We start from the raw sequence: 461,373 nt of genomic DNA, 5'->3' as shown, positions 1-461,373 counted from the left end.
AGGATCGCGTGCAGGATTCGACGAACTCGCTCGACGCAGCGGAGACTACGGTCTCGCGGGCGTGGGGATGATCGTCGACGTCGAAGACGAGACGGTGACCGGACTGCGCTGCGGATTCATCTCTGTCACGGACATTCCCGAGGTTCTCGATCTCGGAGAGGTGGTCTCAGGAACTCAGATCGACGAGGTTGCAGGCGTCGTATCGAGAGTCGTCGACGCGGTGCGGGACTTCATCGACCCCGGCGGAGACATCCACGCAACGGCCGACTATCGCAGACATCTGGCCGGAGTGATCGCCTCGCGACTCTTCCGACGACTGTGCCGAACCGACAATGCACGCATACAGGGCGCGCAGGTCCACACAGCAGGAAACGACGCCGGCAACGGAACCGACACCGGCGCCGACGCTGGATCTGGAACTGGCAAGGGTATCGAAAACGACACGGGGAGAAGACGAGCATGACCGCTGACATAGGCACCGAACCGACATCGACAATCCGACTCTCCGTCAACGGCGTTCCGCACGTTCTCGATGTTCCCGATCGGAAGCTGCTCTCCGATGTGCTGCGGCAGGACCTCGAACTGACCGGCACCCACGTGGGCTGTGAGCACGGAGTGTGCGGCGCATGCACTGTTCAGCTTGACGGAGACCCGGTGCGCTCCTGCCTCATGTTCGCCGTCACCGCTCAAGGACACGAGATCAAGACTGTCGAAGGCGTCGGTGATGATCCCGAGAATCCTGCCGATGTGCAGCAGGCATTCATCGACTGCCACGGACTGCAGTGCGGATTCTGCACACCCGGATTCGTGACGACCATCGACGCCTATATCGACGAGAACCCGAACCCCACCGAGGAAGAGGCACGGGAAGCCGTTTCGGGTAACCTCTGTCGCTGCACTGGCTACCAGAACATCGTCTCAGCGGTCCAGAGAGCCGCCCAGCTGCGTGCCGAGGGGGCCCGGTTATGACGACTCGTCTATTCGGTCAGAAGATCACCAGGCGCGAGGACCCGCGCCTGCTCACCGGCCACGGCCGGTATGTCGACGATGTCTCCGGCACCGCGATCGCCGCGGCATTCGTACGCAGCCCGCATGCTCACGCGGACATTCTCGACATTGACGTCACCGGTGCTCTCGACATCGACGGTGTCATCGCGGTCTGGACCTATGAGGACCTCCCCGGGCAGGCGGCCGAACGACTGCCAATGCTCATTCCGCACCCGTCGATCGTCGCCCCACACACGGGATATGCCCTCGCGAAAGATCACGTCAACTTCGTCGGCGAACCCATCGTCATGGTCATCGCAAAGGATCGCTACATCGCCGAGGATGCCGCGAACCGCATCGATGTCGACTACAGCTTCAAAGAGGCAGTCGTCGGTGTCGAGCAATCTCGCGAAGGGACCAGGATCGTCCATGAAGGCATGGACGACAATGTTGCCGCACACATCGTGCAGAAGGTCGGCGATGTCGACTCCGGTTTGGATTCCGCTCCCTACGTCCTCGAACTCGACCTCGAATTCGAGCGTAGCGCGTGCATGCCAATGGAAGGCAAAGGTGTTGTGGCGAGCTGGGATCCGGGAGAAGGCAGCCTCGAGGTCCACTCTTCGACTCAGACGAGCACCGGTCTGCGGGCCGTGCTCGCAGCCAAGCTCGAACTCCCCTTGACCAAGGTCGAGGTAATCACTCCCGATGTCGGTGGCGCCTTCGGAGTGAAGATCAACCACCCTTGGCCGGAAGAGCTTGCCGTGGCCTGTGCCGCGCGTGCGCTTGAAACGACGGTGAAGTGGACCGAAGATCGCCGCGAACACTTCATCTCCTCGGCACATGAACGTGCGCAGACCCAGTGGGTCAAGGTCGGCTTCGACGATGAGGGCCGCATTCTCGGCCTCGACGTGAAATTCTGGCACGACAACGGCGCCTACCTGCCCTACGGCGTGATCGTTCCGCTCAACACCTCCACCCACATCATGGGCCCGTACGTGATCCCGTCATTTCGGGTCGAGTACTGGTCGCTGTACACGAACACCGTCATCGTCACCCCATACCGAGGCGCCGGCCGCGCTCATGCAGTCTTCATGATGGAGAGGACGATGGACGCGATTGCCGCAGAACTCGGGCTCGACCGCACCGAGGTGCGTCTGCGCAACTTCGTCCGCGACTTCCCTCATCCGATGGGACTGCGAATGCAGGACGGTGCCGAGGGCTATATCGACTCCGGAGATTTCGTCGCTTCGATGGCCAGGCTCAAGGAACTCGTCGGCTGGGACGATTTCGAATCCTATCGTGAGCAGGCCCGCAGTGAGGGTCGCCGGGTCGGCCTGGGCATCGCCTGTTATATCGAGAGCACCGGAGCCGGACCCTACGAGGGCGGACACATCGAGGTCGAGACATCCGGTCGGGTCAACGTCTGGACGGGACTGACCACTCACGGGCAGGCTCATGCGACAGTGTTCGCACAGATCGTCGCCGATGAGCTGGGAGTCCCACTCGACAACGTCCACGTCAGCACCGGGGACACACGCAAACTTTCCTATTCAGTGGGAACGTGGGGTTCACGCGGTGCTGTGATGGCTGGCAACGCACTCCACCTCACCGCGAAGAAGGTCAAAGAGAAGGCGCTGAAGATCGCAGGGGAGTCACTCGAAGCTGATCCGCAGGACCTCGAAATCGTCGACGGAATGATTCAGGTCCAGGGTGATCCGAGTTCCTCGATGCCCCTGGCCGCAGTGTCAGTGCTGTCGAACCCGCTGCGGTACGCCTTCGATGAGAGTGCACGCGCGGCGACACAGTTCGCCAAAGAATCGGCCGCCGATGAACCCTCGATCAAGGGCGGTGAACAGCCAGGGCTCGAAGAGCAGGAGTTCTTCTCTCCGGTGCGTTCGACCGTTGCCAACGGCATGCACGCAGCCATCGTCGAGACCGATCCGGAGACCGCAGACATCAAGATTCTGCGCTACTGCGTCATCCATGATTGTGGGCCGATGGTCAACCCGCTTGTCGTCGAAGGGCAGGTGCACGGAGGTGTGGCGCAGGGAGTCGGCGGGGCACTCTACGAGAAGATGGCCTACGACACCGATGGTCAGCTGCTCAATGCCTCATTCATGGACTTCCTCATGCCCTTCGCCTCCGAAGTCCCTCACGTCGAGACCGACCACCTTGAGACGCCGAGTCCGCTCAATCCGCTCGGCATCAAAGGAGCGGGTGAGGCCGGGACGATTCCCGCGGCAACTGCGATCGCTTCGGCAATCGAAGACGCCGAGAGAATCCCCATCCGGTCGATGCCGCTGGATCCCTCGACCCTGTGGCATATGCGAACGAGTCATCGCGAAGGCGACAATTCCCTCTCCCGCGTAACCTCACCGAATCATTAAGGACGATACGTCATGCTCATTTCCTCCACGGCCACGATGACAGCCGATCCGGCGACGGCCTATGCTGCCTTCCACGATGAGAAGATCCTTGCGGCGACGATCCCAGGAGTTGAGAGCTTCACCCGCACCGCTGACGGCTCCTTCGACGTCGTTCTCACAATGGGAGTCGCGGCTATCAAGGGCACATACAAAGGCACAGTCGCGTTCTCCCAGGAAGTCGAGGGCACCTCGTTCGTCCTCAGCGCCAAGGGAGCGGGAGGACCGGGGACGATCGGTGCAGACATCTCCGTGGCCCTGTCACCTGGAGCCGATAACGGCAGCGCCATCGAGTGGGAAGCCGATGCGGTGCTCGGAGGTCCCATCGGCGGCGTAGGCCAGAGGATGCTCGGCGGAGTCGCCAAGCGCATCGCGAAGAAGTTCTTCGCCGACATCGATGCAGCCATCCGTGACGGTGTGCCGGAGAAGACCGAAACCGGTGCGGGCAGCAGACCAGGTGCCGGAGCAGCTGCCCCAGCGGGCACCGGCGAATCAGTGGGAACAAGTAGCCCTGTGGGTGCGACAGCACCATCGAATGCCGCGGTCACCGCGAATGCCGCAGCTCCTGCCGGTTTTGTCACGTCGGGGTCCCGGCTCTGCGGTGACGGCTTCATCGCCGGTGCGGCCATCGGTGCGGGTGCCGCCTTGCTCGGTGTGTGTGTCGGAATCCTGGCCGGTCGTCGGTGACGGCCGAGTCGCCGACCTGGCTTTCGCTGTCCGAACAGGCCGAGGCACTCAACCGTCGTGAGCTGAGCAGCGTTGAGCTGGTGAACGCACACTTTGAGCGCATCGACGAGATCAACCCGGCCACCAACGCGGTCGTCACACGTCAAACCGAGCGCGCGCTCGCAGCCGCCGCGGCGGCCGACCGGCGGCGTGCGGCGGGCGAAGGGGATCTGCCGGTTCTCCTCGGCGTACCGATGACTCATAAGGACACGCACGATACCGCGGGCATGCGCACGACCTACGGCAGTGAGCTCTACGCCGACCATGTTCCGCAGCGGACCAGCACCATCGTGGCTCGTCTGCAGGCGGCCGGAGTGATTTCGACCGGCAAGTCGAACGTGCCCGAATTTGCGGCAGGTGCGCACACAGCAAACCGCGTCTTCGGGACCACGAAAAATCCCTACGACCCCACTCGTTCGGCCGCCGGTTCCTCCGGCGGTGCTGCTGCGGCCATCGCCTCCGGGGTCCAAGCCGCCGGAGACGGATCCGACACCGGCGGTTCGCTACGGCTGCCCGCTTCGTTCGCCAACATCGTCGGTCTCCGTCCCTCGCCCGGATGGATTCCTCGGACGCTGTCGGAGAGCCCGTGGCAATGGCTGAGCCAGCCTGGTTTCATGGCGCGCACCGTCGATGACGTCGCCTGGCTGATGGAGGTGTGCAGTCGGAAGCCCGCACCCGCCTCGGCGAATTTCCGCCCTCGGCTCGATGACGGTGACGATCTGAGTCGGACCGTCATCGGATTCTCCCCAGATCTTGCAGGCCTGCTTGAGCTCGAGGCGGAGGTGAGGGACGTGGTTGCTGGAGCGGAGACCGTCTTCGCGGGCCTCGGTGCTCGGCTCAGTGAGTCCGTTCCTGATCTGAGCGCGGCCCGAGGCGTATTTCGCACGGCCAGGGCCTATGAGTTCGCGGCGAACCTACGGGACATCGACGCGACGCATCCTGGGAGTCTCAAGCCCTCGCTCCAGGCCGATGTCAATGCCGGTCTCGCCCTCACAGCTAGGGACTTCTTCGACTTCGACCAGGCACGTGGCCAGCTCCAGGCAGAGATGGATGACTACTTTTCAGCCCACGATGTGCTCGTCACGGTGACCTCTCAAGTGCTCCCCTTCTCCGCGGAGGAGGAGTATCCGACGATGATCAACTCTTCGCCGATCGATGACTATCTGGCCTGGGTCGACTCGACGACGCTCATCTCCGCCACTGGGTGTCCTGCTGCGAGTGTTCCCTCCGGATTCAGCTCCACCGGACTGCCGATCGGTCTGCAGATCATCGGACCGGTCGGCGGCGATGCAAAGGTATTACGCGTCGCGCGCTATTTCGAAGCCGCTACCGGACATGCGTTGCGCAGACCTGCGCTATGAGTGAAGCGCATACGGTTGATACGTGAGTGAACGAACTGTGGTGGAGAGACGATGATGAGGCGCGGTGCCACCGCGAAACCCGAACCCGCAAACGATCGGCCGGGCACTGGGTCGACGCTGGCCGCGGCGACCTATGTATTCGCCGTCGTGATGATCGGCACCACTCTGCCGACGCCGCTCTACCCGCGGTATCAGGTCGAGTTCGACTTCAGCAGTACGCAGACGACCCTGCTCTTCTCGATCTATGCCGGTGCCGTCATCGCTGCGCTCGTCTTCTTCGGCAGGCTCTCAGAGGCCTGGGGCAGGAAGCCGTTGCTGGCCGCTGGCATCATCCTCTCGCTCGGTTCCGCCGCGCTGTTCATGATCGGCGACCACCTCGGTCTCCTGTACGTGGGGCGGGTGATGTCGGGAATCGCAGCAGGAATCTTCACCGCCACCGGCACGGTCGCCGTCCTTGAAAATTCTCCTCCCGGTAGGCGTCGGCTCGCGACCTCACTAGCCACCGCGGCGAACATCGGTGGGCTGGGATTGGGTAACCTCCTGTCGGGAACAATCGCCGAGGCTTTTCCTCGGCCGCTGTTCACTCCGTTTCTCATCCATGCGCTACTCCTCCTCATCGGTGGGGCCGCGCTGCTGGGCGTGAGGGAGAGCGCGCTGTCGCGTTCACATTCCCTGCGTCTGCAGCTGCCGGCCGTTCCGCCCGAGTCCCGTGCCGTCTTCGTCCGGGCCGTGCCCGGGGCAGTGGCAAGCTTTGCCATCGCCGGGCTGTATTCAGCCGTCGCACCGAGCTTCATGCAGCAGAGTCTTGGCATCGATTCCTCGGCCATCATCGGTGCCGTCGTCTTCACTATGTTCGGAGCCTCGGCCGCGTGTCAGCTGCTGTTCCAACGGCTGGCCGATCGGACCCTTGTCCTGTGCGGAGGCATCGTCCAGATCGCCTGCATGGCGTTCCTGTCGGTCGCTTTGCTGACGGGGTCGACGCCGCTGCTCATCGCCTCGGCGATCCTCGGTGGGGCGGGACAGGGCTTCCTCTTCACCACGGGCATGCGTGCCATCACCGCCGTCACCGAGGTGCGGAATAGGACGGCGGCGACGACCTCGTACTTCGTCCTCGCTTATCTGGCAATGTCGGTGCCGATCATCGGTGTCGGCGTACTCGCGCTCTTGATAGGTCTCGTTGCTTCGACGATCGCTTTTGCGGTGGGGACGGTCCTGGTCGCCGGTCTCTGTCTTCTCAGGCTCGGCAGATGGAGCACCGAGCGTCGCGGCGCCGACGGCTGAAACTTACCGACGTGCTCGACACCATCGGCGACTGGCTGCCGCTGTCGCATGCGATCGACGCATTGAACGCCGTGTCCACGGGTGCGGAGGACGCGGCCTACATCTGGCTGCGCATCCTCTTCATCGGCTGCTGGATCGTCGGCGCCGTCATCGTCGGATCACTCACCCTGCGGCGTCGGACGCCGTGAGTCGGTGCCGCACCGAACGATCTGGAGCCGTCGTCAGCGGGTTTGCTGCTTGTGCCTGGTCGTGTGCCCGTGCGTGGGCTTGGGCTCGGTGCGATCGGTGAGATTGTAGGGTCTGCGGCCCCGACCGCGGACGAAGGCGAGGTAGCACAGCCACAGCGCGACCACCCACAGCAGACCGACCCACAGCGCCGGTCGTGAGTCGGGGACGATGCCGACCATGACGACCACGAAAACAATGAACGCCACGGTGATCCACGAACCCACCGGCCACAGCGGCATGGGGAATTCGCTGGGAAGACGAGCCTCCTCGGCGATCACGCGTTTCATCCGGATATGTGACGCGAGGATGATCAGCCACACCAGCACCGTGGCGAAGGTCGCCAAAGCTCCGAGCAGGAACAGGGCCTGGTCTGGGTAGAGGTAGTTGAGGACCACTCCTGCCAGCAGCGCGACGATCATCGTGAACACGGTCATCACGGGCACGCCGCTGCGGGAGGTGTGGGCGAAGGAGCGTGGGGCCTGACCCTGTTCCGCCAGACCGTGGAGCATGCGACCCGCACCGAAGATGTCGGCGTTGATGGCCGAGAGCGCCGCCGTGATGAGGACGACCTGGAGGATGGCAGCTGCCGCGGAGAATCCGATGGAGTCGAAGATCGCGACGAAAGGACTGACCTCGGAGGTGATCCGGTTCCACGGCAGAATGCACATGATCACGCCGAGGGTGAGGACGTAGAAGAGGAGGATGCGCACCGGCACCGAGTTGATGGCCTTCGGCAGCACCTGCTTCGGGTTCTGGGCCTCTCCGGCGGTGACTCCGATGATCTCAATGCCGCCGAAGGCGAACATCACGATGGTGAACGATGAGAGCAGACCCCAGAACCCGTTGGGGAGGAAGCCGCCGTTGTCGACCAGCGCCTGCGGACCCATCTGATCGTGGTCGGCGATGCCGAACCCGAAGATGATGATGGCCACTCCGGCCGCGATGAGGGCGATGATCGCGACGATCTTGATCAGCGCGAACCAGAACTCCAGCTCACCGAAGACCTTGACGCCGATCATGTTGATGGCGGCGATGAGGAAGACGACCGCGAGCACCCAGATCCAACGGGGAACGCCCGGCTACCAGAACCCCATGTACACGCCGATCGCGGTGGCGTCGAAGACGGCGACGAGGACCATCTCGAAGGCGAAGGTCCAGCCGACGAGGAAACCGGCGAAGGGGTGGATGTAGCGGGAGGCGTACTGGCCGAAGGAGCCCGAGACCGGGTGGCGGACGACCAGCTCGCCGAGCGCGCGCATCACCATGAAGACGGCGGCGCCGCCGATGATGTAGGCAAGCAGCACCGCAGGACCGGCGGCCTGGATCGACTCGGAGGAGCCCATGAAGAGACCGGTGCCGATGGCCGAGCCGAGAGCCATGAATCGGATATGGCGGGCGCTCAGGCCTCTCTTCAGGCCTGCGTTCTGCTCGTGTCCGGCAGCGCTGTCGTCGCGGAGGAGCGCGTCATTGCGGTCCTTGTCGGCTGGAACCATCGGTGTTCTCTGTCCTCTTCTCTCGACTGCCCGGGGCCACCGTGCCGACGTGATCGTCTGACCGGCCCCAGGGCCACATCAGATTCTCACACCGTTGGGGCGGCAGAGTGCGGATGCCGGTAGAAAGAGTCCGAGGTCTCAGAAATCTGAGTCGGAGCGCTCAGGCCTGCTGTCGGTCGGACTTGAGCATGCCGAAGATGAGAGTGTCGGTCCATTCGCCCTTCGACCACCAGTCCTGGCGCAGGTGAGCCTCCTGACGCATCCCGATGCGCTGGGCCAAGTTCGCCGAGGCGGTGTTGCGGGAATCCATCTGCGCGAAGACCCGATGGAGGCCGTAATGCTCAAAGGCGACGCTCAGCATGGCGATGGCCGCCTCGGTGGCGAAGCCGTGGCCGCTTGCCGCCGGATCGAGGATCCACCCGATCTCGGCCTTCGACTCGCTGCCGTCCTCGAGCCAGATCGCAATATCCCCGATCACCCGTGAGCCCTCGAGGGAATCGAGTCCGTCGGCGGTCTCGATGACGAGCGCCAGGGCACGGGATTCGGTCTCCAGCCCGGTGCGAGTGATCCTTTTGGCGATCTCGGTCTTGGCCTCCTCGGCGGTCCAGGGGTCCTGGAGGAGGAACCGGGAGACGTCCTCGCGCGAGTAGATGAGCAGGTGCGCCTCGGCGTCGTCCTCCCGGTAGGGACGGAGCACGAGACGGTCGGTTCTCAGCGGCAGGGTGAGGGGTTCCATGGGACTACTCAATCACGTGGAGTTGGGGATGAGAACAGCCGATGCCGAACGCTCGCTGGGAGCGTCCGGCATCGGCTGGGCTGTGGTCGTCGGGATCGGGTCGACGGAAAATGCCCGCCCGAACCCGACTATTCAGTTCCTCAGATGTTGATGAGCTTGCGGCGCTGGGCCATCCGGGCCAGGGCGGAGCCGCCGATGATCGCGGCGACACCGAAGAAGATCGCGGCACCGATCTCGACGCCGGTGCGCGGGAGCATCCCGCCACCGCCGCCGGCCAGCCCGGGTCCTTCGTTCCCGCCGCCGGAGGCATTGCCCTCTCCGCCATCGGCATTCCCGCCGGAGCCGTTCGAGCCGGCACCTGCCGAGGCATCGGCGTCGCTCGAGGAACCGGAGTCATCGTTGCCGTTCGCATCGTCGCCGCCGGTCGAGTCGTCTGAACCGCCGGCGTTGGCGCCGCCGTTCGAGTCATCGGAGCCGTTGGCGTCATCCGAACCGTTGGAATCGTCGTTGCCGTTCGCATCATCGCCCGGGTCGCCGGGGATCTCGGCGTCACGGTCGAGTCCGAGCCCGTCGGCGATCGTGTAGTGCATATCGGTCTGGTCGGTCAGTCCCACGACATTGGCAGCACCCGGACCGTAGGCGGCGATGCGGATCTGCGTGCCGGTGTGGCCCTGCGATGCACCTTCGTCTGCGGTCGCGTAGTTGACGGTCATGTCGGCGCCGTCAGCGGTGGTCAGCGTCCGGGTCAGACCCGGCGTGGTGGTGCCGGCCGTGGTGATCTGGCTCGTGTGAGCGTGATCGGCGGTGGTGATGACGAGGGTCTCGCCGTCCTTCTTCGCGAAGTCGAGGGCGGACTTGACCGCCTCGTCGAGGTCGACGGTCTCACCGATCTGACCGCACGGGTTGGCTTCGTGGTCCTGCTTGTCGATGCTCGCGCCTTCGACCTGGAGTAAGAAGCCCTTGTCGTTGTCGAGCAGATCCACGGCCTTGCTCGTCAGGTCGTCGAGCTTGGGCACCGAGGAGGTGCGTTCGGGGTTGTTCTCGCACTTCACGGCCGGTTCGCTGGCACCGTTGTGGGTGGCCTTCGGGCCCTGCCAGCGGACCGGGAAGTTGCCCTCGTGGAAGAGTCCGAGCACGGGCTTGTTCTGATCGGCTTCGGTGATGGAGTCGAGAGAATCGGCGTCGCTGGCCAGCTGGTAGCCGCGCTCCTCGGCCTGCTCCCGCAGGGTCTTGTCCTTCCAATCACCGGCCACGGCCTTCTGGTCGAAGGAAGCCGAACCGCCGCCGAGGGTGACATCGGCGCGGGTGTTCAGTATCTGTTCGCTGATCGATCCGAGTCCGCCGTTCTCCAGCGCCTCGTCGGAGCAGTCCTTGCTCGTCTCTTCGGGGCCGTAGCAGCCGCGGAGGCTGATGTGCGCGGCCTGGGCGGCCGGGGTGGCATCCTGGATCTCTGCGGTGGAGACGTTGCCGGTCTTCAGGCCCTTGGCGCGAGCCATCTCCAGCAGGGTCTTGTGCGGGTTGCCCTTGCGGTCGACGCCGAGTGCGCCGTTGTAGGTCTTCGTGCCCGAGGACCAGCCGGTGGCGCTGGCTGCCGAGTCGGTGACGTAGTCCGGCTTGCCGGTGTCCTTGTTGACCGCGTAGGTCGTGTACTGGCCGGTCATCGGCAGTTCGTCGAGGCCGTCGAAGCGACCGTGGGCGCCCTTGGCGTAGTTGCGGGCGATGGTGATCTCCGAATCGCCCATGCCGTCGCCGATGAGGAGGATGACGTTCTTCGCTCCCGCATCCTCGACCGCATCGCGGATGGCGTCGGTGTTGTCGCCGTCGAGCCGGCGGGCGCCGCCCGGTTCGTCGACTCCTGCCGCCTGTGCGGGGGCGGCGAAGCCGAAGAGAGCGAGGCCCAGAGCCCCGGTCGCCGCAGCGAGTCGCATCGTTCTCGTGGCCATTGCTGTCCTTCTTCCGTTGAGATTCATGAACCCGGCGGCTGCGCGCGGGCAGACCATCTCAACGTACTCAGGAAACTCGCAACGCAGGTTGAGCAAACGTGAAGGGAAAGTGAACACGAGGCCGGGCCGCGACGGTTCGGTGCAGCGGAGAGAGGTGGCAGTGTCCCGGTGACATATGGCACCCCGAGAGTCGTGACAAATGGCATCACCGGCCAGACCTCCGCATTCCTAGTCTGAGGACATGAGCACAGACACAACGCGATCAGCGCAGACAGCATCGATCCAGACATCAGCCTCGACCGGGACTTCGATTCCGCCCGCGGTCCACCTCCACCACCTCTCGAAGTCCTTCGGCAGCCTCAAAGCCGTCGACGACCTCGACCTGAGCATCCGACCCGGCGAGGTCGTCGCCTTCCTCGGCCCCAACGGTGCCGGCAAGACCACGACGATCGACATGCTGCTCGGACTCAGCCGACCCGACGAGGGCACGGTCGAGATCTTCGGACAGCCGCCTCGGCGGGCGGTCTCCCGCGGACTCGTCAGCTCCGTGATGCAGACCGGGGGTCTCCTCGATGACCTCACCGTCCGCGAAACCGTCGAATACACCTCGGCGGTCTTCGCCTCGAGCCTCGACGTCGACCTCGTCCTCGAGCGCGCCGGCATCTCCGGCATCGCAGACTCCATGGTCAAGAAATGTTCGGGCGGGCAGAAGCAGCGGCTGCGCTTCGCGATGGCGCTGCTGCCTGATCCGGCACTCATCGTCCTCGACGAACCGACCACCGGCATGGACGTCACCGGGCGGCGCGACTTCTGGCACGAGATGCGCGCCGACGCCCTGCACGGCAAGACGATCCTCTTCGCCACCCACTACCTCGAGGAGGCCGACGAATTCGCCGACCGCGTCGTCCTCGTTGCGAACGGACAGATCGTCGCCGATGGACCCTCGCATGAGATCCGCGCGATGGCCGCAGCGAAGACCGTCAGTGCCACGCTGCCGCGCATCGACGCGGCTTCGCCCACCGAGGCGGACGCTGAGAACCGCCTGCTCGACCACCTCGGCGGACTGGCCGGAGTCGAATCCGTGGACGTCCAGGGCAGACGCCTGAAGATGCGGACCACGGACTCGGATACGGCCGCGAAGACCCTGTTCGACAGCGCCTGCACCGATCTTGAGATCACCTCCCACTCACTCGAAGACGCCTTCATCAGCCTGACCTCGAACAATTCGCCCTCAGACCAACTGACCTCGAAAGGGGCATGACATGAGCACTCACCCGACCGCGAACCCAACGGCATCACCCACAGCAGCACCGGCAGAGAACCCGGGCACCACCTCGGCGAGTTCGACTCGCTTCCTCGACACCCTGGACCAGCGCCGACCACCGAAGCTGGGCGGATTCTCGATGACCCTGCTGCGGCTCGAACTCATGCGCAAGCTGCGCAACCGACGAACCCTCATCTTCACGATGATCATGCCCGCGGTCTTCTACCTCATCTTCGGGGTGACGAACAAGGGCCAGACGCTCGGCGACACCGACGCCGCCCTCTACATCTCCGTGTCCCTGGCGACGTACGGGGCGATGGTGGCCACAACCACCGGCGGCGCCCAGGTCGCGGTCGAACGGGCACTGGGCTGGAGCCGACAGCTGGCCCTGACCCCCTTGCACCCGGCGGCCTACATCCTCACCAAGGTCCTCGTGTCGATGGTCCTCGGAGCGGTCTCGGTCATCGTCGTCTTCGTCCTCGCCGCCTTCACCGGAGTCCATGCCCCACTGGGCACCCTGCTGGCCGCCGGTGCCCTCGTCGTCCTCACCTCCTCGGTCTTCGCGGCCTTCGGTGTGATGCTCGGCTACCTGCTTCCCGCCGAGAACGCCATCCAGGTCTCGAGCATGGTCCTCGGCATCCTCTCCCTCATCGGCGGCCTCTTCGTCCCCCTCGAGATCTGGCCGAAGACCCTGCAGACGATCGCCCACTTCACTCCCGCCTACGGGGCCGGGGAAATCGCCCGCGCACCGCTGGGCGGGGGATACGATCAATGGGCAGTGGTCAACATCATCGTCTGGCTCGCGATCTTCGTCGCGGGGTCGGCATGGGCGCTGCGCCGGGACACCGCACGGGTGTGAGACAGGGACACCGCTCGGGTGTGAGCGTGAGCGGCTGCTTCGCAGCCCGGTGATCGCGGACGATTTCCTCGTCCGCGATCACCGCATGCAGGTGACGTGAGCCGAAGGAATCGAGGGAGGTGAGGATGGACAGAACGCGCAAGCTGGAGGCCGAAGGATCGCGACCGGTGAACTTCCTGAGCTGGTTCTTCCCCTTCTTCTGGCTCGTCTTCCTTTTCTATCCCCTCGCCGCCGCCTGGCGCCTCGAGGGGGCAGGACGCGTCTGGGGGCTGACGCTGACCATCGTCTTCGCCGCCGTGTTCTACGCGGCGATGGTCGTCGGCGGGGTCGGCCTCGACGCGTTCTCCCGCTCCGTCCGTGATGCACGTTCGAAGCCGACCCGCAGGGCGAAGATCGTCGTCAATCTTGCGATCGTGATTATGGTGGCGATCACCCTCACCGCCGTGCCCGTCGTCGGGGAGGAGGGCCTGGCCTTCCTCGCCTATATCTCCGTCCTCATCGTCATCTCCGTTCGCCGCGTGATCCCCGGAGTCATCGCCGCGGCCTCGACGATGATCGTCGCCGAGGTGGCGCAACGTTCCGTACCCGGGTGGACACACGACTGGGCCACCACCTTCGGGATCTCGATCTCCGGGTTCGCCATGGTCATGGCTCTCGTCGCCGGTGACCGGGCCCGGGCGGCGCGGGCCGCCGAGGAGGAGAACCGTCGCCTCGAACAGGAGGCCGAGCGCCTCCGCCTGTCCCAGGACGTCCACGATGTGCTCGGCCATTCGCTGACCGTGATCGCTCTCAAGGCCCAGTTGGCAGCGAAGCTGCAGGCCGCCGGTGCTCCCGAGACGGCGAAGCACATCGGTGAGATCGAGAGCCTCGCCCGCAGCGCGCTCGCCGACGTCCGCACCACCGTCCAGGGCACACGGACGATCTCACTGGCACAAGAGCTCGTCGCCGCGACCCGTGCCCTGCGTGCCGCGGACATCGAGGTCGAGGCGCCCTCTTCTGTCGATGCCGTGGATCCAGAGCTGCGTGAACTCTTCGCCTGGAGTGTGCGGGAAGGCAGCACGAACATCCTGCGCCATGCTCGCGCCCGGCACTGCTCGATCACCGTGTCCACGGAGCGTCTCGAGATGCGCAATGACAGCTCGGGGCGCAGATCCGACCTCGCCGAGGTGGGAGCAGGCAGCGGTCTGCGTGGCTTGAGCGAGCGGGCTCGGTCGGTGGGCGCCTCGGTGCGGACCCGGAAGACCGACGACGGTTTCGTCCTCGTCGTCGCACGCGGAGAGCGAACCGAATCATGACGACGCTGCTCATCGCCGACGATCAGACCATGGTCCGCGAGGCGCTCGCGGCCCTGCTGGGCATGGAATCCGACTTCGAGGTCATCGCCCAGTGCGCCAACGGGGACGAGGTTCTGCCGGCCGTGCGACGGGCTCGCCCCGATGTCGCGCTGCTCGACGTCGACATGCCCGGACCGGACGGTCTCACGGTGGCCGCCTCGCTGCGGGAGGAATTTCCCGAGGTGAAGACGATCATCGTCACGACGTATGGACGCCCCGGCTGGGTCAAGCGTGCCCTCGATGCCGGAGTCGGCGGGTTCATGGTCAAGGACGCCCCGGTCGAGCGTCTCGCCGAGGGAATCCGCCGGGTGATGTCGGGTCTGCGGGTCATCGACCCCGAACTCGTCGTCGAGTCCTCGATGTACGGCGACTCGCCGCTGACCGAGCGTGAGACGGACGTCCTCCGTGCGGCCGCCGACGGAGGCAGCGTCGATGAGCTCGCCTCGGCGCTGTTCATTTCGGCCGGCACCGTGCGCAACCGCCTGTCATCGGCGATCGGGAAGACCGCGGCCCGCAATCGCGCCGACGCGGTGCGGATCGCCCGTGACAACGGCTGGCTGTGAGCCGCCTCGGTGCCTGCGGTGGAGAAGCCCAGCCTTCACGACCGGGTCAGCGCCTGCTTCCACGACAGCTTCGGGCCCGAGCGCAGTATCGAGCGTTCGAAGATCCGGGTCGCCAGCAGCAGCGCCAGCAGGGTCGTGCCCGCGAGGATGACCAGCGAGATCAGCGGTTCCCACCATTCGATCGTGCCGAGGAAGACCCGCATGGGCACCGCCACCGCGGCCGAGAACGGGATGTAGGAGAGGACCGCCATGACCGATTCGTTGGACGAGAAGACGATCACGGCCATGTAGGGCAGGAAGATGAGCATCATGATCGGCGAGCTCGTCGAGGCCAGGTCCTCGGTGCGTGAGACCATCGAGGCCGCGGCCGCGTAGAGGGCGGCGACCATGACGAAGCCGACGATGAAGAGCGGGATGAACCAGGCGATCGGCTCCGCGACCTTGCCGAGGACCAGGTCGTTTCCGCTGATGGCGGCCCCGATGAGCACCGACAGTGCGGTCAGCCCGATCTGGGCGAAGGCGAGGATCGTGCACGCGATGATCTTGCCGAACATGAGCACCCGCGCCGAGGTGGAGGCGAGCAGGATCTCGACGATCCGTGACTGCTTCTCCTCGACCACAGACGAGGCGATGGTGTTGCCGAACGTCATCGCGGCCATGAAGAAGACGATCCCGAGGCCGAGGCCGATGAAGTTCGTCAGCACCGGATCGGGGGCGTCGGGGTCGAGGAGTTGGACGGTCGGAACTTCGCTGAGGGCCCCGGTCAGCGATTCCGGTGCCGAGCGTTCGGCGATGACGGAGTAGCCGACGGGGGAGTCATCGGATTCGACGACGGCCGCCGCGACCTCGCCCGATCGGATGAGGTCTTTCGCCTCGTCGGCGCTTTCGACAGTGACGAGGTCGATGTCGTCCGATCCCTCCATCGCTTCGGCTCCCGCCGAGGTGACCGCCACCTTGTCGGTGGAGGAGAACAGCGTGGGAAGCGCTCCCGAGACTGCGACGAGGGCGCCGAAGAGGACGATGGAGACGATCGTCGAGGTCATGAAGGCCTTGGACCTCACACGAACCATGATCTCGCGTTCGATGACCAGTCCGATGGCGGAAGTGAAGCTGGCGCGGCTCATGGCTGTGTGACCTCCTGGAAGAGACGGTTGAGGGCGACGGTGTGCGGGGCGAAGGATCTCACGGAGCCGGCGGACAGCGCCCGGCGCATGACCGCCTCGGCGGCGTTCGCGTTGTCGGCGGAGAAGCGGACCCAGGTCCCGTCGAGCTCGACGACCGTGATGTCGGGGAGTTCGCGGACCCAGCCCATGTCGGTCTCGGTCTGCAGGGTCCATTCGGGGCGGCTGCGCTGGCGACGGAGCTGTTCGGCGGTGCCGTTGGCCACCAGACGTCCCTGATTGATGATGACGAGATCGTCGACGAGGCGCTCGACCAGGTCGAGCTGGTGACTGGAGAAGAGCACGGGAGCGCCCGTGTCGGCGAAGGACTTGAGCACGTTCAGGGTGCGTTCGACGGCGACCGGATCGAGGCCGGAGAAGGGCTCGTCGAGGACGAGCGCCTGAGGTTCGTGGATGAGGGCGGCGGCGATCTGCACCTTCTGCTGATTGCCGAGGCTGACCGATTCGAGGGTGTCGGTGGGTTCGCCGTTCAGGTCGAGTTCCTCGAGGAGTTCGAGGCCCCGGCGTTTGGCCGCCTGCCTGCTCAGACCGTGGAAGCGTGCGAGGTAGATGAGCTGATCGATGATCGGCATCTTCGGGTAGAGGCCGCGTTCTTCGGGCATGTAGCCGATCGCGCTGCGATGGGTCGGTGTGATCGGGGAGCCGTCGACGGTGATGTGGCCGGAATCGGCGGCGAGGACACCGAGCAGGATGCGCATGGTCGTCGTCTTCCCCGAGCCGTTCGATCCGACGAAGCCGGTCATCCGGCCGTCGCCGATGCTGAAGCTCAGGTCGTGCAGGACCTGTTTGCTGCCGAAGCTGCGGTTGATGTTCTCCAGGGTGATCATGTCTCAACCGTATGTGGCCGGGGCGCGATCCGGCTCAGCCTCGAGGGCTATTTGCGGCTCCGACGGAAGGGGGAGAGGCCCCCAGCGGGGCGTTTCAACGGGCCGGATGGATAGTTGAATGTCGAACTACTAAGTAGTTTCGGGAGGTTCGGTGGGAGGCGACTGCGGACTACGCATCTATTGCTGAAGTACCCGCTCCGAGCAACGCATTCGGGTGATCCGGTTTCTACGCTGAAGATGTTCGCCAAGCCCCACCCCTCATATTCCCGCTGTCTGATCAGTCCACCTAGACGTGTGCGCAGACGGAGTATGAGTCCGGTTCGGGCGAGATCGTTTGTAATCGGAATGAGGATTCTATGACGCTGCTCGGATTGCGTATGCGCACCGTGTGGGCCGCACTGACCACGCTGGTGATGGTCTTCGCCGGGGCCGGCATCGTCCTGCTTTCGCCAGCGCCTGCGGCCGCGGCCGCAGTCTCGATCAGCTGCACCCCGGGCACCGTCTATTCGGTATCACAGGCCGGTCAGCTGCGAAAGATCGCGAATGGGACGTCGACGAATGTCGGGGATCAGGCGAGCGGCGTCAGCAACTTCAATGGCGTCGGAATCGGGGCGAACGGATCGTCGGCCTATGCCTACGAACGTGCCTTCAGCTCCTCGGGCTCCGAGACCGGAATCACCGTGTTCAAGCTCAATACGGATACTGGCAAATGGGCGTCCACCGGCAAATCAGTCTCTGTCAGCGGAATCGGATTCATCGGTGGAGCCGTCGACCTCTCCACCGGTCACTACTATTTCGGTGGCTACAACAGCACGGGAACCTTGTTCAGGCTCTATGTGTTCAATGTGTCTAACAACAGCATCTCCCTCAAAGGGACGATCAACACGAGTGCCGACTCCGGCGGTGCCGCCAACGGCGATATTGCCTTCGATTCGAACGGCAATCTCTTCATTGTCCGTGGTTCCGGCTCGACAACCACGATCTTTTCAGTGACGTCGACCAACCTCTCGAGCGCCGTCGGTGGGCAGATCGCCGCCGCGAAGTCGGCCGGGTTCACGACGAACGAGAATGTCAACGGCGTGGCATTCGATGCCAGCGGCAAGGCTTATCTCGGCACGGGAACGACGATCACCAGTTACGACATGCCGAACTGGGCGAACAAGCAGACCTTTGCCAACGGCTCCAATTGGGGGAGCACTGACCTCGCCTCATGTTCGTCGCCTGCCACCATCACTCTGCAGAAAGAAGTGCAGGGAGGAAGGGCGAAGTCCGGTGATCAGTTCGGTCTGTCTCTCAAGCAGAGCAGCACCGTACTCGGTTCGGCTTCGACCACCGGTAGCGCTCTCGGAGTTCAGGAAGACATCGTCGGGCCGATCCCGGCCAAACGCGGAGCAAAGATCGACTTTTCCGAGTCCGCGGCCTCCGGGGCCGACCTCGGCGATTACGCCAGCACTTACGCCTGCACGATCGACGACAAGCCGATCAGCGGAGCCTCCGGCGCCGGATCGTCCGGTTCCGTGACCATCCCCGAGTCCGGCGACGCCGTAGTCTGCACGATCACGAACTCTCCGCTGACGGCGAATGTCTCGATCCACAAGGACGTTGCCGACGAGAACGGTGAGAACGTCAAACCCGGCAAGGACTGGACGCTCGACGCTAAAGCCAATGCAACGACCGACGGAGTCACCGCGACGCCGACGGCCGCCACGCAGAAGACCAACAGCGACGGCGACGCCAAGTGGGCTTTGAAGTTCACCCAGCCCACCGGCCGCGCCACCATCGCTGTCTCGGAGACCCAGCAGGAAGGCTTCGAGTTCAAGAGCGCGCGCTGCACGATCACCGGTCTCGACGGTACGAAGGTCGAGAAGAAGCTGACGAGCGAATCCGCCACCAACCTCACCGGGATCAAGCCCGGCGACGACGTCAAGTGCTCCTACCTCAACAAGGTCAAGGACACTGCGCTGACCCTGGTGAAGGAGGTCGACAACAAGGCTGCTGCCGGCACGGCCAAAGACACCGACTGGACGCTCAAGGCTGTCGGTGACGCGGCTTCGGCAAACAAGACGATCGAGGGCAAGACCGGTTCGAAGGATGTCACCAAGGCCAAGGTCAAAGCGGGCAAGTACGCCTTATCAGAGGCCGGTGACCCGAAGGGCTACGAAGCCTCGGACTGGGTGTGCAAGCCGACTTCCGGATCTGGCACTGTCACCTCCGACAAGAGCTCGGTCACTCTGAAGGCCGGCGACGCGGTCACCTGCACGATCACGAACACCGCGAAGACCGGTGTCGTGACTTGGGGCAAGACTGACGAGTCCGGGACCGCGCTCAAGGGCTCGGTCTGGACTCTGCGGGGGCCCAACGGGTCCGAGGCCATTATCGAGGACTGCACGGCCGCCTCGGCGGACAGATGCACCGGCCAGGACAAAGACCCGGCTGCAGGCAAGTTCTCAGTCGACGGTCTCAAATGGGGCGGTTACACACTCATCGAGAAATCGGCACCGTCCGGATTCGTCCTCGACCAGACCCCACACACGTTCACCGTGAACGGATCCGACAAGGGACTCAAACAGTCACTCGGAACGTTCGAAAACGTCCAGAAACCACCGGTGGCTTTGCCGCTGACCGGCGGAACTGGAAGCCAGATCTACCTCATAGGCGGAGCAGCACTGCTCGCCGCCGCCGGTGCCATCGCACTTCTCAAGGGCCTGCGCCGCAGGAACCGGAAGCACTGAAAGGGAAACAATGAAAAACAGGAAACTGGGTCTGTGGCGGCGTCTGACCGCGATCACCGCAGCAGCGGCGCTGAGCGTGCTCGGCATGGCCGGTACGGCGCAGGCGACCGACAATGTGGGCAACATCGACACGAGCAAGACCGGGTCGATTATCGTCCACAAGTACGACGGCAGCTACGGCAGCGACGGCGGCAACGGCTCCGCCCTCTCTGACACCTCGAAGCTCGGCAACCCTCTCGCAGGTGCCACCTTCACGGTTGAGAAGGTGACGTCCAAGGGCGGTCAGACCATCGATCTCACCACTCCCGAAGGATGGGATGCGATCAGCGGTCTACAGGCCTCCGAGGTCGCAGCCGGCGGCTTCACCAAGGAGAAGAAGGGCGAGAAGACCACCACCGGTGACGGACTCGCCACCTTCAGCGGACTGCCTCTGGGCCTCTACCTCGTCACCGAGACCGGGACCCCGGCCGACGCCACCTCGACGACGGATCCGTTCCTCGTCACCCTGCCTCTCTCCCAGTCGGGCGGCAAGTGGCTCTACGACGTCAACGTCTACCCGAAGAACTCGATCAACAAGACCCAGCCGACCAAGGAAGTCTCGAACCCGACCGCTCCCGTGCTCGGCTCGAACGTCGACTGGACGATCACCGCTCCGGTTCCGGCCGCGAACAACGGGTACAAGAAGTTCGTCATCACCGACAAGCTCGACTCCCGCCTTGAGCATGTCGCGACCAAGGTCGCCGGATACACCGAGGGCACCGATTACGCTCTCACCGTCAACGGCGGCACCGTGACGATCACCTTCACCGATGCGGGGCTGAAGAAGCTCAAGACCGGCAACTCGGTCGTCGCCACGATCACGACGAAGGTGATCGAGCAGGGCGACGGCACCATCGAGAACTCGGCGCTGGTCAACACCAACGGCACCGAGAAGAAGACCAACCAGGTGAGCACCAACTGGGGTTCCCTGAAGGTCATCAAGCACGTCGCGGGCGACAAGTCCCACACCCTCGCCGGAGCCGAGTTCGACATCTTCTCCGATGCCGCAGCAAAGAACCGCGTGGCGTCGGTGAAGACCACGGCCGATGGCACTGTCTCGATCACCCTGTGGGTCGGCAACAACGACGCAACCTCGAAGCAGTACTGGATCAAGGAGACCAAGGCACCTGCCGGCTACGTCCTCGACGGAACCGTCAAAGAGGTCACCGTCACGGCCGGCGAGACCTCGGCACCACTCAGGTACGAGTTCCCCAACACCCAGCAGGGTCACCCGAACCTGCCGCTGACCGGTGCTGACGGAAAGATGCTCGCGATGATCGCCGGCATCGGCCTCATGCTCATCGCCGGTGGTGCAGGCATCGTCGTGGCCAACCGCCGCAAGAACCAGGTGTGACCCACTCACCTGAGGCCCAGGAGTCCGGTTCGGTGCCCGTACCGAACCGGACTCGGCGGCCGCGCAAGTCCACTCGGCGCCCGTCATCGGACGGGCGCCGGTGGCGCGTGCCCGTGTTCGCCCTGGTCATCGCCCTGATCGCGCTGAGCGGCCTGGGGATCTGGACCTACCCGAGTGCCGCGGCCTGGTTCTCCCAGCTCGATCAGTCGAAGATCATCGGAGACTCGGCAACGACCTCTGAGGGCGACCGGTCGGAGAACTCCCGCCAGCTCAAGCTCGCCCACGAGTACAACGCCGCCCTGCAATCGGGCGCGCAACTCGAGTCGAATCACCGACTGCCCTCGGGCAGCGGCACCTCGAGCAATGGGGCCCCGGCCTACGAGGACGTGCTCGACGATGGTGCGCCGGGCGTGATGACCCGACTGCGCATCCCCTCGATCGATCTCGACCTGCCGGTCTACCACGGCACCAGCGATGCCACCCTTCTCAAAGGGCTCGGACACCTCGAAGGCACCAGTCTGCCCGTCGGAGGCCGGAACACCCATTCGGTCATCACCGGCCATCGTGGTCTCGCCGAGGCGACGATGTTCACGAACCTCGACAAGGTCGGCAAAGGCGACAGGTTCACCCTGACGACCTTCGGCGAGGTGCTCAGCTACCAGGTCGTGCGCACACAGGTCGTCGAACCCGATGAGACCGAATCACTGCAGACGGCCTCCGACCGCGACCTCGTCACCCTGGTCACCTGCACGCCGCTGGGCATCAATTCCCAACGGATCCTCGTCACCGCCGAACGCGTCTACCCGACTCCGGCAGCAGACCTCGAGGCCGGAACCGCGCCTCCGGACATTCCCGGTTTCCCCTGGTGGATCGTCATCATGGGCGCGGGCATCGTGGCGGCCGGAATCTATGTGTGGTGGTCGGGACGACCGGTTCGAGTCAAGCCCGCCCGCGCTGCGCGGCATTGAGCCGACCGGCATCGCGGAGCTTGAGCATGATCATCGGGATGTCTCGACGCCGGCTGGCTCCGAGCTTGGCCCGAGCCTGGAGCACATGCGATTCGACCGTGCGCACCGACAGCACGAGACGCTGACTGATCTGCACATTCGTCAGCCCCTCGGCGATCAGGCGGCAGATCTCGAGCTCGCGGTCGGTCAGAGTCACGGCGGGCGAGGCATCGGTCGACGGCCTCGGCGACTCAGCCGTGGGCGATGGGTCCTCGGGTGCTGTCGAAGCTCGCAGGTGCAGCGCATCGAGGGCGTCCCCGGCCGACCGTGCACGGGCACTCATGCGTTGGCCGAGGAACAGTGCGCGCGCCTGGGTGAAGGCAAGTCGGGCGGCACCGCGGTAGCCGACCTGCTGCAGTTCGCGCCCGACGACCATGAGGGCCTCGGCATCCTCGGCGGCTGCCGCCGCGATATGCCTGCGCGCAGTGCGCGGGCCGGGCAGATCGAGATCCGGGTCTCCCGCCAGGGATGCATCGGCTTCGGCCGCAGTGACCGTGCCGTCGAGGAGGCGGGCATGGACGAAGACAGTGCGCAGCCAGGGCGGCAGCTCTTCGGCATTCGGCGATCCCGGGCCGAGGAGAAATGCGGCCAAACCATCGTGGAGTCGGTACCCCTGCGTCGAACCCGCCTCGGCGTCGGCGGTCGGCCGATAGTAGGGGGCGCGACTGCGCTGCCAGCGACCGATGGTGTCCCGCAATCCCCAGCCGACGGCGAGCAGCGCCGGGTTGACCGATGCCGCAAAGGCCTCGAAGTCGCGCGCCGCGCTGTCGACCTCCCCCTCGAGCAGGCGCAGAATTCCGGTGGACCACGCCGCGGTGGCCGTCAGCTGCCATCCGCTGTGGGCCGACGCACCGCACGCGGTTGCCAGCAGCGTGCGTGCGGTGAGTTCGGAGCGTTCATGTTCGATGCCGGCGAGGAGACAGTTGACGGTGGCTCCGGCGGAGAAGTACCAGAGCATGGTGAAGGTGAAATCATCGAGCGTCCGTGATTGGACCGTAGTGAGGTCGGCGATGAGGTCGAGACCCGTCTCTGCCGCAGCGATCAGACCCTCGGCGTCGTCGACCTTGAGGCTGTACTGGCACAGGGTAGCGAGAGCGGCCAGACGCAGACCCGGCGGCGTGCGTGGGGAGTCGAGGACCGATCGGATGTCCTCGATTCGAGTCATCACGCTGCCGGTGAATGAGGAGACGAGGTTCGCCGTCCCAGGAATCAGGACATCGACCGTGTCCGTGAGGAACTCCGTCCACCACTCGGGGAGTTCGGCTTCGCAGGCGAGAGCCGCACCCGCCACGAAGAGAAGTTCGAGGCACACCGGTTCGTGTTCGTGCCCCATGGCACCGCGCTCGACAGCAGACCGGATCAGATCGACGGCACCTGCGCGATCGCCTTTGGTCAGCCGTGCCATGATCGACTGCAGCTCCCATTCGAGCAGCAGAGGCGGGTCGTCCCGGACCGTGTCTTCGACCGTCAGAAGCATGACCGTGGCTTCCATCGGATCGCCGAGGCGGTTGAGGGAACGCGCCGCTCTGAGCATCAGCCGAGCCCGGGAACGGTCGAGTTCGGCTGCGTCGTTGACGAGGTCACGTGCCAAGCTGATCTCGGCCACCTCGCCGACGGGATAGCCCGCCCGCCACATCGTCTCGAGTCGGCGGCGGAATCCCTCGTCCTCCTCGGCGCTGGTCTCACCGACGTGTGCGCTGTCCATGGCCGAGACGTGGAGTGGCGAGACCGCAACGGAGGGTTGGCCGGTGACCTCGAGTTCGCGGGCCAATCGCAGGTCGATCAGGCGAGCGATGGTCGTATTGCCGAAGAGCTGCTTGGCCGTGCTGATCGGCATGGGTCCGATGTCGCCGAGGCGACGGGCGGTGACCAGCGTGTCTCTGCGCAGGAGCGGATACTGTGCTGACAGCCGCAGCAGTGAGCGGTTGCCGAAAGGTGGGGTATCGACGCTGGCATGGGGGTAGCGCTGCGGAACTCTGTGCGGATCCTCCTCGGCCCATGCGACAAGATCGGCGGCGACCAGCGGCCTGCCGGCGGACAGCGCCGCGAGGGTGCGAAGCTGAAGGTCATCGAGCGGCGCGGTTGCGGAGAGTCCGGTGACGAGTGCGAGAGACTCGCTGCTGGTCAGTCGGGCCAGGTCGATCCGCTCGAGCTGCCCGGAACTCCACCCGGCTGCGATCTGGGAGAGAGGCCCATTGCTGTCCCGATGCACGGCGCGCAGACGGTCGCCGTCGACAAGGTAGGCGATGGGTACTTTCGACTGATGGAGTGCGCGGTCGATGACCGATTCTGCCTCGGCAGTGAGCAGGTGGGCGCCGCAGATGATTCGGGGGCCACCGTTGAGGCGTGCGGGATCGGTGAACTCCTCGACCTCCTCGGCGCTCGTGTGCGTGGTCACTCGCAGGAGGGAAGCTTCGGGCTGACCGAGCGTGGCGGCCAAGGACCGGGCGAAGTCAAGTGCTCCGTCGCCGGTGAGGCAGACCACCACGACCGAGCGGTCGGCGCGGAGATAGTCGAGGATCTGCGTCGACTCTCGGCTGCGCGTCGGTGCCTGGTGAACAAGGCGGTCGTAGGTGGGGTCGAATGGAGCAGCGGTGTCCGTGCTGCGCATGCGCATGGTGCCTTTCCGGTCGCCGAAGTTCGAAACCGTCAAGACTGTTTCGGGGATCGTTGGGGTGGACCTTGAGTGCAGGTGGTGGGGCTGTGGGGCGGGGAATGGGCCGGTCACGATCGAGTCATTCGGCCGTAAGACAGACTACACTCGGCGTCATCGAGTTCGCCAGAACGTCCCGGAACTCGGTCCGAACTGTCAGGTTCGGTCTGTCGACCCCGAGTCGCCGCTCCGCGCTCCGGCGCCGACGATCCCGTTCTCATATGCCCAGATCACGGCATGGATGCGGTCGCGGATATCGAGCTTCGTCAGCAGGTTCGACACATGAGTCTTCACCGTGGCCTCGCCGACGAACAGCTTTGCCGCGATCTCGGAGTTGCTCAGTCCTGACGCAACCAGATGGAGGACCTCGAGCTCGCGTTCGGTGAGCTGATCGAGCACGGGCGGAGCGGGAGTCGTCGGCTCGGGGCTGTTCACCGAGCGCTCGATGACACGTCGGGTCACCTCGGGGGAGAGGAGCCCGTCCCCGTTCGCCAGGGCGTTGATGGCATCGATGAGCTGCTCCGCCTCGGCGGTCTTGAGCAAGAACCCGCTGGCACCGGCCGCCAAGGCCTGGAACAGGAAGTCGTCACGGTCGAAGGTGGTGAGCATGAGCACCGCGCCGGCCGCGTTTCTGCGGACGATCTCCGCGGTGGATTCGAGGCCGTCCATGACGGGCATCTGAACATCCATGCAGATGACGTCCGGCGACAGCTTCAAAGCGCGGTCGATGGCGATCTGCCCGTTCTCCGCTTCGCCGACGACGGTGATGCCGTGCTCGGATTCGAGGATGGTGCGGAAGCCGGTGCGGATCATCGATTGATCGTCGACGAGGAGGACTCGGATCACGGGTTCAGGCCTTTGCTCGGGTGTCGGTGGCCTGGGCGGCGGATGGTTCGGATGTGGGGTCCGCGTCCTCGGTGGCCGGGTTCGTGTCCTCGACGTCGACGGTTGCGGCGTCGTTGGTCGCAACTGCGTTCGGGGAAGCATCCGGGGACGCCGAGGCGGCAGCGGGCGACGCCGAAACAGCCACGTCTTCGTTCGTGTGCGGATAGGGAATTCGGGCGCGGACAAGCCAACCACCGCGGGACTTCGGCCCCGCTTCGAGGCTGCCGCCGAGGGCGTTCATCCGCTCCCGCATGCCGACGATGCCCAGGCCGAGGCCGGCCTGCTGCGGTTCGGGCCCTGCTGGGTCCTCGGAGTGCACTGAGTCCTCGGGGCGCACCGAAGCGTCGGGACGTTCGGCTGCGAGCTCGGAGCCGGCTGAACGCGAGTCGCTGACTTCGACCTCGAGATCGGCACCGCCGTAGCGCAGTCGCACCTCCACCTCGGCGCCGGAACCGGCGTAGCGGCTGCAGTTGGTCAGGGATTCCTGGATCACGCGGTAGATCGACAGCTCCGTGATCGGTGTGAGCGGACGGGCTTCGCCGATCGTTCTGAATTCGATTCTCTGGCCGTTGCCGCGGGCCGATTCGATGAGTTCGGGCAGATCGCCGAGGCTGGGGTTGCCCTTCGTCGTCGGTTCGGTCCGGGCCTCTCCGGTGTCGCGCAGGGTGTAGACGAGGGCGCGGAGTTCCTCGACGGTCTCTCTGGTCGAGGTTTCGATGGTCTTCAGTGACTCGGCTGCTCTGTCAGGGTTCTTCGTCAGGCTGCGGCGCGCGGCCGCGGCGTGGATCCCCACCCCGGCGATATGGTGGGCGACCCCGTCATGGAGTTCGCGGGCGATGCGCACCCGCTCGAGATCGAGGGCCTGATCGGCCAGGCGTTCTCCCTGCCGCCGGACCTCCTCATTGGCGGCCCGGAGTTCGGCCAGCAGCAGTCTTTGGTTCCAGGCACGATTGCCGAACAGCCAGGCCCCGCCGAAGTACGCGACGTTGACGAGCACATTGATGCCGAAACCTGCGGCGATCTGCAGGGCCGTCATCCCCGAGAGATCGTTGATTTGGAAAGAGAGGGCCAGGTTGAGGTAGAGGAAGATGCCGAGGCAGTAGAGGGTCCGGGAGATGAAAGCGGCCCGGCGGTTGCTCTGCCAGGCTCCCACCGAATAGAGACCCATGAACAGGATGATCTGGGTGACCCCGGGCTCGATCGCGCTGAAGACCTGTGCCGTGACAAAGACAACCGCTTGGGTCCAGGCAACCTGACTCGGATAGCGTCGGCGCCAGATCAGCGGCAGGGAGACGGACGCCGAGCTCAGCCACAGCACCCACAGTGGTGCTTCGAAAGGCCAATTGCCAGTCGCCGTGTAGAGCACTGAGAAGACCATCGAAGCCACGGCCAAGACGATGGTCAGATACACATCTCCCTTGGTCGGGCTCAGCGATGTCTCATTGTCTGCCATCCTCCCAGCTTAGACAGTCGCACTGCGGTGCGGAATCCGCCGAGATGGGGATTTCGCGCCGCAGGGCTCCGCCTGCAGGCTGAGGCGCGGCCATTGGTGCGGGATCAGTCTTGGGCGGATTTCTCCCCGACGACGACCGCGAGATCCTTGTGTTTCCAGTGGACTCGCGTGTTCAGACCCGCCTCGGCGAGCCAGCCCAACTGCTCCTCGAGTGAGCTGGGAGTGTCCTCGACCCAGTCGATCGGGGTGACCACCTCGGCGGGGTCATCGGGGACCACGAGATCGGCGAGCACGAAGCGACCGCCGGGGCTGAGCACCTCGGCGATGCGAGCAAAGAGATCCGCCTTGCCTTCTGCGCCGAGGTGGTGGACCGCGAGCGTCGACATGACGAGGTCGAACGGTCCGGGCGGCAACGGGTCCTCGAGCCGGCCCTCCCGCAGTTCGGTGCGCTGAGGATCGAGAGTCGTGCGGGCGGCGGCGAGCATCTGCGCACTGGCGTCGATCCCGAGGAGCTTCGCCTCGGGGAGGGTATCGAGGACCTTGGTCGCGGTCAGGCCGCTGCCGACGCCGAGGTCGAGGATGGTGCTCGGGCGGGCGGCGTGGTCGGTGGCCGACTCCGGCGCGGTCGGTGCTGTGGCGGCCTCGGTGAGCTCGGTTTGGAGGCGTGTGTAGTCAGGGATCTCTTCGGCCATGAGGGCCAGATAGCTTGCGGGATCCCACTCGAACTCGGTCATGTCGGCTCCTTCGCGGACGGTGAGCGCGATCCTACTCCGGTTAAGTCAGAGAGCACTGGTTGCAACCAGTGCTCTCCGACTTAAAGCGTGCAGCGCTTGGCCGGTGGCTCGTGGCCACGCTGCTCCGTGTGGCGACGCGGCCTACAGGTTGATCGCGACGACCGGGTCCGTGGTCGGCTGCTCGGAGCCGCCCTCGGGTTCGACGGTGATGCCGAAGACGCTGCCGGCGGAGAACTCGTGGCCGGCGATCGTCACTGGCTCACCGGTCATCAGCCCAGCGCTCGCCGGACCGTCATCGCCGATCACCCACATCTGCATCGACTTCCCGGCCGGAGCCTGCCCGACATCGCGCGGGCTGAAGCGGATGAGCTGCTCGGACTCCGAGGACAGCACCGTGACCGTTCCGCCTTCGGGCAGTTCGGCCGTGCTCGTGTGCAGGTCGTCGGCCTCCATCAGACGCGTGGACTCGTCGAGCTGCTGCTGGGTGGACGCGAGGTCCTCCTCGAGCTGGTTCTGTTCCTGGGTCTGCTGCCAGATCGTGACGCCGAAACCGGCGACGACGATGAGGGCGGCCGCCGCGGCCGCATAGGGAAGCCACGAACTGCGACGCCCGGCTCGAGCTCGGCGGTTCGGACCGCGGCCGCTGCTCCGTTCGCGGTGGTCGGCAAGGGAGGCCGGAGGTGTGGGTTCGCCCGAGTTCGCAGCTGTCGAGTTCTGCTGCGCATGGGGCGTGAGGACGACCGGGTCAGGCGCGGTCGGAGTTTCCTGCGCATGCGTCGCCGGGTTCGGCGGCACGTCCACAGGGCGCTCCTGCGAGTTCTCCTGCGCATTCGCCGGGCGCTCCCGCAAACCTTCCTGCGACTCGTCCGCGGAACCCTCCTGCGCATGGGTCGCGGGGATGGAGAGGATCGCCTGGCGGGTGTTCCCACTGATTTCAACCGGTTCATCGGAGCCGGCGACCAGCGACATCGTGTCTTCGTAGGAGGCGACCTCGGCGCGGAAGTCGGCATCGGAGTCGGCGAGGGCCTGTGCCTCGACCAGTTCGGCATCGCTGAGTCCGCCGAGCGCCAGGCCGGCGGCCAGATAATCACGATCGGTGCTCATCGACTCGCCTCCAATTCCTCTCGCAGCTTCTTCATTCCGTCTCTGATCCGTGACTTGATGGTCCCCAGCGGCACCTTGAGGGTCTGAGAGATCTGAGCATGTGTCAGACCCTGATAGAACGCCATCACGATCGGTCTGCTCTGATCCTCCGGCAGTCCCTTCAATGCTGAGACCGTCCGATCCGATTCCGCCCGGTCGATCACTGTCTGCTCGACATCGTCACCGGTCTCGGCGGTGGACCGCAGCCCATCGGCGAGGTCCCGGTCCTGCTGGGACTGGACGCTGCGCACGCAGTCGATGGCTCGCCTGCGACACAGCGTGACCAACCATGCCCGGCCCGTTCCCTTCGCGGGGTTGAAGCCCGAACACCGCGTCCACACCTCGGTGAAGCATTCCTGCAGCACCTCCTCGGCCAGTGACCGGCTCTTCACGATCCGCAAGATCACGGCCATGAGGATCCTCGACTGGTCCGTGAACAGCTTCTCGAACGCCGCCGCGTCACCCGTGGCGATCCTCAACAGCAGGTCACCGCTGGGGTCCGCCGGTGCGGATCCTGCCGACCCAGACCCCGCAGACCCGGAGTCTGCCGACCCGGACCCTGTCAATCCGCTGTCCGCCGAGGTGGGAACCTGCGGTCGGGATTCCGGAGGAGACCCCGGGGGACTGTGTCGAAACGCCGTCGGATCGTGTGAACTCATGGACCAATCTTCTCATCCCCCGACCGATGACTGACACGCTCGTCGGTGGGTGAGGGAGGAAAGAGGGGTGGCCGGGGACCGATCGGGTTATCAGTGATCGGTCCCTGGCCGGTACTGCGAGGGGTCTGAGATGTCAGTCCTTGGGCATCATCACACCGTCGACCATGTACACGGTGGCGTTGGCGGTCTTGACTCCGCCGCAGACCAGACCGGCATCGTCGAACTTCATGTCCTCGCCCTCACCGGAAACAGTGACCTTCGATCCCTCGACGGTCTCGTGCTCACCGGCGATCTCATCGGGGCTCAGCTGACCGGGGATAACGTGGTAGGTCAGGACCTTCGTGAGCATGTCCGAGTCCTTGGCCAGGGCGTCCAGGTCGTCCTTCGGCACGGCGGCGAACGCGTCATCGACCGGGGCGATGACGGTGAACTCGTCACCATTGAGGGTATCGACGAGATCGACATCCGGGTTGAGCTCACCCGAGACGGCCTTCGTCAGGGTCGTCAGCATCGGATTGTTCGAGGCCGCGGTGGCCACCGGATCCTGAGCCATTCCCTCAACCGAGCCCCCACCATCGGGGTTCTCCTCGGCGTAGGTCGAGCAGCCGGAGCCGACGAGGTCGCCGCCGGCCATCGAGGCATCCCCGGATTCCTCGGGCATCTCGGACTCAGCGGCCTGGGATTCGGTGCTGGAGGACTCGGAACCGGAGTCCTCGCTGCCGGAGTCCATGCCCCCGCAGCCCGATAGTGCCAGGAGTCCGATGGCTCCGGCTGAAAGGATGGTTGCGGTACGTGTGCGAAGCAGTGTTTTCATCGTTCTTCTCCTTGTGAACAGTGGTGCGTATCGGCCCACAGCTGTGAAGTAGTCTCCAGTGCTCGCTGTGTACTGGGTATTCGCAGCGGCAGTGGTTCTGGATGGGTGGATGGGTGAGAACTTTGAGAGATTCTTCGCCGAGGTGGTTCCGCCCTTCCCGATGGACGCGCAGGAGGGGGCTCTCCCCTTCACTCGACGCGGAACTGGATGTGATGGTGTCCGGTGGCCGAGTTCGGGATCGAATCCCGGCGCTTCGCGGTCTGCACGGTGCCGTCCTTGTCCGTGGCGCGCACGGTCAGGGTGTGGGAACCCGGCTCCACCCCGGAGAATTCGGCCCGCCACTGCCGCCAGGTGTCGATGGTGACCTCCTCGGCGAGATCGGTCTTCGTCCAGTCGCCGTCGTCGAGTCTGACCTCGACGGTCTCGATCCCGGACCGCTGTGCCCATGCGGTGCCGCCGACCCGGATGTCGCCGGCGGCGACCTTGGCCAGGGGTTTGGGCACCTCGATGCGGGAGGCGACGAGGATGGGCGCCTTGGCGTCCCAGCCGCGGTCGGTCCAGTAGGCGGTCTTCTCGTCGAAGCGGGTGACCTCGAGTTCGGTCACCCATTTGGTCGCGGACACGAATCCGTAGAGCCCGGGCACGACGAGCCTGGCCGGGAACCCGTGTTCGGGTACGAGCGGCTGCCCATTCATCCCCACGGCCAGCAGGGACTCACGGTCATCGCGCAGCGCTTCTATCGGGGTCGAGGCGGTGAAGCCGTCGAAGGAATGGGAGAGCACCATATCGGCGTCCTGGTGGGGTCGGGCCCGGGCGAGGAGTTCGCGGACGGGGAAGCCGAGCCAGGTCGCGTTGCCGACGAGCTCACCTCCGACCGGGTTGGAGACGCAGGTGAGAGTGATGTGATGTTCCTCGAGGGGAAGGTCGAGGAGTTCGTCCATCGTCAGGGTGACTTCGTTCTCGACCATGCCGTGGATGCGCAGCGACCATTCCTCGGGGTCGATGACCGGAGGGGCGAGCACCGTGTCGATGCGGTAGAAGTCCTTGGCCTCGGTGACGAAGGGAACGGTGCCTTCGACATCGGCGCTCGCCGAGGCGGGGATCGGAGAGGCCTTCTTCGCCGGGTCCGGCAGGACGAGTTTGGCCACCGCCGCTCCTGCGTCCTGGGCGAGGGAGACGACGGTCTGACCGGCGGCGATGCTCGCGGCACCGATCGCACCGAGGGCTCCGGCGAGGGTGAAGAAACGTCGGCGGCTCAGTGGGTCAGGGGAGGTGGAGCTGGCGGGACCGGCGCCCGCGACCTCGAAGTCGGCACCGGAACGGTCGGCCGCCTCGGCGGGGATTATGGAGTCGCTCGCCTCGGCGGGGACGGTGAACCCACCGAACCGGAGGAGCACGACGAAGGTCGCGATGCCGAGCGCAAGACCGATGAGCGTAGGGACGAGGTCGAGGATTCCGGCCTCGGGGCGGAGGGCGATGACGACGGCAGGCACGAGCCCCGCGATGACCAACAGCAGGAGGGCCAACCGTCGGCGGGACACGGCCAGGGCCCCGATGAGAGCGCCGAGGACCAGCGCGCCGAGCCCGGTGGAGAGGACGAGGACGAGCTTGTCGTTCTCCCCGAACAGGGCGATGACGGGTTTGATGGCCGCCGGGGGAGCCAGGGGGATGATCGCCTGGCCCAAGGTGAGCAGCGGGGCCGCGCTCGGGCTGAAGGCGCGCGCGATGAGGTCGGCGAGCCCGAACAGGACGAGCGTGGAGGCCATGCCGGCGACCGCACCGCTGATGCGGCGGAGCACACGATGTTTTCGGTTCATGCGAATCATTCGGAGCGAAGGCCGAAACGGATGACTGCGGGCATTCCGAGGGGCCTGTGAACGCCCTTCAGAGCCCTCGAGTCACGTCTCGTTCACCAAAAGCTCAGTGACCTTGTTGCCAAGCTGTCGTAAAATGAAGCAATGACTGAGAATCCTGGATACGCACAGCCGCAGGCTCCGAGCGGCGACTCGGATGAGCCGAAGAGCGCCAGCGCTCCCCTCTACACCGCCAAGGTCGAGAACCTCGGTGGGACCTCGGGCGAGGTGCGCGTCGAAGACGGGCTGACACTGGCCACCGCACCGACCTCGCACCTCGATCAGGGCAGCAACCCGGAGCAGTTCCTCGCGATGGCCTGGTCCACCTGCCTCGGCGAGACCCTCAAGGTCGTGCTCGCCGTCAACGAACTCGATGCCCTCTCCCGTGTGCGTGTCGAGGTCGACCTGCACAAAGAGGCCTCGGGCAACGGCTTCTACTTCGCGCCGCGCGCGTTCATCTCCATCGAGGGAGTCTCGGACGAAGACGCCGAGAAGTACGCGGCCAGGGCCCACGCCCGCTGCCCGATCTCGAAGCTGCTGATGGGCAAGGGCAGCCCGAGCGTGGAGATCGAGACCTACAAGAACCCGGACAACTTCCAGCTCAGCTGAGCGGCTCAGCCGGATATCGCCGAGGCACGTGGACCCAGGTCTGCGTGCCTTCGTCGTCCCCGGGCTCGGAGACGAGGTCACGGTCGCGGTCAGGGTCGATGCCAAGGGAACGGCCGCCTCGGCGAGGTGGAATGCATCACGAACCGGGTGACGGCGCGGGCCGGGACACTACAGTGGAGGCAGCGCCGTCCGCGGAGCCGGGCGGACCGTGAGCCAGCCGAACCCGGGAGCCGTTGTGGAACTGAACATGCAGGAGATCATCTTCCTCGCACTCGACCTCACAGGCACCTTCGTCTTCGCGGTCTCGGGCGTCCTGTTGGCGGCCCGGCGGGGCTTCGACATCACCGGCGGTCTGGTGCTCGGCACGATGACGGGCATCGGCGGGGGCATGATCCGCGATGTCCTCCTGGACCGGGTGCCCAACGCCCTCGGCCAGCCGATCTACCTCGCCCCACCGCTCATCGCGACCCTGCTCGTCTACATCATCGGCCAGTACGTCTCGCGCGCCCGGATCTGGATCGTCGCCTTCGATGCGATGGGTCTCGGGCTCTTCAGCGTCACCGGGACGACGATCGCGCTCAGCGTCGGCGCGAACTATCCGGCCGCGCTGCTCATGGGCGCGCTGACCGCGTGCGGCGGTGGGCTCATGCGCGATGCGGTGGCCAGCGAGGACCCCGCGATCTTCCGCAGCACCGACCTCTACCTCATCCCGGCCCTGTTCGGGTCCGGCCTGACGATCATCGCCGAGGTGACCGGACTGCTGAACGGGATCACCTCCCTGCTCATCGCGGCCGCCGCCTTCGCCTTCCGGATGCTCGCCTGGAGGCTGCAGTGGCGGGTGCCGCAGCCGATGCGGCAGTGGTCCTACCGCGAGACCGGAAAGCGGATGAAGAAGCTGCCTTCGGTGTTCCGGAATCCGGACTGAGGGGCGGGGGTCGGTAGGCCGTTCAGAGAATCGGCGCCGAGGACCTAGCGCCGGTCAGTGAGAAGACAGCTCGGGCGAGTTCATCCGAGATCTCCTTGATCGCCGAGGCGGTGCCCGGTGCGCTCACTGTGCCCTTCTCGATCGCCCTGATCCGCTTGGCGACCTGCGGATTCCACGGCAGATCCGGGCCGAGGAGCGAATAGACACGGCACGCCGAGAGCAGACCGATGATCGCGGCCCCGCGCGGATCGGGCCGCCCGTCGTCGGTGAGCACGTGCCCCTCGGCGGTGACGATGTCACTGATGCGAGAGCCGCTCGAGCACGAGCTTCTTCAGCCCGGTCTCGAGCGAATCGATGAGAGTGGGGATGAGGGTCCGGGCCGAGTGCTCCTTCCGACCCAACGACTGGAGCGCCTGGGCGAGCAGAGGATCGATCGCTGACGCATCGCGCTGCGCGCGGATGAGCGTGCCCTTCGTCCTGTGATGGGAATGGACCTCGAGGCGCTCGAGATGCGCGAGTTCGACGAGCACGGCTCCTGCCAGGGCATAGTCGAGAACTGCCGCTCCGGCGACCGAATTCCCGTCCTCGGACAGGAGCAGCAGCATGAGGTCTTCGACAATGAGCAGGTCTTCGTTCATCGCGATGCCTTCCGCTCTCCTCCTCCAGTTTAGTGGAGCCGAGGGCAGGACCCCAGGATTGTGTGGACGCTCGGCCCCCTGCCTGCAAAGATGAAGGCATGAGCACGGAGATGAAGTCATGAGTGAGAAGACGGACCTCGGCTGGTCGGAGGATCCCGCACCGCTGCTGCGAGTCGACGACGGCTTCGAACTCGACGAGGTCGATCCGCATTCGACTCCCGGCTACGAAGGGAACAAGAAGTCCGGCCGCAGGGACCTCCAATACTGCACCGGTGAGCTCGACGACCTCCAGGAGCGACTCTTCGCAGCCCACCATGACGAGGAGTCCGGCCCGGCCGTCCTCCTCGTCCTCCAGGCGATGGACACGGCGGGCAAGGGCGGGATCGTCCGCCACGTCGTCGGCTCGGTCGACCCGCAGGGCATTGAACTCGCGGCTTTCAAGAAGCCCACCGAGAAGGAGCTCGCCCACGACTTCCTGTGGCGCATCCGTCCGCGCGTCCCCGGTCCCGGCATGATCGGCGTCTTCGACCGCTCCCACTACGAGGACGTGCTCATCGGGAAGGTCCGCGAACTCGCCGACAAGGCCGAAATCGAACGCCGTTACGCGGCCATCAACGACTTCGAAGCCGAACTCGCCGAGGCGGGGGTGCGGATCATCAAGGTCATGCTCCACATCTCCCCGGACGAGCAGAAGGACCGGCTCATGGAGCGCCTCGACCGCCCCGACAAGCACTGGAAGTACAACCCCGGCGACGTGGACGAACGCCTCCTGTGGCCGGACTACATGCAGGCGTATCAGACCGCCTTCGAACGCACCTCCACCGAGGCGGCCCCGTGGTACGTCATCCCCGCCGACCGCAAATGGTATGCCCGACTCGCGGTCCAACGCCTGCTGCTCGGCGCCCTGCGGGAGATCGACCCGCAGTGGCCGGCCGCCGACTACGACGTCAGCGTCGAGCGGGAGCGGTTGGCCGAGAGCTGAGGCACCGCCTCGGCGCCGGGATGCTCATTCGCGGCGGATGCTGAAGTCGACCGTCGTCGGGTGTTCGACGGTCCGGGAGACCGTGCAGTATTTGTCGTGGGAGAGGCCGACGAGCTTCTCGATGCGCGCATCGGCCTTGCGTCCCTCCTCGTCATCGGGGAAAGCCAGATCGAAGTCGAGGTGGACGTTCTCGAGTCGGGAGGCGCCGTCCTCGTCGAGCTTGTCGGCATCGGCGTGCACGTCGAAGCGGGTCGGTTCGGTGTGCCGGCTGGTCACGGTGTCGACGTCGATCGAGGAGCAGCCCGCGACCGCCGCGAGCAGCAGCTCGACGGGTGTCATCAGGCCCTCACCGCGCCCGAATTCGACGCTGGCTCCACTCGGTGCGGTGGCCCGGTAGTGGTTCTCGGCGATCCTGGTCAGTTCGATGCTGCGCTTGTCCTCACTCATGAGGCCATGATGCCAGATCCGCGCCTCGCCATCACAGCCTGCGGTCGAAAGCCCCCGGTATTCGTCAGTCCCATCTGCCGCAGATTCCAGGCCGCCACCGACGACGAGTAGCCGTGTCGGCAGACGAGGATCCAGCATCGGTCGAGGCTGTTCTTCCAGGCGTCACGACCGATTCGCTGCGCGAAACACACCGTCGGGATGCATCAAACGGGATATATCAACCGGCATCGAAGTCGATCTCCTGTGCGGTTTCGACCTTCGCGGTGCGGCCCGGACCCGATTCGAAGCCCCAGTAGAGATTCGTATGAGAGACGACCTTCTCCGGTTCGGGCGCACCCCATTCGCTGAGATCTTCGGTGGTGTGCGCATCCGAGACGAGCGTGACATCGTAGCCGCGGGCAAAACCGCCGTGGATGGTCGAACGGATGCAGGCATCGGACTGAGCGCCGGTGACGAAGAGGTGTCCGATGTCCTTGGCGGAGAGGACCTCTTCGAAATCGGTGTCCTCGAAGGTGTTGCCGTGGGTCTTCTCGACGATCGCCTCACCCGGTTCGGGTGAGAGCGCATCGACGATCTGCCACTGCGGCGAATCGGCGGGCAGCTCGCCCGAGGTATGCCGGACCCAGATGACCTCCGTGTCCGCGGCGCGGGCGCGATCGACGAGGTCGGAGATCGTGGAGATCACCGACTCGGCGTTCCACGAGGCGTCCATGACTCCAGTCTGGACGTCGACGACGATGAGGGCGGAGTTCGGACGTTCTGATGCAAGAGTCGAGGTGGACTGCGGTGGGGTCGCGGTTGCGGACATGAGGATCCTCCTTGATCAGCTCCATCATCCACCCGAACGACGGCGCGATCAAGGGTACTTGCGCGGTCAGTGAGCGTGCCCGGTCAGGGCAGGACCGCCTCGGCGCGGGGAACGGCCTTCGCCGTTCAAGTGTGCTCAGGCGAGATCGCGACCGGGCGCGTTCTTGCCGCGGCGGGCGGCGATGAACGAGCGCACTCCGGCGACGATGTAGACGATGAGCAGGACGAACGTGATCGTCGAGACGATGACGGCGGCGGGGCGTTCGGCGGTGCCGGCGAACAGGTCGCCGAGCTTGAGCACGTTCATGAAGGTGCCGATGATGCCCAGCAGTGCGACGACGAGGGCGATGTGGATGCCGATCTTCGGACGTGAGAGGCCGATGATTCCGCAGATGAGGAGCACGACGCCGAGGATCGAGGGGATCAGGGCGGTCCAGCTGGCCATCCCGGTGACGAGCCAGCCGATGACTCCCATCACGATGAGGATGATGGACAGGCCGATGGTGGTCTTCGCCATGAGTGCGTTCCTTATACGAGTGTGGGTGTGCTGCCCGCCGCGATACTGTGCACGGGCCTGCTCCGATTCTATCGGTGGGTCCGCAAAGTTCGGTTCCATGGTGCGGAACCTCACATCGGGCCGCCTCGGCGGAGTGCCAGAATGGCCAGGTGAGCGATATTCGAGACGATCCGGCCCAGGATCCGGCCCCGCGCCGATTCGGGGTGCTGCGCAGCTGGAAGACGGCACCGTACCTTGTCGGGTCCGGGATGGCGATGATGGGCGACAACATCGAACATGTCATCACCTACTGGGTGCTGTGGCAGAAGTTCGAATCGCCGGCGCTCGTCGGCTTCCAGCTCATCAGCCACTGGCTGCCGTTCCTCCTGCTCTCCGTCTATGCCGGTTCCCTGGCCGAACGCTTCGACTGCCGACGCCTGATCCAGATCGGACAGGGCCTGTTCATGTTCGTCTCGCTGTGCTGGGGAATCCTCTTCCTCACCGACTCCCTGCAGCTGTGGCAGGCGTGCGTGCTCCTCGTCATCCACGGACTGGCCGGCTGCCTGTGGGGTCCGGCCGAACAGATGATGCTCCACGACTTCGTCGACCGGTCCGAACTGCCGAGCGCGGTGCGCCTCAACGCGACCTTCCGCAGCCTCGGCATCCTCTTCGGCCCCGTCGTCGGTTCGGCGCTGCTGCTCTTCTTCGGGCCGACCTGGGGCATCTTCATCAACATCGTCTTCTACCTGCCGCTGACGATCTTCCTCTTCCGCACCCCCTTCACCGGCCACATCCGCAGCGGCGGGGTGCGCACGGCGCGGACGACGCTCGTGCAGTCGCTCAAGGTCCTCGTCGAGGTCCGCCACAACCGTTCGATCATCGGCATGCTGCTGCTCGCGGCGCTCGCCTCGATCACCATCGGCGCCGTGCTGCAGACCTCCATGCCCGTCTTCGGCGGCCTGCTCACCGGGCCCGGAGGCGACAGCGACTTCACCTACGGAGTGCTGCTCTTCGCCATGGGCGCCGGGGGAGTGCTCGGCGGATTCCTGCTCGAGGCCACCGGGTGGGTGCGACCGACCCCCGCGGCCGCCGCGGTCGCCGCTGCGGGACTGGGCGCCTCGGCGATCGTCTTCGCCTTCACCTCGCACCTGTGGCTGGCCGTGATCATGCTGCTCTTGGCCGGGGTCTGCAAGATCACCGCCGAATCCACGGAGATGGCGATCATCCAGCTCGAGGCGCCGACCCACATCCGCGGACGGGTGATCGGGTCCTATGCGACCTTCGGCCCCGGCATGCAGACCTTCTCCGGGGTCACCGTCGGCGTGCTCGGCACGATCGCCACGATCCCGGAGGCCGTGATGATCGGCGGGACCGTGCTGGCCATCGGGGCCGTCGGCATCGGCCTCTTCGCCGTCGCCGGTCGGAGGCGGACGTGACCCCGCCCCGCCCTCCCCAACCACCCGAAGGCGGCCCAGCCACCTGGCGCGAGGTTGCTGGGCCGCCGCGGCCGGAGTCTGGGCCGCCGCGGCCGGAGTCTGGTGAGGAACTGACCGTGGTGTCGTTCGGCTATGCGCCGGTCAAAGGGACTCGGCACATCGATCGACCCGATGCGGTCGTCGACGCCCACGGACCCGTCGACGACCGGCGCTACTGCCTCATCGACGTCGACCGCCGGCAGGTGCTCAAAACCGTGCAGAATCCCTCACTCATCGGAATCCTCGCCACCGTCCACGGGGGCGGCGGTGCTGACGGTCAGGAACTCGAGCTGCGACTGCCCGACGGGAGGTCGGCCAGTGCGGTCCCCGAACCCACCGGTGAGACGCTGACCTGCGACTATTGGAAGCGGAAGGTTGAACTGACCGTGACCGAGGGCCCGCACGCAGCCCTGGCCTCGGACTGGCTGGGCCGTCCCGTCCGACTGGCTCGAGCACCCCGCGGGGACATCGTGTTCGGATCCCCGATCTCCATCGTCACTACTGCCTCCCTGCGTGACTTGGCTGCGCGCATCGATCATCCCGACCTCCTCGCCGAGGCGGCCCGGTTCCGTGCGACCGTCGTCGTCGACACCGATCAGCCCTACGTCGAGGAGACCTGGCAGGGCCAGGAGAAGATCCTCACCGGTTCGGGCTTCGCGAACTCCGGTGTCACGACGCTGCTGGTGCGTATCGGCGCACCCATCCCGCGGTGCGCGGTCATGGATCTGCATCCGGTCACGGGTGAGCGAGGCCCTCGACTGCTCAAGACCCTGGCCGGCTATCGGCCGAAGAACGAGGCGGGCGAGCCCCTGTTCGGAGTCAACGCCGAGGTGGTGACAGCCACCCCACCCACACGCAGGTGACGGGTGCCCAGCAACCTGGCGCAAGGTAGCTGGGCCGCCGTCGGGTAGTTGTGGAGGGTCAGATGACGCGTGATCAGGTCACGGCGCCGCGGACCTTGTGCTCCGGGGCATCCCACAGGCGATTGTCGAGGATGTCGCGCAGCGCCTCGACCGTGTCCCAAACCTCGGTGAAGCCGATATAGAGGGGCGTGAGACCGAAGCGCAGCACCTCGGGCTCCCGGTAGTCGCCGATGATGCCGCGGGCGATGAGCGCACTCATGATCGCGAATCCTTCCGGGTGTGTGATCGAGACCTGAGATCCTCGGTGGGCTTGCTCGCGCGGGGTGACGACCTCGACCGGATGCCCGGACAAACGCGAATCCACGAGCTCGATGAACAGGTCGGAGAGTTCGAGGGACTTCGCCCGCACCGCCGCCATGTCCACGCGGGAGTAGATGTCGAGCCCGAGTTCGGCCACCGACATCGACACGATCCCCTGCGTCCCGGTGAGGTAGCGGCGGATGCCCTCGGCCGGCGCGTAGTCCGGCGACATCTCGAAGGGACGGTCATGGCCCCACCAGCCCGAGAGCGGTTGGGTGAATCGGTTGGTCAGAGCCTCGGCGACCCAGATGAAGGCGGGCGACCCGGGCCCGCCGTTGAGGAATTTGTAGGTGCAGCCGATGGCCATGTCCGCACCCGATCCGGCCAAGTCGATCTCCAGCGCTCCGGCCGAATGGCACAGATCCCAGACCACCAGTGCCCCACCGGCATGGATTGCCGAGGTGGTCGATTCCATGTCGAAGAGGCGGCCGGTGCGGTAGTTCACGTGGGTGAGGACGACGAGGGCCACCTCGGCGGTCATCGTCGAGGGGAAGCCCGCCGTGACCTCTGCGTCGTCGACGAGCCGCACCTCGTAGCCGTCGCCGAGCTGCTCGGCCAGACCCTGGAGCATGTAGATGTCCGAGGGAAAGTTCTCGCGCTGGGTGAGAATGACGCGACGCTCGGGGGCGTCGACGGCCTGCATCTTCAGCGCGGCCGACGCCGCCTTGAAGAGGTTGATCGAGGTGGTGTCGGTGACCACCGTGCTGCCGGCTCCGCCGCCGATCAGCCCCGCCACCTTGTCGCCGAGCTTCGCCGGCAGGTCCCACCAGCCGGCGGTGTTCCACGAGCCGATGAGTCCCGTGCCCCATTCGTCCTCGATCACCTCGCGGGCGCGTTCCGTCGCACCCCTGGTGCGCGGGCCCAGCGAATTGCCGTCGAGGTAGATCGTCTCGGGCGGGAGGAGGAACTCCTCGCAGAAGCCGCGGAGGGCATCGTCGGAGTCACGGAGTTCGCAGGAACGGCGATCGGTGGTCGTCACGGTTGACCTTCCGGAGTGGAGAGAAGCTGGTCGAGTGTTCGTATCTCAGGCTACATGTGACGCCGGCGAACCGAGCCGACCTGGCCCGGGCTTCCTCACACCCGTGACCGTTTGAGCAGCCACACGAAATAGGGTGCGCCGATCAGGGCGATCATCAGACCGGCCGGTACCTGGGCAGGAGCGACGACCGTGCGCCCGATCGTGTCGGCGAGGCAGACGAGGGCCGCCCCGATGAGCAGCGAAACCGGGATCACCCGGCGATGATGTGAGCCGACGAGGAAACGCGCGAGATGCGGGGCGATGAGTCCCGCGAACCCGACGACCCCGATCGCGACCACGCTGACTGCCGCCAGCACGGCCGCCACCAACAGCACGCCGAGGCGGGTCGGCGCGGTCCTAATGCCGAGCAGTCGCGGTATGTCCTCGTCGAGGGCGAGGATGTCGAGCCGTCGCGCACACAGCAGCATCGCCGGCACCGCGATGACCAGGGCGATCGTCACCGGGACGACGTCGGGCAGGGTCCGCCCATAGGTGGTGCCCGAGAGCCACGTGAACAGCCGCGGGGTCTCCCACGGGTCGACGCGCAGCAGCAGAAACGTCGTCATCGCGGTGATGGTGTAGCCGATTCCGATCCCGATGAGCACGAATCTCTCGGGCAGGAATCCGTCCTTCCACGACATTGCGGCGACGAGGCCGAAGGTGAGGATCGACGCGATGAGCGCCGCGGTGATGAGCAGCGGCCGCCCGCCGCCGAAACCGGTGACGACGATAACCGCACCGAGACCGGCTCCAGCGGTGATGCCGAGCACCCCGGGCTCGGCCAGAGGATTGCGCACCGTCGACTGGACGAGGCACCCGGCCAGGCCGAGGGCGGCACCGGCGAGGCAGGCGGCGATGGTCCGCGGCAGCCGTTCGTTGAAGGCCCGGTCGATGAGCGCCGGCGCCCGGTCGCCCAGCCACAGCTGAATATCGCCGAGGCGCAGCCACATGCTGCCCGCGAGCAGACCGAGCACGAGCATCCCGAGCACCGTGAGGATGCCGATGGTCAGGATGAGACCGAATCGGCGGCGGGTCCGCAGGGGAGTGTGCAGGCCGTTGCCTCCGACGCCCTCGCCTCGTGCCGTTCCCGCGTCGCGCAGTCGCATTGCGAGGACGATGATGAGCAGTCCGCCGAGCATCGCGGTGGGGATCCCGGTGGGAATCGACGCGGCGCCCTGAGCCCCGAGCACCGCGCGGATGATCGCATCGGCGAGGACGATGAGCAGCGCTCCCAGCAGCCCGGAGACCGGCAGCAGCAGGATATGCCTGCCGAGGACGCGAACGCGGGAGGCGATGAGGTGGGCGAGCACGGGTGCACCGAGTCCGACGAAGGCGATCGGCCCGGCCAGGGTCACCGAGGTGGCCGTGAGGATCACGCCGCACAGGATCGCTGCGAACCGCGTGATCCGCACCGAGATGCCCAGCGAGGAGGCGGCATCATCGCCGAGGGCGAGCACGTCGAGGCGTCGGGTCAGCAGCAGCGAGACGACGAGGATGACGGCGATGACCGGTGCCGCGCGCAGGGAGGCGTCGATGCTCAGCTGGGCGAGCGACCCGTTGCCCCAGGCGTAGAGGCCGACGGTGTTCTCCTTGAACAGGATGAGCAGCAGCCCGGTCCCGGCGTCGAGGGCCATGGCGATCGCCGACCCCGCGAGGATGATGCGGGTGGTCTCCGTGCTCACGGCCCGCCCGGCCAGGCCGAGCACGGCGCCGGCGGCGAGCAGCCCGCCGAGCGCGGCACTCGCACTCGAAGCCCACAGAGGCAGGGTCAGGCCGAGGGCCGCGAGCAGGGTGAGGGAGAAATGCGACCCGGCAGCCACGGCCAAGGTGTCCGGTGAGGCGAGCAGATTGCGGGTCACCGACTGCAGCAGCGCGCCGGCGATTCCCAGCGCCGCTCCGACGAGGATCCCGGCGGCCAGACGCGGCAGTCGGGATCCCGCGAAGATCTCGGACACCGGCACGCCGCCGATGTGCGAATCCTCGCCGAGGAGGCCGGAGACCAGTCCGCCGACGCTCAGTCCCGAGGTTCCCTGGGTCAGATGCCAGAGCCCGGCGGCGACGAGGGCGAGGACCGCGGCGACGAGGACCGCGGCGGCGGCCGCGATGCCCGCGGCCTTCGACGGTGCGGCAGGACCGGGCATATCGGCAGGACCGGGCGCATCAGCGGAACTGGGCGCATCACCGGGACCAGCCGCACCGCCCTCGACGGGATCCGCGGCAGTCAGCGCGGCCGGGGGCTGCCTGGTCGGTGTTTGTCTCACTCTCCTGTCAGGAGATCGGCGTAGGCGTCGACGGCCTGCTGGGTCGAGCGCGGACCGCCGGCGCCCCAGACGACCGGGAACTCGTAGGCGCGTCCGTCCTTGACCGCGGGCAGGTTCTTCCAGATGCCGCTCTTCTCCAGCTCCTCGCCGTACCCGGATTCCGAGCCGTTGGCGTAGAAGAGGTTCGCGTCGCCGACGCCGGTCAGCCCTTCGACATCGGTCTGTGCGAGTCCGTAGTCGGCGTCGAGACCGCCCGTGCCGTGAGACTTGTTGACCTTCTCGTCCCAGGCCGGAGTCATTCCCAGCTCTTCGCCGAGCTGGGTGAACAGGGCGCCTTCGGTGTAGGGGCGCAGGGTGAGGTTGCCGCCCTCGACCCAGCCGTCGAAGAACACGAAGTCCTTGGTGGGCAGGTCGACCTTCGCGACATCGGCCTTGCGCTCGGCGAGGTGCTCGTCGAATTCGGTGAGCACCTGATCGGCGCGTTCGGTGCGGCCGGTCGCCTCGGCGACGAGTGAGAAGACGCTCTTGACGTTGCCGATGGGATCCTCGGGGTCGTTGCCGCGGGCGATGACGACGGGCACGTCCTGCTTCTCGAGCTGGTCGAGGATTTCCTCGTCCTTGCTGAAGCCTTCGATGATGATGAGGTCGGGGTCTTCGGCATAGAGGGCGTCGAGGTCGGGTTCCTCGCGGGTGCCGATATCGGCCACGCCTTCGGGCAGCTTCTCCGCCGACACCCAGGTCGAATAGCCTTCCGGATCGGCCACGGCCACCGGGGTCACGCACAGCGACAGGGCGTCTTCGACCTCCTGCCATTCGAGAATGGCGACGCGTTCTGCAGGTTTGTCGAGCTTGACGGTGCGGCCGACCCCGTCCTCGAGCTCGACGGGACCGGTCGAGGTCTCCGTGGTGTCCTCGGCACAGCTCTCGGACGCCGGTGCGGAGTCGACGCTGTCGGCCTCACCCACCGAGGTGGTGCCGCAGCCGGCGGTGAGTGCCAGTGCGAGGGTGCCGATTCCCAGTCCCGTGAGCCGACGCAGATGTCTCAAGTTCAGTCCTCATTTCGATGCTGCCCGGCCGAGTGCCCGGCGATGACATTAGGTGAGTCTAAGCTCAGTCCGAACTGTCTGCAATGAGGATAAATGGACCATCAATACGCGAAATCGGACAGGCGAGGGCAGGTCCTTCGGGGCGGAGGGAGCGTCCCGATCAGGGCCCGTGACTGCCCCCGGCATCTACCCTTGGGGCGCCTGCGTCGTCGATCCCATGAAGGTCCCCGGTGTCGATCCCATGACGCGTTTGAAGACGTCGATGAACGAGCTGGGGCGGGCATAGCCGAGGCGTTCGGAGGCCTCGTTGACGCTGCATCCCGCGCCCAACAGCTCGAGGGCGTGATGGATCCTCACCTGCGTTCGCCACTGCTGGAACGACAGTCCGGTGGCGGCTCGGAAGGCCCTGCTGACAGTCCGCACGCTCACGCCCAGCTGACGAGCCCAATCCTCGATCGACCGTTCGTCGCCAGGGTCGTCGAGGAGGGTCTGGGCGATGGTCCTCACGTGCCCGGTCTCGGGCAGTCGCACGGCGAGCTGCTGCTCGGTGGGTTCGAGGACGTCGAAGACCACCGCCTCGGCGCGGGTCCGCTGTTCGTCGCCGAGGTCCTCGCGACTGAGGTGGACGAGCAGGGCCTGGAGCATCGGCACCATGGCGACCGCGGTCGCCGAGGCAAAGGTCGCGGAGTCGAAGGTCTCCGGAGCGTTCTCGGTCGAGAAGAAGGCGTTGTGGAGTTCGATCCCCGCCGTCAGTCTGCCCGAATGGGAGACTCCCGCGGGCACCCACAAACCGTAGCCTTCGGTGATCGTAAACACGCGATCGTCGATCCGCGCGGTCATCGTGCCCCGGCGGACCCAGACGAGTTCGTGAGCGGGATGCCGGTGGGGCTTCCACCGTGTCGGCTCCGGGACGAAGTGGGTTTCGGAGATGATGCGGAAGGCGCCGTCGGCATCGGGCGGCAGCGGATAGGTGCGCCCGACGAGCGGCCTGCCCATCAGCCCGCCTCGGCGCCGATGACCTCGAGAACGGCCGGACCGTAGCGGTCGAGCTTCTTCAGGCCCACCCCGCTGATCTGACCGAGCTCGTCGATCGTCGACGGCTTGGCCTCGACGATTCCGTACAGGGTGGCATCGGGGAAGACCACATAGGCGGGGACTCCCTGCTCCTTCGCCTGCTCGCCGCGCCAGGCCCGCAGGGCCTCGAACAGGGACGCCTCGGCAGGGTCGAGCGCGACCTCAGAGCCGCCTCGGCGCTTGGCTCCGGTCTTCTTGCTCCCGGTTCTCTTCGGATCCACGCGCAGCGAGATCTCGGTCTCGCCGCGCAGCACCGGCCCGGCCTCCTCGCCGACGACGAGGACTCCGTAGTCACCGTGGGATTCGAGCAGTCCGCGGGCGAGGACCTGGCGGATGACGGTCTTCCACTCGGCCTCGGACAGGTCGGATCCCACGCCCCAAACGCTCAGGCTCGCATGGTCGGCGGAACGGGAGCGCTCATTGTCGTTGCCGCGCAGCACATCGATGACCTGACCGGAGCCGAAGCGCTGTCCGCGTTCCCGGTCGAGTCGGATGACGGCCGACAGCAGCTTCTGCACGGCCACGGTCGCGTCCCAGGTCACAGGTGGTGTGATGCAGGTGTCGCAGTTGCCGCAGGGTTCGGATTCCTCGTCGAAGTAGCGCAGCAGCTGGACGCGTCGGCAGTCGACGGTCTCGCACAGGGCGAGCATCGAATCGAGGTGGCTCATCGCCCGGCGGCGGAAGGCCAGATCGCCCTCACCGGATTCGATGAGTCGGCGTTGGGAGACGACATCGCCGAGGCCGTAGACCATCCACGCATCCGCGGGCAGTCCGTCACGGCCGGCGCGGCCGGTCTCCTGGTAGTAGCCTTCGACGGACCGCGGCAGGTCGAGGTGGGCGACGAAGCGGACGTCGGGTTTGTCGATGCCCATGCCGAAGGCGATCGTCGCGACCATGACGATGCCGTCCTCGCGGAGGAATCTCGCCTGGTTCTCGGCGCGCACTTCGGAAGGCAGGCCCGCATGGTAGGGCAGGGCGGTGACGCCTCTGGCCGCGAGCGCCTCGGCGAGCTGGTCGACCCCACGGCGGGACAGGCAGTAGACGATCCCGGAGTCGCCGGGATGTTCGGTGCTGATGAAGCTCATCAGCTGGGAGCGGGCAGAGGCCTTCGGTTCGATCCGATAGGTGATGTTGGGACGGTCGAAGCTCGCGACGAAGTGCTCGGCGTTCTCCAGGTGGAGACGTTCGGTCAGCTCCGCGTGGGTGGCCGGGGTGGCCGTGGCGGTCAGGGCGATGCGGGGAACGGTCGGGAAGCGTTCGGCCAGCACCCCGAGGCCGAGGTAGTCGCTGCGGAAATCATGTCCCCATTGGGACACACAATGGGCCTCATCGATGGCGAACAGGGCGACCTGCGCCCGTTCGAGCAGCTGCATGGTTCGCGGCAGGACGAGGCGCTCGGGTGCGAGATAGAGCAGGTCGAGTTCACCGGCAAGCAGGGCGTTCTCGACGTTCTGCGCCTCCTCGAAGTCGAGGGAGGAGTTGAGATAGGCGGCCCGCACGCCGAGGTTGTCCAAAGCTGCGACCTGATCGGCCATGAGTGCGATGAGCGGGGAGATGACGATGCCGGTGCCCGCTCGCACGAGACTCGGGATCTGATAGCACAGGGATTTTCCGCCGCCGGTGGGCATGAGCACGACCGCATCGCCGCCGCCGACGACCTGATCGACGACCGCGGCCTGCGTGCCCCGGAACTCCTCATAGCCGAAGACATCGTGGAGGACGTCGAGCGGCGAGGTCGTGGCGGCGGAGGTCATGATCCCCAGCCTAATGGACGCCCATGACGCGGTATGGCGTGAGGGGGCAGCGCCTAAGCCCGCGCGCCGAACCTGCGGAGTCCGAGCAGTCCCAAGGCCGACACCGCCGCGACCCCGATGGCGAAGATCGTCGTCGATCCGGCCAAGCCCGCCGAGGCGGCGAGCAGACCCGCACCGATCGCCGGCAGGGACATGGCGAAATAGGCGACGACGAAATACGAAGTGGTCGCCTCGGTGCGCCGCTGCGGCTCGGTGGCAGCGGCGATCGCCCGCATCCCTGTCATGAACAGCAGTCCCTGAGCGAGACCGGCGAGCACCGAGGAGGCGATGAGGATGCCCAGGGAGCTCACCTCGAGGGCGAGGATCAGCGCGGCCATGCTCACGATGATCGCGATCGACCCGAACAGGACGAGAGTGCGATCGGCGAGGTTGCGGAAGATCATCTGACCCGCCGCGGAGGAGCCGAAGAGCAGGAAGACCACGGTGCCGATGACCGCAGGGGACTCGATGTGGAGAGTCTGGCCCATGAAGTTCGGGGCGATCGCCGAATACAGTCCGCACACGGTGAAGCCGGTGATGGCACCTGGTGCTGCGGCCAGGAAGATCCGCCGCGACGTCGGTGGGACTCCCGGAAGCTGGAGGCGCAGCAGTCCCGGGTTCGGTCGGACGCGATCGCGGACGATGAGCAGCGCGAATCCGGCGATGACGAGCATGATCGCGTTGACGAGGAACGGAGTGAACAGCGGGCCGGGCAGGAAATGTGCCACCAGACCGGACATGAGGATGCCGAGTCCGAGTCCTCCCATGTTCGCCGCCGTGGCGACCGATGCGGCCAGGCGGCTGCTCCCCGGCGGCGCGTTCTCCATCACCGACACCGTGCCCGTGGCGGTGAAGATTCCGGCCGCCAGGCCCGAGAGGATGCGTCCGGTATAGAGCAGTCCCATGTTCGTGCCGACCATGAACAGCACCGCCGAGGCGATCGAGAGGATCACGCCGGCTGCGAGCATGGGGCGGCGGCCGAGGGCCTCGGAGAAACGACCGAAGAGCACGAGGGAGGCGATGACGCCGCCGGCATAGATCGCGAAGAGCACCGTCGTCTGTGTGTTGCCGAACCCGAACTCGGTCTCGTACTGCGGGTAGAGCGGGGTCGGCAGGGTCGTGCCCATCATGACGACGGCGAAGACATACGCCGAGGCGGCCAGGCTCAGTCCCGTCCCCGGGGCCCGAGTGGTGCTCTCGGCCGCCGGCGCCCCGTCGGTTCCAAGTGCCTCATTGGTCCCTGATGCCTCATTGGTCCCTGATGCCTCGGTGGCCTTGCGTTCGGGCATGGACTCTCCGTCTCTCATCGGTGGGCTGGGGGAACGGCAGTGATTGTACGCTTGAGTCAGCATGAGCGAGCGGATCCGGCGAATGCCGAGAAAGGGACGAACCTCATGAGACCAGCGACCGACCACGAGAACCCCTGCGACCATCAGAACGCCGGTCGAGGATCACATTCGTCCGAGCCTCGGACCAGGCGCGCCGTCATCAGATCGGCGGGCGTGGCCGGAACCGTCGCGGTCATCGGCTCCTCGGCGGCGCTCACCTCGGCGTGCGGATCCGACGGTGGTGGAGGCGAGAGTGGCGAGAACGGCGGCGGAGCCCCAGCCGCAGATGCGAGCGTACCCAGCGGCGATGTGCCAGTCGGTTCAGGGACCGTCATCGACGAGACCTACGTCGTCACCCAGCCGCAGGAAGGCGAATTCCACGCCTTCTCCTCGGTCTGCACCCACCAGGGGTGCCAGGTCCGCACGGTCACCGAGGACAAGATCACCTGCCCGTGCCACTCCTCGCAGTTCTCGACGACCACCGGCGAGGTGCTCGCCGGACCGGCGACCGACCCGCTGGCCGAGTACTCCGTGTCAGAAGCGGACGGTACGCTGACGATCTCAGGATCGTGAGGGGGCTGTCGGTTCGCGCCGCGGGGCCTCGCCTCACCCCAGCAGCAGTCCCGGCAGCACGAGCGCTCCGGCCACGACGAGCGCCAGCACGGCCGAGAACCCGAGCCCGGAGGCTTCGGACCGTCGGGCCTTCGCGTCCTCGGCGCGCCACGGCAGGTCTGGCCATACCGTGACCGCCCTGTACGTGGTGAACACGCAGACGGCGATCACTGCGAACCAGACGTAGATGAACCAGTCGGTCCAACCCCCGAATGTCGCGATGAGGCGGACGAGGAGGATCATCAGCAGCGCGGTGGCGAGCCCGCCGAGCATGCCCAAGCGGGTCCGCGCCCAGGTCGATCGCAGTGCGGTATAGGCTCCCCAGGCGACGAGGGCGGCGGCGACGATGGTTTGGACGAGTTCGGGATTCATGGTCGGGCTCCTGCCTGTTCGGACGACTGTTCGGAAGGCTGTGCAGACGACTGCGAGGCGTCATCCGTCGAGATGAGATCCGCGGCTCCGTCGACCCAGTTCGCCGAGTCCGAGAGCACGATGATGCCCTGCTCGGACTTCGGGTCGAAGCCGAGGTAGGAGGCGTATCCGCCGGTGCCGCCGTTGTGCCAGGTGAGGTCCGGGGTCCGGTTCGTCGTGGTCATCCACGCCCAACCGATCCGGTCGGATTCGTCGAAGTCCTCGCGAGGTTCGACCGCCTCGGCGCCGGGGGCCGTGCCATTCATCGTCGCCCGCAGCCAGAGGCTCAGGTCATGCGCGGTCGAACGGATCGCGCCGGCCGGTGCCGAACCGCCCAACGTCCAGGGCCCCGCAGGCAGGCCGGAGGCGGTGTATCCGTGGGACAGACCCTCCGGTGACGAAGGCACAGAGGTGTCTGCCATTCCCAGCGGTTCTGTGATCCGCTGACGGACGAGCTCGCCGTAGTCCATGCCCGCCGACTCGGCGACGGCCTGCCCGAGGACCGCGAACCCGAAGTTCGAGTACTCCGGCTTCTGCTCGCCCACATCGACGCCTTTCAGGCTGCTGACCAGGTCATTCGCATCCCCTTGGTAGGGGTCGGTGTGAAGATAGTTCGCCATGATGCTCGCCACGCCGTCGCCGAAGCTCAGCGCCGGCTCCTGGGCGGGCAGGCCCGAACGCTGCATCGCGATCGAGGACAGCGTCACCTCGGCGACGTCACCGTGCAGACTCGGCCAGACCTCGCCGAGTCGGGTGTCCTCGCTCAGTTCGCCGCGCTCGACCGCATCGGCGTAGAGGGCGGCGGTGAAGGTCTTCGTGATCGATCCGATCTCGAACTCCGTGTGCTCATCGGCCCCGGCTCCGGCCACAGTGACCTGATCGCCATCGACCCTCGCAGCGGCGATGTGCTGCCAGTGCGCGCTGCCGAGCGCCCCCTCGAGCTCACCCAACAGCGTCGGATCGCCGGTGGGTTCGCCCTGGAATCCGCGGGGCAGAGGAGTGATGAGCAGGAGCAGCACGACGGCGATTGCGGCCGTGAGGATCGCGGTCAGCCGGCGCCGAGGCGGGGCCGGGGAATGCCTGGGATGCTGCGTTGGTGCGGTGGCGGCGTTCATGGGTCCTCCAGGTGTGAGGGGTGCCGGATCGCTGGGCGGGTGTGGGCTCGGTCAGTGGGTGCCGATGAGGACGAGGGTGAGCAGCGGGATGATCTTCGGCGCGGGCACGCGCCAATGCCCGCGCCGCGAGTTCTCGAGCCACCCGGCCCCGGCCAGGGCGTTGACGTGGTGGTAGATCTGCCCGGTGGTTCCGAAGCGCTCGTCCCGACCGAGCTCGGCGACCGTGGACGCGCCCTCGTAGATCGCCTGCAGGAGTTCGAGACGGACGGGATTGCCGAGCGCGGCCAGGGCCGGGGCCGCCTCGGCGAAGCTGAGGTCGCCGAGCGACGCCGAGTCCAGACCGACCTGCCAGGAGACCGGAACATCGGCGCCCGGGGGAGTCGTGTGTCCGGTGTAGGTGACCCCTCCCTCCTCGCCGAGGCGGTCGATGAGGCCGTTGAGCGCCCAGAAGGTGTCATCGCCGGCGGTCGGGTTGCCGGAAGCGCTGCCGTTCACTGCCGGATCCGCCGGGGCTGCGGGATCTGCCGGCGTCGTGCCTGGCATCATGCCCGACGTCGACGCGGACTCCAGAGCGGTGACCTTGCGCTCGAGCTCGGCCAGCCGATCCTCGAGGCCGCTTCCTGATTGCGATGAGTTCATAGCCACATAATACATAAATTACGTAATTACGTAAAGAAACGAATTGAGCCGGATCGGACAGACGCGGACAAGACACCTAAAATGGTGCTGTGATGAGTACCGACGAACCGCGCACCGAGCCCACGCCATCGCGTGCCGATGCATTGCCCCAGACCATCCTCGAAGCGAAGGTCCTCGGCGTGCCGATGATCGTCCGCGGCATCCTCGGCGTCGTCTTCGGGTTCGCCACGGTCTTCTGGCCCCGTGACTCCCATGACCCCCGGTTCCTGTCCCTGGGCACCGACGTCGTCGACTACCTCGCCATCGCCTATCTCGTGCTGTTCGCGCTGACTCTGGTCTTTCAGGGGCTGCGCTCGCCGCTGAGCGTCCGCACCGCCGTCTACGGGCAGGCAGTCATCACGATCCCGGCGATCGTCTTCCTCCTCCTCGCCGACGAACCCGCCGAGGTGCGCGCGGCCATCAGCATCTGGGCGCTGCTGCACGGGCTCATCGAACTCTGGAACTACCGTCAGCTCAAGTCCCACCCGATGCCCTCGGACTTCCTCATCTCCGCCGGCTGCCATGTGCTGCTCGGAGTCATCCTCATCTTCGGCGCCGACTTCGACGCCCTGTGGATCCTCGGCTTCACCGGAGTCGCCGCTCTCATCGCGGGCGTCATCTTCATCATCGGCGGCTACTCCCGTCTGAGCAGGGCCAAGCTGGTGGCGGCCGCAGGTGTCGTGCCGACTTCCGCAGACGGCCCCGCGACCGGGTCCTCGACCGACTTCGAATCCGGACCCGACGACGAACCCACTTCGCCCGAGAACGCGTCCTGAACGCAGAACGCTGAACCCGCCTCATCCACGACCCAGTCCGATAGCCACCGCCGGATCCACACCCACCGAACCGCGCCGCCCGACTCCACCAGATCCGAACCGATCCGACTCGAGAAGCCCGAGGTGAGATGAGCACCGTCGACCATGACTACGAGAATGTGTCACCACTGACTCCGATCGCCGCCTCGGTCAGCTCTTCGGGGCTGCTCGGCGACCTTGCGGAGGCGAGCCGCAAACTCGACCCCGAACTCTTCCGCCGCCTCTTCGAGGTCTCTCGCTCGCCGTCCCTGCTCATCGCCACCGACTATGACGGGACCATCGCCCCCATCGTCGAGGTGCCCAGTCAGGCCTTCCCGCTGGAGAGCTCGGTCGACTCGCTGCGCGCGCTCGCCCTGCTGCCGTCCACCTCGGCGGGGGTGATCTCCGGACGCAGCCTGCGCGACCTCGCGGCGATGTCGCGCCTGCCCCGCGAGGTCGACCTCTTCGGCTCCCACGGCGGAGAGACGGACACGGTCGCCGTCGATGCCCTCGACGAGGCGCAGCGCACGGCGCTGACCGGGCTGCGCCGCGACATCTTCCGCGATCTTCCGACCGAGATCATCGAGCACAAGACCACCGGCGCCGCCGTTCACCTGCGCGGGCTCGACGAGGCGCAGCGCCGCAGCGTCGAAGCCGTCGTCGACGAACTGGTCAACACCCACGCGATCTTCCCGACCCGCGGCAAGCAGGTCGTCGACCTCGCCGTCGTGCCCTCCTCGAAGGCCGATGCGCTCACCCGACTGCGCGCCCAGACCGGTTCTGAGGTTGTCGTATTCATCGGCGACGACACCGCCGATGAGTTCGCCCTCGAAACCCTCGGAGAGTCCGACCTCGGTCTCAAGGTCGGACACGAACCGGCCGAGACCCACGCGGACTTCCGCCTCGGCTCCCCGGACGAGGTCTCCGTCGCCCTCGCTGCGGTCTATGAGCTGCGCAAATCCTGGCTGTTCGGGCGTCGCGCGACACCGATCCACCGCCACAGTCTGCTCGGCAACGGGCAGTCGACGGCGCTGGTCGATCCGTTCGGCAGCATCTGCTGGATGCCGCACCCGCTGCCGCACTCGGCGTCGATGTTCTCGGAGATCCTCGGCACCGAGGCGGCCGGATTCTTCGCGGTCGCGCCCGAGTCCGGCACGGCCCCGCTGACCCAGCGCTATGTCACGCATTCGACGCTGCTCGAAACCCGCTGGCCGGGGCTGAACTGCCTCGACTACCTGGCTCCGGTCGATGCGAACAGCGACGACACGATCGTCGTCCGGGTGCTCACCGGCGACGTTCCCACCCGGATCCGCTTCGCCCCGCGTCTCGACTATGCGACGGTGCCGACCCGGATGGTTACGACCGCCGATGGAGTGCGGGTGCTCGGGACCGCCGAGCCGATCAGCCTCATCGCCCCGGGCGTCGACTTCGAGATCGTCGAGACCGGGCAGTCCCACACCGCAGAAGCCCTCGTCGTGCCCTCCGAGATGCCCGGGGGCTCCGTGGTCCTCATCCTCGCCTGCGGCACCGGCACGGGCGATGCCAGATACATGGCCTCGGGTGGTGAGCATCATGTGCGGGAGCGGGCGCTGAACTTCTGGACGAACTGGGTCGACACCCTCTCCATCCCGGGTCACCACCGCGAAGAGGTGATCCGCTCGGCGATCACCCTGCGGGCCCTGTGCCACGAACCGACCGGCGGGGTGCTTGCGGCCCCGACGACCTCGTTGCCGGAGGGCATCGGCGGCGTCCGCAACTGGGACTACCGCTATACCTGGCTGCGCGACGGCTCGATGACCGTGCGCGCGCTGCTCTCGCTCGGCTCGACCGGTGAGGCCGAGGGCTTCCTGTCGTGGCTGTCCGGGATCATGTCCCGCACGGTCTCGCCCGAACAGCTGCATCCGCTCTACGCCGTCGACGGCTCGGCCTTGACCACCGAGGCGGTGCTCGCGCATCTGCCCGGATACGCCGGGTCCCGGCCGGTGCGGGTGGGCAATGCCGCCGAGCACCAGGTCCAACTCGACGTGTTCGGGCCGGTCACGGAACTCCTCGACGAACTCAGCGAGCACCTCGGCGACCTGCCGGACGCCTACTGGACCCTGACGTGCCAGATGGTCGAGGCCGTGGGCAAGCGGTGGTTCGAGGCCGATCACGGGATCTGGGAGGCCAGGCGGGCGCCGAAGCATAACGTCTACACGCGGGTGATGTGCTGGGTCACGGTCGATCGTGCCCTGCGGATCGCCGAACGCTTCGACCGGGACATCCCCGGTGCCTGGCGGCAGCTGCGTGAGCAGATCGCCCAGGACGTGCTCACTCACGGGTTCAACGAGTCCGTCGGCGCGTTTACCGTGGCCTATGGTGAGCCCGACCTCGATGCCGCGGCGCTGTTCGTGGGGCTGAGCGGGCTGTTGCCGGCCGACGATCCGCGCTTCGTGGCCACCGTCGATGCGATCGAACGGGAGCTGCGGGTCGGCCCGACCGTCTTCCGCTACCGGTACGAGGACGGGCTGCCCGGGCTCGAAGGCGGATTCCACATCTGCACGACCTGGCTGATCGAGGCGTTCATCAAGGTCGGCCGCGTCGATGACGCCTGGGATCTGTTCCGGCAGATGGACAATCTGCTCGGGCCCACGGGACTGCTCGCCGAGGAATACGACCCGGTCGCCGAGATGCACCTGGGCAACCATCCCCAGGCGTACTCGCACCTCGGCTACATCCGGGTCGCGCAGCTGCTCGACGAGTTCCGCCCGAGCTGAGGTCCGGGCTCGGGCGGGGCTTGGCTCACTCGACGAGGAGGGTGACCACCTCGGCGATGCAGGCTGGGCGCTCTTGGCCCTCGATCTCGATCACGTGCTTGAGGACGACCTGGGTGCCCTTGTCGCCCCGGGTGACCTCCTTGACGCTAACGGTGCCGCGCAGGCGGGAGTCGACGGTGACGGGCTGGGCGAAGCGGACCTTGTTGAGGCCGTAGTTGACGCGGATGGACACGCCTTCGATCGTGAAGATCTCGGAGGAGAACTTCGGGATCAGCGAAAGGGTGAAGAAGCCGTGGACGATGGTCGACCCGTAGGGGCCGTCGGCGGCGCGCTGCTCGTCGACGTGGATCCACTGGTGGTCGTCGGTGACATCGGCGAAGGTGTTGATCGCATCCTGGTCGATCGTTGTCCAGTCGGAGGAGCCGAGCTCCTCGCCGATGAGCGATTCGATCTCGTCGATGCCATTGAGTGTGCGCATGCCGGTTCTCCTTCGATCCTGGGTTCTCTGAACGGACATTCGATGGAGAATGCCGTCCTCTCGCACCTTACCGACTCGGATGCGACCGCGCGACGGGCTGTCCGGATATCGGTTAGCGTGGAAGACATGGTCCAGCCCCGCACACGGCCCGAGTCCCTCGGGTCAGAGACTCTGACCCAACCCCTTTCGCCGAGGTGGGTCGACCGTCCCGCAGGCTACCGAGACTTCGAATCCGCGTTCTTCGTCGGCCGCGGACGCGAGACTTTCGAACGCTGCGCCGAGGAGCTGCTGCACTGGGAGGTCAAGATCCGCAGCGGGTTCGACATCGCAGTCGATGGGGGAGCAGGTCGCGTCGCAGCCGGGCAGGAACCGACGATCTTCGTTCGGCTCGGACCCTTTCGGCTGCCCGAACCGGCCAGAGTCATCGAGGTCATCGACACCGCTGACCGGCGGGGCTTCACCTATGGGACGAAGCCCGGGCATCCGATCACGGGAGAAGAGTCCTTCATCCTCGTCCACAATGTCGACGGGCGGGTCTTCCTCGTGCTGCGCTCGGTCTCTCGGGCCGGATTCGGAATCTGGCGCCTCGGCGAGCCGTTCGTCCGCATCGCCCAGATCATCTACCGCCGACGCTACGCCCGCGCCCTGCGCTGACCGGCGCCGCTGCGCTCGCTGGCCCCGCTGGCCTCGCTGGAGCGACGGCCGTCGACTCGTCTTGCGGTGACCGGACTCAGTGGCCTTTGATCTGCTTCCGGGCGGGGACGTACTCCCAGTGCCAGGGTTCGTACTTGCTCGACTTCGCCCAGTCCGGGTTCTCCCAGCCGTATTCCTCGCCGTGCTCGACCAGCCACTTCCACGGTCCGGACTTGCTCTCAGTACCTCCGCCGAGGTCGAGGGCGATTCCCCAGCCGTGCAGCGAGGTGCCGGCCTTCGCCGCGAGTCCCGGCTTGCGCCCGGCGACGGAGACCTGTCCCTCGAGATTGCGGTAGGAGTCGGTGATCTCGAACTCCTTGCCGGTGTCCTTCTTGTACGCGGCATTCATCTTGGCGAAGGACACGGCGGCGTCCGCGCGGAGCTGGTGGTCCTCGATGCCCAACTCGCAGAGCCACTCCTCGGGCAGCTCTCCATTGCTGGCCTGCTTGTCGAAGTCCTGCTTCGGATCGCAGCCGGGCAGGACGCTCTTGCTGATCGAGCGGCCGGCCGCCTCGGCGTTCTGCTGTTTGGCGCTCGGGGCTCCGACCTCGATGGAGGTCTTGCCGTCGGGATAGGAAGTGTGAGCTTCGACGGTCTCGGGGCTGATGGCTCCCGGCTCACTGGCCGCGGTGGAGTCGACCTTGACCTCGGAGCTGCCGCCGAGGTTGGCGAGCATCACAGCAGCGGTGGCCGCGCCGGCGAGAGAGACGGCGGTCAGCGTCGAGATCGTCGTGGCGCGCTGCTTGCGCACCGACCGCAGGAGGGTTCCGTCCGAGCCGCGTCGGCCCGCGGCGAGAGCACGCACCGAACCACGGCCGTTCTGCGGATCAGAGAGGGATTCTCGGGCCATCGCGTCTCGACGAGGCGAGCGGCCATCTGTGCGCGCCTCGGCGGCCATGGCGGCGCGGCGCGGAGAGAGCTCGGAATCGCCGGATGTCGCACGATTCGTGTTTCCTGCCGGCGGCTCGGGCTGCGTGTAAGTCGACTGCTCGGCGTACGCTGGAGCTGTCGGGCCGACCTGCGCGGGGGCCGGGGCGAAGGGCTCCTGGAATCGGGAGAGGTGCCGCGAGCTCTCGGGGCTCTTGGTGCCGATCGAGAAACGGGAGCGCCGTCGATGGAGGTCCCGCCGACGCACCGGTGCTTCTGCGGTCGAGGGATTCTCAGACATGACTCTCCGTGCTGGACGTGCTGGTTCGTGCGAAAGCGCCGGACGAAGCCGACGCCTGAAATCTTATGTCACAGAATCATAACGCCAATATATACAGATTGTCATATTCGGCGGATCTGCGGAAAGAGGAGCGCCTCACGGTCCCGTGGGGCCACCTCGGCGAGGGGACTTCAGCTGCTGCTGTCCTCGAGGTACTGCCGCAAGGCCAATTCCTGGGCTTCCTGCTCGGGGAAGACCACCTCGGTGCGGGCACCGCCGGTGACGGAATCGTTGCTGAAGATCAGCTGGATTCCCAGCAGGCGGGCCTGCCCCTGGGCGATGACGAGGCCGAGCCCCATTCCGCCGCCGCCCGCGGAGACGAAGCGGGTCGGTCCGGTGTTGACGATGTCGGGCGGATAGCCGGATCCCGAGTCGGCGATGACGATGCTGCGGGTGCTCGTCTCCAGGCGGATCGGGTCGGCACCGTGCTTGATGGCGTTGACCAGCAGGTTCGAGATGATGCGCTCGAAGCGGCGGACATCGGTGACCAGGCTCTGATTGAGTGCGGCGAACTGTGTCTCGATCTCGTGCCCGGCGAGAGCTCCGGAGGCGGTCATCGTCCCGAGCAGCGAGCGGATGGCCTGGTCGATGTCGACGCGGGTGAATTCGGGGTTCGCGCGTCCGGCGTCGAGGCGGGAGACCTCGAGCAGATCCTCGACGAGGACCTGCATGCGCTGGACCCGATCCTTGACGAGCTCGGCGGGTCGCGAGTCCTCTTGGAGCAGGTTCGCCGCATTGACCAGCCCTGTCAGGGGTGTGCGCATCTCGTGGGCGAGGTCGGCGGTGAAGCGCTGCTCGGAGTCGATGCGTTCGGTCAGCCTGGCCACGGCCGTGTCCACCGCGGTCGCGAAGGCCCACACCTCCTGGTCGGCTTCGTCGACGACATCGGCGATGCGCGTCGAGGTGTCCCCGGCGGCGATCTTCCGCGCTGCCTGGGCACCCTGGGTCAGCCTCCGCGAGATCCGACCGGCGACGATGGAGCCGATGCCGCCGACGACGAGGGCGGATCCGATCATGCCCACGAGCAGCGCCTGATCGATGCGGCCGATGAGCTCCTGACTGTCGGCAGTCGAGGCGCGCACGGAGATCACCTCGGTGTAGTCACCGACCTCGATCGGGGCAGCAGCCCACACGATCTCCTCACCGTCGACCTCGGAGCGCATGGTCACGCTCTGGCCCTTGAGTGCCGAGGAGCGCGCGTCGGCAGGCAGCTCGGGATCGTCGAAGCGGGCGTTGAGGGTGAGCACCCCGGTCTCGGAGAAGATGTTGGTGGCGTTCGCGAGCTGATCGGTCACCGTCGCGCGCATCCGGTCGTCCTCGGCCCGTGCCGCGGATTGGCGCAGCACGATGGAGCAGGACAGCACGGCGATGATCACCGAGGCGACGATGAGGAGCGAGATCTTCCAGCGCAGCGACATTCGATCAGCCTGCGAAGCGGTATCCGAATCCGCGTACTGTCTCGATCATGTTCGCCCCGATCTTCTTCCGCAGGCGCTGGATGTGGACGTCGACGACGCGGGAGTCGCCGGCCCATTCGTAGCCCCAGACGGTGAACGCGATCTTCTCGCGCGAGTACACGTGCTCGGGCTGCTCGGTGAGCAGGAGCAGGACGCGCAGCTCGGTCGGGGTCAGATGGACTTCCTCGCCGTCGATCTCGACGGTCAGCCGTCCGGTGTCGAGGACGAGCGAGCCCAGGCGGGTGCGGAAGGGCCCGAGTCCGCCGCCCTGTCCGGACGATCCCTGCGTCGAGGCGGGTGCCTGCCCTGTCCCTGCCGGCTGGGCCCCGCCCGCGGCGTTGGCAGGCACGGAGGGTGCGGCTTCGGGGCGGGGCGGAGTTCCGCCGTCCCCGCCGATCGCGGCCTCCTCCTCGGAGCCTTCCGGCGCCGAGGTGAATTTCCCGCCCGCACCCAGGTACGTATCGTCGGACTCGAGTTGGGCCCGCAGGCGATCCCGCGTGTCCATCCCCGGGCTGGCCCCGAGCACCTCGGGGATGCCGTCGCCGGTGATCATGCCGCCGGGACCGATCACGGTCTCGTGTTCGTCCTCGGGTTCGGTGGTCGGTGAGTAGCCGAGCTTGTCCGTGCCGGTGGTGATGAAGCGGCGGACTACGGCGCGGATGCGGGCGTTGAGGACCTGCATGTCGAAGGGCTTGGTCAGGTAGTCATCGGCTCCGGCCTCGAGAGCCTGGACGATGTCGATGGCGTCTGAGCGGGCGGAGATGATGATGATCGGGATCGTCGAGCGTTCGCGCACCGCGCGGCAGATGGAGGCGCCGTTCATCGTCGGCAGCATGAGGTCGAGAAGGAGGACGTCGGCACCGTGGGCGGCGACGAACTCGTATCCCTCGCGGCCGTCGGCGAAGGCCGAGACCGTGTAATCGAACCGTTCGAGGCCGATCTGGGTTGTCTCTCGGATGACCTCGTCGTCCTCAACCAGCACAATATGCATTACGTTTCTCCATTAAGCCGCGTGAAGCGTTGACCCGGTTCAAACCTACCTTCATGCAGGCGGAAAACCTGCACCGACCAGCCCGAGGGGCTGCGGGGATCATCCCCGTCGACGAACATCGCCTCCTGGATCACCAGTGTGCCATTCTTGCCAGGGTTCAGTGTGAGCTGGTTGCCGGTGGCGATGAGCTCGAGTCTGGGCTTGGCGTCCTTCTCGCTGATGACCGCTCCGGCCACGATCTCGCTCTTCTGCTTCGGATTGGCCACGGCGACGACCTGGAACTTCTTCTTCCCGTCGGTGTGCCTGTCGCTGCTGGTGAAGGGCTTGGAGAACTTCAGGCAGTCCTCGCAGTCGGCGAGGACCTTCGCCGTCTCGGTGGCCTTGCCGGTGACCGCGACCCCCGAGGCGTCTTCGATGGCCTTGCGGATCTGTTTGAGCGAGAAGGGCTTGTTCGGTGGGCCGGCGTCGGCGTTGGGTGTCTCGAAGAGTGTGGGCGAGGGATTCGCCTCGGATTCGACCCGCAGGCCTCGATCGGGACCGCATGCGGTGGCGGTGAAGAGAGTGACGACGGCGAGGATGATTGCCGCGCAGGCGCGCAATCGTGACGTGCGGGCATCGCCGAGGCCGAGACCGGGCATGAGCCGGCTCGGACGCAGGGGACGCGACGCCTCGTCGGAGGCGTGTCGGGTGGGGATGGACACACAGTCATTTTTGCCTGTATTCCGCGGTGAGTCCACTCTCTGTTCCCCACAGGCGCGTCCACGAGGAGGACGGGGCGAGGATGAGGAGGATGACGTGGTGGGGTGCGGGCAGGGGCGCTGGGAAGAGCGCTGGACGGGGCGGAAGCGCTCTTGCGGCTGTGATCAAGGTGCCTTGGGGCAACCTCGGCGAGGTGATCACCGAATGATCGATTCTCAGCCTGGGTAGCTAAACTGGTGGGCATGGCACCATCCGATTCTCCGAAGAAGGCCGCCGGCGGCAAATCCACGAGCACCGTGTCCTACAAGGACGCGATCAAGGTGGGATTCGTCTGCGGCATCGTGACCCTGGTTCTCGCGGTCATCGTGACCCGCGCGTGGCAGGACCCTCGCGCCTTCGGATACGCCTTCGTCTTCGCCGCTGTCGCGTTTGTGGTGGTGTCCGTCTTCGCGAGCATCCTCAACTGGGTGATGCGCAAGGACACCCAGAACAAGGACCAGTCCTACCCGATCCTCAAGTAGGATCCAGCTCTCAGCTCTCGGGCCTCAAGTCTCAGGCCGACCCGAGCCTCTCCGCAGCCGCTCTCTTTCCCCTGACGTGGATTGTTCGGCTGCCTCCGAGCAGAATCAGGGCCGAATCTGCTCGGAGGTGGCCGAACAATCGCAGCGCCGCGGCCGGCGACTGCACTGCGCATGGCCGGTGACTGCTCGACGGCTACTTGAAGCGGAGTAGCCGGAGGCTGTTGAGCACGACGAACACCGAAGAGAGCGCCATGGCCGCTCCGGCGACCATCGGGTTGAGCAGGCCGAGGGCCGCGATCGGAATCGCCGCCGTGTTGTAGGCGAAGGCCCAGAACAGGTTGCCCTTGATCAGCCCCAGCGTGCGGCGTGAGAGCCGGATCGACTGCGGGATCTGACGCGGGTCGGAGCGGACCATGGTGATGTCCGAGGCCGCCATCGCCGCATCGGTGCCCGAACCCATGGCGATGCCCAGGTCGGCGCCGGCCAAGGCGGCCGCGTCGTTGATCCCGTCGCCGACCATCGCCACGGCCCTGCCCTGCTCCTGGAGTTCGGAGACCACGGAGATCTTGCCTTCGGGTCGCACATCGGCGCGGACCTCGGTGATGCCGAGCTTGCCCGCAACCACCTCGGCGGCTTGAGCATTGTCCCCGGTCAGAAGCACGGTTTGGAGTCCGAGCGAGTGCAGCTCGGCAATCGCCTCGGTCGCCCCGGGGCGAACTTCGTCTGTGACGAAGCTCAGGCCGCGGAACTCGGAGTCGACGGACACGGCGATGATCGTCGCGCCCGCTGGCACAGACTCGGCGGAGAAGTCCACGGCCACGCCGCGTTCGCGGAGCAGATCGGGGCGACCGGCGAGCACCTCGGCGCCGTCGATTCTGGCCTGCAGTCCGCCGCCGGGGATGGCGGCGAAATCGGTGATCCCGGGGTCGTTCGCAGAGACTCCGGAGTCGGTCGCAGAGACTCCGGGGTCGGTCGCTGCCGACGCATCACCCGTCCGCGATGCCCCTGACGGACCGGCCAGCGATGTGTGGGCGTCGACGATCGCGCGGGCCACGGGATGCTCGCTGCGTGATTCCAGACGGGCCAGAGTGGTGAAGTCCGCGGCGCCGAGCTCGGTGCCGAGCAGACTCATCACTCCGGTGGTCAGAGTGCCGGTCTTGTCGAGGATGACCGTGTCGATCGAGCGTGTGGACTCGAGCGCTTCGGGCCCGGAGACGAGGATGCCCAGCTGAGAGCCGCGGCCGGAGGAGACAGCCAAAGCTGTCGGAGTGGCCAGGCCGAGCGCACAGGGGCAGGCGATGATGAGGACTGTGAGCGCCGCATGCAGCCCCATCGCCCAATCGCCGGTGGCCAAACCCCAGGTCAGCAGCGTGAGGACGCTGATGACGAAGACGATCGGCACGAACACCCCGGAGATGCGATCGGCCAGACGCTGCACGGCCGGTTTGCCGGTCTGCGCGCGGCTGACGAGATCGGCCATCGCAGCCAGGGTCGTGTCGGCCCCGACCCGAGTTGCGCGGACCTCGAGGACCCCGGAGGTGTTGATCGTGGCACCGGTGACTGCATCGCCCGGCGCGATCTCGACGGGCACGGATTCTCCGGTGAGCATCGATTCGTCGATCGCGGAATGCCCGGTGAGCACTTCGCCGTCGGTGGCGATCTTCTCGCCGGGTCGGACGAGGAAGACATCGCCGACGGCGAGATCCTCGATCGGGACCTGGATCTCGACACGTGGTTCGGCAGACGAGTGGGCCGCGGAGCCAGTGGAGGCTCGGGTTGCGGAGTCGGCAGAGGAGCCGGCGCCGGAATCGGCAGCTCGGTCCGGGGCCGACTGCGGGTCGGTCAGCACGGTCGCGGTCTTCGCGCCGAGGTCGAGCAGCGCCTTGAGCGCCGCGGTTGCGCGGTACTTGGCTCGGTCCTCGGTGAGCTTGCCGATGAGCAGGAAGACCGTGATCGCGGCGGCCGCCTCGAACCAGACGTGATAGTCGCCCGGGATCTGCCAGCCGTAGCCGTCGAGCACCGCTCGAGCGAGCGTGATGTAGGAGTATCCGCCGGCGATGATGATGCCGACGCTGACCAGGGTGTCCATCGTCGTCGACCCGCCGCGGGCGGCCTTGAGAGCCGCCGAGTGGAAGGGCCAGGCGCCCCAGGTGACCACGGGCAGGGCGAGGATCGCGACGATCCATTGCCACCCGGCGAAGTGCCAGCCCATGACCATCGAGACGGCCACGATCGGCACCGCCAGGATGAGTGAGCCGATGAATCGCGGCCGCAGATGGCGGGGGTCGTAGTCGACGATCTCCGGGCCTTCGTCTGAGGTATCGATCGAGCCGGTCCTCACCGTGGCACCGTACCCGGCTCTTTCGACGGCGGTGGTGAGATCCTCGTCCGTGATCTCGGATTCGACGAGCACGTGCGCGGTCTCGAGCGGGAGGTTGACCTCCGCGCTGACCCCATCGAGCCGGGTCAGCTTCTTCTCGATCCGGGCCGAGCAGGACGCGCAGGTCATTCCCGTGATGTCGAGATCTACCTCGCGGGACATCACTTCACCTCGTGTGATGACACTTCGTAGCCGGCCTCGTCGACCGCGGCGCGGATCGCCGCGCCATCGAGTTCGTCCGCCGAGGTGATCGTCACGGGCGAGTCTCCGCCGGGGTTGAGTTCGACGGCGACGTCGGAGACTCCCGGCAGTCCGCCGAGCTCCTCCTTCACGGCTGCCTCGCAGTGTCCGCAGGTCATGCCCGTGACGGTGATCGTGGTGGAAGTCATTGTGTCTGCTCCATTCAGTGGGGTGTCGCGCCGGCGTTGTGCCGTGCTCAGCTCTTGATGAGCCGAGCGATTGCGGCTGACGCCTCCTCGATCTTCTTCCGCGCGGCTTCGTCGTCGCCGGATGAGGCGGCGTCGACCACGCAGTGAGCGATGTGCTCCTCGAGGAGGCTGATGGAGACCGCGTGCAGCGCGGCTGTTGCGGCGGAGACCTGGGTGAGGATGTCGATGCAGTACTTGTCGTCATCGATCATCTTCCCGATTCCGCGGACCTGTCCTTCGATCCGCTTCATCCTCCGGGCAAGAGCGTCCTTCTGCGGGGTATATCCATGATGCTCAGTCATGCAGATACTGTATACCCCTAAGGGGTATAGGGCAATGCCTCGGCGAACCGGGAGAGGTGTGCGGTTGGTCTCATCATCGGTCCCCGGGCGCGCTGCGCTCCTACAATCGGACTATGCGCGTTGCCCGACTGTTCCGTTTCCCCGTCAAGGGGTTCCCCGCCGAGGAGATCGCCGAGGCGACCGTGCTGCGGGACCGCGGAATCCTCGGCGACCGCGTCGCCGCCTTCACCAACGGCAGCCTCGAGGTCCCGGACGACAGCTGGCACCGATACTCCGCGTTCACCGTGCTCAAGAACGACACCGAGCTGCAGAGATGGAAGGTCGGATGCGAGCTCGCCGAGGCGGTCGCCACCGTGACATTGACCGCGCCGAACGGCGGGTCGACGACGTTCAGCACAGACGATCCGGAGGGCAGGGCCGCCTCGGCGGAGTTCCTGGCCGAACGGATACCCCCACAGGGTGACTTCCCGCGGGCGCTCGCGGTGGCGAACCAGGGCATGTTCGACTCGCAGCGCTCGGGGATCTCGATCATCAACCCGGCCACCGTCGAGGCGATCGCGCAGACCGCCGAAGGCCGGGCCGCACTCGGAATCGACGCTGTGGAACCGGGTGCCGAAGGAGGCAACCAGCCGAGCCTCGATCCGCTGCGCTTCCGCGGCAACGTCCTCCTCGAAGGCCTCGGCCCGTTCGAGGAGTTCGGGCTCATCGGAAAGGTCGTCCGCCTCGGCGGGGTCCGACTGGCGATCCGCGCTTCGATCGAACGCTGCCCGGCCACGACGGTCAATCCCGTCACCCATGAGGTCGATGTCAACGTGCCCCGCGTCCTCGTCGCCGCCTGCGGACACATGCACTGCGGCATCTACGGTGAGATCCTCGAATCCGGGCAGATCACGACCGGTGACACGCTCGAGGTCGACGGCGAAGCCCCGCGCGAACTGGTCAAGACTGCGCGGACCCCGAGGTTCATGACCGTGATCGGCCGACGCCAGATCTGCAACGACATCGTCGAGGTCTCCCTGCGCGACGACCTCGGTTGGATCCGCGCATTCGACGAACCCGGCACGAATCTGCGCGTCCACCTCGAACTCGGCGAACCCTTCTGGCGCACCTACACGATCACCGATGTCGCCGACGACATCGTCTCGATCGCCGTGCGCACCCAGGGCAAGGGCTCGCGGGCGGTCGCCTCACTCGAAGCCGGCCAGCGCATCCTCACCTCCGGCCCGCACGGAACCATGACCGCCGATCGCGTCTTCGGAGGGACGACAGCCCTGGTCACCGCCGGTATCGGCATCACCCCCAGCCTCGGGCTGCTGCGCGGGAACCGGTCGGCGGACACCGAGAGGATCAAGCTCTTCCACCTCGACCGCGACCACCGCACCGCCTGCCTGTGGAACCGGCTGCAGGACCGCGCCCGCGACTCCGGCATCGACGTCACAACCCACCACCGCGACACTGCGGTGCAGGGGCGACCGAATCACGGCGAACTCGTCGACTGGCTCGCCGGCTGCGACAACGTCATGGTCTGCGGTCCCACCGAATTCACCCGCGCCGTCATCGCCGCTGCCGAGGACGCCGGAGTCCCGACCGTGCACCAGGAGACCTTCGCCTCCCCGAACACGGGCATGAGCGAGGCCATCTCCAAATGCGCCCCCGCCGAGGTCACCCTCGAGCACTCGGGCGCGAGCTTCCTCTGGGAACCGAAGCAGGGCACCCTCCTCGACGCCCTCGAGGCGCGCGGATTCCGTGCCGAGAGCTCCTGCCGAGGCGGCTCCTGCGGAACCTGCGCCGTATCCTTGGCGGCCGGCTCCGTCCTCTACCCGATCGAACCGGCCGCCCGGATCGCCGACGACGAGGTGCTCGTGTGCTCGGCGGTCCCGGCCGGGCCGATCAGCCTCGCGCTCTGAGGCCACGGCCGTTCCCGGTGGGAACGGGAACGGCTGACCGCCTCGGCGCGGGTGGCACAATGGATTCCATGCCTAAGGAACAGCGTGCCGTCAGGCCAGGACCGCCGACGGGTCCGGTGGCACGTCTGAGCAGGCGGGTGCGCTTCGGCGTAGCCGGGCGGATCATGTTCGCGAACTCGCTCATGCTCGTGGGCATCATGGTGCTCACCACCAGCCTCCTCTACATCCAACTCTCCCAGCTGAACACGAAGCGCGAGCAGGACCTGCTGCGCTCGGCCGCCGACAACATGTCGCTCTCGCTCAGCCTCGTCGGCTCGGGGGAGCCGGGCCGCGACAACTTCATCGACGCGGAATCGCAGGACGATGTCGAGACGATGCTCGACAACGCCATCGACCAATACGACTTCGACATCGCCGCGGTCGTGCCCATCGACTATCTGCTCACCCCGCCCACCTTGGGCTCACCCGATCGGCAGCAGCGCAACGAAGAGAAGATCGTGTCCGCGAACGCCGGTCGCATCCCCGAGGACTCGATCGATCAGCTCGCCGGTCGCATCGACGGCTCCCGAGTGAAAGAGGGGCACACGGTCGTGCGCTTCCTCGAGGACGGCGGACCCGAGGGCGGAACGATGTACGTCGTCACCCCGGTCTTCGCCGAGCACCTCGGCGCCGATGACGTCGAACCCGACTCCGTCGTCGGCGCGGTCGTGATCGGCAACTCCGCCGACACGGTCCGCGAGGGCTTCATGCCGCAGAGCAAGTGGCTCATCGGCATCGCCATCGCCACCCTGGTCCTCGGCATCGGCTCGTCCTGGGTGACCTCCCGCGGCCTGCGGCGGGTGACCGGCGACTACGGGGCGACCGAGCTGCGCAGCATGCTCGAGTTCTACTCCTCCGTGCTCAAGGCGGTCTCCGAGGGTCTGCTGCTCGTGGACCGGACGATCGGGATCGTGCTCATCAACGCCGAGGCGCGCGAACTCCTCGGGCTGCCCACTGCGGTGGAGGATCCGAACACCGACCTCACCGAGGATTCCGATGATCCCGTCCGCGCCACCTCGCCGGTCGGCGGCATCGCACTGAGTCGACTCGATCTGCCCGATGCGCTGCTCGACCTGCTGTCCTCGGGCCGTTGGGCCCGCGACGAGATCCACTACACCGATGCGCGCGTCCTCGTCGTCAACCAGCAGCCCACCGACGAGGCCAGCAACACCTGGGTCGTGACGATGCGCGACCACACCGAACTCGCCGAACTCTCCGGCGAACTCGTCTCCGTGCGTTCCTTCTCCGACTCCCTGCGCGCCCAGACCCACGAATACGCCAACCGCCTGCACATGGTCGTGTCCCTGCTCGAGACCGGCCACGTCGACGAGGCGATCGACTTCGCGGCCAAAGACCTCGACGACCTGGGCCGTGTCAACGGCGACGGTTCGATGACCTTCGACCATCCCGTGCTCTCGGCCCTGCTCCTGTCGAAGATCGCCCAGGCCGCCGAGGTGGGCATCGACATGACGGTCGACACCGCGGGACTGACGGGCCGCCTCGGCGGGGATGATCGTGATCTCGCCACGATCCTCGGCAACCTCATCGACAACGCCTTCGACGCGCTGAGCAGGCATGACGTGCTCTCCGATGACAAGCGGGTGCATGTCCACATCAGCGGTGCCGGCGGTGCCGGAGGGTTCACGATCGAGGTCAGCGACGACGGTCCCGGCATCGACGAAGAGTATCTCGACGCGATCTTCGAACGTGGCTGGTCGACCAAGCACGACGGCGTCGAGATCGATCAGGGACTCGGCCGACAGGAGACCGGCACCCGCGGAGTCGGACTCTCCCTGGTCGTGCAGGCGATCCGCCGCCTCGGCGGGGCCGTCGATGTGCAGGGCCGGGGTGAGGAGTGCGACGAATTCAAGGGAGCGGTGCTCACCGTGTGGCTGCCCGATCCCGATCACGTCGACCCGCGAGCTATTCCGGCCGAGCCCGGCGGTCACGGGGCATCGGCCGCGCGCGGCCAGGAGGCCCGCGGATCCTCTGTCGTGCGCGGCGGCACCTCCGGACACAGGCCCGAGCCGCACCGCCAGGTCGGCAACCCGCCCACCGGTCCGGTCGACATCGTCAGAGACGATCGGGACTGAGCCGACCATCGTTCCCAATCAATGGAACGATTCCCCGGGCCCACGCCTCCGCGATCTAGACTGCCACTGACAGGCCCGACGCCAGCCGGACGTCACCGAGTGGAGGAACAATGGATCAGGACATCGTCGTTTGCGAACCGCTGCGGACCCCGATTGGGGCGTTCGGAGGTCAGTTCCGTGACATTCACGCGCAGGAGCTCTCCGCCGCCGTCGTCCGTGAGCTCCTCGCGCGGACCGGACTCGATCCCGAGCTGGTCGCCGATGTCATCCTCGGTCAGAGCTACGCCACCTCCGAGGCTCCCTGCATCGGCCGCGTCACCGCACTCGATGCGGGACTGCCCGTGACCGTTCCCGGCAAGCAGGTCGACCGGCGCTGCGGCTCCGGGTTGCAGGCGATCGTCGACGCGGCCCTCATCGTCGGTTCCGGAAACGGCGACTTCGTCATCGCCGGCGGAGTCGAATCGATGTCCCACGCCCCCTTCTACAACGACGCCATCCGCTGGGGCGTGCGCGGCGGCAACGCCGAGTTCACCGACTCCCTCGGCCGCGGGCGGACCACCCCGGGCGGGAAGTTCCACCCCGTCGAGGGCGGCATGCTCGAAACCGCTGAGAACCTCCGCCGCGAATACTCGATCGCTCGCGAGGAGCAGGACGAACTCGCCTTCAACTCCCACCAGCGCGCCGCCGCGGCCGCCGCAGAGGGACGCTTCGCCGAGGAGATCGTGCCGATCACGATCCCCGCGAGCCGCAAGGTCGCCGAGCACCAGATCGACACGGACGAGCACATCCGCCCCGACACGAACCTCGAGAAGCTCGCGAAGCTGCGGCCCATCCTCGGCAAGAACGACCCTGAGGCCACCGTCACCGCCGGCAACGCCTCCGGTCAGAACGACGGCGCCGCAGCGGCATTGGTCACCACCCGCGCCGCCGCCGAAGCTCAGGGGCTCAAGCCACTCGGCCGGCTCGTCAGTTGGGCAGTGGCCGGGGTTCCGCCCGAGACCATGGGCATCGGGCCTGTGCCGGCGACCGCGAAGGCACTCGAGAAGGCTGGGCTGAACCTGTCCGACATCGATCTCATCGAACTCAATGAGGCCTTCGGCGCCCAGGCCCTGGCCGTCACCCGTGAATGGGGACTGGGCAAGGACGACTTCGCCCGCCTCAACGTCAACGGCTCCGGAATCTCGCTGGGTCACCCGGTCGGTGCCACCGGCGGACGGATCCTGGCGACGATGCTGCGTGAGATGGATCGCCGAGGTGCCCGGTACGGTCTCGAGACCATGTGCATCGGCGGCGGTCAGGGCATCGCCGCGATCTTCGAACGCGCCTGAGCCACGAGGCGTCCCCGCGGGGATGCCTTCGAGTCGACGTCCCCGCGGGGACGCCTCCCGGCCCGGTCGGCCCCAGCAGACACCGCGGCCGTGGTCCGGCTCTCGCGCCCTGGGCCCAAGCCGACACCGTGCCCGGGACCCGGGTCCGGAGCCCGGCTCCCGGGGCTCGGCCGATCCTGTTCCCGGCGTGTGTCAGTGATGTAACCGAGCTGGAACACGAGCTAAGGGTTGCCTGAATGCATCAAAGCTAGACTGGCGGCATGTCAGAAACCCGGACGCCCGAATCGAGCATCGGTGTGCTCGTCGTCGAGGACGAGGCCGTTGCCGCCCGTGCTCACTCGAAGTACATCGAACGCATCGACGGATACCACATCGCCGGAGTGGCCAAGAACGCCACCCAGGCGATGGCCGCGCTGACCGGCAAGATCTACGGACTCGACCCCGACGGCATCCACCTCGTCCTCCTCGATATGAACCTGCCCGACGGTCACGGCATCCAGGTCTGCCGAGCCATCCGCGGCCAGCGCGTCGACGTCGACATCATCGCCGTCACCGCCGCCCGCGACATGCAGATCGTCCAGCAGGCTCTGTCCTACGGGGTCGCCCAGTACATCATCAAGCCCTTCACCTTCCCCGTCTTCAAATCGAAGCTCGAAGCGTACTCGTCCTTCCGCGACAGCCTCGGCGCCGGTGCCGACGGCGGAGAGGGCGAGGTCACGCAGAACGAAGTCGACACCGCGATCGCCGCCCTGCGCACGCACACCGTGACCGCGACCCCCAAAGGCGTCCCCGATGCCGTGCAGGACGAGGTCCGCTCGATCCTCGGCGGCAACCCCGGCCAATCCGCCGCCGAGGTGGCCGAAGGTCTCGGTGTCTCCCGCGTCACCGCTCGCCGCTACCTCGAGGCCATGGCCGACGCCGGGATTCTCGACCGTCGTCCGCGCTACGGCGCCGCCGGCCGTCCGGTGCTCGAATACATGGTCGTCTCCGACGACGCCTGAGCGGCTCGCCGACAGCGCCTGAGCAGCTCGCCGAGGCGGTCGGCCGGCAGCCGCGTTCAGGAGCCGCTGGCCCGGAGAGCGGTCGGTTCCGCAGGTGAACGGTCCCGACAGTGGACAACCCCCATTGTCTCACCGAAGATTGAACCATGTCGAAGAGGTCTCGGGTCTGGTTGGCGATCGTCCTTGTTCTCATCCTGATCATCGGGGCGGGAGCGTTCGCGTTCCTCCGACTGCCGATGCAGAAGTCCGTGGCGGCCGAGGCGGCCGCCGCCGACCTCGCCGACGGGAGCCTGAGCTCGGAGACCTGGCACAACGAGGACCTCGCGCAGAGTCTCTTCGACCGGGTCACGAAGGCTCTGGGCACCCGCATCGCGCTGCGCTCTGTCGCCGTCGACGAGATCCGCGAACGCGAAGGCGACACGGTCGCCGAGCTCCGCTGGACCTGGGCGAACCACGACGACGAGGCCTGGACGTACACCTCCGAACTGCCGCTGCAGAAGAACGGTCTGTTCTGGTGGGCCGATCTCACCGAGCGGGCGATCCACCCCGAACTCGGCAAAGGCGGACGCTTCGAACTCCGCGCGAACCCCGGAGAGCGCGGGAAGATCCTCGGCACGGACGGGAAGACCCTGACCGAGGAGGGCGAGGTCATCAGCATCGGAGTCCACCCTGCCCGCCTCGAACCGGACACCCTGAGCACCTTGGTCGACGCGCTCAACGAGGGCATCGACTCGCTCGACCTCGACGCCGACGCCCTCGAGAAGAAGGTCGACGCCGCGGACGCCGACCAGCAGGTTCCCGTCGTCACCCTGCGCAAGGACGACTACACCGCGGTCAAGAAGCAGATCCACGATCTGCCCGGAGTCCTCTTCACCGAGGCGACCCAGACGCTGACCCGGTCGAAGGGCTTCGCCCAGGCGACCCTGGGATCGGCGGGACCGGCCAGTGCCGAGGACATCGAGAACTCCGGCGGCGAGATCATCTCAGGCGAGATCGTCGGACGCTCCGGACTGCAGAAGACCTTCGACGAGGCGCTGCGCGGTCCCGGCAGCGAGGAGGTCTTCGCCGCAGGCGAGGCGAAGCTGTCAAGTCTCCGCGCCTTCGAGAAGAAGGACGGCGAGGACCTCGAGACCACTCTCGACGTGCGGATCCAAGATGCCGCCGACGCAGCGGCTGCGACCGGGAAGAAGCCGACCGCGATCGTGGCGATCCGCCCCAGCGACGGACACATCCTCGCCGTGGCCAATCACGATCCCGAAGGCTCGCCCTGGGACCGGGCGCTGACCGGCCAGTATTCACCGGGCTCGGTGTTCAAGGTCGCCTCGAGCCTCGCTCTGCTCGAGTCCGGGTTAAACGTCGGCACGAAGCTCGACTGCCCGAAGACGACGACGGTCGATGGCAAGGAGTTCAAGAACGCCGAAGACCATGTGCTCGGCGAGGTGAGCTTCGAGGAGAACTTCGCCGAATCCTGCAACACCGCCTTCGTCAACGCCGCCGAGACGGTCTCGAGTGCCGATGTCGCCCGTGCCGCGGCCCAGCTGGGGATGACCGCAGGCACCGGGGGCGGCTCCGGTTCGAACGACGGTTCGAACGGCTCCGGTCAGGACGGTGCGACCACCGATCTCGGGACCACCGACCTCGGGATCGGGGCGAAGATGGCCAGCGTCCCCGTCGACGACGACCCGGTCACCCATGCGGCTCAGATGATCGGTCAGGGAAAGGTGCAGGCCAGCCCGCTGGCCGTGGCGACGATGATCGCCTCGGCGGACATGGGGGCCGCGGTGACCCCGCGCCTCGTGCTCGAGGACGAAGCCACGGCCGACGACGATGGCAGCGGAACCGGCTCGGGCGCGGACGCCAGGGCCGAGGAGCTCGCTGACGCGGACGCGCAGGCACTGGCGACGATGATGCGTGAGGCCGTCCGGCACGGCACCGCGAGCGGCGTCCGTAACGTTCCCGGCGCACCCGTCCACGGCAAGACCGGGACCGCGGAGTACGGTGACGAGACCCCACCGCGGACCCACTCGTGGTTCGCCGGCTATCAGGAGGACGTGGCCGTGGCCGTGCTCGTTGAGGACGGCGGCTTCGGCGCCGAGGCGGCCGTGCCGGTGGCAGAGGAGTTCTTCTCGGCCATCAACTGAGAAGAATCGGCATGGCCGTACCCGTCCCCGGCCGGACCCGTCCTCGCCGCCCGGTTCACTTCATCCGCAGGGCACGCATCACCTCGAACGCCGTGGTCAGGGTGCGGGCGAAGCCACGCTGATCGAGCGGACCGATCGGGGCGACGGGGACGAGGCGCTGCTCGGCGATCGTGTGCGTGTGGGTGAACTGGTGGAGTCCCTCGACGCCGTGCCGGTGGCCCAGCCCGGAGGCCTTGACCCCGCCCGCAGGAGCATCGATCGAGCCCCAGGCCACCGCGTAGGCCTCATTGACGTTGACCATTCCGGACTCGATCCGCCGCGCCGCCTCGAGTCCGCGGCGGCGGGAGTAGACGCTGGCGCTGAGACCGTAGTCGGAGTCGTTGGCCCGCGTGGTCGCTTCCTCATCCGAAGCCACCGAATACACGGCCACGACAGGCCCGAAGGTCTCCTCCGTGTGCAGGTCGGCGGCGTCGCTGACATCGGTGAGCACGGTCGGAGCATAGAAGAAGGGACCGAGCTCGGGTACCGGGTGACCGCCGGCGATGACCTTCGCCCCGGACTCACGAGCCTGGTCGACCTTTGCGGAGACGCGTGCGAGCTGCTTCGGTCCGGCCAGGGTTCCCATTCCGGGTCCGAAATCGTAGTCGGCGCTGAGTGTGAGGGCGCGGGCCGCCTCGGCGAAATGAGCGCAGAACTCGGGGTAGAGGTCCTCGTGGACGTAGATGCGCTCGATCGACATACACAGCTGGCCGGCCGAGGAGAAGGCGCCGCGGATCGCGCCGTCCACGGCGGTTGGGAGGTCGGCATCGGCGAGGACGAGGAGCGGATTCTTCCCGCCGAGCTCGAGCGCGGTGGGCAGCAGCCGACCTGCCGCCTCGGCGGCGATGGACCGACCCGCCGCGGTCGAACCGGTGAAGGAGAGACCATCGGCGCCGGCCATGAGCGCAGGTCCGACCTCCTCGACGGTGCCGGGAACGATCTGCCACAGCTCGGCGGGCAGACCGGCGGCGATCGCGAGCCGGCGCATCACGACCGCTGTCAGGGTGGTCTGGGAATCGGGCTTGTGGACGACCGCATTGCCGGCCGTGAGCGCGGCGAAGAGGTCCGTGGCGCCCAGCGTCAGCGGGTAGTTCCACGGGGTGATGAAGCCGACGACGCCCAAAGGGGTGCGGGTGACCTCGGTGCGGGTCAGGCCGGGCACGGCACCGCGGCGGCGTTCGGGCTTGAGGCGGCTTGCGGCAGTGACACCGTAGTGGCGGAGCACATTGTAGGTATCGAGGATCTCGTCGTAGGCGTGGATGCGGGCCTTGCCGGTCTCGAACTGGATGATGTCGAGGAGGAGATCCTCGTGGCGACGCAGCGAGGAATGCAGGCGCAGCAGCACCTTCGCCCGATGCTCGACCGAGCGACTCGCCCAGCTGCGGGCGGCGATCCGGGCGGTGGCGAACGCGGCCTCGACATCGGCAGCCGTGTTGTTCGCGAAACGGGGGAACTCGTCTCCGGTGAAGGGTTCGGCGCTGCGCACGGTCTCACCCGAACCCGAGGCCTCCCGATAGGGATCGGTGTCGAGGAAGTCCCGCAGACGATCCGTGAGGTGAGCCGAGGCGCCCGCGGTCGAGGAAACCGCCTCGGCGGGGGTGGTGTGCGGGGAATCGGTGGCGGTGCTCATCGGACCTCCCGAGGTCGGGGCAGAGACATTTGCGGATAGACTACCCTCATGGTGTCACGTGAACTGCGTCACGCGCTGAGAGGTCTCGCCGCACCCGCCGCCGTACTCGATCGAGACGCCTTCGACGCCAATCTCGACACCCTGCGGCTGCGCGCTCGCGGCCTGCCGATCAGGGTCGCCACGAAGTCCCTGCGGACCCCGGCCGCGATCGAGCGCGCCCTATCCCAGCCCGGCTATTCCGGCGTACTCACCTACTCCCTGCCGGAGGCCCTGAACCTGCACGCGCGGGGGATCCGGGACATCCTCCTCGGCTACCCGAGCGTGGACCGAGCGAGCATTCGGGCACTGCTCGCCGAGGCGGGAGCGACGGCGAACATCACCCTGATGATCGACTGCACCGCCCATCTCGACATCATCGACGAGGTGAGAACCGAGCTCGCCGCCGCGGAGGCTCCCGACCGGGAAGCCGACAGCGGTGCGGGAGCGAGCGTGCGCATCTGCATCGACGTCGACTCCTCCTACCGCCTCGGCGAGGGGCTGCTGGGGGATCGGGTCCACATCGGGGCCAGGCGCTCGCCGATTCGCGACGCCGAGGCGGCCGCCCTGCTCGCCGAACAGGTGCATGCCCGCCCCGGTGCCGAACTCGTCGGACTGATGTTCTACGAAGGGCAGATCGCCGGCACCGCCGACGCGGGACGCTCGCCCAGACAGACCGCGATCAGGGCGATGCAGAGGCGATCGATCGCCGAACTCGCCAAGCGCCGCACTGCCGTCGTCGCAGCGGTCCGCGACCTCGGCGAACTCGAATTCGTCAACGGCGGCGGCACCGGGTCGTTCGAATCCAGTGCGGCCGAGGGCACGCTGAGCGAACTCGCCGCCGGCTCAGGCCTGTTCTCACCCGGCCTCTTCGACGGCTACACCCGCTTCCGACACGAGCCCGCGGCCTACTTCGTCACCCCCGTCGTGCGCCGGCCGGGACCCGGCTGGGTCACGGTCTTCAAGGGCGGGTTCATCGCCTCCGGAGTCCCCGGCGTCGACCGCCTGCCGACGATCGCCTGGCCGCCCGGCCTCGCCTACTCCGGACTCGAAGGCCCGGGGGAGGTCCAGACGCCCCTGCACGGAGCGGGTGCCGAGGACCTTCGCATCGGGGATCTCGTGTGGTTCCGCCATGCGAAGGCCGGAGAGCTGGCCGAACACTTCAATGATCTGATCGTCGTCTCGGGCTCGCGAATCGTCGAGACCTGGTCGACCTACCGCGGAGAGGGGCTGGTGCTGTGAACGAGGGGAATCCGAGGCGGGCCGGCCGCAGGCACCGGTTCCGGAACTGGTCGGGTCATGTCCATGCCCACCCGCACACGATGGCCACCCCCGCCTCGGCGCAGGAGCTGGCCGATCTCATCCGGGCCGCCAATGACTCCGGAGACCGTGTCCGCGTGCTCGGAGCCGGACACTCCTTCACCCCTGTCGCCGCAGGTGAGAACGTCATGGTCAGCCTCGACCGGCTGAACGGGATCATCGCCGTCGATGAGACGAACCGCCGGGTGCGCTTCCACGCCGGCACCCGGCTGCGTGACATCCCCCGACTGCTGGCCCCCTACGGACTCGCCCTGGCCAATCAGGGCGACGTCAACCCGCAGGCGCTCGCCGGGGCGATCTCGACGAGCACCCACGGCACGGGACTCGACTTCACCGGTTTCGCCGGCACCGTCACCGGGCTGAGTCTGATGGGACCCGACGGCAGCGTCCGGGAGCTCTCGGCGACCCGCGAACCCGAGGTCTTCGACCTGACACGGGTCAGCCTCGGCGTGCTCGGGGTGATCACGGAGATCGAGCTGCAGTGCGTGCCCGCCTTCGACCTCATCGCCGAGGAGCGCGTGTGGGGCTTCGACGAGCTGCTCGCGAGCCTCGAGAAGCGCATGCGCGGCGCCGATCACTTCGAGTTCTACTGGTTCCCTCACACCGACACCGTGCTGACCAAGACGAACACCCGGGTCGGTCCCGGTGAGATCGGCCCGGGCCACCTCGCCGAGGCGGGGGTCCGCAGCCCCGTGCTCAACTTCGTCGACAAGGAGATCGTGGAGAACGGGGCCCTGCGGCTCGCGGTCGAGCTCGGCTCCGCGCTGCCCCGGCTCGTCCCGCACATCAACAGGATCGCCCAGTCCGCGGTTTCGGACAGGACGTATCGGGCACCGGGCCATGATGTCTTCGTCACGCCTCGGCGGGTGCGGTTCAATGAGATGGAGTACGCCCTGCCCTTCGCCTCCGGCGCCGAGGTGATCCGTGCGATCCGAGAGATCATCGAGGAGAAGGGGTGGACGATCTCCTTCCCGATCGAGGTCCGCGCGGCCGCCGCCGACGATGTTCCGCTGTCCACGGCCAGCGGCCGAGACACGATGTACATCGCCGTCCACCGCTTCGTCAAAGACGACTTCGCCGAATACTTCCGCGTCATCGAGGACATCTTCCGAGCCCACGGGGGCCGCCCGCACTGGGGCAAGATCCACACGCTCGGGGCGGCCGAGCTGCGCGGACTCTATCCCAGGTTCGACGACTTCTGCGCCCTGCGGGCGGAGGCGGATCCGACCGCGATGTTCGGCAACAGGTTCACCGATTCGCTGTTCGACGTGCGCTGACCTTCACTGGCTCCTTCGCTGACCGTCAGAGGGACGAGCGCTGATCCTCACTGGCTCGTGTGCTGACCTTCACGAGCTTGTGCGCTGACCCTCAGAAGCCAGTCGACGATCTCGCGCCAGGCGGCCTCGCCGACGCGGCGCCGCATGAGGCCATGATGGCCGACCTTCGCCATGCCGAGATCGGCAGGGGTGAAGGTCCGGCGGGTCACCTCGGCGCTGAGGAGGCGTTCGACGAGGGCATCGATCTGCTCGACCGAGGCCCACGGGTCGTCGGTGACGCCGGCGGCGAGGACCGGGACGGGCATGCGCGCCATCCTGGCGGCGGCGCCCAGGCTCCTCTCATCGAAGAAGTAGTCGGGCATGCGGGACCACCGCGACCATTGGCGCATCGCCGCCGTCGGGATGTTCTCGCCCAGACCGAGCCTCCGGCCGGGAGCGAAGCCGACCAGGCTGCTCAGGCCCGGGCCGAACAGGGACAGGATGGCATGCACCCGGAGGCGTTCGCTGAGCGGAGAGATGTCACGGGTCGCTGCCCGATGCGAGGCGATGGTGACGATGCCGCTCAGCCGGGCGGTGCCGTGACCGAGGACCAGGGCATGTCCGCCGAGGCTGTGCCCGAGAGCGACCTGCGGAAGTGCGGGGAAGCGCTGCGCCGTCCACTCGGCCACGGCGTCGACGTCCTCGCTCATCCAATCGCTCATCCGCACGTCACGATTGGCGCGGGCGGACGCGGAGCTGCCCACCCCGCGGTATCCGTAGGTGACCACGGCGAGACCGCGGGCGGCCGCGAAGTCGGCGAAGCCTGAGTAGAAGCGCTCGGGCGTGGCGGTGGCCGGGTGGATGGTGAGCACGGCCCGAGGGCTCTCTGGCAGCCGCAGGTGTCCTTCGATCTGAGAGTCGGCGCGGCGGCCGGGGGAGGCGTGGAGTCTCTCGGGGGTGCCGGGGCTCTGCGCGACGCCGGTGTCGAGGGGGATGTGCAGGGGCTGCGGCTCGGGCGCGGATTCCATGCTCGTCAGCATAGCCATCACACGCCCCATGAGCTACCGGTCAGTAATGAAAATTGTCTCTGCTGTGCAACTCTCTGTCCTCACTGTGCTTTCGACCCAGTTCCGGCAATGTGTCCTGGGCTGCTGGTACGCTCGGCGCAGTGGGCGAAGCCTTCGCCCGGAATCGGAGGTGCCGATGTCCACGCACGATCCCTCGAGTGAGCCAGTCGCGTTGAGTCCCGAACGGGAGCGGGGACGCCGCCGTTCGATGCTCGTCGCCGCCTTCGGCACGGTCGTCGAATGGTACGACTTCTCGATCTACTTCTATGTGGCCACGATCCTGACGGCCCAATTCTTCGGCGACCAGGCGGATTCGCTGTTGCTCACGCTCGGTGTTGGGGCGGCGGGATTCTTATTCCGTCCCTTGGGCGCGATGGTCTTCGGCCACCTCGGCGATCGAGTGGGTCGCAAGCAGGCCCTTGTCGTCTCCGCGGTGCTCATGGCGATCTCGATGCTCGGCATCGCGCTCATGCCAACCTATGAAACGATCGGCATCTGGGCCGGAGTCGGCATGGTCTTCTTCCGGTGCCTGTCCGGATTCTCCGTGGGGGCAGAGTACACGGGCATCATGGTCTTCCTGATGGAATCTGCGAAGCCGGGCAAGCGCGGCGCGGCCGCCAGCTGGGCCGCCGCGAACAGCGAGGTCGGAGCGCTCCTGGCCGTGGGCTCCGGAGCGCTGCTGGCCAATACCCTCTCCGACGAGGCGATGAACTCCTGGGGATGGAGGCTGCTCTTCGTCCTCGGAGCGGTGCTCGCCGCCCTCATGGTGCCGCTGCGCCGAATGATGGAGGAGACCGACACCTTCAAACGCCTGCAGCAGGCGGAGCAGAAGAAGGACCCTGCCCTGCAGCGCTCGCCGCTGATCATCGCCTTCCTCGAACAGCCCCGGGCGATCCTCGTCGCCTTCCTCATCTCCTCGATCGGTTCGGTCAGCTACTTCCTCAACATCACCTACGTGCCGACCTACATCGAAGAGGTGGCGAAGGTGCCGAACTCCGGAACCTTGGCCCTGGGCACCGTGGCCGCGGTCGTCGCGATCGTCGTCACCCCGTTCTTCGGACTGGCCTCGGACCGGTTCGGGCGGAAGGTCTCCCTGGCCGCGCTCATGGTTGTCTTCGTCTTCACCACCATCCCGGCCTATGTGCTGCTGAGCAACACCTCGGCGGCCGTCGCCGTCGCCGGCTGCGCGTTCCTGGCAATCCCCGCCGCGGGGTGGAGCGCCGTGGCCGCGGCGATGGTGCCCGAGCAGTTCACCGGCACCAGCCGCTTCTCCGGAATGGCGATCGGCTACAACGTCGCCACCGTGCTCTTCGGCGGGCTCTCACCGCTCATCGCGACGGCCCTGATGAGCTCTACGGGCATCACCCTGGCGCCGGCGATCTACGCCACCGTCATCGTCGTCGTCGCCGGTGTGCCCACGCTGTTCCTTGCCCGGAGCATGGGCAGCAAGACCCTGGCCGAATGCGACCGCGACGAACATCTCGTGCCGGCCTGACCTTCGGCGAGTCGATCATCGACCGGCCAGTCGACCATCGGCGCTGAGCGCAGCCGACCAGTCAGGCCTGTCCGTTCGGCAGGCCTGACCTGTCGGCTCAGTCGGCCGAGTAGGCCCGCCAATCGGCGACCTCGGTCTCGGCCAGCTGGGCGGCGATGCCGACGTAGCTGGCCGGGGTGAGGGCGGACAGCAGTTCGGTCTCGGTCTCGGGCAGGCCGAGTCCGGCGACGAAGCTGCGCAGATCGGCCTGGTCGATGCGCTTTCCGCGGGTGAGCTCCTTGAGCTTCTCGTAGGGGTTCTCCATGCCCGGCACGCCCTTCAGGCCGGCGGCGCGCATGACCGACTGGATCGCCTCGCCGAGGACCTCCCAGTTCCCGTCGAGATCGGCAGCCAGGGCCTCCTCGTTGATGGCGAGTGCCTTGAGGCCCTTGACCAGGTTGTTCAGCGCCAGCACCGAGTGGCCGAAGGCGACTCCGATGTTGCGCTGCGAGGTCGAGTCGGTGAGGTCGCGCTGCATCCGCGAAGTCACCAGGGTCGAGGCCAGCGAGTCGAGCAGGGCGCACGAGAGTTCGAGGTTCGCCTCGGCGTTCTCGAAGCGGATCGGATTGACCTTGTGCGGCATCGTCGACGAGCCTGTGGCTCCCGCGACGGGGATCTGCTTGAAGTAGTTCATCGAGATGTAGGTCCACATGTCCGTGGCCAGATTGTGGGCGATGCGGTTGAACCGGGCGATGTCGGCGAACAGTTCGGCATCCCAGTCATGGGCTTCGATCTGCGTGGTCAGCGGATTGAAGCTCAGGCCGAGGCTGTCCTCGACGAATGTCTTCGCGATCCGCGGCCAATCGGCACCGGGCACCGCGGCCAGGTGGGCGGAGTAGGTGCCGGTGGCGCCGTTGATCTTGCCCAGGAATTCGGCTCCGGCGATCCGCTCGTATTGGCGGCGCAGGCGGTGGACGAAGACGGCGAGTTCCTTGCCCATCGTCGTCGGGGTCGCCGGCTGACCATGGGTGTGGGCGAGCATGGGAACCTCGGCCAGTTCCGAGGCGGTTTCGGCGAGCACATCGATGAGCGCCTTCGCCCGAGGCAGCCAGACCTCGAGCGTGGCACCCCTGATGCCGAGGGCCCAGGAGAGATTGTTGATGTCCTCGGAGGTGCAGCAGAAGTGGATGAGCTCACTGAGATCATCGGCGCCGATCTCGACTAGGGCCTCTTTGACTGTGTATTCGACGGCCTTGACGTCGTGCACGGTCACGGCTTCGTGAGCGGCGAGCGTGGCGATGGTGGTCTCGTCGAAGCCGGCGGCGAAGGACCGCAGTCCCTCGACCTCGTCATCGCTGAGACGACGCGCACCCTCGATCACCGAGTTCTGCGCGAGGTGGATGAACCATTCGACTTCGACATGGATCCGGTTCCGGTTGAGAGCCGCTTCGGAGAGGTGATCGACCAGGTCAGCAGCGTCTTTGCGGTAGCGGCCGTCGAGAGGTCCGAGGGCGATCGCGGGCGTGATATCGGCAAGGGAAACAGTCGGCATGCCCCTATTTTCTCATGAGCCGGCACCCGGTGCGGAACACGTCCGTCTGGCGTCTGCGCTCGCCTCGGGGAGGTGCTATCGACTTGCGGGCGTTGACCTGTGGACGATGAGTCGACTCTCCCGCTCGGAGCTTGTGGACGCTCGACCGGTTTCCACAGCCCGATTCTCCGGTCTTCCTTGTGCCTCGCGCTCCTCTCTACTCTGAACCGACTGGATCGAATGAGCCGAATGAATCGGTCTGGCCGGTGCCATGGAGGCGGAGGCATTGTCGGACCGACCCGACCGTGACCGGACGAGGAGCAGGAGCATGACGTGATCACCGATGAGCTGGCGCGCAACCGAGACGAATGGAGGCATCGGGCCGAACTGCTGAGCGCGATCGCGCAGGCGTGCCGTCAGATCGAAGTCTGGAATTCCCCGACCGGCACGGTGGTGGCCGACCGGCTGGTCTCCTGTGCCTCGGCGATCGACGTTCTGTCGGACAAGGCCGCCAAGGTCGGCGAGGCCTACGATCTCCACCTGCAGGTCGTCTCCGTGGGCGGACGGATCCAGATATGACCCGCCAACCGTCCGAGAACTGGATCGTCGTCGATGTCGGACGGGTGATGCGCCTGCCCGAACGACTCCGCTGCCTGTGGCCGCCGGAATTCCTGCCCGATAGCGTCCCCGAACCCGCGGGCCGCTCCGTGCCGGGCGGCACCGAACCCGTGGGCCGCTCTGCGCCGGGCGGCACCGAAACAGTGGTCCTCGATCTGCCGCCGGAGCAGTCGGCGCGCGGTCTCGACGTCGTTTCCGCCTGGTTGGCAGGCTTCGCGGCCGAACTCAATCTCACGCACTCGCGCATCACCATCGTTGTCACCTCGGGTACGGAGACCGTTCAGCTCGCGCTCTGCCTCGGCGCCGACTCCTGCCGGGCGGTCCTCACCCTGGGCGGCGACGGCCTCGTCGAATTCGCGGGCTATCAGCTGCTGCGACGCATCGGCCCGGCAGAGATCACGCAGGTCGTCGACGACCTCACCGATCTCGTCGACGCCGACTGCGTGCTCACCCTCAGCTATATCGGTCATTCGCGGGAGGCGGGGATGGAGTTCCTCCACCGGGTCGACGGTTCCTGGCGCAGGCCCGTGCTCGAACGCAGCGGAGAGACGATCACCGTCGGAGCGGAGGCCGACGCGGGAGAGGCCGCGGTGCGGACCCTGCTCACGGCCACCCTCGCCCGCCTCTGGACCTCATCGCTCGGAGGTCCGGGATGATCGACTCCCGCACGCACGGCGGCCCGCGGATCAGGATCGATGAGAGGGCCGAGGGCAGCGGCGACGCCCTCCAGTCGATCGTCGTCGACATCGGCGATCTGACCACAGAGGCGTCCCTGTCCGGCTTCGACCTCGCCACCCTGATCACTCAGGTTCCGTCCCCGGTCACGGCGATCAACCTCGACGCCTGCCTGGTCCTGTTCCAGCATCAGTCGGCGCTCGTGTTCGTCGAGCTCGAGGCCACCGTGCTCGGGATCCGGGCCGCGGCTCTGGCCTACCGGCAGGCCGAGGCGGGCATCAGCGAGACCTTCGGCGGGCTGCTCGACGCACTCGGCTACGCCACCGGACGAATCATCGCCATCAGCCTGCCCGTCATCGTCCCGGTCGCGATCGGCATCGGCGTCCCACTCGTCGTCGGCGCGAAGGTCCTCGATGCCACCGGATTGGACGATGTCATCGCCAAACATCTCGGTATCGACCTCTCCCAGGCCAAGGACGGTCTCAAGGAGGCGTTCATCGCCCTCGTGTTCGAGAACTCCGATGTCAGCGGGGCCGTCATCGAACACGTGCTGCCGGGCATCGTGATCGGCTTCGTCGGACTCCCGCCAACGCTGCTCGACACGGATGCCGATCACGCCTATTGGCCCCACGACTCCGGGTCGATGACGACATGGGTGCTGGCGGGTGCGAACATGTTCGGACTCCTCCTGCCCTCCGACGTCGAGGTGTGGAGGGCCAAAGGGCTGACCGATGCCCATGAGAAGGCGCCGCAGGACATCGAGGATCTCTACATCCGTGAGGCGAACTGCCACCGGGGTGCCGACTCCGGTCAGGTGCGCATCGAGGAGATCGTCGACGCCGATGGCACCACCCGCTACATCGTCTACGTCCCTGCAACCACCGACTGGTCCCCGGAGTCGGGCAAGAACACCACCGACCTGACGACGAACGTCCAGGGCATGGCCGGCAACGACACGGTGATGCGCGAGATGGTCCGGCAGGCCATCGCCGACGCCGGGATCGGCGACGGTGACGAGGTCATGCTCGTCGGCTATTCGCAGGGCGGCATCACCGCCGGCTCCCTGGCCGCCGACCCGGCCTTCCTCGCCGAGGTCAACGTCACCGCGCTGATGACCGTGGGCGCACCGATCTCCGACTTCCCCGTCGACGAAGGCATCGACGTCCTGTCCATCGAACACGAACAGGACCTCGTGCCCGATCTCGACGGCGGGGAGAACCCCGATGCCGACCACTGGTCGACCGTCACCGTCGACTACGACCCCGATCAGCTCCGTGACGCCCCGAACCTGGCGGACAAGACCGACGCGGAGCTCGACGAGATGTTCTCCTCGGCCGGTGCCGCCCATTCCTCATCGGCCTACGCCGCGTCGATCGGACTCCTGCTCCGCGTCGGGCAACCCGCCTTCAACCGCTTCACCGCGAACAATTCGAGGTTCTTCTCCGGCGATATCAAGGAGACACGGGACTACCAGGGCAGACGCAAGCACAGCTGATCGCGCCACCCCGCCGAGGCGGCCGCGCGGATCTCGCCGCCGCCTCGGCGCGCGGGGGCAGGGGATTCGGACCGGTCGACAACCTCGGCGCCGGATGCGGATCGGACCCGGTGACTGCCTCGGTGCCGGTGGGGGAGAAGTCTTCGGACGTGCATTGGTCGGACGATGGAGGAACTCTGCCGGAATCGACAATTCCCAGCTCAGGCCTTTGGAACAGTGGCACAGCTGGCGGCGGCGACCCATAGAGTGATCCTGACCAGCACAATTGGCGCTCGAAACGCATAGTCGATGTGGCATGCAGTGAGTGGATTCGGTATCGTGGTATTACCTGTGAATCACATCACTCGAGGGCGAGTTCTCCCATCAGAGGGCCCGTCCGACCTACATAGTCCACCCACTGGTCACCTCCAGTGCGAACGGACCTCGAACAAAGGAGAACTGAAATGACCTCCAACATTTCAGTGGGAACCGGTACTGCCCACAGTCAGTCCTCGGAGCCCCGGATGATCCAGATGCTCACGGAAGACGGCAACCGCGTCGAATCCGGCGAGTACGACGCCTTCGCCGCAGAACTCACCGATGAGGATCTGCGCGGCTTCTACCGCGACATGGTTCTGGTGCGCCGCATCGATGCCGAGGGAGCGGCCCTGCAGCGACAGGGACAGCTCGGCCTGTGGGCACCGATGTTCGGCCAGGAAGCGGCCCAGATCGGCATGGGACGCGCGGCCCGAACCCAAGACTTCGTCTTCCCCACCTACCGCGAACACGGCCTCGCCTACACCCGCGGCGTCGAACCCGAGACCCTGCTGAGCATCTTCCGGGGCCAGAACCACGGCGGCTGGGATCCACAGGAGCACCGCTTCCACACCTACACCATCGTCATCGGCTCGCAGACCCTGCACGCCACCGGCTACGCCATGGGTGTGAGCATGGACGGCGACGTCGGCACCGGTGACATCGACCGCGACACCGTGGCGATCGCCTGCTTCGGCGACGGCGCCAGCTCGCAGGGTGATGTGTCCGAGGCCCTGACCTTCGCCGGAGCCTTCCACGCTCCCGTCCTGTTCTTCTGCCAGAACAACCAGTGGGCGATCTCCGAACCCACCCACGTCCAGACCGCGGCCCCGCTGTGCAAGCGCGGCGAGGGATTCGGCGTGCCCGGCATCCGCGTCGACGGCAACGACATCATCGCGATGTACTCCGTGGCCCGGGCCAGCCTCGACTCCGTGCGCGCCGGCAACGGGCCGATGCTCATCGAAGCCTTCACATACCGTCGCGGCGCCCACACCACCGCCGATGACCCGACGAAGTACCGGGACAAGGCCGAGGAGGAGATCTGGGAGGATCGCGACCCGATCACCCGCCTCAAGGCCTACCTCGACAAGCACACCGAAACTAGCGAAGAGTTCTTCGCCGAGGTGGACGCCGAGGCCGATACCCTGGCCGCCCGCATCCGCCACAACTGCATGACCATGGAAGACCCCGACGCGATCGAGATGTTCGCTCATGTCACCTCCGAGCCCCACCCGCTCGTCGATGAGGAACGTGCGGAATTCCTCGCGTACCGCGCCTCGTTCGCCGATGCAGGTGAGGCCTGATGGAGAAACTTCCCCTCTCGAAGGCGATCACTGCCGGAATGCGCAAAGCCATGGAGGACGACCCGAAGGTCGTCCTCATCGGTGAGGACATCGGCAAGCTCGGCGGCGTCTTCCGCGTCACCGAAGGCCTGCAGAAGGACTTCGGACCGCAGCGGGTCATCGACTCGCCGCTGGCCGAATCCGGCATCGTCGGCACCTCGATCGGCATGGCCATCCGCGGCTACCGCCCGGTCATCGAGATCCAGTTCGACGCCTTCATCTTCCCGGCCTACGACCAGATCGTCACCCAGGTCTCGAAGCTGTACAACCGCACCCTGGGCAAGGAACGCATCCCGATGGTCATCCGCGTGCCCTACGGCGGCGGCATCGGCTCACCCGAACACCACTCGGAGAGCCCCGAGACCGTGTTCGCCCACCATGCGGGCCTGCGCCTGATCTCCCCGTCGAACGCCCATGACGCGTACTGGATGATCCAGGATGCGATCAAGAGCGACGACCCGGTGATGTTCTTCGAACCCAAGCGCCGCTACTGGCAACGCGGTGACGTCGACACGAGCGACCGCGGCGGACTAGGCATGCACGATGCCCGAGTCGTCTCGGAAGGCACCGACGTCACACTCGTGGCCTACGGCCCGCTCATGCCGACGGCCACTGACGTCGTGGCCGCGGCCGCCGACGAGGGCAAGAGCGTCGAACTCATCGACCTCCGCAGCCTCAACCCGATCGACTTCGCGACGATCGAGAATTCCGTGAAGAAGACCGGTCGGCTCGTGGTCACCCACGAGGCCCCGACCTTCCTCGGTCTGGGCTCCGAGATCGCCGCCCGCATCTCCGAACGCTGCTTCTTCAACCTCGAGGCCCCCGTCATTCGGGTCGGCGGCTATCACACGCCCTACCCGGGCTCGAGGATGGAAGAACATTACCTGCCCGATCTCGATCGCATCTTCGACGGTGTCGACCGAGCCCTGGCCTACTGACTCGAGGAGAGCAGACTTGTCATTCGAATTTCCGCTTCCTGACGTCGGCGAGGGCCTGACCGAAGCCGATATCGTGTCCTGGAAGGTCGCCGCCGGCGACACCGTGACCGTCAACCAGATCCTCGTCGAGATCGAGACCGCGAAGTCACTCGTCGAACTGCCCAGCCCGCAGGCGGGCACCGTCGGTGCGCTCCTCGTTGAAGAAGGGCAGACCGTCGAGGTGGGCACCCCGATCATCCGCTTCGGCGGTGCCGATGATGCCGGTGAGTCCGCCGGTCCCGGCGCGGAGGCGGCCGACAGTGCCGCCGATGCGTCCGGGTCCGCAAGCGGCTCGGCTGCCGATGTCTCGGCTCCGGCGACGGATGATGCCGACGGCGGCGCCACCCTTGTCGGCTATGGGGCCAGGGCCACGTCCTCGAAGCGGCGTCCCCGCAAGGGCGCGGGTGTTCCCGCACCCGCGGCTCCTGCCCCGCAGACTGCGGCACCGGCTGCCGCTGTCGCAGAACCGAACGCACAGCCCGCCGCCTCGGCGTCGGCCGGATCGTCCGCCTCGGCGGGCAGACCCCTGGCGAAGCCGCCCGTGCGCAAGCTCGCCAAGGACCTCGGCCTCGACCTCGGCTCCATCGCACCCACCGGTGCGCGCGGCGAAGTCACCCGCGCCGATGTCCAGGCGGCGGCCGAGGGAACCGGGGCCGCAGAGACCACCGCGGCACCTGCCGGAGCAGCGGCACCGGCGACCGCCTCGGCGGGGCTGACTGCGGGCGAGCTCGAAGAGCGGATCCCGTTCAAGGGCGTGACGAAGATGATGGCCAAGGCCATGGTCGACTCCGCGTTCACGATGCCCCATGTCACCGAGTTCCTCGATGTCGACGTCACCGAGACGATGGCCTTCGTGCGCCGACTGAAGACCACGAAATTCCTCGGCGAGGACATCAAGGTGTCCCCACTTCTCATCGTCGCCAAGGCTGTGGCCTGGGCCGTTGCCCGCAATCCGCGGATCAACTCGTGCCTCGACGGCGATGACATTCTGGTCAAGAAGTACGTCAACCTCGGCATCGCGGCGGCCACCCCGCGCGGGCTGATCGTGCCGAACATCAAGAACGCCCACACGATGGGGCTGACCGAACTGGCCCAGGGCATCCAGGAGCTGACCGCCCTGGCACGCTCCGGGAAGACCCCGCCGGCCGACCAAGCCGGCGGAACGATCACGATCACGAACGTCGGCGTCTTCGGCGTCGACGCGGGCACTCCGATCATCAACCCGGGTGAGGCCGCGATCCTCGCCTTCGGTCAGGTGCGGAAGAAGCCCTGGGTCGTCGACGACGAGATCGTCCCGCGCGAGATCACGACGCTGTCCGTCAGCGCCGATCACCGCGTCGTCGATGGTGAGATCATCTCGAAGTTCCTCGCCGACGTCGGCCGCGGACTCGCGGACCCCACGCTGCTGCTCGCCTGAGGTCGCACCTACCTCGTCGAGGCCCTACTCGTCGAGGTAGGCGCTGCTGTCCTTCGGGCTGCCGTCCTTGACCAGTCGCTTGGCCAGGCAGTGGTCGCGGTCGAGACCCCAGGACCGGCACTGGTCGAGGGCGGGTTCGGGCTCGCTGTAGGGGGTGTCGATGATGGTGACCACGTAGTCGCCGTCTTTGTAGGAGCCCCAGTCGCCGCTGCGAATGAGGATCGAGCCGGGATACTTCACGCGGTTGGCCTCGAACTCGTCGAGGATGTCCTGAGCGGACCAGGTCTTTCCGTCGGCCTCCAGGCCGACATCCTTGGCACTGACCTGCGTGACCCATTGTCCTTCGAGGTCGGCGGCCTTCTCGGTACCGGCCTCCGTGTACTCATCGAGTCTGTCCTCGGGGCTGGCCGAGGGCTGGACAAGAGTATCGGACGGTGACGGCGACGACGCGGAGTTCGACTCCTCGCCGACATCGACCGGGACGGTGCCCGAGGAGGGAGCCAGCCAACGGATTCCGAAGAAGGCCACGAGCGCCAGGATCATGATCATCGCAATGACGACGACCGCGATCATGAGGCCGTTGCCCTTCTTCGACGGACCATCGGCCGGAGCGACCTGACCGGACCGGGATACCGGACCTTCCGGTCCGAAGTCGACCTGTGGAGCATAGGGGGCCGAGCCGTCAGCCGCTCTCGAGGCTCCTGCCCGGCCAGGCTGAAGAGCACCAGAGCCGTGATCGGAGCCGCCCTGGGCCGCGTAGCGGTCAGGGAAGGGAGAACTCCCGGCGGGAGCGAAGACATTTCCCGAACGCGCCTTCGACACGGACTGCTCGCCGGTGTGGCGTTCGATGTACTCGTAGTAGGTGGACCGATCGAAATCGGGTGCGTTCGAACCCGCATCCTGTCCCTGCGACGGAGCCTGGGCGGCCCGTTGGGACTGGGCCTGACCAGCACGATCGCTATGATCCTTCTGCCAGTCATCACTTGTCGCCGGACGAATTCGCGGCCTCGGTGGAACGTCGCTCATCGGTCCTCCTGAGTGCCAGATGTGGTGGCAATCATCTTCTTACCTTGGCACGAGATCGGCGGGCGATCAACACGACCGCCGGCAGGAGACGTTGCCGACGAAATCCTACTGCGTCATCCGCACAGTCGGCTCCGACCATGCTGTGAAAGTGCCTCGTCCCCGAATCCGCGCGGAAGCAGACCCCGAGAACGAAGCCGGCCCGGGATGGAGAACCGTGACGAAGAACCTACTGTTGCGGACCCGGGTGAATTTGCTCTGAACCCGGGTTTCTCTCTAAGATTGGTGTCTGTTGTGTCGTGACAAAGAGATCCTCGATCGATCTGCCGCGACCGACATGGTGCTCACCCACCGCTGCACTCCAGCTTCGGCCAATCTCTCACAGGCTACGGCTTCAGCGCTGGTGAGACATCTCGCCCAAACGGGCAAACCTGTTTTGGCGTACACAATTTTCATTGCGAACGCCGCGTGCCGAGCATCCGCTCGGGGCGAGTCGGACGGCAGTCCGACATCGGCCGGACAGCACACCGCGGTCCGACCGGGCAGCAATCGCGAAAATTTGTTGATGTCTTCCGACATCGGCGCAAGCGGGCGAGGGACATGCACGTCAGGTCCCTGCGCACGAGCTTGTTTCGAGAGTCGGTAACTTGTGAACTGGAGGAGAGTCATGGCAGCAACCTGCCAGGTCACCGGGGCAGTCCCCGGTTTCGGACACAATGTGTCCCACTCGAAGCGCCGCACCAAGCGTCGCTTCAACCCGAATATTCAGAAAAAGCGCTACTACGTTCCGTCTCTGCGTCGCAACGTCACGCTGACCGTGTCCGCCAAGGGCATCAAGGTCATCGACGTGCGCGGTATCGACGCCGTGGTCACCGAACTGATCGCTAAGGGAGTGAAGCTCTGATGGCTAAGGCCCAGGATGTTCGTCCCATCATCAAGCTCAAATCGACCGCCGGCACCGGGTACACCTACGTGACCCGCAAGAACCGCCGCAACAACCCGGACCGCATCGTGCTTAAGAAGTACGATCCCGTAGTCCGCAAGCACGTCGATTTTCGAGAGGAGCGCTGAGCGCACATGGCTAAGAAGTCAAAGATCGCCCGCGACAAGCAGCGTCGCGTCATTGTTGAACGCTATGCAGAGCGCCGCGCGACCCTGAAGCGTCAGCTCACCCACCCTGACAGCACCGACGAGCAGCGTGAAGAGGCTCGCCTCGGACTGCAGAAGCTTCCTCGCGATGCTTCGCCTGTTCGCCTGCGCAACCGCGACCAGGTCGACGGCCGCCCGCGCGGCTATCTCCGGAAGTTCGGACTCTCCCGAGTTCGCTTCCGCGAAATGGCGCACAACGGCGAGTTGCCAGGAATCACGAAGTCAAGCTGGTAATCTCGAGGAAGTTCGTTATCGGAAAAACGGACCGGTAACCGACCGACTTGTCCTAAGGAGGACACTTTTATGGCTAAGAACCGCAGTGAGCTCGTTGCAGAAGTTGCTGAGAAGTCCGGCCTGACCCAGAAGCAGGTCTCGGATGTTCTCGATGGTGTCTTCGATGTCTTCTCCGACGTCGTCGCCAAGGGCGAAAAGCTCACCATCCCCGGCTGGCTCTCCGTTGAGCGCACCGAGCGTGCCGCTCGCAAGGGTCGCAACCCGCAGACCGGTGAAGAGATCCAGATCAAGGCCGGCTACTCCGTGAAGCTGTCCGCTGGTTCGAAGCTGAAGGGTGCCGCAGGCAGCCCGAAGTGATCTTCGCGCATCAGCGTCGAATGGCCCGGACCGTTTGGTCCGGGCCATTTGCTGTCCCCGCCGAGGCGGTCCGTCGAGATCTCGGCCACGTCCCGGGCCTCCGGTTGGCTGAGCCTCAGGACCGGGCGATACTCTTGAACCATGAATGAAGGTGCGGTAGGCGGTCAGTGAGCTCTCCAATCTTCGAGCCGGTCACACGGTTCGCGGCCCGCGCTGCCGTGCCGATCGTTGTCATCCTCGGACTCATCGTCGGGTTGGCTGCTCTGTTCTTCACCGGTGCCGCCGAGGCGACGCTGCTCAACGACCCCGGCCCGTTCGTGAAGTTCGGCCTGCCGGCCGCGAAGTTCATCTTCAACCTCGCGATGTCGCTGACTCTCGGCGCCCTGATGTTCGCACTCCTTATCCTGCCCCGTACCCAGGGTCGCGGCGGTCGGCGCAAGCCCACGGACGGGGCATCGGAACCGCCCCTTGAGCCGCTGTGGGAGAAGTCTCTGAAGATCGCCGAGGTGTCCTCGGTCGTGTGGACGATCTCCGCGGTGGCCGTGCTCGTCTTCTCCTTCGTCGACACCGTCGGCGCCCAGGCCTATCTCGACTTCTCCAACCAGCTGGGCGTGTTCCTCACTCAGATCGCCTACGGACAGCTGTGGGTGCTCATCGTCGTCCTCATCGCCGTGGCTTCGACCCTGTGCTTCGGGACGCGGTCCTTCCTCGGCATCGCCGCGGCCGGTGTACTCGGCGTCGGCGTGATGATCCCGCTGGCGCTGATGGGCCACTCCGCCGAAGCCTCGGGGCACACTCAGGCCGTCAACAGCCTCGGCCTCCACCTCCTCGGCGTGACCATCTGGCTCGGCGGCCTCTTCGTCATCGCCCTGCTCGGCACCCGGCTCGCGCGTTCGTCCCACCTGCGGACGGTGGTCGAACGCTACTCGACCTTCGCCCTCGTCTCCTTCGGGCTCGTCGCCTTCTCCGGCGTCGTCAACTCGCTGCTGCGCGTGCACAGCCTCGACGACTGGATGACCTCCTACGGACAGGTCATCATCGCCAAGGCCTTCGCGACCGTTCTGCTCGGCCTCATCGGCTTCTGGCATCGGCAGTTCGTCATCCGACGTCTGGGAGAAGCCGCCTCGGCGGCCCGGGAATTCTGGCGGCTCATCCTCGTCGAATTCGTCATCTTCGGTGCGACCATGGGGCTGGCCGTCGCTCTGGCCCGCTCCCAGCCACCGGTGTCACAGGAACCGGTCGGAGATCCCACTCCCGCCGAGATCCTCACCGGAGACCCGCTGCCCCCGGCGCCCAACTTCGCTCGATACTTCACCGAGTGGTCGATCGATCCCCTGTGGATTGCGGTCGCCGCCGGTGCCTCCATCGCCTACATCTACGCCTTCGTCCAGCTTCGCCGCCGAGGCGATTCCTGGCCGGTGCTGCGCCTGATCAGCTGGCTGGTCGGCATGATCTTGCTCGTCTACGTGACCTCGGGCGGGGTGCGAGTGTACGGGGAGGTGCAGTTCTCCGGACACATGATCCAGCACATGCTCCTGGTCATGGTCGTGCCCCTGCCGATGGTCCTCGGCGCACCGATCACGATGCTCATGCGTGGAACCGCGGCGCGCACGGACGGGTCGAGGGGCATCCGCGAATGGGTGTTGTGGCTCGTCCACACCCCCTATCTGCGGTTCTTCGCGAACCCGATCGTCGCCAGCGTGAACTTCGCCGGTTCGCTCATCATCTTCTACTACTCGGGCATCATGCAGTACGCGCTCGAGACGCACATCGGCCACGAGCTGATGATCATGCACTTCCTCGGCGCCGGATATCTGTTCGGACAGGCGCTCATCGGCATCGACCCCGGGGTCAAACGACCGGCCTATCCGATGCGGCTGCTCATGCTGCTCATCACCATGGCATTCCACGCCTTCTTCGGAATCTCGATCATGAGCTCGAACGTCCTCATCGAAGGCGACTGGTTCGGCAACATCGGCGCCGACTGGGGCTACACCGCGATCGAGGACCAGCAGCTCGGGGGAGGCGTCGCGTGGGGAATCGGTGAGATCCCGACCCTCTTCATCGCGATCATGGTCGCCGTGCAGTGGTCGAAGTCCTCCGATCGTGAGGCCAAGCGAATCGATCGCCGGGAAGCTCGGAGCGACGACGCCGAGCTGCGCGCCTACAACGATATGCTCGCCTCGATGGCAGGCCGCGACGCGAAGTCCGGCCAGAACCGCGGTCGCTGACTTTCGCGGTCGTTGACCTCACTGATCGTTGACCTCCCCGGTCGTTAACCTCTCCGGGCACGAGGGGTGAACCTGACCGATGTCGCCGAGGCCGTTCTCAGAGTTGTAAAGTGCGCGGCGTGCACATCGGATGTGCGGGAATATGCACAGGAAATTCTCGGATTCTTCCCCTTTCGGCGCGAAAAACCAGCGACCATGGCGCAGACTGTTGCATGGATCATATTTATCCGGACGTCGCCGACGCCCCTGGGCTCCGCTGATCCGAGGCCGCATCGAAGCTGTCCGGGATCACCGTTCTCACCCGTCTGCGACGCCACAGCCAGTCGATCCGCGCATTCAACGGTGACGCGGATCGTGGAATCGAAGGAGTCACATGAGTTCCCAGAACAATGCCGAGAGGAAGTCGGTCCGCGCGCAGCTGCGTAAGGTCGTCGCCGCCTCGATGGCCGGAACGGTCGTCGAGTGGTATGAATTCTTCCTCTACGGTTCGGCCGCCACCCTGGTGTTCAACCACATCCTGTTTCCGCCGTCGGACAACCCGCTGACCCCGATCCTCGCGGGCTTCGCGACCTACGCGGTCGGGTTCATCGCCCGACCCGTCGGCGGCATAGTCTTCGGCCACTTCGGTGACAAATACGGCCGCAAGAAGCTGCTCCAGCTCTCGATCGTCCTCGTCGGCGCGGCGACCTTCCTGATGGGCTGCCTGCCGACCTTCGACCAGATCGGATACCTGGCGCCCATCCTGCTCGTGCTGCTACGCGTCGTCCAGGGATTCGCAGTCGGCGGCGAATGGGGCGGTGCCGTCCTCCTCGTGGCCGAACACGCACCGAACAAGGAACGCGGATTCTGGTCCTCGTTCCCCCAGTCCGGTGTGCCTCTGGGCAACCTCCTGGCCACCGCGGTGCTGTTTATCCTCACTGCAACACTGACCGAGGAGCACTTCCTGTCGTGGGGCTGGAGGGTGTCGTTCTGGCTCTCGGCCGTCATCGTCCTCATCGGCTACTACATCCGCACCCGTGTCTCCGACGCACCGATCTTCGATGAGGTTCAGTCCCAAGAGATCGAAGAGGGCGTTGACTACGGCGTCAAGGCGGTGTTCAAGCGTTACCCGCGCGAGGTCTTCGCGGCCATGGGTCTGCGTTTCGTCGAGAACATCCACTACTACCTCGTGGTGACCTTCTCGATCACGTATCTGTCTGTTCAAGTGGGAATCGAATCGGCGGAGATCCTCGGTCTGCTCCTCGGCGCACACGCGATCCACGCGGTGCTCGTGCCCGTCGTCGGTGCGGCCACCGACCGGATTGGACGCAAGCTTCCCTACGGCGTGGGCATCGTGCTCACCGCCACCTGGGGCTTCTTCGCCTTCCCGATGTACGACACCGGCAGCGGCGTCATGATCTTCCTCGGTCTGCTCATCGGACTCGTCTTCCACGCGCTCATGTACGCCGGCCAGCCGGCGATCATGTCTGAGATGTTCCCGACCCGGATGCGCAACTCCGGTGTATCGACCGGTTACCAGGTGACCGCCATCGTTGCCGGATCCTTCGCTCCGATCATCGCCACCGCGCTGCTCAATGCGACCGGTTCGTCGATCCCGATCGCTGTGTATCTGCTCGTCGCGGCCGTCGTCTCGTTCATCGCCCTGATGTTCGTCCGTGAGACGAAGGGCATCGACCTACGTTCGTTGGACCACGCGGACAAGGTGCGCCGTGGAGTCGCCACGGCCAACTGACAGCGGTTGACGACTGAACGCAGCCGGCGGCTGAACCAGCTCGCAGAATCGTTGGCAAAGGTACGGGGACGGTGCCGGCGAGGACCGGCACCGCTCCTGCCATCTGCCGAGGCGCATGATGGAACAGAACGAACTCGGACAAGAACGACGAAAAGGACATCTTCATGGGAGAACTCACCAACCGACGCGCACTCGTCACCGGAGGAGCCTCTGGGCTCGGGAGGGCGATCAGCGAGGCCTTCGCCGCCGCGGGCGCCCATGTCATCGTCGCCGACGTCAACGCGGAGACTGCGGAAGCCGTGGCCGCCGACATCGGCGGTGAGGCCTGGGTCGCGAACCTCGCGGACACCTCGGCGCTGGAGGGGATCGATCTCGATGTCGACATCCTCGTCAACAACGCCGGCATCCAGCGGATCCACCCGATCACGGAGTTCCCGCTCGAGGAGTGGAGGCTGATCAACACCCTCATGCTCGAGGCGCCGTTCGTGCTCACGAAGGCCGTGCTGCCGAAGATGTACGAACGCGGCTGGGGACGGATCATCAACCTCTCCTCGGTTCACGGCCTGCGCGCCTCGGCGAACAAGTCGGCCTATGTCGCGGCTAAGCACGGGCTGATGGGGCTGACGAAGACCACTGCGCTCGAGGCCGGAGAGCACGGGGTGACGTGCAATGCGATCAACCCCGGCTATGTGCTCACGCCTCTGGTCAAGGGACAGATCGCCGATCAGGCGAAGACGAACGGCATCAGCGAAGACGAGGTGCTCGAACAGGTCTTCCTCGGCCACTCCGCGGTTCCCAAGCTCGCCGAACCCGAGGACATTGCCGAGCTCGCCCTGTTCCTGGCCGGCGATGCCGCCTCCGTGATCACGGGCAGCGCCCACAGCATCGACGGAGGCTGGTCCGCCGCCTGAGGCCCACCGCCCCTCCCCCAACTACCTGACGGGGGCCCAGACACCTCGCGCCAAGTTGCTGGGCCCCCGTCAGGTAGTTGGGGGAGGGGGTCAGAGGACGTCGAGGACGCGGCGGACGCCGGTGTTGCGCAGGGATTCGTGGCGCACCGAGGCCCAGTAGGAGACCTGCTTCGAGAACTGCTCGGGCAGCACCTGCACGAGTCGGCTGTTGCCGCGGGCGACGAAATCGGGCAGGATCCCGATTCCCGCACCGTTCGAGGTCGCCAGCAGATGGGCATGCACCGAGGTGGAGCGGAAGAATCCTCGCCCGCGTGGCAGAGCGGAGGCCGCCTCGTCGAGGTCATCGACCTGCAGCGAGTTCTCGATGTAGTAGATCAGCCGGTGCTCGGCCAGCTCGTCGATCGTCGTCGGCATCGTGTGCGCGGCGACGTAGTCCTGTGAGGCATAGAGCTGGAGACGGTAGTCGCGGATGTGCTTGGCGATGCTGCGCGGAGCGTCGGGACGGCCGACGACGACCTCGATGTCGACCCCCGAACGATACTGCCTGGCGCGCTGAGTGGCCGTGATCAGCTCGATCTGCAGCCCCGGATGGTCCTGCTGCAGCCCGGTCAGCGCGGGCACCGCCCACTCGAGAGCAAAGGCCTGCGGGCAGGCGAGCCGGATCGTGCCCGACAGGGACGAGGCCGAAGGGCCGTCGATGCGCCCGAGCGCGGACTCGATGTCCTCGGCGATCGGCAGCAGCTGACGGCCGGCCGCGTTGAGCTCCCAGCCGTCCGGAGAGGCCACCAGCACCCGTTCCCCGTAGGCCTTCTCCAGTGCGGCGATGCGCCTGGACACGGTGGTGTGATTGAGCCCGAGGCTGTGGGCGGCGGCGGTGAACTTGCCCAGTCTGGCGACGGCGAGCAGAGTCAGGAGATCCTCGGGAGAGATCTGCGCGCCGGAACCGCCGAGTGCATGAGAGGCCATAGTCTCCCCATCCTATCTGCGTGCGCGCACATATCCGGTGCGGAATAGGTGATTCCGGGCCACCACCTCGGCGCAGGGACTGGCGTAATGTGAGAGGGAACACGACGACAAGTCTGAACATGATGCGAGGAGGCATATTATGTCGACGATTGGATGGATCGGCCTGGGAAACATGGGTCGCCCGATGACTGCGAACCTGGTCAAGGCCGGTCACACCGTAAATGGATTCGATCTCGTGGAGATCGCCGTCAAGGAAGCCGCCGAACACGGCGTCACCCCCGTGAATTCCATCGCCGAGGCGGTTGCCGGTGCGGACATCGTCTTCACGATGCTGCCCAAGGGCGAGCACGCCCGGGCCGTCTACCTCGAAGCCGACGGAGTGCTGGCCAATGCCGATAAGACGACGCTGCTCGTCGACTCCTCGACGATCGACTTCGACTCCGCCCGCGCCCTCCACGCCGAGGCGGCCAAGGCCGGGTTCCGCTTCGTCGACGGGCCGGTCTCCGGAGGCATCAGCGGCGCCGAAGCCGGCACACTGACCTTCATGCTCGGCGGCACCGAGGCAGACGTCGCCGAAGCGAAGACCTTCATCGAGCCGATGGCCGGCAACATTTTCCACGCCGGCGGCGAAGCCGCAGGTCAGGCCGCTAAGATCGTCAACAATATGATGCTCTCGATCAGCCTGCAGGGTGTCGTCGAGGGCGCCGTGCTCGCCGAGCGCCTCGGCCTGGACGCGACCACCATCTACGACATCGCGAAGGTCTCGTCGGGGGACTCCTGGCCGCTGCGCACCTGGTACCCGGTGCCCGGCGTGACCGAGACCTCTGCGGCGAACAACGCCTTCAAGCCCGGATTCGCTACGGCGCTCATGCACAAGGACGTCGGACTCGCCCTCGCCGGTGCCGAGACCGCGGGCATCGACCTGCCGGCCGCGAAGCTCGTCCACGAACAGCTGCAGAAGCTCGTCGATGCCGGCCTCGAAGGTCTCGACACCTCGGCGCTGATCAAGAACATCGACCCGAAGGCCAAAGGCCTGCCCGAGTAAGCTCCACGCCCGCCGCCCGCCGCCGGTCGTCGGTCGTCGGGCGGCGCCGACCGAATCGGGCACCGAGTTGCGGACGATCCATATCGAGAAATCGAGATGATCTCGACACGGATCGTCCGCAACTCGTCTCTGCGCCAGTTCCACCCGACCTGAAACTTCCGCAAGGACGTGGAAGACTGGAGGCATGAGCACCTCCCAACCTGCCGAGAGCACTCTGTCCGACACTCAGATCGCGTCCATCACCGGCAACCTCGACGAGGTGGCCGACCGTGCCCGCGCCGCTGCCGGGGCGAACGGCCGCTCGGGCGATGATGTGCAGGTGCTGCTGGCGACGAAGACGCAGCCGGCGGAGAAGATCCGCATCGCGCTCGAACACGGGTTCACCCTCATCGGGGAGAACAGGGTGCAGGAGCTCGTCGGCAAGGCCGAGGAACTCGCCGATCTCGACCACGAGGCCCATCTCATCGGCCCGCTGCAGAAGAACAAGGTCAATCACACCCTGCGCCATGCTCAGTGCATCCAGTCGGTGGACAACCTCGAACTCGCGACGAAGATCGGCAATCGCCTCGAGGTGCTCGATGAGACCATCGACATCTTCGTACAGGTCAACACCTCCCGCGAAGACTCGAAGTCCGGCATCGCGCCCGAGGACGCCGAGGCGCTCATCACCGAACTCCGGGACTTGACCAGGATGCGGCTGCGCGGACTCATGACGATCGGACTGCCCGGCCGCACACCTGAGGAGATCCGCCCCAGCTACTCCGATCTGCGCGAACTCCGCGACCGACTCATCGGAGCAGGCGTGATGCCGGCGGAGGCGAACGAGCTGTCGATGGGGATGAGCAATGACTTCGAGCTCGCGATCGCCGAAGGAGCGACGATGGTTCGCGTCGGCTCGAGCGTGTTCGGCGCCCGCGACTATTCCTGAGTGAGTCGAACCGGGTCCAGCTGAACCGCCTCTAGCCGAACACCCGGCGGAGACCGTCAATGAGCGCCCCGCGCCAGCAAGCGTAGTCGTGGCCTCCCTGATAGACCGACACCGAGGTGGTGCATCCCTTCTCGTCGAGGACCTCGGCGAGGCGTCGGGCGCGATCGACCATGAGCCCTTCCCGACTGCCGACAGCCAGGTGGAAGGCCATATCGCGGCGCTCTGCGGCGAGGAACAGATTCGTCGTCCAGTCATCGCCTTCGGCGGTGGCCAGATCTGCCGGGGTCGCCGTTCCGCCGGGCTGCCACCACAGCGAAGGGGAGTGGGGGAGGGCCGTTCCGAAGGCCTCGGGCGAATCGAGGGCCATGAGCAGCGAGGACAGTCCGCCGAGGCTCTGGCCGCTGACCACTCGACGGGAGCGGTCGGGCAGAACGACACCCTGTTCGGACAGCTCGGATTCGATCTGCGGCACAAGCTCCTCGGCCACGGCCCGCAGGAAGTCCCGGTTTCCGCGCAGGGTCGTGACCCGTTCGGGGATGCTGCGGGTGCCGATGCCGATGATCGCCAACGGCGGAAGTTCGGAAGCCTCGAGGGCCCCGGCCACGTTCAGCGCATCGAACCATTCGTGTCCGTCGAAGAGGACGAGCAGACCCGTGGGCTGCTGTGTTTCGGGGGTGGAGACATAAACCGGGTACGGGGCGCCGAGGATCTCCCGTTCGGCGACATAGAGACCCGGAGCTCTCGCATTCGAGGCGGCAGTCCAGGCGCTGTGGTCGGGAGCCAGAGGTCCGGAGAACACTGAGTTACCCACGAACTGGCCGGCGTACGTGCCCACGGCCAGACGTGCGGCCGCACCCGCGGCCTGATCAGCGGTCGACCCGGACTGACTCGACCCCGACGGATTCGACTCAGCGCGGGATGCCCGGCGCAGAGGTGGGTCGGCGTTGAACGGGTCGATGAACACCGGCGGTCCCGGCTGTCGTGGGGTTCCGAGCGGTTCGGGGGTCTCCGAGGCCGACGGGCTGAAGCCGTAGGAGCAGCGCAGATCGGCCGGCAGGGTCAGAGTGACTCCCCACATCCCGGTGCCGGGCACATGGCCCATCATCCCTTCGTCCGCCCGGTCCTTGTCGGTGACCCGGTTAACCACCAGTCTCACACTGCGAACATCCGGCGAGGCGGCCCGGTAGAGGAATGTGACTTCACGCATAGTCTCATCGTCCCTGCAGGGGTCGATGAGGGGCGTCCCGTGACCGGCGACTTCGTTCCAGAAACGCTCTTCGCGGCCGCGGACCCCTTCGGCCGCTTGGTCCACCGACTGCTGCCGCGGCGACCCGCCTTCCGCGACGGCACGGGCCCCGCCATCCGCGGCGGCACGGGTCCCGACCTGCGGTGACGCGGCATCGGAGGGGTCTTCGAGGCGAGAGAACTCGGCCTGGATCTCGGTGAAGCGCACGGGGTTCTCCTCGCTGACGATGGTTCGTTGACGCCCATGCCGGCAAGGCGGCTGACGACTTTGATAGTCTACTCGATTAGGTTAGCCTTGCCGACGTACGCGGGGTGGGGCTGTGACCGACCTGACCACTGACACATGACCCACGACAACAGACACATGACAACTTCCGACTCCCCAAAGAGAGCCATGAGAACAGGCCTTTCGCTCATCGGCGCAGTGTGCGCGCTCGCCCTCGCCGGATGCGGCGGAACCGGCTCTGACACGAAGAACACCTCGGCCGAAGCGAACGGAGGCTCCGAGCTCTCCGTTCCCCTGCCCGAGGGCTGGTCCCAGATCGGCGGCGAGAGCGACTTCTCCGCGATCGAGGCCGAACCTGAGCTGCCTGCCAAGGTCACCGACGGCACCGGCACCGAGGTCGAGGTCAAGGACGTCGACAAGATCATCGTGGCCGGTGACGGCGTGGCTTCGACCCTCGGCGCCCTCGGCCTGGCCGACAACATCGCCGCCGCCCCCGAAGACGCCGTCTCACCCGAGGCCAAGGACGCGCCAGAGCACTTCGAATTCGGCAAGAGCACCGGGGTCGAAGGACTCCTGGCCATGGACGGCACCCTGTTCATCGGCGACAACACCAAGCGCCACGGCGATGTCGCAGGACAGTTCCGCGACGCCGGGACCGATGCTGTCGTGATGGACGATCAGCAGTCCCAGGGCGACAAGCTCAAGGCCGTGGCCAGCTACGTCGGCGCCGAGGAAGCCGGCGAGGAACTCGCGAAGACCGTCGACGACCAGCTCTCCGATGCCGCTAAGACTGCCGAGAACTCGGGCCAGACCGATCTCTCGATCATCGAGGTCACCGCCAGTGGCGCGGGCGGTCAGAATGCCGTCGCCGGCACCGGCACTCCCGGCAACGAGATGATCGAGACGCTCGGCTACACGAGCGTCGGTGCCGAATCCAAGCTGCGCGGCTACTCCCGCGAATTCAGCAATGAGGGCATCGTCGCCTCGGCGCCGGACGTCATCGTCATGGCCGAATCCGACTACGAGAAGTGGGGCGGCGAGGACGGCCTGTGGAAGGCCTTCCCGACTCTGCAGCAGACCCCTGCCGGTCAGAACTCGGCGATCTTCGTCATGCCCGACGCCCAGCTGAAGTACTCCAGCCCGGAGATCGGCGTCGGCGCCCAGGCCCTCGCCGAGGCTGTCGCGAAGCTCAAGTGAGTCCGACCCTGACCGCCCGGCGCAGCCAGGAGAGATCCGAGCAGCGCCACACCGTCCGCCGCCTCCCGCTGACCACCTGCGTGGTCATCGGGCTGGCGGTGCTCGCGCTGCTCATGGTGGTCTCCGCCTCGGTCGGGCCGCTGCGCTTCCCGCTGTCCGAGGTCATGCACATCGTCGGCTCCCAACTGGGGCTGGGCGACGGGGCGGACCTCAGCCAGCGTGACGTCTCCGTGGTCTGGCAGCTGCGCGTGCCCCGTGTGCTCATGGGCGTCCTCGTCGGCGCGGCGCTGGCGATCTCGGGTGCTGCCCTGCAGAGCCTGTTCAACAACCCCCTGGCCGATCCCGGAATCATCGGTGTCAGCGGGGGCGCCTCGGCAGGCGCGGTCGGCGTCATCGTCCTCGCCGGCAGCTCCATCACCTGGCTGCTGCCGATCGGCGCCTTCCTTGCCGGCCTCGCCGTGACCGGTCTGATCTACGTCCTCGCCCGTCCGGGACGCAACACCGGCACCTCGCGGATGCTGCTCGTGGGCATCGCCGTCGGCTCCGGCTGCCAGGCGCTGACCGGCTTCTTCACCTTCATCGCCGATGACGCGGCGCTGCAGACGCTGACCTTCTGGCAGATGGGTTCGCTGGGCAAGGTGGTCTGGCCGCAGTTCTTCGCGACCTTGCCGATCTTCATCATCGGCGTCATCATCGTCCTGCTCAACGCCCGCGTCCTCGACGTGCTCACCCTCGGCGAACGCGAAGCCCAGCACCTGGGGCTCAACGTCAAGCGCAGTCGCCTGATCATCGTCATCGCGACCGCGCTCCTCACCGGTGCGGCAGTCGCCTTCGCCGGGGCGATCGGCTTCGTCGGCCTCGTCGTCCCGCACATCGTGCGCATCATCGTCGGACCCGGCCACCGCGGTCTGCTCCCGATCTCCGCGATCGTCGGCGCCATCCTCATCGTCGCCGCCGACTGCGCCTCCCGCGTCGTCGCCCCACCCTCCGAGGTCCCCATCGGACTGTTCACGGCCGCCGTCGGCGCCCCGTTCTTCCTGTTCCTCGTGGTCCGAATGAAGAAGAGCTCATGGTGAGATCGAAACCGAACCACCCCACCCCCGCCGAGGCGACCCCTCCCGCCGAGGCGGTCGTCCGGGCCGATGATGTCACCTTCGCCGTCGACGGCCGTGAGCTCGTCTCCGGGATCTCCTTCAACCTCGGTGCCGGTGAGGTCGTCGCCCTCGTCGGCCCCAACGGGGCGGGCAAGTCGACGATGCTCTCCCTCCTCTCCGGAGACGTCACCCCGACCCGGGGGGCGGTGGAGATCGCCGGCACCGAGGTGGGGGCTTGGAAGTCCGGTCCGCTGGCTCGTCAGCGCGCGGTGATGCTCCAGCACAACAGCTCGAACTTCGCCTTCAGCGTGCGTGAGGCGGTGCACATGGGTCGCCTGCCCTGGGATGTCGACGACGAGCGGGACGACAGGCTCGTCGCCGAGGCGATCGACGACTCCGACCTCGGCGGATTCGAGGCCCGGGACATCACGACGCTTTCCGGTGGTGAGGCCGCACGGGTCTCCTACGCCCGAACCAGGGTGCAGACGACGCCGATCATCTTCCTCGACGAACCCACCGCGGCCCTCGACCTCAGGCATCAGGAAACCCTGCTGCGGTCGGTGCGAAGACTCCGGGACGAAGGCGCCGCGGTCATCGTCGTCCTCCACGACCTCAATCTCGCCCTCCGCTATGCCGACTGGGTGCTCGTCTTCGGCAATGGCCGCCTCGTCGCCGATGGGCCTCCGCGGCAGGCACTGAGCGAGGAGCTCGTCGAAGAGGTCTACGGGCTGCGTGTGCGCAGGCTCGAAGCCGCCGGCATCGACACCCCGATCCTCGTGCCCGTCTGACGGGTCACATCATGACGCCCGGACTGCCGCCTCGGCGCCGGATCTGAGACCATAGAGCCATGAACTCCAGTCCGCAGGAAGAAGCATCGGAAGCCCAGACGGCTCCGGTGAACTCAGCCGCAACGGCCACCACCGATCAGCGCCAGGTCAAGGTCCGCGCCCCCGAACTCATCGGCCGTCGGTGGATGAACTCCGGAGGCAAGGAGCTCAGTCTCGCCGACCTGCGCGGCAAGGTCGTCCTGCTCGACTTCTGGACCTTCTGCTGCATCAACTGCCTCCACGTCCTCGACGAGCTGCGTCCGCTTGAGGAGAAGTACGGACACGAACTCGTCATCATCGGCGTCCACTCGCCGAAGTTCGAGTTCGAACGCACCGTCGAGGCCGTCGACCAGGCCGTCGAGCGCTACCAGGTCGAACACCTCGTCCTCGACGACCCCGATCTCGTGACCTGGCAGGCCTACACCGCCCGCGCCTGGCCGACCCTGGCCGTCATCGACCCCGAGGGCTACCTCGTCGCCACCCTCTCCGGGGAAGGCCATGCCGCCGGCCTCGGCGAGATCATCGAAGGACTCATCGCCGAGCACTCGTCCAAGGGCACGCTGCACTCGGGGGACGGACCGTACGTGCCGCCGCCGGCCCCGGAGACCGAGCTGTTCTACCCGGGCAAGGTCACCGAGCTGCCCTCGGGCAACCTCCTCGTCGCCGACTCCGGTCACCACAGCCTCGTCGAATACGACGCCGCCGGCCAGGACATCATCCGCCGGATCGGCACCGGTGAGCGCGGAGCGAACGACGGCGACTTCGCCACCGCGAGCTTCAGCGAACCCGGCGGCATCACGGTGCTGCCCGCCGCTCTCGCCGCCGAAGTCGGCTACCACCTCGTCGTCGCCGACACCGTCAACCACACCCTGCGCGGGATCGACCTCGAGAACGAGACCGTGACGACGATCGCCGGAACCGGCGAGCAGCACATGGTCGGGGCCATCGACAATGTCCTCGGCACACACGGTGAGCTGGGACGATACGACGGCCCGGCCCTCGACGTGAAGCTGTCCTCGCCGTGGGACGTCCTCTTCGCTCCGGCCACCGGCGAGGTGATCGTGGCGATGGCGGGCAACCACACCATCTGGTCCTTCGACCCCGCGGCGGGATCGATCCGCCTGCTCTCGGGCACGATGAACGAGGGCCTGACCGACGGCGACGGGGAGACCTCCTGGTTCGCCCAGTCCTCGGGTCTCGACCTCGGCTCCGAGGGCGAAGTGCTCATCGCCGACTCCGAGACCTCGGCCATCCGCCGCCTCGACCCCGGCACCGGTGAGGTGACGACGCTCGTCGGCGTCGGCCTCTTCGACTTCGGCTTCCGCGACGGACCCGCCACCGAGGCCCGGCTCCAGCACCCCTTGGGTGTGGCGACCCTGCCCGACGGGTCGATCGCGATCGCCGACACCTACAACGGGGCGATCCGCCGCTACGACTTCACCACGAACGAGGTCTCGACACTGGCCCGCGGCCTGCGTGAACCCTCGGACATCCTCGTCATCGACGGTGGGGGAGCAGAGGATGCCGGCACCGGCGCGGACGGCGGGGGAGATGCCGAGGCCGCCGATGCCGAACTCCTCGTCGTCGAATCCGCCGCCCATGCGCTCACCCGCGTCAGACTCCCCAAGGACGCCCAGCGCGTCGACGAGGGAGCCCTGACGAGCAAACGGCCGTCGACCGAACTCGCCTCCGGGCCTGTGTCGGTGAGCGTGAGCTTCACCGTTCCTGCCGGTCAGAAGCTCGATGACCGCTGGGGCGACCCCACCTACCTGCAGGTGTCCTCCACGCCTCCGGAACTCATCGTCTCCGGCGGCGGCGGTGCCGAGGGGCTGAGCCGCGACATCGTCATCGATCCCGAGTTCACCTCCGGCGTCCTCCACGTCACCGCGCGGGCCGCCGCCTGCGATGGCGAGCCCGGGGGAGAGATCCCGCTGCACGCGGCCTGCCACCTCTACCAGCAGGACTGGGGCATCCCCGTCGATCTCGTGGATTCGGCGCCGAACGAACTCAGCCTCGACCTCCGCGGCGCCTGAGCCTGCCCGCTATTTCACGGACACATCGCCGAGGCGACGCGGTTCGAAGCTCACCTGCGACGCCCTGACCACGACCGAGCCGCCGAGGACGAAGGACAGAGTCTCGTCGAAGTCATGTTCGGCGGCGGTGACGATGTCGCGATAGCGGCCCTTGATGCGCACCTCGACGGTGCTCGGGGTGAGCTCGAGATCGTTGCCCGAGGCGGTGAGGCTGATCTGCGGCTCACGCGTGAGCGACCACGACACGTCGCCGAGGATCTCATTGTCCGTGTCATAGCCGAACACGCAGCCGGCGGGGTAGAGCGTTGTCGCCTTCACACAGTTCTGCAGGTGCTCGGTGACCTGCTCACTCACGGCCTCCTCGAGCTTAGCCGTCGGCTCGGGCGAGAGCTCGATCTTGGGAGCATCCCCGGGAGCGGTCACCTCGGCGCGTTCGGACTTCGACTTCAGGTACGTCGCGTCGAAGCCGACGAGGTAGGTGGCGGGGAACAGCACGGGCACCTCACCGGCGGCGACGCTGTAGCCGTTGACCGTCGCCGTGGAGGATCCGGAGACCTCGAGGTTGAGCGTCGGCCACTTCTCCTGCTCGATCGCCCACCGGTCGAACAGGCCTGCGCTCGGCGGCAGCTTGACCATGGACAGTTCGATCGACTGCGTCTGCGAGGACAGGCCGTAGGAGAGCTTGACCGTGGCATGGTCGCCGTCGGTCGAGATCGTCTCGGCCTGCGCGTCCCGGGGCAGATCTGGAGCTGCAGAGAGAACCTCCCGGTTGAGCGCCAGCGTCGACGAGGGCGTCGGTCCGGAGAGGTAGGAGAAGGCGCGTTCGGCATCGCCCTTCTCGATCGCCGCGATGTAGGCCTCGGCCGCGCGGGCAGGGGTGTAGGCGGTGAGATTGAGCAGAGGGACCGCCGCAACCGTGAGCACGACGACGATGAGTGCCGAGATCAGAAGATTGCGGGAGGTTCGCATGGCCTCTCCTGATTCGGTCGGGGATTGAGAGTCGGGGATTTCAGTCTATCCGCCGCGTTTCACTCGACCGAATAGGCATGCAGGCACGCAGTGTCGACCTCGACGAAGACGTGGGTGCCGACCCGGACATTGGCCTGGAGTTCGGTGATGGATCCGCCCAGACCGGGATGGAGGATCCCGAAGCCTGCGCCTTTGCGGGCGGCCGCATGCGCCGAGGTGGTGCTCGGTTCTGCCGCGTCCGGCACTTCGGGTGCCGGGGCGGGCACCCCGGCGAGGTCCGCGAGGTCGACGTCGAGGGCCAGGCCCATCTCCGTGTCGACCGGGGACAGCTTCGCCTGCAGGCAGGAGCCGCGATCGCGCAGTCCCGTGACGATGGCCTCGAACACCGTCGCCGAGGTGAACGCCTCGTCGTGTTCGTCCAGTGAGAGCAGGGCGGCACGCCACCCGAGGGTGACATAGACCTTGCCGTCGAGCTCGGTACGGGCCTTGACCGCCGAATGGCCGATCGACAGCCAGCCCTTCCGCGCGAGCCCGGAGTAGACATTGACTCCGCTGAGCTCGGCGGGCAGGGAGCCGCGCGGCTCGGTCACGATCTGTTCGAGCGGACCCAGCGCCACGAGTTGGCCCTTCTCGATGTCGGCCACACCCGCCTCGGCGATGGTGTGGTCGGTGAGCGAATTGGAGCTGAAGACGACCCCGCGCCCGTCTCTGGCCGCGAGCTCGGCGAAGCGAGCACGCACACCGGTGCGCAGATGTCCGGGCACCGCGGCGAAGGGATCGATGAACGTCAGCCACCTCGCCTCGCTCGCCCAGGCTGCGGCCAGACACAGTCTGGTCCGCTCGATGGGTTCGAGTGAGGCGAGGCGGCGATGCAGAATCTCGGGTCTGAGTCCGAAGTCACTCAGTGCTCTGACCGATGCCGCCTCCCCAGTTCCGGCATCGACGTCGCGGAGATAGCTCCTGATCCAGCTGCGCACGCGCAGACGACCCGACCGTGGGTCGGTCGGGAGCTGCGGCGGAGGTACGACCTCAGACAGGGCACCCACGGACGCCACCACCGAGGCGGTGTCGTCCGGGGTGCCCATGAGTCCGAGCATTGTCCCTGCTCGCAGGCGGCCGAGATCGATCTCGCGCCCGTCGAGCTGCAGCCCCGCAAGGGACAATTCATCGTTCAACGGATCTTAGAACTCCGCAGGATCGTCGGAGGCGGTCATCCGCCGACGAGTGATGATGACGGCGGCCGCACCGACGACGAGGAGGCCTACGCCGAGTGCCATGCCGGTCATCTCGGCACCGGTGCGCGGCAGATCGCTGCTGCTGCTGCCGCTTCCGCTGCCGTTGTTGTCGGAACCGGAACCGGAGCCGTTGCCCCCGTTGCCGCTTTCGTCGACGTCGGTGCCGTTGGTGACGACGGTGAAGCTGCCGCCCTGGGGCTCGTCGAAGCTCTCAGCCTGGGCACGGACATTGTAGGTGCCCAGCACGGCCTTGACCTTAGCCTGGACTCCGAAGGTCGCCTTGCCTTCGTCATCGGCTTCCTTGGTCATCGTGTACCGGTCGACCTTGCCCTGGGCGTGCTCGACGGTGATGGTGATCTTCTCACCGGGCTTCGCGCCGGTCACGCCGAGCTTGATGCCCTTGTCCAGGAAGTTCTCGGAGCTGATCTCGGTCGGCTCGATGACGAGAGCCTGGGTCGCAGCGGGTGCGGCCTTCTTGTCCTCGTCTTCGCTGCCCGGGCTGGACGACGCGGAGGGATCCTTCGCATCGGAATCCGAGGCGTCGGAGTCATCGGTCTCGGAGGGCGACGGCTTGGCCGCGGGCTCGTCCGTCTCGGACTCGCTCGGCTCCGGTGACTCCGTCTTCGCGGACTCCGAAGGCTTCGGCTTGTTCGTCTCTGTCGGCTTCGGGGCGACCGGCTTGGGTGCCTCGGCGCTCTTCGTCGGCTTCTCGGACTCCTTCGGTTCCTCGGTCTTCGAGGGGGACTCGGATGGAGTCTTGCTCGGTTCCTTGGTCTCAGACGGAGATTCGGACGGAGTCTTGCTCGGCTCCTCGGTCTTCGACGGAGATTCGGACGGAGTTTCGCTCGGCTCATCGGACTTCGAGGGGGACTCGGACGGAGTCTCGCTGGGCTCGTCGGTCTCCTTCGGCGGCTTGGCCGGGTTGCAATCTGGGCCCTTGCCGGAATCGTCGAGATCGGACTCGTCGGCGACGACCTCGAAGGTGACCTTGGAGGAGTCCTTCTCGGACTTCAGGTCGCTGAGGTAGAGCGAGTACTCACCGACCGGGACCTTGGCTCCCTCGCTGGCGGAGAAGAAGTAGGTGCCGGACACCTTGCCTTTCTCGTCCACGGTGAGCTTGGTCTCCGGGGAGTACTTCGTTCCGTCGGTGCCGACGACCGTCACGGTCGCCTTCTCGTCGGGAGAGAATCCGGTTCCGGAGAATCCGATGCCCTTCTTGCGGTCGGCGATGTCGTCCCTGGTGACCTGCGCCTTCGCGAGGGTCGCCTGAGGGTCCGACTCATCCGGAACCTTGGAATCGGATTCGGAGTCGTCAGATTGCTGTGCGTTGTCATACGCACAGAGAGGGCCTGCCGGGGCCGGAGCGGACTCTGTCGCTGCGAACGCCGGGGCGCCAGCAAGACCTGTCAATGCAACGGCTACTGCGGGGGCAAGCACAAGACGCGAGGTCTTCACAGTAATGCCTTTCGATTGTTGTCTACCCACGAAAGGCGATGGGACTCCCGGCATTCCTTGGCTTAAGAAGGGGAAGGCACCATCGTGCGCGGGTCCGTACAGCTCATTACTCTAAGGCATTCACCGCTGGCAGTGGGGAGACACACTGGGGAATTTCAGCTTAATTCGTCGATATTGTTATCGGTTCGTTATATATAACCGGCGTGTCGCGAGCACGTCGAGGTACCGACTACCATCGGATACGTGACTCTCCTCTCCGATCGCGACATCCGCGCCGAGCTCGACTCCGAGCGCATCGTCCTCGAGCCCTATGACCCTTCGCTGATCCAGCCGGCCAGCGTCGATGTGTGCCTCGACCGCTACTTCCGCCTCTTCGACAACCACAAGTATCCGGTCATCGATCCCAGCCTCGAGCAGCCGGAGCTCACCCGCTTCGTCGAGGTCGCCCCCGAGGAGCCCTTCGTGCTCCACCCGGGAGAGTTCGTCCTCGCCTCCACTCATGAGCTGGTGACTCTGCCCGACGACGTCGCGGCCCGACTCGAGGGCAAGTCCTCACTCGGCCGCCTCGGCCTCCTCACCCATTCGACCGCAGGGTTCATCGACCCGGGCTTCAACGGGCATGTGACCCTTGAGCTCTCCAATGTCGCCACCCTGCCGATCACCCTGTGGCCGGGCATGAAGATCGGACAGCTCTGCTTCTTCCGCCTCAGCTCCGCGGCGCTCAACCCCTACGGTTCGCAGGCCACGGGCAACCGCTACCAGGGTCAGCGCGGCCCGACCGCCTCCCGCTCGCACCTCAACTTCTACCGGAGGGCCATGTGATCACTCGCCGCGAACTGCGGCTCCAGCGCGAAGCCGCCGAACGCGAAGCCGCCGAACGCGAAGCCGCCGAACGCGCGGTCGGCCCCGCGGGCTCCGACGGTGCGGTCAGCCCCGCGGGTGCCGACGGTGCCCTTGCAGGCTCCGTCGAAGGTGCCGCCGACACCGACCGTGCACTCGAAACCGACCCGGCGGTCGACACCGACCGTGTCGCCGGGGCCCACGTTGCCCCGCGCGCTCCGAGCTCGGGCGCCGCCCCGGACACCACAGGCTCGGCGGAGCTGCGTGGATTCCACCTGCTCCTCCTCGACGCCGAGGTCGAGGTCTCCGATGTCCTCGCCCTCATCCACAACCGGCTGCCCGACATCAGCCCGCGCCTCGATGAGAACGGCCAGCTCAGGCTCACCCGGCACTCACGACTGAGGGCCGGGGCGGATCTCGACGCCGCCACGATCGCCGCCCTCGAGGTCCCGGAATGGGCCCATCATGCCGTGGTCATCGACTGCCCGCGCGATCGCCAGCCCGTCCCGCCGCCGGATTGGTTCGCCGATGCCGACGGACTCCACGAGGCGTTCCCGGCCGGTCTGCCCGACCGGGAGGAGGAGCGGATGCTCACTCTCATCCTCGCCATCGCCTCCCGCCTGCACACCGCCGTCAGACTCGCCGACGAACCCGAGCTGCCGACCCGGGTGATCGTCCCCGACCCCGAGGCGAAAGTCGACCTCTACCTCTACTCGCCCTACTGGCTCGAGCCCGATGTCGCCCTGTCGCTCGTGCGCAGGCATGCGCCGCACGCCTTCCAGCAGTCACTGCCCACTCCCGACGAGGACGTCCTGGCGCAGGCGAGCATCGACGATCCGCTCTTCGATCCCTCGGCCCCGGTGATCCTCGACGGATTCTCCCTGTTCATCCCGCTCGGAGAGATCGACGAGGCGGCCGGTGACATCGAGATCCGCGTGATGGAAGCCGAGTGGGTTCCGCCCATCGTGGCCGCCCACACCGGCATGCCGCAGATCGAATACCACGTGCACTGGATGGACGCTGAGTCCAGGCGGTATCAGCCCTATCCCAACCGACGGTTCCGGCGGATGCGCAACGAGGTGGCTCGTCTCGTCGACGCCATCGGCGCCGAACTCCTCGTCGGCAGCGACGGGGTCGGACTCGACGAGTCGGGATTCCTCGTCACGAGCGCCCAGCTGCGCGGCTGAGCAGGGCTTCCCCGCCGAGGCGGTTCACCCGAGCACCGCGACCTCGGCAGCACGTCTGTGGTCGGCGCGGATGTGGGCAATCCGACTGCGAAGTTCCGCTCCGTTGATTGGGAGATCGGTGGGCAGTCGTGAGAAAATACCTGTACTGAGTACAATCACGCAACTCTCATAAAAGACGGAGGTGTCCGCCGGTGATAGCGATGACAGGAGCCTTTTTCGGGGCTGCTGTCATTGGGTACCCGTTGGTCAGACTCTTCGGACGCAGCGCCTTCCTCCTGCTGGCTCTCGTCCCCTTCGCCGGGCTCCTGCTCAGCCTCTCCGCCGTCCCCGGTCTCCTCGATGCGAACCCGACGGTCTGGACCGAAAGCCTTAACTGGCTGCCGGCCCTCGGACTCGAGGGGACCTTCCGACTCGACGTGCTCTCCTGGATCATGTCGCTGCTCGTCACCGGCGTCGGTGCACTCGTCTTCGTCTACTGCGCCCGCTACTTCCCGGCCGACGAACCCGGCCTCGCCCGCTTCGCGGGCATCTTCATGGCCTTCGCGGGAATGATGTACGGACTCGTCGTCGCCGACGAGCTCCTCATGCTCTACCTGTTCTGGGAAGGCACAACCGTCTTCTCCTACCTGCTCATCGGGCACAGCCAGTCCCGACGCCGCTCCCGCCAGGCGGCGCTGCAGGCGCTCATCGTCACCACCGCCGGCGGGCTCGCGATGCTTGTGGGCATGATCCTGCTCATCTCGGTCACCGGCACCGGCCGGATCTCGGCGCTGGTCGAACGCGCCCAGCTGGGCATGGACACCGGGCCGGTGATCATCACCGCGGTGATCCTCATCCTCGTCGGTGCGATCTCGAAGTCCGCCCTGCTGCCCTTCCACTTCTGGCTGCCCGGCGCCATGGCCGCACCGACCCCGGTCAGCGCGTATCTGCACGCGGCCGCCATGGTCAAGGCCGGAATCTACCTCGTGCTGCGACTGGCACCCGGGTATCACAACCTGCCCGGCTGGACAGAGGTCCTGCTCACCCTGGGCCTTGTCACCATGTTCATCGGCGGGTGGCAGGCACTCAAGCAGACCGACCTCAAGCTGCTGCTGGCCTTCGGCACGGTCTCCCAGCTCGGCTTCCTCACGACGATGGCCTCCTTCGGCACCCCCGACATCACGAAGGCCGCTCTGGCGATGCTCATCGCCCACGCCCTGTTCAAGGCCTGCCTGTTCCTGTGCGTGGGCATCATCGACCACCGTGCCGGCACCCGTGACCTGACGAAGCTCTCCGGCGGTTGGCGGGCCTTCCCCGTCGTCGCCGTGTGCGCGACCGTCGCCGCCGCCTCGATGGCAGGACTGCCGCCGACCTTCGGCTTCGTCGCCAAGGAAGCCGTCTACTCGACGCTGCTCGAATCCGCGGACAAGACCTCGATCATCGCGCTCATCGGCATCATGATCGGCTCGATGCTCACCGTCGCCTACTCGGCCCGGTTCGTGTGGGGCGCGTTCTCCTCGAAGCCCGGAGTCGACGACATCGCCCGTCGCGACGAGAAGCTCATCCTCGTCGTCTCGCCGATCGCCCTGACCGCGCTCACCCTCGTCCTCGGACCCGGAGCCCGCCTCGTCGACGGCTACTTCGAGGCCTGGACCTCGACCCTGCCGATCATCGACCCCGCCGACGGCCACTACCACCTGGCGATCTGGCACGGACTCGAACCCGCACTCGCGCTCTCGGCGGTCACGATCGCCGTCGGCATCGGGCTCTTCGTGCTACGCGCCCCGTTCGCGCGGGTCCAGTCCACCCTGCCGTCGGGGATCGACTTCCACAACCTCTACCGCAGGCTCATCGGGTGGACCGAGGCCCTGGCCCTGTGGGTCACCTCGCGCACCCAGCGCGGTTCGCTGCCCTTCTACCAGAGCGTGATCTACCTCGTCCTCGTCGGCGGAGTCGGTCTGGCCGTCATCGTCAACGACTCGTGGAACATCCGCTTCCACCTCTCGGACACCCCGCTCGACTTCATCGTCGCGATCGTGCTCATCATCGTCGCGATCTCGGCGACCCGCGCGAAGAAGCGCTTCACCGCCGTCGTCGTCACCGGCATCTCCGGCTACGCGATGGTCGCCTACTTCGCCTTCGCCGGTGCCCCCGACCTCGCGCTCACGCAGGTCCTCGTCGAGACCATCACGATCGTCGTCTTCGTCCTCGTCCTCCGCAGACTCCCGGCCCGCATCGGACAGAGCACCGGCCGCTTCACCCCTGCCTGGCGTGCCATCATCGGCGGCGCCGTCGGTGTGACGATGATGCTCGTCGTCCTCATCGCCGCCGGTGTCCGGGTGGCCGAACCGGTCTCCGTGGACTTCGGACAGCTGGCCTACGAACTCGGCCACGGCAAGAACATCGTCAACGTCACCCTCGTCGACATGCGCGCCTGGGACACCCTCGGCGAGATCTCCGTGCTCGTGGCCGCGGGCACAGGCATCGCCGGCCTCATCTTCGTCCGCGGTCGCGAAGGCCACCTCCACCGCTACCTGAACAAACGCGACGGCTCCGAGACGCAGGGGCGGGTCCGCTTCCAGCCGGTCCCCGAGGACGTCGGCTACTTCCACGGGCCCGAACGTGAGGATCTCTCCCAGCGCCGCGTGTCCTGGCTCATCGCCGGCCGCACCCTGGCCCCCCGCAACCGCTCGATCATCCTCGAGGTCACCGCCCGACTGGTCTTCCACGCGGTGCTCATCTTCGCGGTCTACCTCCTCTTCGCCGGCCACAATGAGCCCGGCGGCGGCTTCGCCGGTGGACTCGTGGCCGGTCTGGCGCTGGTCGTGCGGTATCTGGCCGGCGGCAAGTACGAACTCGCCGAGGCGGCCAACTTCACCCCCTCGGGTCTGCTGGGCACCGGGCTGATCATGGCCGTGCTCACGGCCGTGGGCGGCTGGTTCTGGGGCGACACCGTGTTCAAGTCCGTCTACCTCGAGGGCGATGTTCCGCTGCTCGGGCACCTGTCGTTCGGCACCTCGACCTTCTTCGACATCGGCGTCTTCCTCATCGTCGTCGGCCTCATGCTCGACATCCTCCGCTCCCTGGGCGCCGAGGTGGATCTGCACCAGGAGCGCGACGAGATGATGCTGACCTCCCGGCTCAACGAGTCCTACAACCTCTCCGAGAACTTCAGCTCCGACGCCGAACACGAGGCCGTCTCCGAGATCCTCGATCGAGTCAACAACCTCGACGTCGACAATGGTGCGGAAGGAGGCCGCCTATGAGCTTGCCCTTCATCATGGTGCTCGCGATGGGCGTCCTCTTCGCCTCCGGCATCTACCTCATGCTCGAGCGGTCTCTGACCCGCGTGCTGCTCGGATTCATCCTGCTCGGCAACGGGGCCAACCTCCTCCTCATCCTCACCGCAGGCAAAGGCTCCTCACCGCTGACGGACGGCAAGCACCTCTCAACGGCCGGCATGTCCGATCCGCTGCCGCAGGCGCTCATCCTCACCGCTATCGTCATCACCTTCGCGGTGACCGCATTCCTGCTCGCCATGATCTACCGGTCCTGGCGCCTGGTGCGCGCCGACTCCCTGCAGGACGATGCCGCCGACCTCCAGGTCGCGATCACGAAGATGATCGATTCCGAGGCCGAGGCGAGCACGGACTACGACGACACCGAGTTCGGTGACGAAGCGGAGAGCCCGATCACCGGCGCCGTCGACCTCGACGACGACGGCACCCCGAAGGAACGCGACGCCGAGGTCGACGACCCACCGGCGGACCATGCCCACGACCGGGAGCGCAGTGATCCGGGGGGCGGGCCCCGGAGCACCGCCTCGGCGGGGGATGCAGACGATGACGAGGACGGCACGACCGAGACGGAGGAGAAGCGATGATCGACATCCTCCCCACCCTCGTGCCGTTGCCGGTGCTGCTGCCGCTCATCGGCGCGGGCCTGGCCCTCGTGCTCTCGAAGCATTCGCGGGCGCAGAACCTCGTATCGATCCTGACCCTGTCCGCGGTGATGATCATCGCCTTCATCCTCCTCTTCGGCGTCGACAGCAACGGCCCGCAGGTCGTGGCGATCGGCGGGTGGCAGCCGCCGGTGGGCATCGTGCTCGTCGCCGACCGACTCTCCGCTCTCATGCTCGTCGTGTCCTCCCTGGTCACCCTGTGCGTGCTCGTCTACGCCCTGAGCCAGGACGCGAACGACGACTCGAACGAGACCCCGATCTCCGTGTTCAACCCCAGCTATCTGGTGCTGTGTGCGGGTGTCGCCAACGCCTTCCTCGCCGGTGACCTGTTCAATCTCTACGTGGGCTTCGAGATGTTCCTCCTCGCCTCCTACGTGCTGCTCACACTGGGTGCGACCGCCGAGCGGATCCGCGCGGGCGTGACCTACGTCGTCGTCTCGCTCGTGTCCTCGGTCATCTTCCTCACCGCGATCGGCATCATCTACGCCGCGACCGGGACCGTGAACATGGCCCAGCTGTCCGAGCGGATCGGTGACCTGCCCGCGGACGTCCAGATGATCCTCCACGTCCTGCTCCTGCTCGGCTTCGGCATCAAGGCCGCGATCTTCCCGCTGTCCTTCTGGCTGCCCGACTCCTACCCGACCGCCCCGGCCCCGGTGACCGCGGTCTTCGCGGGGCTGCTGACGAAGGTCGGCATCTATGCGATCATCCGCACCGAGACCCTGCTGTTCGCCGAATCCTCTCTGCGGGTTCCGCTGCTGATAGCGGCGGCGCTGACGATGCTCATCGGCATCCTCGGCGCGATCGCGCAGTCGGAGATCAAGAGGATCGTCTCGTTCACCCTCGTCTCCCATATCGGCTACATGCTCTTCGGCGTGGCTTTGGGGACGAGTGTCGGCCTGTCCGCGGCGATCTACTACACGGTCCACCACATCATCGTCCAGACCGCACTGTTCCTGGCAATCGGCATGGTCGAAATGCGCGGCGGCTCGACGTCGACGAGATCCCTCGGCGGGCTCATGGTGCTCTCGCCGGCGCTGTCGATCATCTTCTTCATTCCTGCCCTCAACCTCTCGGGCATTCCGCCCTTCTCCGGGTTCATCGGCAAGGTCGCGCTCTTCGCCGCCGGCTTCTCCGATCACGACTGGCTGGCGATCTCGCTCATCGTCGCCGGCACCCTGACCAGCCTGCTCACGCTCTACGTCATCGGCCGCACATTCAACCTCGCGTTCTGGCGGGACCCCGCCGACGCCGAGGAGCCCAATGAGGGGCTCGTCAGCGAGTTCAGCGAACGCAAGAAGACGCTGCTGGCGGGCAAGACCTGGAAGTCGCAGATCGGCGTGCCCGGTCCGATGGTCGCCGCCACCTCGGCGGTGGTGCTCGCCTCGATCATCCTCACGATCGGCGCCGCACCCCTGTGGGACCTGTCGAACCGGGCGGCGGACAATCTGCAGACGCCGATCAACTATGTCTCGACGGTCCTCGGCGGTGATGACTCATGAGCCCGAACCGGCCGCGGATGACCAAGGGCAGAAGCTTCGTCCAGCAGCTCGTGCTGGTCTTCTTCCTCGTGCTGCTGTGGGTGATGCTCTGGGATTCCGTGTCCCTGCTCTCGATCCTCACCGGAGTCATCCTCGCCCTCGTCGTCACCCGCGTCTTCTACCTTCCCCCGGTCGTGCTCTCCGGCCGGTTCAACATCATGCATGCCGCCGTCTTCGGACTGTGGTTCGTCTACTCGCTCGTCCACGCCTCGGTGGAGGTGGCCTGGTTCGCGTTCCGCCGCCGCGCCGTCGGGGCCGGGTCGGTCATCGCCTGCGACCTGCGCACGAGCTCCGATCTGCTGATGACCCTGATCGCCGACACCGCCAGCCTCATCCCCGGTTCGATCATCATCGACAGCGACCGGGCGCTGGGCATCCTCTACCTCCACGTCCTCGACTGCGACTCGGAGGAGAAGATCCGCACCGCGAAGGCTCAGGTCTACCACATCGAGGAGCTGCTGATCAGGGCGCTGGGCTCCCACCGCGACCTTGCGGCGCTGCGGGCGATCCCCGACCCGATGCACCAGCACGGAGGTGAGGGTTGATGAGCCAGATCGTCCTCGACGTCCTCATCGTCGCTGCCTCGGTGCTGCTGGCCGCCTCGGCGGTCATGGCCCTCTACCGCATCGTCCGAGGACCCTCGATCCTCGACCGCATGATCGCCACCGACGTCGTGCTCGCCTCGATCATGTGCGGCCTCGGCGGGTACATGGCCCTGTCCGGCCGCACGGATCTGCTCCCGGTGCTCATCGTGCTCGCGATGCTCGGCTTCGTCGGCTCCGTGAGCGTGTCCCGGTACGTGTCCAAGTCCGATTCCATGACCCCCGGCGCCGAGGCGGGCGCGCTGAGCGACTTCTCCGCCTCGGACTGGCATATGCCCAAGTCCTCCGACGAGGCGGGGTCGGGGTCCGGGGCGGGCGCTGGGTCGTCCGCGAGCTCGGGTGCCGCGACCGATTCCGATGCCTGGCCCGATGACGTGGCCCGGGGCATCGCGAATGTCGCCGACGGTCCCGAGGCGGTGACCGTGCGCGATGAGGAGCCCGTGGTCGGGCTCGACAGCGGATCCGATCCGGAGCCGGCCGACGCACACGAAGCGGAACCGGCGGACGCGGACGAAGCGGAGCTCGGCACCGAATCCGAGGCGGTGGCCGCACATCCGGCGGGGGAGGATTCCGCGCCGAAGCGTGAGGAAGAGCCCTTCGACGAACACGCCGACGTCGACGGAGAGGGGCTGGGCACCGGTCCCGACCCGGGACCCGCCGACGCCGACGACGGCCCGGACGACTCGGACGAGGGAAGGGGAGCACCATGATCCTCGACATCATCTCAGCAGTGCTGATCCTCCTCGGCGGGGTCCTGTCCCTGGCCGCCGCACTCGGTCTGCTGCGCTTCGGGGACCTGCTCTCACGCATGCACGCGAGTGCGAAGCCCCAGGTCCTGGGGCTGCTGGTGGTCGCGCTCGCGATTGCGATCCAATTCCCGACCTGGGCCACGGTGACCACGCTGGCCATCGTCATCTCCTTCCAGCTGGTGACGATTCCGGTGGCCACGCACATGGTCGGTCGTGCCGGATATCGCACCAAGCACCTGCGTCGTTCTATGCTGTATCGAGATGAACTCGCCGAGGCGGTCGACCGAGCCGAGGCCAGGGAGCTCGCCTGGGAGCGACAGAGAGGAACCGGAACGGACCACCATGACGGCTGAGAATCAGAACGATCCCCAACCCCTTGTCCTGGTCGCCGATGACGAGCCCGATGTGCTCGGCGCGGTGGTTCCCTTCCTCGAGAGATCCGGATTCCGGGTGCTGGCCGCCAGCGACGGGCTGCTCGCACTCGACGAGATCCACCGGCACAAACCCGATGTCTGCGTCCTCGACGTGCTCATGCCCGGTGCCGACGGTCGGCAGGTGCTCAGGCGTCTGCGGCAGGAGGAGAACTGGGTTCCCGTCCTCCTGCTGACTCAGGTCGGCGAGGGTGTCGAACGGGCCATGGCGCTCGAAGAGGGCGCCGATGACTATCTCAACAAGCCCTTCGACCCGCATGAGCTGGTCGCCCGCATCCGAGCGGTGCTGCGCCGGACCCGCAATGACGGTCCGCCCCTGGCCACGGCTCCCTTGCTCGTCTCCAGCTTCGGCCTGCGCGTGGACCGAGTGGGCCGTCGCGCCTGGCTGGGCCAGCGCGAACTCGTCGTCACTCCCAAGGGCTTCACCCTGCTGGAGTACCTCATGGTGCACAAGGACGAACTCATCGAACGCTCCCGCCTGCTCGAGGTGCTGTGGGGATTCGAAGAGGCCGTGGGCACCCGCGCCGTCGACTCCCGCGTTGCCGAACTGCGCCGGGTCCTCGGCGAGGACGCCGCCGAACCTCGGTGGATCGCCACCGTGCAGGGCCGCGGCTACCGATTCGTCGGTGAGGTCCGCGGCGAGGATCGGCAGCGGAGCCTATGACGAACTTCCTGGTCATCGAGGTCCAGATCTGGCTGTTCCTCCTGCTCCTGTTCCTTGTCTTGGCGGGGTTGGCCGTGGCCGCCTGGTTCGGCTGGCGATATCTGAAGAAGCGCGAGGCCCGGCAGCGTGAGTCGATCGAGTCCGCGGCCGCCGAGGACTCGCTGGCCAAACGCAACCGGATGCTCATCCGCCTCGACCACGAGCTGAAGAATCCCCTCACCGCGCTGCGCACCTCCGCGGCGAGCATCCGCGAGGTCGTCCGCGACGGGGGCACCATCACCGAAGTGGAGCCCTCTGCCAAACAGGTCGACGTCTCCTCCCGGCGGGTGGCTCGCCTGCTGGCCGATCTGCGCAAGCTCGCCGATGTCGAGACCCGCATCATCGAATATGCCCGCGTTGACCTCGACGCGCTCATCCATCAGGCCGTCGAGGATGCCTCCACCGCACCTGGTGCCGAGGATCGGATGATCGTGGCCACCGTCGCCCGCGCACCCTGGCGTCTGCCCGATGTCGCCGGCGAAGAGGATCTGCTGCTGACCGCGATCCTCAACCTCCTCGGCAACGCCCTGAAGTACTCCTCGCAGGCCGAGGTCGTCGAGCTGCGCGCCAATGAGCAGATCATCGACGGCCACCGCTGGGTCGTCGTCGAGGTCGCCGACACCGGCAGCGGCATCCCGCTGGCCGAGCAGGAAGGCGTGTGGGACGAACTCTCCCGCGGCTCCCGCGTGCGGGCAGTCGCCGGTTCCGGCATGGGCCTGTCCCTCGTCCGCGCCATCGTCACCCGCCACGGCGGCTCGGTGCAGCTGTTCAGCCAAGAGGGTGTGGGCACCTCCGTGCGCATGGTCCTGCCCGTGCTCGGCGATGCCGCGCAGGTGACCGTGCCCCAGATGGGCGAGCACATGGACCGGGTGGCGGCAGGCTCGCACCCCGTGCAGCCGGTGCAGCTGCCCGACTCGCGGCAGTCCCCGGGATTCCTCCCGCCGAGGCAGCCGAGCGAAGACGAACTCCAGGGCCGGATCCTCGGAACGCCGAGGCGTACCTCGAAGCGCCGGCTCGAACGCGTCGACGGCAACCTCGTCCACCGCTCGACCGGAGAGTCGGTCTCCGGCGGGTTCCCACCCGATTCCGGGCAGCATTCGCAGTTCAAGCCGGGCCCCGGCGTGCCTCGCGGCAACGGATATCCCGGCAGTCAGCCGAATGGCCCCAACACCGGCGGGCAGAATCCTAGTGGGCCGCAGTCGGGCGGGCAGGGTCCGTCGGGCCCGCAGGCCGTTGGGCAGCAGCCGAACGGTCCGCACACCGGCGGACAACAGCCGAACGGGCAGCAGCCGAGCCATGCGGCTCCGCAGCAGCCGTACCAGCAGAATTCGGCTCCGCCCCAGCCCAGCCAGCCTCAGGCTGGTCAATACCAATCCGGCCATCCTCAATCCGGCCAGACCCAGGCTGGCCAGCCCCAATCTGCGCCGCACCAATCCGGGCAGCCCCAGTCCGGCCCGCAGCCGCCTCAACCGCAGCAGTGGCCGCCTCCGCCGCAGTCCGGTCCGCCTGCCGCTCCTGAGTCCGAGCCGCAGTACCCGAGGCGCCGTGACCTGCGGTCGAGGGACGACTCCCAGTGACCGGTGCTCGCTCCCTCTGTGCCCTGGCGGCAGGAACGATCATCCTCGGCTTCGGGTTGAGCGGCTGCTCGGCCCTGCAGATCCACACCGCTGAGAAGGATGCGGCTCCGGTGAGGGTCGCCGTCCAGGATCAGCCCGGGAGCGAGCCGACGGCCGAACCCACCAAGGGCGGCGTCCCCGAGGGGATGACTGTGGAGACGATCAACCTCGGCGCCGCCTGCCCAGTCGAGATCGGATTCGCCCTGGGCGGAGACTGGACGGCCGGGTCCAGCAGCGAACAGTTCCACGTGTACTCACGGGGGACCTCGGTGACCGAGAGCGACATGATCATCATCAGCTGCAACGAAGCCTATGACGACAGTGCCCAGGCCGTCGTCGACGGGAAGAAGAACTACGCGTTCTCCGAGAAGGACTCGCAGGTCCAGGCCGAACGGATGGGCACGATCACGGCGGGAACCTTCTGGAGCTACCAGGGCGTGCTCGGGCCGACCGAGATCCTCTCCATCAACCAGAGGCCCACGGCCATGTACGGAACCCAGCTCGGCTACAAGGTCAACGGCCGCCTCGTCAACATCTCCATCGAGATGCGGGCGCTGGAGACGAACACGAAGGCGACCGAGGAGTTCAAGCAGATGCTGCCGACTCTCGAGGTCGAGGGGGAACGGGTCCCGACCCCGCAGTTCAAATAGAGTCAGGTGCGCATCGCCCCGGGGAATCTAGGATGGGGACATGACGACTCACGACGCAGTGACCAGACTCCTCGATGCCCGCCGACTGCAGGGCATCCTGACGAATTACAGCGGGCGCGTCCTCGCCCAGTACTCCTTCCCCGACTCCGCGGGCAGCTCCTCACTCAGCCACCTCGCCGACATCGGGGGTGAGACGCCGCGCAGAATCACCCGCGGACAGCAGTCCATCGCGGCGGCGGCGCTGAGTGAGAACGGAACGATCTGCTTCGCCGCGAAGCGACCCGGCGAGGACGGCAAGGACGCCGAGAGCCCCAGTCTGTGGGCACTGCCGCCTAACGGTGAGGCCCGCAGGCTCGCCGAGCACGACGGCGGCTTCACCCGCATCGACGCCAAGGGTGAGACCCTCATCGTCGAATTCCCTGTCCACACCTGGGCCGGGACGGAGACGCAGCACCAGGAATACAGCAGGGAACGCATCGAGGCGAAGGTCAGCGGAATCCTCCACACGGGCTTCCCCGTCAGGCGCTGGGATCACGACCTCGGCCCCGGTGTGCAGACGCTCGCGGTGGCGGACCTGTCCACCCTCGCCGATGAGTTCCCCGACGTCCCGAGCGAACTCGGCCAGGCCGTCGACGATGAAGAGGGCACACCAGCCCGAACTCCCTCGGCCATCGACTTCCACCATCTTTCGCTGCCTCCCGGCCGCCTCGTCGACTGGGCCGTCGACGACAACGCCCGATTCGCACTCGTCGAGCTCGAGAAGCCCATCGACGGCCGCCTCGAAGCCGGCGAACTCTGGCGGATCGACCTGAGAGGCGGTCGCCCGCCCCGCCGCCTCACCGAACCCGCCGCTGACCACAGCTTCGGCATCGCGGCCATCAGCCCCGACGGAACCCGTGCGCTGGTCACCCGGGAGCAGTTCTGGACTCCGAAGACGAACCTGTCCATGACGCTCATGGTCCTCGATCTCGAGACCGGAGCGACCCGCCCGGTCTGGCCCGATGCCGACTTCTGGTTCTCCCCGCTGTGGGTCGATGATCAGACGCTCGTCGCCACCGCCGACGATCACGGCCGGGGCAGCGTCTTCATCGGCGATGTCGACGACCCGCAGCCTCGGCGCCTGGCCGGGGGACCGGGGAAGAAGTACTCGTTCTCGGGACTGAGACTCTCCGGAGAATCGGTCCTCGCGACCGCCTCGGCGATCGACGTCGCCCCTCTGCCGATCGCCATCGACCTGGCCAGCGGGGAGGTCAGCGAACTCGCGAACCCGGCGAGCACGATCGATGAGGAGGGCACCCTCGCCGAGGTGGAGGCCCGGGCCGAGGACGGCACCGCGGTTCGCGCCTGGCTGGCGCTGCCCGACTCGGAGGGCCCGCACCCGCTCGTGGTCTTCGCCCACGGCGGCCCCTGGGGGTCGTGGAACGCGTGGACGTACCGGTGGAATCCGGGTCCGTTCGTCGCCGCCGGCTATGCGGTGCTGCTGCCGGACCCCGCGATCTCGACGGGCTACGGGCAGGCGATGATCGACCGCGGTCAGCAGCAGCTCGGCGGCGTGCCGTTCACCGACGTCATGGCCCTGACCGATGAGGCCTGCGCCCGGGCAGAAATCGATGCCGAGCGGATCGCCCTGGCCGGCGGATCCTACGGCGGATACATGGCCAACTGGGTCGCCGGGCACACCGGGGATCGCTTCAGGTGCATCGTCAGCCACGCCTCCCTGTGGAACACGACCTCGATGGGCCGCACCACGGACAACGCCTCGTGGGACGAGGCGATGCGGGAACAGGCGGACACGTACTCCCCGCACCTCTTCGCCTCCGACATCGAGGTGCCGATGCTCGTCATCCACGGTGACAAGGACTACCGGGTCCCGATCGGGCAGGGGCAGGAACTCTGGTTCGATCTGCTCACGAAGTCGCGGACGCCGCTGGATCCGGACGGACACACTCAGCACCGCTTCCTCTACTACCCCGACGAAGGGCACTGGGTGCTCGGGCGCGGCAACGCCGAGGTCTGGTACCGCACGGTGCTGGCCTTCCTCGACACCCATGTGCTCGGGATCGAGGCGGAACGCCCGCGCACCCTCGGGTGAGTGGCGGGGCGCCCGTGGTCAGACGGCTCGCGGACTCCGAGACGAAGTGGTTCGCGGGCGACAACCGGGCATCCCCTCTGTCCGTCCGCGCGATAATGTGTCATTATGATGATTGAATACTTTCAAATTCGATCAGGAGAATGATTGGTCATGACGCTCGGCCGATTCATGGAAGAAGAGCTGCGCAGCCAGCCCGAGACCTGGGAGCGGACCCTCGAGGTCACGGCCGCCGCCTCGGCGCTGCCTCAGAACGGCGAACGCATCGCCGTCATCGGCTGCGGGTCCTCCTGGTTCGGTGCGCAGGTCTTCGCCTCCCTGCGCGAGACGCTCGGCCTGGGTGAGACCGACGCCTTCACCGCCAGCGAATTCCCCGCCGCACGCAGCTACGACCGAATCGTCGCGATCTCCCGCTCCGGCACCACCACAGAGGTCGCCGAGGCGCTCGACCGACTGCGTGCGCACAAGTCCGGGGGAGGGGCCGCGGGCTCTGCCGGGTCGTCCGATCCTGCCGGCGCAGAGGTCCCGGTGACCTCCATCCTCGGGGTGGCCGACACCCCGATCGGGCAGCGCTCGACCCATGTCATCGCACTCGACTTCGCCGACGAGCGATCGGTCGTCCAAACCCGATTCTCCACCTCGGCGATCGTCGCGATGCGCTCCTGGCTGGGCCTGGGCGCGCAGCTCACCGGGGCCATCGCCGACGCCCGTCAGGTGCTCGCCGGCATCGCCGAGGACTTCACCACCGCCGATGACTCCGTCCTTGATGAGGAACTGCTCACCGCCGAACAGTTCAGCTTCCTCGGCCGCGGTTGGACCTGGGGGCTGGCCAACGAAGCGGCGCTGAAGATGCGCGAATCCGCGCAGGCCTGGACCGAATCGTATTCCTCGATGGAGTACCGGCACGGCCCTATCGCCATCGCCGCACCCGGCCGCGTGAGCTGGCAGTTCGGCGAAGCACCGGCCGGACTGCAGGAGCAGGTCGAGGCCACCGGAGCCCGCTTCGAAAACGCAGACCGTGACCCTCTGGCCGAGCTCGTCCGCCTCCACGCGCTCGCCCTCATCCGGGCCCGCCGCCTCGGCGTGGACCCGGACAATCCGCGCTCGCTGACCCGGTCGGTCGTCCTCGGGGGATGACCACACGGGATGAGATCCTCGCCGTGGCCGAGGGAGTGGACCTCGGCCCGGGGCCCGTCGCGCTCGCCGTGGACGTCGGCGGCACCGGGCTCAAGGCGGGGCTCATCGACTCGAGCGGCAGGATCGCCGATGCCCGGACCGCACCAACCCCCGCCTGCGCCGGAACCGACGGTGCGGAGGTCATCGACGCCGTCGCCCGGCTGCGGGACGCCTTCGCCCGCACCGCCGTCACCTCGGCGGCCGTGGTCGTCCCCGGCATCGTCGATGAAGCCACGGGGACCGGAATCCACTCGGCGAACCTCGGTTGGCAGGATGCGCCGCTGCGTGCCCTGCTCACCGAGCGCCTGAGCATCGGCGTCACCGTGGGCCACGATGTGCGTTCGGCCGGGCGGGCGGAGTTCGACCTCGCCGAGGCGATGCCACCTGACGCCGTGATGCTCACCCTGGGCACGGGGATCGCCGCGGCCGTCCGCATCGACGGCAGGATCGTCTCCGCCGGGGGCTATGCCGGCGAGGTCGGCTTCACCGAGGTTGCCGTCGACACCGCCGACGGGCTCTTTCGCGGTCCGGCCGAGCACATCGCCTCGGCTGCCGCGATCTCGCGCCGCTACGCCGAGCGGTCGGGAAGAGACGTCACCGGTTCCCTCGCGGTTCTCGAGGCCGCGCAGGCCGGCGATCCGATCGCACAGGCGGTGCTCGCCGAGGCGGTCGAGGCCCTCGGTGCGATGTGTGCCCAGATCGTCGCGGTCATCGCCCCGCAGGCCATCGTCTTCGGCGGAGGCCTGAGCGGTGCCGCCGGACTCCTCGACGGCGTCGAGACCGCGATGCGCTCCCGGCTGGGATTCCACCGGGTGCCGAGCATCCGCCGTGCTCGACTCGGCTCCGCCGCCGGACTCATCGGCGCGGGGCTGCTGACCCGGGATGCGTTATGAGCGCGGGGCAGGAGGCGGCCGGCAACGATGCGGCAGACGGCAGCGAGCCGGTGGCCAGTGGCGAACCGCCCCGGATCGTGTCCGTCACGCTCAGCCCGGCACTCGATCTCACCCTGGCCACCGGGCAGCTTGAGCTCGGCTCCTCGCAGAGGATCGCGGCCGCGAACGCGCGCCTCGGGGGCAAAGGCATCAACGTCGCCCGAGTCCTCGCCGAACTGGGCTGCGGTGTCTACGTTCAGGGGCCGGTTGCTCGCGAGCACTGGCCCAAGAGTGCGGACAGGCATGCCGCCGATTCGCCCGCCGCAGATTCGCCCGCCGGCAATATGGCGTCGACCGAGCGGACCGATCACGGTGGTCTGATCTGGGACCTCACGGACACCGAGTCCCCGCTGCGCCGCAGCTACGCCATCGTCGAGGACTCGGGACGAGCGACCGTGCTCAACGAGCACGCCCACGCGCATCCCGCCGAGGTCTGGGCCGGGCTCGAAGCGGGCATCCTCCGGCGGATGAGCGAGCCCGCGGTGAAAGTGCTCGTCATCTCCGGATCCACCCCGGCGGATCTGCCCGCCGGTTTCCACGACCGAGTCATCGCCGCGGCCCATGAGCAAGGCGCCACCGTCATCGTCGACACCTCCGGGCCGGGACTGCATCTGGCGGCCCGGGCGGGAGTGGACTGGGTGAAGCCGAACAGTGAGGAACTCGCCGAGATCGCTGGGGCCGACAAGCTGATCCAGGCCGGGGCCAACGAGCTGATCAGTGCCGGAGCCAACGAACTGATCCGGGCCGGAGCCAACGAACTGATCCGGGCCGGAGCCGGCACAGCCCTCGTCTCTCTCGGCAGCGAAGGCATGGTCTTCGTCGACGACACGGGGGTTCGGCTGTGGGCGCGTCTGGACCGAGCCCTGCGCGGCAACCCCACCGGAGCCGGAGACGCCGCCGTCGCAGCATTGGCCCGGTGGTTGGCCGACCGGGCGAGCCCCGGAGGCCCCGCGGAAGCGGGTCGGCTCATAGGCTCGCGACGCCCAGCAGTCATGGAGCGACTCCGCGACGATGAGGTCGAGGCCCTTCTTACCGACTCGGTGGCGATCTCGGCGGCGGCGGTCCTCATGCCGCAGGCCGGGCAGATCCACCCGAGCTGGGGCCGACTGCGTGAGGACGTCGTCCTCGGCTCCCAGGCAAGCCCCATCGCCCCAACCGACACCACCTCCTCGGCGAACACCGACTCCCACAACACACTGAAGGGCCGAGCATGACCCGAGCGACGACGATCGACCTGCTGCGGGACACCAAGCACACCGCACACACCGGGCCCGCCGCACACACCGGGCCCGCCGCACACACCGGGCCCGCCGCACACACCGGGCCCGCCGCACACACCGGGCCCGCCGCGGTCGGCGCCTTCAACGTCATCCATCTCGAATCCGCCGAGGCCATCGCGGCCGGTGCGGAACAGGCGGGCCGGCCGGCGATCATGCAGATCTCCGAGAACTGCGTGCGCTATCACGGCCGGCTGACCCCCATCGCCCGGGCCACCCAGGCCATCGCCGACTCCGCGAACGTCCCGATCGCCGTCCACCTCGACCACGCCACCGATACCGAACTCGTCGACGAGGCCATCGAACTCGGCTTCGACTCGGTCATGTACGACGGCGCCCACTTCGACTTCGATTCCAACTGCGCCACCACCGCCGAGGTGGTCCGCCGTGCCCATGCCTGCGGCATCGGCGTCGAGGCCGAACTCGGAGAGATCGGCGGCAAGGACGGAGCCCACGCCCCGGGGGTGCGCACCGACCCGGATGAGGCGCGACGTTTCGTCGAGCGCACAGGAATCGATGCCCTCGCTGTCGCCGTGGGCAGCTCCCACGCCATGGTCGAACGCACCAGCCGACTCGACCTCGCCCTCATCGAACGGCTGGCCGGCACTCTCGCCGTCCCCCTCGTGCTCCACGGATCCTCCGGGGTCGCGGATGCAGAGATCGTCCGCGCGGTCGACGCAGGAATGGCCAAGATCAACATCTCCACCCATCTCAACAAGGTCTTCACCGCCGCGGTGCGGGCGAGCCTCGACGCCCGACCCGAGCTCGTCGACTCCCGGAGATACCTGGGACCGGCGCGAGACGCCTTCGCCGCCGAGGTCGCCCGCCTGCTGACCGTGCTGTCGGGAGATTGACCGTGCTGTCGGGAGACGGGTTTGCCAAAGCGGACGACGAGGACTGAAAGTTGGCTTATGAACATGCGTGAAGACCGCCTCGATGCGATCCTGTCGCGCCTCGACCGGACCGGTTCGGTCGGGGTGGATGCGCTCAGCCGGGAGCTCGAGGTGTCCGTGGCGACGATCCGCCGCGACCTCGATCTGCTCGAACAGCGCCGCCTCGTCGAACGCACCCACGGCGGGGCCACCCGGCGGGCCGTCGATTACGATCTCTCGCTGCGGTACAAGGAGGCGGCTGCTACCGAGGCCAAGGCGGCGATCGCCCGCGCCGCCGTCGACCGGATCACCCCGGGATCAGTCATCGGCCTCTCCGGGGGAACCACGACATTCATGGTCGCCGACGCCCTCAGCCAACGCGATGACCTGCTCGCCGACCTCACGATCGTCACCAATGCCGTGGACATCGCGAACAAACTCGCCATCCACCCCGGTCTCAAGGTCATCGTCTGCGGTGGGGTGATCAACGCCTCGAGCTTCGAACTCGTCGGCTCCTTCGTCGACGCGGTGCTGCGCAGCATCTGGCTCGACCTCGCCTTCGTCGGTGTGCACGCGATTTCCGCGACCGCCGGCTGCATGACCGCGAACGAGGACGAGGCCTTCGTCAATCGGCTCATGGCCGAACGAGCCGAGCACGCCATCGTCGTCGCCGACTCCTCGAAGTACGGTCACCGCTCCTTCGCCTCGGTCGGCGGCACCGAGGTGTTCGAGGCGATCATCACCGACGACAACCTCGGCGAGGATGCCCGCAGGGAGCTGACCGAAGCGGGCTTCGACTTGGAGCTCGCCCAGACCGGGAGCGGGCAATGACGGACGCGAAGCCCCCCGCCGAGGCGATGGACCGGCAGACCCCCGCCGAGGTGATCGTCCACGACGTGGTCATCCTCGACAGCGCGTCGGCCGCTCCGGCAACAGCGGACGCCACGGCCCCGACAGAGCGCGCCACAGCACCGACGGAGCGCGCCTCAGCGTCGGTCGCGGACGCCGACTCGGGCGAGGGATGGATCGCCGCGGCCGGGGGAGTCGTCGTCTCCCGCGGGCGCGGTCCCGGCTGGAAGCAGCTGAGCACCTCGGCGACTGTGCAGATCGTCGACGGCAACGGCGGATACCTCGCCCCGGCCTATGTCGATCTCCACTGCCACGGTGCCGGCGGCGTGAGCGCTGAAGACCTCATGGCAGGCACCGCCGATGCTGCGTCCACCGCCGATGCTCCGGGCCTCGCCGAGATCCTCGCCGTTCACCGGGCGCACGGCACCCGGGCGCTCGCCCTCTCCTTCGTCTCGGACACGATCGACGGACTCTGCCTCTCTCTGTCAGCAGGAGCCGAAGCCGCGCGATCTGCCCCGGGGATCCTCGGCCTCCACGCCGAAGGCCCGTTCCTGTCCCCGGATTTCAAGGGCGCTCACGCCCCCGAAGTCCTCACCGCCCCCACCCCGGAGGCGGTCGAACGGATCCTCTCTGCTGCGGACGGAACGCTCGTGCAGGTCACCCTCGCCCCCGAACTCCCCGGAGCGATCGAGACGATCGGCCGGTTCACCTCGGCGGGAGTGCGGGTGGCCATCGGGCACACGGCGGCGGACTACGCGCAGGCCGCGGAAGCCTTCGATGCGGGAGCGACCATCCTCACGCACGCGTTCAACGCGATGCCCGGCATCCACCACCGCGCTCCGGGACCGGTCCTCGCGGCAATCGACGCAGGCCAGGTAACCCTCGAACTCATCAACGACGGGGTGCACGTCGCGACCCCGGCCGCGCGCATGCTCGCGAATCTTGCGCCGGGTCGGATCGCGCTCATCACCGATGCGATGGCCGCGACCGGGATGGACGACGGGCGCTATATGCTCGGTTCCCTGCCTGTCCAGGTCGAGGACTCCGTGGCCCGGCTCGTCGCCGCTGATGGCACCGTCGGATCGATCGCCGGATCCACTCTGAGCATGGACGATGCCGTGAGGCGTGCGGTCATCGAGGTGGGGCTCAGCCCGTTCGACGCCGTGCGGGCCGCGAGCCTGACTCCGCTGCGGTCGCTCGGACTCGCCGCCGAGGACGACGATGAACTCCTGGCAGTGGGAATGCCGGCCGAGTTCCTGCTCCTCGAGACAGACCTGAGCATCCGCGAATCGTGGATCCCCGGCTGAGCACTGTGCGATTTGCGCGCTCTGGTGCCGAACGTGGCACGATAGGACCATGGATGCCCTGCTCCTCATCGACACCGACGACGCCAGCTATCCCAGCGATGACGCCATGGAGATCCTCGGCGACATCGTCACTCGCACCCGCGCGGTCGGAGGGGTGCTGATCTTCGTCTCGACGAAGGAGGACCTCGCCGAGACCGAGGACGAGGAGCTGAGCATCTTCGTCCCCGACGAGGAAGACCTCGTGCTCCGCTCGGACCACCCCGACATCTTCGAAGGCGTCGGCGACCTGGCCGCCGGTCTGCATGATATGGCCGTCGACCGCATCGTCTTCGCCGGTGCCGATGATGCGCCCGGGGCCGTCTACGCCTCGGCGATGGCCGCCATCGTGTGCAACTTCGACGTCATCGTCCTCTCCGATTCGGTCACCGACCCCGAGGGCGAACCGGTCGACTGGATGGGTGCCGCCGAGGACGCCGGTGCGATGGTCAAGAAGACCGCCGACACCTGGCTGCGAATGTGAGCCGCGGCGCCTGACCTGAGTTGGGTGCCCAACTGTTTCTACGATGAGTAGAATGTGAGTGAGAGCTGGGAGCTGAGCCGGAAGGAGGGCCGATGACCGGGTGGAACAAGTCCGTGCGGGCGCTCTTCGCCGCGCTCATCACGACTCTTCTGGCTGTGCTCATGCACCTCGGGGCGGGCGGAGTCGTCGCCCCGACCGGTGTGGCCCTCGTCTTCATCCTCGTCCTCTGGGCCGCGATGATCTTCGCCGGCCGTCGCCTCGGCTATCTCTCGCTGGTGGTCATCCTTGGCCTCGGCCAGGCGCTCATGCACCTGTCCATGGGCTGGTTCGGTGCCATGGGCACCGCACAGTCAGCCTCGGCGAACGGTTCCGGCCAGCCGTCGTCCGGATCCGCGCTTGCACAGTCCCATGCTCATCAGCACCTCGGCCACGAGGCGGGAACGCTCGATCTCAGCCACGCGGGCACGATGGCACATTCGCACGGGGCCCACGGAGCCGGAGCTTCCATGTCCGGAGGCGCAGGTGCAGACCTCGGCATGCTGCTGGCCCACATCGCCGCCGTCCTCGTCACCGCGGTCATCCTCAAGCGTGGTGAGGACATCGTCCTCACCATCCTGCAGCTCGCGCTCGGTCCCGTGGCGACCGCAATCCAGGCCCTCGCCGAGGCGGCCGGCACCCTGGCCGAGTTCCCGGCCCGTGCCGCACGCGGTGAGTTCCGGCTGCCGCAGGCGATCACCTCCGCCGTCACCGGCCCGAACTATCGTCGCGGCCCGCCCGCGCTCGTCTGACACACCTCCATCACCGGCGGCGAGCCCCGCCGGACCACCATTCATCTGGTGACAGTCGAGCGCATCCCGGCTGCCCGTGGGCAGCCACATGGAGCCGCGCCCGGGCCACCGGCCGTGTCGCGACATTGCGTCACGGTGCGGGCCCGTTGCCCTGTGCCCTGCTCGACTGCACCGAGAACCGAAAGTGCAGACGACAATGCGAAAGAACATCACCCTGGCCGCCGCCGTACCCCTGGCCCTGATCATCGGCCTCGCCGGCTGTGGGCAGAGCCAGAGCCAAGCCCAAGAATCCGCCACCACCGAATCCGCCACCGCCGATGCGAACTCCGAGGTCGACGCTGCGGCCCTCAGCCTCGACGACGCGTGGGTCAAGGCCGCCGACGACGGCATGACCGCGGTCTTCGGGACGCTGAAGAACAACACGGACAAGGACATCACGCTCGTCGAGGCGAAGTACCCCGACGCCGATATGGTCCAGCTCCACGAAACCGTCGAGGACGATTCGGGAGCGACGACGATGCGGGAGAAGAAGGGCGGTGTGGCCATCCCCGCCGGCCAGAGCGTGACCTTCGAACCGGGCGGCGACCACATCATGCTCATGGGGTTGAAGAAGCCGATCAAGGCGGGCGAGGAGATCTCCGTCGAACTCGTCACCGCCGATGATCAGAGCGTCGACGTCACCGCTGTCGCGAAGGAGTACTCCGGAGCCAAGGAGAACTACTCCCCGGAGGAGGCAGAGGGGAACGCTGATGACGAGAGCGCAGATGAAGGCGACATGAGCCACGACGACATGGACCACGACGACATGGATCACGAGGACATGGGCCACGAGGACATGGATCACGGTGATCACTGATCCGCACGAGGAGGGGCGGGGCCCGGCCGACAGTCAAGGATCTGCGGCCGGGTGCCCCTTCGGCTTCAGTCGCCGGCGGCTCATCGCCTCGGCGGCTGCGGCCGGGGGCACCGGTGTCATCGGAGCGGTGGCCGGCTTCGGGATCGGCCGAGGTCGTGCCGCAGAAGCTCCGGCATCGCCTCGGCGGGATCTCACCGGGGCCAACGGGCCCGTTCTCGAACCCTTCTACGGTACTCACCAAGCCGGGGTGGAAACCCCGGCCCAGGCCTATGCGCACTTCCTCGCGCTGCGCCTCAGACCCGGAACCAAGGCCGCCGAGGCGGTCCGCTGGCTGCGTCTGCTCACCGCGGATGCCGCGGCGCTGACTCAGGGGACCGCACCGCTGGCCGACTCCGAACCCGAGCTCGCCCGAGATCCGGCGCGGCTGACGGTCACCTTCGGCTTCGGTCGCAGGCTCGTCGCCTTCGCGGGCAAGGACCGAGTGCCCGACTGGTTGGGTCCGCTCGAGAAATTCCGCATCGACGATCTCGAGACCAAGCTGTGCGAAGGGGACCTGCTCCTGCAGATCTGCGGGGACGACCCGCTGACCTTGGCCCATGCCCGCAGGATGCTGTTCAAGGACTCACGGGCATTCGCCGAGCTGGCCTGGCAGCGAGACGGGTTCCGTCGATCCTACGGCAGTGAGGGGGAAGGGCAGACGCAGCGGAACCTGTTCGGCCAGCTCGACGGGACCGCGAATCCGGGCCCCGGGTCCGAGGACTTCGCCCGCATCATCTGGGGGCAGGGAACCGGGCGAGCCGATGCGCGATTCTCAGCACGCGGCGAACCGCCGACCGACCTCGGCGCGCATCTGCCCGACTGGATGCGCGGAGGCACCACCCTGGTGCTCCGGGACATCGCCATGAACCTCGAGACCTGGGACGAGGCGGACCGCCCGGGGCGGGAGTTCTCGGTCGGCCGCACGCTCGATACGGGAGCTCCGCTCTCGGGCGGGGACGAGTTCGATCCGCCGGACTTCACGGCCGTGGACGCGCGCGGGCTGACGAAGATCTCTGCAGCCTCGCACGTGGCCCGCGCTCGTGACGGCTTGGGTCCGGAGGTGCAGATCCACCGGCGGACCTTCAACTACGAGACGGGCGCGGGGGAGGAGTCCGGATTGCTGTTCGCATCCTTCCAGGCCGACATCGATCGGCAGTTCCTGCCGATCCAGCGCCGCCTCGCCGAGGTGGACCTGCTCAACACCTGGACGACGCCGATCGGCTCGACGGTGTGGGCGATCCCACCGGGCATCGAAGAGGGCGAATACATCGGTCAAAGCCTGTTCGAAGGATGAGCGTGCCGGGTCCGGTCAGTCCGTGAGCTCGGTGCCGAAGGGCCTCGGGGAACTCTTCGCCGACGCCCTTCGTGCCGAGGAAGTGCATGCCCTCCGGGTCACCCATCGCGCTCTTCGGGTCCTCGAGATCCTTGACGTCGAAGGTGTTGTTCGCCCAGAACGGCTCCGGGTTCGACGCCGATGATCATCGCGGCGAGAGTGCGTGACTTCATTGTTCAATCCTCTTTGCAATAGCTGTCCGTTCGATCGAATCAGGCCATCGTTGGTCCTGACTCGAGCTCCCGGAGGAGTTCCGAAACGGCGATCACATTTGTGATCATAAACTCGTGTACAGCCCTATAACCACAGTCCTCCTGCGAGTTCCAGTGATTGGGCAAAGACGGGTGCGCAGCCTGGATCTGGGTTCAGAACCGTGCTCAGAACAATGGCCGGGGCAGTGCTTCTTCCCATTCGAGCAGCCAGCGTTTGGTTGGGAGGCCGTTACCCGGTCGACCGCCCGAATACCCGCCGAGCCCGTCGCCTGCGACCACTCGGTGGCAGGGCACGATGATCGGGATCGGGTTGAGACCCATGATGCCGCCCACGGCGCGGGCGGGAATGCCGGTGCCGCTGCGGTCGGCGAGCTGACCGTAGGTGAGGGTCTCTCCGTGGGCGACGGAGTCTGCAAGCGTCGTCAGCACGGTGCGGGCCACCTCGGAGACCTTGCCGAAGTCGACAGGCAGAGCGAACTCATGGAGGCTGCCGTCGAAATAGGCACGCATCTGCTTCAGCGCCCGGGACAGCAGAGGATCCGCTGGATCGTCCGAGGCAGATCCGCGGGGCTCGGTCGGCGCCTCGGAGGTGGGAACGCCGGCAGCGGGGGCCGCCATGGGGGTGGAGCTCTCGTTCGCGGGGATCACCTCGGCGGGGAGTTCGCGGATCCATTCGACGCGGACGATCGAGCACCCGTCTCTCGTGATCGCCAGTGGACCGACAGGGGAGGCCACGGTCGCCGTTGCTCTCGACTCGTCGGTGGTCATGGGCCAAAGCTAGCGCACGGCACAGACATGGTCGAGGCGGGCCGTCGTGGTGGGAACCGGTCGGCCGGGTCGAGGAGTGAGCTCGGGTGGGGAATGCAGCAGTCCCTCCACCCGCGCGGTTGCGGGGTGGAGGGACTGCAGGTGCGTCAGAGAATGAGTGTCGAGCTCAGAGAGTTCGAATCACTTGTCCTCATCGGCGAGTTCACCGTCGTAGGCATCGGGATTGGCCTTGAGCCATTCGGCGATGGCGGCTTCTCCGTCGTCCTTGTGCTTGTTGACGACGAGGTCCTCGAGGTCGCCGTACTGAGCATCATCGAGTTTGATCTTGCTGACATAGTCCGCAGCCTCCGAGAACTCTTCACCGAAGCCTTTGGTGGCCGTGAAGTGAAGCTTTTCGGGATCGCCCATCGCACCCTTCGGGTCCTCCAGGTCCTTGACGGGATAGGAGTTGTTCGCCCAGAACGGACGCCACAGGGTGACGACGACGTCCTTCTCGGCGTCGGTGGCGTTGCCAAGCTCGGTGAGCATCGCGGCGGTCGACGAAGTGACGAGTTCGTACTCGCCGTCGAGGCCGTATTCGGGAATCATCTCCTTAGTGGCCTTGGTCAGACCGGCGCCCGGCTCGATGCCGATGATCTTGCCATCGAAGTCACCGCCCTTGCCCTTGAGGTCTTCGATGGAGTTGACATCGTCCATGTACTTCGGTACGGCGATCGTGAGCACGGCGTTGTCGTAATAGGCCCCGAGGTCTTCGAGGTCGTCGCCGTACTCGTCGATGTACTGCTTGTGCGTGACCTCAGGCCACGACGAGGGGTACATGTCGACGTCACCGTTCGCGACGCCGGCATAGAGTACGGCGGCCTCGCTGAACGTCTCGGTCTTGACGTTGTAGCCCATCTTGCCGAGCTGATCCTCGAGCAGCAGCGAGATGCTCTGCCCATCGGTCCAGCCGGTGACGTAGCCGAGCGTGATGTCGCCCTTGTCTCCGCTGCCCTCATCGCTGGAGGCTTCTTGCGAACAACCGGTCAACGCGAGGCCAAGAGCCGCCGCTGCAGCGACGATCGGGGTGAGGAATCTTTTCTTCATTGTGTGTTCCTTTTCTCTTGTGTTCGACATCTTCTGTCTGTGGGACTTTCGGATACTCAGGCGTCCGTGGTCGCGGCGGCAGAAGCCGCCTTGGCCTTGGCGCTTCGAGTGCGCATCTTTGCAACCAGTGAGTGCGGATATTCCTTGGCGTTGCCAAGTGCCGCGGTCACGCGATCGAGGTAGACGGCGATGATGACGACGCCGAGGCCCGCTTCGACGCCGAGCGGCAGATTCTGGGTGGCGACGGCCTCGACGACGTTCTTGCCCAGTCCGTCGGCGCCGACGATGCCGGCGATGACAGCCATGGCCAGGGCGAGCATGATGACCTGGTTGATGCCGGCCATGATCGTCGGCGTGGCCAGCGGGAGCTGGACTCCCCTCAGGATCTGGCCCGGTGTGGCACCGAATGACTGTCCGGCTTCGACCGTCTCAGCGTCGACTCCGCGGATGCCGAGCTCGGTGAATCGCACTCCCGGCGGCAGGGCGAAGATGACGGTCGAGACGAGACCGGGCACCACGCCGATGCTGAAGAAGGTCACGGCAGGGATGAGGTAGACGAACGCCGGCATCGTCTGCATGAAGTCGAGGATGGGTTTGATGATGGTCGAGGCCGTGTCATTCCTGGCGGCCAGGATGCCGACGGGGATCGCGATGATGATCGCGATGACCGCGGCGATGATGATCAGTGCCAGGGTCTGCATCGAGGCCACCCATTGATCCATCGTCAGGATGAAGAACAGGGTGACCAGGGTGCCGATGGCCATCTGCCACGAGCGGAAGACCCAGCCGAGCAGCGCCAGGATGATCATGATAACCAGCGGGTGAAGATCGACGAGGACCTCGGTGAGGGTGTCGATGAGGAAGTTGAAGAGCAGCGTGATGAAGTCGAAGAACCAGGAGATGTTGTCCTTGAGCCAGTCGAAGAGAATGTCGACCCATGCTCCTACTGGAATTCTGATGTTCTCCATCAGCGCTCACCCCTTCCGCCCGCGGCTTCGACTCCGGCGGCATCATCTGTTTCGGCAAGAACCTGATCGATGACTCCCGAACCGACCGGCTCCGGCCAGTCCTGGGTGGTCTGTTCCCTGTCCTGATCCTCATTCCCGTTCTGGTTTCCGAGGGCCGCCAGCAGTGTTGCGCGCGGAACGACTCCGACTAGCTGGCCCTCCTCGTTCGTCACGGGCACAGGCAGAGGCGACTCCGAGGTGGGCAGGAACAGCTCGATGAGCAGATCCTCCGGTGATGCAGGCTGCCCCACTTCTGTGATGATCTCGTCCAGGGTGGTCGCGCCCTTGCGGAGGTGGTCGATGCAGTCGCGGTCGTTGACGACTCCGAGGAACTTCCGGTTCCGGTCGGTGACGTAGACTGCTGAAGAATTGCTTTCGCGCATGCTGCGCAGGGCGACGCGGGGACCATTCTGTGTGGTCACGACCTGCCTGGCCTTCTCCATCACATTGCTCGCGGTGAGCACGCGGGCACGGTCGACGTCGTGGACGAACTGCGCCACATAGTCGTTGGCCGGATCGGTGAGGATCTCCTCGGGGGTGCCGACCTGGACGATGCGGCCATTGCGCATGACTGCGATGCGGTCGCCGAGGAACATGGCCTCGTTGAGATCGTGGGTGATGAAGATGATGGTCTTCTGCAGCTCCGACTGCAGCTCGACGAGCTGTTCCTGCATCTCGCGTCGGATCAGCGGGTCGAGAGCGGAGAACGCTTCGTCCATGAGGAGGATGTCGGTCTCTGCGGCGAGAGCGCGGGCGAGACCCACCCGCTGCTGCATGCCGCCGGAGAGCTGTCCGGGATACTTGTCTCCCCAGCCGTCCAGGCCGACGGCCTTGAGCCAACGATCGGCGGACTTATCCCGTTCGGCTTTCGCGGTTCCGCGGATCTCCAGGGCGTATGCGGCATTGTCGCGGACGGTGCGGTGGGGGAGGAGGGCGAAGTGCTGGAAGACCATCGAGATGTGTTCGCTGCGCACCTTGCGGAGGGCGGCCGCGTCGATCTTGGCGATATCGGTGCCCAACACCTCGACGGACCCGGAGGTCGTCGTCCAGAGGCCGTTGAGCGTGCGGATGAGTGTGGACTTTCCCGACCCGGACAGGCCCATGACCACGAAGATCTCTCCGGCTTCGACTTCGAAGCTCGCGTCGATGACCGCGGCTGTGCCGAGCTTGGTCAGATCGTCTCGGTCTTCGCCGGCCTCGAGTCGTTTGACGACCTCGTTCTGGCGCTTGCCGAAGACCTTGTAAACGTTTGATGCCTTGACAACGCTCACGTGTTTCCTCCTTGCATTCTTGACTCTCCGCAAGAACGAGAGGCTTCACCCCCGTTTTGCGATACGGCGGCGGTCGATCCGAATGGTTCGATCGTTCACTCGCCTCACCGCACACGGATATCTCATCCCCCATTGTAGTTTTATTCAGGGTTTTCGATCGGAATCTTGTGCCGATAATGCGGAGTGGCGAGCTTGACGATGCCTCTGACCTGCGACGATGCGAGTCTGTACGTTACTTGATTGTTATAAACAGTAGTTGGGGCAGGTAGATGTTCCCTTATCCATTTTGTTACCCGGTGATTTCGGATGATCCGGAAACGTCTCTTGTCTTCCGCCTTCGTGGGTGAAATCGGCGCGACTGCCCGCGGGAATCTCTGTCCGCGTTCTCCGTTCGGTTCTCGTCGACGCAACGCTGCATCGGTGAATGTGATGGACGGCGCAATTATATGTGATCACATCAGTCGGAGGCTAGTCGAGCGCGCTGAGATGAATGTCAGGACCCGGCCGCGGTCAATGCCATGACGGGGCGGCGAGGGGCGTCAGGGTGAGACCGTAACGAACCTCAGGACGAGTCAGTGAGGAACGCGAGGATCTCGGGGGTGACCTCCTCGGCGAATTCCTCGAAGAATCCGTGTCGCCCACCGGGGAAGATGCGGACCTGGGAACCGGGGATGCGTTCGTGCAGGAGCGCTGCGTTCTCCACCGGATTCATCCGATCCTCATTGCCGTGGATGATCAGGGTCGGTGCGTTGATCTCCGACAGCCGGTCCCATGCGTTGTGGTTGGCGCTGATGCGCAGATGGGCGGCCGACTCCTGAGTCGACATGGTGTCATCGCCGAGGAGCTTGCTGTACCGCGGTGCGACCGACCAGTCGGGAGTGTAGAAGAGGCCGTAGAGGAACCGGGTGTGCTCCTTGCCCTGCAGTCTGGCGAGGGACTGGCCGACCCTGCGGGGGCGTTTGACCGAATGCGGACCGCCCGGAGTCGTGCACGCGAGCACCAGGGCGCTGACGCGATCAGGGAAGTCGAGGGCGAGCATCTGTGCGACCCGACCGCCCATCGAGGTGCCGTAGACGGCCGCGCTCGCGATGCCCAGGTGGTCGAGCACCTCGGCGGCGTCTGCGGCAAAGCTGGCGGTCGACAGCTCACCCAACTCACCGCGACTCCCGCCGGTGCCGCGGTAGTCGAAGGTCACGGTGCGAAACTCCGGTTCGAAGTCCTCGCGCAGTCCGTCCCACCACTTGTGCGAGTTCGCCTGACCGGGAAGCAGGAGCAGAGCGGGAGCCTCGGCCGGCCCGCTGACCTGTACCGCCAGCTCAAATCCGTCCCGCGCGGTGATCGTCGAAGATTCTCCGGATTCCACCTGCTGTTCCCCTTCGCTCGTGTTCGTCATCGGCCCCTACCCTAGGATCATGAAGCAATTGCCGTTCCTCAATCATGTCGCAGGCGACCGAACCCGCGCCGAGGCGTCCGCGACGACCGAGGTCGGACGCACCCGTCCGGCCATCATCGTTCCCGTCCAGGCGATCGAGCTCGGCGAGCTGGAACAGCGGTGCCGTGCGATCGCCGCCACGGGGTTCGCCGAGGTCATCGAATGGCGGATCGACCCGCTGCTCGCGCATATCGGCGCCGCGGCTTCGGGACGGAAAGAAGCGGCGGATCGGGAGGAGACATCGGGTCGGGAGGAGGCTGCAGCCGCGGGCGCTGCCGACCTCGCCGAGGCAGTCCTGTCCTCGGCGCCGTCGGCGACCGCGGCAGGGCTGCCGGTTCTGGTCACTCTCCGCTCGGGGTTCGAAGGGGGAGCCGGGCCGATCGGTGAGGACGTCTACGCCGAGGTTCTGCGGACCCTGCTGACGAAGCTGCCCGCGGCGGTCGCCGTCGATGTCGAGATCGACCGCCTCGGCGCTTCAGAGATCATCGTGGTCGCACACGAGAACGGCGTGCCCGTGGTCGCCTCTCACCACAACTTCGCCGGCACCGATCCCGTCGAGACCCTGGTGGCGAAGTTCGCGGAGATGGCGGCCGCAGGTGCCGACGTCGCGAAGATCGCGATGATGCCGACCTCGCTCGCCGAGGTTGCCGACGTGCTTCGTGCCACCGCCGAGGCCGATGCGGCGCTCGAGTGCCCCGTGCTCGGGATCGCGATGGGCGAACTGGGACGCACGAGTCGGATCATGGGCGGAGACTTCGGCGGCTGCGCAACGTTCGCGCAGCTCGGTGAGGCCTCCGCGCCGGGGCAGATCGACGTGGCTGATCTGTCGGCCGTCTTTGACCGCCTCTACGGCTGAAAGAACTGCCGCTGCGACTGAATGATCAGTCGACGCCCTCTTCGATCTGCTTGCGGAACTTCTTCGGCAGGGCCTCGTCGCCGAAGCTGTTGCGCACGGTGTTGGCGGCGATGCGCTGGACGACGAGCTGGGCGACGGCGACGCCGACGCCCGAGACGATCGTCCAGGCCAGTGCCTCGGACATCGAGATATCGTCATCGACGGGGTTCGACGGGGCAGGGCGCTTGGTCGACTTCTCCCAAGCGAAGGTGAGGGTCTTACGAGCCGCGAAGGCCGCAATGATTGGCGCTCCGACGCCGATGATCTGCCAAGCGAGCTTTCCCATGCTCGTGTCCTTTCCTCAGACTGCGTCCGCGCGACGTGTGCCGCCCGGGTGTGGTTCGTACGAGACCACACTAACGCAGGAGATGCTCGATCGCTCGCGCTGAAGAAAGTGTGAGGATTTCATACTTTCGTGGGATGTGCGTCCGCCGTCTGCCGGATAGTTTTGAACAACAGCACACCCCTTGAGAAGAGAGTCGCAGCATGTTGAAGAAGTGGAAGGTCCCGGTCGTCACCGGTCTCTTCGTCTTCGGCGCGCTCGGCTTCATCCTCGGATTCATCCCCGTCCTCACGGACATCTTCTGGTTCGTGTGGATCTTCGGATGCGGAGCCTGCATCCTCGGGCTGATCCTCGCGGTGGTCGTGCCCTCGGCGAAAGACGAGGGCACGACCACCGCGGACAGCCCGGTCACCCGGCCTTGATCACGCTTTGGAACGCCGCGGTCAGCTCCTCGTCGTTGGCGACCGGGTTCCCGTCGAGTTCGATCAGCGCCGCGGCAGTGCGCATCGACGAGACGAACCATGCCCCGTCCGCTGACTTCACGTCCTCGAGTCGAAGATCGGCGTATTCCGCCTGCAGACCCAGGGCCGAGGCATGATCGAACAGCAGCCTCTGAGTCGTCCCCGAGAGCAGGCCGGCCTCCGGATTCGGTGTGAGCAGGCGGTCACCTCGGCGGATGACGATGTTCGCGGTCGGCCCTTCGAGGACGATGCCGTCGTGGGAGACGAACAGCGCCTCCTCGGCCCCGCGTTGCTTCGCATAGCGGTTGGCCGCCTGATTGACGGCATAGGACAGGGTCTTCGCGCCGATCAGCAGCCACGGAGCCTTGCTGCCGATATAGGCGTCGTAGCCGCGATCGAGGCTGACCGCAGACACTCCCTCGGCGCGTGCCCGTTTGATGGTCTCGTCCACGGGCACCGAGAATGCCCACCCGCGCGGCTGAGGAACCCCGTTGTTCGAGTACCCACCGGTCGAGTTCACGCCTGCCGAGTTCACGCCTGGCGATCGTCCCTGGGCGGGCTGCCCGCCGCGGGACATGGCATAGCGGACACCGAACTCGACGATCGACGGATCGGCGGCGACCACCTCGGCGATCACGGCCTCCACCGCACGATCCCACAGATCGGGGTCGGGTTCGGGAAGCTCCAGCGCCGAGGCGGATGCGCAGAATCGCGCGAAGTGGCGTTCCCGTGACACAACGGTCCGTGTGCTCGCCGAGGCGGTGACCAGCACGGTCTCGAAGATGCCGTCGCCGCGGTGGGCGGAGAGATCCGTGACGGGCAGCTGCGCGGCGGCCAGATCGGCGGGCTCGATGGTCGAGGCGGTGGGGTCGATGAGGACGAGGGCATCGGTCATGGCGCCAGTCTAGGATCCGAGGTCGATCACGGTCGGCACCGTCCGAATGCTGCCCTGCCGGACTCCGCCCAGGTTCGCCTCGGGCCGGGCGGAATCAGGGCGGAATCAGGGCCGACCTGAAACCTCAGGCCGTGCTGATGCCAAAGAGGAGTCCGAGTCCGTAGGTGACGGCCGCGGCGCCGAAGCCCACTGCCAGTTGGCGCAGCGCCCTCGGCCCCGGAGCGGTGCCCGAAAGCAGGCCGACCGTTCCGCCGGTGAACAGGAGTGCGATGCCGACGAGGCCGGCGGCGAGGATCACGGCAGGCAGTCCCGTCATCCCGAAGATATAGGGCAGGATCGGGATCAGGGCGCCGGAGGAGAAGAAGCAGAAGCTCGACAGGGCGGCGCCGAGCCCGGTGCCCAGCTCATCGCGGTCGACCCCGGCGTCGAGGCTGGGCAGCTGCGGGGCCTTCCGGTTCTTCGCCGCCGCGATCGTCCGATGCGCCTGCACCTCGGCCTCGTCGGCGTCCATTCCACGGGCCCGGTAGACGAGGGCGAGTTCGTTCGCGTCGATGTTGAGATCGGCCAGGGCGTGCCGGGACTCCGGGTCCGGAGTCGAGGCATCGAGGAGTTCGCGCTGGGAGCGCACCGAGATGTACTCGCCGGCCCCCATCGACAGGGCGCCGGCGAGCAGCCCGGAGACGCCGGTGAGCAGGATGACGGTGTTCGAGACTCCGGCGGCGCCGACGCCGAGGACGAGGGCGAGGTTCGAGACCAGTCCGTCGTTGGCGCCGAAGACGGCGGCGCGGAAGTTGCCGGACAGGCGAGCTCTGGACCGGGCGGCCAGGGCACGGACCACCTCGGCGTGGATCCGCTCATCGGCGGCCATCTCCGCCGAGGCCGCCTCGTCGTCCTCGTAGGGAGAGCTCGTCTCCGACTGCTGGGCCAGGGCGAGGATGAAGACCGAACCGAAGATCCGACCGAAGAACGCGAGAGCGTAGGTCACGAGGTCGGGTGCGCGGCGCTTCTGCGCATGCTCGCCGAGGAGGTCGGTCCAATGCTGCTGATGCCGTGCTTCCGCGGTCGCCAGGGAGAGGAGGATGTCACGGTCCTCGCCGGTACGGCGCTCGGCGAGGTCGCGGTAGACCCGTTCCTCGAGGCGTTCGTTCGCGAGATAGCGCTGCCAGCGGCGTATCGTCCGCCGATCCGGCGCCGGGGGCTCCTCGCTCGGGCGGGTGGTGTCGTTGGTCATCACCGTGTCGAGTCTAGTCGGTGCGGTCTCTGCCGCGGTGTGCGGTGCGGGACCGGCGGCGCACATGAGGCTTTTGCGGTTGTTATCGATTCGTTACATGAAACTCTCAGGATCTGAGCTAGATTAAAGCCCAATGTGAGTTGTGTCACCGTTTCGTTATAGAAGTATGTGTTTCGTTACCAATGACGACAGCATGGCGAAACGCGAGAATCGATCTTCCCCTGCAGCACGAGAGAATGCGCCGGCGCCGCACTGCGGATCCGGTCCATTTCGTCGTGCGAACTCTCCGATTCTGTGAGCACATGAAGGAGCGAAAGGAACTCCATGAAGTTGCGCACGAAGAGTTGGCTGGCGGTCACCGCCGCGGCCGGATTGGTGATGGGCGGGGTGAGCCCGGCGATGGCGACGGGCACCGCAGGCCCGAGCGAGCACACCGATATGGGCGTCACCGGCGACGCCGTGATGGACCACCTGCAGAAGATCTCCGACATCTCCACCTCGCACTCCGAGGAAGGGTTCCGTGCCTTGGGCACCCCCGGCTACGAAGAGGCCGTGGAATACGTCGAGGACACCCTCGAGGCGACCGGAGCCTTCGACGTCGAACGGCAGGCCTTCGAGGTCGATGATCAGACCTTCGACACCGTCGAGGTCACGGTCGACGGGGAGGCCATCGAGGTCACTCCGGCCAGCTATACCGAGGGCACGAGCGACCCCCTGACAGACCTGCCGGTGGTGTTGCCGGTCGATGAGGACTACAGCGACCTCGACGGCGGACAGCTCGGCTGCGGGGCCTCCGACTACGACGAGTCCGCCGAGGGCGCACTCGTCCTCGTCGCCCGCGGAGTCTGCTCCTTCGGTGAGAAGACCCAGGCGGCCACCGACGCCGGCGCCGCGGCGGTCATCCTCTACAACAACGACACCTCCGCTCCCGATGAGGAACTCAACGCCACCCTCGGCGAGCGGATCGAGAACGGCGCACCCACGGTCGGCGTCAGCTACACCATTGGCAACGACCTGCTCACCGCGGTGCAGGGCGCCGATGAGGAGACGCCGCTGCTGGCCGACTTCACGCTCGAGACGGAGTTCACCACCTCGACGACCTGGAACGTCATCGCCGAAACCAAGGCCGGCGACCACGACAACGTGCAGATGTTCGGTGCCCACCTCGATGGTGTGCGCGAAGGACCGGGTGTCAACGACAACGGCTCCGGCAGTGCCGCATTGCTGGCCAGCGCCGAGGCATTGGCTGAGCAGTCGACCGAGGTCGACAATGCGATCCGCTTCGGCTGGTGGGGCGCCGAGGAGGTCGGGCTCGTCGGCTCGACGCGCTATGTCGAGAGCCTGAGTGATGCTGAGCTCTCGAAGGTCAAGGCGTACATGAACTTCGACATGATCGGCTCGGACAACTACATCGTCGGCACGCTGGACTCCGACGGCTCGGATGTGCCGATTCCCGATGGCGTCAATGTGCCCGAGGGCTCCGCCGAGCTCGAAGAGGTCTTCACCGACTACTTCGCGGACGTCGATCAGCCGAACGTCGGCACGGACTTCTCCGGACGCTCGGACTATCAGGCGTTCATCGACAACGGCGTTCCGGCCAGCGGTCTGTTCTCCGGTGCCGACGGCACGAAGACGGCCGAGGAGGCCGAGATGTTCGGCGGCACCGTCGGTGAGAAGCACGACACGAACTACCATCAGGCGACTGACACGATCGAGAATGTGAGCAAGGAGTCCGTGGACATATTCGCTCCGGCCATCGCCTATGCGGTGCATGTGCTCGCCTACGAGCTCACCGATGCTCCGACCGACCCGCCGACGGATCCGACCGATCCGCCGACCGATCCCACGGACCCTCCGACGGAGACTCCCACCGAGTCCCCTGACGAGCGTGCGCTGAGCATCGATCCGAAGACCATCGAGGCCGATGAGTTCGTCGGCGAGCGGGGAGTCCAGGTCGCTGCCAGCGGCTGCACCGCCGACACCACCGCGACGATGACGGTCGAGCCGCAGAACGGCAATATCGAGACCTTCGAGCAGACCGCCGAGGTCGGCGAGGACATGGTCGCGAAGTTCGGAGTCCGCGGACTCGACGAGTCCAAGGCGGAGACCTACATCGGTGCCTATGAAGTCAGCGTCGACTGTGAAGGCGGAGATCCGCTGGGCGGTTCCTTCGAGGTCGTCGCCGCAGGTGACGGACCCGGTACCGGCGGTGGCGGAGGTGGTGGAGGCGGAGACCTCCCCCGCACCGGCAGCGAGGCACTGCCGCTGGTGATCTCGGCCGGAGCGCTCATCGCCCTCGGTGTCGCGATGACCATGGGTGCACGCCGCCGCAGAGGCTGAACTCGGTCGGCTCGGCCGCACAGGTCGAGCCGACGCCCCGGCGCAGCCGTGATGGCTGAGCCGATACCCTCGAGCCACGCGGGCCGGTGACTGTATAAGTTCACCGGCCCGTGTGCCCATGTCTGCGGCCGGGGGTGAGACTGGCTCGCTCAGTCGGTGGAAGCGTTCAGCGGCCACTCACCTCGACCGGGCAGAATGGTCTCCTGTGACTCCCAAGAGATTCTTCAACTTCTTCGCCGTGGCCGAGGCCATCACCTGGGCGATGCTGCTCATCGGCATGTTCCTCAAATACGTGACCAAGACCACCGAAGTGGGGGTGCGGATCGGCGGTAGCGTCCACGGATTCGTCTTCCTCTGCTTCGTCCTCGCCGTGTTCCTCGTCGGCATCTCCCAGAAGTGGGGATGGAAGCGGGTGCTCATGGGCCTCGTCGCCGCGATCATTCCGTTCGCCACCGTGCCCTTCGAGATCGTCTCCGCCCGGGCCGGCGCACTCGACGGAGATTGGGGCCTCGGCACCGCTGGACGCGATCCGCGCGGACCGCTCGAGAAGCTCGTCGCCTGGGCGCTGCGCTCGCCGTGGCTCGCGCTCGGCATCGGCCTGATCATCGTCGTCATCGTCTTCGTCATCCTCCTCACCGTGGGCCCACCCGGATCCTGATTTGCCGATGACCCGGCGGGGACCGCCTCGGCGAGGTTCTGCCGGGGTGTCATCGCCAGGTTCCGCGGGCGCCGGCTGACCGGCTGCCTCGGCGGGAAACCTCCCTGGGCAAGGTTCCTGACCTCGCATAGGATGAACGGACAGGGCCGTTGGGCAGCCATCGGTCGCACATGCTCATCCTCAAGCGATGGAAGGCCCACTCATGGACCTGCTCTTCGGCGCCGGACTCATCGGCGTCATCGTCATTGTCATTCTGATCGCGCTCGTCGTCGTGCTGCGGTCCTACAAGATCGCCTCCCCCTCGGAAGCGCTCATCATCACCGGGCGCAATGCCAGCGGAGCCTCAGGCTCGGGGCGGATCGTCATCGGCGGACGTTCGGTGGTCTATCCGATCGTCCAGAAGGCGTTCATCCTCTCCTTGTCCTCGCGGCAGATCTCCGTCGAGATCGACGGCATCTCGAAGAACGGCATCGCTCTGCGTCTGCGCGGCGTCGCGCAGGTCAAGGTCGGCGGCACAGAGGACGATGTCCGCAAGGCCGCGCAGCGTTTCCTCGACCAGCAGGACCAGATCGACCACTACTCGAAGGAGATCCTCTCCGGTACTCTGCGCGCCGTCGTCGGCACGCTCACCGTCGAGCAGATCATCCAGGACCGAGCCTCCTTCGCCGCCCAGGTGCAGGAGGAGTCCGCGCACTCGATGAACAACCAGGGTCTGGTCATCGACACCTTCCAGATCTCCGCCGTCGAGGACGAGGGCAGCTACCTGCGCGACTGGGGTCGTCCGCAGGCCGCCGAAGTGGCCAAGAACGCCGCCATCGCCGAGGCGAATGCCTCCCGAGCCTCGGCTGTCGAGGAAGCGCAGCAGAATGAGGAGACCCAGAAGCAGCAGGCGCTGACCGATCAGGCCATCGCCGAACAGCAGCAGCAGCTGGCCCTGCGCCGCGCGGCTCTGAAGGAAGAGGCCGATCAGAGGCAGGCCACGGCCGATAACTCCGGACCGCTGGCCGCGGCGGCCGAGAAGCAGAAGCTGCTCGAGAAGGACCGCATCGTCGCCAAGGAAGCGGCCGAGCTGCGCGCCGAACAGCTCGACGCCGAGGTGCGCCGACCGGCCGATGCCGAACGCTACCGGCAGCAGGCAGAAGCAGACGCCCGGGCCTATGAGATCGAGGCGCAGGGTCGGGCCGAGGCCGCGGCCGAACTGCACCGTCGGTCCAAGGACGCCGAAGCGATCCGCCTCGAAGGTGAGGCCCAAGCGGATGCGATCCGTGCCCGCGGTGAGGCCGAGGCCGAAGCCCTGCAGGCGCAGGCCGAGGCGTACAAGAAGTTCAACGACGCTGCCGTGCTCTCGAAGGTCCTCGAGGTGCTGCCGAATATCGCCGGGGAGCTGGTCGCTCCTTATGCGAACATCAAGGATCTCTCGATCGTGTCGACAGACGGGGAGTCGAAGCTCGCGAACTCGGTGTCGAACAACCTCGCGCAGGTCCTCGAGGTCGTGCGCGGGACGACGGGCATCGACCTCTCCGACCTCGTCACCAAGGCGCAGAACCAGGGCGGAGCCACAGGCCCCGGCTCCGGCGGAGCGGGGGCTGCGGGAGGTTCGGGAACCGGCGGGCCCGGTTCGGGTGGTCCCGGCTCGGGATCGGGCGGGACCTCCGGTGGAACCGAGACGAACGAGCCAGACTCGGGCGGCACCGCCTCGGCGGGAGATGATTCCGGTGACGGTCGAGTCGTCGAGGGATCCCTCGCGGAGGGACTGGACCCGTCCAACTGGGGCCGGAAGAACTTCGACCCGAAGGACTACCTCGACGAGAACGGTGAGCTCGACCTCACGCACATCGGCGACGATGTGAAGAAGGCGACCGGGATCGACGTGCAGGGATACATCTCCGAGGCACTCCGCCGCCGCGATGGACGCAATGGCGGCTCCGACGGCGGGCCCGGCGACAAGAGCTGAACCGGTCCTGATGAGAGCCGAGGCGGAGAGACTCCCGCCTCGGCTCTCTCATGTATTCAGGTACGACAGCATGGACTGGGGCGCGTCGGCGCGAGCGTCCGGTGTGATCCGGATCTATTTCATAAAAACATAAACATATGTTAATGTGAAGCTTCTGAGGAGGTTTCCATGGCACATGACCATTCGCACGGCACGGGATCGCGGCGACAGCTCGCGATCGTGTTTTCCATCGTTCTGGGGATCTTCGTCTTCCAGCTCATCGGCTCGATCATCACCGGAAGTCTTGCGCTGCTCATCGACACCGGGCACAACGCGGTCGATCTCATCGGCATCGGGATCGCACTGTTCGCGGCGACCCTGGTGCGCAGACCCGCTCGCGGTCAGAAGACCTGGGGGTTCCGCCGCGCCGAGGTGCTCGCCGCCGGAGCGCAGGCGACTCTGCTGCTCGGGCTCGGCGTCTACAGCCTCGTCGAGGGCATTCGCCGCTTCTTCGCGCCGCCCGAGGTGCCCGGACCCGAGCTGCTGATCTTCGGCGCGATCGGTCTGGCGGGCAACATCGTCTCGATCATCATTCTGAGCTCATCGAAGAACGACTCTCTCAATCTCAAGGCAGCCTTCCTCGAGGTCATCGCCGACGCCCTCGGCTCGGTGGCCGTCATCGTCGCAGCGGTCTCCATCTGGCTCTTCGACTGGACCCGTGCGGACGCGGTGGCCGCACTGTTCATCGCCGCGCTCATCGTGCCGCGAGCGTTCTCGATTCTGCGCGAGACCGGGTCGATCCTGCTTGAAGTCGCACCGAAGGAACTCGACCTCGACAAAGTCAAGGAACACATCGAAGGAGTCGAGCATGTGCAGGAAGTTCACGATCTGCACGTAACCCGCATCGACTCGAACCTGCCCGTGCTCACCGCCCACGTCGTCCTTGCCGACGAGTGCTTCTATGACGGTCATGCACCCAGGATCCTCACTTCACTGCAGGAGTGCCTGGCCGAGCACTTCCAGGTCGCCATCGAGCATTCGACTTTCCAGTTCGACCGGGCGAAGGATGCCGCGCAGGAGACCCATACTCACGGGTGAGGGATGGGCAGGCTCAGGCCGAGCGGCCGTGGCTTGCCTACGCAGCTTCAGATTTCGGGCAGAATCTCGATCGACTCCGTGCGGAAGCGTTCGAGCTTCTCCGGGTCGATCGAGACGCCGAAGCCGACCCCGGTGGGGACGTCGACCTTGCCGTCGCGCATGACGATCTCCTCGGTAATGTCCTCATGGAAGAAGCGATTCGACCCGGAGATGTCACCGGGCAGGGTGAAGCCCGGCAGAGATGCCAAGGCGGCGTTGGCCGCACGGCCCAGGCCCGTCTCGACCATGCCGCCGTGCCAGACGGCGACTCCGTGGGCGGCGGCGAGGTCATGGATCTTCTTCGCCTCGATGAAGCCGCCGACGCGGCCGGGCTTGATGTTGATGACTGCGGCAGCCCCGAGCGAGATCGCGTCGGCAGCCGCCTCGGCGGAGACGATCGACTCGTCGAGGCACATGGGAGTCTCCATCAGCTTCGCGAGTTCCGCGTGCTGCCGGATATCGGCCTCACCCAAGGGCTGTTCGATGAGCAGCAGTCCATAGTCATCGAGGCGGCGCAGGTGGGAGGCATCGACGAGGGTGTAGGCGGCATTGGCGTCGACCTGGAAGTCGAAGTCATCGCCGAAGGCCTTGCGCACGGCGGCCACGGGCGCGATGTCCTTGCCCGGTTTGATCTTGAGCTTGATCCGCGCGTACCCCTCGTCGAGATAGTCGCCGATGACGCGGACGGTGTCCTCGACGGAGTCCTGGATGCCCACCGAAACGCCTGAGGGCACCGAGTCGACGACCCCGCCGAGGTACTCCTTGAATGACTGACCGTGGAGCTTGAGCTGGGCCTCGATGACGGCCATCTCCAGGGCGGACTTCGCCATCGGATGGTCGATGACGTGGCGCAGGTGCCAGGACACGGTTTCGGCCGTGAGGTCGTCGATGTCGAAGAGGATCGGGGCGAGCCAGCGCTTTGTGACATCGATGCCCGAGGCCAAGTACTCCGAGGAATAGAGCGGGGCGATCATCGCCACCGACTCACCCCACCCGGTGATCTCGCCCTTCGGGGTGTCGAACTTCGCCTCGACGAGATAGCAGTCCTTCTCGGTCTCCCGCATGAACGAGGTCTCGAACGGGGTGACGAGGGGGATCGACACCTGATGGAAGGTGATCGAGGTGAGCTTCATATGCCTTGCTCCTGCTTCGCAACTTGGGCTGATGATCTTGTCACCCAGCCTATCTCCACCGGCGGGATCGCGTAGCGGAGCAGTGGAGCGCCACCTCAGTCATTGATACGGTTGAGCGAAGGGTTCGCGCAAAGATGGAGAGCCACATGAACGACTATCTCAGTTCGCTCAAGGCCCGGAAGCAGACTTGGTTCGGGCTCAAGCTCCCGGTCAAGGCTGCCCTCGCACAGCCCATCCTCCACCCAGTTCTGCGTGCGGTGGCTCCCCGCATCAACGGCATCAAGGTCGGCAGGCTTCCCGCCCCGATCGGGCTGACCGAGGTGCGCGGTCGCTCCGGCGGCGGCGACTTCTATCTCGTCGATCCGTTCCGGTGCGAGATCGCCAAAGAGTTCTACTGGGGCCAGGGCCGCCGCACCGAAGAAGAGGACGCCTTCGCCCTCGACCTCATGGTCGATCTCAGCCGCGACGCCGAGGTGTTCCTCGACGTCGGCGCCTACACCGGCGTTTTCACGATGGCCGTCCTCGCGGCGAACCCGAACGTGATCGCCCACAGCTTCGAGATCATCCCCGCCGTCGTCGCGGGTCTGGAGAAGAACGTCGCCCGCAATCACCTCGGCGAGCGAGTCACCGTCCACCCCACCGGGGTGGGCCGTCCCGGGGAGACCATGCAGGTGCCCACCGGCGACGGGGGATCGGCGCTGCCGTCCTTCTACTCCGCATCCATGGACTTCGAATCCGGCGCCGAGGTGCGCTTCACCTCGCTCGACGAACTCCTCCTCGAACTGCCGACGACCGCTGTCGAACCCTCCGACGCCGGCCCGAAGGTGACGGTGAAGATCGATGTCGAAGGCGCGGAGAACGATGTCCTCTCACACGGACAGGAATTCCTCGACGCGCTCCGGCCCGACATCCTCTGCGAAGTCCTCGACGATCGAGCGAAGCCGGATGAGCTCATGAGCGTGCTGGGTCAATTCGGATACCACTACTACCTTGTCGGCCGTGACCGCCTGACCGCGTACGACGAGATCGTGCCGGACCCGCATTTCCGCGACTGGCTGTTCACGACGAAGAATCCCGACGTTCTGCGAGCCGCCGGCTACCCGATCGACTGACTGCCGGGTGCCCCGGGACGCCGCGGGCTCAGCCCTGCAGCTGGTCGGCGATGAGGGCCGCGAGCAGGGCGGTGCGAGGAGCGATCTCATCGACCACGGCGTGCTCGTGCTCGGCATGCGCCCCATCGCCGACGGCGCCGAGGCCATCGAGGGTGGGGATGCCGTCGCCGGCGGTGAAGTTCCCGTCCGAGGCCCCGCCGACGGAGACGCCCTCCGGTGCTGGCAGGCCGAGCTGCGCCGACAGTGCGGTGGCTCGTTCGAACAGGGCCGCGGACTGCTCCTTCTCGAACGGCGGCCGGTTGATGTCGCCGAGCACCTCGGTCGTCGACCCCTCGAGCTGCGGATTCTGCGCCAGCTCGCGGATCTGCGCATCGACGCGTTCGAGCTCGGCTGCGGTGCGGGCCCGGACATCGACGTCGACGCGCGCCTCGGCCGGCACGGTGTTCGAGGTGGTCCCCGCGCTGATCACGGTCGGCACCACGGAGGTCCCGGCATCAGAATCGGCGAGGTCGGCCACCAGTGGCAGGGTCAGCGCCAAGGCCATGCCGGCGTTGATCCCCTTCTCTGGTTCGAGTCCGGCATGCGATGCCTTGCCCCGGAAGACGAGGACGTAGTTGCTAGTGCCCTTGCGCTCGAGCTTGAGCGCACCGCCCGCGCTCGCCTCCATCACATACACGGCCTTCGCCTCGGCCGCCTCGGCGCGGATGAGATCGGAGGAGGTCAGTGAGGCGATCTCCTCATCGCCGGTGACCAGGATCGACAGGCCGTTCAGGGCATCCTCGCCGAGGCTCTCGCGCAGGATCGCGGTCGCGTGCACGCTCATGATCGCCCCGGTGAGCATGTCGAAGCTGCCGGGACCGCGGAGGATCCCGTCGGTGATGGAGAAGGGAAGACGCTCGAGTGTGCCGTGGGGCCACACGGTGTCCTGGTGGTTGAGGAGGACGACGCGGGCCGGGCCGTCTCCGAAGCGCAGGCGCACGTGGGAGGTTCCTTCGACGGTGAGGATCTCCGCCTCGGCGCCGAGGCGCTCGCGCAGCAGATCGACGAAATCCTGGGCCCCGGCGGCGACTGCCTCCTTGTCCGAGGACGGGGTCTCGCGAGTGATGACCCGCTCGATATCGGCAAGGATCGTCGGCAGACGCTTCTCGGCCTGAGCGAGGAGGTCAGCGGGCAGTAGCAGTGAGCTGGAGGTCGAAGTCATGACTGCGATTCTACGGTGGAAGTCACGCGTCGGCCGTAGCGTCCGGATCGTGCGACCGGTAAGGAAAACTCGACGCCGAGGGGCGCGGAAGGGCCTGTCTGTGGTTTGCTTGTTCCATGGGTGAGGCAGTCAATTCTAAGCGGTACACGCCGGAAGAACGCACGCTGTATCGGGAGAAGCTCGCGGAGAACCTCGAACTCTTCGACACCTACCTGCGGCATGCCGAATTCAAGTCCGCAGGCACGATCGGGCTGGAGCTCGAGCTCAACCTCGTCGATGCGGACAATCAGCCGAGCCTGAACAATACGAAGGTTCTCAGCCGACTCGACGACGAATACCAGTCCGAGATCGGCGGCTTCAATCTCGAACTCAACCATCCCGTCCTCCAGGTCGCCGGACGCGGGCTGAAGACGCTCGAAACCGGGGTCTCCCACCGCTTGGGCAAGGCCCAGAAGGCCGCCGAGGCGGAGGGACTCAAGGTCGCATCGATCGGCACCCTGCCCACCCTGAGCACCCAGTTCCTCACCGACGAGAAGTGGATGACCGAGGAGAACCGCTACGAGGCGCTGAGCAACTCGGTCATCGACGCCCGGGGCGAATACGTGCAGATCGAGCTCGGCCGGGAAGAGAACTACCGCGCCGAATTCGCCGACATCGCCCCCGAATCCTCGTGCACCTCGATGCAGCTGCACCTGCAGGTCGCGCCGAACAAATTCGCTGATGCGTGGAACGCCTCCCAGGCGATCGCCTCGGCCCAGGTGGCGATGAGCGCGAACTCGCCGCTGTTCGTCGGCCGCCGGCTCTGGCACGAATCGCGGATCCCGATCTTCACCCAGTCCATCGACACCCGCACCCCGGAACTGGTCAACCAGGGAGTGCGCCCGCGCGTGTGGTTCGGCGAACGGTGGATCACCAGCGTCTTCGACCTGTTCGAGGAGAACGTCCGCTACTTCCCGCCGCTGCTGCCCGAGATCAAGGACTTCGTCGAGTTCAGCGAGGCCGACGCACCGAAGCTCTTCGAGCTCAACCTGCACAACGGCACCGTGTGGCGCTGGAACCGCCCGATCTACAACTCGGGAGACAACGGAGCGCACATCCGGGTCGAGAACCGCCTGCTGCCTGCCGGCCCGACCCCGGTCGACATGGTCGCCGACGCCGCCTTCTACTACGGTCTTGCAGAATTCCTGGTCGGCGAGAATCGGCCCGTCTGGTCTCGCATGTCGTTCAAGGAGGCCGAGGAGAACTTCTTCGCCTGCGCGAAGAACGGCATCAACGCGCGAGTGACCTGGCCGAAGATCGGCAACATCGGCGTCGCGGACCTCGTCACCGACGTCCTCATCCCGCAGGCGAGGCGGGGCCTGAGCCGACTGAACATCGACAAGGACGTCATCGAGGAGTACATGTCGATCATCGAAGGCCGGGCCGAGCGCCGGGCCAACGGTGCGACGTGGCAGCTGCGGATGCTCGATCACCTGGCGCCCGGCAGCCGACCGGACTCACCTGAACGCCGGGACGGGCTCAAGGCGATGATGGACGCCTACCTGGAGAACCAGGCCTCCGGCGAACCCGTGCACACCTGGAACGTGCCCGTCTGACAGGTCCACCCCCTCGGGCGAACTCAGAGGCGTTCGACCTCGACGAAGACGACATCGGCGCTGCCGCCGGGATTCGAGACCTCGTGTTCGGATCCGGCCGGACGCGTATAGGTCACCCCTGCCTCGAGTTCGGCGGTGATCTCCGTCCCGTCGGAGTTCCTCACGTGCATCGTGTCGGTGACCATGGGCACGACGACGTACTCGTGCTCGTGCTGATGCATCGGAATGACACCGCCGGGCTCGATGGTCCAACGCGTGACGCGGAAGACTTTGTTGTCGAGCTGGACCTCACCCGTCGAACCGGTGTTCTCGTCGCTCATGATTCCACTCCTCGTGATCGTCATCGATGGTCTCTCACTCACACTAGCGGTGATGTCGGAGGTGTCCAGCCCCGTCCGTGACCGGCGGCACAGAACGGGGGCCGCGACAGCTAGCATGGGCCGTATGCGATACCCATATGCTGACATCGACGAAGTCGACGACGACATCCGCGAGCAGATTCTGGCCGTGTCCGAGAAGTCCGGCTTCGTGCCCAATGTCTTCCTCTCACTCGCCCGCCGGCCCGCCGAATTCCGCGCCTTCTTCGCCTACTACGACGCGCTGATGGAGAAGGAGACGGGGAATCTGAGCAAGGCGGACCGGGAGATGATCGTCACGGCCACCTCGGCGGTGAACAATTGCCTCTACTGCGTCGTCGCACACGGCGCGGTCCTGCGGATCTTCGAGAAGAACCCCCACATCGCCGACCAGGTCGCCGTCGACTACCGCAAGGCCGACATCACCGGCAGGCAGCGAGCTATGCTCGACTTCGCGATGAAGGTCTGTCAGGAACCCTGGACCGTCGGCGACCCCGACTTCGCCGCCTTGGCCGAGCACGGCTTCGACGACGAGGACGCCTGGGACATCGCCGCGATCACCGGGTTCTTCGGCCTCTCGAACCGGATGGCCCACATCGGCGCAATGATGCCCAATCCCGAGTTCTACCTGATGGGCCGCGTCCCCAGGGAAAGGAAGTGAGACGATGACCGCCCACACCCCCGCCGAGGCGACCGCCGCCTCCGCCGATCCCCTCGCCTCCGCGACCGCCGCCCCGGCGCTGCGCGGATCGGCTCGCGCCGCTCGCGTCGTCCCCTTTGCCGCGATGGACATCGTCGCCACCGTCCAGCAGATGCAGCGGGCCGGGCGCGACACCATCGCCATGTGCCTGGGCGAACCCACCCAGGGTGCCCCTGCCCCTGTGCGCCGGCGCGCCGCCGAGGTGCTCAGCGACGGCACGAACCTCGGCTACTCCGCGGTCTTCGGGATCCCCGAACTGCGGGAGGCCATCGCCGGGCACTACCGCGACTGGTACGGCGTCGACATTCCGATCGAGCGCATCGCGGTGACCACCGGATCCTCCGGAGCCTTCCAGACCGCGTTCCTCTCCTGCTTCGACGCCGGTGACCGGGTGGCCCTGGCCCGACCCGGATACGGTGCGTACAAGAACATCCTCGCCGCCCTCGACTGCGAGGTCGTCGAACTCGACTGCGGTGCCGAACACGGCTTCCAGCCCACCGTCGACCTCCTCTCCGCAGCCCACGCCCAAGCCCCGCTCAAGGGCCTGATGCTCGCCTCCCCGGCGAATCCGACGGGCACGATGATCGGAGCGGACCACCTCGGCGAGCTCATCGCCTGGTGCCGGGCCAACGGGGTGCAGGCGATCTCCGACGAGATCTACCACGGCATCAGCTACATCGGCACCCCCGGCGAGACCGCGCTGGCCCACGACGACGAAGCGATCGTCATCTCCTCGTTCTCGAAGTACTGGGCGATGACCGGGTGGCGGCTCGGGTGGGCGATCCTGCCCGCCTCACTGACTGTCGCCGCGAGCGGGCTCACCGGCAACTTCACCCTCTGCGCCCCGGTGCCGGCCCAGCATGCCGCCATCGCCGCATTCACCGAGGAGTCCTACGCCGAATGCGAGGCGGCGGTCGCCTCCTTCGCCCGGGCCCGCGCGCACGTCCTCGACGCCACCGATGACCTGGGCTTCACGGACGTGGCCCCGCCCGACGGGGCGTTCTACATGTATGCGCGCATCGACGAGATCCTGCGCCGAACCGGGTTCGAGACCTCGGCGCAGTGGTGTCAGGCGCTGCTCGACGCAACCGGGGTCGCTTTGGCTCCGGGCGATGACTTCGATTCGGTCAACGGGTCGCGGTCGGTGCGACTGTCTCTGGCCGTCGGTGCGGACCGGACCGCCGAGGCGCTCGACCGCATCCTCGATTTCATGGCATGAGCGATCCGGGCGGAGCAGGTCCGGCGGAAGTCCCACCGGGAGTCCCGCCGGACAACCGACCTCCAACCGCGGAGGAGACGGGAAACGGCGGGGCCCTGCCGACGCTCGGCGTTATCGTCGCGGCCGTGCTCCTAGGATCGGCCGGCCTGTTCGTCATCCTCGCCGAGGCGACCGCCCCGACCGCAGCGTTCCTGCGCTGCTGGATCGCGGTCCTCGTTCTCGCGCCGTTGGCCTACCGGGAGCTGCGGAGGTTCGGCCGACTCCCTGCGAAGGCGGTGCTCCTCGCCGCCGTCTCGGGTGCCGCGCTCGGGCTCGACTACGTGCTGTGGGCACAGAGCGTCCTCGATGCCGGTCTCGGTGTCTCAACCGTGCTCATCAGTGTCCAGGTCATCGTCTTCCCCACGCTGGTCTGGGTCTTCGGGGGTTCGCGACCCGGCTGGCTGTTCATCGGCTGCATCCCGATCATGATCGTCGGCATGCTGCTGACCGGGGGAGTCTTCGGCGCGGATGCCGCGGCTGCGAATCCGACTAGGGGCGCGATCTTCGGGATCTTGTCCGGGATCCTCTACGGCGTCTACATCTTCGGCATACACCAGTGCCGCCGCCTGGCACCGCGCTTCGTGATCGCCCCGGTCGAGGTCGGCACGATCGCCGCCGCGGTGATGACGGCGATTGCGGGCATCGGACTGGGCGGTCTCGACTTCGACCTCGGCTGGGACGGCTGGGCGTGGATGCTCGCGCTCGCGGTCTGCGGTCAGGCCCTGTCGTGGGTGCTGCTGAGCGTGTCGAGTCCCTTGGTGCCGGTGCCGAGGACCGCCGCGCTCATGCTGCTCCAGCCCTTGTCAGCGGTGGTACTGGGGTCGTTCATCGCCGGAGAGAGGCTGCAGCCGGCGCAGTGGATCGGGGCGGTGCTCGTCGCCGCTATCGTGTGGGTCGTCGGTGGTGGGCCGGAGGCGCTGCGGAAGCGCCGGTGAGGATCAGTGCTCGTGGCCTTCGACGGTGTGAGCGAGGGCGTCGAGGATAATGTGGGCGACGTGATCATCCTTGAGCGAATAATAGGCCTCACGCCCGACTCGATTGACCCCGACGAGGTGGAGGCCGCGGAGGAACTTCAGGTGCTGGGACACCAGGGGCTGGGACAGCTCCGTGGATTCGACGATGTGTGTGACGGTGGCTTCCCCGTGGGCGAGGACGAGCAGCATCTTCAGCCGCGACGGTGTGGCGAGTGCCTTGAACAGGTCGGCGGTCTCGGTGATGGCCTCAAGATTGTCCTCGGGGTTGCGCAGGAGCTGTTCGACTGCGGCGGTGACCGGAGCGGGATCTTCAGTGGAGGCCATGAACAGAGATTACCGGAGAACGGTGTCGGCGAAGCAACTGAGGTGAGCGTATGCTCGGGCTCTCGGCTGCTTGGAACCCGGGCGGGAACTCGTCAGGGTGTGCCCTGTTCGGCCTTGCCCAATTCGTCGGGGATGTTCTCGAGCAGCCAGTCGCAGCTCAGCGGTGACAGGTTCGTCAGCGCGGTGTAAGCATCGTCGTCGAGGACGCTGTAGTGCTTACCGCGGATGACCGGAACCTCGCGGTAGAAGGGGTCGGCGAGCTCGGACTCGTCGAGCAGTCCCTGCCCGCTGTCGGGGAAGTGGATGAGCAGGATGTCGGCGTCGAGATCGTCGACCTCGTCCTTGGTCACCGAATGCTTCTTCGCCGAGTACTCCTGTGCGGCCGAGTCGGGGAACAGTCCGAGGTTGTCGAAGAAGCTGGTGTCGCTGCCCTCGAAGGAGAGATAGTCGATGGAGTCCTTGCGGACATCGGCCAGAGCATAGGTGGTGTCCTCGAATTCGAGGTGATGAGAGGCGACGTCCTCGGCCCGGTCGGTGACCTTGCTGACCGCGCTCTTGGCCTCATCCGCGCGGTTGAGGGCGGTGGCCACGGCCGCCGTGCGATCCGTCCATGAGTCGGTCTCGTCGGAGGCGACGACCGGGGCGATGTCCGGGAGGTCGTCGAAGTGCTTCTCTGCGTCGCTGAGGCCGGTGGCGAGGATGATGTCCGGGTTCGCAGACTTGATGGCCTCAAGGTCGGGGCCTTTCGCGCCGTCATAGGTCTGCGGGGAATCGAGACTCTCGTCCTCGATCTTCTGACTCGCCCAGGGGCTCAGCTGTGAGTCGGAGTCTGTGCCCGTCTCGGAGTCGTCGGCGGCCGTGGCGGTGTCTGCGGGTGCGATCACCGGGTCGGCGCCGAGTGCCAGGGCGATGTCGAGGTCGGTCGAACTGGTCACGGCGACCGTCTTCGGCTGGTCCTCGATCGTCGTGGCGCCGAAGGGCGAGTCGATGGTCTGCGGATAGGGGCCGTCGGCGTGCCCGGCCTTGTCCGGAAGCAGAGTGCACCCGCTGATGGACAGGCCGATGCCGACCGCCAGCGCTGTCGCCGCGTATGCTTTTGCGGGCGGGACGCATACCTTTGCGGGCAGGATCGGTCGGTTCGTCGTCACCACTCAGCTCAGCGCTTCGACGTCGTTCTGTGACCCGATGAGGTCATCGGCCAGGGTCTCCCACTGTGCGTAGGCGTCGGGCAGGGCCGAGCGCTGCACGGCCTGGGCCGCCTCGGTGGGGCTCATCCTGTGCCACCCGTCGATCTGCTCAAGGCCGGGATTCTCGATATCCGGGTTGATGCCGTAGAACGACTTGGAGGCATAGACCGGGTCGTTGAGTCGATGCGGTTCGCCCCAGCCCTGGGAAGGGCGCTGCTGGAACAGCCCGATCGAGTCGCGGTCACCGGAGTCGAGGTTGCGCAGCGACGATTCCTGCAGGGCAGTCATCAGCGCAATCCTGATCGCCTCGTCGTCGAACCCCCCGCCGCGCCCGACGCCGATGATGAGTCGGGCGTTGTCGATCTGCTGTTCATTGAGCTGGTTGACCGAGGCCATCTGCATCTGCCTGATCTTCGTGGATCCGAATGAGACCGGTGAGTTGACAATGATGACCGCCGCCACGGCGAGTGCCGTCACTGCTGCCCCGAGGCCGATCAGGGCACCAACGAGCATGGACCGGCGGCCCTTGCGGTGTCGTGTCTGTCGAGGCATGAATATAACGATACTGCAACAAACTTAAGGCTCAATGTACCCACGCCGTGCCTTTTGTCACAGAACGGTCACGGAAGTTCCGTGATGTGTCAACCCTGCACCCTCCGCCGACGTCGCGATCCGCCGAGTTCTCATAGGCTCGAACCATGCCTTTCTACTCCCGACGTCGCCCTCAGCGAAGCCCTCTGGTCGGTTGTGCGCTGGCCGCCGTCATCATGTTCGCGCTGGGCCTGGCCGGCATCGTGGTCGCGATCGTCGCGGTGCTCGTCGTCGGTGATCGGAGCTCGAGTGATCCCGATGCCGCCGACCCCCAGCCCACCTCGAGCACGACCGCTCCGACGACCGGCGGCTGGTCGAGCGGAGGCTGATTCCCCTCACCTGATCTCGACCGGCATCACCCGCCCTCGACCCGGACGACCGGTTGGCGCAGGATCGTTCGCAGCCGCTCAGGGGCGACCCGTCGGAAATCGCTGAGATAGATCTCGTGATGTTTCCCGGCCAACTCGAATCCGCTCTGGGGAACGACCTCGTCGTGCAGCCGGGCGAGGACTTCCGCCTCGGCGTCGAAGGGTCCGATGTACAGGGTCTGGATGCAGGTGCCTTCCCGGAGCTGTTCCAGGCGGATCTCGCCGAGGCGGGGCGTCGTTGTCTGCGCCTGTGCCCTCTTCTTTTCTCGCAGTGTGTCGGTGACCCGATCGACATCGTCGCCGCTGAGCCAGTCGGGAACGAGGAGCATGAGCGTGTAGTCCCAGCGCGACTTGTCTCTGGCAGTTGTGAAGGCAGACATGTCGTCTGCCCACCACAGCGCTTCGAGCGGGGGAACGACATAGTCGCGTTCGAGCTCGCGCTTGCTGAGGAATTTGAGACCGTAGGCCAGCGGATAGAGGGATTCGACGGCCGAAGTGAACTCGGGTGAGGAATTCGGATCACCATGCCCGTCGATCATCAGATACTGCCGCGCGGGCAGTTCGAGGGTCTCGAATTCCCCGCGCTTGGCGCGATAGCCGAGCATCGACTTCTTCGGATCGATCTTGTCCATATTCCGGAGCCTACAGACCGGGGCGGAAGCTTGACGGCCGCACCGCGCTTGACCTTGACACACTGTCAAGGTCTTCACTGATGATCAAGGAGGTGGAGACCATGACCAATCCACAGCAGCAGAACCTGACCCGAGCCCTGGCCGGGTCGAATCCGCAGCAGCGCCTGCAGGCCGCAATGGCGATCGGCACCCGCGTCGAGGTCAGCGACCTCGAGGCGCTGATCAGCCGATCCCGGACCGAACCCGACTTCTTCGTCCGCGACATGCTGACCTGGGCACTCACCCGACTTCCCGCCGAAGCGACCGTGCCCCGCCTCATCGCCGAGCTCGACTCCGATGGGCCCCAGGCGCAGAGCCAGGCCCTGCATACGCTGTCCAAGATCGGCGATCCTCGGGCCTGGGCGGTCCTCGACCCGGCTGTCAGCGGCACCCGCTTCATCGCCCACTCCGACGCCGAGGTGGCCCGGAGTGCCTGGCGAGCCGCCGCCGCTCTGGTGCCGGGGGAGGCGCGCGAAAGATTGGCAGCCGATCTGGTCACACAGCTGGGGCGCGGCGATATCGAGATGCAGAAGAGCCTCAGTCGCGCGCTTGTGACCCTCGGTGACGATCTCGTGTCAGTGCTCGATGAGAGTCTGTCTGCAGAGGACGACACAGTGCGGGCACACGCCATGGTGACCCGGGATATGTATGACGATCCCGACGCCGGATTCGCTCACGCCTTGAGCGACGCCAAACGGGTGGTCGCGCTGGGGTCCGAGGCTACGGCATAGATCGACTTCGGGAAGGGTCGATCATCCGCTCCGGCGCCGGGTGGGGCAAGCCCGGTGCAGGAGCGACCGCAGCTTCGGACCCCTTCCTCCGGTCGATGAGTGCGGCATACTCGAGAGGGGTGCATCCGCGGCCCGGATCCCTCAACAGAGTCAGGGAAGAGAGTTGGCAATGCTGATCGGCGAAGTGGCCAGACGCTCCGGCGTGAGCGCGAGAATGCTGCGTCACTATGAGTCGCTCGGTCTCATCTCGCCCAGTGACCGCACCGCGAGCGGATACCGAGAGTATTCGGCCGAGGACATCGGGCGGATCTTCCATATCGAAGGCCTGCGCAAACTCGGAATGAGCTTGGCCGAAGCCGGCACCGTGCTCGACGATCCCCAGTTCGACGCCGGCCGGCTGATCGGCGATCTCATCGCACAGTCCGAAGAGCGCATCGCCACCGAACGCGCACTGCTCCGCCGCCTTGAGCAGATCGACGAACTCGGAGGCATCGACGGAGAATCGCTGCTGCTCACCATCGATCTTCTCCGGTCCCTCGAATCCGGTGACGTCATCCAACGCCACAAGGCCGCATTGGGCAGCGGGGTCGACGGCAGCGTGCCCGTCGAATCGCTCTCGGCGGCGGTGCTCAGCGAGACCGTTCTCAATGCCGCCGGGGCGATGCGCTGGGCGCTCGCCCAGTCGGGCTCAGACGCTGTTCGTCACCTGGCGAAGGGGATGGACTCGACCGCTGTCGATGTTCGTCGCAACGCCGTTCGCGCCTTGGACGAGATCCGCAGGAATACGCCCTCGGACGAGCTCGACGATGCGAGCCGCGCGACGATCATGACAGCTCTCCGCTCAGTCCTGGGGGACACCGACCTCGAGGTGCGCACCACCTCGGCGCTCATTCTTGCCCAGCTGAGGGACCCGTCTGCGGTGCCCGATCTGCTCGACATGGCCATGGACGGGCCCAAGGACATCGAAGCCGCCGAGGCGCTCGCCGCCTTTGTCATCCTCGGTGCGGATGCCACCGGGCAGGGCCAGGACCTGGGTGAACAGGATCAGGGCTCGAGCCGGCAAATTCCGGGGCAGATCATGGCCGAACTGCGTCGTCACGCCTCCTCGCCCGATGCCGTCGAACGCTTTCGGGTCCTCCAGGTGCTCATGGAGATTCCGGGGCACGAAGTCGACGACTTCATCGCGGAACTGGCCGCCGACGGCAGCCGCGAAGTGGCGGCGACCGCGACCGCGGCGCTGCAGCGACGACGAGGCGACCGACGGGCGCCCGACTTCGACGGGTGAGTCAGCCGCCGAATTCGACGGGTCAGCCACCCGACCACCTCGCCAGGTGAGTCAGCCACCCGACCACCTCGCCAGGTGAGTCAGCCACCCGACCACCTCCGCGATTGAGCCACCCGACCACCTCGGCGGGGTGATTCGGGTTCTCCTCATTCCGGCGGGCGAGGAACGCTCACTAAACTGTTCCTCATGACTTCGGGAACGACGGCGCCGGAACCGAGCCCCAGCGGCCCGGCGGGACGAGGGCGACACAAACAGTCGTTCGTCTATCGGCGCCACCGTTTCACGGTCACCGGAGTCCTCGACTACGTCTTCTTCCTCTTCGGAGGTGCCTCGTCGTCCTGGCTGGCGCTGCTCATCCTGCTCAAGGGGTTCAGCCTCGGCTGGTGGCAGGTGCTCACTCTGCTCGCCTTCTGGGCGGTCGTGTCCTATCTCGCTCTGCCCAGGCTGCACCGCATCCTGTCGCAGATCTACGTGCCCAACTACTTCATCGGGCGGACGCGGACCTCGGACGGGCTGCTGGGGGATCCGGTCAATCTGGCATGGCGGGGCGATGAGGCGCAGATCCACCATGCCATGAAGGCCGCCGGGTGGATCCTCGCCGATGGAATCACTCCGGCGTCGACCTGGGAGATCATCCGTTCGACGGTGACCAGGCGCAGCTACCCGCAGGCCCCGGTGTCCCCGCTGCTGCTGTTCGGTCGGCGGCAGGACTTCGCCTACCAGCAGGAGGTCGATGGGGACCCCGGGCAGCGTCATCACGTCCGGTTCTGGAAATGTCCGACCGGATGGCTGCTTCCCGGCGGTCATCAGGCGGACTGGCTGGCCGCCGGAACCTACGACAAGAGCGTCGGAATCTCGCTCTTCACCCTCCAATTCACTCACAAGATCGAAGAGAACACCGACGTCGAACGCGACTACATCGTCGACACCGTGACCGGGCAGGACCGGTCGATCCGGGTCGAGCACATCGAGGACTTCTCGACCGGCTACCACTCCCGCAACGGCGGCGGGGACGCGATCATCACCGACGGCGATCTGCCGATACTCGAAGTCGGCGAGGTGGTCGCCGACGAAGCCGATTCCCCGGACCGTCTTGAGCTCGCCCTCGACGCGACCCAGATCTACACCGAATCGAGATCGGTCTCCGAGGTGACGAAGACCCTGTGGCGCAAACGGCCGCTGCAGACGGTCGTCGGGGCCGCGCTCGTGTTGGTTCTGCTCCTCTTCCAGGCGTGGGATGTTCTCAGCACGGTCCTTGACTGGGACGGTCTGCGCACCGAGGTCACCGACTACAGTTCGGACATCGACTCCCTCAGTGACGAGACGGCCACGAGCATCGCCGCCGGAATCCTCATCGGACTCAGCCTGCTCATCGGCTGCCTCCAGGTGATCGCCTCCGCCTCGGTGTTCCGTGGCAGCAACCGGGCGCGGCTGTGGATCCTCACGCTGTCGACGATCTCCGTGATCGTGTCGATGACGAACTACTTCACCGGTGACCGCGACCTGGCGACGAACATGTACGCGCTGACCACGATCGCCATGCAGGTTGCGGTGCTGCTGTCGCTGTCCAGCGATTCCTCACGGCTATTCACCCGCTTCAGCACCGCCGCTCTGCGGGCAGAGCGGCAGGATCGGGCGCTCGAAGACTGACGCCGCGGAGGCCAGGTGCCGGTGCTGTGTATCCTGACGGTGACAGTGCATCGACGATGCCGAGTCCGACTCGGGCCGCATCCAGGCGAAGAGGTGGCACCCCATGACCGATAAGTCCGATGACGCGTCCGTCTTCGACAGCATCGACCCCGCCTTCAAGGTCGTCAGCGTCGAGCTCGGCATCGATGCGCCTGCGGCGACAGTGTTCGAACTCATTGCCGACCCCACCCGGCAGCCCGAATGGGACGGCAACGACAACCTCGGCTCCGCCGTCGCCGGACAGCGGGTGGTCGAGGTTGGCGGCTCCTTCATCACCACTCTGACCAAGGGCGTCGACCGTGAGAATCACATCGTCGACTTCGCCGAGGGCAGTCTCATCGCCTGGAAGCCCTCCGAGATAGGCGGCGAACCCTTCGGCCAGAAGTGGGTCTGGGAGCTCGAGCCCACGGGGGAGGGCTCCTGCCTGGCTCGTCACACCTATGACTGGACCGAGCTGCGTGATCCGCAGCGTCTGCCTCGCGCGCAGTCGACGACGGCTGCGAGTCTGCTCGCCTCTCTCAAGCGACTCAAGGCGCTCGCCGAAGGCTGAGCCTCCGTCCGTCTACCGCGGCCACGCCTCGGCGAGGCGAGTGAGGAGATCGGCCAGCTGCGCGCGCTCCGTCTCCGAGAACGAGTCGAGTGCGACATCGACGCTGGCCCGCTGCGCACCGAGGAATCGGTCCGTGATCGTTCGTCCCTTCTCCGTGAGGGCGATGAGCGTGCGCCGGGCATCCTCGGGGTCGGCCTCCCTGCGCAGCAGGTCGAGTTCGACGCCCTGAGAGACGAGTCGTGACGCTCGGGGCTGATCGACGCCGATCGCCTCACCGAGCGCGCTCACACCGATCGCATGCCCCACCTGAGCGAGGGCGATGAGCAGACGAAGCTGGGCTCTCCCGCCGAGGTGGCCCCCGAGTCGGCGTCCCCACTCGCGCCAATCCTCGTGGTTGGGGTGGGATCCGCGACCGTCCCTGCCGTGGCCGTGGCCGTCATCGCCCGGGCTCGGTCTGCCCCGACCTCCGCCGTGAGGACCGAAGGGCCCTCCCTTGGCAAAGGGTCCGCCTTCTCCGAAGAGGCCGTTCTTGCCGAAGGGTCCGTTGTCATCGAAGGCTTCGGGGCCCGGGCCGCCGCGCCTGCCCCCGGGGCCGCCGAACCCTCTTCTCCACTGGAGCCGTGTGAGGGCCTGGGAGATCTTCTCGGTCGGATCGTCTGTTGTCATGCTTCGATTTTACATGTCCCTTGACATGCTTCGTGAATGCATGTCACTATACATATACATGTCAGATAACAAGTAAAGGAGATGACATGTCCACCCACGAACACAATGACAACGACAAGAACTTCGGCGAAGGCAAGAACCTCGGCAAAACCGAGAACGACAACACGGACCCCGAGGCGGATGACCGTCCAACTACCCATCAGGCGTCCACCGATGAGTCCGCCACGCATGAGTCAGGCAGCAATGAGTCAGCCGACGATGCGTCAGCCAGCCATGCGTCAGCCGGCCATGAGGCCGGCGCAGGGTCACCCCAGCTGGCCGACCTCATCCGCCAGGCAGGGCAGACGCTGCGCAGAGAATACTTCGCGGCGATGGAAGACGCCGACATCGATCCGCGCGAATTCGCCGACATGCGCCGCAGGGCTCATCGCCGACGTGACGCCGATGTCGTCGACGAAGGCACGGTGCTGGACGAAGATACAGCGCGCGACGACAGCGGAGTGCTCGACGAAGGCGCCGCGGGCGACGACGGCGCTGTGCGTAACGACGGCGCTGTGCGTGACGAGCCCTGGGGCGAGGGCCGTGACGGATTTGCCGCCGCGGATGATCTGCGCGAACGGATCCACGCACTGCGTGACCAGGTGAGCTCGCGGGTCGAAGACGTGCTCGACAGCGAAGAGCTCGAGAATCTCACCTCCTCGCTGAAGAAGATCGTCACCGACCTCGCGCCGAACGACGAAGACGCCGAGGCTCTGCGCGAGTCGATGCGTGAGTTCGCCCGCGATCGCGGCCGTCGGCATGGACGTCGCGGCGACCGACACGGCTTCGGGTCTCGACACGGCTTCGGACCTCGACGTGGATTCGACCCTCGCGCGGACTCCGACGACGACCGTGAAGGATCACGGCCGTGGGGATTCGGTCCCCGCGATTTCGGTCCACGTGGAGGTTTCGATCCTCGCGGTGCCGATCGTGATGACTACGACCCTCGCCGTGATGAGGACCCTCGCCGCGGCTCCGGCGACCGTCGTCGAGGTGGGAGGGGCGGCCGTCGCGGCTTCGGTCCGCGCGGTGGGTTCGATCCACGACGCGGGTTCGACCCACGACGCCACTTCGACCCCAGGGGCGGTTGGGATGCCGACTGCGATCCGCGCGAGTTCTTCGCGCAGTGGATGCACGGGGCGAAGGACCGCGGCCGCGAAGACGCATATGAACGCGGATTCGCCGCCGGCTTCGCTCAGGGCCGGGAGTCTTGAGACCCAAGCCAAGGCCCGGAACAGCCGGCGGAGACCGGCCGTTCCGGGCCTGGCTGGGACAGAGCCGGACCTACCGCCGGAGCACCGACTCCAGGGCATCGAGAACTGCTCGGTCCTCGATGGTCGAAGGCACCGCCGGGGATTCGACACCGTCGGCGATCTCGCGCATGGTCTTGCGCAGGATCTTCCCCGACCGGGTCTTCGGCAGGGCGGAGACGATATCGACCTGCCGGAAGGCCGCCACCGGGCCGATCTCCTTGCGCACCAGCGCCACGAGTTCGTCGGTGATGACCGCAGGGTCGACCGCCTCGGCGGAATCCCCGAGAATCACGAGGGCACGGGGACTCTGCCCCTTGGTCTCATCGTGGACGCCGATGACGGCGGTCTCCGTGACCGCCGGATGCGAGGCGATGACAGCCTCGATGATGCCCGTCGACAGGCGGTGGCCGGCGACGTTGATGACGTCATCGGTCCGACCCATGACAAAGACGTACCCGTCGTCGTCGAGGTAGCCGGAATCGCCAGTGAGATAGTAGCCGTCGAAGGCCGCCAGGTACGAGGACACGAACCTCGAATCGTCGCCCCACACGGTGGCCATGGTGCCCGGAGGCAGGGGCAACCTCATCACGATCATACCCTCCTGACCTGCGGGAACGGGCTGCCCGGAGGGATCGAGGACCTCCACCTGATAACCGGGAACCGGTTTGGTCGGTGATCCCGCCTTGAGCGGGAAGCGGGTGAGACCGAGCGGATTCGCCGCAATCGGCCAGCCGGTTTCCGTCTGCCACCAATTGTCGACCACGGGAATCTCACGTCCGGTCGCCTCGGCGAGGATCTGCGTCGTCCACTCATAGGTATCCGGGTCGAGGCGCTCGCCGGCGAGGAACGACGCCCGCAGGCTGGACAGGTCGTATTTCTTGATCAGCGCGCCCTCCGGATCCTCCTTGCGAACGACTCGCATGGCAGTCGGCGCGGTGAAGTGGACGTTGACGCCGTGGTCCTCGATGATCCGGAAGAAGGTGCCGGCGTCGGGGGTGCCGATCGGCTTGCCCTCGAAGAGCACCGAGGTGACCCCGGCCAGCAGCGGTCCGTAGACGATGTAGGAATGGCCGACGACCCAGCCGACGTCCGAAGCGGTGAACATCGTGTCGCCCGGGTTGAGCCCGAAGATGTTCGGCATCGAGTAGGCCAAGGCGACCGCATAGCCGCCCGAATCGCGGACGATGCCCTTCGGTTTGCCGGTCGTGCCCGAGGTGTAGAGGACGTAGAGCTCATCGGTGGCCTTGACCGTGACCGGGTCGATGCCCTCCGGCGTCGCGGCGAGGAGTTCGGCATAGTCGAGGTCGCGTTCGCCCAACTCGCAGCGGTGCTCGTCGCGTTGGACGATGACGGTGAACTCGGGTTTGTTCTCGGCGATGTCGATCGCCTCATCGAGCATCGGCTTGTACTCGAGGATGCGGTTCTTCTCGACGCCGCACGAGGTCGAGATGACGGCCTTCGGTGCCGTATCGTCGATGCGCACGGCGAGCTCGTTCGGGGCGAAGCCGCCGAAGACGACGGAGTGGATCGCGCCGATCCGGGCGCAGGCGAGCATGGCGATCGCGGCTTCGGGCACCATCGGCATGTAGATGACGACGCGATCGCCCTTGGTCACGCCGCGGTCGGACAGGGCTCTGGCGAAGCGCGAGACCTCGCCCTGCAGCTCCGCATAGGTGATCGTGCGGATGGTGTCGGTGACAGGGGAGTCGTAGATGATCGCCGCCCGGTCGCCGAGTCCGTTCGCCACGTGGCGGTCCACCGCGTTGTAGCAGACATTGAGTTCGCCGTCGGGAAACCAGCGGTAGATCGGAGCATTCGAATCGTCGACCGCCCGAGTCGGTTTGGTGACCCAGTCGATGTGCTCCGTGGCCTGCTCGAGCCAGAATCCGTTCGCGTCCTCGGCGATGCGAGCGATGACATCCTCGTAACCGGGCGCGGTGTTCTGCGAGTTCGTATCCATGTATTCATTGTGACCCATGGCACAGCCGATCGCCGAGACGGGGGTGGGCCCGTCTTCCTTTGTCGAGGCCGGAGTGCGACGATCTCGACCACGAATCCACCCCCGGATCCCGGCAGAAACCCCGGAACAGGGCACAATGGGGTTATGAGATTCCTGGTTGCACTGATCCTCGGACTCGGCGTTCTGTTCGGGCTCAACGTCTTCGTCGACTTCTTCTCGATGGAACGGCCGTGGGGCTCGATCTTCATGGGCGTGACGGTCGGCCTGACGATGCTCATCGTCCTGCTGGTCTGGGAGGCCGTGAAGCCGACCCCGAGCAAATCGGAGGCGACGAAACCGCAGCGCAGCGAGGAGGAGCGGGCGAAGGCCCGAGCCGAACGCCGCGCACGTCTGGCCGCCGAGGCGGGTGTGAGTCTCGATGACATCGAGGGTGCCGTGCCCCCACCGAAGGCCGCGGAGGCATCCGAGTCCGATGGCGACCCGAAGGCCACCGCCGAGGCGGATTCTCCGGAAACTTCTGAAACTCCGGAAGCCACGGAAACTGCGGAATCCCCGGAATCCGGCGAGCGGTCCTCGGTGGAATCGGCAGGCCCTGCCGAGGAATCGAGTCTCGGTTCTAGTGCTGACTCGAGCTCCGATCCGAGCACGTCGGCACTGCCCGAGACGACGACCCAGACTGCGTCCGAGACCGAGACCGAGACCGAGACCGAGAGCGCAGCCGTACCGGAAGCGCCCGGAACCGCAGCCGCACCCGATTCGGGGGTACCCTCCGAGCGTGGCACCGAGGCCCTGACGGTCAAGACCGCTCAGCCCGAGCCGAAACCTGCGAACGTGAATCCTGCTCCCGCGGTCGGCGACAGTAGCAGCGAAGGCGACGCAGCTACGAGCTCCGGTGACAGCGAGCCCGCGCCCAGCGCTGACCCGACACCGACCACCGGGCGCCACGCCGCCGTGCCCGAGGCGAGGCCGAGCGAAGACACGGACCTGCCTGCTCCGCCGCCGATCCGCCCGAGTGTGCCGCCGCAGTCGAGTGCTGAGGAGTCCCCTGTACCGCCCGCACCGGCGAACAGCCCCGAAACTCTTGCCCCCGATGAGTTCGACGAGGACGCCACGGGCTCATCGCTTGAGAACCCACCGACAGGAGAACCCGGAGTCTCGGTGGATGCGCTCGAGGATTCCGAGGCCGCGGAGACCGGCGAAGCCGAAGGACTCAGGGCGCCCGACGATGACGCAGATTCGGACGACTCGACGGGCAAGAGCTCGGATCGCGCCGACGACCCCGGTGAGCCCAACGAGACTGACGACTCGGCCGAGAACCGGAACAGCTACCGCCTCTGAGCGGATGAGCGGATGTCTGCTCAGGCCGAATAGTGCTGGGCGAGGATTTCCAGTCCCTCTTCGACGCTGACCCGTGGTCGCCAGCCCAGCACCTCGTGGGTCCTGCGCTGATCGAACCAATGGGCGGTCGAAAGCTGCTCGGCGAGGAAACGTGTCAGCGGCGGCTCATCGTCATGCTCACCCAGATCCCACACCTTCTCGACCACTGAACCGGCCGCCAGCGCCGGGGCCACGGGGATCCGCAGCTTCGGCTCGGACGCGCCGCCGGCGATGGCGATCCGCGACATCAGTTCGCCGATCGGCCGCGGCTGGCCGTTCGTCACCACCAGGGCCTCCCCGTGCTTGGCATCGACGGCGTCGAGAGCGGCGACGATCGCCTCGACCGCATTGTCGACGAAGAGAGTGTCGACCAGTGCCGCACCCGATCCGAGCACCGGCATCCGCCCTGACCGGGCGCGATCGATGACACGTTCGGTCAGCTGCGCATCCCCCGGCCCCCACATCAGATGCGGCCGGAGCACGAGCACCCGGAAGTCCGCAGAATCCGCTGCCAGCGCGATGAACTCACCGGCGGCCTTCGTTCGGGCATATTCTCCCCGAGCATGATCCGGTGAGGCCGGTCCCGCTCCCTCTCCGATGATCGACTCACCGGTATGCGCCACCGACGGCGAGGAGATGTGGATCAGACGCGGCACCCCCGCCGCCTGCGCCGCTTCGACGAGGGTGCGCGTGCCGCCGATGTTCACGGCCTCGAAATCCTTGGGGTCACCCATCATCGAGACCTTCGCCGCCAAGTGCACGACCGCCTCGGCGCCGGTCAGCGCCTCGGTGACGGTGGACGGATCGGTCACGGACCCGATGACGTCGCGGGCCCCTTCCGCGCCGGAGGGCCGCCGCTGCAGGGTGGTGACCTCATGCCCTGCGGCGATGAGGGCGCGAGCCACGGACGAGCCGAGGAGTCCGGAGGCCCCGGTGACGGTGATTCTCATGAGTGCTCCTCAGATCCGGCCGCGCACCGGACCCCCGGCGAGGACGCTCTCGGCCCAGGCCGCCAGTCGGGAGCGGTCGATCTTCGAATTGTGGCGGATGTCGGTCGGGAATTCGGGGGCGACGAGGACTGCCGAGAGGTCGCTGCCGTCGACCTCGGCGACTCGGGCGCGCAGCCTGGCCGCGAGATCCAAGGGCGCCAAGCCGGGGGACAGTGAGGTGCCCTCGGCGTCGATGACGGCCACCAGCGCCTGTGTACCGGCGGGCCCGATGCCGACGACGGCGCTGCGGCTGACCGCCTCGTCGCTGTCGATGAGCGCTTCGAGACCGCCGGGACCCACAGGCCCGCGCGGGGTGGTCACGACGTGCTGGAGGCGGCCTTCGAGCCATACCCGTCCGGCGGAGTCGATGCGCCCGATGTCGTTCGTCCGATGCCAGGTGCGGCCGTCGAGGTCGTCGCGGGCCGAGAGCGCGGTGGTGTGCCAGAGATTGTCGTAGCCGGACTTGATGTGGGCGGCGCTGACGACGAACTCGCCGAGGCGGTCCTGGGCTTCAGCGCCCACGAGGAGGTCGTCGGCCGAGGCTCCGGTCTCGTCGATGGGGGCCAGCGCGAGCTCGACGCCGTCGATGGGACGGCCGACGCAGACGCCGAGGTGTCCGGTCTCGGCAGCCTCGGCGACTCCAGCACGGTCGATGTCGGTGAGCAGCAGGCCTTCGGTCATCCCGTACGGCGAGTGAATGCTCGCGTTCGGGAACACCTCGGCGATGGCATCCATGAGCTCTCCGGGCACGGGCGCCCCAGCCGAGAGCACGAGCTCGATGCGTGCGCATGCGGCGCGCTGATCCTCGTCGAGGTCAGCGGCGGTGGCGGCGACATTGCGGTAGGCGGCCGGGGAGGCGAAGACCATCGTCGAGCGCCCGGCGATGATCGCGTCGGCGATCGCCTGCGCCGTGAGCGTCTTCGGCTTCGTCACGGACATGTCCGGAGTCACCGAGGTGGCCCCGATGGCCGGTCCCAGGAGTGCGAAAGGTGGGAAGCCGGCAACCAGACCGGTGCCTTCCCTGACATCGAAGACCCGGGTCAGCACCGCTGCCAGTGCCGAGATATCGGCATGGGTGTAGCGCACGCCCTTGGCCGGCCCGGTCGATCCGGAGGTGAAGAGGATCGCGGCATCGGCCTCGGCGGGCGGGGTCGGCAGCTCGGCGCGGTGTGGGGTGCGGGAGAGGGCGGTGAGGCTGGTCTCGACCGTGAGGAGCGCGGACTGGACCCGGTTGAGGGGCTTGACGGAGATCCGTCGACCGGGCCAGTCGAAGGCCCGCGCCAGGCTCAGGCCGGGCAGCTCCCCGATGATCCACTGCGGGTCCGCCGAGGTGGTCGCCCGGGTCATGCCCCGCGGGCCGAGTCCGGCGTCGGCGACGACGGCGACCGCCCCGATCTTCAGGCAGGCGTAGAGGGCGGCGGTGAGATTGTTGCCCGGCGGCACGAGCATCGAGACCCGATCGCCCGGGCGCACGCCGAGTTCGAGCAGGCCGCTGGCGATGCTCGTCGTCACGTGCCACAGGTGGCGCCAGGTGATCTGCTGTGCAGGGTTCTGGGCGAAGTCCACCGAGGCGACCGATTCGTCGTCGCGGCGGGCATCGAGGATCGCGGTGACCGCCCGGGGTGCCGGGGAGTCCGGCGCCGAGGCGGTTGTCGGCTCTGCTGCGGACGGCCGTTCGGTCGCGGACCGCCGAGCGTCCGCTGTGCGATCGGACGCTGCCGGGAACTGACTGCTCAGCCAGTCGAGGACGAGGCCGGCCACGTCGTGGTCCTCGCTGAGCAGGTGGGAGGCCGTCTCGAAGCGGTGGACGTCGGCCTGCGGCAGGCGCTGCCGCAGATCGCGGAGGTAGCGCTCGAGGAACACCGGGTCCTTCGGGCCCCACACCAGCAGAGCCGGGTGTTCGAAGGCGGCGATGTCGGTTCCGATGCGTTGGAGCTCCGGGTGTGAGGGATGAGCCTCGTCGACCGGGATGTCGGCGACGAAGCCGCCGATGCCGTGCCGCAGCGCCGCCGAACGGTACGGGGCGCGGAAGGCGTCCTTGGTCTCGGGTGAGAGATCGCCGAGGCGCAGGGTGACGCCGAGGAACCCGTCGGTGAGCACGGTGGCCGTCGGCAGCATCGGGCCGGCCAGGGTGGCCCGAAGCGGGGCGGGGATCGGAGCGTCCTCGGGTTGGTGGACGGCCGTGTTGAGGCTGATCGCCGCGGAGACGACATCGGTGTTCCTGACCGCCCAGCCGAGGGAGAGCACCCCGCCCCAGTCGTGACCGATCGTCACGATCGGGTGGTCGGCATCGGCACTGCCGGCCGCCTCGGCGAGCAGGGTCGTGACCACGGCATCGAAATCGTCGATGCGATCGGCGATGCGACGGACCTCACCGGACTGCGGGGTGGGGGCCGAATCGTGCGGCAGGCGTTCGGAGAAGCCCATGTCGAGCTGATCGGGCGCGATGAGCCGCCACACGCGCCCACCGGAGCTAGCGGTCTCGACGGTGGCCTGGGCCAGCCGGCGCCACAGATAGGACCAGGTGGGGTTGCCGTGGAGGGCGAGGATCGTGCCCTCGGGCTCGAGGCCGGCCTCGCGGAGCACAGCGAGTGTGTCGAGGACGTGGAAGGAATGCCGTCCGTCGGGGGTCTCGGCCTCGACGATCCGGGACCAGGCGGGGTCCCACTCGGGCAGCTGCGGGGGAGTCGTGGCCGGCCGTGCAGGATATCTCATGAACTCTTCTACCACTCGATTTCGGTCATGGCGGTGTTTAGGCCGGAGCCGACGCCCATGCACAGGATGCGGTCGCCGGGCTTGAGGGATTCGGCCTCGCGGGACAGGGTGATCGGCAGGGACGCGGGTCCGACATTGCCGAGCTCGGGGTAGGTCACGGGGATCCGGTCGGGATCGAGGTTCGCGGCCTTCGTGATCGAATTCGTGTGCACATCGGAGACCTGATGCAGGACGTAGCGGTCCATCTCACGCCAGTCCCAGCCGGTAGCGTGGGCTTCCTCCCAGGCCGCGACCACGAGTTCCATGCCGCCGGCGAGCAGGCCTTTGGCATCGGTGAACATGCCGTTGTGGTCGCCGACGCACAGTGCATGGTGCTCGGTCGCCGCCCGGGTGATGCCGCCGAGGATGCGGTGGCCTTCGGGATGTCTGTCGGCCGGACCGAGGACCGCGGCGGCCGCCCCCGAGCCCAGGGTGAGGGAGGCGAATTCGTTGAGGTACTCCTCGCGGGTGATCTCCGGACGGTTGAGGCGGCGCAGGGTCGCCTCCTGCACTCGGGAGGCATCCTCGCCGGCGACGACGAGGGCGTAGTCGATCTGTCCGGCGTCGATCATGTTCGCGGCCAGGGTCATGCCGTTGACGAAGCCGAGGCAGGCGTTGGCGATGTCGAAGTTCATCGCCTGCGGACCGAGTCCGATTCCGGCGTGGACGCCGACGGCCACGGACGGTTCCAGGTGCTCACGGGTCACCGAGGTGTTGACCATCAGTCCGATCGAGGCGGGGGACACCTCCGCCTCGTCGAGGGCCTGCTTGCCGGCGGCGATCGCACCGTCGACGAATTGGTTCGGCTGATCCCAGTTGCGGCGCGCTTCGACTCCGGCCACCCGCTGCAGCAGACCCTGGGGCAGGTGGAGGGATGAAAGGGTATCGGCGAGGCGTTCGTCGAATTCCTGCGACGTCACTCGGTTCGGGGCTTCGATCTCGGTCAGGCCGAGAAGCGCCACGTTCGAGTGCCGAAATGTTGCGTTGCCATTCGCCAATTGAGGTACTCATCCCTTTTCGGGTAGTTCGTCGAAGTCTGCAGGGCCGCTGCGACACACGCGGGGCGCGCCACGACGGGGGAAGTCCGGAGACTATCCTATCTCTCCCTTGCTGAGTCGGTTCTCAGCGAGGAGTCATCAGCGGGTGAACCATGTGAATGCATCGTAGAGCATTCCGGTGGAGCAGAGAATCGCGATGATGCCGAGGATGATCGACGTGACCGTGTGCGAGACCTTCGAGGACTGGTAGCGAACGGCCCGCGAATGGGCCATCGGACGGTCGGTGACAAAGTGGCCGAACTGGGCGAAGATGCGCCAGTCCATGACGTCGATGAGGGACTTCGCGGCCAGGGTGAAGACGATGATGCAGCCGACGCCCATGAGCAGCAGGAAGACGAAGCCGAGGAAGCCGTAGTCCTTGAAGAAGTCGACGACCCGATCGCCGATGGCCATGGCGAAGGCGGAGAACCCCTCGCTGAAGGGCAGCGGGTCGAAGGAGTCGGTGATCCCGTTGAGGCTGAAGCCGTCGCGTTCGGTCCGCTCGGCGCCGATGTACATGCTGATCGACGCCGCGAGGGCGACGAGGAGGTTGATGATCGTGATCGTGGCATTGTCGGGCCAGAAGTCGAGTTCCTTCAGGGAGAAGGTCGCGGCCAGGGCCACACAGACGATCGCGCCGGTGAGGGCGCCGATCGTCGCGGGCAGGATCAGATTGTTGAAGAAGACGAACGCGATGACCGCGATGAGTGCGGCACCGAAGATGTAGGTGAAGACGGCGAGAGTGTCGCCGTTCGAGGCCGTGGCCGCCCTCCGGTTCGCTTCGACCAATTGGCCGGAGTGGCCGATGTTGCGGGCCAGTTCCGCCTTCGTGGCGCGGGGCTCGGCGTCGTCGTAGCCCTCCGCGGCGCCGTGGCGAGTCTCGTAGCCTGCGTTCGCGGGCAGGACGCGGGTTTCGTCCTCGTTGCCGTAGGCCCGGGTCGGCTGGGTGTACTGACCCTGGGTGTACTGGCCTTGGGGGTGCTGCTGGCCCTGTCCGTAGGGCTGCTGGGGATAGCGTCCCTGCTGACCGGGCCCGCCCTGGGGTGAGCGGGGCGCCGGCTGCCAGCGACCGATCTTCGCGCCGATGAGATAGACGACGAGGACGACGATTGCTGCGAGTACGCCGATGGAGATGGCTGCGCCGATCTCGTTCATAGGGGGAACTTTCTGGGGATGGACAATAGTGGTCGTCTCTTCAGTCTATGGATGATCGGCCCGGTATTCACCTCGCCGGTGCGTTTTCCGCGGCCCGAGGCCGCACTCGGGCCGCGGCCGACGCCGCAGTCGGACCGTGGCGGGTAGGGTGAGGAGACGCCGAGCATTCGAAGGAGAATCGCGATGAGCAACGCCCAGGCCTTCACGACCGCCGCCATGCCCCTCGACCAGCAGATCGTCCTCGTCACCGGAGCCGGGCGCGGCCTGGGCTCCTCGATCGCCAAGGCCTTCGCCCACGAGGGCTCCGCTCTCGTCATCAATTACCGGTACTCTGCCGACTCTGCAGAGGAGCTCGCCGAGGCGGTCCGCGCTCGCGGCGGGCGTGCCCTCGCCGTTGAGGCCGATGTCACCGACTCCCGCGCGGTCGATACGATGTTCGAGACCGCAGCCGCCGAATTCGGGGCACCGGTTTCGACCGTGGTCAACAACGCGCTGATCGACTTCTCCTTCAACGGCGGCGATCGGCAGCCGGCCGATGAGATCGACTACTCGGACTTCGCCGATCAGTTCCAGGGAGCTGTGGGTGCGGCGCTGAATACGGTGCAGGCGGCGATGAGCGGGTTCCGTGAGATCGGCTCCGGACGGGTGATCAACATCGGCTCGAACCTCGTCCAGAACCCGGTCGTGCCCTACCACGACTACACCGCGGCGAAAGCCGCACTGCTGTCTCTGACCAGGACCTTCGCCAAGGATCTCGGGTATGCCGGGGTGCGCGTGAACATGGTCTCGGGCGGATTGCTGCGGACCACGGATGCCTCCTCGGCGACACCCGAGGAGGTCTTCGACCAGATTGCCGAGGCGAGCGCGCTGGGGCACGTGACCACTCCGGAGGAGTTCGCCTCGGCGGTGGTGTTCTTCGCCTCCCCAGCCTCCCGGGCGGTCACCGGCCAGAACCTCGTCGTCGACAACGGCCTCGTCATGGGCTGAGGCGGCACCGGCTTCCAGTATTGCCCCGGGCGGCAACCTTAGCTCCGGGGCGATGGCCGTGATGCCGAAAGCAGACCGCGGTGTCGAGGGCAGGCTTCATGAACCCCGCTCTCGATGCTGCGGTCCGCTTTCGGCGATGCGCTGCTTGATTGCGACGAAGAGCTCGTCGCGAAACAGATCGGCCCACACCAGATTGAAGACGGTGTAGCCGGCGTTGGTCAGCTTCATGTGACGCTTGTGATTGTCTTTGCTGGCTCTATCCGGCCCATCGGCGTTGAGATAGTACTTGCCCAGGCCATGGAATTCGGCGATCAGCGGCAGGTCTTCATGCCGGAAGTCGGCCCGGCCGATGAAGGAGCCCGCTCGATCGTAGACATCGACCTGTGGAACCATTCCGCGGATGCCGAGTCGGTGGAACTTGACGGCACACAGCGATTCTCCCTGTGACTCATGACGGGAATCTGCGAGGTCGAAGGCTGATCTGGCCGTTCGGCTGCCTCGTCGTCGGCTGCTCAGATGATCGTCCAGTTCCGATCTGCCGACCCTTCTCCAGTGCAGAGCCTCCGAGATCATCGGCACCGAGATCTCTAGGGGATAGTCATGCGCGAGATCGGCGAGCGTGCGGGCGAGGTCGGTGACGAGGAACTCTCCGACCCTCACCCGGTCGGATCGCGTGAGTGCCCGGTCATAGATGCGCAGTTCGGGAAAGTTCGCGTGATAGCCAATTCGAGTGAACTCGACCTGTTCGGTCGCAGGATAGGGAGGCTGAATGCCGTGGAGCAGGGCGGCCGAGATGTGGGAGAACGCATCGGTCGGCTGGAGATCGGGCAGTCGGGATCTGATCAGCAGTTTCAGCTTTTCGCTGTGGTCCCGGATGTCCCCGTAGGTGTGTGGATAGTCTGCAGGCTGTGTTGGGGTGTGTGGATGAAGAGATGCGTGGGCGGGTGAGTCGCATGGGCGGACAGGGGCGAAGAATCCCCGGCGCACTCGCCTAAGGCAACACCGAAGGGCGTTGCGGACATCTTTCTCCGTCAACCCTAGTCGGATCAGTTCCTGCTTCGTATATACACGAGCCATTCGAATATAGTTACATTGAAACGCATCTAACGCAAGCAAACGAAATCAAAAGTTAATAAAAGGAGCTTAAAGAATAGAGGTTGACTGTGCCGAAGTGACAAAAGCGCCGAGTGGTGGGTGCAGTACCGATGACCGAGCGCCGGCGGCAACGCCGAGCGCAGACCGCAGCGTCGAAAGTCGACTTCAGGAAGTCAGCTCTCGACGCTGAGGTCTGCTTTCGGCGATGCGCGGTCTGGTGGGGCGGCCCGCAGCGAAAGGACTGCGACTGACCATCGCGATGCGGCTCTTATGCCCGGTCGAGGAACTCCAGGGCGCGGGCGAGGAGAAGCTCGGCGTGCTCGGGGACGTGGTCGGGGGAGGTCTCGTCGCTGAACAGGTGGGTCGCGCCGGGGTAGAGAAGATGCTCGGCCTGAGCGCCCGCCCGGGCGGCCGATTCCAAGAGGAACTCCGCAGTGCCGTGATCGCGCCACTCGTCGTCGACGGCGAAGTGGATCTGCACCGGGACCTGGGACTGCCAGCGCGTCGGCTTCGGGAATCCCCCGCCGTGGAGCAGCAGCGCCCCGCGGGCCCGAGGGTCGTTCTTGCCCATCTGCTGCGCGATCCCGGCGCCCAGCGAGAGGCCTGCGAAGACCAACTCCCCGGGCAACCCCGCGCATGCCGCGGCCACCCGGTCGACGAGCCTCGAGAACCCGATCTCCTCGGCGTGACCGACACCCGCCTCGGCGGTAGTGAAGGTCCGGCCTTCGTAGAAGTCGGGAGTGTGGACGGTGTGCCCGGCCGCCGTGAACTTCTCGGCGAGGGCGTCGATGCCGGCATTGCGCCCGAGCGCGGAGTGGAGCAAGACGAGGGTGGTCATGATGCCTCCAGTGTGAATCGGTTCGGTGGGTGGCGCTCAGCGGGCCCGGGTGGGCCGCAGCCACTCCGGTCCCGGCGCGCAGCCACTCCGGTCCCGGCGCGCAGCCACTCCGATCCCGGCGCGCGGCCACTCGGAGCCGGCCGCCCAGAGCCGGCCGCTCAGCGGCTGTGTCCGCGGGGAATCGTGAACGAGTCGGCACGAGCGGTCTGCCAGTCGGCCGCCCAATCATCGGGAGCACCATTGAGCAGCTGCCCCGGTGTGAGCCACTCGTAGAGGCGGGCATAGGACCACGATTCCGATGCGGAGACATTGCGCCGCAGCATCGTCGGCTCGAGGTCGTCCGGGTGAGCCGCACCCATCGATGCCATCAGCCGGACCGCCTCGGCGACGGTGGCTTCCTGGTAGTTCTTCACCCGGGTGGACTTGTCCGGGACGTCGACCGCACGCGCTCGCCGGGGATTCTGAGTGGCAACGCCCACAGGGCACTTGCCGGTGTGGCAGGCCTGGGCCTGGATGCAGCCGACGGCCATCATCATCGCTCGCGCCGAGTTCGTGAAGTCGGCGCCCTGGATGAGGCGTTTGACGATGTCGGAGCCGCTGGCGATCTTGCCCGAGGCCCCGATCTTGATCTTCTTCCGCAGCCCCGCGCCGACGAGCGCGTTGTGCACGATCATCAGGCCCTGGGTCAGCGGCAGGCCGACATGGTCCTCGAATTCGATCGGAGCCGCGCCGGTGCCGCCCTCGGAGCCGTCGACGATGATGAAGTCGGGCAGGATCTCGGTCTCGACCATGGCCTTGACGATCGAGAGGAACTCCGTGCGTGAGCCCAGGCAGAGCTTGAAGCCGGCAGGTTTGCCGCCGGAGAGCTCGCGCATGCGGCGGATGAACTCGAGCAGCTCGATCGGGGTCGAGAACACGCTGTGTCCGGGTGGGCTGATGCAGGTCTTGCCGACGGGGATGCCGCGGATCTCGGCGATCTCCTCGGTCACCTTGGGTCCGGGCAGGACACCGCCGATGCCGGGCTTAGCGCCCTGGGAGAGCTTGAGGGAGACCATCTTGACCTGCGGATCCTTGGCCTTCTCGGCGAACACGTCGGGGTCGAAGTCGCCCTCGGGGGTGCGCGCCCCGAAGTAGCCGGTGCCGAGTTCCCAGATGAGGTCACCGCCGAATTCGCGGTGATAGGGCGAGATCGATCCCTCGCCGGTGTCGTGGGCGAACCCGCCCATCGCCGCACCCTTGTTGAGGGAGCGGATGGCGTTGTCGCTCAGCGATCCGAAGCTCATCGCGGAGACATTGAGCAGTGCGATGTCATAGGGCTGGGTGCATTCCTCGCCGCCGATGCGCACCCGCGGCGGGGTCGGGGCGTTGGCGATGGGCACCGCCGAATGCATGAGCGCCTCGTAGCCGGTGCGGTCGACGTCGTGTTCGGTGCCGAAGGCGTGCTCGGAGTGGACTCCCTTGGCCCGCTCGTAGATCGTCGTCCGGGTGTCGCGGCTGAAGGGGCGGCCGTCCCAGTTGCGTTCGATGAAGTACTGCTGGATCTCCGGTCGGATCGACTCGAGCAGGAACCGGGCGTGACCGGCGATCGGGTAGTTGCGCAGGATCGAATGCTTCTTCTGAGTCATGTCCCAGGCGGCCAGCGCACCGAGGCCGAGCGCCGATGCCGTAGCCGCCAACTGGGCGATCTGCTTGCCCGGAGAATCTCCGGTGACCAGTCGGACAATGGGGAATTGCCGTTTCATCGTGCCTCCTTGAACCGTCTTATTCGTGAGCCTAGACCTGCTCGCGGCGGATTTCAGGAAAGGTCGGGCTAATAGTCCGCAAACGGCAGGCCCGCCGAGGTGGGGCTTCGGCTGAGGGTCGAGCTGGGTGGCGGTCGAGGCCAGGAGGAGAAGCGAGACTCAGAACAGCTGCGTGAGCAGGGCGACGATGCGGTCATCGACCTGCAGGGAGTAGCCGATGATGATGAGGAACCCGGTCGTGATCCAGGCGATCTCCTTGCCCGCGTCATACCCGCGCAGGGGAGCCCGGCCGACGCGGAGCCCGCCGGCCATGACGATGACGAGGTCGGCGATCCACCAGATCCCGAACCCGCCGAGGCTGATCAGCTTGAGGACGCCAGTGACCCACCGGCCGGTGAAGAAGCGGTCGGCGCCGAGGAATCCTGCCAGCAGGGAGAGCATCCAGGTGAGGAGGAAGGAGCGGTTGCGCGGCGTTGCGGCAGCCGGGTCCGGGCACTGTGGGGGAGGGGAGAGCTCGGGAGGCGAGATCACGGACATCGTGGCGGTTCTCTTTCAATCATCGCTGCTCTCCGTGATTCGAATCCTGCGGTGCGTCGGAATCTCGAATCAGGAGGAGCCGGGGACGGACGGCTGGTGGGGACCTGAGTCCAGCCTAAGAAGCCGCTGAAGCCGTGCGCATTGGGGTTTTCCCCATCATTCGTCTTGCTGTGCGCACTGTCACAGCATCCGCAGGGCGGAATGGTTTGGGACGATCACCTCGGCGGGCATAGCGTTGCCTTCATGAGCACAGGTGAGCCGAGTCCGACGAGCACTCGGCGCACAGTCGCTGCAGTCTTCCTCGCCGGAGTCGCGGTCTTCCTCGTCCTCTACGAGACGCAGGGGCTCCTGCCGGCCATCCGTGACGCCTACGGCATCGATGCGCCGACGGCGAGCCTGACGGTGTCGGCGACGAACGTGGCCATGGCCGTCTTCCTCATCCCCTTCTCGATGCTCGCCTCCCGCATCGGCCACGCCCGGCAGATCGCCGGAGGAGTGATCCTCGCCGCGATCCTCGCGCTCATCCTGCCCTTCATGCCGAGTCCCGAACTGCTCATCACCGTCCGCTTCCTCCAGGGCGCGGCCATCGCCTCGGTGCCGGCCACGGCCATGGCCTACCTCTCGCTGCGTCTGCCTTCGGCCGCGCTGCCCGGCGCGATCGGGGTCTACATCGCCGGAAACACCATCGGCGGACTCGCCTCGCGACTGCTCACCGGGCTGGCCGCCGAGCTGCTCGGCTGGCACGGCGGGCTCGCCGTCACCGGGGCCGTCTCCCTGCTCTTCGGATTCATCGTCGTCTGGCTGCTCCGCCACGATGTCTTCGCCACGGCGAAGAGCAGAGACGCGCACGAGACCGAACGGGGCACCGCGAACGACGACGGAGCCCTGCATGCTGCGGATCCCGCGGACGCTGCGAATCCCGGAGACGTTGCGGATCCCGCGGACGCTGCGGGCCCGCCTCGGCGGGCGATCCTCCCGTTGCGCGGGGGACTGTGGCGGATCTACCTCACCGGCTTCCTGTGCATGATCGTCTTCGGCGGATCCTTCACGATGCTCGGCTCCCGCCTGCAGCGCGAACCCTGGCAACTGAGCGAGGGCGCGGTCGCGCTGTTCTTCCTCATCTACCTCGTCGGCACCGTCGTCACCACCTATTACGGGCGGTTGGCCACGAAGTTCTCGCGCACTCGTCTGACGCTGATCGGCATGGCCACGGCGCTGCTCGGGGCCGGGCTGACGCTCGTCGACTCCCTCGTCGTGATCATCCTCGGCATGGCGCTGCTGACCGGCGGCTTCTTCCTCGGCCACACAGGAGCCTCCGCCGCGGCCAGTGCCGCCCGTCCCGGGGTCGACTCGACGCGCTCGGCGGCCGTCTACCTCACCGTCTACTATCTGGGCACGAGCCTCGGCGCCTGGCTCTCGGCGGTCCTGTTCACCGACTTCGCGTGGCCCGGCGTCGTCGCCATGTGCGCGACCGCGCTGTTCGCGGTGCTGGTCTTGACCCTGAGCGGTGCTCGGCTAGGCTTCAGAAAACGCAACTGATCAGTCGTTCAGTCGCCGAGGGTGATCCGGTCGCTGTCGGCGGCTGCATCCAGACCACGAAGGAGCTTCATGCCCACTGCCGCGCATTCGACCGTCGTCTACTCCATCGACTCGGGCGTCGCCCACGTCGAGATCGACCGAGCGGAGAAGCTCAATTCGCTGACCGGGGAGGTCTTCGAAGACCTCGTCGAGGTGGGGCTGGCGGTGAAGGACGCGTCTGAGGTCAGGGCCGTGGTTCTGTCCGGGCGCGGACGGGCGTTCAGCGCAGGCCTCGACTTCACGGAGATGGCAAGGATCGCCGAGGCGGGGGCCGCGACCGGTTCCTCGGAGACTGCCGTCGATGTCGGGTCCCGGCTCGGGTCGGCCCGCGCCCTTGCGCAGAAAGCCGTGCACGTCTGGTCGCTGGTCGAGGTGCCCGTCATCGCTGCGATCCGCGGGGCCGCGCTGGGCGGGGGAATGCAGATCGCGCTCGGTGCCGATATGCGCATCGCCGGCCATGACGCCCAGCTGTCGCTGATGGAGATCAAATGGGGCATCATCCCCGATATGTGCGGCACCCAGCTGCTGCCGCGGCTCGTCGGCCCGGCGATGGCGAAGAAGCTCATCGTCACCGGCGATGCCGTCGATGCCGCGACCGCCGAGCGGATCGGCCTCGTGGAAGAGCTTGCCGAGGATCCGGTGGCACGCGCCCTTGAGCTCGCCGCGCAGATCGCCGGGCGTTCGCGCTCAGCTCTCGTCTGGTCCAAGCGGCTCGTCGACCTGTCCTATGACGCCGAGTTCAGCGTCGGCCTCGACGCCGAACAGGAGGCGCTCGCCTCACTGCTCGGCACCGCAGAGCAGAAGGCCGTGGTCGCCGAGCGCCTGGCGGCCATGCGCGACCGCTCGAAGGGCTGAGCTCGAAGCCGCGGGGCTGAACAACGCGTTCGGGTGGAGATCTCCGGAACTCCGGAGGAATCGGGCCCCGCGACCCGGTCAGGCCCCGCGGTTCGAGGGGAATTCCGGCCGGGTCGGATCGATCGCGCGACCGCCCCGGATGACCTCGGCGACAGAGGCGAATCCGGCGAGTTCGCGAAGCAGCACGAAGGTCGGGCGCATCAGCTTGAGTTCGCCGGCGTCCTCGGCGGCGAGGATGTCGTGGACCGAGCGCCATTCGCTCGTGTGCGCCTCGGTCGTCTGGTGGTGGGCAGACTCCACCGCCTCGGCCGAGACCGTGTAGAAGTAGGTGTCGAAGCGCTTCGGCCGGCCCACCGGGGTCACCCAATTGGCCCAGGGCTTCAGCCCCGCCGGATCGAGGACAGCACCCGTCTCCTCCTCGACCTCGCGCACCGCGGTCGCCAGCAGGATCCGCCACCCCTCGGCCACCTCGGCGATGGTCGACTTCGCCCACGCATCGCGGTGCACCGCAGGATCGGGGACCTCGATCCCCGGCGCCGTGCGCTCATCGATCGGATCGACGCGGCCGCCGGGGAAGACGACGACGCCGGCGGCGAAGTCCATCGTCGACACCCGGTGCTGGACGAAGACCTCGATCCCGGCGGTCGAGTCGCGGAGCATGAGCACGCTGACGGCGGGGCGGACCGGCACGGCCGCCGGATCGGCCACCTGCGTGCGATCCGCGGCATCCGCGCGGTCGCTCGGGTCGGAGCCCTCGGGGGAGATGTCTCGAATCACGATCAGCACCTTCGCTTGCGTCTTGAGGTCACCCTCCAGTATGCCTGCCCTACGTGGTGAGTTGGGGATCCGGGGTGAGCCGTCACCCGGGCTGAACGGGCAGGATACGATGGTGGGCAGGTGAAATTCTGACCCATCATTTCAGGGGAGCAAGCTCTCGCCGAGGTGGTCGAGCCACCGGGATCGAGCCCGGAGCGACCGGCCCCGGTCCCAGGTTCCGAGGGGATCGGGCCGGAGTGGTCGGAGCCGGCCCGAGACAGATGCGACATAGACAGAGCGGACGAGAGTGAGCGGCGTGGAGATCTATCCCTTCCTCACGATCGATCAGGCGTGGCCGAGCTGGTTGATCGTCACACTGGTGGGTCTCGATCTGATCATCCGCATCGTCGCGCTCGGCTGGATCCCCCACAACCGCAGGCCTTCGGTCGCCCTCGGCTGGCTGCTCGCGATCTTCCTCATCCCCTATGTCGGGGTCGCCGCATTCATCCTGCTCGGTTCGTCGAAGCTGCCGAAGCGGCGGCGGGAGAAGCAGACGCTGATCAACGACATCATCCGCGATCAGATCCACGATCAGGCGATCATCGGCGACTCGGACCATATGCCCGAGCCGCTGAGCACGGCGGCCCAGCTCAACTTCGACCTCGGTGCGCTGCCGATGACGCACGGCAATGACCTCCACCTGCATGTGGACAACCACGAGTGCATGGAGGCGATGGCCGATGCCGTCGATCGGGCCGAGAAGTACGTGCACTTCGAGTTCTACATCGTCGCCATCGATGACACGACGAGGCGGCTGCTCGAATCGCTGCTGGCCGCCCACGCGCGCGGCGTCAGTGTGCGGATCCTCATCGACCATGTCGGATCACTGGGCTATCCGGGATATTCCGAGCTGATCAAACGGCTCGACTCCTCCGGTGTGCCCTGGCGCCGGGCCCTGCCGATCCGACCGTGGCGGGGCGAGTACCAGCGTCCCGATCTGCGCAACCATCGCAAGATCCTCGTCGTCGACGGCACGGTCGCCTTCACCGGGTCGCAGAACATCATCGACCGCTCCTACAACAAGCGCCGCAACCTGCGGAAGGGCTTCCAATGGATGGATCTCTCCCTCGAGTGCACGGGACCTGTGGTTGAGGAGCTCGATGCCGTGTTCGTCACCGACTGGTACTCGGAGACGAATGAGTTCCTCGATGAGTCCTCCGAGCTCGCTCTCAAGGCTCCCTCATCGGGCGGCATCCAGGCGCAGGTGGTGCCCTCGGGGCCGGGCTTCGAGGATGAGAACAATCTGCGCCTGTTCAATCACCTGATCTACAACGCGAACCGGACCGTGGTCGTGTGCTCACCGTACTTCGTGCCCGATGAGTCGCTGCTGCACGCGCTGACCACGGAGGCCCGGTCCGGCGTGGACGTCCGCCTCTACGTCGGAGAGACGAGCGACCACTGGCTGACGCAGCGGGCACAGCAGTCCTACTACAACGAACTGGTCCGGGCCGGTGTGCGGATCTTCCTGTACCACGCGCCGACGGTGTTGCACTCGAAGTTCCTCATGATCGACGACGAGGTCTCGATCATCGGCTCTTCGAACATGGACGAACGGTCGTTCGCGATGAACATGGAGGTCACGATGTTCATCGTCGACAAGGAGTTCACCCAGCGCATGTACGACCTCGAGGCCCGTCGCTATGCGCCGAATTCCGTCGAACTCGACGGTGAGCGCTGGGCCGAGAGGCCGCTGCTGCACAAATACGTGGAGAACGTGGCCCGCCTGACGAGCTCACTGCTCTAGTCAGGTGGCGGGATCGGCGGGGTCGGTTCGGCTTGCGCGGTCGACTCGGCTTGCGCGGTCGGCGCATCCTTCACCGAGAGTGACATATCAGAGCGTTCCTCCGGTGCGTTGTGTCACTCTTGTGTGTTTATGTCCCTGCGGCAGGCGGAGACAGGCGAGCGGCGGAACCGAAAGTCGGTTCCGCCGCTCGTCATCACGCTGGTGGGCGTGAGTGTTCAGTCTCGCGAGTGGTGCTCAGCCCACTGTGGAGGGTTCAGCTCTCGCTGAGGGTTCAGCTCTCGTTGGAGGGTTCAGTCTTCGCTGGAGACTCCTGCGGGTCCCTCATCGTCGAGACTGCGCTCGGGATCGGCGAGGGTGTCCTGAGACTTGGCCGCCCCGGCCGCGTGCGGGTCGTGCTTGACCTCGCTGGGTTTGGGTACCGAGGACTTGCTCGAGCTCGACTTCGCAGCGTTCGAGCCGGTCGAGGACGAGGCCGACTTCGCCGAGCCTGAGCCCGACTTCGCCGAACCGGTGCTCGACGCGGACGCGCCTGCCCCGGTCGAGGCGGCATTCGCGCCAGGCGATGCCGCGCCCGTGGACGGCGCGTTCGAGGATGACGTCGATGCGGAGCCGGGACCGCCGGAGGTGCTTGCGGAGCCGTCCTCATCGCCGTCAAACTCCGAGACCGAGGAATCGACGCCGGTGGCAGCGGCATTGACCTTCTCAACGGTGTCCTGGACAGCATCGGCGACGGCCGGGGACTTCTCGCGGATCGACTGGTTGGCCTTCTCGACCGTGTCCTGCACGCGCGGGTCGGTCCAGAGATCCTGAGCCTGGGCCTTGAGTCGTTCGTAGCTCTGGCGCCCTGTGCGTGATCCGAGGATGAATCCGACTCCCAGACCAGCCAGGAGAATCAATCTCTTCTTCATCTTTCTGCTCTCCTTCTCAGCTTGCCGTGACTGCTTCCAAAAGGATGCGTGCCACGATCCGGTGACCGAGTTGATCAGCGCATCGGCACAGTGTCCTGATTCACCAGCTTATACTGCGCATCCCGTGTCGGTGAAAGAAAACTTCACAGAGCATGGCGGTCATTCGAGGCTCGGCTGCTGCTGAGTGATGCAGTGGATGCCTCCGCCGCGGGCGAAGAGCTCACGCGCGTCGACCCCGACGACCTTCCGCCCCGGGTAGACGCTCTCGAGCACCGCGATCGCCTCGGCGTCGGCCGGATCGTCGAAGGTGCAGGCGATGACCCCGTCGTTGGTGACCAGGTGATTGACGTAGGAGTAGTCGACCCACCCCTCCTCGTCGGTGAGCGCCTCGGGGGCGGGAATCGGCACGACCTCGAAAGGCTGCCCATCGGCCGTGGTCTCGCGGGCGAACTGGTCCTTGACCGCACGGCTGAATTCGAAGTCGGGGTGTTCGGGATTGCGCTGATCGTGGACGAGCACGACACCGGGGCTCGGCATGGCGGCGACGATGTCGACGTGCCCGCGGGTGCCGAAGGTCTGGTTGTCCCGGTGCAGACCCCGGTCGAGCCAGATGACCTTCCGAGCACCGAGCGTGCGCGCGAATTCAGCCTCGACGTCCGCCTCGGTCAGTCCCGGATTCCGACCCTGGTCGAGCTGCACGCTGCGGGTCGCGAGCACCGTTCCGCGGCCGTCGACGTGGAAGCCGCCGCCTTCGTTGCGCAGTGAGGAGTCGATGACGGGCACCTCGGCGAGTTCGGCGACGAAACGGCCGATGTGCTCATCGTGGTCCCATTTCGCCCACTCCTGTGCGCCCCAGCCGTTGAACACCCAGTCCACCGCCCGCAGCTGACCGGCATCGTCGAAAACGAAGCTCGGCCCGATATCGCGCATCCACGCATCATCGAGTTCGGCGTTGACGATCGTGATCGGGTGCGTGATCCCCGCGCCGAGGTGGCGCCGGGCGTGCTCGGTCTGCTCGCTTGCGACGACGACGGTCACCGGGGTGAACTCGCTGGTGGCACGGGCCACAGCCGCCCAGGTGGCGCGGGCTGCCTCGGCGTCGGCTTCGGTATCGCCGAGCGCATAGCCCGAAGACGGGAACGCCATCCAGATCCGATCCTGAGCGGCTGTCTCCGCAGGCATGTGAAACGTCATCGTTCTTCCTTCTCGTGTGTCGTCGGTGCTCGGCCCGGGCGGGGTTCGAATCCCACCCGCCGAGGCGCATCCGGTATCGGCAGGCACGACCGTTCCGGTTCGGGTTCGCTGCGCTCGGGCCTCGAACGGTGTTTGTCCTCCGAGTCTAACCAGCACAGTGCCGCGCGGGACGACGGATTTCGCAGGCGACCGCGCGGTTCTGGAGGGCGAGAGCCGGACGACATGAGGGCGAGAGGCGGACGGCAGGATTCGCCGGTACCCGCACCGGGCGACCCACCGATCCCGTGAGAATCCGACTCGAGTGACCGTATAGTCTGGCCGGAGAGCACGATCCGACATTTCACAGGTCGGTCGACGACGGCGCCGAAGGAGGCAGCAGGTGGAGCACGAGGATCAGCAGGACGCTTTCGGGCGCGCAGGAACCGGCCCTCTGGCGGGCGTGGTCGTCGCCGACTTCTCTCGAGTGCTGGCCGGCCCCTACGCGACGATGATGCTCGCCGACCTCGGCGCCACGGTGATCAAGGTCGAGGGCCGCACCGGCGATGACACGCGGCACTGGGCCCCGCCTCGGCGAGACGATGATGCGACCTATTTCCTCACGGCGAACCGGAACAAGCACTCCGTCGTCCTCGACTTCAAGGACGCTGACGACCTCGCCGCCGCCCAGGAGCTCGCGCGTCGGGCCGACATCCTCGTGGAGAACTTCAAGGCCGGGGGACTGGCGAAGTACGGCCTCGACTACGACACGGTCAAGGCAGGCAACCCGGGCATCGTCTATGCCTCGGTGACCGGGTTCGGCCCGAACAACCCGCAACCCGGCTACGACCTGCTCATCCAGGGGCTCTCGGGGTTCATGAGTGTCACCGGTTCCGAGGAATCGGGCCCGGTCAAGGCCGGTGTCGCTGTCGTCGACGTGTTCACCGGACTGCACACGACGGTGGGCATCCTCGCCGCGCTCGCCCACCGCAAGGACACCGGCATCGGCCAGCACGTGGAGACGAATCTGCTGTCCTCGGCGCTCTCCGGCCTGGCGAATCAGACTTCGGCCTATGTGGCCGGCGGGGTCGTGCCGCAGGCGATGGGCAACGCCCACCCGAGCCTCTACCCGTACCAGCCGATGCCCACCGCGCAGGGCCAGATCATCATCGCCGTCGGCAACGACAACCAGTTCAAGAAGCTCGCCGAGGTGCTCGGTCATCCCGAATGGGCGGCCGACGAGCGCTTCGCGAACTTCGCCGACCGCAACGTCAACCGTGCCGAGCTCGAGCCCGCGCTCATCGCCGCCCTGAGTATGCGTACGAACCAGGAATGGTTCGACATCCTCACCGAGGCGGGACTGCCCTGCGCGCCGATCAACACGATCGCCCAGGGCGTGGACCTCGCCTCGTCCTTGGGTCTCGATCCCGTCGCCGAGGCGGGGGCCGGGGGCCGGGTGATCCCGACGGTGGCCAACCCGATCGGCCTGTCCGAGACCCCGGTCAGCTATGACCTGGCCCCGCCGACGCTGGGGGAGAGCACCGAGACGGTCAAAGCGTGGCTGCGCGGGGAGGAATGAGTTGGGGCCCGTGCCCTGTGGTCAGGTGCCCGGGATGTGCGTCCCGGCGGGCGGTGCCCGAGGCCCGGTGGACGGTGTCGGCGACGATCAGCAGATGATGAGGGCGTCCTTGCTTCAGCTGAAGTACCCTAGAGTCTGAGTGTCATCGCCTGACTTACCGAGAGAATGTTGAGCCTCTGCTCGGTCGGGCGGGCGCCACCGTCGTATCGGCCGATAGGATTCTGGAACTGAGATGGACAACAAGACGACTGAGGTGAAGTCGCGGCCCCGGCCGATGATCAAGCGGACGCTCATGGTCATCGCCATGGCGATCACGGGCTTCCACCTCTTCGCGAGCTTTCTGTGGATCGCCCCGTCCTCGACGCTGCGGGAGGTGATTCCCGGCGACCTGCTCTCGAAGTACATGATTCCGATGTGGGGTCAGTCCTGGAGCGTCTTCGCCCCCGAGCCGATCAACGGCGACTACTACTTCGATGTCCGTGCGGTGATCTCGACCGACAACGGTGAGGAGATCACCGAATGGGTGCGAGCCACCGATGTCGAACTCGACCACTCGACCTACAAGCTCTTCCCTCCTCGCTCGGCGGGTCTGGGTGTCGGTGTGGCCTCCGACCTCAAGGGCGAGTGGGAGGACCTGCCCGATGATCAGAAGGCGATCGTCAAGCTCGACTACTTCAAGGGCGACGATTCGGCCGAGCGGCTCAAGACGAAGCTCGATGAGTACGAGGACCCGAAGAACACTGTGAGCTCTTATCTGGACAGCGAACACACCGCCACGGCCTATGCCACCCAGGTCGCCAAGGCGATCTGGGGCGATGACGTGCAGCGCGTGCAGTATCAGGCGGCCCGGCAGAACGTCGTCCCCTTCTCCGAACGCAACGACAAGTCCGCCGAGCGACCGAAGATCCAGCCGGTTCCCGTCGGATGGAGGGCACTGGTGACAGAGGACCAGCAGTCGGATGAGGAATTCGCGAAGTACTTCTGCGCCTCGGATGAAGTGAGGTGCGTCGGTGAGCAGTGACGAGACGACGCGGACCGAGAGCCGCGAACCGCAGCGCGAGACCACCGAGCGCCCGTGCAACGCCGAACCGACGCGCGAGTCCGCGGCCGCCTCGGCGGAGGAGCGCCTGCCGATCACGACCCAGGTGCGCACGAACATCGCGCGCGGCTGGAACTGGCTTGAGGAGATGCTCACCGGCCGCTATCACGCGACCTACGGTCTGGCGGTGACGCGGATCCTCATCGGCATCACGGGGCTTGGCCTCATCCTCACGAACTTCAACGCCAGGCACTACACCTTCGGTGTGGGCAACGCCTGGAGCGGGGAGATCGCGGAGCCGCAGAGCGACTTCCCGAACATCTGGCTCTTCTCCCTCTTCCACCGTGTGGTGACGACCCCGCCGCTGTTCACGGTGATGATGCTCGCCCTGGCCGCCCTCGCCGTGGTCATCACTCTGGGCTGGCACACCCGGATCATCCTGCCGTTCTATCTGGTTCTGTGGGTCAGCTTCATCGAGCTCAACGACGGGGCCGGCGATCAGGGCGACAACGCCTACCGGATGTTCATGATCGCCCTGCTCTTCGCGGACACGACCAGACGCTGGTCACTCGATGCGCGCAGGCGCCGACGCAACGCCGACTTCCCTGACACCGACGGCGGCCAGTGGCGGTGGGCGCTGATCATGGCCAACAACCTCGCGATCGTGGTGCTCGCCTTCCAGGTCTGCGCGATCTACATGTCAGGCGGTCTCTACAAGGCCGGCGGCAATGCCTGGCAGCACGGCTTCGCCGTCTACAACCCCCTGCACACGCAGCAGTTCGGGACCTGGCCCGTCCTCTCCGACCTCGTCACAGCGTGGGGTCCGGCGGTCGTGGCGATCTCATGGGGATCGGTGCTCTTCCAATGCGCGTTCCCGTTCATGCTCTTCAACCGCTACACGCGCATCATCGGGCTGCTCGGCATCCTCTCGTTCCACTTGGGAATCGCGCTGCTGATGGGTCTGCCGTGGTTCTCGCTGACGATGATCGCCGTTGATGCGATCTTCATCCGTGACCGCAGCTTCGCCAAACTCAGCGCGTTCCTTCACCGTTGGTGGACGACGACAACGCCGCGGAAGGACACGGCGAAGACCTGAAGCGGCGCGCATGCAAAGAGCTCGGTCTGCGGACCAGAGACCTGTCTGCAGACAGGCCTGGTGTACGCAGACCGAGCTCTTGCCGCATCACCGCCGGCGGCGCCGCATCACCGCTTGGGGCGCAACTCCAGACCGCTCGCCTCGGGGTCGTCGGGGAGATCGACGATGACGGTGTCGCCGTCCTCGACGTCACCGGCCAGCAGTGCGCGGGCTAGCTTGTCGCCGATCTGGCGCTGGACCAGCCTGCGCAGCGGCCTGGCACCGTAGGCCGGATCGTAGCCCTCGAGGGCCAGCCAGTCCTCGGCCGCATCGGTGACATCGATCGAGATCCGCCGTTCGGCCAGCCGCTGCGAGAGCCGCTGGATCTGGAGGTCGACGATCGATGACAGCTCTTCGGTGCTCAGCGCATCGAAGAGGACGATGTCGTCGAGGCGGTTGAGGAACTCGGGCTTGAAGGTCGAATGGACGACGCCCATGACCTTCTCGCGCCGCTCGGTCTCTGACAGCGACCTGTCGACGAGGAACTGCGAACCGAGGTTCGAGGTCAGGATCAGGATGGTGTTCCTGAAGTCGACCGTGCGTCCCTGACCGTCGGTGAGCCGACCGTCATCGAGGACCTGCAGCAGGATGTCGAAGACAGACGGATGGGCCTTCTCCACCTCGTCGAGCAGAACTACGGAGTAGGGGCGGCGGCGCACCGCCTCGGTGAGCTGACCGCCTTCGTCGTAGCCGACGTAGCCGGGAGGGGCGCCGACGAGACGGGACACCGTGTGCTTCTCACCGTACTCGCTCATATCGATCCTGATCAGGGCCTTCTCATCGTCGAAGAGAAAGTCCGCGAGTGACTTCGCGAGCTCCGTCTTGCCCACGCCGGTGGGTCCGAGGAAGAGGAACGAGCCGGTCGGCCGATCCGGATCGGCGACGCCGGCCCGCGAACGGCGGATGGCATCGGAGACCGCGGCGACCGCGTCCTTCTGACCGATCAGCCGCTGTCCGAGCACGTTCTCCGCCCCGAGGAGCTTCTCGATCTCACCCTGCATGAGCCGACCCGCGGGGATGCCCGTCCAGGAGGAGACCACCTCGGCGATGTCATTGCTCGAGACCTTGTCGGAGACCATCGGATCGCCAGCCTGCCCGGCCTCGGCCTGAGCCTCCTCGGCTTCGGCCTCGGCGATCTCCTTCTGCACGGCGGGGATCTCCCCGTAAAGCAGCCGGGAGGCCGTCTCGAGATCCGTATCGCGCTGGGCCCGGTCGGCCTGGGAGCGCAGCTCGTCGAGTTTCGTCTTCAGCTCGCCGACGCGGTTGAGGCCGGCTCGCTGGGATTCCCAGGTCGCCTCAAGCCCGCGCAGCTCCTCCTCCTTGTCGGCCAGGTCGGCACGCAGGGCGCCGAGGCGCTCGACCGAGGCCGAATCCGTCTCCTTCGCCAGCGCCATGTCCTCCATCTTCAGGCGGTCGACGGCACGGCGGAGCTCGTCGATCTCGACCGGGGCCGAGTCGATCTCCATCCGCAGCCGGCTGGCCGCCTCGTCGACGAGGTCGATGGCCTTGTCGGGCAGCTGCCGTCCGGTGATGTAGCGATTGGACATGGTGGCCGCGGCGACCAGGGCGCCGTCGTTGATCGAGACCTTGTGGTGGGCCTCGTAGCGCTCCTTGAGTCCGCGGAGGATCGCGATCGTGTCCTCGACGCTCGGCTCATCGACGAACACCTGCTGGAAGCGGCGTTCGAGGGCGGGGTCCTTCTCGATGTTCTCGCGGTACTCGTCGAGGGTCGTCGCCCCGATCATCCGCAGCTCACCGCGGGCGAGCATCGGCTTGAGCATGTTTCCGGCATCCATCGAGGAATCGCCGCCGGCACCCGCCCCGACGATGGTGTGCAGCTCGTCGATGAAGGTGATGATCTGCCCGTCGGCGTTCTTGATCTCCTCGAGCACGGCCTTGAGCCGCTCCTCGAATTCGCCCCGGTACTTCGCACCCGCGACCATTGCGGAGAGGTCGAGGCTGATCAGGGTCTTGTCCCGCAGCGACTCGGGCACGTCGCCGGCGACGATCCGCTGGGCGAGGCCTTCGACGACGGCGGTCTTGCCGACGCCGGGCTCACCGATGAGGACGGGGTTGTTCTTCGTCCGGCGCGAGAGCACCTGAACGACCCGGCGCACCTCCTTGTCGCGGCCGATGACCGGATCGAGCTTGCCCTCGCGGGCGGTGGCGGTGAGGTCGATGCCGAACTTCTCCAGCGACTGCATCGTCTCCTCGGGATTCTCCGAGGTGACCTGCTTGCCGCCGCGCAGATCCGGCAGGGCCGCAAGCAGGGCGTCGCGGGTGGCACCGGCAGAGCGCAGAGCATTGCCGGCGCCCTCCTGTCCGGCGGCAGCGGCGAGCAGCAGGTGCTCGGTGGAGACGAACTGATCGCCGAGTGCGGTCATCTCCTCCTGCGCGAGGTTCATCATCTCGAGGCCGGCCCGGGACAGGCTCGGCTGAGACACGGTCGAACCGCTGACGGTGGGCAGGCCTCCGATGACGGCCTCAAAGGCGGTCAGCACGGCCCGGGGGTCGGCACCGACCTTCGTCAGCAGGCTCGCGGCCAGCGAGTCCTGCTGCTGGAGCAGGGCCGCGACGAGGTGGGCCGGTTCGATCTGATTGTTTCGGCGTGCGACGGCGTCGTTGATCGCCGTCTGCAGCGCCTCCCGTGACTTGGTTGTCATCTGTGCGTCCATACGCAACTCCTTCAAAAGTGTTCTGAAATAGCTCTCGAAGAGTTCAACATCTGCAGAGTTGAGTCTATTCCACTCAACTTTGTTTAGGGAAGGAAAATCTCACGGGCCCAGCCCGCAATCCCAGCCGCGGTCGCGCGTCAGGAAACGGCCCGCGGGCCGCCGCTCGAGCCTCAGAGTACGAGCACGGACTGGAGGTCGAAGCGGCGCAGCACCTTGTCGGCGACCTCCGGGTCGGTTCCTCTCTCACGTCTGGCCTTGAGCACCTCGGCGCGGGCCGTCTGCATCGCCCGCTTCTGCACCTGCAGCATCTGTTCGCGGTTCTCCCGGAAGGCAGCGGCCTGATCGGAGCTGGCCTGGTCATCCGAGGTGCCCAGCAGCTGGGTGTAGAGCATCTTGAACCTCGCGCGCAGGGGTTCGGCGACCTCGTCGGGGAGGGAGTCATCGGTCTTGATCTGGTGCAGGGCCGCCTTGTAGGCGCGCATCGCGATCGCCTTCGTCGCCGCCCGCTCCTTCTCCGCCTCGTCGTCGATGCCGAGTCCGTCGACGACGGCCGGGAAGGTCAGCCCCGCGAGTACGAGTGTGACGAGGAGGATCACGGCGGCCGCGACGAGGATGTAGGACCGGCCGGGGAAGGGCTCGCCGGTGTCGGTGGTCGCCGGAATCGACAGCGCCAGGGCGATCGTCGCCAGCCCCCGCATCCCGCCCCAGGTCATCAGCGTGGCATCGCGGAGGTTGAGCGGCGCCGCATCGGGATCCTCGTGCGTGCGCCTGCGTTCGATGAGAGTGCCCAGCAGCAGCCAGCCGAAGCGCACGGCGATGATCACGGCCGCGATCGCCAGGCCGACGAGGACTGCCCGGCCGAGATCGGCGTGCTCGGATTCGACGACCATGCGCAGGTCGAGGCCGATGAGCCCGAAGGCGATCCCGGTGATGAGCATCTCGAGGACCTGCCAGGTCGAGGCCTGCGTGACGCGTTCGGCCGAGTTGCCCTCGACGTCGCGGCGGCGGACCTCGAGGGCGGCGACGACGACGGCGATGACGCCGCTGGCGTGGAAGTGCTCGGCGATGAGGTAGACCCCGAAGGGCAGCATGAGCATGAGCGAGGAGCGGGCGATGGTGTGGTCGATCTTCTCCATCACCCACCACACGACGAAGACGACGGCGAGCCCGATGAGGATCGCGACCACGGCGGAGATGACGAAGGACACGGCGAGCTCACCGAAGTCCACCTCGGTGCCGGCCATCGCCGCTGCCATCGCGGTCTGGAAGATGACGAGGGAGGCGGCGTCGTTGAACAGGCCTTCGGACTGCAGTGTCGACATGATCCGGCGGGGAATCGAGACGGTGCCGGCGACCGCGTCGACGGCCACGGGGTCGGGTGGGGCGAGCATCGCACCGAGCGCGATGGCTGCGGCGATCGAGATCCCCGGGATGAGGAACAGGGCCGATCCGGCCACGGCGGCCACGGTCACGCCGACCAGGGCCACGGCCATGCCGAGGATCGTGCGCCAGCGGATCGAGAACAGCGCCCATGATGTCTTCTGCGCGGCCGCGAAGAGCAGCGGCGGCAGGAAGAGGGGGAGGATGAGTTCGGGCTCGATCGTGATCTCGGCGAAGGTGGGGATGAAGGCACCGGCGATGCCGATGAGGACCATGAGCGCCGGCCAGGGGAGTTTGAGCTTCTGACCGAGTCCGACCACCACCGAGGTTGCGGCACCGAAGCCGATGATCATGAGCAGCGTGGTCATGCGTCTCTCCCTCGCGTCTGGCCCTCCGGCCCCACCTGACCGAGACTGCCTGCGCAGCCTTCGCAGCAGCGGGATTCGGGCACAGCGTCCGCATCGGTCGAGTCGAACTTTGGCAGAATGTGATTATGTCCGACTCAATTGTATTCTCACTCCTCGACGACGACGGCGTCGCGTCCGTGACGATCAACGAGCCCGAAACCCGCAATGCGCTGTCGCGGTCCGTGATGGCAGAGCTCAGTGACACCCTCACCGAGGTGGGGCGGCGGACCGATGTGCGCGCAGTGATCCTGCGGACCGCGGGGCACGTGTTCAGTTCCGGTCATGACCTCAAGGAGATCCGCGGTGCGGATCTCGAGACCCAGCAGGCGACGTTCGCCGCCTGTGCCGAGCTGATGCAGACCATTCAGGCGATCCCGCAGCCGGTCATCGCCGAGGTTCAAGGGGTGGCCACGGCGGCGGGCTGTCAGCTGGTGGCCGGATGCGATCTCGCGGTGGCGGCCCGTTCGGCACGGTTCGCCACTCCCGGGGTGAAGATCGGCCTGTTCTGCTCGACGCCGATGGTCGCCCTCTCCCGCGCGGTGCCGGCGAAGACGGCGATGCGGATGCTGCTGACCGGTGAGTTCCTCTCCGCCGAGGATGCCCTCGGCTTCGGTCTCATCTCCGACCTCGTGGCCGACGAGGAGCTCGAGTCCGCGACCCTGGAGCTGGCGCGCACGGTCGCGTCCGCCTCGTCGGCTACAGTTGCCATAGGCAAGGCGGCGTTCTACGAACAGCGTGAGCTGCCCCTGGCCGAGGCCTATGAGCGGATGTCTCAGGTGATGGCGGAGAACGCGATCGCCGCCGATGCGCAGGAGGGCATCGATGCGTTCCTGGGCAAACGGGAACCGCACTGGCAGCACCGAGGTTGATGAGCGTGGTGAGGTTCGGAGCAGACGGATGAGGGAGGAATCGACGTGGCGGTGATTGTGACCGGAGCCAGCGGCTTCATCGGCGGTGCCATCGCGCGTGCGCTGGCCGAGCGCGGTGAGACGGTCTACGCACTGTGCCGACGCGACCCCGAGCTGCCCGGCGTGAACTACCAGCACTGGGACATCACGCAGCCCGCACCGGCGCCCGTGCAGTCCCTGGCCGCGAAGGCCACCGCCGTCTTCCACTGTGCCGGCATCGCCTCGATCAGCGCCGCTGACGACGATCTCTATGCGGTCCGGGTGACCGGGACGAGGAACGTCCTCGACGCCTTCCCGAAGGCTCGGATCGTCCACCTGTCATCGACGACGGTGTACTCCTCGACCGCTCCCCACTCCGACCTGTGGGAAGAGGCCGGACCGAAGGACCCCCAGGACTTCGGCGATGCCTACTCGCGTACCCATGCCCTTGCCGAACAGCTCGTGGCCCGGATCCGCCCCGATGCCGCGATCCTGCGGCCGGCAGCGGTCTACGGTCCGGGCGAGACGATGCTCATGCCCTTCCTCCGCGACAGTGCGAAGCGGGGAGTGCTGCGGCTGCCGGGCGGCGGCCGTCAGAAGATCACCCTGACCCATGTCGACAATGTCGTGCGGGCGGCGCTCGCCTGTCTCGATGTGCCCTCGGCGTCGGGCCCGTTCAACATCGGCGACCCCACCCCGTACCGGCTCAAGGACGCCGTGGCCACGCACTTCGCGAGGATGGGCTACGAGCCGGTCGTCATCGAAGGCGTTGCCAAGGACAAGGCGCTCGTCTCGGCGAAGGTGGGACTGAAGATCCGGACCTTCTTCAAGCGCGGGGATATGGCCAGGCTCTTCCTCGTCGAGTACCTCCAGCACGACCGGACCTACAACCTCTCGCGGCAGCAGCGGGTGCTCGGGATCTCGACGACCCAGCACCTCATCCCGTCTCGGTTCCAGTAGGAGGAGGGGCCCGCCCTCAGCGCCCCGACAGCCCGTGTTGGCGGGCGACGATCCGTGACATCACACCTCGGGGGAGTGCCCGCTTGAGCAGGAACGGCAACGGCGAGCGACTGCCCACCGAGTAGAACTCGCGGGGCCGCTGCGCCTCGATGGGCTTGAGGATGGTCGCCGCGACCGTGTCGGCGGAGATCCCACCGCGCTCATTGGCATCGAGGTGCTCAAGCATCGTGCTCACGTCCTCGGCATAGACGGAGCCCTCATCGAGGTACTTCGTGCGTCGCTGCCCGATCCCGGTGGCGATCGACCCGGGTTCGACGACGCTGACCCACACGCCGAATGGGGAGAGCTCCTGTCTGGCGGCCGTGGCGAAACCGCGCAGCGCCGCCTTCGAGGCGACGTAGGAGCTGCGATGGGCCAAGGGGAAGCTCGCGAGCATCGACCCGACCATGATGACGCGACCGTGCCCACGGGCGCGCATATGCGGGAGCACCAGCTGACTCAGCTGCACCGCGCCGAAGACGTTCGTGCGGAACAGCCGCTCGATCGCCGCGACCGGCAGCTCCTCGAACGGTCCGGACTGGCTCTCGCCGGCATTGTTGACGAGGATGTCGACCTCGTCGAGACGGCCGGCCAGTGCCGTGATGCTGTTCGGTTCGGAGAGGTCGAGCGGCAGATAGTCCACGCCGGGGATCCGGGCGGATTCGGCGATCGCTTCGGGGTTCCGGCTGGTCGCGAGCACCCGGGTGCCGCGGGAGGCGAGCATCCGGACCACGGCCGCTCCGATGCCGGAGGTGCCGCCGGTGACGAGCGCGGTGCGGTTGTTCGACGTCATCTCAGTTCCCTTCACTTGAGCCATCTGCCACCCCGCGCCCGGCCCGCAGGCCCGAGAAGATGCAGCCGCCGAGGAAGGTGCCCTCCAGCGCGTTGTACCCGTGCATGCCGCCCCCGCCGAAGCCGGACACCTCACCGGCGGCGAAGAGTCCGGGAATCGGTGCACCTGAGCTCCCGATGACCTGCCCGTCGAGGTTCGTCTCGAGCCCGCCGAGGGTCTTGCGGGAGAGCAGGCTCAACCGCACCGCGATGAGCGGACCGTGAGCTGGATCGAGGATCTTGTGCGGCTTGGCCGCCCGCACGATCTTGTCGCCGAGGTAGGATCGGGCATTGTGGATCGCCTGGACCTGCGCGTCCTTGGAGAACCCGTTGTCCATCTGCCCATCGCGTTCGACGATCTGGGCCACGAGCCGGTCGTGGTCGATGAGCGGCCCACGCGAACGGGCGTTCATCCCCGCAACGAGCTCCTCGGTGGTCTCGGCGACGACGAAGTCCGAGCCGTAGCGTTTGAACGCCTCGACCGGTGCCGGCGCATCGCTCGAGCGCACCCGATCGAGCGTGACCCGCAGGTCCTTCTTCGTGATGTCCGGGTTCTGCTCCGAACCCGAGAGGGCGAACTCCTTGCGGATGATCGACTCGTTGAGCACGAACCACGAGTAGTCGTACCCGCTCTCGAGGATCGTGCGCATCGTCCGGTTGGTGTCGAAGCCGGGATAGTTCGGTGCCGGAAACCGTCGGCCCTCCGCATCGAACCACATCGACGACGGGCCCGGGATGATCCGGATGCCGTGATTCGGCCAGATCGGATTCCAGTTCTCGATGCCTTCCGTGTACGCCCAGATCCGGTCCCGGTTGATCAGGCTCGCCCCGGCGTCCTCGGAGATGGCGAGCATCCGCCCGTCCACATGGGCGGGAACCCCGGCGAGCATCGTGTCCGGGAACTCGCCGAGGCGCTCGACCGGCCAGTACCTGCGCATGAGATCGAAGTTGTGCCCGATTCCGCCGCTGGTGACGATCACGGCAGGAGCGCGGAGCACGAAGTCCTCGCGCTCCTCCCGGTTCGAGGCCACCCCGCGGGCGGTGTGGCTCGGTGACAGCACGCGTCCGCGCACCCCGACGACGGCGCCGCCTTCGGTGATGAGTTCGTCCACGCGATGGCGGAACGCGAAGTCGACGAGGCCGTTCGCCTCGGCGCGTTCGACGGGTTCGCGGAAGACCCGGACCACCTCGGGGCCGGTGCCCCAGGTGAGGTGGAAGCGCGGCACGGAATTGCCGTGTTCGGAAGCCCCTGAACCGCCGCGTTCGGCCCAGCCGACGATCGGGGTCAGGCGCAGCCCCAGGTCACGCAGGTAGCTGCGCTTCTGCCCGGCGGCGAACTCGAGATAGGCCTCGGCCCACTTCCGCGGCCAGTGGTCCTCCGCGCGGTCGAAACCCGCCGAGGTGGCCCAGTCGCGTCGTGCCAGCTCGAGGGAGTCATGGACGCCGAGGCGGCGCTGCTCGGGGGAATCGATGAGGAAGAGTCCGCCGAGGGACCAGAACGCCTGCCCGCCGAGGTTGGCCCGGTTCTCCTGATCGAGGACGAGGACTCGTCTGCCGGCCTGGGTGAGCTCGTGGGCGGCGACGAGTCCGGCCAGGCCGGCTCCGACGATGATGGCGTCGACCTCGGTGGACACCGGGGGCGTGGTGGGTGAGCTCATCGTGGGCGACTCCTTCGTCGGCGGTCGGATCGATCGATCCCTCTGCCCCCAGATTACTGGGCAGTACCGCGGGTCGCCACCGTCACCTCGGCGACCTCAGCCGCGCAGGGTCGACTCCAACCAGGCCGCCGCGGATCCGAAGGACTCGTCGGTGGTCGTCGGATCCACCGGCACCGCGGAGCCGTCCGCGCTGGGGTAGCTGCCGAGGAACCACAGCTTCAGGGTCACCCGGTGGACGCCCTGCAGGGCCTCGGCCATCCGTGCCTCATGGATGTGGCCGAGCAGGTCGATCGAGAACTGGTAGAGGCCGAGCCCGTCCCCGGTCGGCCGGGATTCGATCCGCGACATGTTGATCCCGCGGCTGGAGAACTGTTCGAGCAGTTCGAGCAGGGCGCCGGCACGGTCGGAGCGCAGGGCCGCGACTACGGTGGTCTTGTCCGCGCCGGTGGCCGCCGGGATCGGACCCGGACGGGAGACGACGACGAAGCGGGTGACCGCGTCCTGGCGGTCGCCGATGTCATCGGCGATGACGTCGAGCCCGTAGCGTTCGGCCGCCAGGGCCGGACACACCGCGGCCACATGGTCTCCGGCGTCATTGGCCAGATCTCTCGCGGCTGCGGCCGTGGACGAGGTCGGCAGATAGACGGCATCGGGGAAGTGTTCGGACATGAAGGTCCGCACCTGGGCCTCCCCGTGGGGGTGGGAGCCGAAGGAACTCAGCGACTCTCGCGGAGTCCCCGGCTTCACGGCGAGGACGAAGCGGACGGGCACGACCACCTCGGCGATGATCTGGAGCCTGCCGTGCTCGGTCAGAGCATCGATCGTGGCCGGGACTCCGCCCTCGACGGAGTTCTCGATCGGGACCACAGCGGCATCGCAGTCGCCCTCGAGGACGGCGGCGAGGGCCGCGGCGGCATTGCGCATCGGCTGGGTCGTCGCGGTCGAGGCCAGGCCCGTGTCGTCGAGGTACTTCAGCAGCGCCGCCTCGGTGAAGGTGGCTTCGGGTCCGAGGAAGGCGAAGCGGTTCGCGCTCACTTCCCGCCTCGTTTCGCGCGCAGACGGCGGACGAGGATGGCGCGGGCGACGTCGCGGTACTGGGCGGCACGGTGCAGCTGCGCCTTGAGGTCTCTGCCGGTGACCCGGTGGTGGAGATCGCATTCGACCTCGGTCACCCGCAGCCCGGCGTTGACGACGTCGATGGTCATGGCCGCTTCGACGCCCCAGCCGGCAGCGAAGGGCAGGGCCGCGTCGAAGGCCTCCCGGGACAGGCAGCGCATGCCCGAGAGCGGCTGGGTGGCCTCGAAGCCGGAGAGTTCGGCGATGCCCTTCTTCGCCAGTCCCACAACGAAGCCGAAGCCGCCGCCCTTGCGCTTCTGCGCCGGCAGGATCGCGATCGTCATATCGGCCTCGCCGGCGAGCACCGGAGCGGCCAGCGGCGCGGTGTTCAGGGCGGAGTCCTCGAGGTCGCCGTCGATGAACAGCAGGGCCCGGTGCTCGGGTTCCTGACCGGGATCGGCATCGGAGATCTCCCGGTTCCGGATCGCGAAGGCCCCGGTCATTATGGCTGCGGCCTTGCCCTTGTTCTTCCGGTGGGTGACCACCTCGGCACCGGCCCGACGGGCCAGGGGACCGGTGTCATCGGATGAGCCGTCGTCGACGACCATGACGATGTCGACGCCGGGAATCTGCTTGGCCGAGGCCACGGTCGCAGCGATCCGCTCGGATTCGTCCATCGCGGGGATGATCGCGGCGATCGCCGCGGGGGCGTGGGAGTTCTCAGGCATGGCCGCCTCAGTGGATGGTCAGCTGGCGGGCGACGATTCCCGAACGAACCCGGCGCGCCTCGGTGCTCAGCGGCTGGCTCGTGTTCAGGACCTCGTCGAGGCGCTTGCCGAACTCGGCGATGGGCTCTTCGACATCGTCGACCTGGGTGCCGAACTCGAGCTCCCAGACGGGCACGATGATGCCGTGGGCGCGGAAGTAGCCGAGGAAGGATCCCGGCCCGCCGAGGTCGTTGGCCTTCTCTGCCTGCAGGCGGGCCAGCGCATCGACGATCCGATCCTCGCCCTCGGGGCGGGCCCAGCGGACGTAGGTGCGCCCGGACATCTCGGTCCAGTAGGCCGAATTCACCGAGGCGAACTTCTCCGTCGGGGCGATCGACTCATTGGCCTGTTCGAGGGCCGCGGCGACGTCGGAATCGGTCTCTGCCTCGGGCAGCTTCCAGTAGTCGAAGGTCTCGAGCACGCGCACATCGAAGGGGTGGGTGACATCGAGGATGTCCTGCAGTCGGGGGCCCTCGCCGGGCTCGGTCGTCGACTCCACGGACGACCCGGGTGCCGCCTCGGCGGCGGTGAGGATTCCGCGGGCGACGTCACGGGAGGGATCGGTCGAGGACACGGGCACCTGCATGCCGGCGAGGATCTGCCCGTCCTCACGGTGCCAGGCCTGCCAGGCGGCGGGCAGCAGGGAGGTGATGGTGACCTCGCGACCGCCGAACTCCTCCTTGAGCTTCGCCGTCGCAGTGGCGGCGGGCACGAGCTCGCGCAGGCAGATGAGGTCGGCCTCGAAGGGCAGGTCCGCGAACGGACGCGCCACGAAGGCCGTGGCCTGGGCCCTGGCCAGACGCTTGGCGATGAGATCTTCCTTGGAACGCTTCGACTTCTTTCCCATGGGATGCAAGTCTAGTCGGTACGCGCGCGTCAGCCGCATCATGCATCGCCGCAGACGCTGTGGCATCATTTTCTGGTGACTTCCCTGCGGCCCTCTTTCGCTGAGCGCGATTCCTTCCGTTCGGCACTGTCGCAGGCGTACGCGGACGGACGCATCGACGATGCGGAGTTCGAACGGCGCTCTACCCTCGTCGAGTCCGGTGACAGCGCCGATGAACTCCGTGAGGCGCTGGCGGACCTGCCGCAGCCGGAGACCGAGTTCCCGACGACGGTGACTCGTGCCGAGGCTCTCGACCGACAGCGGCGGGGCAGAACGTCGACGAAGGTCAGCCGCCGATCGCTCTTCTTCATCGGTGCCGGAATCCTCGGTGCCATCGGCGGGTTCAGCGACGGCCTGGGCGGCGGATCGGGGGAGCCGGCAGCCGAATCCACGCAGTCGCAGACGACCGACTACCCCACAGACGCGACCGCGATCGAGGGCGTCGTCGCCGCGGTGAAGAAGAAGGGATACCGGGACTTCCAGTTCATGAGCTTCTCCTCGGGCGACTTCACCGCGAGCGCGAGGAGTCCGAAGAACCGCAGCGGACTCGACTCGATCCAGAGCTACGGGGGCGACGAGATCGAGGTGCAGCCCTCCGCGCACCTGGGCCGAAACGACTCCCTGTTCACACTCGAGGGCATGGACTTCGACCTCATCCCCACGATGTGCCGCGGCGCTCTCGACAAGCTCGGGGGCAAGACCGTCACACGTGCCGAGATCACGACGTCCGGCGACGGCGAGCCGACGATCTCGGTCTACGTCGAAGGCGATGACTACGGCGTCGGTTCGGGCTCACTCGAATGGACGAAGGACGGCAGCCAGCTTCTGCGCATCGCCCGGCAGGATGAGGACTGAGATGGCGAATAGGAAGACATCACTGCGGCCCTCCCGCGACGAACGGGAACCGTACATCACGGCGATCAACGAGGCCCTCGCCGACGGTCGGATCGACACCGCCGAGCAGACCGAGCGCGTCACGGCCGCCGAGGGTGCCGAAAGCTTCGACACCCTCGACGGACTCGTTGCCGACATCCCCTTCCACTGGGAGGACGAGACACTCGAGAAGGAGCAGAGGCGGGTGAGTCGTCGCCGGCTCCTCTCCGGCGCGGCAGGCGTCGTGCTCATCGGTGCGGCGTCCTATTTCGTCACCGACCGCGTGTCCGCGGGCATCTCGGGTGCCGCCGAGTCATCGGCCGAATCATCCGCCGAGTCGACGACGGACCCGGCGCAGGAACCGACTCCCGAGGGCTCCGTTCCCACGGACCTCGTGGAGGTGAGGCTGTGGCAGAAGGACACGATGCCCACGGCGATCGGAGCCGCCGCCGACGCCGGCCTCACCCGATTCGCCGCGGTCCGCGGCTCTGGGGACACGCTGTCGGTGACCGGGCGGACGAAGGAAGGCACAGGGAAGGTCGTCAACTTCGCGAAGGGCAGCGCTCCGGTGGTCGATGACGACGACGCGGGCGGAACGAAGTTCGCCGACGCCGAGAAGCTGCGCAAGGTCGACCTCAAGAAGCTCCACGACGAGGTGGCCTCGGACCTCGCGGAGGACGTCGCCGAGCATTCGCTCGACATCAGCTGGGATCTGGGCTCCGAAGAGTTCGTGATCGGCATCAGGGACTTCGAACACAGCTTCCGGTGGTCGCTGGACACACTCGAGCGCCTCGAAGACGGCACTGTCTGACCCGGAAGGATCCGGCGTCGGCCCCCGGCCGGAGAACCCGCCTCAGCGCTCGTCGGCGACGGGGATGAAATAGCGGGTGGTGTTCGACTCGTCCATACGCACCTGCAGCTTGTCCCCGGGATGCGGGAAGGCCGAGTGCTCGGGATTGTCCGGGGTCAGTCCGAGATTCTCCAGCCGGATGATGCCGTGCCGCCCCACCTCGTCGGCGGCGAGGACATAGGAATGGTTGAGCTCGCGGATCGTGACTTCGATGGCCGGATCGGCCATCTCCTCGAGGTCATCGAGGTCCCGCGGCGGTGAGGCGTTGCCCATTCCCAGATAGGCCCCGACATCGTCGGCGATGAAGCCGGCGACGGAGTCCGCCTCGGCGAGCAGACCGGAGAGGATGAGGGAGAGCCGTTCCTGCTGGGCATCGGACTTCAGCGCTTGACCGGGCTTGAACAGATGCTCCTCGGCGAGCACGCACCAGGCGTCCTGCATGATCGTGCGCAGCTGGAGTTCGACGAGGACCGAGGGTTCGGCGTCGAAGGGGACTTCGATGATGAGGTGCCGGCCGCGGTACCCGGAGGGTTTCGGTCCGGCGGAATAGTCGCGCACCTCGGCGACGGAGAGGTTCGAATCGTCATTGCGGTCGACGAGGAGGTTCCACAGGGCCGACTGCTCACGTTCGGTCCGGCACACCACGCGAGTCCCGACGACATCGATGACCTGGTTCTCCACCTCGACGGCCTCGTGGATCTCATCATTGGCATCGGCGAGCTTGCGTCGCAGCTTCTCCCCGGTGCGGAGCCGATCCTTGATCCGACCGGCGGCCAGGCGGACCCGGTCGCCAGCGAGGAGCGGGGAGGTGGAGCGGGCGGACTCGACCCAGTCGTTGACCGTCTCCAGGGCGGCCCGCCATGTGGATTCACGCCGGTCGTAGGCCTCATCGACCAGTTCGCGGACAGTTGCTGACATCCTCGTCACCTTCCTCGCTTCTGCTTCAACTTCACCAGAAGACGAGAGGGATGTCCATGCTTTCGGTCCGAATGGTGGTCGGGAGGAGGACGCAGGAGCGTCGATCGGTGTCGGCGCGGCGAGCCGCGAGCGGTCTGCAGGTCGTATCTGCAGGTTTTATCTACGGGGCGTATCTACAGGTCGTAGTCGATGATCACGGGTGCGTGATCGGAAGCGCCCTTGCCCTTGCGCTCCTCACGGTCGATCGAGCCCGCCGCCGCGGTCGATGCCAGGGCCGGAGAGGCGAGCTGGAAGTCGATGCGCATCCCCTGCTTCTTCGGGAAGCGCAGCTTCTGGTAGTCCCAGAAGGTGTAGACCCCGGGGCCGGGTGTGAATTGGCGGGAGACCTCACTCATTCCCGCGCCGAGGAGGTCCTCGAAGGCCCGACGTTCGGCATCGGAGACGTGGGTGGCACCCTCGAATTCGGCCATGTCCCACACGTCCTCGTCCAAGGGGGCGACGTTGAAATCGCCGCAGAGCACGAGCTTCCGCTCGGGGTCCTGGGTCAGCTGTGCCGAGATGTCGGCGGTCAGCGCCTTGTACCAGTCGAGCTTGTAGCCGTAGTGCGGGTGATCGAGCTCGCGGCCGTTGGGCACATAGAGGGAGTACACGCGCACGCCCCCGCAGTCGGCGGACAGGGCGCGGGCCTCGACCACGGGCTCCTCGCCGAAGGAGGGGATGTCGGCGAAGCCGATCTCCGTGTCCGCCAGGCCGACCCGAGAGGCGATCGCCACTCCGTTCCACTGGCTGAAGCCGTGGAAGCTGACCTCGTAGCCGCGGGAGGTGAACAGGTCCTCCGGGAACTGTTCGTCCTTGCACTTGAGTTCCTGTATGGCCAGGACGTCGACATCGGTGCGATCCAGCCAGGCCCCGATGCGATCGTGGCGGGCGCGGATCGAGTTCACATTCCAGGTAGCGATTCTCACCCTCCCACCCTAAGCGGTGGAAGCCCCGGGCAAAAGCTCCGTCCCGGGCACATCTGAAGAAGCGGACGACCTCCCCGAGGCGCTGCGCTCAGGCCGGGGCCGTTAGTCTGAAGACATGCCTGAAGCACCCAACAATCACCTCGGCCACGACGGTGCACCCGTCCCGGACTCCCACTATGTGCGACTGGCGGAGGACCGCCTGGTCTCCACCCTGCACAGCCAGGGCGCCTGGCAGCCGGGTGAGCAGCACATGGCCCCGGCCTCCGGTCTCGTCCTCGCCGAGATCGAACGTCGACTGCCCAGCGACAAGCTGGTCTCACGGATCAGCTTCGACATCCTCGGCGTCATCCATTCCGGCGAATTCACCATCGACGTCGACGTGATCCGACCGGGTCGGACCATCGAACTCATCGAGGCGACGATGCGCCACGGGGACCGAGTGAGCATCAGCGCCCGGGTGTGGAGGCTGCAGGCCGGCGACACCACGACGGTGCAGGGAGACGAATGGCCGACGCTGCCGCCCGTGTCCGAAGTCCCGGAGATGGCGTTGGAGCAGCGGTGGGGCGGAGGGTTCATCGGCTCTCTCGAGGGTCACCAGGCCGCCGATGCCCGCCCCGGCTATGCCCGGTCCTGGGTCCGCTCCCCCTATCCGCTCGTCGACGGGGAGATCGATCCGCCGACCGCCGCCTTCGTCAAGCTCGTCGACGCCGCCAACGGACTGGCCGTGCGTGAGGATCCGCGGACGACCTTCTTCCCCAATGTCGACCTGACGATCCACCTCACCCGCGTGCCCGAACCCGAATGGGTCGGCTTCGAGACGAAGGTGGCCTTCGGTCCGACCGGCGTGGGTGAGACGACGACAGTGCTCAGCGATGTCAGCGGTCCGATCGGGACCGCCGCACAGTCGCTGACGGTGCGGCTGGGCCAAGGCGCGAAATGATGCGCCCGCGCGCTCTCATCACCGGAGCCTCCTCCGGTCTCGGACGCGGGTACGCCCACAACCTCGCCGCCGACGGCTATGACCTCGTCCTCGTCGCCCGCAGCGAGGAGCGTCTGCGAGAGCTCGCGGAGAGGCTCGAGTCCGAGCATCGGATCCGCGCCGAGGTGGTCGTGGCCGACCTCTCGACCCGCACCGGAATCGACGCGGTCGTCGCCGTGATCGAACAGAGTCGGGTCGACGTCCTCATCAACAACGCCGGCTACGGGCTCAAGCACAGGCTGCTCGAATCCACGCCCGAGGAGCTGCGAGACCAGGACACGGTCTTAGTCGGTGCGGTGAGGGAGCTGTCCCTGGCGGCAGCGAGACGGATGCGGGATCGCGGCCGCGGCGGCATCGTCAATGTCTCCTCGATGGCGGCCGTGACGACGATGGGTCTGTACGCGGCCGCGAAGATGTCGACACTGGTCTTCACCGAGGCGCTCGCCGGCGAGCTGCGCGGCACACCCGTGACCGTCACCGCGGTGCTGCCCGGATTCATCAAGACCGAGTTCCATCAGCGGCTCGGAGTCGAGCGCAGCGGTCCCGACTGGATCTGGCTGAGCGTCCGACAGGTCGTCGCCGAGTCGCTGCGCGACGCCCGTCGGGGCAGAACCGTCTCGGTTCCCGGAATCACGTACTCTCTGGCCGCGCGGGTGGTGCCCTTCGTCCCGCGCCGACTGATCCGTCGGGGTTCGGCCGGCTTCGCCTTCGGACGCCGGCGCGAAGACTGAGGTCAGCGGAGGTCCGGGTTACGACAGGCGTGGGAAGTTGAGGCGTAAATCACCTGCGGCAGTGGCTCTGACCAGCGCATATCTGCGCACGAACTGTGCAGAATCGCACTCACCGGTGTGCAGAAGTGATCTGGTCAATCTTTACAAGCGGCCTCGAAGTGTGGTCAAATTGTGGTGTTCGCCCGGTGGGGATCGGGTGAACATAACGGACGTATGGGGATGCGTCCGGGTACTCGAGGGGAGTGCTGCGAGGACCCCGGGATGTCGCGATTACGCGCCCCGGGGTCTTTGTCATTCACAGATGCCCGCAATGGCTCGCGTTCTCAGCGCTCACAGCTCGCGCCGCCGCGCTCACAGGGAGACGCTGCGCTGCCGGCGCTGTTTCGTGCGGGCGATCCCGACCTCGACGGCCACGGTGGCCAGCGGAGAGCCGAGCGCCTCGGCGCAGTTGCGGGTGACGCGCTGTGCGATGTCGGTGACCACCGCATCGATGTCGGCGCGTTCGTCGACATCGACGTGGAGGACGAGTTCGGGCTGTTTCGCACTGCCGCGCAGAATCGCCTCGGCGTCGACGACCTCGGGGGTGGCTTCGAGGTCCTCGGCGACCGCCTCGGCGATGACGTTCGCGGTCACCGTGGTCACGCCGGTGCGGGCATCGCGCTGGAGTCGCAGCGGTTTCGCGGCGTCCTTGCGTGGGATCTGGGCGGCCAGCCAGCGCAGCCCGATGACGGCGAGGATGATGGCCGCGACCAGCGCAAGCAGCGCCGAGAACGGGAGGGCGAAGACTCCGGCCACCGGCTGCAGGTCGGACTGCGCGCCGAGCCCGGGGACGACCGCCTCGGCGAGGCCGAAGCCGATCGCGAGGATGGCCAGCCCACCGAGAGTCAACAGCAGTCCGATGATGATCAGGCCGGTGCGGTTGGCACCTGCTGCCATTCGTCTCATGCCTGCCTCCTGAGTGCGTGGACCTTGACCGTCGGGGTGCGGTCGAAGGAGATGGATTCGAAGCGCTCCCGGACCGCGGCCTCGACTTCGTCACGGATCGGGGCGTTGTCCCGGACCGGGGTCGAGAACGTCACGATCGTCGACTTCGCATTCGATGCCGCGCGGACACTGGACACGCCGTCGACCGAATCCGCGGCGGCAGCCGCGAGGTTCGACAGCGCCGAGGTGGGCAGTGCCACCTCGAAGCGTCCGATGTGTTCGGCAGGCTCCGCCCGATAGTCGCTGAGGCGACGGGCACCGGGGGAGATGCCTGCGATGACGAAGACGAATCCGAGCACTGTCAGGACCACACCGACGCCGATGACCGCGGCCGCACCCCAGTTCAGGGTGCCGAGCGCGTCGAGTCCGGGGTAGCCCGAGTTCATGGCGGAGTCGATGGTCCCGGTGGCGACGATCGCCGCGACGCCGATCCAACCGAGTGCTGTTGCCAGAAGCAGCAGCACGATCGCGAGGATGACGGCAGGAACCACGCGGGCCGGTCGGGTGCGCAGAAGACGTGTGCTCATGCCAGACTCCTTGCTCCGCGGCCGCCTGCAGCGGACTCGGGTTTGAGCCACCGGACGGCGACATCGACCTGACGGACGGTGACGCCGGTGAGGTGCTCGACCTCGGTGCTCAGGCGTTCGCGCACAGTCTCGGTCGCCTCGGTGATGGAGGACGGATAGCTCAGGCCCAGCTGCACCGCGAGGGTGCAGCTGCGACCGGAGAGAGTCACGTCCACGGACGGTCGATTCTCCAGGCTCGAGTTCGCACCGATGCCGAGGAATCCGGACGTCGTGCCGCCGACTCCGGGCAGGCCCTTGAGGATCTGCGAGGCGGTCTTCTCGACGACCTTGTCCGCGATCGTCAGGGTGCCAGGTGACGACACGGCCCTACCTCCGAGTGGTCGAACGGGAGCTGAGGGCGTTGAGGTCGAGGCGACCGTCGAGCACGAGGCCGACGACCAGGCCGAGCCCGCCGCAGATCGCGACGACGAGGAACGCGAGGAATCCTCCGAAGTACGCGACGATTCCCAGCGTCAGTCCGACGAGGAGACCGATGAGTGTTTTCGACATGACAATCCTTCCGCCGAGGCGGTCAATGGGATGGTGGGTCAGTTGAGTTCGGGTGCGTCCGAGGCAGGCTGATCGTCGTCCTCTTCGGGCAGGTGGACATCGGTGACGTCGATGTTGACCTCGACGACCTGGAGTCCGGTGCCCTGCTCGACGGCGCGGATGACGTTGCGGCGGATCGCCTCGGCGACATCGACGATCGAGGTTCCGTACTCGACGACGATGGTCAGGTCGATCGCGGTCTGCTTCTCGCCCTTCTCCACCGAGACTCCGCCGGAGACGTTGGTCTGCGAGCCGGGGATGCGGTCGGTGAGGGTATCGAAGGCGCGGCGTGCGGCATTGCCCATTCCGTAGACGCCGGGGACCTCGCGAGCGGCGATGCCGGTGAGCTTGGCAACGACGTTCTCGGCGATGGTGGTGTTGCCCATATCGGTCACGAGCGGGCTGCGCACGTCATCGGCAGTGGTCGGCTGGGTCTTGGTGGTCTGCTGAGCTTCAGGCATCGTTCTTCCTTTTCGCTTGAGGGGTGCTGACATCGGTACAGACGCAGGTGCCGAGGAATCCTCACGCGGTTTCGCAGAATTTTTCTGAGAACTTCGGAACGAGGGGTTGGGCGGGCGCGCCCGATCCACTTCGTCTGGAGTCTGTTCACATCGCTCCTGGTGACATACGATGTGATCATGGCAAGGGAAGATGATCGATTCGACATCGTCACCCTCGTCGTGCGCGCCAGGGAAGGTGATATCGAGGCCTTCGAAGCGCTCGTCGATCGTTACGAGACGAAGCTGCTTCGGTTCGCCTGGCGCACGCTCGGTGACAAGCAGGATGCCGAGGACGTCGTCCAGGACACGCTCGTGCAGGCGTGGAAGTCGCTGACCGCTCTGGCCGAACCGGCCGCTTTCGGCACCTGGATCTACCGGATGGCTTCGAATCGGTGCACGGACGTGCTGCGCCGCAGGATGGCCCGCCCGGCGGAGGCGCAGGATCCCGCGGACATGGGCCATCACGCCGATGGGACCGCCTCGGTGGAGAACTCCGTCGAGGCGCGCACGGCCCTGCAGCATTTCTCGCAGGTGATCCAGACGCTTTCGTCGGAGCAGCGTGTAACCTGGGTGCTCCACCAGTTGGAAGGACTCAGCTACTCCGAGGTGGCCACTACCCTGGGAATCAGCGAGGGCAGCGTGCGCGGCCGCATCCACCGGGCCCGCGTCGCCATTGCCGAGGGGATGGAAGGATGGATATGAGCGGCCCAAACGACGGTTCCGGTGATCTGCCGGATCCCGGGGAGGTCGAGCTCGAATGGAACTCCGACTCCCATCTGCGCGACGTCATCGATGAGTACATGGACAGCTTCGAACCCGGCCCGGACGACACGGCTGGGGTGCGCGAACGGATCCTGAAGATCGTGCGCGAGGACATCCGCCGCGGTCCCGCGACCCGACTGACCACCGAGCGCGGGAATCCCTTTGCGATCGCCGACGCCTCGGTGCGCTCGATCGTCCGCGACGCCGTCGACGCGGTCGACGGCATCCGTGCCCGCAGCGTCGAGGTGACACCGGCGGGGGAGCCGCAGGGCTCTGCCGCGGAGGTGTCCCTGACTGTGGCCATGCGTGCGGGCGTATCTTTCACTCCCACCGCCGAGGTGGTCCGCACCAAAGTGGCCGAAGCGCTGGTCTCCCAGCTGGGGATCCCAGCGACCACCATCGATATCGTCGCCGAGGATGTGTATGTTGACTGAACAGACTGCCGATGGGGACTTCGACGAGACGGCGATCTCCCAGCGTCTGACCGATTCCGTGACTGGAGTCGACGGAGTCACCGCCCTGGCTCCGAGCCTGCGCTACATCGTCGCCACCGCGACGGCGCGAGTGCTGCGACGATCCGGTGGAGTGCCGGTCGGCGTCGATGTCTCCCGGACGGCCGGGGGAGTGCGGGTGCGTGTCGACGCCCACCTCGATGACAGCCGCCCCGTCACCGAGATCGTCGATGAGATCTTCGCCGTCATCGAGGTCGATCTCGTCGCCGGCACCGAGGAGCCTCTCGGCGAACTCGAGATCGACCTCCGCGTCGTCACCCGCGGACACTGAGGCACGCCAGTCGCGGACACTGAGCCGCCTCGGCCGCGGACACTGCATCGCGAACGCCGCTGAAGAGCTGCCACGACGCGAAACGGCCCCCTCCTCGGCTCGCGGTCCCGCTGTCAGGCAGGACGCGAACTTCGGAGGGGGCCGCTTCGGTGTGCGGTGAGGCTCAGGCTGCGGTCTTCTTCGATCGACCGGTGATGAGTCCCCAGATGACGAGGACGATCAGCGAACCGCCGATGGCGCACAGCCAGGTGGAGAGCGAGAAGAACTTGTCCATCTCCGCGCCGAAGACGGCGCCGCCGATCCACCCGCCGACCATCGCGCCGATGACGCCGAGGATGAGTGTGGCGATCCAGCCGCCGCCTTGCTTACCGGGCAGGATGGCCTTGGCAATGGCTCCGGCGATGAGTCCGAGGATCAGATATGCGATGAAACCCATGGTGCTCACGTCCCTTCAGTGTTCGGTAACCGGCCTTGTCGGTCGGTTCTGTTTCCAATGGTAGAGCCGTTTCTCGAACTGCGAGACGTCCGACTCTCATTCTTTATGACATTGGTACGGACGCAGCCGCGGGCGAATCCTCACGCCGTCGTTCGGTGAGCACGGACACACCGCGGCTGCAGCCGCGGGCGAAATCCTCACGCAGCCGATTCGCCATTGACCCTGTGACACCGCTGGATGGCTCTGCGGGTGCGGCAGTTTAGACTGGGGGCCATGACCGACAGCGCAGACACTCGCCGACAACTGCTCGACCTCATCGACGAACTCGCCGTGGTTCGCGGCAAGGTGACCCTCTCATCGGGCAAGGAAGCCGATTACTATCTGGATCTGCGTCGGGTCACTCTCGACCGTCGTTCGGCCCCGCTCGTCGGCGATGTGATCCTCGATCTCCTCGAGGCCGAAGGCCTGCTCGATTCGATCGACGCCGTCGGCGGACTGACGATGGGGGCCGACCCCGTCGGCACGGCGGTCATGCACCGCTCGGTCCTGCGCGACCGGCCCTTGGACTCCTTCGTCGTCCGCAAGGAAGCGAAGAAGCACGGCATGTCCCGCCGGGTCGAAGGCCCCGATGTCAGCGGCAGACGCGTCATCGCCGTCGAGGACACCTCGACGACCGGTGGTTCGGTGCTCACCGCGGTCGAGGCGCTCAAGGAGGCCGGCGCCGAGGTGGTGGCCGTGGCCGTGGTCATGGACCGCAACACGGGTGCGAAGGAGAAGGTCGAGGCGACGGGGATCCCGTACCTCACCGCCCTGACCACGGGCGACCTCGGGCTGGAATGACCGTCTCCCACCTGCGGCCGAGGCCCCGATTCCCGGTGCTCCGAGGCGCTGATCTGCCCCATCGATCATCAGCTGGGACTCGACTGGCAATTCTGTCGAAATCCGGGCGCTGGTTTGAAACAGGTTGGTCCATTCAACACGATAGATGAGACACTCCCACAGTATTGCTCCAAGTAACGGATAAGGATGACGCGTGCTCACACTGAAAGAGATTTCCCTGCGCAAGGGGAAGCGGACGTATCTGGACGAGGTGAGTTTCACCGCGAAGGCAGGACGGGTCACCGCGATCGTCGGAACCCGATCGGCGGGCCGGACCGAGCTGGTGCGTGTCATCATGGGTCTGATCTCGGCCGACGAGGGCAGCATCGAACTCGAGGACTTCGAACTCGACTTCGGTGACCGCCAGAACTTCGGCTATCTGCCCGCCGAGCGCGGCGGGTACCCGAACATGCGCGTGATCGACCAGATCGTCTATCTCGCCCGCCTGCACGGCATCACCCTCGGCGCGGCCGAGCGCAATGCGCTCACCCTGCTGTCCCACCTCGAGCTCGCCGATCGCGGCTATGCCCCGCTGAAGAACCTGTCCGGCACGGAGATCGCCCGCGTCGACATCGCCGCCACTCTGGCCGCCGATCCCGACGTCGTCGTCATCGACGATGCGTTCTCCGGCCTCGACGCCCAGTCGACACGGCTCGTGATGTCGCTGCTGCGGGCCCACGCGTCCTCGGGCGTGCCCGTCGTCATCGCCACCGATGATTGGGAGGCGGCGCAGACCTATGCCGATGACGTCGTCCTCATCAGCCAGGGCAAGGTCGCGGCCGCGGGCAGCGTCGAGAAGCTGCGCGGTGCCGCTAAGTACCGGGTCGAACTCGACAACGCCGAGGCGGCCGCCCAGACCCTGAAGTCCCGTCGAGGCGTCAGCGACGTCTCCGTCGTCGATCGCCGGGACAATGTCATCAGCTTCCGTGCCGAGGACGCGAAGTCCGCTGCGGCGACCGTCGCGACACTCGACGGTGTGAAGAGCTTCGAGAGTGTCCGTCCGACACTGGCCGAGCAGTATAAGGAGGCCCTGTAATGGCGCGCAAGGACAAGGGTTCGGAAGACGAAACCCCCGAACCGGTCGTGTCGAAGGGCACCGCCGGCGAAGGCATCGACGATCTCGGCATCCCCAGCGATGACGAGATCGAGCCCACCGAGGATACGAAGTCAGGCGTTGACGCGAAGTCCGGCGCCGATGTCGATTCCGACGTCGCTGACGCCGCGGACGATGGCACCGCCTCGGCGGATGACGTCTCCGGTGCCGACGATGCTGCGGCCGTGGACGTCAACGATCCCGGCGCCGAGGTGGCTGCGGGCGAGGATTCGGACGATGACCTCGGTTTCGTCGAGGTTCCCGCCGAACTCGCCGAAGACACCCCTGCTCCGGAGGAGCTGCCAGAGACCGGTCTGGTCTCGGAGTTCGTCGACGTCGGCAAGCGCCAGGCCTCGTGGCTGGTGTCGAACCGGGAGAGCTCGACCGCGCTGCGCAGTCCCTACTTCCTCGTCACCGGGGCCGTGATCATCCTCGGCATCCTCGCCGCGATCATCGCCGGTCTGGTCGGGGCCTCCGACAAGGCCTCGGGCACACCGAGCATGGCCATGGTCGGTGTGGGCGAGCAGGCCGCGATGTACGAACAGCAGCTCGGCGTGAAGATCACCGACGCCGAGGATGCCGAATCCGCGGAGAAGCTCGTCCGCGAGGGCAAGGTCGACGCCGCCTTCATCCAGGATCCGAGTGGTCAGGGTCAGCCGACGATCATCGCCTTGGACAAGCAGCCCGAGGCGCTGTTGGAGAAGCTTGCTCCGGAGACCAAGGCCACCCTGCTCAATGCTCCCGCGGTCGAGGACACCATCGCGACGCCGGTGCTGTGGGGAATGGTCGCCTTCTCCCTGCTCGTCATCGCCACTCTCGGCACCGCGCTGTATCAGAACCTGCGCTTGGAGAAGCGCAACCGGATCACGGAGATCATCGCGGCCACGATCCCGCCCCGTGCCTCGGCGTCGGGCAGGATCACGGGAACCATCTCGCTCGTCGTCGTCCACCTCGTCGTGGCCGCCGTCATCGCGGAGCTGGGACTCTCGCTCTCGGGCAAGACCGAGCTGGCCTTCGATATGCTGCCGGGGCTCGGTTGGTTCGCCCTCGCCCTGCTGTTCACTGCGTGGTCGGTCTTCGCACTCCTCGTGTGGGCCTCGACCGTGGTCGGGGCGAAGGCGCGCACGACCTTCCTCTCGATCATCGGTGTGATCACCGTCGCCGGTCTCTTCGCGCCGATGTTCGTCGGTGCCACGGGCATGGTCGCGAAGGTCCTGTCGTGGGTGCCGTTCACCTCGCCGCTGGGCATTGCCGGTCGCTTCTTCGCCGGTCAGGCCGAATGGTGGGAGGGACTCGTCGCCGCCGCGATCGCCGCGGTGCTCGCCTTCATCCTCCACTCGCTGGCCGGAGGGGCCTACGTCCGCTCGGTGCTCACCGGTGGAGGCCGCGCCGGCAAGGAGGTGAAGATGAGCAAGCGTGCGAAGAAGGTCGCCGCCGGTTCAGTCTCTTCGAAGAAGTCCGACTCGGCCGATGCTGAGGACGCGGACACCGACGCGGATGACGACGACACCGACGCCACCGACACCGAGGTGAAGGCCGCGAAGGACGATGACGCGAGTGCCGCCTCGGCGAAGTCGACTGCGAAGCCGAAGAGGGACGCTGCGGCGTCCAAGGACGCTGCGGCGACTGAGGACGACGAGTCGGCGGACGATTCCGACGACAAGCCGTGACAGACGGCGCGCAGCCGCAGGTGGGGGTCGGTCCGTGGACCGGCCCCTGGCCTGTCGGTGAGCACTTCGATCCCGAGCTGCTGCGCGAGGGCGATCGGCGCAACGTCGTCGATCGCTACCGCTACTGGAAGCACGATGCGATCGTGGCCGATCTCGATACGACTCGGCATGACTTCCACGTCGGGGTCGAGAACTGGCAGCACGATCTCAACATCGGCTCCGTCGTGCGCACCGCGAACGCCTTCAACGCCGCCGCCGTGCACATCGTCGGCCGGCGTCGGTGGAACCGGCGCGGCGCGATGGTCACGGACAAGTACCAGCACATCATCCACCACCCGAGCGTCGACGACCTGCTGCAGTGGTGCGCGGAGAACGATGTGCCGCTCATCGGCATCGACAACTTCCCGGATTCCGTGCCGCTGGAGACTTATGACCTGCCGAAGAGCTGCCTTCTCCTGTTCGGCCAGGAAGGCCCGGGACTGAGCGAGGCGGCACACGAGGCGAGCACCGCGGTGCTGTCGATCGCGCAATACGGTTCGACCAGGTCGATGAACGCAGCGGCGGCTGCAGCGATCACGATGCACTCGTGGGTCCGCCGCCACGTCTACGGCCAGCCCGTCGGCTGACACTCTGGTTCCATGCGGCCGTTGCCGCACGTTGCAGCGGCCGGCCCACCGCGTCCCGCGTGATCCGGCGGACGATCCGTGCTGATTCTGCCGCCGCGGTCGCACGTTCTGTCCTCTCTCCTGCCGGAAGTTCCGCCAGTCCGCTGCGTCCGCTCTCTTCGGTGGGCGAATAAGGCCGATCTGCTCCTGGGTGGACTTTTTGGGCCGATCTGCCGCGGATGAGTCGGCCCCTTTCGTCCGCCAGTGACGGGCGCTTCGGCCCATTTCGTCCACCGAGCAGTGCATATCCGAAGTGACTTGCGCGTCTTTTCTTGTGGATGAAGAATCTCTGTCCACAGGCCGGTTTTCAGTTCTCCCTTTCTCGTTGGAAATGCGACAGCATGGCACGTATGTTCAACAGCAGACAATGGGAGAAGCGTGACTATCCGCGCCTCTTTCGGACGCGTCAGGCAGGCGAGTTCGGCATCACTCGGCATCAGATGCTGAATACGCCGAGATGTCCGATAGTCCTGCCCGGGGTGCGCATGGATCGCAACAGCACTGAGTCGCTACGCACCCCGAAGTGGGCCGGCGATGCATGGACCTGGGACTCGCTGCGGCTGCGGGCCGCCCGGCTCAAGTTCCCCAACGTCTTCGCCGACGGAGCCACGGCCGCGCGCATCTTCGGCTGGCCACTGCCTCCGCCGCTGAGCAATGATCATCTGCACCTGTGTGCCGACGACAGGAACATGCGGATCCGAATGCCGCGGGTATCGCTGCGTCGCACCCCGTACCTGACTCGCGCCGAATGGCTCGACCTGCCGGTGCTCATGCCTGCCGAAGTCTTCATCACGCTCGGCGCCAGGCTCAACCTCGATGACCTGGTGATGGTCGGCGATGCCGGAGTCGGCAATTGGCACGGGCCGGCGCAGATGAGCATCGATGACATCACCGCGGCTCTGCAGGCGCCTCGTCGTCTGCGAGGTCGGGAGACACTGCTCGAGGCCGTTCGACTGATCCGGCCGGGCGTGGACTCGCCGCAGGAAACCGGTCTGCGGTTGTGGACCCTCCGGGTAGGACTGCCCGAGCCGACCGTGCACCCGCAGGTGGCGTCCGATCTGGCTCGGGGAGTGATCGAGCCCGACTTGGGGTATGAGGAGGAGAAGCTGGCTCTCGAATACGACAGCGACCTGCACAGAGAGTCGACGAAGCAGTGGACTCGTGATTCGGAACGCGATGAAGCACTGGTAGATGCGGGCTGGACCGTTCTGAAGGTGACTCGGATGACCGACTACCGGCAGCTTGAGGCGAAGATTCGGCGCAAGCTCGGTCTGGGATGAGCGCAGATGCCCTCAATGAAGCTCGCTGAAGACCGTGTGGGTGGACGATCTGGGCCGAATCTGCTCCGGCGAATCGGCCCATTTGGTCCACTAGACCCCCTCGATCAGCCCGAAACGTCCACCTAGGGCAGGTGCGCGGCTCGGATCGTCCACCTAGGGCAGGCAAGCGGCCCGGGGCGTCCACACCCAGTGCAGGTGAGCGGCTCGGAACGTCCACCCAGGGCAGTGGCGAGCGGCCGAGAGGGGGCCGCGGGAGGCTGCAGGCCGCCCGGAGGCTGTGCGGATCCGTTGAGGCTAGGGGGAGTCTTAGCAGAGGGAGATCACCGAGACAGCCATGGCACCGAGGCTCTGAAAGCGCCGAGGCGGCACGATGGTGATCGTGCCGCCTCGGCGGTGTTGTGCCCCGGCACTCCCACTTCAGGGGACCGGGGCACGTGCCCGTGTGAGGCGCCTCTCGTGAGGCGTTCCGGGCGGGGCCGGGTGTACCGGGCGGGGACAGGCCCCGACAGCGGTACTCGACCTCAGTTGAGGTCGGCGGCCTGGGGTTCGATGAGTCCGCCGATCTCGGCAAGCTCGGCGGTCAGCGAATCTGCGTCGTCGAAGGTGCGAGTCATGACGGTCAGGCGCTTGGCATAGTGGCCGATGGGATATTCCATGGTCATACCGATGCCGCCGTGCATCTGGATCGACTCCTGGCTGATGTTGCGAGCCGACTGGTCGATGACGATCTTCGAGGCGATGACATCGCGGTGGCGGTCCTTCTCGGCTCCGGCCGCTTCCGAGGTCACAGCCAGACGTGAGTACAGGGCCATGCTTCGGGCGTACTCGAGTTCCGCGTAGAGGTCGGACGCGCGGTGCTGCAGCGCCTGGTTCGCGCCGATCGGGGCACCGAACTGCTCGCGGGTCTTGAGGTACTCGGCCGTCATCGTCAGTGAGGCCTCCATCGCTCCGACCGCCTCGGCGATGATCGCGGCATTGCCGGTATCGATCACCTCGGCGAGGACTTCACGGGCATCTCCGCCGCCCAGGCGCTGGGCGGGAGCGTTGTCGAACTTCACGCTTGCGCTGCCGAGGCCATCGGCCTGGCGGTGCGCGGCCCGGGTGACGCCGGTGGCATCGGCGGCGACGAGGAACAGTCCGAGTTCCCCGTTCTCGACTGCGGTGACGATGAAGTGGTCGGCGACGTCGCCGCCGAGCACGGAGTTCTTCTCGCCGGTGATCGTCACGGAGCCCCCGGCTGCGCTGGTGGCGCTCGTCTCGGGGGACTCGAGCGCGTAGCGGGAGTTCGGTTCGAAGGCCGCGAGGGCGAGGAAGGTCTGGCCTTCGCAGACTCCGGGCAGGATCTCCTGCTTCTGCTCCTCACTGCCGCCGAGTACGATCGCGTTCGCTCCGAGCACCGCGGTGGCGAGGAAGGGTTCGAGTACGAGGGAGCGGCCGAATGCCTCGGCGACGACGGCCACCTCGTTGAAGGTCATTCCGGCGCCTCCGTAGTTCTCCGGCACGGCGAGCCCGACCAGGCCCATTTCCGCGAACTGCTGCCAGTGCTCGCGGGAGATGCCCTCATCGCTGCGGAGGATCTCCTCGCGCTTGGCGGTGTCGTATTCGCTGCGCAGGTACTTGCTCAGTGTGCTGGCGAGTTCTTGCTGAATGTCGTTGAGTTCAAGATCCATTGTTGTCCTCTTCTTGAGTGTCCTGAGTTCGGGGAGCCTCAGAGACCGAGCAGTGCCTTCGAGATGATTCCGCGCTGCACCTCGGACGAACCGCCGTAGATGGTGACCTTGCGGGTGTTGAAATAGGCAGGGAGTGCGTCCACGGCGCCGAGCGGAAGGTCGCTCAGACCCTCACCCTGGACGCGGTCGGACACGAAGTCGAGGCCCTGCGGTCCGAGGACGTCGACGAGGAGTTCGCTGATGTCCTCCTGCAGCTGTGAGCCCTTGAGCTTGAGCACCGAAGAACGTGGATCCGGTTTGTCGGAGCCAGCTGCCTGAGTCGAGAGGATCCGCAGCTGTGTCATCTCGAGTGCCGTGAGTTCGGCTTCGATCCTGGTCAGGCGTGCAGAGAAGAGCGGATCGTCGAGCAGGGTGCCTCGGGCGGTCTTCGTGACTGCCGCATAGGCCTTGGCCCGGGCAAGGTTGACCTTCGAGGAGCCGATGCGGGCGATGCCGGTGCGCTCATTGCCGAGGAGGAACTTCGCGTAGGTCCAGCCTTTGTTCTCCTCGCCGACGAGGTTCTCGACGGGGACCTCGACGTTGTCGAAGAAGACCTCGTTGACTTCGTGGCCGCCGTCGATGAGCTGGATCGGGCGGACCGTGACACCGGGGGACTTCATGTCGATGAGCAGGAACGAGATGCCGGCCTGCTTCTTCACCGTCGAGTCGGTGCGGACGAGGTTGAAGATCCAGTCGCCGTACTGTCCCAGGGTCGTCCAGGTCTTCTGACCGTTGACGATGTATTTGTCGCCGTCACGCACGGCCGTGGTCTTGAGCGAGGCGAGGTCCGAGCCGGCGTTGGGTTCGGAGAAGCCCTGCGACCACCAGATGTCGATATTGGCCGTGGCCGGCAGGAAGCGCTCCTTGATCTCCTGTGATCCGAAGGTGGCGATGACCGGACCGACCATCGAGACGTTGAACGGCAGCGGCTGGGGCACGCAGGCGAGCTGCATCTCTTCGAGCCAGATGTGGCGCTGCACGGGAGTCCAGTCCTGACCGCCCCATTCGACGGGCCAGTTGGGAACCGCATAGCCGTGCTGATTGAGGATGCGCTGCGAGGTGACCATGTCGTCCTTGGTCAGTTCCTGACCGGTGGCGACCTTGAAGCGGAGTTCCTCGGGGATCTCCGTGCGATAGAACTGACGCATCTGCTGCGCGAACTCGCGCTCTTCCGCATTCAGTAGGGTGTCCATGCGAACTCCTTATAGATCGTTCAGTAACTTTTTCTCAATGGTACGTGGCGGTGTCCGGGCTCACAAGTGGGTGTCGAGGAGGATCGGGCGCGTGGGGAGGCCTCCGGGAGGGGGTGTGCGGGGTGGCGTGTTCGCCCTCCCGCGCATCACAATTGCCTAACGTTGTTTCAAAAATGTATTACTACATCTACCGCAAATGGTATTACGAAATAAGGCCTATGATCGGATGAACCCGACCTCGGAACCGCAGCCTCGTCGATCCCCGCGACGGTGCGCTTCCGCCACTCGGCCGCACCCACTCCGTGGAGAATGGAAAATTGAGCGTCGTGGCAGATCAGGGTACTCGGACAACGCAGACGCCGCCGTCTCGTCGCATGTTCGGATACGCGTCCGAACTCGCCGTGGTCGTCGAATCACTCTCCGGTGACGAATGCTGCGGAGTGCTCATCGTCGGTCCGGCCGGTGTCGGGAAGACGACGGTCGCCAACGCAGCGCTCTCGCGCCTCGACCCGAGCCTGTCGGTCACCCGACTGCGTGGTTCCGAGGGGGCTCGCACGAGGAATCTCGGGATCTTCGAGATCATCCTCTCCCAAGCGGGGATCGGCACCGACATCGCGCCAGGTCGGTCGTTGTCAGTCCTCGGCGAACTCTTCTCCCGCCGTGCCACCGGGGCAGAAGCACTCGTCGTCGTTGACAACGCCGACCTCGTTGACGACCACTCTCTGGCCGTCCTCGCCCAGCTGGCCGATGCGCGCCGGATCCGCCTCCTCATCGCAGCCGAATCCGCCCGGCCGCCGATCGACCTCATCGTCAGCCTGTGGATAGCAGGACATGTGGTCAGGGTCGATCTGGACGGCATCGACGAGGAAGCCGCCACCTCGATGATCACGAGCATCGGTCTCATGGAATCCGAGACGCGTTCGGTCTCAGAACTCTGCGGGCTCGCGCACGGCAACCCCCGTCTGCTTGAGCGGCTGCTTTATGGCCATCGCCGGACGAGCAGCGCCGAGAGCGCAATCGCTCGAGCGGATGACCGCAGCCGGAAACTCGTCGAGACGATTTCGCTGACCGAGTCTGTGCCCTACGACATCCTCGTCCGACTCACCGATGCGGCAACCCTCGACTCCCTGGCCGAGATCGGCCTCGTATCGATCTCCAAGGGACGAGGAGCCGAGGTGAGCATGCGCGAGCCCGTCACCGCGGAGAACGTTCGCACTGCGATTCCGCCCTCACGCAGCCTCGAACTTCTCTCCCGCTTCGACTCCCGGATCGATCCTTCGGGACTGAGAGACCGGTCGCTGTTCGGTCACACCAGCTGGTCCCTCGCCGTGGGGCGGGTGCCCGCACCCGAGCAGATCCTTGCCGCGGCGGCATGGGCGAACGCGCAGGGACGTTACCTCGCTGCCGCTGAGATCATCCGGACGAGCGGGTACCGAGGAGACGCGCTCGACCTCGAACTCGCTCGCTGCGAATGGGGAGTCGGGCGACTGCGGGAGGCGAGGGAGCTGATCGATCCGCTCATCGCGAAGGTATGTGCGGATCCGGAGTCGGCCGGAGACGAATATCTGTCCCGTCTGGCATCGATGGAGGTGCGGCTGACCGATCCGCGACACCCGGAGTGTCTCCGACTGGACTGGGCGCGCGATCGACTCTCTCTGCCGTCCGACCTCGGTCGTCTCGATGCCACCCGGGCCCGGTTCGAGCTCAAAGGCGGCAGACTCTCCGCAGCCTGTGCCCTCGCAGAGACCGTCTATCGGAACCACGAGTGTTCGGCGCGGCATCGGCTGCGGGCATGCACATTCCTCGGGGTCGCCGAGGTGATGGCGGGCCGAATCGACGTCGGCTTGGGCTACATCGAACAGGCGCGGCTGATGTTCGAGCTGCCTGGTCCGGGGGCGTTCGAACGTGAAGATGCGGTCCCACAGTTCTTCGCGGCCTATTACATCGCGGGATCCTGGTCCCGAGCGAAGACTGCACTCATCGGCCTGACCTCGAGCAGACGCCTGACCCAGCTGACGACGGCACTCGTCGACCTCCGGACTGGGCGCATTGCCGATGCGCTCAGAGCCCTCGGAGAACTGCGTCTCATGGACGACACCGCGGATGCCGTCGACCTCTCGGGCGTCGCCCGATCGGCGCAGAGCCTGGCCGCCGTCTTGGCCGAACGTGCTTCCGACATCGTCTCGATCGCCGGGATGGAGCCGACAGACGCCAGCCAGCATTCCTGGTGGGCCTCGTTCGAGGCCAGACTGTTCGACCTCCAGGCACTCGCGCACACCTCGCCCGCGGTCGCCGCCGCCGAACTGTACGAGCTCGGGGCCGCAGTGGAGGAGCGCGGAGCGCACACACTCACCGCACTGGCCTGGCTCGAGGCAGCCAGGCTCGGCCACCCGCAGTCCATCTCCGCGCTTCCTTCTGCCGCCGCGCAGGTCGAAGGCTCCCTCGGCCGGCTTCTCAGATCTGCGGCCGAGGCATTCGACGGCGACACCCTCGAGACGCTCGTCACCGCGGCACGTGAGGCACAGGCATTCGGCGCCACCGTGCTCTGCTCCCAACTGGCTTCCGCAGCGCGTGACCGGGCGATCGCTGAAGGCAACGCGACCGCGGCCAAAGAAGCGCGGCTCCTCTATGGCCGCAGCCAACGAGTGATCGACTTCAACGGAGACAGCACCCGTGTCCAGGACACGCTGAGCGAACTCGAGATTGCACTCGTCGACGGGATCATCGACAGCCGTTCGAGCGCGCAGCTCGGAGCAGAGCTGCACCTGTCGAAGCGGACAGTCGAATGGCATCTCGGCCGCATCTACCGGCGCCTCCACGTCGGCAACAGACAGGAGCTGCGAGAAGTGGTGACGGCGTGGCGATCCAATTGAACGAGGCATCGGCCGTGCCGCGGATCTTCGGACGGGAGACCGAGCTCGAATTGATCCGCGACTCTCTGCACCGGTCGGAGAGTTCGGGCATCCTCATCGAAGGCGAGATCGGCGTCGGCAAGACCCTCCTGGCGACAACGGTTTTTCGGGAACGTGCGGATGACGCGCTCTGGATTCGCGGAGATCGGATCCATCAGAGCGTCGAATTCGGCGTCTTCGGCCTTCTCGTCGACCTCGCTGACGACCCCGATACGCTCCTTGCCCGCATCGTCAGCACGCTCACCTCATCGAGGAAACCACGGGTCGTCTTCGCCGACGACGCCCATCTCATCGACGCGCGTTCCCAAGGCGTGCTTGCTGAGCTGGCCAGTGCGGGTTCGATCAGACTCGTTGTCCTCTCCCGAACCAGCGCCAAGGGCGGTCGGCTGCCGTTCTCGATCCTCGTCGAAGACCGCATTCTCGATCACCTCGTCCTTGATGTCCTTCCCCGGAACGACTACCGGACCATGATCGAGCACGCTCTGGGCGGAATCGTCTCACAAGGTGTCGTCGACATCGTCGACTTCCACTCCGGGCGGAATCCCGGAAAGGCCATCGAACTGCTCGAATACACTTCGCGCCGTCAACGCTTCCTCCGGCGCAGGGGAGTCTGGCTTCTCGACGGGCTCGACATCGACTACGACGAACGTGCTCGCGACTACACGAGGATCGAGGTGTTCGACTATTCGGCGAAGGAAAGGGAGGTACTCGAACTGGTCGTCCTCGCCGGTGAGGTGCAACTCGACACCCTGCTCGAGGCGGGGCTGGGGGAGGCAGCGGACGCGCTGGTCGTGACCGGCGAGCTGCAGATCGAGACGGGACGGAAGCGCCGGTATGCGGCCGTGGAGAACCACGCTTCGGACACGATCCGCTACACCACCCCGGTGGGGCGGAGCCGGGAATGGTACGAATTCATCGCCGCCTGCGGCGACTCCCCCTCGGACTGGGCACGGGTGATCAGGGCGGAATGGGGCATGCTCTGCGGAATCGGGGTCGATGTGGGCCGTCTGATCGAAGCGTCGCGGACGGCGACCGGCTTCGGGGACTGGCACCGGGCGATGAGACTGCTGGCGGAGGTACCGCTGGAGACGATGGAGCCCCATGACCTCTTCGAGATCGCCCGACTCTACTGCGGCTGCAACAAGATCCCGCTCGGACTCGACATCCTCGCCCACAGCGTGCGGACTGCCTGCTGTGCCCAGCTCGTCATCGATTCTCTGGTGATATGGATGAACCGTGACTTCGGATACTCGTCCCCGGCGCTGACTCTTGCGGACTTCCGCACGGCACTCGAACGGCTGGCAGAGAAGGGAGACGCGCACCCGAACTCCGGGGCAGGAGCCGAGTTCGGCCTTGAGCTCATCGACGAAGTCTCGGCGGCGATGATCGACGGGCGCAGGATCGACAGACGCATCCTCGGGGATCTCTCGCAGGTCAAGGCCCTGCCGACCACGGTCCACCTCCTCGATACGCTCCTTCACGCCACGGACATGCTCGACTCGGGACTCACCCTCGAGGCATTGGCCCTGCTCGAGACCGTCCGAGCTGAGTACCGAACGGAGAGCTCGGGAGTCCTGCATCTGACCGTGCTCAGGGTCAGAGCGCTGCTCCAGCTGGGACGCATCGCCGAGGCGAAGGCACTGCTGACCTGCCTGCCTACCCATGACATCGCATTCCTCGCGGCACGGTCGGGACCGATCGACCTCCTCTGGGCCCAGGTCCATCTGCTCGAAGGTGATCTGCGCGAGGCGATGCAGGCTCTGCACGCCGCCATCGAAGGACTCGACTACTGGAACCAGTCGGCACAGCTGGCCATCGCCTTGGCCGAAGCCGAGTACGCGGTGGTGCGCGTCGGGTCTGCGGAGGAAGCCGACGATCTCCACGCCCGATTCGATGAACTCCCGCTGACCGGTCTCTACCACGACTATCGCAGAGCTCTCGTGCTGCGCACTGCCGCACGAGGGATTCGGACCTCTGATCCCCGGTATGCAGGGGAACTGCGGACGATGCTCGAGGAAGCCGAAGCCGACGGCGCCGCCGCGATCGTGGTGCTGATCCGGTTGCTGCTCTTCCGTCACTTCGACGAAATCGATCCTGAGGCCCTGTGTGCTGCGGCGACACAGGGAACCGGCCGAGAATTCGAACTCGTCGGCCGCCTCGGCGCGGCATTACTGGACAGGGACAGCACCGCACTGCTGGCGATCGCCGATGCATACGGACCTTCGATGCCCGATCTTGCCGGGAGATGTACCGGTCTGTCCGCACGCTACCGGGCACAGGGGGCGGTGAGCCGGGACCCGAGTGTGGAAGGCGTCGAACTCACCACCCGTGAACGACAGATCAGCACTCTCATCATCAGCGGTCTGACGAACGCAGAGATCGCCCATGAGCTGGGAGTGCGCGTGCGCACTGTCGAAGGCCACACCTACCGACTGTTCCGCAAGCTCGGAGTCACCCGCCGCGAACAGGTCGCCGAGGCGATGCAGGGTGCCAAAGCCATGCGGGATACCGAAGGGCGGCTGCGCGCGTAGGATCAGCGCAACGCTGACGCGACCGAGCACTCGTGCCTTCATCCAGACACGTGTTGCGGGTGCGAGTAGCCGCAACTGCGGGACTGCGGGCACGGGTGAGTATTCAACGAGAGACTCCCGCAGTTACCCGGCGGTGACTGAGTAGTGACCGGATCCGGACTCCCGTATCGTCCACCTAGTGCGGCACACCCGGGGCCGACGAAGATCGGGGTATGGACATCAATCTCCGGCCGTACCGGCTTGTCGCTTCGTTCCACTCCCCGTGCACCTCCCCCTTCCTATCGACAGAGGACGCCCGAGCAGAAGGGATCGGCCGATGCTCCCGGTGATCCGCCGCAGAGAACTCGCTGATCTCCGCTCCCAGCTCGCGACTCACCGAGCCGTGGCACTCACCGGCGGCCTCGGGTCCGGTCGACGATCGCTGCTGCGCGCCCTCGAGTCGGGATGGGAGGGAACGGTCATCAGAGTCGCCTCCAGTCCGCTCGACGCAGACACCGCCTACTCCGGCGTCGACGGCCTGCTCACGGCCCTCGGCGCCCTCGATGACGGCGCCTCGATCACTGAGGATCCGAGAACCGACATCGGGCCCCGAGCCGCCGCGGCATTCCACTCGGCGCCGGTCGGGGACAACACTCTCCTCCTCATCCCCAACGCAGACGAACTGGACCCTGCGTCGCAGAGAGTGATCGGTCAGATCCTCCGTCGTCGGCGATCCGTCCGACTGAGCACCGTCATCACCGCTCGATCGCTGCCCGACGGAAGCCCGTTGGCCGCGCTGCGGGAGATCGCGATGCAGGATCTGAGCATCGTCGAGCTCACCGAGCTCGCGCGGGAACTGGCCGCCTCCCGGCACGGGCACACGGCGATCTCCGAGGAAGCGGCCCTTGTCGCCGCTCGAGCTGCCGCCGGTCGGCCGTCCGCGCTGCGCCACATCATCGAGGAGATGGCGCCGAGCGAGATGCGGGGAGAGATCGCGCTGTCGCTGCCGGTCCGAGTCGGACCGGCCAGCCGCGGCATGGTCACAGAGCTCGTCGGAGAACTGGGAGACGAATCCGAAGCTATCCTCAGGTCCCTGTCGTTGGCTCCGCTGACCCCGGTTCGCCCACTGGCCGATCGCATGCCGGGATTCTGGGAATCCGTGGACGAGCTGGAATCCCGTGGTGCGATCGAACGCCGAGGTGCGTTCCTGTGCATCCCGCATGGCCTCGTCCGCGCCTCGGCACAGCAGTCGATGGATTCCCGCGAGAGACGAACGCTGCATACGCGACTGGCACGCGATTGCGCCGGAATATGGCCGCAGCTCGAGGCCTGGCACACCTCTTTCGTCGACCCCGGCGAGGAGACTCCGGTCCGGCTGGCCGCGCACGCTGCAGGACTGATTCGGCGCGGGTTCGTCTCCGGCGGTGTCGAATTCGCCGAGCGTGCGATTCGGGTCTGCGCCGATCTCGACGGGCTGCACGAACCTCTGCTCGACATCGCCGAATCGTTGACAGCTCGCGGAGAGTTCGTCTTCGCGACTCGCTATGCCCGGATGACCTCGCAGTCGATGCATGCCGGTGTGGTCGTCCGGACCCGAACGCTTGACACTCGGATCGCGTTCCTGAGTACGCAGGTGCTGCCATCGCCGCTGCTCAGCCGCTGGAGCAGGCGGGAGACAGAAGAGGCACCTGCCGAAGTGGCCCGGCTGCAGCTGAATCTGGCTCTCGGCCACTGCGAGCGTGGCGAGTACGACCAGGCACAGGATCTCGTCCAGCTCGCCGAAGCGGCGGATGCACGCCTGGGGCAGGGAGAACGTCAGCTGTCGGCAGCAGTGCGGATTCAACTCGACAGTCACCGCGGAGTCGACGCATCCGCGCTCGCCGGATTCACCGAAGTGCAGAAGGGCCAGAGCGATTTGGAACCGCGCTTCGTGCTCGCCGTCGCCTCCGGGCTGATGCTCACCGAACACCACGAGCTCGCTGCGGCGGTGCTCGACCAGCTGCGCGAGGTCCATGGGCCGGCGACGATCTGGCGACGGCAAGCTGACTGTCTGCAAGCCGAAATGGAGATCCGGCAGGGGCGGATCGGACAGGCGCTCGATCTCATCGCGCGGATCAGTGCCGATGCAGACGCCGGTGTGCGCCGCGGCTCTGCAGCCATCCGGCAGGACCGTCTGCTCGTTCTACGTTGCTGGCAGCTGCTCATGACCGGGCGCGCCGGCGATGCCGAACCGGTAGAAGAGGAGACGGCGAGACTCGCCTCAGCGACCGGTAACCGTCGACTGCTCGCCGAACTCAACGCCGTCCAGGGGCGGTACCTTCTGCACGTCGGCTGCCCGGCCGAGGCCGTCAGACATCTGCACCGCTGCGAAGAGCTCTCCGGTGCCGAGGTCAATCCCACAGTGCGCCGGTTTGAGGGAGACCTCATCGAAGCGCTGGTGTCCCTGGGCCGCCGGGAACACGCGACGCTTCTGCTCAGCCAGCTGCGCAAGCGTGCGGAGCGCTCCCCTTCCCGCTGGGCCGAACAGATCGTGGGCAGGTGTGAGGCCCTGTTGTCCGCCGGATCAACCTGTGACGAGCTGTTCGGGCGCGCTCTGCGTCGAGCGAACTCGCTCGAGTTTGTCTACGAGAAGGCGCGCACGCATGCGGCATACGCGGCTCGCCTCGCCGACAACGGTTCCGGACGGAAGGCTCACGAACAGGAGCTCGCTGCGGCTGCCCTGTTGCGTGAAGTCGGCGCCGAACGACTTGCCGAACGATTCCTCGCCGAGCGCAGCGACAGTCCCGAGCCCGCGACGACACTGACCGATCTGCCCCGACTGGGCGAACTCAGCGATGAGGAGCTCAAGGTCGTCGAACTGGTCCGTGCGGGACTGAAGAATCGAGAGATCGCCGAACGTGTCTTCGTCTCGCTGCGCACTGTCGAACTCCGCCTCACCGCCGTCTATCGCAAGCTCGACGTCGGTTCGCGGACGGAACTCGTCTCTCGTCTGGCCGGCAACCCCCGCCTCGCCGCCGTCTGATCCGGGCGCACGCGGTACCTCCGAGACATCGGTGGCTATCGTCGTGCCTACTCCGCCCGAGGTTCGCCGCGGCACTCCGCACTGCCGCGGCGGATGACCGCAGTCTCTCTGCCGCAACCGGCTGAACGGTCGAAGACTCCTCATAGCGTGAAGGCGACGCGTTCCGAAGGCGGAATCGCTGCATCGACGACAGACACGGACGATGCCCGGCAGCCGCAATGATCGAGCCGGAACAGCCGAGCAGGGGAGAGACCACGATGACCATGTCAGAACAGCCGAATCCATTCACCCCTACAGGTACTGTGAGTTCAGCCCCGCTGGACCTGGCGGCTTCCGGGACGACTTGGTCGGCGCGGATGACGATGAAGATCTGGAGGGGCAAGACCAGAATCCAGGTGGCCTTCGACGTTGCTGCATGGGCCGTTGCAGGCCTGCTTTCCTCGGCCGTTATGGGGACTGGTGCCGTCAGCGGGATCGAGCTGGGATCTGCGCTGACGGCGGCAGTGGTCCTGCAGATCCTCCTCGGTCTGCTCATCGGTCTCTACCGCAGCCGCTACCACTACGGCAGCTTCGCCGAATACGGCGGCATCGCGATCATCGCCCTGATCATCGCGTGCGCTTTGATGGCTGTCACCTTGGGTGATTCCCCGTTCGTTCTGCTCGCTGTGTTCTCCGCAGTCATTTTCATGACCGGCAGCCGCTACCTCATCCGATGGTCCCATCAGCTCGCTACGCGTCCTCTGCGGGGTGAACGAGTGCTCGTCGTCGGCGCAGGTGCCGCAGCCGAGTCCCTCATTCGGCAGATGCTCTCTGATTCCGATGGCGCATATCTTCCCGTCGGGCTCATCGACGACGACCCGCACAAACGTCACCTGAGTATCCACGGGGTCCGTGTTCGTGGGACGAGTGAGGACATCGCCGAGGTGGCCGGATGGCTCAATGTCTCCGGCGTCATCGTCGCGATCGCCGACTCCGAAGCCGATTTCCTCCAGACCTGTCGTGATCGTCTGCAACCGACAGGAAAATGGCTGAGGACGATCCCGCCACTGGCGGAGATGGTCAATCGAAAGGTCGAGATCGGCGATATTCGCGATATCAAGGTCGAGGACCTCATCGGCCGGGCGCCGGTGCACACCGATCTGGCAGAGATCGCCGAGAAGGTAGCCGGCAAACGAGTGCTCGTCACCGGTGCAGGGGGTTCGATCGGCAGCGAGCTCTGCCGACAGCTCTTCGCTCTCCACCCTGAATGCCTCGTCATGCTCGATCGGGATGAGACGGCTCTGCATGGAGTCGAACTCACGCTCTACGGTTCGGCGCTGCTCATGTCGCCGAACACGGTGCTCGCCGATATCCGCGACAGAAGCGCCCTCGACCATATCTTCGCCGAAGCGAAGCCGCAGATCGTCTTCCACGCGGCGGCGCTCAAACATCTGCCGATGCTGCAGCGGTTCCCCGAGGAGGCGTGGAAGACGAATGTCCACGGCACCCTCAATGTTCTCGAAGCCGCACGCGCGGTCGGAGTCGAAACCTTTGTCAACATCTCGACGGACAAAGCCGCCGCGCCGACGAGCGAACTCGGCCGGAGCAAGCGGATCGCCGAAAGGCTCGTCAGCGGATTCGCGGCGAAGTCGCCCGGCACCTACCTCTCGGTTCGCTTCGGCAATGTTCTGGGTTCACGTGGATCGGTGCTCCTGTCGTTCCAGGAACAGATCCGACAGGGCGGCCCGATCACAGTCACCGACCCGGACGTCCGACGATTCTTCATGACGATCCCGGAAGCTTGCCAGCTCGTGCTGCAGGCGGCCACGATCGGCGAAGGCGGCTACGTCATGGTTCTCGACATGGGAGAGCCGGTGCGAATCGTCGACATCGCGCGGAGTCTTGTTGCGATGTCGAATCAGAATACCGAGATCGTCTATACAGGGCTACGTGAGGGCGAGAAGCTCGACGAGGAGCTATTCGGCGACTATGAGGGCACCGTCATTCGCATCCACGACAAGATCAGCCGCGTTGAGGCGCCGGAGCTCGCTCCTGCCGATCTGCCGATCGTCATGGCCGAGCGGAGCGTCATCGACGACTTCTGCGATCGGAGCTGCCGTCCTCAAGCCGGAGCCGACCAGCAAACAGGTCGCCGAGAACCCGTCGGCGGATCCGCTACTCTGCCGGCGCCTGTCCGACTGGTTGCGGACGAGGTTCGGCCATGACGATTTCGGACGCGTCGCCGACGAAGCTTCAGGTGGCAGCTACGACTCAGATCATCCCGACTACGAGGAGAATTCTGCTGTCGGGACCAGACGTCGGAGATCTCGAGGAAGAATACCTGCTCCGTGCTTTCCGAAGCGGATGGATCGCTCCCGTCGGCCCCGACCTCGAAGCCTTTGAGAAGGAACTGGCAGAAAAGGTCGGAGTCGCATACGCGGTCGGACTTTCTTCGGGTACGGCCGCTCTGCATCTCGGTCTGCTGGGCCTCGGCGTGAAACCGGGAGACCGGGTGATCACTTCGACAATGACGTTCGCAGCGACGGCGAATGCCATCACCTACTGCGGGGCCGAACCGGTGTTCGTCGACTGTGTCGACGACGGGAACATGGATCCGATTCAGCTCCATCGGGCACTGAAAGACTCGATCGTGAGCGGAACGAGGCCTGCGGCAATCGTCCCTGTCGACCTGTTGGGTCGGCCTGCGGACTATGATCGGATTCTTCCGATCGCTGCCGAATTCGAAGTTCCGGTACTTGTCGATGCCGCGGAATCGCTGGGATCTCGCTATCGCGACCAAGCCTGCGGCAGCCTCGGCGAGGGTGCGGTGGTGTCCTTCAACGGGAACAAGATCATGACCACCTCGGGTGGAGGAGCTCTGCTCACGGATGATGAGAATTTGGCTGAGTACGCCAGGTATCTGTCGACTCAGGCCAGAGATCCGGTGGCACATTATGAACACAGAGAGATCGGCTTCAACTACCGTCTGAGCAATTTGCTTGCTGCACTCGGGCGGGCGCAGCTGGCGCGACTCGATGGTCTGGTCGAACGGCGTCGGGAGATCCGCCGCCGTTATCGCGACTCGATCGCCGCGGTGACAGACGGGGTCACCCTCTTCGGTGATGAAAGCGAACACTGCGACAATGCCTGGCTGTCGGCGATCCTCGTCGATGACAGTCGTGCGGGATTCAATGCTGGCGAGCTCGCTGCATGGTTGGCCGAGCACGATATTGAGACGCGGCCGCTGTGGAAGCCGATGCATCTGCAGCCGGTCTTCGCAGGAACTCAGATGTACGGGGGTGGAGTCTCCCAAGGCATCTTCGCCTCCGGACTCAATCTCCCGAGCGGATCGACGATGAGCGATGCAGATGTCGAGCGGGTCATCGCGACTATCGCTGTGTTCCTCGGCCCGCGAGGATGTTGAGCCCAGCGATGACGGCAATGAGAGTCGAACTGCTGGGGCAGCAGCTCAAGGCCTTCCCAGGGAGGCGGCATAGCGAGAGTGGATATCCGCACTCCCTCTGCGGACCTCCGCAGGGCAAAGGCCGGAATGAGTCGAGCGAAAGTCTTCGAAGCTAGCGTAAGACCCAGCTCGCTTCCGGACTTCGGTCACCTGGCGGGCGCCGCAGTGTCGTTCTGTGAGCTGCCGAATGGGAATCGCGTCCTTTGGCTGAGAACAGCCGCACGAATTCCACAGTCTAGGAAGGCACAGACATGGAGAGCACTGATCGGGTTGAGTCCGCGGTCGAGAATGTAAGTTGCAGGCGAACGGTCAAGAGCTGATGTCGGAAGAATTCACTGTTCTCATGGTGTGTACAGGCAATCTCTGCCGGTCACCCCTGGCGGAGCTCGTGCTTGCTCAGCGATTCGCCGACATCTGCGAGATTCGCGTTCATTCTGCCGGCACTCGTGCAGCCCTGGGCCACCGGACACCGGAAGAAGTGTGGGAGATCGCCGGCTTCATGGGGGTCATCGAAGGTCGGGCCGGACATTCTCGGCAAGTGGACGAAGATCTGCTCGGCGCTGCTGATCTCGTGCTCACAATGACACGCGATCAAAGGCGTGAGGTCGTCGAGCTCAACCCTCGAATCGTTCGCAGAACCTTCACAATACGAGAGCTTTCGAGTCTCGCGGCAGTTACCCGAGATGAGGACCTTGTGTTTGAAGGTGCACTTTCTACTGCCGACCGAGCAACCCGCCTGCGTGCTGCAGTCGAAGCTGCTGGTCGGCGTCGGAGTCGGAGGCGAAATCTCAAGCTTCCGGCGCACGACGATGTCGTGGACCCGTACGGCTGTTCTCGGGATATCTATGCACTTTCGGCCCTCCAGCTCGCCCCCGCCGTCGAAGGGGTATCGGTTCTGTTTCAAAGAGCGCTGAACCTCGGCGAGGGGGAATGATGTTGAAAGGCAAACGACCGCCGGTGGCAATGAATACGCGACGTGTGCACACATCGGACGGACGGACCTCTTATGACGATGTGAAACGCACTGCCGATATCTTCTTCAGCGTCGTCGGACTCATCTTGGCGTCACCTGTGATCGCCGGAGTAGCCTTTGTCGTCCTGGCTGTGCACGGTCGACCGGTGCTTTTCCGGCAGCCTCGGCCAGGGCTGGGTGGAAAGGTCTTCGACATTCTGAAGTTCCGGACCATGGTGGAGCCCGACGGAGAGCGTGTGACTGACGGGCAGCGCCTGACGCGACTCGGCCGGTTCCTACGAGCTTCGAGCCTCGACGAGCTCCCTTCACTGTGGAACGTTATGTGCGGTGATATGAGCTTTGTCGGTCCGCGACCATTGATTGTCGAATATCTTGATCTCTACACGCTTGAGCAGGCTCGACGGCATGAGGTTCGTCCTGGTATCACCGGGTTGGCACAGGTCAAGGGCCGCAACGATCTTGAGTGGGCAGACCGTTTCCGCATCGACGTGGAATACGTCGACGGCAGATGTCCGCGACTCGACTTCTCCATCCTTCTGCAGACGGTGCACACAGTCGTCGGTCGGCGAGGAATCAGCAAACACGGCCACGACACCATGCCGGTGTTCACTGGATGGGAGAACTCCAGTGATGTCGATCAGTGAAGGGCGGAGGGGCACGAAATTTGCCGCCGCAGTATTGGTGGCGGCCCAGATCTTGGCAGCGGGTGGCGCAGTCGCAGTCAATCTGCTGGCCGCTGTCGTGTTGACCCCAGCGGGGCGCGGAGATCTGGCTTTTGCACTGCAATTGGCCTACTTCATTTCCGTATTCGCGGTCATGGGACTTGAACGGCCCTTCATCGCTTCGCGTTCTGGAGGATTCGGCACCGAATATCGTGTCTTTGCCCGCATGGTGGCCCCCGGCACTCTTTGCGTTCTGCCCATCGCGTTCATCGCCGCCGCACTGTCACCGTTCAGTACGAGATGGATGTGGATGGGGGTGATCGCGATTGCCGCCTATGTTGCGCTCAATTCATTGGTGCATGCTCTGCGCGTCGCCTATGTCTGCAGTCGTGAGTGGAAATGGTTTGCCGTCAATGCGATCGCCACTCAGCTGATCATCGTCGTGGGGGCGGTAATGCTGGTGCTGATCGGTGCGAATGACCCGGTGGTGTGGATGTGGGCCTATGCGGTTTCCGCGGTACCGACATTGGTCCTCCTGTTTGTCGCACCCCGCCCCGCGAAGCACCTGGAGCCCACCCGCTCAGAGAAGCGAGGACTGCGCCGGCGCGGCTGGGTGCTGCTCCCATCTGAGTTCAGCAATTCAGCTATGCTCCGATCCGATCGTCTGCTTCTGCCGATCTTGAGCGGTTCGGCGGCACTCGGCCTGTATGTCACTGTTGCCACTGTTCTCGAGATGGCTACCTGGCCGGTGCAGCAGTGGGTTGACGCTTCATTGCGGAATTGGTCTCAAGGCTTTTCTTCCCATTCTTTCCCGGTGGTTCGAATAATCGCCCGAAGTGTTCTGTTGCTGGTGGCTTCTGCCACGGTACTTGCAGTCGCAGCATACGCCATGATCGTCTTTGTTCTGCCTGACTCATATAGGCCTGCGGCGGCCGCCATCATCCCACTGGCGGTTTCCGCCGTCATCTTCGGAGTGACGCGCGTCCAACAGGGCCTCCTCATCGCTGCGGATTCCCCGGGAACGGTGTCAATCGTCGAAATCATCGGCACCGTGGCTTCGCTCATCGCTTACATCACTCTGATTCCGCACTACGGCATGTTCGGCGCAGCCTACGGGTCGATCATCGGATATGCCGTCTGCGCCGCTGCCGGTGTCTTCACGCTCGCACGGGTGATCAGGCACAAAGCAAAGCAGCCGCATGCAGATGGGCCGAGTGCTGCCGAAGCCGATGGCGGTGTGGACTTGTCAGACATCGCACCGACGGCAGCAGTGCCTGCAAGAGCTGTCGTCGAGCCCGTAGACCGATATCCGGACCGGACGAGGAAGTGAAGTCATGGACGTATTGATGATCGCCCATTACACAGGCGGCGGAAGACAGCCGAACGATCGCTTCGACAGTTTGGCGAGTATTCTTGTTCGGCGCGGTGCAGACGTCGAGCTGGTTACGTCTTCGTTCCAACACGCGTTCAAGACACAACGCGACTTTTCGGTGGAACGGAATCCGTTGTACTCGACCACCTATCTGCATGAACCGCCGTATCGGAGCAACGTCTCTGCCGGGCGTTTGCGCAGCCATCGAGCCCTTGGCCGGAACCTTGCTGAATACCTGCGGCAGCGGAAGGTTCCGGACGTCATCTACTGTTCTATGCCATCTCTCGAAGTGGCGCATGCCGCAGCCGAATTCGCGGACAAGAACGATGTGAGATTCATCCTCGATGTGCAGGACCTATGGCCAGAGGCCTTTGAAATGGTATTGCGACCACGCTGGATGGTGCGCCAGGCTCTGATCCCCTTGCGAAGGCGTGCCGAGTCGATCTACCGAGCTGCGAATGCGGTGGTAACCGTCTCCGAAACATATTCGGAACGAGTGAGTTCGGCACGCAGGGACGGTTTGCCTGTCTCCACCGTGTACCTCGGGTCGGATTTGAAGCGATTCGACACCTATCCGGCTCTGCGGCCTCCACGAGCAGGAATCGCAGAACTCGCATATATCGGAACTCTGGGACACAGTTACGACTTGCCTGCGGTGTTCGGGGCTCTTCGCGAACTGAGAAAGGAAGGCATCCGCATGCGCCTGCACGTGATGGGTACGGGTCCCTTCGAAGATCGTTGGCGTAGAGAAGCAGGGGATCTGGACGAGGGCGTGGTGTTCTACGGCAAGCTCGAATACCCGGAGATGGTCTCCCGTCTGAGGGGCTGCGATATCGCCATCAATCCCATTGTTGCGAACTCGGCGGCCAGCATCATCAACAAAGTCTGCGATTATGCAGCCGCAGGACTACCTGTAGTCAACTCTCAACAGTGTGCCGAGTACCAAGATCTTCTCACCGAGTATGGAGCGGGTATCAATTGCGAATCGACTCCGGCCGCATTTGCAGAGGCCCTCAAGAAGATGGCCAATGACCGTCGACTGGCAGAACGCGGCCGGGGATCCAGACGAATGGCCGAAGATCATTTCGACCGGTCAGTGACGTACGAGCGACTCGGCGGGGTGGTCCTCGATGCGCACTGATCGTGGATGCTCACTGGGTGGACATATCCAACCATATGGGCAGTGCCGAGCACTCCTTTTTCGCACCTCTCAGTCAACCAAACACTGCCGCGCAGGAAGTGAGTGATCATGATTGTTCAGCACTATTTGACGATCCTCCGCGAACGGTGGGTCTTCGCATTGTCGACCGTCTTCGTCGTGATAGCTGCAGTTGCTGGAGTCACGGCGCTGCAGACCCCCGTGTACGAGTCGTCCGCAAACGTCTTCGTCCGTACCGATCCCGGAAATTCCGTCACCGACCGTTCGGCCGCGGCTGATTATGCCCGGCAGCAGATCGACACCTATGCGGATCTCGTCACTACTCCTATTGTGCTTGATCCCGCCATCAGATCCCTCGACTTGGATACCGACGCCGGACAGCTCGCTGACAGGGTCTCAGCAGATGTCCCCGAAGACACTCTTCTCATCTCGATCACCGCCAGAGCGGGTGGTTCCGAAGCGTCGGCGAAACTTGCGAATGCGGTGGCTGAAAGCCTGCAAGAACAGGTCGCAGATCTCGAAACCACCAGCGGAAAGGCGACAGTTCAACTGACGGTCGTTACTCCGGCCTCGGCGCCAGGAGTGCCGTCCTCGCCGAACCTCACACAGAACTTCGTGCTCGGTCTGATCGCCGCAATACTTGCGGGGATGCTGGCCGCCGTGCTCAGAGATCGGTTGGACAACAAGGTGCGCAAAGCAGATGACATTGAGCAGCTCACCGACGCTGCGGTGATCGGGACGGTCCCGCTGATAACTGCAGGAGAGAACCACGTCTTCGTTTCAGAGCATGGGTCACAGAACGTTCAGGCTGAACCATACCGGGAGCTGCGGTCGAATCTCCGCTTCCTCGAGCCGCGAGGCAGGAATCGATCGCTGCTCGTCACGTCTTCGGTGAAAGGCGAAGGAAAATCGGTGACCTCGATCAACCTCGCTTCCGCCCTCGCCCGCGGCGGGGACCGCGTCCTTCTTGTCGATGCTGACCTACGCGATCCCTCGGTGCATCGGTATCTCGGAATAGAAGGGGGCGCAGGCTTGTCGACAGTGCTGATCGGGGATACCGAGCTGAAAGACGTCGTCCAACATATGGAGCTCGCCAATCTCGCCGTTCTCGCGAGCGGGCCAATACCCCCGAACCCGGCTGAACTGCTGGACAGCGAGCAGATGACGGTATTCCTCGAAGAAGCCACTAAGCAGTACGACGCCGTTGTCTTGGACACTGCGCCAGTGCTTGCTGCGACGGACGCAATAGCGATGGCCACTCGAGTGTCTGGAACCGTCTTTGTCGCGCGCAACGGGATTGTACGTCGAACGCAGATCACTCAGGCGCTGCGAAAGATCCAACTCGTGCAGGCCCGCCTTCTCGGAATCGTGCTCAATGGGGCGCCCCGGACCACAGGCACAACATATTCGCAGAGCTACGGCAGCAGCTATGCCGCGCGTTCGACTCGGAAAGATCCCGGCACTTTGGCGAACAGCGCTGAGCCGGAGACCATCTATTCGAAGCAGCTCGCGGTCCGGCAGACGGCGGCTCGTCCAGTTTCCGACCGTGAGAACCTCTTATCAGCTTCTGACAGCTCTCTCCGTCCAGACCTGCGTCGTAAATCTGTGTTCCCCGGGGCATGGGCGATCAGCAATGACTAACCACTTGAAAAGGGACAGAACCGCACAATGTGGTGAATCGCCGAGGAAGTTCAAAAGTCCGGTTCTCCGCGCGATCGTGATTTCGGTCAGCCCCGCAGAAGGTGAATGACTGTGCCACCATCTGTCCGACCCCAGCAGAACCCGTCCGGGTCTCGGACAGGTGCCTTCCCAGACTCCACTCATTCTCCGATATCCGTGGCATCACTGACCGCAGCATGTGCGCTGATCGTCGTCACTGCTCGCATATGGTTCTCTACGGACGTCGACGCAGTCGCGTATTCAAGCGGGGTCTTCGCCGCAATTTCGTTTGCCCACGGCATGACGCTTTTCGTGATACTCGGTCGTGATCGGATCACTATGCCGGGACTGTTCATGGCATCGAGTGCAGCAATCGTCGGAATAAGCGGATTGCTCGTCATCCCAGATCCGTCTTTCATCGTCGGCCCCCACCCTGAGGCCTCCCTCAATACGGCCCTATTCTGCAGTACGCTTACGCAGATCGGGATCGGAATGCTCTGCCTGAGATCCGATACAACAGGGCGTCCGGATGAGGTGGTGCTGCCGATCCGCTGCGTACGGTGGGCCCTCGGCGCCGGAGTCGTCACCCTCACGGCCACAGTTCTTCTGGGAGATCGGCTAGGCGTGCTGTCGGACGGATTCGGGTCATCGGCAATCCTGCTCATCTGCATTGCGATTCTGCTCAGCCCGCGCGGTCTGAAGAACCCCTGGAATATCGTGACCATTGCAGGTGCACTTCTGGTGTATCCGACCGCCATCATCTCGGGGACCGGACGGCTGCGGGCCATTGCGCTCATTCTGGCTGCTGTCTACATCTTCTTCCTCCGGTACGGCCGTCAATGGCTGAAGGTCATCGGAGTCTTCGTCGCCCCGATTATTCTTGCGGTGCTAGGTGTATGGCGCAGGGAATACGAAACCTCGTTGAGCGGCGAGCACGGAAACGAGACTGGCCTCTCGTCCATGTTCGTCGGCATCGGCAACTTCGGGTCTCTGATACGCGACTTCGACCTCGGAGGCCTCCCGACTCTCGGAGCATCGCTTCTGTCACCATTGCGGGCAGCTCTGCCCGAAGGGCTTGCACCGGACTGGATGCCCGACGCTATCGGCTATCAGCTCGCTGCTCTGACTGACCCGCAGCTGTACGGATCCGGGTTCTCCACGGTAGCAACCGTCTATGGCGATCTCTGGTGGAATTTCGGAGCGCTGGGTCTGGTGATCGGGGTCCCGCTTCTCGCCGTGATGCTCGATCGCATCGACTCATGGACGATCCGCAGCTACCGACATTCGGCTCAGGGGCCACGCGACCTTCTGCTCCTGGTGTTCTTCGCCGCCCTATTGGGTGGAGTCGGTGACATTGTCTGGTCCGGCTTCCACACATGGATAGTGCGAATGTACGCACGAATTGCAGCACTTGCCGTCCTCTGGCTGGTCACTTTCTACGTTCCGCGGCGAATCATTCCTCAATTCGTCTCCTTCCAGCAGGGGGAGCAGAAGCGACTTGCTGACAGTGAAGTGTCATCCGTACAGAAGGTTCGACCTCGCAGGGCTGAAGCACCATCGGAGACAGAGACTTGGGGCGCTCGCCGGGAAGTCTGGAACCACCGCTCACTGACGACACCTGAGGACAATGCCGAGTCTGCCGAGCAGCATCGGGCAGAACGAAACCCTCGACGTCATACATCCGCATCCGCCGATTCCTTCGGCCGCCGACGCCGTCGAGCGGCCCGATATGTGAAATTCTCAACCGTCTCGGTACCGCGATGATTGTCGATCTCGGCCCGAGCTTCGCTGAAAAGAGCAATGTGTACATGCGTCGACACTTGATACGGCCTTCGTGCCCAGCCAGTACTGCCTGTTTCGGTACAGTAGTCCGAGCGGTCGGCGTGAATGTGGAAATGCGCTCGAGGGAGGATCGCGGATGAAGAACTCGAACGGGCTGAAGGTTGTCATTGCCTCTGCCGCGCACCGAGCACATTATGTGGAGTGGTTCACGACGGCCTTGCGATCTGAGGGAATCCACGGCGAAGTCATAGCGTTCGAATATCGAGATTCAGCCCCGACTCTGTCGATGGCAGACCGTGGTGTGGTGATGCCCGCATACAATTCGCCAGAATATCGCAATGAGGTATTGAGTTGGGTTCGGAGAGAATCGCCAGACCTATTTGTCTCACTCAATGACTACGAGCTTCAGGTGTTGTCCGGTGGCCTGGCAGAAGAGCTGCGCAAGAGCGGCTGCACAGTCGCAGCACTCGACGCCGATGCGCAGAAACTCGTCCTCGACAAACACCTGATGGCTGCGAGGCTGCGTGATCGAGGACTTCCTTCCCCCGCAACCTGGCTCGGCAGTGAGACTGACATGGCGCAGGCGGCGAACTCGGGAGGCGGATTCATCGTCAAACATCGTTTCGGAAGCGGATCAGACGGTCTTCGCATTGCCACTGGCGAGACTCTGCAGGAAATGGTCATCGAATCGGCGAAAACGGCACGAGACGCAGGCGGAAGAACGACAATTTGCGGCGAGGACGCCGTCATCATCCAAAACCTATTGCCTGGAACAGAGTTCGGAGTCGATGGAGTGTTCTCCCTTGACGGAACCGGCCGTTTGAATGGAGCACTTGCACGGCGCAAAGACCGGATGAGAGGCGGAGATACCGATGTCGCCACAACAGTCGCGGCGAATGGGTTCGCCCAGGCACTGGTCGAACTCGGAGACCTCCTCAAGCCGGTGGGGCCGATCGATGTCGACTTCAAAGAAGACACCGAAGGCTTACCGCAGATCATCGATATCAATCCGCGATTCGGTGGGGGGTACCCGTTCTGCCATCTCGCGGGAGCGGATGTTCCCGCCTATATAGTCCGTGAATTGGCAGGACTGGCCGACGCTCCATCGCTGTTGGACTATGAAGTCGGGGTGACAACGGCGAGAAGAGAGGAATTCTCCGTTCTCCGGGACAGCGCCGGCGAACGGCTGACATGAGCCGTCGAGGAGTATCAGGGCACTGCCTGAGGTTCAGTCATGAACCAGCTGCGACCGAGGCGGATACCGATGTCGTGGCATCGAGCCACGAGTGTCCGCTCAGATAATCGTCCACTGAGCCCCTCCGTCTCACCAATTTCAGCGAATCGTCGTTCCGGACGAAGACAGCTGGAGGGAATTCGATGAAGGAAGACTGGTAGGACATCGTGTAGGCGCCAACTCGGTAGAAGACGATCCGGTCACCTTCCGACAACTGCGGTGCGTCTTTCAAGACCGTCAGACGATCGTCCTCCATACAGGTGAAGCCACAGATCACCTGTTCGGGAATCGATTCCTCAGAAGTGGCGTCTATTCGCACCTCGAACCCCCTCTGCCTCCGAAAGAGGGGATCGATATTGGTACGACTGGCATCAGTGACAACGTACCGGTGATCTCCGACGTTTTTGACGTCGACTACCTGTGAATGGAATTCCACAGGTACTGCAATCAGCGAACCGCCAGGCTCGACGATCAATTGAGTTCGATTGATGTCGACCGTTCCCTCGAGCCCTCTGCGAATCGTCGACACATATTGGTCGAACGTCGGAGTTCCGGCAGGACTGCCGAAGAACCCGCCGCCGATATCAATCCAATCGAGGTCGAGGTCGAACTCGGAGATGAGCTCGGCGGCGAGTTCTGCCGACGCCTTATACACTCCTAAACTCTGCGTGAGCGAATTCCGATGCATATGGAGACCGGCCACCCGCACCCCCGCAGACATCAGTGTGGACATCGCTGCGCCGAGTTCACCGTTCTCCGAATTGAACCCGAAACGACTGTGCTGCCCCGACGTAGTGCTCTCCCCGGGACATCTCTCTTCGAGATTCCAATTGACACGCAAACCCACTGAAAGCGCCAGCTCGGGCTGCTCCTCTGCAAGCTCGGCGGCCCAGCTGACCTCTCGCTTTGAATCCAGGTTGACGACTGACCCCTGGGCGAGCGCTTGGCGCAATCGCTGCCGACTCTTGACCGGTCCGTTGAATACGATGCGTTCTGGGCGGTATCCCAAGGACAGCGCAAGTTCGTACTCGGCGTCCGATACCACCTCTGCCCAGACGCCTTGCGTATTCAAGAAAGACAGAAGCCAAGGCAGTGCATTCGTTTTGAAAGAGTATGACAGTACTGAATTCGGCCAATGATTCAAAAGTGCTTGACGAAACCTATTGATGAATTCTTCGAGGGTTGAAGAGTCCAGGACATAAGCCGGCGTTCGGGGCTCCTGCTGCCGGGTCCCATGCCGCGCCACTTCAATCACTCTCTTCTATATTTCAGGTCGTGTATTCAAGCAGTCTACGTACAGCAACTGGAAAGCGGGGGCGTTCCACAGATTATTGCGGAGAACCGCATGCTGCAGCCGGGCTGTCCGATGATAGAAATAGAATCAAGCTAACTCAGGCAGATCTGAATCTCAGTTTCGCAGATACTTTCTGCGTCCTGATGTATAGATCTTGTAGTTGATGAATTCGGTCTGGGCGAATCTTATCCGTACAGAATTCGATTGATGTGATCGGTGAGCGTGCCGACTCGTGTGGTCTCGTTCGCGATTGAAGCGGAAGCTGACTGCGGTCCGTGTCGACCGAAGGGGGTGCCGACTGCAGCTCCCACGTTCCAACCGGGGAGACTCAGACCAGTGCGAGGAGGACAGTGTGACAGCGAAGCCAGAGGCGATCATCATCAGCTCAGCCGGGAGGCGCCTGTATCTCATTGACTGGTTTCAGGAGGCTTTCGAAGCTCTTGGAATCGACGGGCGAGTGATCATTGCCGAAAACGATCCGACAAGCTCCTCCGCTTCCTACGGCGACGTCGGCCGGTGTCTGCCGAAATACGATGATCCAGACTACGGTCCAGAGCTGATGAGTCTGGTTGCCGAATTCGACGCCAAGATCTTCGTTTCGGCGAATGATTACGAGCTCATGCATGTCCATGTGAATAGTGGACTTGCGAACTCTCTTCGGGAGAGTGGTGTCCTGGTGCCGGGAGTATCGGCAGCATGGCAGGCCGGCTGCGCAGACAAGCTGCAGATGGCGAAAATGCTCGCCGCCATCGAGGTTCCGACACCGGCGACCGTCAGCGGCGCGGATGACCAAGGAATTGATGGGCTGAGCGCTCAGGCCGACGAGCTCGTCGTCAAACACAGATTCGGCAGTGGGTCTTCGGGCTTGAGGTTGGTCTCAGCGGATCAAGTCCGCCAGGCAGTGACAGAAGCCGCGCTTTCAGCCCCGGCGGCAGGTGGGCATCCGGGTTCCCGGGATGATGTTGTGGTGCAGCCAAAGCTCCCGGGAACTGAATACGGTGTCGACATCATCGGGAACCTCACGGACGGCGGAATGCTCAGCGGCGTGCTGGCGCGCCGCAAAGTCCGCATGAGGGCTGGAGAGACGGATAAGGCCGCGACCGTCGACCCCGCGCCCTTCGCCCGAATCTCTGAGCTGATTGCCGGGGCGTCAGATCTGACAGGGCTCATCGACGTAGACGTGTTTGTTGACGACTTCGGTGAGGCTTCCGTGATCGACATCAACCCTCGTTTCGGCGGTGGATATCCATTCGTCCACCTTGCTGGTGCAGATGTGCCTCTCTACTATCTTGCGAGGGCCTTTGGCATTGACATCGGTGAAGAGTGGTGCCGATACGGCTTTGGAGTCGTCTCCGCAAAATATGAGAGTATCCGCACCACGGGTCAGATCTGAGCGCTTGTGCGTGGGGAACGAGCGCTCCAACTATCGGCGAAATCCCACAAAGTCAGCTGCACAAGGGTTGACGAATGGGAAGCAGGCGTGACACCGGTGATGTTGAGATGAAGTCACTTTCAGATGTCAGCTTTTACGCTTCGGCGCGAATCTTCGCCGAGGCGGGCAACGAGGTCACGCACCCTTTGCGTGGCATCCGTTTGGGCCAGGTCGCGTAGCGCCAGCAGGGAAGAGAATGCGGTGTAGATTCGCGGCCGCAGCGGCAGATCCCAGACGCCGATGTATTCGTGCGCATCGGCCCCCATGCCGGCTTTGAAGTGAACCAGGCCGGCAGACGGAACATCGGGGTCCAAGGTATTTTGGACCCCGCCGATATCGAAGACTTCGACTCCGTTAGCGACGGCACGTCGAATAAGTTCCCAGTAGAGGGCATTTGACGGTCTCACCTCGGGCCTGAATGTGCTTGTTGCGGCGACTATGCCCTGTACCCTTCGGCCGATCTGCGCTGTGGCCTCAGCAGCGAGTACCTCGCCATTGTGTCTGACGATGTCAAAAGAGATTCGACCAGGGAAGTCAATAGTCAACGTTGTCAAAACTGACTCCATGTAGCTTCGAGGTTTTGCACTGAAATGGTTGCGGTCGGCTGTTTCCGCGCATATTTTGAGTACTTCATCGAGATCCGCCAATTCGCCGGCGTGGACTTGCACTCCCGCGCGCTCAGCCTTGCGGATATTCTTTCGCCAAGTCTTCGACATTCGTGACGAGACGGCCAGTTCTGAGCCGCCTTCCAGCGAAAGATGGAAATTGAATCTGGGCTGGCTGGCTTCAGCTTCCTTGTTGCCGCGGACTTCCTTCCAACCGAGTCGTGCCAATTGCCGCGCGATGTCACCTCCGACAGGATTGGTTTCGTCAGGGGTGAGATCGTCGAATCGTGCAACGTCGGGATCCGCGAGTCCTTTTTTCACAGTATCGGCATGCCAGCTTCGCAGTGTCAACGGCGGAGCAATCCTGAGGGCGAAGATGTTCTTCGCGCGCAGATGAGAAGCCAGGGCCTGCAATTGCGGAAGCGCGTCTGGGGCGGTCCAGTCGATAAGTGGGCCTTGCGGAATATATGCAAATCGCAGCCGAGTCCCAGGCAGATTCTTGTACTTGACGAGCGTTGCAGCGACCAGTGCTCCGGTACTGTCTCGGATACCCAATACCTCATAATTCCAGATCTGGCTGCGGGCGTTTCCCCATTGCGGAGTCTGCTGGTAGCTTGCGGTCTCAAAATCTTCGAGGAACCGCTGGTACTCGGCGTTTTCAAGGCTTTCAACAGTATGCATGGATTCAGAGTAGGGAGGTACGGAGGGGGCAACCCTAGATCGCGATGCAGCTTTCGTGCATCCGCACTCCAATGGCGGATGACCGCATATCGTTCCGGTTGGTCGACAAGTGCCGACGGATGACAGGCACATTGGGAGTCCGGACAGATCAGCAAGCTGCGTGCTGGTTGTCCGAATGATGACAGCCGGACGTAAGAGGGGAGCTCACGTGTACGTCGACGAGCGTGACGCGGGTGTGATCCGCCGAGGTGAAGGATGGGGGACCATGAGCTCGATCGCTGGGGGTGAGACGCGCGATCCTCGCCGCAGTCTGGACGACTTCATCGTCGAGCTCGCGTCCGCAGGCGCCGGCCCGGTCGGCACCGATCTCGGTCGTCGACTCTGGGTGGAATGTGCCGGCCGTGGACGGTTCGCAGCGTCCGTACTCCGCGCTGCGACAGCGGCCGGTGTTGCAGTGATCCCTGAATCCGAGACCTTTGCCGAATGGGTGGCGGAGATGTGCCCACCTCTATTCCTGGCACTCGGTCCCGGCGACAAGACTGCGGCGGCAGTGCTCGCTCAGCTCAGCGCTGTGTCCGAGACGACCGCGCTGCGGGCGCTGACAGCAATAGCCGACGACCTCCTCGGCGGTACCGGTTTCCACGACCCGGAGGGAGTGATCGACAGGCTTCAGGGCAGTGGAATCGTCACCCGTGTCGACGATGGAGTGCGCGGGACGCTGCTGAAAGTCCCTACTCTCATCGCGGCTAAGCTGCGCCACGATTTTGACGTCAGAACCGGAGCCGGCCCAATGGTCGCCTCGCTTCTCGAGGTGCTCGTCGAGCATATGGAATCGCCCGGGTCCGTCGAAGCCGAACTGCTCAGTGATGTGCTGCTCCTCGCTCGACACGGCGGACACTGGTCTCATCTGCTTCGGGTGTCCGAAGCAGTCGGCACACCGATGTTCCTGCTGACCCCCAGAACTGCCTGCAGCGCCTTTCGTTTCCTGCCACCGAAGGTCCGCGCGGCCTCGCCGGGCCTTGATTTCTTCGCGACACTCGCCGATAGCATCATCGCTGACACTGCCGACGCGGCCCCTGACCTGATTCGGGCTGCTGTGCTGAGATACACCGGCCCGGGGATGCTGAGGCCACGGCTGCCGGGAATCCGTGAGGACATGGACCAACTTTCCATTCGGGGACCGGCCGACGGCCCGACGGTGGCCGAGCTTGTGGGTTCGCGAGCAGCAGACCGACCGATCGACGTCATCGGGACGATCCGCACGATGATCGGACTGGCCGATGCCGGAAGTCATAGCGAGGCTGCCGAGATCGGTTTACGTGCGGCTGCGAAGACTCGCAGCGCCCGTGCACGGTCCATCGTCAGACTTCTCACCGCGATCGCTTTCCACCACTCGGCTGAACCTCGGCGCGCTCTGTCCCTACTCAATGAGATCGAGGGCCCTGCCCGATCCGGGCACGTCGACGGTGACTTCCTCCTGCCTTCGACCATCGCCTGGACTGCCCTCGTCGCGGCGGTCAGCGGTGACCACGAACGGGCCGACACGCACCTCGCGGAGTCTGGTGCGCCGTCGAGGATCGAGCGTGCAGGTTCCGAAGCGGGCTCGGGTGCTGAGCATTCGGAACCGCAGCCTGAAGTCATCATCGATGAGCTTGTCACTCCGCCGATGCGCATCGCTTCGGCTCTGCGGGCCCTCGACCGACTCGATCTCATGCGCGCAGATTCTGAACTCGCTGCACTCTCTGCCTATCCTGAGATGAGGACTCTCTGGGTCTATCTGCCTCTCATAGCCCGTATCTCTGCCATCCTGTCCGCAGAGGCAGAATCCAGTCTGCTCTTCGTCAACGACGACGCGGAACGATTCCGAGACTCCGGTGCCCTGTCCGAAGCGGAGAAGGATCTGCTCGCACTCGGTCGCAGCACAGTCTTCATCGCTCTCGGACAGCTGCGGTGGGCCGAGATCGATCGTGAACGGCTGTCCCCTGCTTGTGATGCCCGCATCGTCCTCGATGTTCGCTCGAAACTCGTCGCCGGACGAAATGACGAAGCGATCTCGTGCGCCGACACCTGGTTCTACCACCGCTCACTCAGCCCGCGTAGCCGCGCAGAGCTCGCTGCCATCAGAGCAGCCGCCAAGCTGCGCAAAGGCGACGAAGTCGCGGCGAGGAGTGATTTCACCATGGCAGTGAGCCTCTCTTCCTGGGTGAGTTCGCTGCTTCCGCTCGCGCTCCTGCCCCTGGTCGACCGCAGGCTGCTCGTCGATCTCACCGCCGACTCGCCCGTGTGGGCGGAAGCCGCGGCGGAATTCTCCGAGACCTTCGCAACGCCCGCGGAACTCACCACCCGGTTGCGCACGATCGGCCCGGTCTCCGTGGACATCGCGTCGATGCCCCAGCTCAGCGCGGGGGAGGTTCAGCTCATCGACTTCTTGGCGCGTGGACTGACCGTCGCCGAGATCGCCATTGAACTCCACCAGGTCACCGGCACTGTGAAGAACCGACTCTCTGCTCTCTACCGAAAGTTCGGAGTGTCGAACCGCGCGGAAGTGCTCAGCCGCGCCAAGTCGTTCGGCTACCTCGCCTAGCGGCGCAGCGTCGGGCTCGGCGGTTGCGGAGGTACGCGCCCCACCCCTCCCTTACGCCGTACTGAGATCCCGCCTCCGGAACCCGGCCATCCCCAGCCCGACGAACACGACTCCGGCGGCGATGAACCACAGCACCGCCTCGGCGGACAGGTCCTGGGCAGGGTATTGGCCGACATGGGAGAAGATCGAGAGGTCGAGGACCGCCTCGTCGAGCTGCAGCATCTGCCCGAACAGCGCGAGCACGGCCGAACCGGCGAAGACGATCCAACTCAGCCCCATCAGCCGCGGGACGAATCCGTACAGCAGGTAGGCGAAGCCGAGCAGGGCCCACACAGAGGCGGTCTGCGCGAGATGTCCGAGCACGGTCGGGCCGAGCGGCCCCCAGTCACCCATCGACGAAGCCGCTCCCAGCCCCTCGCCGAGACCGGCCAAGAACATCAGCCAGGCCGAACCGAGCAGTGTGACAGCAGCCCACGAACCCAGCCACCCCGGCCGCGAGACCGCGGCGGCGAGCACCGGCTCGGTGTGGAAGCTCTGTTCCTCCGCGCGCAGGCCGCCGGCCGCGATGATCGCATAGACGGCCACGATGATCGCGAAATAGAGCGCCATGTATCCGAGGTAGCCGTCGACGATGCCCGACCTCCCGCCCATGAGAGCGAGAATCTCCTCGGGCATCCCGGCCGCACCCTCGTCCATGGCGCCGGTGAACGAACCGAAGATCCCGCCCATCACGAACAGACCCAGTGACCACCACAGCAGTCCCGAACGCTGCAGTCGGAACGCGAGACCGAGCGGGCCGGTCAGGAGCGGCGAGGCATGGGCACGACCGAGACGCTCGGCCATGATCCCGGCGCCGAGGTCCCGCCTCGTCTGCAGCGTGAGCGCGAGACCGGCGAGGAGGACGAAGAGCCCGACCGGGAACAGCAGCGGCCACCAGCGGTCGAGGGTGAATGGTGCCGTCTGCTGCGCCCAGCCCAGCGGCGACAGCCACGACAGCCAATCGAGATCCCCAACCCCGGAGCCCACGGAGCTTCCCGAACCCTCGGAGCCCCCAGATCCCCCGGAGCCCCCGCCCGCCACGGCCGACATATCGCCGACTCCGCGGACGACGAAGCTGATCGCCAGCACCGCCCCGGCCATTCCCGAGGCCGCCCTGGAGAAGGCGCTGAGCTGCACGGTCACCGCGGTCACGGCGGCGAACACACAGCCGAGAACCCCGATCCCGATCGTGAACAGCAGCGTCGAGGACAGCGGCTCCGGGTCGGCCTCGGACAGCTGGAAGGCCACCGCCATGAACCCGCTGACCATGGCATTCATGAACACGCTCAGGATGAGCGCGGCGATGAGCTGGGTATGCCGCCCGGTGACGTTCGCGCGGACGAGCTCGGCCCGCCCGGACTGCTCCTCCGCGCGAGTGTGCCGCGACACCGTGAGAATCGACATCAGTGCGGCGCCGAGCATGAGGAAGACCCCGTACATGCCGACGATGAAGCGCGGAATCGTCACTTGGTCCATCCCGTACCCCGGCCCTGTGATGAGCGCCATGACGGGATTCTTCGCGAAGACCGTCATCGCCTGCAGTGATTCGGAGTCCATCACCACGGCGATCGCGTTCGCGAAATAGGCCGTGAGAGCGCTCAGACCGAGCACCCACAGCGGCAGCCACAGGCGATCCCGACGCAGCATGAATCGCAGCATCGTGTCCAGCCCCGTCAGACTCCCCGCGCCGAGGCGGCCCCGGGGTTCGCGTTCGTGCTTGCCGTGGTGCCCGGGCAGCCGGGCAGGCGCCTGCCGGGCGCTGCGTCCGGAGTGCGGGCCGTCGGCTCGAGCCAGGAGATTCATGACCACGCCTCGGTCTCAGGGCGGCTGCCGTAGTGGCGCAGCAGGATCTGCTCGAGCGTCGGGGGAGTGGCGGTCAGCGACTCGATGTCATTCTCGCCGAGCGCCCGTATGATCGAAGGAAGCTGCGCGGTCTCGGCGCTGAAGTGCAGCTGCGGCCCCTCCCGCACGAGATCGTGGACCCCGGGCATCGTCGTCAGCGCCGGAATGTCCCGGTCGATCTGCACGGTGATCGTCGTCCGCGACAGATGCCGCAGCTCCGAGAGCGTCCCGGACTCGACGATGCGCCCGGCCCGGATGATCGAAACCCGGTCCGCCAGAGCCTCGACCTGGGCGAGGATGTGGCTGGAGAGCAGCACCGTGCGACCGGCCGCCTTGGCTTCGCGGATGCACTCCTGGAACACGGCCTCCATGAGCGGATCGAGGCCTGCCGTCGGCTCGTCGAGGAGGAGCAGTTCGATATCGGAGGCCAGCGCCGAGATCAGCGCCACCTTCTGCCGGTTGCCCTTCGAATAGGTGCGCCCCTTCTTCCGCGGGTCGAGGTCGAAGCGCTCGAGCAGTTCGTCCCGCTTGGCCGTGTCGACCCCGCCGCGCAGCCTCGCGAACAGGTCGATCGCCTCGCCACCGGTCAGTCCCGGCCACAGCTCCACATCGCCGGGCACATAGGCCAGACGCCGATGCAGGGCGACGGCGCGGGCCCAGGGATCCTCGCCGAGGAGGCGTATGCGTCCCGCATCGTGGCGCAGGATTCCCAGCAGGATCCGGATCGTCGTCGACTTGCCCGCCCCGTTGGGGCCGAGGAAGCCGTGGACCTCCCCGCGGGCGACCTCGAGGTCGAGGCCGTCGAGAGCGCGGACCTTCCCATAGGACTTGCCGACCTGGCGCATGGAGATCGCCGAGGCGGTCGAACGGGGGCCGCTCGACGTCGAGGTGTGCGCGGTGTCGGCGCCCTCCGCGACCTTCGCGGCATCGGTTCTGGGCAGTGTGGTCATGGTTCCTCAGCTCCTGCTGCGGTCGTGGATTCAGGGTCGGATTCGGTCTCTGACTCACTGTCGGAATCGGCGGTCTGCTCTGGTACCGAAGCGAGCGCGCCATGCAGGTAGAGATCGAGCAGATGCGGAGCGAGGCGGGTCATCGTGGCGCTGACATCGGCGGTGCCGAGGTTGCTGCGGAGACGGTGATCGAGAATCGAAGGCGCCAAGGCCATGACCGCGATCGTCGCAGCCTGTCCGCGGGTGTCCTCACTCTGCCGGAAGGTGTAGCCGGCGAAGCCGTCGACGATATAGCCCTCGACGAGGTCGACATAGTGATCGAAGTAGCGCTGTCCGTGCTCGCTGGGCTCGAGCAGGGACTTCACGAGGTAGTCCACGGCCGTGCTCATCTCGGGGTCGTCGAACATCATCTGCACGGCCATCGTGGCGTAGCCGGCGTTCTGCGCCTTCGACTCCGTGATGGTCTCGAAGACGTGATCGTCACATGCAGTGCGCAGGGCCTCCTTCGAACCGAAGTGGTGGATGACGAGACCGGGGGAGACTCCCGCCGCCGAGGCGATGCCCCGCACCGTCGTCTTCGTGAACCCGTGCTCGGCGAACTCACCGACCGCTGCGGACAGGATCTTCTGCGCCGTCTCGGGGGAGGAGTTGGGGGAACGGCGTGAGGTGGAGTCGGAAGTGGTTGAACGCATGTTTAATATTAAACGCGCGTTTAATGATGGCGTCAATGCCTGCGATCGGAAACTTCGCAAATCGGCGGCGCTTCACCGCGCACCCGAATCCCCGCCCCGCCATTGCACACCCATTGACATGCAACCGGATGGTTGTAGGATGATGGCGTGAAGGTACTTCTCGATGATCAGGCGGATGCGGTGTTCCAGGCATTGGCCGATCGAACCCGGCGCGATATCGTGCGTCGGGTGCTCGTCGAAGCGCTTTCCGTGTCCGAGCTGGCCGCCGAATACGAGATGAGCTTCGCCGCAGTGCAGAAGCACGTCGCCGTGCTCGAGCGCGCCGGTCTGATTTCGAAGCAGCGGGTCGGTCGAGAGCAGAGGGCCCATGCCGAAGTGAGTTCCATCCGCTCCGTGCGAGACATGCTCGACGAACTCGAGGGACTCTGGAGATCCAGGGTCCGGAGGATCGACGCATTGCTGGCCGGAGAGGGCCCCACCACGCTCGGTCGCAGCGAAGCGGCCGACGACAACCGATGAGGAGCAGCTATGCCAGTCACAGAGACCTTCCATGACGAAGCCACACTGACCCTGACCATCGTCGCGGAATTCGCGGCGGACCCCGAGAGGGTGTGGGACGTCTACGCCGACCCGCGTCAGCTCGAGACAATCTGGGGGCCGCCGACCTATCCGGCCACGGTCGTCGACCACAGCCTCGACCCCGGCGGCAGGGTCACCTACTTCATGACCAGCCCGGAGGGAGAGAAGTACTGCGGTCTGTGGGAGGTCGTCTCCGCCGATCGGCCGCGACGACTCGAGTTCCGCGACTACTTCGCCGATGAGAACTTCCAGGTCGTCGAGTCGATGCCCGGCAGCACCTGCATCTACACCTTCGCCCCGACCGAGACTGGGACGCGGGCCACCTACGAGTCGATCTTCGAGTCCGCGGACGGTCTCAAAACCGTCCTCGAGATGGGCGTCATCGAAGGCTCGACGGGAGCGATCAACCAGGTCGACGAGCTGCTCGCCCGAGGCTGAGGCCCGTCAGTCGTCGACACACAGGCGGAGCGTCGAGACCCGAGTGCACGCACGCACAGCGGTCTTGACGCTCCGACTGCGTCTCGAGGCAGGATCAGCGACCCTGCACCGCGCGGGCCGGGGCGGCAGAGCGGACGGGAATGATGAGGATCAGTCCGAGGGCGAGGACGATGAGGATGCCAAGCGTGCCCGCCCGCTGGAAGCCGAAGATCGTGATGGCCAAGGCGAACATCGCCGGACCAAGGAAGCTCACGGCCCGGCCGGTCGTCGCATATAGGCCGAAGTTCTCGCCCGCACGTTCGGGCGGAGTGATGCGAGCGAGGAAGGACCGGCTCGAAGCCTGCACCGGACCGACGCAGAAGCTCAGCAGCAGTGCGCAGACCCAGAACACCACGGGATCGGCGCTGAAGAGGATCGGCAGGCCGCCGAGGATGATGATGATCAGCCCCGCGATGATCACCGGCTTCGGACCGAACCGGTCGTCGAAGAGGCCCGCGATCATCGCCCCGGCTCCCGCAGCGACGTTCGCGGCGACCCCGAGGACGATGATCTGCGAGGCGGAGAATCCGTAACTGCCGGCCGCCAACACCCCGGCGAAGGCGAAGATCGCGGCAAGGCCGTCGCGGAAGACGGCCGAGGCGATGAAGAACCGCAGGGTCTGGTGCTCTTCCCTCCACATCCGCACGAGACGACGGATGAGGGCCGCATAGTCTGACAGGAAGGCCTTCACCGGATGGCCCGCCGAGGTGCCCTTGATCTTGGCGGCGGGCGCCGTGATGAGGACGGGAACGGCGAAGAGGGCGAACCAGACGGCCGAGAGCACCGCGACGATGCGGAAGCGCAGGCCGCCTTCGTCGGAGGCCCCGAAGAGGCCGACCTCGGGCTGGATGACGAGGACGAGAAGGATGACGAGGAGCACGAGCCCTCCGGCGTAGCCCACGCCCCAGCCGAACCCGGAGACCTTTCCGACATTGTCCGGATTCGTGATGCGGACCATGATGCCGTTGTAGGACACCTCGGCGAATTCGAAGAAGACGCTGCCGACGGCGATGAGGAGCAGGCCGAGCCACAGGTACTCGGGGGAGTCACGGACGAAGAAGAGCCCGAAGATGGTGAGCACGACGATGGAGGTGTGGACGCCGAGCCAGAGCCGGTGCCGCCCACCAGCATCGGCGCGGGTGCCGGCGGCGGGAGCGACGAGGGCGATGACGAGTCCGGCCGCTGCCGTCGACCACCCCAGCGCCGAGGACCCGGACTCCTCGGACGAGGCAACCGCCTTCGTCAGGTACGGGGCGAAGACGAAGGTGATGATGACGGCGTTGAACGATGCCGATCCCCAGTCCCAGAGCGCCCAGCTGAGGATCTTGGAGCGGGAACCCAGCCGAGTGCTCTCATACGTCTCCATGGTTGAACTGTACTGACAATTCTTTCCCGGACGTGGCGACGCGACAATTCCGGAACAACCGGTCACCATCGGCACGACCTCGCAGTGTAGGTGCGACGGTTCTTGCGCAGCCTGTGAGAAGCCGGAACTATGGTGACTTGCCGCATGTTTCCTGGGAAACGGCTTGATAGCGGATGCGTATTGGGGCAAAGTGGGGAGACGTTCGCATCCACTTAATCCGAAGGGCCTCATGGATAACTCCGACGAGCAGGAGAGCGTCGGGGCGGGAAAGCCAACCGTCCCGACGCCGAAGAACGACATCGACCATCCGCATCTGCTGATCGAAGAACCCGAACCGATCAGACTGCACCTGCCGGCAGAAGTCTCGATCACCGAAGACGACAGTGACGAGGCGATCACTGCGAAGCTCCGTGCGCAAGGGGTACGAATCGGTAAGGGCATGGTCGCCCCGGCCGTGTTCTGGCCTGCCCTGATCACCATTCTGGCCGTCGCTCTGTTGGCGATCTTCCTGCCTGCCGGCACCAGTAAGGTGCTCACGAGCATCAATGACTGGATCGTCGCCGACCTCGGTTGGTATTACATGCTCGTCATCGGCGGATTCGTCATCTTCTCGATCGTGCTCGGATTCTCGAAGTTCGGAAAGATCACGCTCGGCCGTGATGGGGAGAAGCCCGAATTCGGCGTCTTCTCCTGGTTCGCCATGCTCTTCGCCGCAGGCATGGGCATCGGCTTGGTCTTCTACGGCGTCGGGGAGCCTCTGTCCTACGCCACCGTTGACCCGAAGCCGGGCTGGTCGGGAGACGAAGCGGAGATCGCCAGACTCTCAATGGCCCAGACCTTCATCCACTGGGGCCTGCATCCCTGGGCGATCTATGCTGTGATCGGTCTGGCCTTGGCCTATGCGATTCACCGTCGTGGACGTCCCGTCTCCATCCGGTGGGCGCTGGAGCCGCTTCTCGGACACCGCGTCAAGGGATGGATGGGCGATATCATCGACATCCTCGCCATCTTCGGCACGGTCTTCGGCATCGCGACCTCACTGGGGCTGGGTGTCCAGCAGATCTCGTCTGGGCTCAAGGAGATCGGACTCGTCGGCGAATATGACAATTTGTTCCTTGTGATCCTCATCGTCGTCATAACATTCCTGGCCACCCTCTCGGTCGTCTCCGGCGTCGGCGCAGGCATCAAGTGGCTCTCGAACATCAACCTGTCGATGGCAGGGTTGCTGCTCGTCGCCGTTCTGCTGCTCGGGCCCACCCTGTTTCTGTTCCAGAACCTCATCGAGTCCCTCGGCGTCTATCTCGCGAACTTCTTCAACATGACCTTCGACGTCGGTGCCTACACCGGTGACGACGGTGCCACCTGGGGTTCGTCGTGGACGATCTTCTACTGGGGCTGGTGGATCTCCTGGGCGCCGTTCGTTGGTGTGTTCATCGCCCGCATCTCGCGGGGCCGGACAGTGCGCGAATTCATCGCCGGTGTCCTGCTCGTGCCGACCGTCGTCGGATTCATCTGGTTCGCCGCACTCGGCGGCACCGGCATCTACCAGCAGCTCTTCGGCGCCGGCGGCCTCGTCGACCCGGAAGACGGAGTCGTTGCGGAGAAGGCGCTCTTCGACGTCCTCAGCTCTTTGCCGATGGGCGGCATTCTGTCCGCTGTGGCCATCATACTGGTCGCTATCTTCTTCATCACCTCATCGGACTCCGGTTCGCTGGTCGTCGACATGCTCGCCTCAGGCGGACACCCAAACCCACCCGTGTGGTCGCGCGTCCTATGGGCAGGCCTCGAAGGCGCACTGGCGATCGGGCTGCTGCTGGCAGGTGGGCTTGGTGCGCTGCAGGCGGCTTCTCTGGCCACAGCCCTGCCGTTCAGCATCATTCTGATCCTCATCGCGGTCTCGACCGTACGGGCATTTCAGATCGAAGCTGCTCGGACAAGAGAGATCGAAACGGGTCAGCGCTACCACGAGGTCGGCGAGCACATCGCCGATGACTTCGATGAGTACCTCGGCGATAAGGTCGATGCTCGCATCGACTACCGCCTGTCGCGGACCAAGGGTCTGCTGGGACGACAGCCCAAGGCCGACAGAGGCGGGCAGAGCTGACGAGTCCCGTCATCGCGCGACGGTGACGGAGCTGAGTACGCGGCGTGTCCGTGGCGCAGACCGCGCTCGAAGACAGTTCATGGGCGACTCGGAGTTGACGCTCCGGGTCGCCCCTGGCATTCACCCAGCTGATGGCGCGAGGCGCACGGTTCGTGTCGTCTGGCCGTGGAATCCCGACACGGCAGACACAGTCCGGATGAGAGTTCGGTGTATACCTCGATGCCTGCTTCTGACTCCCCGGCTGACCGAGTAACCTGGGAGCAACTGACAGTGCACCATCCAGACCGACAAAGGAGCATGTATGCCCATTGCCAGCCCCGACGCATACGCCGAGATGATCGACCGGGCGAAGACCCAGGGCTTCGCCTACCCTGCGATCAACTGCACCTCCTCGCAGACGATCAACGCCGCCATCCGCGGATTCGCCGAAGCCGGTTCCGACGGCATCGTGCAGATCTCGACAGGCGGCGCCGAGTACATGTCCGGTCCGACGATCAAGGACCGTGTCCGCGGTGCGATCGCCTTCTCCGTCTTCGCCGCCGAGGTGGCCAAGAGCTACGAAGTCAACATCGCCCTCCACACCGACCACGCACCCAAGGACGCCGTCGAGGAATGGGTCAGGCCCCTGCTCGCCGCCTCGACCGAACGGGTGCAGAACGGTGGTGAGCCCTACTTCCAGTCGCACATGTGGGACGGATCGGCGGTCCCGCTCGATGAGAACCTCACCCTGGCCGAGGAGCTGCTCGAGCTCTCGACCGCCGCCCACACGATCCTCGAGATCGAGGTCGGCGTCGTCGGCGGCGAGGAGGACGGCGTCGAGAACGAGATCAACGAGAAGCTCTACACCTCCGTCGACGACGGCGTGGCCACTGTCAGGGCCCTGGGCTCCGGCGAGAAGGGCCGTTACCTCACGGCTCTGACCTTCGGAAACGTCCACGGCGTGTACAAGCCCGGCAACGTCAAGCTCCGCCCCGAGCTGCTCGGAGAGATCCAGGCGAAGGTCGGTGCGGAAGTGGGCAAGGACAAGCCCTTCGACCTCGTCTTCCACGGCGGCTCGGGTTCGAGTGCGGAAGAGATCGCCGAGGCGGTCCGGCACGGAGTCGTGAAGATGAACATCGACACCGACACCCAGTACGCCTTCACCCGTCCCGTGGTCGAGCACATGTTCCGCAACTACGACGGGGTGCTCAAGATCGACGGCGAGGTCGGGAACAAGAAGCTCTACGATCCGCGCGCCTTCGGCAAGGCGGCCGAGGCCGGCATGGCGCAGCGCGTCATCGAAGCCTGCGAGAACCTCGGCTCGGCCGGCACCAGCCTGAAGTGAAGTACCACCCAGGTCTCTGACCACCAAGGTCTGTGAATGGCACGAGGCCCGGGACGCCATTGTCCCGGGCCTCGCAGTCCATTCACCTGCGGCTGAGCCTCAGCCCTCCGGCACCGCCTCGCCGGCCTTGAGCCGTGCGACCCGCTGATCCCAGAAGTCGGCATTGCGGATGCCGAGCTTCTCGGGTTCGAACACCGGATCGAGGCCGTGCTTGACCTGACGTTCGAAGTCACGCAGGAGCTTGAACGCCGGCTGCTGCAGGATGAGGATCGCGATGATGTTCAGCCAGGCCATGAGACCGACGCCGATATCACCGAGCGCCCAGGCGCTGCCGGCGGTCGACATCGCACCGACGGCCACGGCGATGACGATGACGAGCTGCAGGAGCCGCTTCGCCACGGCCAGCACCATGGTGTTCCTGATCTTGCCCAGCAGGTAGACGAGGTTCGTCTCGGCCATGTAGTAGTAGGCAACCATCGTCGTCAGCGCGAACAGGAAGATCGAGATCGCGATGAACGAACCGCCGAATCCGGAGAGCATCGAGTCGAGGCCCGCCTGCGGCCACTTCTCGCCCGGCGTGGCCGCGATGGCCTCGGCCATCTGCCCGCGACCGGTGCCGATGATCGTCTCGCCATCGGCATCGAAGACTCTGTACATGCCTGTCGAAAGGATCATGAACGCGGTCGCCGAGCACACGAACAGAGTGTCGATGTAGACGGAACCGGCCTGCACGAGTCCCTGCTTGGTCGGGTGTGAGACTTCCGCGGCCGACGCGGCATGCGGTCCGGTCCCCTGACCGGCCTCGTTGGAGTAGATGCCGCGCTGGACTCCCCACTGGACCGCCATGCCGATGATGCCGCCGAAAGCAGCGTCCTGTCCGGCGTCGACGCCGAAGGCGGACTTGAACACGAGCTCGAAGACCGGGATGATCTGATCGGCATTGAGGACGGTGACGGCGATGGCCGCGATGATGTAGATGACGGCCATGAACGGCACGGCCAGCGAGGCGAAGTGGGCGATGCGCTTGATGCCGCCGATGACGATGAAGCCCATGATGATGACCAGGGCGATTGCGGTGACCCACGTCGGCAGATTCCACGCGTTCTCGACGGCCCCGGAGATCGCATTGGCCTGGATGCCCGGAAGCATGAAGCTCATGGCGATGACGGTGACGGCGGCGAAGACCATGCCGTAGACCTTGAACAGCCCCCTGGCCTTCGTGTGTCGGTAGGCCTTCTCGATGTAGAAGGCCGGACCGCCGCGGTATTCGCCTGTGCGGGGGTCGTGCTCCTTGAACACCTGACCGAGAGTCGATTCGACGTAGGAGGTCGAGGCTCCCAGCAGGGCCGAGATCCACATCCACACGACGGCACCCGGTCCGCCGAAGCCGATGGCCGTGGCGACACCGGCGATGTTGCCCACGCCGACGCGTCCGGCCAGGGAGATGGCCAGCGCCTGGAACGAGGAGACGCCCTCATTCGAGCTCTTGCCCGTGAACATCTGCATGAAGATCGCCTTGACCTGACGGATCTGCACGGCCCGAGAGCGGATCGTGAAATAGACGCCTGCACCGAGGCACAGGTAGACGAGAGCGGACGACCAGACCACCCCATTGAGCCAGTCGATGAATGCGGCCACGATTCTCCAATCGTTCGGTGCGACCCGACTCCTGCGGGTCAGCGTGCGGTGCGAAGCTTCTGAAATCCGAGAGATGCTTGGCATTTCTCTGTGATTGACCTCATAAGTCAAACCGATTGTGATCTGTGACGCAAATCGAGCGCGATCGCCGTCGTTTCGTGTTGCGATGCGGTTGCGAAGTGAAGTGGATCATATGGTGCAGTTCACTATTTGGGACAGAATCCGTATGATGTGGTGCGGATCTCTCCGGGCAAAGACGACACGGAGAGCACTAATGGAAGACAGGAACACAATGAAACGTCGAACTGGTGCAAAGGCCGTGGCAATCGCCGCCGCCGGCGCGTTGCTTCTCTCGGCATGCTCGACCTCGACCACAGGCGAGAACGGCGAAGAGGGCGGTGGTTCCCTGACCGTGGGCACCACGGACAAGGTGGTCGCACTCGACCCGGCCGCGGCCTACGACAACGGAAGCTCGCTCGTCGAGCAGCAGGTCTACCCATACATCCTGGCGTACAAACCGGGCACGGCGGAGCTCAATCCCTCCATCGCGGAATCGGCCGACTTCTCGGAGCCGACCAAATACGAGGTCAAGCTCAAAGAGGGCCTGAAGTACGCGAACGGAAACGACCTCACCTCCTCGGACGTGAAGTTCACCTTCGACCGGCAGCTGAAGATCCAGGATCCCAACGGACCGTCGTCCCTCCTCGGCGGGCTCGAATCGGTGGAGACCCCCGATGATCAGACGGTGATCTTCAACCTCAAGCGCAAGAACGACCAGACCTGGCCCGGAGTCCTCGCCAGTGCGGCCGGCCCGATCGTCGATGAGGACGTGTTCTCACCCGACGAGGTCACCGATGACCAGGACATCGTCGACGGCAAGGCCTTTGCAGGTCCCTACACGATCGACGGCTTCAAGTTCAACGAACTGCTCACCTACAAGGCCAACCCGGACTACCAGGGCTACCTGGAGCCGGCGAAGACCGACACGGTGCAGATGAAGTACTACTCGGACGCGAACAACATGAAGCTCGACGTCCAAGAGGGCACGATCGACGTGGCCTGGCGTTCGCTCTCGGCCACCGACATCGAAGATCTCGGCGGCAACGACGACCTCACGGTCCACAAAGGCCCCGGCGGAGAGATCCGCTACATCGTCTACAACATGGACACGATGCCCTTCGGCGCGAAGACCGACGATGCCGATGAGAAGAAGGCGCTCGCCGTGCGTCAGGCCATGGCGGACTCGGTCGATCGTCAGGCGATCGCCTCGCAGGTCTACAAGGACACCTTCACCCCGCTGTACTCGCACGTGCCCGACGGACTGCCGGGTGCCGACGAGCCGCTCAAGTCCGCCTACGGCGACGGGCAGGGCGGTGCCGATGTCGACAAGGCCAAGAAGGCCCTCGAAGATGCCGGCGTCGAGACCCCGGTCGAACTCAACCTGCAGTACAACCCCGACCACTACGGTCCCTCCTCGGGCGACGAGTACGCCCTGGTCAAGGATCAGCTGGACAAGACTGGACTGTTCAAGGTCAACCTCCAGTCGACCGAATGGGTGCAGTACAGCAAGGACCGCACCGATGACGTCTACCCGATGTATCAGCTGGGTTGGTTCCCGGACTACTCGGATGCCGACAACTACCTGGTGCCGTTCTTCTACGACACCGATGAGACTCCGTCGTTCCTCGCCAACCACTACCGCGACGAGACGATGAACAAGGAGCTCAACGCTCAGTCCTCCATCGCCGACGAGGGCGAACGAGCCGAGGCGCTGAAGAAGATCCAGGGTCAGCTCTCCGAAGAGCTGCCGACCCTGCCGCTGCTGCAGGGCAATCAGATCGCCGTGTCCGGCAAGGATGTCAAGGGCGTCGATGACACCCTCGACCCCGCGTTCCAGTTCCGTCTGGCGCTGCTGAGCAAGTGAGAGCACCACACGGCGTCTGATCGTCGACATGAGGTGCAGGTGAGCCCCGAGGGCCACCTGCACCTCGTGGTGCGTTCGCACGCAACGGCGGACCACCTCGGCGCGCGGAATTGAACGAGAACCACCGAAGGAACACATGACTGCAGATATCAGCGAACCAGGGGCAGAAGCCGCCGAGACCTCGGTCGCGGTGAAGAAGCCCTCGGGAGGCGGACTGGGACGCTACGTCCTCATCCGGTTCCTCCTCATCATTCCCACCATCTTCATTCTCACCACACTCGTCTTCTTCCTCATGCGGATCACCGGTGACCCGATCACCGCCGCCCTGGGTGGACGTCTGACCCAGAGCCAGCTGGCCGAGCGCATCCACGCCGCCGGCTACGACCGACCGATCCTCATCCAGTACTTCGAATACATGGGCAACCTGCTCAAGGGTGATTTCGGCACGGCCGTCTCCGACGGGCAGCCGGTCACCTCCATCCTGCTCAGCTACGGAACCGCGACCATCGAGCTTGTCTTCTACGCCCTCATCGTCGCCTTCATCCTCGGCATTCCGCTGGGCATGCTCGCCGCCTACCACCGTGACAAGGCCCCGGATGCCGCCCTGCGCATCCTCGCGATCCTCGGCTATGCGACCCCGGTGTTCTTCGCGGGCATGATCCTCAAGCTCATCTTCGGCGTCTTCCTGCCGATCCTGCCGGTTGCCGGACGCGGCACCACCCAGACCGAATACATCATGTCCGGAGTGGTCGCGCCGACCCGGTTCTACATCATCGACGCGATCCGGATCGGCAATTTCGAGGTCCTCGGTGATGTGCTCGCCCACGCGGTGCTGCCGGCGATCGCCCTCGGAGTGCTCACGGCGGGAGTCTTCCTCCGCCTCGTGCGCACGAATCTCATCGGCACGCTCGGCCAGCAGTACATCGACTCCGGGCGTTCGCGCGGAATATCGGAATACCGGCTGGTCACCAAGCACGCCTACCGTCCCGCGCTGATCCCGATCATCACGGTGATGGGGATGCAGATCGCGCTCATGCTCGCCGGTGCCGTGCTCACGGAGACGACGTTCGAATGGAAGGGGCTCGGCTTCAAACTCGCCGAATACCTCACCGCCCGTGACTTCGTCGCCGTCCAGGGAATCGTCGTCTTCCTCGCCGTCATCGTGGCGTTCACGAACTTCCTCGTCGACGTCATCGCCGCCTTCATCGACCCCCGAGTGAGGTACTGATGCCCACCGACGACAACACACCGTCCACACCGGACATCGCAGCCTCGACTGCTGAGAACGAGAACGTCGCCGAGGCGGCCCCCGGTTCCGGTGTCCCCGCCATCGCCTTCGATGAGAAGGCCAAGAAGTCCTGGTTCTCCCGCCTGCCGATCGTCTCGCACCTGCGCCAGTCCGTGGGACTGCAGCGCGGCATGCTCATCACCGGGCTCGTGCTCTGCGGCATCGTCCTCATCTGCGCGATCTTCGCCCCGCTCATCGCCCCCTACGGCTACAACCAGCTGGGCACGGCCGAGGGCAACTTCGGCTCGAAGCTCCCACCCGGCGGCTCCCACATCTGGGGCACGACCGTCGGCGGGTACGACGTCTTCTCCCGCGTGGTCTGGGGCGCGCAGACCGCGGTGGCCGTGATCATCGTGGCCGTGATCATGTCGATCTTCGCCGGAGTCATCCTCGGACTCATCTCGGGCTACCTCGGCGGTTGGCTCGACCGGATCCTCGTCGTCATCGCCGATGCGGTCTACGCTTTCCCGACCCTGCTGCTCGCGCTCGTCATGTCGATCGCGATCTCCGGCGGGCAGTCGAGCGCCTGGGGCGGCATCGCCGCCGCGGCCTTCTCGATCACCGTGGTCTTCATTCCGCAGTACTTCCGCGTCGTCCGCGCGGAGACCCTGCGGCTCAAAGCCGAGCCCTTCGTCGAATCGGCGATCGTGCTCGGCGCTTCGAAGACGCGGATCATCTCGAAGCACATCTTCCGCAACGCCACGAGGACCCTGCCGCTGATCTTCACACTCAACTCCTCCGAGGCGATTCTGACCTTGGCCGGGCTCGGGTTCCTGGGCTTCGGAATCGAACCCACCTCGGCGTCGGAATGGGGTTATGACCTCAACAAGGCGCTGCCGGATGTGACCAGCGGCGTGTGGTGGACCTCGGTGTTCCCGGGCCTGGCCATCGTGCTCACGGTGCTCGGCATCACCCTGGTCGGCGAGTCGATGAACGACCTCAACGACCCGCGTCTGCGGGTGCGCCGGAAGGCGAAGACGAAGTCCGGCGGCGCCGGAGCGAAGACTGCGACGAAGGCGGAGGCCACGGCATGAGCAGGAAGACACAGCACACCACCGCCTCGGCGGCCGGCAGCATCCTCGACATCGACGGACTCGACGTCACCTTCTCCACCGACGGCGGCGACGTCCACGCGGTCAAGGACGTGTCCCTCTCGGTCACCCCCGGCGAGGTGCTCGCGATCGTCGGCGAATCGGGCTCGGGCAAGACCGTGACCGCGCGGTCTATCCTCGGTCTGCTGCCGGAGACCGCGCAGCGTTCCGGTGCGGTCATCGTCTCCGGCAAGGACGTGCTCAGCGTCTCGGCCGATCAGCTGCGGAAGATGCGCGGATCCGATGTCTCGATGGTCTTCCAGGAGCCTTCGACGGCGCTCAACCCCGTCTACACGGTGGGCTGGCAGATCGCCGAGGGCCTGCGCGCCCACCACAGGCGGGCGAGCAAGGCCGAACTCAAGGCCAAGGTCGTTGCGGCCATGCGGCAGGTCGGGATCCCCGATGCCGAAAGCCGCTACGACTACTATCCGCACCAGTTCTCCGGCGGTCAGAAGCAGCGCATCGTCATCGCCATGGCGCTCGCGCTCGGTGCCGAGCTCATCGTCGCCGATGAGCCGACCACGGCCCTCGACGTCACCGTCCAGGCCGAGATCCTCGACCTGCTCCGTGAGCTGCGCGACGAGACGGGCACGGCGATCGTGCTCATCACCCACAACATGGGCGTCGTCGCCGACCTCGCCGACCGGGTGGCCGTGATGTACCGCGGGGACCTCATCGAGGTCTCGCCTGTCGAGCAGCTCTTCAGCGAACCGAAAGAGCAGTACACCCGTGACCTGCTCGCGGCCGTGCCCCGGCTGGGCTCGACCGTCGCCGGCAGCCGGAAGGCGGCCTCGGCGGGGGAGGCCGGCGCAGTTGCGGACCGCGCGGGCGTCGCGGGCCGGGCTGGCGATGCCGACCGGGCTGAGCGGGATCCGATCGTCGTCGCCAGGGATCTCGACATCGTCTACCCGGGTGGGATCGGGCGACCGGACTTCCACGCCGTGAAGAAGGTCAGCTTCGACATTCGGGCCGGCGAGGTCTACGGCCTGGTCGGTGAGTCCGGGTCCGGGAAGACCACGATCGGGCGTGCGATCGCGGGTCTGACCAGGGCCAGCGGCGGCAGCCTCACGGTGCTCGGCCATGAGATGGTCGGGTTCAAGGAGCGCAGCTTCGGCAAGATCCGGCGGCGGATCGGGTTCGTCTTCCAGGACCCGGCCGCCTCGTTCAACCCGCACCTGACGATCGGGGAGTGCATCGCGGAGCCCTTCGCGATCCACAAGCGCGATCTCAGTTCGGCGGATCGGTCGAAGCGGGTGCTCGAACTCCTCGACTCGGTGCAGCTGCCCGGGGCCTATGCCTCGCGGTACCCGCACGAGCTCTCGGGCGGGCAGCGGCAGAGAGCTTCGCTGGCGCGGGGTCTGGCGCTCGATCCGGAGCTGCTCATCGCCGATGAGCCGACCTCGGCGCTCGATGTCTCCGTGCAGGCGAAGGTGCTCGAGCTGTTCGTCGAGCTGCAGAACCGCTTCGACTTCGCGGCCCTGTTCATCAGCCACGACCTCGCTGTGGTCGATATGCTCTCCGACCGCATCGGCGTGCTCTTCCACGGTGAGCTGCTCGAGGAGGGAACGGGGGAGAAGGTGCTCGGTGCGCCGAGCAACGACTACACGAAGCGGCTCATCGCCTCGCTGCCGGTGCCCGATCCAGCCGAGCAGGCCAAACGCCGCGAACTCGCCCGGACTCTCCGCCCCACCGCCGGCTGAGTCTGCGCGGACCACGCCGCCCCAGAACTACCTGACGGGGGCTGGGGCTCAGGCTTTGGTGTCGGAGATGAAGTCGAGCATTCCGGCCTGGTTGACGGGCAGGTCCAGCAGGCGGTCGAGCTCCGTCTTGGTTGGGTCGATGCCGAGGATGCGCAGCGAGTACTGCGTGAAGTCGCGCTCGATGTCATCCGGGGTCAGATCGCCCGTGGGACGGTACCAGAGCGAGAGCGAATTGCAGATGGAGTGGATCGCGCGGGTCGCCAGCTGCGCACTGGTGACTGTGAAGGCACCGGAGTCGATGCCCGACTGGACGATCTCGCCCATGATGTCCCGAGCCTCGCGCTGGACGTCTTTGACCCGCACGGCGTTGTCGCCGGTCAGCCGTTCCGTGTCGCGCAGCAGCACCGTGGAGACGGACACGTTCTCCATCCGGTAACGGGCGAGATAGCGCACAGCGACCACGAGCTGCTCCGTGGGGTCATCGGCGACATCGGCGATGACGGCGCGGCTGTGGTCGATGTACCACATGTACGCGGTGTGGACGAGCTCGTAGAGAGCTTCCTGCTTGGACGGGAAGTAGTAGTAGAGTGCCGAGAGGCTGAGCCCGGCGGCCTGCGCGATATCGCGGATCGAGGCGCCGTCGAAGCCCTTGCTGGCGAAGGTGTCCCGGGCCGAGCGGAGGATGTTGTTGCGGCCGTTGGTTGAACGCACGGTGACCGAACTCCTTGGCAGTCGTCTATCGAACAGTCTTTCACTTGCCCAACGACCTTACATGACCGCGCCCGCGCGGGAGTCGGAAACGCCGAGAAAAGGCGAGAGGCGTGCTTGCAGGCGGCATGCTGCCCGGCCTGTGAGCGGCATCACGTCGTGGAATCGGAATGATTGACCCTTCAATCAGGTTTGCTCTGAGTGGTTCGTGCCCGAACCATACTGACACCGACTTTGAGGATCGTTATGCTCAACATCGCCATCATTCCCGGAACCTCGCGCCCGCAGGCGCTCAACCCGCAGATCGTCGCCTGGGCCAAGGACCAGCTGGCCGGTCGCGATGACGTCCGCGCCGAGGTCGTCGATTTCGGCGACTTCAACCTGCCCCTGCTCGACGAGGTCGTTCCCGCCGGCGCCAAGATGTACGCCAACGACCACACCAAGGCCTGGGGTGCGAAGCTCGATGAGTTCGATGCCTTCATCTTCGTCACCCCCGAGTACAACCACTCGATCTCCGGCTCGCTGAAGAACGCGCTGGACTTCGTCGCCACCGAGTTCAACCACAAGGTCGCCGGCATCATCAACTATGGTGCCGACAAGGGCGTGCGTGCCGCCGAGCACCTCCGCCACATCCTCGCCAACTACAAGCTCGCTGTCGTCCGCGATCAGGCGTCGTTCTCGATCTTCACCGATGTCGCCGAAGGTCAGTTCGCTCCGACCGAGGTCTCGGCCGCGCCCTTCGCCTCGATGGTCGATGACCTCGTGAGCTGGGGAGAGGCCCTGAAGTCCGTACGCGAAGGCGCCGCCGACGAACAGGCCGCCTGAGCCCACTGAACCCACAGGCGCCAACTGAATCCGCAGGTACCGCTGAACCCACAGCCCGCCTGATGCGCTCGAAGCCCGCCAGTCGTCACGATCGGCGGGCTTCGCCATACCTGAATCCGCTCACTCTGCTCCGGAATGCGCACAGAGGAATGTGCGCGGATCGGAGCACGTCATCCATTGCCGGCCCCGCACCCAGAGACCAACCCCAGCACGACCAACCCCAACACGACCAGCCCCAGCCCGACTAACTCCAGCGCCGGCCTCAGGTGACCTGCCCCACAGGGTTCAGCTAGAGTCGAATCAACAGAACGTTCACTTAAGTGATGCGAAGGACTCTCATGGATCTCAGCAACTCGGTCGCCCTCGTCACCGGCGGCGCCTCCGGACTCGGCCGCGCCACCACCGAACGGCTCCTGGCCGCCGGAGCCCAGGTCGTCATGGTCGACCTCAACGCCGAGGTGGGCCAGCAGGTGGCCGCGGAACTGGGCGAAGCCGCCCACTTCGTGACCGCCGACGTCACGAACGAGGAGCAGGTGCAGGCCGCCGTCGACACCGCCACCGGCCTCGGCGCCCTGCGCCTCGTCGTCAACTGTGCGGGCGTGGCCACTCCCGGCAAGCTCGTGTCCCGCAAGGGCCCGCTCCCGCTCGAGGCCTTCACCAAGGTGCTGAACATCAACATCGTCGGCACCGTCAACGTCTGCCGCCTCGCCGCAGCGGCGATGCAGAACCAGGAGGCGCTGGGCGAGGAACGCGGAGTCATCATCAACACCGCCTCGGTGGCCGCCTTCGACGGCCAGATCGGGCAGATCGCCTATTCGGCGTCCAAGGGCGCCGTGGCCGCGGTGACCCTGCCGATGGCGCGTGAGCTCGCGGCCTCCCTCATCCGCGTCGTGACCATCGCCCCGGGCATCTTCGAGACCCCGATGATGGCAGGCCTGCCCGCCGAGGCGCAGGAGTCGCTGGGCAAGTCCGTGCCCCACCCGGCACGGCTGGGCAAACCGGCCGAGTACGCACAGCTCGTCGAATCGATCGTGGCCAATCCGATGCTCAACGGGGAGACGATCCGCCTCGACGGTGCGATCCGCATGGCCCCGAAATGATCGGCTGAAGCCGGCAGCTCAGCGCGTTGAGCCCGATGGCCCGCAGCTCAGCACGTTGAGCCCGATGGCTCGGGGCTCAGCGCCGTTCGTTGACGAGCAGCGCCAGCTGCACCCGCGTATTCACGCCGAGCTTGAAGAAGATGCGCGCCAGATGCGTCTTCACGGTCGCCGTGGAGACGAACAGCGCGCGGGCCACCTGCGCATTCGTCATCCCCTGCGCGACCGCCTCGGCGATCTCGCGTTCCCGTGAGGTCAGCGCGTCCAGCGGGTCGGGTGCGTTCGGGTCGGACCTGGTCCCGGACTCCGCTCCCGCCTCCGCAGACCCCAACGCCGAGGCGGTGCCCCGTCCCAGCAGGGACTCCACCGCGCTCGGGGAGAGGGTGCGGGTCCCGCCTGCAGCGGCCCGGACGGCGTTGATGAGCTCATCGGGCGGAGTGTCCTTGAGAATGTACCCGGCCGCACCCGAGCGCAGGGCCCGATCGACGAATTCGTCGGTGCCGAAGGCAGTGAGGACGAGCACCTGCGGGTGATCGGGGCGGTCCATGAGCGTCTGCGTCGCCTCGAGACCGTCCATGACGGGCATGCGGATGTCCATGAGGATGAGATCTGGGGCCAGCTCGTGGGCGAGGTCGATCGCCTCGGAGCCGTTGACCGCCTCGGCAACGATCTCGATGTCCTCGGCGGCGCCGAGGAGGAGGCGCAGGCCCGAGCGCATGAGCGACTCGTCGTCGGCGATGATGACTCGAATCGTCATGGTGATACCTCGTTCTCGTCGGTAATCAGTACGGAGGCATCGATGGGGATGCGGGCCCGCAGGGTGAACTCGGGTGTCGTCGTCACCGTCAGGTCCCCGCCCATGGCCTCCATTCTCTCCCGCAGCCCGAGCAGGCCCAAGCCGGATCCGGTCACGAGCTGCTGCGCCCCGGCGCGGAAGGCCGGGGCGAGTCCCGTATGCGGGTTGCTCGCCATCAATTCGATGGCGCTCGCCTCCTCGTCGAAGGCCAGGCGGATGCTCACCTTCTGGCCAGGGGCGTGCTTGACCGCGTTCGTGATCGCCTCCTGGACGAAGCGGTAGATCGTGGTCCGCTCGAGTGCCCCGCAGCGGTGGAGCACCTCGGCGCTGATCGGGTCGAAGTAGCGCAGCTCGACGGTGTCCCCACGCTGGGCGACGAGGCGGTCGATGTCGGGATCGATGACGGTGCCCTGATCGTCGCTGCGGAGCATGGTGAGGACCTCGCGGAGTTCGATGCCAGAACGGCGCGCGCTGTGGGCGATGAGGCGTGCGTTCTCCCGCACCTCCTCCGGGTCGAGGTCCTGGCGGACGGACAGAGCACCGGAGTACATGGCGATGACGGAGAGGTGGTGGGAGAGCGAATCGTGCATGTCGCGGGCGATGCCGCGGCGCACCTCTGCGATGGCGCGGTCCTGGCGGGAACGTTCGCGCAGCAGGGTCTGGGCGGCGGAGTCGATGAAGCCCTGCTCGCGGGCACCGCGGATGACGCCGATGACGACGAGCACGGCGAACACGGTGCCGTTGACGAGGAAGAGCGGGAGTTCGAAGGCGCCGACGGCATGGGGAGTGAGGATGTAGGTCGTCGACTGGGCGGCCACGGCGGCGGCGAGGCACACGAAGTCGAGGGACCAGCTGCGCCGGGCCGAGAGCGAGATGAGGATGAGGGAGGCCGCGAAGGCGCCGAGGATGCTGACGGTGCCGATGAGGATCCCGGCGATCCCCACGGTGACCGGAACCCAGCCGCCGGGTCGGCGCTGCAGGGCTTCGACGGAACCGTCCGCGGCGAGGAAATCCTCCCCGCCGTGGCCGCTGGCAGTGAGGAACTCGCGCAGCTTCTCGGCCGCGAGGACCTTCGGCCGCAGCTGTCTGCGCGGGACCCTGCGGCCGTCGCAGATCAGGACGATCGGAAGGCAGGCGAGGGCGATGAGGCCGAAGCCGATGTGGAGGAAGAGTTCGGCGCTGAGTGCACCGGCTTCGGCACCGGCGCTCTCGGCCTGCGGCCATTCGGTCCCGACGACGATGATGAGCACGAGCACGCCGATGAGGGCGGAGATGCCTGTCCAGAGCAGGGCATGCATGAGGGGGCGGCGGCTGGGGCGAGTTGTCACACTTCGACACTACCCGGGCTGCGACGGCGGCGCTGTCGTCCGAAAGGGTGAAATCCGGCAATCTCCCAGACGAGGCCTTTCACCCGGATGGATGACAAGGACCATGCCGTCGACCGATGGTCGGCGCGGCGATGCCGCGAAAGGGTGGAGGCATGTCAATTCAGCACCACTCCGAGCAGCATCACTCAGAACAGCACAACTCAGAACAGTCCCACTCGAACCAACAGCATCCGACCGAGCAGCACCCGGCTCAGCAGCCGCCCGCCCACGGCGGGCGGGATGCCCACGCCGGGCCACCTCGGCGATTGGCCCCCGCCTATCATCGCCAGTTCGCCTCGCAGCCGAACCACCGGTGGTTCAGCCCGATCCTCACGGTGGTCCTGGCCGCGGTGTTCTACGGGGTGGCGGTGTTCGTCCAATTCGCCTGCTTCTTCATCTGGGCGCTCGTCACCGTCGACGGCGCGGAGTTCGATGCCGTGGCGGACAGGTTCTTCGACTTCAACTCCGTCGCTGGTGTCGTGTTCGGCCTGGTCAATGTCATCCTCATGTGGCCGGCGGTGGAGTTCGCGACTCTCTGTGTCTACCGGCGGTGGTTCTCCTCGATGATCTCGATCGGGCGCGGCATCAGGTGGGGTCGACTCGGCCGATATCTCCTGTTCAGCATGCCCGTGTGGGTGGTCTGCGCGGTCATCATGGTCCTCTTCACCGACGGGACGATGAGCGGCCTGACCTCGGGAGTCGTGTGGAACGGACACGTCGTCGGCATGCTCATCGCGCTGCTTCTCCTCGTCCCGTTCCAAGCCGCGGCCGAGGAGGTCGCCTTCCGCGGACTGGCGATGAACGTCATCGGCAGTTGGCTGCGCCATCCGGCCTGGGCGGTCCTCATCCCCGTGCCGCTCTTCGTCTTCGGCCACGTCTACGATCTGCCCGGGCTCATCGATGTCGGGATCTTCGCCGTCATCGTCGGCACGCTGACCATCATCACCGGCGGGCTGGAGGCCGGGATCGCGTTCCATGTGGTCAACAACCTCTTCGCCTTCGTCCTCGGCGTGCTCTCCGGGGCTGACCTCAACGCGACGAGTGCCCCGACGGTTGAGGTCATCATGTCGATCGCCGCCCCGATCGTCTTCGCCGGGATCGTCATCCTCGATGCCCGGCGCCGAGGTGGTCGCGGAGAGCCCGAAACGCCGCGTCCCCGCGGGGACGCCGCCCCCGCGATCGATGCGGAGGCGACGCGAGCATGAGCTACTACCAGGATCTCGCCCAGAATCTGCGCCGGCGCGGCTGCGAAGAGGACCAGGTACTCGCCGTCCTCACCGAGGTGAGGGAGACGACGACGGCTGCGGGCACGAGCCCCGAGTCCGAATTCGGCACACCTGAGGAGAAGGCCGCCGGCTACAGCGGAGAGCGGAAGCGCTCCCCGGGCAGGTTCACGCTCAACATCTTCGGACTGCTCGGCCTGTGCTGTGTGGCGGTCTACGCCATCTGGCCCGAGATCTTCGGGTTCACCGCCCCCGTGCTCAGGGAGTTCGCGGGCATGATCGCCATGCTGGTCCTTCTCATCATCGGTGCCTTCGCCGCGGGCTTCGTCGACACCCGCCTGCCCAAGGGGTTCAGAGAATGAGCGTCAGACGGTGAACCTCACCGCGGTGAAGTCCTTCCGCCACGCGGCCGCCTCGGCGGCGATCTCACGCAGAGCCGCCTCGGCGGGGGTGGAGGGCCGGGCCCCATCATCCCGGGAAGCACCGCCGGGAGTCTGCCACTCGGGAACCCGAGCGATCTCGAGCGCACGGGTCATGAGCTCGGCCAGCCGCGGCATATCGTTTCGGCTCATGCCGCGGCGGACGATCTCCGGGGTGCCCACCCGGATGCCGTTCTGGTCTCCGGGAACCTCGGGAACGGGCAGGCCGATGCCCGAGGTGAGGAACCCGGCGGACTCGAGGATCCGGGCGCCCCGGGTGCCGCCGCCGAACGGGGCGGCCAGCAGCCCGAACTGGTGCGAATCGGTGAAGCCGGCAGTACATTCGAAGGGGGCGACGCCGCGTGCCGAGAGCTCCGCGGCCAGGGCGGATGCGCTCGCCCGCATCTCGGTCGCGTAGTCGGTCCCGCAGGCGATCCAATCGGCCAGTGTCACCCCGAGGGCGGCCACGGCGGAGGCATCGAAGTTCGCGGTCATGCCGGGAAACGCGATGGCGTCGATGCGCTGCGACAGGTCCGCATCGTTGCTCAGCAGCAGCCCGTGAGAGGGTCCGCCGAGGCTTTTATAGGTGCTCATCGACATCATGTGGGCGCCCTCGTCGAGAGGGTTGGCCCATTGCCGACCGGCGATCATGCCGCACACGTGGGCGGCGTCGAAGAGGAGGCGGGCGCCGACCTCGTCGGCGATCTCACGGACCTGCGCAACGGGGTGGGCGAACAGGTTGAGCGAGCCGCCCATGGTGATCAGCGAGGGTCTGACCTCCCGCGCCAGGCGGGCCAGAGCGTCGAGGTCATAGCTGAAGGTGTGCGGGTCGACCGGGGCGTCGACGGTTGTGAGTCCGTAGAGTCCGGCGGCTCCTTCGGCATGGTGGGTGACGTGCCCGCCGATCGTCGTCGGGGAGGCGATGATGGTCTCGCCCGGACGGCAGGTGGCCATGAACGCGTAGAGGTTCGCCATCGCTCCGGACGGGACGCGCACCTCGGCGAATTCGGCATTGAACAGGCGGGCCGCGAGTTCGGCGGTGATGACTTCGACCTGTTCGATGTGCTCGAGGCCCATCTCGTATTTCGCCCCCGCATAGCCGAGCGAGGTCCGTGATCCCGAGCCACTGGCCAGGAGCGCGGCCGCCCGCGGATTGAGCACGTTCGAGGCGGGATTGAGGTTGAAGGCCGTCTCGTCGTGAAGGCGGTCGGAATCGGCGATGAGGGACTCGAGCGTGGCCGTGACCTGCGACATCGCCGCGGTGGTCGCGTCCGAATCGGCACCGGCTCTCGCACCTGAGTCGGCGCTGCCGCCCCCGCCGAGGTGGGTGTTCGCGATGGTCTCGATGCGCTTGCGGCTCTCGCCGGGAATCCAGGGCTGGGGTGTCTGGAACACGGGTGACTCCTTCGTCTCGTTCGGGGTGGCGGCTGCTCGCGTGCAGGTGGCGGCAGTTCTCGATCAGGTGGTGCCTGTGCGGGTCGCTGACCTCACCACGAGCATAGGCAACCGCGGACGCGGAACAGCGGTTTCTCACTCAAGAGTGCGTATGAGGAACTTCTGCACGATTTCGAACGATCGAGACGGCGCCCGCAGAACTCCCCGACCTCAGGGAGTCGTGGTGGGCAGGGTCGCGACGACTTCGAAGCCACCCTCGGGAGTCGGCCCGACCCGGAGGGTGCCGTCGAGGGCTTCGACGCGTTCGCGCATACCTTTGAGACCGAATCCGCCGCCGAGGTGGCGAGTGCCCGTCCGATCCCCGCCGAGGGGGTCCGGCCCGCCCCCGTGCCCGGCGGTCTCCCGCCCGCCGCCGTGGGCGCCGTTGCTCGCGGCCCCGTTGACGACGGCGACCCACAGCTGCTCGTCGACGGGGCGGACCGTCACCTGCACGGCCGCACCGGGAGCATGCCGCAGTGCATTCGACAGTCCTTCCTGCACGACGCGGAACGCCGTGAGGCCGACCGTCGCGGAGATTCCGGCGGACTCCGCCGCGAACTCGAGCTCCACCTCGGCGCCCGAACCGCGGGTCGAGGCCACGAGGGCGGGAATGTCGTCGAGCACGGGCTGCGGTGCCAGATCCGCATCGCGGCCGCCCCGCAGGATCGCCAGCAGGCCCCGCATCTCGGTCAGCGCCTGTCTGGCCGAACCGGCGATCGAGTCGAACTCCTCGAGGCTGCGTCCGTCGAGATCGGGCAGACGGTAGCGCGCGGTCGTGGCCTGCACGCTGATGACGGACATGCTGTGCGCGACGACATCGTGGAGTTCCTGGGCGATCCGGTTGCGCTCCTCGAGCTCCTGTCGTTTGGCCAGCTCTTCGGCGCTGAGTCTGCGTTCGGACTCCAAGCGGGCGCGGCTGCGGATCCACAGATTGCCGACGACCGCGACCGCCGAGATCCCCGCGGCCAGCGAAACGGTCGTGATGACATTGGCCAGAGCCCCGGAGAGCTCTCCGGCGTGCGGAGCGATGAGGCTGAGCACACCGAGGGCTGCGCTCGCCGCCCACAGGATGACGAGATGGAGCCAGCTGTGGCGCAGCCCGACGATGAGATGGAGGAACAGCAGCGCGAGGATCGACGTCGTCGCCCACGGCCAGACCAGCCCGGTCGAATCGGAGGTGGCATAGATGCCGACCGCCGAGGACATCACGCCGAGGACGATCGCGGCCGCAGGCATGCGCACCGCCAGCACCAGGGCTGCGCTCTGCCCGATCGCGATGAGCATCGCCGTCACTGTCCAGACTCCATAGGCCACGGCGGTGACCGGCCAGGAGATGGCCACGAGCGCCACGGCGACGAAGATGCTCAGCAGCCAGAACCAACCCTCGCTGCCCGCCCGCGACAGGAGCGAGGCGGCCGCAGATGAGCCGGACCCGGCCGAGGATTCAGTGCCGAACCCCGACGAGGAATCAGCGCCGGACCCCGACGATGAACCCGCAGCTGCCGGTGACGAGAGTCCCGCCGAGGCAGCCGCGGCCGCACTCGGGTCGCGGCCCGCCTCGTCACCGGCTCGTGCTTTTCCCGCCGAGGTGCCCGATCCCTCGAAGGGGGCCAGTCCTGCCGTGATCGCCAGGATCTCGAGCCTGGCCATCGCATGGTGGACGAAGGGGAAGGTGAGCAGGAGGACGAGCCCGGTGACGAACTGGAACGTGGCCTCGGCGCCGAAGCCGAGGTCGGTCAGCGGGGAGTTCGTGACCCAGGCGGAGACGAAGTCGATGAGATCGGTGTCATCCGGGGGCAGGAATCGGCCCCAGAAGAAGAACGTGACCCCGCCGAGGCCGGCGAAGAACCAGGACACGGACACGGCGAAGGTGAAGAGGTGGATGGGCAGGGCGAAGATGGTCTCGAAGAGCAGATCGAGCCAGCGCCGACCATCGGCCATGACCCCGATCCAGGCCCGGAATCCGCGGTTCCGGGGTCGGCGGACCACCTCGGCGATGGGGGCGCCCCACTGTCGTGCGCGGGCTCGGGTGAGGTTTGCGAATCCGGTGGCGACATAGAGCGTCAGCGGCAGGAGCAGGACGCCGATCCAGATGATGACGGTCGAGATCGAGACCGAGAACAGGGCGATGAGGACCGGGAACGCGATGAGCGAGATGACCAGGCCCGGGATGATGAGGACCGTGTCACGGCCCAGGTTGCGCCACATCCGCGACCACCACGAGCCGGCGGGCCGACGTTCCGGCCAGGCGGTCTCGGCAGGTTCGTCGTCCGGACGCCGAGGCGGGGCGCCGGGAGCGTTCGGCGGCTGTTCGGGGGTGCGGGGCACTTTCTCAGGGTACGTGTTCGGACGTGGGGGTGCATCGATGGGGGAGGACACTGACGGTGTGGTGTCGAATGCCTGGTTCATGAGCGAACTCCTTAGTTGGTCTCAGTGGTCGCAGCGGTGATGGGGGTGAGGTCCGCTCTGTCGGTCCGGGTCGGCGTCGGCCGGGGCGCTGAGGTCGGCGTCGGACGGGTCGTCCGTGCCTCGAGGGCGCGAGGGTGGAACCGGGAGAGCATCCACACCCCGCCGATCCCACCGGCGCCGGCGAGCAGCAGCACCCCGATCGCGGCGGGTGTCAGTCCGGTGTATTCGCCGAAGAAGGCGGCGCCGATGATCACGGCCACGATCGGGTCGACGACGGTCAGACCCGCCAGCACGGTCTCCGCCGGTCCGCAGGCATAGGCCGTCTGGACCAGCCAGAATCCCACTGCCGAGGCCAGCGCCACCGCAGCGAGGACCGTCCACCACTGCGCGCCGACGGGGTCGAAGCCGGGCAGGCCGTCGGCGACGACGGTGCGTGCGAGGTAATGGGTGGCTGCGGCGACGGTGCCGAAGACGATGCCGGTCATGATGATCCTTCGGATGTGTCCGGCGCGGCTGAACGCGAACAGCGTCCCGAAGACGGCGAGGGCCACGAGCACCGCGAGCAGCCAGGTGATCGACTCGGAGGTGGCGACCAGATCATGGGAGAACCGCGCCGAGGTGGCCACGAAGGCGAAGATCGAGAACAGCGTGAGGCCGATGCTGATGAGCAGCGGTGCCCCGAGCCGGAGACCGAAGAAACGGCGGCTGATGAGGGCGGCGAAGACGAGGGAGATCGCGCCGATCGGCTGGACGATGGCCACCGGCCCGAGCCCGAGGGCGACGACGTTGAGGACGGTGACCAGCCCCATGAGGCCGAGGCCGGTGAGCCAGATGGTGCGGCGCCTGACCCCGGGGCTCATCGTGGCCACGGCGTACTGCTGGAAGTGGGTGCCCAGCGCCAGGCAGAAGGCCGCCGCGACGGCGAGGATGACTGCTGTGATGATCATGGTGTGCACGCTAAGGACCCGGTGTGCGCGGGCGCATCATACGAACGGGTGATTCTGCGGATGATCTCCTGCTACTTCAGAGGGAAATCGTGTCCGAAAGGCTCCAGATCGCCGAGGTGGTGCCTCGATCGCGGGTGCAATGCCGTCTGGTTCGGGTAGCGTGAGAGCATGCCGGAATCAGGACAGACGGGTGGGAGCTCCGCAGCTGCTGAGCAGGGTGTGCCGCCGCCCGCGGCCGAGACCATCCGGGTCGCCATCGTCGACGACCAGGCCATGGTCCGCCAGGGCTTCGGAGCGCTGCTCGATGCCCAGTCGGACATGCAGGTCGTCGGCAGCGCCGAGGACGGTTCGCAGGTCGTCGACCTCGTGCGCCGGACCGACCCCGACGTCATCCTCATGGATATCCGCATGCCCAAGCTCAACGGCCTCGACGCCACCCGGGCGGTGTTCTCGATGCCCGGTGAGCACCCGCGCGTCATCATGCTCACCACCTTCGACGCCGACGAGTACGTCTTCGCCGCCCTGCGCGCCGGGGCGAGCGGATTCCTCCTCAAGGACGCCACCGCCGAAGACATGATCACCGCGGTGCGGGTGGTCGCCGACGGTCAGTCTCTGCTCGCGCCCTCGGTGACCCGCCGTCTCATTTCCGAATACGTGTCCGGCCCCACTGTCGCCAAGGACACCGCAGTGCTCGGGCAGCTGACCGAGCGGGAGATCGACGTCATGACCCTGGTGGCCAAAGGTCATGCCAACGCCGAGGTGGCCGAACATCTGTTCCTCGCCGAACAGACCGTGAAGACCCACGTCTCCCGGATCCTGTCGAAGCTGGGTCTGCGGGACCGCACCCAGATCGTCGTCGCCGCCTACGAATCGGGCCTCGTCGTCGCCGGCAGCTGAGTCCGGCGCGGCTGCCTCGGCCCTCGAGCGAGTAGAGGTCGATCCGTGCTGAAATCGCGGGACGGAATCAGCACGAATCGTCCACTGGATTGACCTCAGCCGCGGGCGAACTCAGTTGCGGTCGAACTCAGCCGCGGGCAAAGCGGGTTCCCAGCTCCTTGACGATGGTCTCCGCCGAGCCGGTTTTTACCGATCGATACCCGGTGCCGGCCCACAGGTGCAGGCCGTGCGGGTCGCCGGACTTCTTCGCCTCGGCGCGGAACTCCTTCGTCAGGTGGTGGACGGCCGGGTAGGCATCCACGGCGAGACCGTCGAATTCGCGGACGAAGTCATTGACCAGCGCGCGAGCGGGGCGGCCGGTGAAGGCCCTGGTCAGCCGGGTCTCTGTGAACTCGGGGGAGGTCAGTGCAGAACGGTGGGTCTCCGCAGTGCCCGCCTCATCGCTGAGCAGCAGCAGGGTCCCGACTACGACGGCGCCGGCCCCGGCAGCCAGCAGCTCCTCGACCGCCTCCACCCCGTCGACTCCACCACCGGCGGCCACGGGCAGGTCCACCTCGGCGAGGATCTCACGGACGAGATCGACCGTGGCACGATCGTCGATCGACCGGGTCGGATCGGCCGTACCCGAGTGGCCACCGGCGCGCGGGCCCTGGGCGATGAGGCCGTCGACGCCGCGCTCGTCAGCGGCGCGGGCCTCGGGGGCGGTCGTGACCGTGGCGACCACCTGAGTGCCGACCGCATGGAATCGGTCGACCACCTCGGCGGTGGGCAGGTTGAACGTCATCGAGACCAGGGGCACGGGATGGGCGACGAGGTGGTCGACCTTCGCCTCATAGTCGTCATCGTCCTCGACCGGATCTGGGCTGAGGGTGACTCCGCGTTCGGCGGCTGCCGGCGTCAGTGCGGCGACGAAGGCGTCGAAGGCGGCCCGGTCGACGGGCACGGGATTCGGAGCGAAGAGGTTGACGCCGAAGTTGCCCGCCGTCTCCCGCATGCGTTCGACCTGCGGGGCAAGCGCTTCGGCGCTGAGGTAGCCGCCGGCGACGAAGGGGAAGCCTCCTGCGCGGGCGACCGCCGCGGTCAGCTCGGGAGTCGTGGTGCCGCCGGCCATCGGCGCGCCGATGATGGGCAGTGCGGTCTTCTCGAAGGCGATCGTCATCCGTGTGTGCTCCTTGCTCAAGGCGGTGGAAACGGGGCTCTCGACGCCATTGTCGCACTCGAAGCGGGTGGCGCGATGAGGCGTCCGGCACGTCGCCGGGGAAGGGCAGAGTCACCCGAAAGTATCGGTCGGGCGCGGGCAAGTGGGGACTGGAAGGTGATGTGCGGGCGTGGACCCGACTCCTAACTTCAGGGAGTCGCACACCGCAGAACCTTTCAAGGAGACGTCATGTCCATCACCCTCAGCAGCCCGCCCGCGGCAGAGTCGCCTCGGGCCGCCACCTCCGCCGCAGCGCCGGACCCAACGCCCCGTCCCGGGTCGCACCGGGACCGAGCGATCGATCTCGTGCGGTTCGGCTGCCTCGTCGTGGTCGTCATCCTCCACTCGATGATGAGCGGAGCGCAGCTCGGACCCGAAGGTACGGTGCTGCCGACCGTGGCACTGTCAGGGACGGTCGGATTCACCGTCGCCTCCTGGTTCTTCCAGGTCATGCCCCTGTTCTTCTTCATCGGCGGCTATGCCGCTCTCAACGGGTGGCGCCGCACCCAAGCCAAGGGAGGCGACTGGAGGGACTATCTGCGTTCCCGCCTGCGCCGCCTCGTCGTCCCGGTCACCGTGCTCATCGCGCTCGCCGGTCTCGGCCTGTCCGTGGCCTCCGAGTTCGGCGTCTCGCCCGAACTCCTCGCCGAGGCGAACACGCGCATCGGTCAGCCGCTGTGGTTCCTCGCCGTCTACGTCGGTCTGACCTCCCTCGTGCCGCTGGCCGCACACTTCCATGCACGCGCGCCGAGGTTGACGATCGCCGTTCTCGCCGGTGCAGTCATCGCCGTCGATGGGATGGTTGCGCTGACCGGGGTGAGCGGGCTCGGGTACCTCAACTTCCTGTTCGTGTGGCCGCTGATCCAGCAGTGCGGGTTCTTCTTCGCCGATGCCGTGAACCGGCCAGTGCGCACGGGTGCGGCCTGGACGGTGATGGTGTTCGCTCTGCTGGGACTCGGCGGCCTGGTGGCGTTTGGGGCCTACAGTCCGAACATGCTCGTCAACCTCAACCCGCCTACGGGTGCCCTGGTGCTGCTGGGGCTGGCGCAGATGAGTGCGCTGCGGCTGGGGCATGCCTGGCTGAACGGCCTGGTCGAGGGCGGAGAGTCAGGTTCCGACGGTGCGATCGAAATGCGGGCGCGGGCCTGGGACCGGGTCATCTCCTGGGGCAACAGCTACGGTATCCACGTCTATCTGTGGCATATGCCGGTCGTCATCATTCTCATCGGCGGACTCGGCTCTGTCGCGAACTTGCTCTCAGGTGTCCCCCTCTGGGAGGGTGCGAACCTCGGTGATGTGGTGCTTCCCGCGATCGAATCGCCACTGTGGTGGGCGTCCCGCCTGCCGTGGCTGATCACAGTGATGGCACTCTCTGCGCTGCTGGCGGTGGGGATGTCGAAGGTCCCGTTCCTCGACGAGGAGAAGCTCGCGCGACTCGGCGCTGCGGTCGAACGAGAAGTGCGGGGGATGCGCGGTTCGGTCGCCGAGGCGGACGGCAGCAGCGGAGGCGGCACCGACGCTTTCGCCGACGCCGATGCCGGCACAGCCGCCGGCCCGCGCCGGGCTGCCGCCGCGGTCGGACTCGCGATGACCGGAATCGCAATCGCCTTGCTCATCGGCATCGCCCCGCTGATCTGGACCATTCTCTCGGTGGCCTTGCTCGCAGCGTCGCTGGTGCTCGCAGCCGGACTGAAGAGGAGCCCGCTCAGTCCCGCTCGACGAGCCGAGCCAGCTGATCGGTGACGGTGCCCCAGCCGTCGAAGAAGCCGAGCTCTTCGTGCCGGGCGCGCTGCTCGGGGCTGCCATGTCGGACGATCGCCTGGTAGTGGGTTCCGTCTTCGTGGTCGGCGAGGATGATCTCGGTCGTCATGGCCACCGGATCGGGGAAGGACGGATGCCAGGAGCTGCTGACCGCATTCGTGAAGACGAGGCGACTGTTCTCCTCGACGACGAGGAAGACGGCATCGACATGGGGCGAGTAGTTCGCGCCGTCTTCGCTCATCCGGGTGACGAAGGCACCGCCGGGAATGAGCTCAATAGCCTCGGCGCGCAGGGTCAGCGGTGCCGGAATCCACCACTGGACGAGCTTGTCCGGATCGGTCCAGGCGGACCAGATGTCCTCCTTCGGGGCGGCGATCACCCGCTCGATCCTGAGATCGAGGTTCGGGTCGATGCGACGGGTGCGGGCCGAATGTGCGGTCATGATTCTTCCTCTGTGTCGGTGATGCGTGTGGAGCCGGTCGGGTCGACGGCTCCGTCGGTGTCTGTGGTGTCTTCGACCGGCTGCTGTCCTCCGGTGACGAACTGTTCGAGGCGATCCGTGCCGGCTTCCCAGATGCGTCTCTGCTCCTCTAGCCAACCGTCGAGCAGTCCCAGTCGATCCTGGTTGAGCACGCAGGTGCGGACCCGACCGGTCTTCCTCGTCCGGATCAGGCCGCACGCTTCCAAGGTGCGGACGTGCTTCATGAACGAAGGAAGCGAGATCGACAGCGGCTGCGCCAGCTCGCCGACGCTCGCCGGACCTCGCCCCAAGCGGGTGACCACCGTTCGCCGTGTGGGATCCGCAAGAGCCGTGAACATGGCATCGAGCTGATCCGAATACTTAGCCATAAAGCTAAGTATTACACCGGGACGCGAATATGACAACAGGTGACAATAATTCGAAGAGGTGATTGTTGAGCAATATGGTTCGCTGGTACTGTGATTCTCGTCAGCACGATCCAGAGTTCCCGACAGCAGAGGGCGCGATGAACGCATATAAGAACTCCCAGACCTGGGCACTGGCCTCACGCTTCGAGGCCCTTGATTGTTCTATGCGTATGGCGATGTGCTGCCCCATGGAAGCCAGCTGAACTTCGCCTGATCTCCACTGCGCGGTGCACTCCGGCTCTGACTTCAGGCTGATTGCCGAGGAACGGCGCATGACTCGTTTCGACCATATGTGTTGAGCAATCTAATGCGTTCGGTCCGGAATCGCCAGGGATTTCCGGTAGCGCCGGCTCTCCGCCGACCGGCCGCACCACAGCAGTTCACCACACACCCTTCTTCACTTCTCACCACAGGACGACCATGCCCACTTTCAGCACACCCACGTTCGCCACAGGCTCCTCCCATGCCCGCCGCAGCACCACCGCGACCCTGCTGTCCGTGATCGCCGCCGGCTCACTCCTGCTGTCCGGCTGCTCGGGTTCGGCGCAGGCCGAGGGCGAGTCCGACGCGAAGCCGCAGTCCGGCGGCACCCTCAAGGTCGCCTACGACGTCGACCCGCAGTGCATCGACGGACAGCAGCAGGGCACGAACGTCACCCTCAACGTCACCCGGCAGATCACCGACTCACTCACCGACCAGGATCCCGAGACCGGCGAGATCGTCCCCTGGCTCGCCGAATCCTGGGACGTGGACAAGGATTCGAAGACCTTCACCTTCCACCTCCGCGACGGAGTGACCTTCCAGGACGGCTCCGACTTCACTTCCGAATCGGTGAAAGAGAACTTCGAAGCCATCGAGGACCTGGGCGCGAAGTCCTCGCTCGGCCAGACCTACCTCGACGGACTCGAATCCATCACAACCCCGGACGAGCGCACTGTCACCTTCACCTTCGCAGATCCCAACGTCCAGTTCCTCCAGGCCACCTCGACGATGACCCTGGGCTTCTACTCCTCGGACACCCTGCAGAAGACCCCCGAAGAGCGCTGCACCGGTGACATCGTCGGCACGGGACCCTTCAGCCTCGAATCCTTCGAGCACAACAAGGGCATCAAGCTCAGCCGCTTCGACGACTACGATTGGGCCTCCTCCCTGGCCAAGCACGACGGCGCGGCCTACCTCGACGGCATCGACATCTCGATCGTGCCTGAGGCCTCGGTCCGCAACGGTTCGCTCATCTCCGGCCAGATCGACGTCGACACCTCGGTGCAGTCCCAGGACGAGAAGACCCTCGACGCACAGGGGCTCGGCATCGTCTCGCGCCCCAATCCGGGCGTCGTCTACAACCTCGTGCCCAAGGAGACCGGCGACATCGCCTCCGACAAGGCCGTGCGACAGGCCCTGGTCAAGGGCATCGACCGACCGCAGCTGCAAAGCGTGCTCTCCGACCATCAGGCCCCGGCCACCTCGGTGCTGGCGAAGTCGACCGCCCAGTACGAGGACCTCAGCGATCTGCTCGCCTACGATCCCGACGGCGCGAAGAAGCTGCTCGAGGACGCGGGCTGGAAAGCCGGCGTCGACGGGATCAGGGAGAAGGACGGGACCAAGCTGAGCACCACCCTGACCTACTGGCAGGATGCTCCCTTCCTCGAACTCGTCCAGCAGCAGCTGCGCGAGATCGGCTTCGACCTGCAGCTGGACAAGAAGACCCTCGCCGAGGTCACCGCGAAGCAGGCCGAAGGCCAGGAGGAGTTCACCTTCGGCAACCTGACCAGGACCGACGCGGATGTGGTGCGCAACTACTTCGGCGCCGAGGAGCAGAATTCGAACTCCCGCAAGCCCGGCAAGATCGACGAGGCCTTGGCCAAGACGACGTCGGAGCAGAACGCCGATCAGCGCACGAAGGACTTCACCGAGGCCGTCAAGCTCATCATCGACGAGGGCTACTCGATCCCCATCGTCGAACTCTCCGGAGTCGTGGGCACCGGCGAGAACGTCCGCGACTTCGCCTACGAGACGTCCTCGCGCTACCAGCTCCACGACACCTGGCTGGACGGTGAGTGACGATGAGTCTGCGCTACCTCGTCTCCCGCCTCGGCCAGGGACTCATCGTCCTGTGGATCGCGTTCACCCTCAGCTTCGTCCTCCTCTACTGGCTGCCCGGCGATCCGGTCGTGACCATGCTCGGTGCCGGGGGAGAGCTGCAGAACATCGACCCCGCCGAGGTGGATCGCCTCCGCGCCGAATTCCACCTCGACCAGCCCCTGGCCGTCCAGTACCTCTACGCCCTGTTCGGGCTGCTCCGGCTCGACTTCGGCACCTCGATCCAGACCGGGACCCCCGTCACCGAGGCGATCGCCGCCTCCCTGCCCTCGACGATCGCCCTGGCCGCCCTCGCCCTGGCAATCGCCCTGGTGGCAGGCGTGGTCATCGCCGTGACCGCGACCCTGACCCGTCGGTCATGGCTGCGTGACACCCTAGCCGCGCTGCCCGGACTGGGCGTGGCGCTGCCGACCTTCTGGGTCGGGCTGATGCTGCTGCAGGTCTTCTCGTTTCGGTTCCCGCTCTTCCCCGCGGTCGGCACGGGCACCCCCGCGGCGATCGTGCTGCCGGCGGTGACGCTGGCGATCTCGCTCTCGGCGATCATCGCGCAGGTCCTCTTCCGGTCGTTGCAGAACGCCTGGGTCCAGCCCTTCGTCACCACCTACACGGCCTCCGGTTATTCGCGGCTGCGCCTCCTGCTGCGCCAGGCTCTGCCGGTGGCCGTGCTGCCGGCGCTGACGATGAGCGGAGTCCTCTTCGGCCAAGCCCTGGCCGGGTCCGTCGTCGTCGAGAACGTGTTCTCCCGACAGGGACTCGGTCGCCTCGCACAGACCGCGGTGACCAGCCAGGACATCCCGCTCGTGCAGGGCATCGTGCTCTTCGCCGCGGCCGTGTTCGTCCTCGTCAACCTCGCCACCGACCTCATCTACCCGATCCTCGATCCGCGTCTGGGAGCCGCGAACAGGAGGAGCGCGGGCACCGATGGTGCGAACCTCGCCGAGGCGGACGCCCAGGGTGAGGGGAGCATCCCCGCCGAGGCGGACGCCACCCCTGGATCGGACGCCACCGGATCGGGCAGCACCGAGTCGTCCGCCACTGGCCGCACCGACCTGGAAGGCAGCCGCGCATGAGCCTCGCATTCGAACTCCAGAAGAACTCACACGCACAGGCCGAGCTCACCGCCGCCTCGGCGGACGAACACCTCGACGGCAGCGGGATCACCAGCACCGATGCGACGCCGGGCACACCGGGTGCCGCACCCTCGAATCCGAGAGTTCGCCGTGGCCTGCGCATCGGCAGGCTCGGCATCGTCGAGATCATCGCCCTGATCGTCCTCGGGCTCGCGGTCCTCGCGGCCTTCTGGCCGAGCCTGCTCACCGGGGTCGACCCGCTCACGGGCGACCCGGCGAACCGGCTCCTGCCACCGAGCCTCGAGCACATCTTCGGCACCGACCACCTGGGCCGTGACCTCTACGCCCGCACCGTCCACGGCTCCGCGCAGACACTCTCGGCGAGTCTGGCAGCCGTGCTCATCGGCGTTGTCTCCGGTGTGCTCGTCGGTCTCATCTCCGGTTTCTTCACCGGCGTCGTCGATGCGATCTTCATGCGCATCATCGACGTCCTCCAGGCCGTACCTGGACTGCTGCTGTCCATGGCCGTGATCACCGCGCTCGGCTTCGGCACCCTCAATGTGGCCCTGGCCGTCGGTGTCGCAGCGATCCCGTCCTTCGCCCGACTCACCCGTGCCGAGGTGATCCGGTGGCGCGCGAGCGAATTCGTCCGGGCCGCTCGGGCCGATGGACTGAGCACCCCCAGCGTGCTCGCCCGTCACATCCTGCCCCAGGTCAGAGGCTCGATCGGAGCACTCGTGGCGCTCGAGTTCGGCTCGGCCGTGCTCTCGGTCTCGGCGCTGAGCTTCCTCGGCTTCGGGGCCCCGCCGCCGCAGCCCGAATGGGGCCTCCTCGTCTCCGAGGGACGGGACTTCCTCGCCGCCGCGTGGTGGATGACGACCTTCCCCGGACTCGTCGTCGCCGCCGTCGTGCTCGCCGCCAACCGCCTGGCCCACGTGCTCAACTCAGAGAAGGAATTCCGATGACGCTGACCGATTTCCTCGCCTGGCCCGCCTCCGGCGCCGGCACAGAAGATCTCCAGGACGCCGAGGCGGCTCAGGCCGAATCGTCGAAGGCTCAGACTGCCCCACCCGAACCGGACCCGCCCACACCCACTCCGGTCCTCGAGGTCTCCGGGCTTCACGTGACCTACCCGGGAGCCCCCGGTCCGGCGATCGCCGATGTCAGCCTGTCGCTGGCCCCCGGCGGGACCGTCGCGATCGTCGGCGAATCCGGTTCCGGCAAATCGACGACGGCCGCAGCCCTGACCGGACTCCTGCCTGCCGGATCCGCGGTGCACGCGGACACGCACAGCCACCTCGGCGAGGATCTCCTCGGGGCCAAACCCGCCACCTGGCAGCGGATCCTGGGCACGGGCATCGCCTATGTGCCGCAGGATGCAGGGGCCGGGCTCAACCCAGTGCGCCGCATCTCCTCGTCCCTGGCCGAGACGCTCACGGTCAACGGTTACGTTCGCGGGCAGATCCCGGGCAGGATCGCCGAGGTGCTCTCCGCCGTCGGCCTGGACGCCGAAGTGCACGGTTCCCGCTATCCGCATGAACTCTCCGGCGGGCAGCGCCAGCGCGTGCTCATCGCCAATGCGATCGCCGCGGATCCGGCGCTGATCATCGCCGACGAACCCACCTCGGCGCTCGACGCCACCGTGCAGAAGCAGGTCCTCGACGTGCTCAGCGAGCTCGTCGAGAAGTCCTCGGCCGGCCTCATCCTCATCACCCACGACTTGGGAGTCGCGAAGGAACGCGCCGCGGACCTCATCGTCATGCAGCGCGGACGCATCGTCGAAGCCGGCCGCACCGAGGCGATCCTCGCCGCCCCGAACCGCGCATACACGCAGGCCCTGCTCGCCGCCGCCCCGCACCTGGGGTGGGGACGGCTGCAGCCGAGCCATGACAGCGACGCAGGTGCGGACGGCGACACAGGTCCGGACATCGACGCCGGTGCGGACACCGACACCGACGCGGACACCAACGACTCCGGCGCGCACGACGACAGCTCCGGCGCCGAGGTGGTGCTGCAGGCCGCAGGCATCGTCCGAGATTTCGGCGGGGAACGACCGGCCGTGAACGACCTCGACGTTCAACTGCGGGCCGGTCGGACCGTCGGCATCGTCGGCGAATCCGGTTCGGGGAAGACGACGAGCGCGAGGATCCTCCTCGGCGCCGACCGCCCCGATTCCGGGACCATCGAACTCGGCGGCCAGGCGCTCGAGAGCATCGGGCGCAGGGAACTGGGACGCCGGATCCGCTACGTCCACCAGGACTCGACCGCCGCGCTCAATCCGAAGTACACGGTGGAGAGGATCCTCGCCGAACCTCTGCGTGGGCACCGGATCGGCACCAAGGCCGAGCGTCCCGCCCGGATCCGCGAACTCCTCGACTCCGTCGCCCTCGATGAGAGCCTGCTGCGGCGGACTCCGCGGGAGCTCTCCGGAGGCCAGCGGCAGAGGCTGGCGATCGCCCGGGCGCTCGCCGTCGAACCCGAAGTCCTCATCCTCGACGAACCGGTCTCCGCCCTCGACGTGCAGGTCCAGGCCCAGATCCTCCAGCTGCTCGTCGACCTCCAGGCCGAACATGGGCTCGGCTACCTCTTCATCTCCCACGATCTGGCCGTCATCGAACAGATCGCCGATGAGGTCCTCGTGATGAAGGACGGCGTCGTCGTCGAATCCGGGCCGACCACCCTGGTGCTGCGCGAGAGCCGACACCCCTACACCCGGACCCTGCTCGACGCGGTGCCCTGCTTCGAGACGAGCACCCAGACATCTACCGCCACCCCGATTGGAGCTCATCATGCTTGAACAGCCTCTGCTGCCCAGCGGAACACCGCTGCGCCAGGTCCACCTCGCCGCCCACTTCCCGGGGGTGAACAACACGACAGTGTGGTCGGATCCCGCCTCGGGCAGCCACATCGAATTCGACTCCTTCGCCCACCTGGCAAGGACCGCCGAGGCCGGACTCTTCGACTTCTTCTTCCTCGCCGAAGGCCTGCGGCTGCGCGAACACCAGGGGCAGATCTTCGACCTCGACGTCGTCGGCCGTCCCAACACCACCGCCGTGCTCTCCGCTCTGGCATCGGTGACGAACCACATCGGCCTGGCCGGGACCCTGAGTGCGACCTTCAACGAACCCTTCGACATCGCCCGCCGGCTCGCCTCGATCGATCTGCTCTCCTCGGGTCGGGCCGCCTGGAACGTGGTGACGACCTCGAACGCCTTCACCGGCGCGAACTTCCGCCGCGGCGGCTTCCTCGACTACGCCGATCGCTACCACCGCGCCGAAGACTTCATCGACGTCGCCCGCGAACTCTGGGACTCAGCCGACCGGGACAGGCAGTTCTCCCACCGCAGCGATTTCTTCGACATCTCCGGCCGCTTCGATCTGCCCGAGCTGCCCAGCGGCCACCCGGTGATCTTCCAAGCCGGTGACTCCGACTCGGGACGCGACTTCGCCACCGGATCGGCCGATGTCATCTTCACCCGCCACGCCGACCCGGAGTCGGGTCGGAAGTTCTACGCCGACGTGAAGTCCCGGCTGGCTCGCTACGGTCGGGCCGAGGACGATCTCAAGATCTTCCCCGGCATCTCCGTCATCCTCGGCGACACTCCGGCAGAGGCCGAGGAGCGCTCCCGCGAGGTCGCTTTCCAGCAGAACAGCGAGGCCGGAGCGATCGCGTTCCTCGAACGCGTCTGGGATCGCGACCTCTCGGGCTTCGACCCGAACGGTCCGCTGCCCGATGTGCCCCCGGCCGGGGAATCGATCTCCCAGGGCCGCGTCAAACACGTCAAGGACGCCGAGGCCACGATCGCCGAATGGCGTGCCCTGGCCGAGGCCGAGAATCTCACCGCTCGGGAACTCGTCGTCCGGGTCTCGGCCCGGCACTCCTTCGTGGGCACCCCCACCCAGGTGGCCCACGACCTCGCCGAGGCGGTGGCGACGAAGGCCGCCGACGGCTACATCCTCGTCCCCCACCTGACCCCCGGCGGACTCGACGACTTCGTCGCCAAGGTCGTCCCCGAACTCCAGGAGCTCGGCGTCTACCGCACCGAATACCCGGGTGAGAACCTGCGCGAGAACCTCGGACTGCCGGCCGCCAGAACCGCCGTCGACTGGACCGCCGCCCGCCACCGCGCACGCGGCACCGAGCCCGGCACCACCTCGGCGAGCGAGTCCGCGACCGCCACCACCACCGACCACCGCCGCATCACCGAACTCAAGGAGGTGGGCTGATATGTCCCGCGTCGTCCTCATCTCATCCAGCCCGACCGAGGGCTCGAAGACCGAAGCGCTGCTCGAGTTCATCGCTCGTCGGCTGGGCCAATACGGCCACCGCACGGAGTTCCTCAAGCTGCGACACCTCCCCGCCGAAGCTCTGCTGCGCGCCCAGACCTCGAACGAGCTCATCAGCGCCGCTCGGGCCACAGTGGAGGGCGCGGATGCCGTGGTCGTCGGTTCGCCCGTGTACAAGGCCAGCTACACCGGGCTGCTCAAGGTCTTCATCGACCTGCTGCCGATGGACGTGCTGCGCGGCATGCCCGTCCTCCCGGTCCTCACCGGCGGGTCCCCGGCGCATGTCCTCGCCCTCGACTTCGGGCTCAAACCGCTGCTCGCGACGCTGGGCGCCAGTTCCATCGGGCGCGGACGCTTCGTCATCTCCAAGCACATCCTGCCCGCCACCGAGGCGACCCCGCCGGCCATCGATGAATCCGTCGAACGCGATGTCGTCGATGCGATCGACCAGTTCGACTCGGAGCTGAAGGCCAAGGAGCGCTCCTGCTCCCACGCCGAGGCCGGCTTCACTGCGATCGAGAGGAACGCTTCATGAGCTTCAGCATCGGCACCACCATCAGCCCCGATCCGCGCACCGGACTGGCGACCGCGAAGACCGTCGACGGTCACATCGACTTCGCGCTCGTCCCCGATGATTTCCGCGGAATCGACGCCCTCGAGTTCTCATCCTGGCTCGGCCCGCTGACGAAGGAGCTCGGCCTCATCCCCGAGGTCAGGGTCACTCATGCCGAGCCTTTCCATATCGCCACCGCCTCGGCGACGCTCGACTACACGGCCCGCACCCGGGCGGGACTGGCGATCGGGATTTCGACCACCGACGCCGAGGCGGCCCTGTTCGGTCGCCGTGCCGCCGCCGATGCAGTCCCGGCCTGGACGGAATCGGCGCAGGTCATCGACGTCGTCCGCCGGCTCTGGGACTCCTGGGACGATGATGCGATCATCCGCGATCAGGCGACTGACCGCTACATCGACCGGGATCGTCTCCACACCGTCGACGCGCAGCTGCAGGACTCGGTCGGCACGGACTACTCCGTGCTCGGCCCCTCGATCACTCCACGGCCGCCGCAGGGCCATCCGCCGATCGTGGTGAGGGCGGACGGTGACAATGCGGGGGCCGTGGAGGCTGCCGATATCGTGCTCGTCGACGACGCGGGACAGGCGAAGTCCGGCCGGCCTCCGCGCCTCGAAGACCTCCGGGTCCGCCTCGGCGATGAGGTTCCGATCCTCGCCCGACTCGACGCGCCCCAAGGCAACACCGAGGTGGCCGGCACGACGGCGCGCGCCCTCGAACTGCAGTCACGGGGAGCCTCCGGGATCCTGTTCGCGGCACCGGCGGAGAGCCAGATCGAATTCGGGATCCGGCTCGTCAGCGAGATCGTGCCGGCGCTGATCTCGGCCGGACTGCGCACCCAGTCGGCCGGACTGCGCACCCAGACTGCCGGTCTCGGCCGGACTGCGCACCCAGGCGGCCGCCTCGGGCACCGACTCGACCACCGACCTGCGCGGACGACTGGGACTGCCCGTCGCCCGCAGCCTCTTCGCCCATGCCTGACCTGCCGCCCGCCACCCACGCCGACCTCGTGTTCATCGGCGCCGGACCGAAGACCACGGGGATCCTCCTCGCGCTCGCGGCCACCGAAGGCGCCGGGGACGGGTTGCGCATCCATCTCATCGACCCCTACCCGGCCGGCGCCGGACGGATCTGGCGGACCGCGCAGTCGCCGCACCTGTGGATGAACTCCCGCACCGAGGACATCACGATCTTCCCCGACGCCGATGCGAGCCTCGGCCGCCCTCCGATCACCGGCCCGACCCTGCACGAGTGGATCCACGATGAGGGCCGCGAGCGTCTCCACGCAGCCGGACTGGGGGAGGAGGCGGAGCATCTCGATTCCCAGTCCTTCGCGTCCCGCCGAGTCCAGGGCCACTACCTCGAGTGGGCCTTCGACACCGCGCTCGAGCGTCTCGCCGCCGATGTCCGGATCCACCGCACCCTCGCCGAGGCGGTCGTTCGTCTGCCCGCCGGGCGCGGTTTCCGGGTGGTGACCTCGGAGGGCGAGGCGATCGAGGCGGAGGTCGTGGTCTCCGCTCAGGGGCATCTCGACATGGACCCCCTCGACTCGGACCTCGACCTCGAGAGGGCGGCGAGCACGGGACTGTACTATCAGCGTCCCGGCTTCACCGCCGACCTCGATTTCAGCGCGATCCCGCCCGGTGCCGATGTCCTCACCCGTGGTTTCGGGCTCGCCTTCATCGACCTCATGGTCATGGTCACGCAGGGGCGTGGGGGAGAGTTCTTCGAATGCGAGGATCGTCTGCGCTATCACGCCTCGGGACGCGAACCCGTGCTGTGGGTGGGGTCCTCTCGCGGGGTCTCGTACAGTCCGAAGCTCGGCTATTCGCGAGCCGATCTGCCCGGGGCGCCCGGGGTGGAACTGAGATACCTCGCCGCGGAGCAGCTGAAGGAGAGTGCCGTGCACGCGGGTGACGGCACGATCGACTTCCGCACGGTCATCGGCCCTCTGGCCGAACTCGAACTCACCTACGCCCATTACGACCATGTGCTGTGGAAGCGGAACCTCAAGGGGCGCGGGTCCGGGGGCGGTGATCCCGTGCTCGAGCTGATCGACGCGGTGGCCGCCGGCATCCTCACCGACCCCGATTCGGGTGATCGGCAGCTGAAGGCCGGTCGCGTGCGGATCGCCGCCGCCGCGGCCGGTCTCCTCGATGATCCGGCCGACCTCTTCGATCTCGGCGCCATCGACAGGCCACTCGACGACCTTCGGTGTGACCACCTCGGTGCTGGTGAGGACGCGGTGCGCAGCTACATCGAGGACCATCTCGAACGCAGTGCGGACATCGACCATTCCGCGGATCTCGCGGTCTTCGAAGCCCTCGTCAAGACCTATGTGGCGATCCGACTGCTCGTACGTTCTGGACGGGTCGGGCCGGAGGATCGGACCGCGTTCGTCGAAGGCAGCTTCCACTCGCTGTTCTCTTACATCGGCAGCGGACCGCCGCCGATCAGGGTCCGCCAGATCCTCGCCCTGCACGAGGCGGGACTGGTCCGCTTCCTCGGTCCCGGACTGCGCGTCGACGCCACTGAGCAGGGGTTCCGGGCCACCTCGAGCGCGCATCCGGACTCGAGGACCTTCACCTATCTCGTCGAGGCCCGCCTGGCCAAGCAGAGTGCCGCACGCGCGGTGGATCCGGCCCTTGCCTCTCTCGCGCACGCCGGAGCGATCCTGCTCGAAGGCGAAGGCGAAGGCAACGGCGCGAGCGAAGCGGCGAAGCACGCGAAGCTGCGCACCGATGCCCACGGCCATGCCCTCGACGAGGCGGGGCGTGCGCAGCCGGACCTGTTCCTCCTCGGGCCGGCCGTGTCCGGGGCGACCGCCGAAGCCTTCACCCGTCCCCACACGGATGCTCCGGTGTTCAAGGACAACGAGAGGATCGCCTCGGCGTTGTTGGATTCCCTGGTTGCAGCGGGGAGAACCGGGGCGGGCACACGTGATCGGGAGCAGCTGCTCGCCGGATGATCGCCCCTGTGACCCGCTTCCGATGACGAAAGATGACGTTTCATGTCTCGAACATGACGGACGGTGACACTCGGGGTCATCCGGGAGCGGTGCGAGAGCGCAGGCAGATCAGACTGGTGGAACTTCGGCCACAGTGACGAACCGTCACAGGCCGGTCGGAGGTCACCAGTGAAGGAAGGATCCGCCGTGAACTTCAGCTCTCGCGCGCATAATCGGGAGCGGGGGTGCCGTCGATGACCGTCACCGACCCGCACACCGCCCCCGCCGGAATCTCGACCCGATCGGTGCATTCGGGAGCCATGCCCGAATCCCACACCGGTTCGGTCGTCGCCCCGATCTTCCAGACCTCGACCTTCATGATGGACACCCCCGGAGAGACTCGCGCGGGCTTCGACTACGCGCGCACCGGCACACCGAACCGCAGCGACCTCGAAGATGTGCTCTGCGAATTGGAGAACGCCTCCTTCGCCGCTGCCGTGAACTCGGGCACCTCGGCCGAAGTCGCTGTGTTCTCCGCACTGCTCGGCCCCGGCGACGAGATCATCATTCCCCGCGACATCTACGGTGGGACTTATCGGCTGCTCGTCAATGAGTACGTGCGCTGGGGAGTGACCGTGCGCACCGTCGACCTCACCGACACCGAGGCGCTGGCGGCGGCGATCAACGACAAGACCGCGATCGTGTGGGTCGAGACCCCGAGCAACCCGGGCCTCGACATCGTCGACATCGAAGCCACCGCGAAGCTCGCCCACCAGGCGAATGCGATCCTCGCCGTCGACTCCACCTTCGCCACCCCGTGCCTGCAGCGGCCCATCGACCTCGGCGCCGACGTGGTCATCCACTCGACGACGAAGTTCATCAACGGCCACTCCGATGTCATCGGCGGGGCCGTGCTCGCAGGCGACGGCACGAGCTGTGCCAAGGCCGCCGAGGTGGTCGAACGGCTCGACAGCTACCTCGCCTCCGTCGGGCTGGGGATCTCCCCGTTCGACGCCTGGCTGACCCGGCGCGGCATCAAGACCCTGCCGGTGCGCATGAAGGCGCACTGCGAGAACGCGCAGGCCGTGGCCGAATGGCTCGAAGGCCGCGAAGAGATCGCCGAGGTGTACTACCCGGGACTGCCCTCGCACCCCGGCCACGAGGTGGCGAAGCGGCAGATGAGCGGTTTCGGGGGAGTGGTGTCCCTGCGCACCGACACCGGGGCCAGGGCGCTCGCGCTGGTGCAGAACACGAAGCTCATCACGCTGGCCGAATCGCTCGGCGGGGTCGAATCGCTCATCGACCATCCGGCGACCATGACGCATCTGGCCGTCGCGGACTGCGAACTCAGCGTCTCCGGTGCCTTCATCCGGCTGTCGGTCGGCATCGAGGACATCGACGACATCCTCGCCGACCTCGACCAGGCGCTCGCCGCGACCGCGACCGTGAGTGCCGAGGGCGCGGGCCGTGCGGTTGCTGCCGCTGGTGACCGCGCTGACGCAGCTGCCAGGCACGCCGCCGACGCGGGCGCCCACGCGGTCGTTCCCGTCTGATCGGCCCCCACACGCATCGAGAGTGACACAACCTATGGGAGCAACGGTAGGACGTGTCACTCTCGGTGCGTGATGCGTTCACACAATCCTTGATCTCGCGATGCACAGTCGGCGCCACGAGTGATGTGCGCCGTCGGGAGTGTGTGGGCGCTCACCGGTTGTGGGGAAAACCCGAGCCGGGGTCGGAGGTCTTCGTGCTGTTGGGGCCGCCGCGACTCCCGTAGCGTAGCTGCTATGAGTGAGAACACCCCCGAGAACCCGCCGGATGAGGAGCCCCAGGGCACCGGTCCGCAGAAGTTTCAGACCCATGGCGAGAGCGCCGATCGCGGCGCCGAACTCGCTGAGAGCACAGTCCCCGAACAGAACGAGAAATCGATCAGCGCCGAGGCGATCGTCAGCGCCCCGCCGACCACCGAGATCAACGAGACGGTGAAGGTCGATGAGACTGAGTCGGCCGCAGGCGAAGAAACTGGTCCGGCCACAGGGAAAGAGACTTCGGCCACAGGCGAAGAGATTTCGACCGCAGGCGAAGAAGCTGAGCCTGTCGGAGCCGAAGAGACCACGCCGGCCCGAGTCGACGACACGCGAGTGATGGGCTCGGCGGCACCGGCGACCGAAGCCGGCCAGTTCCGCACCAAGCCGATGGACCTCGAAGTCCCGTTCTCCGGCAACGGCGGAGTCGACCCCACTCGTGAGTATCCTCGCACCGGCACTCAGCCGGGTCGGCCTCCGGAGGCCCCGACTGTCCCGGCGGGCCAGCAGCCGACCCGACAGTACCCGCAGAATGCTCAGTATCCGCAGAACGCCGGAGCTCACGCCCCGCAATCGGCCCCGCAGCCGGCTCGTCCCCACCGCGGCCCTGCTCAGCACCCTCAACACCCCCAGCGTCCTCAGCAGCTCCAGCACCCTCAAGCACCCCAGCAGCCCCCGCGTACCTACCCCGTGCCGGGCTCCGGTACCCCGAACCTCGCCGGACCGCCCCAGAACTTCGCCGGACCACCCCCGAACTTCGCGGTTCCCGGACCCTACGCCGCACCCAACCCGGGGATGCCGATGGCACCCGGGCGGCCACCTCGGCGGAAGAAGCCGAAGCCCGAGAACGTCAGCTACGGTCCGGTCACCGGCGCCATGCCGCTGAGCGACCAGGACGTCACGGAGATCCCCGCGGACGGACCGATCGAATGGCCGCGTCGCTCGACCGGGATCATCGGGGTCGCGAACCTCGTGCTCTCGGCGATCATGGCCGTCATCTGGGCGTGGATCCCGGTCGGCCTGCTGTTCACCGGCATCGGCGGCATCTTCGCCCTCGGACTCGGCGTGCTCGCGCTCGTCGTCTGGGTCATCGTCCAGCAGGGCGCGAACGTCTTCGAGCGTTACCGCGCCGAACTCATCTACGGCGATCGGATCCCCGTGCCGAAGATCGAGAGCAGCATGCGTCCGGCCGGCTTCGGCCGTTTCCTCCATAACCGCTGGCTGCACGTGAAATCCGGGGCCTTCTGGCGCTCCACCGCCCACCACTACGTCAAGATGCTCCTCGGAGCGATCGTCGTCTTCGGCACCCTGGCCGGCATCTGCGGGGCGATCCTCGGCATCTTCGGGGCCATCAACCCGCAGGGAATCAACACCTTCTTCCTCGGCGATCCCGCCCAGGGAGTCGGGCGCATCGGCATCGCGATCGGTTCGCTCATCGTCCTGGCCAGCTCCCTGGCGATCCTGTGGTTCGCGCCGTTCCTCGACCGGGCACTCGACCGCAGCCTCCTCCCGCCGGCCCGCACCGCGGCCCTGCAGGCCGAGGTGACCGAGCTCGATCGGGCCCGCATGGCGGGAATCGAGGCGGCCGGCGCGGAACGTCTGCGGATCGAACGGGATCTCCACGACGGCGCCCAGCCCCGCCTCGTCGCTCTGACCATGACCTTGGGCATGGCGAAGTCGAAGATCGACAACGACCCCGAGCGCGCCAAGGAGCTCGTCTCCGAGGCCCACGCCGAGGCGAAGGGCATCGTCAACGAACTCCGTCAGCTGGCGCGCGGCATCCACCCCGCAGTCCTCACCGACCGGGGCCTCGACGCCGCGGTCTCGGCCCTGGCCGGCCGGTCCCCGATCCCCGTCGAGGTCGATGTTCGGCTCGAAGGCAGAATCGCCCGGGAGGCCGAGGCCGTCGCATACTTCGTCGTCGCCGAATGCCTGACGAACATCACCAAGCACTCCGGTGCCACGCATGCCCGGGTCTTCATCGCCCCGATCGACTCCGGTGTGCAGATCGTCATCACCGACAACGGACACGGCGGGGCCCACATCGACCGCTCGGGTCGTCACACCGGCATCGCCGGTCTGGTCGACCGGGTCGAAGCCGCTCGTGGGACACTGAATCTGACCAGCCCCGCAGGTGGGCCGACTACTGTAGTTGTGGAGGTGCCATGCGCATCGTAATTGCTGAGGACTCTGCCGTTCTGCGGGCCGGACTCGAAAGGCTCCTTGCCGACGCCGGCCACGAGGTGATCGCCGCCGTTCCGGATGCGAACGAACTGCTCGCCACCGTCAACACCACCCCGCCGGACCTCGCCGTCATCGACGTGCGCATGCCGCCGACTTTCACCGATGAGGGCATTCGCGCCGCCGTGCTCATCCGCAAGCAGAACCCCGACGTGAAGGTCCTCGTGTTCAGCCAGTACGTCGAGGAGCAGTACGCCTCCGAACTCATCGCGGAGAACACCGGCGGGTTCGGCTACCTGCTCAAGGACCGCGTCGCCGATGTCGAGGACTTTCTCGCCGCCGTCGACGAAGTCGCCTCGGGCGGTACGGTCCTCGACCCCGAGGTGGTCTCCCAGATCCTCGTCCGCACCCGCAAGAAGGACGGGCTCTCGACCCTGAGCCCCCGTGAACTCGAGGTCCTCCAGCTCATGGCCGAAGGCAAGTCGAACGCCGCCATCGCCGGCACCCTCTACCTCAGCGCCGGTGCCGTGGAGAAGCACATCAGCTCGGTCTTCACGAAGTTCGGCCTCACCCACGACACCTCGGAGAACCGCAGGGTTCTCGCCGTCCTCACATTCCTCGGAGCATAGAATGCCTGTCACCGTCCGCGTCAGCGAATCCACCCGCGTCAGCCTCCGGGCGATCATCGTCATCGCCGCCGCCGTCCTCCTGCTCATCCCGATCGCCTTCAGCGTCGCCCATGGGGCCTCCCGCCTCAACTATGGCAAGACCGAACTGAGCGAACCGCTGCCGAGTTCGCTGAAAGACCTCAAGCTCGCTCTCGACACCAGTGCCTCCGTCGAGGTGAGGACCTCTGAGACCGCCGACCCGTCGGTGAGGCTCACCGCGACCGGTCCTCGTGACCGGTCACCTGCTCTCGACATCAGCACCGACCGAGACTCGTCCGTGGTCTCCGTCGCCGATGGGGAGAAGTTCGAGAACACGAAGCTCGTCATCACCTTGCCGGCCGCGACCTCGAAGGAGATGAAGCTCGACCTCGAGGGCGGCTACGGCACGTTCGACCTCTCGGGCGACTACCGCGAGATCGTTGCGAAGACAGACGGGGCCGCCGTCGATGTCAACGGTTCGGCCGAGCGCCTGCAGACCTCGACCGACTACGGCACCACCTCGTTGAAAGGATCCTTCGGGACCATCGAAGCGAAGACCGGTGTGGGCACCCTCGACGGAGTCGACCTCACCGTCAGCGATCATGTCGACGCCGTGACGTCCTCGGGCACGATCGATCTCGACTTCTCCAATGAGGCGGTCCCCGAATCGGGCATTGTGGCCAAGACCGATGAGGGCACGATCGATCTCCGGCTGCCCCGCTTGGAGCTGGCTCAGGAGAACATGTCCGAGGAGGATTCGGAGGCCGCGAAGGACTTCGCCTACCGCATCAATGCGAACTCCTCGGCAGGCGATGTGGATCTGTCCTCGGAGCTGAAGAAGTATGATGCCTCCAAGGATGACAAGGACGCCGAGGGGAAGACGGTCATCCCGATCACGGCCAGCGCCGACGCCGGTTCGATCACCATCGACCAGAACTGAGCACCGGCCACGCCGACGAGCAACTTGGGGGACGAGATATGCAGATCACCGTGTACGGAGCCACCGGCACCTTCGGCCGCCGACTCACCGAACAGCTGCGCGGCAAGGGGCACTCGGTCATCGCCGCCCACCGCGGCAGCGGCGTCGACACCTATCACGGCGAGGGAGTCACCGAGGCGGCCGACGGCAGCGATGTCCTCGTCGACTGCGTCAACTTCATGACGAACAATCGGCACAAAGCCCTCGACTTCTTCTCCTGCAGCTCCCGGTCGATCGCGATGGCCGCTGCCGAGAACCCGGGTGCGGCGGTGGCATGTCTGTCGATCGCGTTCAGGCCCGAGGTCGCCCGCTCCTCCATCCTCGGGTACTACCAGGGCAAAGCCATGCAGGAGCGGATCTACCACCGGCTCGTCCCGTCCGATCAGCTCCTCATGTTCCGCTCGGCGCAGTGGTTCGAACTCGTCGAGACGATGACCACGCGGATCGGTCCGGTGGCCATGGTGCCGAAGATGCGGGTCCGTGCGCTCGCCGCCGAGGAGGCCTCACGCATGATGGCCGAGGCCATCGACGCAGGTGAGCGCGGCACCATCGAGGCGGCCGGTCCGGAGATCAGCGACTTCCCGACGATCGCGAAGAAGATCGCCGCCTCGGCGTCCTCCCGTTCTGCGCAGTCCTCCCGTTCTGCCCAGTCCTCCGGGGCGACGACGATCGTGCCCATTCCCCTGCCCGGGCCGCTGTCCGGTGAGGGTCTCATCCCGGAATCGCCGAGGTTGTCGGAGATCACCGTCGACGAATGGCTGCGGATGCGCTGAGCAGCCAGGGCGTATCATCCATTCCGGAGGTGCACATGGAGTGGAACTGGCTGGAATTCGGTCTTGACGGCGTCGACGCGATCAGGATCGTCGCGTCCTGCATCATCTTCTACGGCGGGATCATCCTTCTCCTGCGGGTCCTCGGCCAGCGCACCCTGGCCAGTCTCTCGAGCTTCGACCTCGCCGCCATCCTCGCGATCGGGGCGATCATCGGTCGCTCGATCCTCGGCGACACCCCGACCCTGGCCGCCGGAGTCCTCGCGCTTGCGACTCTGCTGCTGCTTCAGGCGCTGACCGGACTCGGCAGACGCTTCGGCGTGATCCGCGGTCTCGTCAACTCCCCGGCCATCGTTCTCATGGCCGGGTCCGAGATGCTCGCCGACAACCTCGCCCATGCCCACGTCGACCCCGACGAGGTACTGACCAAGCTGCGCACCGCAGGGGTCCGCCACCTCGGCGAGGTGGCCTGTGTGATCCTCGAACCGACCGGCCAGATCAGCGTCATCCGCCGCGGAGCCCCGATCGATGATGCACTGCTGGCAGGGGTCGTCGGAGCCGAGCGCGTGCCCCGGGAGGGGTGAAGGCGGGACCCGGTGACGGGCGGTGCGCGCAGCTGCCCGGAAAAATCCGACATGTCGGACGAATTTGTCGTCCGGCGGATGTCCGCGTCTTGACCGCGTCCACTAGCGTCTTCTCAGAATGAGCAAGTGCCCCTTGCCCATCCGGGACTGCACCGATCCGGAAGGAAGACGATGACGTCGAACACACACCTGACAATTGAGGCTCTTGCGCATATCGTCCGAGGCGGCGGCCATCCGGTCCTCGCCGACACGACAGCGATGACACAATCCCACGACTTCGCCGTCGACGCTGTGTCCACGCTTCCCGTCTACGGTCGCTCCACAGGCGTGGGCGCGAACAAGTCGATCGAACTGGCCGAGAGCAACTCGATCGACCAGGACCTGAGGCTGCTGCGCAGCCATGCGGTCGGCGCCGGCGAATTGGTCGACGACGAGACGGTGCGTGCGGCGCTGGTGATTCGTGCGAACCAGTTGGCCCGCGGCGGTGCGGGCATCTCGGCCGACGTCGTCACCGCCCTGGACGAACTCCTCAGCGACAACGCCCGACCCGCCATCCACGAGGTGGGCTCATTGGGCACCGGCGACCTGTCCCAGATGGCCGAGCTTGCTCTGACCCTCATCGGGGAACTCCCAACACAGGACGGCGGAACCCGAACCTACTGGACACCGCACGGCGGGGACGCCCTGCCGTTCATCTCCAGCAGCGCCTTCACCGTGGCAAAAGCCGCCCGCGCCGTGGCCGAGATCGACGACTACCTCGACCACAGTGTGAGAGTCGCAGTCGCGTCGATGCGGGTGACCGGCGCGAACCTCGAGCCCTTTGCGACTGCGGTGCAGAACGCCCGACCCGAACCCGGAGGGCACGAGGCTGCGGCTCGCCTCCTCGCCGCCATCGGTCCCCGCTCGTGGGAGGCCAAGCGACTGCAGGATTCCTTCGGTTTCCGCGCGCTCACCCCGGTGCTCGCGGCTCTGCTCACGGCCCGATCCCGCTTGGCCGCGGCGATCGAGGTCGAAATGAATGCGAGCCCGGAGAACCCTCTCGTCGACGTGGACTCCGCGTGGATCTATCACAACGGCAACTTCCACACTCAGCAGCTGATGATGGATCTCGAGGCCGCCGGACTCGCGCTCTTCGGCGCGGCGCAGCTCTCCTTCGACCGGACCATGCGTCTGTCCGAGCCCGAGATCACCGGACTCGATCCCTTCCTCTCCGACTCCGAGCCGGGCAGCAGCGGAATCATGATGGTCGAATACGTCACCGCCTCGGCGCTGAACGAACTGCGCATCCACGCACAGCCTGCCTCGCTGGCGAACGTCACCGTCTCCCGCGGAACCGAGGATCACGCACCGTTCACAGCCCAGGCCGCCCGGCAGCTGCTCAAAGGCCTCGAGCAGGCCAGACGGATACTCGCCGTCGAACTCCTCGGCGCCGCCCGCGGACTCGACATGATCGGAACCGAGGACGACAGCACAGCTTCGGCGCCCTATCTCGACTACATCGCCGCCGCGCCCCTGAACCGCATCCTCGCCGACCGACCACTGACGGACGACATCGCTGCACTCGAACGGTTCGTCCACACGAACCTCGGGGCCCTCCCACTGAAGGACATGAACCGATGACCACCACACCTCAACCACAGGCCATCGACGATGTGCCCTTCGGCCGATTCCACGCGCGCATCACCGCCATGACATTCGGTGCCAACTTCTCTGACGGCTATGCGCTCGGAATCATCGGCGCACTGCTCCCGGTGCTCGGGACGCAATGGGATCTGGGCGGCGTCGAATCCGGTCTGCTCGGTGCTTCGGCGCTCATCGGACTCTTCTTCGGCAGCGTCATCCTCGGCCGGGTGAGCGACCGGATCGGCCGACAGAAGGTCTACGTTCTCAATTTCCTGCTCATTGCCGTCGCTTCGGCGCTCCAACTGTGGGCACCCGAGTTCTGGAGCCTGTTCGTCCTTCGCCTGCTCATCGGCTTCGGGCTGGGAGCCGACTACGCCGTCGGTCCCACTCTGCTCTCGGAATTCGCGCCGAGGCGGCACCGCGGAATGATGCTCGCATCGCTGACGGTGATGTGGACGGTCGGCTATGTGGCCGCCAATGTGCTCGGCGTCTACCTGGTTGGGGACGGCGATTCCTGGCGCTGGCTCCTCGCCTCGGGTGCGATCCCCGCGCTCATCGTGCTCATTGTTCGCATCGGCGCCCCCGAATCCCCGGCTTGGCTCATCAGTAAGGGCCGGGTGGACGAGGCGAAGACGATCGTCAAGAAGTACATCGGGATCGACATCACCCCGGATCAGTTCCCCGCCGAATCCTCGGAGGAGATCAGCGCTACCGATTTCAAGGAGCTCTTCGGCCCGCGGATGCGGAGATACACCTGGTTCGGAGTGATCTTCTACAGCGCTCTCGTGCTGCCGTACTTCGCGATCTACACCTTTGTGCCGACGATCTTCACCAGCCTCGAGGTCAAAGACGAGGACCTCCAGTACCTCATCCTCAATCTGTTCCTGCTCGCGGGCGGGATCGCCGGCCTGTGGCTCGTGCAGAAGTTCCGCCGGCGTCCCGCGACGTTCTGGTCCTTCGTCGTCCTCACGGTCTCGCTCGTTCTCCTCGGAGTGTTCTCAGGAGCGAACCTCATCCTGCTGATGATTCCCTTTGCGATCTACACGTTCGTCATGTCGGCGGCGTCCAACCTCACCCAGGTCTACCCGCCCGAGCTGTTCCCCACGAGCCTGCGTGCCTCCGGCGTCGGCCTGCTCAACGGACTCAGCCGCATCGCCTCGGCGGTGGGGACCTTCATCCTTCCGATCATGCTCGAAGGCTGGGGGATCGCGGTGTCGATGTACGTCCTCGCCGCTGTCCTCGCCGTCGGCGCGATCTTCACATGGCTGTGGGCGCCGGAGACCGCGAAGAACCACATCGTCTGAGGACCGCGGCTCCGGTCGAATTCGCAGAGTGCTCCGGCGGGATCACCGCAGGTTGTTCAGCCGGCGCTCTCCAATCCGAGCAGGCGTGCGCCATTGCGCCACAGCACCGAGCGCATCCACTCATCTCCCAGACCCAGCCCGGCCAGTCCGGCGATCTGATCGGCGTACTGGTAGGGGATGTTGGGGAAGTCGGAGCCGAGGATGATCTTGTCGGACAGTCCCGCCAGGCGTTCGCGGTAGGCGGGGTCCACCTCGGCGGGGGAGGAGAAGAACCCGGAGACGTACATGGTTGTGTCGAGGTACACCCCGCTGTGGTTCTCGGCGAGTTCGGCGAATTCATCGTATTCGGGCATGCCCATGTGGGCGATGACGAAGTTGAGGGCGGGGAAGCGCTCGAGCACATTCGCCACCGCGCCCGGCCCGGTGTAGGTGCCGGGCAGGGGCTCGGATCCGGCATGGATGACGATGGGCACCTGCGCCTCGGCGAGTGCTTTCCAAGCCGGGTCGAGGACCCGGTCGTCGGGCGAGAAGTTCCCGACCTGGACGTGCATCTTGAACAGTTTCGCCCCCGCGGCCAGAGCGGCGGGAACGTAGTCGGCGGACTCCGGCTCGGCATAGAGGGTGCTGCAGTGGATGACATCGTCGTGGGCGGCCGCGAATTCGGCATTCCACTCATTGAGCCAGGCTGCCATGCCCGGCTTGTGCGGGTATGTCAGCGCCGGAATCGCACGTATCCCCAGGTCACGGACGATCGACAGGCGCGTCTCGGTGTCGTAGCGGTAGTGGATCGGCCAGGCCCTGCCGTAGTTGGATTCGGCGTCGTCGAAGTAGGCCCACACCTTGTCGAGGACCTGCTGTGGCAGGAAGTGCACGTGGATGTCGGCGAGTCCGGGCAGTCCGAGCGCCTCGAGATAGGCGGGGATATCCGCATCGCTGCGCGGAGGCGCGGTCATCGTCGCCGGAACCGTCGCCGCGAGCGACTGCGCGGCCGTGTGCTCGTGCTCACGCCCGCTCGTCTGCGCGTCTGATCGCGCGCTCGTCGAAGAGTGCCCGGGAACTGCATCGTCGAAGTCATCCATGATCCCAGCCTAGGCCGAAGGTCGCCGGAGATCGACGAAGGCCGCCCGAGCATCGTAGCGAAACACGTCCTCAGCGGCCGCCCAAGCGTCCGTCATAGACTTCCCGCATGACGTTCTCCGATCCGTTCGAGGTCACGGTCCCGTCCGGCACGCGCCCGATCGGCGAAGGACCGTTCTGGACGCCGGGCACGGCCGTGAACTGGACCTTTCGACGCTTCGACTTCGACCGCGACCCCGTCGAGGTCATCCGTCCGATGCACGTGATCGAGGATTCACCGGCCGGTGCTCTCCTGTGGATGCCCGGCGGCACCCCGACCGCGGAGGCCCGGATCATCGGCTGGGAGGACTCCGATCCTCATGACGTTCCGCACGAGGTGCGGTTCCGTCCCATCGCCGAGGCGCCCCGACGAGTCGCTGTGCCTGGCACCTGGCGCGGTCTCGGAGTCCTCAAGATCGTCCCGCCGGACGTTCCGTTCTCCGTCTGGGTGCTGCTCAAACCGGGAGAGGGCGAGCAGATGCACGCCGATTGGTACATCAATCTCGAGGCGACTCATCGCCGCACCGACGACACTCTATTCACCAGCGATCACATCCTCGACATCATCTTTCCCAACGGAGCCGCGCCCAACGGAGCCGCACCCCTGAACGCCGCCGACGGTCGTCTCGACCCGAGCGGCGCGAAGTTCAAGGACGAAGACGAACTGGCCTCAGCCGCCGAGAACGGGGCCTGGCCGCGTGAATGGTCCGAGACCATACGGGGCAACGGGACGCAACTGCTCGACCGCCTCGGCGAGTTCACCTGGGCCTTCGACCCGAAGTGGGGGGACCTGGCCCGCCGTCTGGCCGGCGGGGAGACCGCGAAGACGGGATGTCTGGGTCCTGCGGGACAACCGGATTCGGATTCATCTCACACGCAGGAACATTCTCAGCCGAAGCAGGAACATCGACGGGTCTCCGGCGGTTGCTACGGCAAGGACTGGATCTGATCTCCACCCGAGCAGCGCCCCGCCGGTCGGGACCCTGCACCGAATGCCCACCCGGGCAGAATTGCGATGAAAGGAACACTCTCTCATGACGAGCAACCACAGAGTCCGCCTCAACTCCCGCCCGGTCGGCGCGCCGACGGCCGAGAACTACCTCATCGATGAGGTTCCACTCGAGTCTCCCGGTGAGGGACAGGTGCTGCTGCGCACCCTCTATCTCTCGCTCGATCCATATATGCGCGGTCGGATGTCGGATGCGAAGTCCTACGCCAAGCCCGTCGAGGTCGGCGACGTCATGGTCGGTGCCACCGTCTCCGAGGTCGTCGAGTCGAACTCGGACGACTTCTCCGTCGGCGACATCGTGCTCGGCTACGGCGGATGGCAGGAGTACTCGGTTGAGAACACCGGTCACCTGCGCCGCATCGACCCGGAGCTCGCCCCGATCAGCACCCACCTCGGCGTGCTCGGAATGCCCGGGTTCACCGCCTACGCGGGACTGCTCGAGATCGGCCGTCCGCAGGAGGGCGAGACCGTCGCCGTCGCAGCGGCCACCGGTCCGGTCGGCTCGGTCGTCGGGCAGATCGCGAAGATCAAGGGCGCCCGGTCCGTCGGCATCGCCGGAGGCCCGGAGAAGGTCGCCCACCTGGAGGAGCTCGGCTTCGACGTGGCCCTCGACCACCGCTCGGGCAACCTCAAGTCCGAACTCGCCGAGGCGGTGCCGCAGGGTATCGACGTGTACTTCGAGAACGTCGGAGGTGATGTCTTCAACGCCGTCCTGCCGCGCCTGAACACCTACGGGCGCGTTCCTGTCTGCGGACTCGTGGCCAACTACAACCTCACCGCTCTGCCCGAGGGACCCGACCGTTCGGGTGCGCTGATGGGCCAGATTCTGACGAAGTCGCTCAACGTCCGCGGCTTCATCCAGACCGAGTTCGCTGAGCGGCTGACCGGCCAGTTCCTCACCGACATGAGCGGCTGGATCAATGAGGGCAAGATCCGCTACCGCGAGGACATCCGTCCGGGACTCGAGAACGCTCCCGAATACTTCAACGACCTGCTCACCGGCGGAAACTTCGGCAAGATGGTCGTCGCCGTGGGTGCGGAGAGCTGAGGAAGTTCCTCACTCAGGGTTCGTACCTGATGACAGGAAACGAGTCCCGGACGATGCGGCGCAGGTCGGCGAGGTCGGAGTTCGGCTCCACCTCGCCGATTGCCCGTGCCTGAACGAGAAGGTTGCCGATCGCCGTCGCCTCGACAGGTCCGGCGACGACGGGGCGACCCGTACGTTCGGCCGTGAGTCGGCACAGCAGTGTGTTCTGCGAACCCCCGCCGACGATGTGAACGACATCGACCTGCCTGCCGGTGAGCTCCTCGGCGGTCTCGATGGTCTCTCGATACGCCTCGGCGAGAGATTCGAGGATGCTGCGCACGATCTCCGCGGGTCCTTCCGGAGGACGAATCTCGTGTTCACGACACCAATCGGCGATTCGCGTGGGCATGTCTCCCGGCGGAGTGAACCGATCGTCTGAGGGGTCGAAGATCGGGACTTCGCCGGTCACCCGCTCGGCCTCGCTCAGAAGGGTCTGCAGGTCCGCGCTGCGTTGGGCATCTGTGGAGTGGCGGTGCCAATGGCGCATGGATTCGCTCAGCAGCCACAGTCCGGAGACGTTCTTGAGGAACCGGACGGTTCCATCGACCCCGCCCTCGTTCGTGAAGTTGGCATCCCGGGCAGCCTCGGAGAGGACCGGCCGGTCGAGCTCGAGTCCGACGAGCGACCAGGTTCCGCTGGAGATGAATGCCGAGTTCTCCGTGGTGAACGGTACGGCCACGACCGCCGAGGCGGTGTCGTGGCTGCCGACGGCCGTGACCGTGATTCTGGGGTCCGGGGTCGAGGTCGCGGAAGGAAGGCTTCCTGCGCTCAGCCGGGCGGCGACCGCCTCGGTGAGGGCGCCGATGGGCTGACCGGGAGCGATGAGCTCGGGCAGGAGCACCGGGTCTGCACCGGCGAGGCTCGCAAGCTCTGAGTCCCAAGTCGTTTCCTCGACCCGGAGGAGCCCCGTGGTCGAGGCATTGGTGAGTTCGGCGCGGATGGTTCCGGTGAGCCAATAGGCGATGAGATCGGGGATGAGGACGACAGCATCCGCGAGATCCAAGAGCCCGGTCTCTGCCTCGGCGGCGAGCTGGAACACGGTGTTGAAGTCCAAGTGCTGCAGGCCGTTGCGGGCATAGAGGTCGGCAGGATCGATGCGGGCGTGGACGAGGTCCACCCCGTGGGAGCTGCGAGTATCACGGTAGTGATGGGGCAGCCCCAATAGCCGACCGCGGCGGAGGAGTCCGTAGTCGACTGCCCAGGAGTCGATGCCGATGCTGCGCAGCCCGGGCGCAGCGCGAACCGCCTCGCGAAGCCCGTCCTCGAGGGCAGCGTAGAGCGACGAGATGTTCGAGTACAAGCCTTCGGCGGGGGTGTGCTCGGCCGCCGAGCGGTCCGCGCTGCCAAATCCGGAGTCCGCTGTCGCGGGGACAGTCTCGGTGAGATGGAGCGGTGAGTTGGGGAACCGAGCGATGTGCTTCATGTGCAGGCGCCCCTCGGCGATGCCGCCGAGGATCACCCGGCCGCTCGTCGCCCCGAGGTCAACGGCGGCGAGCGTTAGCGGAGCGGGGGATTCCATCTTGTCCATTCGGAGTCGTGTCTCAGTATCTGTGTATCTGTCGAACTCACCGCAGGAACGCCGCAGCGACTCCCGCGTCGACGGGCACGTGCAGGCCGGTGGTGTGTGAGAAGTCGTCGGTGCACATGGCGAACACGGCGTTCGCGACATTCTCCGGCACGACCTCCCGGCCGAGGATGGTCCGCTGGGCGTAGAACTTGCCGAGGTCCTTCTCTTCGATGCCGTAGGTTTTGGCACGCTGGGCGCCCCAGCCGCCGGCGAAGATTCCTGAGCCGCGGACGACCCCGTCAGGGTTGATGCCATTGACGCGGATGCCGTGCTCGCCGAGTTCGGCGGCGAGCAGGCGCACCTGGTGGGCCTGGTCCGCTTTGGTCGCCGAATACGCGATGTTGTTCGGACCGGCGAACACGGAGTTCTTCGAGGAGATGTAGACGATATCCCCGCCCATGCCCTGATCGACGAGGATCTGCGCAGCGTTCTTCGACACGAGGAACGAGCCCTTGGCCATCACGCTGTGCTGCAGGTCCCAGTCCTTCTCCGTGGTCTCGAACAGGGACTTCGACAGCGAGAGCCCGGCGTTGTTGACGACGAGGTCGACGCCTCCGAAAGCGAGCACCGCCTCGGCGAGGGCCGCTTGGACTCCCGCCTCGTCGGACACGTCGGCAGAGACACCGATGGCGACGTCCGCGGAGCCGAGCTCCGCGGCAGCGTCCTGGGCCTTCTCAAGGTCGAGATCGGCGATGACGACGCAGGCGCCCTCGGACGCCAAACGGGTGGCGATGGCCTTGCCGATTCCGCTGGCTGCTCCGGTGACGAAGGCGACGCGGGAGGCCATGGGCTTGGGTGCCGGCTTGCGCTTGAGTTTCGCCTCTTCCAGAGCCCAGTATTCGATGCGGAACTTCTCCTCTTCGGAGATCGGACTGTACGTGGACAGGGATTCCGCGCCGCGCATGACGTTGATGGCGTTGACGTAGAACTCCCCGGCCACGCGGGCGGTCTGCTTGTCTGCGCCGTAGGAGAACATGCCGACGCCGGGGACGAGGATGATCGCGGGGTCGGCCCCGCGGATGGCCGGGGTATCCGCATCGGCGTAGCGGTCGTAATAGGCCTGGTAGTCCGCCCGGTAGTCCTCGTGGAGGGCTGGCAGGGCGGCGACGATGTCCTCGACCGAGGCGTCGGCTGGGAGGTCGACGACGAGTGGCTTGACCTTGGTGCGCAGGAAATGGTCCGGGCAGCTGGTGCCGAGTTCGGCCAGAGCGCTCAGCTTCTCGCCGGCGAGGAATTCGAGGACGGCAGGGTCATCGGTGAAGTGACCGACCATGGCCCGATCCGCCGAGGCGGTGCCGCGCAGGTGAGGTGCCAGGAGAGCGGCTTTCGCGTGCCGTTCGGCTTCCGGCAGGGCCGCGAAATCCGGGCGGGCCGCACCGAAGGGATCGGACTTGCCGTGCTCGTCGATGTAGGCGGCCGCGGTGTCGATGATCCAGCGGGAGTTCGCCTCCGATTCCTCCGAGGTGTCACCCCAAGCGGTGATTCCGTGCCCACCGAGGATGGTGCCGATGGCGCTGGGATTGGCCTTCTTGATGGCAGCGATGTCGAGGCCGAGCTGGAAGCCGGGACGTCGCCAGGGAACCCAGACGACTTTGTCGCCGAAGATCTTCTTCGTCAGCTCCTCACCGTCGGCGGCAGTGGCAATGGAGATGCCGGAGTCGGGGTGGAGATGGTCGACATGGGCGGCATCGACGAGCCCGTGCATCGCGGTGTCGATCGACGGAGCCGCCCCTCCCTTGCCATGCAGCGTGTAGTCGAAGGCCGCGACCATCTCATCCTCGCGATCGACCCCGGGGTAGGTCCTCTCCATGGCCCGCAGGCGGTCGAGTCTGAGCACGGCCAGTCCTCCCTCAGTGAGCGTTCCGAGATCTCCCCCGGAGCCCTTGACCCAGAGGAGTTCGACCTCCTCGCCGCTCACGGGATCGACATCGGTGCCTTTGGCGGAGGTGTTGCCGCCGGCGAAGTTCGTATTGCGGCGATCCGAACCCAGGGAGTTCGAACGGCGGATGAGTTCATTCACCGTGGGATTGATCGTGGTCATGCTTCTCCTCAGGAGTCGTCAGTGAGGGGTGGGACAGGGATGGAAGAATTCAGATCCGGCTCAGGCGCCCCAGCCGGCCTGGGTGCCGCCGATGCGATCGGCCGCGATCTTCTCCTGGTATCCGGACTCGCGGAAGGCGCGCTGCGGATTAGCAGGAAGCCCGCGGGAGCTTCTCCATTCGGCAAGTGCCGGGCGGACGTCCGTGTGGAAGGCATCCATGAAGACGTCATTGGCGGCTAGGACATCGCCGGACTTCTGCGCGTCACCGAGGGCGTCGGTGTCGATCAGCAGCACACGCGCGGTCATCTCCTGCACATTGAGCACGGATCGGATCTGTCCCTCGATCTTGTTCTCCACGTTGTGGCACTGGTCGAGCATGAAGGCGACGTCAGGGTTGTTCAGTCCTCCGCCGCGAACGACCTCGTAGAGGATCCGGAAGAGCTGGAACGGATCAGCGGCACCGACGATGAGGTCGTCATCGGCGTAGAACCGGGAGTTGAAGTCGAAGGAGCCCAGCTTCCCCAGGCGGAGCAGCTGCATGACGATGAACTCGATGTTGGTTCCCGGAGCGTGGTGTCCCGTGTCGAGGCAGACCTTAGCCTTCTCCCCGAGCGCGGTGACCTGGGCGTAGCTCGTTCCCCAGTCGGGGACATCGGTGTGGTAGAACGCGGGTTCGAAGAACTTGTATTCGAGGACCAGACGCTGATCCTCGCCGAGGCGATCGTAGATCCTGCTCAGCGATTCGTGAAGCCGATCCTGTCTGCCGCGCAGATCGGCCTGTCCGGGATAGTTCGAACCTTCTGCCAGCCAGATCTTGAGGTCGCGGGAACCCGTGCGATCCATGACATCGATGCATTCGAGATGATGATCGATCGCCTTCGTCCTGATCCGATCGTCCTCATGGGTCAGCGCCCCGAATTTGTAGTCATCGTCTTGGAAGGTGTTCGAGTTGATGGTTCCCAGCTTCACCCCCACCTCGGCGGCATGATCGGCAAGGGCGTCGAAGTCACAGAGGTCCCAGGGGATGTGGAGGGCAACCTGCGGGGCGAGGCCGGTGAGCTCGTGCACCTTGGCGGCATCGGCGACCTTCTCGAACGGATCGCGCGGAGTGCCCGGAGTGCCGAAGACTTTGAACCTCGTCCCGGAATTGCCGAATGCCCAGGAGGGAAGTTCGATCGACTGCTTGGCCAGTTGGCCGGTGATGTCTGCGAAGGTGGGGTGAGTGCTCATGGGAGCTGCATGTTCCTAACTGTTGCCGTGCTTCTTGCATTCGCGTTTCGTGAGTCGTCGCTGGGTCAATCGGTGCGAGAGAGCTGATCGTTGAGATTGAAGATCTCCTGCAGCCGTTCGGGACCGGAGTCGAAGGAGCCGCCCGCCGCGAACAGCGGCGACATCGAGTCCTGCCAGGCAGCATTGATCTCGGTCAGCTCCATACCCTGCTGCGCGGCTTCGTAGTCCTCTGTCTCGAGGTAGCCGATGACCATTCCTGCAGCATCGGCGAAGAGAGAGTAGTTGCGCCATCCGGTCTCGTGCAGGGCCCGGAGCATTTGCGGCCACACGCTTCTGTGCCGCTCGATGTACTCGTCGAGGTGAACAGGGTCGACCTGCATCCTGAAGCAGACGCGCTCCACGTCAGTTCTCCCTCACCGCGGGCGTCCCGTCGGGACGGATGTTCCCGACGGCCACCTCGGTGGCATGGTCGGCGTCGAGGAGTCGGCCGTAGCGTTCGATCTCGATCTCTTCGAGCGTCTTGTTCTGCGTCTTCGGTGCCCAGATCGTGCCGATGAGCAGTGCCGCGACGAGCAGTCCGAGAATGAGGACGCCGACACCGTGGAGACCGGTCTTCTCTAGCATGAGCGGGAACCAGAGTGAGAGCACTCCGACCATGACGCGAACGATCATGAACATGAAGCCCTGGGCAGACGCACGATACCGGGTTGCGAAGAGCTCGGCGGCCCACAGTCCGTAGAACGCCTGTGCCCCGAGTCCTGACGAGATGCCCCAGCCGATGGCGAAGACGAGCAGGGAGAACCAGCCGGCCGGACCATAGATGAGGACCGCCCAGGCGATGATTCCGAGACCGGCACCGAGGCAGTAGAGCCACCGGCGAGAGACCTTGTCGCCGTAGCGCATGAAGCCCCAGAAGGTGGCGGCGCTGGTGAGGCCCCACACGAGAACCTGGAGCAGGTACTGCGATCGGGCGTCTGTGAGACCGGTGGCCTCATAGATCCGCGGCTGGAAGATGCCTGCCTGACCGGCCACCGTGTTCCACAGGCCGTAGACGCCGATGAGGAACAGCAGTGCGATGATGTTCTTCCTGTTCGTGAAGAGCTGGAAGAATCCTCGGTAGGTGCCGACCGTGTCGGGGTTGGAGTTCTTCTCGGTCCAGCGCCGTGATTCGCTGAGTCCGCGCCGCACCCACCACGTGATGAAGGCGATGACGAAGAGGTGGGCGAAGATGAATCGCGAGCCCAGCAGACCCATCGGCTCGAGCAGTGCGGCAAGCAGGTAGCCGATCATGGGGCCGATCGACCAGGCGAGCTGTGCGACGCCGACGTGACCGGCGCGGCGGCCGTCCGGAGCTTCCTCTGCGATGTAGGTCCATGCCGCTGTGACTCCCGCTCCCACCGCGATGCCGGTGAGAATGAAACCGATGAGCAGCATGGAGAAGTTCATCGCGAAGATCGCGAACAGAGTGCCGAACATGTAGAGCAGCAGGTCATAGGTGTAGATGAATTTGCGTCCGTAGCGTTCACAGAGCGGGCCTCCGATGGCCGCGCCGATAGCCGCTCCGAAGGCGTTGGCACTGAGAGCGCTGAGCAGACCGACGGCCAGACTGTCGAGTCCGAACTCCGCCTGCCACAGACTCATGCTGGTGGCGATGGCGATGATCGATCCTGCTTCGATGTAGTTCGACATGGCCACCGCGACGGTGGCCTTCCATTTGGACGACGTCGTTGTGTCCGTCATGCGTTCCTCCGATATGGACGAGCGACCGCATGGACGGCGGTCGCAGCTGTGCCGACAGCGCAGATGCGCGAGCGCGGCGGTGCGGATGCTGGTGTGAAACGAGTCGCTGGGCCATTCCGATTGAAACGTTTCAATATTGACGTTTGGAACGATAGCATGTCGTGTGAGTCACATCAAGACTGCGCGGAGGAATTCGGGCAGAATGAGAGTTGCCCGTGACCGCTGACCTGGAAGGACCACCATGGCGAAAGTGAGTATGCGCGATGTCGCATCCCGCGCCGGCGTCTCGGTCGGGACGGTGTCACACGTGGTCAACGGCTCGTCGAAGGTCTCTGAGGCCACCATGCTCAAGGTCAACGACGCGATCGAAGAGCTGGGATTCGTGCGCAACGCGGCGGCAAGACAGTTGAGATCCGGGCGGAGCAGCAGTCTCGGACTCGTCGTCCTCGACGCCTCGAATCCATTCTTCGCCTCGGTTGCCCACGGTGCGCTGGAGGCCTGCGATGTCGCGGGGCTGTCTCTCCTCCTCGGCGACTCCGGAACCGACGAGGCGCGGGAATCGAAGTACCTCGATCTCTTCGCCGAACAGCGTGTCAACGGACTTCTCGTCACTCCTTCGGGAGCTGACCTGTCCAAACTCGAGTCGATTGCGTCGAAGGGCACACCGGTCATGCTCGTCGACCGAGCACCCGGCGACTTCGCGCTGTCATCAGTGACGGTCGACAACGTCGCCGGTGGTCGAATGGCGCTCGACCATCTCATCGCCGGGGGATCGTCGGCACCGATCTTCGTCGGCGGACCGTTGTCGCTGCCTCAGGTGGCGGACCGCTATGCCGGAGCCCGGGACCGGGCTCGCGAAGCCGGAATCGAGCTTCCCTTGTTCGAGTCGAGCGAGATGACGATCCTGGCCGGGCGTGACGTCGGTGAGCGCATCGTCTCCCTGCCGGAGGCGCAGCGACCGGATGCAGTCTTCTGCGCGAACGATCTGCTTGCCGTCGGTGTCATGCAGGCTGTCATCATGTTCACCGAACTGCGCATTCCCGACGATCTTGCGATCATCGGCTACGACGACATCGACTATGCGCTCTCGACGATCGTTCCACTGACCTCGGTGCGGCAGCCTGCCGGACTCCTGGGGCGCACCGCAGTCGAGACGCTGCTTGCCGAGAACGAATCCTCGGCAACTGCCCATTGCGACCAGATGTTCACTCCTGAGCTTGTGATCAGGGAGTCGACGAGACCCGTCTGACGCTCACCCGAAGTGCGCGAATGCCTCGGCGGGGTCGAGGCCGAAGCTGAGCGCCAGGGTGAGGACGATGCGGGCCTTGCGGGCATCGAGGAGCCCGGCTGGAATGAGCCCGGACTCGAGCAGTCCGATCTCACCGCCGAGGTAGCCGTAGGTGCTCCGCAGGCTCGCACCCGACCCGGTTCGCGAAGCAAGTACGACGGGCATGGCCTCGCCGAGGCGGGTCGCCGCGGGCACCAGGTGCTCGGGGACGTGGCCCCCTCCGACACCCGAGATCACGGCACCGGCGAAACCGGACTCGAGGATCCCGGCCAGGGTCTCCTCCGGTTCGCCCATCCCCACCTCGGCGAGGGCGACCTTCGCCAGGGAATCGGGGCGAGGCAACCCGGCGAAGGGGGACGGCGCGGTCGGAGCGGGAGCGTGGGGCAGTCGGAGCGCATCCTCGCTCAGCCACCCGATGGCGCCGAGGATGGGACCCGAGGAGAACGCGGCTGTCGAGGACACATGTGACTTGCGGACGAAGCGCGGATCGTGGACCTCGTCGTCGAAGACGAGACTCGCCGGCAGGTTCCTGACCAGCGGCGACAGTGCTGTCAGTGCCGCGGCACGCACATTCGCCGGACCGTCGGCGCCGGGCAGTGTGGGATTGCGCATCGCGCCGGTGGCGGCGATGTGCGTGCCCGAATCGTTGAGCAGCCAGAGACCGAACGCGGACTCCTCCAAGGTGTCGGTGCCCTGGGTGAGGACGATCCCGTGCGCCTCCGTGGTGCGGGCGAGCTCGACGACGTCGAAGAGCATGTCGAGGGTGACGTTCGCGCTCGAGACCTGCGAGACCTGCGTGAAATCGGCCTGCAGATCCGGCCAGATGCGGTCGAGACCGGCGGCAGCGGCGATCTCGGCCCCGCTGAGTGCGGGTGCGACCCCACCTGAATGATTCGCCGTCGAGGCGATGGTTCCGCCGAGGGCGGCGAGGAGCAGGTGCGGGGGAGTGGTGGACGAAGCGGTGTCAGGCATGCTCATGAGTCTATCTGTCAGTGCCGTTTGCTAGCCTCGGCGCATGGATCCCGATACCGTGCTCCGGCTCGCCCATGACCAGGCCATGCAGTACCCCTCGGTCGTCATCGACCATCCTTTCGGGCCCGAGAACACCGTCTACAAGGTGCGCGGCAAGATGTTCATGATGCAGTACGAGCTTCACGGCGTGCCGAGCATGAATCTCAAGATCGATCCCCTCGACGGCGAAGTGCTCCGCGACGCCTACGCGGAGATCACCCCGGGATATCACATGAGCAAGAAGCACTGGATCACCGTGGCCGGGGCCGGGGATGATGAATCTGCGGCCGGCGGCAACGCACTCGACGCCGAACTCCTCCACGATCTCGTCCTCGAGTCCTACTGCCTGGTCGTGGCGAAGGTGCCGAAGAAGGACCGGCCTGTGGACCCGACGACCTTCGGCGGGAGGGATGCCGCGGGCTGAGCACACTCCCGAATTGGCAAGCCGGCGCCTCGGCGCAGAGAATAGTCCGTATGTCCGCCCTGTCATCCGCACTCGCCTACCGGCGACTGCTCGAGTCGAATGCCACCCTGCGTATGCTCCGGGCCGACAATATCGCGATCATGGCCGCCTCCCTCGACGCCCACCTCGGTCGGCCCGGCACCCGGCTGAACACCGAGGATCTCCACGAGAGCATCGACGCCGACCTCGAAGAGCTGCGCGACCACTTCGACCTGTCGCTGAAGACCGCGAAGGCCTACTGCGACGATTGGCGCCGCGCGGAGATCCTCGTCCGCAGGCCGGCCACTTCCGCCAGAGGCGAGACCTATGAGCTCTCGGCCGCCGGCTTCGACGCCGTGAGGATCCTCGAGCAGCTGCGCACCCCGCCGCAGACCGCCACGGAGTCCCGCCTGGTCAGCCTCGCCCAATCCGTGCGACAGCTGGCCATCGACACGGACCCCGACAGCTCACGCCGCTTGGCCTCACTCGCGGCCGAACGCGACCGCATCGACGCCGAGATCGCCCGGGTCCGGCGCGGCGACCCGCGCTCGGTCGTCCTCGACCGCAGACGTGCGAACGAACGCGTCGGCGACATCCTCCAACAGGCTCAGGGACTACCGGCCGACTTCGCCCGCGTCCGCGCCCGCTTCGAGGAGCTCAATCAGGAGCTGCGGGTCTCGATCCTCGCCGCCGAAGACTCTCAGTCCCAGGTCCTCGACGAGGTGTTCCGCGGCGTCGACCTCATCGAATCCTCCGATGAGGGGCGGACCTTCTCGGCCTTCTCCGCGCTCGTCCGGGATCCCGAACAGGCCGCCGCCTTCGACGAAGACATCGCCGCCATCCTCGACCGCGACTTCTCCGCCACACTCTCACTCGAGACCCGGCGGGCCCTGCGCACACTGATGCGGGCCATGAAGGACGGCTCCCGCGAGGTCTCGGACATCCTCTCCGAATTCGCCCGCGGCCTGCGCCGCTACGTCCACTCCCACGAATTCCAACGCGACCGCGTCATGCGCACCCTCATCCAGGAGGGCCTGGCCGCGGCCGCGCCCGTGGCGAAGGTCCGCAGACCCTACGACGACATCGGCATCGACCTCGAACTCTCCAGCGTCGCCCTGGCCAGCGTCGGCGAAGTCGTCCTCCACGACCCCGCAGAGTTCGATGCCGGCGAAGAACTGGGTGAGGCCGCCGAGTCCGAGGTCGACTTCGCCGAACTCATCGCCGTCGCCCGCGAATCGGAGATCGACTTCGCCGAGCTGAGCGAGAACATCAACACCGTCGTCGGCGAGACCGCAGAGGCCTCCGTCGCCGAGGTGCTCGACCGCTTCCCCGCCACCCAGGGTCTGGCGAGCGTCGTCGGCCTGCTGTCCCTGGCCAGCACCTATGGAAACGTCGATCCGGAATCGCGGGAGCTCCTCGAATGGTCGGGCATCGACGGCATCGGCCGCTCCGCCCTGATCCGCCGCCACTACTTCACCGAAGGCATCACCCTATGAGCGAGACCACCAGCCCCGCCGACGACGTCTCCGCCGCCCCCGGTGGGACCACCTCGGCGAGCGAATTCCCCGAGACCAACCCCAGTGCCCTGTGGAACGGTGACACCGGAACCCTCGGTGAACGGACCCGCCGGGTGCTGCTCGAACTCCTCAAGGGACCCTACGTCTCCGGGTCCCAGAGTCCGCAGCTGTGGGCCGCGCTCGTCGCCGACGTCGACCTCGTGCGCTCGCGCCTGCACGATCTGTTCCTCGAACTCGTCATCGACACGATCGACGAATTCGCCTTCACCCGCAAGATCGTCACCGAAGAGATCGACGCCCCCGCCGCCGTGCGCAGCGAACGCCTGACCTTCCTCGACGCCGCGATGCTGCTCGTCCTCCGCCAGCTCCTCCTCGCCGCACCCGGCGAACGCCGAGTCATCGTCGACCGCGAAGAGGTCTACGAACGCCTTGCGATCTACCGCACCGGCGACGAGTCGACGTTCCAGCGCAACCTCAACGGTTCCTGGAACCGGATGAGCAACCGCCTGCGCGTCCTCCACAAGGCCGGCGAGGACCGGTTCGAGATCTCCCCGATGGTGAAGTTCCTCGTCGACGAGGACCGGGTGCGCGAACTCATCGACGTCTACGAACGCATCGCCGCCGGTGAGGTCTCGCCCGGTGAAGTCTCGCCCGGTGAAGCCGACACCACCGAGGCGGTGGATTCCGCCGACACCGACGCCACCGGCACTGACACCACCGATACCGACACCGAGGAGGACGAGTCGTGACCGAGGCCCTGTTCCCCCTCGATGCCGCCTTCGTCGCCGACCAGGCCCGCGCCCGCGGAGCGAACCGTCCCGATGTCGGCAGCCAGTGGCGGCTGTCGGAGATCCAGATCGCGAACTGGGGCACCTTCGACGCCGACATCCACCGCATTCCCGTCTCGCACAAAGGCCACCTCATCACCGGGCCCTCGGGATCGGGAAAGTCCTCCCTGCTCGACGGCATCGCCGCAGTGCTCACCCCCGACAAGTGGCTGCGCTTCAACGTCGCCGCGCAGACCGCCGGTGCCCGCCTCGACCAGCGCAGCCTCGTCAGCTACGTTCGCGGCGCCTGGACGAGGACCGCGGACTCCGACGAAGACCGGGTGGTCAGCAAATACCTGCGTCCGCGCGCCACCTGGAGCGGCATCATCCTCCGCTACGACAACGGCACCGACAAGCCGCTGAGCCTGGCCCGGCTCTTCTTCATCAAGGGCTCGGGCACGAAGACCGCCGATCTCTCCGATGCCTGCATCCTCGAAAGAGCCGGCCTCGACCTCGCCGACCTGCAGCAGTACGCCCGCACCGGACTCGAGACCCGCAAGCTCAAGGCCGAGCACCCCGAGGCGCTCATCACCTCGAACGGTGCCCACGCGAAGTTCTACGCCCGAATGCGCAAGGTCTTCGGCATGGCCAGCGAATCCGCACTGCAGCTGCTGCACAAGACCCAGTCGGCCAAGAGCCTCGACAGTCTCGACCGACTGTTCCGCGACCACATGCTCGAAACCCCGGTCACCTTCGACCTCGCCGAGACCGCCGTCGGACAATTCGGCGACCTCAAGGACGCTCACGACCACGTCGTCGAACTCCGCCGCCAACGCGACCATCTGCTCCGGCTGCGCGAGGCCTCCACCGGATACGACACCGCCAATGACACCGCGGCGAAGTCGATCGCCCTCAACGAGGCGCTGCTGCCCTTCCAGAAACGTCGCGAACTCGAACTCCTGCGCACCGACCTGTCCACGCTGACCCGGCAGCTCGTCGAACTCGAAGTCGCCGCCGACCGGACCAAGAGAGACTTCGCCGCCGCCGTCGACGAACTCGATCTCGCCCGCCGGGCCACCCTCGAACTCGGCGGTGCCGAGGCCGAGCACCTCCAGCAGCGCATCGACACCGCCGAGACCGAGCGTCGCTCCATCGCCGCCCGCTGGGAGAGTCTCAAACGCCAGCTCGAGCAGGCCGATATCGGCTCAGCGCCGACCACGCAGGCCGAATTCGTCGAACTCCAGGCGCAGATCGCGACCACCCTCGACGATGAGACGCAGGTCGCCGGACCCAGCCACGCCGACCACGACCGCTTCTCCCGAGCACGTGCGAGGGTCCGGGAGCTCGAGGCCGAGATCGACTCCCTGCGCCGCTCCGGCTCGACCGTGCCGAACAATCTGCTGGCCATCCGATCCGAACTCGCCGAAGGCACCGGCCTGAGTGAGAAGGCCCTGCCCTTCGCCGCCGAGCTCATCGAGGTCGACCCTGCAGAAGCGAAGTGGACAGGTGCGATCGAACGCGTGCTGCGGCCCGTCGCACTGACCGTGCTCGTACGCAGCGAGAACCTCGCCACCGTCCGCTCCTGGGTCGACAGCCACCGGATCCGCGGTCGTCTCGTGTTCGAAGAGATTCCCTCCCAGGTGGCCAAACCCCGCCCCGTCGGCAGTGAGAAGTCCCTGGTCAACAAGGTCCGCGTCGCCGAGACCGGGTTCGGCGACTGGGTGCGGTCGACCCTGTCGGAGCGTTTCGACTTCGCCTGCGTCGACCACCCCGACGAACTCGACGACCATGCACGTGCCGTGACCCTCAAAGGTCAGGTCAAGACCTCGCGCACGAGATATGAGAAGGACGACCGGCGCCGCATCGACGACCGCAGCCAATGGGTCCTCGGCGACCGCGAGTCGAAGCTCGAAGCCCTCATCTCGGTCCTCAAGGAGGCCCAGACCGAACTGGCCGAGGTCGAGGCGATCGTCGATGCCGCGAATGCCGAGACCGCCCAGGCCCACCGCCGCCGCGGCATCCTCGCCGGCATCCGCGAACAGGCCTGGCGCGATGTCGACCAAGCGGGAGCACAGGAAAAGGTCGAGGCACTCGAGAGGCAGCTGCGCGAACTCGAAGACGCCGACGGTGATCTCCAGCAGGCAATCGGCGCCGAACGTGAGGCGAAGGCCGCCAAGGACTCCGCAGAGACCGCCCGCACCGAAGCCGACTACGCCCTCCGCGATGCCAACAAGGAGGTCACCGGCCTGCGGGAGGGCATCGCCCGCCTCGAGGACGACGTCAACGCCGGGCGCATCCCGGACGTCGAGGGCCACCTCGGCGAACAGCTCGATGCCCGCTTCCGCCGCATCCAACGCAGCATCCGCCGGGACAACCTCGCCGAGATCGGCCAGCAGGTCTCCCAGACCCTGCAGGCGGAGAAGGACCGCGCGCAGCAGACGGCGAGCGAGGCCGGCCAGTCCGTGACTAGACTCGCGGCCGAGTTCAAGGCCGCTTGGCCCTCGGTGACCTCGCAGCTGACGGCCGAGGTTGCCGACCGGCACGGATATCTGGCGATGCTCGACGAGATCCTCGCCCACGGTCTGCCCGATCACGAGAATCGATTCCGGGACCTGCTGCGGCAGCGCTCCCGCGATCTCATCGGCGAACTGCTCAATGAGATCCACGCGGCCCCGCGCGAGATCGAGGACCGGGTCGCCCCGATCAACTCCTCGCTCCTGCGCTCCCAATTCGACCAGGACCGCTACCTGCGACTCAAGGTCAAGACCCGCCGCTCCGAGACCGTCAACGCCTTCATCGCCGACCTGCGCAAGGTCGCCGGCGGCAGCTGGGGCGAGGAGAACATGGCCACGGCGGAGGAGAAGTACGAGACGCTCGCCGAGGTGATGCGCCGATTCTCCTCGAGCGAGCACGTGGACAAGGTGTGGAAGAACCAGTGCCTCGACACCCGTCTGCATGTGTCATTCCTCGCCGAGGAGATCGACGATCACGGCCGCGCGCACGCCACCTACGATTCCGGGGCCGCGATGTCGGGCGGTCAGCAGCAGAAGCTCGTCATCTTCTGCCTCGCCGCCGCGCTGCGCTACCAGCTCGCCGATCCCGACGAGGCGATCTCGCGCTACGGCACGATCATCCTCGACGAGGCATTCGACAAGGCCGACACCCGCTACACCCGGATGGCGCTCGACATCTTCATCGAGTTCGGCTTCCACATGGTGCTGGCCACCCCGCAGAAGCTGCTCCAGACCATCGAGCCCTACGTGGGCGCGGCGACCTCGATCGAGAACCCGAGCCGTCAGAAGACCCTGGCCTCGACGATGGTGTGGGGCGAGACGGAGCCGTCCGACTCATGACGATGCTCACCGTCGCCGAGGCGAGAGCGAGGGCCCGTAAGCGCCTGCGCTCGTCGATGTCGACGTGGGCGGCACTCGCCGAGGCTGAGGTGAGCGTGGACATCGCCCTGCACCCGCCCACGGAGCGGCAGGTCCTCGCCGATCAGGCCGCCGCGATGGACTGGGCGACGAGTTGGCGGGCCATCGACGCCCCGGGTCACGCTGACCGTGGTCGTCACGTCCGGGCTCTCGATGCCCCGACCGTCGACTGGGGTGAACGATCCTGGGCCCGCGTCGGGCGCCAGCAAATCCCGCTCCGGCTGCACCTGCGCTCCCCTGACGCGGTCGCTGACTTCGCCGGCGGGGACGAGGCGCGGCAGTGGCGGCGCCTGCGGGAGCGGGCCGCGACGATCAGGGCGCGATTCGGGGCCGTGCCGTCGACCGCCTCGGCGGAAGACAGTCCGACCGTCTCGGCGGAAGACGGCCCGACCGTCTCCGCGGACGGTGACCCGACCGCCTCGGCGATCAAGGCGCACGCGAAGCGCATCATCGGGCTCAGCGACGAGGAATTCGCCACCGTCCTCGAGGTCGTCACGTGGTTGCGGGACAATCCGCTCGGCTCCCTGCGGCCGCGGCAGATGCCCATCCGCGGGGTCGACTCGAAATGGTTCGAGGCGCACCGATCCCTCGTCACCGCCCTCCTTGCCGCGGCCGGACACGCCGAGGCGGTCGACGTCCTCGACGCCGAACCGCGGATCCGACTGCGCCTCCTCGATCCCTCACTGCGTCCCGCGGGTCTGAGCGACATCAGCGCACAGGTGGTCGAACTGAACACGATGAAGATCGCCGCACGGATCGTCTTCGTCTTCGAGAACCTCGAATCTGTGCTCGCGATGCCGGACTGGCCGGGGGCGGTCGCCATCCACGGTTCGGGCTACGCCGTCGACACCGTCGCGCGACTGGGCTGGGTGCGCGGGGCGCGCATCCTCTACTGGGGCGATCTCGACTCCCACGGTTTCGCGATCCTCTCCCGGCTGCGTCGGCACCTGCCGCAGGTGGAGTCGGTGCTCATGGACGAGGCGACTCTGCTCGAGCACCGGGACCTATGGGTGCCCGAACCGAAACCGCACACGGGAACGTTCTCCGCCCTGACCGGCACGGAGGGACGGGCGCTGACCCGGATCCGCGCCGAAGGCGACGTCCGCCTCGAACAGGAGCGGATCCCCTGGTCGGCGGCGCTGGAACGACTGGCCGCCTCGGCGGGCGACGATGACGACCCGTCCACCTCGGCGGGGCTGGATCGACCGGCCACCTCGGCGGGGGACCTCGGGTCATGACAGACCGTCCACGGGGTGGGCTGATCGCGCTCTGCATCGCCGAGCTCGTGAGCTGGGGGCTGCTCTACTATTCGCTGCCGGTGGCGGTCGAGCCGATCTCGCAGGACATGGAGTGGAGTCACACGGTCGTCACCGCCGCCCTCTCGCTGGGACTCGTGGTCTCCGCGATTGCCGGGATCCGGGTCGGCAAGCTGCTCGACTCGTACGGGCCGCGGTCGATCATGAGTCTGGGCACGGTCATCGGCGTCCTCGCTCTCCTCATCGTCGCCGCTGCCCCCAATCTGCTCGTCTTCTACCTCGCGTGGGTGCTCGCGGGATTCGCCCAGGCTGCCACGCTCTACCCGCCGGCCTTCGCCGTGGTCACCCGCTGGTACGGGGCGAACCGGGTCAAACCGCTGACGACGATCACGCTGGTCGGAGGACTTGCCTCGACGGTGTTCGCTCCGATCATCGCCTGGCTCATCGATTCCTACGGCTGGCGGCCCACCTATGTCGTGCTCGCGGTGGTCCTCGCGGTCACCGCGCTGCCCATGCACCTGTTCTTCCTCAACCGGAGGTGGACCGACGAGGCGTCGACCGTGACCGAGAAACCCTCGCCGGCGCAGATCCGCACGGTCACCCGCGATCCGCGCTTCGTCGTCCTGCAGATCGCGGTCGCCGCTTCGACCTTCACCCTGTTCGCGGTGACGATCAACATCATCCCGCTCATCATCGAACGCGGAGCCGACTACAGCATCGCGGCCATCGCGCTCGGGCTCGTCGGCTTCGGCCAGGTGACCGGCCGGTTCTTCTACCCGGCGCTGGAGAGACGCAGCAGCCCGCGCTCCCGCACGGTCATCCTCTTCGCCGCAGGCGCCGTGGGGCTGTGGCTGCTCGCCCTCGTGCCCGGGCCGATCTGGCTGCTCATCGGCATCGGCATGCTCGCCGGCGGAGTGCGCGGCTGCATCACCCTGCTGCAGGCCACCGCCGTGTCCGACCGGTGGGGGACGAAGAACTTCGGGGCGATCAACGGTGTCTTCGTCGCCCCGATCACCGTCGGCACGGCGCTGGCTCCCGCGGCCGGGCCGGCCCTGGCCGGTCTCGTCGGCGGCTATCCGCTGATGGCCATCGTCATGGCTGGCCTGCTCACGGCGGCGACGGCCCTGGCGGCCAAGAGCTGAGGATGAGGGTTGGCTGCAGGTCGCAGAACGTGTAAAAAAAGAGGCGATCTTTTTACACGTTCTGCCGATGTGCCAAATCGTTTGTCATATCCGGGGCACCCCGATCCGAGCGCCGCGCTGCCCACGTGTCGCCACTTTCACACTGCTCACCCGAAACGCCCGGGTCTAGACTGACGGTGCGGTCAACACCCCTCACCGGGGCACGCTTTCGAGCCGACCCGGTGCTTATGTTTCAACGGAAGGAACTCAATGCCCACCGTCGCAAGAAACATCGTCGATACGCTCGTGGCCAGCGGAGTCAAGCGCGTCTACGGGATTCCCGGAGATTCCCTCAACGGCTTCACCGACGCCCTGCGGGTCAACCCCGAGCTCGAATGGGTCCACGTCCGCCACGAAGAGGCGGCATCCTTCGCCGCCAGCGGTGAAGCGGCCCTGACCGGTGAGCTCGCCGTCTGCGCGGGCAGCTGCGGACCCGGCAACCTCCACCTCATCAACGGCCTCTACGACGCCCAGCGCTCCCGCGTGCCCGTGCTCGCGATCGCCGCTCACATCCCCAGCGATGAGATCGGCTCGAACTACTTCCAGGAGACTCACCCGACCGAGCTCTTCCGCGAATGCAGCGTCTACGTCGAGCACGTCGCCACTGCCGAACAGATGCCCCGGCTCCTGCGCATCGCCATGCGTGAGGCCGTGGAGAAGCGCGGGGTCGCGGTCCTCGTCATCCCCGGCGATGTCGGTCTGGCAGAGATCGAGGCCGCCGCCGAGGTGATCAAGGCCCATCCCTCGCACATGACCCCTGCGGAATCCCAGCTGGGAGCCGCCGCGGAAGCACTGAACAAGGGCAAGAAGGTCACGATCCTCGCCGGTGCGGGCACCGAAGGCTCCCACGATGAGCTCATCGCCATCGCCGAGAAGCTCCAGGCCCCGATCGTCCACTCCCTGCGCGGCAAGGAGTTCGTCGAATACGACAACCCCTACGACGTGGGCATGACCGGACTGCTCGGCTTCTCCTCGGGCTATCACGCGCTCAAGGACTGCGACACCCTGCTCATGCTCGGCACCGACCTGCCCTATCAGCAGTTCTATCCCGATGACGCCACGGTCATCCAGGTCGATGTCCGCGGCTCCCAGATCGGGCGCAGGACGTCGGTCGACATTCCGCTCGTGGGCACGGTCGCTGACACCGTCGATGCACTGCTGCCGCTGATCAAGTCGAGCCGCAGCAGCACGCACCTGAAGTCGATGACCAAGCACTACGCGAAGACCCGGAAGGATCTCGACGAGCTCGCCACCCCGTCGAAGCGGACGATCCACCCGCAGTATCTGACCCGCCTCATCGACGAGATGGCCGATGACGACGCCGTCTTCGTTCCCGATGTCGGTTCCCCGGTCGTCTGGGCCGCACGGTATCTGACGATGAATGGCAGTCGCCGCCTCATCGGGTCGTTCAGCCACGGGTCGATGGCCAACGCACTTTCCCAGAGCGTCGGCGTGCAGGCCTCCCACGAGGGGCGACAGACCATCGCCATGGCCGGAGACGGCGGGTTGGCGATGCTGCTCGGTGAGCTCATCACGCTCACCCAGAACAAGCTGCCGGTCAAGACCGTCGTCTACAACAATTCGTCCCTCAACTTCGTCGAGTTGGAGATGAAGGCCGCCGGCTTCGTCACCTTCGGCACCGACCTGTCGAACCCCGACTTCTCCACCATCGCCGAGGCGGTGGGAATCAAGGGGTTCCGCGTCGAGAAGTCCAAGGACCTGCCGAAGGTCGTGCGCGAGTTCCTCGACTACGACGGGGCCGCCGTCCTCGACGTGGTCACGGAGCGCCAGGAGCTGTCGATGCCGCCGTCGATCACCGCCGAACAGGCCAAGGGATTCGCCCTCTACGCGATCCGCACGGTGCTCTCCGGCAAGGGCGACGAACTCGTGGACCTGGCCCGGACGAACATCCGACAGCTGTTCTGAGCCAGTTTCGCTGAGGGGGCGCCTGCTCCGGGCCGCCTGCCCCGGTGATGGGGCGTTGCGCGGACGATCTGTGCTGATTTCCCTCGAGGATTTCAGCACGGATCGTCCTCTATTCACAGCGCGTTCAGCACAGATCGTCCGCCGGTGGCACCTGCCGGACGGACCTGCGCTCAGGCCGGTGGCAGCTGCCGGACGCGCCCGCGCTCAAGCCGGCGGATACTCCGCGAGCGCCGAGGCGGTGACCAGGGCGGCGGTCATCGCCTCGTGGCCTTTGTTCTCCTGCGAGCCCTCGAGCCCGGCACGGTCGAGGCCCTGCTGCTCGGTGTCGCACGTGAGCACCCCGAAGCCGACGGGCTTGCCCGAGTCGATCGCGACCCGACTGAGCCCATCGGTCGCCGCTTGGCAGACGTAGTCGAAGTGCGGGGTGCCGCCGCGGATGACGACGCCGAGGGCGACGATCGCCTCGAAGTGCGGAGCTACGCGTGCCGCGGCGACGGGCAGTTCGAAGCTGCCCGGGACGCGGATCAGCGTGATCTGCGCTCCGGCTTCGGTCGCGGCGCGTTCGGCCCCGGCGACCAGGCCGTCCATGATCTGTGTGTGCCAGGAGGCCGCGATGACCGCGACTTGGGTGCCCGGTGATGAGATGGCGAGCTCGGGTGCTCCGGAATGTGCCATGGTGGTTCCTTTCGCAGGCCCCGGGTTCCCGGGGCGTCGGTGGTCAGCTGTGCTGTGCCCCGGCCAGCGGGGTGCCGGTGACGGACGGCAGCGTCAGCGTGTGGTGCATGCGCTCACGCTTGGTGTTGAGGTAGTTCGTATTCTCCGGCCGAGCCGGGATCTCCAGCGGCTCGACGGCCTCGATCGTGATTCCCAGCGATTCGAGGGCGCGGGTCTTCTCGGGGTTGTTCGTCAGCAGGCGGATCCGGGTCAGACCGAGGGAGCGCAGGATCTCCGCCGCCGCACGGTAGTCGCGGGCATCGTCATGGAAGCCGAGTTCGCGGTTCGCATCGACCGTGTCCCGCCCCTGATCCTGCAGCGCGTAGGCGCGCAGCTTGTTGCTCAGCCCGATCCCACGACCTTCGTGACCGGTGAGGTAGATGACGGCACCGCCTTCCTCGGCGATCCGCGACAGCGCCAGGTCGAGCTGCTCTCCGCAGTCGCACCGGTGCGAGCCGAAGACATCCCCGGTCAGGCACTCCGAATGCACCCGGACCAGGGGAGCAGGCGGCAGATCGTCGAGATCGATGCCGGAGAACACGCCGAGGTGGTCGTGCCCAGCGACCGTGAATGCGCGGGCAGCGAACCTCCCGAACTTCGTCGGCAGAGGCACCGAGGCGGTCGTCGCCTGCACGGTCTCCGACCCAGCGACAGCCGCCCCCGACCCAGTGGCCCCCGAGCCAGCCCCAACCGCAGCCACCGCGGCATCCGACGCACCCGTAACTTCACCCTCGTCGAGGAAGGCGATGAGCTGCTCAATCGAGACCATCACCAGGTCGTGGGCGCTCGCGAATTCCCGCAGGGCGTCGAAGCGCATCATCGATCCGTCGTCATGGACCACCTCGCCGATCATCGCCACCGGAACGGCCCCGGCGAGACGGGCGAAATCCACTCCCGCCTCGGTGTGGCCGGGCCGCTCGCGGACCCCGCCGGGCTTCGCGATGAGCGGGAACACATGTCCCGGGCGGGTGATCGAGGCAGGGTCGGGGACCGCCGCGGCCAGATGACGGCCGGTCATGGCGCGTTCGGCGGCGCTGATTCCCGTGCTCACCCCGACCGCGTCGCAGCTGACGGTGTACGCGGTGCCTTTGGGGTCCTCGTTGGCAGCGACCATGGGTGGCAGCTCGAGTGCGGCGGCACGTTCGGCCTCCATCGGCGCGCAGATGACGCCCGAAGTGTAGCGGACGAAGAAGCCCATGGACTCGGGTCCGGCGAATTCGGCGGCCATGATGAGGTCGCCCTCGTTCTCGCGGTCCTCGTCGTCGACGACGACGATCGGACGTCCCGCGGCGAAGGCGGCGATCGCCTCTTCGATCGTGTCGAGGCCGGCTGCTGCCGTCGCCGAGGTGGTCGCGAATTCCCGTGCGTCAGTCATTGTCGGCTCCTTCGTTCAGGGTGGCGCGGGTTGGGGCTGCTGCATCGCGGAAGGCGAGCAGCCGAGCGGTGTACTTTGCGAGCACGTCGACCTCGACGTTGACGGGGTCTCCGCGGGTCATGTCGCCGAAGGTGGTGTTGCTCAGGGTCGCGGGGATGAGTCCGACCTCGACCCAGGCGGTTTCCTCGTCCGGTTCCGAAACCGCAGTCAGGGTCAGGGACACGCCGTTGAGGACGATCGAACCCTTGACCGCGGTGTACGGGGCGAGCTCATTCGGGATGCCGATCCGCAGGGTCGACCAATCGGCCCGATCGACACGGCGGAGCAGCTCGCCGCAGCCGTCGACGTGGCCCTGCACGACGTGTCCGTCCAGGCGCGCCGAGGCGGATACGCACCGTTCCAGATTGACCCGATCGCCGGGGCGCAGGGCGCCGAGTCCGGTCAGCCGCAGGGTCTCGCCCATCACCTCGGCGGTGAAGAGAGTGACTGCCGCTTCGGCTTCCTTCCGAACCGAGGTCAGGCAGACGCCGTTGACGGCCAGGGAGCCGCCCAGTTCGAGATTCGCGACGAGGCCTTTGGCGTCGATCGTAATGACCGCGGCATCGTCCTTGCCCTCGACGGACAGGACGGTGCCGAGCTCTTCGATGATTCCGGTGAACATTGATACTCCGAGTCGTGTGGTTGTGGTGCTGTGTGCGGTGCGAAGACGGGTGGACGGGAGCGCTAGGAACTGTCGGCAGTGACGAAATGGAGCAGCGTGTCCGGGCCGAGCCTGGTCAGCGCCGGATCTCCCGATTCATCGGGGACCAAGTCGATGGCCTCACTCAGCGTCGACACGGACAGCCCCGCAGTGCTGCCGGTCCCGGGACCGACGAGCATGGGCGCCTGATAGCAGTGGACTTCGTCGACGACACCGGCGGCAAGGAACGCCCCGAGCACGCGCGGTCCGCCCTCGACGAGCAGATGGCGTACCCCGCGATCATGCAGCTCGTCCAGGGCCGCCTCGATGTCGTGGGTGCGCAGATGGACGGTGTCGGGGTTGAGGGCGAGGAAGGAGTCGGGCCGAAGATCGCTGCGGCCGAGCACGACGGGAAGCGGCTGGGAAGCCGAAGGCTCGCCCTCGGGTCCTCGGGCGTTGAGCCTGGGATCGTCGGCCAGGGCGGTTCCGGTGCCGACGAGGATCGCATCGACCCTTGCCCGGACCTCATGGGCGTGCGCGCGGGAATCCGCCGAGGTGATCCACCGGCTGGTCCCGTCGGCCGCGGCGACCATGCCGTCGAGGCTCTGCGCGATCTTCGCGGTGATGAACGGACGATCCTCGGCAACGGCACGACGCCACCGGGCATTGAGGGCCAGCGATTCGGCACTGCCCAGTCCCGAGCGGACGCTCAGCCCCGCCTCGGCGAGGATCTGCCCGCCGCCCGCGGCCAGGGAATTGGTATCGGGGAGGGCGAAGACGAGCTCGGGGATGCCGGCATCGATGATGGCCTGCGTGCACGGTCCGGTGCGGCCGGTATGGGAGCAGGGCTCCAAGGTGACGAACAGGGTGGAGGCGCTCAAATCGATGTCGTGGTCGATGGCCGCGGTGATGACGTCCACCTCGGCGTGGGGTGAGCCGGCTCCGGCATGATGGCCCACGACGATCTGGCCGTCGCGGGTCAGGATCGCGGCTCCCACCAGCGGATTCGCCCCGCGATATCCCTCGCGGGCGGCGCTCAGCGCAGCCGCCATCGCCCTGGATTCGAGCTCGGAGAACTCATCCTCGTCGGACCGTTCGCCCATGAAAAAACCTCCCTTGCCGATGCCGGGAGGGAGGATATTGCTGGTGCAACGATCAGGACGTGAGGCCGGTGGGTCGATGCTGGGATAGCACCGATTCCACGGCGACCGCGGTCGCCATGCTCCTCCCATCCAGACTCTTACTGTCGGTCTCGGAATTTCACCGAGTCAGCTGCCTGCACGAATGCAGACGGCTCGCGGACTGTCACCGCCGGTACGGATTTTCACCGTCCCCGGAACATGTTGGGACCAGGCTAGCACGACCCCCGCCGAGGTGGCGGTGGCGTCCGTCATATGAGCGCAGAGGGCGCGGCCGTGGGGTGCGTTCGGCAGGCGCGTTCGGCGGGCGCGGAGGGGTCAGAGTTTGCGAAGTTATATAACCAAGGTATATAACTGGGTTATGGATGATGTGGATTCGGCCGAGATCGTCTCGGGGCTTGTCGTTGTCTCCTCGCGCCTGACCAGGGCGTTCAGGAGAGTGATCGGCAATGAAAGTGAACTCGTCACCCTCCGTGCGCTCGCCGTCGTCGAGCAGTACCAGCCCGTGCGGGTCGGTCACTTCGCGCAGGGCTATCTCAGCTCGCAGCCCGCGGCGACCAAGCTGCTCTCCCGTTTGGAGGGCGAAGGCCTGGTTCTGCGTGAGGCCAGTGCGAGTGACAGGAGGGCCTCGCAGTTCTCGCTGACCGATGCCGGGCGAGCCAGGCTCGCCGAGAACCGCAGCATCATGATCGACCAGATGGAGCCCTACTTCGAATCGCTGAGCCCGGACGACCGGGTCAGCGTGCACCGGGCACTCGGCCTCGTGGCCGAATACCTGCGGGACCGGCATCCGGTCGACAGCGGCGAGGAGATCTGAGCCTCGGACCGAGGGGCGCCATGCCCCTGCATCCGCCCGACGGGCGGATGGGAACTCAGGTGAGCACCGAACAGCACCACACGAAAGGGTACGCAGGGAAGACATGAGCGTGTCATCAGGCAAGGAAACACAGGCCGCCGAAGGCGACGGCGGAGGAGAGTCCATTCTGCGTCAGCCGCGGGCCGTCTGGGCGGTCGCATTCGCTGCGGTCATCGCGTTCATGGGCATCGGACTCGTCGACCCGATTCTGCCGGCGATCTCCGCCGAGCTCGACGCGACTCCGGCGCAGTCGATGCTGCTGTTCACCAGCTACCTGTTCATCACCGGCGGCATGATGTTCTTCACCAGCTTCGTGTCCTCGCGCATCGGCGCGAAGACGACGCTGCTCATCGGCCTCGTCCTCATCGTCGCGTTCTCCGCGCTCGCCGGGTTCTCCGGCAGCGTCGATCAGATCATCGGCTTCCGCGCGGGCTGGGGGCTGGGCAATGCGCTCTTCATCTCCACGGCGCTCTCGACCATCGTCGGTGCCGCTTCCGGCGGTGCCGAGAAGGCGATCATCCTCTATGAGGCGGCGCTCGGCGTCGGCATCGCGACCGGTCCGCTGCTCGGCGGGCTGCTCGGCGGGATCTCCTGGCGCGGGCCCTTCTTCGGCACCGCGGTCCTCATGGCCATCGGCTTCATCGCCATCCTCATCCTGCTGCCCGGGAGCAAGGACGAGAAGAACAGCCTCAAGACGGCGCCCGAGCCGATCAAGCTCAGCGCCACATTCCGGGCACTCGCCCGTCCGGGCATCCTGGTTCTCGGAATCGCGGCTCTGCTCTACAACTTCGGATTCTTCATCCTGCTCGCCTACAGCCCCTTCCCGGTCGAAGCGGCCGCCGCGAAGATGGGCATCGAGAACTTCGGCGCCATGGGTCTGGGCTACGTGTTCTTCGGCTGGGGCATCTGCGTGGCCATCACCTCGGTGTTCGGCGCGCCTCTGCTGACGAAGCGGATGGGACGCCGCGCCAGCCTCATCGTCGCGCTCGTCGCCCTGGCCGTGCTGCTGACCGTGATGTCCTTCCTCGTCGAGTCGTTCGTTGGGATCATCGTCTGCGTCATCGTCGCCGGCCTCATCCTCGGTGTACTCAACACCGTGTTCACGGAGTCGGCCATGGAAGCCAGCGACCTGCCGCGTCCGGTAGCCTCGGGCACTTATTCGGGAGTGCGCTTCGTCGGCGGCGCCATCGCGCCGATCGTCGCGGGCTCGGTGTCCGAATCGATCAGCACCGGGTCGCCGTACCTCTTCGGCGCGGGTGCGGTGCTGCTGGCCGTGGTCGTCCTCGGCTTCGGCTGGAAGGCGCTGCGCCGCGTGGACGGACACCTCGAAGAGTCTGCCGTCGATGAAGCCTACGCCCTGACCGGGGGCGACGCCTGAGCGGCGTTTTTGCGCGGAGACCAACGGCGTCCGAGGACTTCTTGTCCTCGGACGCCGTTTCCGCTCCCTCTTTCTGGCAGGTCCGGACGGCTGCCTGGGGGTGTGGCGGATCTGGAACGGCAATATTACGGAAAACAGAGACGCAGTAGTGCACAATAGAAATCGCACTACCCGCTGACCGGGGCCCAGACGACGCCGATCGCCGGTGGGAGTGCGGTTCCGATACTCCTGACAACGAAGGTTGACTATGTCCTACGACGCGAATTCCGCCTACCCGACAGGCCCCGGTGCCGCTGGACCCGGAGGGCAAGGATTCGGTGCCGCTCCCCGCGGTGCCTCCAGCCCCGAGGATCTGTCCCTTCCGCTCTATGGTGCCTCCTTCGGCCAGGCCGTCAAGCGCTTCTTCAAGAACTACACGAAGTTCACCGGCCGCGCCTCGCGCAGCGAATACTGGTTCGCCTACCTTTTCTTGCTGCTGCTTACGATCATCCCGGGGATCCTATATTCCATCGGTCTCGGCATGATTGCGGCAACGACATCGATGGCATCGGCCGACCCTTACGGGATGCAGACCGCTGCCCCCTCCGGCGGAGCGATCGCGCTCACGGCGGTCGGAGGGATCCTTATGCTTATCATCGGTCTCGCCACCATCATTCCGCATCTGGCGATCATCTGGCGTCGGCTCCATGACGGAAACTTCGCAGGACCGTTCTTCTTCCTGTCCTTCATTCCGGGCGTCGGTTCGATCATCCTTCTCGTTCTCATGATTCTGCCCTCGAAGCCGGAGGGCCAGCGCTTCGACGTCTGAGTCGCTCGGCCGACTGCGGTCTCCTGCCCTGACCCCGCGCCGCTCCCGCACCACCACTGCACCCCGAGTCTCACCCAACCCGCCGCAGGTTCGTCAGGTTGAGTGAGACCCGGGGTGTCGTGCGCTCCTGCCGGAAGCGACCGGAGGCCGTCGGCAATGTGTGTTTGCGAACATTTGCCGGGCAGAGGTTCCGAACAGGGAGCTCGTGGAGATATAGTTACTTATAAGTAACTTGACCGATGGCGGCGTGAAAAGCAGGCCGGGCACCTGGGTGGCGTAGTCTGCTCGCAGACCGGCTGCGCGATTCATGCGCCCGGCGTCATCGTTCGCTTCAGGCCGACACGATTGGAAACTCAGGCAATGGAGAGCACATCGCACACGCTCGCCGAGGAACCCGAGATCGACACCAGCGCTCTTCGACTGCGCGGCTGGGGGATGTCCGGAAAGCAGGGCGAGGTCTTCTCCGACGTCGACCTCGACGTTCCCCGCGGTGCGATCGCGATCGTCCGCGGAGCCGCAGGGACCGGCAAGACCTCCCTGCTCCTCTCGATCGCCGGGAGAATGCACGTGTCCGCCGGAGAGGGCGACGTCGGGGGCCTGGACATCCGGAAGCAGGCACGAGCAGTGCGCGAACACGTCGCAGTCGGCCATGTCGAGGGATTGACCGACCTCGAGAAGGACTTCACCGTGGCCCAGCACATCGCCGAACGTCTCATCATGCTTCAGCCCTGGTACAAGCCCTGGGTCTCGAAGTCCTCTCTGCGTGAGGTCATCGATGTCATCCGGGAAACGTTCCTCTCCGCCACCGAGGTCATCGACCGTCTGCCCGAGGGTATCTTCACCACCTCCGACGCCGAACGGGCCGACTTCCTCATCGATCCCACCGGGGAGACCTTCGTCTCTGAGCTCAGCGAGCTGCAGAAGTTCTTCCTCGAGTTCGGCCTGGCGGGACTCAGCCGGCCTCCGCTCGTCGTCATCGACAACATCGACTACCTGCGCGAACGCACGGACCGCGCCCGCGCCTGGGCCGGCCTTCTGATCTACCAGGAGCTGCGGAAGACGCGCGATCCGGACGATCCGCTCACGATCATCGTCTCCTGTGAGGACGCCTCGGAGGTCGATGCGGCGCTCGAAGCCTTGGAATCGGAGGTCTCGCCCACCTCGGTGAGTGAAATCTCCCTCGCACCGCGGCCGCAGCCTTCTCCGCCGCAGCCTCCCCAGCCGCAGCACACGCAGCACCCTCAGCACTGAGACACAACTGGCGCACGACCGAGGCGCAGCTCCTCAGCAAGCAACCCGATATCTCAACCGATCCTAAGGTGATTCTTCGATGTTCTCCCTTCCTTGGCTCGAACTCACTCGCTTCAGACGGCACACCATCACGCGCCTGGCGATCATCGTCGTCGCCATCATCCCGGCCATCTACGGCGGCCTCTATCTGGCGTCGAACTGGGCACCCACCGACCACCTCGACCAGCTCAAGGCGGCCGTGGTCAATGAAGACACCGGGGCGAACAAGCCGAATTCGGATGACGAGTCACTCCACGCCGGCGACGAGCTCGTCGACAAGATCACTCCAAAGGGAGAGGGCGGCTTCGACTGGCAGGAGACGAGCCAGCAGGAAGCCGACGAGGGACTGGCCAGCGGCGAGTACTTCGCGATCCTCGAGATCCCCTCGAACTTCTCCGAACGGCTCGTCTCCACCGGCGGAGACGACCCCGAGCAGGCCGGCCTCCAGCTGCGCACCGACGACGCCCACAACTTCATCGTCGGGCAGCTCGCGAACACCGTGCTCACCGAGATCAGATCGGGGCTGAACGAAACCACCACCTCGGAATACGTCTCCGAGGTCTACGTCGGTTTCAACGACATCCATTCCTCGACGGAGGACGCCGTCGACGGGGCGACCCAGCTCAACGACGGTGCCGTCGACCTGCACAAGGGAACCGGAGACCTCGTCGACGGAACCACCGAGCTCGACAAGGGAGTCGGCACTCTGCAGACCGGGATCGGCGATCTCGACGACGGCGCCGGGCAGCTCGTCGCAGGCAGCGGTGACCTCAAGACCGGCGCGGACACCTTGGCCAAGAGCACCACCGAGGCGAAGAACGGTTCGAAGAAGCTTGCCGACGGCGCCGGGCAGGTCGCCGACGGAACCGGCGAGCTGCGTGGCGTCGCCGATGACGCCACGGACAAGGCGGACGATCTGAAGAAGAAGGCCGACGACCTCGTCGATGGGACTCGCCCCAAGCTCCAGCAGGCCGAAGACGACTTCGACAGTGCCCGGACATCGGTCAACGGCGACGTGGACGAGAGGATCAAGAAGTTGGAGGAGAAGTACCCGGACGATCCGGACGTCGCTAAGCTCGCAGACGACATGGACAGCCTCGGCGGGGATCTCGATGACGCTCACTCGCGGGCGAAGGATGCCACGGACAAGGCGAAGGACCTCGAGAATCCGGTCAGGGACGCCGTGGACGATGTCATGGACAAGATCCACGATGCTGACAAGAAGATCGGGAAGCTCGACGACGGCGCTCAGCAGGTGTCGACCGGTGCCGATGATCTGCACTCGGGTCTGATCAAGCTCGACGACGGGGCGGGCAAACTGGCCGAGGGAGCCGGTGACCTCAACGACGGTGCCATCAAGCTCAAGGACGGCACGGCCAAGGCCAAATCCGGAGTCGCCGACCTCAAGGACGGATCCTCGCAGCTCGTCGACGGGTCGACGAAGCTCGACACGGGTGCGGGCAAGCTCGTCGACGGCTCGGGCGAACTCAAGGACGGCCTGGAAGAAGGACTCAAGCAGATCCCGACCTACGACAAGTCCGACAGGGAGAACCGCTCCGATGTGGTCGCCGTCCCCGTGGATGCGGAGAAACTCAAGGACAATGCCGTGAGCGCCTACGGCGAGGGATTGGCCGCGTTCTTCGTGTCCTTGGCACTGTGGATCGGCGGCATGATCACCTACATGGTCATCAACGCCATTCCGTATCGTGCGCTGGCCTCGTCGGCGAAGTCGACCCGGATCGCCTGGGCCGGCTATGTTCCGGGACTGCTCTTCGCAGTGGCGCAGGTGGCGGTGCTCTACGGGGTGCTCACCTTCGCCCTCGACTTCTCGGCCGGGGCCTGGGTGGGAACCCTGCTGTTCTCGATCCTGGTCGCCGGCAGCTTCCACGCCGTTCATCAACTGTGCGTGGCGGCGCTCGGAGGGGTCGGCAGGCTCATCGCACTGGTGCTGCTGATGGTCCAGATCGCCTCGGCGGGCGGGACCTACCCGGTGCAGACCGCGCCGGGCATCTTCCAGGTCATCTCTCCGTTCCTGCCGATGACCCACGCGGTCAACGGGCTGCGGACCTTGATCGCCGGCGGGGACATGTTCATCGCGGCGCAGTCGGCAGTGGTGCTGCTGCTCATGACGCTTATCTGTCTGGCGGCGACGACGATCGTGTGCAGCCGCAAGCGCATGGTCTCGCTCACCCAGCTCCACCCGAGCCTGACCTTGTAGGGCGCGGGCAGGGCCCGTTCCGGTCCCGGTCGTGCTTCAGTCGTCGAAGTAGCGGGTGTACCGCTGTGGGTCGGTGAGGAAGCGGCGCCAATGATCGACCATCTCGAGGCGGTCCCAGGTCGATTCGCGCAGACCCCACTCACCGGCTTCGAAGAGGTCGGCGCCCTCGGCACTGGCGAGGATGGGGGAGTGCGTGGCCAAGACGGTCTGCTGTCCGGCCCGTTCACGTTCTCGAATGAGCTGGAGCAGCGACAGCGAGGACGTGAAGGACAGTGCGCTTTCGGGTTCGTCGAGGATCCACAGTCCCAGGTCCATGAACTTCCCGGAGAGCATGTCGATGAACATCTCTCCGTGAGATTGCTGCGAGTGGCGCAGGCCGCGGCTCTCGCCGATCTCGATCAGGTGGGCCATGCTCTCGTGCATGGTTTCGGCGCGGAGGAAGAATCCGCCCCGATTCGAGGCGGCCCCGCGCACGATCTGGAGGTGGTCGGCCAGTTCGGGAGTCGCCTCGGCGTGCTCACGCACCTCCCAGCCGGTGCCGCCGCCGTGCGGGAGGTCGAGAGAGGTCGCCAAGGCCTCGATGATCGTCGACTTCCCGGACCCGTTCTCCCCGACGAAGACGGTGGTCCACGCGAACTCGAAACCGTCCAGCAGTTCCCTCACGGCGGGTATCCGACGCAGCCAGGGGCTGAGCTCCGGAGGGGAATGGGCATGGCGCGCCACCGAACGCAGCGGCAGATCGACGCGGGGATCCATGCCTGCGACCGTACCTGCCGACACTGACACGGACGTGACACTCCTCCTGCAGTGGAACGGGCCGCACTTAGACTGTCGTCATGGACGAACGGGCAGCTTCACTGCTCCGCAGGTACGGGTGGGAGCCGGGCCGAGTGCTCGGGGCCGGGATGGAAGGAGAGGTCGTCGATCTCTCCGAAGGCGCGGTCGCCAAGATCTGGCATCACCGAAGCCCCGGTGATCTCGAAACTCTGCGTCTCTTCGGAGCCGCGCTGGTAGGCTCCGCGATCCCATTCCAGTGCTCCCGTGTGATTGAGATCCTCGGTGACGGCGAGCGGGCGATCACCATCGAACGGAAAGTCTCAGGGACTCCGTTGCGGCTCGATGCACAGCCTGATCCGCCGCTGGCGACCGCTGACGAGATTCGCCTCATGGGTGATGCTCTGGCCGGGATCGGTCGAGCCCATTCGACTGGGCTGGATGCCCTGCCGATTCTGCCCGGCGAACAGCCATTCGACATCCGTCGCGGGTTTGCGGACTCCCTGGCCGATCTCGTGCTCAAGCGCTTCGACGCTCGGCCGGAGCCCCTGCGCGGAACCATCGGCACGATCGACGAGGCGGTCGTGGGCATCGTGCGCGGCCTGCGTGACCTGCCCTGCCCGGAACCGAGATCGCTCATCCACGGTGACCTCATTCCCGCCAATGTCATGATCGTCGACGGGGAAGTCGCCGGAGTGGTGGATTTCGGATTCCTCACCACCCTCGGCGACCCGCAGTTCGACGCTGCGATCACGGCGAGCAGCTTCGACATGTACGGTACGCATGCTCGACGCTCGGAAAACTTGCTGACCGAAGCCTTTCTGTCCCGGTTCGACCACGACGCGACCGCCTACGCCCTCTACCGCGCAGCCTATGCGGTGATCACGAACACGTACTTCGACCCTGAAGGCAGGGACGGCCACTTCGCCTGGTGCGCCGATCTCCTCGTGCGCGAAGACATCCGCAACGCCATCGGCTGACCAGCGATCGCCCCGAACACCAGCAACGCCCTACCCGAATGCGAGCCGGGCGGCCAGGATCACCAGCACGATCGCGATGAGGACATCGAGGACCTGCCACACCCGCGGCCTGGCCAGATATCCGGAGAGCCCGCGTGCCCCATAGCCGATGCCGAGGAACCAGGTGATCGAGCCGAGCATCGCCCCGAGCGTGAACGGCAGCACGCCGCCCGGCTCCTGCTGATTCGCCAGATTGCCGAGCATGACGACAGTGTCGAGATAGACCCCCGGGTTGAGGAACGTCAGCGCCAGGGTCGTCACCACGATCGACTTGAGGCTGCGCTGCTGCGTATCCGCCTCGAGCCCCGATGCCCGCCGAGCCGAGCGCAGGCTGTTCCACGCAAACCAGAGCAGATAGGCCACACCCAGCCACCGCAGAATCTCCAGGGCCCAGGGCGCGAGCAGGACGATCGCCCCGATGCCCACGCTGCCCGCGCCGATGAGCAGGACGTCGGCCGCGATGCAGATCGCCAAGGCCACGCCGAGGTGTTCGCGGCGGATCCCCTGCCGCAGCACGAGCGCATTCTGAGGGCCGACGGCGATGATGAGCGACCAGCCTGCGAGGAGACCGGAGATGAGATGAGTGAGCACGTGGAAACACTAGATCCCGTGCGGTGATAAGAAAAACAACAGAATCTGTATCTGTTACACAATTGCTTCATGAACATCGATCACGTCAGGGCCCTCGCGGCCGCCGTCGACGAAGGCACCGTGGAAGGCGCGGGCTTCGTCCTCGGCATCACCGCCTCGGCGGCGAGCCAACGCATCCGCACGCTCGAGTCCCGCCTCGGGCAGGTCCTCATCCGCCGCACCAACCCCGTCACCGTCACCGAGGCGGGGGAGGCGGTACTCAAATATGCGCGGGAGGTCGAACTCCTCGAGTCCGAGACCATGGACCGACTCCACGGCATCGACGTCGATGCGCCCGAGGGCGCCGGTCTCCATGGCGACTCGGTGACCGGCGCGCGGCGGCGCAGTCCCACGGTCCTGCGGATCGGGGTCAACGCGGATTCGATGGCGACATGGTTCCGTCCCATCTTCGCCGAGGCGGCCGGCTGGGACGATGCCGTCATCCGCATCGAGCTCGCCGACCAGGACAAGGCCCTGCCCCTGCTCGGCTCGGGCGAGGTGCTCGGCACCATCACCTCGGCGGCGGTCGGTGGCTACGGCACCCGGGTCGAACGCCTCGGTAGCATGCGCTACGTCGCCGTCGCGCACAGGGAGCTGCTCGACCGTCGGAGCCGGCGGCTCGACCCTCGGAGCGGCGGCGCCGAGGTGGACCTGGCGAGACTGCCCATGGTGAACTTCGGCAGGGACGATGACCTGCAGTTCGCGTTCCTGCGCCGAGCGGGCGTGACGACCGTTCCGCCGATGTCCGTGGTGCCCAGCTCGGTCGAGTTCGCGACCGCGGTCGCCGCCGGTCTCGGCTGGGGGATGATCCCGGTGATGCAGCTCGAGGACATGGACGCCGACCTCGTCGAGATCACCGCGAATCCGAGCATCGAGGTCCCCCTGTACTGGCATCACTGGAAGCTGGCGTCGGACAAGTTGGCGCGACTGACGGCAGCTCTTCGTCGGGCGGCCGAGGGCATGCGCTGAGCGACTGGGTCGACGGGCTGCGCCGAACTCAGCGGTGGAGGATCCTGTCGATCATCCAGCGCAGCTGCTCATGGGCGACGTCGATGGTGATCCGATCGGGAGTGATGATCGAATGGAGGGCGAGGCCGTCGAGCATCGTAAACAGGGCGATGGACGCGGGCCCCACCTCGGCGGGATCGAGGTGTCCCTCGGATGCCAGAATGTCCAGCCAGCGGCGCAGGCAGTCATAGGTGACGTCATGGGCGTGATCGAGGAGTCTGGCCGGGACCTCCCGCCGTTCCGGACCGAGGGCATTGAGGTGGATGGTGAGCCAGGTTTCGAGCTGCAGATCGCGGTGTTCGTGATTCGGCAGCAACTGGGCACAGCACTCGAAGAGGCGCTGCCCGGGGTCGAGCGCGGAGTCGGTGATGGCGAAGTCCTTGATGGAGACGTCCATGACGCTGCGGGCGATCTCCTCGTGGAGATCGGCCTGCGTAGGGAAATAGTGGCGCAGCGTCGAGGCGCCGACCCCGGCCTCCCGCGCGACCGCGCGGACGCTCAGCGTCGCCTCTCCGGGATTCGAACGCTCGGTCAGGCGGATCGCCGCAGCGATGATGTCATCGCGCCGTGACATGAGTCCTCCTCGCAGCCGTCCTCGGGTGCCCGTGCAGATGTGTCGCCATTCCTGTATAGTACAGCGTACCGGCACATCGTACTAGATCGACGATGGCGACCGATGGATTCCCGCGACCATGAGTCCGACCCCGAACAACAGGAGCCGCACATGATCGAGAGCCTGCAGAACTTCGCCGATTCCATTCCCGTCTGGCTGCAGTGGGCAGGCATCCTGCTCCTCTCCGCCATCCCCTTCGTCGAGTCCTATTTCGGTGCCGTCATCGGCGTCGCGATCGGACTCCACCCGGTGCTCGCCATTCTCATGGCCATCATCGGCAACGTGGCCTCGATGCTCGCCTTCGTCTACGGGGCCGGAGCCATTCGGGACCGAGCGCGGAAGAACAAGGACGAAGAGCCGTCCCAGAAGCGCCAGCGACTCAAACGCATGTTCGACAAGTTCGGGGTGCCGGGGGTCTCGCTGCTCGGTCAGACCCTTCTGCCCTCGCAGATCACCTCCTCGGCGATGGTCGGCTTCGGCGCGAACCGCAATGTCGTCGCCTTCTGGCAGATCATCTCGATCATCCTCTGGGGAGTGCTCTTCGGAGTGCTCGCGACCCTGGGCATCGAACTCGCCCTCCGGTGAGGCGGGCTTGCCCTGCGGTGAGGTGAGCTCGCCTCGCAGGTTCGCATCCCCGCAGGTCATCATCCCTCCAGGCTTCTGTGTCAGTGCCCGCACCTAGACTGGCCCCATGACGGACTCCACCCCGACGACGGCACCAGCAGACACCGCACCGGCAGACACAGCCCCAGCAGACACTGCACCGGCAAGCACCGCAACCGTGCAGGCGGCGGGTGCCGATGACTTCGGCCGCGAAGCCCAGCGCATCCTCGCCGAGCTCACCGCGAACCCGAACGCGCAGTTCCGCGACGGCCAGTGCGAGGCGATCCGCGATCTCGTGGTCGGCAAGAAGCGGGTCCTCGTCGTCCAGCGCACCGGCTGGGGCAAGTCCGCTGTCTACTTCGTGGCCACCCGGATGCTGCGGGCCGCCGGAACCGGCCCGAGCCTCATCATCTCCCCGCTGCTCGCCCTGATGCGCGACCAGATCGCCGCGGCGCAGCGCGCCGGAGTCCGCGCCGCCAGCCTCAACTCCTCCAACGTCACCGAATGGGACGCCGTGCTCGAGGACCTGCGTGCAGGCAGCCTCGACGTGCTCCTCGTGTCACCCGAGCGGCTGAACAACCCCCAGTTCCGCGACGAGGTGCTGCCGCAGCTGCTGTCCTTCCTCGGCCTCATCGTCGTCGACGAAGCCCACTGCATCTCCGACTGGGGCCACGACTTCCGCCCCGACTACCGGCGCATCGGCCGCATCCTCTCCGAGCTGCCGAACGACACCCCGGTGCTCGCGACCACCGCGACCGCGAACTCCCGGGTCGTGAACGACGTCGCCGAACAGCTCGGCGACGACACCACCGTCGTCCGCGGAGAACTCGCCCGCGACTCGCTGCGACTCGGGGTCCAGCCCGGCCTCGACGCGAGCGAGCGCATCGCCTGGCTCGGCTCCCACCTCGGCGATTTCACCGGGTCCGGAATCGTCTACACGCTCACCGTCAGCGCGGCCGAGGACATCACCCGAATCCTGCGCGACCAGGGCCACGAGGTGCGCGCCTACACGGGCCGGACCGACGCGGAGGAGCGGGCCGAACTCGAGCAGATGCTCAAGGACAACAGGCTCAAGGCACTCGTGGCCACCTCGGCGCTGGGCATGGGCTTCGACAAACCAGATCTCGGCTTCGTCGTCCACCTCGGCGCCCCGTCCTCAGCTGTCGCCTACTACCAGCAGGTCGGCCGTGCCGGTCGCGCCACCGATTCCGCCGACGTCCTGCTCCTGCCCGGACGTGAGGACGAGGAGATCTGGGAGTACTTCGCGACCGCGTCGATGCCCAGCCAGACCGATGCGAATGCCGTGCTCACCGCGCTCGCCGAGGCGGACGGCCCCCTGTCCGTGGCCCGCTTGGAGACCCTCGTCGGGACGAAGCGCACCCGGCTCAACCTCCTGCTCAAGACCCTCGAGGTCGAGGACGCCGTGTCGAAGGTCAAGGGCGGATACGTCTCGACTGGTCAGGGCTGGACCTACGACCGGGAGCGCTACGAGAAGGTCGCGGCCGTCCGCGCCGATGAAGCCCGGGCGATGCTCGACTACGAGGCCACCGGGAAGTGTCGGATGGAGTTCCTCATCCGCCAGCTCGACGATCCGGATCCCCAGCCCTGCGGACGCTGTGACAACTGCGCCGGCGTCTGGTGGTCGAGCGAGATCTCCGATGAGCGGCGAGCGGCGACCGCGGGGACCCTGCATCGCATCGGCCTGCCCATAGACCCGCGCAGCACCTGGCCAAGCGGCATGGGCAACATCGGCGTCCCGCTCAAGGGTCGGATCCCGGCCGAGGAGCTCTCCGCCGAAGGGCGCGCGATCGCCCGGCTGAGCGATCTGGGTCAGGGACAGACGCTGCGGTCCTTCCTCGCCCCCGATGCCCCCGACGCGGAGGTGCCCGCTCAGATCGGCAAGTGGTGTCTCGAGGTCCTCAGCCAGTGGAACTGGGATGATCGCCCCGAGGTCGTGGTCTCGATCCCGAGTGCCCGCCGGCCGGTGACGATCAGATCTCTGGCGGCGAACCTCGCCGCGGCCGGTCGCCTGGCCGACGGCGGGCAGCTCGTCCAAGTCCACGACCACGGCACCCCCGAGGTCAACAGCGCCTTCCGGGTCAAGGACCTCCACGACGCCTTCGTCGTCCCACCCGAGGTCGCCGAGGCCGTGGCCGGGAAGTCCGTGCTCCTCGTCGACGACGAGGTGGTCTCCCGATGGACGATGGCGATCTGCGCCCGGCTGCTCAGGCAGGCCGGTGCGAGTGCCGTGCTGCCCTTCGCGCTGGCGCTGCGGGCCTGAGGGTCGCGATCACGGATTCTGCTGCAGCTGGAAGGTCGCACCTTCCGGATCGTTGACCGTGACGATGCGTCCGTACGGTGAGTCCTCGGGCCCGGCGAGCACGGTACCGCCGAGTTCGGTCGCCTTCGCCGCGGCGGCATCGGCATCGTCGACATTGATGTAGTTGCGCCAGTACGAGACCTGCGCCCACTGGCTGGCGTCGCAGATGCCGGCCAGGGCATTCTCGTCCGCACCGTGGGTGGAGTAGGGGAAATCGGGCATCTGCACGATGTCGAAGGAGAAGGCGGTGCGGTAGAACTCGGTGGCGACCGGGTAGTTGACCGTCATGAGCTCGAACCACACGGGTGTGCCGGGGGTGAGCGGAGTGTCGAAGCCGGTGAACTCGCCCGGCTGCCACATTCCCACGCCCGCGCCCGTGGGATCGGTGATGACGGCCATCTGGCCCAGCGGACCGACCGCCATGGGCTCGGCGATGGGGGCCGCTCCGCCGGCCAGTGCGGAGGCATAGGCACCGGCGATGTCCGCGGTGTGCAGATAGGTCGTCCACATCGTCGGCATCATCGGGTTCGGGGAACCATCCATGTTCATCGCCCGCATGGCCCCGCCGACGGCGGCACCGTCCTTCGTGATCATGGTGTAGTGGCCGAATTCCGGTCCCTGGTCGGTGAACTCCCAGCCGAAGAGCTCGGAGTAGAAGGTGGTCATGGCGTCGAAGTCCTGACACACATAGTCGATCCAGACGGGCTGTCCCTCGCGGGGGTTCTCAGGCATTGCGTCTCCTCATCATTGCGGTGGGCGTTGCGTTGTCGGTCCGGTTCGGTCCGGTTACTGCCAGTTGCGGGTGAAGTCGGCGAAGTGATCATGCAGGGCCGCCTGCAGCAGCGGTCCGAAGGTCACGCGGCCGACGCCGAGCTCGGCCAGCTGCGCGAGGTCGAGCTCATCGGGAATCGCGCCCTTGACCGGATGGGCGGTGACGTTGAGGGGCAGGGTGATTTCGGAGAGGACGGTCTTGAGTGTCTCGGTGTCCGGCATCGCGACGGGGTAGACCGAATCCGCGCCCGCCTCGGTGCACAGGCGGAGTCGGCGGATCACCTCGGCGGTGGGATCATCGAATTCTCCCCGGTGTTTGAACACGTCGGTGCGGGCGTTGATGACGACGTGGACACGTTGGGCTTCGGCCGCCTGCCGCAGGCTCCAGACGTATTCGGCATGTTCTTCGGGGCTGCGCAGCCGTCCTTGGCTGTGCACGGTGTCCTCGATGTTCACGCCCACGGCCCCGGCCTCGAGGAGACCGGCGATGAGCTCCGGGGCAGGAGTGTCGTAGCCGGATTCGAGGTCCGCGGTGACCGGCACCTCCACCGAGGCGGTGATCCGGGAGATCCCCTCGAGTGCCTGGTCGAGGCTCATCGCCTCACCATCGGCGTAGCCGAGGGAATCTGCCAACGGGTGGGATCCGATGCTCAGGGCATTGAAGCCGATGTCGACCATCGCGCGGGCCGACCAGGCGTCCCAGACGGTCGGCAGGACGAGCGGTTCGGTCTGATGATGGCCCTCGAGAAGGGTGGAGGCGCGTTCGGCGAGCACTGTGTAGTCCGTCATGGACAATACTGTTCCACCCCGGCAGCTCGACACGCCAGAGCCGTGAGGGGTTCACCCGAAGAATTCAGATTCGCGGGGTCCGCGGCGGCTCCTCCCGCCGCTCACCCGTGGCCTCGACGGCCGCGGCGATCTCGATGAGCGCGGAATCGTCCCACCCGCGGCCCAAGATCGTCAGACCCACCGGGATCCCGGTGTCGGCCATGGTGCCCATCGGCACGGTCACGCTCGGGATGCCGAGGTGGCGGGGGACGAGATTGCCGTTGGCGACCCAGGTGCCGTTGCGCCATCCCAGATCCGCCGAGGCTTCGTCGACGTCCATATCGGCGGGCCCGACATCGGCCATCGCCGGGTGGATCACGGCATCGAGTTCGTTGGCGTCCATCCATTCCTCGAGGTCAAGGCGGCGGGTCTCCTCGAGGCCGCGGACTCCGGATTCGAGCAGCGGGATCTCGGTGATCGCGGCATATCCGTTGCGGCGCACCTGCTCGGGATAGGTGGCGATGTCATCGTCGAAGCCCGTGTAGCGGTCGGGCAGGGCTCCTGCGGGATGGGGGAAGATCGCGGCTCCGTCGACCTCGGTCAGGGTGGAGAGCTTCGGGTCGCCGTTGGCGGCGAGGAAGTCGTCCCAGGCCCAGGACGAGAGGTCGTTGATCTCCCGGTCGAGGTACGCGGGCGTGACCAGTCCGCGGGTGGCGATCGTCGGGGCGCCGGGCCGATCGCCCTCGTAGTTGCTCACGACGCGGAAGTCGGTCTCGACCACCTCGGCGCCGGCCGCCTCGAGGTCACGCCGGACGGCCTCCCAGGCCGCGATCACCGAGGCGCGGGTCTCGATCCGCTGCCCCGTCGGCCCGCCGATGCCGCCGTCCGGGTTCGTCCCGGCCTCGGCATCGGCGTTGATGTACATCCGGGGCACGCCGAGGCGCTTGCCGGCAAGCATCTTGCGGGCCGCGTCGGCGTCGGCAGGCAGCAGCGAGGCATAGGATTCGGGGCGCACGGCACCGGCCCGCGGGATGTCGACCCAGGGCTGGACGCGCCAGAAGTCTCCGCGGGTCTCCGGGTCGTCGGCGACGATGACGTCGAGGACCTCCGCGAGATCGGCCATCGACCTGGTGTGGGGGACGACGACGTCCATCGTCGGTACGAGCGGCCAGTTCCCGCGCACGGAGATGACCCCGCGAGAGGGTGTGTAGGCGATGAGTCCGTTATGGGAGGCCGGTGCCCGCCCGGAGGACCAGGTCTCCTCGCCGAGGCCGAAGGCGGCGAAGCTCGCGGTCGTCGCCGTTCCCGAGCCGTTAGAAGATCCGGAGGCGAAGGCGCTGGTCAGCCAGTCGGCGCTGTAGGGGCTTTCGGCCCGGCCGTAGAGTCCGCGCTGCATGCCGCCGTTGGCCATCGGCGGCATGTTCGTCAGTCCCAGGCAGATCGCGCCGCCGGCCCGCAGCCGCTCGATCGTGAAGGCGTCGTGCTGCGCGATGAGGGAGGCGAAGGCCGGGGAGCCCGCGGCCGCGGTGAGCCCGGCGACGAGGTAGCTGTCCTTCGCGGTGTACGGGATCCCGTCGAGAGGGCCGAGGGTCGCGCCGGCCGCGCGCCGTTCGTCGGACGCCGCCGCCTCGGCGAGGGCCTGGGGGTTGGCGACGATGACGGAGTTGAGCGCGGTCGCGGTCTCGGGTCCGTCGTAGGCGGAGATGCGATCTTGGTAGGCCTCGACGAGCTCCACCGAGGTGGTCGCTCCCTCCTCGAGGGCACTCCGCAGCTCGGCGATGGATGCCTCGACGACATCGAACTTCGTCATTCTTCTCTCCTCCGTGCGCGACGTACGGTTCCTGGCCCCATTATGACCCACCCCCGCCGAGGTGGGGGTGCGGAATCCGTTGTCGGCCGACCCGATCCGGGGGCGAAGAAATGCGTACCATCGGAGTATGTCGACTTCGGTGATCATCCTCAGCGGCGGTCGTTCCAGCCGCCTCGGCGGTTCTCACAAACCCGCCGTCGAGCTGGAGGGCCGCTCGGTGCTCTCACGGATCCTCGCCGCTGTGCGAGTGGCCGTGCCCGAGGGGACGGTGTGGATCGCCGGCACCGCCGAAGGACTCAGCGAATCCGAGGCCGCTGAGGTCCGCACCGTCGTCGAGGAGCCGCGCTTCGCGGGGCCGCTGGCCGGAATCGCCGCCGCCAGCGATGCTGCGGCCGACGAACCCGATGTCACGCTCGTCCTGGCCGGAGACATGCCGCTCATCACCGCCGAACTTCTGCGCGCACTGCTCGCCGCATGTCGGCGTGAGGCCCGGCCGGCCTCGAGCGTCGACGAGCGTGGGAAGACCCAGTTCCTGTGCACCGCATGGCCGACTGCGCTGCTGCGACAGCGTCTGGCCGCGGTCGCGCCCGTGGCCGATCGCCCGGTCAAACTCCTCTTCTCCGGAATCGCTCCGACTCTCGTCGACGCCGACCCGGATCAGCTGGCCGATTTCGACACCGCCGAAGACCTCGCCAGGATTCGGAATAGCCTGGCCCACCCGGATCGACCGAACTGAACAGCTTCTGCGGTCCGGCAGAACCGCCTCGGCGGCCTCACTGATGTCCGACCGAACTGAACAGTCGGCCGAACCTCAGTCCTCGATCTGGGTCTGCTCGACCGCCTCGACGGCCTCCTCCGGGCTCAGCCGGCAGGCGATGGCCACGTAGAAGACGACGATCGAGAAGATCACGGTGACCACCTCGCCGACGATGAAGCCGAGCAGGTCGAGGCCGCCGCCGTAGTGGCCGATCAGGCTGAGGACGACGAGTCCGCCCATCCACAGCAGCATCCACCAGCCCGAGCGCATCTTCAGCGCGGGCAGACGGTTCTTATCTTTCGCGAAGATGTGGTGGAGGATCATCACGAGGTAGCCGATGGCCACGGCGAGGAACAGCTTCCAGTTCGTCTCCCAGCCCGTCCAGTAGACGATGAGGTTCGAGCAGACGAAGCCGATGATCGGCAGCGTGTCACCGCCGGGCAGCTTGAACGGACGCTCCTGGGCGGGCAGCTGACGACGCAGAGAGGCGACGACGATCGGGCCGGTCGCAAAGGAGAGCACCGTGCCCGAGGTGATGAACCCGACGAGCTTCGCCCAGGACGGGAACGGCAGGAACATGATGCACGAGACGATGAAGACGACGAGCAGGGAGACCCAGGGGACCCCGTTCTTGTTCAGCTTGGCCAGGGCGCGCGGGGCATTGCCGACCTTCGCCTGCGAGTAGGACAGGCGCGGAGCCAGCGCGGTGTAGATCAGGCCCGTATCGGCAGGGGAGATGATGGCGTCGCCGTAGAGGATGACGGCCAGCCAGACGGCGCCCAGGAGCAGTGAGATCTCGGCCAGCGGTCCCGCGTCATTGGTGAATGCGAGGTTCGACCAGCCGTCGGTGAGCAGGTCGGTGGGCAGGGCTCCGATGAAGGCGGCCTGCAGTCCGACGTAGATGAGGCCGGTGACGAGGATCGAGCCGATGACGGCGAAGGGCACGTTCTTCTGCGGGTTCGTAGTCTCGCCGGCGAACTCGACGCCCTGGCGGAAGCCGAGGTAGGAGAAGACGATTCCGGCGGCCGGCAGTGCCGCGAGGATGGGGGCGACGCCATTGGGTGCGAAGCCGCCGAACTGCTGGGAGGTGAAGTGTCCGGGGTTGAACGAGAGGGCGAAGAACACGACGATGACGAGCAGGATGACGGCGAGCTTCCACCATACGAGGATGTTGTTGAAGCGGGCGAAGAGCGAGACGCCGTAGATGTTGATGACGCTGAAGACGAGCATCAGTGCGATGCTGACCGCGATGCCGGGGCCGGTGAGGACGGCCACGTCGTCGACGGTGTGCATGAGCCAGGGGAGATAGCTCGAGGCGTACTGGACGGCGGCCATGACCTCGATCGGCACCGTTGCCGCAACCGAGAGCCACGTGATCCAGCCGCTGGTGAAGCTCGCGAAGGACCCGAAGGAGAAGTGGGGGAAGCGGATGACGCCGCCGGCGACGGGGAACATGACGCCGAGCTCGGCGTAGTTGAGCGCCACGAAGATCATCATCACGGCGCCGAGCGCCCAGGAGATCAGCGACGCCGGACCGACCATCACCGAGGCGTTGAACGCTCCGAAGAGCCACCCCGAACCGATGATCGAACCGACCCCGGTGAAGAGCAGACCGATCTTGCCGATATCTCGTTTGAGTCCCTTGTCGTGCCGGACTTCGACCTTTGTGGGATGTCCGGGCGTCGGGGGATTGATGGTGGACATCATTTCCCTTTCAGTGGCGAATAGTTCTTTCGACTGTTGAAGTTTGCGCCTATGCAGAAGTGATGTCAATCACGATTATGGCTTTTGTGGCTCCTGGGCAGAGTGCCTATATACACCCTGTGATCAGCGGTAATGTTCCGATATTCGGGGAATGTGAAAGCGCGGACCAGATTGGATCCAATGCTGAGCGGAACACAGAAAGAATGTCGCGAATAATCGCGATTCCGTGACAAGGGCAAATACCGATCGGATCCAATGTCGTCCGAAATTGGCGGAAGGGAATTCGCCGAGGCGGCGTGTCAGGCTCGTCTGCGAGCTTGAGTTGCAGTTCGGTTGCGGTTCGGGCGAGTCGTGATGCCGGAGGGTCCCGGATGTCCCCGGCGGCCCATGGAAGCGGTCTAAGCTTCTGGGCAGGGTCCGATGAGGGAGGTGACGGTGCGGTGACACATGATCAGGCTCGCAGCGCTGCGATCGCTGCGGAGCTGCGCGGACGCATCATCGACGGGCGTCTGCCGCCCGGCACGCGGATTCGGCAGGAGGAGATCGCCGAGGAGTTCGGGGTCAGCCGACTCCCGATCCGCGAAACACTGCGCTTCCTCGAGTCATCGGGACTCGTCACGCTCGTCGCCTCGACCGGGGCCTGGGTCTCGAGGCTCGACCTCGAGGAGTGCCGCGAGATCTACCTCATGCGCGAGCGTCTTGAGCCGCTGCTGCTCCGGCTGGCCATGCCCGGTCATACGACCGAATCCTTCGTGGAATTCTCCCGGCTCGCCGAGGCGGTCGCGGCATCGACGTCGAGGGGAGAGCTCGTCGAGCGCGACCGGGACTTCCACCGGGCTCTGACGGCGGGACCGGCGACGAAGCGACTGCGGGAGACCGTCGACCATCTGTGGAACCTCACGCATTTCTATCGCCGGCAGCTCCTCAGCCCCTCGGTGAGCAGGCGTCGGGAGGACATCCTGACCGAGCATCGGATGCTGCTGCGTGCCGTGGAGGAGCGAGACGTCGATGCCGCCGAGGCGACGCTGGCCCTGCATATTCGCCACACCCGGCGACTCGTCGAGCGCAACCCGCAGATCTTCGAGTCCGGTGAGGCTCCCGGCACGGTCGGGCCCGATGCGTGGGTCAGGCCTGACGCGCCTTGAACCGCGGGTTCTTCTTGTTGATGACGTAGACGCGACCGCGGCGGCGGACCACCTGCGATCCGGGCATCTTCTTGAGCGAGCGCAGTGAGCGGCGGACCTTCATGACGTGACTCCTTAATGAGAATGAGTATGATTAAGCTTAATCATAGATCGTTCCAGGAAAGGATGCGAATGCCCGAGCACACTGCGGCCTCGGTCGAGGCCATCGCCGTCACGGGTGCCTGCGCCGTGGAGAGAAGGGACTATGCGATGCGTCTGGCGAAGGCGCGCGGCTTCATCCTCGTCCCCGCCGAGCAGACCGGACAGGGGATCGCCGCCGTCGACCGGATGATCGAGCTCGTGCGCACGGCCTTCGGCGCGCGCGGAGTGGTCCTCGAATATCCCACCGAGACCCCGGTGATGGAGATCGTCGGCGCGCTCAGCGCCCCGAGCGCCGGGACGGAGCTCATCGATCTCGTCAGTGTCCTCGACGTCGGTCACCTCCTCGATGACCTCGGATCCGAGGAGTTCCTCGAACTCGGGTCCGGCGGCATCGTCGCGGCGAAGGCCGAACTGCTCGTCAGCCAGATCGAATTCGCCTCGACCGCCGCGATCGTGAACGCGCAGGCGCTGTCCGCCGAGGAGTTCGAGCTCGTGATCGCCCTCATCGGCCACCTCAACCCTGATGCCCATGCGGCCGTGATCACCGAGAAGAATTCCGTGCACGGCATGGTCCGATGGCCCTTCGCCTCACGTCCGCCGAGCGCGGGATGGACGGCGATCCTCAATGCGGAGTTCTGGCCCAGGGCCTATGCGACCGGTCTCGGCGCCTGCCGCTACGAGCAGTGTCGGGCCTTCCATCCCGGTCGCCTGCACGCGACCCTGACCGACTGCCTCTCACAGGGGTACTGTGGTCGAATCATCCGCTCGGCAGGATTCGCCCGCTTGGCCTCACGTCCGCATTTGACCGCTCAATGGGATCAGGTGGGAACCATCTTCACGCTGTCTCCGCTGGCCCTCGATGACCGCCTCGGCGAGGGTGGGGAGCTCCTGGCCTTCGGTCAGGATCTCGCCTTCTTCGGCATCGACCTCGATGAGGCGAAGCTGCGAGAGGCCCTCGACTTGGCGGCGCTGACCGATGCCGAACTGACCGCCGGGCCGATGACCTGGGCGCGATTCGCCGACGACTTCCCGGCGTGGGACACCGCGCGAATGTGACGGTCACGTCTCCTGCGCGGCCCGGCAGTCTGCGCAGAGGCCGAAGATCTCGAAGACGTGGCGGGTGGCCTCGAAGCCGTGTGAGCGGGCGAGCGTGCGCATCCAATCCTCGCCGGGCGGTTCGATCTCGACCGCCTTCCCGCAGCTTTCGCACACGAGGTGATGGTGGTGTTCGCTGTGCGTGCAGGCGCGGAAGAGCTGCTTCTCAGCGATGGTGATCGCATCCGCGTGGCCCGCTTGGCTGAGTGCATTGAGCTGCCGATAGACGGTCGCCAGGCCGACCGATGCGCCCTGGTCCTCGAGGCTGCGGTGCAGCTGCTGGGCCGAGACGAACCGGGTCTCGGCCTCGAGCGCAGAGCGGATGAGTGCCTTCTGTGCGGTGCTGCGGGTCTTCTTCGGGCTGTGGCCGTCTGTCATTGCCCTCTGCCTTCCGGGCTCAACTGCGGTGAACCGATATCGTGGGTGCGGTCTCGATCATGCGGCGGCGTCCTGCCGGGCCGGTCGCATGCGTCGAAGTGCATATGTTTCGAGAATAATGAAAAACGTTACCAATAACAAGGTCGGGGCGACCGAGGAGGCGGAGTGAGCAGACGACGAATGAGCGAAGCGGTTCCGGTCATTCTGCTCACCGGCTACCTCGGCGCCGGAAAGACGAGCCTGCTCAACCACCTGCTGCGCCATCCGGATGCTCGGATCGGTGTCGTCGTCAATGATTTCGGCGACCTCAACATCGATGCCGGCCTCGTCGTCGGCCAGGTCGACGAACCGTTCTCGATCTCCGGGGGCTGCATCTGCTGCCTCGATGACGACAGCTCGCTCGAGGACGCCCTCGTCGCACTCGCGAAACCGAGCCTGCGCCTGGATGCGATCATCGTCGAGGCCAGCGGGTTCGCCGAGCCGCTGACTCTGGCGCGGATGGTCACCCGGATGGGCCGTCACCGCTTCCACCTCGGCGGGGTCATCGACGTCGTCGATGCGCTCATGCACTCATCCACGGTCGACACCGAGGCGCTGCCGCCGATGCGCTATGCGGCGACGACCCTCGTCCTCGTCAACAAGCTCGATCAGGTTCCGGCCGAGGAACGGGAAGCGGCGGTCGAAGCCGTGCGCAGCCGAGTGCACCGCCGCAATCCCCGGGTCCTCGTCATCGGCACGAGCTTCGGCAGGCTCGATCCCACGCTCATCTTCGACCCGGGGGCCGGGGAACATGGGAGTCTGGCTGATCGCCGAGGCGCAGATTCTCACGGAGGGGCCGGGCTTCGTCGAGGCGATGCGCCCTCGCCGACGGACGCTCCGCTCCAACCGGAGCTGCCGATCCGCGAACTCATCCGCGCCGCCTATGCCGAACGGCAAGCCGAGATCGAACGCGGAGCCGAAACCGATCATGGACCTGACGGTGGTCATGAATCTGCCGGTCACCGGCATGCACAGGCGATCACGGTGACCGGGACGGGCTGGGCGGACCCGGATCGCGTGATGGATTTCCTCGAAGACCTGCCCGCGGGGGTCTACCGGGTCAAGGGCCAGGTCCGCGTCGCCGAACGCTCGGCGACGCGGCACTTCGGCGTGCAGGCGGTGGGCCCGAACGTCTACGTCTCCGACAACGGCCGCTGCCCCGGCACTGGCACCGGCACTGGTACAGGCACTGGTCACGACAGCGTCCTCGTCGTCATCGGCGAAGGATTCGACGAGACCGAGGTGCGCGATCGCCTCGAGCCCGGGCTGAGCGAAGACGCTAACAGCGCCGGCCTCGAACGCCTCCTCCGGCAGGTGCGCCTGCACAGCTGACGACAAGTGATCCCCCGCAGACAACCCTCCGGAATTCCTCCGTATTACCTGAGGGTCAGCCGGGGGAAAACACCCGCGCCGCGGTCCGGAGACCGATCCTAGGATCGAAATATCACCCTTTCGGGGGATGCGAATGACACCTTTCGGGGGACGCGCAGAGACGGGTGACTTGAAAGACTGATCAGGCTCGATCTCCCGTGAGCCGCCCGCAATCCCCGGGTGCCAGCACCACAGCACCACAGCACCACCAGGCCCCACCAGCCCAGCCCGCCCCACGATCTCCGGCGATGGCCGCCGGAAACCGGAGGAACCCGTGTCCCTGATCACCCGGATGAGTCTCAAGAACCGCCTCATCGTCGGACTGCTCACCCTCGTGATCGCCGTCTTCGGCGTCGTCGCGACCACCTCGCTCAACCAGGAGACGATGCCTTCGGTCGACCTCCCGAGCACCTCGGTGCAGGCCACCGTGCCCGGGGCCTCACCGGAAGTCGTCGAGGCGACCGTGACCGAGCCGCTGGAGACGGCACTCGAAGGCATCGGCGAGCTCGAGACGGTGACCACGACCACCTCGGCGGGCACGATGACGGCCGAGGTCAGCTGGCCCTTCGGCAAGGACTCCGAGGAGATGACCGACACCATCCGGTCCGCCGTCGACGGTGCCAAGGCGAACCTCCCCGAGGACGCCGAGGTGGAGGTGCTGTCCTATCAGATGGACGACGTCCCCGTGACGATGTTCGCCGTCTCCGGAGGCGACCCCGAGACCCTCGGGGACCGCCTCGAGTCCGAGCTCGTCCCCGAACTCCAGGCCGTCGACGGGGTGTCGAACGTCGACGTCACCGGACAGACCGAGCAGCGGGTCGACATCACCTTCCGACCCGAGGACGTGGCCGAGAAGAACGTCGTCGAAAGCTCCGTCCCCGATGAGCTCACCGCCGCCGGGACCGTCGTCCCCGCGGGTCAGAGCTCCGAAGGCGATGAGTCGATGGCCGTCGAAGTCGGGACCGAGGTCGACGCCGTCGAACAGATCGAGAAGACCCCGCTGCGCACCGCCGACGGCACCGTGCTGCTCGGCGACGTCGCCGATGTCGAACTCGGCTCCATCGAGAAGACCTCGCTCTCGCGCGCCGACGGCAAGGACTCGGTCACCGTGGCGGTGACGAAGAACCAGGACGCCAATGTCGTCGACGTCTCCCACAAAGTCGGCGACGTCCTCGACCGCGTCGGCCCGCAGCTCGGCGACGACACCCAGTTCTCGACGATCTTCGACCAGGCGCCCGAGATCGAGAAGTCGATCCACGACCTCTCCGTCGAAGGCGGACTCGGTCTGATCTTCGCGATCTTCGTCATCCTCGCCTTCCTCGGATCGTTCCGGTCGACGATCGTCGCCGCGATCTCGATCCCGATGTCGCTGCTCATCGCGATGATCGGGCTGATGGTCGGCGACTACACGCTCAACATCCTCACCCTCGGAGCACTGACCATCGCCGTCGGCCGCGTCGTCGATGACTCGATCGTCGTCATCGAGAACATCCGCAGACGCCAGGGCACAAGCGATCTGACGATCGACGACATCGTCGCCAGCGTCAAGCAGGTCGCCGGGGCGATCACCGCCTCGACCCTGACCACCGTCGCCGTGTTCCTGCCGATCGCCTTCGTCGACGGCATCGCCGGTCAGCTGTTCCGCCCCTTCTCCGTGACCGTGTCCCTGGCCCTGCTCGCCTCCCTGCTTGTGGCGCTGACCATCGTCCCGGTCTTCAGCTACTGGGTGCTGCGCCGCAGCCCCAAACCGCTCTCGCCCAAGCGGCAGGCCGCCACCGATGCCAGCTACGAACGCTGGGCGGCCAAGCAGCACGAGCGCTCCGTGCGCAGAGCAGAGCGCAGGCAGAAGACGATCGACCGCAGGAACGCCAAACGTGCGGCCAAGGGCCAGGAGCCCCTGCCCGCGGCGGTCGTCGAACCCGTGGTCGCGCCGGCTCCCGGCAACGGAGAGGCCTCGGACCGGGTCGACCGGCTCCAGCAGCGCAGCCTGCCCGCCATCCTCTCCGCACTCCACTACCCGTGGCGGACGATCGCCTTCTCCGTGGTCATCTTCATCATCACCATGATGAGTGCGAGCTTCCTGCGGACCGACCTGCTCGGTTCGGCCGGTCAGAACTCCCTCTACCTCACCCAGACCCTGCCTGCCGGCGCCTCACTGACCGCCAGCGACGAGGCGGCGAAGAAGGTCGAGGAGGTGCTCGGCTCCGATCCGGACGTCGAGACCTATTCCTCGACGGTCAACGGACCCGAATCAGGTACGGAGAACCAGTTCAACATCACCCTGACCGAGGACTCCGAGACCGAGGTGGCGACGAACCGCATCCGCACCCAGCTCGAAGACCTCGGGAAGGACGCCGGCGAGGTCGATCTGCAGGATGCCAGCGGCACCACCAGCGAAGACGTCGAGATCAAACTCTCGGGCACCGACCTCGGCGCCTTGGGAGATGCCGCCGACGAGGTGACGAAGACGATGGCCGATGAGGCCGGAGTCTCCAACGCCCGCAACGACCTCGCCGCCGACCAGCCGGTCATCCGCGTCGACGTCGACCGGGAGAAGGCCGCCGACTACGGCTACAGCCAGGCCGAGGTCGGCCAGGCCATCGCCGGCGCCCTGCACGGGACGGAAGCCGGGACGGTCACCCTCAAGGGCAAGGAACGCGATATCTTCCTCGCCCCGACCCACCCCGATGCCACTCCCGACGAGATCCGCACCCTCGAGCTGCCCGTCACCGAGGTGCAGACCCAGAATGCGCAGGAGGACGCCACCGACCGGGTCGAGGAGAAGACCGATGCCCGGGCAGAGGAGGCCAAGCGTAAGGCCGCCGAAGATGCCGACGAGCAGCTCGAATCCGCTCGGGAGGCCCGCGACAACGCCGCCGATCAGCTCGAGGAGGCGCGCAAGGCCCTGCGCGATGCCGAGAATCCGCCGCCGGCCCCGAGTCCGGGCGACATGGCGGCCGATCAGGTCGAACAGGCCCGCGAGGGCGTCGAGCAGGCGGAGAAGGGCCTCGAGGAGGCCAATGACTCCATCGACGACATCGTCGACGGCCAGCGCGAACAGGAGCAGAGCCAGGAGGAGGAGCAGAGCCTCGCCGACGAGCAGGCGGCCATCCCCGATATCAAGGGTGAGCCGATCACCGTCGACGAGATCGCGAAGGTCGAAGAGACCGAGACGCCTGCGACGATCGCCCGTGAGGACGGGGACCGTCAGGTCACGGTCTTCGCCACCCCGGCAGACGGGCAGCTCAACGCGGTCACCCAGGCCGCGCAGGAGCTGCAGTCGAGCATGGATCTGCCCGATGGGGTCAGCTTCGACGTCGGCGGCGCCAGTCAGGAGCAGGAGGAGTCCTTCGGGCAGCTGGGCGCGGCGATGGCCGTGGCGATCGTGCTCGTCTTCCTCGTGATGATCGCGACCTTCCGCAGCTTCGTCCAACCGCTCATCCTGCTCGTGTCGATTCCCTTCGCGGCGACCGGCGCGGTGCTGTTGCTGCTGGCCACGAACACTCCGCTGGGCATCCCCTCGCTCATCGGTCTGCTCATGCTCATCGGCATCGTGGTGACGAACGCGATCGTGCTCATCGACCTCATCAACAAACTCCGCGAGCACGGCATGGGCCTGATGGACGCGATCGTCCACGGCACCCGTCTGCGCCTGCGTCCGATCCTGATGACCGCCGCGGCCACGGTGTTCGCGCTCGTGCCGATGTCCTTGGGGCTGACCGGCGGGGGAGTCTTCATCTCCCAGCCGCTGGCGATCGTCGTCATCGGCGGGCTGACCTCCTCGACCGTGCTCACGCTCATCCTCGTCCCCGCCCTCTACCTCCTCGTCGAGCGGCGCAAGGAGACCAGGGCGGCGCACAAGGAGGCCAAGCGCGCGGCCCATCGTCGGGCCGATGAGGAGCGGATCGCGGCGGAGCAGATCGATGTGGAGACCGCCGAGGTGGCCCGCCGTCCCGAGGGCGAGTGAAGCTCAGTCGTCCTTGAGTCCGGGGAGCGCCTCGGCGGAGAATCGGATATGGCGCTCCGTCAGCTCCGCGGCCAGGGCGGCGTCTCCGGAGTCGATGGCCGCGACGATGCCGCGGTGCTGGGCCTGAAGTTCGCCCATCAGGACGCCCGGGTCGGCCAGCTCCCGGAAGGATGAGAAAATCGGGCGGCGCAGCGAGGTGCGGATCGCTCCGGTGAGATCGGAGAAGAGCTGATTGCCGGCGGCCTGGGCGATGGCCACGTGGAGGGCAGTGTCCGCATCATTGAACACCTCGAGGCTGATCCCCGGGGTGTCCATGATCGCCAGCTGCGCGTTGACCTCGGCCAAGGCGTCCTCCTCGGCGCGGGTCGCGGCGAGAACGGCGCTCGAGCGTTCCAGCTGGATGCGGGTCTCGATGACGTCGGAGAGGCTGAAGTTCGTCAAGGCCACATGCAGGCGGAGGAATCGGGTGAGCGCGGCGGTCGGCATGGCGGCGATGAAGGTGCCTGCTCCACGGCCCGAACCGCCGCTCGAGCGGACCACCCCGAGGCTCTCGAGGACCCGCAGAGCCTCACGCACACTGGCGCGGCTGACTCCGAGCTTCGCGGCCAGATCTCGCTCCGCGGGCAGCAGATCCCCGACCCCCAGCTCGCCGGAGATGATGCGCTCCTCGATGGCATCGATGACGAGCTCGTACGTGCTCGATCGGGTCACGGGCTGCCACCCGTTTGCGGCGCCCCCGGTTGCGGCGTCGCCTGGTGCGGCGTCACCAGGTGCGGCTGAATCGCCTTCAGCGGCCATCGTTCGTCTCTCCTCGCATCGGCCCATCATTTCATCATCGAACTCTTGACGTGGGTCTTAGTCGCCCCTACGATCAGATTAATGGTCTGACCTCATAAAGGCCATCCGCACATCCGCACACCGACCGAAGACAATACTCGAAGCGCGTTCACCGTGGAACCGCATCATCGTGAGCACGCACCTGCCGTGTTGGAGAACCCATGTACACGCCCGACCTCGCTCCCGTCGCCGACAGTCTGCTGTGGTCATCGCTGCTGGCGCTGCTGCCGCTGCTGACCATCTTCATCACCCTCGGCGCGCTGAGATGGAAGGCCTATCTGGCCGGAATCGCCTCGGTGGTCGTCGCGTTGGCCGTGGCGATCTTCGCCTACGGGATGCCCGCCGGGCTGGCCGGGCTCTCGGCGACTCAGGGCTTCGCCTTCGGACTGTTCCCGATCATGTGGATCGTCGTCAACGCGATCTGGATCTACGAGCTCACGGTGCGCTCCGGTCGGTTCGAGGACCTCCGCCTCGTCATCAACGTCATCTCCAGCGACCCCCGCGTCCAGGCGATCATCGTCGCCTTCTGCTTCGGCGGTCTGCTCGAGGCGCTCGCCGGGTTCGGTGCTCCCGTCGCGATCACGGGCGTGATGCTCGTGGCCGTGGGCTTCACCGCGATGCGCGCGGCCGTCGTCGTCCTCGTGGCGAACACCGCGCCGGTGGCCTTCGGTGCGATCGCCACTCCGATCATCACGGCCGGCACACTCACCGGCATCGACTATCAGGACATCGGAGCCATGGTCGGGCATCAGACTCCGCTGCTGGCGGCCATCGTCCCGCTCTTCCTCGTCTTCCTCGTCGACGGCAAGCGCGGGCTGAAGCAGATGTGGCCCCTGGCTCTCGTCGTCGGCATCGTCTTCGCCGCCGCCCAATGGGTGTCCTCGAATCTGCTCTCGGTCGAGCTCACCGACATCGTCTCGTCCCTGGCCGGGCTCGCGGCGGCGGTCATCATGCTGCGGCTCTGGAAGCCGGTGGGCGGACAGGATGCCCTGGACTCCATGGCCGTCGAGCGCGAGCAGGAGAATGTCGCCGTCCCCGATGCGGGCACGTCGTCGGGAGCGGTGGACACCGCCGTGGAGGCGAAGACCGCGCCCCTGACCGGGGCCCGGGTGTTCTTCGCGCTGTTTCCCTATCTGCTCATCGTCGTAATCTTCTCTGTCTGCAAGCTCGTGCCCGCCCTCAACGAGTGGCTCTCCGGCACGGATCTCAAGATCGCGTGGCCGGGCCTCGACGGCAATGTGTTCACAGCCTCGGGGGAGGTGTCGACGAGCACCGTCTACAACTTCCAATGGCTGTCCTCACCGGGCACGCTGCTGCTGATCTCCGGCATCATCGTCGCGCTGAGCTTCGGGATCTCGCCCAAGGACGGCTTCAAGGCCTACATCGACAACCTCGTGAAGATGCGCTTCGCGATCCTCACGGTCGGCTTCGTCCTCGCCCTGGCCTACGTCATGAACCTCTCGGGCCAGACGATCACGATCGGCACCTGGATCGCCGGCACCGGTGCTCTCTTCGCCTTCCTCTCGCCCATCCTCGGGTGGCTGGGAACGGCGGTGACCGGCTCGGACACGAGCGCCAACGCCCTGTTCGCCACGCTGCAGCAGACGGCGGCCGAGAACGCCGGCATCGACCCGCTGCTGCTCGTCGGAGCCAACAGCTCCGGAGGTGTGGTCGGCAAGATGGTCAGCCCGCAGAATCTCACGATCGCAGCGACCGCCGTCGGACTGCTCGGTCAGGAGTCGGCGATCTTCCGCAAGGTGATCTGGTGGTCACTCGCCATGCTCGTTCTCATGTGTCTGCTTGTCGGCCTGCAGTCCACCGTGCTGTCCTGGATGGTGCCCAGTACCTGACCCGATCGACTCTTCAGCCCACCCTGACCGTCCCGTAACCACCCGCCAACCCCACTGGAAGGAACCCCACATGGTCAAACGACAGATTCCCCAGCCCGCCGAGATCTTCGACCTCATGAAGTTCAAGAAGCTCGAACTCGATCCGAAGAAGCGCCGGCTCGAGTCGGCGCTGACGATCGAGGACCTGCGCGCCATCGCCAAACGGCGCACTCCCGCCGCGGCCTTCGACTACACAGACGGGGCCGCCGAGGGCGAGATCTCGATGGAGCGCTCGGTCCAGGCGTTCCGCGACATCGAATTCCATCCCTCGATCCTCAAGGACGTCTCGCACGTCGACACCTCGACCCAGATCATGGGCGGCAGCTCGGCGCTGCCCTTCGGCATCGCTCCGACGGGCTTCACCCGCCTGATGCAGACTGAGGGTGAGACCGCCGGGGCCTCGGCCGCCGGGGCTGCCGGGATCCCGTTCACGCTCTCGACCCTGGGCACCACCTCGATCGAGGACGTGAAGAAGGCGAACCCGCACGGTCGGAACTGGTTCCAGCTCTACGTGATGAAGCAGCGCGAGATCTCCTACGGCCTCGTCGAGCGGGCGAAGGAGGCGGGCTTCGACACCCTCTTCTTCACCGTGGATGCACCTGTGGCCGGTGCCCGCCTGCGCGACTCCCGCAACGGCTTCTCGATCCCGCCGCAGCTCACACCCAAGACGATCCTCAATGCGATCCCTCGGCCCTGGTGGTGGTGGGACTTCCTGACCACGCCGAAGCTCGAGTTCGCCTCGCTCTCGGAGACCGGCGGCACCGTCGGCGAACTCCTCGACTCGGCGATGGATCCCTCGATCGACTTCGACGATCTGGCGGAGATCCGCGCCATGTGGCCGGGCAAGTTCTCGGTCAAGGGCGTGCAGACGCTCGAGGACGCGAAGAAGCTCGCCGACCTCGGCGTCGATTCGATCGTGCTCTCCAACCACGGCGGCCGTCAGCTCGACCGGGCTCCGGTGCCCTTCGAACTGCTCCCCGAGGTGGCCCGCGAGGTGGGCAAGGACGTCGAGATCATCGTCGACACCGGAATCCGCAACGGCGCCGACATCGTCGCATCACTGGCTCTCGGTGCCGACTTCACGCTCATCGGCCGCGCCTATCTGTTCGGTCTCATGGCCGGTGGCCGTGAAGGCGTGGACCGGACGATCAAGATCCTCGGTGATCAGGTCGAACGGACGATGAAGCTGCTGCAGGTCGCCGACGTCTCCGAACTCAACCCGAGCCATGTGACCCAGCTGCACGAGTTCGGCCGCGAGGAGAGGGCGGCCATCGCGCAGGGCAACCGCGAAGGGGTCTGAGTCGTTCGGCTCAGCGCCCCTTTGGCTCAGAGCCTATTGGCTCAGAACCAAGCCTCGGCGAGCAGGGACAGCGAGCGTTCGCGCACCGCGGGGTCGAAGGCGTAGGTGACGGTGATGAGTTCATCGGCATCGATGCGTTCGGCGAACTCGGTGAGCTGATCGCTCGCTGTCTCGGGCGAGCCGACGGCGCTGATCCGCAGCATCGGGTTGCTGCCTCCGCCCTGTCCGGAAAGCGCCGCCGGTTCGACGGGAGGCTGCAGTCGGCGCCTGCCGCCGCGTGCGATGTCGAGGAACATCTGCTCCACCGAGGTGAATTGACGTTCGGCTTCCTCGTCGGTGTCGGCGACCATGACATTGATGCCGGCCATCACGTACGGTTCGCTGATCTGTGCGGTGGGAGACTCCGTGGTGAACGATTCTCGGTAGACGCGGACTGCCTCGTCGATCTGATCGGGTGCGAAGTGGGAGGCCAGTGAGAACGGCAGGCCCAGCTGTCCGGCGATCGAGGCGCCGTTGACGGTGGAGCCGAGAACCCAGATCGGCACCTCGGTGCCCGCGGAGACCGCGGACTGGATCGGGATGCTGTGCGCGCGGCCTTCGGGGCCGAACCATCCCTGCATGTCGTAGATGTTCCGGGAGAAGGACTGCGGGTCGGCGGAGGAGCGGGCGAGTGCCTGGGCGGTCATCTGGTCGGTTCCCGGTGCCCGTCCGAGGCCGAGGTCGATGCGACTCTCGTGCATGTTCGCAAGCGTTCCGTACTGCTCGGCGACCATCAGCGGCGCGTGATTGGGCAGCATCACCCCGCCCGAGCCGACCCGGATCCGCTCGGTGGCGCCCGCGGCCTGCGAGATCAGCAGCGCCGTGGCCGAAGCCGCCAGTCCGGTGGTGTTGTGGTGTTCGGCGAACCACAGTCGCTCGTAGCCGAGTCGATCGGCCAGGGCGGCGGCCCGCATCGAGGCGTCGATGCTCTCACGTGCGGTGGAGCCGTCGGGGATGGAGACGAGGTCGAGAATGCTCAAGGGAATGGACAAGGCGATGGTGTTCCTCACTGCTGGGCTGGAGATCTCCTCTCACAACGGCCCGGCATGAAGCGTTTATTCCAGGATGCAGATCGGCCGCGGTCTCCGGAACTGTGTCCGGGCCGCGGCCGATCTGGGTGTCAATGCCTCAGCGTCACTTGCTGAATTCCTTCTCGATCTTGTCGAGCACGTTCGATGCCGAGTAGTAGTCGAGGCGGAAGGAGTCGAGGCCCATCGCGTAGACCGCGTCATTTTCCACGGCCGGCGTGCTCTTGAGCAGGGAGTCCTTCTTGTAGCCCTCAACGGTCTTCTCGTTCGCGTTGAACAGGAACACGGACTTGCCGGTGATCGCCTTGGACAGGTTCTCTCCGGTCACCTCGTAGATGTCGGAGCGTTTGCCCATGTCGCCCTGGCTGATCGCATTCTCAGGCACCTCGGCGAGTTCGAAGCCGACCTCTTCGAGGAGTTTGGCCTGCGCCGAGTCTGGAGTCCAGACGTTGGCCGAGGATCCGGAGCCGCCGCCCTTCGCCTCCGAGTTGTAGACGAGCCCGGTCACGGGCTGTTCGGGGGCGTCGATGCTGCCCTTGATCTCTTCGGCGCGCTGGTCGAATTCCTCGTTGACCTTCTTCGCCTCGTCCGCGTGGCCGGTGATCTCACCGAGCTGGGTCGTGACCTCCTGCCAGTCTTTGTTGCCGTAGTCGATGACGACGGTCGGCGCGATGTCGCTGAGCTGGTCGTACATGGCGTTCGCGGAGTCCGCGCCGGTCTTCGAGACGACGATGAGGTCGGGCTCTTCGGCGAGGATGTTCTCCACGTTCGGGTCGCCCTGGTAGAGCTCTTTGACGTCCTTCTCCTTGGCGACGTCGCTCCACTGGGTGAAGAAGCCCTGATCGTCGGCGACGGGGGAGTTGGGGGCGGTGGCGCCCGAGGCGGTGACCGGGGCGTCGATGGCCAGCAGGCTGCCGGTCAGAGTGACGGCGGTGGAGACGATGTTCTCGGGCTGCTTCTCGAGTTCGATCTCGTTGCCGTCGTCGTCGGTGAAGGACTTCGGCCACTGGCCGCTCTCGGCCGCGGTCTCGCTCGAGTCCTCGCCGGTCGTGTCTCCGCCGCCGCATCCGGCGAGTCCGATGACGGCGCTGGCCGCGATGGCGATCGCGGCGAAAGAGCGTCGCTTGTTCAAGGTGAGGGGATTCATACGATTCTTTCTTGTTGCCGGCGACTGTCGGGTGGCACCGCTTCTGTCGCGGTCGCGCTTCGCCCTGCCAGTCAGGTGCAATGTGAGCCTAACCTAATATCGTGCAGATCGGCGTCGATTCTCCATATTCTGAGAACAGGTGTTGTGCTTTCCGGGCTGCGGGCGAAGTCGCCGCGCGTTCGGCCGAGAGGCGGAGGGAAGTGGGGGACCGGACGCGCGTCCGCGCCAATGGTAAGGCTAGACTAACCTGGTGAAGACTCAGATGATGCGCCGCACAAGTGTCCTTGCCGCCACCGTTCTGACCCTTGCGCTACTCGCGTCCGGATGTGCCGGTAGTGATGACTCCGGGGATGGGAGCTCGGGCAGCAAGGATGTCGCCACCGGCGGCAAGTCGTTCGGCACCGCGGACGAGGAGACTGCGAAGCTCGGCAGCGACGCCGAACCGGGGGCATTTCCGCGTACGGTCACCCATGCCAACGGCGAAGCCGAGATCGAGGAGAAGCCCGAGCGGGTCGTCGTTCTCGACACGGGTGAGCTCGACGATGTCGTCTCCCTGGGGATCACTCCGGTCGGCATGGTGACGACCGAGGGAGCGAATCCGGTGCCTTCCTATCTCAAGGACAGGGTCGAGGGAGTCGACACGGTCGGGACGATCAATGAGCTCGATCTCGAGAAGATCGCCTCGCTCGAGCCGGACCTCATTCTCGGCAGCCAGCTGCGGGCGGACAAACTCTACGACGAACTCGATGCGATCGCCCCGACCGTGTTCTCGATCCGTCCCGGATTCCCCTGGAAGGAGAACTTCCTGCTCGTCGGGGAGGCCTTGGGGATGGAAGAGGCGACGACCGTGCGGCTTGAGGACTATGCGAGCACGGCCGCTGAGCTCAAGGATTCGGTCGACGGCGATCCGACGATCTCGCTCGTGCGCTTCATGCCCGACAAGCTGCGCCTGTATGCGAACCAGTCGCTCATCGGCGTCATCTTGGGCGATGCGGGGCTGGCTCGTCCCGAGAACCAGGATGTCGACGAGCTTGCTGTCGAGATCTCGCCGGAGAACCTCGACCAGGCCGACGGCGACTTCATCTTCTACACGAGCTACGGTGATCCGCAGGCCACGGGCGAGGACAAAGCCCTGACCGGCAGTCAGTGGAAGGGTCTCGACGCGGTCAAAGACGGTAAGGCCATCCGAGTCGAGGACGACGTGTGGTTCCTCGGGCTGGGTCCGATCGGGGCCGAACAGGTCCTCGCCGACCTCGGTGATCATCTGCAGAAGTAGCGGCCCCGACCGAAGGGGGCGCCGATCGCAGCCCCGAGAAAATCTCTTCTGCACCCGGGAATAAACCCTCACTCCGCAAAGTTGAGTCTGGTGTACGCAACTTTTATGAGGCTGAGCTTGACGGCTCGAACCTCGAAGAGAATACTTGAGTCCAGTTGGCTCAATGTGTGCGGTCGAGTGGGCCCACCGCCGATCCCGCGGCAGGAAATGCCGTGGACGCCCTCGCGTGGTGGGGCCGCCCGATCGCACACATTCGAGTCGCAGGCACTCACGAATTGTAAGGAGAGAGAATTATGGCACGTGCAGTCGGAATCGACCTCGGAACCACGAACTCCGTCGTCGCAGTCCTCGAAGGCGGAGACCCCAAGGTCATCGCGAACGCGGAAGGCGGACGCACGACCCCGTCGGTCGTCGCAGTCAACAAGAACGGCGACTCCCTCGTCGGTGAGATCGCCAAGCGGCAGGCAGTGACGAACGTGAAGAACACGATCGCCTCGGTCAAGCGTCACATGGGTACTGACTGGTCCACGGAGATCGGCGGCAAGACACTGTCGGCTCCCGAGGTCTCGGCACGTATTCTGCAGAAGCTCAAGCACGACGCTGAGGAATACCTGCAGGAGAAGGTCACCGATGCAGTGATCACCGTTCCCGCATACTTCAATGATGCCGAGCGTCAGGCAACCAAGGACGCCGGTGAGATCGCCGGACTCAACGTCTCGCGCATCATCAACGAGCCCACCGCCGCCGCTCTGGCCTACGGCCTCGAGCGCGGCAAGGAAGACGAACTCATCCTCGTCTTCGACCTCGGTGGCGGTACGTTCGACGTCTCGCTGCTCGAAGTCGGCAAGGATGAAGACGACTTCTCCACCATTCAGGTTCGCGCCACCTCCGGTGACAACCGCCTCGGCGGTGACGACTGGGATCAGCGCATCGTCGACTGGCTGGTCGGTGAGATCAAGAACGGATACGGCGTCGACCTGAGCAAGGATTCGACCGCCCTGCAGCGTCTGAAGGAGGCTTCGGAGCAGGCCAAGAAGGAACTGTCCTCGGCCACCAGCACCAACATCTCGCTGCAGTACCTCTCGATGAGCGAGAACGGACCCATCCACCTGGATGAGACCCTGACCCGCGCGAAGTTCGAGGAACTGACCAAGGATCTCCTCGAGCGCACCAAGGCTCCGTTCCACGCTGTGATGAAGGATGCGGGCGTGTCCGTCAAGGACATCGACCACGTCGTCCTCGTCGGCGGTTCGACCCGTATGCCCGGAGTCACCCAGGTCGTCACCGAGCTCACCGGAGGCAAGGAGCCCAACAAGGGCGTCAACCCCGATGAGGTCGTTGCGATCGGTGCGGCCGTGCAGGCCGGTGTCCTCGCCGGTGAGCGCAAGGACGTCCTGCTCATCGACGTCACCCCGCTCTCGCTCGGACTCGAGACCAAGGGCGGCGTGATGACCAAGCTCATCGAGCGCAACACCCCGATCCCGACCAAGCGGTCGGAGACCTTCACCACGGCAGAGGACAACCAGCCCTCCGTGTCGATCCAGGTCTTCCAGGGTGAGCGCGAGTTCACTCGCGACAACAAGAACCTCGGCACCTTCGAGCTGACCGGCATCGCTCCGGCTCCGCGCGGCGTGCCGCAGATCGAGGTCGCCTTCGACATCGACGCCAACGGCATCGTCCACGTGTCGGCCACCGACAAGGGCACCGGCACCGAGCAGTCGATGACGATCACCGGCGGTTCCGCACTGCCGAAGGAAGACATCGAGCGCATGGTCCAGGAGGCCGAGGAGCACGCGGAAGAGGACAAGAAGCGCCGTGAGGCCGCCGACGTCCGCAACAACGCGGAGAACCTCGCCTACCAGACCGAGAAGCTCCTGACCGACAACGACGACAAGCTGCCCGAAGAGATCAAGACCGAGATCCAGGGCGATGTCGACGGCGTCAAGGAAGCTCTCAAGGGCGAAGACGACGACGCAGTGAAGTCGGCCTACGACAAGCTCGTCGCCAACCAGCAGAAGATCGGCGAAGCCATCTATAACCAGCAGGGTGGTGCCGAAGGCGCTGCAGGTGCTGAGGGTGCAGAAGGCACCGCCGATGCAGGTGCCGATGACGATGTCGTCGACGCCGAGGTTGTCGACGATGAGGACGAGGAGAAGAAGTAATGACTACCGAGGGCAACGATCAGTCGTCCGAGGAGCCAGGCTTCACCTTCAATGACAAGCGCCGGGTGGATCCGGACACCGGTGAGCTCCGCCCGGAGACCGACGCGCAGTCGGCTTCGGCGGAGGCCGGTGCCCCGGGTGCCGGTGCCCCCGATGCCCCGGGTGCCGGTGCCCCCGATGCTCCGGGTGCCGGGGAGCAGAATGCCGGTGCCGCGGACGAGGATCTGGCCGATGCCAGCGATCTCGGAGTCGACATCCCGGCCGACGCCTCGACGCTCAATGACACCGAGGCAGCACAGGACGGGGCCGAGCCCGAACCCGAACCGGGGTCTGAGGCAGCGGCTCACCTGGCCGATCTCAAGCGAGTCAACGCCGAGTACGCCGCCTACCGGATGCGGGCCGATCGCGAACGCGAACGTGCCGCCACCGGCGGTGTGATCAAGACCGTCGAGGCCCTGATCCCCGTGCTCGACGAGGTCAAGCTCGCCCAGGAGAACGGCGATGTCAGTGGACCGTTCGAGACCCACGTGAAGAAGCTGGTCGACTCGCTGACCAAGGTCGGCATCGAGCAGTACGGTGAGGTCGGCGACGAGTTCGATCCGCACCTGCACGAGGCGCTCATGCAGCAGCCCTCCGACGAGGTCGAGACGCCGACGGTCTTCGTGGTCATGCAGCCGGGCTACCGCCTCGGCGATCGCATCATCCGCGCGGCCCGCGTCGGCGTGCAGCAGCCGGAGGACTGAGAGATCAACCTCGCCGAGGCGGCCCCCACCCCCAGCGTCAGTCAGCTGACGTCGGGGACCGGGGGACCACCTCGGCGGCGGTCCGGATCTTCGGGATCGCGATCCCGGAGGTGCGGATTGTGAGGAGACAAGTGAATACAGTGATGACAGGATCTGAGAGGAAGAGAGGAGGTGCCAGGTGAATACCGGGCCTCAGAACGATTGGTTCGACAAGGACTTCTACAAAACCCTCGGCGTCTCCAAGGATGCTTCCGACGCTGAGATCAAGAAGGCCTATCGCAAGCTCGCGCGGAAGTATCACCCGGACGCCAACCCCGGTGATGCCAAGGCCGAGGACAAATTCAAAGAGATCGGGCAGGCGCACCAGGTGCTGTCCGACAAGGAATCCCGCGCCCAGTACGACCAGGTTCGCGCCATGGGCGGCGGAGCCCGCTTCAGCGCCGGTGCCGGTGGGCCCGGCGGCGCCAGCGGAGGCGGATTCGACGATGTGTTCTCCGACCTCTTCGGCGGAGGCGGCAGGACGCGGACCCGCGCGACCTACGGCGGCGGGGGTGGGGGAGACGTGCCTCCTGACCTGGCCGATCTGCTCAACGGCTTCGGCGGTGGCGCCGGCTACGGCGGCGGTTACGGCTCCGGTGGCTACGGCGGCTACTCGCCCCCGGTCAAGGGCGGTGACATCAAGTCAAAGACCACCTTGTCGTTCACCGAGGCGATCAACGGAGCGTCGGTCAAGCTGAATATGCCCAGCGGCAAGCCGCTGACCGTGCGCACCCCGATCGGGGTCAAGGACGGGCAGAAGATCCGGCTGGCGGGCAAGGGCAAGGCCAGCCCGAACGGTGGGGAGGCCGGTGACGTGATCCTCACGGTCAACGTCAAACCGCACCCCGTGTTCACCAGGGACGGTGACAATCTGCGGATGGAGCTGCCGGTCAGCTTCGACGAGGCTGCACTGGGCGCCGAGGTGAAGGTCCCGACCCTGGGCGGAATGCCCGTCAAGGTCAAGGTCGCCCCCGGCACTCCTTCGGGCCGGACGCTGCGCGTGCGCGGCAAGGGAGTGACGACGAAGAAGGGCACCGGCGATCTGCTGGTCACGGTTGAGATCGTGGCGCCGCAGAACCTGTCCAAGGATGCCAAGGAAGCTGTCGAGTCGTTCAAGGCTGCGACCGCGGACGAGGATCCACGGGCCGGTCTGCTGGACAAGGCCAAGGCCAATTGAGGTGGTGAGGCACGATGCACATTTCGTCGAATGCTGCGGTCTACGTCATCTCGGTGGCGGCCGATCTGGCCGGCATGCATCCGCAGACTCTGCGTCAGTATGACCGACTCGGCTTGGTCACGCCTGAACGGACCGCGGGTCGAGGCCGGCGGTATTCCGGCAAGGACATCGCCAAGCTGCGGATGATTCAGCAGCTCTCGCAGGACGAGGGCGTGAACCTGGTCGGGATCAAGAAGATCATCGATCTGCAGAACCAGGTGGATGCGCTGAAGAGCCGCAACCAGGAGCTCGAGTCCGAGGTCAGGTCGCGGATGTCGTCGAAGGAGCGCGAGGCTCGGGTGTTCGCCGCCGGTATGGCCGGCGACGTCGTCTCGATCTCGCGTGGCCGGCGACCGCAGGGCAAACCCGAGCCGGGCGCGATGGTGCTCTACAACAGGTACCTGCGGCGGTAGGGTTCGCTGGTGCCCGTTGCGACAGCGCGACAGCGCGACAGCGCGATAGCGCGATAGCGCGATAGGGAGATCTGCGACGGACTCTCGCCCGGAGGCGTAGACCTCCGGGCTTTGCCATGTTCGCACTCGGCACCGAGGTGGCTGTGCCGGGCAAGGTGGCTGTGGCGAGCGAGGTGGCTGTGGCGTGTGCTGATTCGCCGGCCCGGGCGGGAGCGGAACGATAGTGGTTCAGCACGGTGGCAGATCAGAACGGCGATTCATTGGAACTGCGATGTATCAGAACGGTGGTGGATCACGGCGGTCCCAGTAGGAGTCGAAGGATCGTACATCCGTAGACCAGGGGTCCGTCGAGTTCGCCGAGCCCTTCACCGGTCTGCGACCCCGTCTCTTCTTGGCCTTCCCTGAGGTGTCCTCGACCTGCCGCCCCTGCCGACCTTGCCGCCCCTGCGGACCCTGCCGGTCTCTCTGGTTGGGTGGTCTGACCTTCGGTTCGGGAGGGCGAGGAGGTCGGACCGAAGCGTCGAAGAGTGGATCGGTGCCACCTGATATCCCTGTCCCGGCCGGTGGTGCTGGATCCGCGGCCGGTGACCGTGGGCCGGAACCTGGCGATGATGGTGGCCCAGCCGGTGGGCCTCCATCCGGATCGGGTGGCTGGTCGTCCGGCTCCGGTGGCTCGTCGTCCGAATCGGATGGCCGTCCCTCGGGATCGGATGGACCTCCGTTCGGATTGGGCGGGTGGACCCATTGGTCGAACAGTCGTGCGTGTTCCACATTGATCGGCTGATCTGCGGGCCGCACATCCGTAGTCACTCCGTGTTTGAAGACGTACTCGACACACCCGTCCCCTGTCATCCGCACCCGGTACTTCCGATCGGTCTTCGCCTGATGATGGGCCTTACACAGTGGATGTGTGTTCCTGAAGGTGGTCAGCCCACCGGATCCGGGATGCTCGTGGTCGTAGGGAATGAGATGATCGATTTCCGAGGTCTCGGCCCGACGCGTGCATCCGGGGGTGGTGCAGGACTGCCACTTCGCCACCAGTGTCCGTCGCACTGCTGTGGGAATCGCATAGGTGGTGGCTTTCGCGTCGATCGGAGTGCCGGTGGCAGGGTCGGTCAGGATCCTCGTCCACGTCGAACACTGTCCCGCAATGGCTCGCACCGCGTCTGCTGGTACAGGGGAGCCGTCTGAGAATACTCCCGGCAGCTCGGACTGTCCGGCCAGGGTGAGGAAGGGGACTGTGACGAGCATCTTGCCCTGTCCGGCCATCCACTGTCCCTGCGTCGGCAGAACCAGATTCAGACTCGTTGTCACTTCGACGCCACCCGAATCGGCCGCCGCAGTCGCTGCGACTGCGGCGGCGCGGACCGTTTCGGCTTCGTTGTTGGCCGTGGCGACAATCCCGACCGCAGTCGTGGCCTTGTCGTCGGGAATATCGAGGGGGATGTCGTTCGTGGTCGTGTCCCCGGTGGTGGTGTCGTGGGTGGTGACCTCAATCGTCAGCTGGGGGCGGGTGCGAGTGGAGATGTCGAACATGAGCGCATCGAGGCTGCGTTCATCAACTACATTGATACCGGTTGTGTCATCGCTGGTGAATTCGCTGATCTGTCCGGCTTTGATTGCCCTGGCGAATGCTTCCAAACGCAGAATGTAAGCTTTCAGATCCGCTGCCGGGCCCGAGAGAGTCACGGCCGCAGTCCCGTCCGGGTAGGTGGTGATCGAGACTCGACGTCTCTTTGATGCTTCCTCGAGACGGTCTTCAACGGGTTCGAGAGTGGCGACCTTGGTGTTGACGGACTTGCGGAACGTTTCGATGGTGACATCGGCTCGCCGCTCTGCCAGGTAGGTATCGAGACCGGGGAAGTGTTCGAAGGCGAGGTCTCTGGCGGATCTGGTCACGGCATGGACGTGGTCAATGGTGAACTCGCCGGCGAAGACGCGGGCAACGAATCGGGGCAGTCCGTGGCCGAGCATCATGGCGGTGGTGATCTTGGAGTAGGTGAGGTCGCTCGTCGTCCCCAGCACGGTGGTGAACTCGGAAACGTCCTCGGTCTCTGCGAGGCTGTGAACCCATCCGGAGAAGGTGTTCTCGAGACGGAACCGGGGAAAGATCGGCAGCACCGGACCCTCAGCCACTGCGACAGTGCCTTGAGAATCATCCTCGATGTCTGCCGCGGTGGAGTCGTTGTTGCCGGCGGATCTGTGAGGAGAGTTCTCTTTGGCCTCTTCAGCAGCAAGGAACCGTTCAACGGTTTCGGTGAAGGTCGCGTGGCGATAGCATCCGTCGACCCCGTTTGCGGCGAAGTTGAGGCGTTCGATCGTCTCGGCCATGAAAGCGTTGCTGATGGCCTGGTATTCGACGAGCTGGGTCATCGTCGTCACGGAGACCATGCCGGCGAGGACTGCCATGAGAGAGTCTGGCGCTACGTCCAGTCGACGAGGCGAATCGGGGCCGACGGAGGGCGGTCGAATCACATTCCCGACCTGTCCAGTGTCCGGAATCGGGCCGGTCGATGAAATGGAACTTGCGGGTCGGCCGGGCTTGTGGGCAGATCCGTGTCCGTTGGTGCTGGGATCATTGGAATCCTTCAACGGTTTCACCTGCTCTCCACCTCGGTGTGGTTGCTTTTATCCAGTCTACTACTGAATCAATGAAATAAATGTCACAGTACGATAAAGAATCGAATGCGCTTCGATTCATGAGGAACGTGCGAGTATCTGTTCGATTTGCATGAAGAGTCCACACGAAGGCTGAGCGTCAGTCCAGGTGAGGAGTGTGAACGGCGGCTCCGTCGGCGTCGAGGCAGTTCGGTTCGGTACTCCTTGAGGGCGGATCGTGGATGCGCTCGGACAGAGCGTGATGCTCGTGTGATGGTCGCCGCGACGACCAGCGACACGACCGCCGACTCGACCAGCGACACTACCTCGACTTCGAGCGGTCGGAATCTGAAGTGTGAGCCCGAGTGGAGGCTCCCGGTCATGTGCGACATCTGTTCGAAACAGAAATGGTCACGTGCCGAAACAATCGACTGCGATCATTGCCGTTGACCACAGCCGACCCACGAGTCAGGAATCCTCGATGACACTGTCCGCGAGCAGGACAACACCACCTCCTGAACCCCGGAACGAAGCAAAGCTTGCGGCCTCAGAGAGCCTCGAGGACTATACGCTGCGCTTCGCCCCCAGGTCCTATCGGAAATGGGCCCCGGGCGTCGTTGCGACGAGCGCGCTGGGCGGAATCGCCTACCTCGCCGACTTCTCGATCGGAGCGAACATCGGGATCGCCCACGGAACGGCGAACGGCATCCTCGGCATCCTCGTTGCGGCCCTGATCATCTTCTTCACAGGGTGGCCGCTCGCGTTCTACGCTGCCCGTTACAACCTCGACCTGGACCTCATCACCCGAGGGTCGGGGTTCGGCTACTACGGGTCCGTCATCACCAACATCATCTTCGCGACCTTCACCTTCATCTTCTTCGCACTCGAGGGTTCGATCATGGCCCAGGGGCTCTACCTCGGCCTCGGAGTGCCCCGTCCGATCGGATACCTCGTATCCACGGTGCTCATCTTCCCGCTCGTCATCTACGGCATGAAGGTGCTGGCGAAGCTGCAGGTCTCGACCACTCCTCTGTGGCTGCTGCTCATGGTCATTCCTGTCGGCTACCTCATCGCCTGGCAGCCCGAATCGGTCGCGGACTTCTTCGCCTACACCGGCGAGGAGGGCGAGGGCGCGAACTTCGCCTCGGTCATGCTCGCCGCCGGCGTCTGCCTCTCACTCATCGCCCAGATCGCCGAGCAGATCGACTATCTGCGGTTCATGCCCCCGCGCACCCCGGAGAACAGTCGGAGCTGGTGGACGGCCGTCATCCTCGCCGGGCCCGGTTGGGTGATCTTCGGCGCCACGAAGCAGATCATCGGAATGTTCCTCGCGGTCTACCTCATCGCCAACGTCCCCGGCGCCGTCGGCTTTGCGAACGAACCCGTCCAACAGTTCCTTGCCACCTACCAGCAGATGATGCCGCAGTGGCTGGCACTCCTCCTCGCCGTCGTGCTCGTCGTCATCTCCCAGGTGAAGATCAACGTCACGAACGCCTATTCGGGGTCGTTGGCCTGGACGAACTCCTACACCCGGATCACGAAGCGCTATCCCGGGCGGATCACCTTCCTCGTCGTCAATCTGCTCATCGCCCTGGCGCTGATGGAGCTCAACATGTTCGACTTCCTCAATGCGATACTCAGCTTCTACGCCAACCTCGCAATGTCGTGGATCTGCGTCGTCGCCGCGGATATCGCCATCAACAAGTATCTGCTGAAGCTGTCCCCGAAGATCCCCGAATTCCGCCGCGGCATGCTCTACGACTGGAATCCGGTCGGTATCGTGTCGCTGGTGCTCGCCGGTGGTGTCTCCATCGCCATCTACTTCGGCGCGTTCGGGGCTGCAGTCCAACCGTTCTCGCCGCTGTTCGCAGTCGGCATCTCCATCGTCGCCACCCCAGTCATGGCGATCGCCACTCGCGGAAAGTACTACCTGCGCCGAACCGACGACGGAATCGACCTGCCGATGTTCGATGAACACGGCAACCCCTCGGGGAAGACTCTGCGCTGCCACGTGACGGACATGGAGTTCGAACGCCCGGACATGATCGCCTCATCGAAGACGGGGGAGAACGGGGAACCCCTCTATCTCAGCTCCCTCGCGCTCTCGACCGACCGCCTCGGCGAGCACATCCTGCCTGCTGATCACCCAAGCGAACGCGCGACGGACTGAGGGGGACGCACAGAGACCATGCATTTCACACCGGCCGACACAGAGAAGCTCCTCCTGTCCGTGGCAGGAATGGTCGCCAGGGACCGCCATGACCGTGGGATCGCCCTGAACTACCCGGAGACGGTTGCGCTGCTGAGCACCTGGGCCATCGAACGCGCGAGAGAAGGTGCAAGTGTCGAGGAGCTCATGACCACCGGCCGTGAGGTCCTCACCCGAGGCGACGTGCTCGAGGACGTCGCTGACATGCTCACCGACGTCCAGGTGGAGGCGACCTTCCCCGATGGTCGCAAGCTCGTGACCATTCACAACCCCATCGACTGAAGGATCGAACAGTGGCAGGAATACGCAACCGCGGGCCGGGAGCCGTCCGGGTCAAGTCTGGAGAGCGCGAACTCAACGTGCGCTCCGAACCGGATGAAACGGCGACGATGACGATGGAGAACACGGGAGACCGACCAATCCAGATCGGCTCCCACATCCACCTGCCCGAGACGAATCCGGCGCTCGCCTTCGACCGCGGCCGAGCTGAGGGATTCCGCCTGGACATCCCCGCTGGGACGTCTCTGCGCTTCGAACCGGGTGCCTCACGGACCGTGCCGATCGTCGCCCTCGGCGGTCTCCGGCGTGTGCCCGGGATCAGTCTTTCCGACGCCGAGGCGGGTGGTCGGTGATGGCGCGCCTGTCGACCGAGCGCTACGCCGCGCTCTACGGCCCCAGCCTCGGCGACCAGCTGCGTTTGGGTGATACCGATCTGTGGATCGAGATCGAAGAGGACCGCACCTTCGGCGGTGAGGAATCCGTCTTCGGGGGTGGCAAATCGATTCGCGAATCGATGAACCAGGGAACGTCGACCACCGCCGAGGGGGCGCCGGACACGGTGATCACCAACGCCGTGATCCTCGATTGGTGGGGTGTGATCCGCGCTGATGTCGGCATTCGGGCGGGCATGATCGTTGCACTCGGCCGGTCCGGGAACCCGGACATCGCCGACGGCGTGCATCCCGCGCTGCGGATCGGGCCGTCCACCGACATCATCTCAGGGGAAGGGCGGATCCTCACCGCGGGCGCCTTCGACTCCCACGTCCACCTGCTCTCACCTTCACAGCTGCACGAAGCGCTCGCCACCGGGATCACGACCATCGCAGGCGGCGGAACTGGACCGTCCGAGGGCAGTAAGGCCACGACCGTGACACCGGGAGCATGGCACCTCGGCGCGATGCACCGCGCGCTCGACGAGCTGCCGATGAACGTGCTCCTGCTCGGCAAAGGCAATACGGTCTCCGCCGAAGGCCTGTCCGAACAGGCGCTCGGCGGCGCCGCCGGATACAAAGTCCACGAGGATTGGGGCGCCACCCCCGCGGCCATCGACGCCTCCTTGAGAGCCGCCGATGAACATGGGCTGCAGGTCGCTCTGCACTCGGATTCGCTCAACGAGGCGGGATTCGTCGAGTCGACGATCGCCGCGATCGGGGGCCGCAGTATTCATGCCTTCCACGTCGAAGGCGCCGGAGGTGGCCACGCCCCGGACATCCTTTCGATCGCGGCACTGGAGAACATCCTCCCCGGGTCGACCAACCCGACCCTGCCGCACACCGCGAACACGGTCGCCGAACATCTCGACATGCTCATGGTCTGTCACCACCTCAACCCCGCTGTGCCCGAGGACCTGGCCTTCGCCGAGTCCCGCATCCGGGCGACGACCATCGCTGCCGAGGACCTGCTGCACGATATGGGTGCCTTGTCGATCACCTCGTCGGACGCCCAGGCGATGGGGCGCATCGGCGAGGTGATCACACGGACCTGGCAGGTGGCGCACGTGATGAAGAACAGGGTGGGCAGCCTCGGCGAGACCCTGCCCGCGGACAACGAACGCGCCCGCCGCTACGTCGCCAAGTACACCATCAACCCTGCGATCGCCCATGGGGTGGATGAGCACATCGGCTCGATCGAGGTCGGGAAGATGGCTGACTTCGTACTGTGGGACCCGCGCTTCTTCGGCGTCCGACCGGACCTCGTCGTCAAGGGCGGGTCGATCGCCTGGGCGGGACTAGGCGACCCGAATGCATCCATTCCGACACCGCAGCCGGTCCTCATGCGCCCCTCCTTCGGCGCCTCCGACGGGGCGCAGCTGTCCGTGTCCTTCGCAGCCCCGTCCGCAGTCGAGAACGGTCTGCGCGAACAGCTCGGCCTCGGTCGCGAACTCAGGCCCGTCGCACCGACCCGGGAAATCGGGAAGAAGGACATGCGCTGCAATGATTCGCGTCCGAGGATCGACATCGAACCCGACACCTTCGCCATCTCGATCGACGGTGAAGCCGTCACCGCTCAGCCGGCGCAGACGCTGCCGCTCGGCCGTCTCTACCAGATGTTCTGATGATCGTGTCCTCCTCCGTAGCTCCCGCCCGCCGCAACGCCTCGGCGACCTTGGCGATGCTCCTCGCCGACTCGCGTCTGCCTGCCGGAGCCCACGTGTCCTCGAATGGTCTGGAGGCCGGACTGCGACGCGGGCTCGCTGCGAGTGAGGTCGCCGACTACATGCGCGCGAGAATGACGACGGTCGTGCGAGTCGAAGCGGGTGCTGCCGTGATCGCCAGGCATCTTGCGGCCGCGCATCCTGACGCAGTCATGGACCATCTCGATGTGCTCGAGGCCGAGTGGGCTGCCCGCACCCCGAGTCCGGCGCTGCGCGAGATCGCTCTGGCGCTCGGTGCCGGCCTGGCCCGCATCGGCCAGGTGATCTGGCCGCAGACCGCAGAGGTGCTCCGTCCACGGCCAATGCCGCGTCCCATCGTGCTCGGCATCATCGCTGCATGTGCGGGCATCGGGCCCGATGATCTCGTCCGCCTCGTCGCCTACGACGACGCGCAGACCGTCGCCGCCGCGGTGCTCAAACTCGAACCCACGGATCCGATCCACGTCACAAGCTGGGTGCTCGATGCCTGCGCGACGTTGGAGGGCTCCGTGTCCGAGCTGTCCAAGCTGACCAGCCCCGAGGCGCTTCCTGCCTCGGGCGCCCCACTGATCGAGGACTGGGCAGAAGTCCAGTCCGTGTTGCCGAGGAGGCTATTCCGTGCCTGAATTCCCCGCTGCCGAACGTTCCCTGCGACTCGGCGTCGCCGGTCCCGTCGGAACTGGAAAGAGTTCGCTGATCGCTCTCGTCTGCCGCGCCCTGGCCGATGAGATCCGCATCGGCGTCATCACCAACGACATCTACACCGACGAGGACGCCCGACTGCTCCGGTCGGCCGGAGTCCTCGATCCCGATCGGATCAGGGCGATCGAGACCGGGGCCTGTCCCCATACGGCGATCCGCGACGACGTGACCGCGAACCTGCAGGCGGTGGAGCGGTTGGAAGGCGACTACTTTCCGCTCGACCTCGTTCTCGTCGAGTCGGGCGGTGACAATCTCACGGCGACCTTCTCGCCGGCGCTCGTCGACGCGCAGATCTTCGTCCTCGACGTCGCCGGCGGCGGAGACGTCGCGCGCAAGGGCGGTCCTGGTATCGCTCGCGCCGACCTGCTTGTGGTCAACAAGACCGACCTTGCCGAATACGTCGGCGTCGATGTCGAGCAGATGGTCGGCGATGCCACAGAGGCCCGTGAAGGCGGCCCTGTGCTCGCTCTCTCCCGAACCGATGACGCCTCCATCGCGCAGCTGCGCGAATGGCTGCTCACGCTTCTGGCCACTCACCGTGCAGGTGCGCACTCACCGCAGGATCCGGGACCGATGGCTCCTCACTTCCACGCCGATGAGGATGGAGGCCACGTGCACAGCCACGATGACGTCGGGGCGCCGCACGACCATGAACACGAAAGGGTATGACGACCATCGCAGTGGCCGAGTCGCCGGCGGGGCGGCCCGCGACGGTTCGGCTCACGGCAAGCCTTCTCCAACCTCGGCTGGTGTCTCGGTCGGCAGGGTCCGCCCACATCGCACTCGTTGCCGGCGGGGCGACCCTCCTCGGCGGGGATGCGGTGTCGATCAAGGTCGAGGTCGGTGCCGGCTGCACCTTGAGGATCGAGGACATCGGGGGCACGGTCGCCTACCCGTCGACTGGGCTGCCGTCCGAATGGACCGTCGACGTGGTCGTCGGCAACGGGGGAACGCTGGTGTGGGAATCATTCCCGTTCGTCGTCGCCGATCGCGCTGTCGTCAATCGCCGCACCATGGTGCGGCGGGGAACGGACTCGCTGGCGTGTCTGCGGGAGACCCTTGTGCTGGGCCGGACCGGAGAAGCCGGCGGCAGGATAGTCAGCAGCACCGACATCAGAGACTTCGACGGGAAGCCATGCTTCGTCGAAGAACTGACCCTCGACGGCGAGCAGCCGCAGCCCGGCGTGCTGGGACGCGCCAGAGTCCTCGACACAGCGATCATGGTCGGCGCCGACCTCGCCGAGGAGGATGCACCTGCCTCGGATGACCGAACGGCGACCAGAGAAGTCACCTCGGCGAGTGTCGCAGACAGAGACCAAGCGGTCGCTGATGCCGACAGCGGTCGTGTGCTGGTCCTCGCCCGAACGGGGGCCGTTGTGAGAGCGATCGGACCCGCGACCCATGCGGCGCACGTCGACGCCACGTGGCGCCGGTGGAAGAACAGAGCAGAACGGAGTGGACAGAGATGACTGAGCGGATTCGCACCTCCCGGGCGGTGAGCGCACCTGCACCGGCAGACTTGCGTATGGAGCCCGATTCCCACGGTAGAGGACTGAATTGTGGCACGGCCGTGTATCGGGGGAAAGGAGAAGACCGCCGGGCAGTGCTCACGGCCGCTCTCACGCTGGGCGGCATCGCCGTCGTCGCCGTGGCGCTGGTCATCATCTCGCTGCGGGACACAACTTCCTCCGTCGCTTGGGGGCTGGCCCTGACTGCGGTGCTGCTGGGTGCGCGGCATGCCTTCGATGCCGACCACATCGCTGCCATCGACAATGTCACCCGACGCCTGTCGGCAAGAGGGACGCCGGCCGGCACCGTCGGCCTCTGGTTCTCACTCGGACACTCCTCCGTCGTCGTGGTCACCGGTGCGTTCGTGGCATTCGGGGCAGGCCTTGCACTCGACCTCGTGCTCGCGGAGGATTCGGCCGCGCGCTTCGGACTCGGACTCTGGGGCCTGTCCTTCGCTACCTTCGTTGTGGCTGTCTTCGGCATCCTCAACCTGGTGTCACTCGTTCGTCTGCTCCGTCGGAAGAACGACGAAGCTGGTTCGGGGCCCAACGGGCCGCTGACTTCTGCATTCGCCCGAGTCCTCAGCACCGTGGATCGCCCACGGCGTATGTTCCCCATCGGCGTGCTCTTCGGACTCGGGTTCGACACCGCCGCGACGATCGGGCTGATGATCGCGGCTGGGACGACGGCCGCGGGATCCTCGGCGTCGCTGGCGCTCTCGCTTCCACTTCTGTTCGCCGTGGGAATGGCCACCTGCGACACGGCGGACAGCCTGTTCATGTCGAAGCTCTATGGTTGGGCGTCGCGTGGCAGAGATCGGCTCCGCGGGTACAACATCGTCATCACCGGTCTGTCCGTCCTGGTCGCAGGACTGGTGGTCATCGCGGGTGTCGTTGAGATCGGTGCGGAGACCCGGACATTCGCGCTGCCCGAACTGGATACCAGTTATCTGGGAGTTGTCGCGACCGGTCTGTTTGTCCTCATCGCAGTGGCCGCCGCGATCGCGATCAGGCGCGGACGTGCAGCCAGGTCCGCTGTGATGGGCGATGTCGGCTGAGCACCGAAACAGTGAGAGCCCGAACCGCTGAAGAGAACCTCGGCAACAGAGAAGAGCGCGAACCCGCACTTGGGTTCGCGCTCTTCTCAAAGTGCGCTGAGTTCGGAAGAACTCACATGGCCGTCATCAGATCTGCGAAGGATCCTGGGCAACCTTCTTGCGGCGCACGGTCATCGCAACCGCGGCGCCACCGATGAGGAGCAGGGCTCCGCCGCCGACGAGGCCGGTCAGTTCGGTACCGGTGCGGGGCAGGTCGCCGCCGCCGTTTCCGCCGTCTCCGTTGCCGTCCTCATTGCCGTCTTCGTTTCCGTCGCTGCCGCCGGCGTTGGCGTCATCGCTGACCGAGAACTCGCCGTTCAGCTCTGCGTCGCCGCAGGTGACAGTGACCTCGTAGTCGCCGATGTAGGCGTCAGGATCGGAAGCGCTGGTGCCGTAGACGTTGACGGAGGCCTTGCCTTCATCATCGGCCTTGACCGTGTTGTCGTAGGCGGTGACGTTCGAGTTGCCCTTGGGGTTGACGACGTAGTGCACGTCCTCGCCCGGCTCGCAGTTCTCCACCGCCAGGGTCACGCCCTTGTCCTTCTCGACGAAGTCGGCGGGGGAGACGGTCTCGGGCGAGACGGTCAGCTTCGCCTCGGCGGCTGGAGTGGTGGGATCTTCGGTCTCGTCTGCGGTGAGTTCGAAGTTGACGTAGTTCGAGACGGTCTCGGTTTCCGCGTCGACCGCGGAGACAGAGTAGGTGTCGGGCTCGAGGCCGTCCTCGGGCGCTTCGACGGTGGCGCTGATCTTGCCGTCTTCGTCGGCCTCGACCTGGGTGTCGAAGAACGGTGACTGAGTGGCGTTGCCGAAGACGTTGACCTTGGCACCGGGGGTGAAGCCCTCACCGGTGAGCTTGAGGCCGTTCTTCTCGAACTCGGAGACCGAGATCTCCTTGGTGTCGATCGACACCTTCGGATCAACCTCGGGGGCGTCATCGTCGCCGTCGTCGTCACCTTCGGTGACGGTGACGCTCGCGGGGAATTCTTTGGTTTCCTCTCCGCGGGTGACGGAGACGTTGAAGTCAAGGGTCCCTGGGTCGACAGCAGCCGGATCACCGGTCACATTGTGAATGTTGAACTCGACAGAGTCCCCCTTGGCGGTGACCTTCTCGTTTGTCAGAGTGTCTGATACGACATCTCCGGCTTCAAGCCCGGTGACCTTGACGGTGACGCCTGGATCGACGAGGTCGGCCTGCGAAATCGTCTCAGGCGTCACTGACACTGAGGCTTCGATGGCCTGAGTCTCGGCGCCGTCTTCAGCGCCTTCCTCGGCGGCCTCAGTCTTTTCGGACTGGCTGGCCTGGACGTTGGTCTGGCCGAATGCGTCAGCCGAAGGTGCGGCCATGACGGGGGATGCGGCGAGGCCGGTGATGGCCAGCGCCACTGCGGGTGCGAGGGCGAGCTTCTTCATAGATGTCCTTCGTGTTTGCACAGGTGGGTCTGAAGTATTACGAATGTAACGGTAATGCAACATTCACAACGTGCATAGTTCTGGTCATTTAGTTCACGGCTGTGGTCGTCAACGGGGAACTATTCATTCTGCGTTCACGGTTCGAGGCGTATTTCGGCGCGGAATTCTAGGCGGATTTCCGGACGCGGACACAGCTGCGGCCCCGACATCTGTCGGGGCCGCAGCTGTTCAGCTCACCGGTTCAGCTGCCACTGTGGGCGGCTGCCGAGGTGCTCACTCAGAAGCTGAAGGGCGTCCGAGCGAACTTGTTCTTACGTCCTGTTACTGCGATGGCGGCTCCGCCGACGAGGAGCAGGAGAGCGCCGGTGGCCAGGCCGCCGAGGTCGGCACCGGTACGGGGCAGTTCGCTGCCGCCGTTTCCGTTGTCTCCGCTGCCGCCGCCGTTTCCGTTGTCACCTCCGCCGTTGGCACCCTCGGTGACCTTGAAGGAGTCCTTCATCGTGTCATCGCCGCAGGTTGCGGTCGCGGTGTAGGCGCCCACATACGCCGAGGCGTTCGAGGAGGTGCCGAACACGTTGACTGAGGCTCGGCCTTCGTCATCGGCCTTGACCGTGTTCTCGTAGGCGGTGACGTTGATGCCCTTCGGGTTGACCTCGAAGTGCACGTCAGCACCCGGCTCGCAGTTCTCGACCGAGAGCGTGACGCCCTTCTTGTCGTTGGCGAAGTCCGCGGCCTCGATCGACTTCGGCGAGACCTTCAGGGTCGCCTCGGCGGGTGCTTCCGGCTCGTCGGCGACCACGTTGATGGCGCCGTCGAGGGTCTGTGACTCCGTGCCTTCGCGGTCGATGGTGACGGTGAAGGGGAGCTTGCCCTCTTCGAGGTTCTTCGGGTTGCCTTCGTACCAGAGGTGGAGCTTGTAGTCGCCGTCGGCGTCAGCGGTTTCGGACTTGCCGGTCAGCGAATCAGTGACCTTGTCGCCCTTCTTGACGCCGGAGACGGTGACGGTGACACCCTTGTCCTCGTTGGCGAGGTCCTCGGCGGTGATCTTCTTGGGATCGACCTTGAGCGAGGCATCGATCGGGTCGACGGCATCATCGTCATCTTCGGTGACGGTGATCGTCACTGCCGGAGCCGACTGAGTGGAATCGGTGTCGGTGAAGGTGAGCTCGATGGTGCCCGCCTCGAGCGAGGCCGGAGCTGTCACGACACCGCTGACGTTGCCGTCTTCATCGGCGACGACCTCGTCGTCGGCCTGGGCCTTGGCAGCCTGGGCCGAGACAGCCTTTCCTGCGACCGAGACGGTGCTTCCGGGGGTGAAGCCCGTGCCGGTGAACGGGAGGCCGTTCTTCTTGAACTCCTCGACCGTGATCTCGTCCGTGCCGAGCTTCACCTTCGGGTCGATGACAGGATCTTCGTCGCCGACTTCGTCGACCACATTGATGGTTCCGTCGACGGTCTCCGACTCGGTGCCTTCGCGGTCGATGGTGACGGTGAAGGGGAGCTTGTCCTCTTCGAGGTCACTGGCGGGACCGTCGTACCAGAGGTGCAACTTGTAGTCGCCGTCGGCCTCAGCGGTCTCGGACTTGCCGGTCAGCGAGTCGGTGATCTTGTCGCCCTTCTTGACGCCGGAGACGGTGACGGTCACGCCCTTGTCCTCGTTGGCGAGGTCTTCGGCGGTGATCTCCTCAGGGTCGACCTTGAGCGAGGCATCGATGGGGTCGACAGCCGAGAACGGAGTGAATACAACCTCGGTCCGCAGATTCTGAGCGGCGACGCCTTCGCGCTGGACCTTGACGGTGAGGGCCTTCGAGCCGCGCGTAAGGTCCTCGGCTTCTCCGTTGTACGTGACGACCAGGGTCGCGGTCGAGCCGATTGCCGTGGTGGCGGGGGCGCTGAGGCCGGAAGTCGTCAGCTTGTCGCCCTTTTCGAGGCCGGTGACGGTGACTTTGACGCCCTCGTCGGCCAGCTGCTCGGCATCGACCGAAGAGGCAGCGACCTTGAGCGAGGCGTTGATGTCCTTGACCTCATCGCCCTTGTTCTCGTCCTTGGAGTCCGAACCCTTGTCGTCATTGTCCTTGGGCGGAGTGGTCGGCTTGGTGTTGTCGGCCGGTGGAGGAGTCTTCTTCGACTCGTCCTTCTTGCCGTCTTTCTTGTCCTTGGCAGCCTTGTCGTCTGCGGCCTTCTTGTCAGCTGCCTTCTTCGCAGCGGCCTTCTTCGCAGCGGCTTTCTTATCGGCAGCCTTCTTCGCGGCGGCCTTCTCAGCCGCCTCCTTCTTGGCGTCTGCCTTCTTCTTGGCTGCGGCCTTCTCGGCCGCTTCCTTCTTCTCGGCCTTCGCCTGCTCAGCCTTGGTCTGGGCCGACTGGGTGGAGGGAGTCTCGGCGGCGGCGACGGGGGCTGCCACCAGACCGGTGAAAGCGAGGGCGACGGCCGGCGCGAGGATGAGCTTCTTCATTGGATGCCTTCAATCTAGTCAGTGTGAGGGGGTGCACATCTGACTGTCATCCTAGGTTCAGGTTCCGCGCCGGACTATTTCTGTACGTTTTGGTCGGGTGAATTGCCATAACGCTTTGGTGAACTGCTGGTGTCGTCCGAGATGTTACCGTGACCTTACGTGACGGTAATGCCCGCGTTCACGCCCGCCCGTTCAAGCCGGCCCATTCGGGCCCGCCCGGTTAAGCCGGCCCGTTCACACCCGCCCGTTCACCCCCGCCCGGTCACACCGGCCAGGCTTCCGCGCGGATCTGCTTGCGCTGCTCCACGGTCGGGACACGGATCGTGAGCGCCGAGGGCATGACCGCCATCTCAAGGTACGAAGACCGCCCGACCGGGTCCCCGTCGAGCTGGATGTCGAGCTGATCCCGGGCCTCGATCACGACCTTCTGGCACTTTCGGATGTCCGTGTGCAGGCCATTCGAAGCCTTCCGCCCGAGCACCGAGGCGAGCACGCCCACCCACTGCCCGAGGTTCTTCGGACTGACGATGAGCACGTCGAGCATGCCGTCGTCGATGACCGCCTGCGGCAGCAGCTGGATCCCGCCCTGCAGCTTCCCGCAGTTGCCGCCGAGGACCGACCGGACCCGCGCCGAGATCCGGTACTCATCGTCGAAGGTGACCTTGACGTGACTCGGCTTGCCCGCAAGCTTCCGCGACCCTGCCTCGACATAGGCGAGCCAGCCGAGGCGGCTCTTGAGGTCCGCATTGGTGTCGGCCATGACCGCGGCATCGAACCCCAGTCCCGTCATCACGGTGAAGACGTGGGTGTCCCCATCCTCGGCGATCTTGGCCGTGCCCACATCGATCTCACGGTTGCGTCCCCACAGCGCGATCCGCAGCGCCCACTCGGTCTTGTCGAGGACGACCTCTACATTGCGGGCCAGGAGGTTGCCGGTTCCCAGCGGGACGATCCCCATCGGGGTCGAGGTGCCCGCCAGCGCCGAGGCGACCGCGCGGACGGTCCCGTCCCCGCCGGCGGCGATGACGACGTCGACACCCTCGTCGAGCGCGCGGACCGCGGCTCCTTCTCCGGTGTCCTCGGGCGTCGTCTCGATCACGAGCGGCGGGCTCCATCCCTCGAAGCGACAGATCGCCTCGGCGGTCGAGGACAGGCGTCGGACGTCGGTCTTCGTCGGATTGACGATGAGGGCCGCACGGTAACGCGTGGCGGGATCCGCCTCGGCGTCGGAAAGATTGGTCGCGTGGGCATAGCGCCGTGCGGTCTTGAGTGCACGGCGGACGCCGGTGCGGCGGCCGATGAGGAACGCGGCGCCGAGGACGATGACGAGGCCGATGATGACCAGCCACGACATCACGGGATCAAGCTCGATGGTCATCCCACAAATCTACAGGGGCGAACTCGGGTGCGAGCTGAGGGTCGAATGTCGAAATCCGACGGCGCCCGTTAAGCTGAGAGGGTGATCGATCTAGCGCTTCTCAGAGAGAACCCCGACCTGTTCAAGGCATCGCAGGAGGCCCGCGGGGCATCCGTCGACCTCGTCGACGAGGTCCTCGCCGCCGATTCCGCGCGACGTGCAGCCATCACCTCCTACGAGGATGCCCGCGCCGATCAGAAGTCGTTCTCCTCCCAGATCGCGAAGGCGGCGAAAGAGGACAAGCCGGCACTCATCGCAGAGGGCAAGGAGAAGTCCGCGCAGGTCAAGTCCCTCCAGGCCGAGTCCGAAGAGGCCAGCTTCGCGTTCGAGAAGCTCGCCGGCAAACTGCCCAACCTCATCATCGAAGGCATCCCCGCAGGCGGCGAGGAGAACTTCGCCACGCTCAAGACCGTCGGGCAGCCCCGCGACTTCGGCGTCGACGGCTTCGAACCGGCCGATCACCTCGAGATCGGCGAACGACTCAAGGCCATCGACACCCAGCGCGGGACCAAGGTCGCCGGTGCCCGGTTCCACTACCTCACGGGCTTCGGCGCCAAGCTCGAGATGGCCCTGCTCAACCTCGCCCGCGACGTGGCGGAGGAAGCCGGATTCATTCCGACCATCACCCCGACGCTGGTCAAGCCCGAAGTCATGCGCGGCACCGGCTTCCTCGGCGAACACGCCGATGAGGTCTATCGCCTCGAAGCCGACGACCTCTTCCTCGTCGGCACCTCAGAGGTGCCCCTGGCCGGCTACCACATGGGCGAGATCATCGACCTGAGCGACGGGCCCCTGCGCTACGCCGGCATCTCCTCCTGCTACCGCCGCGAGGCCGGCTCCTACGGCAAGGACACCCGCGGCATCATCCGCGTCCACCAGTTCCAGAAGGTCGAGATGTTCTCTTATGTCGCGATCGAGGACGCCGCGACCGAACACGAGCGGATGCTCAGCCTGCAGGAGAAGATGCTCGGACTCTGCGAGCTGCCCTACCGTGTCATCGACACCGCTGCAGGCGACCTCGGTGATTCCGCGGCCCGGAAGTTCGACTGCGAGGCCTGGGTGCCGACCCAGGAGACCTACCGCGAACTGACCTCGACCTCGAACTGCACGACCTTCCAGGCCCGCCGCCTGCAGGTCCGCGAACGGCACGACGGTGCCACCCGCCCCGTCGCCACCCTCAACGGGACCATGGCGAACACCCGGTGGCTCGTGCCTATCCTCGAGAACCACCAGCAGGCCGACGGATCGGTCACGGTGCCCGCGGCACTGCGGCCCTACCTCGGCGGGATGACGGCACAGGGACCCGAGGGTCCACGGTTCTGACCCCCACGATTCCTGGCTCCGCACGATTCTGATTCAAGGAGACGACACATTGGCCCAGAAGCACCTCATCGCACTCGACGTCGACGGCACGATCCTCGGATATGACGGAACGCTGTCGGAATCGGTGAGGCAGGTGCTCGAGGCCCTCGCCGAGGCGGGCCACCACCTCGTCATCTCCACCGGACGTGCCCTGCCGGGTGCGCTCGAGGTCGTCCACGCTCTCGGACTCACCCGCGGTTTCGTCGTGTGCTCGAACGGCTCCGTCGTCGTCCGCCTCGACCCCGAGCTGCCGCTGGGCTGGGAGATGCACCATGTGGTCTCCTTCGACCCGCGCGATGCGCTCGAACGCATGCACGAGGCCCTGCCCACCGCGCTGTTCCTCGTCGAGGATCCCGACCTGCACCGCTGGGCCTCGGGCGCGTTCCCGATGGGCGAGCTGGCCGAGGCCGACACCCTCGACATCGTCGACTTCGACGAGCTGCTGACGAAGCGGGCGACGCGCATCGTCATGCGCGAGGTCAACGGCACCGCGGAGGACTTCGCCGAGGCGGTCGATCGTCTCGGTCTCCACGAAGTCAGCTATTCGGTGGGCTGGAGCAACTGGCTCGACATCGCCCCCGAGGGGATCTCGAAGGCCAGCGGCCTCGCCCTCGTCGAGGCCGAACTCGGGGTGCCGCATGAGCTCAGCGTCGGCGCCGGTGACGGACTCAACGACATCGAGATGATCGAGTGGGTCGAACACGGGATCGTCATGGGCCAGGCGAAGATCGACCTCAAACGGCTCGCCAGCGTGGTGACCGGATCGATCGACGAGGACGGGCTGGCCGAGGCGCTGGTCGAGTACTTCGACCTCGATGCGTCTCTGCTGGAGGCCTCGGGCTCGAGCACGACCCGCTGAAACTCAGGAGCCCTCACCGGGCGTCGGCTCTCACCGGGCGTCGAGCACGGCGTTGAGGTAGCGGGCGACTCCGTCGTTCGCGACGGATTCGGTGACGGCGGCCGCGATCTCCTTGACCGAACCCAGCGCATTGCCCATCGCCACACCGTGTCCGGCCCAACTGAGCATCTCGATGTCGTTGGGCATGTCCCCGAAGGCCATCACCTGCGACCGGCGCACGCCGAGGTGTTCGCACAGGCTCTCGAGCGTCTGTGCCTTCGTGATCCCGGCCGGAGCGAGTTCGACGAGTCCGTTCTCCGGATCGGAGAAGGAGGCATGGCAGGTCTCGGTGACGAGCGGCCCGAGGAGGTCGTGGAGCGACTGCGAATCCTTGGTTCCGATGCTCACGAGGACCTTGACCACGTCGTGGACGGCGAGCTCGGCCACATCGTCGATGACCTCGGCCTGCCGGGGCCGGCGGGTGACGAACTCCCGATCGATGAGTCCGCCCGTGAGCGTCTCGTAGGCGAAGTGCGCCTGGGGGTGGGCGGCGGTGATGGAGGACACGATCTCTTCGACGATGCGGTGGTCGAGAGTGTGCGCCGAGACGACGCTCTGCGCCGCGATGTCATAGATGACCGCGCCGTTGAGGCAGACGACTCGTCCGAGATCGGGAATCTGCTCGGCGATCGGGGCCAGCCACCGAATCGGCCGACCGGTCACCGGGACGAAGGGGATGCCCGCGTCCTGGCAGCGGTGGATCGCGTCGATCGTCGCCGCCGAGATCGGCTGCCATTCGGCCAGCAGCGTCCCGTCGATGTCGCTGGCGACGAGGCCGAGCTCGAAGTCGTGCGGGGGCAGGCTGGCGGTCATGATTCCTCCACCTTATCGAGGTTCGCCTGCGCCCGCTCGAGCAGCTCGGCGGCATCGTCGATGAAGCGGGCGGTGGCCCGGGCACCGGAGCCGATCGGCTTGCCCGCGAGGATCTCGGTGCGGGCCATCGATGCGGCCAGGACCGCCTCGGCGACCTTCGCTGAGGCCTTGGTCAGCAGCTCCGGGGTGTCCCCGATCGCCTGCCGCACGAGCCCGGGCACGACCTGCCCCGTGACCGGATGGTCCGCGTGGAGGCGTTCGGTGATCGCATCGACGAGGGTCACGAGTTCGTTGAGACGGTGGGTGCCGTCGACGATCGTATTCACCGGATCGTTCTCGGTTGCCACGGATTCCGGTGCCCCGGGTTCGGGCGCCCCCGCCGAGGCGGTCCCGGGTTCGGGTGCGCCCGCGCGGGCCTCGTGGATGGACACGGCCGTGGTGTAGTAGCGGTCGACGGCGCGGATGAAGCGGTCGCGGTTGTGTCGCCACAGTCCCGTGCCGAAGCGCTCATCGTCGCCGAGGTGCGCAGGACGGCCGGTGGAGGCAGCGCGGCCGGCCTTCTTCCGCAGTCCGGAGAGGAATCGCTTCACAGATAGTTGCCGGTGCCGCGGTTGTCGTCTTCGTCGTCCGCGCCGTCGCCCGGACCCGAGCCCGGCCCGGACCCTGATCCGGCAGCGGTATGGGCGCCGGGACCGGCCGCCCCGGCATTGGGCGCGACCATGCCCGGGGGCAACTGGCCGCGACCGGCGAGCTCCTGGCGGGCCATGGCCTGCTGGGCCGCGATCGCGGTCTGGATGCCGTGGAAGAGTCCCTCGAGCCAGCCGACGAGCTGGGCCTGGGCGATGCGCAGCTCGGAGGTCGTCGGCGGGCCGTCGCTGGTGTCGAAGGGCAGATCGAGGCGTTCGAGTTCGTCGATGAGCTCCTTGGACAGTCCTTCCTCGAGCTCTTCGATCGACCGGCGGTGGATCGTCGCCAGCCTCTCGCGTCCCTTCTCGTCGAGATCGGTGCTGCGCACCTCGTCGAGCAGCTGCTTGACCATCGTGCCGATGCGCATCACCTTCGCCGGCGAGGACACATCGGCCTCGGTCGCCTGTTCCTGCTGCTCCACCTCGGCATGGCTGTTCTGTCCGCCGGCCTCGGGCTCGTTCGGATCGATGGTCATTCTCGGTCACCGTCCTCGTCGAGGATGAGCAGGACCTTGCCGATGTTGGCCCCGTCCTCGAGCGTCTGATGAGCGCTCGGCGCCTCGGCCAACGGCACCGTCGAATGGACGATGGGACGGATGTCGCCCGAGGTCACGGCCGGCCACAGGTGCTCGGCCACCTCGGCGACGATGGCGATCTTCTGCTGCTTCGGGCGGGCCCGCAGGGTCGTGGCCGCCACCGACTTGCGCGGCTGCATCAGCCATCCGAGGTTGATCTCGGTCTTCGTCCCGCCCTGCATGCCGATGATGACGAGGCGGCCGTCGGTGCCGAGGGCCTTGATGTTGCGTTCGAGGTACTTCGCCCCGATGATGTCGAGGATGACATCGGCACCGGTCGACCCGTCCTCGCGGACGCAGATCTCGTGGGCGCGGGCGACGAAGTCCTCGTCCTTGTAGTTGATGACGGCGTCGGCGCCGAGGCTGCGGCAGAACTCGGCCTTCCGCTCGGAGCCGACGGTGACGGCGATCTTCGCGCCGAGGTGGTGCGCGATCTGAATCGCGGCCGTGCCGATCCCGGAGCCGCCGCCGTGGACGAGCAGCCATTCGCCGGCCTGGAGCTGACCGCGGCCGACGATGTTCGACCACACGGTGGCGAGCACCTCGGGCAGGGCCGCCGCCTCGGTGAGGTCGAAGCCATCGGGGATGGGAAGGAGCTGACCTGCGGGAACGGGGACCTCTTCGGCGTAGCCGCCGCCGGAGAGCAGAGCCGCCACGCGGTCGCCGACGGACCAGCCGGTGACCTCGGCGCCGAGCCGTGCGATCGTCCCGGAGACCTCGAGCCCGGGAATCGTCGTCGCACCTTTCGGGGGATCGTAGAAGCCCTGTCGCTGGAGCAGGTCGGCGCGGTTGACGCCGGCCGCGTGGACGCGGACGAGCACCTCGTCGGCCGCAATGTCCGGGGTCGGTTCATCGGTGACCTGGAGAACCTCGGGGCCACCGGGTGTGGAGATCGTGATTGCTCGCATGCTTCCACTCTAGTCCGTGGAGTCGAGCTGGGGCAGGCTCCCCAGGCGAATCAGGCGAAGAGGCGGAACATCGGCGAGTTCTGGTGCACGCGTTCGATCTCGAGCTGCGAGGCCTCCATGCGTTCGAGCAGGTTCGGCAGATCCTCGGCATAGCCGAGCTCGATGCCGACGAACGCGGGACCGGTCTCCCGGTCCGAGCGTTTGACGTACTCGAACATGGCGATGTCGTCGTCGGGTCCGAGCACCTCGTTGAGGAAGCGGCGCAGGGCGCCGGGCTCCTGCGGGAAGTCGACGATGAAGTAGTGCTTGAGTCCTTCGTGGACGAGGGAGCGCTCGAGGATCTCCGGGTAGCGGGAGATGTCGTTGTTGCCGCCCGAGACCAGGCAGACCACGGTCGACCCGGGTTCGACGACGATCGGCTTGCCCGTGCCGGCGGCGCCGATGCCCGCCGAGGCCAGCGCTCCGGAGGGCTCGGCGATGATGCCCTCGACCTGATACATGCTGAGCATCTCCGTGGCCACCGCGCCTTCGGCGACGGGGCGGATGTCGAGGCCGAGGTCGGCGACGATCTCATAGGTCAGGGCTCCGGCGCGTTTGACGGCGGTGCCGTCGGCGAAGCGGTCGATGTTCTCCAGGGTCACCGGGTGTCCGGCCTTGAGTGCGGCGATCATCGAGGCGGCCCCGGCGGGTTCGGCCCCGATGACCTGGGTGTTCGGCATGTTCGCGGCCGCATAGGCGGCGATTCCGGCGAGGACTCCGCCGCCGCCGACGGGCACGATGATGTAGTCGGGGTTGGTCTCGAGCTGAGCGTGGATCTCCGCGGCGACCGTGCCCTGGCCGGCGATCGTGCGACGGTCGTCGAAGGCAGAGACGAGGAGGGCGTCGTTGCGGTCGGCGAAGCGGTGCGCCAGCGCCGAGGCGTCGTCATAGGTCGATCCGGCGATCTCGATGCTCACCCATTCGCCGCCGAAGTGGCGGACGCGATCGATCTTCTGCCTCGGTGTGGTCTTGGGTACGAAGATCGTGCCCTGGATGCCCAGCTGGCTGCAGGCGCGGGCGAAGCCCTGCGCATGGTTGCCCGCCGAGGCGCAGACGACTCCGCGGGCGCGCTCGGCCGCGTCGAGCTGGAGCATGAAGTTGAAGGCCCCGCGGATCTTGTAGGACCGCACCATCTGCAGGTCCTCACGCTTGAGGTAGACGTTCGCGGAGGTGGCGGCCGAGAGCCGCTCGGAAATGTGGAGTGGAGACAGGATGACGGAATCGGCAATTCGCGACGCGGCCGCTTCGACCTCGTGCGCGAGTGTTTGCTGCTGGGATGTCACGTCTTCTTTCAACACCCCTCTATTGTGCTCCTTCTGTCTTGCCATTTGGCAACTCGTCCCGAAATGAGGACGTGAACTGTGTCCGCAGGGTGGTTCCGTCCACGGTTCCCGGGCACCGCCTCGGCGCCGGACTCTGTGGTTATTGTGGGCTGACTTCCGGATTTCGGGTGCGCCCTGGGCGGCGCGGAAGTCATATCATGATTGGATGGAAGATGCCCGTAATCCCTTCTAGGAGACGACATGGCCATCAGCAGTGAGCTCGAACAACTGTTAGCCAGCTGGATACCTCGGCAGCCGTGGTTCCCCAAGCTCGCCGCAGATTTCGGGACCGACCCCGATATCACCCCCATGTCGGTGGCCCGTGCCTTCACCTACACGGCCGAGGAGCTCGGCGGCTTCGTCGGCCTCGTCACCGTGATCTCCGTCGGGGACGGTCCCACTCTGCGCCGCCTCAACATCCCGCTGTCCCTGCGCGGGACCGAGGACATTCACCTCCGCCACGCCCTCATCGGCCAGATCGATGACCTCGCCCTCGGCCAGGTCTGGGTCTACGACGGCGCCGCCGATCCCGTGTTCGTCAACCTCATGGCCGATGCGATCACCAAGCGCAAGGTCTTCGACGGCGGTCAGCTGTCCACCGAATCGCTGCGCCACAGCCAGGAGAAGTCGGCGTCCCGGGCGAGCTCTCGGGACACGCAGTCGGGCATGCCGTTCCCCGTGACCAGCTCGGGTGCCGGTTCGACCGGCAGTGCCGGTTCGACGGGCAGTGCCGGATCGACTGACACTGGCGCCGAGGCGGTCCCACCGAAGCCATCGAAGGCGGCGTTGCTGACCGAGGCCCGGGCCGAGGCCAAGGAAGAGATGCCCGTGGACATCCGCCCGATCGAGGTCTCCGATTCCGGCCCGCACAAGTCGACGGTGATCATCCACGACGAGTACGAGCCGATGGAGCTGTCGTTCTTCCGGATCCTCGAGAACGGCATGCCGTCCTCGCTGACGATCCCGGTCCTGCTCACCGAGGCGGGCTCCCGCAGCGTGCCCGAGGTCATCGGCTGGGGCTCTGGCCGCTGGTACGACATGTTCGAGGTCACGGAGATGGAAGCGCCGATGGCGCTGCTCTCCCACGTCGACATCGAAGCCGAACCGGCCTGGCGGGAGGCCGTGGACATCGTCTGCGCCGTCGACTCCGGCTCGATCGGCGCCTACAACGCCCATGCCGCCGAGATGGGGCGGCGCATCGGTGAGCTCCACTCGGACATGGCCGCCGAGTTCGGCATCGTCGAGGGCACCGGAGTCCCGACCGTCCAGCTCGTGAAGAAGTGGATCGAGCGCATCGACTGGGCACTCGGCCGTGCGCCCTTGGCACTCGACTCGCTCGTGCCCGAACTGCGCGGACATCGGCAGAAGCTGCAGTCGCTCGAGACCATCGGCTCCCTGCAGAAGATCCACGGCGAGCTCACCCTCGACCATGTTGTCAGCTCTCCCAGCGACGGCTACTCGGTCGTGAAGTTCACCGACTCGACGAACTCCGATCCGAAGCCCGTCGCCCTCGACCTCGTGGCCTTGCTGCGCAGCGTCGACTATGCGGCCGGCTTCGCGCGGCTGCAACGGACCGAGGAGCTCGATTCCGAGGACGGCGGCCTCGTCGTCAACGGCTTCGGCAACGATCCCTCGGCATTGCGGGCGATCTTCGACTCACCCGAATATCTGTGGGCCTCCCAGGTCCAGAATTCCCTGCTCAGCGGCTATTCGCGCGCTCGCGGTGAGAGCATCGGCCTGAGCGATCCGGTGCTGCGCGCCGCGCTCATCGACCGCCTCCTCGTCGAGGTGGTCACCGAGCTGCGCAACCGTCCGAACTGGCTGTCTGTGCCGCTTGCGACCCTGACCCTGGTGCTCAAGGGCAAGCCGTCCCGGTCCGGGGATCTGCCCACCGAGGTGGAGCTGAGTGCCCCCGAGGTGGAGACGGGTGCTGCCGAGGCGGCCTTTGGTACTTCTGCGGCAGAGTCTGGCACCTCCGAGGTGGGGCCGGGCACTTCTGAGGTGGGCAGCGCCGAGGCGGAGCTGCGTGCCGCAGGCATCGGCGCAGGCGTCGGCGCCGTCGCGATCGGCGGGGTCGCTGCCGCCGGTGCTTCTGCCGATGACTCAGGCGATGCAGTGCAGGCGGGCGGTTCCGAGGCCGAGTCGAGCGAGGAGCCGACAACCGTCCCGACCGCCGACGAAGTGGACAAGTCGCGAGCCGGTGACCCGGCTGATATCACCTACGCGCACCGGGTCGAGCACCACGATTCTCTCGTCGATGGGGTCTCGACCGAAGCGGTCACACCTGTTGAGCCGAGTACCTCCGCGTCCGAGGCCGCCGCGGACACCACCGCCTTCGACGAACCGAACGTCGAGGCTCCGGCTCGCCATGCGGCCGACACCGACGCCCACGAGAATGCTGCTTCCGAGGAGAACTCCGAGACCGCCGAGGCGACGGGCTCGACTGACGCCGGTACTTCGGTTGTCGGCGCTCGCAAGAGTGATGGGGAGAAGCGCGCCGAGGAAGTGAAGATCAGCGGTGGGGCGCACTCCACCGAGACCCTGGTAGACGGCGTCACCCAGGAACCAGTGGAGCCCACGGAGACGGTCGGGAACATCGATCCGGTCGAGCCTGGCGAACCGAGCGAGTCTGCCGAGCCTGGCGCATCGGGCTCGGACGCGGAGTCGACGATCTCAGTCGCAGCGGCCGATAGGGACGGCGATGTATTGGTTGCCGGCCCGGACGACGCCGATGACGTTGATGCTGAGGTCCCCACCGAAGCTGCGGCCGATGCGGATGACGACCTTGGTCTTGAGGACATCGACGCCGACGCCGACGAGGAGGAGCCTGTCGTCCGACGTGTCCCGGCATCGTTCGCCGCTCGCGGTGCGACTTCGGAGGACGCCGACTCCACCGGGCACGATGTGCCTCCGGCGAAGCCGAGCACTGCGCCGAACCTCGGAAAGCATGGGTCGGACAGCTCCGCAGAATCGAGCACGGGGTCGGTGTTCGGCGAGTTCTCCGACAAGCTGAAGAACGCGGACAAGTCGAAGGATCCCGGCAAGTCGAAGAAGCGCAACAAGCACTGAGCTGTTCTCAGAAGCATCGAGCTGTTCCCGCCAGCACAGAGCAGTGTGCCCCGGACCGCTCGGCTGCAGCTGATTGGCAGTTGCCGAGCGACCTGTGAGAAACTATGGTGGCTCGGCCGAGTGCCGGGCAGGCCGGGTTCGATTCGAGGGGTCAGACTCCTCGGTTGAACCATTGGAAGCGTGTCCGAGCGGCCGAAGGAGACGGTCTTGAAAACCGTTGTGCGGCAACCCCGCACCGTGGGTTCGAATCCCACCGCTTCCGCTCATGTGATGTCTCACGACATCGTTCGCTCGATGCCACGGCACATTTCTCGTTCCAGGCCCCTTCGTGCGGGCATTGTTCGGCTACCTCCGAGCAGAATCAGGGCCGAAACTGCTCGGAGGTAGCCGAACAATCCCCAGACCTCCGCAGGAGTGATTTCGAAGGCCGGACACTGAACGTGCCTTCAGAGCATGTTCAGCCCTGTTCTGACCTACTGCCTGAGGGGAAGGGAGCCTATCCTGTACACACAATCTGGCCTATAACCCACACATTCCGACCATTAGCCCTCAACGATCGAAACATGGGTTTCCGGCACGCCGCTCACGTCCATCGCGTCGATCGGCTCGGCCGAAAAGGTCACCGGACCGAGGATCCGATCGAGCGGACCACGGTTCTGTGACCAATCCGAGCCGTGCGAAGGGCGGAGGCAACAGGCAACGGGCAACCGGCTTTCCGACCGTGAAGCCGCGCGGCCCTCAGTCCGCGGCGACCTCGGGCTCGGACATCTTCGCATCGGCCTCCGGGTCGTCGAAGCTGCGCACGGTGCGCTTGAAGCCGCGGGTGAGCACGGCCAGGTAGATGACGCCGATGGCCAGCCAGATGAGGCCGCCGATGAGCGCGGTGCCGTGCAGGCTCGCCCACAGGACGCCGGTGAGGATCGCCCCGATCGCGGGCATGACCACATAGTTGAACGCCGACTTGAAGTCGACGACCTGCCTGGTCCGGAACGCATAGTGCGCGATGACCGTGAGGTTGACGAAGGTGAAGGCGATGAGCGCGCCGAAGTTGATCAGTGCCGAGATGAACTCGAGGCTGAACGACATCGCCAGCAGGCACACGGCGCCGACCAGCACGATGTTGAACACGGGGGTGTGGGTCTTCGGGTTGATGTAGCCGAAGGACTTCCGCGGCAGCACGCCGTTGCGTCCCATCACCAGCAGCATGCGCGAGACCGAGGCATGCGATGCCAGCCCCGAGGCGGCCGTGGCGGCGAAGGCCGCCGCGACGAAGAACAGCTGGAACAGGTGACCGCCGGTGAGCATGCCGATTTCCGGCAGCGGATCGTCGACGACGCTGAACTGCGAGTTGTCGGGGAAGAGCAGCTGGGCGAAGTAGCCGGCGACGAGGAAGATGAGACCGCCGGCCAGCACGGTGAGCATGATCGCCTTGGGCATGAGGCTGACGTGCTTGGCCTCGTTCGTGTACATGGTCACGGCGTCGAAGCCGATGAACGAGAAGCAGACGACAGTGGCGCCCGTGAGGACCGCGCCGAGGTGGACTCCCTCGTGGAAGAAGGGCTCGGGGCTGAAGACGAGCCCGGCGCCCTCGCCGGCGTTCAGCTGCATGACCGCGAGCACACAGAACATGGCCACCAGGATGATCGCGAAGATGAGGAGGATGCCGTTGAGGTTCGCCGTCCCGCGCATCGAGGTGAGCACGATGCCGGTCATGATGACCGTATAGGCGACGACCCACACCCACGGTGGAGCGTCAGGCACCATCGACTCCATGTACAGGCGGATGATGAGGCAGTTGACCATCGGCAGAAGCAGATAGTCCATGAGCGAGGTCCAGCCGACCAGGAAGCCGAGTCCCGGAGTCATGGTCTCGCGGGTGTAGGTGTACGCCGAGCCGGCTGTCGGGAAGATGCGGACCATCTTGCCGTAGCTGAACGCGGTGAAGATCATGACGATGAGGGCGACGAGATAGGCGGCGGGCACCGCCCCGTTCGTCTGTTCGGACACGATGCCGAAGGTGTCGAAGACGACGGTCGGCGTCATGTAGCCGAGACCGAGTCCGACGATGGACCACAGTCCGAGATTGCGTTTCAGGGACCCCGAAGCAGCCATATCAATCCTCCCCAATGAACGGTGCCGCCCGTGATGTCGGTCGGGACGGCGCAGCAGTGACGTGCGTCATAGATCTTAACTTCGCGACTACTGAAAACGAAATGTGGATCACAATTCGATATGGGAACCGGGGGTGATCACACTCTAGCCCGACTGTTTCCGTGGTAGTCCCCGCGCATTACGCACAAAGCCGCTTGCGTCTCAGGTGCAGGTCACCGAATGACCTTTCAGTAACTAAGCAAAGAGAGGTAGATTGCGGAGAAAGGACAATGATGACCGAGGAGAGGGAACAGACGGCGATGGCGATCGAAACGCTCAGCACACAGCAGTCGCAGGCATGGAAGGACCGGGTCCTTCCGGAAGTCGAGGTCGTCGCCGACGGTGTGTGGGCGATTCCCGTCCCGATCCCGAACAACCCTCTCGTCTACACCTACTGCTACGCGCTTGCGGACGGGGACGGCGTCGTCCTCATCGATCCCGGTTGGGACGGGAAGGACCAGTACGCCGCGCTCGCCTCGGCGCTGGAGTCCCTGGGCTTCTCGGTCGCGAACATCCGCGGCATCGCGATCACGCACTACCACCGCGACCACATCGGACTCGTGCCCGCCCTGCTCGAGGCGAACCCGGACATCTGGGTGGCCATGCACGGCGAGGACCTGCGCTCGGTCAAACGGTTCCTCACCGAAGCTCTCGACCTGGGCACGGGGACGGACCCGAATCTCAACATCGCCCGCCTCTACGGCGTCCCCGAAGAGCGCTGGGGCGAGGTCGCGAACATCCAGGGAGATGCGAAGAAGGACAGAGGTGCGGGAGCGAAGAACGAATTCGCGTCCCTGATGGGCAGGATTCCCGACACCATCCACGTGCTCGAGGACGGCACCCGACTGCCCCTCGAAGACGGCTCCCTGCGCGCCCTGTGGACCCCGGGACACACCTACGGGCATTCGGTCTTCATCCGTGACGAGGAGCGACTCCTCTTCTCCGGCGACCATGTGCTCCCGACGATCACGCCGAACATCGGCCTCGATTCCGGCGCGATCACGCACAGCCTCGGCGACTATCTGGGATCGTTGGAGAGGATCGGGGACCTCGAGGAGGACGTCTCGGTGCTGCCGGCGCACGGGTTCCGGTTCCGCGGTCTCCATGACCGCAAGCGCGAGCTCGTCGAGCACCACCACGAACGCCTCGGCGAGATCCGGGAGCGGATGGAAGCGACCGAGGACCACAGCGTCTACTCGATCGCGCAGGGACTGCACTGGTCGCGCGGCTTCGACCAGCTCCATCACTTCAACCTCTTCGCCGCCCTCGCCGAGACCGCAGCGCACATGCACTACCTCGACATCGCGGTGGGGGCGGAGTCGTACGTCGCCCGAGGCTGAGAGGACGCCCGAGGCTGTGAGGGCGCCCGGCCGCGCCTGTTCGACCGCCTCTTCCGCCCGGGATGTGAAACCCCTCACCCTCGGTTCGCCTCCGGATGCGAGGATGGTGGCACCCGCCGACCGCAAGAGGAGTCGCACATGAGTGCCGAGTACATTCCCGCCGCCCGAGTCAGGCCCGAGGTCTTCACCTCCCGCGCTGCCGATCACATCCGGCGCGGGCTGCAGCGCGGGCATGAGCTCTCCACCGGCATCCGCTCCGCGATCGCCGGCTATCGCCGCTATTTCGCCCACCTGACCATCGCCGAGGCGGATGTCCGCACCGCGGCGGCCACGAGTCACGCACGGCTGGAGGAATGGGCCCCGAACTCGGCCGAGGAAATCTCCGCGGTCGCCGAGGGCGCGGGGGTCGCGACCCTCGACCTCATGGAGGTCATCGCTCGGACCGAGATCATGACCTTGGCCCCGGCCGCCCCGACCGAGTGCTCGACCGTGAGCCTGAGCCGAACCGGCGCCTCGGTCTCCGCTCAGACCTGGGATTGGATAGCCGACTACTCGACGCTGTGGCACTACAACGACGTCGGCGCCGTGCCCGGTCAGCTCCGGCATGCGGGCATCGCCGAATACGGGATGCTCGGCAAGATCGGACTCAACGAGGCCGGCATCGGCGTCCACCTCAACATCCTCAAGCATGAGGGGGACCGGCCCGGGGGAGTGCCGATCCACGCGATCCTCGAGCGCGTGCTCGCGACCGCGCACACCCTGCCCGAGGCGCTCGAGATCATCCGCTCGGCGACGACCACCTCCTCGTCGATCATCACGGTCGTCAGCGCCGACGAGGTGGTCCAGGTCGAGATCGCGAACGCGCAGAAACGCGAGCTGCGGGTCGGGTCGGGCGGGGCGGCCGGCTCAGGCGCGGCCGTCGGGCCGGGATTCCTCGTCCACACGAACCACTTCCTCCATCCGGAGCTCGTCCCCGGCGGCCTCGAGCTCAAACCCGATTCGACCTCCCGAGCCCGCTTCGACCATCTGAAGAGGAAGGTCGCCGAGGCGGAGCTCAGCTCCGAATCCGGCACCGCCGAGCTCGTGGAGCTGCTGACCACCGGACCGGACGAGGCGCCCGTGTGCTGCATCCCGGATCCGGACGCGCCCTACGGGGACCGCTCGGCGACGCTCGTCACCGTCCAGATCGACCCGGTGCGGAAGCGGATCGACCTCGCCCCCGGCTCACCCGCCGACGGTCTCGAGGGCAATCGCAGCTTCGAGCTCTGAGGCGCTCAGTCCGCCTCCGCGCCAGCCTCCGACTCAGGCATCTCGATGATCGCATCGAGCGCCGAGGCGATTGCGTCCTTGTCCTCGAGCGCGGCCTGCGCCAGACGCCAGGGGACGATGTCGAGGTTCTGATCCCCGATGACGAAGCGGATGAAGGGCTGCTTCTGTCGCGGGTCGTCGGCCTCGAGATCGGTGCCGTAGCGCCACTGGCCGAGGCCGATGCGGCGGACGGTCTCGCCGATGAAGCGCATCGCCCCGCCGACGAAGGTGACCTCCTCCTCGCTCATCATCTCCTCGCGGGAGTCGTAGCGCACCGAGAGCTGCCGACCCAGCCGGGCGAGGCTCTCCCGATCGAACGACCAGGAGTCCGGCTCGGCCTGCTCCTGCGTCCAGGCGGCGATGCCCGGCTCAACGGTGCCGATGAAGCGGGAGAGGAATTCGACCTCCTCCTTGCTCGAGTTCTCGGCGTTGAGCATGCCCATCGACAGTCCCGTGCACTGGCGCTTGGGCGTCCCATCCCCGCCGAGGTTGTCCCGGGCCTTGTCGAGGACCGCGCCGAAGACGCGAGCGGTGCGCTGATCGACGGCGGTCAGGACGATCGCCACGAGCGGGATCGGTTCGCCCTGCTCCGGACCCGCCTCCGTGTCGGGGCGGATGAAGGGCATCCCGTTGCCGGTCTTCTCATCGTGGTCCCAGACCCCGCCGACGGCGCGGAGGAAGGTCTCGCCGAGGTAGCGGATGAGGCCTTCGACGAAGCGCCGGTTCTCGGGAGCGAGCGCGGCCTCGGTGTCGGGGAACTTCGAGAGCACGAAGAGCTCGAGCATCGGCAGGGACTTCGGACCGAAGTCCTTGGGGAACTTCACCGTCTCCCCGTCCTCCTTGTCGAAGGTCTCGGGCAGATCGGCGAGGACGAACGCGCCGAGGCGGACGTCCATATTGTTGATGAAGGCGGTGTATTCGCGCTGCAGTTCATTCACGCCATCCACCTTAGTGCCTGTGCGGGCGTCTGCCCGGTGGTCGTAGATCTCGGTCTCGGTCGACGTCGAATACCTCAGTCGCGGTCGAAGTCGAGGAGGCGGGCGAGGATGCGCACCATCTGGGTCGGATCGATCTCGACCTTCTCGTGCAGCCGCTTCCCGGCTGCGGCCCGCAGGGCGGCCTGCGAATGGATGGCCGTCAGCGCGCTGATGAGGTCGGGCAGCGGAATCGTCGCGGCCGCCTCGGCGAATCCGATCGCGTTCTCGATCAGGGACTGGATCCGTTCGATCTGATAGGAGCTCAGCTCCGCGTACCGGGGGTAGAGCCCGGGCGTGCGCAGGCAGTAGAGCTCGATCTCGTGCTCGGCGATCACCTCGGCGGCGGTGACCACCTTCTGACTGAAGGTGTCGGTGATGAACTCCGTGAGGAAGCCCTCGAGGTCACCGGGTTGACCGCAGCTAAGACGATCGCGCCAGCGTTCGATGGTGGCGTCGAGCATGTCGAGATCGTGCGAGGTGCGCGACTCGATCGTCGCGAGGATGAGCTCATCACGGCCGGAGAAGTTCGAGTAGAAGGCCCCGCGGGTGAACCCGGCGGCCTCGCAGATCTCCTCGATCGAGGCCCCGTCGATGCCTTTGACGGCGAACACGGAGATGCCCGCCTCGACCAGGGTCGAGCGGGTCTGCCGTCTGCGGGCGCTGAGCTTGTCGTCATTCATCGGTGCTTCGTTCCAGAGGTCGCTGGGTCATCGAGTCGGGTCCAGGGGTTGTCGAGGGCTGTCGGCGTCCAGGGGTTTCTGGGCATCCAGTGAGAATCCTCGCGAAATTCGGGATTCATTTGCGCCGAAGGCCCTGAGTCAACAACAATACAATACTGTATCCAATACATTCTTGTATCGAGGTCTCTGTGTCAACATTCCTGTACGCGCTGGGGCGCCGCGCCTATCGCACTCCACTCCGCTTCATCGCCCTGTGGCTGGTCATCTTCGGACTCGTCGGCGCCGGCGTCGCGGCCTTCGCCAAGGACTTCGACAATGACTTCACGCTGCCCGGTTCGGAGGCGCAGACAGCGCTCGACTCGATGAAGTCGACCTTCCCCTCGGCGGCCGGAGTGTCCTCTACGGTCATCGTCGTCGCCGCCGGCGGCGACTCCATCGACGACAAGAAGTACAAGGACGAGATCGAGGACGCCGTCGACGACTTCAAGGACCTTCCGCATGTCGACGCCGTGACCTCTCCCTTCGACGACCTCGTCGACGGGGCGATCAGCGACGACAAACGAGCCGCGCAGATCTCCGTGCAGTACGACGGCACTCAGCAGGAGGTCGGCCCCGAGGCGCCCGACCAGCTCCTCGACGCCCTCGACCCGGTCCGCGATGCCCTCCCGGGTGCCGAGGTCGAAGCCGGCGGCGAGCTCTTCCAGATCACCGGAGTCGAGATCTCCTGGGTCGAAGGCATCGGCGTCGTCATCGCCTTCATCGTCCTCCTGCTCACTCTGGGCTCCTTCCGTGCCGCCGGCATGCCTCTGATCACCGCGCTCATCGGCGTCGGCATCTCCGTGCTCCTCATCGTCGGCGCCACCGCCTTCGGGGCGATCAACTCCTCCTCGATCATGTTGGCGCTGATGTTGGGCCTGGCGGTCGGCATCGACTACGCCCTCTTCATCGTCTCTCGGGACAGAGCTCTGCTCGCCGAAGGCCACGCGCCCATCGAGGCGGCCGGACGCGCGGTCGCCACGGCCGGCTCCGCCGTCGTCTTCGCCGGAATGACCGTGATGATCGCGCTGCTCGGTCTGTCCCTGGCCGGCATCCCCTTCCTCACCATCATGGGCATCGGCGCTTCGGGCTCCGTGCTCGTCGCCGTGCTCATCTCGCTCACCCTCGTCCCGGCCCTGCTCGGTCTCGTCAAGGGCAAGATCACCCCGAAGCCGACGAAGCGCTACCGGAAGGCCTTCGCCGCCGCCGCCGAGGCGCGCGCATCCGAGCGCACGCAGGCACCGGCCGCGTCAGCCCCCGCCACCCGTGACGACATCGCCTCCGAAGCCCGCGCCGAGGCGGGGGAGCCCTACCCGCCGACGATCATGAATAAGTTCTTCGCCGGCTGGCTGCGGGCGGTCACGAAGATCCCGCTGCTGACCATCGTCGTCATCGTCGGCGGTCTCGCCCTGTTCGCGATTCCCGCGACCCAGCTGCAGCTGTCCCTGCCCACCGCCGGGCAGCAGGAGGAAGGCAGCCCCGCGAAGACGACCTACGACCTCATCGACGAGCACTTCGGCCCCGGCTTCAACGGTCCGCTGGTGATGACGAGCCAGATCGTGACCTCCGACGATCCGCTCGACGACGTCGACCAGATCAAGGATCGGATCGAGGAGGTCGACGGCGTCGACCAGGTCATTCTCGCGACCCCCAACGAGGATGCCACCACCGCCCTGTTCCAGATCATTCCGACCACGGCCTCCGATGACCCCGCGACCCTCGATACCGTCGACCGGCTGCGGGCGCTCAGCGACGAGATCGAAGCCGACTATGACTTCGAGACCGCTGTCACCGGGGCCACGGCGATCCAGATCGACGTCTCCGACCAGCTCGGCCAGGCCCTGCTGCCCTTCGGCATCTTCGTCGTCGGCCTCTCGATCATCCTGCTGATGATGGTCTTCCGCTCGATCGCGGTGCCCATCAAGGCGACCGGCGGATTCCTGCTCAGCGTCTTCGCCTCCTTCGGCACGGTCGTCCTCGTCTTCCACGACGGCTTCCTCGCCGGACCCATGGGCATCGACCAGACCGGTCCGGTGATCAGCTTCCTGCCGATCATCGTCATGGGCATCCTGTTCGGACTGGCCATGGACTACGAGGTGTTCCTCGTCTCCGGAATGCGCGAGGCCTATGTCCACGGGGCGAGTGCGCGGGACGCGATCAAGGCCGGCTTCGCCTCCTCGGCCCGCGTGGTCACGGCCGCAGCGGTCATCATGTTCTCCGTGTTCGCGGCCTTCGTGCCCGCCGGCGAGCCGATCATCAAGTCGATCGCCCTGGCCCTGGCCTCCGGCATCTTCGTCGATGCCTTCCTCGTGCGCATGTCGCTGGTCCCGGCGATCATGCAGCTGCTCGGTGACAAGGCCTGGTGGCTGCCGAAGTGGCTCGACCGGATCCTGCCCCGGCTCGATGTCGAAGGCGAAGGGCTCGCCCACGAGGTGGCCCTGCGCGATTGGCCGGAGCCGGATTCGCCGTACCGGGTCTACGGACGCGGCATCGGCGTCTACTCCGGGGATCGCGGCTTCTCCCGTGTCGACATCTCTCTGTTGCCGGGCCAGGTGCTCGTCGCCAGCGGACGTGCACGTCGTGCCCTGCTCCTCGCCCTGTCCGGACGTGTCGGGCTGAGCGCCGGGGAGATGAAGATCGGCCACGAGGTTCTGCCGGAGCATGCCGGCAAGGTCCGTCGCAGCGTGCCCTACTTCGAACTCGATGCCGAGGTACCGGCCACCCTGCCGAGTTCACGCGAGCTCTCACGGTGGGCCACCTCGGCGCCTGACCTGCTCATCATCGATGGGGCACAGGCCCTAGCCACCCACACCGGGCGGGAACTCGCCGAACTTCTGCCCCAGCTGCAGGAGGCGGGCACGGCCATCGTGCTCGGACTCCCGGACGGGGACGTTTCGGGGATCCTGTACCCACACACGAACTACTTCCACCTCGACCTCGACGAGGCCGCCCCCGAGGGCGATGGTGGAGCAGATGACGACAACGGCGGTGTCCGGGCCCACGCGGCCGGCCGCAGCAACATGGAAGGCGTGCAGTCGTGAAACTCGAACGTGCGAACTCGAAGCGGCCCGTGACCTGGGTGTCGCTCATCGGCCTTGTGCTCATCCCCATCATCGTGGCCGCCGGATTCATCCTGGCCACCTGGAAGTCGAGCGACCGTCTCGACACCATCGAGGCCGCCATCGTCAACAACGACGACGGGGCCGAGGTCGACGGGGAGACCGTGCCGATCGGCCGCGAGCTGACCAGCGGACTCGTCGGCGAAGAGGACAACAACATCCACTGGGTGATCACCGACGAGGACGACGCGGCGAAGGGACTCTCGGACGGCACCTATGCCGCGAAGCTGACCATCCCCGAGGGCTTCTCTCGGGCGGTGACCTCAGTCGACGATGCGAAGTCCGCGACGCAGACGCAGCTCGACGTCGATGTCTCCGGGGTCGCCCCGGCCGCGGATACGCAGATCTCCCGGTCGGTCGCCGAGGTCGCGCGCACGACCTTCAACACCGAGATGACCGAGAACTACCTTGACAACATCTACGTCGGCTTCAACAAGATGGGCGACCAGATGAAGGACCTCGGCGACGCCGCCGGGGAGCTCGACGACGGGGCGAAGGACCTGAAGACGGGCACCGAGAAGTCCGCGAGCGGCGCCGGGGACCTGTCGAAGGGCATGGACGAGCTCTCCACCAACGGCGGAGAGCTCAAATCCGGGGCCGGTGACCTCGCCAAGGGCGCGGGAGACCTCTCGGACGGCACCTCCCAGCTCTCGGGCGGACTGCAGGAGATGAAGAAGCAGACCGCCGAGCTGCCCGAGAGCACGCAGAAGCTCGCAGACGGCTCCGGCGAACTCTCCGACGGCGTCGACGAATACACGAAGTCCATCGACGAGATCATCAAGGGCTTCTCCGGTTCGGGCGGTTCCGATGAGGGCGGCCTCGACGATCTCATCGACGGCGGCAAAGACCTCGACAAGGGCGCCAAGGGCGTCTCCGACGGGGCTTCGGGACTCTCCGACGGACTCCACCAGTACCGCGACGGTCTCAAGGACGGCGCGGACCAGGCCGATAAGCTCGCCGCCGCCAACCCCGACCTCGACGCGCTCGTGGACGCCGGTCTGATGACCTCGAAGGAAGCCGAAACGGCGCGCGGTGAACTCTGCCCCACGGGCACCCCGGACGAGGTCTGCCAGGGCATCGAACAGGCCTTCGCCCAGGGACTGCTCAAGGGCACCTCGGGCGGTCTCGGCTCGGCCGTGGACGGGCTCGAGCAGAAGGACAAGACGTCCGGTCAGTCGCTGCTCGGCGGCGCCGATGGCCTCGCCGACGGGGCGAGCGAACTGAGCAAGGGCATGACCAAGTTCGTCAAGGGACTCGAGGACGGCCTCGGCGAGCTGACGAAGGGCATGGAGGACATCTCGAAGAACGCCCCGAAACTGCTCGAGGCCTCGAAGGGCCTGCGCGAAGGTGCCTCGGGTGTGGCCGACGGCAACCAGCAGCTCGCCGACGGCATGCCCGAACTCTCGAAGGGCGTCGGGAAGGTCGCGGATGCCTCGACCCAGCTCGACGACGGCGCCGGACAGCTCTCCGAGGGCGCCGGTCAGCTCTCCGACGGAATCGGCCAGTACACCGACGGCGTCTCCCAGGCGGCCACGGGCACCTCGGACCTCGCCGCCGGACTCGATCAGCTCGCGAAGGGCACCGACAAGTACTCCGAGGGCGTCGGGAAGTTCTCCGACGGCGTCAAGGACGGCGCGGACGAAGTGCCGTCCTACTCCTCGACGGATCGGGACAAACTGGCGAAGGTCGCCTCGGCGAACATCAAGTCGCCCGGCAGCGACGACGTCACCGATGTGCTCCAGGGATCGACGATCGCCCTGCTGATCATGCTCGCACTCTGGGTCGGCGGACTCGTCACCTACACCGTGCTCAAGCCGATCCCGGCCTCGACCCTGCTCTCGACCAGGTCATCCTTCGCAGTCTGGCTGCGAGGTCTGCTGCCCGGCGTCATCGTCGGCGTGCTGCAGGCGCTCGTGCTCTCGATCCTCGCGGTCACCGTGATGGACATCGATGCCGTCCAAGGCTTCGACATCGCGGTGCTCACGTTCGTCTCCGCGATGGTGTTCATGATCCTCAACTTCGCGCTCGTGGCGTGGTTCGGCGGCGTGGGCAGATTCCTGTCCGTGATCGCCGTGGTCCTCGCCGTGGCCGGGCGGACGATCGGTGCGGTGCCGCAGTTCTTCGACTTCGTCGCCCCGCTCCTGCCGCTGACACCGGCGATGAATGGCTTCGCAGCGATCGCGGCGGGCACCACCGGTCAGGCCGCCGCCTACGGGGGACTGCTCGCCTGGGCGGTCATCGGCATCGTGATGTCGCTGCTGGCGATCGTGCGCGCGAGGTCGACGAAGCCGGAGGCCGCACTGGCCATGGCCTGAGGTTGGGTGCGGCGCGCGGGCCGCGTGGCCTGTGGCGGGCGAGGCGCGGGCGATGTACCGGTTGAGTCAGATAGCCCCGGTTGCAACCGAAGCACTCTGACTCAACCGGTGTACCGACCGCGGCCGACCGGCTCCGAGACCACGGCCGCCCGAGACCAGCCCACTTTTCTCTTGAGTGATCACGTCCCTCTGTGAGGAAATCAGAGCAATGTGTGCTGGTTTCGCGGAATCCGGCCGGCTCAGAGGAGGTCGAGGATGGCCTCGGCCGCGGCGTGGGAGTCGCACAGAGTGGTGGCGTTCGTGCCCGGATTGGCCGCGATGGCCAGCCCCCACTGCATCGCCGAGAGTTGGATCGACAGCGCGAAGCGCCGCGGGTGCACGGTGCCTTCGACGTCGATCGTGCGATAGGGCCGCGGCGTGAGCGCGAGCCCGTTGAGGAGCTTCTCGCGACCGTCGTCCAAGGTCAGCCGGGCCGCAGTGATCTGACCGCGATCGAGCATCCCGTGCAGGAGGACATCGGCGGCGCGCGTGATCGAATTCGTCGGTGAAGCCGCGTCGATGACCACGCTGCCGGTGACCTGGCCCTTCACCTGCGCCGAGGTGACCCTGAAGATCTGCGGTCGCGCGTCGGAAGGCGCGGCGCCCCGTTCAGGGCTGTCGACGGTGCCTGCGTCGTCCGCGATCACATCGTACGCGTGCGCTCCATCCGCGTGTGCGTCGTCCTCGTTCGCTTCGAGGCGCATGTTCGGGCCGACGAAGGTGACGATTCCGGCTTCGGCGAGGGCGAGGAGTTCGGCGATGCGCTGCGGGGGAGGGCCGTCGCAGATCCCGGAGACGAAGCTCTCGAACCAGCCGCAGATCTCCATGTCGATGCTGACCCGGTCGATGTGTCCGGCCGCGATGAGCTCCTTGAGCAGCAGCCTGGACTGCCAGAGCACGTTGAACAGCGACTTCACGGGGCTGCCGGTCGGGCCGGCGAGGGAGTCGTGGAGGTCGGTGCGGAGGAAGTCGAGCATCCACTCGTGCAGGGAGTCGGGAGCCCCGGGTTCGCGGGAGTCGAACTTCCGTCCTTCGAGCGGATCTAGCAGCGCGTGCAGGGACATGCGGTGGGCGGGGTCCGGGACGAGTCCCTCTTCGATCTCCGACCAGGCGAAGGCCTCACGGGTGACGCGACCTTGGCGGGCAGCCTCGGCCTCGGAGGCGGCATCCGGGTGGGTCTCCTGCCAGGTGCGCCTCGTCAGGTGACGGGACACCGCTTCGGCGATGGCCTCACGCAGCTGTCCGGGATCACCGGCGAAGGCCTCGGGGCTGACCTCGGAGAGGGTGCGGTAATAGCCGAAGCGGAGATCGGCGAGGATGAGCGGCCAGAGCTGGTCGTTGAAGCGGGCCCCGGCCTTCCGCTCGCCGTCGAGGCCCTCGAGCCCGGCCAGATGCGCGATGTTGTCTTTGGTGAAGTAGCGCAGAGGCCAGGGAGCGCGGGGGTGATCGTCACAGATGGGCTTGCTGCGATAGGGGACTCCCCGGCGTGAGCCGAGTGCGAGGAAGGGCTCCTCGCCGCTGGGGATGTAGCGGAGTTCGCCGGCGGCTCCGGCCCCGCTCCCGTCCACCGGTACGAAACTGCCGCCGCGCTCGTGGGTGAACAGCGTCTGCAGGTCGAAGTAGTTGAGCCCCATGCCGCGGACGATGACACGGCTGTCGGGGGCCACCTCGGCGACGGGGGCTTCCGCGGGCAGACCCTGGGGCAGGTACAGCCCGCCCGAGCGCTGGGCGAAGGTGGCAAGCCGCGCCCGCTCCTCCGTTTGGGCGCTCGGGATGTGGCCGACGGCGAGGACGACCGCGAGGGCGATGATCGTGGTGCCGTCGGCGCAGCGGACGAGCTGCGGGGGCACGGGGTCGGACGCGGCGTCGACACCGCCCGGTGCGTCGTCGAAGGGCTCGAGCGGGGGCAGGTCGATGATCGATTCGACCGTGGTGGGGTGTTCGACGATGTCGATGAAGTCCGGCGCGGCCGCACGGATGCGGGTGTAGGCGTCGCGGAGGTAGCGGCCGTAGAGGGCGCGGCTGGGGAACGTCGAGTCCACGGGCTCGGTGCCGCCGTTCTCGCGATACCACTCGGCCATCGACGGTCCGGTCGGCACATCCTCGGCGTCGAGGAAGTCGCAGCTCTGATCGGGGAACACCGTCTGCTCACCGATCGTGGTGTTCATCAGCAGCGTCTCCGGCTGGTCGGTGCGCCAGACGATTCCGGCGCCCGGCGGGTATGGGTCGATGAGGTGGATGACGAGGGCCGGCTCGGCGGAGCCGCCGGAATCGGCATCGGCGACACGCTTCGCCGCCAGTGCGGTGAGCCGCTCGAGGATGGTGAGTCCACGCGGACCGGCGCCGACGATGACGACTGCGGGGGCCTCCTCGGCGCTCAACCCTGGTCTCCGGCGTCCGGACCCGGGTAGCCCGGGAACGAATCGCCGGGCTTGAAGCCTTGCGGGTAGCACTTGCCTTCGGTATTGGGTTCGCCCGGGACCTCGGATTCGGACGAGTCTGCGCCCTCGTCACCGGTGTCGCCGGCGGCGGTGTCGGTGGTCTCCTTGTCGCTGGCCTCGTCCTCGGAGGACTCCTTCTTATCGGAGCTGTCGCTGCCGTCGTTGGTCGGCTGCGGGGTCTCTTCGCCGTTCGAAGCGCCCTTGACCTCGCCGAGGATCCACTTGTGGAGGACGTCGAAGTCGGGGTTGTAGGTGGGGGTGACGTCGTTGTTGATCTGGACCGTCGTCACATCGCCCTTCTGCATGGCCACGGCGAGCTCGATGAAGGCGGGGATCTCGTTCTGCGGAATCGAGGTCGCAATGTTCTTCGTCGCCGAGTTCGCGAGCTTCGGATAGGCCGCGGCCAGCTCCTGCGGGTCGATCTGCTCGAGCGTGGTCTTGAGCATGCGCTGCTGGCGGCACATGCGGTCGTAGTTGTCGCTGCCCTCACGGGAGCGGACGTACCAGAGTGCGTCCTTGCCCTTGAGTGTCTGCTCGCCGGGATCGACCCAGCCGTAGACCTTGTTCGGGACGCCGGACATGGATTTGCCGCCGCCCATCGGGATCGGACGTTCGACGTCGATCTTCACACCGCCGATGGCGTCGACGACGTCTTCGAACCCGGCCATGTCGACCGAGGCCCAGTAGTCGAGGTTGAGACCGAGGGACCCCTGCACGGCCTGCATCGTCGCCCACATGCCCGGCTCGAGCCCGTGCGTGTCGCCGATGGCGTCCTGGTTCTGCTCGCCCCACTGCCAGACGGCGTTGATGAGGTCCTCCGAGGAATCGCCGGAAGGACGGAATCCGTCGGGCCAGGCCTTTGCGAGTTCGCTGCCTTCCGGGAAGATCGGGAAGGCGAGGTTGCGGGGCACGGAGATGAGCGCGGCATTGCCGGTCTTCGTGTCGATCGAGGCGACGAGCATCGTGTCCGGGCGAGTTCCCTCACGGTCATCGCCGTTGTCTCGACCCATCAGGAAGACGTTGATGTAGGGCTTGTCCGCCCACAGCTCATCGGCTCCCATGGATTTGCCCGTGCTGTCGCCGAACAGGCTGGAGACGGTCGAGGACTGCACCCGGGCGTAGACCGATCCGACGCCCAGCGGGATGCCGATGATGAGCGCCAGCGAGACGACGAGCACTCCGGCCAGCTTGTTCTGCCAAGGCGTGTACCTGTGCCCTCGCCGCAGGCCCAGGTGGGAGACGACGATGACGAGGATCCAGACGACCCCGACGACGACGGCCGCGATCGCAAGGAAGTTGAGCAGGGAAGGATTGCCGACGACCATGCTCACGGCGCGAACCGGGCCTTTGATGAGCAGGTAGAGCAGACCGCTGACGATCGCGAGGGCGAAGAGCCCGAAGATGATGAGGCCGGCCGGGCGGAAGCGAGTGCGCAGCAGTCCGACGCCGGGCAGCAGGGTGCTCAGTGACGTCCAGCCGACAAGGCCGGGAAAGGCCTCGCCGAGGCGGGAGGAATGGCGTCGGGCCCGTGCCGGCTCGTGCTCGGCCGGGGAGCGGTCGTCTGTGCGATCGGTGCCGCGGTCGTTGGCGGCGCGGCGATCGGCCCGGTCGTGCGAAGCGTTGCGGGCTGCGTTGTGTGCCGCGCCGGCGGTGCCGGCTGCCGCGGCTCCCGCTCCTGCTCCGACTGCGGCCGCTCTGCTCTTGCTGCCGGCGCCGCCGCGTCGGGAGCTGCGTGAGGACGAAGCAGCGCGGCGATCACGGCGGGTCGGGTAGGACTCGTCCGCGGACTCGGGACGTCGGGAAGAATCATTCGCCGAGGCTGCGGTGGTGGGGTGCTGCCCCGTGGAGAAATCGTCGCCGGACGCCTGCTCGGTCGAATCGGCGGCAGCGGCGACACTTGCCGCGGATGCTCCGTTGGCGGCTGCCGCGCGCAGCATCCTGGCCTCGCGTCGGGTGCGCGGTGCCACCGGTCGCGGAGTGGGTGCCTTGGAGCTGTCGGTGTTCTGGCGTTCGCGTCCGAGACCGCTGCCCGAAGCGTTCGGGCGGCTGTGGGAATTCCCGGCAGCAGACCGGCCGGGGTCGGAGGCTCGCGGTGTCTGAGAGTTCGAGGACTGAGGTGTGGAGGGGCGAGAAGTGTGCGAACTGTCGTCGCTGGCGGCGGCATCGCCGCGGAATCGGGGTCGAGCAGAGGCACGGAGACGGCGACCTGCAGCGGGAGAATCGGGGTCGTTCCCATTCGGTCCATGCTTGTCAGGGGGAATCTCTGGCAAGTTCTCTACTCCTCAAACTTCACTTCTCGTGCCGGTCGGTCCGCTCATCGCGCTGGGTCTTCGGTGCAGGAGGCAACCATGGAACATCACGTTCCCAATGACCGTCAGTGAGCAGACCGCAGAGCACTTCAGGTTGATTTTACGCCCGTAGATTGATGAATGCTGGAATTCGCGTGCACGCAAGCAGTGGAAAGGGACTCCCAGCGCCGGTCTGAGGCCGATCGGCGGACGTGATCGATATGAGCAAGGCCACTCTTCGCGCCTGCACTTTGCCCTCGGCGGGGACTTTCGCATAGGCTGTTCTCGTAGTGCCGACTGCGGATCCGAAGCCCTCGAATTATAGGGGGATCGGGTCAACGATTTGGAGTCGTGGCTGAGCGGCCGAAAGCGTCACCCTGCTAAGGTGAAGTCCCTTGAACTGGGGACCGTGGGTTCAAATCCCACCGGCTCCGCGTTGTGGGAAGCCCCCGCGATCCTCTAGAAATAGTGGATCGCGGGGGTTTCGTCTGTCCAGAAATAGGCGCTTGTCCACATTTTTCCGACACTCTCAATGTAGTGCCGCAACCCTCGCGGCTTCCATCGCCTCGGCGACGACCTCGAGATCCGAGTCGAACAAGTCGCTGCACGCGTCAGGATCGATCTAGTGGCCGTATTCGTCCCACGCCGCGTCATCGGTCATGCGGTGGCGTGGGACGATTCTCGTTTCCGGCCCGGTCGTGCAGCAATTGTTCGGCGACCTCCGAGCAGATTAGGGCCTGAATCTGCTCGGAGGTAGCCGAACAATCGACCTGAGCGCCGCAAAACTGGTGATCGAAGCGGCTGCGGCCCATGGACCGAGCCAGGGCCCTCGCCGATGTCCTGACCTCGGGAGACGCAGACCTCAAGGTCTAGGCGGTGGGGCACGGTGAATCCGACCCTGTGGCGTGGAATGGCACCGAGGCTGACGACGATCCGGAGGGCCGAGCGAAGAACCACCGGGTGGAGCTCCGCTGCGACGGCTGAGGCGAGCCCGCTGGTCGGAGTCCGTCTCGTCCCCTAGACTCGGGTTGTCAGTCAATCCAAGAATGTCTGACAAAACCACAGTCACACGACGAGGATGGAGGACGGCGATGAAGATTCTTTTGGTGGGATCCGTCGGACATGTCGGCGGCGTCGCACGCGCCGAATTCGAGAAGCGCGGACACGAGGTCATCGGCGTCACCCGCTCGACCGACCCTGCGGTCGACACCTCCGACCCCGAATCGATCTCTCGTCTGCTCGCGGCCGTGGGCACGGTCGATGCGATCATCGTCGCGGTCGGTTCGGCCGCATTCAAGCCCGTGACAGAGCTGACCCGTGAGGACTACCTGGAGGCACTGACCTCGAAGACCCTGGGCCAGGTCGAGTTCGTCACCCAGGGCCTCGACCACCTCAGCGACGGTGGTTCGATCACCTTCGTCACCGGAGTCCTCAGTCGCGAACCCGTACCGACCGCCGCCGCGGCCGCTCTGGCCAACGGTGCCGTCGAATCCTTCGTCATCTCCGCGGCCCCAGAGCTGCCTCGCGGCATCCGCATCAATGCGGTCAGTCCGAACGTGCTCGCGAACTCGCCGCACTATCACGATGCCTTCGCCGGCATGGTCCCCGTGACCGACGAGCAGGTGGCCACCGCCTTCGTCCGGTCCGTCGAGGGCAATGTCACCGGCCGCATCATCGCGGTCTGAAGACTGTGAGATGAGGACCGCGAAATGAGGATCGAACCGTGAAGCCGTCGAAGCCGGAGGCCGCGTCGGGCGAGCGAACGGCGGCGGGCGAACGAGCCGCAGTGCGCACCCCGGCCTCGAACACTGAGCGACGACAGCGCGTGATCGACGAGATCAAACGGCGCATCGTCCTCGGCGAGATCCGTCCCGGCCAGCGCATCATCGAAGCCGAGCTGACCTCGTCCCTCGATGTCAGCAGGCCGACCGCGCGGGAAGCGCTCAACCAGATGGCGCGTGACGGGTTCCTCATTCAGGAGGCCTATCGAGGTCTGCGAGTGGCGAACATCGAGGTCGAATCCCTCCTCGAGATCGCGCGTGTGCGCGTCGCACTCGACTCCGAGGCGATCGCCGAGATCCTCGCGGACGACACGGGTCAGAGGCTCGCGCATCTCGAGGATGTGTGGACCGAGTTCGAGCAGATCGGCGCGGACTCGGACCCCCTGGCGCTGCACCAGGCGCACGTCCGCTTCCACCGGGGCATCTGGGAGGCCTCGGAGAACTACCTGCTGATGCGGATCTGGCCTGTGGTCGAGGCGCAGATGACGCTCATCCTCGCTTACGACCAGTTCACCCGCCGGGATGCCGGACGGGCGCATGCGATCCACGCTGCGCTGATGTCGGCCATTCGCACCGGAGACAAGGCACGGATCGCGACCGCTCTCGACGTCCACACCATGGACAGCGCCCAGGAGCTCGCCTTCCTCATCGCTGGCTCCTCCGGCGCCGGCTGAGCGCCGGATCCTTCGGCAGAACCCCGGATCGTGCACTGCGAGTGCGCGATCCGGGGTTCTCTGTCTGCGCTCACCGGGCATTTCCTTGGTGATCGCTCTGTGTTCGACAAATCCGTGCATTCCTTATTGACGCGCCCGTGGGCATTGCGTAGCGTAGCCATCAAGTGATTGTCATACAATCAGATTGCGTGGTTGAGGCCGCGCCCGCAGTCGGCAACGGAGTACAGCAAAGGGGATACGGATGAGAACTGTCATCGTCGGGGGAGGAGTCGTCGGTCTGGCAACCGCCTATGAATTGGCTTCCGCCGGAGTCGAGGTCACCGTGCTCGAGGTGGCGAAGGCCGGAGCCGGTGCTTCGCACGGCAACGCCGCCAAGATCGCCCTCGCCGAAAGCAACCCGGTCCCCGCACCTGGAGTCCTCCTGCAGGGCATCAGGTGGATGCTCAAACCCGATAGTCCGCTCTCGATCCATCCTTCGGTCGCGCCCGGTTACTTGAAATTCCTGCTGCGGATGGCCATGCACTGCAACGCCCGCGACTTCGCAGCCGGACTCGATCTGCACCTGCGCCTCGGTGACGACGCCAACGACCTCTTCGACGACTACCAGCGGCAGGGCATCGACTTCGAGATGCACGATCGGGGAGTGCTGCTCGCCTTCGAGACCAAGGAGCGCTTCGAAGAGCATGCCGAGAGCCTGGAGGCATTCGAGGCCGCCGGCCACATTCCGCAGCGGCTCCACGGCGACGCGGTCCTGGAGGCCGAGCCCGCACTGAGCGATCGCCTCCGCCACGGACTCTTCTTTCCGAACGATCGACAGATCGAACCCGATTCGCTCACCCGAGCCCTGGTGGCCAAGATCCGCGAACTCGGAGGAACCGTCCGCGAGGACACCGGCGTCAGCGGGTTCGTCCGCAGCGGCGACACCGTCACCGCAGCGGTCACCGACGATGCCGAGGTCCTGCGCACCGACTCCGTCGTCATCGCCGCGGGGGTCCCGACCGGGGCCCTGAGCGCGAAGCTCGGACAGAGGCTGCCGATCTATTCCGGCAAGGGCTACAGCATCGACTACAGTCCGGCCCCGGTGCAGCTGAAGACCTCGCTGACCCTCGAGGACGCCCGCGTCGCTGTCACTCCGCTGGACGGCACGCTCCGCCTGGCCGGAACCATGGAATTCGGCAGCAGAGACGATTCGGTCAACGAAGTCCGTGTCGAAGCGATCCGTCGCGCGGCCCGCGAGGCCTTCCACGGCTGGGGCGACGGTCCGGGGGAGAAGACCCCCTGGGCCGGTTCACGCCCGATGACTCCGGACGGACTTCCCGTCATCGGACCGCTGACGAGCGCGAAGAATGCCTTCGTCAACTCGGGACATTCGATGCTCGGACTCTCACTGGCCCCCGCCTCGGCGAAGGTGCTCACCGACATCATGCTCGACCGGCCCTCGCGCTTGGGCGCCGACCACCTGGCCCAGGTCTCACCGAACCGATTCTGAGCCCCAGCGGCCACTCCGCAACTGACCCACCTCACCCCGCACCACATCCACATTCGAAAGGCAGACTCCCATGTCCTCCACATTCACCGGCATCCTCGCCGCCTGTGTCACTCCCTTCACCGCCGACGGGTCCGAGATCGACCTCGCCGGCATCCGCGCCCAGACCGCTCACATCATCGACGCCGGCGTCAACGGCCTCGTCCCCGGAGGCTCGACCGGCGAATTCACCGCCTTGACCATCGCCGAACGCAAGGCCTCCAACCGGGCCTACATCGAGGCGGCCGCCGGGCGGGTGCCCGTCGTGGCCGGCACCGGAGCCCCGAGCACCGCGGAGACGATCGAGCTGAGCCGGGATGCCGAGGCGGCCGGCGCCGATGCACTGATGATCGTCCCGCCCTTCTACGACACCCCCGCCTTCGACGAGGTCATCGCCCACTATTCGGCGATCTCGGAGGCCGTGAACATCCCCATCATGTTCTACAACATCCCCGCCGCCACCGGACTCGAGCTCAGCGCCGAACAGCTCGGCCGCCTCGGCGCCGAAACCGGGGTCACGAGCTACAAGGACACCGGCGGCGACTTCCCGAAGTTCACCGAAGTCCACTTCGATCACGCCGATGACATCCAGGCGCTCAACGGCTGGGACACCCTGACCTTCGCGGCGCTGGCCCTCGGCGCCGAGGCGGGAGTCTGGGGCGCGGCCAGCGTCATCCCGGGGCTGTGCGCCGATCTCTATCAGGCGGTCGCGGTCGATGCCGACCTCGCCCGGGGACGCGAGCTGTGGGCGAGAATCAACCCCATCTGCGTATTCCTCGAATCCCACAACTATGCCTGCGCGATCAAGACCGGTCTAGAACTCGTCGGCGTCCCCGCCGGCCCCACGCGAGCCCCGGTCCAGCCGCTGGCCCCGGAGTATCGTGAGGAGTTCAGAGGCCTGCTGACCGCCGCCGGCGTCGAGACGCACGCCTGAGTCGAAGGGGACACACGCATGACGAACAGGCAGCTCATCCAAGCGGTTGACGTCCACGCTGCCGGGGAGCCCGGACGCGTGCTCATGGGCTCGGGTCTGCGGGTCAGGGGCTCGACGATGGCCGAGCGTCTGCGCTACTGCGAGGAGTACCTCGACGATCTGCGCACCTTGGTCCTGCAGGAGCCGCGCGGCTATCCGGGGCTCTGCTCGCCGATCATCGTGCCCCCGATCGATGCCAGCTGCGACTTCGGGATGATCGTCATGGAGCAGGGCGGATTCCGCCCGATGTCCGGATCGAACCTCATCTGCGCCGTCACCGCCCTCGTCGAGACCGGAGCCGTCGACGTGGTCGAACCGGTGACCACCCTGCGCGTGGACACTGCGGCGGGCATCGTCACCGTCCGCGCCGAGGTGGAGGCGGGCCGGGCGAAGTCCGTGACCTTCGACAATGTCCCGGCCTTCGTCCACGGCCTCGACCTGCCGCTGGACGTGCCCGGCTACGGAACGATCCCCGTCGACATCGTCTTCGGGGGACAGTTCTACGTCCAGGCCAAGGCCGCCGACCTCGGAGTCGCGCTGGAACCTGAGAACGCGAAGACGATCATCCGAGCCGCCTCGGCGATGCGCCGTGCCGCCGACCTCGCCTTCGAGGTCGAGCACCCGCTCATCCCCGAGATCAACACGATCGGCCTGCCGATGCTCCACGGGCCGGCCGTGACCCCGGGCACCGATGGCCGCAACGCCGTGGTCCTGCCGAACGGGGAGATCGACTTAAGCGATGACACCACGTGGTCGGGGACGCTCGACCGGTCCCCGTGCGGGACCGGGACCAGCGGACGCGTCGCCGCCAAGCACGCCCGGGGCGAGTTGGCCGTCGGTGAGAAGTTCGTCCACGAATCGATGATGGGCACGACCTTCACCGCCGAGGTCAAGGAGACCACCAGCGTCGCCGGCCGGCCGGCGATCATCCCTTCGATCACCGGACGCGGGTGGATCACCGCGTTCACCCAGCTCGTCATCGAGCGCGACGACCCGTTCCCCGTCGGCTACACCGTCGGAGACATCTGGGGACTGGGCGTGGGAACGCTGACCGCCGAGGACTGAGCCGGAACTGCCGAGGGCTGAGCGCGAACGGCGGAGATCAGCCATTGGCGAGGAGATGAAAGACTCTGCAGAGAATCGTCGGTAAGAATCGAGGAGCGTTCATGAAGGCGAATGAAGTTACGGAGAAGCGGATCTCCTTTGTAGACCTGGTCGAGGTGATCGAAGCCCGACTCGTCGCGGCAGGTGCCTCCGAAGAGGTTGCGCGTGTCCTCGCCTTCAACTGCGCTTCCTGCGAACGCGACGGCACCCTCAGCCATGGGGTGTTCAGGGTCAGGGGATACCTTGACTCGCTGACCCGGGGATGGGCCGACGGCGCTGCCGTGCCGAGCATCGAGCGTTCCGGGCCGTCCTTCATCCGCATCGACGGACGCAACGGCTTCGCCCAGCCGGCATTGGCGGCGGCGCAGTCGCTGATCGCCGATGCGCTCGCCGAAACCGGGGTCGCCGTCATCGCCCTGCGCGATTCCCACCACTTCAGCTCCCTGTGGCCCGAGCTCGAGGGCTTTGCCCGGGACGGTCATGTGGCGATGGCGATGATCGCCAGCGGCAAGCTCGCGGTTGTTCCCGAGGGCGCGAGTCGGCCGGTGTTCAGCACCAATCCGTTCGGATTCGCCACTCCCGTCGCCGACGCCGATCCGGTGGTCTTCGACTTCGCGACCTCCTCGGTGTCCCATGGGGACCTGCAGCTGCTCCGCGCCGATGGCGAAGAGGCTCCGCCCGGGACGGGCGTCGACGCCGAAGGGCACGAGAGCACCGACCCCGTCGAGATCCTCGACGGCGGGGGCATTCGACCCTTCGGCGGACACAAGGGTGCCCTGCTGTCGATGATGATCGAGATGCTCGCGGCCGGACTGACCGGCGGCAGCTTCACCTACGAGATCGATGTCGAAGCGCCGGAGGGAGCCCACACCTTTCGGACCGGTCAGCTCTACATCGTCATCGACCCGCAGCGGGGAGGCAACGACGAATACCTCGCCCGGGTCAGGGCCTTCACCGACATGCTCAGGTACTCGGGGATGGAGCGCCTGCCCGCCGATCGACGTTATGCCAACCGTGCCGAGGCGGAAAGGAGTGGAATTCCGGTCACCGCAGACATCCGCGCGCTCCTGGACTGAGAGCTTGCGTGCTTCGTGCTGCGTGACGGGAATGTCTGTCCGCTCAGCCGTTCATCCGCCGCCACAGCAGCGCCACGTGCAGGGCCGTGCGGGATTCGGCATCATCGAGGGAGACGCCGAGGCGGTCCTGGATTTTCGCGATGCGCGCGTAGAGGGCGGGCCGGGAGAGAAACCTGGCCCTGGCCACCGCGGATTTGTTCCCGCCGTGGCTGAGGTAGAGCTCGAGGAAGTCGAGGAGTTCGGCATCCTCGTGGAGCGGGCTGAGCTCGCCGTCGGCGAAGGCCCGCAGCCGCGGATCGTGGCCGAGCAGCGAGAGCAGCCCGCGGAGCCGGACATCGGCGGACCGGTAGTAGGAATGCTCACGGACATCCAAGGTCGACGCCACCTCGGCGACCTGCGAGGCCGCCTCGAGCCCGGATACCGCGGTCAGCAGCGAAGAGCTCGAACGTCCCACCCCGGCGGCCCACCTCGGCTCCTCGTCCCCGAGCTCGCCGAAGAGTCGGTCGAGGACCCGATCCTCGGCGTCCTGTCCGGTATCGGAGTCCCCGCTGCCGAGAGCGAGGATGAGACCGAACGTGCCGGACTGCAGGCTCGTCGCCAGGCACGGCAGCCGCAATCGTGTCGCCGTGGCCACGAGCTCCTGCGTCAGTCCGCGCTCTCGCAGCTGGATCAGGGTGGGGTCCCCATCAGCATCCCGATCGAGTCGAATGACGACGGGCAGCAGTCGCGCCTCGGCCTCGGGTGCGAAGCCGAGTGAGAGTGCACGAGCGCGTGCCGAGCGTTCGTCGAGGCCCGTACCGTCGGAGATCTCCCTGAGCAGACCGCTTTGGGCCTGCAGGAGCAGGTCCTGCTCATCGCGGTCGGCCATCCGAGTTAGGGTCAGCGCCTCACCGGCCCGTTCGATGATCTGCGCGATCGCGCCGGTGTCGGCGGCACCCGGAACGACGAGGCGGCCCCAGCGACGCGCACGCAGACCGACGGGAGTCTGGTGCCAATGCTGTGCACCGGCCTCACCGCGACCGGCGACGAGGTCGGTCCAGTTCTGCACGAAGTCCGCGGAACCCGAACCGGCATGAGCCAGCACCCGATGGGCCACATCCTCGAGGACGACGGGAGCGCCGAGGAGGTCTGCCGTGCGTTCGACGATGGTCTGAGCGCCCGCCCGCTCGAGGCTCAGCCGCGTGTAGGTCTCGTGGATCTCCTGGGCACGTTCGAGGCGCGAGAGCTGCTGGCCGAGCAGGCGGCGGTGAGCGAACTCCGTGATCCGCACGAACTTGATCCGCTGGGGCAGCATGATCACCGGCAGCTCACGCCCCGCGGCGGCCTCGCGCAGCACCTCGACGGCGGCGGGATCCGGAGCGGAGTCCGCGTCGACGAGTTCGACGACCGTTCCCGCGGCGCCGACGCGCTCGAGCTGGTCGAGGAACTCCGCCACCGCGGCAGGGGAGTTGCGGAAGGTCTGCGCGGTGGTGAGCACGAGCTCCCCGCCTTCGAGGAAGCGCTCGACCTGTTCGGAATCGGCGATGTGGACCCAGCGGATGCCACGCTCGAGCTCCGCGGCACCGGCAAGGATCTCCGGCTCTCCGGTGCGGATCTCCTCGACCTCGAGGATCTCGGCCACGCTCAGCCCACCGGTCCCGTCATCTGCTCCGCTCATTGACACAGTGTAAATCAGAAGCATCGAATGCTGACATAGTGTATCTGTTGCCGTGAGCGGATTCCGGCCAGACTGGCCCCAACAGCATCACCGTCGACGAAGAAGGATGACTCATGACCACCCTCTCCCATTGGATCAACGGACGCAGCGTTCCCGCGGACGCCGACTCCCGCCTCGGCGATATCACGAATCCCGCCACCGGCGAGGTCAGCGGCCAGGTCGCCTTCGCATCGAAGGCCACTGTCGAATCCGCGATCGCGAACGCCGCCGAGACCTTCCCCGCCTGGCGCGACACCTCCCTGGCGAAGCGGACGTCCATCCTGTTCAACTTCCGCGAACTGCTCAACTCCCGCAAGCAGGAGCTGGCTGAGATCATCACCGCCGAACACGGCAAGGTCGTCTCCGACGCCCTCGGCGAGGTCGCGCGCGGCCAGGAAGTCGTGGAGTTCGCCTGCGGCATCGCCTCCCAGCTCAAGGGCGGATACACGGAGAACGCCTCGACGAAGATCGACGTCCACTCTCTGCGTCAGCCCGTCGGCGTCGCCGCCGTCATCTCTCCTTTCAACTTCCCGGCCATGGTCCCGATGTGGTACTTCCCGGTCGCCATCGCCACCGGCAACACCGTGGTCCTCAAGCCCTCGGAGAAGGACCCCTCCGCGGCGAACTGGATGGCCGAACTGTGGAAGGAAGCCGGTCTGCCCGACGGCGTCTTCAACGTCGTCCACGGCGACAAGGAGGCCGTGGACACGCTGCTCGAAAGCCCCGATGTCGCCTCGGTGTCCTTCGTCGGATCCACCCCGATCGCGAAGTACGTCTACGAGAACGGGACCGCCGCCGGCAAGCGCGTGCAGGCGCTCGGCGGAGCGAAGAACCACATGCTCGTCCTCCCCGATGCCGACCTCGACCTCGCCGCCGATGCCGCCGTCAATGCCGGTTACGGTGCCGCGGGAGAGCGCTGCATGGCGATCTCTGTGGTCGTCGCCGTCGACTCGATCGCCGATGAGCTCGTGGCCAAGGTCGCCGAGCGCACCCGCACCCTGCGCATCGGCGACGGCACAGACGAACCGGACATGGGTCCGCTGGTGACCGCCGCGCACCGGGACAAGGTCGCCGGCTACATCGACGCCGGAGTCGACTCCGGTGCGACCCTCGTCCTCGACGGCCGCGACCACGACCATGCCGACGGCTTCTTCCTCAACCCGACCCTGTTCGACAACGTCACCACCGACATGTCGATCTACACCGACGAGATCTTCGGTCCCGTGCTCGCCGTGGTCCGCGTCCCCGGCTACGACGAAGGCATCGAGCTCATCAACGCCAACCCCTACGGCAACGGCACCGCGATCTTCACCAACGACGGCGGCGCCGCCCGCCGCTTCGAGAACGAGATCGAGGTCGGCATGGTCGGCATCAACGTACCGATCCCCGTGCCGGTGGGCTACTACTCCTTCGGCGGCTGGAAGAACTCGCTGTTCGGCGACACCCATGCCTACGGCGAGGAGGGCGTGCACTTCTTCACCCGCGGCAAGGTCGTGACCTCCCGCTGGCTCGACCCCAGCCACGGCGGACTCAACCTCGGATTCCCGACCAACGACTGAACCCCGACGGCCGAACCCCGACGTCACACCCTGATGTCGCACCACGACGACGAACCACCTCGGCGAAGGAGCCACCATGACGACGATGAATAAAGATGATCTGCAGTCGGCCGAACTGCCGATTCCGGCCGACGGTGCCGGTGCCGACGACGCCCGGGCCGATGCCGCCCGGATCGACGCTGCCCGGATCGGCGAGGGCAGTCTCGCCGCGGGCCGGCGCGCCTATGAGCTCGACCGGGCGCACGTCTTCCACTCCTGGCAGGCGCAGGGACCGTTCACGCCGATGACCATCGTCGACGCGGAGGGCCCATACGTCTGGGACGGGGAGGGGCGGAAGCTGCTCGACATGTCGTCCCAGCTGGTCAACACCAACATCGGCCACCAGCACCCGGGCGTCGTCGCCGCGATCCAGGAGCAGGCGGGCAAACTGTGCACGATCGCACCGCAGCACGTCAATGATGCTCGCTCCGAGGCGGCCCGGCTGATCACCGAACGCACCCCCGGCAACCTCGACCACGTCTTCTTCACCAACGGCGGGGCCGATGCCAACGAGCATGCGATCCGGATGGCGCGCCTGCACACGGGACGGACGAAGGTGCTCTCCGCCTACCGCAGCTACCACGGCGGAACCCAGCTGGCCGTCAATGCCACGGGCGACCCCCGGCGCTTCGCCAACGACTACTCGGCCGAGGGCATCGTCCACTTCATGCCCGCCTACCAGTACCGCTCCTACTTCAACTCGACTTCCGAGGCCGAGGAGACGCAGCGGGCGCTGGCTCACCTCGAGGACATGATCACGCTCGAAGGCCCGGGCAATATCGCGGCCCTCCTCATGGAGACCGTGCCCGGTACCGCCGGTATCTACGGACCTCCTGCCGGCTACCTCGAAGGCGTGCGAGAGCTCACCGCCAAGTACGGGATCGTCTTCATCGCCGACGAGGTGATGGCCGGCTTCGGCCGCACCGGTCGCTGGTTCGCCGTCGACCATTGGGATGTCACCCCGGACCTCATCACCTTCGCCAAGGGCGTCAACTCCGGCTATGTGCCGCTCGGGGGAGTCGCGATCAGCGATGAGATCTTCGAGACCTTCCGCGACCGCGTCTACCCGGGCGGGCTGACCTATTCGGGACACCCGCTGGCCTGCGCGGCCGCAGTGGCGACCATCAACGCGATGGACGACGAGGGGATGGTCGACAACGCTGACCGCCTCGGCCGCGAGATCATCGGTCCGGCCCTGCGGGAGATCGCACAGCGGCACCCCTCCGTCGGCGATGTGCGCGGAATGGGCTGCTTCTGGGCCGTCGAGCTGGTCAAGGACCGGACGACGAAGGAGCCGCTGGCGGCCTACGGCGGCAGCTCACCGGAGATGAACGAGGTCATCGCCGCGATCAAGGCCGGAGGTGTCGTGCCCTTCGCGAACTTCAACCGGATCCACGTCGTCCCGCCGCTCAACACCCCCGATGCGGACGTCCGCTTCGGACTCGAGGTCCTCGACCGGGCGCTGGACGTCGCCGACGGCTATGTGAGCTGACAACCTCGGCGATCAGGTGCGGTTCGGGCCAGCTCTTCAGGCCCGGTTGCGGGTCTGTTGCGGGCCTGCTCTTCGGGCCCTGCTGCGGTTCGAGATCGCCGTGTGACTCCTGCCCCGTCCGAGTGGAGAATACTCAGGTATTCTCTGCCCGGGCAGCGCTCATTCTGTGTCGGTCCCGGGGAGGCATCTGCCCTGGTCACCGGAGAGCGCCTACCTCGGTCGCTAGAAGACACTCGCCCTGCTGATAGGTGAATATTCGGTGAACGAGGTGGAATCACCTCGAATTCTGGATGAAGTTCCGGCGAAGTTGGCGGTAGACTTTTGCGGGATTGAGGCCGCTGCCTGCCAGCTGAATCATCCACGGTCCGAATTGTGTCTACGCCCAAGGTCGCTTAGTGGAAATCATCTTCGTCGTCGTGCTCGTCATCGCACTGGCACTGTTCTTCGACTTCACCAATGGCTTTCACGATACGGCCAATGCCATGGCCACCCCGATCGCCACGGGGGCGATCAAGCCGAAGGCGGCGGTCACCCTCGCCGCTCTGCTCAACCTCGTCGGGGCCTTCCTCTCCACCGAGGTGGCCAAGACCATCTCCGGCGGCATCATCAAGGAAGGCGGCGGGGGAGTCCAGATCACCCCGGACTTCATCCTCGCCGGACTCATCGGCGCCATCATCTGGAACATGGCGACCTGGCGCTTCGGCCTTCCCTCCTCTTCGTCCCATGCTCTCTTCGGCGGCCTCATCGGCGCGGCCATCGTCGGTGCAGGACTCAACTCCGTCGATTTCGGAGTCTTCCTCTCCAAGGTCGTTCTCCCGGCCCTGGCCGCCCCGATCATCGCCGGCGTCGGTGCCTATCTGTGCACCCGGCTGGCCTACTCGATCACCCGCCGCAATGACGACGGGAAGACCGCCCACCGGGCGCCGTTCAAGTACGGACAGATCTTCTCCTCCTCCCTCGTCGCGCTCGCCCACGGCACGAATGACGCCCAGAAGACCATGGGCGTGATCACGCTGGTGCTCGTCTCCGCGAACCTGCAGGAACACGGGACCGGGCCGCACATCTGGGTCATCACCGCGTGTGCCTTCGCCATCGCGCTGGGCACCTACGTCGGCGGCTGGCGGATCATCGACACCCTCGGAACCAAGCTGACGACCGTCAAGCCCGCCCAGGGCCTGTCCGCAGAGACCTCGACCGCCGCTGCGATCCTCGCCTCCTCGCACCTCGGATTCGCGCTGTCGACGACCCAGGTCGCCTCAGGATCGGTGCTCGGCTCAGGGCTCGGACGCAAGGGCGCCGATGTGCAATGGTCCACGGCCGGACGGATCGCCTCCGGCTGGCTGCTGACCATCCCCGCCGCCGCCATCGTCGGTGCCGCGGCGGCATTCGTCGCTCACCTCGGCGTGGTCGGCGTCATCATCGACACCGTCATCGCCGTCGTTGCAGTGCTCTGGATCTTCCTCAGCTCGCGCCGCGGCGAAGAGACCGACATCTCGAACTTCGACACCGTCGGCGAGGCGGTCAACATCCGCGGGCGCAAGCGCAAGCTGCGCAAGGACCGCAACCGCAAGCGCGCCGAAACCAAGCGCGCGGACCGCCGCGAAGCCTGGGACGAGAAACAGGCGGCGAAGGCGAAGCGCCGCGCCTCCCGTGGTCGTCAGGCGACCGCCGTCGACGAGCATTCGACCGCCGCCGGCGGACCCGGAAGCTCCGGCATTCCCGGCAGTCCGGGTGGTGCCGCCGGACCAAGCGAGACCGAAGCTTCGCAGCAGACTGACAAGGGAGACGCGAAATGATCGAGTGGAGCTCATTCCTCATCGTCGCGGTCGCGACCTGGGTGTCGGCGATCGTCGTCATCACCCTCTACTCGACGGCCGTGCGCATGCGTGCCGTCCATGTCGACCTCCTCGCCGAGGGACGGCCCAAGCCGCTGTTACGGCTCGGCTACTGGTCGGTCTTCGGCATCTGCGGTCTCCTCGTGCTGCTCGGCGTCTACCTCATCGTGCCCGCACTCCACGGAGCCTGAGGACCGCGGGTAGCCGACGAGCCGAGGTAGATTCAGCAGTGTGGTCAGATCCCAGGATGACAGCGCCGATCTCACCCCCGATCTTCTGAAAGACAGCGCCGAGGCGAACCCGAGACGCCTCGAGAAGTGGCGGCAGGAGTTCGAGCGAATCGGCCGAGTGGTGCTGCGGACGAGTCTGCTCAAGACCCTCGGCGCTGCCGTGGTCTCGTGGCTCTTCGTCGCTGCGCTGGTCACCATGTTCGTCGTGACTCCGGTGACGAGGTGGAACCCGCAGTCGGATGACTTCGGCGCCAGGTCGGGGCCAGATCAGGGCCAGACCGCATGACGTGCTAGCGTGCGGCTATGACTGCGACCATGTCAACGCCGACGGTCGACGACCTGCCGGGCATCATCGACGCCGTGTCATCATGGCAGCGGGAAGGCGCACCGATGCAGGTGCATCCCGGAGATCTCGGGTGGTATGAGAGATTCGGCACCGAGGCGCTCGCCCGCGCCCTCCGAGTCTGGACATGGGGACGGGCTCAGTCACGGGATCAGGCCAGGTCACGGTCGGAGCAGATTGCTGCAGTCGGCTTCCTCGACGAGACCGAGCTGATCCGTATGGCCATGGACCCTGAACTCTTCGACGACGACGAGCTCGCCTCCGACATCGCCGATGATCTCGTCTCACGGCTCGACGATCTGCTGCCTGCCGGCGCAGGCATCGTCGAAGCCCGATTCGGAGGTGCACTGGCCCGAGTGCTCGCCCAGCGCGGGTGGTCGGACGATGAGCCGTGGACCCCTCTGCATCGTGACCTGGCTCGTCCTGTGCCGCCCGGGGCGCTCGTCATCCGGGTTGTCGGGTGGGAACTTGTCGAGGATCGCATCAGGGTGGAGGCGTCGGCGTTCCCCGGAGCATCGCTGTCCACTGAGCGCTGGCATCAGATGGCGCGGGGACATGCGTATCGCCATGGCCGATGCCTCGCCGGCTACGACGAACGCGGGTCGGCCGTTGCGGCGACGACGATCTGGTCGGCTGGAACGCGACGGCCCGGGATCATCGAACCCCTGGGCGTCCATCAGGAGCATCGTGGCCGTGGGCATGGGCGGGCGATCACCCTCGCCGCGGCCGAGGCCCTGCGCGGAATGGGCGCGTCGAGCGCAATGGTGGCGACCCCGTCGTCGAACGTTGCCGCGGTCGCGGCCTACCTGTCTGCGGGGTTCGAATCGCTCGGCGAAGCGACCGACCTCCGGCGACCGGCGTCTACTATGCCTTCGGAGCCACACGCAACGCCCGGCAACGCAGCACCGCCGACACATGTTGCACCCGGCCGCGCACCACTGGCCGCACACATAACGCCGCGAGAGTGACACGTCCTACCGGTGCTCCTGTAGGACGTGTCACTCTCGCGAGGTTATGCGTCTTCTGGGCCGCTTCCGGGGCCCTCCGCCACCCGATGTTGGTCACGGACACGACAATCCCCCAACCGCCTCGGCGAGGGTTGGGGGATTGTCAGTGCCGGCCGGAGCCGGTCGCTGCGAGAATTCTGACCCGCGCTGAGCCTCAGGCGAGACCGAGACGCTCGCGGAGGTTGTCGACCTCGGCGCGCAGCTCGGTGGGAACCGAATCGCCGAGTTCGGCGTACCAGTCCTCGATCAGTCCGAGTTCGGTCTCCCATTCCTCGGGCTTGATGGCCAGCGCCTTGCGCAGCTGCTCGTCGGTGAAGTCGAGGCCTTCGGTGTCGAGGCCGCCTTCGACGGGGGTCAGGCCCAGCGGGGACTCGACGGCCTCGGCGGATCCGGTGACGCGTTCGAAGACCCACTTGAGAACGCGCGAGTTCTCGGAGAATCCGGGCCACAGGAACGAGTTGTCGGCATCGCGGCGGAACCAGTTGACGTAGAAGATCTTCGGCAGCTGGGCTCCGGCGGTGTTGCCGATGTCGAGCCAGTGCTGCAGGTAGTCTCCGACGTTGTAGCCGATGAAGGGACGCATCGCCATGGGGTCGCGGCGGACGACGCCGACGGCTCCGGTCGCGGCGGCGGTGGTCTCCGAGGAGAGCACCGAGCCCATGAACACGCCGTGGTTCCAGTCCTTGGTCTCGGTCACCAGCGGCATGGTCGTCTTGCGGCGGCCGCCGAAGAGGATCGCCGAGATCGGCACACCGTTGGGGTTGGTCCACTCGGGGGCCAGCGTCGGCACGTTCTCGATCGGGGTGCAGAAGCGCGAGTTCGGGTGGGCGGCCGGAGTCTCGGACTCTGGCGTCCAGTCGTTGCCCCTCCAGTCGGTGAGGTGAGCGGGCTTCTCGTCGGTCTTGCCCTCCCACCACACGTCGCCGTCATCGGTCAGCGCGACGTTGGTGAAGATGTTGCCGCCGGCCTCGATGGCGCGCATCGCGGTCGGGTTGGTCGTGTAGCCGGTGCCCGGTGCCACGCCGAAGAGGCCGAACTCGGGGTTGACAGCGTAGAGCTGGCCGTCCTCGCCGAAGCGCATCCAGGCGATGTCGTCACCGAGGGTCTCGGCCTTCCAGCCGGGGATGGTCGGCTCGATCATGGCGAGGTTGGTCTTGCCGCAGGCCGAGGGGAACGCGGCGGCGATGTACTTGACCTCGCCCTCCGGGCTCGTCAGCTTGAGGATGAGCATGTGCTCGGCCAGCCAGCCCTCGTCGCGGGCGACCGCCGAGGCGATGCGCAGCGCGTAGCACTTCTTGCCCAGCAGCGCGTTGCCGCCGTAGCCGGAGCCGAAGGACCAGATGGAGCGCTCTTCGGGGAAGTGGGTGATGTACTTCGTGGAGCTGCAGGGCCAGGCGACATCGTCCTGACCCGGTTCGAGCGGGGCGCCGACCGAGTGGACGCACTCGACGAAGGAGGCGTTCTGGGCCTCGATCGCGTCGAGTGCGTACTTACCGGAGCGGGCCATGACGAGCATGGAGAGCACGACGTAGGGCGAATCGGTGACCTCGATGCCGAACATCGGCTGGTCCGCCTCGGCGTGGCCCATGACGAAGGGGATGACGTACATGGTGCGACCGCGCATTGCACCGTCGAAGAGACCATTCAGGGTCTCCTTCATCTCGGCGGGGGCGACCCAGTTGTTCAGCGCGCCGGCATCCTTCTCGTCTACCGAGCAGATGTAAGTGCGGTCTTCGACGCGGGCGACGTCCTCGGGATCGGAGGCGGCGTAGTATGAGTCCTTGGTGCCGGTGAGGCGCACGATGGTTCCCGCCGCGACCAGCTGGTCCGTGATGAGAGCCTTCTGCTCCTGCGAACCGTCGACCCAGACGATGTCATCGGGGGTGGTGAGGGTGGCGATCCGGCTGACGAACTCGAGCACCGACTCGTTGGCGGTCGGTGCGTTCTTCAGCTGGTCAGCGACGACGTCATGGTCGAGGACAGTCATGAGTGGTCTCCTGGTCAATCGGGGGTGCGGGGTTCCGCCGAGCGGTTGGTACATCTCCACCGTAGGACTCGGCGCCGCGCGAAAATCGCGGTTTCCGGTAACGCGAAGATGTGCATTGGGTCACAAGAAGGGCCCTGTTGACGTGAATGAAGCAATGATGTGACGTTTCTTTTCTTATATGTGACGCATTTTTGCTCAGTTTGAGATCCCCTGAAATCCGCGCTTCTGCGCCACCCTCGCCGAGGCGGTTCCGCCGGTCTTGGTGAATGTGGCGAAGCGCACGGGTGACGAATTTGAGCTTGGGTGAACACCGTGTGTATAGTTGTTCGAGTTGCAGGGCGAGAGTCCGGTCGACATGCGCCACTAGCTCAACGGATAGAGCATCTGACTACGGATCAGAAGGTTGGGGGTTCGAATCCCTCGTGGCGCACCGAGAAGAAACACCGCCATTCGGACCATCCGGGTGGCGGTTTTCTGCATTCAAGCCCAGTGTCCACGTCGCCGGTACTCGAGCGAGGAGCTCAAGCCGATTCGCGACCGCCACAATGTCACGTGGCTTAGCGTTGCCGGCTTCCCACTGGGAGTAGGCGCTACTTCCGACTTCCAGGTGTTGCGCGATCTGCTTCTGGCTCCACCCATTGTCGACGCGAATCTTGCGCAGCCGGTCAGCGAGGGACCATTCGGGGACGCGCAGACCAGGCTCGGGAGAAGTCACCGCTTGCGTGTAAGTGTTCATATCGAGATTATGACACCTTCAGTAAAGTTGCGCAAGGTTAAGAATCTAGGTACGACACACCCAAAATGAGTTGACTTAACTTTCACCACTGTGCTTAAGTCATCCTCATGAAAGTTAAGCATACTCAAGTTTCGGCCGACGACCGCCTCACGGTGGCCGCCGCAGCTCGGATCGTAGGAGTGCACCCACAGACTCTCCGGGACTACGAAAAGGCTGGCCGCATCGAGTCTTCGCGCACCCCAGGTGGGCACCGCCGATACATCAGAGAAGATGTCGAGGCGCTCGCCGCAGGATCCTCACCGACAACGGGTGAACAGCCCGCCCCCGCATCGAAGCGGGTGGCGTCATGAGTCGCTTCGACATCAGCAAAGCCACCGTCGGCACTCTCGTCGCTGAACGTGTCGGTGTCTCTCAGATCAAATCCGGATCCATCACGAGAGTCCGTTGGTCTCGGCTCCCGCGTATCATGCGCAGCCGCCGATCGATCTTCGCGATGAGGCGGCCGGCATGAACTCGACACTGTTAAACCGCGCCGCCCCAGAATTCGCCTCCCTCGGGAACATTGACCTTCGTGGTGAGCGTGAAGATGATCAGGATCTCTTCTCCGCTGATCGGAACGATTTGCGTGTTGACTACATCCCACCCGTCCATCTGCTCCGAAATCTCGGGAATGGAATTCACGAGGTCGAGAGTCAAGGACTTCGCTGCACCTGCTTCTGGGGGGATGAGAGCCGTCGCCGGCTGACGGAACGTGACGAAGCGGTATTCCGAGGACATGATTCTTCCCTTACGGGTTACGGCGCTGACCGGTTATCGGCGCCTACAGCAACGGCGGAAGCTCCTACTTCTGTCGTTGGGGACATCGTAAGGGATGCGCCTGACACGTCTCCCGGGTCTTATCCATGCCCGGTCGAGGAGTCAGGTGCCACAGGTGCGGCCGCCAGTGAGGGGTCACTGCGTCGGCCGCACCACAATCCGTTCACCCAGTCAGGAAGTGATCAACGATGACCACACCAGTCACGCCCGCAGATGTTCGCCGTCCGGTCCGCCTCAAGGAGGCCACGGACCTCGCCTACCATCTCGCGCACGTCGTCAAGGAGTACCCGGCTGCTCGTCGTGACGGGTTCGCCGCGCAGCACCTCGACCGCATCGAGAGTGTCCTCGCCTCGGCGACGGCTGCGATCGAGGAGATTCTGCGCGACGAACGGGAGCTCGGAACTGTCCACGAGGCTGCCAAGTACCCGCCCAAGAAGGTGGCATTCGGCTCTGACGGAAGTGCCGAGAGCATCCCGGTGTCGGTAAGCGCCCAGGAGATCGCCACAGCGCTCGACGGTGTTGAACTCGCCGTCCGGAAGCTCCCGGAGCCGACGGTTCCGCCGTCGCTGCTCGAGTCCATGCGTCACCGAACGGACTGCGACTGATGGAACGCAAGGAGATGCCTGACGAGGCTACCCAGGAGCTCGTCGATGCGGTGTTCAATCTCAAGATCGAGACTCACCACCGCCTCACGGATCTGGCTAACGCAGTGCAGCGGCTCTCCGTCGACTACAGCCACGACGTCGGGAGCACTCTCGCGATCGGTGACCAGATCCGCACGATCTACGACGACGCCGATGAGGCGCTGCTCGCGCTGAGGGCGATTGTCGAGGTCGAGGTCATCGACAAGGTTCGGACCCTGCTCGACGCGGACGAGTCCACCCCATAGGCGGGTGGGTGCTGGCGGAAGGGGAAGCCCCGGCATCCACCTGAACACCCCGGAGAAATGAAGTAGCCCCCGCCGTGCAGGGCGAGGGCCGAGTAGATCGGATCGATCGTGAACATCACTCTAGACCAACACACTGACACGACACCAGATCGTGCCGAAATCAGGAGGCAGATCTTCGTGAAGCGCCGCTTCTTCGCCTTGTTCCTGCCCCTCATCCTTATCGGCGCGGTGCTGTACATCATCGCTTCGGCGGCCACGCTGACGATCAACGGCCTCAGCCTCCTCGGCGCCGGCGTGATCGGCCTCGGCATCGTCTCGGCCGCCTGGGATGCCGGTGATCACCGATGAGCCCGGTGAAAGGGCAGCGGGACGCCGTCATCGACGCCGTGAACATCTCCACTCACGTCGAGGACCAGAAACGCATCGACGCAGCCATGCGCCGTGTTGCTCGCCGTGATGCTGGGTTCCTCGACCCGAACAAGGTACGCACTCAGCTCGCGAATCAGTACGGGCTCTCCGTGGATCCGCGCGTGCTCTCGGCCCGGTACAGCTACCTGCGTTCGCACAGGGTCATCGAGCGTGCCGGCACGATCATCAACCGTGACTCTGCTGGTCGGAACCAGGGCAAACCGATGTGGCTCTACGAAGTCATCGATGAGGCCTGGCTGAACATTGAGGACGGTGAGCAGCCGTGAGGTATCCGGTGAAGGTCCGCCAGGAACGACCGACCGTGACACGTGCTCCGCACTCCCGACGGTTCTGGGAGGTGCACGCCAGGAACAGTCTCACGAAGGCCTACGAGTACTACGCCTCGGTGTGGACGTTCGAGGACGCGATCGAGCTGGCCGAGCGCGTGTGGCCACGAGTGAACAACGTGAACCCCCTTGAACTGCGGGAGCCACCATGCTGACGCTCACAGACATGTTTTGCGGTGCGGGAGGGTCATCGACTGGTGCCCTCTCGGTGCCGGGCGTCGAGGTGAAGGTTGCGACAAATCATTGGGATCTCGCGATCGAAACCCACAACACGAACCATCAGGATGCTGACCACGTGCTCGCCGACGTGTCTCAGATCGACCCTCGATACTTCCCTCACTCCGACATTCTCTGGGCCTCACCCGAGTGCACGAACCACTCGCAGGCGAAGGGTGTGAAGCGGCAGCTGCAGGCGGAGTCCCTGTTCGACAAACCGGACCAGGCTGCCGAGCGTTCCCGGGCGACGATGTGGGACGTGCCCAGGTTTGCTGAGCACCACAAGTACCGGCTGATCATCACGGAGAACGTCATCGACGTGCGCAAGTGGGTGATGTGGGACGCCTGGATCATGGCCATGGACTCCCTCGGCTATGAGCATCACGTCGTGTACATGAACTCGATGCATGCGCAGGCGTTCGGCCTCCCGGCTCCGCAGTCACGAGACCGCATGTACGTGATCTTCTGGCGAAAGGGCAACAAACGCCCGGACTTCGACCGCCTCCGCCCGCAGGCGTATTGCTCGCACTGCGACGAGATGGTCACCGCGGTGCAGGTGTTCAAGAAGGAGCCGAGGTGGGGCCGCTACCGGACACAGTACGTGTGGCGGTGCCCCTCAGTGTTGTGCCGAAACGCGGTGGTTGAGCCGGGCTGGTTGCCGGCGTCGTCGGTGATCGACTGGTCATTGCCTACAGAGCGCATCGGGGACCGGAAGAAGCCGCTGGCGGTGAAGACGATGAAGCGCATCGAGGCCGGTCTGCGGAAGTACATCGAGCCGATGATCGTCAACAACGTCTCCGGTGCCGACGAGTCCCGATCAACGCGGCTCTCGGAACCCTCGCCCACGTTCGTGGCTGGCGGCCTGCACGCGTCGCTGCTCGTCCCGGTGGAGGGACGTGACGGGAAGGACGCACGATCTATCGCCGAGGCGATGCGCACCCAGACGACCCGCAACGAGACTGCGCTCCTCGTCCCTGCTGGGGGAACGTGGCATACCGAGCCTCATCCGGCCACGGACCCGCTACGCACGCTCACCACCCGTGAAGCTCACGGTCTCCTTCTGCCCGCCCTCCATCTCGAGGCGGCAGGCAACACCTACGACAGCACTAATCCCCGCCGGGGAGGTGACTACTACCGCATTTGGCCGGACACCGAGGTGTTCCGCACGATGCACACGTCGGAGTCGAAAGCCGTGGTTATCCCGCTCCGGAACAACAACCGGCCGAAGCCGCTGACGGATCCGCTCGACACGTTCGCCGCCGCGGGCAACCACCACGGACTCGCGACAGCCGAACCGGTGAGCGTCGGTCCGATCAACGTCGACGATTGCCTGTTCCGGATGCTGTCCCCGCACGAGATCATGCTCGGCATGGCATTCCCGGACGAGTATCTGCTCCTCGGGAACAAGCGGGAGAAGGTGCGCATGGCTGGCAACGCCGTCACCCCGCCAGCAGCACGGGATCTGATCCGCGTGGCCGTGGCCTCACTGCTCGAGGAGGCGTCATGACGATACCGAAGGTCGAGTCCACCCGCGACAAGTGGGCACGCTGCCGCAATTGCGCGGGCACTCTCGTCGCCTGCAAGGGCCTCACCCGAGACCGCGGCCGAGGCTGCTGTACGAACTGTGATCATTCTCCGAAGGAGGAGACCAATGGCGCTGAGTAAGCACTGTTCCCACAAGTACTGCGACCACCCGGTGTTCCCGTGCCAGTCGTGCGGGACCACGTCGATCGCATGCACCGCCGGCCATAAGAACGGCAACGGCTGGTGCTGCCCCGACTGCCGCCACACCCGCCCGATGGAGACGAACTGATCATGGCAACGATCACCAAACGCGACGTCGACAGTGTCGATTACCAGGCTCTCCTCGACCTGTTCAACGCCGTGACCGGCATCAACCCCAACACAGTCCTCGAAGGCTCCCTAGAGATCCACGGAGTTCCAGACGGCGATAGTCCTGTCGCGATCGTGTTCCAGACAATCGAACGCGGAGTCCCGAACAGCCCACGAACTCTCCGCAGCTTCGCAATAAGCCCCGCTCACAAGATCGGAGAACAGCAGGTATGAACGCGAAGAAGGACGCCGACGACCACCTCGCCGTGGTCAAGGGCTTCATGGACGGGAAGCAGGCCCGCGAGACTCGCCGCATCACCCGCGACCTCGGCACACGCATCGATCCTGTCAACCTCACCCAGGCGCTCGCCGCAGCCCTCCCGCACGTCCCGAAGGACACGGAGTCGTCGAACTACATGGTGGGTCTCGTCTTCACACGCGAGAACCTGCTCACTGTGACGACGTCGGGGCTGACGATGATCGTGTGCAAGACCGCCACCATCGACGGCGCCCGGGTGACGGGCGACGTGTTCGCGGACTCGATCATGCTCTCCCCAACCATGGCCACCCAGCTGATGGGTTTCGCCGGTCTCACCCCGAAGGAATCGTGGGATCCGGAGATGGAGCTCACTGTCACCGGTGTCGGCCCGGAGAAGATCCGGATCCGCGCCACCGACCGCACTGGTCTCTTCGAGGGCAAGTCCATCACTCTCCCCGTCAACGAGCCCACGCAGGCGCTCGCGAGGGCGGTGCAAATCCTCGAGTCCATGGCGGGTCAGAACCCGCGGAGTACTCGCACGACTGATGTGCCGGCGGACCGGTTAAAGGTGTTCCTCGATTCGTCGAAGAAGTTCGGAGGGGAGATCGAGATCGAGGAGATCACCGCTTCTCTGTGGCGGGTGTCGTGCGGGAAACGGTTCTACGGTCTCGCGACGAACCCTGTCACCCCGGCCGACGAGCAGGAGAAGATGCTCGTCGCCGACACCAGACGCCAGAACCGTGACGGATGGTCTGCAGCTCTCTCGGGTGTCGGCCAGGAACTCGTGCGGGGGTTCCAGTGATGCTCCCTCTCATCGACAAGCTCATCGCTGCTCCCGCGCACCTCGCGGCGAAGCTCATCATCATCCGCCAGCACTGGAAGGCAAGGAAATGAGTCCCAGTCTCACACTCTCACTGCTCACCATTGTCATCGCGGTCATCTCGTTCTGCATCGCAGACTACTCGCGCCGCGTGTACCGCCGGCGGATCAAGCAGCTCGAGAAGGAGAAGGCCGAACGTGAGCTCGCCGAGGCGATGCGCCGCGCGTTCATAGCCACCGTCGCCGCCCAGGCCAGCGTCGACCTCGTCGAACCCGTCAAGGTGGAAGACATCAAGTACGGCGACAAAGTTTGCTGGCATCCGCACGACATGTCCGACCACCAGCACTACGTCGCCGGCTACGACGGCGACCCCGGCCCATCCACTGACGGCGTCCACGCCCGACCCATCGCCCAGACAGGACTCTGACCATGACCGAACCACGCAAGTACCGCAAGAAGCCCGTTGAGATCGAAGCGAGACGGGTACCTACCCAGGCGGAGGTCGAGGCAAAAGACGCCCGCGATGCCAGCGCCCGGATGAACGGCATCTTTCACTGGGTCGAGGCGAACACGATGGGAACCTTTGACTGCCTCCCGATCCTCAGGGGCGACGAAGACGCGCACTGGCCGGAGTCAGGCATCTCTATCGACCCGCGAGACGGGCGAATGGTGATCGCCACCCTTGAGGGTGGCCACTGGGTCAATCTCGGCGACTACGTGATTCGAGGCGTCCAGGGTGAGTTCTACCCCTGCAAACCCGATATCTTCCACGCAACCTACGACGAAGTAAAGGACTGACCATGACTATCAACCAACTCGCCCCCAAGCTCTACAACTGGGCATCCATCCTCGAGGACGACACAAAGAACCAGGCGCTCGCCACCTCGGTGATGCCGTTCGTGCATCCGCATCTCGCGCTCATGCCTGACGCGCACCTCGGCAAGGGTGCCACGGTCGGTTCGGTGATCCCCACTGATGGGGCGATCATGCCCGCCGCGGTGGGTGTCGACATCGGGTGTGGCATGATCGCGGTCCGCACCCAGTGGACCGGCCACGACTTCTACGACGTCGGCGGTGTCCCCGCCGTCCGGAAGCTGCGGGAGATCATCGAGTCCCGCGTGCCACTCTCCGCCGGCAACTACAACACCGTCATGACCGATACCGCGCATGCCCGACGCGTCGAACTCCTCGACCTATGGGACGCGGAATGCCGGAAGCACCACCGGGACCTCAACGACTACGCCACCAACTGGGATAAACAGCTCGGCACTCTCGGTTCCGGCAACCACTTCATCGAGATCACTCTCGACGAGGAGTCCCGGGTGTGGGCGTTCCTCCACTCCGGATCCCGAGGCATCGGCAACAAGATCGCCCAGCACCACATCAAGGTCGCCCAGGACGTCGCGAAGAAGTACTGGATCGACCTGCCCGACAAGGACCTCGCGTACCTCGTCGAGGGCACACCAGAGTTCGACCACTACATTGCCGAACTGGGCTGGGCGCAGCACTTCGCTTTGCTGAACCGTGAAGAGATGATGGACCGCGTCCTCGAAGCCCTCGCTACTCACATGGGTGCTGAGGTGGAGGAGACGCAGCGCATCAACTGCCACCACAACTTCACGCAGAAGGAGCACCACTTCGGCCGCAACCTTTGGATCTCCCGGAAGGGTGCGATCTCTGCCCGTGAGGGGCAGCTCGGTCTCATCCCCGGTTCCATGGGCACCGCGTCCTACGTTGTGGAGGGCCTGGGGAACAAGATGAGCTTCAACTCGTCCCCGCATGGTGCTGGCCGGAACTTCTCGCGCTCGAAGGCGCGGAAGACCTTCACTCATGAGCAGTTGCGTGAGGCGATGAAGGGCATCGAATACCGGGACACGGATGCGTTCATCGACGAGATTCCCCAGGCGTACAAGGACATCGACCAGGTCATGGACGATGCTTCCGACCTGGTGAAAATCCGCCACACCTTCCACCAAGTCGTGAACGTCAAAGGCGATTGATCATGGCGACGTACAGGGTGAAGACGATCACCGGGCAGGTGCTGACGATCGAGGCGGATGGGGTCGAGTTCACTGCTGGTCACGTCGTCTTCTGGAATGGCAGCCGAGCCGAGCTTGTGCGGGCGCTGCGTACCCCGTTCGTCACCGAGGTGACTGAGGACCAGGAACCGTGATGCAACCCGGGCACGACGACTGCGCGCACGAGTCGATCGAGGAGAAGCGTCTCTGCGACCGAGAGCCACTCGTGATCGTCCGGTGCCTCCACGAGCACAAGGAACCGATCGTCATCGGAGAAGACCTGTGCAGCCCGGAGACCGTCGGCTGGCATTGCCACTGCTGCGGCCGCGTCTGGGTCGATCAAACCTATGTAGAAGGAGCGCAACCATGAGCAACATTGAACGAGACACTGCACTCAGCGGAGAGATCATGGATCCAGTGCAGGCCCACCGCAAACTACGCACCGGGTTCGCTTCCGGACTCGAACCGGACGAGGTAATCCCCGGGCTCAGCAACGTCTTTTCCAAGGACGAAGGTAGCTACGAATGGGAATGCTTCGGAGCATGGCACGACGGCCACCGATACCACTGGTTCTCAGACAGCGGATGTTCCTGCTATGGACCCGGACAGGACATCGATTCACTCAGTGACATGGAAAACGGAGACGCCGACGCGCTCATCCGTGCCTACAAGAAGTGGGCCACCGATTCCTACTTCCTCGGAGGCAACGACAAAGTCGAAGCCGAGGCCCACATCCGGGCAGCTATCAGGGCAGCGCGGCAATGAGTGACCAGAACGAACTGCGGGACAGGATCGCGAAGGTGCACTTCGCAAACTCCGCAAGGCTCGCAGCCGAGCAGCTCGACCTTGACAAGCCGGTCGAGTGGGGAGAGATAACGGACCACGACCGCGCCCAACTTCTCGACTCGGCCCAAGCAATCATCGACGTCCTGGACCTGACCGTCGAACCACACTGCGAGGAATGCGAACACAAGGTCATCGCCGGATGGTGGGAGAAGCAATGAACTGGGACGAGAAAGCCAAGAGGGCCGCAGCACCGCAATGCCAGCTCCACAAGGATTGCGACCACCTGATGTGGGATTCGATGAACCGTCCCGACACGTTCGCAAACGGCGCCCGCTGGCAGCGCGATCAACTCCGCACCGACGAGGCAGTCGAGATGGTGGCGCGGGCGCTCGTCGGCGTGACGTTCTCAGCAGAGGAACCGGCGGAGCTTGAGAAGCTGAAAGATAGCCGCTGGGATGCATTCGAGGAAGACGCCCGTGCCGCGATCACCGCACTGATTGGGGAGGAATGACGGACGAGATATGGCTCGAATACCACCTGGACGACAACCGGAGGCGAATCGGTGGCGCACTTCGGACAGTCGGAGAGGCGGCACGGAAAGCGGGTCAGCAAATCGACCATGCTTTCGGAAACCTTCAAGCCATGGTTGAGCAGATCGACTGGGATAAAGAATTCAACCGCGTGATCGTGCAAACAGAGTACTCACATGGCCGCCCTTGGCAAGACCACGTCCCCACCCACAGCAAGCACCTCATAAAGGAGAGTCCATGACCTCGGTCCTGCGCAGCCCTGACTGCCGAGACGACAACCACCGCAAGTGCGACGGCCAAGCCTGGGACGACGACACGGATGCGCTCGCCTCATGCGGGTGCACGTGCCACTTCGACCCCACCCACTGATCACCAACACCACAGGAGACGAATCGGATGCCATGGCTCAGGACCGGCGACACCGCCGCCAACCACCCCGTCGTCCTCGGCGTCCTCGAAGACACGAGAGTCGATGACCGTCTCGTCAACGAGGCGTTCGGGTTCGTCCTCCGCTGCGCACTCCAATCCACCGCCCACCTCACCGACTACATCATCAGCCACGGCACGGCCGTCCAAATGGCCGGCCACACTCGTGCCCCCGAGCTCATCAGCGTAGCTATCGCCGCGGGTTACCTCACCGAGGTGACTGACGGGGAAGGCAGACGCGCCTACAGGCTCATCGAGGACGACACCTTCATCCACATGCGAACGAGAGAGGAGATCGAATGGGAACGGCAGCGCAAGCTCGACAACTCGAACCCTGCACTCACGATCCCCGTGCGCCTCCGCGACGGTGACGCGTGCCGCTACTGTGGCCTCGTCGTCAACTTCCAAGGGGATCGGCGCGGACAGAAGGCAGGAACGTATGACCATCTGACGAAGCAGGTGCAGTCACCAAACGACATGGTGGTCGCCTGCGGCAGGTGTAATGCGGCTCTGCTCGATGCGTCCAGGGCTCATCGTGAGAAGCAGATGATGCCCCCGCCGAAGTCCCCGTACTTCAAACCGAAGACGTTGGAGTGGTTGCGCACCCATGAGTACGTGACCTCCAACAACATCGTCCTCCCCACCGCTGCCGAGCCCGATGTGAAGGCTGGGCGAGTACCGCCTGGCCGTGACGCCGGCACGGCAGCACAGAGGACACCTGAGAACCCTGCATCCCGGTCCGAGGGACTATCCGCCACCCAGGCGGAGCGAGACCCCGCGGGAGACGTTCACTGGCCCGAGGGACCGCGCGACACCCTGTCGTGTGATGACCCCGCGGTGAACACAGTCTGGTCCGAGGGACAGCCTGACACCCAGTCAGAGCGTGACCCCGCAGACACCGGCTCTGGACCGAAGGGACCGCCCGACATCAACCAGTCGGAGTGTGACCCCGCAGAGCCACCCAGCAGGTTCCAGCAGGTTCCAGCAAGTCGGGTGCATCCAGGATCTGGATATGCCGGGTCGGGTCGGGACGGGTCGGTGACGGGTTCGGTACGTGACGGTACGGGCAGGGCTGGGACGGTACGATCGGCGCCACCTTCTGCCGCTGTGACTAAGCCTGGGAAGAAGTCAGGGAGGAGGAGACGGTGAAGCTGCAGGACTATCGAACCTTGCAGGCGAAGTCCATGACGGAGAGACAGCTGCAGGATCAGATCCTCGAGCTGGCCAAACGCATGGGCTGGCTGAGCTACCACGTCCACGACAGCAGGCGGTCCGCACCAGGATTCCCGGATCTCGTCATCGTCCATCCTCGGCAGCGTCGGATCTTGTGGCGTGAGCTCAAGTCGGAGACGGGGACGTTGAGGCCGGAGCAGAAGGTGTGGATCTCCGCATTGAAACAGGCAGATGCTGACGCAGATATTTGGCGGCCCCGCGATTGGGTGAGTGGTCGTATCGAGAGTGAGTTGAGAGGACGATGATGTGGGATTCCCGTGAGGTGCGATCGGCGTCGTTGCCTGACCTGATCCGCATGTGTGCACCGTTGGTCAAGGAGCTCGAGGTGACGGTGCTCAGGCAGGATGCCACGACACCGCAGGGTGAGCGCAGGTCATCGGATGCTGTGCCGATGATGTTCCGTATCGGTGCCGCCGAGGTGGTGGATGAGATCACCGTGGTGCTCAGGTCCATCCTCGGTGCGTGGGTTCATGAGCAGAAGCGTCCTGTGTTCCGGATGCTGACTGTGCCCGAGCTCGTGGCCAGCCTGCATCCACTGAGGGATTGGGTGGTCAAGCATCAGGATGCGGAGGCCTGGCATGATCGTCTGCTCGAGCAGTGTCTTGCTGGTCTTGGTCAGATCGACATCGCACCCGAGCGTGTGTTCGCTGGCACGTGCCCGAGTGCTGGCTGTGGTGTGGAGCTGTGGCCTGCCATAGGTGAGGACGTGGTGGTGTGCCCGAGGTGTGAGGTGCAGGTTGATGTGCGTGCTCGCAGGCGTGAAGGACTCAGGCGCATCGAAGCCTATGAAGCACCGCTGTCTCGTGTGGTCGACACGTTGCGTGCAGCTGGTGAGCAGATCACCTATGAGCAAGCACGCAAGTGGACGACTCGACGTGATGCTCATGATCGCGTGATGCTCAATGCTGTTGGTCAGGATCAGCGAGGCACGAGACTGTATCGACTTGGTGATGTTCGTGCAGTGATGATGCGCACGACACGCCGAAAGGCCAGATCCTTGCGGGCCTAGACATTCTTGCCTTTGTCCCATACGATTCTCGTAGAGTCACCAGAGGTGGCGATGAAGGTCTGACACGGTTCATCCGGTCAGGCCTTCTGTCATGTTCGGAGGCAGTCAGTGAAGAAGGTCTGCAACGGCAAGGGCTGCCCGAATCTCATACCCAAGGGCGAGAGGCTATGCGCCGACTGCGCCCGTACCGCCGAGCGTGCACGTGGCTCGGCTACCGCACGAGGCTATGGTCGCAGGCACCGACGACGGTTCCGTGAGGCAGTGCTCGCACGCGATCCGATCTGCGTTCTCTGTCATCGTCGTCCATCGACGGACGCCGACCACCATCCGAAGTCACGCCGAGAGCTCGAGGCCGCCGGGCTCAACCCGAACGATCCGATCTACGGGCGGGGCCTGTGTCATCCGTGCCACTCGGCCGAGACAGCAGCCCACCAGCCCGGCGGTTTCCGGCAACTCTAATTGGCAGGACTACTTGCCACCACTGCCCCCGGGGGATGACCCCCTGCCTTGTCTTTATCTGAGACCGCCGGAGAGGGTTAAATAGTCCGCGACGGGTTCAAAAAATCGCGAAACCCCAGGTCAGGACGGGTGCAAATCGGGTCGAATCGCGAGGCGCAAGGCCTCGCTTTGATGGTGCCGCAAGGGTGCCGGAAGTGAGGAATCGACCATGACATCAGGAGGCGCGCGCGCCCGTAGTGGCCCGCCAGCAGACCTGAACTCGTACCGTCAGCGGCGCAACGAGGACGGATGGATCAAGCTCCCCGAGCATGTCGACCGCCGGCGGACACCGAACTGGCCACTCAAGCCTGGTCTCACTGACCGCGAGCGTGAGCTCTGGCAGAAGTTCTGGAAGATGGGCCAGTCCATCGTCTGGGAGTCCCAGCACCAGCACGTGACGCTCGCGATCTACGTTCGACTGCTCGTGTCGATCGAAACGGAGAAATTCGACGTTCCAGCCTCTCGGCTGACGCAGATGCGGATCATGGCCGAGGACCTCGGCGTGAACCTCTCCGGAATGGCGCGGCACAAGTGGCGGTATGCGTCCACGGAGGAGCTGCAGAAGAAGTCGGAGGCCGCGGCGCCGGCGGTGGAGTCGAAGCCGCGCAAGTCGACCGCTCAGCAGATCGCGGATCTCTTCCCGTCTGCGGGTGACGACGGTGCAGGCTGACCGGAAGGTCCCGCGCCCGAACTACTCGATCCCGCACCCCACGACCACCATTGGGTACTTCCTCGCGGACTGGCTCGCCAATCACGCAGTGGTCCCAGACGGCGACATGTCCGGCGAGATGTTCGAGCCGACGATCGATCACAAGATCTTCCTGGCCAACCACTACATCGTCCGCCCCGACGCGCAGCGCGGAGAGCTCGCCTCGGCGTTCCACTACCGGCGCTCAGCGTGGGTGGCGGCGCAGAAGATCGGAAAATCGCCCGGTATTGCCGGCCACGCTCTGATCGAGTTCGTCGGCCCGTCCCAGTTCGACGGCTTCGCCGCCGGAGGCGAGACGTACCGGTGTGCCGCGCATGGATGTCCGTGCGGGTGGGAGTACGACTTCATGGCCGGAGAGCCGATGGGGCGCCCACGCGCGACTCCCCGCATCCAGCTCGCCGCGGTCGTCGAAGACCAGGTGGAGAACACGTGGGGCGCTCTCGTCCCGATGATCGATTTCGGACCGCTGGCCAACGTCATCCCGAAGACCGGCGAGGAGTTCATCCGCCACCCGAACGGCAACCGCGACTCTCTCATTGAGATTGTCACCTCGAAAGCTGACTCGAAGCTCGGCGCCCGCATCTCCGCGGCGTTCCCCGACGAGACCGGCCTGTACACGGACTCGAACAAGATGCGGAAGTTCAACCGCACCCTCCTCCGCGGTCTCGGCGGCATGGGAGGCCGCATGGTGGAGTCGTCGAACCCACCGGACCCGGCAGAGTCCTCGTGGCTGCAGAAGGACACGATGGAGTCGGGCCTCGACGACGTCTATGTCCACCACTTCCCGCCGCCGAAGCACCTCGACTTCGAGAAGCCGGACGAGCGGATGCAGATCTTCCGCTACAACTACCAGTTCTCCCCGTGGGTGGACCTCCGCGACATCGAGAAGACCGCCAAGGACCTCATGCGCGAGCATCCCGCGGAGGCCGAGCGCTTTTACGGCAACCGCATCGTCGCCGGTTCCGCGCATTGGATCAAACAGACCGTGTGGGATCTCCGCGCAGCCGAACCTCGCATCGAGGTGAAGCCTCGCACGAAGATCTGCCTCGGCTTCGATGGTTCGGAGACGAACGACTGGACCGGGTTCCGCGCCGAAACACTCGACTTCCACCAGTTCACCCCGACCTACCACGGCGGCACCCGCACCACGATCTGGGATCCACGGAAGTGGGACGGCCGCATTCCCCGCCTCGAGGTCGACGCGGCACTCGCCGACATCCTCTCCGAGTTCGAGGTTGTCCGCGCCTACTTCGACCCCTTCGGCTACCGCACCGAGCTCGCCGAATGGTCAGCGAAGTACGGCGATGTGATCGTCGAGTTCGCCACGAACCGGCTCGGGCAGATGTTCGAGGCACTTGAAGCGTTCAAGCTCACCGTCGTCGACCCGGAGTCCGAGTTCACCCACGACGGCGACGAAACAGTGTCGATCCACATCAGGAACGCCGTCGAATCGGCTGTCGGCGGGTTCGGGAAGTACTACATCAAGAAGGCTTCCGAGGATCAGAAGATCGACCTCACCATGTCCTCGGTTCTCGCGCATCAGGCCACGCTCGACGCGGTGAAGTCGGGGGCGAAGATCACGAAGAAGTCCACGATCTACACCGGCACATCGACGAAATGGAGGTGACATGCCCACACTCTCGGTTGAGCAGGCAGAGCAGGTGACAGACCAGCTCTCGCAGGCAATGCAGCTCCGTCGCGGTGACATTTCGAAGCGCATGAACTACCTCACCGGTGAGACTGGACGACTCCGCTTCGCCTCCGACAAGTTCAAGGAGAGCTTCCAGCAGCGCTACAAGGGGTTCACGGACAACTGGTGCGCCCCCGTCGTCGAGGCCGTCGGTGAACGCATGGTCTACCTCGGCCTCCGCCCTGCCGAGAAGCTCGGCGCCGACACCGGCCTCGCGCGCGCCTGGGAAGCGACCGGCGCAGACGCAGGAATCCAGGAGGCGCTCGCCGTTCGCTCCGCTGCTGCTCGTGCATTCGCGCTCGTGTCGCCGACGGATCGTGTCGACCGGCCTCGCATCACTTTCGAGCACCCCGAGCAGACCATCGTTGACGAGGACCCGGCCACAGGGGAACGTCGCGCGGCGCTGATCATGTGGGCTGACGATAAGTGGGAGTACGCGACCCTGTACACCGCTGACGAGGTATGGAAGTTCCAGCGCAACACCTCCGAGGACCGTGAAGCGCGCATGGGTCGCCCCGTCGACATCGGCACCGGGTGGGAACCCCGCCACTACAACACTGACGACACGTGGCCGGCACGTAACCCGCTCGGCCAGGTTCCGATCGTGGAAATGAAGAACCGGTCGTTCCTCCGACCTGACCAGCCGATTTCAGAGATCTCGGGTGTCATGGCCATGCAGGACGCGATCAACCTCACTTGGGCGTACCTGCTGAACGCTCTCGACATGGTGTCCCTGCCTCAGCGGATTATCACCGGCGCCGACGTCCCCGAGGTACCGATCCTGGGCGAAGACGGGCAGATTGCCGGATATCGACCAGTGGACCTCGACAGTCTTACCGGCGAGAAGGTTCTCTGGGTTCCCGACGAAAATGCGAAGCCGCACGAGTGGTCGGCCGCGCAGATCGGCCCGTTCCTCGAAGTCACGCAGCAGGCCGTCGAGCACATCGCAGCTCAGACCCGCACTCCGCCGCACTACCTGTCCGGGAAGATGGTCAACACCGCCGCGGAGGCGCTGACGATCTCGGAGGCCGGTCTTGTGTCCCGCGCCCGGCAGTCGATTCTCTTCGTCAACCAGGACGTGCGCACCATCAACTACCTCACCGCGCTGGCCATGGGCCGCTCGGAGAGGGATGCCGATGCGATCGCGGCGGGCACCCCGATGTGGGCGGACCCGCAGTATCGGTCTGATGCGCAGCGCGCGGATGCTCTGCTCAAGAAGAAGCAGCTCGGCTACCCGATGAAGTACCTCCTCGAGCAGGACGGTCTGCCCCCGCACGAAATTGACCGGGTCATGAAGATGATCAAGGAAGAGCAGGAACAGGATCCGCTCGGCGTCATCAACCGCATGGCCACGACCGGCAACCCCGGCGTATTCAACCAGCCTGAGACACCCGAACCCGAGCAATGAGCACCGCCGACGTCGTCCAGGCAGCGGCCCGCCACAAGGCGGACACCGAGAAGATGACGGCGGCCGCGTTCGAACGTGCGGGGAAGGCGTGGAAGCACGTCAACCCCGGATCCATCGTCGCCTCATGGCAGACGCTCTCCGCTGGCGTCATCGGCGCTGTGATGCTGGCCCAGACGAAGACGATCGAGAACAGCAACGACTACATCGACTTCGCGTTCAACGACCAGAACATCGACGGACTCGATGCCAGACTCCGGCCCTCAGCGATTGTCGGCACCATGCCGGCCACCGGGGCGACACTCGACGCGGCGCTCGCCGGTGTCGCTTTCCACGCCCTCGACCACATCGGCCGTGGCCACTCAGTTCGAGATGCCATGGACGGGGGGATGCTCGAGCTCGCACAGCTCGTCCAGTACGCAGTCGCGGACACCTCGCGAGCGTCTGCGCAGGTCAGGATCGGCACTACTCAGACGTCCGTCGGATACACGCGCGTGGTGTCCGCCGGGTGCTGCGCTCGGTGCGCGGTCCTCGCCGGAAAGTTCTACCGCTGGAATGCGGGGTTCCTCCGCCACCCGAACTGCAATTGCCTGCACTTCCCGGCGACGTCGACAGTGGCAGCTCAGACAGCGACAGACCCCCAACAGGCGTTCGATGCACTGTCGGAGAAGGAACAGGACCGGATCTACACGAAGTCCGGCGCCGAGGCGATACGTAACGGTGCCGACATGAACCAGGTCATCAATGCCCGCCGTGGCATGACTGCATCGGGCAGGTTCACCAGCGAAGGCTCAACACGCAACGGCTACTACCGAGTCACCTCAGAAGCCGGCAAGGCCGGGAAACGTCGACTTTCAGTCGGCGAGATTATGCGCCGCGCCAATGGCGACAAGGAACGATTCACGCGCCTGCTCACCGAGTACGGCTACTTCGTCTGACCCATCAGTTTCCCCGCCGCCACGGCAAGCGTGGCGGCACCCCACCATGCGCAAAGCAGGAGGAGAACACCATGCCCAAACTCAAGCAGAACCAGGATGCGAAGCTCGTTGAGAATAGCGACGAAGAGGACACCAACCTCGACGAAGACAACTCGAACGAGAACGACCAGATCAACGACGAGGATGACGCCGAGGACGACAACGGCACCGAGGACCTCGGTGACAAGGGCAAGCAGGCCCTTGACCGGATGAAGACGGCACGAAACGACGCGAAGAAGCTCGCGAAGGAACGCGAAGCCGAGATCGCCGAACTCAAACGGCAGCTCGCTGCGAAGGACAACTCCGCCGAGGAGAACGAACTCGAGAACGCCCGCGCCGAAGCCCGCGCCGAGGCGATCACTGCCGCGAATGCACGCGTCATCCGCTCCGAGGTGAAGTCCGCAGCCGCAGGGAAGCTCCGCAACCCGGCGCTTGCGATCAAGCTCCTCGACCTTTCAGATTTCGATGTTGACGAGAACGGGGACGTCGACACCGAGCAGATCCAGGAGGCCATTACGGAACTCCTGGAAGAAAACCCCGAACTCGCCGCGCAAGGCGGCAACGCAAGTTTCGACTCCGGGCGTGGCAAGCATCCACGGAAGAAGAAGCTGACGAAACAAGACCTCGCTGGCATGTCTCCCAATGAGATCGCCAAGGCCTACGACGAAGGCCGGGTCGAAGCCTGACACCCCACCTCGGGGCTGTCATAACCAGAAGGGAAGATCGCCATGGCGATTACCAATTTCATCCCGGAGATCTGGTCGTCCAAGATGCTCGTCGAGTTCCAGAACACCGCCGTGTGGGCTGGACTCACCAACCGCGAGTACGAAGGCGATCTCCGATCCGGGAACACGCTGCACATCACCAGCCCCGTCCCGATCACGATCAAGGACTACAAGGCCAACAACCGCACCACAACCGCGGACGACATCCAGGACACCGGACTGGACATCGTCGTTGACCAGGAGAAGAACTTCGACTTCTACGTCGACGACATCGACCGCGCCCAGGCCGCCGGCAACCTCAACGAGTACACCAAGTCGGCCGCCGACGGACTCGTCCAGGACTCCGACCGGTTCCTCGCCGCGCTCGCCGTCACCAACGGAACCGCGGTCACACCCGGCGCCCCGGCGACGGACGCAAAGTCCGCGTGGAACGTCATCCGCGACCTCCGGAAGGCGCTGAACAAGGCCGCGGTGCCATTCGAGCAGCGCGTGTTCGTCGCGAACGCCGAATTCGAGGCGCTGCTCTTCGAGCACGACTCGAAGATGACCAACGCCGACGCGTCCGGATCGACCGATGGGCTGCGCAACGCATCCCTCGGCAACATCCTCCGCTTCGAAGGCTACGGCTCCGAGAACCTCCCGGAGACCGACAAGCCGCAGGTCGCAGCCTTCCACCGTTCGGCGCTCGCCTACGTCTCGCAGATCCAGAAGACCGAGGCCATGCGCGCTCAGAACAAGTTCGCTGACCGTCTGCGTGGTCTCCACGTCTACGGCGCGAAGGTTGTTCGCCCGAAGGCTATCGCTGTCTACACGGCAGCCTGATCGGGAGGTATCTATGACTCTCGTGAAGGGCCCCAACGGTCTCGTCTTCGACGTGGCCCCGGCGGTCGCCTCCGGGCTGATCGGCGGCGGCCACGTCGTGGCAGTCGAGTCCAAGGGCAAGAAGAAGTCCAAGAAGGGCAAGACCGACTCCGAGGAGCAGGATGCCCAGTCGAGCTCCGAGGTGGAAGATTCCGAGGCCAACTCGGACGATTCCTCCCAGGAGGCCGACGAGAACACCGATGGCCAGGGCGAACAGTCCGGAGAGCAGGTGGAAGATTCCGACGACGATTCGGACGAGTCTTCCACCGACGCGTCGGCCGCACCGTCGGGCAACGCATCGCGTGGCGACTGGGAAGCTTATGCGCTCGCTCAGGGCTTCGCCGAGGAGCAGCTCGACGGTCTCAAGCGCGACGAGATCCGCGCACTGTTCGACGAATGAGGGGGTGACTGACGATGCTGATCCAACCCACGGCGCTCACGCTCTATGGTGAGACGTTCGAGGACTCCGAGACCGCAACGGTCAACGAGCTCATCGAGTCGGCATCGTCAGCCATTACCTCCGCCGCAGGTACCGGCATCATCGCTGAGACGTCGACGATCGAGGTGCTCGGGGTCAATGAGCGACTGCTCAACCTCCCCGGCGCCCCGATTCGTCGTGTCGACGAGATCCGGGTCGACGGTGAGCTGATCGACCCGAACGCCTACCGGGTGGCGAGCAACGGCGTGTATCGGGCACAAGGCTGGGCACGCGGCGCTGATCTCCCTACCATCCGAGTGACGTACTTCCACGGGTTCGACTCCGTGCCGAAGGACATTCAGACGCTTTGCGCATCCATGGTCATCGCGGGACTCATCGCGTCCCGCGAGGGTGGCTGGGATCTGCAGAACGGCCGCATGTCGTCCATCGGCGTGGACGACTACCGGGAGTCCTACGCAACGTCGGGTGAGGGCATCGAGCAGGTCACCCCGATGGATCTGCCTGAGCGCACTCGCAAGGCACTCAAGAAGCGTTTCGGCGGGTCCGTGGCCGTGGTGAACTCGCTGTGAGCGCCCGGGCACGGGCAGTCACTCTGCGGGGTCGCCGCCGAGCTGAGGCACTGATGCAAGATCAGTGCGTCATCCGCCGCGTGATCGGGCAGACCACGGACCGGGAGACCGGGAAGGTGGTGCCGCTCTACGAGGATGCCTACGCAGGCCGCTGCAAACTGCAGTCCTACGAGGGCTACGAGCAGGAGAAGAGCACCGCGGAGACCGCTCTTACGGTCCAGCGCATGTCCGTTCACCTGCCGGTCGGCGCCTACCGTATCAACGTCGGCGACATCGTCGAGGTCACCTCTTCCCGCATGGATCCGATGCTCGTGGGTCGGAAGTTCCGCATCACGCAGGAGGCACCGTTCAAGACGTTCGCCACCGCCTACCGCGTGTTCGTCGACTACATCGCTGACTGAGGAGGACCTCATGCCACTGGACACCTCAGAAACACAGAAGCTCATCGACGCGGTGGAGTCGTTTGAAACCAGGACCCGTGACGAGGCGGAAGCGATTCTCGTCAAGGGTGCTGTGGAGATGAAGCGCAATCTCAAGGAAAACGCTCGTGGGTCGAAGTACTTCAAGCAGTTCGCGAAGAAGATCACCTACGACAAGAAGCGCAGGGCCTCCGGTGTGGAGATCGAACTCGGTCCCGAGAACGACAAACCAACCGGGAAGAAACCCGGTGGAGGACCCGGCGCTGGTGTCGCCTACTTCGGTGGCGCGAACGGTGGTGGCGGCACTCTCGACTTTGACGAACCCGTCGAGCGTGAGTTCGATGCGATCGACTCGTACATGAAGAAGCTCGGAGACGCACTGTGAGCAGCATCCTCGCTCTCGCCGATGCGATCGAGGCCGTGTTCCCCGACGGGACACTGTTCGAGGCTGTGAAGCCCAACGAGAAGGGCGAATACGTCGAGTCCGCGTTCCCCTGGACCGTCGCCCGCGTCCAGATCCCGAACACTCTCTCCCGCTCTATGGCCGGCACCCGGCACGCGCAACGCGTGCGCATCACCGTCACCATCGCCGGCATCACGTTCACCTCGGTGCGCGTCATCGCGGGCAAGCTCGATCCGATCCTCGAAGGCGCTCGCCCGATCGCTGACGGATGGTCACTCTCACCAATTCGCATGCTCAATGCACGCGACATCACCGAGGACGAGTCGATCACGCTCACGACCGCGAACCGGCACCCGGTCTACACGGTCCTCGAGTACGAACTCACCGCCGCCCGCAGCTGACATCCCGACCCTTCCAAGGCCTCACCACTCGGTGGGGCCTTTCGCATACCCAGGAGGCCCCATGTTCGTCCGCGTCAAGGACAAGTCCACGAAGCACCAGTTCGATGTGCCGGAGGGCGACCCCCGCATCGGCAAGGCGTTCGAACTCCTCGAATCTGACCGCTACCCGCGCGCTCGCCAACCGCGACCGCCGAAGCATCACGTCCCTGCGAAGTCGGCCCGTGCCGCCGAGCAGGGTTCGTCCGACACCAGCCCGGCGTCGGACTCGCAAGCCGAAGCACCCGCTGAGGCTGCCGAAACACCTGAGTCGAAGCCGGCTCGGGCCAACTCAAGAAAGTGAGGCCATGTCATGGCTGAAATTCCATCGACGCCGGCGGACGGCAACTTCAAGGTCGTGTACGTTCCGGCAATCGAAGACACCAAGGCACCGAAGCTCGACGAGCTCAATGCGGCAGGTGCTCTCGACATCAGCTGCTACCTGACCGGTGACGGCTGGAACCCCACCAAGGAGCAGGCGACGATCTCGGATCCGCGCATGTGCTCGCGCCAGGAGTTCGGTCGCCCGGGACGCAAGACCCCGGGGCTGTCGATCACCGTCATCGACAACACCAACTCCGACAACGCGGACGACGCGAACGAGGCTGTCGAAACGATCGTCGAAAAGGCCCAGGGCTACTTCGTCGAGCGTGTCGGCGTCCCCTACGAGGAGCCGTTCGCAGCGGGCCAGAAGGTCAGCATCTACCCGGCCACTGCCGGTGAGAAGCAGCTCCTCGCGCCCGAGGCGAACTCGGTGACCCGGTCCACGATCCCGCAGTTCATCTTCGCGGACGTGCAGACCGACGTTCCGGTCGCTGCCTGATCCACCTCTACTCCTGGCCGTGCGTGGCTTTTCTCCTGTCCGCGCACGGCCAGGGCACCACCTTCCACACCACACAGGAGAGAACAGGAGAAGCATCATGTCGAAGCTCGGCACAACCCGCCCCACCACCGTCGTCAACGTCGTTACGAATCTCGATCTGCTCGCCGAACACCAGGCGGCACTCGAAGAGCTCGAGCGGCTCAATCGCGTCCGGTCCGCCAGTGATCGTCTGAACGCGGCGTACTCGAAGGAGATCCGAGAGCAGGCGAAGAAGGCCCAGGAACTTGAGAAGCAGATGGACGATTCCACCGTCTGTGTGAAGCTCAAGGCACTCAAACGAGCGCAGTATGCCGAGGTCGTGGCAAACCATCCTCCGCGTGAGGACAATGACGTTGACAACGCGTTCGGCGTCAACACCGACACGTTCGGCGACGAGCTCCTGCCTCTGTCGATCGTCGACGCCTGGAACAAGGCCACCGGCGAGAAGGTCGACTTCACCGGCGACGATTGGGCCGAATCAGCCGCCGAGTTCACCGATGCTCAGTTCAACGAGTTCGCCATGGCGGCCCTCAACATCAACCGGGGTGCGACAGCGATCCCTTTTTCAAAGATCGCCTCCGCCGTGATCCGGAACTGAGGCGCGAGGTCGAGGCGGCCGAACGCCTCGGCATCAGTGTCAAACGCTTCAACGGCTGGGAGCCGACCATCACCTACGTCCATGACGAGGATGGTCGGCTCCTGTCATCACAGGCCGAATCCGAGTGGGACGAGACACAACGCAACTGGATGCTCTCGCTCATCGAATACCGGGCTGGTCTCTGCCCCATCTGCGGGTACCCGAAGGACGTCTGCCAAGCGCTTGAGAACGTAGGCCGCTTCGATGTTCCGCCACCGGCCAGATGCCATGCAACGACCGCGTTGCGGCAGTTCCAGAAAGACCGCGAGTACGACGTCCCGGACGCGCTCGTGTGGTCCGCGAATCTCAAACCCCCGACCGCGACTAATTGAGGAGGTGACCCTTGGCTGATCGTTCTGCAGCGTGGAAGCTCTCTCTCGACTCCACCGGTGTCGTCACTGGCACCCGTGTGGCGAAGAGCGCACTGCGCGATCTCGACGCGAACGGTATTTCGCCTGCGCGTGCGCAGCTGACCGCGTTGGAGAAGTCCGCCAGGGCACACCCTCAGGCGTGGTCGGCAGCTGGTGCGGCTGCGACCGGGTTCGGCGCGGCAGTGGCGGCCGGCTTCGGGCTCGCCGGCAAGGCAGCCATGTCGTGGCAGTCCGACTGGACTGGTGTCACGAAGACCGTCGACGGATCGAACAAGCAGCTCTCCAACCTCGAATCCGGTCTGCGCCGTCTCGCCTCGAAGGAACTCCCCGCTACTCACGGCGAGATCGCCGCCGTCGCCGAGGCCGCCGGCCAGTTGGGCATCAAGACCGGCAACGTCCTGATGTTCACGAAGTCCATGATCAACATGGGCGAATCGACGAACCTCTCCGCCGAAGAGGCCGCCACCTCCCTGGCCCGGTTCTCGAACATCATGGGCACCAATCAGAAAGACGTCGGCCGCCTCGGCGCCGCCGTCGTCGGCCTGGGCAACAACTTCGCCACCACGGAACGCGAGATCGTGGAAATGGCGATGCGCATCGCCGGCGCCGGCAAGCAGGCCAATCTCACCGAGGGCGACGTCCTCGGCCTCGCCACCGCACTCTCCTCCGTCGGCATCGATGCAGAAGCCGGCGGCACCGCGATCTCCATGGTCCTCAAGAAGATGGGCAATGAGGTATCCGGCCAGGGCGACAAGCTCGAACTCTTCGCCCAGACCGCCGGCATGTCCGCCGGCGAATTCTCCAAGGCCTGGGAAACCGACGCCGCCGGCGCACTCACCACCTTCGTCAAGGGCCTCGGCCAAGCCCAGGCCTCCGGCGAGAACGTCAACGGCACCCTCACCGCCCTCGGCATCACCGGCATCCGCGAATCCGATGCCCTCCTCCGCCTCTCATCCGCCTCCGACGTCCTCAAGAACGCGCTCGCCACCGGCAACGAGGAGTACGTGCGCGGTATCGCTCTCATCGAAGAGGCGAACAAACGCTACGACACTGCCGAGTCGAAGGTGCGCATCGCTGGCAACGCGATCAAGGACGCATCTATCGGGTTCGGGCAGGTGTTCCTCCCCGCCGTGGCCGACGCCGCCGAGGGTGTCGAGGGCCTCGCGAACTGGATCGGCAACCTCCCCGAACCGGTCAAGGAATCAGCAGGCGCGCTCGGCGTCCTCGCTGGTGGCACGGCGCTCGCCGCTGGTGGGTTCCTGGTGCTCGCCCCGAAGGTCTTCGACGTCATCGACGGCTTCAAGCAGCTCAAGAAGGACTTCCCCGACCTCATGGGTGGTCTCGGCAAGGTCGGGCAGATCGCCGCCGGCACCGCCGCGGGCCTCCTCGTCGTCGGCACCGCCGCAGCTGCTGTGTCGCAGGAGATGCAGAAGCTCGAGCACGACACCACCCCGACAGCCTTCATGGAGGCGATCGTCAACGGTGGAGGCAACGCCGAGCAGATCCTCAAAGGCATCAATCGTGAATTGCAGGACGTCTCCGTCGTCGGTGAGAAGACGAAGGGCACCTTCACCGAGGTCGACAACCTCGCAGGAGCCTTCGACCGCCTCTACAACTCCACATTCTCGGACAAAATCAACACTGGCCTCGGCTGGATCCCCGGCGTCGAGTCCGGCGCGGAGAAGGCCACGGCCGCCTTCCAGGACATGGACAAGGCTGTCAACGACCTCGCCACTGGTGGGTCACTGCAGTCCGCGCAGGACGGGTTCAAGGCGATCATGTACGAGGGCCGCGCCCTCGGTGTGCCGCTCGAGGAGACGTTCAACCAGTTCCCCGAGTACCAGAAGCAGACCTACGCGCTCGCCGAGGCGGCTGGCCTGTTCACGAACTCCATGTCGGAGTCGGAAAAGAAGTCGATCGCTCTCAAGATCGCCTACGGGGAGATCACCCCGGCGATGCTCGAAGCCGAGGCCACAGCGAACGGCAACGCTGACGCCCTCACCGAGCTCGGCGCCTCAGCGGAGACCACCGAGGACAAGATCAAGAATCTCGCCGACGAGATCCGCGGGTTCGGGTCGGCGCAGCTCGATGCGCGCAAGGCCAACCGTGAGGTTGAGGCATCGTTCGATGACCTCGAGGCCGCGGTGAAGTCGGGGAAGACCTCGATCGATGACTCCACCGAGGCGGGCCGCAAGAACAACGACATGCTCGACTCCGCGGCGCGCAGCATCAACGAAGCCACCGCGGCGAACATCGAGAACGGCATGTCCGCCGACGACGCTGCGAAGAAGCACAAGAAGCTTCGCGACAAGCTCGTCGAGCAGGCGACCGCGTTCTTCGGGTCGAAGAAGAAGGCCGAGGCCTACGTCGACCAGCTGGTGAAGACTCCGGACGAGATCGAGACCGACGTCAAGATCAACACCGGCCAGTCGGTCGCGAAGCTCAAGAACCTGCAGCAATGGATCGACGGGGTCAAGGACAAGACCGTCTGGGTGCGCGTCAACGAAACCCACGTCCGCAAAGAGGGCGACAAGACCGTCTACTCGTCGGACCCGAAGAACAAGAACGTTCAGAAGGCCAACTACCACGGCGGCATCCTCGAATACATGGCCGACGGCGGCCTGCGCCCCATGGGCTCGGTCGCGGAGATGGTGCCCCCGAACACGTGGCGCGTCGTCGGCGACCGCATGGACGTCGACGAAGCCTACGTCCCCCTCGACGGATCCCGCCGCTCCTGGAAGATCCTCTCCGAGGCACTCACCCGCATGCCCGGCGCGATCCCCTTCGCCAAGGGCGGCATCGCCACCGCCGAACGCCGCGTCGACCTCGCCTCCGATGACCTCAGGGATGCACGCCGCGCGAAGTCCGACGCGAAGTCGAAGTCCGGCAAGGCCACCGCCGCGAAACGGGTCCGGGTCGCTGAGGATGCGCTCGCCTCGGCGAAGAAGAACCTCAAGGCGGTCAAAGCCGAAGCGAAGGCCGCCGAGGAGGCAGCGAAGCTCGCAGCCGAACGGGCCAAAGAGGAGAAGGAACGCCGCGCACGGGTCGGCGAGCTCCGGACCGATCTGAACACCGACGTCCGCCGCGGCGATGTCATCGAACAGGTCAAGGGTGGTCTGTCGAGTTCGTACTCCGTGGTCGACCGTCTGCAGGGCCTCGCTGACAACTCAGACCTGTCCAAGGGTGCTCGCCGTCGTGCCGGTATCGAGGCCCGCCAGTACGAGAAGTCGCTGCGTTCGCTCTACGGCACCCTGGACCGGCTCGAGAAGAAGACGGAGAAGGCGCAGGACAAGCTCGACGAGCTCAAGCAGATCCAGTCCTCCGTGTCCTCGTCTATCGAGGGCAAGGCTTACGAGCTCGACGTGTCCTCCCAGTGGGCGCAGGACAAGAACGGCACCTGGCAGCAGACGTCCGGTGTCTCTGGTGTGCGCACGAACGCGGCCGCCGCAGCTCAGAAGGTCAAGGGCCTGGCCGGGAAGCTCAAGAAGCTCGCCGGGATGGGCTACGGTGGCGCGATCCTGCAGGAAGTCGCCCAGGCCGGATCCATCGACGAGTCGATCACCATGGCCGACGAACTCCTCAAGGGATCATCGTCGGACGTGCGCTCCATCAACGCGAGCTACAAGGACATCGCGAAGTACTCGAACCAGGCCGGCGCCTACGTCACCGAGGGATTCTACTCCGGTGGAGTCAACGCCGCCGCCGGGCTAGTGAAGGGACTCGAGTCTCAGCAGAAGACCGTCGAGAAGACGATCGAGAAGATCGCCAAGGGCATGGAGAAGTCCCTCAAGAGGGCTCTCGGCATCAAGTCCCCATCGACGGTCATGTACGCCCGCGGCCTCGACACCGCTGCAGGCCTCAACAACGCACTCCTCGATTCGCTGGCCACCATCGAGGACTCGGCCGCGCGCCTCGGCCTCGCCGCCGTCCCCTCGGTTTCCACTTTCGGACCCATCACCGCCGACCTCACCGCCACACCCACGCTCGGCGCCACCGAGTCACCGTCCGAGTACGGTTCGGCGCTCGCCTCACCGGAAGGTGCGTCGGATATGTCGGGGTCGCAGCTGGGTGCGGAGGTGTCGTGGGATGACACGCTCACCACGACGACGGATGCGCTCACGTCGATGCAGGCCCTCACAGAGGCCGCGTACCTCAAGATGACCGCTGACACGGATGCGTCTCTGTTGGCCCGTCAGGAGGGCACTGCGGCGGCGATGACGGGCATGCAGGACACGATGGCCACCGGCCTCACGGCGATGGGCGCGGATCTGGCCTCGCATATGTCGACGATGTCGGGCACCCAGTCTTCGGCCTTGTCGGGGATGGTCTCGAACCAGGTGAAGAACCTCGAGACCATGGCGTCGGATCAGTCGAAGAACCTCAAGGCGATGGGCAAGACCCAGTCCGATGAGTGGTCGTCGATCAAGAAGACCACCACGACCACGGCCGGGGACATGCGCAAGGGCGTCGACACGACCATGGGCAACATGGACAAGGACGCGTCATCGCGCCTGTCCACCCTGGGCAAGACCACGGACACTGGGTTCTCCTCGATTGCGGACGGCGGCACGTCCAACTTCTCAGGGATGCGCAAGGGCATCGATAAGACGATGCGCAAGATCCCCGGCGACGTCGGTGGATCCCTCGACGACACAGCTGATGTGCTGAACTCCTTCGCGAAGGAGATCAACAAGTCCTTCGGTTCCGTCGGCGTCAAGCTCACCGGAGTGAAGAAGCCCAAAGGGGGATTCGCCGGCGGCGGTATCCTGTCCGGCTTCACCCCGTACTCGGCTGGTGACGATCAGCTCACTCCGATGCGGTCCGGTGAGGGCGTGTACGTCTCCGAGGCGATGCGGGACCCCTATGAACGGGAACGCCTGCACCGGGTCAACGCTGCTGCGCTGGCCGGTCAACCGTTGCACCGGTTCCGGGACGAAGGCTATGCCGGTGGTGGCATCATCGCTGCGGGCAACTGGTGGGAGCAGCGCGGCGCCCGCGTCGGCGAGCATCCGCACTGGGGCCCGGTCGGCCGCCACTCACCGAACTCGCATCACTACAACGGCGACGCGATCGATGTGAACTTCGGGCCCGGTGGTCAGAACGCTACGGAGACGAAGTTCTTCGATGCGAACGTCGCTGCGTTCAAGGCGGCCTTTCCTTGGGCCTTTGTTCTATGGAAGGCCGCCGGGCACCATGACCACTTGCACGCGGACAACCGCGGCAAGGCCGTCGGCGGCGGTGCCATGGACGAGGGCATCCTCGGTGACATCAGCTATGGCGGCGACATCGCCAAGGAGCTCGAGAAGGCGGCACGCCGGAAGGGCAAGGAGCTGCTGGCGAAGTACTCCGAGAAGCTCGACGGCGATTCCCTGACCGGGCAGATCGGTGTCGGTGTGATGGAGAAGGTCATCGACGGCTCCGTCAAGCAGGCAAAGGAGTACGCGAAGACCTTCGCCGAGGGTGAGGGCGACTCCGGTGGCGCTGGTGTCGAGAGGTGGCGGCCGACAGTCATCTCCGCTTTGAACTTCATGAACCAGCCGCTCTCGAACGTCAACCGCACCCTGCGCCGCATGAACCAGGAGTCCGGTGGCAACCCGAAGGCGATCAACAACTGGGACTCGAATGCTCGCCGCGGCACCCCGTCGAAGGGCCTCATGCAGGTCATCGATCCCACGTTCCGTGCCTACGCCCGGGCACCGTACAACTCGAACATCTGGGACCCGATGTCGAACATCGTCGCCTCGATGTCGTATGCCCTCGGCCGGTACAAGTCCCTCGCCGCAGCATATGACCGCTCGGGCGGGTACGCCAACGGCGTCCGCTCGGCGCGCAAGGGCGTGCACAAGGTCGGCGAGGCCGGGTGGGAGTACGTCGACTTCGGTGGCGGTGAGCAGGTCATCCCGCATCAGCAGTCCGTGTCGATCGAGAACCAGCTCATGCGCTCCACGTCTTCGACGCTCTCCCTCGACCAGGCCTCCGTCAATGCGATCGCCGCTGCGGCCGCGAACCAGATGACCGCCGGCGACCTCGCCTCGGCGCTCGAGGGTGTGCAACTGGCCGTGCGCGTCGGTGACCAGGACATGGCCGGGTACGTCATCGCCACTGTCGCCAACGGATACGAGGACTCGAAGCGTCGTGTCTCTCGGTCCTCGAACCTGATGCGGAGCTGAACCGAATGAACCCTCTCATCCATGCCGAGTTCGACCTCGACGGGTACCGGTTCGGCCCCGGCCACCCCGTATACCTCTCCCGCGTCGACACCCCCGGTATCGCCTGGCGGGACCAGGACATCGTCAACCCCGTCGGCGAGAACGTGTTCTTCGGCCGCGACTACCCCGACCCGAAACCCTGGGGCTTCGACATCACGATCACCGGCGACACCCCCGCCGAGGCCGCTGAGAACTACTTCGCGCTCGCGAACGCCTGGGCGGCGCAGCGCATCCGTGACACCCCCGGCGCGGAACTGGCCCTCGACTTCAACATGCACGGCACCGACCGCCGCATCTACGGCCGCCCCCGCGACCTGAAACCCGACGACGCCACAGACCTCTTCGTCCTCGAAACCATCAAGGCAAAAGCCACTTTCCAACCATCCAGTGCGGAGATGGTCGACGGCACAGCCAGAGTCCACCAGATGACGATGACCCCCGGTCCTGCCGGGGGTTTCGTCTTCCCCATCGAATTCCCCTGGGCCACCACCCAGGGAGGCACCCGACAGGGCATCATTCGCAACGCCGGCGGACTCACACCCACCCGCGACGTGCAGATCGAAGTCCACGGCCCCGTCGGCAAAGCCGTCGTCTCCGGACCCGGATGGGAGTTCGGCCTCACCCAACCGATCGCCTACGACCGAGCGGTCACCCTCGACGTCCGCCCCGCCACCACCCGATGGGACACCGGAGCCTCCGCAGCCGGACTCCTCACCCCAGGCACACGCCTGGCCGACATCACCATCCCACCCGGTGACTCCGAGATCACCTTCACCGGCGACGACCAATCCGGAACCTCCACTGTCACCGTCACCTGGCGACCCACCATCACCACCCTCTAAGGAGAAACCTCATGCCTCTGCAGAACATCCCCTGGGCCGTCGGCGGCGGCGCCTACAACGAAGTCGAAGGCGCTCGCCTCGCCCTGTACGCGGCGACGAGCGGCGGCCGCGGAGTCATGGCACCGAGAGACATGCGAGTCACTGCACTGCCGACCCCGGGCCCCGCCGTGCGCATCTACTCCGGCGCCGGCGTGAGCCCGAACTACTACCCGACCGCGGGCGGCGGGCAGTCGTATGCGATGCGTGAGATCTCCTCGACTGACTTCCCGGTCCCTGCGACGGGATCGTCCGGCGCTGCAGTCCGGTACCTGATTGCTCGAGTCCAGGACGAACAGTATGAGGGCGACACGAAGGCGAACCCGAAGACGGATCCCCGCAACTCCTACCAGTGGGTGTCCGCGCTGCCGACGACATACCCGTTCGTGGAGCTCTACCGCCTCAATCAGCCGGCGAACACGGCGACGATCACCAACGCCATGCTCACCGACATCCGGCAAATGGCCAACCCCCGCGTGAAGCCCGTCAATCGGTCTCGCCCGTCAGTCACCACGGACACGGGCATGAAGCTCTCATCTACCACGGGCGAATGGTTCCCCGGCGATGGAGCGGCAACCGGTGCACGTCAGGAGATCGAGGTGCCCGAGTGGGCTGTGCGCATGATCGTCGAACCCTCCTGGTACGGAGTGCGGTATGAGGCGAATTCGAACTGCTACGGCACGTTCTGGGTCTCTTACGGGCCCTCCACCGCCGGGGGAGCGAACGGGGAACCGTTCCTCTACAAGACCCAAGAGTTCCAGTTCGATAGCGCAGGTGCGAAAGCCAACACTTACCGCACGAACTGGCTCATGTCTGACGACCGGGCTGTCGGGTCGAACATGCGAGGCAAGCTCTGCACATTCGCCTTCCGAGCGAAGAGGAACTCCGCCTCCACAAACAACGGGGTATCCATGGACGGGCTCTCCGGATTGTCGCTCAAGGTCACATTCCTCGAAGAGCCAGACAGGTCCACGGAATGACCTGGCGCTACATCGCGACCAAGCTCAACGGGGACGGAACCGAGACGTTCCTCAACGGCAACATCCCCCTCTCCGGCGTTGAGATCAACCCCGTCGTCAACGGCCACGGCGGCATCAAAGGCACCATCACGCCCGAGATCGCATCCCTGAAAACCGACGACGGAGACCACATCTTTGTACCCTGGTCGACCGCGATCTACGCCGAAGAAGACGGCCACATCCGCGGCGGCGGCATCCTCAAGGACTACGACGACGACGCACCGAAACTGCAGCTCGACTGCATCGGCCACACCGGATACCTCGCCGACACCACCTACACGGGCCTCAAGTCCATCGAACGCGACGATCCACTCAAGGTCTCTAAACACCTGTGGGAACACACCCAGGCGCGCCCGCACTTCAACATCGGCATCGAGTTCGCTGGCGCCACCGCCTCCCGAGACATGTTCATCGGCGACAACGACATCACACCCACCACCACACCCACCAAAGTCACCCCCTACGTCCTCGCCTACTACCAAACCCACGACCTCGCCAAAGAGTTCGAACTCCTCGCCTCCCTCGCCCCATTCGAATACACCCTCACCCACGAATGGAACGCCGACAAAACAGCGATCCGCCACATCCTCACCTACGGATACCCACGCCTCGGCGCTCGCCGCACGGACCTACGATTCGTCGTCGGTGAGAACGTCGTCGAGCAACCGAAGTTCGACATCGGCGGTGACTCGTATGCGTCGAACGTGATCGTCCTCGGTGCCGGTGAGGGATCGAAGATGATGCGCAATCCCACCCCCGCCACAGATCCGGCACCGAAGCGTCTCGGCCGGGACGCGGTCATCATTGACAAGACCATCACCACACCAGCCGAGGCACAGAAGCGCGCCGACGCCGAGCTGAAACTCCTCACCGGCACCGCCGACGTGACAGAGATCCAGGTCATCCAACACGACAATGCGCGCCTCGGCGAGTACTCCGTCGGCGACGACATTCTCATCGAGACAGCTCCCGGCTGGTCCGGCGTCCGCAGCCTGTGGGTGAAGATCCTCGGCATCCAGATCCGCCCCGAATCCAACGTGACGACGCTGCAGATCATGCGTGCAGAGAAGGTGAGCAAATGAGTTCCTTGGACCGCCTGTACCGCGACGTCGAGAACCTCAAGCAGCAGTACAAGGGCCTCGCCGGCGGGCCACAGCTCGCGCTCTCCTCCATCGAGAACGGCTCCATCGACTCCAAGGACGCCGACGGCAACCTCAAGATGACCATCGGCGAGCAAGACGACGGCGGCAACACCATCAACGTCCTCGCCGGCCCCACGCCACCCACGCCCACCGGGTTCACTGTCGACACGGACTACGGCAAGTTCATTCTCCATTGGTCCGGTGATTTCGATGGGGAAGCGCTCGCCCCTTCGGATTGGTCTCGTGCTGAGGTGCATGCGTCGCAGGATCCGTTCTTCGTTCCGTCTAGGGCGACGGCTCGGGGGTCGATTGTGTCGGCTGCGGGTGGTGAGGTCACGATCGGTGTCCTCAAAGGGCCGTGGACGGTCAAGATGCTGGCGTGGTCGCAGGCGGGGAAGATGTCGGCACCGTCCGCCCCGGTCGATGTCGAGGTGCCGAGTTATGGCGATATCGTGCTCGAGGAGATCGACGCCGCCACGACGTTGATCAAGAACGCCGGTGAGATGCTCCTCGAGGGTCAGCAGACGCTCGCTG

Annotated in this window: 398 protein-coding genes, 3 tRNA genes, 4 pseudogenes and 1 riboswitch (1 of these 406 only partly in view); of the genes and pseudogenes, 258 read left to right on the top strand and 147 right to left on the bottom strand. The window is 66.0% G+C overall.

Going from position 1 to position 461,373, the window contains the following annotated elements; genetic code table 11:
• The 7 genes from CV023_RS13690 to CV023_RS13660 all read left to right on the top strand — a co-directional run.
• A protein-coding gene (locus tag CV023_RS13690) for an FAD binding domain-containing protein (RefSeq protein WP_269067375.1) crosses the window boundary here: on the top strand, window positions 1-463 show its 3' end. 542 nt of this gene lie to the left of the window's left edge; only the last 463 of its 1,005 coding nucleotides appear in the window; its start codon lies off the left edge, out of view; its stop codon occupies window positions 461-463.
• Entirely contained in the window at window positions 460-969 is a 510-nt protein-coding gene (locus CV023_RS13685; RefSeq protein WP_230746440.1) for a (2Fe-2S)-binding protein, read from the top strand. Before CV023_RS13690 ends, CV023_RS13685 begins: the two co-directional genes overlap by 4 nt.
• Window positions 966-3,374: an aerobic carbon-monoxide dehydrogenase large subunit gene (gene cutA / locus CV023_RS13680; protein WP_230746439.1), complete on the top strand. Its 2,409-nt coding sequence runs from the start codon at window positions 966-968 to the stop codon at window positions 3,372-3,374. The genes CV023_RS13685 and cutA overlap by 4 nt, the downstream gene beginning before the upstream one ends.
• A 12-nt stretch (window positions 3,375-3,386) precedes the next feature.
• Window positions 3,387-4,097, top strand: a complete 711-nt coding sequence (locus CV023_RS13675; RefSeq protein ID WP_230746437.1) for an SRPBCC family protein — start codon at window positions 3,387-3,389, stop codon at window positions 4,095-4,097.
• A gap of 80 nt (window positions 4,098-4,177) precedes the next feature.
• Window positions 4,178-5,497 (top strand): amidase, encoded by a 1,320-nt coding sequence (locus tag CV023_RS13670; protein ID WP_230746435.1) that lies wholly within the window; start codon window positions 4,178-4,180, stop codon window positions 5,495-5,497.
• 51 nt (window positions 5,498-5,548) lie between these two features.
• Window positions 5,549-6,778: an MFS transporter gene (locus CV023_RS13665; RefSeq protein ID WP_230746433.1), complete on the top strand. Its 1,230-nt coding sequence runs from the start codon at window positions 5,549-5,551 to the stop codon at window positions 6,776-6,778.
• Window positions 6,779-6,789: 11 nt separating this feature from the next.
• A complete protein-coding gene (locus CV023_RS13660; protein WP_230746431.1) occupies window positions 6,790-6,966 on the top strand; it encodes a hypothetical protein in 177 nt (58 codons plus the stop codon).
• A 33-nt stretch (window positions 6,967-6,999) separates the two neighbouring features.
• On the opposite strand, the pseudogene CV023_RS13655 reads toward CV023_RS13660, so the two are convergent.
• The 3 genes and pseudogenes from CV023_RS13655 to phoA form a co-directional block, all read right to left on the bottom strand.
• Window positions 7,000-8,499, bottom strand: a pseudogene (locus CV023_RS13655) (amino acid permease).
• A 160-nt stretch (window positions 8,500-8,659) separates the two neighbouring features.
• Entirely contained in the window at window positions 8,660-9,235 is a 576-nt protein-coding gene (locus CV023_RS13650; RefSeq protein WP_230746430.1) for a GNAT family N-acetyltransferase, read from the bottom strand.
• Between the two features lie 140 nt (window positions 9,236-9,375).
• The gene (gene phoA, locus CV023_RS13645; RefSeq protein ID WP_230746428.1) at window positions 9,376-11,178 is read right to left on the bottom strand and encodes an alkaline phosphatase; all 1,803 of its coding nucleotides are present in this window, start codon (window positions 11,176-11,178) and stop codon (window positions 9,376-9,378) included.
• A gap of 241 nt (window positions 11,179-11,419) precedes the next feature.
• Between phoA and CV023_RS13640 the strand changes: the two genes are divergently transcribed.
• The 4 genes from CV023_RS13640 to CV023_RS13625 all read left to right on the top strand — a co-directional run bounded on the left by CV023_RS13640 (window position 11,420) and on the right by CV023_RS13625 (window position 15,198).
• Window positions 11,420-12,439, top strand: a complete 1,020-nt coding sequence (locus CV023_RS13640; protein WP_230746426.1) for an ABC transporter ATP-binding protein — start codon at window positions 11,420-11,422, stop codon at window positions 12,437-12,439.
• A 1-nt stretch (window position 12,440) separates the two neighbouring features.
• The gene (locus CV023_RS13635) at window positions 12,441-13,301 is read left to right on the top strand and encodes an ABC transporter permease (protein ID WP_230746424.1); all 861 of its coding nucleotides are present in this window, start codon (window positions 12,441-12,443) and stop codon (window positions 13,299-13,301) included.
• Between the two features lie 125 nt (window positions 13,302-13,426).
• Window positions 13,427-14,596, top strand: coding sequence for a sensor histidine kinase (locus CV023_RS13630; protein WP_230746423.1), 1,170 nt, complete (start codon window positions 13,427-13,429; stop codon window positions 14,594-14,596).
• Window positions 14,593-15,198 carry a response regulator transcription factor gene (locus tag CV023_RS13625; RefSeq protein WP_230746422.1) on the top strand — a complete coding sequence of 202 codons (606 nt, stop codon included), beginning with the start codon at window positions 14,593-14,595 and terminating at the stop codon, window positions 15,196-15,198. Before CV023_RS13630 ends, CV023_RS13625 begins: the two co-directional genes overlap by 4 nt.
• 35 nt (window positions 15,199-15,233) lie before the next feature.
• Here CV023_RS13625 and CV023_RS13620 read toward each other — a convergent pair whose 3' ends face one another.
• Window positions 15,234-16,322 (bottom strand): ABC transporter permease, encoded by a 1,089-nt coding sequence (locus CV023_RS13620; protein ID WP_230746421.1) that lies wholly within the window; start codon window positions 16,320-16,322, stop codon window positions 15,234-15,236.
• Window positions 16,319-17,206 carry an ABC transporter ATP-binding protein gene (locus CV023_RS13615; protein WP_230746420.1) on the bottom strand — a complete coding sequence of 296 codons (888 nt, stop codon included), beginning with the start codon at window positions 17,204-17,206 and terminating at the stop codon, window positions 16,319-16,321. The genes CV023_RS13620 and CV023_RS13615 overlap by 4 nt, the downstream gene beginning before the upstream one ends.
• A gap of 356 nt (window positions 17,207-17,562) precedes the next feature.
• Between CV023_RS13615 and CV023_RS13610 the strand changes: the two genes are divergently transcribed.
• From CV023_RS13610 to CV023_RS13600, 3 genes are read left to right on the top strand one after another with little or no spacing between them, the layout of a single operon-like run.
• Window positions 17,563-19,938: a SpaA isopeptide-forming pilin-related protein gene (locus CV023_RS13610; RefSeq protein ID WP_230746419.1), complete on the top strand. Its 2,376-nt coding sequence runs from the start codon at window positions 17,563-17,565 to the stop codon at window positions 19,936-19,938.
• Window positions 19,939-19,948: 10 nt separating this feature from the next.
• Window positions 19,949-21,331, top strand: coding sequence for a SpaH/EbpB family LPXTG-anchored major pilin (locus CV023_RS13605; RefSeq protein ID WP_230746417.1), 1,383 nt, complete (start codon window positions 19,949-19,951; stop codon window positions 21,329-21,331).
• Entirely contained in the window at window positions 21,328-22,299 is a 972-nt protein-coding gene (locus CV023_RS13600) for a class C sortase (protein WP_230746416.1), read from the top strand. The genes CV023_RS13605 and CV023_RS13600 overlap by 4 nt, the downstream gene beginning before the upstream one ends.
• Here CV023_RS13600 and CV023_RS13595 read toward each other — a convergent pair.
• From CV023_RS13595 to CV023_RS13570, 6 genes are all read right to left on the bottom strand, one after another.
• On the bottom strand, window positions 22,271-24,949 hold the full coding sequence (locus CV023_RS13595) for a helix-turn-helix transcriptional regulator (protein WP_230746415.1): 2,679 nt from the start codon (window positions 24,947-24,949) through the stop codon (window positions 22,271-22,273). The genes CV023_RS13600 and CV023_RS13595 overlap by 29 nt on opposite strands.
• Window positions 24,950-25,147: 198 nt before the next feature.
• Complete coding sequence (locus tag CV023_RS13590; protein ID WP_230746414.1) at window positions 25,148-25,837, bottom strand: response regulator; 690 nt, start codon at window positions 25,835-25,837, stop codon at window positions 25,148-25,150.
• Window positions 25,838-25,841: 4 nt separating this feature from the next.
• Window positions 25,842-27,329, bottom strand: a complete 1,488-nt coding sequence (locus CV023_RS13585) for a sensor histidine kinase (protein ID WP_230746413.1) — start codon at window positions 27,327-27,329, stop codon at window positions 25,842-25,844.
• 104 nt (window positions 27,330-27,433) lie between these two features.
• The gene (locus CV023_RS13580) at window positions 27,434-28,063 is read right to left on the bottom strand and encodes a class I SAM-dependent methyltransferase (protein ID WP_230746412.1); all 630 of its coding nucleotides are present in this window, start codon (window positions 28,061-28,063) and stop codon (window positions 27,434-27,436) included.
• 141 nt (window positions 28,064-28,204) lie between these two features.
• The gene (locus tag CV023_RS13575; RefSeq protein WP_230746411.1) at window positions 28,205-29,167 is read right to left on the bottom strand and encodes an anti-sigma factor; all 963 of its coding nucleotides are present in this window, start codon (window positions 29,165-29,167) and stop codon (window positions 28,205-28,207) included.
• Window positions 29,164-29,619, bottom strand: a complete 456-nt coding sequence (locus CV023_RS13570) for a sigma-70 family RNA polymerase sigma factor (protein ID WP_230746410.1) — start codon at window positions 29,617-29,619, stop codon at window positions 29,164-29,166. The genes CV023_RS13575 and CV023_RS13570 overlap by 4 nt, the downstream gene beginning before the upstream one ends.
• Here CV023_RS13570 and CV023_RS13565 point away from each other — a divergent pair.
• Window positions 29,618-29,899, top strand: a complete 282-nt coding sequence (locus CV023_RS13565) for a hypothetical protein (RefSeq protein WP_230746409.1) — start codon at window positions 29,618-29,620, stop codon at window positions 29,897-29,899. The two genes, CV023_RS13570 and CV023_RS13565, sit on opposite strands and share 2 nt — an antisense overlap.
• A gap of 99 nt (window positions 29,900-29,998) precedes the next feature.
• On the opposite strand, the gene CV023_RS13560 is transcribed toward CV023_RS13565, so the two are convergent.
• Window positions 29,999-30,679: a fasciclin domain-containing protein gene (locus CV023_RS13560; RefSeq protein ID WP_230746407.1), complete on the bottom strand. Its 681-nt coding sequence runs from the start codon at window positions 30,677-30,679 to the stop codon at window positions 29,999-30,001.
• Window positions 30,680-30,867: 188 nt separating this feature from the next.
• Window positions 30,868-32,496: a molybdopterin-dependent oxidoreductase gene (locus tag CV023_RS13555; protein ID WP_230746405.1), complete on the bottom strand. Its 1,629-nt coding sequence runs from the start codon at window positions 32,494-32,496 to the stop codon at window positions 30,868-30,870.
• 141 nt (window positions 32,497-32,637) lie between these two features.
• Here CV023_RS13555 and CV023_RS13550 point away from each other — a divergent pair, with 141 nt between their 5' ends.
• A complete protein-coding gene (locus CV023_RS13550; RefSeq protein ID WP_230746403.1) occupies window positions 32,638-33,141 on the top strand; it encodes an OsmC family protein in 504 nt (167 codons plus the stop codon).
• A 235-nt stretch (window positions 33,142-33,376) separates the two neighbouring features.
• Window positions 33,377-34,066 carry a trimeric intracellular cation channel family protein gene (locus tag CV023_RS13545; protein WP_230746401.1) on the top strand — a complete coding sequence of 230 codons (690 nt, stop codon included), beginning with the start codon at window positions 33,377-33,379 and terminating at the stop codon, window positions 34,064-34,066.
• A gap of 22 nt (window positions 34,067-34,088) precedes the next feature.
• Here CV023_RS13545 and CV023_RS13540 read toward each other — a convergent pair whose 3' ends face one another.
• Entirely contained in the window at window positions 34,089-34,340 is a 252-nt protein-coding gene (locus CV023_RS13540) for a GPP34 family phosphoprotein (protein WP_230746400.1), read from the bottom strand.
• A gap of 22 nt (window positions 34,341-34,362) precedes the next feature.
• Window positions 34,363-34,704, bottom strand: coding sequence for a GPP34 family phosphoprotein (locus CV023_RS13535; protein WP_230746399.1), 342 nt, complete (start codon window positions 34,702-34,704; stop codon window positions 34,363-34,365).
• A 118-nt stretch (window positions 34,705-34,822) separates the two neighbouring features.
• Between CV023_RS13535 and CV023_RS13530 the strand changes: the two genes are divergently transcribed.
• Complete coding sequence (locus tag CV023_RS13530; RefSeq protein WP_230746398.1) at window positions 34,823-35,686, top strand: PPK2 family polyphosphate kinase; 864 nt, start codon at window positions 34,823-34,825, stop codon at window positions 35,684-35,686.
• Between the two features lie 24 nt (window positions 35,687-35,710).
• On the opposite strand, the gene CV023_RS13525 is transcribed toward CV023_RS13530, so the two are convergent.
• From CV023_RS13525 to CV023_RS13515, 3 genes are all read right to left on the bottom strand, one after another.
• Window positions 35,711-36,133, bottom strand: a complete 423-nt coding sequence (locus CV023_RS13525; RefSeq protein WP_230746397.1) for an OsmC family protein — start codon at window positions 36,131-36,133, stop codon at window positions 35,711-35,713.
• Between the two features lie 217 nt (window positions 36,134-36,350).
• On the bottom strand, window positions 36,351-36,941 hold the full coding sequence (locus CV023_RS13520; protein ID WP_230746396.1) for an isochorismatase family protein: 591 nt from the start codon (window positions 36,939-36,941) through the stop codon (window positions 36,351-36,353).
• A 135-nt stretch (window positions 36,942-37,076) separates the two neighbouring features.
• Complete coding sequence (locus CV023_RS13515; RefSeq protein ID WP_230746395.1) at window positions 37,077-37,457, bottom strand: hypothetical protein; 381 nt, start codon at window positions 37,455-37,457, stop codon at window positions 37,077-37,079.
• Window positions 37,458-37,606: 149 nt separating this feature from the next.
• Between CV023_RS13515 and CV023_RS13510 the strand changes: the two genes are divergently transcribed.
• Both CV023_RS13510 and CV023_RS13505 read left to right on the top strand, forming a co-directional pair.
• Window positions 37,607-38,872 carry an MFS transporter gene (locus CV023_RS13510; protein WP_230746394.1) on the top strand — a complete coding sequence of 422 codons (1,266 nt, stop codon included), beginning with the start codon at window positions 37,607-37,609 and terminating at the stop codon, window positions 38,870-38,872.
• A 116-nt stretch (window positions 38,873-38,988) separates the two neighbouring features.
• Window positions 38,989-39,774, top strand: coding sequence for an MOSC domain-containing protein (locus CV023_RS13505; RefSeq protein WP_230746393.1), 786 nt, complete (start codon window positions 38,989-38,991; stop codon window positions 39,772-39,774).
• 73 nt (window positions 39,775-39,847) lie between these two features.
• On the opposite strand, the gene kynU is transcribed toward CV023_RS13505, so the two are convergent.
• From kynU to CV023_RS13475, 6 genes are all read right to left on the bottom strand, one after another.
• Window positions 39,848-41,113, bottom strand: a complete 1,266-nt coding sequence (kynU, locus tag CV023_RS13500; RefSeq protein ID WP_230746391.1) for a kynureninase — start codon at window positions 41,111-41,113, stop codon at window positions 39,848-39,850.
• Window positions 41,114-41,208: 95 nt separating this feature from the next.
• The gene (locus CV023_RS13495) at window positions 41,209-43,293 is read right to left on the bottom strand and encodes an iron ABC transporter permease (RefSeq protein ID WP_269067419.1); all 2,085 of its coding nucleotides are present in this window, start codon (window positions 43,291-43,293) and stop codon (window positions 41,209-41,211) included.
• Between the two features lie 116 nt (window positions 43,294-43,409).
• The gene (locus CV023_RS13490) at window positions 43,410-44,459 is read right to left on the bottom strand and encodes an ABC transporter substrate-binding protein (protein ID WP_230746387.1); all 1,050 of its coding nucleotides are present in this window, start codon (window positions 44,457-44,459) and stop codon (window positions 43,410-43,412) included.
• Between the two features lie 186 nt (window positions 44,460-44,645).
• Window positions 44,646-45,455, bottom strand: a complete 810-nt coding sequence (locus CV023_RS13485; protein ID WP_230746385.1) for a helix-turn-helix transcriptional regulator — start codon at window positions 45,453-45,455, stop codon at window positions 44,646-44,648.
• The gene (gene recQ / locus CV023_RS13480; RefSeq protein ID WP_230746382.1) at window positions 45,455-47,287 is read right to left on the bottom strand and encodes a DNA helicase RecQ; all 1,833 of its coding nucleotides are present in this window, start codon (window positions 47,285-47,287) and stop codon (window positions 45,455-45,457) included. The genes CV023_RS13485 and recQ overlap by 1 nt, the downstream gene beginning before the upstream one ends.
• 53 nt (window positions 47,288-47,340) lie before the next feature.
• On the bottom strand, window positions 47,341-48,615 hold the full coding sequence (locus CV023_RS13475) for an MFS transporter (protein ID WP_230746380.1): 1,275 nt from the start codon (window positions 48,613-48,615) through the stop codon (window positions 47,341-47,343).
• Between the two features lie 105 nt (window positions 48,616-48,720).
• On the opposite strand from CV023_RS13475, the gene CV023_RS13470 reads away from it, so the two are divergent.
• Entirely contained in the window at window positions 48,721-49,227 is a 507-nt protein-coding gene (locus tag CV023_RS13470) for a Rieske (2Fe-2S) protein (protein WP_230746378.1), read from the top strand.
• A 33-nt stretch (window positions 49,228-49,260) separates the two neighbouring features.
• On the opposite strand, the gene CV023_RS13465 is transcribed toward CV023_RS13470, so the two are convergent.
• From CV023_RS13465 to CV023_RS13455, 3 genes are read right to left on the bottom strand one after another with little or no spacing between them, the layout of a single operon-like run.
• Window positions 49,261-49,638: a hypothetical protein gene (locus CV023_RS13465; RefSeq protein WP_230746376.1), complete on the bottom strand. Its 378-nt coding sequence runs from the start codon at window positions 49,636-49,638 to the stop codon at window positions 49,261-49,263.
• Window positions 49,635-50,792 carry a serine hydrolase domain-containing protein gene (locus CV023_RS13460; RefSeq protein ID WP_230746374.1) on the bottom strand — a complete coding sequence of 386 codons (1,158 nt, stop codon included), beginning with the start codon at window positions 50,790-50,792 and terminating at the stop codon, window positions 49,635-49,637. The genes CV023_RS13465 and CV023_RS13460 overlap by 4 nt, the downstream gene beginning before the upstream one ends.
• A 51-nt stretch (window positions 50,793-50,843) precedes the next feature.
• A complete protein-coding gene (locus CV023_RS13455) occupies window positions 50,844-51,431 on the bottom strand; it encodes an ArsR/SmtB family transcription factor (RefSeq protein ID WP_230746372.1) in 588 nt (195 codons plus the stop codon).
• 92 nt (window positions 51,432-51,523) lie between these two features.
• Between CV023_RS13455 and CV023_RS13450 the strand changes: the two genes are divergently transcribed.
• Window positions 51,524-52,246: a hypothetical protein gene (locus CV023_RS13450; RefSeq protein ID WP_230746370.1), complete on the top strand. Its 723-nt coding sequence runs from the start codon at window positions 51,524-51,526 to the stop codon at window positions 52,244-52,246.
• Window positions 52,247-52,374: 128 nt separating this feature from the next.
• Window positions 52,375-55,020 carry a trehalose-phosphatase gene (gene otsB / locus CV023_RS13445; RefSeq protein WP_230746367.1) on the top strand — a complete coding sequence of 882 codons (2,646 nt, stop codon included), beginning with the start codon at window positions 52,375-52,377 and terminating at the stop codon, window positions 55,018-55,020.
• A 25-nt stretch (window positions 55,021-55,045) separates the two neighbouring features.
• Here the strand turns inward: otsB and CV023_RS13440 are convergent, their stop codons facing one another.
• On the bottom strand, window positions 55,046-55,498 hold the full coding sequence (locus tag CV023_RS13440; protein WP_230746365.1) for a MaoC family dehydratase: 453 nt from the start codon (window positions 55,496-55,498) through the stop codon (window positions 55,046-55,048).
• Between the two features lie 126 nt (window positions 55,499-55,624).
• Between CV023_RS13440 and CV023_RS13435 the strand changes: the two genes are divergently transcribed.
• Window positions 55,625-56,152, top strand: coding sequence for a DUF1990 family protein (locus tag CV023_RS13435; protein ID WP_230746363.1), 528 nt, complete (start codon window positions 55,625-55,627; stop codon window positions 56,150-56,152).
• Between the two features lie 76 nt (window positions 56,153-56,228).
• Here CV023_RS13435 and CV023_RS13430 read toward each other — a convergent pair whose 3' ends face one another.
• The 4 genes from CV023_RS13430 to CV023_RS13410 all read right to left on the bottom strand — a co-directional run bounded on the left by CV023_RS13430 (window position 56,229) and on the right by CV023_RS13410 (window position 60,547).
• Window positions 56,229-57,359, bottom strand: a complete 1,131-nt coding sequence (locus CV023_RS13430) for a M15 family metallopeptidase (protein ID WP_230746361.1) — start codon at window positions 57,357-57,359, stop codon at window positions 56,229-56,231.
• Window positions 57,360-57,529: 170 nt separating this feature from the next.
• Window positions 57,530-58,816 carry a sensor histidine kinase gene (locus tag CV023_RS13425; protein WP_230746359.1) on the bottom strand — a complete coding sequence of 429 codons (1,287 nt, stop codon included), beginning with the start codon at window positions 58,814-58,816 and terminating at the stop codon, window positions 57,530-57,532.
• A 4-nt stretch (window positions 58,817-58,820) separates the two neighbouring features.
• Window positions 58,821-59,846 carry a response regulator transcription factor gene (locus CV023_RS19035; protein ID WP_284934596.1) on the bottom strand — a complete coding sequence of 342 codons (1,026 nt, stop codon included), beginning with the start codon at window positions 59,844-59,846 and terminating at the stop codon, window positions 58,821-58,823.
• Window positions 59,846-60,547 carry a hypothetical protein gene (locus tag CV023_RS13410; protein ID WP_230746357.1) on the bottom strand — a complete coding sequence of 234 codons (702 nt, stop codon included), beginning with the start codon at window positions 60,545-60,547 and terminating at the stop codon, window positions 59,846-59,848. The genes CV023_RS19035 and CV023_RS13410 overlap by 1 nt, the downstream gene beginning before the upstream one ends.
• Before the next feature lie 240 nt (window positions 60,548-60,787).
• Between CV023_RS13410 and CV023_RS13405 the strand changes: the two genes are divergently transcribed.
• Entirely contained in the window at window positions 60,788-61,066 is a 279-nt protein-coding gene (locus CV023_RS13405; protein ID WP_230746355.1) for a hypothetical protein, read from the top strand.
• A gap of 193 nt (window positions 61,067-61,259) precedes the next feature.
• Here CV023_RS13405 and CV023_RS13400 read toward each other — a convergent pair whose 3' ends face one another.
• The 3 genes from CV023_RS13400 to CV023_RS13390 are packed head-to-tail and all read right to left on the bottom strand — an operon-like array spanning window position 61,260 to window position 64,176.
• Complete coding sequence (locus tag CV023_RS13400) at window positions 61,260-63,608, bottom strand: heavy metal translocating P-type ATPase (RefSeq protein WP_230746353.1); 2,349 nt, start codon at window positions 63,606-63,608, stop codon at window positions 61,260-61,262.
• Window positions 63,608-63,835 carry a heavy-metal-associated domain-containing protein gene (locus CV023_RS13395; protein ID WP_230746351.1) on the bottom strand — a complete coding sequence of 76 codons (228 nt, stop codon included), beginning with the start codon at window positions 63,833-63,835 and terminating at the stop codon, window positions 63,608-63,610. The genes CV023_RS13400 and CV023_RS13395 overlap by 1 nt, the downstream gene beginning before the upstream one ends.
• A gap of 47 nt (window positions 63,836-63,882) precedes the next feature.
• The gene (locus CV023_RS13390; RefSeq protein WP_230746349.1) at window positions 63,883-64,176 is read right to left on the bottom strand and encodes a metal-sensitive transcriptional regulator; all 294 of its coding nucleotides are present in this window, start codon (window positions 64,174-64,176) and stop codon (window positions 63,883-63,885) included.
• Window positions 64,177-64,289: 113 nt separating this feature from the next.
• Here CV023_RS13390 and CV023_RS13385 point away from each other — a divergent pair, with 113 nt between their 5' ends.
• The 5 genes from CV023_RS13385 (at window position 64,290) to CV023_RS13365 (ending at window position 72,685) form a co-directional block, all read left to right on the top strand.
• A complete protein-coding gene (locus CV023_RS13385; protein ID WP_230746347.1) occupies window positions 64,290-66,083 on the top strand; it encodes a 2Fe-2S iron-sulfur cluster-binding protein in 1,794 nt (597 codons plus the stop codon).
• A 68-nt stretch (window positions 66,084-66,151) separates the two neighbouring features.
• Window positions 66,152-68,215: a sensor histidine kinase gene (locus CV023_RS13380; RefSeq protein WP_230746345.1), complete on the top strand. Its 2,064-nt coding sequence runs from the start codon at window positions 66,152-66,154 to the stop codon at window positions 68,213-68,215.
• A gap of 110 nt (window positions 68,216-68,325) precedes the next feature.
• Window positions 68,326-69,543 (top strand): acetyl-CoA C-acetyltransferase, encoded by a 1,218-nt coding sequence (locus tag CV023_RS13375; protein WP_230746343.1) that lies wholly within the window; start codon window positions 68,326-68,328, stop codon window positions 69,541-69,543.
• 260 nt (window positions 69,544-69,803) lie between these two features.
• Window positions 69,804-70,544 (top strand): response regulator, encoded by a 741-nt coding sequence (locus tag CV023_RS13370; protein WP_230746341.1) that lies wholly within the window; start codon window positions 69,804-69,806, stop codon window positions 70,542-70,544.
• Window positions 70,545-70,690: 146 nt separating this feature from the next.
• Window positions 70,691-72,685 carry a penicillin-binding transpeptidase domain-containing protein gene (locus CV023_RS13365; protein ID WP_230746340.1) on the top strand — a complete coding sequence of 665 codons (1,995 nt, stop codon included), beginning with the start codon at window positions 70,691-70,693 and terminating at the stop codon, window positions 72,683-72,685.
• Window positions 72,686-72,740: 55 nt separating this feature from the next.
• Here the strand turns inward: CV023_RS13365 and CV023_RS13360 are convergent, their stop codons facing one another.
• Window positions 72,741-74,354 (bottom strand): succinic semialdehyde dehydrogenase, encoded by a 1,614-nt coding sequence (locus CV023_RS13360; RefSeq protein ID WP_230746339.1) that lies wholly within the window; start codon window positions 74,352-74,354, stop codon window positions 72,741-72,743.
• A 48-nt stretch (window positions 74,355-74,402) separates the two neighbouring features.
• Between CV023_RS13360 and CV023_RS13355 the strand changes: the two genes are divergently transcribed.
• Together CV023_RS13355 and CV023_RS13350 are read left to right on the top strand one after the other, a co-directional pair.
• Window positions 74,403-75,632 (top strand): amino acid deaminase/aldolase, encoded by a 1,230-nt coding sequence (locus CV023_RS13355; RefSeq protein ID WP_230746338.1) that lies wholly within the window; start codon window positions 74,403-74,405, stop codon window positions 75,630-75,632.
• Window positions 75,629-76,987, top strand: a complete 1,359-nt coding sequence (locus tag CV023_RS13350) for a D-arabinono-1,4-lactone oxidase (protein ID WP_284934597.1) — start codon at window positions 75,629-75,631, stop codon at window positions 76,985-76,987. Before CV023_RS13355 ends, CV023_RS13350 begins: the two co-directional genes overlap by 4 nt.
• Before the next feature lie 47 nt (window positions 76,988-77,034).
• Here CV023_RS13350 and CV023_RS13345 read toward each other — a convergent pair whose 3' ends face one another.
• Entirely contained in the window at window positions 77,035-77,994 is a 960-nt protein-coding gene (locus CV023_RS13345) for an alpha/beta hydrolase family protein (RefSeq protein ID WP_230746334.1), read from the bottom strand.
• A gap of 175 nt (window positions 77,995-78,169) precedes the next feature.
• On the opposite strand from CV023_RS13345, the gene CV023_RS13340 reads away from it, so the two are divergent.
• Window positions 78,170-79,528 (top strand): MFS transporter, encoded by a 1,359-nt coding sequence (locus CV023_RS13340; protein ID WP_230746332.1) that lies wholly within the window; start codon window positions 78,170-78,172, stop codon window positions 79,526-79,528.
• 97 nt (window positions 79,529-79,625) lie between these two features.
• On the opposite strand, the gene purB is transcribed toward CV023_RS13340, so the two are convergent.
• Window positions 79,626-81,059, bottom strand: a complete 1,434-nt coding sequence (gene purB, locus CV023_RS13335; RefSeq protein ID WP_230746330.1) for an adenylosuccinate lyase — start codon at window positions 81,057-81,059, stop codon at window positions 79,626-79,628.
• 312 nt (window positions 81,060-81,371) lie between these two features.
• On the opposite strand from purB, the gene CV023_RS13330 reads away from it, so the two are divergent.
• The 6 genes from CV023_RS13330 (at window position 81,372) to CV023_RS13305 (ending at window position 87,857) form a co-directional block, all read left to right on the top strand.
• Entirely contained in the window at window positions 81,372-81,617 is a 246-nt protein-coding gene (locus tag CV023_RS13330) for a hypothetical protein (protein WP_230746328.1), read from the top strand.
• Entirely contained in the window at window positions 81,614-82,312 is a 699-nt protein-coding gene (locus tag CV023_RS13325; protein ID WP_230746327.1) for a hypothetical protein, read from the top strand. The genes CV023_RS13330 and CV023_RS13325 overlap by 4 nt, the downstream gene beginning before the upstream one ends.
• Entirely contained in the window at window positions 82,309-83,826 is a 1,518-nt protein-coding gene (locus CV023_RS13320) for a hypothetical protein (RefSeq protein WP_230746325.1), read from the top strand. The genes CV023_RS13325 and CV023_RS13320 overlap by 4 nt, the downstream gene beginning before the upstream one ends.
• Window positions 83,827-84,269: 443 nt before the next feature.
• Window positions 84,270-85,424: a pyruvate dehydrogenase (acetyl-transferring) E1 component subunit alpha gene (gene pdhA / locus CV023_RS13315; RefSeq protein WP_230746323.1), complete on the top strand. Its 1,155-nt coding sequence runs from the start codon at window positions 84,270-84,272 to the stop codon at window positions 85,422-85,424.
• Window positions 85,424-86,401 carry an alpha-ketoacid dehydrogenase subunit beta gene (locus CV023_RS13310; RefSeq protein ID WP_230746322.1) on the top strand — a complete coding sequence of 326 codons (978 nt, stop codon included), beginning with the start codon at window positions 85,424-85,426 and terminating at the stop codon, window positions 86,399-86,401. Before pdhA ends, CV023_RS13310 begins: the two co-directional genes overlap by 1 nt.
• A gap of 16 nt (window positions 86,402-86,417) precedes the next feature.
• Complete coding sequence (locus CV023_RS13305) at window positions 86,418-87,857, top strand: dihydrolipoamide acetyltransferase family protein (protein ID WP_230746321.1); 1,440 nt, start codon at window positions 86,418-86,420, stop codon at window positions 87,855-87,857.
• A 24-nt stretch (window positions 87,858-87,881) separates the two neighbouring features.
• Here the strand turns inward: CV023_RS13305 and CV023_RS13300 are convergent, their stop codons facing one another.
• Window positions 87,882-88,883, bottom strand: a complete 1,002-nt coding sequence (locus tag CV023_RS13300) for a protein kinase (protein WP_230746320.1) — start codon at window positions 88,881-88,883, stop codon at window positions 87,882-87,884.
• Window positions 88,884-89,547: 664 nt separating this feature from the next.
• Here CV023_RS13300 and rpmB point away from each other — a divergent pair.
• The 7 genes from rpmB to CV023_RS13265 all read left to right on the top strand — a co-directional run bounded on the left by rpmB (window position 89,548) and on the right by CV023_RS13265 (window position 95,494).
• Window positions 89,548-89,784 carry a 50S ribosomal protein L28 gene (gene rpmB, locus CV023_RS13295; protein ID WP_230746319.1) on the top strand — a complete coding sequence of 79 codons (237 nt, stop codon included), beginning with the start codon at window positions 89,548-89,550 and terminating at the stop codon, window positions 89,782-89,784.
• On the top strand, window positions 89,784-89,951 hold the full coding sequence (rpmG, locus tag CV023_RS13290; RefSeq protein WP_035756283.1) for a 50S ribosomal protein L33: 168 nt from the start codon (window positions 89,784-89,786) through the stop codon (window positions 89,949-89,951). Before rpmB ends, rpmG begins: the two co-directional genes overlap by 1 nt.
• A gap of 6 nt (window positions 89,952-89,957) precedes the next feature.
• Window positions 89,958-90,263 (top strand): 30S ribosomal protein S14, encoded by a 306-nt coding sequence (gene rpsN / locus CV023_RS13285; RefSeq protein WP_230746318.1) that lies wholly within the window; start codon window positions 89,958-89,960, stop codon window positions 90,261-90,263.
• A 69-nt stretch (window positions 90,264-90,332) separates the two neighbouring features.
• Window positions 90,333-90,620 carry an HU family DNA-binding protein gene (locus tag CV023_RS13280; RefSeq protein ID WP_135541662.1) on the top strand — a complete coding sequence of 96 codons (288 nt, stop codon included), beginning with the start codon at window positions 90,333-90,335 and terminating at the stop codon, window positions 90,618-90,620.
• Window positions 90,621-90,787: 167 nt separating this feature from the next.
• Window positions 90,788-92,851 carry a cytochrome c oxidase assembly protein gene (locus tag CV023_RS13275; protein ID WP_230746317.1) on the top strand — a complete coding sequence of 688 codons (2,064 nt, stop codon included), beginning with the start codon at window positions 90,788-90,790 and terminating at the stop codon, window positions 92,849-92,851.
• Between the two features lie 373 nt (window positions 92,852-93,224).
• Window positions 93,225-94,583, top strand: a complete 1,359-nt coding sequence (locus CV023_RS13270; protein WP_230746316.1) for an MFS transporter — start codon at window positions 93,225-93,227, stop codon at window positions 94,581-94,583.
• Window positions 94,584-94,747: 164 nt separating this feature from the next.
• The gene (locus tag CV023_RS13265; RefSeq protein WP_230746315.1) at window positions 94,748-95,494 is read left to right on the top strand and encodes a 3-hydroxybutyrate dehydrogenase; all 747 of its coding nucleotides are present in this window, start codon (window positions 94,748-94,750) and stop codon (window positions 95,492-95,494) included.
• 90 nt (window positions 95,495-95,584) lie between these two features.
• On the opposite strand, the gene CV023_RS13260 is transcribed toward CV023_RS13265, so the two are convergent.
• Complete coding sequence (locus CV023_RS13260; RefSeq protein ID WP_230746314.1) at window positions 95,585-96,460, bottom strand: LysR family transcriptional regulator; 876 nt, start codon at window positions 96,458-96,460, stop codon at window positions 95,585-95,587.
• Between the two features lie 130 nt (window positions 96,461-96,590).
• Between CV023_RS13260 and mmsB the strand changes: the two are divergent.
• Both mmsB and CV023_RS13250 read left to right on the top strand, forming a co-directional pair.
• Window positions 96,591-97,505 (top strand): annotated as a pseudogene (gene mmsB, locus CV023_RS13255) (3-hydroxyisobutyrate dehydrogenase); the annotation flags it as partial.
• 184 nt (window positions 97,506-97,689) lie between these two features.
• Window positions 97,690-98,433 (top strand): YggS family pyridoxal phosphate-dependent enzyme, encoded by a 744-nt coding sequence (locus tag CV023_RS13250; protein ID WP_230746312.1) that lies wholly within the window; start codon window positions 97,690-97,692, stop codon window positions 98,431-98,433.
• A 31-nt stretch (window positions 98,434-98,464) separates the two neighbouring features.
• Here the strand turns inward: CV023_RS13250 and CV023_RS13245 are convergent, their stop codons facing one another.
• On the bottom strand, window positions 98,465-99,886 hold the full coding sequence (locus CV023_RS13245; RefSeq protein WP_230746311.1) for an alpha/beta hydrolase-fold protein: 1,422 nt from the start codon (window positions 99,884-99,886) through the stop codon (window positions 98,465-98,467).
• A 186-nt stretch (window positions 99,887-100,072) separates the two neighbouring features.
• Between CV023_RS13245 and CV023_RS13240 the strand changes: the two genes are divergently transcribed.
• From CV023_RS13240 to CV023_RS13225, 4 genes are read left to right on the top strand one after another with little or no spacing between them, the layout of a single operon-like run.
• Window positions 100,073-101,101: a heme/hemin ABC transporter substrate-binding protein gene (locus tag CV023_RS13240; protein WP_230746310.1), complete on the top strand. Its 1,029-nt coding sequence runs from the start codon at window positions 100,073-100,075 to the stop codon at window positions 101,099-101,101.
• Window positions 101,098-102,177, top strand: a complete 1,080-nt coding sequence (locus tag CV023_RS13235) for a FecCD family ABC transporter permease (protein ID WP_230746308.1) — start codon at window positions 101,098-101,100, stop codon at window positions 102,175-102,177. The genes CV023_RS13240 and CV023_RS13235 overlap by 4 nt, the downstream gene beginning before the upstream one ends.
• Window positions 102,171-102,983, top strand: a complete 813-nt coding sequence (locus tag CV023_RS13230) for a heme ABC transporter ATP-binding protein (RefSeq protein ID WP_230746306.1) — start codon at window positions 102,171-102,173, stop codon at window positions 102,981-102,983. The genes CV023_RS13235 and CV023_RS13230 overlap by 7 nt, the downstream gene beginning before the upstream one ends.
• A 59-nt stretch (window positions 102,984-103,042) precedes the next feature.
• Window positions 103,043-105,055 (top strand): NHL domain-containing thioredoxin family protein, encoded by a 2,013-nt coding sequence (locus tag CV023_RS13225; protein ID WP_230746304.1) that lies wholly within the window; start codon window positions 103,043-103,045, stop codon window positions 105,053-105,055.
• A 9-nt stretch (window positions 105,056-105,064) separates the two neighbouring features.
• On the opposite strand, the gene CV023_RS13220 is transcribed toward CV023_RS13225, so the two are convergent.
• The 3 genes from CV023_RS13220 to CV023_RS13210 are packed head-to-tail and all read right to left on the bottom strand — an operon-like array spanning window position 105,065 to window position 108,669.
• Entirely contained in the window at window positions 105,065-106,024 is a 960-nt protein-coding gene (locus CV023_RS13220; RefSeq protein WP_230746302.1) for a hypothetical protein, read from the bottom strand.
• Window positions 106,025-106,083: 59 nt separating this feature from the next.
• Complete coding sequence (locus CV023_RS13215; RefSeq protein WP_230746300.1) at window positions 106,084-107,199, bottom strand: ABC transporter; 1,116 nt, start codon at window positions 107,197-107,199, stop codon at window positions 106,084-106,086.
• A gap of 6 nt (window positions 107,200-107,205) precedes the next feature.
• Window positions 107,206-108,669, bottom strand: a complete 1,464-nt coding sequence (locus tag CV023_RS13210) for an LPXTG cell wall anchor domain-containing protein (RefSeq protein ID WP_230746298.1) — start codon at window positions 108,667-108,669, stop codon at window positions 107,206-107,208.
• A gap of 288 nt (window positions 108,670-108,957) precedes the next feature.
• Here CV023_RS13210 and dcd point away from each other — a divergent pair, with 288 nt between their 5' ends.
• From dcd to CV023_RS13100, 22 genes are all read left to right on the top strand, one after another.
• On the top strand, window positions 108,958-109,536 hold the full coding sequence (gene dcd / locus CV023_RS13205) for a dCTP deaminase (RefSeq protein ID WP_230746296.1): 579 nt from the start codon (window positions 108,958-108,960) through the stop codon (window positions 109,534-109,536).
• Window positions 109,533-110,741 carry a hypothetical protein gene (locus CV023_RS13200; protein WP_230746294.1) on the top strand — a complete coding sequence of 403 codons (1,209 nt, stop codon included), beginning with the start codon at window positions 109,533-109,535 and terminating at the stop codon, window positions 110,739-110,741. Before dcd ends, CV023_RS13200 begins: the two co-directional genes overlap by 4 nt.
• Before the next feature lie 200 nt (window positions 110,742-110,941).
• Window positions 110,942-113,986 carry a Na+/H+ antiporter subunit A gene (locus CV023_RS13195; RefSeq protein ID WP_230746293.1) on the top strand — a complete coding sequence of 1,015 codons (3,045 nt, stop codon included), beginning with the start codon at window positions 110,942-110,944 and terminating at the stop codon, window positions 113,984-113,986.
• Window positions 113,983-114,603 carry a Na(+)/H(+) antiporter subunit C gene (locus CV023_RS13190; protein WP_230746292.1) on the top strand — a complete coding sequence of 207 codons (621 nt, stop codon included), beginning with the start codon at window positions 113,983-113,985 and terminating at the stop codon, window positions 114,601-114,603. Before CV023_RS13195 ends, CV023_RS13190 begins: the two co-directional genes overlap by 4 nt.
• Window positions 114,600-116,183, top strand: a complete 1,584-nt coding sequence (locus CV023_RS13185) for a Na+/H+ antiporter subunit D (RefSeq protein ID WP_230746291.1) — start codon at window positions 114,600-114,602, stop codon at window positions 116,181-116,183. Before CV023_RS13190 ends, CV023_RS13185 begins: the two co-directional genes overlap by 4 nt.
• The gene (locus tag CV023_RS13180; protein WP_230746290.1) at window positions 116,180-116,767 is read left to right on the top strand and encodes a Na+/H+ antiporter subunit E; all 588 of its coding nucleotides are present in this window, start codon (window positions 116,180-116,182) and stop codon (window positions 116,765-116,767) included. The genes CV023_RS13185 and CV023_RS13180 overlap by 4 nt, the downstream gene beginning before the upstream one ends.
• Window positions 116,767-117,534 carry a monovalent cation/H+ antiporter complex subunit F gene (locus CV023_RS13175; protein WP_230746289.1) on the top strand — a complete coding sequence of 256 codons (768 nt, stop codon included), beginning with the start codon at window positions 116,767-116,769 and terminating at the stop codon, window positions 117,532-117,534. The genes CV023_RS13180 and CV023_RS13175 overlap by 1 nt, the downstream gene beginning before the upstream one ends.
• Window positions 117,531-117,926 carry a monovalent cation/H(+) antiporter subunit G gene (gene mnhG, locus CV023_RS13170; RefSeq protein ID WP_230746288.1) on the top strand — a complete coding sequence of 132 codons (396 nt, stop codon included), beginning with the start codon at window positions 117,531-117,533 and terminating at the stop codon, window positions 117,924-117,926. Before CV023_RS13175 ends, mnhG begins: the two co-directional genes overlap by 4 nt.
• Entirely contained in the window at window positions 117,916-118,668 is a 753-nt protein-coding gene (locus tag CV023_RS13165; protein WP_230746286.1) for a response regulator transcription factor, read from the top strand. The genes mnhG and CV023_RS13165 overlap by 11 nt, the downstream gene beginning before the upstream one ends.
• On the top strand, window positions 118,665-120,284 hold the full coding sequence (locus tag CV023_RS13160) for a sensor histidine kinase (protein WP_230746284.1): 1,620 nt from the start codon (window positions 118,665-118,667) through the stop codon (window positions 120,282-120,284). The genes CV023_RS13165 and CV023_RS13160 overlap by 4 nt, the downstream gene beginning before the upstream one ends.
• Window positions 120,281-120,973 (top strand): hypothetical protein, encoded by a 693-nt coding sequence (locus CV023_RS13155; RefSeq protein WP_230746282.1) that lies wholly within the window; start codon window positions 120,281-120,283, stop codon window positions 120,971-120,973. Before CV023_RS13160 ends, CV023_RS13155 begins: the two co-directional genes overlap by 4 nt.
• A 40-nt stretch (window positions 120,974-121,013) precedes the next feature.
• Window positions 121,014-123,065 (top strand): S9 family peptidase, encoded by a 2,052-nt coding sequence (locus CV023_RS13150; RefSeq protein ID WP_230746280.1) that lies wholly within the window; start codon window positions 121,014-121,016, stop codon window positions 123,063-123,065.
• A 150-nt stretch (window positions 123,066-123,215) separates the two neighbouring features.
• The gene (locus CV023_RS13145) at window positions 123,216-124,199 is read left to right on the top strand and encodes an SIS domain-containing protein (protein WP_230746278.1); all 984 of its coding nucleotides are present in this window, start codon (window positions 123,216-123,218) and stop codon (window positions 124,197-124,199) included.
• Window positions 124,196-125,131 (top strand): ROK family protein, encoded by a 936-nt coding sequence (locus tag CV023_RS13140; protein ID WP_230746276.1) that lies wholly within the window; start codon window positions 124,196-124,198, stop codon window positions 125,129-125,131. Before CV023_RS13145 ends, CV023_RS13140 begins: the two co-directional genes overlap by 4 nt.
• Window positions 125,128-126,384 (top strand): PfkB family carbohydrate kinase, encoded by a 1,257-nt coding sequence (locus tag CV023_RS13135; RefSeq protein WP_230746274.1) that lies wholly within the window; start codon window positions 125,128-125,130, stop codon window positions 126,382-126,384. Before CV023_RS13140 ends, CV023_RS13135 begins: the two co-directional genes overlap by 4 nt.
• Window positions 126,381-127,301 (top strand): class II fructose-bisphosphate aldolase, encoded by a 921-nt coding sequence (locus tag CV023_RS13130; RefSeq protein ID WP_230746272.1) that lies wholly within the window; start codon window positions 126,381-126,383, stop codon window positions 127,299-127,301. Before CV023_RS13135 ends, CV023_RS13130 begins: the two co-directional genes overlap by 4 nt.
• Before the next feature lie 57 nt (window positions 127,302-127,358).
• A complete protein-coding gene (locus CV023_RS13125; RefSeq protein WP_230746270.1) occupies window positions 127,359-128,150 on the top strand; it encodes a DeoR/GlpR family DNA-binding transcription regulator in 792 nt (263 codons plus the stop codon).
• Window positions 128,147-129,475 carry an N-acetylglucosamine-6-phosphate deacetylase gene (locus CV023_RS13120; protein ID WP_230746268.1) on the top strand — a complete coding sequence of 443 codons (1,329 nt, stop codon included), beginning with the start codon at window positions 128,147-128,149 and terminating at the stop codon, window positions 129,473-129,475. Before CV023_RS13125 ends, CV023_RS13120 begins: the two co-directional genes overlap by 4 nt.
• A 49-nt stretch (window positions 129,476-129,524) precedes the next feature.
• Window positions 129,525-129,995 (top strand): isochorismatase family protein, encoded by a 471-nt coding sequence (locus CV023_RS13115; RefSeq protein ID WP_230746267.1) that lies wholly within the window; start codon window positions 129,525-129,527, stop codon window positions 129,993-129,995.
• A 92-nt stretch (window positions 129,996-130,087) separates the two neighbouring features.
• Entirely contained in the window at window positions 130,088-130,783 is a 696-nt protein-coding gene (locus CV023_RS13110) for a hypothetical protein (RefSeq protein WP_230746266.1), read from the top strand.
• Between the two features lie 196 nt (window positions 130,784-130,979).
• Window positions 130,980-131,639 (top strand): copper chaperone PCu(A)C, encoded by a 660-nt coding sequence (locus CV023_RS13105; RefSeq protein ID WP_230746265.1) that lies wholly within the window; start codon window positions 130,980-130,982, stop codon window positions 131,637-131,639.
• On the top strand, window positions 131,632-132,972 hold the full coding sequence (locus tag CV023_RS13100; protein WP_442859941.1) for a Dyp-type peroxidase: 1,341 nt from the start codon (window positions 131,632-131,634) through the stop codon (window positions 132,970-132,972). The genes CV023_RS13105 and CV023_RS13100 overlap by 8 nt, the downstream gene beginning before the upstream one ends.
• Here CV023_RS13100 and CV023_RS19165 read toward each other — a convergent pair.
• The 6 genes and pseudogenes from CV023_RS19165 to CV023_RS13070 form a co-directional block, all read right to left on the bottom strand.
• Window positions 132,875-133,126: pseudogene (locus CV023_RS19165) on the bottom strand (hypothetical protein); the annotation flags it as partial. The gene CV023_RS13100 and the pseudogene CV023_RS19165 overlap by 98 nt on opposite strands.
• Before the next feature lie 262 nt (window positions 133,127-133,388).
• On the bottom strand, window positions 133,389-133,991 hold the full coding sequence (locus CV023_RS13090; RefSeq protein WP_230746261.1) for a methylated-DNA--[protein]-cysteine S-methyltransferase: 603 nt from the start codon (window positions 133,989-133,991) through the stop codon (window positions 133,389-133,391).
• Between the two features lie 180 nt (window positions 133,992-134,171).
• Window positions 134,172-135,077 carry a glycine betaine ABC transporter substrate-binding protein gene (locus CV023_RS13085; RefSeq protein ID WP_230746259.1) on the bottom strand — a complete coding sequence of 302 codons (906 nt, stop codon included), beginning with the start codon at window positions 135,075-135,077 and terminating at the stop codon, window positions 134,172-134,174.
• Between the two features lie 56 nt (window positions 135,078-135,133).
• Window positions 135,134-136,045 carry an ABC transporter permease gene (locus CV023_RS13080; RefSeq protein ID WP_230746256.1) on the bottom strand — a complete coding sequence of 304 codons (912 nt, stop codon included), beginning with the start codon at window positions 136,043-136,045 and terminating at the stop codon, window positions 135,134-135,136.
• Window positions 136,045-137,355 carry a quaternary amine ABC transporter ATP-binding protein gene (locus tag CV023_RS13075; protein WP_230746255.1) on the bottom strand — a complete coding sequence of 437 codons (1,311 nt, stop codon included), beginning with the start codon at window positions 137,353-137,355 and terminating at the stop codon, window positions 136,045-136,047. The genes CV023_RS13080 and CV023_RS13075 overlap by 1 nt, the downstream gene beginning before the upstream one ends.
• Window positions 137,356-137,917: 562 nt before the next feature.
• Window positions 137,918-138,748, bottom strand: a complete 831-nt coding sequence (locus CV023_RS13070) for an alpha/beta fold hydrolase (protein WP_230746252.1) — start codon at window positions 138,746-138,748, stop codon at window positions 137,918-137,920.
• Window positions 138,749-138,767: 19 nt separating this feature from the next.
• Between CV023_RS13070 and CV023_RS13065 the strand changes: the two genes are divergently transcribed.
• Complete coding sequence (locus CV023_RS13065) at window positions 138,768-139,643, top strand: type I 3-dehydroquinate dehydratase (protein ID WP_230746250.1); 876 nt, start codon at window positions 138,768-138,770, stop codon at window positions 139,641-139,643.
• Between the two features lie 25 nt (window positions 139,644-139,668).
• On the opposite strand, the gene CV023_RS13060 is transcribed toward CV023_RS13065, so the two are convergent.
• Window positions 139,669-139,968 carry a DUF4235 domain-containing protein gene (locus CV023_RS13060; RefSeq protein ID WP_230746248.1) on the bottom strand — a complete coding sequence of 100 codons (300 nt, stop codon included), beginning with the start codon at window positions 139,966-139,968 and terminating at the stop codon, window positions 139,669-139,671.
• A 200-nt stretch (window positions 139,969-140,168) separates the two neighbouring features.
• Here CV023_RS13060 and CV023_RS13055 point away from each other — a divergent pair, with 200 nt between their 5' ends.
• The gene (locus CV023_RS13055; protein ID WP_230746246.1) at window positions 140,169-140,387 is read left to right on the top strand and encodes a hypothetical protein; all 219 of its coding nucleotides are present in this window, start codon (window positions 140,169-140,171) and stop codon (window positions 140,385-140,387) included.
• Here the strand turns inward: CV023_RS13055 and CV023_RS13050 are convergent.
• Complete coding sequence (locus CV023_RS13050) at window positions 140,374-141,321, bottom strand: aminotransferase class IV (RefSeq protein WP_230746244.1); 948 nt, start codon at window positions 141,319-141,321, stop codon at window positions 140,374-140,376. The genes CV023_RS13055 and CV023_RS13050 overlap by 14 nt on opposite strands.
• 124 nt (window positions 141,322-141,445) lie before the next feature.
• Entirely contained in the window at window positions 141,446-142,552 is a 1,107-nt protein-coding gene (locus tag CV023_RS13045) for a VIT1/CCC1 transporter family protein (protein WP_230746243.1), read from the bottom strand.
• Between the two features lie 324 nt (window positions 142,553-142,876).
• On the opposite strand from CV023_RS13045, the gene CV023_RS13040 reads away from it, so the two are divergent.
• The 4 genes from CV023_RS13040 (at window position 142,877) to CV023_RS13025 (ending at window position 148,581) form a co-directional block, all read left to right on the top strand.
• On the top strand, window positions 142,877-144,892 hold the full coding sequence (locus CV023_RS13040) for a M28 family peptidase (protein WP_230746242.1): 2,016 nt from the start codon (window positions 142,877-142,879) through the stop codon (window positions 144,890-144,892).
• A 205-nt stretch (window positions 144,893-145,097) separates the two neighbouring features.
• Window positions 145,098-145,550 (top strand): DUF3817 domain-containing protein, encoded by a 453-nt coding sequence (locus CV023_RS13035; protein WP_230746241.1) that lies wholly within the window; start codon window positions 145,098-145,100, stop codon window positions 145,548-145,550.
• Window positions 145,551-145,737: 187 nt separating this feature from the next.
• Window positions 145,738-147,504 (top strand): flotillin family protein, encoded by a 1,767-nt coding sequence (locus CV023_RS13030; protein ID WP_230746240.1) that lies wholly within the window; start codon window positions 145,738-145,740, stop codon window positions 147,502-147,504.
• A gap of 168 nt (window positions 147,505-147,672) precedes the next feature.
• Window positions 147,673-148,581, top strand: coding sequence for a cation diffusion facilitator family transporter (locus CV023_RS13025; protein WP_230746239.1), 909 nt, complete (start codon window positions 147,673-147,675; stop codon window positions 148,579-148,581).
• 47 nt (window positions 148,582-148,628) lie between these two features.
• On the opposite strand, the gene menC is transcribed toward CV023_RS13025, so the two are convergent.
• A complete protein-coding gene (gene menC, locus CV023_RS13020; protein WP_230746238.1) occupies window positions 148,629-149,753 on the bottom strand; it encodes an o-succinylbenzoate synthase in 1,125 nt (374 codons plus the stop codon).
• Window positions 149,754-149,899: 146 nt separating this feature from the next.
• On the opposite strand from menC, the gene CV023_RS13015 reads away from it, so the two are divergent.
• A complete protein-coding gene (locus CV023_RS13015; RefSeq protein ID WP_230746237.1) occupies window positions 149,900-150,865 on the top strand; it encodes an FkbM family methyltransferase in 966 nt (321 codons plus the stop codon).
• Window positions 150,866-150,893: 28 nt separating this feature from the next.
• Here the strand turns inward: CV023_RS13015 and CV023_RS13010 are convergent, their stop codons facing one another.
• Window positions 150,894-152,066, bottom strand: a complete 1,173-nt coding sequence (locus CV023_RS13010; protein ID WP_230746236.1) for a M20 family metallopeptidase — start codon at window positions 152,064-152,066, stop codon at window positions 150,894-150,896.
• 116 nt (window positions 152,067-152,182) lie between these two features.
• On the opposite strand from CV023_RS13010, the gene CV023_RS13005 reads away from it, so the two are divergent.
• Entirely contained in the window at window positions 152,183-153,661 is a 1,479-nt protein-coding gene (locus tag CV023_RS13005) for a glutamate--cysteine ligase (RefSeq protein ID WP_230746235.1), read from the top strand.
• A gap of 23 nt (window positions 153,662-153,684) precedes the next feature.
• Here the strand turns inward: CV023_RS13005 and CV023_RS13000 are convergent, their stop codons facing one another.
• On the bottom strand, window positions 153,685-153,981 hold the full coding sequence (locus CV023_RS13000) for a cupin (RefSeq protein WP_230746234.1): 297 nt from the start codon (window positions 153,979-153,981) through the stop codon (window positions 153,685-153,687).
• A gap of 124 nt (window positions 153,982-154,105) precedes the next feature.
• On the opposite strand from CV023_RS13000, the gene CV023_RS12995 reads away from it, so the two are divergent.
• From CV023_RS12995 to CV023_RS12985, 3 genes are read left to right on the top strand one after another with little or no spacing between them, the layout of a single operon-like run.
• Complete coding sequence (locus CV023_RS12995; protein WP_230746233.1) at window positions 154,106-154,678, top strand: peroxidase-related enzyme; 573 nt, start codon at window positions 154,106-154,108, stop codon at window positions 154,676-154,678.
• 4 nt (window positions 154,679-154,682) lie between these two features.
• A complete protein-coding gene (locus CV023_RS12990; protein WP_230746232.1) occupies window positions 154,683-155,936 on the top strand; it encodes a pyridoxal phosphate-dependent aminotransferase in 1,254 nt (417 codons plus the stop codon).
• Complete coding sequence (locus CV023_RS12985) at window positions 155,933-156,910, top strand: DMT family transporter (RefSeq protein WP_230746231.1); 978 nt, start codon at window positions 155,933-155,935, stop codon at window positions 156,908-156,910. Before CV023_RS12990 ends, CV023_RS12985 begins: the two co-directional genes overlap by 4 nt.
• A 3-nt stretch (window positions 156,911-156,913) precedes the next feature.
• On the opposite strand, the gene CV023_RS12980 is transcribed toward CV023_RS12985, so the two are convergent.
• The 3 genes from CV023_RS12980 to CV023_RS12970 all read right to left on the bottom strand — a co-directional run bounded on the left by CV023_RS12980 (window position 156,914) and on the right by CV023_RS12970 (window position 158,973).
• Window positions 156,914-157,273, bottom strand: a complete 360-nt coding sequence (locus CV023_RS12980) for an ArsR/SmtB family transcription factor (protein WP_230746230.1) — start codon at window positions 157,271-157,273, stop codon at window positions 156,914-156,916.
• Window positions 157,274-157,365: 92 nt separating this feature from the next.
• A complete protein-coding gene (locus tag CV023_RS12975; protein WP_230746229.1) occupies window positions 157,366-158,421 on the bottom strand; it encodes an ABC transporter substrate-binding protein in 1,056 nt (351 codons plus the stop codon).
• A gap of 3 nt (window positions 158,422-158,424) precedes the next feature.
• A complete protein-coding gene (locus tag CV023_RS12970; protein ID WP_413336761.1) occupies window positions 158,425-158,973 on the bottom strand; it encodes a peptidoglycan-binding protein in 549 nt (182 codons plus the stop codon).
• A 185-nt stretch (window positions 158,974-159,158) separates the two neighbouring features.
• Here CV023_RS12970 and CV023_RS12965 point away from each other — a divergent pair, with 185 nt between their 5' ends.
• On the top strand, window positions 159,159-159,380 hold the full coding sequence (locus tag CV023_RS12965; RefSeq protein ID WP_230746225.1) for a hypothetical protein: 222 nt from the start codon (window positions 159,159-159,161) through the stop codon (window positions 159,378-159,380).
• A gap of 26 nt (window positions 159,381-159,406) precedes the next feature.
• Here the strand turns inward: CV023_RS12965 and CV023_RS12960 are convergent, their stop codons facing one another.
• A complete protein-coding gene (locus tag CV023_RS12960; protein WP_230746223.1) occupies window positions 159,407-160,051 on the bottom strand; it encodes a GyrI-like domain-containing protein in 645 nt (214 codons plus the stop codon).
• A gap of 101 nt (window positions 160,052-160,152) precedes the next feature.
• Between CV023_RS12960 and CV023_RS12955 the strand changes: the two genes are divergently transcribed.
• The 4 genes from CV023_RS12955 (at window position 160,153) to CV023_RS12940 (ending at window position 164,345) form a co-directional block, all read left to right on the top strand.
• Window positions 160,153-160,821: a HEAT repeat domain-containing protein gene (locus CV023_RS12955; RefSeq protein WP_230746221.1), complete on the top strand. Its 669-nt coding sequence runs from the start codon at window positions 160,153-160,155 to the stop codon at window positions 160,819-160,821.
• A 169-nt stretch (window positions 160,822-160,990) separates the two neighbouring features.
• Entirely contained in the window at window positions 160,991-162,106 is a 1,116-nt protein-coding gene (locus tag CV023_RS12950; RefSeq protein ID WP_230746562.1) for a MerR family transcriptional regulator, read from the top strand.
• 186 nt (window positions 162,107-162,292) lie between these two features.
• Window positions 162,293-163,756 carry an LssY C-terminal domain-containing protein gene (locus CV023_RS12945; RefSeq protein WP_230746219.1) on the top strand — a complete coding sequence of 488 codons (1,464 nt, stop codon included), beginning with the start codon at window positions 162,293-162,295 and terminating at the stop codon, window positions 163,754-163,756.
• Window positions 163,757-163,859: 103 nt separating this feature from the next.
• Window positions 163,860-164,345 (top strand): SRPBCC family protein, encoded by a 486-nt coding sequence (locus CV023_RS12940; RefSeq protein ID WP_230746217.1) that lies wholly within the window; start codon window positions 163,860-163,862, stop codon window positions 164,343-164,345.
• Window positions 164,346-164,357: 12 nt separating this feature from the next.
• Here the strand turns inward: CV023_RS12940 and CV023_RS12935 are convergent, their stop codons facing one another.
• Window positions 164,358-165,011: a MarR family winged helix-turn-helix transcriptional regulator gene (locus CV023_RS12935; RefSeq protein WP_230746215.1), complete on the bottom strand. Its 654-nt coding sequence runs from the start codon at window positions 165,009-165,011 to the stop codon at window positions 164,358-164,360.
• Window positions 165,012-165,097: 86 nt separating this feature from the next.
• Here CV023_RS12935 and CV023_RS12930 point away from each other — a divergent pair, with 86 nt between their 5' ends.
• Window positions 165,098-166,264: a hypothetical protein gene (locus CV023_RS12930; protein ID WP_230746213.1), complete on the top strand. Its 1,167-nt coding sequence runs from the start codon at window positions 165,098-165,100 to the stop codon at window positions 166,262-166,264.
• A gap of 70 nt (window positions 166,265-166,334) precedes the next feature.
• On the opposite strand, the gene CV023_RS12925 is transcribed toward CV023_RS12930, so the two are convergent.
• Window positions 166,335-168,263: an acetate--CoA ligase gene (locus CV023_RS12925; protein WP_230746211.1), complete on the bottom strand. Its 1,929-nt coding sequence runs from the start codon at window positions 168,261-168,263 to the stop codon at window positions 166,335-166,337.
• A gap of 144 nt (window positions 168,264-168,407) precedes the next feature.
• On the opposite strand from CV023_RS12925, the gene CV023_RS12920 reads away from it, so the two are divergent.
• Complete coding sequence (locus tag CV023_RS12920) at window positions 168,408-169,601, top strand: hypothetical protein (protein WP_230746209.1); 1,194 nt, start codon at window positions 168,408-168,410, stop codon at window positions 169,599-169,601.
• A gap of 20 nt (window positions 169,602-169,621) precedes the next feature.
• Here the strand turns inward: CV023_RS12920 and CV023_RS12915 are convergent, their stop codons facing one another.
• The 4 genes from CV023_RS12915 to CV023_RS12900 form a co-directional block, all read right to left on the bottom strand.
• Window positions 169,622-170,590, bottom strand: coding sequence for an NAD-dependent epimerase/dehydratase family protein (locus tag CV023_RS12915; protein WP_230746207.1), 969 nt, complete (start codon window positions 170,588-170,590; stop codon window positions 169,622-169,624).
• A gap of 9 nt (window positions 170,591-170,599) precedes the next feature.
• On the bottom strand, window positions 170,600-173,344 hold the full coding sequence (locus CV023_RS12910; protein WP_230746205.1) for an alpha/beta fold hydrolase: 2,745 nt from the start codon (window positions 173,342-173,344) through the stop codon (window positions 170,600-170,602).
• A gap of 8 nt (window positions 173,345-173,352) precedes the next feature.
• Entirely contained in the window at window positions 173,353-174,381 is a 1,029-nt protein-coding gene (locus tag CV023_RS12905) for a 3-oxoacyl-ACP synthase III (RefSeq protein ID WP_230746203.1), read from the bottom strand.
• A gap of 138 nt (window positions 174,382-174,519) precedes the next feature.
• Window positions 174,520-175,575 carry a hypothetical protein gene (locus CV023_RS12900; protein WP_230746202.1) on the bottom strand — a complete coding sequence of 352 codons (1,056 nt, stop codon included), beginning with the start codon at window positions 175,573-175,575 and terminating at the stop codon, window positions 174,520-174,522.
• Between the two features lie 183 nt (window positions 175,576-175,758).
• Between CV023_RS12900 and CV023_RS12895 the strand changes: the two genes are divergently transcribed.
• A complete protein-coding gene (locus CV023_RS12895; RefSeq protein WP_230746201.1) occupies window positions 175,759-176,562 on the top strand; it encodes a 3-oxoacyl-ACP reductase in 804 nt (267 codons plus the stop codon).
• A 96-nt stretch (window positions 176,563-176,658) separates the two neighbouring features.
• Here CV023_RS12895 and CV023_RS12890 read toward each other — a convergent pair whose 3' ends face one another.
• Window positions 176,659-176,955 (bottom strand): hypothetical protein, encoded by a 297-nt coding sequence (locus tag CV023_RS12890; RefSeq protein ID WP_230746200.1) that lies wholly within the window; start codon window positions 176,953-176,955, stop codon window positions 176,659-176,661.
• A 207-nt stretch (window positions 176,956-177,162) separates the two neighbouring features.
• On the opposite strand from CV023_RS12890, the gene CV023_RS12885 reads away from it, so the two are divergent.
• Window positions 177,163-177,510: a hypothetical protein gene (locus CV023_RS12885; RefSeq protein ID WP_230746199.1), complete on the top strand. Its 348-nt coding sequence runs from the start codon at window positions 177,163-177,165 to the stop codon at window positions 177,508-177,510.
• Window positions 177,511-177,925: 415 nt separating this feature from the next.
• Here CV023_RS12885 and CV023_RS12880 read toward each other — a convergent pair whose 3' ends face one another.
• From CV023_RS12880 to CV023_RS12870, 3 genes are all read right to left on the bottom strand, one after another.
• Complete coding sequence (locus tag CV023_RS12880; protein ID WP_230746198.1) at window positions 177,926-178,495, bottom strand: dienelactone hydrolase family protein; 570 nt, start codon at window positions 178,493-178,495, stop codon at window positions 177,926-177,928.
• 158 nt (window positions 178,496-178,653) lie between these two features.
• Window positions 178,654-180,237, bottom strand: coding sequence for an FMN-binding glutamate synthase family protein (locus CV023_RS12875; RefSeq protein ID WP_230746197.1), 1,584 nt, complete (start codon window positions 180,235-180,237; stop codon window positions 178,654-178,656).
• A gap of 159 nt (window positions 180,238-180,396) precedes the next feature.
• Window positions 180,397-180,774: a TM2 domain-containing protein gene (locus CV023_RS12870; protein ID WP_230746194.1), complete on the bottom strand. Its 378-nt coding sequence runs from the start codon at window positions 180,772-180,774 to the stop codon at window positions 180,397-180,399.
• 243 nt (window positions 180,775-181,017) lie between these two features.
• Between CV023_RS12870 and CV023_RS12865 the strand changes: the two genes are divergently transcribed.
• Complete coding sequence (locus CV023_RS12865; RefSeq protein ID WP_230746192.1) at window positions 181,018-182,313, top strand: MFS transporter; 1,296 nt, start codon at window positions 181,018-181,020, stop codon at window positions 182,311-182,313.
• A 69-nt stretch (window positions 182,314-182,382) separates the two neighbouring features.
• Complete coding sequence (locus CV023_RS12860; protein ID WP_230746191.1) at window positions 182,383-183,207, top strand: enoyl-CoA hydratase-related protein; 825 nt, start codon at window positions 182,383-182,385, stop codon at window positions 183,205-183,207.
• A gap of 78 nt (window positions 183,208-183,285) precedes the next feature.
• Here the strand turns inward: CV023_RS12860 and CV023_RS12855 are convergent, their stop codons facing one another.
• A complete protein-coding gene (locus tag CV023_RS12855; protein ID WP_230746190.1) occupies window positions 183,286-183,984 on the bottom strand; it encodes an NUDIX hydrolase in 699 nt (232 codons plus the stop codon).
• Window positions 183,985-184,279: 295 nt separating this feature from the next.
• Between CV023_RS12855 and cls the strand changes: the two genes are divergently transcribed.
• Window positions 184,280-185,767, top strand: coding sequence for a cardiolipin synthase (cls, locus tag CV023_RS12850; protein WP_230746189.1), 1,488 nt, complete (start codon window positions 184,280-184,282; stop codon window positions 185,765-185,767).
• 290 nt (window positions 185,768-186,057) lie between these two features.
• Here cls and CV023_RS12845 read toward each other — a convergent pair whose 3' ends face one another.
• Both CV023_RS12845 and CV023_RS12840 read right to left on the bottom strand, forming a co-directional pair.
• The gene (locus CV023_RS12845; RefSeq protein WP_230746188.1) at window positions 186,058-186,675 is read right to left on the bottom strand and encodes a hypothetical protein; all 618 of its coding nucleotides are present in this window, start codon (window positions 186,673-186,675) and stop codon (window positions 186,058-186,060) included.
• A gap of 159 nt (window positions 186,676-186,834) precedes the next feature.
• Entirely contained in the window at window positions 186,835-187,869 is a 1,035-nt protein-coding gene (locus CV023_RS12840) for an agmatine deiminase family protein (RefSeq protein WP_230746187.1), read from the bottom strand.
• A gap of 379 nt (window positions 187,870-188,248) precedes the next feature.
• Here CV023_RS12840 and CV023_RS12835 point away from each other — a divergent pair, with 379 nt between their 5' ends.
• The 3 genes from CV023_RS12835 to CV023_RS12825 all read left to right on the top strand — a co-directional run bounded on the left by CV023_RS12835 (window position 188,249) and on the right by CV023_RS12825 (window position 191,559).
• Window positions 188,249-189,424 carry a CaiB/BaiF CoA transferase family protein gene (locus tag CV023_RS12835; protein ID WP_230746186.1) on the top strand — a complete coding sequence of 392 codons (1,176 nt, stop codon included), beginning with the start codon at window positions 188,249-188,251 and terminating at the stop codon, window positions 189,422-189,424.
• A 232-nt stretch (window positions 189,425-189,656) separates the two neighbouring features.
• Window positions 189,657-190,445: a DUF5819 family protein gene (locus CV023_RS12830; RefSeq protein WP_230746185.1), complete on the top strand. Its 789-nt coding sequence runs from the start codon at window positions 189,657-189,659 to the stop codon at window positions 190,443-190,445.
• Window positions 190,435-191,559, top strand: coding sequence for an HTTM domain-containing protein (locus tag CV023_RS12825; RefSeq protein WP_230746183.1), 1,125 nt, complete (start codon window positions 190,435-190,437; stop codon window positions 191,557-191,559). Before CV023_RS12830 ends, CV023_RS12825 begins: the two co-directional genes overlap by 11 nt.
• Before the next feature lie 107 nt (window positions 191,560-191,666).
• Here CV023_RS12825 and clpB read toward each other — a convergent pair whose 3' ends face one another.
• Together clpB and CV023_RS12815 are read right to left on the bottom strand one after the other, a co-directional pair.
• Window positions 191,667-194,273: an ATP-dependent chaperone ClpB gene (clpB, locus tag CV023_RS12820; RefSeq protein ID WP_230746181.1), complete on the bottom strand. Its 2,607-nt coding sequence runs from the start codon at window positions 194,271-194,273 to the stop codon at window positions 191,667-191,669.
• Window positions 194,274-194,443: 170 nt separating this feature from the next.
• Window positions 194,444-196,021: a Na+/H+ antiporter gene (locus CV023_RS12815; protein ID WP_230746179.1), complete on the bottom strand. Its 1,578-nt coding sequence runs from the start codon at window positions 196,019-196,021 to the stop codon at window positions 194,444-194,446.
• A gap of 125 nt (window positions 196,022-196,146) precedes the next feature.
• Here CV023_RS12815 and CV023_RS12810 point away from each other — a divergent pair, with 125 nt between their 5' ends.
• Window positions 196,147-196,929, top strand: coding sequence for an enoyl-CoA hydratase (locus CV023_RS12810; protein ID WP_230746177.1), 783 nt, complete (start codon window positions 196,147-196,149; stop codon window positions 196,927-196,929).
• A 45-nt stretch (window positions 196,930-196,974) separates the two neighbouring features.
• Entirely contained in the window at window positions 196,975-197,907 is a 933-nt protein-coding gene (locus CV023_RS12805) for an NAD-dependent epimerase/dehydratase family protein (RefSeq protein ID WP_230746175.1), read from the top strand.
• A gap of 16 nt (window positions 197,908-197,923) precedes the next feature.
• Here the strand turns inward: CV023_RS12805 and CV023_RS12800 are convergent, their stop codons facing one another.
• The 5 genes from CV023_RS12800 to CV023_RS12780 all read right to left on the bottom strand — a co-directional run bounded on the left by CV023_RS12800 (window position 197,924) and on the right by CV023_RS12780 (window position 203,105).
• Window positions 197,924-198,739 (bottom strand): SDR family oxidoreductase, encoded by an 816-nt coding sequence (locus CV023_RS12800; RefSeq protein WP_230746173.1) that lies wholly within the window; start codon window positions 198,737-198,739, stop codon window positions 197,924-197,926.
• A 1-nt stretch (window position 198,740) separates the two neighbouring features.
• On the bottom strand, window positions 198,741-200,435 hold the full coding sequence (locus CV023_RS12795; RefSeq protein WP_230746171.1) for an FAD-binding dehydrogenase: 1,695 nt from the start codon (window positions 200,433-200,435) through the stop codon (window positions 198,741-198,743).
• Window positions 200,436-200,531: 96 nt separating this feature from the next.
• A complete protein-coding gene (pheA, locus tag CV023_RS12790; protein ID WP_230746170.1) occupies window positions 200,532-201,470 on the bottom strand; it encodes a prephenate dehydratase in 939 nt (312 codons plus the stop codon).
• Window positions 201,467-202,219: a glycosyltransferase gene (locus CV023_RS12785; protein ID WP_230746168.1), complete on the bottom strand. Its 753-nt coding sequence runs from the start codon at window positions 202,217-202,219 to the stop codon at window positions 201,467-201,469. Before CV023_RS12785 ends, pheA begins: the two co-directional genes overlap by 4 nt.
• A 7-nt stretch (window positions 202,220-202,226) precedes the next feature.
• A complete protein-coding gene (locus CV023_RS12780; RefSeq protein WP_230746166.1) occupies window positions 202,227-203,105 on the bottom strand; it encodes a DUF5926 family protein in 879 nt (292 codons plus the stop codon).
• A 75-nt stretch (window positions 203,106-203,180) separates the two neighbouring features.
• Here CV023_RS12780 and CV023_RS12775 point away from each other — a divergent pair, with 75 nt between their 5' ends.
• Together CV023_RS12775 and CV023_RS12770 are read left to right on the top strand one after the other, a co-directional pair.
• Window positions 203,181-203,999, top strand: a complete 819-nt coding sequence (locus CV023_RS12775) for a DUF1707 SHOCT-like domain-containing protein (protein WP_230746164.1) — start codon at window positions 203,181-203,183, stop codon at window positions 203,997-203,999.
• A 1-nt stretch (window position 204,000) separates the two neighbouring features.
• The gene (locus tag CV023_RS12770; RefSeq protein ID WP_230746162.1) at window positions 204,001-204,828 is read left to right on the top strand and encodes a DUF1707 SHOCT-like domain-containing protein; all 828 of its coding nucleotides are present in this window, start codon (window positions 204,001-204,003) and stop codon (window positions 204,826-204,828) included.
• Window positions 204,829-204,870: 42 nt separating this feature from the next.
• On the opposite strand, the gene CV023_RS12765 is transcribed toward CV023_RS12770, so the two are convergent.
• Both CV023_RS12765 and CV023_RS12760 read right to left on the bottom strand, forming a co-directional pair.
• Window positions 204,871-205,785, bottom strand: coding sequence for a GTP pyrophosphokinase (locus tag CV023_RS12765; RefSeq protein WP_230746160.1), 915 nt, complete (start codon window positions 205,783-205,785; stop codon window positions 204,871-204,873).
• 173 nt (window positions 205,786-205,958) lie between these two features.
• The gene (locus CV023_RS12760) at window positions 205,959-206,750 is read right to left on the bottom strand and encodes an exodeoxyribonuclease III (RefSeq protein WP_230746158.1); all 792 of its coding nucleotides are present in this window, start codon (window positions 206,748-206,750) and stop codon (window positions 205,959-205,961) included.
• A 115-nt stretch (window positions 206,751-206,865) separates the two neighbouring features.
• On the opposite strand from CV023_RS12760, the gene CV023_RS12755 reads away from it, so the two are divergent.
• Together CV023_RS12755 and CV023_RS12750 are read left to right on the top strand one after the other, a co-directional pair.
• Window positions 206,866-207,690, top strand: a complete 825-nt coding sequence (locus CV023_RS12755) for a thioesterase family protein (protein WP_230746156.1) — start codon at window positions 206,866-206,868, stop codon at window positions 207,688-207,690.
• Window positions 207,687-208,460, top strand: coding sequence for an SDR family NAD(P)-dependent oxidoreductase (locus CV023_RS12750; protein WP_230746154.1), 774 nt, complete (start codon window positions 207,687-207,689; stop codon window positions 208,458-208,460). Before CV023_RS12755 ends, CV023_RS12750 begins: the two co-directional genes overlap by 4 nt.
• 351 nt (window positions 208,461-208,811) lie before the next feature.
• Here the strand turns inward: CV023_RS12750 and CV023_RS12745 are convergent, their stop codons facing one another.
• The 5 genes from CV023_RS12745 to CV023_RS12725 are packed head-to-tail and all read right to left on the bottom strand — an operon-like array spanning window position 208,812 to window position 211,020.
• Entirely contained in the window at window positions 208,812-209,405 is a 594-nt protein-coding gene (locus tag CV023_RS12745) for an alkaline shock response membrane anchor protein AmaP (RefSeq protein WP_230746152.1), read from the bottom strand.
• Complete coding sequence (locus CV023_RS12740; RefSeq protein ID WP_230746150.1) at window positions 209,402-209,971, bottom strand: DUF6286 domain-containing protein; 570 nt, start codon at window positions 209,969-209,971, stop codon at window positions 209,402-209,404. The genes CV023_RS12745 and CV023_RS12740 overlap by 4 nt, the downstream gene beginning before the upstream one ends.
• Window positions 209,968-210,333: an Asp23/Gls24 family envelope stress response protein gene (locus CV023_RS12735; RefSeq protein WP_230746148.1), complete on the bottom strand. Its 366-nt coding sequence runs from the start codon at window positions 210,331-210,333 to the stop codon at window positions 209,968-209,970. Before CV023_RS12735 ends, CV023_RS12740 begins: the two co-directional genes overlap by 4 nt.
• Window positions 210,334-210,337: 4 nt before the next feature.
• Window positions 210,338-210,520 (bottom strand): hypothetical protein, encoded by a 183-nt coding sequence (locus CV023_RS12730; protein ID WP_230746145.1) that lies wholly within the window; start codon window positions 210,518-210,520, stop codon window positions 210,338-210,340.
• Window positions 210,521-210,558: 38 nt separating this feature from the next.
• Window positions 210,559-211,020 (bottom strand): Asp23/Gls24 family envelope stress response protein, encoded by a 462-nt coding sequence (locus CV023_RS12725; protein ID WP_230746144.1) that lies wholly within the window; start codon window positions 211,018-211,020, stop codon window positions 210,559-210,561.
• Between the two features lie 177 nt (window positions 211,021-211,197).
• On the opposite strand from CV023_RS12725, the gene CV023_RS12720 reads away from it, so the two are divergent.
• Genes CV023_RS12720 through CV023_RS12710 form a run of 3 tightly spaced genes read left to right on the top strand, consistent with a single transcriptional unit; the run spans window position 211,198 to window position 212,604 of the window.
• Window positions 211,198-211,761 carry an RNA polymerase sigma factor gene (locus CV023_RS12720; protein ID WP_230746142.1) on the top strand — a complete coding sequence of 188 codons (564 nt, stop codon included), beginning with the start codon at window positions 211,198-211,200 and terminating at the stop codon, window positions 211,759-211,761.
• Window positions 211,758-212,255, top strand: coding sequence for a hypothetical protein (locus CV023_RS12715; protein WP_230746141.1), 498 nt, complete (start codon window positions 211,758-211,760; stop codon window positions 212,253-212,255). Before CV023_RS12720 ends, CV023_RS12715 begins: the two co-directional genes overlap by 4 nt.
• Window positions 212,245-212,604: a hypothetical protein gene (locus CV023_RS12710; protein WP_230746140.1), complete on the top strand. Its 360-nt coding sequence runs from the start codon at window positions 212,245-212,247 to the stop codon at window positions 212,602-212,604. The genes CV023_RS12715 and CV023_RS12710 overlap by 11 nt, the downstream gene beginning before the upstream one ends.
• 163 nt (window positions 212,605-212,767) lie before the next feature.
• On the opposite strand, the gene CV023_RS12705 is transcribed toward CV023_RS12710, so the two are convergent.
• Entirely contained in the window at window positions 212,768-213,040 is a 273-nt protein-coding gene (locus CV023_RS12705; RefSeq protein ID WP_230746139.1) for a GlsB/YeaQ/YmgE family stress response membrane protein, read from the bottom strand.
• Window positions 213,041-213,313: 273 nt separating this feature from the next.
• On the opposite strand from CV023_RS12705, the gene pyrE reads away from it, so the two are divergent.
• From pyrE to CV023_RS12680, 5 genes are all read left to right on the top strand, one after another.
• Window positions 213,314-213,880 (top strand): orotate phosphoribosyltransferase, encoded by a 567-nt coding sequence (gene pyrE / locus CV023_RS12700; RefSeq protein ID WP_230746138.1) that lies wholly within the window; start codon window positions 213,314-213,316, stop codon window positions 213,878-213,880.
• 193 nt (window positions 213,881-214,073) lie between these two features.
• A complete protein-coding gene (locus tag CV023_RS12695; RefSeq protein ID WP_230746137.1) occupies window positions 214,074-214,955 on the top strand; it encodes an ABC transporter ATP-binding protein in 882 nt (293 codons plus the stop codon).
• Window positions 214,955-216,682, top strand: coding sequence for a sodium ABC transporter permease (locus CV023_RS12690; RefSeq protein WP_230746136.1), 1,728 nt, complete (start codon window positions 214,955-214,957; stop codon window positions 216,680-216,682). Before CV023_RS12695 ends, CV023_RS12690 begins: the two co-directional genes overlap by 1 nt.
• Window positions 216,679-217,308, top strand: coding sequence for a TrmH family RNA methyltransferase (locus tag CV023_RS12685; RefSeq protein ID WP_230746134.1), 630 nt, complete (start codon window positions 216,679-216,681; stop codon window positions 217,306-217,308). The genes CV023_RS12690 and CV023_RS12685 overlap by 4 nt, the downstream gene beginning before the upstream one ends.
• A 524-nt stretch (window positions 217,309-217,832) precedes the next feature.
• Window positions 217,833-218,627: a hypothetical protein gene (locus CV023_RS12680; protein ID WP_230746132.1), complete on the top strand. Its 795-nt coding sequence runs from the start codon at window positions 217,833-217,835 to the stop codon at window positions 218,625-218,627.
• A 521-nt stretch (window positions 218,628-219,148) separates the two neighbouring features.
• Here the strand turns inward: CV023_RS12680 and CV023_RS12675 are convergent.
• Entirely contained in the window at window positions 219,149-220,297 is a 1,149-nt protein-coding gene (locus CV023_RS12675) for an acyl-CoA dehydrogenase family protein (RefSeq protein WP_230746130.1), read from the bottom strand.
• Between the two features lie 38 nt (window positions 220,298-220,335).
• Complete coding sequence (locus CV023_RS12670; RefSeq protein WP_230746128.1) at window positions 220,336-221,529, bottom strand: acyl-CoA dehydrogenase family protein; 1,194 nt, start codon at window positions 221,527-221,529, stop codon at window positions 220,336-220,338.
• A gap of 374 nt (window positions 221,530-221,903) precedes the next feature.
• Between CV023_RS12670 and CV023_RS12665 the strand changes: the two genes are divergently transcribed.
• The 12 genes from CV023_RS12665 (at window position 221,904) to CV023_RS12610 (ending at window position 242,217) form a co-directional block, all read left to right on the top strand.
• A complete protein-coding gene (locus tag CV023_RS12665) occupies window positions 221,904-224,402 on the top strand; it encodes a LuxR C-terminal-related transcriptional regulator (RefSeq protein WP_230746127.1) in 2,499 nt (832 codons plus the stop codon).
• Window positions 224,387-226,972, top strand: a complete 2,586-nt coding sequence (locus CV023_RS12660; protein WP_230746126.1) for a helix-turn-helix transcriptional regulator — start codon at window positions 224,387-224,389, stop codon at window positions 226,970-226,972. The genes CV023_RS12665 and CV023_RS12660 overlap by 16 nt, the downstream gene beginning before the upstream one ends.
• A gap of 316 nt (window positions 226,973-227,288) precedes the next feature.
• Complete coding sequence (locus CV023_RS12655) at window positions 227,289-229,973, top strand: helix-turn-helix transcriptional regulator (RefSeq protein WP_230746125.1); 2,685 nt, start codon at window positions 227,289-227,291, stop codon at window positions 229,971-229,973.
• 362 nt (window positions 229,974-230,335) lie between these two features.
• Window positions 230,336-232,177 carry a nucleoside-diphosphate sugar epimerase/dehydratase gene (locus tag CV023_RS12650; RefSeq protein WP_230746124.1) on the top strand — a complete coding sequence of 614 codons (1,842 nt, stop codon included), beginning with the start codon at window positions 230,336-230,338 and terminating at the stop codon, window positions 232,175-232,177.
• Window positions 232,174-233,376, top strand: coding sequence for a DegT/DnrJ/EryC1/StrS family aminotransferase (locus CV023_RS12645; RefSeq protein ID WP_230746123.1), 1,203 nt, complete (start codon window positions 232,174-232,176; stop codon window positions 233,374-233,376). The genes CV023_RS12650 and CV023_RS12645 overlap by 4 nt, the downstream gene beginning before the upstream one ends.
• Window positions 233,377-233,734: 358 nt before the next feature.
• Window positions 233,735-234,349 (top strand): arsenate reductase/protein-tyrosine-phosphatase family protein, encoded by a 615-nt coding sequence (locus tag CV023_RS12640; RefSeq protein WP_230746122.1) that lies wholly within the window; start codon window positions 233,735-233,737, stop codon window positions 234,347-234,349.
• A gap of 80 nt (window positions 234,350-234,429) precedes the next feature.
• A complete protein-coding gene (locus CV023_RS12635) occupies window positions 234,430-235,032 on the top strand; it encodes a sugar transferase (protein ID WP_284934599.1) in 603 nt (200 codons plus the stop codon).
• A complete protein-coding gene (locus tag CV023_RS12630) occupies window positions 235,019-236,380 on the top strand; it encodes a lipopolysaccharide biosynthesis protein (RefSeq protein WP_230746121.1) in 1,362 nt (453 codons plus the stop codon). The genes CV023_RS12635 and CV023_RS12630 overlap by 14 nt, the downstream gene beginning before the upstream one ends.
• Before the next feature lie 4 nt (window positions 236,381-236,384).
• On the top strand, window positions 236,385-237,563 hold the full coding sequence (locus tag CV023_RS12625; RefSeq protein ID WP_230746120.1) for a glycosyltransferase family 4 protein: 1,179 nt from the start codon (window positions 236,385-236,387) through the stop codon (window positions 237,561-237,563).
• A gap of 108 nt (window positions 237,564-237,671) precedes the next feature.
• On the top strand, window positions 237,672-239,222 hold the full coding sequence (locus tag CV023_RS12620; protein ID WP_230746119.1) for a polysaccharide biosynthesis tyrosine autokinase: 1,551 nt from the start codon (window positions 237,672-237,674) through the stop codon (window positions 239,220-239,222).
• Window positions 239,223-239,417: 195 nt separating this feature from the next.
• Window positions 239,418-241,004, top strand: coding sequence for an O-antigen polymerase (locus tag CV023_RS12615; protein WP_230746117.1), 1,587 nt, complete (start codon window positions 239,418-239,420; stop codon window positions 241,002-241,004).
• 154 nt (window positions 241,005-241,158) lie between these two features.
• Entirely contained in the window at window positions 241,159-242,217 is a 1,059-nt protein-coding gene (locus tag CV023_RS12610) for an ATP-grasp domain-containing protein (RefSeq protein ID WP_230746115.1), read from the top strand.
• A gap of 37 nt (window positions 242,218-242,254) precedes the next feature.
• On the opposite strand, the gene CV023_RS12605 is transcribed toward CV023_RS12610, so the two are convergent.
• Entirely contained in the window at window positions 242,255-243,502 is a 1,248-nt protein-coding gene (locus tag CV023_RS12605) for a hypothetical protein (RefSeq protein WP_230746558.1), read from the bottom strand.
• Between the two features lie 400 nt (window positions 243,503-243,902).
• Between CV023_RS12605 and CV023_RS12600 the strand changes: the two genes are divergently transcribed.
• On the top strand, window positions 243,903-244,943 hold the full coding sequence (locus CV023_RS12600; RefSeq protein WP_230746114.1) for an ATP-grasp domain-containing protein: 1,041 nt from the start codon (window positions 243,903-243,905) through the stop codon (window positions 244,941-244,943).
• 119 nt (window positions 244,944-245,062) lie between these two features.
• Here the strand turns inward: CV023_RS12600 and CV023_RS12595 are convergent, their stop codons facing one another.
• A complete protein-coding gene (locus tag CV023_RS12595; RefSeq protein WP_230746113.1) occupies window positions 245,063-246,268 on the bottom strand; it encodes a lipid II:glycine glycyltransferase FemX in 1,206 nt (401 codons plus the stop codon).
• Between the two features lie 265 nt (window positions 246,269-246,533).
• Here CV023_RS12595 and CV023_RS12590 point away from each other — a divergent pair, with 265 nt between their 5' ends.
• Window positions 246,534-248,852 (top strand): helix-turn-helix domain-containing protein, encoded by a 2,319-nt coding sequence (locus tag CV023_RS12590; RefSeq protein WP_230746112.1) that lies wholly within the window; start codon window positions 246,534-246,536, stop codon window positions 248,850-248,852.
• A 51-nt stretch (window positions 248,853-248,903) separates the two neighbouring features.
• Here the strand turns inward: CV023_RS12590 and CV023_RS12585 are convergent, their stop codons facing one another.
• From CV023_RS12585 to CV023_RS12575, 3 genes are all read right to left on the bottom strand, one after another.
• The gene (locus tag CV023_RS12585; protein WP_230746111.1) at window positions 248,904-250,694 is read right to left on the bottom strand and encodes an ABC transporter permease; all 1,791 of its coding nucleotides are present in this window, start codon (window positions 250,692-250,694) and stop codon (window positions 248,904-248,906) included.
• Complete coding sequence (locus CV023_RS12580; RefSeq protein WP_230746556.1) at window positions 250,691-251,578, bottom strand: ABC transporter ATP-binding protein; 888 nt, start codon at window positions 251,576-251,578, stop codon at window positions 250,691-250,693. Before CV023_RS12580 ends, CV023_RS12585 begins: the two co-directional genes overlap by 4 nt.
• A gap of 101 nt (window positions 251,579-251,679) precedes the next feature.
• The gene (locus CV023_RS12575) at window positions 251,680-252,375 is read right to left on the bottom strand and encodes a TetR/AcrR family transcriptional regulator (protein WP_230746110.1); all 696 of its coding nucleotides are present in this window, start codon (window positions 252,373-252,375) and stop codon (window positions 251,680-251,682) included.
• A 147-nt stretch (window positions 252,376-252,522) separates the two neighbouring features.
• Between CV023_RS12575 and CV023_RS12570 the strand changes: the two genes are divergently transcribed.
• Window positions 252,523-252,894 carry an ArsR/SmtB family transcription factor gene (locus tag CV023_RS12570; RefSeq protein ID WP_230746109.1) on the top strand — a complete coding sequence of 124 codons (372 nt, stop codon included), beginning with the start codon at window positions 252,523-252,525 and terminating at the stop codon, window positions 252,892-252,894.
• Between the two features lie 9 nt (window positions 252,895-252,903).
• On the top strand, window positions 252,904-253,392 hold the full coding sequence (locus CV023_RS12565; RefSeq protein WP_230746108.1) for an SRPBCC family protein: 489 nt from the start codon (window positions 252,904-252,906) through the stop codon (window positions 253,390-253,392).
• 94 nt (window positions 253,393-253,486) lie between these two features.
• On the opposite strand, the gene CV023_RS12560 is transcribed toward CV023_RS12565, so the two are convergent.
• The gene (locus tag CV023_RS12560) at window positions 253,487-254,797 is read right to left on the bottom strand and encodes an MFS transporter (RefSeq protein ID WP_230746106.1); all 1,311 of its coding nucleotides are present in this window, start codon (window positions 254,795-254,797) and stop codon (window positions 253,487-253,489) included.
• 229 nt (window positions 254,798-255,026) lie between these two features.
• On the opposite strand from CV023_RS12560, the gene CV023_RS12555 reads away from it, so the two are divergent.
• Window positions 255,027-256,901, top strand: a complete 1,875-nt coding sequence (locus tag CV023_RS12555; protein WP_230746104.1) for a BCCT family transporter — start codon at window positions 255,027-255,029, stop codon at window positions 256,899-256,901.
• 301 nt (window positions 256,902-257,202) lie between these two features.
• On the top strand, window positions 257,203-258,225 hold the full coding sequence (gene fbaA / locus CV023_RS12550) for a class II fructose-bisphosphate aldolase (RefSeq protein WP_230746102.1): 1,023 nt from the start codon (window positions 257,203-257,205) through the stop codon (window positions 258,223-258,225).
• A gap of 99 nt (window positions 258,226-258,324) precedes the next feature.
• Here fbaA and CV023_RS12545 read toward each other — a convergent pair whose 3' ends face one another.
• The gene (locus CV023_RS12545; protein ID WP_230746100.1) at window positions 258,325-259,863 is read right to left on the bottom strand and encodes an alanine/glycine:cation symporter family protein; all 1,539 of its coding nucleotides are present in this window, start codon (window positions 259,861-259,863) and stop codon (window positions 258,325-258,327) included.
• A 292-nt stretch (window positions 259,864-260,155) separates the two neighbouring features.
• On the opposite strand from CV023_RS12545, the gene CV023_RS12540 reads away from it, so the two are divergent.
• The 4 genes from CV023_RS12540 to CV023_RS12525 all read left to right on the top strand — a co-directional run bounded on the left by CV023_RS12540 (window position 260,156) and on the right by CV023_RS12525 (window position 265,866).
• A complete protein-coding gene (locus tag CV023_RS12540) occupies window positions 260,156-261,787 on the top strand; it encodes an ABC transporter substrate-binding protein (RefSeq protein WP_230746098.1) in 1,632 nt (543 codons plus the stop codon).
• Between the two features lie 136 nt (window positions 261,788-261,923).
• Window positions 261,924-263,015: an ABC transporter permease gene (locus CV023_RS12535; RefSeq protein ID WP_230746096.1), complete on the top strand. Its 1,092-nt coding sequence runs from the start codon at window positions 261,924-261,926 to the stop codon at window positions 263,013-263,015.
• Window positions 263,015-264,109 carry an ABC transporter permease gene (locus CV023_RS12530; RefSeq protein ID WP_230746094.1) on the top strand — a complete coding sequence of 365 codons (1,095 nt, stop codon included), beginning with the start codon at window positions 263,015-263,017 and terminating at the stop codon, window positions 264,107-264,109. The genes CV023_RS12535 and CV023_RS12530 overlap by 1 nt, the downstream gene beginning before the upstream one ends.
• Complete coding sequence (locus CV023_RS12525; RefSeq protein WP_230746092.1) at window positions 264,106-265,866, top strand: dipeptide ABC transporter ATP-binding protein; 1,761 nt, start codon at window positions 264,106-264,108, stop codon at window positions 265,864-265,866. The genes CV023_RS12530 and CV023_RS12525 overlap by 4 nt, the downstream gene beginning before the upstream one ends.
• 48 nt (window positions 265,867-265,914) lie before the next feature.
• On the opposite strand, the gene CV023_RS12520 is transcribed toward CV023_RS12525, so the two are convergent.
• Window positions 265,915-266,577 (bottom strand): TetR/AcrR family transcriptional regulator, encoded by a 663-nt coding sequence (locus CV023_RS12520; protein WP_230746091.1) that lies wholly within the window; start codon window positions 266,575-266,577, stop codon window positions 265,915-265,917.
• Window positions 266,578-266,820: 243 nt separating this feature from the next.
• Here CV023_RS12520 and CV023_RS12515 point away from each other — a divergent pair, with 243 nt between their 5' ends.
• Together CV023_RS12515 and CV023_RS12510 are read left to right on the top strand one after the other, a co-directional pair.
• Window positions 266,821-267,399 (top strand): NADPH-dependent FMN reductase, encoded by a 579-nt coding sequence (locus CV023_RS12515; protein ID WP_230746090.1) that lies wholly within the window; start codon window positions 266,821-266,823, stop codon window positions 267,397-267,399.
• Window positions 267,400-267,737: 338 nt separating this feature from the next.
• Entirely contained in the window at window positions 267,738-268,499 is a 762-nt protein-coding gene (locus CV023_RS12510; RefSeq protein ID WP_230746089.1) for an SDR family NAD(P)-dependent oxidoreductase, read from the top strand.
• Between the two features lie 76 nt (window positions 268,500-268,575).
• Here CV023_RS12510 and CV023_RS12505 read toward each other — a convergent pair whose 3' ends face one another.
• The gene (locus CV023_RS12505; protein WP_230746088.1) at window positions 268,576-269,253 is read right to left on the bottom strand and encodes a response regulator; all 678 of its coding nucleotides are present in this window, start codon (window positions 269,251-269,253) and stop codon (window positions 268,576-268,578) included.
• Window positions 269,250-270,620: a sensor histidine kinase gene (locus CV023_RS12500; protein WP_230746087.1), complete on the bottom strand. Its 1,371-nt coding sequence runs from the start codon at window positions 270,618-270,620 to the stop codon at window positions 269,250-269,252. Before CV023_RS12500 ends, CV023_RS12505 begins: the two co-directional genes overlap by 4 nt.
• 152 nt (window positions 270,621-270,772) lie before the next feature.
• On the opposite strand from CV023_RS12500, the gene CV023_RS12495 reads away from it, so the two are divergent.
• Both CV023_RS12495 and CV023_RS12490 read left to right on the top strand, forming a co-directional pair.
• A complete protein-coding gene (locus CV023_RS12495) occupies window positions 270,773-271,864 on the top strand; it encodes a CPBP family intramembrane glutamic endopeptidase (RefSeq protein WP_230746086.1) in 1,092 nt (363 codons plus the stop codon).
• Complete coding sequence (locus tag CV023_RS12490) at window positions 271,861-272,244, top strand: hypothetical protein (protein WP_230746084.1); 384 nt, start codon at window positions 271,861-271,863, stop codon at window positions 272,242-272,244. Before CV023_RS12495 ends, CV023_RS12490 begins: the two co-directional genes overlap by 4 nt.
• Window positions 272,245-272,247: 3 nt before the next feature.
• Here CV023_RS12490 and glyA read toward each other — a convergent pair whose 3' ends face one another.
• From glyA to CV023_RS12475, 3 genes are all read right to left on the bottom strand, one after another.
• Window positions 272,248-273,696 carry a serine hydroxymethyltransferase gene (gene glyA, locus CV023_RS12485; protein WP_230746082.1) on the bottom strand — a complete coding sequence of 483 codons (1,449 nt, stop codon included), beginning with the start codon at window positions 273,694-273,696 and terminating at the stop codon, window positions 272,248-272,250.
• 210 nt (window positions 273,697-273,906) lie between these two features.
• On the bottom strand, window positions 273,907-275,844 hold the full coding sequence (locus CV023_RS12480; protein ID WP_442859940.1) for a histidine kinase: 1,938 nt from the start codon (window positions 275,842-275,844) through the stop codon (window positions 273,907-273,909).
• A gap of 311 nt (window positions 275,845-276,155) precedes the next feature.
• Window positions 276,156-277,091, bottom strand: coding sequence for a hypothetical protein (locus CV023_RS12475; RefSeq protein WP_230746077.1), 936 nt, complete (start codon window positions 277,089-277,091; stop codon window positions 276,156-276,158).
• A 168-nt stretch (window positions 277,092-277,259) separates the two neighbouring features.
• Between CV023_RS12475 and CV023_RS12470 the strand changes: the two genes are divergently transcribed.
• The gene (locus CV023_RS12470) at window positions 277,260-277,988 is read left to right on the top strand and encodes a response regulator (RefSeq protein ID WP_269067364.1); all 729 of its coding nucleotides are present in this window, start codon (window positions 277,260-277,262) and stop codon (window positions 277,986-277,988) included.
• 127 nt (window positions 277,989-278,115) lie between these two features.
• Here CV023_RS12470 and CV023_RS12465 read toward each other — a convergent pair whose 3' ends face one another.
• Entirely contained in the window at window positions 278,116-279,147 is a 1,032-nt protein-coding gene (locus CV023_RS12465; RefSeq protein ID WP_230746075.1) for a nitronate monooxygenase, read from the bottom strand.
• Window positions 279,148-279,375: 228 nt separating this feature from the next.
• Between CV023_RS12465 and CV023_RS12460 the strand changes: the two genes are divergently transcribed.
• On the top strand, window positions 279,376-280,929 hold the full coding sequence (locus CV023_RS12460) for an acyltransferase family protein (protein ID WP_230746074.1): 1,554 nt from the start codon (window positions 279,376-279,378) through the stop codon (window positions 280,927-280,929).
• Here the strand turns inward: CV023_RS12460 and CV023_RS12455 are convergent.
• Both CV023_RS12455 and CV023_RS12450 read right to left on the bottom strand, forming a co-directional pair.
• On the bottom strand, window positions 280,892-281,389 hold the full coding sequence (locus tag CV023_RS12455) for an SRPBCC domain-containing protein (protein WP_230746073.1): 498 nt from the start codon (window positions 281,387-281,389) through the stop codon (window positions 280,892-280,894). The two genes, CV023_RS12460 and CV023_RS12455, sit on opposite strands and share 38 nt — an antisense overlap.
• Window positions 281,386-281,796, bottom strand: a complete 411-nt coding sequence (locus CV023_RS12450) for an ArsR/SmtB family transcription factor (RefSeq protein ID WP_230746072.1) — start codon at window positions 281,794-281,796, stop codon at window positions 281,386-281,388. Before CV023_RS12450 ends, CV023_RS12455 begins: the two co-directional genes overlap by 4 nt.
• A 459-nt stretch (window positions 281,797-282,255) precedes the next feature.
• Here CV023_RS12450 and CV023_RS12445 point away from each other — a divergent pair, with 459 nt between their 5' ends.
• From CV023_RS12445 to CV023_RS12370, 16 genes and pseudogenes are all read left to right on the top strand, one after another.
• Complete coding sequence (locus CV023_RS12445) at window positions 282,256-283,896, top strand: ABC transporter substrate-binding protein (protein ID WP_230746071.1); 1,641 nt, start codon at window positions 282,256-282,258, stop codon at window positions 283,894-283,896.
• Window positions 283,897-283,898: 2 nt separating this feature from the next.
• Window positions 283,899-285,005: an ABC transporter permease gene (locus CV023_RS12440; protein ID WP_230746069.1), complete on the top strand. Its 1,107-nt coding sequence runs from the start codon at window positions 283,899-283,901 to the stop codon at window positions 285,003-285,005.
• Window positions 285,002-285,970, top strand: coding sequence for an ABC transporter permease (locus CV023_RS12435; RefSeq protein WP_230746068.1), 969 nt, complete (start codon window positions 285,002-285,004; stop codon window positions 285,968-285,970). The genes CV023_RS12440 and CV023_RS12435 overlap by 4 nt, the downstream gene beginning before the upstream one ends.
• Window positions 285,967-287,802, top strand: coding sequence for a dipeptide ABC transporter ATP-binding protein (locus tag CV023_RS12430; protein WP_230746067.1), 1,836 nt, complete (start codon window positions 285,967-285,969; stop codon window positions 287,800-287,802). Before CV023_RS12435 ends, CV023_RS12430 begins: the two co-directional genes overlap by 4 nt.
• On the top strand, window positions 287,795-289,231 hold the full coding sequence (locus CV023_RS12425) for an NtaA/DmoA family FMN-dependent monooxygenase (RefSeq protein WP_230746065.1): 1,437 nt from the start codon (window positions 287,795-287,797) through the stop codon (window positions 289,229-289,231). Before CV023_RS12430 ends, CV023_RS12425 begins: the two co-directional genes overlap by 8 nt.
• Window position 289,232: 1 nt before the next feature.
• Window positions 289,233-289,826, top strand: a complete 594-nt coding sequence (gene ssuE / locus CV023_RS12420) for an NADPH-dependent FMN reductase (protein ID WP_230746063.1) — start codon at window positions 289,233-289,235, stop codon at window positions 289,824-289,826.
• Window positions 289,823-290,404 (top strand): annotated as a pseudogene (locus tag CV023_RS12415) (LLM class flavin-dependent oxidoreductase); the annotation flags it as partial. The gene ssuE and the pseudogene CV023_RS12415, both read left to right, overlap by 4 nt.
• 431 nt (window positions 290,405-290,835) lie before the next feature.
• Complete coding sequence (locus CV023_RS12410; protein WP_230746061.1) at window positions 290,836-292,830, top strand: FAD/NAD(P)-binding protein; 1,995 nt, start codon at window positions 290,836-290,838, stop codon at window positions 292,828-292,830.
• A 233-nt stretch (window positions 292,831-293,063) separates the two neighbouring features.
• Entirely contained in the window at window positions 293,064-294,362 is a 1,299-nt protein-coding gene (locus CV023_RS12405) for a trans-sulfuration enzyme family protein (protein WP_230746058.1), read from the top strand.
• Between the two features lie 234 nt (window positions 294,363-294,596).
• The gene (locus CV023_RS12400; protein ID WP_230746056.1) at window positions 294,597-296,792 is read left to right on the top strand and encodes a sensor histidine kinase; all 2,196 of its coding nucleotides are present in this window, start codon (window positions 294,597-294,599) and stop codon (window positions 296,790-296,792) included.
• Window positions 296,780-297,424, top strand: a complete 645-nt coding sequence (locus CV023_RS12395; RefSeq protein WP_230746054.1) for a response regulator transcription factor — start codon at window positions 296,780-296,782, stop codon at window positions 297,422-297,424. The genes CV023_RS12400 and CV023_RS12395 overlap by 13 nt, the downstream gene beginning before the upstream one ends.
• Before the next feature lies 1 nt (window position 297,425).
• The gene (locus CV023_RS12390) at window positions 297,426-298,382 is read left to right on the top strand and encodes a DUF4097 domain-containing protein (RefSeq protein WP_230746053.1); all 957 of its coding nucleotides are present in this window, start codon (window positions 297,426-297,428) and stop codon (window positions 298,380-298,382) included.
• Between the two features lie 38 nt (window positions 298,383-298,420).
• Entirely contained in the window at window positions 298,421-299,194 is a 774-nt protein-coding gene (locus CV023_RS12385; protein ID WP_230746051.1) for an SDR family oxidoreductase, read from the top strand.
• Window positions 299,176-299,775 (top strand): DUF421 domain-containing protein, encoded by a 600-nt coding sequence (locus tag CV023_RS12380; RefSeq protein WP_230746049.1) that lies wholly within the window; start codon window positions 299,176-299,178, stop codon window positions 299,773-299,775. The genes CV023_RS12385 and CV023_RS12380 overlap by 19 nt, the downstream gene beginning before the upstream one ends.
• 171 nt (window positions 299,776-299,946) lie before the next feature.
• The gene (locus CV023_RS12375) at window positions 299,947-301,395 is read left to right on the top strand and encodes an aromatic amino acid ammonia-lyase (protein WP_230746047.1); all 1,449 of its coding nucleotides are present in this window, start codon (window positions 299,947-299,949) and stop codon (window positions 301,393-301,395) included.
• Window positions 301,392-302,702 (top strand): MFS transporter, encoded by a 1,311-nt coding sequence (locus CV023_RS12370; protein ID WP_230746045.1) that lies wholly within the window; start codon window positions 301,392-301,394, stop codon window positions 302,700-302,702. Before CV023_RS12375 ends, CV023_RS12370 begins: the two co-directional genes overlap by 4 nt.
• Before the next feature lie 56 nt (window positions 302,703-302,758).
• Here the strand turns inward: CV023_RS12370 and CV023_RS12365 are convergent, their stop codons facing one another.
• Window positions 302,759-303,655 carry an amidohydrolase family protein gene (locus tag CV023_RS12365; protein WP_230746552.1) on the bottom strand — a complete coding sequence of 299 codons (897 nt, stop codon included), beginning with the start codon at window positions 303,653-303,655 and terminating at the stop codon, window positions 302,759-302,761.
• 233 nt (window positions 303,656-303,888) lie between these two features.
• Here CV023_RS12365 and CV023_RS12360 point away from each other — a divergent pair, with 233 nt between their 5' ends.
• A complete protein-coding gene (locus CV023_RS12360; protein ID WP_230746043.1) occupies window positions 303,889-304,767 on the top strand; it encodes a DUF402 domain-containing protein in 879 nt (292 codons plus the stop codon).
• 85 nt (window positions 304,768-304,852) lie between these two features.
• Window positions 304,853-305,875, top strand: a complete 1,023-nt coding sequence (locus CV023_RS12355) for an NADP-dependent oxidoreductase (RefSeq protein WP_230746042.1) — start codon at window positions 304,853-304,855, stop codon at window positions 305,873-305,875.
• Window positions 305,876-305,888: 13 nt separating this feature from the next.
• On the opposite strand, the gene CV023_RS12350 is transcribed toward CV023_RS12355, so the two are convergent.
• The 5 genes from CV023_RS12350 to CV023_RS12330 form a co-directional block, all read right to left on the bottom strand.
• Window positions 305,889-307,442, bottom strand: coding sequence for a rhamnulokinase (locus tag CV023_RS12350; RefSeq protein WP_330166660.1), 1,554 nt, complete (start codon window positions 307,440-307,442; stop codon window positions 305,889-305,891).
• Window positions 307,443-307,479: 37 nt separating this feature from the next.
• On the bottom strand, window positions 307,480-309,522 hold the full coding sequence (locus CV023_RS12345; protein WP_230746040.1) for a bifunctional aldolase/short-chain dehydrogenase: 2,043 nt from the start codon (window positions 309,520-309,522) through the stop codon (window positions 307,480-307,482).
• Between the two features lie 60 nt (window positions 309,523-309,582).
• A complete protein-coding gene (gene rhaI / locus CV023_RS12340; RefSeq protein ID WP_230746038.1) occupies window positions 309,583-310,752 on the bottom strand; it encodes an L-rhamnose isomerase in 1,170 nt (389 codons plus the stop codon).
• 65 nt (window positions 310,753-310,817) lie between these two features.
• Window positions 310,818-311,153, bottom strand: coding sequence for an L-rhamnose mutarotase (locus CV023_RS12335; RefSeq protein ID WP_230746036.1), 336 nt, complete (start codon window positions 311,151-311,153; stop codon window positions 310,818-310,820).
• Window position 311,154: 1 nt separating this feature from the next.
• Window positions 311,155-312,492 carry an MFS transporter gene (locus tag CV023_RS12330; RefSeq protein WP_230746034.1) on the bottom strand — a complete coding sequence of 446 codons (1,338 nt, stop codon included), beginning with the start codon at window positions 312,490-312,492 and terminating at the stop codon, window positions 311,155-311,157.
• A 241-nt stretch (window positions 312,493-312,733) separates the two neighbouring features.
• Between CV023_RS12330 and CV023_RS12325 the strand changes: the two genes are divergently transcribed.
• Window positions 312,734-313,741 carry a LacI family DNA-binding transcriptional regulator gene (locus CV023_RS12325; RefSeq protein WP_230746032.1) on the top strand — a complete coding sequence of 336 codons (1,008 nt, stop codon included), beginning with the start codon at window positions 312,734-312,736 and terminating at the stop codon, window positions 313,739-313,741.
• 3 nt (window positions 313,742-313,744) lie between these two features.
• On the opposite strand, the gene CV023_RS12320 is transcribed toward CV023_RS12325, so the two are convergent.
• Window positions 313,745-314,752 carry an asparaginase gene (locus CV023_RS12320; RefSeq protein WP_230746029.1) on the bottom strand — a complete coding sequence of 336 codons (1,008 nt, stop codon included), beginning with the start codon at window positions 314,750-314,752 and terminating at the stop codon, window positions 313,745-313,747.
• Between the two features lie 43 nt (window positions 314,753-314,795).
• On the opposite strand from CV023_RS12320, the gene CV023_RS12315 reads away from it, so the two are divergent.
• From CV023_RS12315 to poxB, 7 genes are all read left to right on the top strand, one after another.
• On the top strand, window positions 314,796-315,215 hold the full coding sequence (locus CV023_RS12315; RefSeq protein WP_230746027.1) for an MmcQ/YjbR family DNA-binding protein: 420 nt from the start codon (window positions 314,796-314,798) through the stop codon (window positions 315,213-315,215).
• A 50-nt stretch (window positions 315,216-315,265) separates the two neighbouring features.
• Window positions 315,266-316,729, top strand: coding sequence for a DUF3375 domain-containing protein (locus CV023_RS12310; protein WP_230746025.1), 1,464 nt, complete (start codon window positions 315,266-315,268; stop codon window positions 316,727-316,729).
• Entirely contained in the window at window positions 316,726-317,499 is a 774-nt protein-coding gene (locus CV023_RS12305; protein ID WP_230746023.1) for a DUF4194 domain-containing protein, read from the top strand. The genes CV023_RS12310 and CV023_RS12305 overlap by 4 nt, the downstream gene beginning before the upstream one ends.
• On the top strand, window positions 317,496-320,870 hold the full coding sequence (locus CV023_RS12300; protein ID WP_230746021.1) for an ATP-binding protein: 3,375 nt from the start codon (window positions 317,496-317,498) through the stop codon (window positions 320,868-320,870). Before CV023_RS12305 ends, CV023_RS12300 begins: the two co-directional genes overlap by 4 nt.
• The gene (locus CV023_RS12295; protein ID WP_230746019.1) at window positions 320,867-322,186 is read left to right on the top strand and encodes a Wadjet anti-phage system protein JetD domain-containing protein; all 1,320 of its coding nucleotides are present in this window, start codon (window positions 320,867-320,869) and stop codon (window positions 322,184-322,186) included. The genes CV023_RS12300 and CV023_RS12295 overlap by 4 nt, the downstream gene beginning before the upstream one ends.
• Window positions 322,183-323,346, top strand: coding sequence for an MFS transporter (locus tag CV023_RS12290; protein ID WP_230746017.1), 1,164 nt, complete (start codon window positions 322,183-322,185; stop codon window positions 323,344-323,346). Before CV023_RS12295 ends, CV023_RS12290 begins: the two co-directional genes overlap by 4 nt.
• 249 nt (window positions 323,347-323,595) lie before the next feature.
• On the top strand, window positions 323,596-325,311 hold the full coding sequence (poxB, locus tag CV023_RS12285; protein ID WP_230746016.1) for a ubiquinone-dependent pyruvate dehydrogenase: 1,716 nt from the start codon (window positions 323,596-323,598) through the stop codon (window positions 325,309-325,311).
• A 204-nt stretch (window positions 325,312-325,515) separates the two neighbouring features.
• On the opposite strand, the gene ribH is transcribed toward poxB, so the two are convergent.
• The 4 genes from ribH to ribD form a co-directional block, all read right to left on the bottom strand.
• Window positions 325,516-325,986, bottom strand: coding sequence for a 6,7-dimethyl-8-ribityllumazine synthase (gene ribH, locus CV023_RS12280; protein WP_230746015.1), 471 nt, complete (start codon window positions 325,984-325,986; stop codon window positions 325,516-325,518).
• A gap of 43 nt (window positions 325,987-326,029) precedes the next feature.
• A complete protein-coding gene (gene ribB, locus CV023_RS12275) occupies window positions 326,030-327,400 on the bottom strand; it encodes a 3,4-dihydroxy-2-butanone-4-phosphate synthase (RefSeq protein WP_230746014.1) in 1,371 nt (456 codons plus the stop codon).
• The gene (locus CV023_RS12270) at window positions 327,393-328,061 is read right to left on the bottom strand and encodes a riboflavin synthase (RefSeq protein ID WP_230746013.1); all 669 of its coding nucleotides are present in this window, start codon (window positions 328,059-328,061) and stop codon (window positions 327,393-327,395) included. The genes ribB and CV023_RS12270 overlap by 8 nt, the downstream gene beginning before the upstream one ends.
• Before the next feature lie 62 nt (window positions 328,062-328,123).
• A complete protein-coding gene (ribD, locus tag CV023_RS12265; protein ID WP_230746012.1) occupies window positions 328,124-329,182 on the bottom strand; it encodes a bifunctional diaminohydroxyphosphoribosylaminopyrimidine deaminase/5-amino-6-(5-phosphoribosylamino)uracil reductase RibD in 1,059 nt (352 codons plus the stop codon).
• A 113-nt stretch (window positions 329,183-329,295) separates the two neighbouring features.
• Window positions 329,296-329,424, bottom strand: a riboswitch (FMN riboswitch).
• Between the two features lie 155 nt (window positions 329,425-329,579).
• On the opposite strand from ribD, the gene CV023_RS12260 reads away from it, so the two are divergent.
• From CV023_RS12260 to CV023_RS12240, 5 genes are all read left to right on the top strand, one after another.
• Window positions 329,580-330,035: a MarR family winged helix-turn-helix transcriptional regulator gene (locus CV023_RS12260; protein ID WP_230746011.1), complete on the top strand. Its 456-nt coding sequence runs from the start codon at window positions 329,580-329,582 to the stop codon at window positions 330,033-330,035.
• 103 nt (window positions 330,036-330,138) lie between these two features.
• Entirely contained in the window at window positions 330,139-331,452 is a 1,314-nt protein-coding gene (locus CV023_RS12255; protein ID WP_230746009.1) for an MFS transporter, read from the top strand.
• A gap of 247 nt (window positions 331,453-331,699) precedes the next feature.
• Window positions 331,700-332,260, top strand: a complete 561-nt coding sequence (locus tag CV023_RS12250) for a DUF805 domain-containing protein (RefSeq protein WP_230746007.1) — start codon at window positions 331,700-331,702, stop codon at window positions 332,258-332,260.
• A gap of 360 nt (window positions 332,261-332,620) precedes the next feature.
• Entirely contained in the window at window positions 332,621-333,511 is an 891-nt protein-coding gene (locus tag CV023_RS12245) for an ATP-binding cassette domain-containing protein (protein WP_230746006.1), read from the top strand.
• A gap of 79 nt (window positions 333,512-333,590) precedes the next feature.
• Window positions 333,591-335,768 (top strand): YhgE/Pip domain-containing protein, encoded by a 2,178-nt coding sequence (locus tag CV023_RS12240; RefSeq protein ID WP_230746005.1) that lies wholly within the window; start codon window positions 333,591-333,593, stop codon window positions 335,766-335,768.
• A gap of 36 nt (window positions 335,769-335,804) precedes the next feature.
• Here CV023_RS12240 and CV023_RS12235 read toward each other — a convergent pair whose 3' ends face one another.
• The gene (locus tag CV023_RS12235; protein ID WP_230746004.1) at window positions 335,805-336,524 is read right to left on the bottom strand and encodes an AAA family ATPase; all 720 of its coding nucleotides are present in this window, start codon (window positions 336,522-336,524) and stop codon (window positions 335,805-335,807) included.
• Between the two features lie 80 nt (window positions 336,525-336,604).
• Here CV023_RS12235 and CV023_RS12230 point away from each other — a divergent pair, with 80 nt between their 5' ends.
• Window positions 336,605-337,522 carry an aminoglycoside phosphotransferase family protein gene (locus CV023_RS12230; protein ID WP_230746003.1) on the top strand — a complete coding sequence of 306 codons (918 nt, stop codon included), beginning with the start codon at window positions 336,605-336,607 and terminating at the stop codon, window positions 337,520-337,522.
• A gap of 30 nt (window positions 337,523-337,552) precedes the next feature.
• Here CV023_RS12230 and CV023_RS12225 read toward each other — a convergent pair whose 3' ends face one another.
• Window positions 337,553-338,152: a LysE/ArgO family amino acid transporter gene (locus CV023_RS12225; RefSeq protein ID WP_230746002.1), complete on the bottom strand. Its 600-nt coding sequence runs from the start codon at window positions 338,150-338,152 to the stop codon at window positions 337,553-337,555.
• A gap of 69 nt (window positions 338,153-338,221) precedes the next feature.
• Here CV023_RS12225 and CV023_RS12220 point away from each other — a divergent pair, with 69 nt between their 5' ends.
• Entirely contained in the window at window positions 338,222-339,160 is a 939-nt protein-coding gene (locus CV023_RS12220) for an ArgP/LysG family DNA-binding transcriptional regulator (RefSeq protein WP_230746001.1), read from the top strand.
• 28 nt (window positions 339,161-339,188) lie between these two features.
• On the opposite strand, the gene CV023_RS12215 is transcribed toward CV023_RS12220, so the two are convergent.
• The gene (locus CV023_RS12215) at window positions 339,189-339,773 is read right to left on the bottom strand and encodes a TetR/AcrR family transcriptional regulator (protein WP_230746000.1); all 585 of its coding nucleotides are present in this window, start codon (window positions 339,771-339,773) and stop codon (window positions 339,189-339,191) included.
• A 150-nt stretch (window positions 339,774-339,923) separates the two neighbouring features.
• Here CV023_RS12215 and CV023_RS12210 point away from each other — a divergent pair, with 150 nt between their 5' ends.
• Window positions 339,924-340,397 (top strand): hypothetical protein, encoded by a 474-nt coding sequence (locus tag CV023_RS12210; RefSeq protein ID WP_230745999.1) that lies wholly within the window; start codon window positions 339,924-339,926, stop codon window positions 340,395-340,397.
• Window positions 340,398-340,503: 106 nt separating this feature from the next.
• Window positions 340,504-342,696: a RecQ family ATP-dependent DNA helicase gene (locus tag CV023_RS12205; protein ID WP_230745997.1), complete on the top strand. Its 2,193-nt coding sequence runs from the start codon at window positions 340,504-340,506 to the stop codon at window positions 342,694-342,696.
• Window positions 342,697-342,705: 9 nt separating this feature from the next.
• On the opposite strand, the gene CV023_RS12200 is transcribed toward CV023_RS12205, so the two are convergent.
• From CV023_RS12200 to CV023_RS12190, 3 genes are all read right to left on the bottom strand, one after another.
• Entirely contained in the window at window positions 342,706-343,467 is a 762-nt protein-coding gene (locus tag CV023_RS12200; protein WP_230745994.1) for a VOC family protein, read from the bottom strand.
• Between the two features lie 54 nt (window positions 343,468-343,521).
• Window positions 343,522-344,295: an isocitrate lyase/PEP mutase family protein gene (locus CV023_RS12195; protein ID WP_230745992.1), complete on the bottom strand. Its 774-nt coding sequence runs from the start codon at window positions 344,293-344,295 to the stop codon at window positions 343,522-343,524.
• Between the two features lie 64 nt (window positions 344,296-344,359).
• Complete coding sequence (locus CV023_RS12190; RefSeq protein ID WP_230745990.1) at window positions 344,360-346,084, bottom strand: amidase; 1,725 nt, start codon at window positions 346,082-346,084, stop codon at window positions 344,360-344,362.
• 127 nt (window positions 346,085-346,211) lie between these two features.
• Here CV023_RS12190 and mobA point away from each other — a divergent pair, with 127 nt between their 5' ends.
• Window positions 346,212-346,820 (top strand): molybdenum cofactor guanylyltransferase, encoded by a 609-nt coding sequence (gene mobA, locus CV023_RS12185; protein WP_230745988.1) that lies wholly within the window; start codon window positions 346,212-346,214, stop codon window positions 346,818-346,820.
• A 75-nt stretch (window positions 346,821-346,895) separates the two neighbouring features.
• Here the strand turns inward: mobA and CV023_RS12180 are convergent, their stop codons facing one another.
• Window positions 346,896-348,548 (bottom strand): APC family permease, encoded by a 1,653-nt coding sequence (locus tag CV023_RS12180; protein WP_230745986.1) that lies wholly within the window; start codon window positions 348,546-348,548, stop codon window positions 346,896-346,898.
• A 437-nt stretch (window positions 348,549-348,985) separates the two neighbouring features.
• Here CV023_RS12180 and CV023_RS12175 point away from each other — a divergent pair, with 437 nt between their 5' ends.
• Window positions 348,986-349,690 (top strand): GntR family transcriptional regulator, encoded by a 705-nt coding sequence (locus CV023_RS12175; protein WP_230745984.1) that lies wholly within the window; start codon window positions 348,986-348,988, stop codon window positions 349,688-349,690.
• Here CV023_RS12175 and ykgO read toward each other — a convergent pair.
• Window positions 349,671-349,793: a type B 50S ribosomal protein L36 gene (ykgO, locus tag CV023_RS12170; protein WP_230745982.1), complete on the bottom strand. Its 123-nt coding sequence runs from the start codon at window positions 349,791-349,793 to the stop codon at window positions 349,671-349,673. The two genes, CV023_RS12175 and ykgO, sit on opposite strands and share 20 nt — an antisense overlap.
• 68 nt (window positions 349,794-349,861) lie before the next feature.
• Between ykgO and CV023_RS12165 the strand changes: the two genes are divergently transcribed.
• A complete protein-coding gene (locus CV023_RS12165; protein WP_230745980.1) occupies window positions 349,862-350,887 on the top strand; it encodes a GTP-binding protein in 1,026 nt (341 codons plus the stop codon).
• 3 nt (window positions 350,888-350,890) lie between these two features.
• Here CV023_RS12165 and CV023_RS12160 read toward each other — a convergent pair whose 3' ends face one another.
• The gene (locus CV023_RS12160) at window positions 350,891-351,304 is read right to left on the bottom strand and encodes a Fur family transcriptional regulator (protein ID WP_230745979.1); all 414 of its coding nucleotides are present in this window, start codon (window positions 351,302-351,304) and stop codon (window positions 350,891-350,893) included.
• A 165-nt stretch (window positions 351,305-351,469) separates the two neighbouring features.
• Between CV023_RS12160 and CV023_RS12155 the strand changes: the two genes are divergently transcribed.
• Together CV023_RS12155 and CV023_RS12150 are read left to right on the top strand one after the other, a co-directional pair.
• The gene (locus CV023_RS12155) at window positions 351,470-352,675 is read left to right on the top strand and encodes a CobW family GTP-binding protein (protein WP_230745978.1); all 1,206 of its coding nucleotides are present in this window, start codon (window positions 351,470-351,472) and stop codon (window positions 352,673-352,675) included.
• Window positions 352,676-353,006: 331 nt separating this feature from the next.
• Entirely contained in the window at window positions 353,007-356,681 is a 3,675-nt protein-coding gene (locus tag CV023_RS12150) for an efflux RND transporter permease subunit (RefSeq protein WP_230746543.1), read from the top strand.
• A 3-nt stretch (window positions 356,682-356,684) separates the two neighbouring features.
• Here the strand turns inward: CV023_RS12150 and CV023_RS12145 are convergent, their stop codons facing one another.
• Complete coding sequence (locus tag CV023_RS12145; RefSeq protein ID WP_230745977.1) at window positions 356,685-357,479, bottom strand: FadR/GntR family transcriptional regulator; 795 nt, start codon at window positions 357,477-357,479, stop codon at window positions 356,685-356,687.
• A 200-nt stretch (window positions 357,480-357,679) separates the two neighbouring features.
• Here CV023_RS12145 and CV023_RS12140 point away from each other — a divergent pair, with 200 nt between their 5' ends.
• Together CV023_RS12140 and CV023_RS12135 are read left to right on the top strand one after the other, a co-directional pair.
• Window positions 357,680-359,368: an L-lactate permease gene (locus CV023_RS12140; RefSeq protein WP_230745976.1), complete on the top strand. Its 1,689-nt coding sequence runs from the start codon at window positions 357,680-357,682 to the stop codon at window positions 359,366-359,368.
• A 70-nt stretch (window positions 359,369-359,438) separates the two neighbouring features.
• Window positions 359,439-360,707 (top strand): alpha-hydroxy acid oxidase, encoded by a 1,269-nt coding sequence (locus tag CV023_RS12135; protein ID WP_230745975.1) that lies wholly within the window; start codon window positions 359,439-359,441, stop codon window positions 360,705-360,707.
• 41 nt (window positions 360,708-360,748) lie between these two features.
• Here CV023_RS12135 and CV023_RS12130 read toward each other — a convergent pair whose 3' ends face one another.
• Window positions 360,749-361,738, bottom strand: coding sequence for an LLM class flavin-dependent oxidoreductase (locus tag CV023_RS12130; RefSeq protein WP_230745974.1), 990 nt, complete (start codon window positions 361,736-361,738; stop codon window positions 360,749-360,751).
• Window positions 361,739-361,880: 142 nt separating this feature from the next.
• Window positions 361,881-362,921: a Fe2+-enterobactin ABC transporter substrate-binding protein gene (fepB, locus tag CV023_RS12125; RefSeq protein ID WP_230745972.1), complete on the bottom strand. Its 1,041-nt coding sequence runs from the start codon at window positions 362,919-362,921 to the stop codon at window positions 361,881-361,883.
• 250 nt (window positions 362,922-363,171) lie between these two features.
• Between fepB and CV023_RS12120 the strand changes: the two genes are divergently transcribed.
• The 5 genes from CV023_RS12120 to CV023_RS12100 all read left to right on the top strand — a co-directional run bounded on the left by CV023_RS12120 (window position 363,172) and on the right by CV023_RS12100 (window position 368,770).
• On the top strand, window positions 363,172-364,197 hold the full coding sequence (locus CV023_RS12120) for an ABC transporter substrate-binding protein (protein WP_442859939.1): 1,026 nt from the start codon (window positions 363,172-363,174) through the stop codon (window positions 364,195-364,197).
• A gap of 293 nt (window positions 364,198-364,490) precedes the next feature.
• The gene (gene dnaK / locus CV023_RS12115; RefSeq protein ID WP_230745971.1) at window positions 364,491-366,359 is read left to right on the top strand and encodes a molecular chaperone DnaK; all 1,869 of its coding nucleotides are present in this window, start codon (window positions 364,491-364,493) and stop codon (window positions 366,357-366,359) included.
• The gene (locus CV023_RS12110; RefSeq protein ID WP_230745970.1) at window positions 366,359-367,102 is read left to right on the top strand and encodes a nucleotide exchange factor GrpE; all 744 of its coding nucleotides are present in this window, start codon (window positions 366,359-366,361) and stop codon (window positions 367,100-367,102) included. The genes dnaK and CV023_RS12110 overlap by 1 nt, the downstream gene beginning before the upstream one ends.
• Before the next feature lie 178 nt (window positions 367,103-367,280).
• Window positions 367,281-368,318, top strand: a complete 1,038-nt coding sequence (locus CV023_RS12105; RefSeq protein ID WP_230745969.1) for a DnaJ C-terminal domain-containing protein — start codon at window positions 367,281-367,283, stop codon at window positions 368,316-368,318.
• Between the two features lie 14 nt (window positions 368,319-368,332).
• Complete coding sequence (locus tag CV023_RS12100) at window positions 368,333-368,770, top strand: heat shock protein transcriptional repressor HspR (protein WP_230745968.1); 438 nt, start codon at window positions 368,333-368,335, stop codon at window positions 368,768-368,770.
• Window positions 368,771-369,046: 276 nt separating this feature from the next.
• Here CV023_RS12100 and CV023_RS12095 read toward each other — a convergent pair whose 3' ends face one another.
• A complete protein-coding gene (locus CV023_RS12095) occupies window positions 369,047-371,179 on the bottom strand; it encodes an HNH endonuclease signature motif containing protein (protein WP_230745967.1) in 2,133 nt (710 codons plus the stop codon).
• Between the two features lie 670 nt (window positions 371,180-371,849).
• Here CV023_RS12095 and CV023_RS12090 point away from each other — a divergent pair.
• The 8 genes from CV023_RS12090 (at window position 371,850) to CV023_RS12055 (ending at window position 379,258) form a co-directional block, all read left to right on the top strand.
• Complete coding sequence (locus tag CV023_RS12090; RefSeq protein ID WP_230745966.1) at window positions 371,850-373,538, top strand: purine-cytosine permease family protein; 1,689 nt, start codon at window positions 371,850-371,852, stop codon at window positions 373,536-373,538.
• A gap of 18 nt (window positions 373,539-373,556) precedes the next feature.
• Window positions 373,557-373,859, top strand: a complete 303-nt coding sequence (locus tag CV023_RS12085; protein ID WP_230745965.1) for an urease subunit gamma — start codon at window positions 373,557-373,559, stop codon at window positions 373,857-373,859.
• Between the two features lie 11 nt (window positions 373,860-373,870).
• Complete coding sequence (gene ureB / locus CV023_RS12080; RefSeq protein ID WP_230745963.1) at window positions 373,871-374,209, top strand: urease subunit beta; 339 nt, start codon at window positions 373,871-373,873, stop codon at window positions 374,207-374,209.
• A complete protein-coding gene (locus CV023_RS12075) occupies window positions 374,209-375,912 on the top strand; it encodes an urease subunit alpha (RefSeq protein ID WP_230745961.1) in 1,704 nt (567 codons plus the stop codon). Before ureB ends, CV023_RS12075 begins: the two co-directional genes overlap by 1 nt.
• On the top strand, window positions 375,912-376,616 hold the full coding sequence (locus CV023_RS12070; RefSeq protein ID WP_230745960.1) for an urease accessory protein UreF: 705 nt from the start codon (window positions 375,912-375,914) through the stop codon (window positions 376,614-376,616). The genes CV023_RS12075 and CV023_RS12070 overlap by 1 nt, the downstream gene beginning before the upstream one ends.
• Window positions 376,609-377,361 carry an urease accessory protein UreG gene (gene ureG / locus CV023_RS12065; RefSeq protein WP_230745959.1) on the top strand — a complete coding sequence of 251 codons (753 nt, stop codon included), beginning with the start codon at window positions 376,609-376,611 and terminating at the stop codon, window positions 377,359-377,361. The genes CV023_RS12070 and ureG overlap by 8 nt, the downstream gene beginning before the upstream one ends.
• 80 nt (window positions 377,362-377,441) lie before the next feature.
• Complete coding sequence (locus CV023_RS12060; protein ID WP_230745958.1) at window positions 377,442-378,161, top strand: urease accessory protein UreD; 720 nt, start codon at window positions 377,442-377,444, stop codon at window positions 378,159-378,161.
• A gap of 134 nt (window positions 378,162-378,295) precedes the next feature.
• Window positions 378,296-379,258, top strand: coding sequence for a HoxN/HupN/NixA family nickel/cobalt transporter (locus CV023_RS12055; RefSeq protein WP_230745957.1), 963 nt, complete (start codon window positions 378,296-378,298; stop codon window positions 379,256-379,258).
• Window positions 379,259-379,384: 126 nt separating this feature from the next.
• On the opposite strand, the gene CV023_RS12050 is transcribed toward CV023_RS12055, so the two are convergent.
• The 3 genes from CV023_RS12050 to CV023_RS12040 all read right to left on the bottom strand — a co-directional run bounded on the left by CV023_RS12050 (window position 379,385) and on the right by CV023_RS12040 (window position 384,537).
• Entirely contained in the window at window positions 379,385-380,707 is a 1,323-nt protein-coding gene (locus CV023_RS12050; RefSeq protein WP_230745956.1) for an LPXTG cell wall anchor domain-containing protein, read from the bottom strand.
• Between the two features lie 277 nt (window positions 380,708-380,984).
• Window positions 380,985-383,159, bottom strand: coding sequence for a hypothetical protein (locus CV023_RS12045; protein WP_230745955.1), 2,175 nt, complete (start codon window positions 383,157-383,159; stop codon window positions 380,985-380,987).
• A gap of 262 nt (window positions 383,160-383,421) precedes the next feature.
• On the bottom strand, window positions 383,422-384,537 hold the full coding sequence (locus CV023_RS12040) for a diacylglycerol/lipid kinase family protein (RefSeq protein ID WP_230745954.1): 1,116 nt from the start codon (window positions 384,535-384,537) through the stop codon (window positions 383,422-383,424).
• 81 nt (window positions 384,538-384,618) lie between these two features.
• Here CV023_RS12040 and serS point away from each other — a divergent pair, with 81 nt between their 5' ends.
• Window positions 384,619-385,899, top strand: coding sequence for a serine--tRNA ligase (gene serS / locus CV023_RS12035; protein WP_230745953.1), 1,281 nt, complete (start codon window positions 384,619-384,621; stop codon window positions 385,897-385,899).
• 49 nt (window positions 385,900-385,948) lie between these two features.
• Window positions 385,949-386,797, top strand: a complete 849-nt coding sequence (locus CV023_RS12030; RefSeq protein ID WP_230745951.1) for an HAD family hydrolase — start codon at window positions 385,949-385,951, stop codon at window positions 386,795-386,797.
• A gap of 30 nt (window positions 386,798-386,827) precedes the next feature.
• Here CV023_RS12030 and CV023_RS12025 read toward each other — a convergent pair whose 3' ends face one another.
• Genes CV023_RS12025 through ilvA form a run of 5 tightly spaced genes read right to left on the bottom strand, consistent with a single transcriptional unit; the run spans window position 386,828 to window position 391,185 of the window.
• A complete protein-coding gene (locus CV023_RS12025) occupies window positions 386,828-387,649 on the bottom strand; it encodes an HAD family hydrolase (RefSeq protein WP_230745948.1) in 822 nt (273 codons plus the stop codon).
• Window positions 387,646-388,239: a hypothetical protein gene (locus tag CV023_RS12020; RefSeq protein WP_230745947.1), complete on the bottom strand. Its 594-nt coding sequence runs from the start codon at window positions 388,237-388,239 to the stop codon at window positions 387,646-387,648. Before CV023_RS12020 ends, CV023_RS12025 begins: the two co-directional genes overlap by 4 nt.
• Window positions 388,236-388,811 (bottom strand): proteasome activator, encoded by a 576-nt coding sequence (locus CV023_RS12015; protein ID WP_230745946.1) that lies wholly within the window; start codon window positions 388,809-388,811, stop codon window positions 388,236-388,238. The genes CV023_RS12020 and CV023_RS12015 overlap by 4 nt, the downstream gene beginning before the upstream one ends.
• A complete protein-coding gene (locus CV023_RS12010) occupies window positions 388,808-389,818 on the bottom strand; it encodes an NAD(P)H-quinone oxidoreductase (protein ID WP_230745945.1) in 1,011 nt (336 codons plus the stop codon). The genes CV023_RS12015 and CV023_RS12010 overlap by 4 nt, the downstream gene beginning before the upstream one ends.
• A gap of 50 nt (window positions 389,819-389,868) precedes the next feature.
• Entirely contained in the window at window positions 389,869-391,185 is a 1,317-nt protein-coding gene (gene ilvA / locus CV023_RS12005) for a threonine ammonia-lyase IlvA (protein ID WP_269067361.1), read from the bottom strand.
• Window positions 391,186-391,380: 195 nt separating this feature from the next.
• Between ilvA and CV023_RS12000 the strand changes: the two genes are divergently transcribed.
• On the top strand, window positions 391,381-394,248 hold the full coding sequence (locus tag CV023_RS12000) for a maltokinase N-terminal cap-like domain-containing protein (RefSeq protein WP_230745943.1): 2,868 nt from the start codon (window positions 391,381-391,383) through the stop codon (window positions 394,246-394,248).
• A gap of 174 nt (window positions 394,249-394,422) precedes the next feature.
• A tRNA-Ser gene (locus CV023_RS11995) sits at window positions 394,423-394,510 on the top strand.
• A gap of 476 nt (window positions 394,511-394,986) precedes the next feature.
• Here CV023_RS11995 and CV023_RS11990 read toward each other — a convergent pair.
• Window positions 394,987-396,360, bottom strand: a complete 1,374-nt coding sequence (locus CV023_RS11990; protein WP_230745942.1) for an APC family permease — start codon at window positions 396,358-396,360, stop codon at window positions 394,987-394,989.
• A gap of 272 nt (window positions 396,361-396,632) precedes the next feature.
• On the opposite strand from CV023_RS11990, the gene CV023_RS11985 reads away from it, so the two are divergent.
• Both CV023_RS11985 and CV023_RS11980 read left to right on the top strand, forming a co-directional pair.
• Window positions 396,633-397,739 carry an MBL fold metallo-hydrolase gene (locus CV023_RS11985; protein WP_230745941.1) on the top strand — a complete coding sequence of 369 codons (1,107 nt, stop codon included), beginning with the start codon at window positions 396,633-396,635 and terminating at the stop codon, window positions 397,737-397,739.
• A gap of 138 nt (window positions 397,740-397,877) precedes the next feature.
• Window positions 397,878-399,008: a C45 family autoproteolytic acyltransferase/hydolase gene (locus CV023_RS11980; RefSeq protein WP_230745940.1), complete on the top strand. Its 1,131-nt coding sequence runs from the start codon at window positions 397,878-397,880 to the stop codon at window positions 399,006-399,008.
• A 5-nt stretch (window positions 399,009-399,013) separates the two neighbouring features.
• Here the strand turns inward: CV023_RS11980 and CV023_RS11975 are convergent, their stop codons facing one another.
• Window positions 399,014-399,985, bottom strand: a complete 972-nt coding sequence (locus CV023_RS11975) for a hypothetical protein (RefSeq protein ID WP_230745938.1) — start codon at window positions 399,983-399,985, stop codon at window positions 399,014-399,016.
• Between the two features lie 74 nt (window positions 399,986-400,059).
• Window positions 400,060-400,704 carry a TetR/AcrR family transcriptional regulator gene (locus tag CV023_RS11970; protein WP_230745937.1) on the bottom strand — a complete coding sequence of 215 codons (645 nt, stop codon included), beginning with the start codon at window positions 400,702-400,704 and terminating at the stop codon, window positions 400,060-400,062.
• A 188-nt stretch (window positions 400,705-400,892) separates the two neighbouring features.
• Here CV023_RS11970 and CV023_RS11965 point away from each other — a divergent pair, with 188 nt between their 5' ends.
• Together CV023_RS11965 and CV023_RS11960 are read left to right on the top strand one after the other, a co-directional pair.
• On the top strand, window positions 400,893-403,781 hold the full coding sequence (locus tag CV023_RS11965; RefSeq protein ID WP_230745935.1) for an MMPL family transporter: 2,889 nt from the start codon (window positions 400,893-400,895) through the stop codon (window positions 403,779-403,781).
• On the top strand, window positions 403,778-406,174 hold the full coding sequence (locus tag CV023_RS11960; protein WP_230745934.1) for a YhgE/Pip domain-containing protein: 2,397 nt from the start codon (window positions 403,778-403,780) through the stop codon (window positions 406,172-406,174). The genes CV023_RS11965 and CV023_RS11960 overlap by 4 nt, the downstream gene beginning before the upstream one ends.
• Before the next feature lie 239 nt (window positions 406,175-406,413).
• On the opposite strand, the gene CV023_RS11955 is transcribed toward CV023_RS11960, so the two are convergent.
• Together CV023_RS11955 and CV023_RS11950 are read right to left on the bottom strand one after the other, a co-directional pair.
• Complete coding sequence (locus tag CV023_RS11955) at window positions 406,414-408,594, bottom strand: FAD/NAD(P)-binding protein (protein ID WP_230745933.1); 2,181 nt, start codon at window positions 408,592-408,594, stop codon at window positions 406,414-406,416.
• Complete coding sequence (locus CV023_RS11950; protein ID WP_230745932.1) at window positions 408,591-410,621, bottom strand: LCP family protein; 2,031 nt, start codon at window positions 410,619-410,621, stop codon at window positions 408,591-408,593. The genes CV023_RS11955 and CV023_RS11950 overlap by 4 nt, the downstream gene beginning before the upstream one ends.
• 666 nt (window positions 410,622-411,287) lie before the next feature.
• On the opposite strand from CV023_RS11950, the gene CV023_RS11945 reads away from it, so the two are divergent.
• The 7 genes from CV023_RS11945 (at window position 411,288) to CV023_RS11915 (ending at window position 418,075) form a co-directional block, all read left to right on the top strand.
• Window positions 411,288-411,376 (top strand) — tRNA-Ser (locus CV023_RS11945).
• Window positions 411,377-412,033: 657 nt separating this feature from the next.
• Window positions 412,034-412,627 carry a short chain dehydrogenase gene (locus CV023_RS11940; RefSeq protein WP_230745931.1) on the top strand — a complete coding sequence of 198 codons (594 nt, stop codon included), beginning with the start codon at window positions 412,034-412,036 and terminating at the stop codon, window positions 412,625-412,627.
• Between the two features lie 38 nt (window positions 412,628-412,665).
• The gene (locus CV023_RS19030; RefSeq protein ID WP_230745930.1) at window positions 412,666-413,397 is read left to right on the top strand and encodes a GntR family transcriptional regulator; all 732 of its coding nucleotides are present in this window, start codon (window positions 412,666-412,668) and stop codon (window positions 413,395-413,397) included.
• A gap of 241 nt (window positions 413,398-413,638) precedes the next feature.
• On the top strand, window positions 413,639-414,886 hold the full coding sequence (locus tag CV023_RS11930) for an FAD-dependent oxidoreductase (RefSeq protein WP_230745929.1): 1,248 nt from the start codon (window positions 413,639-413,641) through the stop codon (window positions 414,884-414,886).
• Window positions 414,887-414,956: 70 nt separating this feature from the next.
• Complete coding sequence (locus CV023_RS11925) at window positions 414,957-415,856, top strand: dihydrodipicolinate synthase family protein (protein WP_230745928.1); 900 nt, start codon at window positions 414,957-414,959, stop codon at window positions 415,854-415,856.
• 18 nt (window positions 415,857-415,874) lie between these two features.
• Window positions 415,875-416,960 (top strand): proline racemase family protein, encoded by a 1,086-nt coding sequence (locus CV023_RS11920; protein ID WP_230745927.1) that lies wholly within the window; start codon window positions 415,875-415,877, stop codon window positions 416,958-416,960.
• 101 nt (window positions 416,961-417,061) lie between these two features.
• A complete protein-coding gene (locus tag CV023_RS11915; RefSeq protein WP_230745926.1) occupies window positions 417,062-418,075 on the top strand; it encodes an Ldh family oxidoreductase in 1,014 nt (337 codons plus the stop codon).
• A 43-nt stretch (window positions 418,076-418,118) separates the two neighbouring features.
• Here CV023_RS11915 and CV023_RS11910 read toward each other — a convergent pair whose 3' ends face one another.
• Entirely contained in the window at window positions 418,119-419,732 is a 1,614-nt protein-coding gene (locus tag CV023_RS11910) for a PucR family transcriptional regulator (protein ID WP_230745925.1), read from the bottom strand.
• 113 nt (window positions 419,733-419,845) lie between these two features.
• Here CV023_RS11910 and CV023_RS11905 point away from each other — a divergent pair, with 113 nt between their 5' ends.
• From CV023_RS11905 to CV023_RS11880, 6 genes are all read left to right on the top strand, one after another.
• Window positions 419,846-421,330, top strand: coding sequence for a CoA-acylating methylmalonate-semialdehyde dehydrogenase (locus tag CV023_RS11905; RefSeq protein ID WP_230745924.1), 1,485 nt, complete (start codon window positions 419,846-419,848; stop codon window positions 421,328-421,330).
• 76 nt (window positions 421,331-421,406) lie between these two features.
• The gene (locus tag CV023_RS11900; protein WP_230745923.1) at window positions 421,407-422,861 is read left to right on the top strand and encodes an aspartate aminotransferase family protein; all 1,455 of its coding nucleotides are present in this window, start codon (window positions 421,407-421,409) and stop codon (window positions 422,859-422,861) included.
• Between the two features lie 395 nt (window positions 422,862-423,256).
• Complete coding sequence (locus CV023_RS11895) at window positions 423,257-424,657, top strand: inorganic phosphate transporter (protein WP_230745922.1); 1,401 nt, start codon at window positions 423,257-423,259, stop codon at window positions 424,655-424,657.
• Entirely contained in the window at window positions 424,654-424,887 is a 234-nt protein-coding gene (locus tag CV023_RS11890; protein WP_230745921.1) for a hypothetical protein, read from the top strand. Before CV023_RS11895 ends, CV023_RS11890 begins: the two co-directional genes overlap by 4 nt.
• A gap of 40 nt (window positions 424,888-424,927) precedes the next feature.
• Window positions 424,928-425,212 carry a hypothetical protein gene (locus CV023_RS11885; RefSeq protein WP_230745920.1) on the top strand — a complete coding sequence of 95 codons (285 nt, stop codon included), beginning with the start codon at window positions 424,928-424,930 and terminating at the stop codon, window positions 425,210-425,212.
• Window positions 425,213-425,229: 17 nt separating this feature from the next.
• On the top strand, window positions 425,230-426,237 hold the full coding sequence (locus CV023_RS11880) for a GNAT family N-acetyltransferase (protein ID WP_230745919.1): 1,008 nt from the start codon (window positions 425,230-425,232) through the stop codon (window positions 426,235-426,237).
• A gap of 193 nt (window positions 426,238-426,430) precedes the next feature.
• Here CV023_RS11880 and CV023_RS11875 read toward each other — a convergent pair whose 3' ends face one another.
• Window positions 426,431-428,263: a phosphoenolpyruvate carboxykinase (GTP) gene (locus tag CV023_RS11875; RefSeq protein WP_230745918.1), complete on the bottom strand. Its 1,833-nt coding sequence runs from the start codon at window positions 428,261-428,263 to the stop codon at window positions 426,431-426,433.
• Between the two features lie 357 nt (window positions 428,264-428,620).
• Between CV023_RS11875 and CV023_RS11870 the strand changes: the two genes are divergently transcribed.
• Window positions 428,621-428,693 (top strand) — tRNA-Arg (locus CV023_RS11870).
• On the opposite strand, the gene CV023_RS19160 is transcribed toward CV023_RS11870, so the two are convergent.
• The gene (locus CV023_RS19160; RefSeq protein WP_350309930.1) at window positions 428,652-428,999 is read right to left on the bottom strand and encodes a helix-turn-helix domain-containing protein; all 348 of its coding nucleotides are present in this window, start codon (window positions 428,997-428,999) and stop codon (window positions 428,652-428,654) included. The two genes, CV023_RS11870 and CV023_RS19160, sit on opposite strands and share 42 nt — an antisense overlap.
• 107 nt (window positions 429,000-429,106) lie before the next feature.
• Between CV023_RS19160 and CV023_RS19155 the strand changes: the two genes are divergently transcribed.
• The gene (locus CV023_RS19155; protein ID WP_350309908.1) at window positions 429,107-429,349 is read left to right on the top strand and encodes a MerR family DNA-binding transcriptional regulator; all 243 of its coding nucleotides are present in this window, start codon (window positions 429,107-429,109) and stop codon (window positions 429,347-429,349) included.
• Window positions 429,350-429,521: 172 nt separating this feature from the next.
• Here CV023_RS19155 and CV023_RS11865 read toward each other — a convergent pair whose 3' ends face one another.
• Window positions 429,522-429,776 (bottom strand): hypothetical protein, encoded by a 255-nt coding sequence (locus CV023_RS11865; protein WP_230745917.1) that lies wholly within the window; start codon window positions 429,774-429,776, stop codon window positions 429,522-429,524.
• 227 nt (window positions 429,777-430,003) lie between these two features.
• On the opposite strand from CV023_RS11865, the gene CV023_RS11860 reads away from it, so the two are divergent.
• The 38 genes from CV023_RS11860 to CV023_RS11680 form a co-directional block, all read left to right on the top strand.
• Window positions 430,004-430,420 (top strand): hypothetical protein, encoded by a 417-nt coding sequence (locus CV023_RS11860; protein ID WP_230745916.1) that lies wholly within the window; start codon window positions 430,004-430,006, stop codon window positions 430,418-430,420.
• Window positions 430,420-430,704 carry a hypothetical protein gene (locus CV023_RS11855; protein WP_230745915.1) on the top strand — a complete coding sequence of 95 codons (285 nt, stop codon included), beginning with the start codon at window positions 430,420-430,422 and terminating at the stop codon, window positions 430,702-430,704. Before CV023_RS11860 ends, CV023_RS11855 begins: the two co-directional genes overlap by 1 nt.
• A 177-nt stretch (window positions 430,705-430,881) precedes the next feature.
• Window positions 430,882-431,052, top strand: coding sequence for a hypothetical protein (locus CV023_RS11850; RefSeq protein ID WP_230745914.1), 171 nt, complete (start codon window positions 430,882-430,884; stop codon window positions 431,050-431,052).
• Entirely contained in the window at window positions 431,049-431,399 is a 351-nt protein-coding gene (locus tag CV023_RS11845; protein ID WP_230745913.1) for a hypothetical protein, read from the top strand. Before CV023_RS11850 ends, CV023_RS11845 begins: the two co-directional genes overlap by 4 nt.
• Before the next feature lie 208 nt (window positions 431,400-431,607).
• On the top strand, window positions 431,608-433,182 hold the full coding sequence (locus CV023_RS11840; RefSeq protein ID WP_230745912.1) for a DNA cytosine methyltransferase: 1,575 nt from the start codon (window positions 431,608-431,610) through the stop codon (window positions 433,180-433,182).
• 308 nt (window positions 433,183-433,490) lie between these two features.
• Complete coding sequence (locus tag CV023_RS11835) at window positions 433,491-433,742, top strand: hypothetical protein (protein WP_230745911.1); 252 nt, start codon at window positions 433,491-433,493, stop codon at window positions 433,740-433,742.
• Window positions 433,739-434,569, top strand: coding sequence for a hypothetical protein (locus CV023_RS11830; RefSeq protein ID WP_230745909.1), 831 nt, complete (start codon window positions 433,739-433,741; stop codon window positions 434,567-434,569). Before CV023_RS11835 ends, CV023_RS11830 begins: the two co-directional genes overlap by 4 nt.
• An 88-nt stretch (window positions 434,570-434,657) precedes the next feature.
• A complete protein-coding gene (locus tag CV023_RS11825; RefSeq protein ID WP_230745908.1) occupies window positions 434,658-435,014 on the top strand; it encodes a hypothetical protein in 357 nt (118 codons plus the stop codon).
• A 2-nt stretch (window positions 435,015-435,016) separates the two neighbouring features.
• Entirely contained in the window at window positions 435,017-435,385 is a 369-nt protein-coding gene (locus CV023_RS11820; RefSeq protein WP_230745906.1) for a hypothetical protein, read from the top strand.
• A gap of 8 nt (window positions 435,386-435,393) precedes the next feature.
• Window positions 435,394-436,587 (top strand): RtcB family protein, encoded by a 1,194-nt coding sequence (locus CV023_RS11815; protein WP_230746530.1) that lies wholly within the window; start codon window positions 435,394-435,396, stop codon window positions 436,585-436,587.
• 2 nt (window positions 436,588-436,589) lie between these two features.
• Window positions 436,590-436,760 (top strand): hypothetical protein, encoded by a 171-nt coding sequence (locus CV023_RS11810; RefSeq protein WP_230745904.1) that lies wholly within the window; start codon window positions 436,590-436,592, stop codon window positions 436,758-436,760.
• Between the two features lie 211 nt (window positions 436,761-436,971).
• Window positions 436,972-437,370 (top strand): DUF7574 domain-containing protein, encoded by a 399-nt coding sequence (locus tag CV023_RS11805; protein WP_230745902.1) that lies wholly within the window; start codon window positions 436,972-436,974, stop codon window positions 437,368-437,370.
• Window positions 437,367-437,609 carry a hypothetical protein gene (locus CV023_RS11800; protein WP_230745901.1) on the top strand — a complete coding sequence of 81 codons (243 nt, stop codon included), beginning with the start codon at window positions 437,367-437,369 and terminating at the stop codon, window positions 437,607-437,609. Before CV023_RS11805 ends, CV023_RS11800 begins: the two co-directional genes overlap by 4 nt.
• On the top strand, window positions 437,606-437,902 hold the full coding sequence (locus CV023_RS11795) for a hypothetical protein (RefSeq protein WP_230745900.1): 297 nt from the start codon (window positions 437,606-437,608) through the stop codon (window positions 437,900-437,902). Before CV023_RS11800 ends, CV023_RS11795 begins: the two co-directional genes overlap by 4 nt.
• Window positions 437,899-438,162, top strand: a complete 264-nt coding sequence (locus CV023_RS11790; protein ID WP_230745899.1) for a hypothetical protein — start codon at window positions 437,899-437,901, stop codon at window positions 438,160-438,162. Before CV023_RS11795 ends, CV023_RS11790 begins: the two co-directional genes overlap by 4 nt.
• On the top strand, window positions 438,159-438,290 hold the full coding sequence (locus CV023_RS18840) for a hypothetical protein (protein ID WP_269067358.1): 132 nt from the start codon (window positions 438,159-438,161) through the stop codon (window positions 438,288-438,290). The genes CV023_RS11790 and CV023_RS18840 overlap by 4 nt, the downstream gene beginning before the upstream one ends.
• 27 nt (window positions 438,291-438,317) lie before the next feature.
• Window positions 438,318-439,496 (top strand): hypothetical protein, encoded by a 1,179-nt coding sequence (locus CV023_RS11785; protein ID WP_230745898.1) that lies wholly within the window; start codon window positions 438,318-438,320, stop codon window positions 439,494-439,496.
• Between the two features lie 35 nt (window positions 439,497-439,531).
• Window positions 439,532-439,825, top strand: a complete 294-nt coding sequence (locus tag CV023_RS11780) for a VRR-NUC domain-containing protein (RefSeq protein ID WP_230745897.1) — start codon at window positions 439,532-439,534, stop codon at window positions 439,823-439,825.
• Window positions 439,822-440,589 carry a hypothetical protein gene (locus tag CV023_RS11775; protein ID WP_230745896.1) on the top strand — a complete coding sequence of 256 codons (768 nt, stop codon included), beginning with the start codon at window positions 439,822-439,824 and terminating at the stop codon, window positions 440,587-440,589. Before CV023_RS11780 ends, CV023_RS11775 begins: the two co-directional genes overlap by 4 nt.
• 667 nt (window positions 440,590-441,256) lie before the next feature.
• Window positions 441,257-441,757 carry a hypothetical protein gene (locus tag CV023_RS11770; RefSeq protein ID WP_230745895.1) on the top strand — a complete coding sequence of 167 codons (501 nt, stop codon included), beginning with the start codon at window positions 441,257-441,259 and terminating at the stop codon, window positions 441,755-441,757.
• Window positions 441,738-443,423, top strand: coding sequence for a hypothetical protein (locus CV023_RS11765; protein ID WP_230745894.1), 1,686 nt, complete (start codon window positions 441,738-441,740; stop codon window positions 443,421-443,423). The genes CV023_RS11770 and CV023_RS11765 overlap by 20 nt, the downstream gene beginning before the upstream one ends.
• Window position 443,424: 1 nt before the next feature.
• Window positions 443,425-444,894, top strand: a complete 1,470-nt coding sequence (locus CV023_RS11760; protein ID WP_230745893.1) for a phage portal protein — start codon at window positions 443,425-443,427, stop codon at window positions 444,892-444,894.
• Window positions 444,891-445,829 carry a hypothetical protein gene (locus tag CV023_RS11755; protein WP_230745892.1) on the top strand — a complete coding sequence of 313 codons (939 nt, stop codon included), beginning with the start codon at window positions 444,891-444,893 and terminating at the stop codon, window positions 445,827-445,829. Before CV023_RS11760 ends, CV023_RS11755 begins: the two co-directional genes overlap by 4 nt.
• A gap of 71 nt (window positions 445,830-445,900) precedes the next feature.
• Complete coding sequence (locus tag CV023_RS11750) at window positions 445,901-446,554, top strand: phage scaffolding protein (RefSeq protein WP_230745891.1); 654 nt, start codon at window positions 445,901-445,903, stop codon at window positions 446,552-446,554.
• A gap of 42 nt (window positions 446,555-446,596) precedes the next feature.
• Entirely contained in the window at window positions 446,597-447,415 is an 819-nt protein-coding gene (locus tag CV023_RS11745; protein WP_230745890.1) for a P22 phage major capsid protein family protein, read from the top strand.
• Window positions 447,416-447,428: 13 nt separating this feature from the next.
• Window positions 447,429-447,854 carry a hypothetical protein gene (locus tag CV023_RS11740; protein ID WP_230745889.1) on the top strand — a complete coding sequence of 142 codons (426 nt, stop codon included), beginning with the start codon at window positions 447,429-447,431 and terminating at the stop codon, window positions 447,852-447,854.
• Window positions 447,855-447,868: 14 nt separating this feature from the next.
• Window positions 447,869-448,462, top strand: coding sequence for a hypothetical protein (locus CV023_RS11735; protein ID WP_230745888.1), 594 nt, complete (start codon window positions 447,869-447,871; stop codon window positions 448,460-448,462).
• Window positions 448,459-448,863 (top strand): DUF6093 family protein, encoded by a 405-nt coding sequence (locus CV023_RS11730; RefSeq protein ID WP_284934601.1) that lies wholly within the window; start codon window positions 448,459-448,461, stop codon window positions 448,861-448,863. The genes CV023_RS11735 and CV023_RS11730 overlap by 4 nt, the downstream gene beginning before the upstream one ends.
• 10 nt (window positions 448,864-448,873) lie before the next feature.
• Window positions 448,874-449,266: an HK97 gp10 family phage protein gene (locus CV023_RS11725; protein ID WP_230745886.1), complete on the top strand. Its 393-nt coding sequence runs from the start codon at window positions 448,874-448,876 to the stop codon at window positions 449,264-449,266.
• Entirely contained in the window at window positions 449,263-449,685 is a 423-nt protein-coding gene (locus CV023_RS11720; protein ID WP_230745884.1) for a hypothetical protein, read from the top strand. Before CV023_RS11725 ends, CV023_RS11720 begins: the two co-directional genes overlap by 4 nt.
• Before the next feature lie 61 nt (window positions 449,686-449,746).
• The gene (locus CV023_RS11715) at window positions 449,747-450,025 is read left to right on the top strand and encodes a hypothetical protein (protein WP_230745883.1); all 279 of its coding nucleotides are present in this window, start codon (window positions 449,747-449,749) and stop codon (window positions 450,023-450,025) included.
• Window positions 450,026-450,034: 9 nt separating this feature from the next.
• Window positions 450,035-450,544, top strand: a complete 510-nt coding sequence (locus CV023_RS11710) for a phage tail tube protein (protein WP_230745882.1) — start codon at window positions 450,035-450,037, stop codon at window positions 450,542-450,544.
• A gap of 97 nt (window positions 450,545-450,641) precedes the next feature.
• The gene (locus CV023_RS11705) at window positions 450,642-451,181 is read left to right on the top strand and encodes a hypothetical protein (protein ID WP_230745881.1); all 540 of its coding nucleotides are present in this window, start codon (window positions 450,642-450,644) and stop codon (window positions 451,179-451,181) included.
• Window positions 451,182-451,563: 382 nt separating this feature from the next.
• On the top strand, window positions 451,564-457,761 hold the full coding sequence (locus tag CV023_RS11700) for a phage tail tape measure protein (protein WP_230745880.1): 6,198 nt from the start codon (window positions 451,564-451,566) through the stop codon (window positions 457,759-457,761).
• Window positions 457,762-457,766: 5 nt separating this feature from the next.
• On the top strand, window positions 457,767-458,642 hold the full coding sequence (locus CV023_RS11695; protein WP_230745879.1) for a hypothetical protein: 876 nt from the start codon (window positions 457,767-457,769) through the stop codon (window positions 458,640-458,642).
• Window positions 458,643-458,653: 11 nt separating this feature from the next.
• Window positions 458,654-459,658, top strand: coding sequence for a hypothetical protein (locus CV023_RS11690; protein ID WP_230745878.1), 1,005 nt, complete (start codon window positions 458,654-458,656; stop codon window positions 459,656-459,658).
• Window positions 459,655-460,779, top strand: a complete 1,125-nt coding sequence (locus CV023_RS11685) for a hypothetical protein (RefSeq protein WP_230745877.1) — start codon at window positions 459,655-459,657, stop codon at window positions 460,777-460,779. Before CV023_RS11690 ends, CV023_RS11685 begins: the two co-directional genes overlap by 4 nt.
• A partial coding sequence (locus CV023_RS11680; protein WP_230745876.1) for a hypothetical protein occupies window positions 460,776-461,373 on the top strand: 598 nt, incomplete at its 3' end. The genes CV023_RS11685 and CV023_RS11680, both read left to right, overlap by 4 nt.

The sequence above is a fragment of the Brevibacterium sp. CCUG 69071 genome (assembly GCF_021023135.1).
GTDB lineage: Bacteria > Actinomycetota > Actinomycetes > Actinomycetales > Brevibacteriaceae > Brevibacterium.
Note: the sequence above shows the minus strand (reverse complement) of the source record. Positions and strands in the feature narration are given on the sequence as shown.

Bases quoted from the DNA above. Each gene is read 5' to 3' on its own strand.
- CV023_RS12765 (WP_230746160.1), bottom strand. From the start codon at position 205,785: ATGTCAGCAACTGTCCGCGAACTGGTCGATGAGGCCTACGACCGGCGT.
- CV023_RS12210 (WP_230745999.1), top strand. From the start codon at position 339,924: ATGATCGAGAGCCTGCAGAACTTCGCCGATTCCATTCCCGTCTGGCTG.
- CV023_RS12190 (WP_230745990.1), bottom strand. From the start codon at position 346,084: ATGACGAAGTTCGATGTCGTCGAGGCATCCATCGCCGAGCTGCGGAGT.
- CV023_RS12490 (WP_230746084.1), top strand. From the start codon at position 271,861: ATGAGCTACTACCAGGATCTCGCCCAGAATCTGCGCCGGCGCGGCTGC.
- mnhG (WP_230746288.1), top strand. From the start codon at position 117,531: ATGATCCTCGACATCATCTCAGCAGTGCTGATCCTCCTCGGCGGGGTC.
- CV023_RS12110 (WP_230745970.1), top strand. From the start codon at position 366,359: ATGACTACCGAGGGCAACGATCAGTCGTCCGAGGAGCCAGGCTTCACC.
- CV023_RS13570 (WP_230746410.1), bottom strand. From the start codon at position 29,619: ATGGCCGTGATCTTGCGGATCGTGAAGAGCCGGTCACTGGCCGAGGAG.
- CV023_RS12470 (WP_269067364.1), top strand. From the start codon at position 277,260: ATGCCGGAATCAGGACAGACGGGTGGGAGCTCCGCAGCTGCTGAGCAG.
- CV023_RS12995 (WP_230746233.1), top strand. From the start codon at position 154,106: ATGCGATACCCATATGCTGACATCGACGAAGTCGACGACGACATCCGC.
- CV023_RS12240 (WP_230746005.1), top strand. From the start codon at position 333,591: ATGTTCTCCCTTCCTTGGCTCGAACTCACTCGCTTCAGACGGCACACC.
- ribD (WP_230746012.1), bottom strand. From the start codon at position 329,182: ATGGGCGAACGGTCCGACGAGGATGAGTTCTCCGAGCTCGAATCCAGG.
- CV023_RS13665 (WP_230746433.1), top strand. From the start codon at position 5,549: ATGATGAGGCGCGGTGCCACCGCGAAACCCGAACCCGCAAACGATCGG.
- CV023_RS11715 (WP_230745883.1), top strand. From the start codon at position 449,747: ATGTTCGTCCGCGTCAAGGACAAGTCCACGAAGCACCAGTTCGATGTG.
- CV023_RS12145 (WP_230745977.1), bottom strand. From the start codon at position 357,479: ATGGCCGCTGAAGGCGATTCAGCCGCACCTGGTGACGCCGCACCAGGC.
- CV023_RS13575 (WP_230746411.1), bottom strand. From the start codon at position 29,167: ATGAGCACCGATCGTGATTATCTGGCCGCCGGCCTGGCGCTCGGCGGA.
- CV023_RS12780 (WP_230746166.1), bottom strand. From the start codon at position 203,105: ATGGGAAAGAAGTCGAAGCGTTCCAAGGAAGATCTCATCGCCAAGCGT.
- CV023_RS13495 (WP_269067419.1), bottom strand. From the start codon at position 43,293: ATGCCCGGTCCTGCCGCACCGTCGAAGGCCGCGGGCATCGCGGCCGCC.
- CV023_RS11725 (WP_230745886.1), top strand. From the start codon at position 448,874: ATGCCACTGGACACCTCAGAAACACAGAAGCTCATCGACGCGGTGGAG.
- CV023_RS13355 (WP_230746338.1), top strand. From the start codon at position 74,403: ATGGTGTCACGTGAACTGCGTCACGCGCTGAGAGGTCTCGCCGCACCC.
- CV023_RS13365 (WP_230746340.1), top strand. From the start codon at position 70,691: ATGTCGAAGAGGTCTCGGGTCTGGTTGGCGATCGTCCTTGTTCTCATC.
- CV023_RS13430 (WP_230746361.1), bottom strand. From the start codon at position 57,359: ATGTCTGAGAATCCCTCGACCGCAGAAGCACCGGTGCGTCGGCGGGAC.
- CV023_RS13610 (WP_230746419.1), top strand. From the start codon at position 17,563: ATGACGCTGCTCGGATTGCGTATGCGCACCGTGTGGGCCGCACTGACC.
- CV023_RS13385 (WP_230746347.1), top strand. From the start codon at position 64,290: ATGCGCGTTGCCCGACTGTTCCGTTTCCCCGTCAAGGGGTTCCCCGCC.
- CV023_RS12555 (WP_230746104.1), top strand. From the start codon at position 255,027: ATGGATAACTCCGACGAGCAGGAGAGCGTCGGGGCGGGAAAGCCAACC.
- CV023_RS11745 (WP_230745890.1), top strand. From the start codon at position 446,597: ATGGCGATTACCAATTTCATCCCGGAGATCTGGTCGTCCAAGATGCTC.
- CV023_RS12025 (WP_230745948.1), bottom strand. From the start codon at position 387,649: ATGACCGCCAGCCTGCCCCCGCACGACTTCGAGCTCGGCCTCGTCGCC.
- CV023_RS13025 (WP_230746239.1), top strand. From the start codon at position 147,673: ATGGCACATGACCATTCGCACGGCACGGGATCGCGGCGACAGCTCGCG.
- CV023_RS13320 (WP_230746325.1), top strand. From the start codon at position 82,309: ATGATCGACTCCCGCACGCACGGCGGCCCGCGGATCAGGATCGATGAG.
- CV023_RS13070 (WP_230746252.1), bottom strand. From the start codon at position 138,748: ATGACGAACACGAGCGAAGGGGAACAGCAGGTGGAATCCGGAGAATCT.
- CV023_RS11760 (WP_230745893.1), top strand. From the start codon at position 443,425: ATGCCCACACTCTCGGTTGAGCAGGCAGAGCAGGTGACAGACCAGCTC.
- CV023_RS12710 (WP_230746140.1), top strand. From the start codon at position 212,245: ATGTTGACTGAACAGACTGCCGATGGGGACTTCGACGAGACGGCGATC.
- CV023_RS13050 (WP_230746244.1), bottom strand. From the start codon at position 141,321: ATGACCGATGCCCTCGTCCTCATCGACCCCACCGCCTCGACCATCGAG.
- CV023_RS12630 (WP_230746121.1), top strand. From the start codon at position 235,019: ATGTCGATCAGTGAAGGGCGGAGGGGCACGAAATTTGCCGCCGCAGTA.
- CV023_RS12705 (WP_230746139.1), bottom strand. From the start codon at position 213,040: ATGGGTTTCATCGCATATCTGATCCTCGGACTCATCGCCGGAGCCATT.
- CV023_RS12270 (WP_230746013.1), bottom strand. From the start codon at position 328,061: ATGTTCACCGGAATCATCGAAGAGCTCGGCACCGTCCTGTCCGTCGAG.
- CV023_RS13450 (WP_230746370.1), top strand. From the start codon at position 51,524: ATGAGTACCGACGAACCGCGCACCGAGCCCACGCCATCGCGTGCCGAT.
- CV023_RS12990 (WP_230746232.1), top strand. From the start codon at position 154,683: ATGACCGCCCACACCCCCGCCGAGGCGACCGCCGCCTCCGCCGATCCC.
- CV023_RS12590 (WP_230746112.1), top strand. From the start codon at position 246,534: ATGAGCTCGATCGCTGGGGGTGAGACGCGCGATCCTCGCCGCAGTCTG.
- CV023_RS13090 (WP_230746261.1), bottom strand. From the start codon at position 133,991: ATGACCACCGACGAGTCGAGAGCAACGGCGACCGTGGCCTCCCCTGTC.
- CV023_RS13065 (WP_230746250.1), top strand. From the start codon at position 138,768: ATGAAGCAATTGCCGTTCCTCAATCATGTCGCAGGCGACCGAACCCGC.
- ssuE (WP_230746063.1), top strand. From the start codon at position 289,233: ATGTCCCGCGTCGTCCTCATCTCATCCAGCCCGACCGAGGGCTCGAAG.
- CV023_RS12475 (WP_230746077.1), bottom strand. From the start codon at position 277,091: ATGATCATCACAGCAGTCATCCTCGCCGTCGCGGCGGCCTTCTGCCTG.
- CV023_RS12960 (WP_230746223.1), bottom strand. From the start codon at position 160,051: ATGGACAAGATCGATCCGAAGAAGTCGATGCTCGGCTATCGCGCCAAG.
- CV023_RS12865 (WP_230746192.1), top strand. From the start codon at position 181,018: ATGAGCACAGGTGAGCCGAGTCCGACGAGCACTCGGCGCACAGTCGCT.
- CV023_RS13435 (WP_230746363.1), top strand. From the start codon at position 55,625: ATGGTCCAGCCCCGCACACGGCCCGAGTCCCTCGGGTCAGAGACTCTG.
- CV023_RS12785 (WP_230746168.1), bottom strand. From the start codon at position 202,219: ATGCCTGAGAACTCCCACGCCCCCGCGGCGATCGCCGCGATCATCCCC.
- CV023_RS13300 (WP_230746320.1), bottom strand. From the start codon at position 88,883: ATGAGCGACGTTCCACCGAGGCCGCGAATTCGTCCGGCGACAAGTGAT.
- CV023_RS11990 (WP_230745942.1), bottom strand. From the start codon at position 396,360: ATGGCTGCTTCGGGGTCCCTGAAACGCAATCTCGGACTGTGGTCCATC.
- CV023_RS13225 (WP_230746304.1), top strand. From the start codon at position 103,043: ATGAACTCCAGTCCGCAGGAAGAAGCATCGGAAGCCCAGACGGCTCCG.
- CV023_RS12755 (WP_230746156.1), top strand. From the start codon at position 206,866: ATGCCTGAAGCACCCAACAATCACCTCGGCCACGACGGTGCACCCGTC.
- CV023_RS12465 (WP_230746075.1), bottom strand. From the start codon at position 279,147: ATGACGATCGCCTTCGAGAAGACCGCACTGCCCATCATCGGCGCGCCG.
- CV023_RS12375 (WP_230746047.1), top strand. From the start codon at position 299,947: ATGACGTCGAACACACACCTGACAATTGAGGCTCTTGCGCATATCGTC.
- CV023_RS12435 (WP_230746068.1), top strand. From the start codon at position 285,002: ATGAGCCTCGCATTCGAACTCCAGAAGAACTCACACGCACAGGCCGAG.
- CV023_RS12295 (WP_230746019.1), top strand. From the start codon at position 320,867: ATGACGATGCTCACCGTCGCCGAGGCGAGAGCGAGGGCCCGTAAGCGC.
- CV023_RS11795 (WP_230745900.1), top strand. From the start codon at position 437,606: ATGAACTGGGACGAGAAAGCCAAGAGGGCCGCAGCACCGCAATGCCAG.
- rpmG (WP_035756283.1), top strand. From the start codon at position 89,784: ATGGCTAAGGCCCAGGATGTTCGTCCCATCATCAAGCTCAAATCGACC.
- CV023_RS12640 (WP_230746122.1), top strand. From the start codon at position 233,735: ATGTCGGAAGAATTCACTGTTCTCATGGTGTGTACAGGCAATCTCTGC.
- CV023_RS12445 (WP_230746071.1), top strand. From the start codon at position 282,256: ATGCCCACTTTCAGCACACCCACGTTCGCCACAGGCTCCTCCCATGCC.
- CV023_RS13455 (WP_230746372.1), bottom strand. From the start codon at position 51,431: ATGAACTCATCGCAATCAGGAAGCGGCCTCGAGGATCGGCTGGCCGAG.
- CV023_RS13310 (WP_230746322.1), top strand. From the start codon at position 85,424: ATGGAGAAACTTCCCCTCTCGAAGGCGATCACTGCCGGAATGCGCAAA.
- CV023_RS13675 (WP_230746437.1), top strand. From the start codon at position 3,387: ATGCTCATTTCCTCCACGGCCACGATGACAGCCGATCCGGCGACGGCC.
- CV023_RS12305 (WP_230746023.1), top strand. From the start codon at position 316,726: ATGAGCGAGACCACCAGCCCCGCCGACGACGTCTCCGCCGCCCCCGGT.
- fepB (WP_230745972.1), bottom strand. From the start codon at position 362,921: ATGAATCCCCTCACCTTGAACAAGCGACGCTCTTTCGCCGCGATCGCC.
- CV023_RS11980 (WP_230745940.1), top strand. From the start codon at position 397,878: ATGAGTGCCGAGTACATTCCCGCCGCCCGAGTCAGGCCCGAGGTCTTC.
- CV023_RS11785 (WP_230745898.1), top strand. From the start codon at position 438,318: ATGCCATGGCTCAGGACCGGCGACACCGCCGCCAACCACCCCGTCGTC.
- CV023_RS12160 (WP_230745979.1), bottom strand. From the start codon at position 351,304: ATGACAGACGGCCACAGCCCGAAGAAGACCCGCAGCACCGCACAGAAG.
- CV023_RS12040 (WP_230745954.1), bottom strand. From the start codon at position 384,537: ATGACCATCGAGCTTGATCCCGTGATGTCGTGGCTGGTCATCATCGGC.
- CV023_RS12665 (WP_230746127.1), top strand. From the start codon at position 221,904: ATGTTCGGATACGCGTCCGAACTCGCCGTGGTCGTCGAATCACTCTCC.
- CV023_RS12075 (WP_230745961.1), top strand. From the start codon at position 374,209: ATGGCGCGCCTGTCGACCGAGCGCTACGCCGCGCTCTACGGCCCCAGC.
- CV023_RS12925 (WP_230746211.1), bottom strand. From the start codon at position 168,263: ATGGATACGAACTCGCAGAACACCGCGCCCGGTTACGAGGATGTCATC.
- CV023_RS13045 (WP_230746243.1), bottom strand. From the start codon at position 142,552: ATGACCAACGACACCACCCGCCCGAGCGAGGAGCCCCCGGCGCCGGAT.
- CV023_RS13405 (WP_230746355.1), top strand. From the start codon at position 60,788: ATGGCACCATCCGATTCTCCGAAGAAGGCCGCCGGCGGCAAATCCACG.
- CV023_RS13110 (WP_230746266.1), top strand. From the start codon at position 130,088: ATGACCGGGTGGAACAAGTCCGTGCGGGCGCTCTTCGCCGCGCTCATC.
- CV023_RS11695 (WP_230745879.1), top strand. From the start codon at position 457,767: ATGAACCCTCTCATCCATGCCGAGTTCGACCTCGACGGGTACCGGTTC.
- CV023_RS12015 (WP_230745946.1), bottom strand. From the start codon at position 388,811: ATGACCATCGATCCGAACGAGCCCGAGGCCGGCGGACAGAACAGCCAT.
- CV023_RS12715 (WP_230746141.1), top strand. From the start codon at position 211,758: ATGAGCGGCCCAAACGACGGTTCCGGTGATCTGCCGGATCCCGGGGAG.
- ykgO (WP_230745982.1), bottom strand. From the start codon at position 349,793: ATGAAGGTCCGCCGCTCACTGCGCTCGCTCAAGAAGATGCCCGGATCG.
- CV023_RS12100 (WP_230745968.1), top strand. From the start codon at position 368,333: ATGCACATTTCGTCGAATGCTGCGGTCTACGTCATCTCGGTGGCGGCC.
- CV023_RS13375 (WP_230746343.1), top strand. From the start codon at position 68,326: ATGGATCAGGACATCGTCGTTTGCGAACCGCTGCGGACCCCGATTGGG.
- CV023_RS13560 (WP_230746407.1), bottom strand. From the start codon at position 30,679: ATGAAAACACTGCTTCGCACACGTACCGCAACCATCCTTTCAGCCGGA.
- CV023_RS11775 (WP_230745896.1), top strand. From the start codon at position 439,822: ATGATGTGGGATTCCCGTGAGGTGCGATCGGCGTCGTTGCCTGACCTG.
- CV023_RS13400 (WP_230746353.1), bottom strand. From the start codon at position 63,608: ATGTCCCGCGAGGTAGATCTCGACATCACGGGAATGACCTGCGCGTCC.
- CV023_RS13140 (WP_230746276.1), top strand. From the start codon at position 124,196: ATGACCACACGGGATGAGATCCTCGCCGTGGCCGAGGGAGTGGACCTC.
- CV023_RS12010 (WP_230745945.1), bottom strand. From the start codon at position 389,818: ATGCGAGCAATCACGATCTCCACACCCGGTGGCCCCGAGGTTCTCCAG.
- CV023_RS13040 (WP_230746242.1), top strand. From the start codon at position 142,877: ATGAAGTTGCGCACGAAGAGTTGGCTGGCGGTCACCGCCGCGGCCGGA.
- CV023_RS11750 (WP_230745891.1), top strand. From the start codon at position 445,901: ATGCCCAAACTCAAGCAGAACCAGGATGCGAAGCTCGTTGAGAATAGC.
- CV023_RS12205 (WP_230745997.1), top strand. From the start codon at position 340,504: ATGACGGACTCCACCCCGACGACGGCACCAGCAGACACCGCACCGGCA.
- CV023_RS13270 (WP_230746316.1), top strand. From the start codon at position 93,225: ATGAGTTCCCAGAACAATGCCGAGAGGAAGTCGGTCCGCGCGCAGCTG.
- CV023_RS11825 (WP_230745908.1), top strand. From the start codon at position 434,658: ATGAGTCCCAGTCTCACACTCTCACTGCTCACCATTGTCATCGCGGTC.
- CV023_RS19035 (WP_284934596.1), bottom strand. From the start codon at position 59,846: ATGCATATTGTGCTGGTTGAGGACGACGAGGTCATCCGAGAGACAACC.
- CV023_RS12650 (WP_230746124.1), top strand. From the start codon at position 230,336: ATGAAGATCTGGAGGGGCAAGACCAGAATCCAGGTGGCCTTCGACGTT.
- mobA (WP_230745988.1), top strand. From the start codon at position 346,212: ATGTCGACTTCGGTGATCATCCTCAGCGGCGGTCGTTCCAGCCGCCTC.
- CV023_RS13360 (WP_230746339.1), bottom strand. From the start codon at position 74,354: ATGAGCACCGCCACCGATTCCCCGCACACCACCCCCGCCGAGGCGGTT.
- CV023_RS11865 (WP_230745917.1), bottom strand. From the start codon at position 429,776: ATGTCCTCGGAATACCGCTTCGTCACGTTCCGTCAGCCGGCGACGGCT.
- CV023_RS13515 (WP_230746395.1), bottom strand. From the start codon at position 37,457: ATGGCGAAGACCACCATCGGCCTGTCCATCATCCTCATCGTGATGGGA.
- clpB (WP_230746181.1), bottom strand. From the start codon at position 194,273: ATGGACGCACAGATGACAACCAAGTCACGGGAGGCGCTGCAGACGGCG.
- CV023_RS13145 (WP_230746278.1), top strand. From the start codon at position 123,216: ATGACGCTCGGCCGATTCATGGAAGAAGAGCTGCGCAGCCAGCCCGAG.
- CV023_RS13085 (WP_230746259.1), bottom strand. From the start codon at position 135,077: ATGAAGAAAAGATTCCTCACCCCGATCGTCGCTGCAGCGGCGGCTCTT.
- CV023_RS12325 (WP_230746032.1), top strand. From the start codon at position 312,734: ATGGCGAAAGTGAGTATGCGCGATGTCGCATCCCGCGCCGGCGTCTCG.
- rpmB (WP_230746319.1), top strand. From the start codon at position 89,548: ATGGCAGCAACCTGCCAGGTCACCGGGGCAGTCCCCGGTTTCGGACAC.
- menC (WP_230746238.1), bottom strand. From the start codon at position 149,753: ATGAAGCTCACCTCGATCACCTTCCATCAGGTGTCGATCCCCCTCGTC.
- CV023_RS12750 (WP_230746154.1), top strand. From the start codon at position 207,687: ATGATGCGCCCGCGCGCTCTCATCACCGGAGCCTCCTCCGGTCTCGGA.
- CV023_RS12140 (WP_230745976.1), top strand. From the start codon at position 357,680: ATGTACACGCCCGACCTCGCTCCCGTCGCCGACAGTCTGCTGTGGTCA.
- CV023_RS13440 (WP_230746365.1), bottom strand. From the start codon at position 55,498: ATGCGCACACTCAATGGCATCGACGAGATCGAATCGCTCATCGGCGAG.
- CV023_RS12165 (WP_230745980.1), top strand. From the start codon at position 349,862: ATGCCCGAGCACACTGCGGCCTCGGTCGAGGCCATCGCCGTCACGGGT.
- CV023_RS11710 (WP_230745882.1), top strand. From the start codon at position 450,035: ATGGCTGAAATTCCATCGACGCCGGCGGACGGCAACTTCAAGGTCGTG.
- CV023_RS12895 (WP_230746201.1), top strand. From the start codon at position 175,759: ATGAGCAACGCCCAGGCCTTCACGACCGCCGCCATGCCCCTCGACCAG.
- CV023_RS13580 (WP_230746412.1), bottom strand. From the start codon at position 28,063: ATGACCGAGTTCGAGTGGGATCCCGCAAGCTATCTGGCCCTCATGGCC.
- CV023_RS12430 (WP_230746067.1), top strand. From the start codon at position 285,967: ATGACGCTGACCGATTTCCTCGCCTGGCCCGCCTCCGGCGCCGGCACA.
- CV023_RS12800 (WP_230746173.1), bottom strand. From the start codon at position 198,739: ATGACGTCGAACAACCGCACCGCGCTCGTCACCGGCGGCACCTCCGGC.
- fbaA (WP_230746102.1), top strand. From the start codon at position 257,203: ATGCCCATTGCCAGCCCCGACGCATACGCCGAGATGATCGACCGGGCG.
- CV023_RS13135 (WP_230746274.1), top strand. From the start codon at position 125,128: ATGAGCGCGGGGCAGGAGGCGGCCGGCAACGATGCGGCAGACGGCAGC.
- CV023_RS11905 (WP_230745924.1), top strand. From the start codon at position 419,846: ATGACCACCCTCTCCCATTGGATCAACGGACGCAGCGTTCCCGCGGAC.
- CV023_RS12880 (WP_230746198.1), bottom strand. From the start codon at position 178,495: ATGACCACCCTCGTCTTGCTCCACTCCGCGCTCGGGCGCAATGCCGGC.
- ribB (WP_230746014.1), bottom strand. From the start codon at position 327,400: ATGACTGACGCACGGGAATTCGCGACCACCTCGGCGACGGCAGCAGCC.
- CV023_RS12890 (WP_230746200.1), bottom strand. From the start codon at position 176,955: ATGGTTCCACAGGTCGATGTCTACGATCGAGCGGGCTCCTTCATCGGC.
- CV023_RS12510 (WP_230746089.1), top strand. From the start codon at position 267,738: ATGGATCTCAGCAACTCGGTCGCCCTCGTCACCGGCGGCGCCTCCGGA.
- CV023_RS12745 (WP_230746152.1), bottom strand. From the start codon at position 209,405: ATGAGACGAATGGCAGCAGGTGCCAACCGCACCGGCCTGATCATCATC.
- CV023_RS12675 (WP_230746130.1), bottom strand. From the start codon at position 220,297: ATGGATCTTGAACTCAACGACATTCAGCAAGAACTCGCCAGCACACTG.
- CV023_RS12815 (WP_230746179.1), bottom strand. From the start codon at position 196,021: ATGACCACGCTGCTCATGATCATCGGCTTCGGTGCCGCAACCTCGGTG.
- CV023_RS12955 (WP_230746221.1), top strand. From the start codon at position 160,153: ATGACCAATCCACAGCAGCAGAACCTGACCCGAGCCCTGGCCGGGTCG.
- CV023_RS13485 (WP_230746385.1), bottom strand. From the start codon at position 45,455: ATGGGCAGGCCGCTCGTCGGGCGCACCTATCCGCTGCCGCCCGATGCC.
- phoA (WP_230746428.1), bottom strand. From the start codon at position 11,178: ATGGCCACGAGAACGATGCGACTCGCTGCGGCGACCGGGGCTCTGGGC.
- CV023_RS12345 (WP_230746040.1), bottom strand. From the start codon at position 309,522: ATGACCACGATCAATCCCACGGTGAATGAACTCATCCGCCGTTCGAAC.
- rpsN (WP_230746318.1), top strand. From the start codon at position 89,958: ATGGCTAAGAAGTCAAAGATCGCCCGCGACAAGCAGCGTCGCGTCATT.
- CV023_RS13240 (WP_230746310.1), top strand. From the start codon at position 100,073: ATGAGAACAGGCCTTTCGCTCATCGGCGCAGTGTGCGCGCTCGCCCTC.
- CV023_RS11820 (WP_230745906.1), top strand. From the start codon at position 435,017: ATGACCGAACCACGCAAGTACCGCAAGAAGCCCGTTGAGATCGAAGCG.
- CV023_RS13605 (WP_230746417.1), top strand. From the start codon at position 19,949: ATGAAAAACAGGAAACTGGGTCTGTGGCGGCGTCTGACCGCGATCACC.
- CV023_RS13525 (WP_230746397.1), bottom strand. From the start codon at position 36,133: ATGAGTGAGGACAAGCGCAGCATCGAACTGACCAGGATCGCCGAGAAC.
- CV023_RS12565 (WP_230746108.1), top strand. From the start codon at position 252,904: ATGCCAGTCACAGAGACCTTCCATGACGAAGCCACACTGACCCTGACC.
- CV023_RS11740 (WP_230745889.1), top strand. From the start codon at position 447,429: ATGACTCTCGTGAAGGGCCCCAACGGTCTCGTCTTCGACGTGGCCCCG.
- CV023_RS12525 (WP_230746092.1), top strand. From the start codon at position 264,106: ATGAGCAGGAAGACACAGCACACCACCGCCTCGGCGGCCGGCAGCATC.
- CV023_RS12900 (WP_230746202.1), bottom strand. From the start codon at position 175,575: ATGAACGAGATCGGCGCAGCCATCTCCATCGGCGTACTCGCAGCAATC.
- CV023_RS12980 (WP_230746230.1), bottom strand. From the start codon at position 157,273: ATGGCCTCCACTGAAGATCCCGCTCCGGTCACCGCCGCAGTCGAACAG.
- CV023_RS12425 (WP_230746065.1), top strand. From the start codon at position 287,795: ATGCTTGAACAGCCTCTGCTGCCCAGCGGAACACCGCTGCGCCAGGTC.
- CV023_RS13550 (WP_230746403.1), top strand. From the start codon at position 32,638: ATGACTGAGAATCCTGGATACGCACAGCCGCAGGCTCCGAGCGGCGAC.
- ribH (WP_230746015.1), bottom strand. From the start codon at position 325,986: ATGGCACATTCCGGAGCACCCGAGCTCGCCATCTCATCACCGGGCACC.
- CV023_RS13685 (WP_230746440.1), top strand. From the start codon at position 460: ATGACCGCTGACATAGGCACCGAACCGACATCGACAATCCGACTCTCC.
- CV023_RS12355 (WP_230746042.1), top strand. From the start codon at position 304,853: ATGACGAGCAACCACAGAGTCCGCCTCAACTCCCGCCCGGTCGGCGCG.
- CV023_RS12530 (WP_230746094.1), top strand. From the start codon at position 263,015: ATGCCCACCGACGACAACACACCGTCCACACCGGACATCGCAGCCTCG.
- CV023_RS12770 (WP_230746162.1), top strand. From the start codon at position 204,001: ATGGCGAATAGGAAGACATCACTGCGGCCCTCCCGCGACGAACGGGAA.
- CV023_RS12965 (WP_230746225.1), top strand. From the start codon at position 159,159: ATGCCTTTCTACTCCCGACGTCGCCCTCAGCGAAGCCCTCTGGTCGGT.
- CV023_RS12330 (WP_230746034.1), bottom strand. From the start codon at position 312,492: ATGACGGACACAACGACGTCGTCCAAATGGAAGGCCACCGTCGCGGTG.
- CV023_RS12515 (WP_230746090.1), top strand. From the start codon at position 266,821: ATGCTCAACATCGCCATCATTCCCGGAACCTCGCGCCCGCAGGCGCTC.
- CV023_RS13005 (WP_230746235.1), top strand. From the start codon at position 152,183: ATGGGTGAGGCAGTCAATTCTAAGCGGTACACGCCGGAAGAACGCACG.
- CV023_RS12690 (WP_230746136.1), top strand. From the start codon at position 214,955: ATGGCGCGCAAGGACAAGGGTTCGGAAGACGAAACCCCCGAACCGGTC.
- CV023_RS13120 (WP_230746268.1), top strand. From the start codon at position 128,147: ATGACGGACGCGAAGCCCCCCGCCGAGGCGATGGACCGGCAGACCCCC.
- CV023_RS11985 (WP_230745941.1), top strand. From the start codon at position 396,633: ATGACCGAGGAGAGGGAACAGACGGCGATGGCGATCGAAACGCTCAGC.
- CV023_RS12390 (WP_230746053.1), top strand. From the start codon at position 297,426: ATGCCTGTCACCGTCCGCGTCAGCGAATCCACCCGCGTCAGCCTCCGG.
- CV023_RS13260 (WP_230746314.1), bottom strand. From the start codon at position 96,460: ATGGCCTCTCATGCACTCGGCGGTTCCGGCGCGCAGATCTCTCCCGAG.
- CV023_RS12405 (WP_230746058.1), top strand. From the start codon at position 293,064: ATGACCGTCACCGACCCGCACACCGCCCCCGCCGGAATCTCGACCCGA.
- CV023_RS13325 (WP_230746327.1), top strand. From the start codon at position 81,614: ATGACCCGCCAACCGTCCGAGAACTGGATCGTCGTCGATGTCGGACGG.
- CV023_RS12575 (WP_230746110.1), bottom strand. From the start codon at position 252,375: ATGCGTTCAACCACTTCCGACTCCACCTCACGCCGTTCCCCCAACTCC.
- CV023_RS13265 (WP_230746315.1), top strand. From the start codon at position 94,748: ATGGGAGAACTCACCAACCGACGCGCACTCGTCACCGGAGGAGCCTCT.
- CV023_RS13595 (WP_230746415.1), bottom strand. From the start codon at position 24,949: ATGCGCAGCACGGACACCGCTGCTCCATTCGACCCCACCTACGACCGC.
- CV023_RS11805 (WP_230745902.1), top strand. From the start codon at position 436,972: ATGAGCAACATTGAACGAGACACTGCACTCAGCGGAGAGATCATGGAT.
- CV023_RS12670 (WP_230746128.1), bottom strand. From the start codon at position 221,529: ATGGACACCCTACTGAATGCGGAAGAGCGCGAGTTCGCGCAGCAGATG.
- CV023_RS12315 (WP_230746027.1), top strand. From the start codon at position 314,796: ATGGATCCCGATACCGTGCTCCGGCTCGCCCATGACCAGGCCATGCAG.
- CV023_RS12230 (WP_230746003.1), top strand. From the start codon at position 336,605: ATGGACGAACGGGCAGCTTCACTGCTCCGCAGGTACGGGTGGGAGCCG.
- CV023_RS12620 (WP_230746119.1), top strand. From the start codon at position 237,672: ATGATTGTTCAGCACTATTTGACGATCCTCCGCGAACGGTGGGTCTTC.
- CV023_RS12235 (WP_230746004.1), bottom strand. From the start codon at position 336,524: ATGGATCCCCGCGTCGATCTGCCGCTGCGTTCGGTGGCGCGCCATGCC.
- CV023_RS19160 (WP_350309930.1), bottom strand. From the start codon at position 428,999: ATGAACACTTACACGCAAGCGGTGACTTCTCCCGAGCCTGGTCTGCGC.
- CV023_RS12885 (WP_230746199.1), top strand. From the start codon at position 177,163: ATGCGCGAGATCGGCGAGCGTGCGGGCGAGGTCGGTGACGAGGAACTC.
- CV023_RS13030 (WP_230746240.1), top strand. From the start codon at position 145,738: ATGGAAGGCCCACTCATGGACCTGCTCTTCGGCGCCGGACTCATCGGC.
- CV023_RS13060 (WP_230746248.1), bottom strand. From the start codon at position 139,968: ATGGGAAAGCTCGCTTGGCAGATCATCGGCGTCGGAGCGCCAATCATT.
- CV023_RS11810 (WP_230745904.1), top strand. From the start codon at position 436,590: ATGGCGACGTACAGGGTGAAGACGATCACCGGGCAGGTGCTGACGATC.
- CV023_RS12400 (WP_230746056.1), top strand. From the start codon at position 294,597: ATGAGTGAGAACACCCCCGAGAACCCGCCGGATGAGGAGCCCCAGGGC.
- CV023_RS13130 (WP_230746272.1), top strand. From the start codon at position 126,381: ATGACCCGAGCGACGACGATCGACCTGCTGCGGGACACCAAGCACACC.
- CV023_RS12860 (WP_230746191.1), top strand. From the start codon at position 182,383: ATGCCCACTGCCGCGCATTCGACCGTCGTCTACTCCATCGACTCGGGC.
- CV023_RS12255 (WP_230746009.1), top strand. From the start codon at position 330,139: ATGAGCGTGTCATCAGGCAAGGAAACACAGGCCGCCGAAGGCGACGGC.
- CV023_RS12310 (WP_230746025.1), top strand. From the start codon at position 315,266: ATGTCCGCCCTGTCATCCGCACTCGCCTACCGGCGACTGCTCGAGTCG.
- CV023_RS11790 (WP_230745899.1), top strand. From the start codon at position 437,899: ATGACGGACGAGATATGGCTCGAATACCACCTGGACGACAACCGGAGG.
- CV023_RS13080 (WP_230746256.1), bottom strand. From the start codon at position 136,045: ATGGAGAACATCAGAATTCCAGTAGGAGCATGGGTCGACATTCTCTTC.
- CV023_RS12195 (WP_230745992.1), bottom strand. From the start codon at position 344,295: ATGACGGACTACACAGTGCTCGCCGAACGCGCCTCCACCCTTCTCGAG.
- CV023_RS12380 (WP_230746049.1), top strand. From the start codon at position 299,176: ATGGCTGCGGATGCGCTGAGCAGCCAGGGCGTATCATCCATTCCGGAG.
- CV023_RS12875 (WP_230746197.1), bottom strand. From the start codon at position 180,237: ATGAAACGGCAATTCCCCATTGTCCGACTGGTCACCGGAGATTCTCCG.
- rhaI (WP_230746038.1), bottom strand. From the start codon at position 310,752: ATGAGCACTCACCCCACCTTCGCAGACATCACCGGCCAACTGGCCAAG.
- CV023_RS12050 (WP_230745956.1), bottom strand. From the start codon at position 380,707: ATGAAGAAGCTCGCCCTCGCACCCGCAGTGGCGCTGGCCATCACCGGC.
- CV023_RS13125 (WP_230746270.1), top strand. From the start codon at position 127,359: ATGAACATGCGTGAAGACCGCCTCGATGCGATCCTGTCGCGCCTCGAC.
- CV023_RS12215 (WP_230746000.1), bottom strand. From the start codon at position 339,773: ATGTCACGGCGCGATGACATCATCGCTGCGGCGATCCGCCTGACCGAG.
- CV023_RS12920 (WP_230746209.1), top strand. From the start codon at position 168,408: ATGAGATTCCTGGTTGCACTGATCCTCGGACTCGGCGTTCTGTTCGGG.
- CV023_RS11925 (WP_230745928.1), top strand. From the start codon at position 414,957: ATGTCCTCCACATTCACCGGCATCCTCGCCGCCTGTGTCACTCCCTTC.
- CV023_RS12135 (WP_230745975.1), top strand. From the start codon at position 359,439: ATGGTCAAACGACAGATTCCCCAGCCCGCCGAGATCTTCGACCTCATG.
- CV023_RS13635 (WP_230746424.1), top strand. From the start codon at position 12,441: ATGAGCACTCACCCGACCGCGAACCCAACGGCATCACCCACAGCAGCA.
- recQ (WP_230746382.1), bottom strand. From the start codon at position 47,287: ATGACCTCCGCCGCCACGACCTCGCCGCTCGACGTCCTCCACGATGTC.
- CV023_RS13230 (WP_230746306.1), top strand. From the start codon at position 102,171: ATGGTGAGATCGAAACCGAACCACCCCACCCCCGCCGAGGCGACCCCT.
- CV023_RS13180 (WP_230746290.1), top strand. From the start codon at position 116,180: ATGAGCCCGAACCGGCCGCGGATGACCAAGGGCAGAAGCTTCGTCCAG.
- CV023_RS13465 (WP_230746376.1), bottom strand. From the start codon at position 49,638: ATGAATCCCGAACTCGTCCAAACCATCGTCGCCGCCGCCCTCGTCGCC.
- CV023_RS12645 (WP_230746123.1), top strand. From the start codon at position 232,174: ATGACGATTTCGGACGCGTCGCCGACGAAGCTTCAGGTGGCAGCTACG.
- CV023_RS11830 (WP_230745909.1), top strand. From the start codon at position 433,739: ATGAACGCGAAGAAGGACGCCGACGACCACCTCGCCGTGGTCAAGGGC.
- CV023_RS12085 (WP_230745965.1), top strand. From the start codon at position 373,557: ATGCATTTCACACCGGCCGACACAGAGAAGCTCCTCCTGTCCGTGGCA.
- CV023_RS13340 (WP_230746332.1), top strand. From the start codon at position 78,170: ATGTCCACGCACGATCCCTCGAGTGAGCCAGTCGCGTTGAGTCCCGAA.
- CV023_RS13390 (WP_230746349.1), bottom strand. From the start codon at position 64,176: ATGACTGAGCATCATGGATATACCCCGCAGAAGGACGCTCTTGCCCGG.
- CV023_RS12495 (WP_230746086.1), top strand. From the start codon at position 270,773: ATGTCAATTCAGCACCACTCCGAGCAGCATCACTCAGAACAGCACAAC.
- CV023_RS12095 (WP_230745967.1), bottom strand. From the start codon at position 371,179: ATGGCAGTCCTCGCCGGCATGGTCTCCGTGACGACGATGACCCAGCTC.
- CV023_RS11800 (WP_230745901.1), top strand. From the start codon at position 437,367: ATGAGTGACCAGAACGAACTGCGGGACAGGATCGCGAAGGTGCACTTC.
- CV023_RS11855 (WP_230745915.1), top strand. From the start codon at position 430,420: ATGGAACGCAAGGAGATGCCTGACGAGGCTACCCAGGAGCTCGTCGAT.
- CV023_RS13195 (WP_230746293.1), top strand. From the start codon at position 110,942: ATGACAGGAGCCTTTTTCGGGGCTGCTGTCATTGGGTACCCGTTGGTC.
- CV023_RS13395 (WP_230746351.1), bottom strand. From the start codon at position 63,835: ATGACTTCCACCACGATCACCGTCACGGGCATGACCTGCGGACACTGC.
- CV023_RS12395 (WP_230746054.1), top strand. From the start codon at position 296,780: ATGCGCATCGTAATTGCTGAGGACTCTGCCGTTCTGCGGGCCGGACTC.
- CV023_RS11900 (WP_230745923.1), top strand. From the start codon at position 421,407: ATGACGACGATGAATAAAGATGATCTGCAGTCGGCCGAACTGCCGATT.
- CV023_RS12440 (WP_230746069.1), top strand. From the start codon at position 283,899: ATGAGTCTGCGCTACCTCGTCTCCCGCCTCGGCCAGGGACTCATCGTC.
- CV023_RS12945 (WP_230746219.1), top strand. From the start codon at position 162,293: ATGACTTCGGGAACGACGGCGCCGGAACCGAGCCCCAGCGGCCCGGCG.
- CV023_RS13425 (WP_230746359.1), bottom strand. From the start codon at position 58,816: ATGTCGCTGCGCTGGAAGATCTCGCTCCTCATCGTCGCCTCGGTGATC.
- CV023_RS13150 (WP_230746280.1), top strand. From the start codon at position 121,014: ATGACGACTCACGACGCAGTGACCAGACTCCTCGATGCCCGCCGACTG.
- CV023_RS12985 (WP_230746231.1), top strand. From the start codon at position 155,933: ATGAGCGATCCGGGCGGAGCAGGTCCGGCGGAAGTCCCACCGGGAGTC.
- pdhA (WP_230746323.1), top strand. From the start codon at position 84,270: ATGACCTCCAACATTTCAGTGGGAACCGGTACTGCCCACAGTCAGTCC.
- CV023_RS13160 (WP_230746284.1), top strand. From the start codon at position 118,665: ATGACGAACTTCCTGGTCATCGAGGTCCAGATCTGGCTGTTCCTCCTG.
- CV023_RS13055 (WP_230746246.1), top strand. From the start codon at position 140,169: ATGTTGAAGAAGTGGAAGGTCCCGGTCGTCACCGGTCTCTTCGTCTTC.
- CV023_RS13000 (WP_230746234.1), bottom strand. From the start codon at position 153,981: ATGAGCGACGAGAACACCGGTTCGACGGGTGAGGTCCAGCTCGACAAC.
- CV023_RS13345 (WP_230746334.1), bottom strand. From the start codon at position 77,994: ATGGAATCCGCGCCCGAGCCGCAGCCCCTGCACATCCCCCTCGACACC.
- CV023_RS12090 (WP_230745966.1), top strand. From the start codon at position 371,850: ATGACACTGTCCGCGAGCAGGACAACACCACCTCCTGAACCCCGGAAC.
- CV023_RS12725 (WP_230746144.1), bottom strand. From the start codon at position 211,020: ATGCCTGAAGCTCAGCAGACCACCAAGACCCAGCCGACCACTGCCGAT.
- CV023_RS11890 (WP_230745921.1), top strand. From the start codon at position 424,654: ATGATCGAGTGGAGCTCATTCCTCATCGTCGCGGTCGCGACCTGGGTG.
- CV023_RS11880 (WP_230745919.1), top strand. From the start codon at position 425,230: ATGACTGCGACCATGTCAACGCCGACGGTCGACGACCTGCCGGGCATC.
- CV023_RS12450 (WP_230746072.1), bottom strand. From the start codon at position 281,796: ATGGCTAAGTATTCGGATCAGCTCGATGCCATGTTCACGGCTCTTGCG.
- purB (WP_230746330.1), bottom strand. From the start codon at position 81,059: ATGCCGACTGTTTCCCTTGCCGATATCACGCCCGCGATCGCCCTCGGA.
- CV023_RS13460 (WP_230746374.1), bottom strand. From the start codon at position 50,792: ATGAACGCCGCCACCGCACCAACGCAGCATCCCAGGCATTCCCCGGCC.
- CV023_RS11705 (WP_230745881.1), top strand. From the start codon at position 450,642: ATGTCGAAGCTCGGCACAACCCGCCCCACCACCGTCGTCAACGTCGTT.
- CV023_RS12350 (WP_330166660.1), bottom strand. From the start codon at position 307,442: ATGGACAAGATGGAATCCCCCGCTCCGCTAACGCTCGCCGCCGTTGAC.
- CV023_RS12365 (WP_230746552.1), bottom strand. From the start codon at position 303,655: ATGACCGCGCCTCCGCGCAGCGATGCGGATATCCCCGCCTATCTCGAG.
- CV023_RS12070 (WP_230745960.1), top strand. From the start codon at position 375,912: ATGATCGTGTCCTCCTCCGTAGCTCCCGCCCGCCGCAACGCCTCGGCG.
- CV023_RS12625 (WP_230746120.1), top strand. From the start codon at position 236,385: ATGGACGTATTGATGATCGCCCATTACACAGGCGGCGGAAGACAGCCG.
- CV023_RS12385 (WP_230746051.1), top strand. From the start codon at position 298,421: ATGCAGATCACCGTGTACGGAGCCACCGGCACCTTCGGCCGCCGACTC.
- CV023_RS12220 (WP_230746001.1), top strand. From the start codon at position 338,222: ATGAACATCGATCACGTCAGGGCCCTCGCGGCCGCCGTCGACGAAGGC.
- CV023_RS12830 (WP_230746185.1), top strand. From the start codon at position 189,657: ATGGACAACAAGACGACTGAGGTGAAGTCGCGGCCCCGGCCGATGATC.
- otsB (WP_230746367.1), top strand. From the start codon at position 52,375: ATGAGCACCGTCGACCATGACTACGAGAATGTGTCACCACTGACTCCG.
- CV023_RS13010 (WP_230746236.1), bottom strand. From the start codon at position 152,066: ATGACTTCGACCTCCAGCTCACTGCTACTGCCCGCTGACCTCCTCGCT.
- CV023_RS13165 (WP_230746286.1), top strand. From the start codon at position 117,916: ATGACGGCTGAGAATCAGAACGATCCCCAACCCCTTGTCCTGGTCGCC.
- CV023_RS11690 (WP_230745878.1), top strand. From the start codon at position 458,654: ATGCCTCTGCAGAACATCCCCTGGGCCGTCGGCGGCGGCGCCTACAAC.
- CV023_RS18840 (WP_269067358.1), top strand. From the start codon at position 438,159: ATGACCTCGGTCCTGCGCAGCCCTGACTGCCGAGACGACAACCACCGC.
- CV023_RS13470 (WP_230746378.1), top strand. From the start codon at position 48,721: ATGAGACCAGCGACCGACCACGAGAACCCCTGCGACCATCAGAACGCC.
- CV023_RS12930 (WP_230746213.1), top strand. From the start codon at position 165,098: ATGTCCACCCACGAACACAATGACAACGACAAGAACTTCGGCGAAGGC.
- CV023_RS11910 (WP_230745925.1), bottom strand. From the start codon at position 419,732: ATGAGCGGAGCAGATGACGGGACCGGTGGGCTGAGCGTGGCCGAGATC.
- CV023_RS11970 (WP_230745937.1), bottom strand. From the start codon at position 400,704: ATGAATGACGACAAGCTCAGCGCCCGCAGACGGCAGACCCGCTCGACC.
- CV023_RS12245 (WP_230746006.1), top strand. From the start codon at position 332,621: ATGGAGAGCACATCGCACACGCTCGCCGAGGAACCCGAGATCGACACC.
- CV023_RS12370 (WP_230746045.1), top strand. From the start codon at position 301,392: ATGACCACCACACCTCAACCACAGGCCATCGACGATGTGCCCTTCGGC.
- CV023_RS11840 (WP_230745912.1), top strand. From the start codon at position 431,608: ATGCTGACGCTCACAGACATGTTTTGCGGTGCGGGAGGGTCATCGACT.
- CV023_RS11875 (WP_230745918.1), bottom strand. From the start codon at position 428,263: ATGACTGTCCTCGACCATGACGTCGTCGCTGACCAGCTGAAGAACGCA.
- CV023_RS11930 (WP_230745929.1), top strand. From the start codon at position 413,639: ATGAGAACTGTCATCGTCGGGGGAGGAGTCGTCGGTCTGGCAACCGCC.
- CV023_RS13640 (WP_230746426.1), top strand. From the start codon at position 11,420: ATGAGCACAGACACAACGCGATCAGCGCAGACAGCATCGATCCAGACA.
- CV023_RS12680 (WP_230746132.1), top strand. From the start codon at position 217,833: ATGGATCGCAACAGCACTGAGTCGCTACGCACCCCGAAGTGGGCCGGC.
- CV023_RS13185 (WP_230746291.1), top strand. From the start codon at position 114,600: ATGATCGACATCCTCCCCACCCTCGTGCCGTTGCCGGTGCTGCTGCCG.
- CV023_RS12740 (WP_230746150.1), bottom strand. From the start codon at position 209,971: ATGAGCACACGTCTTCTGCGCACCCGACCGGCCCGCGTGGTTCCTGCC.
- CV023_RS13115 (WP_230746267.1), top strand. From the start codon at position 129,525: ATGGATGCCCTGCTCCTCATCGACACCGACGACGCCAGCTATCCCAGC.
- CV023_RS11920 (WP_230745927.1), top strand. From the start codon at position 415,875: ATGACGAACAGGCAGCTCATCCAAGCGGTTGACGTCCACGCTGCCGGG.
- CV023_RS12455 (WP_230746073.1), bottom strand. From the start codon at position 281,389: ATGACCGCACATTCGGCCCGCACCCGTCGCATCGACCCGAACCTCGAT.
- CV023_RS12810 (WP_230746177.1), top strand. From the start codon at position 196,147: ATGTCCGACTCAATTGTATTCTCACTCCTCGACGACGACGGCGTCGCG.
- CV023_RS12410 (WP_230746061.1), top strand. From the start codon at position 290,836: ATGCCTGACCTGCCGCCCGCCACCCACGCCGACCTCGTGTTCATCGGC.
- CV023_RS11735 (WP_230745888.1), top strand. From the start codon at position 447,869: ATGCTGATCCAACCCACGGCGCTCACGCTCTATGGTGAGACGTTCGAG.
- CV023_RS12940 (WP_230746217.1), top strand. From the start codon at position 163,860: ATGACCGATAAGTCCGATGACGCGTCCGTCTTCGACAGCATCGACCCC.
- CV023_RS13190 (WP_230746292.1), top strand. From the start codon at position 113,983: ATGAGCTTGCCCTTCATCATGGTGCTCGCGATGGGCGTCCTCTTCGCC.
- CV023_RS12045 (WP_230745955.1), bottom strand. From the start codon at position 383,159: ATGAAGAAGCTCATCCTCGCGCCGGCCGTCGCCCTCGCTTTCACCGGT.
- CV023_RS12150 (WP_230746543.1), top strand. From the start codon at position 353,007: ATGAGTCTCAAGAACCGCCTCATCGTCGGACTGCTCACCCTCGTGATC.
- CV023_RS11845 (WP_230745913.1), top strand. From the start codon at position 431,049: ATGAGCCCGGTGAAAGGGCAGCGGGACGCCGTCATCGACGCCGTGAAC.
- CV023_RS11755 (WP_230745892.1), top strand. From the start codon at position 444,891: ATGAGCACCGCCGACGTCGTCCAGGCAGCGGCCCGCCACAAGGCGGAC.
- CV023_RS13585 (WP_230746413.1), bottom strand. From the start codon at position 27,329: ATGGCAGACAATGAGACATCGCTGAGCCCGACCAAGGGAGATGTGTAT.
- CV023_RS13015 (WP_230746237.1), top strand. From the start codon at position 149,900: ATGAACGACTATCTCAGTTCGCTCAAGGCCCGGAAGCAGACTTGGTTC.
- CV023_RS12950 (WP_230746562.1), top strand. From the start codon at position 160,991: ATGCTGATCGGCGAAGTGGCCAGACGCTCCGGCGTGAGCGCGAGAATG.
- CV023_RS12505 (WP_230746088.1), bottom strand. From the start codon at position 269,253: ATGACGATTCGAGTCATCATCGCCGACGACGAGTCGCTCATGCGCTCG.
- CV023_RS12970 (WP_413336761.1), bottom strand. From the start codon at position 158,973: ATGCTCGTTGGTGCCCTGATCGGCCTCGGGGCAGCAGTGACGGCACTC.
- CV023_RS13475 (WP_230746380.1), bottom strand. From the start codon at position 48,615: ATGCCCGAACGCAAGGCCACCGAGGCATCAGGGACCAATGAGGCATCA.
- dnaK (WP_230745971.1), top strand. From the start codon at position 364,491: ATGGCACGTGCAGTCGGAATCGACCTCGGAACCACGAACTCCGTCGTC.
- CV023_RS11940 (WP_230745931.1), top strand. From the start codon at position 412,034: ATGAAGATTCTTTTGGTGGGATCCGTCGGACATGTCGGCGGCGTCGCA.
- CV023_RS12360 (WP_230746043.1), top strand. From the start codon at position 303,889: ATGACGTTCTCCGATCCGTTCGAGGTCACGGTCCCGTCCGGCACGCGC.
- CV023_RS12320 (WP_230746029.1), bottom strand. From the start codon at position 314,752: ATGCCTGACACCGCTTCGTCCACCACTCCCCCGCACCTGCTCCTCGCC.
- CV023_RS12580 (WP_230746556.1), bottom strand. From the start codon at position 251,578: ATGCGCCAGGTCGGCAAGTCCTATGGGAAGGTCCGCGCTCTCGACGGC.
- CV023_RS12000 (WP_230745943.1), top strand. From the start codon at position 391,381: ATGGCCATCAGCAGTGAGCTCGAACAACTGTTAGCCAGCTGGATACCT.
- CV023_RS12535 (WP_230746096.1), top strand. From the start codon at position 261,924: ATGACTGCAGATATCAGCGAACCAGGGGCAGAAGCCGCCGAGACCTCG.
- CV023_RS11685 (WP_230745877.1), top strand. From the start codon at position 459,655: ATGACCTGGCGCTACATCGCGACCAAGCTCAACGGGGACGGAACCGAG.
- CV023_RS13620 (WP_230746421.1), bottom strand. From the start codon at position 16,322: ATGAGCCGCGCCAGCTTCACTTCCGCCATCGGACTGGTCATCGAACGC.
- ilvA (WP_269067361.1), bottom strand. From the start codon at position 391,185: ATGGCAAGACAGAAGGAGCACAATAGAGGGGTGTTGAAAGAAGACGTG.
- CV023_RS13220 (WP_230746302.1), bottom strand. From the start codon at position 106,024: ATGCGAACCTCCCGCAATCTTCTGATCTCGGCACTCATCGTCGTCGTG.
- CV023_RS13625 (WP_230746422.1), top strand. From the start codon at position 14,593: ATGACGACGCTGCTCATCGCCGACGATCAGACCATGGTCCGCGAGGCG.
- CV023_RS12910 (WP_230746205.1), bottom strand. From the start codon at position 173,344: ATGAGATATCCTGCACGGCCGGCCACGACTCCCCCGCAGCTGCCCGAG.
- CV023_RS12260 (WP_230746011.1), top strand. From the start codon at position 329,580: ATGGATGATGTGGATTCGGCCGAGATCGTCTCGGGGCTTGTCGTTGTC.
- CV023_RS13630 (WP_230746423.1), top strand. From the start codon at position 13,427: ATGGACAGAACGCGCAAGCTGGAGGCCGAAGGATCGCGACCGGTGAAC.
- CV023_RS13535 (WP_230746399.1), bottom strand. From the start codon at position 34,704: ATGAACGAAGACCTGCTCATTGTCGAAGACCTCATGCTGCTGCTCCTG.
- CV023_RS12560 (WP_230746106.1), bottom strand. From the start codon at position 254,797: ATGGAGACGTATGAGAGCACTCGGCTGGGTTCCCGCTCCAAGATCCTC.
- CV023_RS12200 (WP_230745994.1), bottom strand. From the start codon at position 343,467: ATGCCTGAGAACCCCCGCGAGGGACAGCCCGTCTGGATCGACTATGTG.
- poxB (WP_230746016.1), top strand. From the start codon at position 323,596: ATGCCCACCGTCGCAAGAAACATCGTCGATACGCTCGTGGCCAGCGGA.
- CV023_RS13650 (WP_230746430.1), bottom strand. From the start codon at position 9,235: ATGGAACCCCTCACCCTGCCGCTGAGAACCGACCGTCTCGTGCTCCGT.
- CV023_RS12460 (WP_230746074.1), top strand. From the start codon at position 279,376: ATGTCCATCACCCTCAGCAGCCCGCCCGCGGCAGAGTCGCCTCGGGCC.
- CV023_RS12540 (WP_230746098.1), top strand. From the start codon at position 260,156: ATGAAACGTCGAACTGGTGCAAAGGCCGTGGCAATCGCCGCCGCCGGC.
- CV023_RS12180 (WP_230745986.1), bottom strand. From the start codon at position 348,548: ATGATGTCCACCATCAATCCCCCGACGCCCGGACATCCCACAAAGGTC.
- CV023_RS12730 (WP_230746145.1), bottom strand. From the start codon at position 210,520: ATGTCGAAAACACTCATCGGTCTCCTCGTCGGACTGACGCTGGGAATC.
- CV023_RS11770 (WP_230745895.1), top strand. From the start codon at position 441,257: ATGACATCAGGAGGCGCGCGCGCCCGTAGTGGCCCGCCAGCAGACCTG.
- pyrE (WP_230746138.1), top strand. From the start codon at position 213,314: ATGACCGACAGCGCAGACACTCGCCGACAACTGCTCGACCTCATCGAC.
- CV023_RS12795 (WP_230746171.1), bottom strand. From the start codon at position 200,435: ATGAGCTCACCCACCACGCCCCCGGTGTCCACCGAGGTCGACGCCATC.
- CV023_RS13105 (WP_230746265.1), top strand. From the start codon at position 130,980: ATGCGAAAGAACATCACCCTGGCCGCCGCCGTACCCCTGGCCCTGATC.
- CV023_RS12290 (WP_230746017.1), top strand. From the start codon at position 322,183: ATGACAGACCGTCCACGGGGTGGGCTGATCGCGCTCTGCATCGCCGAG.
- CV023_RS13615 (WP_230746420.1), bottom strand. From the start codon at position 17,206: ATGATCACCCTGGAGAACATCAACCGCAGCTTCGGCAGCAAACAGGTC.
- CV023_RS13380 (WP_230746345.1), top strand. From the start codon at position 66,152: ATGCCTAAGGAACAGCGTGCCGTCAGGCCAGGACCGCCGACGGGTCCG.
- CV023_RS13555 (WP_230746405.1), bottom strand. From the start codon at position 32,496: ATGAACCGAAAACATCGTGTGCTCCGCCGCATCAGCGGTGCGGTCGCC.
- CV023_RS12595 (WP_230746113.1), bottom strand. From the start codon at position 246,268: ATGCATACTGTTGAAAGCCTTGAAAACGCCGAGTACCAGCGGTTCCTC.
- CV023_RS12250 (WP_230746007.1), top strand. From the start codon at position 331,700: ATGTCCTACGACGCGAATTCCGCCTACCCGACAGGCCCCGGTGCCGCT.
- CV023_RS13520 (WP_230746396.1), bottom strand. From the start codon at position 36,941: ATGTCCGCAACCGCGACCCCACCGCAGTCCACCTCGACTCTTGCATCA.
- CV023_RS13530 (WP_230746398.1), top strand. From the start codon at position 34,823: ATGAGTGAGAAGACGGACCTCGGCTGGTCGGAGGATCCCGCACCGCTG.
- CV023_RS12720 (WP_230746142.1), top strand. From the start codon at position 211,198: ATGGCAAGGGAAGATGATCGATTCGACATCGTCACCCTCGTCGTGCGC.
- CV023_RS11835 (WP_230745911.1), top strand. From the start codon at position 433,491: ATGGCAACGATCACCAAACGCGACGTCGACAGTGTCGATTACCAGGCT.
- CV023_RS12845 (WP_230746188.1), bottom strand. From the start codon at position 186,675: ATGAAGAAGAGATTGATTCTCCTGGCTGGTCTGGGAGTCGGATTCATC.
- CV023_RS12915 (WP_230746207.1), bottom strand. From the start codon at position 170,590: ATGAGAATCACCGTCACCGGGGCCTCCGGACTCCTCGGCTCGTCCGTG.
- CV023_RS12870 (WP_230746194.1), bottom strand. From the start codon at position 180,774: ATGTCCGTGATCTCGCCTCCCGAGCTCTCCCCTCCCCCACAGTGCCCG.
- CV023_RS13370 (WP_230746341.1), top strand. From the start codon at position 69,804: ATGTCAGAAACCCGGACGCCCGAATCGAGCATCGGTGTGCTCGTCGTC.
- cutA (WP_230746439.1), top strand. From the start codon at position 966: ATGACGACTCGTCTATTCGGTCAGAAGATCACCAGGCGCGAGGACCCG.
- CV023_RS11860 (WP_230745916.1), top strand. From the start codon at position 430,004: ATGACCACACCAGTCACGCCCGCAGATGTTCGCCGTCCGGTCCGCCTC.
- CV023_RS19155 (WP_350309908.1), top strand. From the start codon at position 429,107: ATGAAAGTTAAGCATACTCAAGTTTCGGCCGACGACCGCCTCACGGTG.
- CV023_RS13250 (WP_230746312.1), top strand. From the start codon at position 97,690: ATGAGCACCTCCCAACCTGCCGAGAGCACTCTGTCCGACACTCAGATC.
- CV023_RS12585 (WP_230746111.1), bottom strand. From the start codon at position 250,694: ATGAATCTCCTGGCTCGAGCCGACGGCCCGCACTCCGGACGCAGCGCC.
- CV023_RS13280 (WP_135541662.1), top strand. From the start codon at position 90,333: ATGGCTAAGAACCGCAGTGAGCTCGTTGCAGAAGTTGCTGAGAAGTCC.
- CV023_RS13175 (WP_230746289.1), top strand. From the start codon at position 116,767: ATGAGCCAGATCGTCCTCGACGTCCTCATCGTCGCTGCCTCGGTGCTG.
- CV023_RS11915 (WP_230745926.1), top strand. From the start codon at position 417,062: ATGAAGGCGAATGAAGTTACGGAGAAGCGGATCTCCTTTGTAGACCTG.
- CV023_RS12610 (WP_230746115.1), top strand. From the start codon at position 241,159: ATGAAGAACTCGAACGGGCTGAAGGTTGTCATTGCCTCTGCCGCGCAC.
- CV023_RS12655 (WP_230746125.1), top strand. From the start codon at position 227,289: ATGCTCCCGGTGATCCGCCGCAGAGAACTCGCTGATCTCCGCTCCCAG.
- CV023_RS13565 (WP_230746409.1), top strand. From the start codon at position 29,618: ATGAGGATCCTCGACTGGTCCGTGAACAGCTTCTCGAACGCCGCCGCG.
- CV023_RS12840 (WP_230746187.1), bottom strand. From the start codon at position 187,869: ATGACGTTTCACATGCCTGCGGAGACAGCCGCTCAGGATCGGATCTGG.
- CV023_RS11780 (WP_230745897.1), top strand. From the start codon at position 439,532: ATGACGGAGAGACAGCTGCAGGATCAGATCCTCGAGCTGGCCAAACGC.
- CV023_RS12935 (WP_230746215.1), bottom strand. From the start codon at position 165,011: ATGACAACAGACGATCCGACCGAGAAGATCTCCCAGGCCCTCACACGG.